The 459,054-nt window shown below is 74.5% G+C and carries 398 protein-coding genes, 3 tRNA genes, 7 pseudogenes and 1 riboswitch (1 of these 409 only partly in view); of the genes and pseudogenes, 144 read left to right on the top strand and 264 right to left on the bottom strand.

The window, feature by feature from the left end; translation table 11 throughout:
- The 7 genes from ACGF5C_RS02040 to ACGF5C_RS02010 form a co-directional block, all read left to right on the top strand.
- Nucleotides 1–194, top strand: partial view of an AAA family ATPase gene (locus ACGF5C_RS02040; RefSeq protein ID WP_393295846.1) — the 3' end only. Its footprint begins 2,281 nt before the window's first position; 194 of the gene's 2,475 nt are visible here — the last part of the coding sequence; its start codon lies beyond the left edge, outside the window; it ends in the stop codon at nt 192–194.
- A 49-nt stretch (nt 195–243) separates the two neighbouring features.
- Nucleotides 244–1,212: a hypothetical protein gene (locus ACGF5C_RS02035; protein WP_393295844.1), complete on the top strand. Its 969-nt coding sequence runs from the start codon at nt 244–246 to the stop codon at nt 1,210–1,212.
- Between the two features lie 58 nt (nt 1,213–1,270).
- Nucleotides 1,271–2,128: a spermidine synthase gene (locus ACGF5C_RS02030; RefSeq protein WP_393295842.1), complete on the top strand. Its 858-nt coding sequence runs from the start codon at nt 1,271–1,273 to the stop codon at nt 2,126–2,128.
- Between the two features lie 376 nt (nt 2,129–2,504).
- A complete protein-coding gene (locus tag ACGF5C_RS02025; RefSeq protein ID WP_393295840.1) occupies nt 2,505–4,568 on the top strand; it encodes a DUF6541 family protein in 2,064 nt (687 codons plus the stop codon).
- 367 nt (nt 4,569–4,935) lie between these two features.
- Nucleotides 4,936–6,720, top strand: a complete 1,785-nt coding sequence (locus ACGF5C_RS02020) for a stealth family protein (protein ID WP_393295838.1) — start codon at nt 4,936–4,938, stop codon at nt 6,718–6,720.
- Nucleotides 6,717–7,703, top strand: coding sequence for a hypothetical protein (locus ACGF5C_RS02015; protein WP_393295836.1), 987 nt, complete (start codon nt 6,717–6,719; stop codon nt 7,701–7,703). Before ACGF5C_RS02020 ends, ACGF5C_RS02015 begins: the two co-directional genes overlap by 4 nt.
- Nucleotides 7,700–10,537 (top strand): stealth conserved region 3 domain-containing protein, encoded by a 2,838-nt coding sequence (locus tag ACGF5C_RS02010; protein ID WP_393295834.1) that lies wholly within the window; start codon nt 7,700–7,702, stop codon nt 10,535–10,537. Before ACGF5C_RS02015 ends, ACGF5C_RS02010 begins: the two co-directional genes overlap by 4 nt.
- A 52-nt stretch (nt 10,538–10,589) precedes the next feature.
- On the opposite strand, the gene ACGF5C_RS02005 is transcribed toward ACGF5C_RS02010, so the two are convergent.
- Nucleotides 10,590–12,500 (bottom strand): stealth family protein, encoded by a 1,911-nt coding sequence (locus tag ACGF5C_RS02005; protein WP_393295833.1) that lies wholly within the window; start codon nt 12,498–12,500, stop codon nt 10,590–10,592.
- A 493-nt stretch (nt 12,501–12,993) separates the two neighbouring features.
- Between ACGF5C_RS02005 and ACGF5C_RS02000 the strand changes: the two genes are divergently transcribed.
- The gene (locus tag ACGF5C_RS02000) at nt 12,994–13,914 is read left to right on the top strand and encodes a DNA-3-methyladenine glycosylase family protein (RefSeq protein ID WP_393295831.1); all 921 of its coding nucleotides are present in this window, start codon (nt 12,994–12,996) and stop codon (nt 13,912–13,914) included.
- Between the two features lie 88 nt (nt 13,915–14,002).
- On the opposite strand, the gene ACGF5C_RS01995 is transcribed toward ACGF5C_RS02000, so the two are convergent.
- From ACGF5C_RS01995 to ACGF5C_RS01985, 3 genes are all read right to left on the bottom strand, one after another.
- Nucleotides 14,003–14,506 carry a DUF1990 family protein gene (locus ACGF5C_RS01995; RefSeq protein ID WP_393295829.1) on the bottom strand — a complete coding sequence of 168 codons (504 nt, stop codon included), beginning with the start codon at nt 14,504–14,506 and terminating at the stop codon, nt 14,003–14,005.
- A 49-nt stretch (nt 14,507–14,555) separates the two neighbouring features.
- On the bottom strand, nt 14,556–14,978 hold the full coding sequence (locus tag ACGF5C_RS01990) for an SRPBCC family protein (protein ID WP_393295827.1): 423 nt from the start codon (nt 14,976–14,978) through the stop codon (nt 14,556–14,558).
- Between the two features lie 104 nt (nt 14,979–15,082).
- On the bottom strand, nt 15,083–15,295 hold the full coding sequence (locus ACGF5C_RS01985) for a hypothetical protein (protein WP_357453842.1): 213 nt from the start codon (nt 15,293–15,295) through the stop codon (nt 15,083–15,085).
- A gap of 136 nt (nt 15,296–15,431) precedes the next feature.
- Here ACGF5C_RS01985 and ACGF5C_RS01980 point away from each other — a divergent pair, with 136 nt between their 5' ends.
- Nucleotides 15,432–16,544 (top strand): ATP-dependent DNA ligase, encoded by a 1,113-nt coding sequence (locus tag ACGF5C_RS01980; protein ID WP_393295825.1) that lies wholly within the window; start codon nt 15,432–15,434, stop codon nt 16,542–16,544.
- A 33-nt stretch (nt 16,545–16,577) separates the two neighbouring features.
- Nucleotides 16,578–18,161 carry an alpha/beta hydrolase gene (locus ACGF5C_RS01975; protein WP_393295823.1) on the top strand — a complete coding sequence of 528 codons (1,584 nt, stop codon included), beginning with the start codon at nt 16,578–16,580 and terminating at the stop codon, nt 18,159–18,161.
- On the opposite strand, the gene ACGF5C_RS01970 is transcribed toward ACGF5C_RS01975, so the two are convergent.
- Nucleotides 18,088–18,600 carry a potassium channel family protein gene (locus ACGF5C_RS01970; RefSeq protein WP_393295821.1) on the bottom strand — a complete coding sequence of 171 codons (513 nt, stop codon included), beginning with the start codon at nt 18,598–18,600 and terminating at the stop codon, nt 18,088–18,090. The genes ACGF5C_RS01975 and ACGF5C_RS01970 overlap by 74 nt on opposite strands.
- Nucleotides 18,601–18,673: 73 nt before the next feature.
- Between ACGF5C_RS01970 and ACGF5C_RS01965 the strand changes: the two genes are divergently transcribed.
- Complete coding sequence (locus ACGF5C_RS01965; RefSeq protein ID WP_393295819.1) at nt 18,674–19,126, top strand: GNAT family N-acetyltransferase; 453 nt, start codon at nt 18,674–18,676, stop codon at nt 19,124–19,126.
- 211 nt (nt 19,127–19,337) lie between these two features.
- Nucleotides 19,338–19,880, top strand: a complete 543-nt coding sequence (locus ACGF5C_RS01960) for a hypothetical protein (RefSeq protein WP_393295817.1) — start codon at nt 19,338–19,340, stop codon at nt 19,878–19,880.
- A gap of 97 nt (nt 19,881–19,977) precedes the next feature.
- Here the strand turns inward: ACGF5C_RS01960 and ACGF5C_RS01955 are convergent, their stop codons facing one another.
- The 4 genes from ACGF5C_RS01955 to ACGF5C_RS01940 form a co-directional block, all read right to left on the bottom strand.
- Entirely contained in the window at nt 19,978–20,796 is an 819-nt protein-coding gene (locus ACGF5C_RS01955; protein ID WP_393295815.1) for an ABC transporter ATP-binding protein, read from the bottom strand.
- Between the two features lie 70 nt (nt 20,797–20,866).
- The gene (locus ACGF5C_RS01950) at nt 20,867–21,865 is read right to left on the bottom strand and encodes an ABC transporter ATP-binding protein (protein ID WP_393265262.1); all 999 of its coding nucleotides are present in this window, start codon (nt 21,863–21,865) and stop codon (nt 20,867–20,869) included.
- A 1-nt stretch (nt 21,866) separates the two neighbouring features.
- Nucleotides 21,867–24,617 (bottom strand): FtsX-like permease family protein, encoded by a 2,751-nt coding sequence (locus tag ACGF5C_RS01945; protein ID WP_393295813.1) that lies wholly within the window; start codon nt 24,615–24,617, stop codon nt 21,867–21,869.
- Between the two features lie 4 nt (nt 24,618–24,621).
- Nucleotides 24,622–27,816: an FtsX-like permease family protein gene (locus tag ACGF5C_RS01940; RefSeq protein ID WP_393295811.1), complete on the bottom strand. Its 3,195-nt coding sequence runs from the start codon at nt 27,814–27,816 to the stop codon at nt 24,622–24,624.
- Nucleotides 27,817–27,976: 160 nt separating this feature from the next.
- Here ACGF5C_RS01940 and ACGF5C_RS01935 point away from each other — a divergent pair, with 160 nt between their 5' ends.
- Nucleotides 27,977–28,270 carry a hypothetical protein gene (locus tag ACGF5C_RS01935; RefSeq protein ID WP_393295809.1) on the top strand — a complete coding sequence of 98 codons (294 nt, stop codon included), beginning with the start codon at nt 27,977–27,979 and terminating at the stop codon, nt 28,268–28,270.
- Nucleotides 28,271–28,315: 45 nt separating this feature from the next.
- Here ACGF5C_RS01935 and ligD read toward each other — a convergent pair whose 3' ends face one another.
- A complete protein-coding gene (gene ligD / locus ACGF5C_RS01930) occupies nt 28,316–29,341 on the bottom strand; it encodes a non-homologous end-joining DNA ligase (RefSeq protein ID WP_393295807.1) in 1,026 nt (341 codons plus the stop codon).
- Nucleotides 29,342–29,388: 47 nt separating this feature from the next.
- Here ligD and msrB point away from each other — a divergent pair, with 47 nt between their 5' ends.
- The gene (gene msrB, locus ACGF5C_RS01925; protein WP_393295805.1) at nt 29,389–29,802 is read left to right on the top strand and encodes a peptide-methionine (R)-S-oxide reductase MsrB; all 414 of its coding nucleotides are present in this window, start codon (nt 29,389–29,391) and stop codon (nt 29,800–29,802) included.
- A gap of 56 nt (nt 29,803–29,858) precedes the next feature.
- On the opposite strand, the gene ACGF5C_RS01920 is transcribed toward msrB, so the two are convergent.
- On the bottom strand, nt 29,859–30,434 hold the full coding sequence (locus ACGF5C_RS01920; RefSeq protein WP_393295803.1) for a DUF305 domain-containing protein: 576 nt from the start codon (nt 30,432–30,434) through the stop codon (nt 29,859–29,861).
- 66 nt (nt 30,435–30,500) lie between these two features.
- A complete protein-coding gene (locus ACGF5C_RS01915; protein WP_393295801.1) occupies nt 30,501–31,247 on the bottom strand; it encodes a lytic polysaccharide monooxygenase in 747 nt (248 codons plus the stop codon).
- A 272-nt stretch (nt 31,248–31,519) separates the two neighbouring features.
- Here ACGF5C_RS01915 and ACGF5C_RS01910 point away from each other — a divergent pair, with 272 nt between their 5' ends.
- Nucleotides 31,520–31,780 (top strand): Prokaryotic metallothionein, encoded by a 261-nt coding sequence (locus ACGF5C_RS01910; protein ID WP_091096395.1) that lies wholly within the window; start codon nt 31,520–31,522, stop codon nt 31,778–31,780.
- A gap of 8 nt (nt 31,781–31,788) precedes the next feature.
- Here the strand turns inward: ACGF5C_RS01910 and ACGF5C_RS01905 are convergent, their stop codons facing one another.
- Nucleotides 31,789–32,688: an EamA family transporter gene (locus ACGF5C_RS01905; RefSeq protein ID WP_393295799.1), complete on the bottom strand. Its 900-nt coding sequence runs from the start codon at nt 32,686–32,688 to the stop codon at nt 31,789–31,791.
- 89 nt (nt 32,689–32,777) lie between these two features.
- On the opposite strand from ACGF5C_RS01905, the gene ACGF5C_RS01900 reads away from it, so the two are divergent.
- Entirely contained in the window at nt 32,778–33,278 is a 501-nt protein-coding gene (locus ACGF5C_RS01900) for a MarR family winged helix-turn-helix transcriptional regulator (protein WP_393295797.1), read from the top strand.
- A gap of 19 nt (nt 33,279–33,297) precedes the next feature.
- Nucleotides 33,298–33,759 (top strand): GNAT family N-acetyltransferase, encoded by a 462-nt coding sequence (locus ACGF5C_RS01895; RefSeq protein WP_393295795.1) that lies wholly within the window; start codon nt 33,298–33,300, stop codon nt 33,757–33,759.
- A 172-nt stretch (nt 33,760–33,931) separates the two neighbouring features.
- On the opposite strand, the gene hemQ is transcribed toward ACGF5C_RS01895, so the two are convergent.
- From hemQ to hemE, 3 genes are read right to left on the bottom strand one after another with little or no spacing between them, the layout of a single operon-like run.
- Complete coding sequence (gene hemQ / locus ACGF5C_RS01890) at nt 33,932–34,633, bottom strand: hydrogen peroxide-dependent heme synthase (protein ID WP_393295793.1); 702 nt, start codon at nt 34,631–34,633, stop codon at nt 33,932–33,934.
- Nucleotides 34,630–36,039 (bottom strand): protoporphyrinogen oxidase, encoded by a 1,410-nt coding sequence (gene hemG, locus ACGF5C_RS01885; protein ID WP_393295791.1) that lies wholly within the window; start codon nt 36,037–36,039, stop codon nt 34,630–34,632. Before hemG ends, hemQ begins: the two co-directional genes overlap by 4 nt.
- A 5-nt stretch (nt 36,040–36,044) precedes the next feature.
- On the bottom strand, nt 36,045–37,142 hold the full coding sequence (gene hemE, locus ACGF5C_RS01880; RefSeq protein ID WP_393295789.1) for a uroporphyrinogen decarboxylase: 1,098 nt from the start codon (nt 37,140–37,142) through the stop codon (nt 36,045–36,047).
- A 197-nt stretch (nt 37,143–37,339) separates the two neighbouring features.
- On the opposite strand from hemE, the gene ACGF5C_RS01875 reads away from it, so the two are divergent.
- Nucleotides 37,340–37,912 (top strand): DUF3000 domain-containing protein, encoded by a 573-nt coding sequence (locus ACGF5C_RS01875; RefSeq protein ID WP_393295787.1) that lies wholly within the window; start codon nt 37,340–37,342, stop codon nt 37,910–37,912.
- Between the two features lie 17 nt (nt 37,913–37,929).
- Here the strand turns inward: ACGF5C_RS01875 and ACGF5C_RS01870 are convergent, their stop codons facing one another.
- On the bottom strand, nt 37,930–38,835 hold the full coding sequence (locus ACGF5C_RS01870) for a hypothetical protein (protein WP_393295785.1): 906 nt from the start codon (nt 38,833–38,835) through the stop codon (nt 37,930–37,932).
- A gap of 79 nt (nt 38,836–38,914) precedes the next feature.
- Nucleotides 38,915–40,171 carry a trypsin-like peptidase domain-containing protein gene (locus tag ACGF5C_RS01865; RefSeq protein WP_393295783.1) on the bottom strand — a complete coding sequence of 419 codons (1,257 nt, stop codon included), beginning with the start codon at nt 40,169–40,171 and terminating at the stop codon, nt 38,915–38,917.
- Between the two features lie 207 nt (nt 40,172–40,378).
- On the opposite strand from ACGF5C_RS01865, the gene ACGF5C_RS01860 reads away from it, so the two are divergent.
- From ACGF5C_RS01860 to ACGF5C_RS01845, 4 genes are all read left to right on the top strand, one after another.
- The gene (locus ACGF5C_RS01860) at nt 40,379–41,707 is read left to right on the top strand and encodes a ribonuclease D (RefSeq protein ID WP_393295781.1); all 1,329 of its coding nucleotides are present in this window, start codon (nt 40,379–40,381) and stop codon (nt 41,705–41,707) included.
- 298 nt (nt 41,708–42,005) lie between these two features.
- Nucleotides 42,006–43,202 (top strand): thiolase family protein, encoded by a 1,197-nt coding sequence (locus tag ACGF5C_RS01855; RefSeq protein WP_350711030.1) that lies wholly within the window; start codon nt 42,006–42,008, stop codon nt 43,200–43,202.
- Nucleotides 43,199–45,265: a 3-hydroxyacyl-CoA dehydrogenase NAD-binding domain-containing protein gene (locus tag ACGF5C_RS01850; RefSeq protein ID WP_393295779.1), complete on the top strand. Its 2,067-nt coding sequence runs from the start codon at nt 43,199–43,201 to the stop codon at nt 45,263–45,265. The genes ACGF5C_RS01855 and ACGF5C_RS01850 overlap by 4 nt, the downstream gene beginning before the upstream one ends.
- A gap of 161 nt (nt 45,266–45,426) precedes the next feature.
- Complete coding sequence (locus ACGF5C_RS01845; RefSeq protein WP_393295777.1) at nt 45,427–46,398, top strand: hypothetical protein; 972 nt, start codon at nt 45,427–45,429, stop codon at nt 46,396–46,398.
- 76 nt (nt 46,399–46,474) lie between these two features.
- Here the strand turns inward: ACGF5C_RS01845 and ACGF5C_RS01840 are convergent, their stop codons facing one another.
- The 4 genes from ACGF5C_RS01840 to ACGF5C_RS01825 form a co-directional block, all read right to left on the bottom strand.
- Nucleotides 46,475–46,861: a VOC family protein gene (locus ACGF5C_RS01840; protein WP_357696540.1), complete on the bottom strand. Its 387-nt coding sequence runs from the start codon at nt 46,859–46,861 to the stop codon at nt 46,475–46,477.
- Nucleotides 46,858–47,268 (bottom strand): VOC family protein, encoded by a 411-nt coding sequence (locus ACGF5C_RS01835; protein WP_393295775.1) that lies wholly within the window; start codon nt 47,266–47,268, stop codon nt 46,858–46,860. Before ACGF5C_RS01835 ends, ACGF5C_RS01840 begins: the two co-directional genes overlap by 4 nt.
- Before the next feature lie 166 nt (nt 47,269–47,434).
- Entirely contained in the window at nt 47,435–48,652 is a 1,218-nt protein-coding gene (locus ACGF5C_RS01830) for a sensor histidine kinase (protein ID WP_393295946.1), read from the bottom strand.
- A 79-nt stretch (nt 48,653–48,731) separates the two neighbouring features.
- On the bottom strand, nt 48,732–49,400 hold the full coding sequence (locus tag ACGF5C_RS01825) for a response regulator transcription factor (RefSeq protein ID WP_357696546.1): 669 nt from the start codon (nt 49,398–49,400) through the stop codon (nt 48,732–48,734).
- 149 nt (nt 49,401–49,549) lie between these two features.
- Between ACGF5C_RS01825 and ACGF5C_RS01820 the strand changes: the two genes are divergently transcribed.
- On the top strand, nt 49,550–50,845 hold the full coding sequence (locus ACGF5C_RS01820; RefSeq protein WP_393295773.1) for a peptidase C39 family protein: 1,296 nt from the start codon (nt 49,550–49,552) through the stop codon (nt 50,843–50,845).
- A gap of 71 nt (nt 50,846–50,916) precedes the next feature.
- On the opposite strand, the gene ACGF5C_RS01815 is transcribed toward ACGF5C_RS01820, so the two are convergent.
- Together ACGF5C_RS01815 and ACGF5C_RS01810 are read right to left on the bottom strand one after the other, a co-directional pair.
- Entirely contained in the window at nt 50,917–52,203 is a 1,287-nt protein-coding gene (locus ACGF5C_RS01815) for a PQQ-binding-like beta-propeller repeat protein (protein ID WP_393295771.1), read from the bottom strand.
- Between the two features lie 19 nt (nt 52,204–52,222).
- Nucleotides 52,223–53,509: a PQQ-binding-like beta-propeller repeat protein gene (locus ACGF5C_RS01810; protein ID WP_393295769.1), complete on the bottom strand. Its 1,287-nt coding sequence runs from the start codon at nt 53,507–53,509 to the stop codon at nt 52,223–52,225.
- A gap of 107 nt (nt 53,510–53,616) precedes the next feature.
- On the opposite strand from ACGF5C_RS01810, the gene ACGF5C_RS01805 reads away from it, so the two are divergent.
- Nucleotides 53,617–55,464 (top strand): hypothetical protein, encoded by a 1,848-nt coding sequence (locus tag ACGF5C_RS01805; protein WP_393295944.1) that lies wholly within the window; start codon nt 53,617–53,619, stop codon nt 55,462–55,464.
- Nucleotides 55,465–55,468: 4 nt separating this feature from the next.
- Here ACGF5C_RS01805 and ACGF5C_RS01800 read toward each other — a convergent pair whose 3' ends face one another.
- Nucleotides 55,469–57,253 (bottom strand): hypothetical protein, encoded by a 1,785-nt coding sequence (locus ACGF5C_RS01800; RefSeq protein WP_393295767.1) that lies wholly within the window; start codon nt 57,251–57,253, stop codon nt 55,469–55,471.
- Nucleotides 57,253–59,058 (bottom strand): hypothetical protein, encoded by a 1,806-nt coding sequence (locus ACGF5C_RS01795; RefSeq protein WP_393295942.1) that lies wholly within the window; start codon nt 59,056–59,058, stop codon nt 57,253–57,255. The genes ACGF5C_RS01800 and ACGF5C_RS01795 overlap by 1 nt, the downstream gene beginning before the upstream one ends.
- A gap of 475 nt (nt 59,059–59,533) precedes the next feature.
- Here ACGF5C_RS01795 and ACGF5C_RS01790 point away from each other — a divergent pair, with 475 nt between their 5' ends.
- The gene (locus ACGF5C_RS01790) at nt 59,534–60,727 is read left to right on the top strand and encodes a hypothetical protein (RefSeq protein WP_393295765.1); all 1,194 of its coding nucleotides are present in this window, start codon (nt 59,534–59,536) and stop codon (nt 60,725–60,727) included.
- Nucleotides 60,728–60,987: 260 nt separating this feature from the next.
- On the opposite strand, the gene dxs is transcribed toward ACGF5C_RS01790, so the two are convergent.
- The 4 genes from dxs to ACGF5C_RS01770 form a co-directional block, all read right to left on the bottom strand.
- Nucleotides 60,988–62,940 carry a 1-deoxy-D-xylulose-5-phosphate synthase gene (gene dxs / locus ACGF5C_RS01785; protein WP_393295763.1) on the bottom strand — a complete coding sequence of 651 codons (1,953 nt, stop codon included), beginning with the start codon at nt 62,938–62,940 and terminating at the stop codon, nt 60,988–60,990.
- A gap of 145 nt (nt 62,941–63,085) precedes the next feature.
- Nucleotides 63,086–64,249, bottom strand: a complete 1,164-nt coding sequence (locus ACGF5C_RS01780; RefSeq protein WP_393295761.1) for an anhydro-N-acetylmuramic acid kinase — start codon at nt 64,247–64,249, stop codon at nt 63,086–63,088.
- Nucleotides 64,250–64,258: 9 nt separating this feature from the next.
- On the bottom strand, nt 64,259–65,512 hold the full coding sequence (locus ACGF5C_RS01775; RefSeq protein WP_393295759.1) for a class I SAM-dependent RNA methyltransferase: 1,254 nt from the start codon (nt 65,510–65,512) through the stop codon (nt 64,259–64,261).
- Nucleotides 65,509–67,584 carry an APC family permease gene (locus tag ACGF5C_RS01770; RefSeq protein WP_393295757.1) on the bottom strand — a complete coding sequence of 692 codons (2,076 nt, stop codon included), beginning with the start codon at nt 67,582–67,584 and terminating at the stop codon, nt 65,509–65,511. Before ACGF5C_RS01770 ends, ACGF5C_RS01775 begins: the two co-directional genes overlap by 4 nt.
- A 163-nt stretch (nt 67,585–67,747) precedes the next feature.
- Here ACGF5C_RS01770 and ACGF5C_RS01765 point away from each other — a divergent pair, with 163 nt between their 5' ends.
- Nucleotides 67,748–68,413, top strand: a complete 666-nt coding sequence (locus ACGF5C_RS01765; protein WP_350710997.1) for a TrkA family potassium uptake protein — start codon at nt 67,748–67,750, stop codon at nt 68,411–68,413.
- A 3-nt stretch (nt 68,414–68,416) separates the two neighbouring features.
- Entirely contained in the window at nt 68,417–69,106 is a 690-nt protein-coding gene (locus ACGF5C_RS01760; RefSeq protein WP_350681297.1) for a TrkA family potassium uptake protein, read from the top strand.
- 138 nt (nt 69,107–69,244) lie between these two features.
- On the opposite strand, the gene ACGF5C_RS01755 is transcribed toward ACGF5C_RS01760, so the two are convergent.
- The 4 genes from ACGF5C_RS01755 to dut form a co-directional block, all read right to left on the bottom strand.
- Nucleotides 69,245–69,967, bottom strand: coding sequence for a DUF3159 domain-containing protein (locus ACGF5C_RS01755; protein ID WP_393295755.1), 723 nt, complete (start codon nt 69,965–69,967; stop codon nt 69,245–69,247).
- Between the two features lie 31 nt (nt 69,968–69,998).
- Nucleotides 69,999–70,379 carry an OB-fold nucleic acid binding domain-containing protein gene (locus ACGF5C_RS01750; RefSeq protein ID WP_393295754.1) on the bottom strand — a complete coding sequence of 127 codons (381 nt, stop codon included), beginning with the start codon at nt 70,377–70,379 and terminating at the stop codon, nt 69,999–70,001.
- Nucleotides 70,380–70,505: 126 nt separating this feature from the next.
- Nucleotides 70,506–71,180, bottom strand: coding sequence for a DUF3710 domain-containing protein (locus ACGF5C_RS01745; RefSeq protein ID WP_393295752.1), 675 nt, complete (start codon nt 71,178–71,180; stop codon nt 70,506–70,508).
- A gap of 25 nt (nt 71,181–71,205) precedes the next feature.
- Nucleotides 71,206–71,736 carry a dUTP diphosphatase gene (gene dut, locus ACGF5C_RS01740; protein WP_393295750.1) on the bottom strand — a complete coding sequence of 177 codons (531 nt, stop codon included), beginning with the start codon at nt 71,734–71,736 and terminating at the stop codon, nt 71,206–71,208.
- Nucleotides 71,737–71,826: 90 nt separating this feature from the next.
- On the opposite strand from dut, the gene ACGF5C_RS01735 reads away from it, so the two are divergent.
- A complete protein-coding gene (locus ACGF5C_RS01735; RefSeq protein ID WP_393295940.1) occupies nt 71,827–72,327 on the top strand; it encodes a DUF3093 domain-containing protein in 501 nt (166 codons plus the stop codon).
- A gap of 105 nt (nt 72,328–72,432) precedes the next feature.
- On the opposite strand, the gene ACGF5C_RS01730 is transcribed toward ACGF5C_RS01735, so the two are convergent.
- Nucleotides 72,433–73,299 carry a hypothetical protein gene (locus ACGF5C_RS01730; protein WP_393295748.1) on the bottom strand — a complete coding sequence of 289 codons (867 nt, stop codon included), beginning with the start codon at nt 73,297–73,299 and terminating at the stop codon, nt 72,433–72,435.
- Between the two features lie 138 nt (nt 73,300–73,437).
- Entirely contained in the window at nt 73,438–73,734 is a 297-nt protein-coding gene (locus tag ACGF5C_RS01725; protein WP_007075406.1) for a DUF4193 domain-containing protein, read from the bottom strand.
- Nucleotides 73,735–74,168: 434 nt separating this feature from the next.
- Here ACGF5C_RS01725 and ACGF5C_RS01720 point away from each other — a divergent pair, with 434 nt between their 5' ends.
- On the top strand, nt 74,169–74,684 hold the full coding sequence (locus ACGF5C_RS01720) for a LytR C-terminal domain-containing protein (protein ID WP_393295938.1): 516 nt from the start codon (nt 74,169–74,171) through the stop codon (nt 74,682–74,684).
- 92 nt (nt 74,685–74,776) lie between these two features.
- On the opposite strand, the gene ACGF5C_RS01715 is transcribed toward ACGF5C_RS01720, so the two are convergent.
- Nucleotides 74,777–75,592 (bottom strand): inositol monophosphatase family protein, encoded by an 816-nt coding sequence (locus ACGF5C_RS01715; RefSeq protein ID WP_393295746.1) that lies wholly within the window; start codon nt 75,590–75,592, stop codon nt 74,777–74,779.
- Nucleotides 75,593–75,880: 288 nt separating this feature from the next.
- On the opposite strand from ACGF5C_RS01715, the gene ACGF5C_RS01710 reads away from it, so the two are divergent.
- Nucleotides 75,881–77,494 carry an RNA polymerase sigma factor gene (locus tag ACGF5C_RS01710; RefSeq protein ID WP_393295744.1) on the top strand — a complete coding sequence of 538 codons (1,614 nt, stop codon included), beginning with the start codon at nt 75,881–75,883 and terminating at the stop codon, nt 77,492–77,494.
- 244 nt (nt 77,495–77,738) lie between these two features.
- Nucleotides 77,739–77,972: a hypothetical protein gene (locus ACGF5C_RS01705; protein WP_036374862.1), complete on the top strand. Its 234-nt coding sequence runs from the start codon at nt 77,739–77,741 to the stop codon at nt 77,970–77,972.
- 375 nt (nt 77,973–78,347) lie between these two features.
- Here ACGF5C_RS01705 and ACGF5C_RS01700 read toward each other — a convergent pair whose 3' ends face one another.
- From ACGF5C_RS01700 to ACGF5C_RS01690, 3 genes are all read right to left on the bottom strand, one after another.
- Complete coding sequence (locus tag ACGF5C_RS01700; RefSeq protein ID WP_393295742.1) at nt 78,348–80,078, bottom strand: DEAD/DEAH box helicase; 1,731 nt, start codon at nt 80,076–80,078, stop codon at nt 78,348–78,350.
- A gap of 323 nt (nt 80,079–80,401) precedes the next feature.
- Complete coding sequence (locus tag ACGF5C_RS01695; RefSeq protein ID WP_357693670.1) at nt 80,402–81,052, bottom strand: trimeric intracellular cation channel family protein; 651 nt, start codon at nt 81,050–81,052, stop codon at nt 80,402–80,404.
- A gap of 40 nt (nt 81,053–81,092) precedes the next feature.
- The gene (locus ACGF5C_RS01690) at nt 81,093–81,311 is read right to left on the bottom strand and encodes a DUF3039 domain-containing protein (protein WP_091096469.1); all 219 of its coding nucleotides are present in this window, start codon (nt 81,309–81,311) and stop codon (nt 81,093–81,095) included.
- A gap of 86 nt (nt 81,312–81,397) precedes the next feature.
- On the opposite strand from ACGF5C_RS01690, the gene ACGF5C_RS01685 reads away from it, so the two are divergent.
- Together ACGF5C_RS01685 and ACGF5C_RS01680 are read left to right on the top strand one after the other, a co-directional pair.
- Nucleotides 81,398–82,327, top strand: a complete 930-nt coding sequence (locus tag ACGF5C_RS01685) for a pseudouridine-5'-phosphate glycosidase (protein ID WP_393295740.1) — start codon at nt 81,398–81,400, stop codon at nt 82,325–82,327.
- The gene (locus tag ACGF5C_RS01680) at nt 82,324–83,220 is read left to right on the top strand and encodes a carbohydrate kinase family protein (RefSeq protein ID WP_393295738.1); all 897 of its coding nucleotides are present in this window, start codon (nt 82,324–82,326) and stop codon (nt 83,218–83,220) included. Before ACGF5C_RS01685 ends, ACGF5C_RS01680 begins: the two co-directional genes overlap by 4 nt.
- A gap of 180 nt (nt 83,221–83,400) precedes the next feature.
- On the opposite strand, the gene ACGF5C_RS01675 is transcribed toward ACGF5C_RS01680, so the two are convergent.
- The gene (locus ACGF5C_RS01675; RefSeq protein WP_350711071.1) at nt 83,401–83,757 is read right to left on the bottom strand and encodes a DUF3099 domain-containing protein; all 357 of its coding nucleotides are present in this window, start codon (nt 83,755–83,757) and stop codon (nt 83,401–83,403) included.
- A 106-nt stretch (nt 83,758–83,863) separates the two neighbouring features.
- On the opposite strand from ACGF5C_RS01675, the gene ACGF5C_RS01670 reads away from it, so the two are divergent.
- On the top strand, nt 83,864–84,151 hold the full coding sequence (locus tag ACGF5C_RS01670) for a hypothetical protein (RefSeq protein WP_245724613.1): 288 nt from the start codon (nt 83,864–83,866) through the stop codon (nt 84,149–84,151).
- 13 nt (nt 84,152–84,164) lie between these two features.
- The gene (locus tag ACGF5C_RS01665) at nt 84,165–84,476 is read left to right on the top strand and encodes a hypothetical protein (protein WP_350681320.1); all 312 of its coding nucleotides are present in this window, start codon (nt 84,165–84,167) and stop codon (nt 84,474–84,476) included.
- 149 nt (nt 84,477–84,625) lie between these two features.
- Here the strand turns inward: ACGF5C_RS01665 and ACGF5C_RS01660 are convergent, their stop codons facing one another.
- From ACGF5C_RS01660 to ACGF5C_RS01650, 3 genes are all read right to left on the bottom strand, one after another.
- A complete protein-coding gene (locus ACGF5C_RS01660; RefSeq protein ID WP_393295736.1) occupies nt 84,626–85,207 on the bottom strand; it encodes an HhH-GPD-type base excision DNA repair protein in 582 nt (193 codons plus the stop codon).
- Nucleotides 85,208–85,340: 133 nt separating this feature from the next.
- Nucleotides 85,341–86,012, bottom strand: a complete 672-nt coding sequence (locus tag ACGF5C_RS01655) for a response regulator (protein WP_393295734.1) — start codon at nt 86,010–86,012, stop codon at nt 85,341–85,343.
- Nucleotides 86,009–88,384, bottom strand: coding sequence for a histidine kinase (locus tag ACGF5C_RS01650; protein ID WP_393295733.1), 2,376 nt, complete (start codon nt 88,382–88,384; stop codon nt 86,009–86,011). The genes ACGF5C_RS01655 and ACGF5C_RS01650 overlap by 4 nt, the downstream gene beginning before the upstream one ends.
- A gap of 136 nt (nt 88,385–88,520) precedes the next feature.
- Between ACGF5C_RS01650 and ACGF5C_RS01645 the strand changes: the two genes are divergently transcribed.
- Genes ACGF5C_RS01645 through dtd form a run of 3 tightly spaced genes read left to right on the top strand, consistent with a single transcriptional unit; the run spans nt 88,521 to nt 91,386 of the window.
- Entirely contained in the window at nt 88,521–89,540 is a 1,020-nt protein-coding gene (locus tag ACGF5C_RS01645) for a CPBP family intramembrane glutamic endopeptidase (protein WP_393295732.1), read from the top strand.
- Nucleotides 89,480–90,964 (top strand): methyltransferase, encoded by a 1,485-nt coding sequence (locus tag ACGF5C_RS01640; RefSeq protein WP_393295730.1) that lies wholly within the window; start codon nt 89,480–89,482, stop codon nt 90,962–90,964. The genes ACGF5C_RS01645 and ACGF5C_RS01640 overlap by 61 nt, the downstream gene beginning before the upstream one ends.
- Nucleotides 90,964–91,386, top strand: a complete 423-nt coding sequence (gene dtd, locus ACGF5C_RS01635; RefSeq protein WP_393295728.1) for a D-aminoacyl-tRNA deacylase — start codon at nt 90,964–90,966, stop codon at nt 91,384–91,386. Before ACGF5C_RS01640 ends, dtd begins: the two co-directional genes overlap by 1 nt.
- A 156-nt stretch (nt 91,387–91,542) precedes the next feature.
- Here dtd and ACGF5C_RS01630 read toward each other — a convergent pair whose 3' ends face one another.
- The gene (locus ACGF5C_RS01630; RefSeq protein ID WP_393295726.1) at nt 91,543–92,331 is read right to left on the bottom strand and encodes a sporulation protein; all 789 of its coding nucleotides are present in this window, start codon (nt 92,329–92,331) and stop codon (nt 91,543–91,545) included.
- Between the two features lie 260 nt (nt 92,332–92,591).
- Between ACGF5C_RS01630 and sigB the strand changes: the two genes are divergently transcribed.
- Nucleotides 92,592–93,608, top strand: coding sequence for an RNA polymerase sigma factor SigB (gene sigB, locus ACGF5C_RS01625; protein ID WP_393295725.1), 1,017 nt, complete (start codon nt 92,592–92,594; stop codon nt 93,606–93,608).
- 101 nt (nt 93,609–93,709) lie between these two features.
- On the top strand, nt 93,710–94,117 hold the full coding sequence (locus ACGF5C_RS01620; RefSeq protein WP_393295723.1) for a VOC family protein: 408 nt from the start codon (nt 93,710–93,712) through the stop codon (nt 94,115–94,117).
- A gap of 68 nt (nt 94,118–94,185) precedes the next feature.
- Here ACGF5C_RS01620 and ACGF5C_RS01615 read toward each other — a convergent pair whose 3' ends face one another.
- From ACGF5C_RS01615 to ACGF5C_RS01605, 3 genes are all read right to left on the bottom strand, one after another.
- Entirely contained in the window at nt 94,186–96,741 is a 2,556-nt protein-coding gene (locus tag ACGF5C_RS01615; RefSeq protein WP_393295722.1) for a GNAT family N-acetyltransferase, read from the bottom strand.
- A gap of 23 nt (nt 96,742–96,764) precedes the next feature.
- Nucleotides 96,765–97,946 (bottom strand): acetoin utilization protein AcuC, encoded by a 1,182-nt coding sequence (locus ACGF5C_RS01610; RefSeq protein WP_393295720.1) that lies wholly within the window; start codon nt 97,944–97,946, stop codon nt 96,765–96,767.
- Nucleotides 97,947–98,087: 141 nt separating this feature from the next.
- On the bottom strand, nt 98,088–98,936 hold the full coding sequence (locus ACGF5C_RS01605) for a sulfurtransferase (RefSeq protein WP_393295718.1): 849 nt from the start codon (nt 98,934–98,936) through the stop codon (nt 98,088–98,090).
- A gap of 159 nt (nt 98,937–99,095) precedes the next feature.
- Here ACGF5C_RS01605 and ACGF5C_RS01600 point away from each other — a divergent pair, with 159 nt between their 5' ends.
- Complete coding sequence (locus tag ACGF5C_RS01600; protein WP_393295716.1) at nt 99,096–99,785, top strand: metal-dependent transcriptional regulator; 690 nt, start codon at nt 99,096–99,098, stop codon at nt 99,783–99,785.
- Between the two features lie 149 nt (nt 99,786–99,934).
- On the opposite strand, the gene ACGF5C_RS01595 is transcribed toward ACGF5C_RS01600, so the two are convergent.
- The 3 genes from ACGF5C_RS01595 to ACGF5C_RS01585 form a co-directional block, all read right to left on the bottom strand.
- Nucleotides 99,935–100,489, bottom strand: a complete 555-nt coding sequence (locus ACGF5C_RS01595) for a hypothetical protein (RefSeq protein ID WP_393295714.1) — start codon at nt 100,487–100,489, stop codon at nt 99,935–99,937.
- An 88-nt stretch (nt 100,490–100,577) separates the two neighbouring features.
- On the bottom strand, nt 100,578–100,820 hold the full coding sequence (locus ACGF5C_RS01590) for a DUF5522 domain-containing protein (RefSeq protein ID WP_393295712.1): 243 nt from the start codon (nt 100,818–100,820) through the stop codon (nt 100,578–100,580).
- Between the two features lie 20 nt (nt 100,821–100,840).
- Complete coding sequence (locus ACGF5C_RS01585) at nt 100,841–101,830, bottom strand: asparaginase (protein WP_393295710.1); 990 nt, start codon at nt 101,828–101,830, stop codon at nt 100,841–100,843.
- A 115-nt stretch (nt 101,831–101,945) separates the two neighbouring features.
- On the opposite strand from ACGF5C_RS01585, the gene ACGF5C_RS01580 reads away from it, so the two are divergent.
- Nucleotides 101,946–102,269 carry a hypothetical protein gene (locus ACGF5C_RS01580; RefSeq protein ID WP_393295708.1) on the top strand — a complete coding sequence of 108 codons (324 nt, stop codon included), beginning with the start codon at nt 101,946–101,948 and terminating at the stop codon, nt 102,267–102,269.
- Nucleotides 102,270–102,719: 450 nt separating this feature from the next.
- Nucleotides 102,720–103,034, top strand: a complete 315-nt coding sequence (locus ACGF5C_RS01575; RefSeq protein ID WP_350710945.1) for a TraR/DksA C4-type zinc finger protein — start codon at nt 102,720–102,722, stop codon at nt 103,032–103,034.
- A gap of 47 nt (nt 103,035–103,081) precedes the next feature.
- Here ACGF5C_RS01575 and ACGF5C_RS01570 read toward each other — a convergent pair.
- The 9 genes and pseudogenes from ACGF5C_RS01570 to nrdR all read right to left on the bottom strand — a co-directional run.
- Nucleotides 103,082–103,360 (bottom strand): annotated as a pseudogene (locus tag ACGF5C_RS01570) (DUF2332 family protein); the annotation flags it as partial.
- Nucleotides 103,361–103,471: 111 nt separating this feature from the next.
- Nucleotides 103,472–105,052, bottom strand: a complete 1,581-nt coding sequence (locus ACGF5C_RS01565) for a serine/threonine-protein kinase (RefSeq protein ID WP_393295706.1) — start codon at nt 105,050–105,052, stop codon at nt 103,472–103,474.
- Nucleotides 105,053–105,162: 110 nt separating this feature from the next.
- Entirely contained in the window at nt 105,163–105,345 is a 183-nt protein-coding gene (locus tag ACGF5C_RS01560) for a hypothetical protein (protein WP_393295705.1), read from the bottom strand.
- Complete coding sequence (locus tag ACGF5C_RS01555; protein WP_393295703.1) at nt 105,342–105,560, bottom strand: hypothetical protein; 219 nt, start codon at nt 105,558–105,560, stop codon at nt 105,342–105,344. Before ACGF5C_RS01555 ends, ACGF5C_RS01560 begins: the two co-directional genes overlap by 4 nt.
- The gene (locus tag ACGF5C_RS01550) at nt 105,557–105,736 is read right to left on the bottom strand and encodes a hypothetical protein (RefSeq protein ID WP_393295701.1); all 180 of its coding nucleotides are present in this window, start codon (nt 105,734–105,736) and stop codon (nt 105,557–105,559) included. Before ACGF5C_RS01550 ends, ACGF5C_RS01555 begins: the two co-directional genes overlap by 4 nt.
- Nucleotides 105,733–105,921 carry a hypothetical protein gene (locus ACGF5C_RS01545; protein ID WP_393295699.1) on the bottom strand — a complete coding sequence of 63 codons (189 nt, stop codon included), beginning with the start codon at nt 105,919–105,921 and terminating at the stop codon, nt 105,733–105,735. Before ACGF5C_RS01545 ends, ACGF5C_RS01550 begins: the two co-directional genes overlap by 4 nt.
- 461 nt (nt 105,922–106,382) lie before the next feature.
- Entirely contained in the window at nt 106,383–107,174 is a 792-nt protein-coding gene (locus ACGF5C_RS01540) for a barstar family protein (RefSeq protein ID WP_393295697.1), read from the bottom strand.
- Between the two features lie 323 nt (nt 107,175–107,497).
- A complete protein-coding gene (locus ACGF5C_RS01535; protein ID WP_393295695.1) occupies nt 107,498–110,380 on the bottom strand; it encodes a vitamin B12-dependent ribonucleotide reductase in 2,883 nt (960 codons plus the stop codon).
- 67 nt (nt 110,381–110,447) lie between these two features.
- On the bottom strand, nt 110,448–110,948 hold the full coding sequence (gene nrdR / locus ACGF5C_RS01530) for a transcriptional regulator NrdR (RefSeq protein WP_393265424.1): 501 nt from the start codon (nt 110,946–110,948) through the stop codon (nt 110,448–110,450).
- 569 nt (nt 110,949–111,517) lie between these two features.
- Here nrdR and lexA point away from each other — a divergent pair.
- Nucleotides 111,518–112,300 carry a transcriptional repressor LexA gene (gene lexA, locus ACGF5C_RS01525; RefSeq protein WP_393295693.1) on the top strand — a complete coding sequence of 261 codons (783 nt, stop codon included), beginning with the start codon at nt 111,518–111,520 and terminating at the stop codon, nt 112,298–112,300.
- Between the two features lie 54 nt (nt 112,301–112,354).
- Here the strand turns inward: lexA and ACGF5C_RS01520 are convergent, their stop codons facing one another.
- Both ACGF5C_RS01520 and hflX read right to left on the bottom strand, forming a co-directional pair.
- The gene (locus ACGF5C_RS01520) at nt 112,355–114,112 is read right to left on the bottom strand and encodes a hypothetical protein (RefSeq protein ID WP_393295691.1); all 1,758 of its coding nucleotides are present in this window, start codon (nt 114,110–114,112) and stop codon (nt 112,355–112,357) included.
- A 51-nt stretch (nt 114,113–114,163) separates the two neighbouring features.
- Entirely contained in the window at nt 114,164–115,618 is a 1,455-nt protein-coding gene (hflX, locus tag ACGF5C_RS01515; protein ID WP_393295689.1) for a GTPase HflX, read from the bottom strand.
- A gap of 174 nt (nt 115,619–115,792) precedes the next feature.
- On the opposite strand from hflX, the gene ACGF5C_RS01510 reads away from it, so the two are divergent.
- Entirely contained in the window at nt 115,793–117,259 is a 1,467-nt protein-coding gene (locus ACGF5C_RS01510; RefSeq protein ID WP_357693731.1) for an NAD-dependent malic enzyme, read from the top strand.
- 68 nt (nt 117,260–117,327) lie between these two features.
- Here ACGF5C_RS01510 and dapF read toward each other — a convergent pair whose 3' ends face one another.
- From dapF to ACGF5C_RS01495, 3 genes are read right to left on the bottom strand one after another with little or no spacing between them, the layout of a single operon-like run.
- Complete coding sequence (gene dapF / locus ACGF5C_RS01505) at nt 117,328–118,179, bottom strand: diaminopimelate epimerase (RefSeq protein ID WP_393295688.1); 852 nt, start codon at nt 118,177–118,179, stop codon at nt 117,328–117,330.
- Between the two features lie 7 nt (nt 118,180–118,186).
- Entirely contained in the window at nt 118,187–119,146 is a 960-nt protein-coding gene (gene miaA, locus ACGF5C_RS01500; protein WP_393295936.1) for a tRNA (adenosine(37)-N6)-dimethylallyltransferase MiaA, read from the bottom strand.
- Complete coding sequence (locus ACGF5C_RS01495) at nt 119,131–119,901, bottom strand: class III extradiol dioxygenase subunit B-like domain-containing protein (RefSeq protein ID WP_393295687.1); 771 nt, start codon at nt 119,899–119,901, stop codon at nt 119,131–119,133. The genes miaA and ACGF5C_RS01495 overlap by 16 nt, the downstream gene beginning before the upstream one ends.
- A 150-nt stretch (nt 119,902–120,051) precedes the next feature.
- Here ACGF5C_RS01495 and ACGF5C_RS01490 point away from each other — a divergent pair, with 150 nt between their 5' ends.
- Nucleotides 120,052–121,260, top strand: a complete 1,209-nt coding sequence (locus tag ACGF5C_RS01490) for a DUF349 domain-containing protein (RefSeq protein WP_393295685.1) — start codon at nt 120,052–120,054, stop codon at nt 121,258–121,260.
- A 95-nt stretch (nt 121,261–121,355) separates the two neighbouring features.
- Here ACGF5C_RS01490 and miaB read toward each other — a convergent pair whose 3' ends face one another.
- Nucleotides 121,356–122,855, bottom strand: coding sequence for a tRNA (N6-isopentenyl adenosine(37)-C2)-methylthiotransferase MiaB (gene miaB / locus ACGF5C_RS01485; RefSeq protein WP_393295683.1), 1,500 nt, complete (start codon nt 122,853–122,855; stop codon nt 121,356–121,358).
- A 51-nt stretch (nt 122,856–122,906) separates the two neighbouring features.
- Between miaB and ACGF5C_RS01480 the strand changes: the two genes are divergently transcribed.
- Nucleotides 122,907–123,137 (top strand): DUF2277 family protein, encoded by a 231-nt coding sequence (locus tag ACGF5C_RS01480; RefSeq protein ID WP_393295681.1) that lies wholly within the window; start codon nt 122,907–122,909, stop codon nt 123,135–123,137.
- 57 nt (nt 123,138–123,194) lie between these two features.
- On the opposite strand, the gene ACGF5C_RS01475 is transcribed toward ACGF5C_RS01480, so the two are convergent.
- Nucleotides 123,195–123,674 carry a hypothetical protein gene (locus ACGF5C_RS01475; RefSeq protein WP_357693745.1) on the bottom strand — a complete coding sequence of 160 codons (480 nt, stop codon included), beginning with the start codon at nt 123,672–123,674 and terminating at the stop codon, nt 123,195–123,197.
- A 227-nt stretch (nt 123,675–123,901) separates the two neighbouring features.
- The gene (gene selD / locus ACGF5C_RS01470) at nt 123,902–124,897 is read right to left on the bottom strand and encodes a selenide, water dikinase SelD (RefSeq protein ID WP_393295679.1); all 996 of its coding nucleotides are present in this window, start codon (nt 124,895–124,897) and stop codon (nt 123,902–123,904) included.
- A gap of 187 nt (nt 124,898–125,084) precedes the next feature.
- Between selD and ACGF5C_RS01465 the strand changes: the two genes are divergently transcribed.
- The 4 genes from ACGF5C_RS01465 to ACGF5C_RS01450 are packed head-to-tail and all read left to right on the top strand — an operon-like array spanning nt 125,085 to nt 128,491.
- The gene (locus ACGF5C_RS01465; RefSeq protein WP_357693749.1) at nt 125,085–125,840 is read left to right on the top strand and encodes an amino acid ABC transporter ATP-binding protein; all 756 of its coding nucleotides are present in this window, start codon (nt 125,085–125,087) and stop codon (nt 125,838–125,840) included.
- Nucleotides 125,841–125,897: 57 nt separating this feature from the next.
- Nucleotides 125,898–126,776: a glutamate ABC transporter substrate-binding protein gene (locus ACGF5C_RS01460; RefSeq protein ID WP_357454092.1), complete on the top strand. Its 879-nt coding sequence runs from the start codon at nt 125,898–125,900 to the stop codon at nt 126,774–126,776.
- Nucleotides 126,777–126,818: 42 nt separating this feature from the next.
- Nucleotides 126,819–127,526, top strand: a complete 708-nt coding sequence (locus tag ACGF5C_RS01455; RefSeq protein ID WP_393295677.1) for an amino acid ABC transporter permease — start codon at nt 126,819–126,821, stop codon at nt 127,524–127,526.
- Nucleotides 127,523–128,491: an amino acid ABC transporter permease gene (locus ACGF5C_RS01450; RefSeq protein ID WP_393295675.1), complete on the top strand. Its 969-nt coding sequence runs from the start codon at nt 127,523–127,525 to the stop codon at nt 128,489–128,491. The genes ACGF5C_RS01455 and ACGF5C_RS01450 overlap by 4 nt, the downstream gene beginning before the upstream one ends.
- Before the next feature lie 95 nt (nt 128,492–128,586).
- Here ACGF5C_RS01450 and rny read toward each other — a convergent pair whose 3' ends face one another.
- On the bottom strand, nt 128,587–130,353 hold the full coding sequence (gene rny, locus ACGF5C_RS01445; RefSeq protein ID WP_393295673.1) for a ribonuclease Y: 1,767 nt from the start codon (nt 130,351–130,353) through the stop codon (nt 128,587–128,589).
- Between the two features lie 604 nt (nt 130,354–130,957).
- Between rny and ACGF5C_RS01440 the strand changes: the two genes are divergently transcribed.
- Nucleotides 130,958–131,548 carry an HAD family hydrolase gene (locus tag ACGF5C_RS01440; protein WP_393295671.1) on the top strand — a complete coding sequence of 197 codons (591 nt, stop codon included), beginning with the start codon at nt 130,958–130,960 and terminating at the stop codon, nt 131,546–131,548.
- 69 nt (nt 131,549–131,617) lie between these two features.
- Here ACGF5C_RS01440 and ACGF5C_RS01435 read toward each other — a convergent pair whose 3' ends face one another.
- From ACGF5C_RS01435 to ACGF5C_RS01405, 7 genes are all read right to left on the bottom strand, one after another.
- Nucleotides 131,618–132,316, bottom strand: a complete 699-nt coding sequence (locus ACGF5C_RS01435; protein WP_393295669.1) for a regulatory protein RecX — start codon at nt 132,314–132,316, stop codon at nt 131,618–131,620.
- A gap of 14 nt (nt 132,317–132,330) precedes the next feature.
- Nucleotides 132,331–133,377: a recombinase RecA gene (gene recA, locus ACGF5C_RS01430; protein WP_088995380.1), complete on the bottom strand. Its 1,047-nt coding sequence runs from the start codon at nt 133,375–133,377 to the stop codon at nt 132,331–132,333.
- A 184-nt stretch (nt 133,378–133,561) separates the two neighbouring features.
- Complete coding sequence (locus ACGF5C_RS01425) at nt 133,562–133,762, bottom strand: DUF3046 domain-containing protein (RefSeq protein WP_350705093.1); 201 nt, start codon at nt 133,760–133,762, stop codon at nt 133,562–133,564.
- A gap of 4 nt (nt 133,763–133,766) precedes the next feature.
- A complete protein-coding gene (locus tag ACGF5C_RS01420; protein WP_393295667.1) occupies nt 133,767–135,140 on the bottom strand; it encodes an MFS transporter in 1,374 nt (457 codons plus the stop codon).
- Nucleotides 135,141–135,249: 109 nt separating this feature from the next.
- The gene (locus ACGF5C_RS01415) at nt 135,250–136,392 is read right to left on the bottom strand and encodes an acyl-CoA dehydrogenase family protein (RefSeq protein ID WP_393295665.1); all 1,143 of its coding nucleotides are present in this window, start codon (nt 136,390–136,392) and stop codon (nt 135,250–135,252) included.
- Nucleotides 136,393–136,455: 63 nt separating this feature from the next.
- A complete protein-coding gene (locus tag ACGF5C_RS01410; RefSeq protein WP_393295663.1) occupies nt 136,456–137,160 on the bottom strand; it encodes a UdgX family uracil-DNA binding protein in 705 nt (234 codons plus the stop codon).
- 286 nt (nt 137,161–137,446) lie between these two features.
- Nucleotides 137,447–138,787 (bottom strand): aminotransferase class I/II-fold pyridoxal phosphate-dependent enzyme, encoded by a 1,341-nt coding sequence (locus ACGF5C_RS01405; protein WP_393295660.1) that lies wholly within the window; start codon nt 138,785–138,787, stop codon nt 137,447–137,449.
- A gap of 34 nt (nt 138,788–138,821) precedes the next feature.
- Between ACGF5C_RS01405 and ACGF5C_RS01400 the strand changes: the two genes are divergently transcribed.
- Together ACGF5C_RS01400 and leuE are read left to right on the top strand one after the other, a co-directional pair.
- Entirely contained in the window at nt 138,822–140,066 is a 1,245-nt protein-coding gene (locus tag ACGF5C_RS01400) for a bifunctional pyridoxamine 5'-phosphate oxidase family protein/GNAT family N-acetyltransferase (RefSeq protein WP_393295657.1), read from the top strand.
- Entirely contained in the window at nt 140,063–140,731 is a 669-nt protein-coding gene (leuE, locus tag ACGF5C_RS01395) for a leucine efflux protein LeuE (RefSeq protein ID WP_350705081.1), read from the top strand. Before ACGF5C_RS01400 ends, leuE begins: the two co-directional genes overlap by 4 nt.
- 169 nt (nt 140,732–140,900) lie before the next feature.
- On the opposite strand, the gene ACGF5C_RS01390 is transcribed toward leuE, so the two are convergent.
- The 11 genes and pseudogenes from ACGF5C_RS01390 to ACGF5C_RS01340 form a co-directional block, all read right to left on the bottom strand.
- Entirely contained in the window at nt 140,901–141,821 is a 921-nt protein-coding gene (locus ACGF5C_RS01390) for a sporulation protein (RefSeq protein WP_393295654.1), read from the bottom strand.
- Nucleotides 141,822–142,163: 342 nt separating this feature from the next.
- A complete protein-coding gene (locus ACGF5C_RS01385; protein ID WP_393295651.1) occupies nt 142,164–143,228 on the bottom strand; it encodes a hemolysin family protein in 1,065 nt (354 codons plus the stop codon).
- Nucleotides 143,225–144,574: a hemolysin family protein gene (locus ACGF5C_RS01380; protein WP_393295648.1), complete on the bottom strand. Its 1,350-nt coding sequence runs from the start codon at nt 144,572–144,574 to the stop codon at nt 143,225–143,227. Before ACGF5C_RS01380 ends, ACGF5C_RS01385 begins: the two co-directional genes overlap by 4 nt.
- Nucleotides 144,575–144,822: 248 nt before the next feature.
- Nucleotides 144,823–145,137, bottom strand: a pseudogene (locus ACGF5C_RS01375) (aminopeptidase); the annotation flags it as partial.
- Between the two features lie 141 nt (nt 145,138–145,278).
- The gene (mnhG, locus tag ACGF5C_RS01370; RefSeq protein WP_393295645.1) at nt 145,279–145,611 is read right to left on the bottom strand and encodes a monovalent cation/H(+) antiporter subunit G; all 333 of its coding nucleotides are present in this window, start codon (nt 145,609–145,611) and stop codon (nt 145,279–145,281) included.
- On the bottom strand, nt 145,611–145,880 hold the full coding sequence (locus tag ACGF5C_RS01365) for a monovalent cation/H+ antiporter complex subunit F (protein ID WP_393295642.1): 270 nt from the start codon (nt 145,878–145,880) through the stop codon (nt 145,611–145,613). The genes mnhG and ACGF5C_RS01365 overlap by 1 nt, the downstream gene beginning before the upstream one ends.
- Nucleotides 145,881–145,883: 3 nt before the next feature.
- Nucleotides 145,884–146,462: a Na+/H+ antiporter subunit E gene (locus ACGF5C_RS01360; RefSeq protein ID WP_393295639.1), complete on the bottom strand. Its 579-nt coding sequence runs from the start codon at nt 146,460–146,462 to the stop codon at nt 145,884–145,886.
- A complete protein-coding gene (locus ACGF5C_RS01355) occupies nt 146,459–147,964 on the bottom strand; it encodes a Na+/H+ antiporter subunit D (protein ID WP_393295636.1) in 1,506 nt (501 codons plus the stop codon). Before ACGF5C_RS01355 ends, ACGF5C_RS01360 begins: the two co-directional genes overlap by 4 nt.
- Nucleotides 147,965–147,989: 25 nt before the next feature.
- Complete coding sequence (locus ACGF5C_RS01350; protein ID WP_393295633.1) at nt 147,990–148,469, bottom strand: Na(+)/H(+) antiporter subunit C; 480 nt, start codon at nt 148,467–148,469, stop codon at nt 147,990–147,992.
- Nucleotides 148,466–151,300, bottom strand: a complete 2,835-nt coding sequence (locus tag ACGF5C_RS01345; protein WP_393295631.1) for a Na+/H+ antiporter subunit A — start codon at nt 151,298–151,300, stop codon at nt 148,466–148,468. Before ACGF5C_RS01345 ends, ACGF5C_RS01350 begins: the two co-directional genes overlap by 4 nt.
- A gap of 230 nt (nt 151,301–151,530) precedes the next feature.
- Entirely contained in the window at nt 151,531–151,914 is a 384-nt protein-coding gene (locus ACGF5C_RS01340; RefSeq protein ID WP_393295628.1) for a hypothetical protein, read from the bottom strand.
- 170 nt (nt 151,915–152,084) lie between these two features.
- Here ACGF5C_RS01340 and ACGF5C_RS01335 point away from each other — a divergent pair, with 170 nt between their 5' ends.
- Nucleotides 152,085–156,662, top strand: a complete 4,578-nt coding sequence (locus tag ACGF5C_RS01335) for an ATP-dependent helicase (RefSeq protein WP_393295934.1) — start codon at nt 152,085–152,087, stop codon at nt 156,660–156,662.
- Between the two features lie 31 nt (nt 156,663–156,693).
- On the opposite strand, the gene ACGF5C_RS01330 is transcribed toward ACGF5C_RS01335, so the two are convergent.
- Nucleotides 156,694–157,278: a hypothetical protein gene (locus ACGF5C_RS01330; RefSeq protein WP_393295625.1), complete on the bottom strand. Its 585-nt coding sequence runs from the start codon at nt 157,276–157,278 to the stop codon at nt 156,694–156,696.
- Between the two features lie 156 nt (nt 157,279–157,434).
- On the opposite strand from ACGF5C_RS01330, the gene ACGF5C_RS01325 reads away from it, so the two are divergent.
- The 4 genes from ACGF5C_RS01325 to ACGF5C_RS01310 all read left to right on the top strand — a co-directional run bounded on the left by ACGF5C_RS01325 (nt 157,435) and on the right by ACGF5C_RS01310 (nt 163,564).
- Nucleotides 157,435–157,932 (top strand): GNAT family N-acetyltransferase, encoded by a 498-nt coding sequence (locus ACGF5C_RS01325; RefSeq protein WP_393295623.1) that lies wholly within the window; start codon nt 157,435–157,437, stop codon nt 157,930–157,932.
- Between the two features lie 10 nt (nt 157,933–157,942).
- Nucleotides 157,943–158,749, top strand: coding sequence for an S-adenosyl-l-methionine hydroxide adenosyltransferase family protein (locus ACGF5C_RS01320; protein ID WP_393295620.1), 807 nt, complete (start codon nt 157,943–157,945; stop codon nt 158,747–158,749).
- An 87-nt stretch (nt 158,750–158,836) separates the two neighbouring features.
- The gene (locus ACGF5C_RS01315) at nt 158,837–159,673 is read left to right on the top strand and encodes a DNA-formamidopyrimidine glycosylase family protein (protein ID WP_393295617.1); all 837 of its coding nucleotides are present in this window, start codon (nt 158,837–158,839) and stop codon (nt 159,671–159,673) included.
- A gap of 246 nt (nt 159,674–159,919) precedes the next feature.
- On the top strand, nt 159,920–163,564 hold the full coding sequence (locus ACGF5C_RS01310; protein WP_393295614.1) for a hypothetical protein: 3,645 nt from the start codon (nt 159,920–159,922) through the stop codon (nt 163,562–163,564).
- Here the strand turns inward: ACGF5C_RS01310 and ACGF5C_RS01305 are convergent, their stop codons facing one another.
- From ACGF5C_RS01305 to ACGF5C_RS01275, 7 genes are all read right to left on the bottom strand, one after another.
- Nucleotides 163,565–164,344, bottom strand: a complete 780-nt coding sequence (locus ACGF5C_RS01305; RefSeq protein WP_393295611.1) for a hypothetical protein — start codon at nt 164,342–164,344, stop codon at nt 163,565–163,567. It lies immediately after the preceding gene.
- Nucleotides 164,345–164,372: 28 nt separating this feature from the next.
- Nucleotides 164,373–165,245, bottom strand: coding sequence for a PspA/IM30 family protein (locus tag ACGF5C_RS01300; RefSeq protein ID WP_393295609.1), 873 nt, complete (start codon nt 165,243–165,245; stop codon nt 164,373–164,375).
- A 204-nt stretch (nt 165,246–165,449) separates the two neighbouring features.
- Entirely contained in the window at nt 165,450–165,893 is a 444-nt protein-coding gene (locus ACGF5C_RS01295) for a helix-turn-helix transcriptional regulator (protein WP_350683725.1), read from the bottom strand.
- 328 nt (nt 165,894–166,221) lie between these two features.
- Nucleotides 166,222–166,779, bottom strand: a complete 558-nt coding sequence (locus ACGF5C_RS01290) for a CinA family protein (protein ID WP_393295606.1) — start codon at nt 166,777–166,779, stop codon at nt 166,222–166,224.
- Nucleotides 166,780–166,949: 170 nt separating this feature from the next.
- Nucleotides 166,950–167,543: a CDP-diacylglycerol--glycerol-3-phosphate 3-phosphatidyltransferase gene (gene pgsA, locus ACGF5C_RS01285; RefSeq protein WP_357454182.1), complete on the bottom strand. Its 594-nt coding sequence runs from the start codon at nt 167,541–167,543 to the stop codon at nt 166,950–166,952.
- Nucleotides 167,544–167,620: 77 nt separating this feature from the next.
- Nucleotides 167,621–169,120 carry a 30S ribosomal protein S12 methylthiotransferase RimO gene (rimO, locus tag ACGF5C_RS01280; RefSeq protein WP_393295603.1) on the bottom strand — a complete coding sequence of 500 codons (1,500 nt, stop codon included), beginning with the start codon at nt 169,118–169,120 and terminating at the stop codon, nt 167,621–167,623.
- 133 nt (nt 169,121–169,253) lie between these two features.
- The gene (locus ACGF5C_RS01275) at nt 169,254–170,177 is read right to left on the bottom strand and encodes an ornithine cyclodeaminase family protein (protein ID WP_393295600.1); all 924 of its coding nucleotides are present in this window, start codon (nt 170,175–170,177) and stop codon (nt 169,254–169,256) included.
- Nucleotides 170,178–170,268: 91 nt separating this feature from the next.
- Nucleotides 170,269–170,334, top strand: a riboswitch (guanidine-III (ykkC-III) riboswitch).
- 57 nt (nt 170,335–170,391) lie between these two features.
- On the opposite strand from ACGF5C_RS01275, the gene ACGF5C_RS01270 reads away from it, so the two are divergent.
- Nucleotides 170,392–170,706, top strand: coding sequence for a multidrug efflux SMR transporter (locus ACGF5C_RS01270; protein WP_350705037.1), 315 nt, complete (start codon nt 170,392–170,394; stop codon nt 170,704–170,706).
- A gap of 155 nt (nt 170,707–170,861) precedes the next feature.
- Entirely contained in the window at nt 170,862–171,107 is a 246-nt protein-coding gene (locus ACGF5C_RS01265; protein WP_393265533.1) for a hypothetical protein, read from the top strand.
- Between the two features lie 112 nt (nt 171,108–171,219).
- Here ACGF5C_RS01265 and ACGF5C_RS01260 read toward each other — a convergent pair whose 3' ends face one another.
- Nucleotides 171,220–173,676, bottom strand: a complete 2,457-nt coding sequence (locus tag ACGF5C_RS01260; protein WP_393295597.1) for a DNA translocase FtsK — start codon at nt 173,674–173,676, stop codon at nt 171,220–171,222.
- Nucleotides 173,677–173,789: 113 nt separating this feature from the next.
- On the opposite strand from ACGF5C_RS01260, the gene ACGF5C_RS01255 reads away from it, so the two are divergent.
- The 3 genes from ACGF5C_RS01255 (at nt 173,790) to ACGF5C_RS01245 (ending at nt 176,898) form a co-directional block, all read left to right on the top strand.
- A complete protein-coding gene (locus tag ACGF5C_RS01255) occupies nt 173,790–174,269 on the top strand; it encodes a YbjN domain-containing protein (RefSeq protein WP_393295594.1) in 480 nt (159 codons plus the stop codon).
- On the top strand, nt 174,266–175,993 hold the full coding sequence (locus ACGF5C_RS01250; RefSeq protein WP_393295591.1) for a YbjN domain-containing protein: 1,728 nt from the start codon (nt 174,266–174,268) through the stop codon (nt 175,991–175,993). Before ACGF5C_RS01255 ends, ACGF5C_RS01250 begins: the two co-directional genes overlap by 4 nt.
- A 74-nt stretch (nt 175,994–176,067) precedes the next feature.
- Nucleotides 176,068–176,898 (top strand): isocitrate lyase/phosphoenolpyruvate mutase family protein, encoded by an 831-nt coding sequence (locus ACGF5C_RS01245; protein ID WP_393295588.1) that lies wholly within the window; start codon nt 176,068–176,070, stop codon nt 176,896–176,898.
- A 68-nt stretch (nt 176,899–176,966) separates the two neighbouring features.
- Here ACGF5C_RS01245 and ACGF5C_RS01240 read toward each other — a convergent pair whose 3' ends face one another.
- From ACGF5C_RS01240 to ACGF5C_RS01220, 5 genes are all read right to left on the bottom strand, one after another.
- Nucleotides 176,967–178,655, bottom strand: a complete 1,689-nt coding sequence (locus tag ACGF5C_RS01240; RefSeq protein WP_393295585.1) for a ribonuclease J — start codon at nt 178,653–178,655, stop codon at nt 176,967–176,969.
- A gap of 52 nt (nt 178,656–178,707) precedes the next feature.
- Nucleotides 178,708–179,634: a 4-hydroxy-tetrahydrodipicolinate synthase gene (dapA, locus tag ACGF5C_RS01235; RefSeq protein WP_393295583.1), complete on the bottom strand. Its 927-nt coding sequence runs from the start codon at nt 179,632–179,634 to the stop codon at nt 178,708–178,710.
- Between the two features lie 46 nt (nt 179,635–179,680).
- Nucleotides 179,681–180,424: an FAD-dependent thymidylate synthase gene (gene thyX / locus ACGF5C_RS01230; RefSeq protein ID WP_350705142.1), complete on the bottom strand. Its 744-nt coding sequence runs from the start codon at nt 180,422–180,424 to the stop codon at nt 179,681–179,683.
- A gap of 308 nt (nt 180,425–180,732) precedes the next feature.
- A complete protein-coding gene (locus ACGF5C_RS01225) occupies nt 180,733–181,371 on the bottom strand; it encodes a DUF2752 domain-containing protein (protein ID WP_393295580.1) in 639 nt (212 codons plus the stop codon).
- Entirely contained in the window at nt 181,368–182,597 is a 1,230-nt protein-coding gene (locus tag ACGF5C_RS01220; RefSeq protein WP_393295577.1) for a winged helix-turn-helix domain-containing protein, read from the bottom strand. The genes ACGF5C_RS01225 and ACGF5C_RS01220 overlap by 4 nt, the downstream gene beginning before the upstream one ends.
- Nucleotides 182,598–182,675: 78 nt before the next feature.
- Here ACGF5C_RS01220 and ACGF5C_RS01215 point away from each other — a divergent pair, with 78 nt between their 5' ends.
- A complete protein-coding gene (locus ACGF5C_RS01215) occupies nt 182,676–183,227 on the top strand; it encodes a GNAT family N-acetyltransferase (RefSeq protein WP_393295574.1) in 552 nt (183 codons plus the stop codon).
- Here the strand turns inward: ACGF5C_RS01215 and ACGF5C_RS01210 are convergent.
- Nucleotides 183,149–184,462, bottom strand: a complete 1,314-nt coding sequence (locus ACGF5C_RS01210) for a glycosyltransferase 87 family protein (RefSeq protein ID WP_393295571.1) — start codon at nt 184,460–184,462, stop codon at nt 183,149–183,151. The genes ACGF5C_RS01215 and ACGF5C_RS01210 overlap by 79 nt on opposite strands.
- Nucleotides 184,463–184,497: 35 nt before the next feature.
- On the opposite strand from ACGF5C_RS01210, the pseudogene ACGF5C_RS01205 reads away from it, so the two are divergent.
- The 3 genes and pseudogenes from ACGF5C_RS01205 to ACGF5C_RS01195 all read left to right on the top strand — a co-directional run.
- Nucleotides 184,498–185,073 (top strand): annotated as a pseudogene (locus tag ACGF5C_RS01205) (GNAT family N-acetyltransferase); the annotation flags it as partial.
- A gap of 144 nt (nt 185,074–185,217) precedes the next feature.
- Nucleotides 185,218–186,249, top strand: a complete 1,032-nt coding sequence (locus ACGF5C_RS01200; protein ID WP_393295568.1) for a sigma-70 family RNA polymerase sigma factor — start codon at nt 185,218–185,220, stop codon at nt 186,247–186,249.
- A 93-nt stretch (nt 186,250–186,342) separates the two neighbouring features.
- Nucleotides 186,343–186,723, top strand: a complete 381-nt coding sequence (locus ACGF5C_RS01195) for a VOC family protein (RefSeq protein WP_357693835.1) — start codon at nt 186,343–186,345, stop codon at nt 186,721–186,723.
- A 25-nt stretch (nt 186,724–186,748) separates the two neighbouring features.
- Here ACGF5C_RS01195 and ACGF5C_RS01190 read toward each other — a convergent pair whose 3' ends face one another.
- From ACGF5C_RS01190 to truB, 7 genes are all read right to left on the bottom strand, one after another.
- Entirely contained in the window at nt 186,749–187,231 is a 483-nt protein-coding gene (locus ACGF5C_RS01190; protein ID WP_393295564.1) for a GNAT family N-acetyltransferase, read from the bottom strand.
- Nucleotides 187,232–187,339: 108 nt separating this feature from the next.
- Nucleotides 187,340–188,113, bottom strand: coding sequence for a 4-hydroxy-tetrahydrodipicolinate reductase (gene dapB / locus ACGF5C_RS01185; RefSeq protein ID WP_357693839.1), 774 nt, complete (start codon nt 188,111–188,113; stop codon nt 187,340–187,342).
- An 89-nt stretch (nt 188,114–188,202) separates the two neighbouring features.
- Nucleotides 188,203–189,627: a M16 family metallopeptidase gene (locus ACGF5C_RS01180; protein WP_393295561.1), complete on the bottom strand. Its 1,425-nt coding sequence runs from the start codon at nt 189,625–189,627 to the stop codon at nt 188,203–188,205.
- Between the two features lie 51 nt (nt 189,628–189,678).
- On the bottom strand, nt 189,679–192,063 hold the full coding sequence (locus tag ACGF5C_RS01175; protein WP_393295559.1) for a polyribonucleotide nucleotidyltransferase: 2,385 nt from the start codon (nt 192,061–192,063) through the stop codon (nt 189,679–189,681).
- A 227-nt stretch (nt 192,064–192,290) separates the two neighbouring features.
- Nucleotides 192,291–192,560: a 30S ribosomal protein S15 gene (rpsO, locus tag ACGF5C_RS01170; RefSeq protein ID WP_043962418.1), complete on the bottom strand. Its 270-nt coding sequence runs from the start codon at nt 192,558–192,560 to the stop codon at nt 192,291–192,293.
- Nucleotides 192,561–192,741: 181 nt separating this feature from the next.
- Nucleotides 192,742–193,671: a bifunctional riboflavin kinase/FAD synthetase gene (locus ACGF5C_RS01165; protein WP_393295556.1), complete on the bottom strand. Its 930-nt coding sequence runs from the start codon at nt 193,669–193,671 to the stop codon at nt 192,742–192,744.
- Nucleotides 193,672–193,729: 58 nt separating this feature from the next.
- Entirely contained in the window at nt 193,730–194,614 is an 885-nt protein-coding gene (gene truB / locus ACGF5C_RS01160) for a tRNA pseudouridine(55) synthase TruB (RefSeq protein ID WP_393295553.1), read from the bottom strand.
- A gap of 184 nt (nt 194,615–194,798) precedes the next feature.
- On the opposite strand from truB, the gene ACGF5C_RS01155 reads away from it, so the two are divergent.
- Nucleotides 194,799–195,824, top strand: a complete 1,026-nt coding sequence (locus ACGF5C_RS01155) for a hypothetical protein (protein ID WP_393295550.1) — start codon at nt 194,799–194,801, stop codon at nt 195,822–195,824.
- Between the two features lie 27 nt (nt 195,825–195,851).
- On the opposite strand, the gene ACGF5C_RS01150 is transcribed toward ACGF5C_RS01155, so the two are convergent.
- The 12 genes from ACGF5C_RS01150 to rimP form a co-directional block, all read right to left on the bottom strand.
- Nucleotides 195,852–197,177: an MATE family efflux transporter gene (locus tag ACGF5C_RS01150; protein ID WP_393295547.1), complete on the bottom strand. Its 1,326-nt coding sequence runs from the start codon at nt 197,175–197,177 to the stop codon at nt 195,852–195,854.
- A 47-nt stretch (nt 197,178–197,224) separates the two neighbouring features.
- The gene (locus tag ACGF5C_RS01145; protein WP_393295544.1) at nt 197,225–198,178 is read right to left on the bottom strand and encodes a DMT family transporter; all 954 of its coding nucleotides are present in this window, start codon (nt 198,176–198,178) and stop codon (nt 197,225–197,227) included.
- A 277-nt stretch (nt 198,179–198,455) separates the two neighbouring features.
- Nucleotides 198,456–198,656 (bottom strand): hypothetical protein, encoded by a 201-nt coding sequence (locus ACGF5C_RS01140; protein ID WP_393295541.1) that lies wholly within the window; start codon nt 198,654–198,656, stop codon nt 198,456–198,458.
- An 826-nt stretch (nt 198,657–199,482) separates the two neighbouring features.
- A complete protein-coding gene (locus ACGF5C_RS01135; RefSeq protein WP_393295932.1) occupies nt 199,483–199,692 on the bottom strand; it encodes a DUF6186 family protein in 210 nt (69 codons plus the stop codon).
- Complete coding sequence (locus ACGF5C_RS01130; protein WP_350680576.1) at nt 199,692–200,099, bottom strand: hypothetical protein; 408 nt, start codon at nt 200,097–200,099, stop codon at nt 199,692–199,694. Before ACGF5C_RS01130 ends, ACGF5C_RS01135 begins: the two co-directional genes overlap by 1 nt.
- 86 nt (nt 200,100–200,185) lie before the next feature.
- Entirely contained in the window at nt 200,186–201,268 is a 1,083-nt protein-coding gene (locus tag ACGF5C_RS01125) for a bifunctional oligoribonuclease/PAP phosphatase NrnA (RefSeq protein ID WP_393295538.1), read from the bottom strand.
- The gene (gene rbfA / locus ACGF5C_RS01120) at nt 201,265–201,741 is read right to left on the bottom strand and encodes a 30S ribosome-binding factor RbfA (RefSeq protein ID WP_350680574.1); all 477 of its coding nucleotides are present in this window, start codon (nt 201,739–201,741) and stop codon (nt 201,265–201,267) included. Before rbfA ends, ACGF5C_RS01125 begins: the two co-directional genes overlap by 4 nt.
- Before the next feature lie 240 nt (nt 201,742–201,981).
- Nucleotides 201,982–202,275, bottom strand: a complete 294-nt coding sequence (locus ACGF5C_RS01115; protein ID WP_091096658.1) for a DUF503 domain-containing protein — start codon at nt 202,273–202,275, stop codon at nt 201,982–201,984.
- 87 nt (nt 202,276–202,362) lie between these two features.
- Nucleotides 202,363–205,362: a translation initiation factor IF-2 gene (infB, locus tag ACGF5C_RS01110; protein WP_363705121.1), complete on the bottom strand. Its 3,000-nt coding sequence runs from the start codon at nt 205,360–205,362 to the stop codon at nt 202,363–202,365.
- A 93-nt stretch (nt 205,363–205,455) separates the two neighbouring features.
- Nucleotides 205,456–205,788, bottom strand: a complete 333-nt coding sequence (locus tag ACGF5C_RS01105) for a YlxR family protein (protein ID WP_350704988.1) — start codon at nt 205,786–205,788, stop codon at nt 205,456–205,458.
- Between the two features lie 16 nt (nt 205,789–205,804).
- Complete coding sequence (gene nusA, locus ACGF5C_RS01100; protein WP_393295534.1) at nt 205,805–206,848, bottom strand: transcription termination factor NusA; 1,044 nt, start codon at nt 206,846–206,848, stop codon at nt 205,805–205,807.
- Nucleotides 206,845–207,546, bottom strand: a complete 702-nt coding sequence (gene rimP, locus ACGF5C_RS01095; RefSeq protein ID WP_393295531.1) for a ribosome maturation factor RimP — start codon at nt 207,544–207,546, stop codon at nt 206,845–206,847. The genes nusA and rimP overlap by 4 nt, the downstream gene beginning before the upstream one ends.
- 230 nt (nt 207,547–207,776) lie before the next feature.
- On the opposite strand from rimP, the gene ACGF5C_RS01090 reads away from it, so the two are divergent.
- The 7 genes from ACGF5C_RS01090 (at nt 207,777) to ACGF5C_RS01060 (ending at nt 214,142) form a co-directional block, all read left to right on the top strand.
- Nucleotides 207,777–208,226 carry a hypothetical protein gene (locus ACGF5C_RS01090; protein ID WP_393295930.1) on the top strand — a complete coding sequence of 150 codons (450 nt, stop codon included), beginning with the start codon at nt 207,777–207,779 and terminating at the stop codon, nt 208,224–208,226.
- On the top strand, nt 208,223–208,669 hold the full coding sequence (locus ACGF5C_RS01085) for a ferritin-like domain-containing protein (protein ID WP_393295528.1): 447 nt from the start codon (nt 208,223–208,225) through the stop codon (nt 208,667–208,669). The genes ACGF5C_RS01090 and ACGF5C_RS01085 overlap by 4 nt, the downstream gene beginning before the upstream one ends.
- A gap of 64 nt (nt 208,670–208,733) precedes the next feature.
- The gene (locus ACGF5C_RS01080) at nt 208,734–209,321 is read left to right on the top strand and encodes a PadR family transcriptional regulator (protein ID WP_393295525.1); all 588 of its coding nucleotides are present in this window, start codon (nt 208,734–208,736) and stop codon (nt 209,319–209,321) included.
- A complete protein-coding gene (locus ACGF5C_RS01075) occupies nt 209,318–210,076 on the top strand; it encodes an ABC transporter ATP-binding protein (protein WP_393295522.1) in 759 nt (252 codons plus the stop codon). Before ACGF5C_RS01080 ends, ACGF5C_RS01075 begins: the two co-directional genes overlap by 4 nt.
- Nucleotides 210,073–212,775, top strand: coding sequence for an FtsX-like permease family protein (locus ACGF5C_RS01070; protein WP_393295519.1), 2,703 nt, complete (start codon nt 210,073–210,075; stop codon nt 212,773–212,775). Before ACGF5C_RS01075 ends, ACGF5C_RS01070 begins: the two co-directional genes overlap by 4 nt.
- A gap of 28 nt (nt 212,776–212,803) precedes the next feature.
- On the top strand, nt 212,804–213,304 hold the full coding sequence (locus ACGF5C_RS01065) for a nitroreductase/quinone reductase family protein (RefSeq protein WP_393295516.1): 501 nt from the start codon (nt 212,804–212,806) through the stop codon (nt 213,302–213,304).
- Between the two features lie 91 nt (nt 213,305–213,395).
- Nucleotides 213,396–214,142 carry a nucleotidyltransferase domain-containing protein gene (locus tag ACGF5C_RS01060; protein WP_393295928.1) on the top strand — a complete coding sequence of 249 codons (747 nt, stop codon included), beginning with the start codon at nt 213,396–213,398 and terminating at the stop codon, nt 214,140–214,142.
- Nucleotides 214,143–214,229: 87 nt separating this feature from the next.
- Here the strand turns inward: ACGF5C_RS01060 and ACGF5C_RS01055 are convergent, their stop codons facing one another.
- Both ACGF5C_RS01055 and map read right to left on the bottom strand, forming a co-directional pair.
- Nucleotides 214,230–214,946: a VIT1/CCC1 transporter family protein gene (locus ACGF5C_RS01055; RefSeq protein ID WP_363702580.1), complete on the bottom strand. Its 717-nt coding sequence runs from the start codon at nt 214,944–214,946 to the stop codon at nt 214,230–214,232.
- Nucleotides 214,943–215,800, bottom strand: a complete 858-nt coding sequence (map, locus tag ACGF5C_RS01050) for a type I methionyl aminopeptidase (RefSeq protein WP_393295513.1) — start codon at nt 215,798–215,800, stop codon at nt 214,943–214,945. Before map ends, ACGF5C_RS01055 begins: the two co-directional genes overlap by 4 nt.
- Nucleotides 215,801–215,896: 96 nt before the next feature.
- On the opposite strand from map, the gene ACGF5C_RS01045 reads away from it, so the two are divergent.
- Nucleotides 215,897–216,214, top strand: a complete 318-nt coding sequence (locus ACGF5C_RS01045; RefSeq protein ID WP_393295510.1) for an STAS domain-containing protein — start codon at nt 215,897–215,899, stop codon at nt 216,212–216,214.
- Between the two features lie 39 nt (nt 216,215–216,253).
- On the opposite strand, the gene ACGF5C_RS01040 is transcribed toward ACGF5C_RS01045, so the two are convergent.
- The 8 genes from ACGF5C_RS01040 to pcaF all read right to left on the bottom strand — a co-directional run bounded on the left by ACGF5C_RS01040 (nt 216,254) and on the right by pcaF (nt 229,034).
- On the bottom strand, nt 216,254–219,916 hold the full coding sequence (locus tag ACGF5C_RS01040) for a SpoIIE family protein phosphatase (RefSeq protein WP_393295507.1): 3,663 nt from the start codon (nt 219,914–219,916) through the stop codon (nt 216,254–216,256).
- Nucleotides 219,917–220,095: 179 nt separating this feature from the next.
- Complete coding sequence (locus ACGF5C_RS01035) at nt 220,096–220,863, bottom strand: 3-oxoacyl-ACP reductase (RefSeq protein WP_393295504.1); 768 nt, start codon at nt 220,861–220,863, stop codon at nt 220,096–220,098.
- A 5-nt stretch (nt 220,864–220,868) separates the two neighbouring features.
- Nucleotides 220,869–222,224, bottom strand: coding sequence for an aldehyde dehydrogenase family protein (locus tag ACGF5C_RS01030; protein WP_393295501.1), 1,356 nt, complete (start codon nt 222,222–222,224; stop codon nt 220,869–220,871).
- A 36-nt stretch (nt 222,225–222,260) separates the two neighbouring features.
- Nucleotides 222,261–223,625 carry a glutamine synthetase family protein gene (locus ACGF5C_RS01025; protein WP_393295498.1) on the bottom strand — a complete coding sequence of 455 codons (1,365 nt, stop codon included), beginning with the start codon at nt 223,623–223,625 and terminating at the stop codon, nt 222,261–222,263.
- Nucleotides 223,626–224,066: 441 nt separating this feature from the next.
- Nucleotides 224,067–224,567 (bottom strand): DUF456 domain-containing protein, encoded by a 501-nt coding sequence (locus ACGF5C_RS01020; RefSeq protein ID WP_393295496.1) that lies wholly within the window; start codon nt 224,565–224,567, stop codon nt 224,067–224,069.
- Nucleotides 224,564–226,738 carry a putative bifunctional diguanylate cyclase/phosphodiesterase gene (locus ACGF5C_RS01015; protein ID WP_393295493.1) on the bottom strand — a complete coding sequence of 725 codons (2,175 nt, stop codon included), beginning with the start codon at nt 226,736–226,738 and terminating at the stop codon, nt 224,564–224,566. Before ACGF5C_RS01015 ends, ACGF5C_RS01020 begins: the two co-directional genes overlap by 4 nt.
- Before the next feature lie 4 nt (nt 226,739–226,742).
- A complete protein-coding gene (locus ACGF5C_RS01010; protein WP_393295490.1) occupies nt 226,743–227,561 on the bottom strand; it encodes an SAM-dependent methyltransferase in 819 nt (272 codons plus the stop codon).
- Between the two features lie 267 nt (nt 227,562–227,828).
- Complete coding sequence (gene pcaF / locus ACGF5C_RS01005; RefSeq protein ID WP_393295487.1) at nt 227,829–229,034, bottom strand: 3-oxoadipyl-CoA thiolase; 1,206 nt, start codon at nt 229,032–229,034, stop codon at nt 227,829–227,831.
- 106 nt (nt 229,035–229,140) lie between these two features.
- On the opposite strand from pcaF, the gene ACGF5C_RS01000 reads away from it, so the two are divergent.
- The 4 genes from ACGF5C_RS01000 (at nt 229,141) to ACGF5C_RS00985 (ending at nt 233,588) form a co-directional block, all read left to right on the top strand.
- Entirely contained in the window at nt 229,141–230,106 is a 966-nt protein-coding gene (locus tag ACGF5C_RS01000) for a glutathione S-transferase family protein (protein WP_393295484.1), read from the top strand.
- Nucleotides 230,099–230,776, top strand: coding sequence for a DUF998 domain-containing protein (locus tag ACGF5C_RS00995; protein ID WP_393295481.1), 678 nt, complete (start codon nt 230,099–230,101; stop codon nt 230,774–230,776). Before ACGF5C_RS01000 ends, ACGF5C_RS00995 begins: the two co-directional genes overlap by 8 nt.
- A gap of 264 nt (nt 230,777–231,040) precedes the next feature.
- The gene (locus ACGF5C_RS00990) at nt 231,041–232,348 is read left to right on the top strand and encodes a dicarboxylate/amino acid:cation symporter (protein ID WP_393295926.1); all 1,308 of its coding nucleotides are present in this window, start codon (nt 231,041–231,043) and stop codon (nt 232,346–232,348) included.
- 172 nt (nt 232,349–232,520) lie between these two features.
- Nucleotides 232,521–233,588, top strand: coding sequence for an NADH:flavin oxidoreductase/NADH oxidase (locus tag ACGF5C_RS00985; RefSeq protein WP_393295478.1), 1,068 nt, complete (start codon nt 232,521–232,523; stop codon nt 233,586–233,588).
- 46 nt (nt 233,589–233,634) lie between these two features.
- On the opposite strand, the gene ACGF5C_RS00980 is transcribed toward ACGF5C_RS00985, so the two are convergent.
- The 11 genes from ACGF5C_RS00980 to ACGF5C_RS00930 form a co-directional block, all read right to left on the bottom strand.
- Nucleotides 233,635–237,180: an ATP-binding cassette domain-containing protein gene (locus tag ACGF5C_RS00980; RefSeq protein ID WP_393295475.1), complete on the bottom strand. Its 3,546-nt coding sequence runs from the start codon at nt 237,178–237,180 to the stop codon at nt 233,635–233,637.
- Nucleotides 237,181–237,296: 116 nt separating this feature from the next.
- Nucleotides 237,297–237,890 (bottom strand): TetR/AcrR family transcriptional regulator, encoded by a 594-nt coding sequence (locus ACGF5C_RS00975; protein WP_393266665.1) that lies wholly within the window; start codon nt 237,888–237,890, stop codon nt 237,297–237,299.
- A gap of 38 nt (nt 237,891–237,928) precedes the next feature.
- Entirely contained in the window at nt 237,929–240,163 is a 2,235-nt protein-coding gene (locus ACGF5C_RS00970) for a YhgE/Pip family protein (RefSeq protein ID WP_393295472.1), read from the bottom strand.
- The gene (locus tag ACGF5C_RS00965) at nt 240,160–240,963 is read right to left on the bottom strand and encodes an ATP-binding cassette domain-containing protein (protein ID WP_393295469.1); all 804 of its coding nucleotides are present in this window, start codon (nt 240,961–240,963) and stop codon (nt 240,160–240,162) included. The genes ACGF5C_RS00970 and ACGF5C_RS00965 overlap by 4 nt, the downstream gene beginning before the upstream one ends.
- A 116-nt stretch (nt 240,964–241,079) precedes the next feature.
- Entirely contained in the window at nt 241,080–241,919 is an 840-nt protein-coding gene (locus ACGF5C_RS00960; protein ID WP_393295466.1) for a GNAT family N-acetyltransferase, read from the bottom strand.
- A 55-nt stretch (nt 241,920–241,974) separates the two neighbouring features.
- Complete coding sequence (locus ACGF5C_RS00955; RefSeq protein WP_393295463.1) at nt 241,975–243,201, bottom strand: MFS transporter; 1,227 nt, start codon at nt 243,199–243,201, stop codon at nt 241,975–241,977.
- Between the two features lie 121 nt (nt 243,202–243,322).
- Complete coding sequence (ispG, locus tag ACGF5C_RS00950) at nt 243,323–244,495, bottom strand: flavodoxin-dependent (E)-4-hydroxy-3-methylbut-2-enyl-diphosphate synthase (RefSeq protein ID WP_393295460.1); 1,173 nt, start codon at nt 244,493–244,495, stop codon at nt 243,323–243,325.
- Nucleotides 244,496–244,504: 9 nt separating this feature from the next.
- Complete coding sequence (locus tag ACGF5C_RS00945) at nt 244,505–245,755, bottom strand: M50 family metallopeptidase (RefSeq protein WP_393295457.1); 1,251 nt, start codon at nt 245,753–245,755, stop codon at nt 244,505–244,507.
- Nucleotides 245,755–246,969: a 1-deoxy-D-xylulose-5-phosphate reductoisomerase gene (dxr, locus tag ACGF5C_RS00940; RefSeq protein WP_393295454.1), complete on the bottom strand. Its 1,215-nt coding sequence runs from the start codon at nt 246,967–246,969 to the stop codon at nt 245,755–245,757. Before dxr ends, ACGF5C_RS00945 begins: the two co-directional genes overlap by 1 nt.
- Before the next feature lie 47 nt (nt 246,970–247,016).
- Nucleotides 247,017–247,526, bottom strand: a complete 510-nt coding sequence (locus ACGF5C_RS00935; RefSeq protein WP_393295451.1) for a YcxB family protein — start codon at nt 247,524–247,526, stop codon at nt 247,017–247,019.
- 24 nt (nt 247,527–247,550) lie between these two features.
- Complete coding sequence (locus tag ACGF5C_RS00930; protein WP_393295448.1) at nt 247,551–248,096, bottom strand: GNAT family N-acetyltransferase; 546 nt, start codon at nt 248,094–248,096, stop codon at nt 247,551–247,553.
- Nucleotides 248,097–248,147: 51 nt separating this feature from the next.
- On the opposite strand from ACGF5C_RS00930, the gene ACGF5C_RS00925 reads away from it, so the two are divergent.
- Nucleotides 248,148–248,987: a YhjD/YihY/BrkB family envelope integrity protein gene (locus ACGF5C_RS00925; RefSeq protein WP_393295445.1), complete on the top strand. Its 840-nt coding sequence runs from the start codon at nt 248,148–248,150 to the stop codon at nt 248,985–248,987.
- Nucleotides 248,988–249,107: 120 nt separating this feature from the next.
- On the opposite strand, the gene ACGF5C_RS00920 is transcribed toward ACGF5C_RS00925, so the two are convergent.
- A complete protein-coding gene (locus ACGF5C_RS00920; RefSeq protein ID WP_393295442.1) occupies nt 249,108–251,258 on the bottom strand; it encodes an MMPL family transporter in 2,151 nt (716 codons plus the stop codon).
- Nucleotides 251,259–251,386: 128 nt separating this feature from the next.
- Between ACGF5C_RS00920 and ACGF5C_RS00915 the strand changes: the two genes are divergently transcribed.
- Nucleotides 251,387–252,124: a TetR/AcrR family transcriptional regulator gene (locus tag ACGF5C_RS00915; protein ID WP_393295439.1), complete on the top strand. Its 738-nt coding sequence runs from the start codon at nt 251,387–251,389 to the stop codon at nt 252,122–252,124.
- Between the two features lie 34 nt (nt 252,125–252,158).
- Nucleotides 252,159–253,754, top strand: a complete 1,596-nt coding sequence (locus ACGF5C_RS00910; RefSeq protein WP_393295437.1) for a phytoene desaturase family protein — start codon at nt 252,159–252,161, stop codon at nt 253,752–253,754.
- On the opposite strand, the gene ACGF5C_RS00905 is transcribed toward ACGF5C_RS00910, so the two are convergent.
- Both ACGF5C_RS00905 and ACGF5C_RS00900 read right to left on the bottom strand, forming a co-directional pair.
- Nucleotides 253,735–254,382 carry a TMEM175 family protein gene (locus tag ACGF5C_RS00905; RefSeq protein WP_393295924.1) on the bottom strand — a complete coding sequence of 216 codons (648 nt, stop codon included), beginning with the start codon at nt 254,380–254,382 and terminating at the stop codon, nt 253,735–253,737. The genes ACGF5C_RS00910 and ACGF5C_RS00905 overlap by 20 nt on opposite strands.
- Nucleotides 254,383–254,494: 112 nt before the next feature.
- Nucleotides 254,495–256,084 (bottom strand): Rieske 2Fe-2S domain-containing protein, encoded by a 1,590-nt coding sequence (locus ACGF5C_RS00900; RefSeq protein ID WP_393295434.1) that lies wholly within the window; start codon nt 256,082–256,084, stop codon nt 254,495–254,497.
- Between the two features lie 269 nt (nt 256,085–256,353).
- Here ACGF5C_RS00900 and ACGF5C_RS00895 point away from each other — a divergent pair, with 269 nt between their 5' ends.
- Entirely contained in the window at nt 256,354–256,575 is a 222-nt protein-coding gene (locus ACGF5C_RS00895) for a DUF2631 domain-containing protein (RefSeq protein ID WP_393295431.1), read from the top strand.
- Nucleotides 256,576–256,675: 100 nt separating this feature from the next.
- Here ACGF5C_RS00895 and ACGF5C_RS00890 read toward each other — a convergent pair whose 3' ends face one another.
- The 8 genes from ACGF5C_RS00890 to ACGF5C_RS00855 form a co-directional block, all read right to left on the bottom strand.
- Nucleotides 256,676–258,094 (bottom strand): DivIVA domain-containing protein, encoded by a 1,419-nt coding sequence (locus ACGF5C_RS00890; RefSeq protein ID WP_393295428.1) that lies wholly within the window; start codon nt 258,092–258,094, stop codon nt 256,676–256,678.
- A gap of 31 nt (nt 258,095–258,125) precedes the next feature.
- Nucleotides 258,126–259,274: a 23S rRNA (adenine(2503)-C(2))-methyltransferase RlmN gene (gene rlmN / locus ACGF5C_RS00885; protein WP_393295425.1), complete on the bottom strand. Its 1,149-nt coding sequence runs from the start codon at nt 259,272–259,274 to the stop codon at nt 258,126–258,128.
- 104 nt (nt 259,275–259,378) lie between these two features.
- Complete coding sequence (locus tag ACGF5C_RS00880; RefSeq protein WP_393295422.1) at nt 259,379–260,590, bottom strand: phosphatidate cytidylyltransferase; 1,212 nt, start codon at nt 260,588–260,590, stop codon at nt 259,379–259,381.
- A 308-nt stretch (nt 260,591–260,898) separates the two neighbouring features.
- Nucleotides 260,899–261,456, bottom strand: coding sequence for a ribosome recycling factor (frr, locus tag ACGF5C_RS00875; protein WP_091096739.1), 558 nt, complete (start codon nt 261,454–261,456; stop codon nt 260,899–260,901).
- 77 nt (nt 261,457–261,533) lie between these two features.
- Nucleotides 261,534–262,301 carry a UMP kinase gene (gene pyrH, locus ACGF5C_RS00870; RefSeq protein WP_357453337.1) on the bottom strand — a complete coding sequence of 256 codons (768 nt, stop codon included), beginning with the start codon at nt 262,299–262,301 and terminating at the stop codon, nt 261,534–261,536.
- Between the two features lie 163 nt (nt 262,302–262,464).
- The gene (tsf, locus tag ACGF5C_RS00865; RefSeq protein WP_357695217.1) at nt 262,465–263,292 is read right to left on the bottom strand and encodes a translation elongation factor Ts; all 828 of its coding nucleotides are present in this window, start codon (nt 263,290–263,292) and stop codon (nt 262,465–262,467) included.
- 136 nt (nt 263,293–263,428) lie between these two features.
- Nucleotides 263,429–264,274, bottom strand: coding sequence for a 30S ribosomal protein S2 (rpsB, locus tag ACGF5C_RS00860; RefSeq protein ID WP_350704894.1), 846 nt, complete (start codon nt 264,272–264,274; stop codon nt 263,429–263,431).
- A 398-nt stretch (nt 264,275–264,672) separates the two neighbouring features.
- Complete coding sequence (locus tag ACGF5C_RS00855) at nt 264,673–265,944, bottom strand: hypothetical protein (protein WP_393295419.1); 1,272 nt, start codon at nt 265,942–265,944, stop codon at nt 264,673–264,675.
- A gap of 590 nt (nt 265,945–266,534) precedes the next feature.
- Here ACGF5C_RS00855 and ACGF5C_RS00850 point away from each other — a divergent pair.
- Genes ACGF5C_RS00850 through ACGF5C_RS00840 form a run of 3 tightly spaced genes read left to right on the top strand, consistent with a single transcriptional unit; the run spans nt 266,535 to nt 269,710 of the window.
- Nucleotides 266,535–266,894: a YraN family protein gene (locus tag ACGF5C_RS00850; protein WP_393295416.1), complete on the top strand. Its 360-nt coding sequence runs from the start codon at nt 266,535–266,537 to the stop codon at nt 266,892–266,894.
- Nucleotides 266,895–266,945: 51 nt separating this feature from the next.
- Entirely contained in the window at nt 266,946–268,466 is a 1,521-nt protein-coding gene (locus ACGF5C_RS00845; RefSeq protein WP_393295413.1) for a YifB family Mg chelatase-like AAA ATPase, read from the top strand.
- Nucleotides 268,463–269,710 carry a DNA-processing protein DprA gene (locus ACGF5C_RS00840; protein ID WP_393295411.1) on the top strand — a complete coding sequence of 416 codons (1,248 nt, stop codon included), beginning with the start codon at nt 268,463–268,465 and terminating at the stop codon, nt 269,708–269,710. The genes ACGF5C_RS00845 and ACGF5C_RS00840 overlap by 4 nt, the downstream gene beginning before the upstream one ends.
- 17 nt (nt 269,711–269,727) lie before the next feature.
- Here the strand turns inward: ACGF5C_RS00840 and ACGF5C_RS00835 are convergent, their stop codons facing one another.
- Nucleotides 269,728–270,063 (bottom strand): hypothetical protein, encoded by a 336-nt coding sequence (locus tag ACGF5C_RS00835; RefSeq protein WP_393295408.1) that lies wholly within the window; start codon nt 270,061–270,063, stop codon nt 269,728–269,730.
- A gap of 632 nt (nt 270,064–270,695) precedes the next feature.
- Here ACGF5C_RS00835 and ACGF5C_RS00830 point away from each other — a divergent pair.
- Nucleotides 270,696–271,802 (top strand): tyrosine recombinase XerC, encoded by a 1,107-nt coding sequence (locus ACGF5C_RS00830; RefSeq protein WP_393295922.1) that lies wholly within the window; start codon nt 270,696–270,698, stop codon nt 271,800–271,802.
- 118 nt (nt 271,803–271,920) lie between these two features.
- On the opposite strand, the gene ACGF5C_RS00825 is transcribed toward ACGF5C_RS00830, so the two are convergent.
- A complete protein-coding gene (locus tag ACGF5C_RS00825) occupies nt 271,921–272,511 on the bottom strand; it encodes a GNAT family N-acetyltransferase (RefSeq protein ID WP_393295405.1) in 591 nt (196 codons plus the stop codon).
- Nucleotides 272,512–272,603: 92 nt separating this feature from the next.
- Here ACGF5C_RS00825 and ACGF5C_RS00820 point away from each other — a divergent pair, with 92 nt between their 5' ends.
- Nucleotides 272,604–273,785 carry an aminotransferase class V-fold PLP-dependent enzyme gene (locus tag ACGF5C_RS00820; RefSeq protein WP_393295402.1) on the top strand — a complete coding sequence of 394 codons (1,182 nt, stop codon included), beginning with the start codon at nt 272,604–272,606 and terminating at the stop codon, nt 273,783–273,785.
- A 78-nt stretch (nt 273,786–273,863) separates the two neighbouring features.
- Here the strand turns inward: ACGF5C_RS00820 and ACGF5C_RS00815 are convergent.
- Nucleotides 273,864–274,478: pseudogene (locus ACGF5C_RS00815) on the bottom strand (murein hydrolase activator EnvC family protein); the annotation flags it as partial.
- 198 nt (nt 274,479–274,676) lie between these two features.
- Between ACGF5C_RS00815 and ACGF5C_RS00810 the strand changes: the two are divergent.
- Complete coding sequence (locus ACGF5C_RS00810; protein ID WP_393295400.1) at nt 274,677–275,306, top strand: methyltransferase domain-containing protein; 630 nt, start codon at nt 274,677–274,679, stop codon at nt 275,304–275,306.
- Nucleotides 275,307–275,423: 117 nt separating this feature from the next.
- Here the strand turns inward: ACGF5C_RS00810 and ACGF5C_RS00805 are convergent, their stop codons facing one another.
- From ACGF5C_RS00805 to proS, 12 genes and pseudogenes are all read right to left on the bottom strand, one after another.
- On the bottom strand, nt 275,424–275,747 hold the full coding sequence (locus tag ACGF5C_RS00805; RefSeq protein WP_007075222.1) for a DUF2469 domain-containing protein: 324 nt from the start codon (nt 275,745–275,747) through the stop codon (nt 275,424–275,426).
- Complete coding sequence (locus ACGF5C_RS00800) at nt 275,744–276,556, bottom strand: ribonuclease HII (RefSeq protein ID WP_393295397.1); 813 nt, start codon at nt 276,554–276,556, stop codon at nt 275,744–275,746. Before ACGF5C_RS00800 ends, ACGF5C_RS00805 begins: the two co-directional genes overlap by 4 nt.
- Entirely contained in the window at nt 276,550–277,038 is a 489-nt protein-coding gene (locus ACGF5C_RS00795; protein ID WP_350704872.1) for an NUDIX domain-containing protein, read from the bottom strand. Before ACGF5C_RS00795 ends, ACGF5C_RS00800 begins: the two co-directional genes overlap by 7 nt.
- Nucleotides 277,039–277,086: 48 nt before the next feature.
- Nucleotides 277,087–277,707, bottom strand: coding sequence for a signal peptidase I (gene lepB / locus ACGF5C_RS00790; RefSeq protein WP_393295394.1), 621 nt, complete (start codon nt 277,705–277,707; stop codon nt 277,087–277,089).
- A 9-nt stretch (nt 277,708–277,716) separates the two neighbouring features.
- Nucleotides 277,717–278,591: pseudogene (gene lepB / locus ACGF5C_RS00785) on the bottom strand (signal peptidase I).
- A 186-nt stretch (nt 278,592–278,777) separates the two neighbouring features.
- Nucleotides 278,778–279,134 (bottom strand): 50S ribosomal protein L19, encoded by a 357-nt coding sequence (rplS, locus tag ACGF5C_RS00780; RefSeq protein ID WP_393295391.1) that lies wholly within the window; start codon nt 279,132–279,134, stop codon nt 278,778–278,780.
- A gap of 141 nt (nt 279,135–279,275) precedes the next feature.
- Entirely contained in the window at nt 279,276–280,049 is a 774-nt protein-coding gene (gene trmD / locus ACGF5C_RS00775; RefSeq protein ID WP_393295388.1) for a tRNA (guanosine(37)-N1)-methyltransferase TrmD, read from the bottom strand.
- Nucleotides 280,050–280,069: 20 nt separating this feature from the next.
- Entirely contained in the window at nt 280,070–280,624 is a 555-nt protein-coding gene (rimM, locus tag ACGF5C_RS00770; protein ID WP_350680457.1) for a ribosome maturation factor RimM, read from the bottom strand.
- A 2-nt stretch (nt 280,625–280,626) separates the two neighbouring features.
- Nucleotides 280,627–280,887, bottom strand: coding sequence for an RNA-binding protein (locus tag ACGF5C_RS00765; protein ID WP_176737275.1), 261 nt, complete (start codon nt 280,885–280,887; stop codon nt 280,627–280,629).
- Nucleotides 280,862–281,320: a 30S ribosomal protein S16 gene (gene rpsP, locus ACGF5C_RS00760; RefSeq protein ID WP_350704864.1), complete on the bottom strand. Its 459-nt coding sequence runs from the start codon at nt 281,318–281,320 to the stop codon at nt 280,862–280,864. Before rpsP ends, ACGF5C_RS00765 begins: the two co-directional genes overlap by 26 nt.
- Nucleotides 281,321–281,568: 248 nt before the next feature.
- Nucleotides 281,569–282,216, bottom strand: a complete 648-nt coding sequence (locus ACGF5C_RS00755; protein ID WP_393295384.1) for a DUF402 domain-containing protein — start codon at nt 282,214–282,216, stop codon at nt 281,569–281,571.
- A gap of 112 nt (nt 282,217–282,328) precedes the next feature.
- Nucleotides 282,329–283,735 (bottom strand): proline--tRNA ligase, encoded by a 1,407-nt coding sequence (gene proS / locus ACGF5C_RS00750; RefSeq protein ID WP_393295381.1) that lies wholly within the window; start codon nt 283,733–283,735, stop codon nt 282,329–282,331.
- Nucleotides 283,736–283,848: 113 nt separating this feature from the next.
- Here proS and ACGF5C_RS00745 point away from each other — a divergent pair, with 113 nt between their 5' ends.
- A complete protein-coding gene (locus ACGF5C_RS00745) occupies nt 283,849–284,445 on the top strand; it encodes a TetR family transcriptional regulator (RefSeq protein ID WP_393295378.1) in 597 nt (198 codons plus the stop codon).
- Nucleotides 284,446–284,507: 62 nt separating this feature from the next.
- Here the strand turns inward: ACGF5C_RS00745 and ACGF5C_RS00740 are convergent, their stop codons facing one another.
- Nucleotides 284,508–285,587: an amidohydrolase family protein gene (locus tag ACGF5C_RS00740; protein WP_393295375.1), complete on the bottom strand. Its 1,080-nt coding sequence runs from the start codon at nt 285,585–285,587 to the stop codon at nt 284,508–284,510.
- A gap of 294 nt (nt 285,588–285,881) precedes the next feature.
- Here ACGF5C_RS00740 and ACGF5C_RS00735 point away from each other — a divergent pair, with 294 nt between their 5' ends.
- On the top strand, nt 285,882–289,427 hold the full coding sequence (locus ACGF5C_RS00735; protein WP_393295372.1) for a S8 family serine peptidase: 3,546 nt from the start codon (nt 285,882–285,884) through the stop codon (nt 289,425–289,427).
- Nucleotides 289,428–289,490: 63 nt separating this feature from the next.
- On the opposite strand, the gene ACGF5C_RS00730 is transcribed toward ACGF5C_RS00735, so the two are convergent.
- From ACGF5C_RS00730 to ftsY, 11 genes and pseudogenes are all read right to left on the bottom strand, one after another.
- The gene (locus ACGF5C_RS00730; RefSeq protein ID WP_393295370.1) at nt 289,491–290,069 is read right to left on the bottom strand and encodes a Uma2 family endonuclease; all 579 of its coding nucleotides are present in this window, start codon (nt 290,067–290,069) and stop codon (nt 289,491–289,493) included.
- Nucleotides 290,070–290,136: 67 nt separating this feature from the next.
- Nucleotides 290,137–291,696 (bottom strand): signal recognition particle protein, encoded by a 1,560-nt coding sequence (ffh, locus tag ACGF5C_RS00725; protein WP_393295368.1) that lies wholly within the window; start codon nt 291,694–291,696, stop codon nt 290,137–290,139.
- A gap of 119 nt (nt 291,697–291,815) precedes the next feature.
- The gene (locus ACGF5C_RS00720) at nt 291,816–292,472 is read right to left on the bottom strand and encodes a response regulator (RefSeq protein ID WP_393266744.1); all 657 of its coding nucleotides are present in this window, start codon (nt 292,470–292,472) and stop codon (nt 291,816–291,818) included.
- Nucleotides 292,469–293,593, bottom strand: coding sequence for a sensor histidine kinase (locus ACGF5C_RS00715; RefSeq protein WP_393295366.1), 1,125 nt, complete (start codon nt 293,591–293,593; stop codon nt 292,469–292,471). The genes ACGF5C_RS00720 and ACGF5C_RS00715 overlap by 4 nt, the downstream gene beginning before the upstream one ends.
- A 20-nt stretch (nt 293,594–293,613) precedes the next feature.
- Entirely contained in the window at nt 293,614–294,435 is an 822-nt protein-coding gene (locus tag ACGF5C_RS00710; RefSeq protein ID WP_393295364.1) for an ABC transporter permease, read from the bottom strand.
- Nucleotides 294,425–295,327 carry an ABC transporter ATP-binding protein gene (locus ACGF5C_RS00705; protein ID WP_393295361.1) on the bottom strand — a complete coding sequence of 301 codons (903 nt, stop codon included), beginning with the start codon at nt 295,325–295,327 and terminating at the stop codon, nt 294,425–294,427. The genes ACGF5C_RS00710 and ACGF5C_RS00705 overlap by 11 nt, the downstream gene beginning before the upstream one ends.
- Nucleotides 295,328–295,408: 81 nt before the next feature.
- A pseudogene (locus tag ACGF5C_RS00700) lies at nt 295,409–297,715 on the bottom strand ([protein-PII] uridylyltransferase); the annotation flags it as partial.
- 112 nt (nt 297,716–297,827) lie between these two features.
- Nucleotides 297,828–298,166, bottom strand: a complete 339-nt coding sequence (locus ACGF5C_RS00695) for a P-II family nitrogen regulator (protein ID WP_357453746.1) — start codon at nt 298,164–298,166, stop codon at nt 297,828–297,830.
- 25 nt (nt 298,167–298,191) lie between these two features.
- A complete protein-coding gene (locus ACGF5C_RS00690; RefSeq protein ID WP_393295359.1) occupies nt 298,192–299,613 on the bottom strand; it encodes an ammonium transporter in 1,422 nt (473 codons plus the stop codon).
- Nucleotides 299,614–299,808: 195 nt separating this feature from the next.
- Nucleotides 299,809–300,672 (bottom strand): aminoglycoside phosphotransferase family protein, encoded by an 864-nt coding sequence (locus ACGF5C_RS00685; RefSeq protein WP_357453396.1) that lies wholly within the window; start codon nt 300,670–300,672, stop codon nt 299,809–299,811.
- Between the two features lie 7 nt (nt 300,673–300,679).
- Complete coding sequence (gene ftsY, locus ACGF5C_RS00680; protein ID WP_393295356.1) at nt 300,680–301,867, bottom strand: signal recognition particle-docking protein FtsY; 1,188 nt, start codon at nt 301,865–301,867, stop codon at nt 300,680–300,682.
- Nucleotides 301,868–302,018: 151 nt separating this feature from the next.
- Here ftsY and ACGF5C_RS00675 point away from each other — a divergent pair, with 151 nt between their 5' ends.
- The 4 genes from ACGF5C_RS00675 to ACGF5C_RS00660 all read left to right on the top strand — a co-directional run bounded on the left by ACGF5C_RS00675 (nt 302,019) and on the right by ACGF5C_RS00660 (nt 305,391).
- On the top strand, nt 302,019–303,731 hold the full coding sequence (locus ACGF5C_RS00675; protein ID WP_393295354.1) for an alkaline phosphatase D family protein: 1,713 nt from the start codon (nt 302,019–302,021) through the stop codon (nt 303,729–303,731).
- A gap of 24 nt (nt 303,732–303,755) precedes the next feature.
- Complete coding sequence (locus ACGF5C_RS00670; protein WP_393295352.1) at nt 303,756–304,196, top strand: MarR family winged helix-turn-helix transcriptional regulator; 441 nt, start codon at nt 303,756–303,758, stop codon at nt 304,194–304,196.
- Nucleotides 304,197–304,262: 66 nt separating this feature from the next.
- Nucleotides 304,263–304,757, top strand: a complete 495-nt coding sequence (locus ACGF5C_RS00665) for a universal stress protein (RefSeq protein WP_393295350.1) — start codon at nt 304,263–304,265, stop codon at nt 304,755–304,757.
- A gap of 112 nt (nt 304,758–304,869) precedes the next feature.
- Nucleotides 304,870–305,391, top strand: coding sequence for a DinB family protein (locus tag ACGF5C_RS00660; protein ID WP_393295347.1), 522 nt, complete (start codon nt 304,870–304,872; stop codon nt 305,389–305,391).
- Between the two features lie 116 nt (nt 305,392–305,507).
- Here ACGF5C_RS00660 and ACGF5C_RS00655 read toward each other — a convergent pair whose 3' ends face one another.
- The 3 genes from ACGF5C_RS00655 to ACGF5C_RS00645 form a co-directional block, all read right to left on the bottom strand.
- A complete protein-coding gene (locus tag ACGF5C_RS00655) occupies nt 305,508–306,131 on the bottom strand; it encodes an HAD family hydrolase (RefSeq protein WP_393295344.1) in 624 nt (207 codons plus the stop codon).
- On the bottom strand, nt 306,131–309,745 hold the full coding sequence (gene smc, locus ACGF5C_RS00650; RefSeq protein WP_393295341.1) for a chromosome segregation protein SMC: 3,615 nt from the start codon (nt 309,743–309,745) through the stop codon (nt 306,131–306,133). The genes ACGF5C_RS00655 and smc overlap by 1 nt, the downstream gene beginning before the upstream one ends.
- A 312-nt stretch (nt 309,746–310,057) precedes the next feature.
- Complete coding sequence (locus tag ACGF5C_RS00645) at nt 310,058–310,252, bottom strand: hypothetical protein (RefSeq protein ID WP_091096806.1); 195 nt, start codon at nt 310,250–310,252, stop codon at nt 310,058–310,060.
- 372 nt (nt 310,253–310,624) lie between these two features.
- Here ACGF5C_RS00645 and ACGF5C_RS00640 point away from each other — a divergent pair, with 372 nt between their 5' ends.
- Nucleotides 310,625–311,911: a CAP domain-containing protein gene (locus ACGF5C_RS00640; protein WP_393295338.1), complete on the top strand. Its 1,287-nt coding sequence runs from the start codon at nt 310,625–310,627 to the stop codon at nt 311,909–311,911.
- A 108-nt stretch (nt 311,912–312,019) separates the two neighbouring features.
- Nucleotides 312,020–312,862, top strand: coding sequence for an endo alpha-1,4 polygalactosaminidase (locus tag ACGF5C_RS00635; RefSeq protein WP_393295334.1), 843 nt, complete (start codon nt 312,020–312,022; stop codon nt 312,860–312,862).
- A 168-nt stretch (nt 312,863–313,030) separates the two neighbouring features.
- Here the strand turns inward: ACGF5C_RS00635 and ACGF5C_RS00630 are convergent, their stop codons facing one another.
- The 11 genes from ACGF5C_RS00630 to ACGF5C_RS00580 form a co-directional block, all read right to left on the bottom strand.
- Entirely contained in the window at nt 313,031–315,247 is a 2,217-nt protein-coding gene (locus tag ACGF5C_RS00630) for an MMPL family transporter (protein ID WP_393295331.1), read from the bottom strand.
- A gap of 222 nt (nt 315,248–315,469) precedes the next feature.
- Complete coding sequence (gene mutM, locus ACGF5C_RS00625; RefSeq protein WP_393295328.1) at nt 315,470–316,327, bottom strand: bifunctional DNA-formamidopyrimidine glycosylase/DNA-(apurinic or apyrimidinic site) lyase; 858 nt, start codon at nt 316,325–316,327, stop codon at nt 315,470–315,472.
- Nucleotides 316,320–317,144 (bottom strand): ribonuclease III, encoded by an 825-nt coding sequence (gene rnc, locus ACGF5C_RS00620; protein WP_393295325.1) that lies wholly within the window; start codon nt 317,142–317,144, stop codon nt 316,320–316,322. The genes mutM and rnc overlap by 8 nt, the downstream gene beginning before the upstream one ends.
- The gene (locus tag ACGF5C_RS00615; RefSeq protein WP_393295919.1) at nt 317,141–318,115 is read right to left on the bottom strand and encodes a phosphate acyltransferase PlsX; all 975 of its coding nucleotides are present in this window, start codon (nt 318,113–318,115) and stop codon (nt 317,141–317,143) included. Before ACGF5C_RS00615 ends, rnc begins: the two co-directional genes overlap by 4 nt.
- Before the next feature lie 135 nt (nt 318,116–318,250).
- Nucleotides 318,251–318,424 carry a 50S ribosomal protein L32 gene (rpmF, locus tag ACGF5C_RS00610; RefSeq protein WP_091096818.1) on the bottom strand — a complete coding sequence of 58 codons (174 nt, stop codon included), beginning with the start codon at nt 318,422–318,424 and terminating at the stop codon, nt 318,251–318,253.
- Nucleotides 318,425–318,429: 5 nt separating this feature from the next.
- Nucleotides 318,430–318,993, bottom strand: coding sequence for a YceD family protein (locus ACGF5C_RS00605; protein ID WP_363703035.1), 564 nt, complete (start codon nt 318,991–318,993; stop codon nt 318,430–318,432).
- A 109-nt stretch (nt 318,994–319,102) separates the two neighbouring features.
- The gene (locus tag ACGF5C_RS00600) at nt 319,103–319,600 is read right to left on the bottom strand and encodes a hypothetical protein (RefSeq protein ID WP_393295322.1); all 498 of its coding nucleotides are present in this window, start codon (nt 319,598–319,600) and stop codon (nt 319,103–319,105) included.
- A gap of 228 nt (nt 319,601–319,828) precedes the next feature.
- Nucleotides 319,829–320,317 carry a pantetheine-phosphate adenylyltransferase gene (gene coaD / locus ACGF5C_RS00595; protein WP_350704816.1) on the bottom strand — a complete coding sequence of 163 codons (489 nt, stop codon included), beginning with the start codon at nt 320,315–320,317 and terminating at the stop codon, nt 319,829–319,831.
- The gene (gene rsmD / locus ACGF5C_RS00590; protein ID WP_393295319.1) at nt 320,314–320,877 is read right to left on the bottom strand and encodes a 16S rRNA (guanine(966)-N(2))-methyltransferase RsmD; all 564 of its coding nucleotides are present in this window, start codon (nt 320,875–320,877) and stop codon (nt 320,314–320,316) included. Before rsmD ends, coaD begins: the two co-directional genes overlap by 4 nt.
- Before the next feature lie 110 nt (nt 320,878–320,987).
- Nucleotides 320,988–323,189, bottom strand: a complete 2,202-nt coding sequence (gene recG, locus ACGF5C_RS00585; protein WP_393295316.1) for an ATP-dependent DNA helicase RecG — start codon at nt 323,187–323,189, stop codon at nt 320,988–320,990.
- Nucleotides 323,186–324,799 (bottom strand): DAK2 domain-containing protein, encoded by a 1,614-nt coding sequence (locus ACGF5C_RS00580; RefSeq protein WP_393295313.1) that lies wholly within the window; start codon nt 324,797–324,799, stop codon nt 323,186–323,188. The genes recG and ACGF5C_RS00580 overlap by 4 nt, the downstream gene beginning before the upstream one ends.
- Before the next feature lie 368 nt (nt 324,800–325,167).
- Between ACGF5C_RS00580 and rpmB the strand changes: the two genes are divergently transcribed.
- Together rpmB and ACGF5C_RS00570 are read left to right on the top strand one after the other, a co-directional pair.
- On the top strand, nt 325,168–325,359 hold the full coding sequence (gene rpmB, locus ACGF5C_RS00575; protein WP_088963534.1) for a 50S ribosomal protein L28: 192 nt from the start codon (nt 325,168–325,170) through the stop codon (nt 325,357–325,359).
- A gap of 304 nt (nt 325,360–325,663) precedes the next feature.
- On the top strand, nt 325,664–326,920 hold the full coding sequence (locus ACGF5C_RS00570) for an ATP-grasp domain-containing protein (protein ID WP_393295310.1): 1,257 nt from the start codon (nt 325,664–325,666) through the stop codon (nt 326,918–326,920).
- Nucleotides 326,921–327,038: 118 nt separating this feature from the next.
- Here the strand turns inward: ACGF5C_RS00570 and ACGF5C_RS00565 are convergent, their stop codons facing one another.
- Nucleotides 327,039–327,506 carry a GNAT family N-acetyltransferase gene (locus ACGF5C_RS00565; RefSeq protein WP_393295307.1) on the bottom strand — a complete coding sequence of 156 codons (468 nt, stop codon included), beginning with the start codon at nt 327,504–327,506 and terminating at the stop codon, nt 327,039–327,041.
- A 29-nt stretch (nt 327,507–327,535) separates the two neighbouring features.
- Nucleotides 327,536–328,474 (bottom strand): thiamine-phosphate kinase, encoded by a 939-nt coding sequence (locus tag ACGF5C_RS00560; protein WP_393295304.1) that lies wholly within the window; start codon nt 328,472–328,474, stop codon nt 327,536–327,538.
- A gap of 123 nt (nt 328,475–328,597) precedes the next feature.
- Here ACGF5C_RS00560 and ACGF5C_RS00555 point away from each other — a divergent pair, with 123 nt between their 5' ends.
- Together ACGF5C_RS00555 and ACGF5C_RS00550 are read left to right on the top strand one after the other, a co-directional pair.
- Nucleotides 328,598–328,831, top strand: coding sequence for an Lrp/AsnC ligand binding domain-containing protein (locus ACGF5C_RS00555; RefSeq protein ID WP_013284547.1), 234 nt, complete (start codon nt 328,598–328,600; stop codon nt 328,829–328,831).
- A complete protein-coding gene (locus ACGF5C_RS00550; RefSeq protein WP_393295301.1) occupies nt 328,832–329,476 on the top strand; it encodes a DUF3515 family protein in 645 nt (214 codons plus the stop codon).
- 105 nt (nt 329,477–329,581) lie between these two features.
- Here ACGF5C_RS00550 and ACGF5C_RS00545 read toward each other — a convergent pair whose 3' ends face one another.
- Complete coding sequence (locus tag ACGF5C_RS00545) at nt 329,582–330,688, bottom strand: D-alanine--D-alanine ligase family protein (protein WP_393295917.1); 1,107 nt, start codon at nt 330,686–330,688, stop codon at nt 329,582–329,584.
- A gap of 208 nt (nt 330,689–330,896) precedes the next feature.
- On the opposite strand from ACGF5C_RS00545, the gene ACGF5C_RS00540 reads away from it, so the two are divergent.
- On the top strand, nt 330,897–332,180 hold the full coding sequence (locus ACGF5C_RS00540) for an ATP-binding protein (RefSeq protein WP_393295299.1): 1,284 nt from the start codon (nt 330,897–330,899) through the stop codon (nt 332,178–332,180).
- Between the two features lie 114 nt (nt 332,181–332,294).
- On the opposite strand, the gene ACGF5C_RS00535 is transcribed toward ACGF5C_RS00540, so the two are convergent.
- Nucleotides 332,295–332,513, bottom strand: a complete 219-nt coding sequence (locus tag ACGF5C_RS00535; protein WP_393295296.1) for a hypothetical protein — start codon at nt 332,511–332,513, stop codon at nt 332,295–332,297.
- A gap of 279 nt (nt 332,514–332,792) precedes the next feature.
- Between ACGF5C_RS00535 and ACGF5C_RS00530 the strand changes: the two genes are divergently transcribed.
- Both ACGF5C_RS00530 and ACGF5C_RS00525 read left to right on the top strand, forming a co-directional pair.
- A complete protein-coding gene (locus ACGF5C_RS00530; RefSeq protein WP_357695312.1) occupies nt 332,793–333,638 on the top strand; it encodes a helix-turn-helix transcriptional regulator in 846 nt (281 codons plus the stop codon).
- 4 nt (nt 333,639–333,642) lie between these two features.
- Entirely contained in the window at nt 333,643–333,843 is a 201-nt protein-coding gene (locus tag ACGF5C_RS00525) for a DUF397 domain-containing protein (protein ID WP_393295293.1), read from the top strand.
- A 185-nt stretch (nt 333,844–334,028) separates the two neighbouring features.
- Here ACGF5C_RS00525 and ACGF5C_RS00520 read toward each other — a convergent pair whose 3' ends face one another.
- The 4 genes from ACGF5C_RS00520 to ACGF5C_RS00505 all read right to left on the bottom strand — a co-directional run bounded on the left by ACGF5C_RS00520 (nt 334,029) and on the right by ACGF5C_RS00505 (nt 337,977).
- Nucleotides 334,029–334,817, bottom strand: a complete 789-nt coding sequence (locus ACGF5C_RS00520) for a putative protein N(5)-glutamine methyltransferase (RefSeq protein WP_393295290.1) — start codon at nt 334,815–334,817, stop codon at nt 334,029–334,031.
- Nucleotides 334,818–335,050: 233 nt separating this feature from the next.
- Nucleotides 335,051–336,163 carry a cystathionine gamma-lyase gene (locus ACGF5C_RS00515; RefSeq protein WP_393295287.1) on the bottom strand — a complete coding sequence of 371 codons (1,113 nt, stop codon included), beginning with the start codon at nt 336,161–336,163 and terminating at the stop codon, nt 335,051–335,053.
- A 4-nt stretch (nt 336,164–336,167) separates the two neighbouring features.
- Complete coding sequence (locus ACGF5C_RS00510; protein ID WP_393295284.1) at nt 336,168–337,166, bottom strand: NAD(P)H-dependent glycerol-3-phosphate dehydrogenase; 999 nt, start codon at nt 337,164–337,166, stop codon at nt 336,168–336,170.
- A 76-nt stretch (nt 337,167–337,242) separates the two neighbouring features.
- Nucleotides 337,243–337,977, bottom strand: a complete 735-nt coding sequence (locus ACGF5C_RS00505; protein ID WP_393295281.1) for a lysophospholipid acyltransferase family protein — start codon at nt 337,975–337,977, stop codon at nt 337,243–337,245.
- A 128-nt stretch (nt 337,978–338,105) separates the two neighbouring features.
- Here ACGF5C_RS00505 and cofC point away from each other — a divergent pair, with 128 nt between their 5' ends.
- From cofC to ACGF5C_RS00485, 4 genes are all read left to right on the top strand, one after another.
- Nucleotides 338,106–338,750, top strand: a complete 645-nt coding sequence (gene cofC, locus ACGF5C_RS00500) for a 2-phospho-L-lactate guanylyltransferase (protein WP_393295278.1) — start codon at nt 338,106–338,108, stop codon at nt 338,748–338,750.
- A gap of 72 nt (nt 338,751–338,822) precedes the next feature.
- Nucleotides 338,823–339,020, top strand: coding sequence for a cold-shock protein (locus ACGF5C_RS00495; protein WP_199184673.1), 198 nt, complete (start codon nt 338,823–338,825; stop codon nt 339,018–339,020).
- 53 nt (nt 339,021–339,073) lie between these two features.
- Entirely contained in the window at nt 339,074–341,410 is a 2,337-nt protein-coding gene (locus tag ACGF5C_RS00490) for an RNA degradosome polyphosphate kinase (protein WP_393295274.1), read from the top strand.
- A 24-nt stretch (nt 341,411–341,434) separates the two neighbouring features.
- A complete protein-coding gene (locus ACGF5C_RS00485) occupies nt 341,435–342,403 on the top strand; it encodes an NUDIX domain-containing protein (protein WP_393295271.1) in 969 nt (322 codons plus the stop codon).
- A gap of 111 nt (nt 342,404–342,514) precedes the next feature.
- On the opposite strand, the gene ACGF5C_RS00480 is transcribed toward ACGF5C_RS00485, so the two are convergent.
- From ACGF5C_RS00480 to leuC, 4 genes are all read right to left on the bottom strand, one after another.
- Nucleotides 342,515–344,479, bottom strand: a complete 1,965-nt coding sequence (locus ACGF5C_RS00480) for an endonuclease/exonuclease/phosphatase family protein (RefSeq protein WP_393295268.1) — start codon at nt 344,477–344,479, stop codon at nt 342,515–342,517.
- Between the two features lie 138 nt (nt 344,480–344,617).
- On the bottom strand, nt 344,618–345,286 hold the full coding sequence (locus ACGF5C_RS00475; RefSeq protein ID WP_393295915.1) for an HU family DNA-binding protein: 669 nt from the start codon (nt 345,284–345,286) through the stop codon (nt 344,618–344,620).
- 172 nt (nt 345,287–345,458) lie between these two features.
- Entirely contained in the window at nt 345,459–346,046 is a 588-nt protein-coding gene (gene leuD, locus ACGF5C_RS00470; protein WP_393295265.1) for a 3-isopropylmalate dehydratase small subunit, read from the bottom strand.
- A gap of 15 nt (nt 346,047–346,061) precedes the next feature.
- A complete protein-coding gene (gene leuC, locus ACGF5C_RS00465; protein ID WP_393266829.1) occupies nt 346,062–347,510 on the bottom strand; it encodes a 3-isopropylmalate dehydratase large subunit in 1,449 nt (482 codons plus the stop codon).
- Between the two features lie 49 nt (nt 347,511–347,559).
- On the opposite strand from leuC, the gene ACGF5C_RS00460 reads away from it, so the two are divergent.
- Nucleotides 347,560–348,246, top strand: coding sequence for an IclR family transcriptional regulator (locus tag ACGF5C_RS00460; protein ID WP_350684716.1), 687 nt, complete (start codon nt 347,560–347,562; stop codon nt 348,244–348,246).
- A 303-nt stretch (nt 348,247–348,549) separates the two neighbouring features.
- On the opposite strand, the gene ACGF5C_RS00455 is transcribed toward ACGF5C_RS00460, so the two are convergent.
- The 4 genes from ACGF5C_RS00455 to ACGF5C_RS00440 all read right to left on the bottom strand — a co-directional run bounded on the left by ACGF5C_RS00455 (nt 348,550) and on the right by ACGF5C_RS00440 (nt 349,995).
- Nucleotides 348,550–348,622 (bottom strand) — tRNA-Glu (locus ACGF5C_RS00455).
- Between the two features lie 180 nt (nt 348,623–348,802).
- Nucleotides 348,803–348,875: transfer RNA gene (locus ACGF5C_RS00450), tRNA-Glu, on the bottom strand.
- Between the two features lie 137 nt (nt 348,876–349,012).
- Nucleotides 349,013–349,084, bottom strand: a tRNA-Gln gene (locus tag ACGF5C_RS00445).
- A 107-nt stretch (nt 349,085–349,191) separates the two neighbouring features.
- Nucleotides 349,192–349,995, bottom strand: a complete 804-nt coding sequence (locus ACGF5C_RS00440; protein ID WP_357695339.1) for a fumarylacetoacetate hydrolase family protein — start codon at nt 349,993–349,995, stop codon at nt 349,192–349,194.
- A 269-nt stretch (nt 349,996–350,264) separates the two neighbouring features.
- On the opposite strand from ACGF5C_RS00440, the gene ACGF5C_RS00435 reads away from it, so the two are divergent.
- Both ACGF5C_RS00435 and ACGF5C_RS00430 read left to right on the top strand, forming a co-directional pair.
- On the top strand, nt 350,265–351,551 hold the full coding sequence (locus ACGF5C_RS00435; RefSeq protein WP_393295262.1) for a hypothetical protein: 1,287 nt from the start codon (nt 350,265–350,267) through the stop codon (nt 351,549–351,551).
- A gap of 33 nt (nt 351,552–351,584) precedes the next feature.
- On the top strand, nt 351,585–352,454 hold the full coding sequence (locus ACGF5C_RS00430) for a 3-methyladenine DNA glycosylase (RefSeq protein WP_393295259.1): 870 nt from the start codon (nt 351,585–351,587) through the stop codon (nt 352,452–352,454).
- Nucleotides 352,455–352,517: 63 nt separating this feature from the next.
- On the opposite strand, the gene arfB is transcribed toward ACGF5C_RS00430, so the two are convergent.
- From arfB to ACGF5C_RS00395, 7 genes are all read right to left on the bottom strand, one after another.
- Nucleotides 352,518–352,943, bottom strand: a complete 426-nt coding sequence (gene arfB / locus ACGF5C_RS00425; RefSeq protein WP_357695345.1) for an alternative ribosome rescue aminoacyl-tRNA hydrolase ArfB — start codon at nt 352,941–352,943, stop codon at nt 352,518–352,520.
- A 9-nt stretch (nt 352,944–352,952) separates the two neighbouring features.
- Complete coding sequence (locus ACGF5C_RS00420; protein WP_393295256.1) at nt 352,953–353,255, bottom strand: hypothetical protein; 303 nt, start codon at nt 353,253–353,255, stop codon at nt 352,953–352,955.
- 110 nt (nt 353,256–353,365) lie between these two features.
- A complete protein-coding gene (locus ACGF5C_RS00415; RefSeq protein WP_393295253.1) occupies nt 353,366–354,229 on the bottom strand; it encodes a S1C family serine protease in 864 nt (287 codons plus the stop codon).
- A 43-nt stretch (nt 354,230–354,272) separates the two neighbouring features.
- Entirely contained in the window at nt 354,273–355,232 is a 960-nt protein-coding gene (locus ACGF5C_RS00410) for a VWA domain-containing protein (protein WP_393295250.1), read from the bottom strand.
- Nucleotides 355,229–356,215: a DUF58 domain-containing protein gene (locus ACGF5C_RS00405; RefSeq protein WP_393295913.1), complete on the bottom strand. Its 987-nt coding sequence runs from the start codon at nt 356,213–356,215 to the stop codon at nt 355,229–355,231. Before ACGF5C_RS00405 ends, ACGF5C_RS00410 begins: the two co-directional genes overlap by 4 nt.
- A 29-nt stretch (nt 356,216–356,244) precedes the next feature.
- Entirely contained in the window at nt 356,245–357,294 is a 1,050-nt protein-coding gene (locus ACGF5C_RS00400; protein ID WP_393295247.1) for an AAA family ATPase, read from the bottom strand.
- A 220-nt stretch (nt 357,295–357,514) separates the two neighbouring features.
- The gene (locus ACGF5C_RS00395) at nt 357,515–358,042 is read right to left on the bottom strand and encodes a hypothetical protein (protein WP_393295244.1); all 528 of its coding nucleotides are present in this window, start codon (nt 358,040–358,042) and stop codon (nt 357,515–357,517) included.
- A gap of 410 nt (nt 358,043–358,452) precedes the next feature.
- Between ACGF5C_RS00395 and ACGF5C_RS00390 the strand changes: the two genes are divergently transcribed.
- Nucleotides 358,453–359,448 carry an endonuclease/exonuclease/phosphatase family protein gene (locus ACGF5C_RS00390; RefSeq protein WP_393295911.1) on the top strand — a complete coding sequence of 332 codons (996 nt, stop codon included), beginning with the start codon at nt 358,453–358,455 and terminating at the stop codon, nt 359,446–359,448.
- 83 nt (nt 359,449–359,531) lie between these two features.
- Here ACGF5C_RS00390 and cimA read toward each other — a convergent pair whose 3' ends face one another.
- Nucleotides 359,532–361,112: a citramalate synthase gene (gene cimA / locus ACGF5C_RS00385; RefSeq protein WP_393295241.1), complete on the bottom strand. Its 1,581-nt coding sequence runs from the start codon at nt 361,110–361,112 to the stop codon at nt 359,532–359,534.
- Nucleotides 361,113–361,452: 340 nt separating this feature from the next.
- Between cimA and ACGF5C_RS00380 the strand changes: the two genes are divergently transcribed.
- The 4 genes from ACGF5C_RS00380 to ACGF5C_RS00365 all read left to right on the top strand — a co-directional run bounded on the left by ACGF5C_RS00380 (nt 361,453) and on the right by ACGF5C_RS00365 (nt 363,983).
- Nucleotides 361,453–362,013 carry a peroxiredoxin gene (locus ACGF5C_RS00380; protein ID WP_350704756.1) on the top strand — a complete coding sequence of 187 codons (561 nt, stop codon included), beginning with the start codon at nt 361,453–361,455 and terminating at the stop codon, nt 362,011–362,013.
- Between the two features lie 2 nt (nt 362,014–362,015).
- On the top strand, nt 362,016–362,546 hold the full coding sequence (locus ACGF5C_RS00375; RefSeq protein ID WP_350704754.1) for a carboxymuconolactone decarboxylase family protein: 531 nt from the start codon (nt 362,016–362,018) through the stop codon (nt 362,544–362,546).
- Between the two features lie 186 nt (nt 362,547–362,732).
- Nucleotides 362,733–363,191: a PRC-barrel domain-containing protein gene (locus ACGF5C_RS00370; protein WP_393295238.1), complete on the top strand. Its 459-nt coding sequence runs from the start codon at nt 362,733–362,735 to the stop codon at nt 363,189–363,191.
- Nucleotides 363,192–363,245: 54 nt separating this feature from the next.
- Nucleotides 363,246–363,983, top strand: coding sequence for a tyrosine-protein phosphatase (locus ACGF5C_RS00365; protein WP_393295235.1), 738 nt, complete (start codon nt 363,246–363,248; stop codon nt 363,981–363,983).
- 69 nt (nt 363,984–364,052) lie between these two features.
- On the opposite strand, the gene ACGF5C_RS00360 is transcribed toward ACGF5C_RS00365, so the two are convergent.
- A complete protein-coding gene (locus ACGF5C_RS00360; protein ID WP_393295232.1) occupies nt 364,053–365,150 on the bottom strand; it encodes a branched-chain amino acid aminotransferase in 1,098 nt (365 codons plus the stop codon).
- A gap of 203 nt (nt 365,151–365,353) precedes the next feature.
- The gene (locus tag ACGF5C_RS00355) at nt 365,354–366,385 is read right to left on the bottom strand and encodes a 3-isopropylmalate dehydrogenase (RefSeq protein ID WP_393295230.1); all 1,032 of its coding nucleotides are present in this window, start codon (nt 366,383–366,385) and stop codon (nt 365,354–365,356) included.
- Nucleotides 366,386–366,606: 221 nt separating this feature from the next.
- Here ACGF5C_RS00355 and ACGF5C_RS00350 point away from each other — a divergent pair, with 221 nt between their 5' ends.
- Nucleotides 366,607–367,452 (top strand): FAD:protein FMN transferase, encoded by an 846-nt coding sequence (locus tag ACGF5C_RS00350; protein ID WP_393295227.1) that lies wholly within the window; start codon nt 366,607–366,609, stop codon nt 367,450–367,452.
- Between the two features lie 425 nt (nt 367,453–367,877).
- Entirely contained in the window at nt 367,878–368,234 is a 357-nt protein-coding gene (locus ACGF5C_RS00345) for a hypothetical protein (protein WP_393295224.1), read from the top strand.
- A gap of 120 nt (nt 368,235–368,354) precedes the next feature.
- Here ACGF5C_RS00345 and serA read toward each other — a convergent pair whose 3' ends face one another.
- The 5 genes from serA to ACGF5C_RS00320 form a co-directional block, all read right to left on the bottom strand.
- Nucleotides 368,355–369,953 (bottom strand): phosphoglycerate dehydrogenase, encoded by a 1,599-nt coding sequence (gene serA / locus ACGF5C_RS00340; RefSeq protein ID WP_393295220.1) that lies wholly within the window; start codon nt 369,951–369,953, stop codon nt 368,355–368,357.
- 375 nt (nt 369,954–370,328) lie between these two features.
- A complete protein-coding gene (gene ilvC / locus ACGF5C_RS00335) occupies nt 370,329–371,342 on the bottom strand; it encodes a ketol-acid reductoisomerase (RefSeq protein ID WP_357695373.1) in 1,014 nt (337 codons plus the stop codon).
- 125 nt (nt 371,343–371,467) lie between these two features.
- Nucleotides 371,468–371,983: an acetolactate synthase small subunit gene (gene ilvN / locus ACGF5C_RS00330; protein ID WP_393295217.1), complete on the bottom strand. Its 516-nt coding sequence runs from the start codon at nt 371,981–371,983 to the stop codon at nt 371,468–371,470.
- A 73-nt stretch (nt 371,984–372,056) separates the two neighbouring features.
- On the bottom strand, nt 372,057–373,943 hold the full coding sequence (locus ACGF5C_RS00325; protein WP_393295214.1) for an acetolactate synthase large subunit: 1,887 nt from the start codon (nt 373,941–373,943) through the stop codon (nt 372,057–372,059).
- 188 nt (nt 373,944–374,131) lie between these two features.
- Nucleotides 374,132–376,576 carry a putative bifunctional diguanylate cyclase/phosphodiesterase gene (locus tag ACGF5C_RS00320; RefSeq protein WP_393295909.1) on the bottom strand — a complete coding sequence of 815 codons (2,445 nt, stop codon included), beginning with the start codon at nt 376,574–376,576 and terminating at the stop codon, nt 374,132–374,134.
- Between the two features lie 129 nt (nt 376,577–376,705).
- On the opposite strand from ACGF5C_RS00320, the gene ilvD reads away from it, so the two are divergent.
- Nucleotides 376,706–378,553, top strand: a complete 1,848-nt coding sequence (gene ilvD / locus ACGF5C_RS00315; RefSeq protein WP_393295211.1) for a dihydroxy-acid dehydratase — start codon at nt 376,706–376,708, stop codon at nt 378,551–378,553.
- A 261-nt stretch (nt 378,554–378,814) separates the two neighbouring features.
- On the opposite strand, the gene ACGF5C_RS00310 is transcribed toward ilvD, so the two are convergent.
- The 6 genes from ACGF5C_RS00310 to ACGF5C_RS00285 all read right to left on the bottom strand — a co-directional run bounded on the left by ACGF5C_RS00310 (nt 378,815) and on the right by ACGF5C_RS00285 (nt 386,493).
- Nucleotides 378,815–380,326, bottom strand: coding sequence for an HNH endonuclease (locus tag ACGF5C_RS00310; protein ID WP_393295208.1), 1,512 nt, complete (start codon nt 380,324–380,326; stop codon nt 378,815–378,817).
- A 26-nt stretch (nt 380,327–380,352) separates the two neighbouring features.
- The gene (locus ACGF5C_RS00305; RefSeq protein ID WP_393295205.1) at nt 380,353–381,639 is read right to left on the bottom strand and encodes a PIN-like domain-containing protein; all 1,287 of its coding nucleotides are present in this window, start codon (nt 381,637–381,639) and stop codon (nt 380,353–380,355) included.
- Nucleotides 381,636–381,821, bottom strand: coding sequence for a hypothetical protein (locus ACGF5C_RS00300; RefSeq protein ID WP_393295202.1), 186 nt, complete (start codon nt 381,819–381,821; stop codon nt 381,636–381,638). The genes ACGF5C_RS00305 and ACGF5C_RS00300 overlap by 4 nt, the downstream gene beginning before the upstream one ends.
- Before the next feature lie 200 nt (nt 381,822–382,021).
- Nucleotides 382,022–383,926 (bottom strand): DNA/RNA helicase domain-containing protein, encoded by a 1,905-nt coding sequence (locus ACGF5C_RS00295; RefSeq protein ID WP_393295199.1) that lies wholly within the window; start codon nt 383,924–383,926, stop codon nt 382,022–382,024.
- A gap of 167 nt (nt 383,927–384,093) precedes the next feature.
- Nucleotides 384,094–386,001, bottom strand: a complete 1,908-nt coding sequence (locus tag ACGF5C_RS00290) for a DNA/RNA helicase domain-containing protein (RefSeq protein WP_393295196.1) — start codon at nt 385,999–386,001, stop codon at nt 384,094–384,096.
- A 117-nt stretch (nt 386,002–386,118) separates the two neighbouring features.
- Nucleotides 386,119–386,493, bottom strand: a complete 375-nt coding sequence (locus tag ACGF5C_RS00285) for a nucleotide pyrophosphohydrolase (RefSeq protein ID WP_393295193.1) — start codon at nt 386,491–386,493, stop codon at nt 386,119–386,121.
- A 550-nt stretch (nt 386,494–387,043) separates the two neighbouring features.
- On the opposite strand from ACGF5C_RS00285, the pseudogene ACGF5C_RS00280 reads away from it, so the two are divergent.
- Nucleotides 387,044–387,294: pseudogene (locus tag ACGF5C_RS00280) on the top strand (substrate-binding domain-containing protein); the annotation flags it as partial.
- Here ACGF5C_RS00280 and ACGF5C_RS00275 read toward each other — a convergent pair.
- Nucleotides 387,251–389,614: an EAL domain-containing protein gene (locus ACGF5C_RS00275; RefSeq protein ID WP_393295190.1), complete on the bottom strand. Its 2,364-nt coding sequence runs from the start codon at nt 389,612–389,614 to the stop codon at nt 387,251–387,253. The pseudogene ACGF5C_RS00280 and the gene ACGF5C_RS00275 sit on opposite strands and share 44 nt — an antisense overlap.
- Nucleotides 389,615–389,818: 204 nt before the next feature.
- Here ACGF5C_RS00275 and ACGF5C_RS00270 point away from each other — a divergent pair, with 204 nt between their 5' ends.
- A complete protein-coding gene (locus ACGF5C_RS00270) occupies nt 389,819–390,196 on the top strand; it encodes a PH domain-containing protein (RefSeq protein WP_393266884.1) in 378 nt (125 codons plus the stop codon).
- A 19-nt stretch (nt 390,197–390,215) separates the two neighbouring features.
- On the opposite strand, the gene ACGF5C_RS00265 is transcribed toward ACGF5C_RS00270, so the two are convergent.
- Nucleotides 390,216–391,142 carry a 2-hydroxyacid dehydrogenase gene (locus tag ACGF5C_RS00265; protein ID WP_393295187.1) on the bottom strand — a complete coding sequence of 309 codons (927 nt, stop codon included), beginning with the start codon at nt 391,140–391,142 and terminating at the stop codon, nt 390,216–390,218.
- A 112-nt stretch (nt 391,143–391,254) separates the two neighbouring features.
- Here ACGF5C_RS00265 and ACGF5C_RS00260 point away from each other — a divergent pair, with 112 nt between their 5' ends.
- Together ACGF5C_RS00260 and ACGF5C_RS00255 are read left to right on the top strand one after the other, a co-directional pair.
- On the top strand, nt 391,255–392,430 hold the full coding sequence (locus ACGF5C_RS00260) for a PQQ-dependent sugar dehydrogenase (protein WP_393295184.1): 1,176 nt from the start codon (nt 391,255–391,257) through the stop codon (nt 392,428–392,430).
- 58 nt (nt 392,431–392,488) lie between these two features.
- Nucleotides 392,489–394,048, top strand: a complete 1,560-nt coding sequence (locus ACGF5C_RS00255) for a metallophosphoesterase (RefSeq protein WP_393295182.1) — start codon at nt 392,489–392,491, stop codon at nt 394,046–394,048.
- A gap of 54 nt (nt 394,049–394,102) precedes the next feature.
- Here ACGF5C_RS00255 and ACGF5C_RS00250 read toward each other — a convergent pair whose 3' ends face one another.
- The 6 genes from ACGF5C_RS00250 to ligA form a co-directional block, all read right to left on the bottom strand.
- The gene (locus ACGF5C_RS00250) at nt 394,103–396,460 is read right to left on the bottom strand and encodes a pyruvate dehydrogenase (protein WP_393295179.1); all 2,358 of its coding nucleotides are present in this window, start codon (nt 396,458–396,460) and stop codon (nt 394,103–394,105) included.
- Between the two features lie 168 nt (nt 396,461–396,628).
- Nucleotides 396,629–398,122, bottom strand: a complete 1,494-nt coding sequence (gene gatB / locus ACGF5C_RS00245) for an Asp-tRNA(Asn)/Glu-tRNA(Gln) amidotransferase subunit GatB (RefSeq protein WP_393295176.1) — start codon at nt 398,120–398,122, stop codon at nt 396,629–396,631.
- Between the two features lie 13 nt (nt 398,123–398,135).
- Entirely contained in the window at nt 398,136–399,611 is a 1,476-nt protein-coding gene (gatA, locus tag ACGF5C_RS00240; RefSeq protein ID WP_393295173.1) for an Asp-tRNA(Asn)/Glu-tRNA(Gln) amidotransferase subunit GatA, read from the bottom strand.
- A gap of 67 nt (nt 399,612–399,678) precedes the next feature.
- Nucleotides 399,679–399,984 (bottom strand): Asp-tRNA(Asn)/Glu-tRNA(Gln) amidotransferase subunit GatC, encoded by a 306-nt coding sequence (gatC, locus tag ACGF5C_RS00235; RefSeq protein WP_350685712.1) that lies wholly within the window; start codon nt 399,982–399,984, stop codon nt 399,679–399,681.
- 193 nt (nt 399,985–400,177) lie between these two features.
- Nucleotides 400,178–402,931 carry an EAL domain-containing protein gene (locus tag ACGF5C_RS00230; RefSeq protein ID WP_393295170.1) on the bottom strand — a complete coding sequence of 918 codons (2,754 nt, stop codon included), beginning with the start codon at nt 402,929–402,931 and terminating at the stop codon, nt 400,178–400,180.
- Between the two features lie 265 nt (nt 402,932–403,196).
- Nucleotides 403,197–405,332, bottom strand: coding sequence for an NAD-dependent DNA ligase LigA (ligA, locus tag ACGF5C_RS00225; RefSeq protein WP_393295167.1), 2,136 nt, complete (start codon nt 405,330–405,332; stop codon nt 403,197–403,199).
- A gap of 188 nt (nt 405,333–405,520) precedes the next feature.
- Here ligA and ACGF5C_RS00220 point away from each other — a divergent pair, with 188 nt between their 5' ends.
- On the top strand, nt 405,521–406,054 hold the full coding sequence (locus ACGF5C_RS00220) for a type II toxin-antitoxin system PemK/MazF family toxin (protein ID WP_393295164.1): 534 nt from the start codon (nt 405,521–405,523) through the stop codon (nt 406,052–406,054).
- Between the two features lie 125 nt (nt 406,055–406,179).
- On the opposite strand, the gene ACGF5C_RS00215 is transcribed toward ACGF5C_RS00220, so the two are convergent.
- The 8 genes from ACGF5C_RS00215 to ACGF5C_RS00180 all read right to left on the bottom strand — a co-directional run bounded on the left by ACGF5C_RS00215 (nt 406,180) and on the right by ACGF5C_RS00180 (nt 414,571).
- Nucleotides 406,180–407,181: an ADP-ribosylglycohydrolase family protein gene (locus ACGF5C_RS00215; RefSeq protein WP_393295161.1), complete on the bottom strand. Its 1,002-nt coding sequence runs from the start codon at nt 407,179–407,181 to the stop codon at nt 406,180–406,182.
- Between the two features lie 102 nt (nt 407,182–407,283).
- Nucleotides 407,284–408,288 (bottom strand): methionine synthase, encoded by a 1,005-nt coding sequence (locus ACGF5C_RS00210; protein WP_393295158.1) that lies wholly within the window; start codon nt 408,286–408,288, stop codon nt 407,284–407,286.
- A 37-nt stretch (nt 408,289–408,325) separates the two neighbouring features.
- Nucleotides 408,326–409,399: a tRNA 2-thiouridine(34) synthase MnmA gene (gene mnmA, locus ACGF5C_RS00205; protein ID WP_393295155.1), complete on the bottom strand. Its 1,074-nt coding sequence runs from the start codon at nt 409,397–409,399 to the stop codon at nt 408,326–408,328.
- A 184-nt stretch (nt 409,400–409,583) separates the two neighbouring features.
- On the bottom strand, nt 409,584–410,759 hold the full coding sequence (locus tag ACGF5C_RS00200) for a cysteine desulfurase family protein (RefSeq protein ID WP_393295152.1): 1,176 nt from the start codon (nt 410,757–410,759) through the stop codon (nt 409,584–409,586).
- A gap of 465 nt (nt 410,760–411,224) precedes the next feature.
- Entirely contained in the window at nt 411,225–412,184 is a 960-nt protein-coding gene (locus ACGF5C_RS00195; RefSeq protein ID WP_393295145.1) for an electron transfer flavoprotein subunit alpha/FixB family protein, read from the bottom strand.
- Nucleotides 412,185–412,195: 11 nt separating this feature from the next.
- Nucleotides 412,196–412,975: an electron transfer flavoprotein subunit beta/FixA family protein gene (locus tag ACGF5C_RS00190; protein WP_350704691.1), complete on the bottom strand. Its 780-nt coding sequence runs from the start codon at nt 412,973–412,975 to the stop codon at nt 412,196–412,198.
- 388 nt (nt 412,976–413,363) lie between these two features.
- Complete coding sequence (locus tag ACGF5C_RS00185) at nt 413,364–413,771, bottom strand: hypothetical protein (RefSeq protein ID WP_393295142.1); 408 nt, start codon at nt 413,769–413,771, stop codon at nt 413,364–413,366.
- Between the two features lie 2 nt (nt 413,772–413,773).
- A complete protein-coding gene (locus ACGF5C_RS00180) occupies nt 413,774–414,571 on the bottom strand; it encodes a GNAT family N-acetyltransferase (RefSeq protein WP_393295139.1) in 798 nt (265 codons plus the stop codon).
- A gap of 40 nt (nt 414,572–414,611) precedes the next feature.
- On the opposite strand from ACGF5C_RS00180, the gene ACGF5C_RS00175 reads away from it, so the two are divergent.
- From ACGF5C_RS00175 to ACGF5C_RS00165, 3 genes are read left to right on the top strand one after another with little or no spacing between them, the layout of a single operon-like run.
- Nucleotides 414,612–415,004, top strand: a complete 393-nt coding sequence (locus tag ACGF5C_RS00175) for a YidH family protein (RefSeq protein ID WP_393295136.1) — start codon at nt 414,612–414,614, stop codon at nt 415,002–415,004.
- Nucleotides 415,001–415,348, top strand: a complete 348-nt coding sequence (locus tag ACGF5C_RS00170) for a DUF202 domain-containing protein (protein WP_393295133.1) — start codon at nt 415,001–415,003, stop codon at nt 415,346–415,348. The genes ACGF5C_RS00175 and ACGF5C_RS00170 overlap by 4 nt, the downstream gene beginning before the upstream one ends.
- A gap of 27 nt (nt 415,349–415,375) precedes the next feature.
- Nucleotides 415,376–415,795 carry a PLD nuclease N-terminal domain-containing protein gene (locus ACGF5C_RS00165; RefSeq protein WP_357453652.1) on the top strand — a complete coding sequence of 140 codons (420 nt, stop codon included), beginning with the start codon at nt 415,376–415,378 and terminating at the stop codon, nt 415,793–415,795.
- A 109-nt stretch (nt 415,796–415,904) separates the two neighbouring features.
- On the opposite strand, the gene ACGF5C_RS00160 is transcribed toward ACGF5C_RS00165, so the two are convergent.
- The 4 genes from ACGF5C_RS00160 to ACGF5C_RS00145 form a co-directional block, all read right to left on the bottom strand.
- Nucleotides 415,905–416,714, bottom strand: coding sequence for an ABC transporter permease (locus ACGF5C_RS00160; protein WP_393295131.1), 810 nt, complete (start codon nt 416,712–416,714; stop codon nt 415,905–415,907).
- Nucleotides 416,711–417,685: an ATP-binding cassette domain-containing protein gene (locus ACGF5C_RS00155; RefSeq protein ID WP_393295128.1), complete on the bottom strand. Its 975-nt coding sequence runs from the start codon at nt 417,683–417,685 to the stop codon at nt 416,711–416,713. Before ACGF5C_RS00155 ends, ACGF5C_RS00160 begins: the two co-directional genes overlap by 4 nt.
- A 170-nt stretch (nt 417,686–417,855) precedes the next feature.
- Nucleotides 417,856–419,478, bottom strand: a complete 1,623-nt coding sequence (locus ACGF5C_RS00150; RefSeq protein WP_393295125.1) for an acetolactate synthase — start codon at nt 419,476–419,478, stop codon at nt 417,856–417,858.
- A gap of 162 nt (nt 419,479–419,640) precedes the next feature.
- Entirely contained in the window at nt 419,641–420,414 is a 774-nt protein-coding gene (locus tag ACGF5C_RS00145) for an enoyl-CoA hydratase-related protein (RefSeq protein WP_393295122.1), read from the bottom strand.
- Between the two features lie 99 nt (nt 420,415–420,513).
- Here ACGF5C_RS00145 and ACGF5C_RS00140 point away from each other — a divergent pair, with 99 nt between their 5' ends.
- The 3 genes from ACGF5C_RS00140 to ACGF5C_RS00130 all read left to right on the top strand — a co-directional run bounded on the left by ACGF5C_RS00140 (nt 420,514) and on the right by ACGF5C_RS00130 (nt 422,453).
- Nucleotides 420,514–420,990 (top strand): DUF6232 family protein, encoded by a 477-nt coding sequence (locus ACGF5C_RS00140; protein WP_393295119.1) that lies wholly within the window; start codon nt 420,514–420,516, stop codon nt 420,988–420,990.
- Nucleotides 420,991–421,107: 117 nt separating this feature from the next.
- The gene (locus tag ACGF5C_RS00135) at nt 421,108–421,587 is read left to right on the top strand and encodes a DUF6232 family protein (protein WP_393295116.1); all 480 of its coding nucleotides are present in this window, start codon (nt 421,108–421,110) and stop codon (nt 421,585–421,587) included.
- A gap of 95 nt (nt 421,588–421,682) precedes the next feature.
- Nucleotides 421,683–422,453, top strand: a complete 771-nt coding sequence (locus tag ACGF5C_RS00130) for a hypothetical protein (RefSeq protein ID WP_393295113.1) — start codon at nt 421,683–421,685, stop codon at nt 422,451–422,453.
- A 20-nt stretch (nt 422,454–422,473) separates the two neighbouring features.
- Here the strand turns inward: ACGF5C_RS00130 and ACGF5C_RS00125 are convergent, their stop codons facing one another.
- A complete protein-coding gene (locus ACGF5C_RS00125; RefSeq protein WP_393295110.1) occupies nt 422,474–422,851 on the bottom strand; it encodes a winged helix-turn-helix transcriptional regulator in 378 nt (125 codons plus the stop codon).
- 122 nt (nt 422,852–422,973) lie between these two features.
- On the opposite strand from ACGF5C_RS00125, the gene ACGF5C_RS00120 reads away from it, so the two are divergent.
- Nucleotides 422,974–423,849, top strand: a complete 876-nt coding sequence (locus ACGF5C_RS00120) for an NAD(P)-dependent oxidoreductase (RefSeq protein WP_393295107.1) — start codon at nt 422,974–422,976, stop codon at nt 423,847–423,849.
- A gap of 65 nt (nt 423,850–423,914) precedes the next feature.
- Here the strand turns inward: ACGF5C_RS00120 and ACGF5C_RS00115 are convergent, their stop codons facing one another.
- Both ACGF5C_RS00115 and ACGF5C_RS00110 read right to left on the bottom strand, forming a co-directional pair.
- The gene (locus ACGF5C_RS00115; RefSeq protein ID WP_393295104.1) at nt 423,915–424,811 is read right to left on the bottom strand and encodes a ribokinase; all 897 of its coding nucleotides are present in this window, start codon (nt 424,809–424,811) and stop codon (nt 423,915–423,917) included.
- A 20-nt stretch (nt 424,812–424,831) separates the two neighbouring features.
- A complete protein-coding gene (locus ACGF5C_RS00110) occupies nt 424,832–425,674 on the bottom strand; it encodes an ABC transporter ATP-binding protein (protein WP_393295101.1) in 843 nt (280 codons plus the stop codon).
- Between the two features lie 131 nt (nt 425,675–425,805).
- Here ACGF5C_RS00110 and ACGF5C_RS00105 point away from each other — a divergent pair, with 131 nt between their 5' ends.
- Nucleotides 425,806–426,816 (top strand): ABC transporter ATP-binding protein, encoded by a 1,011-nt coding sequence (locus ACGF5C_RS00105; protein WP_393295098.1) that lies wholly within the window; start codon nt 425,806–425,808, stop codon nt 426,814–426,816.
- Nucleotides 426,813–427,826, top strand: coding sequence for an ABC transporter permease subunit (locus tag ACGF5C_RS00100; protein WP_393295095.1), 1,014 nt, complete (start codon nt 426,813–426,815; stop codon nt 427,824–427,826). Before ACGF5C_RS00105 ends, ACGF5C_RS00100 begins: the two co-directional genes overlap by 4 nt.
- Before the next feature lie 111 nt (nt 427,827–427,937).
- Here the strand turns inward: ACGF5C_RS00100 and ACGF5C_RS00095 are convergent, their stop codons facing one another.
- Nucleotides 427,938–429,113: an ROK family transcriptional regulator gene (locus tag ACGF5C_RS00095; RefSeq protein ID WP_357453700.1), complete on the bottom strand. Its 1,176-nt coding sequence runs from the start codon at nt 429,111–429,113 to the stop codon at nt 427,938–427,940.
- Between the two features lie 167 nt (nt 429,114–429,280).
- On the opposite strand from ACGF5C_RS00095, the gene ACGF5C_RS00090 reads away from it, so the two are divergent.
- The 4 genes from ACGF5C_RS00090 (at nt 429,281) to ACGF5C_RS00075 (ending at nt 432,683) form a co-directional block, all read left to right on the top strand.
- Nucleotides 429,281–430,732, top strand: coding sequence for a glycoside hydrolase family 3 N-terminal domain-containing protein (locus ACGF5C_RS00090; RefSeq protein WP_393295092.1), 1,452 nt, complete (start codon nt 429,281–429,283; stop codon nt 430,730–430,732).
- A gap of 169 nt (nt 430,733–430,901) precedes the next feature.
- Nucleotides 430,902–431,531 carry a hypothetical protein gene (locus tag ACGF5C_RS00085; RefSeq protein ID WP_393295089.1) on the top strand — a complete coding sequence of 210 codons (630 nt, stop codon included), beginning with the start codon at nt 430,902–430,904 and terminating at the stop codon, nt 431,529–431,531.
- The gene (locus ACGF5C_RS00080) at nt 431,528–432,022 is read left to right on the top strand and encodes a thiol-disulfide oxidoreductase DCC family protein (RefSeq protein WP_393295086.1); all 495 of its coding nucleotides are present in this window, start codon (nt 431,528–431,530) and stop codon (nt 432,020–432,022) included. The genes ACGF5C_RS00085 and ACGF5C_RS00080 overlap by 4 nt, the downstream gene beginning before the upstream one ends.
- The gene (locus tag ACGF5C_RS00075; protein WP_357697199.1) at nt 431,985–432,683 is read left to right on the top strand and encodes a TetR family transcriptional regulator; all 699 of its coding nucleotides are present in this window, start codon (nt 431,985–431,987) and stop codon (nt 432,681–432,683) included. The genes ACGF5C_RS00080 and ACGF5C_RS00075 overlap by 38 nt, the downstream gene beginning before the upstream one ends.
- A gap of 217 nt (nt 432,684–432,900) precedes the next feature.
- On the opposite strand, the gene ACGF5C_RS00070 is transcribed toward ACGF5C_RS00075, so the two are convergent.
- A complete protein-coding gene (locus ACGF5C_RS00070) occupies nt 432,901–433,563 on the bottom strand; it encodes a GNAT family N-acetyltransferase (protein ID WP_393295083.1) in 663 nt (220 codons plus the stop codon).
- Nucleotides 433,564–433,918: 355 nt separating this feature from the next.
- Here ACGF5C_RS00070 and ACGF5C_RS00065 point away from each other — a divergent pair, with 355 nt between their 5' ends.
- Both ACGF5C_RS00065 and ACGF5C_RS00060 read left to right on the top strand, forming a co-directional pair.
- Nucleotides 433,919–434,116 (top strand): DNA repair protein, encoded by a 198-nt coding sequence (locus tag ACGF5C_RS00065; protein WP_393295080.1) that lies wholly within the window; start codon nt 433,919–433,921, stop codon nt 434,114–434,116.
- Nucleotides 434,117–434,237: 121 nt separating this feature from the next.
- Nucleotides 434,238–434,756, top strand: a complete 519-nt coding sequence (locus tag ACGF5C_RS00060) for a hypothetical protein (RefSeq protein WP_357697205.1) — start codon at nt 434,238–434,240, stop codon at nt 434,754–434,756.
- Between the two features lie 112 nt (nt 434,757–434,868).
- On the opposite strand, the gene ACGF5C_RS00055 is transcribed toward ACGF5C_RS00060, so the two are convergent.
- From ACGF5C_RS00055 to ACGF5C_RS00045, 3 genes are all read right to left on the bottom strand, one after another.
- Nucleotides 434,869–435,600 (bottom strand): Clp protease N-terminal domain-containing protein, encoded by a 732-nt coding sequence (locus tag ACGF5C_RS00055; RefSeq protein ID WP_393295077.1) that lies wholly within the window; start codon nt 435,598–435,600, stop codon nt 434,869–434,871.
- A 151-nt stretch (nt 435,601–435,751) separates the two neighbouring features.
- Nucleotides 435,752–435,952: an MbtH family NRPS accessory protein gene (locus ACGF5C_RS00050; RefSeq protein WP_350702750.1), complete on the bottom strand. Its 201-nt coding sequence runs from the start codon at nt 435,950–435,952 to the stop codon at nt 435,752–435,754.
- Nucleotides 435,953–436,114: 162 nt separating this feature from the next.
- Complete coding sequence (locus ACGF5C_RS00045; protein WP_393295074.1) at nt 436,115–436,738, bottom strand: TetR/AcrR family transcriptional regulator; 624 nt, start codon at nt 436,736–436,738, stop codon at nt 436,115–436,117.
- Nucleotides 436,739–436,828: 90 nt separating this feature from the next.
- On the opposite strand from ACGF5C_RS00045, the gene ACGF5C_RS00040 reads away from it, so the two are divergent.
- Nucleotides 436,829–437,782, top strand: coding sequence for an ABC transporter ATP-binding protein (locus tag ACGF5C_RS00040; RefSeq protein ID WP_393295071.1), 954 nt, complete (start codon nt 436,829–436,831; stop codon nt 437,780–437,782).
- Nucleotides 437,766–438,491 (top strand): ABC transporter permease, encoded by a 726-nt coding sequence (locus ACGF5C_RS00035; RefSeq protein WP_393295068.1) that lies wholly within the window; start codon nt 437,766–437,768, stop codon nt 438,489–438,491. Before ACGF5C_RS00040 ends, ACGF5C_RS00035 begins: the two co-directional genes overlap by 17 nt.
- A 1-nt stretch (nt 438,492) precedes the next feature.
- Here the strand turns inward: ACGF5C_RS00035 and ACGF5C_RS00030 are convergent, their stop codons facing one another.
- The 3 genes from ACGF5C_RS00030 to ACGF5C_RS00020 are packed head-to-tail and all read right to left on the bottom strand — an operon-like array spanning nt 438,493 to nt 449,907.
- Nucleotides 438,493–439,647, bottom strand: a complete 1,155-nt coding sequence (locus ACGF5C_RS00030) for a hypothetical protein (protein WP_393295065.1) — start codon at nt 439,645–439,647, stop codon at nt 438,493–438,495.
- Complete coding sequence (locus ACGF5C_RS00025) at nt 439,610–442,822, bottom strand: amino acid adenylation domain-containing protein (RefSeq protein ID WP_393295062.1); 3,213 nt, start codon at nt 442,820–442,822, stop codon at nt 439,610–439,612. Before ACGF5C_RS00025 ends, ACGF5C_RS00030 begins: the two co-directional genes overlap by 38 nt.
- The gene (locus ACGF5C_RS00020; protein WP_393295059.1) at nt 442,819–449,907 is read right to left on the bottom strand and encodes an SDR family NAD(P)-dependent oxidoreductase; all 7,089 of its coding nucleotides are present in this window, start codon (nt 449,905–449,907) and stop codon (nt 442,819–442,821) included. Before ACGF5C_RS00020 ends, ACGF5C_RS00025 begins: the two co-directional genes overlap by 4 nt.
- A gap of 108 nt (nt 449,908–450,015) precedes the next feature.
- On the opposite strand from ACGF5C_RS00020, the gene ACGF5C_RS00015 reads away from it, so the two are divergent.
- A complete protein-coding gene (locus ACGF5C_RS00015) occupies nt 450,016–451,224 on the top strand; it encodes an RNA-guided endonuclease InsQ/TnpB family protein (RefSeq protein ID WP_393295056.1) in 1,209 nt (402 codons plus the stop codon).
- Between the two features lie 13 nt (nt 451,225–451,237).
- On the opposite strand, the gene ACGF5C_RS00010 is transcribed toward ACGF5C_RS00015, so the two are convergent.
- Together ACGF5C_RS00010 and ACGF5C_RS00005 are read right to left on the bottom strand one after the other, a co-directional pair.
- Complete coding sequence (locus ACGF5C_RS00010; RefSeq protein WP_393295053.1) at nt 451,238–457,255, bottom strand: amino acid adenylation domain-containing protein; 6,018 nt, start codon at nt 457,253–457,255, stop codon at nt 451,238–451,240.
- Nucleotides 457,252–459,054: acyltransferase domain-containing protein (locus ACGF5C_RS00005; RefSeq protein WP_393295050.1), on the bottom strand; the 1,803-nt coding region annotated here is incomplete at its 5' end. The genes ACGF5C_RS00010 and ACGF5C_RS00005, both read right to left, overlap by 4 nt.

Here is a 459,054-nt window from a genome sequence, read left to right as displayed (position 1 = left end):
TCGACGAGGGCTTCGGCACGCTCGACGCGGCCACCCTGGACACGGTGGCGGCCACCCTGGAGAGCCTGGCCGCCCGGGGCGACCGGATGGTCGGGGTGGTCACCCACGTGCCGGCGCTGGCCGAGCGCATCCCGGTCCGCTACGAGGTCAGCAAGGACGCCCGGTCGGCCCGCGTCGAGCGGACCGGCCGGTGAACGGGGGCCGCCGCGGCGTCCCCCGGGCCACGACGGGAGGCTCGCTCCGGTGACCGATCCCCGGTTCTTCGTCGACGCCTGGGACCCGGCGTACGGGGCCTCGTTCGAGGCGTCCGGCGGCGGTCCCGCCGCGCCGAGCAGCGCCCAGGTCGACGCGGACGCCGAGCTGCCCGCGGTGGACTGGCGGGCCATCGGGCCCCGCCCCGGAGTGCGCGCCCCCGACGTGGTGCTGCTGGTCGACGGGGTGCGCCGGATCGACGCGAGCGTGTGGACGGCGGAGGACGACGGCGCCTCCTTCCCCGGCCTGGCCGCCTCGTACGCCGCCGGGGTGGTCCGGTGCGACCTGCAGCGCGGCGCGGCGCGGCTCGCCGGCGCGAAGGTCGGCCGGGGCCTCTTCACCGCCAGCCCGTCGGCGGTGGACGTGGTCGCCGGCAGCGTCCGCTACCCGGTGCACCGGGTCAGCGGCACGGGCGAGCTGAACAAGCTCCCCGCCGCCGTGCAGGGGCCGCTGACCGCGCTGGAGGTGGAGGTCTCCGGGGCGGCCCGCAGCGACGGCGACCTGCTGGTGGTCGACGGCCCGCTGCGCAACCGGCGGCAGCTGCCGCGCACGCTGGGCTACATCAAGACGCAGCACAGCCAATACCTGGACGCCCGGCTCACGGCGGTGGTCACCGGGCTGGCGGCCGGCGAGCGGTCCCCGGTGTTCCGACTCGGCACAGCGTGGGGCGGCTGGTCGTGGTACCTGCGGCTGCCGGTGGCCCTCGGCGCGCCGTGGGCGGGCATCGTCCGGATGGAGTGCTCCGCCGAGCTGGGCGTCGACGAGGCGGTGGCGCTGGCCGACCTGTCGCTGGTGACGCTGCCCCGGTTCGCCTCCACCCCGTACAAGGACCCGCGGGCGCCGCAGAACCTCATCCCGATCGCGGGCCTGGAGCGCCGGCTGCGGGCGCTGCTCGGCGACGCGCGGCTGCTGCACCGGGTGCTCACCGCCGCCGCGCGGGCCGGGGCCACCCGTCCCTGACGCCCGCTTCCGGTCCACCGCCTGCGAGGCGGGTCGGAGCGGCCGGGATACTGGGCCGGTGGGACGGAAGCGGGCCGGGGACCGGGTGGTCGAGCAGGTGGACACCGGCGAGGCCGAGCTGGTGCCGGACGGGGACCGGGCGGGCTCGTGGACGCTGCTGCTAGACGGCGCCCCGCAGTCGCACGTCGACCTCACCGACCCCACTCACCTGGAGTTCGAGTACGTCCGGCGGCTGGCCACCGCGATCGACCTGATCGCCCCGCCGGGCGCCCCGCTGCGGGTTCTCCACCTCGGCGGCGGAGCGCTCACCCTGCCGCGCTACGTTTCGGCCAGCCGACCCCGCTCCGCGCAGCGGGTGGTGGAGGTGGACGGCGCGCTGGTGGACCTGGTCCGCCGGGTGCTGCCCTGGCCGGCCGATCCCCGACTGCGGGTACGGGTGGCCGACGCGCGCGAGGCGCTGGCCGGCAGCCGGGACGCGAGCTACGACGTGGTGGTGGCCGATGTCTTCGCCGGTGCCCGCACCCCGGCACACCTGACCTCGGTCGAGTACGCCGCCGAGGTGGCCCGGGTGCTCCGCCCGGACGGCTGGTACCTGGCCAACCTGGCCGACGGGCCGCCGCTGCGGCACGCCCGCGGGCAGGTCGCCACGGTCCGTTCGCTGCTCCCTCACGCCTGCCTGATCGGTGACGCGGCGGTGCTGCGGGGGCGCCGGTACGGCAACCTGGTGCTGCTGGCGGGGCGGACCGAGCCGCCGGTGCCGGAACTGACCCGGCGGGCCGCCGGCGACTGGTTTCCCGGCCGGGTCGTCGCCGGCGCCGACCTGGACCGGTTCGCCGGCGGCGCGGGTGTCGTCCAGGACGCGGACGCTACCGGCTCCAACCCGCCGCCGCCGGGCCTCTTCTCGACCGGCCGCTGACGACCACCACGCTCCCCGCCGCCGCGCACCAGGCCCGAAGCCGGCCGACCGCAGCCGACGGGCGTTCCGGGCACCGACGCCGGCTGCCCGAAGACGGCCGGTCGCAGCCGGGAGGGCGGAGCCAACGTCTGTACCCAACGCGGGGATGGCCAATTCCGGTGGTACACCCGGCGCGGCCGGGAGGGCGCGGCCGGCCACCGGAACGGCGGGACGTTCCCGCCCACCGGCATCCGCCCGGGGCACCGTGGCGCGGGTTCCTCGCTGGTCCGGTTGGCGGGCCCCGCACCTGGAGCAGCAGGCCCCACCCGTGCGGACCCGTTCCTGTACTGTTCCGGCCGCGCCGCGTCTGTGCGGCCGCCGCGGGGAAGGAACATTCTTGACGACGCTCATCACCCTCGTCGTGGCCGTCGTGCCTGGGGCTCTGCTCGGCTTCGCCCTGCCGCCGGGGCGCTACCGGTGGGCCGCGTGGGCGGCCTCTCCTGCGCTGACCCTCGGCCTGATCGCGCTGGCGATGGCGTGGCTGCCCGCGCTCGGACTGCCCCACAGCGCCACGGCGGTACTCGTCGTGGAACTGCTCGTGGCCGGCGCAGCGATCGTACTGTCCCGGCTGGTGACCCGCGGTCTGGTCAACCGACAGTCGTCGGCCGCGGAGCCTGCGGCCGACGGCGCGGACGGCGACCGGGGCCGCTCGCTCGCGTCGCGGTTCCGGCTGCGGCCCGTCCTGCCGCGCCGCGCCGACCTCATCGGTGTCGCCGTGCCGGCGGTGATCGGCATGGCCTACGGCTGGGCGATGGTGGGGCGACTCGGCGCCACTCCCGGCTGGGACGCGATGAACCACGGGTACCTGACCCGGCGCATCCTCGACACCGGCAGCGTCGAGATCACCTCCGCGTGCAGTTCCGGCTCGACCGACACGGTCACCTCCTGCGAGTTCTACCCCCTCGCGGAGAACATCGCCTGGGCGCAGGCGACCCACCTGTCCGGCGGGCTGATGAGCACGACGATGACCGCGTGGGCGATCGTCGTCGGGCCACTCGCCCTGGCCGCCGGCATCTACGCCTGCGTCCGGGTCCTCCGTGGGGGGCCGGTGATCGCGGCCGCCGCCGCCACCGCCCCGGTCTTTCTGGGTCCGACGTGGACCTCGCTGCTCACCGGCCGGGTGAACGAGCAGACCGCGCCCTGCCTGGCCGGTGGGGTCGCCCTGCTGATCGCGCTCGCCCTGCGCGGCCGGCATCCGGTACGGCTCGGCCTGATGGCCGGTCTCGCGTCCGCCGGCATCGTGATGACGCACTCGTACGACGTGCTCTTCATCGGGGTGCTCGCGTTGGGCCTGCTCCTGCTGATCAGAGAAACGCTGGCCTGGCGCCGCAGCGCGGCGGGGGTGGGCGCGACGGCGCTCGCCGGTCTCGTCCCGATCCTGCCCCTGCTCGGCGTCATCCTGGGCGCCGGCGGGGAGCGGCTCAGCGAACCGCCCAGCCTGCTCGGCCAGTGGGGCAAGGCGGTCGAGTACTGGGTCACCGATCCGCAGCGCTACGTGCTGCTGGGCTACCCCGTGCCGGGCGGCGCCGACTTCCAGCTCAGCGTGCTGCCCGTTCAGATCGGTCTCTGGATCACCATCGCCTGCCTGCTCGCGTCCCCGCTGTCGCTGGTGCTGCCGCAGGTGCGCTGGGCCCGGCCGTGGCTGGTGGCCGGCGTGGTGTTCACGCTGATCGGGATTTGGACCGTCGCGTCGGACTCGGCGCCCGCGCAGTTCCTGGCGAGCCTCTGGTACGGCGTCCGCGAACGGCCGCGCTCGATGATCTTCCCGGTGTACGGGGTGCTCACCGTGGCGGGCGCGGTCGTCATCGGGCTGGGGATCCAGTGGCTGCTGGTGCGGCTCGTCGCCCGCGCCCGGACGCTGCGCGGATCCGTCGTGCCCGCCGCGGCGACGGCCTCGCTCGTGGTGTTGAGTTTGGCGACACTCGCCCTGGTGCCGAACACGTGGCGTCCGCTGCGTCAGGAGATGGTGCAGCGGGCGCCGGTCGGGCAGAGCTACACCCGGGCCTTCGAGTGGCTGGCCGAGCACACCCCGCCGGGCAGGGTGGTCGCGTACGACCGGCACCGGCAGTTCATGACCTGGTCCTACGCCAACTACGGCACGCCCACCCTGTTCGGCATCCCGCCGCTGGAGAAGGCCGCCCGGGACAACTACACGGACCGGTGGCGGGCGCTCAGCTGGCTCGTCAACAACAAGAAGGCGCCGAAGAACCAGGGCTGCACGGTGCGCCGGTTCGGCATCGAGTACGTGGTGGTGGGCGGCCGCGACTACGAGGGCTGGCAGGCGAACTACGAGCAGCGGCGGCTCGATGACAGCGACCGACTGACCCTGGTCCGCCGGGAGGGCCACGTGCGGATCTACCAGGTCACCGAAGCCGGGCGGGCCTGCTCGTCCGTACAGTGACGCTCCGCGCGGAGCCGGCACGGGCGACACGCATCAGTGGCGCCATTTGTCCGATGTAGCCCGAACGGACAGTGACCCCGAGGTGAGGAGAGGGTGTCCGGATATAGAGCACACTGGTACCTTTCGGCTGCGCGACCGGCGTGCCTGAGCCGGCCGTCCATGCGGCGTGTCCGCACAACCGAGGTGACGACGTCGACCGTTCGCCGGTCGACTGCAGGAAACGGGGGCATGGCGTGGAGAGCAGGGTGACCGCTGGCCGTTCGCGGTCGGAACGCGACGGCCTGGCCCGCCCGCGCCGCCGGGACGCGGGTGGCGCGCCGACGCGCCGGAACGGCGGCCGGGGATGATGCTGCGTGCCCACCGTGTGGTGCCCAAGGCATACCGGGACCGGCTCATCCAGCTCGTGCCGCCCCAGCGGCAGCTCTGGCTCGTCCGTCGGCTGACGCGGGTCACCGCGCGCCGATCCCGGAGCGCGCCCGGTGAGCTGCGCCGGGTCCGGGACCTCGACGGCCTCCAGGTCCAGGCGCGGGTCATCGAGGAGGCGACGCCGCTGGCCCTGCGGCAGCGCAACGTCGACCTGGTGACCCGGGCGCTCGACGAGGCCGGGATCGACGGTTTCCACCTCCGGCCCGCCGACGACCTGCGCAGCGCCGTCGCCGTGTCGCGCAAGGACAAGGCGAAGGCGCTCCAGGCGCTCGGCCGGGCCACCTCGGCCGACGGGGTCACCCTGCGTTTCGTCGACGCTGGGCGCCGCGCGGTCGACGCCGACCACCCCGACGCGATCGCGCTGGTCTTCCACGCCGTCACGGACCCCTTCGGGCACACCGTCCTCGGCAGCGCCTTCGCCTGCGAGGTCGAGTTCTGGCGTACGGTGTCGCCGACGGAGAAGCCCGGGACGGAACTCGTGGCGCCGCGCGGGAACCAGGTCGCGGCGGCCCTGCCGGAGAAGGGCGAGACGATCCCGGTGCCGGCGTCCCGGCTCAGCCGCTTCGTCCCGGCCGGGGAGTCCGCCACCTACCGCACCCGGGCCGAGTTCGCCGGCCTCGGATACGAACACGTCACCTTCCCGATCGACGTCGTCTACACCTGGGTGGACGGTGACGACAGCGACTGGCAGGCCCGAAAGAACGCCGCCCTGCGCGAGCACGGGCAGGCCGACATCAACATGGCCGGCACGCACGCCTCCCGCTACGCCAGCCGCGACGAACTGCGATACTCCCTGCGCTCGGTGGTGTCGTTCGCGCCGTGGGTCCGGCAGATCTATCTGGTGACCGACGACCAGATCCCGCCGTGGCTGGACGTCGAGCACCCGATGGTGCGGGTGGTGCGCCACCGCGAGATCTTCGGTGACACCGGCCGGCTGCCGACGTTCAACTCGCACGCCATCGAGTCCCGGCTGCACCTCATCCCGGGCCTCAGCGAACACTTCGTCTACCTCAACGACGACATGTTCTTCGGGCGCCCACTTCTCCCGACCACGTTCTTCCACGCCAACGGCATCGCGAAGTTCTTCCCCTCGTCGGCCCAGTTGGACGTCGGCCCGGCGACCGTCCACGACGCACCGGTGACCGCGGCCGGCAAGAACAACCGTCGGCACATCGAGGAGCGGTTCGGGCGCACCATCACCCAGAAGATGCGGCACGTGCCGTACCCGCTGCGCAGGAGCGTGCTGGAGGACATCGAGCGGCACCTGCCGGCCGAGGTGCTGGACACCGCCGGCCACCAGTTCCGGCACCCCGAGGACCTGTCCATCCCCTCCTCGTTGCAGCACTACTGGTCGTTCCTGTCCGGCCAGGCGGTGCCAGGGTCGATCAAGTACACGTACGCCGACCTGGCCCACCCGTCCACCCCGGTGAAGCTGGCCAACCTGCTAGCCCGGCGGCACTGCGACGTGTTCTGCCTCAACGACACCGACTCGGGCGAGGTCCTCCTCTCCGAGCAGCTCGCCATGCTCACCGACTTCCTGTCGGCGTACTTCCCGTTCCGGGCGCCGTTCGAGCTGCCGGCCAAGGTCGAGGCGGAGCGGGCGAGGATGACGGCGACGGCGCGGGCGGCGGCGTACCTTCCGGAGGCCGCCGCGGTCCCCGGTCCGCAGGCCCTCGCGCCTGGCGCGGTCGGCACGGCGGCCGATGAAGCCGAGCGGGTCCGATGAAACCGGCCAACCGGTTGGCGCAGCCCCGCCTGCTACAGGCGATGCACGGTGCCCGCCGCCGCGCCGGCCTGGTCACCGACCGGCTCGTCGAGCGGGTCACCCGCCTGCGGCAGGACCCGGTCGCCGGGCTGCCGCCGGCCGAGTGCGGCTTCTTCGCCGTGCTCGACGGGCGCACGCTGCACGTGCACGCGGTGCTGCCGGACGGCACCGACCCGGCCGACCGGGCCGAGCTCCTCTTCGTCCGCGAGGGCCACACGCTCCGCTGCCCGGCGACGGTCGGGCGGGAGGACGGTCGGCTGGCCGTGGAGGTGGTGGCCCGTCTCGGTGACTCCGCCGACGAGGTTCCGCTGGGCAAAGGCACCTGGTCGGTGGGGCTCGCGGTGGCCGCCGGCTCCGGAGGTGAGCGCCGCTTCTCCCTGGCGGTCGACGAGACCCCGGACCGGGACGGACCGACGGTGGGCAACCCGCCGCACCCCGTGTCCGGGTGGCTGTACCGACCGGGCCGCAGCGGCAACGGTCTCGCGCAGCTCACGGTCACCGGCGCACGCGCCCGGGCCGAGGTGGTTCAGCTCGCGACCGGCCGCACCGAGGCCCGGGTCCGCGCCCGGTTCGTCGGCGTACGGCCGCAGGACGCTCCGGCGGTGGTCCTCTCGCCCAGGGGCGGTGGCGCCGACGTCGTCGTGCCCGTCGAGGCGGTCGACGATCACTTCGAGTTCGTCGTACCCCTCGGCGAGCTGGTGCCGGACCAGCCGGGCGAGGAGATCATCTGGGAAGCCTGGGTGCGCACCTCCGCCACCCGGATGGTCCGGCTCGGCCGATTCCTGCACGACCTCACCGACCCGCGTACGGTCCTCCGCGTCAGCCGGGCCAGCCTGCCCCTGGACGGCGACCGGTTCGTCGGTTACCGCCCCTACTACACCGCAGCCGGCAACCTGGCGTTCGCCTGCCTCCGCTTCACACGTTTCACGGGGACACCGAGTTGAAGATCACATTCCTCCTGCTGACCGCGGATGCGATGGGCGGCACGGAACGCGCCATCCTCACCCAGGCCGACCACCTCTCGCGGCACCACACGGTCGAGGTGATCAGCGTCTACCGCACCAGCCACGAGAGCTTCTTCCAGGCCGACGAGCGGGTACGCATGCGGTACCTCGTCGACCTGACCGGCCCGGCGCCGCGACCGACCCGGCCGACGAGCGTCGACGACGAGACGTACGCCGCGCTGTACCGCAGCCCGAGCAGCTTGATGCCGGCCCGTTGGGAGAAGCAGGGCAGCCGCCTGGCCGACCTGGAGATCGACCGGGTGCTGCGGTCGCTCGAGACCGACGTCCTCGTCTCCTCCTCGCCGGCGCTGATGGCCATGGCCACCACGCTGGCGCCACCGTCCGTGGTGACGGTGCACCAGGAGCACCGGCCGTCGCAGTTGCGGGGCGGGACCGGCGAGCCGCTGTTCCAGTTCGCGCCCCGACTGGACGCGCTGGTGGTGCTCACCTACCGCACCCGGGACTGGTTCGTCGACACCTTCGCCTCGTCCTGCCCACGGATCGAGGTCATCCCGAACAGCATCCCCGACGGGTTCCGCCCCCGGTCCACCCTCCGGAACCCCGTCGTGAGCGTGGCGGGTCGCATGGTGCCGGAGAAGCGCATCGACCACGCCATCCGCGCCTTCCGCACGGTCGCCGACACGTACCCGGACTGGACGCTGCGGATCTTCGGCGACGGTCCGCTGCTTCCGGAGATGCGCGGCCTCGCCGCCGACCTCGGTCTGTCGGACAACGTCCAGGTGCTCGGCCCGACCAGCCGGATGGTGGAGGAGTGGTCGAAGACCAGCATCGCGCTGCTCTCCTCGCGCGACGGGGAGGCGCTCCCGCTGGTGCTGCTCGAGGCGTTCGCGGCCGGCGTGCCCGCGGTGGCGTACGACATCCAGACCGGTCCGGCCGAGATCATCACCCACGGTGAGAACGGTTTCCTGGTCAGCTCGGGCGACATCGACAGCCTGGCCGACGCGATGACGAGGCTCATCGCGGACGAGCGTCTGCGGCAGGACTTCGGGGCCAGCGCCCTCCGCGCCGCCGGCGACTACCGCATCGAGCCGATCATGCAGCGTTGGGAGCAGCTCTACGAGGAGCTGATCGCGACGCGCGCCGACGGCGAGCAGGCACGGGCCGACCGGCTCGCGGCGTGGATCGGACGCACCGGCGGATCCGGCTTCGCTCCCGCCGCACCGCGTCCCGGCCAGGTGACGAGCGGGCCGGACGTGGCGACCGTCGAGGGGCGGATCCAGGAGACCGTCGCGGGGCTGGTCCGCGCCGGCGGTCGCCTGAGCGTCGTCCGGGACGACATGACGCCCGCCGATGCCGCCTACGCCAACTTCGCGGCGGTGACCGATCTCCTCCGGGGGCGGGGCATCCCCTACTGGGTGGCGCGCGACCACGGCGTCCGGCACCGGGTGGTGGTGGCCCTGGCGGATCGCGACGCGGTGCTGGCCGCTCTGGCGGAGGAGTTCTCCACCGCGCCCTTCTACGTCGAGACCCTCACCACTGGCGCCAAGGTCACGGCCGTGAGCCTCGCCGCGTGCCTGACCGCCGAGAGCCGCGCCGCCGAGGCCGTCGGCCTGCGGCTGTTCCAGCCGGTGGTGTCGTCGTCGCGGACCCTGCGGTACGGACCCGCGCTCGGCTGTGACCTGGAGTTCTGGACCCCGTCACAGGACGGCTCGACGCTGGTCGCCACCCGCGCCACGCTGCTCGGCTCCAGCGTCCCGGTGGCGGCCATGACACCGGCCACGCTGACCGTCCGGGGGCGGGAGCACCCCACCATCGAGCCCTTCACCCATCGGCTGACGTCCGATGTGGATTTCCCGATCGACGTGGTCTACACGTGGGTGGACGGGGGCGACCCGCGGTGGCGCGCGGCCAAGGACCGGGTCCTCGCGGAGCTGGGCCGGGAGCCGCTCGCGGCCGCGGACGGATCGGCCCGTTTCCGGGATCGCGACGAACTGCGCTACTCGCTGCGCTCCATCGACATGTACGCGCCGTGGGTGCGCGACATCTACGTGGTGACGGCGGGGCAGACCCCGGCCTGGCTCGACACCGACCACCCCCGGATCACCGTCGTGGACCACCGCGAGCTGTTCGACGGACGTGGCACCCTGCCGACGTTCAACTCGCACGCCATCGAGTCGCAACTGCACCACATCGACGGCCTCGCCGAGCACTTCCTCTACTTCAACGACGACTTCTTCCTGGGCCGTCCGGTCCCTCCGACGCTGTTCTTCCACCCGACCGGGATGGCGAAGTTCTTCCTTTCACCGACGCCGATTCCGATGCTCGACGTCCAGGAGGAGGACGACTTCAACTTCAGCGCGGCGAAGAACAACCGTCGGCTGATCCGGAACGCCTACGGTCGTACGCTGACCCACGGCCTGCTGCACGCGCCCTATCCGATGAGCCGCAGCGTCGCGTACGACCTGGACCGGCAGTTCGCCGACGACGTCAAGCTCACCGCCGCGTCCCAGCTACGGGCCCACTCCGACGTCTCCGTCGCGTCCTCGCTGCACCACTACTTCGGCTACCTCACCGGGCGCTCCGTGCCCGGCAGCATCCGGATGAGCTACGTGAACACCGGCGAGCCGCAGGAGCACCCGCAGCTGACCCAGATCCTGACGACCCGGGGCTACGACACGTTCTGCCTCAACGACACCCACCACGGCAAGCTCGACGCCGAGGAGCAGGGCCGGGTCGTCATGACCTTCCTGGAGAGCTACTTCCCGGTGGCCAGCCAGTTCGAGCGGGGCAGCGCCCGCAACCAGGCCCGCTGAGTCCGCGGGGGGGTGCCGCAGAGACCGCTTCGCGGCACCCCCCGCGCCGCTCCTAGCATGGCGGAAGGTCCGGATTCGGGCTGCGCTCCGCCTCGTGCTCGGCGGCGCGGGCGGCCGCGATGCGGATCGAGGGCAGGGTCGGCGCGTCCAGCCGGGGGCTGACCCGCGGCTTGCGCACCGCCGCCGCGTCCGTCTGCGGGCCGACCCGGAGCGAGGGAGTGGTCGGCGCGTCCAGCTGCGTGCCGCGCCGATCGGCGCCGCGGGCCTGCCGCCACAGGGCGGTGGCCCCCACGTTCCGCCGTTCAGCGACCACCTCGTCGGGCAGCTCGAACGGCGCCGGGAAGGGCAGGTAGCGCGGCAGGAAATCGGCCAGCATGCTCTCCTGCTCCTGGAACGTCTCCGGGTCGGAGTCGGTGTCGTTGAGGCAGAAGACGTCACGGTGCCGACGGGCGAGCAGCTCCGCGAGGCGGGCGGGTGTCGAGGGGTGGCCGAGGTCGGCGTACTCGTACTCGATGTCGCCCGGGACCGCCTGTGCGGTCATGTACGCCCAGTACTGGTGCAGCGACGACGGGATCGACAGGTCCCCGTGGTGGCGGAACTGGTGCCGTGCCGTGGCGGTCACGTCAGCCTGCAACACCGCCTCGATCTGCTGCATGATGCTGCGCCGCAGCGCGAACGGGGTGTGCTTCATCTTCTGGGTGATGGTGACACCGAAATGCCGCTGGATGTGCCTGCGGTTGTTCTTGCCGGCGGCGTTCACCGGCGGGTCGCTGGGCTTCGCCTCGCCCAGCCCGAACTGCGCGGGCGAGAGGAAGAACTTCGCGATCCCGTTGGCGTGGAAGAACTGGGTCGGCAGCAGCGGCCGCCCCAGGAACACGTCGTCGTTGAGGTAGAGGAAGTGCTCCGCCAACCCCTCGATCCGGTGCAGCCGCGACTCGATGGCGTGGGAGTTGAAGGACGAACGCCCACCGAGGTCCGCGAACAGCTCGGCGTGCGGGACGACGGTGACCCTCGGGTGGGTGGGATCGAGCCAGCTCGGCAGCTGGTTGTCGGTGACCAGGAAGATCCGGCGCAGCCAGGGCGCGAAGCTGTACAGCGCGCGCATCGAGTACCGCAGTTCGTCGCGGTTGTGGTAACGGGACGTGTTGGCCGCGATCGCGTGCAGCTGACCGCCCGAGGTGGCCAGCGCGGCCATCTTCCGCTCCAGCCACTCCGGATCCGAACCGTCCACCCACGTGTAGACCGCGTCGATCGGGAAGCCCACCCGGTCCGGGGCGCGCACGGTGAGGTCTCGGCGGGTGCGGTAGGTGTGGTCGTCCGCCTCGGGAACGAAATGGCTGAGCAGCGCCGCGGCGACCCGGACCGGCTCGGCCCGCACCGGCGCCTCGTCGATGACCGCGTTGTGCCGGGGCGCGCGGACGACGTCGCCCACCGGGGTCCAGAATTCGATCTCGCAGGCGAACTGTGCGCCCAGGACCACGCCCGCCCGACGGTCGGTCACCGGGAACCAGACCTGGATCACCTCGGCCGGGGCCAGGTCCGGCTGGTTCCGGCCGGGTTGCACCTCGATGCTGCGCACGTGGGCGCCCGACAACGACGGCGAGGACCAGACCAGGCGACGCACCGCGTCCCGCTGGTCCAGCAGGATCGCGACCGAGCTGCGCAGGTAGTCGTCGTTGCGCACGCAGTGGTAGTCGAACCCGGCCGACTCGAGGGCGGACGTGACGGCCGTCAGGTTGCGGTGCCACATCTCCAACGGCGTGGCGGCCTCGACCACCTCTGCCTCCGTGCGGACGCCGTCGTCGTCGACCGTCAGCCGCGAGCCGAGCGGGTGCACGGTGTCATTGCCGCGCGGCCGGGTGAAGGTGCGCACCAGGCCGAGCCGCCGATGCGCGGGGAGCAGGTGAAGCAGCCGGCGCCGGGCGGCGGGCGGAAGGAGGCGGTAGACCCGCAGGGCGATCATGCTTCGGACCGTTCCGGTCGGACGGTCACCTCATCGGCAACCATGGTCAGTGCTGGTCGCGGCGAGGCGAAACGCCCGACACGACCTGCTCACGCCGAACAGCCGCAGATGCAGTCATCGATGGCGCCTTTCTCGAACCCCCGTTGTGCTGCCGCACGGGTCGACCGAGGACCGGCGTGGGCGGTCTGCCGCTCCGCTGCCCTCACGTTCCCGTGCCGGCGGCCGCTTCCCCTGAGAAGACTTCGGCCAGCGCAAATGGGACCTTAGCAACGCGTAAACGCGGGGGAAAGAAAAGGACCATGGGGTATGGCCGGGGACCGGGGTGGTGACACGCGACATATACCCATTTTCAGCACTTGCCCGAAGAATCCCAGCCGTTTGGGTGGCGGGCCCAACCAGGATGGACAGTGGGAAAATGGCCGGCCACCTCTCCCGCAGGCCCGAAAGGGTATCGGGCGCGGGGATCGCCCCACCGAGGTGGCAGAGTGGGGTGGTGACCGAGACCGAACCCGGCGCGCGCCGGGTGCTGCGCCCACCGGCCGGCTACCGGCTCGCGGGGTCGGTCCGGGCGCTGACCTTCAGCCCGTACGACCCGTGCGCGCGGCTCGCGGCGGGCACGTTCTGGTGGGCCACGCGCACCCCCGCCGGCCCTGCTACCCTGGCCCTCCGCCCCACCGCCGGCGACCTGCTCGCCGAGGGCTACGGCCCGGGCGCCGGCTGGGTGATGGAGCGGGCGGACGCGGTCGCGGGGCTGCGCGACGACCTCGGCGGGTTCGCGGAACTCGCCGCCGGCCACCCCGTCGTGGCGCGGCTGGCGGCCCAGCACCGGGGGCTGCGGATGCCGGCCACCGGTCAGGTCTTCCCTCGGCTGCTCCGGGCGGTCTTCGAGCAGAAGGTGACCGGCAAGGAGGCGTACCGGGCGTACGCCGCGACGGTGCGGCACTTCCGCGAGGCGGCGCCCGGGCCGATGCAGCCGCTGCTGCTGCCGCCGGAGCCGGCGGCGGTGGCCGCCACCCCGTACTGGGTGTTCCACCCGTTCGGGGTGGAGCAGCGCCGGGCCGACACGCTGCGCCGCGCCGCCGCCGTCGCGGACCGGTTGGAGCGCTGCGCGGACTCCGCCGAGGCGACCCGCCGGCTCACCGCCATCGCCGGCATCGGGCCGTGGACCGCCGCCGAGGTGGTGCGGATCGCGTACGGGGACCCGGACGCGGTCAGCATCGGCGACTTCCACGTGCCGAACACCGTGGCCTGGGCGCTCGCGGGCGAGCCACGCGGCGACGACGCCCGGATGCTGGCGCTGCTGGAGCCGTTCCGGGGGCACCGGGGCCGGGTCTGCGTGCTGTTGGAGGCCGGGGGCGTCCAGGCCCCGAAGTACGGCCCCCGGATGCCGATCCGCTCCTTCGCCCGGTACTGACCGGCCGCCGCCGCGCGCGGCGCTGTTCTGGCCGGCGGATGCCGTCCGTCGGTCGCGGCGCCCGCGACGGGGCGGACGGGGTGCGCGGTCAGGATCGGGCGCAGAGGCGGCGCAGGGTGCGGCCGAGCCACCAGGCGTACGCGTGCTGGAAGGCCCGGCCGGCCGGCCCGGCCACACGCATGACCCAGCGGTCCGGGCGGCTGAACGCGACCACCTCGAACCAGACGCGGCCGGCGGCGTCGCGGCTGACCACGAACGCCTCCTCGCCGCTGGCCGGGTGCCCGGGCAGCGTGCCGTACCCGAAGCCGGCCCGCCGGTCGTCGTCGACGGCCCAGACCACCTCGCAGGGCGCGGCCAGCCGCAGCGGGCCGACGCCCAGCCGGGAGACCACCCGCACCCCGGGCGCGGCGCGGTCGGCCGCCGCGTCCATCCGGATGCCGGCCGCCCGGTGCAGGCGCCAGCCGAGCACCGCCGCGCCGGCGGCGGCGAAGCAGGAGTCGGGCAGCCGCACCCGCTGCCGCACGTGCCGCCAGCCGGGCGGCAGGCTCCCGGTGCGGGTGGCGCCGACGTGCGGATAGGTCAGTGCCGGCACGGCGCGCACCCCCAGGGCTCGACGGGACACCGCCAGCGTAGGCCGTGGGTCAGTCCCGCTCGCAGTGACGCCTGAGCCCATCGGCCTCCATCCGCAGGTAGCGGCGCGTCAGGCCGCCGTAGAGCCAGCCGACGGGACCGGCCAGCGGCCCGGACTGCGCGAGCACCAGCTCGACCCGGCTGTGCCCGTCGGCCAGCGGCAGCACCCGGTGTTCGGCCAGGGTGCGCACGCCGGGGCTGCGCGACACCCAGGCGAAGGAGACCCCCTCGGTCAGCTCGGTGACCCGCCAGACGGCCGGCCGCAGCTTCGGCTGCTCCAGCCTGACGGTGGCGCCCACCGCGAGCGGCCCCGGCTCCCCCCGCCGGGCCCGGCGCACCGAGGGCGTCCACTCCGGCCACCGCTCGACGTCGACCAGCACCGCCCAGACCCGTCCGGGATCGGCGGCCACCTCCGTACCGGCCTCGAACCGCATCGCGCCCCCTCGCGGGCGGCGCCCCGCGCGCCGCGCCCACCGGTGACGAGGCTGCCCGGCGGATCGTGACCGCGGCATCCGCCGACCGGTTGGTCGCCGCCGGGTCAGGCGGCCTCGCGCAGGTCGGCCAGACCCAGGGGGGTACGCCGGCGCAGCAACTCCTCCAACTCCGCCACCGAGCCGACCTCGCCGAGCACGTCCTTGCCCCCGCCGAACCGGGCCGGGTAGCGGCGCACGAGCCGGTACCGGTGGCGGCCCCGGATCAGCTCGACGCTCACCCGCCACCGACCACAGCACCCGCAGACCCACTCCGACACCCCGCGAAAGTAGCTCTGACCTGCGGTTATCCGATTCGCCCGGGCGGGGACGAGGGGCGCGCGGGGAGACACGCCGCCCGCCGACCGGCCGTGATCTGCCTCACGACTGTCGGTGCCGTCTGGTTGACTTGTCGCCGTGAAGCTGCCGATCAGTCCACCGGTCGAGCCGATGCTGGCCAAGAGCGTCCCGCGGATCCCCACCGCGTCCGGGATGACGTACGAGCCGAAGTGGGACGGCTTCCGGTGCATCGTGTTCCGCGACGGCGACGAGGTGGAGCTGTCCAGCCGGGGCGGCAAGTCGATGACCCGCTACTTCCCGGAGGTGGTCGAGCAGGCCCGCCGGCAGCTGCCCGAGCGGTGCGCGGTCGACGGCGAGCTGATCGTGATCCGGCGGGACGGCCCGGGCGGGCAGCCCCGGCTCGACTTCGAGCTGCTGGCCCAGCGCGTCCACCCGGCCGCCTCCCGGGTGCGGCTGCTGGCCGAGACGACGCCGGCCGACTTCGTCGCCTTCGACCTGCTCCTCCTCGACGACGAGACGCTGCTCGACCAGCCCTATCCGCAGCGGCGGGCCCGGCTGGAGGCGGCCCTGGCCGGGGTGCGCCCGCCGGTGCACGTCACCCAGGTCACCACCGACGTCGACACCGCCCACCGCTGGTTCGACGTCTTCGAGGGCGCCGGCCTGGACGGCCTGATCGCCAAGCCGGCCGACCTGCCCTACGAGCCGGGCAAGCGGCTCATGTTCAAGGTCAAGCACGCCCGCACCGCCGACGTGGTGGTGGCCGGGTTCCGGTGGCACAAGTCGGGGCCGGTGGTCGGCTCGCTCCTGCTCGGGCTCTACGACGAGGCGGGCGTGCTGCACCACGTCGGGGTGAGCGCCTCGTTCACCATGGCCCGCCGCGCCGAGCTGCTGGAGGAGCTGGAGCCCTACCGGGACGCCGGCGCCGACCACCCGTGGGTGCACGGCGACCACGAGCGTGGCCAGCGCCTGCCCGGCGGGGTCAGCCGCTGGACCGGCACCCGCAACCTCGAGTGGGAGCCGCTCCGCCCCGAGCTGGTGGTCGAGGTCGGCTACGACGCGATGGAGGGCGACCGGTTCCGGCACACCGCCCGGTTCGTCCGGTGGCGGCCCGACCGCGAGCCCGGCTCCTGCCGCTACGACCAGCTCGACCGGCCGGTCCGGTTCGATGTGGACCAGGTGCTCCGCGGCGACCCGACGGTGACCGTGGGCTCCGCCGCGGGCCCGGCGTAGCCTGGCCGTCGAATCGATCACGGAGGCCCGCTCGTGACCCGCACTTCCGCCCGGATCCGCCGGTTCCGGCTCACCCTGGCCGGCCTGGCCGCCGCCGCGCTGCTCGCCGCCGGCTGCACCCTCCCGGCGTTCGCCCCCCGGACGGACGTCGAGGGCGAGGCCGCCGCGCCGGGTGCCACGCCGACCTGGCGGCCCTGCCCAGAGGTGGCCGAGGAGCTGGTCGGGCGGAGCGCGCCGAACATGCGCTACGAGTGCGCGCGGGTCAAGGTGCCGCGTAACTGGGGCATGGGCGGCGCGGCCGGCACCGGCCCGGGCGCCAGGCAGACCTTCGAGATCGCGCTGCTGCGCGCCCGGTCGACGAAGCAGCGCGAGCGGATCGGCTCGCTGGTCGTCAACCCGGGCGGGCCGGGCGGCTCCGGGGTGGACACGGCGGTCTACCTCTCCTACGGGCCGGCGTTCGGCGGCCTGCCCGCCTCGATCACCGACCGGTTCGACATCGTGGGCTTCGACCCTCGCGGGGTGTCCCGCTCCAGCCCGGTGGAGTGCATTCCGGATGCCGACCTGGACGCGAGCTTCGGCTACGACCCCGACCCGCGCAGCCAGGAGTCCTTCGACGGGTTCGTGGCGCTCAACCAGCGGATCGGGCGCGGCTGCGGCGACCGCTACGGCGACCAGTTGCCGCTCTACGGCACCGAGCAGGCCGCCCGCGACATGGACGTGGTCCGCGCGGCCGTCGGCGACGACAAGTTGACCTACCTCGGCTACTCCTACGGCACCCTGCTCGGCGCCACCTACGCGCAGCTCTACCCACAGCACGTCCGGGCGATGGTGCTCGACGGCGCGATCGACCCGAAGCAGGGTCTGGTCGCCGGATCGGAGAGCCAGGCCAAGGGCTTCGAGCGGGCCTTCGACAACTTCACCCGGTGGTGCGCCGCCAACGCCGGCCGCTGCCCGATCGCCCCGGACGCCCGCGCCGCGGTCACCTCGGCGATCGACAAGGCGCGGGTGTCCCCGGTGCGCGGCGACGACGGCCGGGAGGCCACCCCCGGCTGGGTCTTCTACGCGATCATCTCCTCGCTCTACACCGAGCAGGGGTGGCAGGAGCTGGCCCGCGCCATCGACGAGCTGGCGGGCGGCGACCCGACGGACGTGTTCCGCCTCGCCGACGCGTACGCCGACCGGGACTCCGACGGGCACTACTCGAACCTGTTCGACGCCAACCTGGCCGTCAACTGCGCCGACGAGGAGGAGAAGCCGACCCGGGAGCGGATCCGCCAGTTCCAGTCGCAGTGGCGGGCGAAGTACCCGCTGTTCGGCCCGTCGCTGGCCGTCGGCATGCTCTCCTGCACCGAGTGGCCGGGCGGCCGCGACCCGTACCCGACGGGCCGGGCCGACGGGGCGCCGCCGATCCTGGTGGTGGGCACCACCGGCGACCCGGCGACGCCCTACGAGCAGACCGGCAAGCTGGCCGAGATGCTCGGCGTCGGCCGGGTGCTCACCTGGGAGGGGGAGGGGCACACCGCCTACCCGCAGACCTCCTGCATCACGGAGGCGGTCGACGCCTACCTGATCGACCTGACCGTGCCCAGAGAGGGGCTGCGCTGCCCGGCCCGCTGACCGGCCGCTCCGGCGGCAGGTCGGGCAGCTCGATGCCCTGCCGCGCGGCGATCTCCTCCAGCAGCGCCCGCATGCGCCGGACGTCGGCCTTGAGTTCCTCCTGCTCGTCGTGCTCGAAGGCGTCGTCGTCGACGATCAGCTGGCTGGCGAAGTGCGCGGTGATCAACGGGATGACCAGCAGCACCATGGTCGAGATGAGCAGCGCGGCGAGGGCCCGGCCCTGCCAGCTGACCGGTGAGATGTCGCCGTACCCGACGGTGGACGCGGTCACCACCGCCCACCAGACCGCGTCCGCCGCCGTTCGGTTCTCCACCTGGCCGTATATGACGCCGGCCACCACGATCATCAGCAGGTAGGAGATGATCAACGTCCGGGGCGAGTTGGCGAACCAGACCAGTGCCCGGTAGATCCACCGGAACGGCAGCAGCAGGACGTCCATGAGCCATCATGCTGCCCGGTGCCGGCAAGCGCCGCCGCCGCATCGCCCCACATCGTTGTGTCACGCTGGCGGCATGAGCGACGTGATCTTCCGGGAGGCGGTCCGGGCCGACCTGCCCGCCGTGCTGGCCCTGCTCGCCGACGACGTGCTCGGGAAGTCCCGGGACTTCACGGAGGTCGACGACGCGTACGAGAGGGCGTTCGCCGACATCGCCGCCGATCCGCGCAACCAGCTGATCGTGGCCGACGCGGACGGTGAGGTGGTCGGCTGCATGCAGCTCACCTACATTCCCGGGCTCGGCCGGCACGGCGCGGAGCGGCAGCTCGTCGAGGCCGTCCGCGTCCGCTCGGACCGGCGCGGGCGGGGCCTCGGCCGGCAGATGATGACCTGGGCCGTCGACCAGGCGAAGCAGCGCGGCTGCGCCCTGGTGCAGCTCACCACCGACAAGACCCGCCACGACGCCCACCGCTTCTACCTCGGCCTCGGCTTCGTGGCCAGCCACGAGGGCATGAAGCTTCCGCTCTGACCTCGGGCCCGGCCCGCCGGCCTCCGCCTTACGCGATCCGCACGGTGACCCGGGACCGGGGGACGCTCCCCCGCCTTCCGCGATCCGCACGGTGGCCCGGGACTGCGGGACGCTCCCCCGCGTCGGGGAGTCGGTTCACCCACTGGCGGGGTGGCGGGCCGTCCTCGGCCGGCGAGGCTGGAGCGGCAGCCGCCGAGGAACGGAGTCCGTCATGAGCACCGCAACCGCCATCGCCCCCGCCTCGTCGGGTCACGCCCGGGACGGACGACCGGCACCGCGGTGGGCGGTGCGGACCGCCCACCTGATTCCCCTGGTCACCCTCCCGTCGGGGCTGTGGCGCGTCGCACTGGTGGCCGGCGTCCCGATCGGCGCGTTCGCGAACGGCGAGCCAGTCCGGGTCGGCGGTTGGGAGGCCGTCTACATCCTGTCGCTGAGCGTGGTCCAGGAGGCGCTGGCGCTGCTCTCGATCGGACTCGTCCGGCCGTGGGGCGAGATCTTCCCTCGCTGGCTGCCGCTGGTCGGCGGCCGGCGGGTGCCGCCGCCGTTCGCCGTCACCGCGGCCACCGCAGGCGGCGTCGCGCTCATCCTGATCTGGGGGTACGCCGCGACCGGCGGGCTCCCGCGCGGCGGCGAGTTCGGCTTCTCCCCCGGCGGGATGGCGCTGCTGGTGGCCTGCTACGCCCCGCTGCTGCTCTGGGGTCCGCTGCTGCTCGCGCTCACCGCGGCCTACCACCGGCGTCGCTGCCGGGACTGAGTGCGCAACGCGCTCGACGCCCGGGCCGGGCGCCGCGTTCGCCCTGGTCGCCGGCACCCGGGGGTCCGCACCGCACGTCGGTGCGGACCCGCCCCGGTCAGCCGTCGACCAGACGGCCGTCGCGGAGGGTGAGGACGCGGTCGGCGAGGTCGATCAGGGCCGGATCGTGGGTGGCGACCAGCGCGGTCATGCCCCGCGCGTGCACGACCGCCCGGATCAGGTCCATGATCGAGCGGCCGGTCTCCGAGTCGAGCTGGCCGGTGGGCTCGTCGGCGATCAGCAGGTCGGGCTCGTTGGCCAGGGCCCGGGCCACCGCCACCCGCTGCTGCTGCCCGCCCGACAGCTCGTACGGCCGCTGCGCGGCGTGCCCGCCCAGGCCGACCAGCTCCAGCAGCACCGCCACCCGCTCCTCCCGCTCGGCCGCCGGCACCCGCGCCAGCCGCAGCGGCACGCCGACGTTCTCGGCGGCGGAGAGGATCGGCACCAGCCCGAAGGTCTGGAACACGAAACCGACGATGCCCCGGCGCAGCTCCAGCAGCTCCCGCTCGCCGGCCCCGGTCACGTCGTGCCCCGCCACCACCACCTGGCCCGAGTCGGGCCGGTCCAGCCCGCCGACCAGGTTCAGCAGGGTGGTCTTGCCCGCCCCGGAGCGGCCCCGTACGGCGACCAGCTCGCCCCGCCCGGCGGAGAAGGACACCTCCCGCACGGCGTGCACCGCGTGCTCACCGCGGCCGAAGGTGCGGCTGACCTCCGCCACCCGGACCACCTCGTCGGTGACCGCGACGCCCGCCACGCTCCCGCCGGGCCGCCCGTCCGCGACGTGTCCGGGCCGCCCGTCCGTCACCGTCCCGCCGGAGCGCCCGTCGACCGTCGCCCCGTCGTACCGGCCGTCCGCCATCACGTCCCGCTCGCTCATGATCCCGCCCCGCTGCGCTCGGCGCGGCCGACCGGCTCGGCCACGCGGTACCGACTGATTCTTGGCCCGCTCACTGCGTCGCCTCCCGCTCGTCCCGCGCCCGGTCGCCCGGCCGCACCTCCACGTGGTCCGGCTCCAGGTTGAGCCGCACCCGGTCCCGCAGCGACAGGGCGTCGACGAAGGACGCCGGCAGCTGCATCCGGCCGGTGCGGTCGAGCACGGCGTACTCCTCGCTGACCAGCTCGGTGCTGCCGTCCGCGCCGATCCGCGCGGTCCGGCGTACCTCGGAGGCGGTCCGGCCGTCGCGGATCGCGACGGTCCGGCGGACCTGGGTGGCCACGGCGTGGTCGTGGGTGACCACCACGATGGTGACGCCGAGTTCGGCGTTGATGGTGCGCAGCGCCCCGAACACCTCGGCGCCGGTCGCCTCGTCCAGCTCACCGGTCGGCTCGTCGGCGAAGAGCACCTCGGGGTCGTTGGCCACCGCCACCGCCACCGCGCAGCGCTGCTGCTCGCCGCCGCTGAGCTGCCCCGGCCGCCGGTCGGCGCAGTGGCCCACGCCGACCAGGTCGAGCAGTTCCCGAGCCCGCTCGCGGTGGGCCCGCCGGCCGCCCCGCCGACCGGCCAGCCGCATCGGCAGCTCGACGTTCTCCAGCGCGGTCAGGTACGGCAGCAGGTTGCGGCCGGTCTGCTGCCAGACGAACCCCACCATGTCCCGCCGGTAGCTCAGTCTCCGCCGTGCGGAGAGGTTGAGCAGGTCGTAGTCGCCCACGCGGGCGATGCCGGCGGTGGGGGTGTCCAGCCCGGAGAGGATGTTCAGCAGGGTCGACTTGCCGGAACCGGAGGCGCCCACGATCGCCACCAGCTCGCCCCGGTCGATGACCAGGTCGAGCCCCTGCAGCGCGACCACCTCCACCCCCTCGGTCTTGAAGATCCGGACCAGCCCGTCGCAGACGATGTGCCCGCGCAACAGGTCCCGGCCACCGGCCCGCTCCGCCGCACGCTCGGCGGCCCGCTGTTGCAGGGCGGCCAGGTCCGGCACGGCGGTGGTCTCCGCGGTAGCGGTCATGTCAGCTCTCCTCTCCGAGCCGGAGCACCTCGCCGAGGCGCATCCGGCGGTTGTTCAGGGCCTCGACGGCGACCGCGAAGCCGAGGGCGACCGCCCCCAACGCGACGACCCCCGCCGCCAGGCCGGGCTCGAACGCCACCCGGACCTCCACGCCGTCGGTGAAGGCGGACAGGCCGAGCACGGGGGTGAGCAGCAGCGGCAACGCCGTGCCGACCAGCGCGCCGGTCACGACCGAGACGCCCACCAGCGGGGCCAGTTCCACCACCAGCAGCCCGCGCCACTGGCGCCGGGACAGGCCGAGGGTGCGCAGCCGGGACAGCACCTGGCCGCGCTCCCGGGCACCGGCGAGCACCGTGAAGGCGATCGCGAGCATGCCGAGCGCCGTCCCGCCGGCCGCGCCGGCGACGAAGCCGAAGGCGAGCACCCCGTTCGCGCCGCCCTCGCCCACCTGCCGGCGGGTGTCCGCGAAGGTCAGCACCTCCACGCTGCGCGAGCGCTCCCGGCCGGTGACGGTCCCGCCCGTCTGGAAGCGGGACTGCCCCGCGTCACCGACCCGGCGCAGCGCCTCGACGTCCAGCCCGTCGCCGACGACCAGGAAGCCCGTCGGCACGGCGGCGTAGTCCCGGCGGGGCAACGACTGCCAGGGCAGGATGACGAACCGGCTGCTGCCCGCGCGCAGCAGCGGGAAGCTCTCCGCCCGCTCGGCGACCCGGAACTCGTACCGCTGGCCCTGGGCGCTGACGAAGGCGGAGCCGTCCAGTCCGGCGTCGGCCAGCTCGGCGGCGACCGTCGGGGAGACCACCGCGGGCAGCGGCCCGGCTCCCCCGGCGGGGGTGCGCAGCGCCGCGGGCACCGTCACGTCGACGCCGGCCTGGCTGACCATCCGGGCCAGGGCGGGGCCGTCGACCATGAGCACGGTGACGCTGCCGAGCCTGGTGTCGGTGCCGACCGCGTCCTTCGTCAGGCGCTGGCCCGCCTCCTGCAGCACGGGGCTCGCGGCGCGCACCCCCGGCAGCCGCTCCAACTCGGCGCCCGTGTCCGGGGCGATCCGCTCCCCGAGGATCAGGGCGTCGGCGGGGACCGCCCGGCTGGCGGCCCGGTCCCGGCTCGCCTCGATCCCGGCGGCCGTCACCGCGCAGAACGCCGCCGTCGCGATGGCCAGCACGACGACCACCAGCGGTACGGCGACGACCGACCGGCCGGCCCGGGCGGTACCGAGGAAGGCGACGCTGCCCCGGGCGCGGGCCGCGAACCGGCTGACCAGCCGCAACGGCCACGGGTACAACCGCATCGCGACCACCGCCGCGGCGACGGCCAGCAGCACCGGGACCGAGACCAGCAGCGGATCGACCTCGCCGGGAGTGAGGCCACGGCGGCGCAGCAGCACGACCGCGAGACCCGCGAGGACCAGCAGCGCCGCCTCCACCGTGAGCCGACGCGCGGAGGGGCGCGCGCGGACCAGGTCACGCCGCCCGGTGCCGCCGGTGGAGACGGCGAGGGTGGCCACCGGCAGCGCCGACGCCACCAGGACGGTCGCGGCGACGGCGAACCACCGGGTCTCCCCGGGCGCCCCGGGAGCGAGGCCGCCGAGCAGCCAGCCGAGCGCGGCGGCGGGCGGCACCACCAGCAGCGCCTCGGCCAGGCTGCGGCCCGCGTTCGCGGTGGCCGCCCCGCCCCGGGCACGCAGCAGGATGAACTCCGCCCGGCGCCGGCGCACCAGCAGCCCGGCGGCCAGCGCGACGAGGCCGGCCAGCGTGGCCAACACTCCCGCGGCGATCACCCCGAGCACCGTCCGGGCGCTGTCCACCTCGGCGGCGAACTCCCGCAGCGGGATGTCCAGGCCCTGGATGATGTCCCGGCCGGCCGCCTCCCGGGTCGTCTGCTGGAGGCCGTCGATCACCTGGTCCAGCTCGCGGACGTCAATGCCGTCGGCGCCCAACCGGTAGCGCCAGCTGAACGACATCGGCCAGCCGGCGACGGCCTGGCGGTCCAGCGCCGCGCCGTCGACGACACCGACGATGATGAAGGGTTCGCCGTCCCCCTCCGGCTCGACGATCCGCAACAGCGGCGGCAGGCCGTCCCAGAACCCGTCGGTGCCGGCGCGGGGCTGGAAGAGACCGACCACGGCGACCTGGACGGGGGGCATGGATTCGAAGGGTGAGCCGGCAGTCGGCGCGGCGAGGGTGAGCCGGCTGCCGAGCCGCAGGTTCAGCTTGCGGGCGACGTCCTCGGCCAGCGCCACCTGCACCGGCTGGCCCTTCGGCGCGTCGGCCGGCCAGCGCCCCTCGACCAGGGTGCCGGCCTCCTCGACCCCGGGCACGGCCCGCAGGCCGAGGTCGACCAGGAGGTTCTTCGCCGCCAGGTCCGGGCCTCGTACCCGGCTGGCCGCGGTCTCCGCGGTGAACCACCGCTGTTCGACCATCCGGCGTATGACCGGCGGCAGTCCGGCCTCCAACTTCGCCAGGTCGCCCTGGTGCGCGGCCACCAGGGAGGTGTCGGTGCCCGTGTCGACGAGCGGCCCGGTCGAGTACGTCACGTCGCGCTGCTGCGGCGGCACGGCGCCCACATGGGACCGCAGGCCCTGCTGGGCGTGATCGTTGACGATCCTCGGCACGCCGCTGATCACCAGCACGGCGACCAGAGTCAGCGCCGCGAGCAGCAGGAACTGCCCGCCGTACGCCCGCACCCGGCGGGCTGCCGCCCCGATGCTCACCACGCCCCGTCTCCGCTCCTGGTCGTCCCTACGCTCCACCCGGTCACCGGTCTCCCCCGATCCGCAGCTGCGCCACGGCCACCCGCTGCCGGATGCCGAGGGCGATGAACGCGCTGAAGGCGAGTGCCGCCAGCAGCAGGCCGAGCGCGGTCAGGCCGATGGGCAGCCACGGCACCACGAAGGCGGCCTCCGGCACCGGCCGACCGGCGGACGGCGTGAGGATGACCAGCGGGGCCATGGTCGCGCCGACCGCGGCGCCCAGCAGCAGGCCGACGCCGACGCCGATGCCGGCCAGGAAGGTCTGCTCGGCCAGCAGCGCCCGGGCCAGCAGCCGGGGGCTGGCGCCGAGCGTGTGCAGCACGGCGAACTCCCCCAGCCGGTGCCGGGCGGTCGCCCAGACGTCGACGACCAGGCCGACCAGCGCCAGCAGCACCGAGCCGAGCGCGGCGGCGAGCAGCCCGGTGCGGGCCCCCTGCCAGTACGGGTCGCCGGCGGCCCGCTCGGCCACCTCCCGCCGGTCGAGCAGCGTGGTGCCGGCCAGTTCGGCCGCCCCGCGGGCCGCCTCGGCGTGGCTGTCGCCGGCGGTGCCCAGCCACCACTCCGCGACCGGCCGGACGGCGCCCCGGTCCCGGATCAGCCAGTCCGTGGCCGCCGGCAGGTCCAGCAGCACGCCCTCGCCGGCCGTGGACGGCACCTCGTCCAGCTCGCCCACCAGCGTGACCGGCAGCGTCGCGCCGGACAGCACGAGGTTGACCGTGTCACCGGTGCGCAGACTCAGCGCGTCGCGCACCGCCGGGGTCATCAGCGCGGGTACCGGCCGGTTCTCGGCGGCCGGCACCACGGCGAAGCGGCTCGGCGGCTGGAACGCGAACCGGCCCCCCGCCAGGTACTCGACCTCCCGCTCGGCGCTCAGGCCGGTGGCCGTGACCGGCGCGCCGACCGGCTTGCCCTGGCCGTCGACGGCCGCCCACTCGCCGGCCAGCGACGCCGGCCGGGCCGCGCCGTCCGCGCCGACCAGCCGCAGGTCCGACACCTCCAGGCGGTACGCCCGCCCGCGCGCGTCCCCGCCGTCGATCTCGAACCCGGACAGCCGCACGGTGCCCGCCCCGTCGGGGACGGCGACGGTGAACGGCACCGGCCGGCCGTCACTGCCGCTGCTGCCCGCCGGAAGCCGGAAGGCCAGCCCGTCCGCCCGGGTAAGCAGCACCCAGAGACCGATCTGGTGCGGCGTGATGGCGCCCTGCACGGGCGTACGCACCGTGCCGGTGAGGGACCGGGTGCCCGCGGGCAGGTCCATGCCGCCCGGCGCGCCGCGCGCCCGGGTCAGCCGGTCCAGCAGCGCCGGCACCGGCTCGTCGGCCAGTCGCTCGTTGAGCCGCAGCACGCCGGTCGCGCCCCCGGCGTCCAGGCTCACCACCGTCGTCGGCAGGTCGTCGCGGCCGAGGCGGATCTCGTCCCGCCAGGCCGGCAGCACCCCGTCGACGCCGGGCAGCACGCCGAGCTGACCGGCCCGGTCGTCGGGCGCCGCGCCGGTGCGCTCGACGACCCGCAGGTCGGCGCCGACGGTGTGCTCGGCCTGGTCGGCCTGCGACCGCTCCCCCGTCGTCACCAGCGACCAGGCCAGGGTGCTGCCGCCGACGGCGAGGGCGAGCAGCAGCACCGGGCCGGCGTGCGGGCGCCGGCCGGCCTGCCACATGCCGAACATCGTCGCCGTCCACGGTCGACGGTCCACGAACCGCTCGGCGAACCGGGTCGCGGGCGGCAGCAGCCGCAGCGCCACGACCGCGCCGGCGAGCACGCCCAGCGTCGGCGCGGCGACCAGCAGCGGGTCGACCCCGAGCCGCCCGCCGGCCCCGGTGACCGGCGAGGAGTACTGGCGCAGCTGCGTCCAGGCCAGCACCGCGAAGCCGACCAGCACCAGGTCGAGGCTGGCCCGTTGGACGGTCGCGGCGCGGGTGGGACGGGACCGGGCCGCCATGTCGGCGACGTACGTGCCGGCCCCCCGCAGCGTCGGGACGACCATCGCGACCAGGCAGCCGGCGGCGGTGGCGGCCGCCGCAGCCCAGACCAACGTGGTGTTTCCCGGGGTGAGCGCCAGCGCGGCCGCGTCGCCCGTGCCGACGTGCCGCAGCGCCTCGCCGGCGATCAGGGGCCCCAGCACGCCGGCGGGCAGGACGACCAGCGCCGCCTCCCGGGCCGCCAGGCCGGCCAGTTGCCGCCGGGCGGCGCCGCGGGCCCGGAGCAGGGCGGTCTGGCCCCGCCGGTCCTCGTGCAGCAGGGCGGCGACCAGCACCAGCGCGTACCCGCCGAGGACCACGATCAGCAGCAGCGGGGTGGCCAGCGAGGAGCGCCCGACCAGGTCGGCCCGGGCGACGCGGTCGAGCAGCCGGTCGATCGCGGTGACGGTCTGGGCCGAGGAGCCCAGCCCGGCCGCCTCGGGCACCTCGGCGACGGCAGCGCTCAGCGCCGCCCGCACGTCGAGCAGCCGGCCGGCGCGGGCCACGGCCGCGAGGTCCGGCTCGACCACCCAGGACGCCGACACCGCGCCCGGGTAGGTCGCGACGAAGTCGGCCCGGTCCAGCACGAAGGGCCCGTACGAGGTGCCGGAGTCCGCCGCGCTGCCGGCGCCCACCCCGGGGGCCAGCAGCCAGTACGGGTCGGCCGCGTCACGCGGGCGCCACGTCCCGACGAGCACCACCTCGCTGGTCCGCTCGGACCTGCGGTCCAGCATCGGCACCCGGTCGCCGGTGGCCATCCCGAGCGCGCCGGCGACCTTCTCCGGCAACGTCACCTGCATGGGGGACGCCCCGGGGGTGGGCCACGCGCCGCTGGTGAGTTCCGCGTGGCGGGGCAGGTCGTCGAGGGTCGCGAGGCTGGCGAAGACCGGGTCGTCGTCCTCCCGGACCACCGTGCCGAGGTCGCCGGTCAGCTCACGGCCACCGCCGTAGCGGGCGGCGTCGACGGTGATCGGCGCACCGCCGAGACCGGCGGCGAAGCCGTCGCGGACCGCCCGGTCCCGGGTGGCGAACTCGGTCGCGTCCCGGCCGGCCGCACCGCTGACCAGGATGCTGCGCTCCTCGAAGGACGCCCCGGTGAGCAGGGCGCGCTGGCCGGACTCGACGGCCCGGCGGTTGTAGTCGGAGAGGCCGGTGACCAACGCGACCGCCACCAGGGCCGCGACCACCGCCGCGAGCAGCAGCCCGCGCGCCTCGTGGGCCCGCCTCCACACCAGCTTCATCCGATGCCCTCCCCTGGCCCGGTGTCGGGCCGACGATCAGGGAGAGGGGTGACGGTCCGGGAAAGGTTCGCGCCCGTTACTTGATCGTTACCCGATCGGCGGCGGTCCATCGTCGGGGCGCGGGGCGGACGGCATGGCGGCGCTGTGCTTCGATCGCCGGATGGAGATCGTCCTCACCGTGCTCGTGGTCGCCGTCGTCGCGCTGCTCGCCGCCCAGGTGCCGGGCAGGGCCGACCAGGCGCGGACCGCGTACCGGCTCGCCGAGATCGAGCGCCGGCTCACGCTGGTGATGGACCACCTGGGCGTGGTGGACGCCGCGCCCGTGCCGCCGGGGGTCCGGGAACACCTGGCCCGGGGCGACAAGATCAAGGCGATCGCCGCGTACCGGAAGGCGACCGGCGCGGACCTGCGCTCGGCCAAGGAGGCCGTGGAGGCGTACGCCGACCGGCGGTGACGGCCGCGCCGCCCAGGCGGCAGCACGAGAGCCGGCGCGGGCCGGTCAGCGGGGGCGGTCGCGGTCCTTGGAGGGCTGCACCCGCTTCGGCTCGCCGGGCATCTTGGGGTGGTCCGGCGGGTACGGCATGTCGCCCTGGCCGGCGGCGTCGTCCCGGTCGGCCCACTCCAGCAGCGGGGTGATGTCCCACGCCGCGTCGTCGATGCCGGCGTGCGGGTCGCCGCGTTCGGCCAGCCGGGCCGGGACGCTGCGCAGGTCGAAGTCGTCCGGGTCGACGTCGGGCAGCTCGTCCCAGGTGACCGGGGTGGAGACGGTGGCCCTGGCGTTGGCCCGCAGCGAGTACGCGCAGGCGATCGTGCGGTCCCGGGCCATCTGGTTGTAGTCGACGAAGACGCGGGTGCCCCGCTGCTCCTTCCACCAGGCGGTCGTGACCAACTCCGGCCGGCGCCGCTCCAGCTCGCGAGCGAGCGCGATGGTGGCCCGGCGCACCTCGGTGAACGTCCAGCGTGGCGCGATCCGCAGGTAGACGTGCACGCCGCGACCGCCCGAGGTCTTCGGCCAGCCGGGGACGCCCAGCTCGTCGAGGAGCCCGCGCAGCTCGCCGGCGGCGGCGACCGCGTCGGCGAAGTCGGTGCCCGGCTGCGGGTCGAGGTCGACGCGCAGCTCGTCGGGGCGGTCGACGTCGGCGGCGCGCACCGGCCACGGGTGGAACACGATCGTGCCCATCTGGGCGGCCCAGGCCACGTGGGCGAGGTCGGCCGGGCAGAGCTCGGCCGCGCTGCGACCGCTCGGGAAGCTGATGGTGGCCGTGCGCACCCACGGCGGCACGCCCCGGGTCGGCACCCGCTTCTGGAAGAACATCTCCCCCTCGACGCCCTCGGGAAAGCGCTGCAACGTGGTGGGACGGTCGCGCAGTGCGCGCATGATGCCGTCGCCCACGGCGACGTAGTAGTGGAAGACGTCGGCCTTGGTGAAGCCGCGCTGCGGGAAGATGACCCGCTCCGGGCTGGTCAGTCGTACGGTGTGCCCGGCCACCTCGATCTCTTCGGCCGCGGCCTTCGTGCCACCCATTGCGCGACCATATGCCACACCCCCGACGTCCGGCGTACCGTTGGCGGGTGAGTCTTGACGAGAGCGAACTGCCCCGCACCGAGGAAGAGTGGCGGGTCCGGCTCAGCCCCGAGGAGTTCCGCGTGCTGCGGGAGGCCGGCACCGAGCGCCCGTGGACCGGCGAGTACGTCGACACGAAGACGCCGGGGATCTACCGCTGCCGGGCCTGCGGCGCGGAGCTCTTCCCGAGCGACACGAAGTTCGACTCGCACTGCGGGTGGCCCAGCTTCGACGACGCCATCCCCGGCGCGGTCAAGGAGATCGAGGACCGCAGCCTGGGGATGAGCCGCACCGAGATCCGCTGTGCCCGGTGCGACAGCCACCTCGGTCACGTGTTCCGGGGTGAGGGCTTCACCCCCAAGGACACCCGGCACTGCGTCAACTCGGTCTCCATCCGACTGGAGCCGCGCACCGACGCCTGAGGCGGGGGCGCCGCTGACCCGGCGGCCGGGCGACCACGGGCCGCCGGGCCGCCGGGTCAGCGCCGGGCCGCCGCCAGCCCGGCCAGGAGCGAGACCTCGGCCGTACGCGAGCGCTCGACGCGTCCGGCGAGGTCGCGCACCCTCGGGTCGCTGCCGACCGCCAGGTGCGCCCGGGCCAGGTCGGCCGCCGCGCCCTGGTGGGCGCCGAGCACGTCGAGCAGGACGTGGTCGACCTCGCCGTCCGGGGCGGTCCGCAGGCGTGCCAGGTCCCCGGCGGTCCCGTGGTCGTGGTCGTGCCGGTGGGCTGTCCCGGCGGGCCCGGCTTCCCGCAGCCAGCCGCGCATCGTGGCAAGCTCGTCGGACTCGGTGACCTCGATGGCGGCGACCAGGGTGCGCAGCTTCCGGTCGGTCACCCGGTCCCGGCCGAGCCGCACCATCTCCAGCGTCTGCTCGGTGTGCGCCGCCATGGTGGTCAGGAAGACCACGTCCAGCCCGCTCAGCGCGCTCCCGGTGGGCGCGGGCGCGGCGGGCGCGGGCGCGGCGGGCGCGGGCGGCGTCGGGGGTGTCCCCGCGCCGCAGCCGGATGCCAGCAGCAGGGCGGCGAGCAGGGCGACCGTGCGCAGCCGTCGCATGGCGTACTCCGATCCGGGGTGGTGACGGGTGCGGCGGTCGCCGGGGGCGGGGCCGCACCCGTACGGTCAGACCTGGGTCCAGAGCGCCGGCACGTAGGGCGGTTCCCAGCCGGGGATCGCGGTGTGTGCCTGCCGGCAGCGGTACGTCAGCCCGCCGTAGGTGACCTGGTCGCCGGCCTGGTACGCCCGGCCCGCCGTCCAGCTGCCGCCCGGGGCGGGAGGGGTGGTCGGGGAGGCGGTGGGCGTCGGGGTGGGCGACGGGGCCGGCGGTGTCGGGCTCGGCGTGGGCGACGGACCGCCGCCCCCGCCGACCTGGAGGTCGACGCAGGAGTAGAACGCGTTGGCGGTGTCCGCGATGTTCCACACGGCGAGCACCTTCTGCCGTCCGGACCAGCCGCTCAGGTCGACGGTGTGCGAGACCGTGGCCCCGGGCTGCCGCCCACCGCCGTCGAAGACCGCCACCCTGGTGCCACCGACGAAGTACTCCCAGTTGCTGGTGGCGTGCCGGGCGGTGTTGGTCCAGGTGAAGGTCACCGAGGAGCCGACCGCGGTGGCGGGCCAGCCCCGGCTGTCGTCGTTCAGCACGGCGAAGTGGGCGATCCCGGCGTGGCAGCTGCGCAGCCCCTTCGGGCCCTCCACGCTCTGCGGCTCGTACTTGATCTGCCCGCAGTCCGGGACCCGGCCCTGGGCGCAGAGCGCCTGGCGACTCGGTGGCCCCGACACGTAGCCGTGGGCCTGGGCGGGCGCCGCGACGGCCAGGGTGGAGACGACGGCGCCCGTCGCCACGAGCGGAATCGTGATTCTTCGGCGCATGGTGGCAGCTCCTTCGGACTTCGGGCTGGTGAGGTGCCACCCAACATAAATTAAACCTTCTTAACAGTAAAGACTCCTGTCGATAAAAACATCGACGACCCTCAGCGCGCCGCCCCCCAGGGCAACAGCAGGCCACCCCGCCCTCCCGCACAACGGCCGACACGCCGGGGGCGACACGCCGCCGAACCCGACCAGCTCGGCTGTTTCGACTACCAGACCCGCGCCCGTACGGCAGGCTTGAGAAAACGTGTCCTATTTCGGGGGGTTATGTCGTGGCAACCTGCGAGGTCTGCGGTAACGACTACTGGATGGCGTTCGAGGTGCGGACCGTCAGCGGCGACGTGCACACCTTCGACTGTTTCGAGTGCGCCGTGCACAAGATGGCGCCGATCTGCGAGCACTGCCAGATCAAGATCGTCGGGCACGGGGTGGAGGTGTCCGGCCGGTTCTTCTGCTGCGCGCACTGCGCCCGCGCCGAGGAGGGCGCCCAGGGCGCCGAGATCCGCGACGCGGTGGGCGCCCGCCCCGCCTGACGCGGGCTTCACCGGGGAGCCGCCGCCGGGGTGATACGACGCGGGGATCGGGCCGGGCGGGACGCCCGCGACTGCACGACGATGGCGGCGAGGACGACCAGCCCGCCCGACAGCTGCGCCGGGGTGAGTTCCTGGGCGAGCACGAGCCAACCCAACGCCGTCGCCACCAGCGGGCTGAGCAGGCCGAGGAAGGTGACGGTGGTGGGCGTGAGGGCGCGGATGCCACGGAACCAGAGGGCGTAGGCGAGGGCGGAGCCGACGAGCGTGAGGTAGCCGTACCCGATCAGGTTCCCGGCTGTCAGCACCGCTGGCGGGGGACCCTCGACCAGCACGGCGACCGGAAGGAGCAGCAGGCCGCCGGCGGCGAGCTGCCAACCCGTGGTCGCCAGCAGCGGCGCGGGCGACGACCACCGCTTGCTGAGCACCACGCCGCCGGCCATCACGACCGCGCCGCCGAGCGCGGCGGCGACGCCGACGCCGTCGAGGCGGGCGTCCGCCCGCAGCACCAGCAGCCCGACCCCGGCCACCCCCGCGGCCCCGGCGAGGACGGTACGCGGGGTCAGCCGGTCGCCCAGCACGCCGGCGGAGAGCGCGGCGACCAGGAGCGGCTGCACCGCGCCGACGGTCGCGGCGACCCCGCCCGGAAGCCGGTACGCGGCGACGAACAACAGCGCGAAGAAGAAGCCGATGTTCAGGGCGCCGAGCACCGCCGCCCGCCACCACCAGGCACCCCTGGGCAGTTGCCGGGTGACCGCGACCAGGAGGAGACCGGCGGGAAGGGCACGCACCACCGCGGCCAGCAGCGGGCGCTGCGGGGGCAGCAGCTCGGTGGTGACGAGATAGGTGGTCCCCCAGATAGCCGGGGCCAGCGCGGTCACGCCGAGGAGGAGCGTTCGGTTCTTTAGCACTGAGATAATTTAGCTGAGCGCTAAGGTAATTCCGGCGACGTCCGCCGTGAAGTACCTCACCACTAAAGCACCGCTGCTAGGGTGGGCGGATGGCCGATCACGTCGACCGGGTGCTGGAGCAATGGGCCGCCCAACGACCGGATCTGGACGCCTCCCCGATGGGGGTGTTCGGTCGCCTCTCCCGGCTCTCCCGGCTCGCCGGGGCGGAAATGCACCGCACGTTCAGCGCGCACGGCCTCGACTCCGCGTCCTTCGACGTGCTCGCCACGCTGCGCCGCAGCGACCCGCCCCACCGGCTGACCCCGACCCAGCTGATGCACTCGTCGATGGTCACCTCCGGCGCCGTCACCCAGCGACTCGACCGGCTCGAGGCGCGCAACCTGGTGACCCGCACCCGCAGCGACACCGACGGCCGCGCGGTGCAGGTCGGCCTCACCGACGAGGGACTGGCGCTCATCGACCGGGTCCTGCCCGACCACGTCGCCACCGAGGACCGGCTGCTCGCCGCGCTCGCCCCGGCGCAGCGCGACACCCTCGCGGACACCCTGCGGACCCTGTTGGAGTCACTCGGCGACACGCGCAGCCCGTGAGTCGATCTACCATCGCCGCATGCCGCAGCAGAACCTTCCGGTCCGGGTCGCCACGTTCGCCGACCTGGACGCCCGCACCTTCCACGACCTGCTCCGGCTCCGGATCGACGTGTTCGTGGTCGAGCAGGCGTGCCCGTACCCGGAACTCGACGGGCGGGACGTCGAGCCCGGCACCCGGCACCTGTGGCTCGACGACGACGGCGCGCCGGCAGCGTACCTGCGGATCCTCGCCGACCCGGGCGGCGTGGCGCGGATCGGGCGGGTGGTGGTCACGCCGCGGGCGCGCGGCGGCGGGCACGCCGGCCGGCTGATGGCGGCGGCACTGGAGGTGGTCGGCGACCGCCCGTGCGTGCTGGAGGCCCAGTCCCACCTGGTCGGCTTCTACGCCCGGCACGGCTTCGCCGTCAGCGGCCCCGGCTACGTCGAGGACGGCATCCCGCACACCCCGATGCGCCGGGAAGGCATTGGCTGGGAACGCTAGAGATGCGGCAGCCGCCCACGACTCCACCGCCGGCCGCACCCACGCTCCGTCCGGGTCGCTCCGGGCGGAGCGCCGAAAGCGACCCGCGCACCAGCCTCCTCAGGTCACTGTCGAGCTGCCCACCGGACGGGGCAGCTCGACAGTGCTGTGCGGGCGGGTCTCGGGCCCTACGTCAGACGAGGCCGTTGACGATCTCGGCGACCGAACGGCGGCGGCCGGTGTAGAACGGGATCTCCTCCCGCACGTGCCGGCGGGCACCGGCGGCCCGCAGGTCGCGCATCAGGTCGACGATCCGGTGCAGCTCGTCGGCCTCGAAGGCGAGCATCCACTCGTAGTCGCCGAGCGCGAACGAGGCCACCGTGTTGGCCCGCACGTCGGGGTAGCCGCGGGCCATCTTGCCGTGCTCCGCGAGCAGCTCGCGCCGCTCGGCGTCCGGCAGCAGGTACCACTCGTAGGAGCGGACGAACGGGTAGACGCACATGTACGAGCGGGCCTCCTCGCCGGCGAGGAACGCCGGGATGTGGCTCTTGTTGAACTCCGCCGGCCGGTGCAGGGCCATCTGGGACCAGACCGGGGTGAGCGCCCGCCCCAGGGCGGTGCGACGGAACCGCAGGTACGCGTCCTGGAGGTCGTCGCTGGAGGCCGCATGCCACCAGATCATCAGGTCCGCGTCGGCGCGCAGGCCGGCGACGTCGTACGTGCCACGGACGACCACGTCCTTGCCGGCCAGCTCCTCGAAGAGGGTCTCGACCTCGCCGGTGACGTTCTCGCGCAGCGACGGGAGCGGGCTGCTGGCCCGGTACACCGACCACATGGTGTAGCGGATGCTGGCGTTGAGCTCCCGCAGCCGGGCCGCGTTGGTCTGCTCGGTCATGTCCCCGATCCTCCCAGTGCTGTGATGATCTCTTCGGCTGCCGTCTCGCCGGAGCGGACGCAGACCGGGATGCCGACGCCGTCGTACCCGGCGCCGGCCAGGACGAGCGTCGGGTGGTCCGCCCGCAGGACGGCCCGCGCGGCGGCCACCCGGTCGGCGTGACCCGGGGTGTACTGCGGCAGCGAACCGCCCCAGCGCTGCACGTGCCCGGCGACCGGGGTGGGCAGCGGCACGCCGAGCACCGCCGACAGCTCCCGGTGCACGGTGGCGACCAGGTCCTCGTCGGTGCGCTGCACCTGCTGCTCCTCGCCGTACCGGCCGACGGAGGCGCGGACCAGCGCCAGCCCGTCCGCCCGGCGCAGGTGCCCCCACTTCGTGGTGAAGAAGGTCGACGCCTTGATCAGTAGCCCCTCGGTGTTGGGCACCAGGAAGCCGGACAGCTCGGGCAGCTCCGGCTCGGGCAACACGAGGGTGACCAGCGCGACGCTGGCGTAGTCCAGTTCGCCGACGCGCTCGGCCGCCGCCGGCGCCGGACCGCCGAGCAGCCGCGCCGCCGGCCGGGCCGGCACGGCCAGCACCACGGCGTCGACGTCGACCAGCTCTGGGTCGCGGGTCGGGCCGACGGTCAGCCGCCACCCCGCCCCCGTCGGGGTCAGCTCGCGCACCGCCGCGTCCCGCCGGATCGTCGCCCCGCTCGCCGCCGCCGCGGCCCGGACCAGCGTGCTGAGCCCACCGGCCAGGGTGCCGAAGACCGGCGTACCCGGCGCCCGGGGAGCGGCGGCCTGCGCGGCGCGCACCGCCCCCACCAAGGTGTGCTCCACCCGGGCGGCCCGGGCCAGCGCCGGCATGGTGGCCACCAGGGACAGGTCGTCGGCCCGGCCGGCGTAGACGCCGCCGAGCATCGGGTCGACCAGCCGGTCGGCCACCTCGTCGCCGAACCGGGCCCGGACCAGCGCGCCGACCGAGACGTCGTCGTCCGCGCCGAGCAGCGGCCGGCCGGCGTCGGCGTCGGCGTCCGCCGCCGGACGCGCGACCGAGGTCACCCGCTCCAGATCCCCCGGTACGCCCACCAGCGTGCCGCCCGGGATCGGGCGCAGCGCGCCGCCGACCACCAGCGCGGCCTGCCCGACGGTGGGGTGCACGATCTGTTCGCCCAGGCCGAGCCGGCGGACCAGGGCCACGGCGGCGGACTCGCCCCCGGCCGGGTCGCGCATCAGGAACGACTCCGCCCCGAACTCCACCGCCGAGCCGGCCAGCTCGCCGGTGCGCAGCTTGCCGCCGAGCGCGCCGGACTGCTCGTACACGGTGATCTCGGTGTCGGCGGGGGCGCGGTCGCGCAACCGGACCGCGGCGGCCAGCCCGGCGATCCCGCCGCCGACCACCGCCACCCGCCACGGCGCCCGCATGCCGCTCACCCCCGGTCCGCTGGCTGGGCGGACAGCTCGTGCACCAGGGCCACCACCCGGGTCAGCACGTCGGGATCGGTCTCCGGCAGCACGCCGTGCCCCAGGTTGAACACGTGCCCGGGCGCGGCCCTGCCCTGCTCCAGGATCCGCCGTACCTCGCCCTCGACGACCGGCCACGGCGCGAGCAGCACGCACGGGTCGAGGTTGCCCTGCACGGCCCTGTCCGGGCCGATCCGGCGGGTCGCCACGTCCAGCGGCGTACGCCAGTCGACGCCGACCACGTCGGCGCCGGCCTCGCCCATCGCGCCGAGCAGCTCGCCGGTGCCCACCCCGAAGTGGATCCGGGGCACGCCCGCGTCGGCCAGCCCCGCGAGCACCGCGGCGGAGTGCGGCAGCACGAAGCGGCGGTAGTCGGCCTCGGACAGCGCGCCGGCCCACGAGTCGAAGAGCTGCACCGCGGAGACCCCGGCGGCCACCTGGACCCGCAGGAACTCCAGCGTCACCTCGGCCAGCCGGCGGCAGAGCGCGTGCCACAGCTCCGGCTGGCCGTACATGAGGGCCTTGGTCTTGGCGTGGGTGCGCGACGGGCCGCCCTCGACCAGGTAGCTGGCCAGGGTGAACGGCGCGCCGGCGAAGCCGATCAGCGGGGTGTCGCCCAGCTCGGCGACGAGCAGCCGGACCGCCTCGTCCACGTAGGAGACGTCGTCGCGGGTGATCGGCCGGATCCGTTCCACGTCGGGCAGGGTGCGCACCGGCTCGGCCACCACGGGGCCGGTGCCGGGCACGATGTCCAGGTCCACCCCGGCGGCGGCGACCGGCACGACGATGTCGCTGAACAGGATCGCGGCGTCCACCCCGTGCCGGCGTACCGGCTGGAGGGTGATCTCGGTGACCAGCTCGGGGCGGCGGCAGGACTCCAGCATCGCCACGTTGGCCCGGATCTCGCGGTACTCCGGCAGCGACCGGCCGGCCTGCCGCATGAACCAGACCGGGGTGTGCGGGACGGGCCGACGCCGGCAGGCCCGGACGAAGGGCGAGTCGGCCGGTCCGCCGGAGCGGGTGTCTTCGTCTCGGGCGTCGTCGCCCGTCGTGGTGGTGGTCATCGCGGCCATCGTGCCACGCGGCATACCCGCGGCAGCGGGCAGCGCCGCCATTTGTGACCCCCGTCAGCTTGCCTCGACGGAGGCGCCTCCGGCGGGGCTTCCCCGGCCCGCCGGGCCGTCGCACGCGGGCCGCGGGAGGGCCGGCTCCCGGCGTGCCGTTTCCGGCGGCGGCGGGTTGCCGGGCATAGGCTGCCGGCATGGCCCCCCCGATCGCGCTCCCGGAGACCTTCGCCCGCGCGGTCGCCGGGCTGCGGTCCGCGGCACCCCGGTCGGAGATCGTGCTGGAGGAGATCGGCGCGCCGCAGCGCCTCGCCCCGTACGCCTTCGCGCTCTCCGCCACCGTCGTGCGCGACGGCGACGAGGTGGCCTCCGGGCGGCTTATCCTGCTGCACGACCCGGCCGGGCACGAGGCCTGGCGGGGCACCCTGCGGCTGGTCACCTACGTGACGGCGGATCTGGAGGTCGACCTGGCCGCCGATCCGCTGCTGCCGGGTGTGGGCTGGACGTGGCTGACCGACGCCCTGGACGCGCAGGACGCCGGGCACACCGCGATCGGCGGCACGATCACCCAGACCATGTCGACCCGGTTCGGCGACCTGGCCGGGCCGCCCGCGGCCGGCGACATCGAGATCCGCGCCTCCTGGACGCCGGTCGACGACGACCTCGCCCCGCATCTGCTCGCCTGGTGCGCGCTGCTGGCCTCGACCGCCGGGCTGCCCCCGCCCGGGGTGACCGCGCTGCCGGAGCGTCGCCCCGCCGGCGCGGCCTGACCCCGCGACGGGTCACCTCACAGATACTTCTCGGCTTCGTTGCAGATCTTGTCCATGCCCTGGACGGCCTTGTCGTAGGCCGCCTTGTTGCCGGCCGCCGCCGCGCCGAGCGCGGTGGTGAGCTTGTCGAGGCAGTTGGCGATGACCTTCTTCTGCCGGGCCTGCTCGTCCCGGTCGTTGCGGGTGCCGGTGAGGTCCTGCTCGGTGTCGTCCAGCTTGTCCTTCACCGTCTGCAGGTCGGCCTTGAGCTTCTCGATCTCCTTGCCGTTGGCCGCGATGGTGCCGTCGCGCTGGCTGACCTCGCTGGCCATCTTCTTCTCGGTGCGGTCCAGCTCGCTGCTCGTGCTGACGAACAGGCCGGTCATCACCCCGCCCAGGACGAAGAGCAGGCCGGCCACCACGGCCAGGACCAGCACCTTACGGCTCTTGCCGGCACCCGGCGCGGGGGCGCCGAAGGGCGGGGCGGAGCCGGGCGGGCCGGACATCGGCTGCCCGTACGACGGCCCGGACGCGGGGGGCACGGACATCGGCTGCCCGAAGGCGGGCGGGACGGAGACCTGGCCGGCCTGCGGCGCGGCAGCCGGCGTGCCGGCCGGGGCGTAGCCGGACCCGGCCGGCGGCGCGGACTGCGAATAACCGGAGGACCCGGCCGGCGGCGCGGACTGCGGGTAGCCGGAGGACCCGGCGGGCGGCGCGGACTGCGGGTAGCCGGACCCTGCGGGCGGCGCGGACTGCGGATAGCCGGAGGACCCGGCGGGCTGGGCGCCGTACTGCTGCGGCACGGCCTGCTCCGGGGTGTGCTGGCGGGGGGTGCCGTAGGTGGTGCCGTGCGGGGCGCCGCCCGACGGCGGCTGACCGGGCGCGGCCGGCGGCTGCGGCGGGTACGGCGGGTAGCCGCCCGGCCCGGTCGGTGGCTGGGACATGTCGTTGTTCCTCCGCGTGAGCTGGTCCGGGCGGCATGGTCGGCCGGACCGGGTGGGTACGGGTCGGGTGCTGACCGGGTCAGCAGATCTTGAAACCGTCGCAGGCGACCTTGATCGGCACGGCGAGGCCGATCCCCTCGGCGTCGCGGGCCTTGGCGGTGGCGATGCCGACCACCTGCTTGCTGCCGTTGATCACCGGGCCGCCGGAGTTGCCGGGGTTGATCGGGGCGTCGAACTGGATGACGGGACCCTGGCCGCCGCCCGCCGCGCGGAAGGCGCTCACCACGCCGGTGGTGACGCTGTCCTCCAGGCCGAGCGGCGCGCCGACGACGACGATCTGCTGCCCGGACTTCACGGCGGCCGGCGCGGCGACCAGGCCGGTGAACTTGCCGGTGGTCCGCAGGTGGGCGACGTCGTTCGCCTCGTCGACCCTGACGATGGTCGCCGGGAAGCGCTGGTCGGTGCGCTCCAGGAAGACCTCCCGCTCGCCGGCCTCCCAGACCGACTCCACCACGTGGTAGTTCGTGAACAGGTTGGTGCCCCCGCCGGCGGCCGGCTTGCCGATGGCGAACGCCGTGCCGGTGGAGTTGCCGGCCCGGACCCGGAACACGCTGGGCAGCACCGCGCTGGCGACGGCCTCCGGGTTGAACGCGGCACCCGCCTGCTTCTCCAGCGCCTCGGCCCGGCTCTCCAGCCCGTCGAGCCGGGTCCCGTCGCCCGCCTGCGCCGCGTCCAGCCGGCGGTCGGTGTCGCCGAGCCGGTCCGAGAGTCGGTGGATCTGGTACGCCTGCACGCCCGTCACCACGGCCAGCAGGCCGGCGAGCACGAGCGCGGTGACGGTCAGCCAGCGGCCCCGGGAGGCCGGCGCGGCGCCCGGCTGGACGGGACCGGCGGGGTACGGCTGGGCCGGCCCGGCGGCCGGCGGCTGGCCGGGCACGGGCGGCTGCCCGGCGGCCGGCGGCTGGCCGGGCACGGGCGGCTGCCCGGCGGCCGGCGGCTGCCCGGGGGCGCCCGGGGACGCCTGCCCGGCGGCGGGAGGCCAGCCGGCGCCCGGGGCAGCTCCGGCGGACGTCGGGCCGCCGGGGGCTGTCGGGACGGCGGACGGCGCGGCGCCCTGCCCCCAGCCGGCGGGAGCGACCGGGGCGGCGCCCCACTGGCCCTGTTGCTGCGGCGGTGACCAGGTCGTCCGCGGCGGCGCGGCGGGGGCCTGCCCCGGGACGTTCTGCGGGTACGCCGACGCGGGCGGCTCGATCCGGGGCGGCAGCGGCCCCGGCCGGTAGCTCCCGTCGCCCGGCCCCGCCGGACCCGTGTCCGCCGACCCGTAGCCAGCAGTCATGATCGCCTTGCCCTCCCCGTAGCCGCCCCGCGGTGTCCCGGGGCCTGATGATGCCGTACCGGCGCAAACGGCTCGATGGACCGTACCTGCGCGAAAGGGGTTTGTCTTCCCCGATGTCCGGCTGGGCGAGGACCCGGCCGACCGTCCGATCGACACGCACCGGACCGGCTGCACCCGCCGGATCGCGTCGCGCACTAGGGTTGTCAGGTGACCGACGAACCACCCCTGCGCCGTCGGGCCGCCGAAAGCCGTACGGGAAACGAAGCGCACCACCCGCCGTCGGCCCGGCCGGAGCCGGAGGACGCGGGGACCGAACCGAACGCCGACGGGCCCGTTCCGCTGACCGCCCCGCGCGAGGGCACACCCCAGCCGGCGGCCACGCCGGACGAGCTCGCCGAGGTCGTGGCCCGCTTCGCCGCCGGCACCGGCCCGGTCGCCCTGGACGCCGAGCGGGCCTCGGGCTACCGCTACAGCCAGCGGGCATACCTGGTGCAGCTGCGCCGGGCCGGCTCCGGCACGGCGTTGATCGACCCGCTGCCGCTGCCCGACCTGAGCGCCCTCGACGAGGTGATCGGCGAGGCCGAGTGGGTGCTCCACGCGGCCAGCCAGGACCTGCCCTGCCTGGCCGAGGTGGGGCTGCGCCCGCGCCGGCTCTTCGACACCGAACTGGCCGCCCGGCTGGCCGGGTTCGAGCGGGTCGGCCTGGCCGCGCTGACCGAGCAGCTACTCGGCTACAGCCTGGAGAAGCACCACTCGGCAGCCGACTGGTCGAGCCGCCCACTCCCGGAGTCCTGGCTCACCTACGCGGCGCTGGACGTGGAGATGCTGGTCGACCTGCGCGACGCGCTCGACGAGGAGCTGACCCGGCAGGGCAAGTCCGCCTGGGCGGCGGAGGAGTTCGCCGCGCTGGTGCGCACCGGCGCCCGGCCGCCCCGGGTCCGCGCCGAGCCGTGGCGCCGCACCTCCGGCATCCACCGGGTGCGCGGGGCGCGCGCGCAGGCGCGCGTGCGTTCCCTCTGGTACGCGCGGGACCAGATCGCGGCCCGACGGGACGCCGCCCCGGGGCGGGTGCTGCCGGACTCGGCCATCGTCGCGGCGGCCGAGCTGGACCCGAAGGACGAGAAGACCCTGCTCACCCTGCCCGGATTCGGCGGCCGCTCGGTGCGGCGGCTGGCTCGCACCTGGCTGGCGGCGCTGGACGACGCCCGGCAACTGCCGGAGAACGCGCTGCCGGTCGCCCCGACGGTCGAGGGTCCCCCGCCGCCGCACCGCTGGGCCGAGCGGGACCCGGTGGCGGCGGCCCGGCTGGCCCGGTGCCGGGAAGTGGTGGTCCGGATCGCCGGGGCGCACGGCCTGCCCCCGGAGAACCTGATCACCCCCGACTCGATCCGCCGCCTGGCCTGGGTCCCTCCGGAGGAGGTCACCGAGGAGACCGTGGCGGAGACGCTGCGCGGCTTCAACGCCCGCGAGTGGCAGATCGCCCTCCTCCTCCCCGCCCTCACCGAGGCCCTCACCGACCCACCCCCACCCGCCTGACCCTCCCCCCGGCCCCGCACTCCCCTCCCTCCCCGTTGATCATGAAGTTGTTATCACCGCCCTCGGCGTGTCGAAACAACAACTTCATGATCAACACGCGCGCCCGGCACCGGGAGCCGGCAGGGGTGGGGTGGGGGTGGGTGGGGTGGGTGTGGGGTTGGCCACATGGGGGTGGGTGCCGACGGTGGTTACTGGCGAGTAGCATCCGGAGGAACACGCCCGTGCCGGCGACCTTCATTCGTCCGTCGTGCCGCCTGTCGGCGCGGAAGGCCGAATCGTGGTCGAAAAGGAGGCTCCAGTGCCCCGTGAAGTCCGGGATGTCGTCTTCGTCGACGGCGTCCGCACCCCCTTCGGCAAGGCGGGTGGCATGTACGCCAACACCCGCGCCGACGACCTGGTCATCCGCTGCATCCGCGAACTGCTGCGCCGCAACCCGCAGCTGCCGCCGGAGCGGGTCGAGGAGGTCGCCATCGCCGCCACCACCCAGATCGGCGACCAGGGCCTGACCATCGGCCGGACGGCCGCCCTGCTGGCCGGCCTGCCCAAGACCGTCCCCGGTTTCGCGATCGACCGGATGTGTGCCGGCGCGATGACCGCGGTGACCACCGTCGCCAGCGGCATCGCCATGGGCGCGTACGACGTCGCCATCGCCGGGGGTGTCGAGCACATGGGCCGCCACCCGATGGGCGAGGGCGTCGACCCCAACCCGCGGATCGTCGCCGAGAAGCTGGTCGACCCGTCCGCGCTGGTCATGGGCGCGACCGCGGAGAACCTGCACGACCGCGTCCCGCACGTCACCAAGGAGCGCACCGACGCCTTCGCGCTCGCCTCGCAGCAGAAGACCGCGAAGGCGTACGCCAACGGCAAGCTCCAGGACGACCTGGTGCCGATGGCGATCCGCGACGCCGACGGCGGCTGGGGCCTGGCCACGGTGGACGAGGCGCCCCGAGACACCTCGCTGGAGAAGCTCGCCACCCTGAAGACCCCGTTCCGCCCGCACGGCAAGGTCACCGCGGGCAACGCGGCCGGCCTGAACGACGGCGCCACCGCCAGCCTGCTCGCCTCCGAGGACGTCGCCCGCGAGCTGGGCCTGCCGGTCGCCATGCGGCTGGTCTCGTTCGGCTTCGTCGGCGTCGAGCCCGAGGTGATGGGCGTCGGCCCGATCCCGTCGACCGAGAAGGCGCTGCGTCTCGCCGGCCTGACCATCGACGACATCGGCCTGTTCGAGCTGAACGAGGCGTTCGCCGTGCAGGTGCTCGCCTTCCTCGACCACTTCGGCATCGCCGACGACGACCCCCGAGTCAACCCGTGGGGTGGCGCGATCGCCATCGGTCACCCGCTCGCCTCCTCTGGCGTGCGGCTGATGACGCAGCTCGCCCGGCAGTTCGCCGAGCACCCGGAGGTCCGCTACGGCCTCACCGCCATGTGCATCGGCATCGGCATGGGCGGCACCGTGATCTGGGAGAACCCGCACTGGGAGGGTGGAGACAAGTGAGCCTCGCCGCACCGAACGAGGTTGTCACCAAGGCGCTGCTGCGCTCGGTGAACGTACCGGGGCTGGACCGGCCGGCCGCCCTGATCACCCTGGACAACGGCTTCGACCACACCAAGCCGAACAGCTTCGGCCCGGGCGGCCTGACCAGCCTGGACGAGGCGATCACCGCCGCCGTGGCGGCGAATCCGGCGTTCATCGCGGTCACCGGCAAGCCGTACGTCTTCTGCGTGGGCGCGGACCTCACCAGCCTCCCGCAGCTCGCCGACCGCGAGCAGGCCCTGGAGATCGGCCGGCTCGGCCACCGGGTCTTCGCCCGGCTCCGGGACAGCGAGATCCCGACCTTCGCCTTCGTCAACGGCGCGGCGATGGGCGGCGGCCTGGAGCTGGCCCTGCACTGCCACTACCGGACGCTCTCCGGCGGCGCCGCGGCGCTGGCCCTGCCCGAGGTCTCCCTCGGCCTGGTCCCCGGCTGGGGCGGCACCCAGCTGCTGCCGAACCTGATCGGCATCCCGGCGGCGACCCAGGTGGTCATCCAGAACCCGCTGATGCAGAACAAGATGCTCAAGCCGAGGCAGGCCGCCGAGATGGGCATCGCGGACGTGCTGCTCGAGCCGGCGGACTTCCTGGAGCGGTCCCTGGAGTGGGCCGCCGGTGTGGTCCGCGGCGAGGTCACCGTGACCCGTCCCGAGGTCGACAAGGACATGTGGGCGGGCGTGCTCTACTTCGCCCGGTCGACGCTGGACCAGCGGCTGCACGGCGCGGTCCCGGCCGCGTACAAGGCGCTGGACCTGCTGGAGACGGCGAAGGACGCCGACTTCGCGACCGGCACCGCCGCCGAGGACGAGGCCCTGGCGGACCTGGTCTTCTCGGAGGAGCTGCGCAGCGGCCTGTACGCCTTCGACCTGGTGCAGCGGCGGGCCAAGCGGCCGGCCGGCGCGCCGGACAAGGGCCTGGCCCGCCCGGTCACCAAGGTGGGCATCGTCGGCGCCGGCCTGATGGCCAGCCAGCTCGCCCTGCTCTTCGCCCGCCGCCTCCAGGTGCCGGTGGTGCTGACCGACCTGGACCAGGCCCGGGTGGACAAGGGCGTCGGCTACGTGCACACCCAGATCGAGAAGGCCGTCAGCAAGGGCCGGATGGACAAGGGCACCGCCGCCAAGCTGTACGGCCTGGTCAGCGGCTCGGTCGACAAGGGCGTCTTCGCGGACGCCGACTTCGTCATCGAGGCGGTCTTCGAGGACCTGAACGTCAAGAAGCAGGTCTGGGCCGAGCTGGAGAAGATCGTCAAGCCGGAGGCCGTGCTGGCGACGAACACCTCGTCGCTGTCGGTCACCGCGATGGCGGCCGAGCTGGAGCACCCGGAGCGGGTGGTCGGCTTCCACTTCTTCAACCCGGTCGCCATGATGCCGCTGCTGGAGATCGTCCGGGGCGAGCGGACGGACGACGCCACCCTCGCCACCGCCTTCGCGGTCGGCAAGCAGCTCAAGAAGTCCTCGGTGCTGGTGAAGGACGCGCCGGCGTTCGTGGTCAACCGGCTGCTCACCCGCTTCCTGGGCACCGTCTTCGCGGCCGTCGACGCCGGCACCCCGCTGGACGTGGCGAACAGCGCGCTGGACCCGCTGGGCCTGCCGATGCGCCCGCTCGCCCTGCTCCAGCTCGTCGGGCCGGCCGTCGCGTACCACGTGGGCGGCACCCTGCACGCCGCGTTCCCGGACCGGTTCGGGGTCAGCGAGAACCTCAAGCGGATCGCCGACTCCGGTCAGCCGATCGTCGTCGACGACCAGGTCAACGACGAGGTGGCGAAGCTGCTGGTGGTCGGCGACCAGCCGCTCACCGCCGAGCAGGTGCGCCAGAACGCGCTCGACGCGCTGGCCCAGGAGATCCGGCTCATGCTCGACGAGGGCGTCGTCGCCGAGGCGCAGGACATCGACCTGTGCATGATCCTCGGCGCCGGCTGGCCGTTCCACCTGGGCGGCGTCACGCCGTACCTGGACCGGACCGGCACCTCGGAGCGGGTCACCGGCCAGCGGTTCCTGCCACGCGGGGTCGCCAGCCTGCCCGCCTGATCCGCCCCGCTCCCCCGCGTTCGCGGTGGTCGCCCCGTCCAGCTTGGATGGTGGCGGCCACCGCGATCGTCGTCGCGGCCCGCCTGGTCGGGAAGGGGATAGCGGGACGCAGCGGTGGCTGGCTACGATCACGCGTTCGCAACGTCGCCTGGAGCTGATCCATGTCCTCACCGCCGGTCGATCCCTGGTCCGGGCAGCATGAGCACGACACCCACTACGACTTCCACCCGCCGCAGCCGGACAGCTACCCCGTGCCGCCGGCGGAGGGCTGGCCGCCGGCGGGCGGGCAGCCGCCGCACCACGGCGGCTGGTCCGCCGCGCCGGCCTCCGGCTCCCCGGCGGCCCCGTACCCCACCCAGCCGTACGGCGGATATCCCGTCACGCCGCAGGAGGGCTTCCCACCCGCCCCGTACGCCGGCTACCCGCCGCAGTACGCCGGCGCGCCCCAGCCGGGCGGCGGGCCCGCGCGGTCGCACCTCAACCTGGTCCTGACCCTGGGTATCGTCGGGCTGCTGGTGCTCTGCCTCGGCGGGGGCGCCGTGGGCTACGTCGCCCTCTCCGACAACGACACCCCGGTCGTGAACCCGACGCCGACGGCGACCCCGGCGTCGAGCGCCACGCCGAGCGCCGCGCCGTCGTCGGAGGCCGCCCCGTCCCCGGAGACCAGTTCCACCCCCCGGATCCGGGTCGTCACGCCGGAGACCCTCGCGGGCCGCCCGCAGAGCACCGAGCCGACGCTGAAGAAGCTGGCCGACGACATGGTGCGGGAACTGAAGACCTCGGTGCCCCAGGCGACGGGCGTGGCCGGCGCCTTCTACGGCAGCGCCGACGAGCGCGACATGGTCATGGTGGTCGCGGCCTCCACCTTCGTGCTCAACCCCGAGCGTGAGCTCGACGACGCGGTCAAGGGGATCTCCAGCGAGCTGAAGGTCAAGAGGCTGACGAACATCGCCCCGGGCCCGAACGGCGGCGAGGCCAGGTGCGGCGACGGCGAGTCCGCCGACGTGCCGCTGGGCGTCTGCGCGTGGGCCGACCACGGCAGCGTCGGGATCATCGTGATGTTCTTCTCGTCCTCGGCCGCCGCGGCGGCCGAGTTCGTCGCCATCCGCGGCCAGATCGAGCAGAAGTACTGACCGCCGGGCACGCAGGGGCCCGTCACCACCGGTGACGGGCCCCTGTCGCGTCAGCCTGCCGCGTCAGCTTGCCGCGTCAGCCCGCCGCGGCCGCCCGCTCGGCGGCGCTGCGCAGCACGCAGAACTCGTTGCCCTCCGGGTCGGCCAGCACCACCCAGCCCGAACCGTCCGGGCGGATGTTGTCGGAGACGTGGGTGGCGCCGATGCCCAGCAGCCGCGCCACCTCCTCGTCCCGGGTCCGGTCCGCGGGCTCCAGGTCGAGGTGCAGGCGGTTCTTCACCGTCTTGCCCTCGGGCACGGCCAGGAAGAGCACCTCCGGGCCCCCCGGGGGCAGCAGCATGGCCTCCGGGTCACCCGGGAAGTCGTCCGGCTGCCGGGGGCAGTCGAAGACCTGCGCCCAGAAGCCGGCCAGGGCGTACGTGTCGCGGCAGTCGATGCCGATGTTGTGGATGGTCGCGCTCACTGGTGTTCCTCCTCTGTCGACGCACCTGCCCGCTCCGCCGCGCCGCGCAGGACGCAGAACTCGTTGCCCTCCGGGTCGGCGAGCACCACCCAGCCCGTACCGTCGGCGCGCCGCTGGTCGTCCACCAGGACCGCGCCGAGCCCGAGCACCCGCTCGACCTCCTGGTCGCGGGTCCGACCGGCCGGTTGCAGGCAGACGTGCACCCGGTTCTTGACCGTCTTGGCCTCGGGCACCTGCTGGAAGAACACGCTCGGGGTGGTGTCGCCGCCCGGCGGCAGCAGGACCGCCTCCGGGCCGCCCGGTGCGTCGTCGGCGTGCCGGGCGTAGCCGAGCACCGCCGACCAGAAGCCGGACAGGGCGTAGGTGTCGTGACAATCGAAACTGATGTTGTGGATCCGTGGATACACGGGTTCCTCCGCTACGGATGGAGGCGCCCCGCGTGCGTGAGGGTCAGCCGGCGAGACGGGGCGCGGAGATCATGACGGTGAACATTCGACGCACCCCCCTCCGGATGTCGGGCTGACGCCATGATCCTTTCATCGGGCCGGCGCGCCCCGCAACCCCCGTGCCGCGTCACCGTCCGGCGGCCGGTTCCTCGGCGGTCACCGCCGGGGCGGCCTCCGCCGCCGGCAGGGTCACTGTGACCTCCAGCCCACCGCCGGGCTGGGCGATCACCCTGACCGTGCCGCCGTGCGCGTCGCAGACCGCCCGGACGATGGAGAGCCCGAGGCCCGAGCCGCGCGCGCCGGTGCGCTCCCGGCCGCCGCGCCGGAACGGCTCGAACAGGCCCGGCACGTCGGCCTGGTCCACCTCGAAGCCGGTGTTGCCCACCACCAGCCAGGACCGGCACCCGTCCGAGCCCGTACGCACCCAGAGCCGGCCGTGCAGGTGGTTGTAACGCACCGCGTTCTCGATCAGGTTGCCGGCCAACCGGTCCAGCAGCCCCGGATCGCCGACCACCGGCGCGGACTCCAGCGACGTCTGCACCCGCAACCCGATCCGCTCCACCTCCCGGCGTACGGCCGACAGGGCGTTGGCGGTGCCGGCGGCGAGGTCGCACTCGGTGCGGCGGCCGAGCCGGCGGCCCGCCTGGGCCTCGCTGCGGGCCAGCACCAGCAGGGCGTCGACCAGCCCGTTGGCCCGTTCGGAGGCGTCCCGCACGACCGTGGCCATCCGGCGGTACTCGGCGGTGTCCGCCTCGTCGTCGCTGAGCGTCACGTCGATCTCGGTACGCATCACGGCGAGGGGGGTGCGCAGCTCGTGCGAGGCGTTGGCGACGAAGCGCTTCTGCGCCTCGAACGCGGCGGCGATCCGGTCCAGCATCGCGTCGAACGTCTTCGCCAGCTCGGCCACCTCGTCGTCGGCGCCGGAGTAGCCGATCCGCTGGTCCAGGGTGGTCTCGCCGAGCCGCCGGGCGGTGGCGGTGACCTGGTGCAGCGGGCGCAGCGCCCGCCCGGCCACCGCGTACGCCCCGGCCACCCCGACGACGCTGATCGCCAGCAGCGCCACCAGGCCCTTGACCAGCAGCTCCGTGCTGGCGGCGTCGACCAGTTGCCGCTGCCACTGCGCGGCGTCCAGCGACCGCCCGTCGGCCAGCACCACGGTCGTGCCGGGGAGCAACTCGTCGGTCGGTCGCAGCGCGTCGCGGACCAGCAGCCAGGCCAGCAGCACCAGGATCGCCCCGGCGCCGACCAGCAGCACGCCGTTGAGCAGGGTCAGCCGCAGCCGCAGGGTGGGCCGCAGACGCCTCCGCGCGGCTGGGTCCTTCGGTTTGGACTGCGGGGCTCGCAGAACCGGCTCACTCCTCGCGCTCACCGTGCCCCCTCCGATCGCGACTGCGGGGCTCGCAAAACCGGCTCACTCCTCGCGCTCACCGTGCCCCCTCCGCCGTGCGGTAGCCGGCGCCGACCACCGTCTCGATCAGCGGGGGGTCGCCCAGCTTCTTGCGCAGTGTCATCACGGTGACCCGGACGATGGTGGTGAACGGGTCGGTGTTGGCGTCCCACACCCGCTCCAGCAGCTCCTCGCTGGAGACCACCGCGCCGCGCGCCTTGAGCAGCTCGCAGAGCACGCCGAACTCCTTGTTGGTCAGGTCGACCGGCTGCCCGCCCCGGGTGGCGACCCGGCGGGCCGGGTCGAGCACCAGATCGGCGAGTTCCAGCACCGGCGGCGCGGCCGGGGTGGCCCGCCGGCCGAGCGCCTGCACCCGGGCGACCAGCTCGTCGAAGGCGAACGGCTTGGGCAGGTAGTCGTCGGCGCCGAGCTGCAACCCCTCGACGCGGTCGGCGACGGTGCCGCTGGCGGTCAGCATCAACACACGGGTGAGCGCGCCGGAGGCCGCCAGGTCCGCGCAGATCTGGTCGCCGTGCACGCCGGGCAGGTCCCGGTCCAGCACCACCACGTCGTAGCGGGTGACGAACGCCATCTCGTGGCCGCTGTCACCGTCGTAGGCGACGTCCACCGCCATGCCCCGCTTGCGCAGCCCCCGCACGATCGCGTCGGCGAGGTTGCGCTCGTCCTCGACCACCAGTACCCGCATCCCGGCCTCCTCGCGCCCTGACCACCCGACAACCTAGTGCGGGCCGCCAACCCGGGCCGCACCCGCCGTCCGGGCCGGCCACCGTTGCAGAAAACCTTCGTCGTACGCGATGCTTCCGGCATCAACCTTCGTGACGGACGGGGAGACGCATGACCGACGCGGCGCCGACGGCCGGGCGTGACGTCGCCTACCGGGGCTTCCGTCTGCCGGACGACGCGGACCGGGGCGTCCTGGCCGGGCTGCGCGCCGGCCCCTGGGGGCTCGAACTGGCCGACCCGGTCGACCGGCTCGACCACACCGACGCCGACGGCCGCACCCGCCGGTACGCCGCGGGCAGCTGGACCTCGCCGCCCGTGCCGGCCGGCTTCGCCGTCCGCGACGTGGTGCCCTCGTGGACCGGGCAGACCCCGGGCGGCTGCTGGCTGCGGGTGGAGCTGCGCGGCTGGCACGGCGACGCCCCGTCCACCGGCTGGTACGTCCTCGCCGACTGGGCCGCCGACGACGAGGCGTTCCGCCGCACCTCCGTGCCCGGGCAGCGCGACGCCGACGCCCGGGTGGACACGGACACCCTGCTGGTCACGGGCGCGACGGTCACCGGCTGGCAGGCCCGGGTGACCCTGCTCCGGCCGGCGGACGCCGACGCCGGCGGCACGCCGGTGCTGCGCACGGTCGGGGCCGTCGCCTCCGCGCCGCGCGCGGAGGCCGCGGCGACCCGGCCGGCGGCCGAGGGTCCACCGTCCGTGGCGGCCCCGCCCGGCGCGGACGCCCGGCCCGCCGGAGTCGCCCCGGCCCCGGCCGCCGCACCCGGTGCCGCCCGGACGACGCCGGCCGCCTGGGGCACCGTGCTGGACGTGCCGCGCTACTCGCAGCGGCTGCACGCCGGCGCGCACCCGCAGTGGGGCGGCGGCGGGGACTCCTGGTGCAGCCCCACCTGCACGTCGATGGTGCTCGCCTTCTGGGACGCCGCCCCCGCCCCGGACCGGTACGCCTGGGTGACCCCGGCCGGCCCCCGCCCGGTGGTGGTGCACGCCGCCCGGCACTGCTACGACCACGCCTACGCAGGGGCCGGCAACTGGCCGTTCAACACCGCGTACGCCGGGCTGCACGGGGTGGACGCCTTCGTCACCCGGCTGCGGTCGCTGGCGGAGGCGGAGGCGTTCGTGGCGGCCGGCATCCCGCTGATCGTCTCCGCCGCGTTCACCGCCGGCCAGGTGCCCGGCCTGGACTACGACACCGCCGGGCACCTGTTGGTGCTGGTGGGCTTCACCGACACCGGCGCGCCGGTGCTCAACGACCCGTACGCCCCGGACGACGACGGGGTGCGCCGGACCGTCGACCGGGACCGGTTCGAGGCCGCCTGGCAGGCCGGCAGCGGCGGGGTGGCGTACGTGCTCCGGCCGCCCGGCGTGCCGCTGCCCCCGGCACCGCAGCAGCCCAACTGGTGACCCGGCACCCGGACCAGCCCGACGGGTGACCCCGGCGGCGCGGGCCGGACGACTACGCAGCGCGCCGAGGCTCAGCCGCGGAACCGCCAGACGCCGTACTCGCCGGTGCGCAGCCGGCACAGCACCGTGTCCGTGCCGCCCCGGCAGTCCCCGGAGGCGTCCCTGAGCACGTCGACCACCCGGGACCGGCCGGCCACGACGTCCAGCTCGCCGACCACCAGTCCGCCGCCGGATGCGGCCGGCCGCACGGCGAGGAACCGGTCGGTGGCGTCGTGCCACGGCATCAGCTGCCAGGTGCCGAGGTCGGCGACCTGTCGACCGGTCGCCGCGTCGAGCACGCTGAACCGTTCCCCGGTCGACCCCGGCGCGTGTGCCAGCAGCCGCCCCTCGCGCCCGGACAGCACCCCCATCCACCCCTCCGCGGTCCAGCGGACCGCGCCGGTGGCCGGGTCGAGCGCGTGGAACCCCCCGGTCTGCCCGGCGGCGCAGAGCACCTCGCCGCAGTCGGTGACGTGCTCGACCATCGGCACGCGCGCCTCCCACCGCGGTCGCAGCCCGTCCAGCCCGTACGCGGTCACCACGCCGTTCCGCGGCCAGAGGACCAGCAACAGGTCGTCGGTCGTCATCACCCGGCCGATCGCGGGCTGCCCGTCGAGGCGCAACTCCGCCGCGTACAGCAGGCCGCCCGAGCGGGGGTCGCGCACCTCCGCCCTCCCGTCGGAACTGACCAGCACGATCCGTTCGACCAGACCGTCGCGGAGGCCGAAGTGCACCCCCTCGGGCGGCGTCGGCACCGACCAGAGCGCCCGCCCGGAGGCCGGGTCCACCGACCGCAGGGCGCCGGCGTCCTGCATCAGCAGCGTCCCGGCGACGTCCGCCCAGTGGTAGCCGGCCTGCCGCCAGCGCTCCCGGCCGGTGGCGGGGTCGAGGGCGATCGTCTGGCCGACGCTCTGGTCCCCGGCGATCGAGAGCAGCACCACCCCGGGCCCGGTCTGCACCTGCCAGAACCGGCCCGGCGCGAGGAGGCGGGCGCGCCACAGGGGAGCCGGCGCCCGGCCGTCGGCGGGGGTCCGCGCGGGCAGGGTGTAGGCGCGCACGTCGACGGTCCCTCCGGGCTCGTCCTCGGCCCGCTCGACCACGTAGAGCCGGTCGCCGTCGAGGAACGCCTCGGACCCGAGGCGGGCCGGCACGACGAACGAGAACCGCTCCGGTGCCGGCGCGGCACCGGCCAGGGTGGCCACGAGCAGCGCGAGCACCAGCGCGGCCCGCAGCGGCCGCCCGACGGCCCGGGGCGGGCGGGGCAGCGGGGTCTCGCCGTCCGGCTCGTCGCGCAGCTCACCGAGGTCGATCAGGGTCATGCCCGCCCCTTTCCACCGGTCACCCGGGCAGCTCCCAGACCCCGTACGCGCCGCCCTCCCGGCGGCAGAGGACGAACGACCCGTACCCGCCGCACGCCCCGACCACGCCGTGCAGGGCCGCCAGCACCCGGACGCCGTCCCCCCGCTCGTCGAGCCGGCCGATCAGGACGCGCCCGTCCCGCTGCCGTCGGTGCAGGATCGCGCGGTCCTCCCAGGGCGCCAGGTCACCCAACCGCCAGCGGCCCAGCTCCCGCACCGGGCGACCGGTCGCCGCGTCGAGCAGCACGTGTTCCGCCACACCGCCGCGCGGATAGCCAGCCGCCAGCAGCCGATCGCCCATGGGAGTCAGCAGCGGCCAGTCGTCGGCGCGCCAGCGGGCGCTGCCGGTGGCGGGGTCGAGCAGCCGCAAGCCGCGCCCGCCGTCCTCGAGACAGATCACCACGCCGCACCCGGAGGCGTACGGCCGTGCGGACGGGCCGCGCGGCACGCTCCACCGCCGGCGCAGGGCGGCGGTGTCGTAGGCGGACAGCACGCCGGGCCCTTCGGACACCAGGACCAGGTCGTCGGTGACCCCGAGCACCTCGGGCGGCTCGCCCGCGGCGGGCAGGGCCGTCGCGTGCCGGAGGGCGCCCGAGTCCGGGTCGCGCAGCTCCAGCCGCCCGCCGTCGAGCACCGTCAGCAGCGTCACCCGGCCGTCCCGGGCCGACCAGTGCAGGGCCTCCGGGGACAGCCGCAGCGCCCAGCGGACCGTACCGGTGGCGGCCTCGACCGACCGCAGCGCGGGCGTGCCCGGCCCGGCGCCGGCGACCCCCCACACGAGCAGGTTTCCGGCCGGCGTGGCGGCGTACAACTGCCCGTCGACGCGCCAGCGCACCGCGCCGTCGGCGGCGGCGAGCCCGACGACCTGCGGCCCCGCCGGCTCCTCAGGCATGACGAGCGCCACCACGTCGCCGACGCGCACGACGGGGAAGGGACTCACCGGCCCGGTCAGCGGCAGCTGCCACAGTGGACGGCCCGAGGGCAGTTGATAGGCGGCCACCCGGCGCTCCGGGCCCGGGCTGCTCGCCGCGTCGGGCCCGGTCCGGTCGACCACCAGCAGCAGGTCGCCCGCGACGACGACGTCGGCGTCCGGGCGGGCCGGGATGACGGCGCCGGGCGGGTGCGCGGCCCGTGGCGCGGCAGCGGTCAGCACGGCCAGGCACAGCAGGGCGACCAGGGCTGGGGCCCAGCGACGGACCGCCCGGCCCGGCCCGGGGCCGACCGGCGGCGGAACCTCCCGCCGCTCACCGAGGTCGATGACCGTCACGCGCCGTCCTCCCCGTCACACCCCCGCGCGGGCCGGCAAACCGGCCGGGCAGGCACCGGCCCGGCAAAAGCGACGCATCCGCGCCTGTACGATGGCGCGTCGTGGCTGTGCCGGTGGTAAACCCCTCGCTGAACTTCGTCTCCGCGCCCGTCGCGGCCGAGCCGTCGCGGCGGCCCCGGCGGCGGCCGGCCCGCGCCGACGTACTGGCCATCGGAGCCTATGTCCTGCTCGGCGTTCTCGTGTGCCTGAACTACTGGGTGGACGTGCAGAACCGGGTGTCGTCGCACCTGCCCACCGACCACAGCTGGTTCGAGTGGCTCTTCTCGCACGGCGCGTACTCGGTGCGGCACCTGGAGAACCCGCTGTTCACCGCCCGGCAGAACGCCCCGGACGGGGTGAACATGATGGCGAACACCTCGCTGCTCGGGGTGACGCTGCCGCTGGCGCCGCTGACCATGCTCCTCGGCCCGCAGGTCATGTACGCGCTCTACCTGGGCGCCGCGCTGGCGGCGACGGCCGGCACGTCGTACTGGGTGCTGTCGCGGCACCTGGTGCGCTCCCGGGCGGCGGCCTTCGTCGGCGGCGCGTTCCTCGGCTTCGCGCCCGGCATCGTGCACCACGCCAACGGTCAGCCCAACTTCGTCTCGAACTTCCTGCTGCCGCTGATCGTGCTGCGGGTGTTCCGGCTCGGCGAGCCCGGCCGGTGGCGGCGCAACGGCGTCGTGCTCGGGCTGCTGGTGGCGTACCAGATCTTCATCAACGAGGAGATGCTGCTGCTGACCGCGCTGGCCTGCCTGGTCGCCGTGGTCGCGTACGCCGTCATGCGGCCGGCACGGACGCGGGCGGTGGCCGGCACCTTCGCCGCCGCGCTCGGCGTGGGCGGCGGGTTGGCCCTGCTGCTGACGGCCTACCCGATCTGGTTCCAGTTCAACGGCCCGCAGTCCTACCGTGGCCTGCAGGGCGGGGTGTTCCACAACTGGGGCGAGGACCTGGCGGCCTTCGTCACCTTCGCCCGGGACACCGTCGCCGGGGACGAGGCGGTGGAGAAGACCATCGGGCTGACCGAGCAGAACACCTGGTTCGGCTGGCCGCTGGTGCTGCTGTCGCTGGTGGCGCTGGTGCTGCTGGTCCGCCGCTCGCTCGCGGCCCGGATCGTGGCGGTGCTGGTGGTGGTCTTCACCGTGGCCTCGATCGGCCCGAAGGTACGCCTGAACGGGGTGGAGACCGAGACGGACGGCCCGTGGTCGTACATCCCCGACGACCTGCCGCTGGTCGAGATGATGATGCCGACCCGGCTGGCCCTGGTGGTGGGGGCGGCGGTCGGCGTGCTGCTCGCCCTGGCCTGGGACGCGGTGGCCCACAACGGTCGCCCGCCGGTGCCGGCCCCCCGCGTCGGCGACGACACCGCCGGTGGCGCCAGGCCGCGCCGCCGCTGGCTCCGGCCGGTCGGGTACGCGGCCGTCGCGCTCGCCGTCCTGCCGCTCGTCCCCCGCCCGCTGCCGGCGCAGCCCGTCGAGCCCCCGCCGCACTTCATCACCGCCGGCGGCTGGCGCCCGTACGTGCCGGCGGGCCGGACCCTGGTGCCGGTGCCGATCCCGAGCAACGTGCACGGCCTGCCCACGCTGCGCTGGAGCGCCCTGACGCAGCACGCGTTCCCCATCCCCGGCGGCTACTTCATCGGGCCGAACGAGCTGGGCGAGGGCGTCTTCGGCGCGCCGAACCGGCCGACCAGCACCCTGGTCTACGCCACGATGGACTCCGGCGACGTGCCCCCGCTCACCGACGAGAACCGCCGCCAGGCCGTCGAGGACCTGCGCTTCTGGAAGGCGTCCGTGGTCGTCCTCGGCGCGCACCCGCGCGAGGCGGTCCTCCGGGAGCTGATGACCGCGCTGATCGGCCCGCCGCAGCGCGTCGACGACGTCTGGCTGTGGGACGTCCGTCCCCTGGTCGGCTGACCCGTCACCCCACCAGCGGGCGCACGTCCCAGACGTAGGCGCCCGCGACCTCGCGACCGGGACCGAGGAGCGCCTCGACCGTACGCCGGACCGGGTCGCCGTGGTGCAGTCCACCCTGGACCACCACGGCGGCGCGCCAGTGGCGCAGGTCCTCCACCGCGCTCCGGCGGTCGGCGTCGGTGACCGCCGGCACCTCGCCGGTCTCCGCCGCCCGGCGCAGCAGCACGGCCGTGGGACGATCCGGCGCGCCCCAGCGGGCGGCCGGGTCGTCGGCGGCCCGGGGGCCGATGAAGTAGCCGCCCGGCGTCGGGAAGGCCAGCCCGGTGCGGGCCGACCAGAGCATCGCCGGACTGACCCCGGCGCCGGTCACCGGCGGCACCGGCACCACGGTCCGACCCGGCGGGACGTACGCGCGCCAGCCGCCCTCGGCCACGAAGGCCGGCACCGGCCAGGCCGGCACGGTCCGGATCGGGGTGGGGAACAGCGGCAGCAGCGCGGCGGCCACCGCCCCGCCCCAGAGCAGCCGCACCGGCACCCCGCCCGCCCGTGGTTCTTCGGCGGCGCGGAGGCGGTCGAGGGAGAGGGCGAGCAGGATGCCCAGCACCGGGATGCAGACCAGCGGGAAACGCGCCGGCACCGCGAGGTCGAGCAGCGGCAGCTCCGCGACCAGCCGGTACGGGCCGGGGATGCCGGTGGCCGTGCCCTCCAGGCGCACCTGCGCGCCGAGGGAGAGCAGCGCGAACAGCACCCCGCAGACGGCCAGCGCGCGCACCGACGGCCGGCGCCACAGCCAGATCACGATCACCACGGCGAGCACCAGCAGCCCCGGCCCGAAGAAGGAGTTCTCCTCGGTCGGGTTCGGTGCGAGCAGGCCCGGCAGGTGGTCGTCGCCGAACACGGTCTGCCGGGCGGAGGCGGTGAACGACGCGGCGTCGAGCTGGTAGCCGTACACGTGGAAGGGCATCCCCCGGTAGTGGCCCGGGCCGAAGAACTGGAACCACAGCGGGTACGCCAGCAGCGGCAGCGAGACCGCCACGCCGATCCCCAGCCGCACGAGCAGCGCGGGCGCCAGCCGGCGGGCGGCCGACCGGTCGGCCGCCGCGTACGCGAGCGCGAACGTCCCGGCCGCCAGCACCAGGAAGACCAGCACCTCCTCGCCGAGGAAGACCTGGTACGCCACCAGCAGCCCCAGCAGCGCCCCGTGCCGCACCGCCCGGCGCGGGTCGGGGTGGAAGACCAGCGCCAGGATCGCCGGCACCAGGAACTGCGCGGCCATGTGCAGGTGCGCCCCGGCCTGCGCGACCATGCCCGGGGCGAAGCCGCAGAACAGGCCGCCGACGGCCGCGGCCACCCGGGAGTCGACGAGCCGGCGGCGCAGCAGCACGTACCAGGCGGTCGCGGTGCCGGCGAGGCAGCCGACCACCGCCACCAGGAACGCCGCCTGCGAGCCGAACAGCAGGGTGACCGGGGTCAGCGGCACGCCCAGGCCGAGCACCGACGTGTTGGCCATCAGGTTCACGCCGTCCGGCGCGTTCAGCGCCGAGCTGTACAGCGGGTTCTCCAGGCCCGTCACGGCCCGGGCCGCGCGGGCCAGCATCCACTCGAAGAGGATCTGGTCCCCCGCCTGGTGGAACAGCCGCCCCGGGCGCCCCCACTGGCCGACGGTCAGCAGCACCGCCAGGGCGAGGTAGCCGGCGACGACCAGCGCGTCGGCGGCGCGGGCCGGCAGCCGGCGCGGGCGCCGGGCTGGTGCCGCGTCGACGGTGCCGGTCGCCGTCGGTGCGGCCATCAGGCCGGCTGGTCGGTCAGCGCCCGGACGTCCCACACCCAGACGTCCAGCTCCCGGCGGCCGGGGCCGACCAGCTGCTCGACGGTGCGCCGCAGCGGCTCGGCGTGGTGCTGGTCGACCGGGAGCACCAGGATGGCCGCCCGCCAGTGCCGCAGCTCGTCGAGCGACCGGCGGCGCTGCCGGTCGTCCAGTTCGGGGGTACGGCCGGTCGACGCGACCTCCTCCAGCAACTGCCCCACGCCGCTGGGCCGGCCACCGAAGCGGCCGGGGTCGCCGGTGTTGCCGTTGCGCGGGGCGAGGAAGTAGCCGCCGGGGATCTTGAAGTCGAGGTTGGTGGACGCGGCCCAGCGCATCCCGTGGGTGTGGCCCATGTTCGGCACCGGGATCGGCACCAGGGTCTGGTCCGGCCCGACGTAGCCGCGCCACCGGTCGGCGGTGATGAAGTCCGGCACCGGCGGGCGCGACGTGACCTTCAGCGGCATCGGCGCGATCGGCAGCAGCGCGAGGACGAGCCCGGCGACGGTGAGCGTACGCAGCGTCCGTGGCTCGACCGGCAGCGTCCGGGAGCGCTCGACGGCCAGCGCCAGCAGGATGCCGATCACCACGCCGGTGATGAGGCCGAACCGGGTCGGCACCACCGCGTCGAGCAGCGGCAGCCGGACCAGCCACTCCCACGGCCCGGTGACCAGCTCGCGGTCCCACCAGGACACCCGCTCGCCGAGGGAGAGCACGGCGAAGAAGACCCCGGTCACGGCGAGCGCCCGGACCAGCAGCTCCCGCCGCAGCCAGGCCACGATGCCGACGGCGATCAGGGAGAGGCTCCAGCCGAAGAAGGCGTTCTCCTCCGAGTAGTTCGGGGCGAGGTTGATGTTCGCGCGCTCGTTGCCGCCGAGCGTCGGCGAGCCGGGGGCGAAGAACGCGGCGATGTCGTTGCCGTAGTCGCGGACCGCGTCACTCAGCCCGTGGTACGCCATCGGCCCCGCGAACTGGACGTAGAGCGGGTACGCCAGCAGCGCCCCGGCGACGACGGCGCAGGTCGCCAGGGCCTTCGCCAGCGGCCGCCACGCCGCCGACCAGAGCGCCGGACGCTGGGCGAGCACGGCGAGCAGGAACACCCCGCAGGCCAACGCCGTGAAGAGCAGGATCTCCTCGTTGATGAACGCCTGGACGGTGACCAGCAGGGCGAGCAGCAGACCGTCGCGCCACGGCCGCCGGGACCGGGTGATGACCAGCACCCGCCAGACGATGAACGGCAGCAGGAACTGGGAGATGATGTTGGGGTGCCAGTTGGCGTGCGACAGCATCGCCGGCGAGAACCCGCAGAACCAGCCGCCGACCGCCGCCGCCAGCGGGCTGCGCACGACGTGCCGGGAGAGCACGAAGTACCAGGCCGAGGCGGTGCCGGCGAGGGCGAGGGTGACCAGCACCACGAACGTCACGGCCGGGCCGAAGAGCAGGGTCACCGGCACCATCGGGATGCCCAGCGCGAGGATGGCCGTGTTGGCCATCAGGTTGACCCCGTCGGGATAGTTGAACTGCTCGGTGAAGAACGGGAACTCGCCGTGCAGCACCACGCGTACCGAGTGGGCGAGGAAGAACTGCACCTGGGCCGGGTCGCTGCTGTAGAGCGACGCCACCCGGCCGGCCGGGTCCACCCAGATCTGGCTGGTCACCCAGACCGCGGCGAGCAGGAACAGGCCGAAGACCACGAGGTCCTGCCGGCGTCGGGCCCAGCGCCGCGGCCGGGCGGGGGCCGCCCCGCCGTCCGCCGTCGGTGCCTCGGCCGCCCCGCCGTCCGCCGCCAGCGCCCCGGACGTGCCGTCCGCCGTCCGTGCCCCGGCCGCGCCGTCCGCCGCCGGCGAGGTGCGGGCGACGGTCTTCGACGGCGTTCCGGCGGCGGCGTCGACCTCGGCAGCGGCGCCCGACGGCCCGGTGGCCTCGGCCGGGGCCCGGGTGGCGGGGACGGATGCGGCGCCGTTCGACGTACGGTCACCGGCGTCGCCGCCGTCGGGCCGGGCGGCGGGGTCGGACGCGGAGGCCGCGGCGGCGTCGGATTCCGGCGAGGATTCGGCGCAGGTCTCGGCAGGCGTCACAGTCGGCGGAGTCTACCCGAGCGGGACATTCGCCCTGAAACCACGTCACCGTCCTCTGTGGCGCGTGTCGGCCGGCCGTGTGACCTGCGGCCGGTCGGCGGACGAGGTGCCGCGTCCGGGTGATCGGACATCTCGTACTATGGCGCTTTCCGTAGACCACGGCTGAGGCGATCGAGGGGGCGTACAGGTGGCTCCAGTCCGCCGGCGCGGCATCACGGCCACCGCACTGCTGACCCTGCTGCTCACCGCGACGGCCTGCGGTCCGGTCGCCGACCGGCAGCCGGGCGACCTGCGGGTCGGGTACGACAGCCTCGACGGCGACCTGGCGGTGTGGCCGCCGCGCGGCGCGCTCGCGGGCGACGCCACCGTGACCGCGGCGGTGACCGGGGCGGTCCGCGACTGGCGGTCGCCGGCCGAGGACCGGGTGCACCTGCCCACGTCCGGGATCCTCTGGTCCGGCGAGGTGGACGGCGCGCCGCTGGTGCTGGTGGCCGCCGACGTGCCCGGCGAGAGCGCGTCCTGGCTGCTCCAGGTCACCGCCGACAGCGGCCGGTACGCGGTCACCCGCGCCGCCGAGTACACCGACCCCGGCTACCTCGTCTACTCCGACGTGCTGCCCGTGCACACCGTCGCCGGCCGGCGCTACCTGACGTCGAGCCGGGTCGAGCGGCTGCTCGGGCCGGACGGCCGCGCGCTGCGCAACGTCGACGGCCTCACCGAGCCGGTGGACGTGCCGGCCTGCCGGGCCGTCGGGGTGACCGCCACGCTGAAGGCGACCGAGTCGCTGCCCCGGGGCCGGTCCGCCGACCGGCTGCTCGACCTGGGCACCGGCACCACCGACCCGCGCTATCCGCTCGTGCGGGACGAGAGCGGCTCCGGCAAGCGGGCCCTCAAGGGCCTCGACACCTGCGTGCTCGCCGGCGAGGAGGGCCCGTTCGGCAGCGTCCCCCGCCGCATCGGCGACCGGGACGCGCCGCGCTCCACGCCGTCGTCCTGGCCGATGTCCAAGCTGGCGGTCCGCACCCTGGGCGAGGTCGCCCTCGGTGGCGGCGAGCCGGCGGAGCTGGAGCAGCTCAGTTGGGAGACGGCGGACGGGACGATGACCGCCGTGGTCTACCGCCCGTCCGACGGGGGCCCGCCGGTGGTCTCCCCCGCCGACCGGTCCAGCCCGCTACAGGCGTACGCGCTGCCGGTGCCGGGGCAGCCGCTGGCGGTGCTGAGCTGGCGGGCCACCCGGGACAGCTCGCTGTCGACGCCGCCGGAGACCCCGCGCCTGGTGGACCGGCCCGGCCTGGTCGTCGTGCCGATGCCGGCCCGCTCGGAGACGTTCAGCCTGGCCGCCACCGAGAAGACCCACTACCGCTCCCTCGGCGGGCGCTAACCCCCTGCCCTGCCCTGCCCTGCCCTGCCCTGCCCTGCCCTGCCCTGCCCTGCCCTGGCGATCTTGCACTTTTTGCCCGGACACAAAGGGCATTGGCGGCATAAGGGCGGCCGAAGGTGCAAGATCGGCGCGGTGGCAGAGCGAGCGCTCGGGAGGCTGGCGGGGGGGTTGGTGTGCCGGGGGTGCTGGTGCATGGGGGTGAGGTGATACGACGGCGGCGGGTGGCCCGGGAGGGCCGCCCGCCGCCTGCGTTCGGTGCGTCAGTTCTGCGCGGTCGCGTCGTCGGCGGTGATGACCGGCTCGACCGGCTCGACGTCCAGCCGGGAGATCCAGCCGGTGACGTCGCGGGCCACGTCCTGGGCGGTCAGGCCGAGGTCGGCGAGGATCTGCGCGCGGGTGCCGTGCGGGTGCCAGTCCGCCGGCACGCCGAGGTCGCGCAACGGCACCCGGACGTCGGCGTCCCGCATCGCCTGGGCGAGGGCGTCGCCGACGCCGCCGACCCGCACGCCGTCCTCGACGGTGACCACGAGGCGGTGCCCGGCGGCCAGCTCGAGCAGCTCGGCCGGGACCGGCCGGACCCAGCGCGGGTCCACCACGGTGACGCCGTAGCCCTGCTCGGCGACGCGGGCGGCCACCTCCATGCCGAGGTGCCCGAAGGAGCCGACCGCGACCAGCAGCACGTCCGTACGCGCCGACTCGGCCAGCACGTCGACGGTGCCGACCCGGCGCACGGCCGGCAGGTCGGCGGCGACGGTGCCGGTCGGGAACCGGACGATGGTCGGACCGTCGTCGACGGCCACCGCCTCGCGCAGTTCCTCGCGCAGGGTGGCGGAGTCCCGGGGCGCGGCGATCCGCAGGCCCGGCACGACCCCGAAGACGGACATGTCCCACATGCCGTAGTGGCTCGGCCCGTCGGGGCCGGTGATCCCGGCCCGGTCCAGCACGAAGGTCACCGGCAGCTTGTGCATCGCCACGTCCAGCAGGACCTGGTCGAAGGCGCGGTTGAGGAAGGTCGCGTAGACCGCCACCACCGGGTGCAGCCCGCCGAGCGCCAGGCCGGCGGCCGAGGTGGCCGCATGCTGCTCGGCGATGCCCACGTCGTACACCCGGTTCGGGTGCTTGCGGGCCAGCTTGGCAATGCCGGTCGGCTCGGCCATCGCGGCGGTGATGCCCACCACGTCGGGCCGCTCGTCGGCGATCGCGACCAGCTCGTCGGCGAAGACGTGGGTCCACTTCACCGAGGGGGCGGCCACCAACTTGCCGGTCTCGATGTCGAAGGCGCTACCCGGGCCGTGCAGGCAGTCCGCCTCGTCCTCCTCGGCCGGGCGGTAGCCGTAGCCCTTGCGGGTGACGGCGTGCACGATCACCGGGCCGCCGAAGTGCTTCGCCGCGCGCAGCGCCGACTCGACCGCCACCACGTCGTGGCCGTCGACCGGGCCGACGTACTTGATGCCGAGGTCCTCGAACATCGCCTGCGGGGCGACCGCGTCCTTGATGCCCTTCTTGACCGCGTGCAGCACCTCGTACATCGGCTTGCCGACCAGCGGCGTCGAGCCGAGCGCGTCCTTGACGGTGTCCAGGACCTTCTCGTAGCCGGGGTTGAGCCGCAGCGAGGAGAGGTGGTCGGCGAGCCCGCCGATGGTCGGCGCGTACGACCGGCCGTTGTCGTTGACCACGATGACGAGCGGGTTGCCGGCAGTAGCGATGTTGTTCAGCGCCTCCCAGCACATGCCGCCGGTGAGCGCGCCGTCGCCGACCACCGCGACGACGCTGCGCTGCTCGCCCCGCAGGGCGTACGCCTTGGCCAGCCCGTCGGCGTAGGACAGGGCGGTGGAGGCGTGCGAGTTCTCGATCAGGTCGTGCTCGCTCTCGGCCTGGCTCGGGTAGCCGGAGAGGCCGCCGCGCTGGCGCAGCTTGTCGAAGCCGGCCTGCCGCCCGGTGAGGATCTTGTGCACGTACGCCTGGTGGCCGGTGTCGAACAGGAGCCGGTCGCGCGGCGAGTCGAAGACGCGGTGCATGGCCAGGGTCAGCTCGACCACGCCCAGGTTGGGGCCGACGTGCCCGCCGGTGCGGGAGACCTTGGCGATCAGGAAGTCACGGATCTCGGCGGCGAGGATGTCCAGTTCCTCGGCGGACATCCGCTTGACGTCCTGCGGACCCCGGACGGTGGCCAGCAGCCCGGCGTGGTGAACCGTGCCCTCTTCAACACTCATGACGGAAGAGTCTATCGGCCGCCGCACAGTCCGCAGCCTGGCCGGGATCATCGCCGCCCGGCCGGGGTGCTGAGCGCCCGGTCAGGCGCGGATCCGACCCGGCCCCGGTCCACCCGGTCAGGCGAACCCGGTCCGCCCGCCGTCGTCAGGGGCGGATCCGCAGCCGGCGGGGCGCGGCGGCGGCGTGCCGGCCCGCCGGCCCGGACGGGGTCCAGGAGCCGAGCACGGCTGCCCGGGTGGCGCCGGTCACCGAGGGCAGCGCGCCGGGCAGCCCGTGCCAGGAGAGCCAGCCCAGCAGCGCGAAGGCGTACGCCTCCTTGGCCTGCGCCGGGACGCCCAGCTCGTCGGTGGTGCGCAGCCGCCACCGGCCGGCCCCGAGCGCGGCCAGCCGCGCGGTCAGGGTGGGGTTGCGCACCCCGCCGCCGGCCGCCACCACCTCCGTGACGCCGTGCCGGTCGCACTCGGCGGCCACCACCCGGGCGGTCAGCTCGGTCAGGGTGGCCAGCACGTCGTCGGCGGGCACCGGCTCGCCGAGGGCGGCCAGCCGCGCGTCCAGGTAGCCGGCGTGGAACAGCTCCTTGCCGGTCGACTTGGGCGGCGGCGCCGCGTAGTACGGCTCGGCGAGCAGCGCGTCGAGCAGGCCGGGGTGCACCCGGCCGGCCGCCGCCCGGGCGCCGTCGAGGTCGCAGGGCCGGCCCAGGAGGCGCCGGGCCGCCGCGTCGAGCAGCGCGTTGGCGGGCCCGACGTCGTACCCGAGCACCGGCGCGCCCGGCGCGACCACGGTGAGGTTGGCGATGCCGCCCAGGTTGAGCGCGGCACGCGGGGCCGCGCCGTCGGCCGGGTCGAGCAGCAGCGCGTCGAACGCCGGGACCAGGGGCGCGCCCTGCCCGCCGGCCGCGACGTCCGCCGAGCGCAGGTCGCTCAGCACGGGTACGCCGACCCGGGCGGCCACCCGCGCCACCGTGCCCAGTTGGAGGGTGCCCCGGGCCCGCCCGCCGTCGACCCAGTGGAAGACCGTCTGCCCGGGCGAGACCACGGCGTCGACCGCGCCACCGGCCAGCTCGACGCCGACCGCCGCCGCCTCGGCGAAGACCTCGCCGAGCCGGTTGTCCAGCCGGCAGACCGCCTCGATCGTGGTGGCCTGCGGCGGCAGCAGCGCCCCGATCTCGGCGCGCAGCGCGTCGTCGTAGTCGAGGCCGCGATGCCCGAGGGGGCGCAGCCAGAGCGTGTCGCCCTCGACGGTGAACTCGGCGGCGGCCACGTCGACCCCGTCGTACGAGGTACCCGACATCAGCCCGACGATCTTCATCGGGTCAGGCTAGCGGGCGGCTCGGGCGGGCGGGAGGAGCAGCCCGACCAGCTCGACGTGCTGGGTCATCGGGAACAGGTCGAAGCCGCGCAGCGCGGCGAGCCGCCACCCCGCCCCGGCGAAGGTGCGCACGTCCCGGGCGAAGGCGGCCGGGTCGCAGGCCACGTACGCGACCGCGCGCGGACCCGCGGCGACGACGTCCCGCACCACCCGGGCGCCCGCGCCGGAACGCGGCGGGTCCAGCACCACCACGTCGACGGGGCCGGTGACCCGGCGGCGGGCGAGCGCGGCCTCCACGCGGGCCGGCACGATGTCGACCCGGGGCAGGTCTCGCAGGTTCTCCCGGGCCGCGGCGACGCCCTGCTCGGCGGACTCCACCAGGGTGACCCGGCCCGCGTCGCCGACCCGGCCGGCCAGCGCGGCGGCGAAGAGGCCCGCCCCGCCGTAGAGGTCCCAGGCGGTCTCCCCCGGCCGGGGGTCGAGCAGGTCGAGGACCGCGTCGACCAGGGTGCCGGCGGCGGCGGGATGGACCTGCCAGAACGACGACGCGGGCAGGACCCACTCCCGCCCGGCGGCGACCTCCCGGACCCGCTCCGGCCCGCGCACCGGGCGCGGCACCCCCTCGGCGACGGCGGTCACCGCCACGTCCCCGCCGGTGGAGGCGACCGTCTCGACCGCGTCCGCCGCCGGCCAGCGCGCTCCGCTCGGGGCCAGCACGGGCAGCTCCTGGATCGCCGGGTGGGCGATCAGGCAGCGGTCGATCGGCACCACCTCGTGCGAGCGGTGCTTGAGCAGCCCGGCCCGGCCCGCGGCGTCGACGGCGTAGCGGACCCGGGAGCGCCAGCCGAGCGGCCCGCCGGGCAGCGCCACGACCCGGACGCCCAGCGCGTCCACCTCGGCGTCGGTCAGCCCGCCCAGGCGGGTGAGCTGCTCGCGCACCACCGCGGCCTTCCAGCCGAGCTGGGCGGCCGGGGCGACGTGCTGCAGGTCGCAGCCACCGCAGCGACCCGGCTTCGCGTACGGGCAGGGCGGCTCGACCCGGTCCGGGGCGGCCTCGAGCACGGTCACCGCGTCGGCCCGGACGAACCCCCTGTGCACCTCGGTGACCTCGGCGACCACCCGCTCGCCGGGCAGCGCGTGCCGGACGAAGACCACCTGGCCGTCCACCCGCGCGACGCAGTGCCCGCCCGGGGCGACCGCCCCGACGGTCAACTCGACCCGCTCGGCCTCCTCCAGCCCCCGGCCGTCCCGCGCCCCGGTCACCGCTCACCCCCACCGCTCGGGCCGCCCTCGCCGGGCGGCGCGGACACGACCGGCGGGACGCTCGGCGGCAGGGTGCCGCGCGGCGCCACCCGGGGCCCGCGGGCCGGTCCCCGGCTCAGCGTGGCGTCCAGCCGGTCCAGGTCCTTGCTCGCCGTCGAGGCGAGCTGCCACGGCACGCTGGTCACCATCACGCCCGGCTCGAACAGCAGCCGGCCCTTGAGGCGCAGCGCGCTCTGGTTGTGCAGCAGGTTCTCCCACCAGCGCCCGACCACGTACTCCGGGATGAAGACCGTGACCACGTCGCGGGGCGACTCGCGGCGCACGCCGGCCACGAAGTCCAGGATCGGGCGGGTGATCTCCCGGTACGGCGAGTCGACCACGGTCAGCGGGACGGGCAGGTCCCGCCGCTCCCACTCCGCCTGCAGTTCCCGGGTGTCCTTGTCGTCGACGTTGACGGTCACCGCGGTCAGCGTGTCCGGCCGGGTGGCCCGGGCGTACGCGATCGCCCGCAGCGTCGGCTTGTGCAGCTTGCTGACCAGCACGACGGCGTGATTGCGGGCGGGCAGTACGGCGCGGCCCTCGTCCGGCGGGGTCAGCTCCGTGGCGACCCGGTCGTAGTGCCGGCGGATGGCCAGCATCAGCACGTAGATCATCGCCATCGCGGCGATGGCGATCCACGCGCCGAGCAGGAACTTCGTGACCAGCACGATGACCAGCACGGTGCCGGTCATCGCCATGCCGAAGGCGTTGATCGCCCGGGAGCGGAGCATCCGTCCGCGCGCCTGCGGGTCCCGCACGGTCCGCAGGTGCCGGTTCCAGTGCCGGATCATGCCGGCCTGGGAGAGGGTGAAGGAGACGAACACGCCGACGATGTATAGCTGGATGAGCCGGGTCACCTCGGCCTGGAAGCCGACGATCAGCACGATCGCGGCGACTGCCAGGAAGAGGATGCCGTTGGAGAAGGCCAGCCGGTCGCCGCGGGTGTGCAGCTGCCGGGGCAGGTAGCGGTCCTGGGCGAGGATCGAGCCGAGCACCGGGAAGCCGTTGAACGCGGTGTTCGCGGCCAGGAAGAGGATCAGCGCGGTGACCCCGGCGACCACGAAGAGCAGCACCGAGCCGGAGCCGAAGACCGTCTCCCCGAGCTGGGCGGTGACGGTCTTCTGCACGTACCCCTCGGGGCCGGAGATGATCTGCAGCTCCGGGTCCTCGACGAACTGCAGGCCGGTGATCTTGGACAGCCAGATGATGCCGACCAGCATGGCCACCGAGATGGTGCCGAGCAGCAGCAGCGTGGTGGCCGCGTTGCGACTCTTGGGCGCCTTGAACGCCGGCACCCCGTTGGAGATCGCCTCCACGCCGGTCAGCGCCGCGCAGCCCGAGGAGAAGGTGCGCAGCAGCAGGAAGACCAGGGCGAAGCCGGTGACGCTGTGCTCGGCCTGGATCTCCAGGCCGGCGCTGGGCGCCCGCAGATCGTCACCGAGCACGAAGACCCGGACCAGCCCGGTGAGCAGCATCCCGACCATCACGATGATGAAGCCGTAGGTGGGGATCGCGAAGGCCGTGCCGGACTCCCGCAGGCCGCGCAGGTTGACCGCGGTGAGCAGCACCACCGCGGTGACCGCGATCAGCACCTTGTGGGTGGCCACGAACGGCACCACCGAGCCCAGGTTGGCCACCCCGGAGGAGACCGAGACGGCGACCGTGAGCACGTAGTCGACCAGCAGCGCGCTGGCCACCGCGACGCCCGCCCGGGGGCCGAGGTTCACCGTGGCCACCTCGTAGTCGCCGCCGCCGGAGGGGTAGGCGTGCACGTTCTGCCGGTAGCTGGCCACGACGGTGAGCATCACCACCACGACGGCCAGGGCGATCCACGGCGAGAAGACGTACGCCGAGGCGCCGGCGATGGAGAGGGTGAGCAGGATCTCGTCGGGCGCGTACGCGACGCTGGAGAGCGCGTCGGACGCGAAGACGGGCAACGCGATGCGCTTGGGCAGCAGCGTGTGCTTGAGCCGGTCGGACCGGAACGGTCGACCGAGGAGCAAACGCTTCAGCAGCGAGGTGGGTCTGGCCACAACCGCCAAGAGTACGACGACCCGGGCGGGCGGCGCGGGGTGGCCGAGCACGGGGCGGTGGACCGGCGGAGTACCGTCGGTCCCCGCCCCCGCCGGGAACGTGGCAGGCTCGCAGACGACACGCTCACCGGTCGGGCGGTTACGCACCTTGAGGAGGGACGCGGTGCATGTCGTGATCATGGGTTGTGGCCGGGTCGGCTCGACCCTCGCCCACAGCCTGGAGTCCCGGGGCCACTCGGTCGCGGTCATCGACCAGGACTCCGACGCCTTCCGCCGGCTCGGCCCCGAGTTCGCCGGGATCACCGTCACCGGCGCCGGTTTCGACGGCGAGGTGCTCCGGCAGGCCGGCATCGAGCGCGCGGACGCCTTCGCGGCGGTCTCCAGCGGCGACAACTCCAACATCATCTCGGCCCGGCTGGCCCGCGAGACGTTCGGCGTCTCCCGGGTGGCGGCCCGGATCTACGACCAGCGCCGGGCGCAGGTCTACGAGCGGCTCGGCATCCCCACCGTGGCCACGGTCCGGTGGACCGCCGACCGGATGCTGCGGCACCTGGTGCCCGAGGGGAACGTGGAGATCTTCCGCGACCCGACGAGCACGGTGTCGATCGTCGAGGTGCCCGTGCACAAGGACTGGATCGGCCGGTCGGTGCTCGCCCTGGAGGAGGCGACGGGGGCCCGGGTGGCGTACCTGATCCGCTTCGGCATCGGCACGCTGCCGACCGTGTCCACCGTCGTCCAGGAGGGTGACCAGCTCTTCATGCTGGTCACCGACGACATCGCCGGGACGGTCACGTCGGTGGCGGCGGCGCCGCCGGAAGGAGGGCTCTGAGCCATGCGCATCGCCATCGCCGGCGCCGGCAACGTGGGCCGCTCGATCGCCCAGGAGCTGATCGACAACGGACACCAGGTGATGTTGATCGAGCGCCAGCCCAAGATGCTCCGGCCCGACCGGGTGCCCGCCGCCGAGTGGGTGCTGGCCGACGCGTGCGAGCTGACCAGCCTGGAGGAGGCCAACGTCGCCGGCTGCGACGTGGTGGTCGCGGCCACCGGGGACGACAAGGTCAACCTGGTGGTCTCGCTGCTGGCCAAGACCGAGTTCGCGGTGCCCCGGGTGGTGGCCCGGGTGAACCGGGCCGAGAACGAGTGGCTCTTCACCGAGCAGTGGGGCGTCGACGTCGCGGTGAGCAAGCCGCGGGTGATGGCCGCCCTGGTCGAGGAGGCGGTCACCGTCGGCGACCTGGTCCGGCTGATGACCTTCCGGCAGGGCGAGGCGAACCTCGTCGAGATCACCCTGCCGCCGACCGCGCCGTACGTCGGGCAGCCGCTGCACGCGGTGCCGCTGCCGCGCGACTCCGCGCTGGTGGCGATCCTGCGCGGCAAGCGGGTGCTGGTGCCCAGCCCGGACGACCCGCTGGAGGCCGGCGACGAGCTGATCTTCGTCTGCACCGCCGAGGTCGAGGACGCGGTCCGCGCGGTGGTGCTCGGGCCGGACAGCGTGGAGCGGACCCGCGAGCAGCGCTGACGGCGCGGCGGCGAGCACCCGCTCGCGGGGCTCCGCCAGCGTGCCGCACCGGGCCGCCGGCCGCCGCACTCGGCCGCCGCACCGCCGCACCGCCGTGCCCGCGTGGCGGTGCGGGCGCGGACCGGGTGGGCGTGCCCGTCAGCCGGGCAGCGGGGCGGGCCGGGGCTCCCGGGTCACCCGGCGGACCGTCCAGACCGTGATGAGCAGCAGCAACGCGTACGGCGGGTAGCCGAGCGCCAGCCGGGCGACGCCGAGCGCCGTCTCCATGTTGGCCGCGGCGGCCTCGTTGCCGGCGTCGTCGAAGTGGCGGGCGGCGAGGTAGAGCGCCGCCTGCACGCCGACCTTGGCCAGCCAGACGACGCCCCAAAGCACGGTCAGCCCGGTGAACGTCCGCACCAGGCGCGGGTCGTCGCGCCACTCGGAGCGCCCCTTGGCCACCAGCACCGACCAGATCCACCCCACCAGGGGCTGCCGGACGGCCGCCGAGACCAGCAGGGCCAGCCCGTAGCCGATGCCGTAGAGGATGCCGGGGAGGTAGAAGTCGCGTTCGTCGCCGGTGCGCCAGGCGATCGCGGCGCCGATGGCGACCCCGAACAGCCCGTTGACCGCGTGCCGGACGGGCCGCCGCTGGGCCAGCCGGAGCCCGGCGATCACCAGCGCCACCGCCACCGAGGCGATCACGGCCGGCCGCAGCTCACCGACGACGTTGGCCAGCACGAAGACGACCACCGGGATGCTGGACTCGACCAGGCCCCGCCAGCCGCCGAGTTGGTCGGCCATCTGCTCGGCGAGGGTGGGCAGCCGCTCCTCGTCCTCCGGACCGCTCTCCGGCTGCGCCGCCCGGTGCTGTCCCGTCGTCATCGCACGCCTTCCGTCCGCCGCGCCCACCCGGTCACTTCGGCGGTTCCAGCTCGTAGTACGGGTTGTAGATCACCTTGCGGTCGTCACGCACCGCCATTCGCCCACGGGCGGTCAGGTGCCGGCCCGGCTCGATGCCGGCGATGTGCCGCCGGCCCAGCCACACCAGGGTCACCACGTCGCTGCCGTCGTAGAGGTCCGCCTCCAGCGTGGGCAGGTTGGTCCGCGGGGTGTAGACCACCGTGCGGAGCCGGCCGGCGACCGACACCACCTGCCCACGCAGGCACTCCCCGACCGGCACACCGCCGTGCTCGGCGCACTCCCGGCGCAGCTCCTGCGCCTCGATCTCCGCCTCGCTCGCGGTGAGTCGTCGCAGCATGCGGCGCAGCGAGCCCCGGTCCTCGTCGGTCGACATGACCTCCGCGTCACCCTCTCCACGCTGGCCGGCGCTGCCGGCACGGGCCCGGCACCCGGCGACGCCGGGACCGTGCCGCCAGCGTACGCCGACAGGCCTGGTCCCGGCGTCGCCGGTGACGGGCGGTCAGGCCTCGCGCGGCCCGGGAGCGGGGTTGCCGCCGGCCGGCGCCCCGGCACCGGCCTGGTCGGCGACGTCGCGGGGCAGCCGCAGCGGCAGCGGCTCGCGCACCGGCTTCGCCTCCTGCCCCCGGTTGACCACCAGGCCGTCGAGGCACTCGGCGAGCGGGCCCGCGGCGGCCGGGTTGGTCGCCGCCTCGCCCTGGTAGACGCCGCGGACCATCCAGCGCGGCCCGTCGACGCCGACGAACCGCAGGTCGGTGATCCCGTCCTGGGTGCGGACCCGGGCGTGCAGCTCGGTGCCGTACTCGCCCTCGACCTCCTGGGCCGCCGCGCCGTCGTTGAACAGCGACTGGCGGATCTCCTCGCGCACCTCGTCCCAGATGCCCTCGGAGCGCGGCGCGGCGAAGACGCCGAGCTGGAGCGCGTTCTGGCCGTGCACCAGCACGACCTGCTGGATCACGCCCTCCGGGTCCGCCTGCACCCGCACCTCGACGTCGCGTACCGCGGGGATCTGCAGGCTGCCCAGGTCGAGCCGCTGCACCCCGGCGGGCGCCTCCGAGACGTCGTACGGGCCGCGCGCCAGGGCCGCCGGGGCCGACTCGGTGGAGTCGAGGACCTCGGTCGTCCGCTCGTCACGGGCGTTCCGTCGGGCATCGTCCCGCTTACGGGAGAAGATCACTGCGCCAACCCTCCGCTGTTCGCACTCACCCTGCCACCTCTTCCGTCCGTCCGCCTGCCCGGTCCCGCTCGTCCGGCGCCCGGAGGGCCGCCGGGGACGGCACCAGGCCGGCGTGTCCGCCGGTGGAGCCGTGCCCGCCGGTCCCGCGCCGGGACGTGGGCAGCTCGGGCACCGGCTGGAAATCGGCCCGCGCCACCCGCTGGACAACGAGCTGGGCGATCCGATCGCCACGGGAGATCTTCGCCGGCGCCTCCCGATCATGATTGATCAGGTTGACCAGGATCTCACCCCGGTAGCCGGCGTCGACCGTACCGGGCGCGTTGAGCACCGTCACGCCGAGTCTGGCCGCGAGCCCCGATCGGGGGTGGACCAGGCCCACATACCCCTCGGGCAACGCGATCGCCACCCCGGTCGGGACCAGGGCCCGACCGCCGGGTGGCAGCTCGACGTCCGCGGCCGCCACCAGGTCGGCCCCGGCGTCACCGGGATGGGCGTACGCCGGCAGCGGCAGCTCCGGGTCGAGCTGCCGTACGGGCACGGGTACGACGTCGGTCACGGTTCCCCTCTTCCGTCCGGTTCGTGGGGTGACCCTGACATCCTGCCGGTTCCGCCGGCCGGCGTGCGCCGTACCCTGGCAGGAGTGAGCCTGTCGCCATCCTCGCCGTCCCCGGCGTCGCCCGCCGCGGCGCCCCCGGAGCACACCGAGCGGCTCGGCCTGCCCTGGTGGCTGTGGCTGGGCGGGCTGGCCGCGGCCGCGCTGCTGGCCGTGGAGCTGTGGATGGGCGCCCCCGGCGTGCGTGCCTGGCTGCCGTTCGCGGTGCTGCTGCCGGTGGCCGCCGCCGGCCTGGCCTGGCTGGGCCGGATCCGGATCGCGGTACGCGACGGCGAGCTGCGGGTGGACGACGCCCGGTTGCCCGTCCGGTTCGTCGCCGACGTCGTCCCGCTGGACGCCGCCGGCCGGCGTGAGGTGCTCGGGGTCGGGGCCGACCCGCTGGCGTTCGTGGTGCAGCGGCCGTGGGTCCCGGGCGCCGTCCAGGTGGTCCTCGACGACCCGGCCGACCCCACCCCGTTCTGGGTGGTCAGCACCCGCCACCCGGTCGAGCTGGCCGACGCGGTCCTCGCCGCCCGCGACGCCGCTCGTTCCTGAGCCACCCCCGCGCCCGCCGCCCGGCTGTCCCGCGCCCGTCCCCCGGCCCGGCCTTCGGTCCCCGGGCCTGGCCCTCCCGCATCGTTCCCCGGCCCTGACAGGGCGTCAGGCGGGGCCGGGCAGGGCCGGCGGGCCGCCGGGGAGGGCGGGGCTCCTGCGGCGCAGGTCGCGGCGGAGCTCGTCGGCCATCGTCCGGGTGGCCCGGCGGTTGAGGTAGCTCGCCACCGCCGCCCCGGTGAGGAAGGGGCCGAGCGTGGTCAGGTTGCGGCCGAAGCGCTTGAGCAGCATGTCCCGCAACTCCTTGCGGGCGGCGGTGCCGAGGACCGCGCCCACCCCGACGCCGGGCATCATCGGGTTGATCCCGCGCTGGCCGGCCCAGGACTGCACCAGCGCGACCGCCCGCTGGGTGCCGCCGGGCGCCAGCGGCAGCCCGTAGACCTCGTGCAACTCGCCGATCAGCTTGAGTTCGACGGCCACCACGGCGACCGTCTCGGCGGCGAGCAGGACCGGCGCGGAGAGCAGGGTCGGGGCGACGACCCACTCGACCGCGGCGACTCCCCCGCCGGCGGCGCCGATCCCCGCCGTCGTCCGCGCGGCGTTGCGCACCAGCCGTTCGGCCAGCGCCTCGCCGTCCAGGCCGTCGAAGTGGCGACGCAGGGTGGCCAGGTCCCGCACGGGCACGTGCGGGGCGATCTCGGCGACCGTGTCGACCATCCACCGGACGGCGGTCTTCGGCTTGAACAGGTCGCCCAGCCCGCGCGCCCGCGCCTGCCCGACGAGCCGGCCGAGCAGTTGCCGCCGGCGGGCCGGTGCGACGTCGTCGGCGGTCAGGGCCGCGACGGTCGCGCCCAGCTCGTCGTCCGCGCCGGGCACGGCGTCGCCCCGGCTCCCGTCCGGGTCGCCGTCGCGTGCGCCCTCGGCGCGGGTCCGGTCCGCGCCGCGCGTGCCGCGGGGCTCGCTCCGCTCGCTCATGGCTCCGACCTCCCGAATGGACTGTCGCCGGCGTGGCGGCCACCCGTCACGAGTGAAGCAGGTCCCCCGCCGCGTCGCACGGCAACTCGGGCAGCGGCGGCCCCACGAGGGAGCCGCCGCTGGTGGAGGCGCGCCGTGTCAGACGCACTCGCGGCAGATCAGCTCGCCGTTGCGCTCGACCGCCAACTGGCTGCGGTGGTGCACGAGGAAGCAGCGGGCGCAGCGGAACTCGTCCTGCTGCATCGGAAGCACCTTGACCGTGAGTTCCTCGTCGGCCAGGTCGGCGCCGGGCAGCTCGAAGCTCTCGGCCACCTCGGCCTCGTCGACGTCCACGGCGCCCGACTGTGAGTCGACGCGTCGGGCCTTGAGCTCTTCCAGGCTGTCCTCGCCGAGGTCGACCTCGTCGCGACGCGGGGCGTCGTAGTCGGTGGCCATCGGTTTCACTCTCCCATATCGATGTTGTCGCTTCCGGTTGTAACGCCGGACGACGCTGTTTCGGTTCCGCTGGCCGGCCACCACTTGTGTCGGTCACCCGACCCGAAGACAGCACGGACGGAGACCTCCGGAGGAACCCCCAGCGAGCGCGGAACCTTACCCCCCCTTTGGGCGAGGCATGTATACCGCCCTCGTGGCTGAGATGTACGCCCCCGCACGCGAAGTTGTTCCCAATGTGACTCAGGCGACACGAAGATAGGGGTAGTAGTACCCCGTTCCCGGATGGCGCGCCGGCATGTCGGACTGTTTCCACGCGACGGCCGGACAACCGTTAACCTCAGCGGCGTACTCGACGGCCGGCGGGGGCGGCCCGACCGCCGACGGCCGCCGCCACCCACCTCTGTCCGGGGAGCGCCCTGATGAGCTTTGCGCGAGTGCGAGCACTCGTTGTCGTCGGCCTGCTGGCGGCGCTGGCCCTGGTCTTCGTGGTGGTCGCCATGGTCCGCGACACCCAGGGCGACAGCGGCCTCGCCGGCGGCTGCCCGGAGGGCTGGCCGTTGGCCGACGTGACCCTGCGCGAGCCCAAGGACGTCAAGATCAACGTGCTGAACGGCACAGACCGGATCGGCCTGGCCGGCGCCATCGCCGACGACTTCCGCAACCGGAAGTTCCAGGTCAAGAAGACCGGCGACGAGAAGAAGCAGATCGACGACATCGCGGTGCTGCGCTACGGCCCGAAGGGCGTCGGCTCGGCGCACCTGCTGCGGGCGTACTTCCTCAACAACGCCGAGTACGAGTACGACGCCAAGCGCACCGACGACGTCGTCGACGTGGTGCTGGGCAGCGGCTTCCAGCAGCTCGCCACCACCACCGAGGTCAACCAGTCCCTGGGCGACCTCGGCGCGCCGGTCGCCCCGGCGGGCTCCTGCCCGACGCGCGAGGACGACTGACGCGGAGTGCGCGCCCCGGCCCGGCCGGGGCGCTCACCACGCCCGCACGACGCGGGAGCCATACCGGCCACGTGAGCGCCGGAGGGCGCCCGTCACGGGCCGCCGGAGGCGTCCAGGTCGGCGAGGCGGTCGTGCAGGGGCTTGAACAGGGCCGACGGGGCGGCGATCACCAGGTCCGGGCCGGCCGGCAGCCCGCCCAGCCCGGCCACCAGCAGCCCCGCCTCGGTGGCCACGAGGGCCCCGGCGGCCTGGTCCCAGGCGGCCAGCCCCTTCTCGTAGTAGGCGTCCACCCGCCCCTCCGCCGCCAGGCAGAGGTCCAGCGCGGCGGCGCCGAGCCGGCGGATGTCGCGGACGTGCGGGATCAGCTCGGCGAGCACCCGGGCCTGGTGCGCCCGGCGCGCCGGGTCGTAGCCGAACCCCGTGGCGACCAGCGCCTGGCCGAGGTCGGTCTCGGTGGAGCAGCGCAGCCGCTCGCCGTCGCGCCAGGCGCCCCCGCCGACGGTGGCGGTCCACTCCTCGCCGGTGTTGACGTTGCGCACCACCCCGGCCACCACCTCGCCGTCGACCTCGGCGGCGAGCGAGACCGCGCAGTGCGGGATCCCGTACAGGTAGTTGACCGTGCCGTCGATCGGGTCGATGATCCAGCGCACCCCGCCGGGGCCGGTCGGGCCGGTCTCCCCCGCCCCGTACTCCTCGCCGAGCACGGCGTCACCTGGGCGCAGCCGGCGCAGCGCGTCGACCACCTGCCGCTCGACCGCCCGGTCGGCGGCGGTCACCACGTCGGTGACCGTGCTCTTGGTCGCGGCCACCGAGACGCCCTCCACCCGCATCCGGTACGCGGTCGCCGCCGCCTCGCGGGCCACCTCGATCGCGATCTCCAGCAGCTCCGCAGGCGCCGAGCGGTCCATCGTTCGTCCCCTTCCCGCACGGCCGGGGTGTTCCGGGTCACGCGCGGTACCATCCTTACAAAGTCCACATCTACGTCGAATCGGCGGTCCCCGCCGCCGGTCCACCGTGCGGCGACGGATGATCGCCGCAGACGGCGTTACAATTCACCCCTGCCCACGCTGCGACGGACCGCCAACGACCGGCCGGCCCGGGACACGGGGGTCCTTCAACCACATCGCCCGGCAAGGTGCACCGCTCTGCGTCGGACGACCCGGCCGTGCTCGCTCTTCGCCTCCGGAAGGTCATTCGTGACAGAACCCCGCCAGACCGGCGCCGACGTTCGCTCGCTCACCGACACCCTGATCGCCCACGCGCAGAGCGCCGGCGGCCAGCTCACGTCGGCCCAGCTCGCGCGCACCGTCGAGGCCGCCGAGGTGACTCCGGCCCAGGCCAAGAAGATCCTGCGGGCGCTCTCCGAGGCGGGAGTGACCGTGGTGGTGGACGGCTCGGCGAGCACCCGCCGTCGCGTCGCCGCCGCCCGCTCGGCCACCCCGGCGTCCCGGGCCACCACCGCCAAGACGACCAAGAAGGCCGCCGCGCCCGCCCCCAAGCAGGCGCCCGCCGCCGACGAGTCCCCCGCGCCCGCCCCACGCAAGGTCGCCGCCGCCCGCAAGGCCGGCACCACCGCCGAGGTGGCCGCCAAGGCCGCGGCGCCCGCGAAGGCGACCAGGTCCACCCGGGCCACCAAGGCCACCGTCGCCGCGGCGGCCGGCGCCAAGCCGGCCAAGGCCGGCGGCAAGGCCAAGGGCGAGGGCGCCGAGGGCGACATCGACCCGGAGGAACTGGCCGCCGAGATCGAGGACGTGGTGGTCGAGGAGCCGGCCGAGCTGACCCAGGCCGCCGAGACCGACGCCGCCAACTCGGCCAGCGACAACGACTTCGAGTGGGACGACGAGGAGTCCGAGGCGCTCAAGCAGGCGCGCCGCGACGCCGAGCTGACCGCCTCGGCCGACTCGGTCCGGGCCTACCTGAAGCAGATCGGCAAGGTCCCGCTGCTCAACGCCGAGCAGGAGGTGGAGCTGGCCAAGCGGATCGAGGCCGGGCTATACGCCGCCGAGCGGCTGCGCGCGGCCGAGGAGGGCGAGGAGAAGTTCACCCGCGACATGCAGCGGGACCTGCTCTGGATCTCCCGCGACGGCGAGCGCGCCAAGAACCACCTGCTGGAGGCCAACCTCCGGCTGGTCGTCTCGCTGGCCAAGCGCTACACCGGTCGCGGCATGGCGTTCCTCGACCTCATCCAGGAGGGCAACCTCGGCCTGATCCGCGCGGTCGAGAAGTTCGACTACACCAAGGGCTACAAGTTCTCCACCTACGCCACCTGGTGGATCCGGCAGGCGATCACCCGCGCGATGGCCGACCAGGCCCGCACCATCCGCATCCCGGTGCACATGGTCGAGGTGATCAACAAGCTCGGCCGCATCCAGCGCGAGCTGCTCCAGGACCTGGGCCGCGAGCCCACCCCGGAGGAGCTGGCCAAGGAGATGGACATCACACCGGAGAAGGTGCTGGAGATCCAGCAGTACGCCCGGGAGCCCATCTCGCTGGACCAGACGATCGGCGACGAGGGCGACAGCCAGCTCGGCGACTTCATCGAGGACTCCGAGGCCGTGGTCGCGGTCGACGCGGTGTCGTTCTCGCTGCTGCAGGATCAGCTCCAGCAGGTGCTGCAGACGTTGTCCGAGCGTGAGGCGGGTGTGGTACGCCTGCGCTTCGGCCTGACCGACGGCCAGCCGCGCACGCTCGACGAGATCGGCCAGGTCTACGGCGTGACCCGGGAGCGCATCCGGCAGATCGAGTCCAAGACCATGTCCAAGCTGCGTCACCCGTCGCGTTCGCAGGTGCTGCGGGATTACCTGGACTGATCGCGATCGTCAACCGAACGTGTCGTTTTGATCACCTGACGTGCAACGTCGGAAGGTGATCGTTCGGTTGCACGATTGTGATCGTTGACGTGGCACCCTTGGTGCACGGCACACTGTCCCTGCCATGTGTGACCTCGGTCCCCCGCGGGCACACAGGGAAGGCAGCGCCGGGACAGGGTGTTGCACGATAGGTGAGCAACGACCGAAGAGATTGTTCATCGGTGACGACCAGAGGAGGAAGGCGATGACCCCGACCCTCACGCCGCCGCCCGAGACGGTGGCTCCCCCAGCCGCCGATGAACGGTGCGACCGCTGCAATGCTGCCGGCAAGCTCCGGATCACTCTGGCTGGTGGGAGCGAGTTGGTGTTCTGTGGGCACCACGCGAACAAGTACGCGGAGGATCTCGTGAAGATCACCGTGCGGTACGCGACGGACCCGGAGTTCAGCTGGCGTGGCGCCGATCTGATGGCGAACTGAGTCCGCAAACCCACGACATAGCCGGCCGGAGGCCCCCAACGGGGAGCCTCCGGCCGGCTTTTGCGTACCCCCGCCCTGTCTGACCCACGGCCGCAACGGGCCGCAGCGGTAGGAGCGCACGGCCGGGCCACGGGATACCTGACGGGTGCAGCCGGGCGCGGAGCGCACGGCCGGGCCACGGGCGCCCCGACGGGGCCCAGGGGTCACGGGCGGGCGGATCCCGCAGCCGGCCCACGGGCGGCCTGACGGGCACAGCGGGCGCGGGCGGAGCCGACCGCACACCGCCGTCCACGGGCGGCCTGACGGGCGCCGGGGGCGCGGACCGCGCGCCGGGTCCACGGGCCACCGCACGGGCCGTGCGGGGGCCGTCCGCCGTCAGAGGGTCTGGACGGTGGCGATGCGCTCCTCGAGCTGCTCGATCGTGGCCTGGGCACTCGGCGGGCCGCCGCAGAGGCGGCGCAGCTCGGCGTGGATCTTGCCGTGCGGCTGCCCCGTCCGGTGGTGCCGGGCGGCCACCAGAGCGTTGAGCTGCCGACGCAGGGCGACCCGGCGCTGGGCGGCACTCATCGGTGCCGGCGGCGCCGCGGACGGCTCAGCGGCCGGCTCACCGGGCCGCGCGGCCCTCCGGCGCTGAGCGGCGAGCTGCTCCTGCTGCCGCTTGGTCAGCAGCATGGCGACCTGCTCGGCGGTCAGCAGCCCGGGCAGGCCCAGGTACTCCTCCTCCTCGGGTGTGCCGGCCTGGGCGGCGGTGCCGAACGAGGCGCCGTCGAAGATCACCTGGTCCAGTTCGGCGGTCGCGGAGAGTGCGGCGAAGCGCTTCTCCAGCTCGCCGCTGGCCTGGTCGTCACGCTGGGCGCGTTCCAGCAGGTCGTCGTCGAAACCCTCGCGGTCCTTCGGCTTGCCGAGCACGTGGTCCCGCTCGGCCTCCATCTCGCTGGCCAGCCCGAGCAGGTGCGGCACGCTGGGCAGGAAGACCGAGGCGGTCTCCCCCTCGCGGCGGGCACGGACGAACCGGCCGATCGCCTGCGCGAAGTAGAGCGGGGTGCTGGCGCTGGTCGCGTACACCCCGACCGCCAGGCGGGGGATGTCGACGCCCTCGGAAACCATCCGGACCGCCACCAGCCACCGCTGCTCGGACGCCGCGAACGTCGCGATCCGCGCGGAGGCGCCCACGTCGTCGGAGAGCACCACCGCCGCCCGTTCGCCGGTCAGCTGCTCGATGAGCTTGGCGTACGAGCGGGCGGTCTGCTGGTCGCTCGCGATCACCAGCCCGCCGGCGTCGGGCATCCCCGCGTTGCGCAGCACGGTCAGCCGGGCGTCGGCGGCCCGCAGCACCTGCGGCATCCAGTCGCCCGCCGGATCCAGGGCGGTACGCCACGCCTGCGCGACGAGGTCCTGGGTCATCGGCTCGCCGAGCCGCGCCGCCAACTCCTCCCCGGCGTTTGTGCGCCACCGGGTCTCCCCCGAGTACGCCAGGAAGAGCACCGGGCGGACCACGCCGTCGCGCAGCGCGTCGGAGTAGCCGTACACCGAGTCGGCGCGGGAGCGGAGCAGGCCGTCCCCGCCCCGCTCGTACGTGACGAACGGGATCGGGTTGTCGTCGGAGCGGAACGGGGTGCCGGTGAGCATCAGCCGGCGCTCGGCGCCCTCGAAGGCCGCCTTCACCCCGTCGCCCCAGGAACGGCTGTCCCCCGCGTGGTGGATCTCGTCGAGGATGACCAGCGTGCGCCGGGTCAGGGTGCGCCGCTTGTGCACCTGGGGTGCCATCCCCACCTGCGCGTACGTCACGACGGCGCCGTGGAAGTCGGCGGCGGAGTGCAGGTCGGCGTTGCGGAAGGCGGCGTCGAGCTGGATGCCGACCCGGGCCGCCGACTGCGCCCACTGGGTCTTCAGGTGCTCGGTCGGGGCCACCACGGTGACCGCCTCGACGGTGCCGTCGGCGAGCAGCTCGGCCGCGATCCGCAGGGCGAAGGTGGTCTTGCCGGCGCCCGGGGTGGCGACGGCGGTGAAGTCGGGGTCGCGCCGGCGCAGGTACTCCACCAGTGCCTTGCGCTGCCACGCGCGCAGTGCCGGAAACGTCTCGATCGCCGGCAACCGGGCCGCCACGCGAAGCTCCTCTCCGACCGCCTGAAATGGGCGGACCCCGGCCGAGGGCCACGGGTGCCGCCGCCCATGAAAACGCCTCCGCGCCGATGGTGCCGCGAAGGCCGACTCAGCATAACCAGCGGGGCCCGCCCGACCCAGCCGACACCACGCGACTCACACCCACCCCACCCGCGACCCGACGTCATCGCCTCGGTGAACGATCCCCGCGATCTTGCACCTTCGGCCTCCGCTTCGCACCTTGAGCGGCATTTGACCGGGCAGAAAGTGCAAGATCGCGGGCGGAAGGCCTGGGGGCGGGGGCGCGGGGGTGAGCGGCATTGGGGTTAGGGGTGGGGGCCGGGGGTTTGGGTACGTGGGGGGCGGAGGGGGGCGATCGGGGCCGACCAGCGCCGGCGCAGGGCGACCAGGCGGAACAGGAAGACGAACGCCGCCGCCGCGGTCAGCCAGGCGGCGTTGGCGTGCCCGAGCGCGTCCAGCAGCGCCACGGCGATCGAGCCGGCGAGCGCGGCGACCGCGTAGATCTCGCGCCGCAGCACCACCGGGATCTCGGCGGTGAGCAGGTCCCGCCCGAGGCCGCCGCCGATCGCGGTGAGCATGCCGATCACGCACGCCCCCACCGCCGGCACCTGGGCGTCGAGGGCCTTGACCGTGCCGGTGACGGTGAACAGCCCCAGCCCGGCCGCGTCCAGCACGAGCACGGTGGTGCGCAGCCTGGCGAACTGGGGGTGCAGCCAGAAGACGGCGGCGGCGGTGACGGCGGCCGTGGCGGCGTACCGCCAGTCGGCGAAGGCCAGCGGCGGCACCTCGTCGATCGCCAGGTCCCGGAAGATCCCGCCGCCGAGTGCGGCGACGAAGCCGACGAAGACGACGCCGAAGAGGTCGAGCCGTTTGGCCACCGCCGCGGAGGCCCCGGAGGCGGCGAAGACCGCCACCCCGGTGAGGTCGGCGAGGAGCAGGGCGGTGGAGGTGGTCACCGCCGCAGGTTACGTGGGCGGCCGGGACGGCCGCCCCGGTTCACTCGGCGTACGAGTCGTAGATCTCCTTGCACTTCGGGCAGACCGGCGAGCCGGGCTTGGCGGCCTTGGTCACCGGGAAGGTCTCCCCGCAGAGCGCGACGACGAAGGTGCCCATGACGGCACTCTCGGCGATCTTCTCCTTGCGCACGTAATGGAACATCTCGGGACCGGTGTCGGCGTCCTTCAGCTCCGGACGCTCGAGAACCTGTGTGCTCACTTCTACACCTCCAACCGTCAAGTCTGGCAGGTCACTGCGGCCCGGTCCACTTCAGGCCAACCCGGCGGAGGCCGTACGGTGGTGACGTGACCGACTTTCACATCCACTACGGCGCGGAGGTGGCCGAGGCGCTGCGCGCCGGACGCCCCGTCGTCGCCCTGGAGAGCACCATCGTCTCGCACGGCCTGCCCCGGCCGGACAACCTCCGGGTGGCCCGGGAGATCGAGCAGGCGGTCCGGGACGCGGGCGCGGTCCCGGCGACCATCGGCATGGTCGGCGGCCGGCTCGTGGCGGGCCTGGACGACGCGGAGCTGACCCGGCTCGCCACCGCCGACGGGGTCGCCAAGCTCTCCGTACGCGATCTCGCCGTGGCGGCGGCCACCGGCGCGGACGGCGCCACGACCGTGGCCGCGACCAGCGCGGTGGCCGCCGCCGCCGGCATCGGGGTGTTCGCCACCGGCGGCCTCGGCGGGGTGCACCGGGAGGCCGCGCAGACCTTCGACGAGTCCGCCGACCTGGTCACCCTGGCCCGGACCCCGATCGCGGTGGTCTGCGCCGGCGTCAAGTCGATCCTCGACGTGGGCGCCACCCTGGAGCGGCTGGAGACCCTCGGCGTCGGCGTGGTGGGCTACCGGACCCGGCGGTTCCCCGGCTTCTTCATCACCGACGGCGGCTTCGACCTGGACTGGTCGCTGGACTCCGCGGAGCAGGTCGCCGACGCGCTGGCCGCCCGGGAGCAGCACGGCGTGCACCACGGCGGCCTGATCGTGGCCAACCCGCTGCCGACCGACGAGCAGCTCGACCCGGAGCTGCACGACCGGACGCTCGCCGACGGGCTGGCACTGCTGGAGCGCGACGGGGTGACCGGCAAGGCGGTGACGCCCTACCTGCTCGCCCACTTCCACTCGGCGACCGAGGGGGCGAGCCTGGCGGTGAACGTCCGGATCATCCTGCGCAACGCCGACCTCGCCGCCCGGATCGCGGTCGCCGCGGCCGCCCGTCGCGCCGACGCATGACCGCAGGCCGCGTCCTCGTCGTCGGCGACCTGATCACCGACGTGGTGGCGGTGCTGGACGGGCCGCCGGCCACCGGGTCCGACACGCCGGCGGCCATCCGGTTCAGCGGCGGCGGGCAGGCCGCCAACACCGCGGCCTGGCTCGCCGCCCAGGGCGTGCCGGTGACGCTGGTGGGCGCGGTCGGCGACGACGGCCAGGGGCGGGAGCGGGTGGCCGAGCTGGAGCGGGCCGGGGTCGACTGCGCGGTGACGCGGCACCCGGAGCACGCCACCGGCACGGTGATCGTGCTGGCCACCGCCGGGGAACGGACGATGATCACCGAACGGGGCGCGAACCTGCTGCTGGCCCCGGCGGACGTCAACGCGGCGCTGGCCGCCGCGCCCGACGCGCGGCACCTGCACCTGTCCGCGTACACCCTGCTGGACGCCGGGTCCCGCCCGGCCGGGCTGCGCGCGCTGGCCGCCGCCCGCGAGCGCGGGCTCACCACCAGCGTCGACGCGGCCTCCGCGGCGCCGCTGCGGCGGGTCGGCGCGGCGGCCTTCCTGTCCTGGGTACGCGGGGTCGACCTGCTCCTGGTCAACGCCGACGAGGCGACGGTGCTGGCCGGCGGGCTCGACCCGGCGGCGCAGGGGCGGGCGCTGTCGGCCTCCGCCCGGCGGATCGTCGTCAAGCAGGGCGCGGCGGGGGCGGTCTGGGTGGACCGGGACGCCACGGTCGCCGTGGCGCCGGCCCGCCGGGTGGCGGTGGTGGACGTCACCGGTGCCGGGGACGCCTTCGCGGCCGGGCTGCTGGCCGCCTGGCTCGCCGGCGCGGGCCCGAAGGTGGCGCTGCGCCGTGCGGGCGACCTCGGCGCCCTGGCGGTCTCGCAGGTCGGCGCCCGCCCCACCCCCTGACCCGAACCCCGAACCCCACCCCACTCGCCCTCCCACGCCCCTCGCTCGCCCCTCACTCGCGACGATCTTGCAGTTGCTGCCCTGTATTTGCCCGTTCTAGCGGCTTTCGTCTGGGCAGGAACTGCAAGATCGCGGAGGGAGTGGGCGGGCCGGGGGGCGAGGCGGGGCAGGGCGGGGCGGTCAGGGCTCGGCGTCGATCACCTTGTGCGGCCGCTCCTCGGCGGTCAGGCTCATCGGCGGGGTCTCGTCGCGGTGCCGCGGCTGGAACCGGGACGCCAGCCGGTGCTGCTCCTTCGGCGGCCGGTCGTTCGCCAGCAGCACCGCCAGCCAGGGGATGAGCACCATGCCGAGGGCCACCAGCGGCAGCCAGAGCCAGAGCAGCGGGGCCTGCACGCCGACCAGGACGGCACCGACGATCACGCACGCCACCCGGATCCCCATCATCAGCACGTAGCGCCGCTGGCGGCTGGTGAGCTGGTCGTCCTGGCTGCGCGAGGCGTCGGTGATCAGGATCGGCTGGTACGCCTGACGCTTCACCACGGACCTCCTCGAGGGGGTTACGCCTCATCCTGTCACCTCGAACGCGTGATCAGCGAAAATCGGCACAGCCGGGTTCGTGTTACATCCGTGGTACGCTCGCGCCGTGGGCAGCAGGTTCAGCTTCACCGACGAGGCGTTGGCCAACCTGAGGGTCTACGACGTCACGCCCGGGGAAGTCTGGGAGGCGCTGCACAGCACCCGCCGGGTGATCCGTCACCTGGGCGACGACGTGATGGTCGTCTACGCCGCCGCCCGCCGGGGGCGCCGGCTGGCCGTGCTGCTCGCCGAGGCCGACGGCACCGACAACGACTGGGACATCCTCTCCGCCCGCGAGCTCAGCGACGCCGAGGCGAAGCGCTACGACGAGGCCGTGCGGAGATCTCGCCGATGAGGAGGCGGTGACGATGAACCGTAACGACGCGACCAAGCAGTTCCACAGCGGCGGTGACCGGCTCGCGGAGCTGATCGACGAGAGCCAGCCGGTGGAACTGCCGACCCCCGACACCGACACCCCCATGGTCAGCCGCTCGGTGCGCCTGCCCCTGGAGACGTACGAACGGGTCCGCGCGGCCGCCGACGCCCGCGGCATCGGGGTCACCACTCTGATGCGGCAGTGGATCGAGGCCGGCCTGGCCGACCTGGACGACTCGGCGACGGTCTCCCTCGCCGACGTCCGGCGGGCGCTGGCCGCCCTGTCCCGCCCGACCGCCGCCTGACGTCACGGCGCGCCGAGGCGCACCCCACGACTGCCGCCTGACGTCACGGCGCGCCGAGGCACACCCCACGACCGCCGCCTGACCTCGGCCCTCACGGGGCCGACCTGGAACTCCCCGTCCACCGGCCTCGCCGCGCAGCGGCGGCGGCGTCAGCCCTGGGCGGCCTTCGCCTTCGCCGCCGCCTTCATCTGCTGCTTGTAGTCGCGCACCCGGCGCAGCGACTCCGCGTCGACGACGTCCGCCACCGACCGGTGGGCGTCCGGGTCGCCGTACCCGCCGGCCGCCTCCCGCCAGCCCTCCGGCGTGACCCCGAACCGCTTGCCGAGCAGGGCGAGGAATATCTGCGCCTTCTGCCTGCCGAAGCCGGGCAGCTCGGCGATGCGGCGGAGCAGTTCCCGGCCGTCGGCGACGTCGGACCAGAGCCGGGCGGCGTCGCCGTCGTACCGGTCGACGAGGACCCGGCACACCTCCTGCACCCGGGCCGCCATCGCCTTCGGGAACCGGTGCAGCGCCGGCGGCTGGGCGAACAGGGCCACCAGGGCCTCGGGGTCGTGGTCGGCGATCTCCCGGGCGTCCAGGTCCCGTCCGAGGCGCTGGGTCAGCACGTACGGCGAGGAGAAGGCCTTCTCCATCGTCACCTGTTGGTCGAGGACCATCCCCAGCAGCAGGGCCAGCGGGCTGCGCTCCAGCAGCCGGTTGGCCTCGGGGTCGATGGGCAGCACGAGCGTCATGGGACCATCCTGCCCAATGGCGGAGGTCGGGCGGAGGGGCCGCGCCGATCCGTCCGCGCCTTCCCGGCCGGCAGCCACCGGCACCGGGCAGGGCGCCGCCGCCCGATTCCGGGGGTGTGCCCGGCCGGCACCCCTACGCGGATGACCGCCGGGTGCCGGGCCGGACGAGCCCGAGGTCGTAGGCACGGATCGTCGCCTGCACCCGGTCCCGCGCACCCAGCTTGCCCAGCAGGGTGTTGACGTGCGCCTTCACCGTGCCGGTCGCGACGCCCAACTGCGCGCCGATCTCCGCGTTGGTCAGCCCGGCCGCCAGCCGGACGAAGACCTCGCGCTCCCGTGCGGTGAGCGCGGCCAGCTCGGCGGGCTCCGCCGGCGGCGTGAGTGCCCCGGTGGCGAAGGCGTCGATCAGCCGGCGGGTGACGGTGGGTGCGAGCAGCCCGTCGCCGGCGGCCACCACCCGGATCGCGTGCAGCAGGTCGACGGGTTGGGCGTCCTTGAGCAGGAAGCCCGAGGCGCCCACCCGCAGCGCCTCGAACACGTGGGCGTCCAGGTCGAAGGTGGTCAGCACCAGCACCCGGGGGCCGTCCGGGTCGGCGGTCAGCCGGGCGGTGGCGGTGAGGCCGTCCATCCCCGGCATCCGGATGTCCATCAACACCACGTCCGGTCGGCTCCGGGCGGCCTGGTCGAGTGCGTCGGCGCCGTCGGCGGCCTCCCCGACCACCGTCAGGTCCGGTTCGGCGTCGACGATCGCCGCGAACCCGGCCCGGACCACCGGCTGGTCGTCCACCACCAGCACCCTGATCATCGTGCCCCCTCCGGCACCCGTTCCCCCCGCTGCCCGGGTCGGGCGGTGGCCACGGGGACCGGCGGCAGCGGCAGCCGCGCCCGCAGCTCGCCGCGGCGCAGCGCGAGCCGGCCGCCGAGCGCGTCGACCCGGGCCCGCAGCCCGGCGACGACCCGCGGGTCCGCCGCGGCGGGCAGGCCCGTGACCGACACCCGCAGCTCACCGCCGGCCAGCCGCAGCACCACCCGGGCCGGCCCGACGCCCGCGTCCAACGCGGCCTCCACCAGCCGGTACGCCGACACGTCCACGTCGGTCGGCAGGGCCGGCACGGTCGCCGGCGCGTCCAGCAGGACGTCGCGGCCGTGCGCCTGCCGCGACGCGCAGAGCCCGCCCACGTCGGCGAGGGTCGGTTGCGGGCCGTGCGGCGTCGGCCGCTCGTCGGCGCGCAGGTCGTCCAGCAGGCCGCGCATCGCGGCCAACGTGGCCCGTGCCTCGACCAGGATCTCGGCGAGCCGGCCCTGGTCGGCGACGACCACCAGGCGGCCGGCCCGGTCCAGCACCGCCGAACGGAGTCCGGCGCCGACCCGCTCCCGCTCGGCGCGAGCCGCCGCCACGGCCCGGGCGGTCGCCGCGGCCAGCGCGTCGCCCTCCCGGCTGAGCACCCGCCGCCGCCCGCGTCGGACCAGCGCGCCGCCGCCCCAGGTCAGCAGCATCGGCGCCAGCAGCAGCCCGGCGACGAACACGGTCATGAAGACGGTGACGGGAACGTGCACGGGCTCCCCGGCGACCGAGCCGTCCGCCGCCGCCGTACCGACCAGGCCCACGGCGAGCACCGTGGCCGCCACCGGCGCGGCCAGCCACGTCGGGCCGGCCCGTCGGGCGTACGCGGCCACGGCCCAGACGGCGGCCAGGTCGGCGAAGCCGGCGGTCAGCAGCACGAACTCCGCGCCTCGGGGCAGCCCGACCAGCAGCGCGGTGACCGGCCAGAGCAGCGCGGTCCCGGCGACGCCTGCGAACGCGGCCCACGGTCGGCGGCACCGCCACGCCAGCGGCGCGGCGTGCGCCACGGAGAGCAGCAGGAGCTGGAGCAGTACGGTCGGGTCGCGCAGCCCCGCCAGGTCGGCGTCGGTCTCCACCGAGACGAGGGCCGCGGCCACCGGAAGCACCAGCGCGTTGCCGACCAGCGCGGCGGTCACCAGGGACCGACCGTTCTCCGGCCGGACCGGCGACGGCAGGCTGCCGGGATCCGCCCCGACCGGCAGGCTGCCGGGATCCGCCCCGACGGGCAGCCGTGCCTCGACCCGCCAGCCGTCGCCGTCCGGGCCGGCTCGCAGGGTGCCGCCCAGGGCGGCGACGCGCTCCCGCAGGCCGCTGATCCCCCGCCCGGCGCCCAGCGTGAAGGCGGCCGTCGGCCCCGGTACGCCGGTGTCGGCGACCGTGACCGTGACGGTCCCGGCGTCGACCGCGACCCGGACCGAGACGTCGGCTCCGGCGGCGTGCCGCACCACGTTGGTCAGGGACTCCCGGACGACGGCGTGGACGACCTCGGCCAGGGCGGCCGGCGGTTCCGGACCGGCCCGGTCCAGGCGCACCGGCTGGCCGAGCCGGTGGAAGCCCGCGACCAGGTCGTCGAGCCGCCGCCGCAGCGGCCGGAGCGCCTCGGTGTCGTCGCTCATCACCGCGACCAGGCGGCGCAGCGCGACCAGGGTCTCCCGCCCCGTACGCGCCGCGAACTCCACCGCCTCCGCGGCCAGCTCCGGACGCCGGGCCGCGAGGCGCTCGGCCGCTCCCACCGTCACCACGATGGAGGTGAGGTGGTGGGCGCTGACGTCGTGCAACTCCCGGGCGAGCCGATGGCGTTCGGTCTCCGCCGCCTGACGGGCCTCCGCCTCGACGGCGACGAGCCGGCCGGCCACCGCCGCCCGCCCGGTCATCCAGTGCCGGCGGCTGCGCCCGAGACCCGCGGCCAGCAGGTAGCCGAGCACGGCGACGACGACCTCCCCCAGGTAGGCCGCGGCGGTGTCGAAGCGGGGCAGGTTGACCGACGCCACCCACAGGGCGCTGGCGGCCAGCGCCACCCGCACCACCCGGCCGGGCGCCCGGACGGCCACGGACCAGATGGCGACCAGCTCGGCGAGGCTGAGCACCAGCAGGTCGTCGGGAGAGGCGCCCAGCCGGCCGAGGGTCTGCGCGGCCAGGACCACGGCCAGCGCCGGGAGCGGCCGACGCTGCCGCCAGCCCAGCGCCACGAGGGTGACCACGGCGGCGACCAGACCCGCCGAGGTCACCGTGATGTCCGGTACGTCGCCCCGCAGGAGCGGCAGGCCGGGCCAGAACAGGAGCTGGGCGCCGACCAGCGCCGACGGCAGCAACCAGGTCCGCAGGAGAGTCATGATGAGGGCAACCCTACGGAGGCCCACCGACCGGTCACGTCGCCCGCGGGCACGAGGTGGCCTATACCCCAGGGTGGTGCCGAATTCGGTCCGCACGTCGACCCGCCGGCCCGCCGGCGGCGGCAGGCTTGCTCCCATGATCAGTAGTACTCCCCCGGGCACCCCGTACCACCGGCTGGCCCGGACCGGCCGGCAGCGATGGTGGCGGTCGCTCGTCGGCGTCCTCGCCCTGCTCGGCGGCGCGCTGCTCGTCGGCTGCGCGCTCTTCGGCGTCGCCGCCGTCGTGGCCGAGATCACCGGTACGCCGACGGACGCCGACGGGCTGCCCGTCTTCGGCCCCGTCGTGGACACCGCCCTGCTGGTGCTGTCGGTGGCGGTGGCCCTGCCGCTGACGATGGCCGTCACCCGCTGGGTGGAACGCCGGCCGGCCGGGGGCCTCTCCTCCGTGCTCGGCCGGGTCCGGTGGCGCTGGCTGGGCACCTGTTTGCTGACGGCCGCCCCGGCGATCACGGTCATGCTGCTCGGCACCCACTTGCTCCTGCGGGCCACCGGGGACGAGATGGTCCTCCTCGGCCCGCTCGACACCTGGGTCGGCTGGCCCGCTTTCGTCGCCGGCCTGCTGATGGTCGTCGCGCTGGTCCCGTTCCAGGCCGCCGCCGAGGAGTACCTGTTCCGCGGCTGGCTGCTCCAGGCCTTCGGGACGTGGCTGCGCTCGCCCTGGCCGGGGACGGTGGTGCAGGCGGTGCTCTTCGCCGCGGCGCACGGCTGGGGCACCGTCTGGGGCTTCGCCGACCTGGTCGTGATGGGTCTGCTCTGCGGTTGGCTCACGGTGCGCACCGGCGGCCTGGAGGCGGCCGTCGCGTTGCACGTGGTCAACAACGTGAGCGCGTTCGGTCTGGCCGCGGCGTTCGGCGGGCTGGCCGTGGACGAGACGATGGCCGACGCGCCGTGGCAGCTGGTGCTGGTCGACGTGCTCGTGCTGCTGGCGTACACCTGGCTGGTGGCACGGGCCGCCGACCGGCGCGCGCTGGCGACGGTGGCGCCGATCTCCCGGGTGGTCGAACGCCGGCACGCGGCGCCAGGCAGGATGACGGCGTGGACGGACACGACATGTTGCTCTCCCCCGCCGGCGTCGAGGCGCTGCGGACCGCGCTGACCAGGGCCGGGTTCACCTCGAACGGCATCGCCACCCGGCTCGGCCCGCAGGCCACCGGCGGCGTGGCCCGCAACGACTTCCGGGCCGCGCTGCGCGCCACCGAGGACCGCGACCCGCTCGGCACGCTGATCCGGGTGTTCGTCTGCGAGCAGACCGAGCCGGAGGCCGCCGTGGCCGCCGCGCTCACGCCGTTGTCGCTGGACGAGGCGCTCGCCGGGGGCCTGGTCGAGCGGCACGGCGACGGGCTGCGGATGGGCCTGGACCTGGAGCCGTACGGGGACGACTGGTGGGTGCTGGCCGACGTGCCCGCCAGCGCCCGCCCGGGCCGCCCGCTGCACGCCCACCACGTCCTCGGCATCGGCGGGGCGACCCAGACGCTGATCGGCGCGACCGTCCGCCGGCCGGTGGAGACCGCGCTGGACCTGGGCACCGGCTCCGGCGTGCAGGCGCTGCACCTGGCCACCCACGCCCGGCGGGTGACCGCCACCGACGTCTCCGAGCGGGCGCTGCGCTTCGCCGCCACCACCGCCGCGCTCAACGGCCAGGACTGGGAGCTGCTCCGCGGCGACCTGGTCGCCCCCGTCGCCGGGCGCCGCTTCGACCTGGTGGTGAGCAACCCGCCGTTCGTGGTCGGGCCGGGCACCACCACGCACGTCTACCGCGACTCCGGCCGGGTCGGCGACGCGATCGGCGCGGAACTGGCCGCCGCCGCGCCCGGTCTGCTCACCGAGGGCGGCACCATGCAGTACCTGGCCAACTGGGTGCACGTCGCGGGCGAGGACTGGGCCGAGCGGGTGACCGGCTGGTTCGCCGGCACCGGGCTGGACGCCTGGGTCGTCCAGCGCGAGGTGGCGGACCCGATGGCGTACGTCAACCTGTGGCTCACCGACGTCGGCGAGGCCGCCGACCCGCAGCGGATGGCGGACTGGCTGGACTGGTTCGACGCGCACAAGGTGGAGGCGGTCGGCTTCGGCATCGTCTCGCTGCGCCGCTCCGGCCACGACGACCCGGTGATCCGGGTGGAGGACCTGCGGCAGCGGGTGGAGGCGCCGCTGGGCGACCGGATCGGCGCCTGGTTCGACCGCCAGGACTGGCTGCGCGCCCACGACGCCGACGGGCTGCTCGCCGCGCGCTACCGGGCGGCTGACGGCCTCCAGCTCCGGCAGGAGGCCACGATGGGCGACGAGGGCTGGGCGGTGGACCGGCAGGTGCTGGCCATGCCGCACGGGCTGCGCTGGACGGAGGAGATCGACCCCCTGGTGCTCGCCCTGGTGGGCGGGGCCGACGGGCGGCTGCCGCTGCGCGACCAGCTCGCCCTGCTCGCGGCCGCGCACGACGTCGCCCCCGAGGAGCTGGCCGAGGCCGCCGGCCCGATCGTGGCGCACCTCGTCGAGCGCGGCTTCATCGAGCCGGTGACCGGCTGATGCGGGCCGTGGTGCAGACCGTCGGCCGGGCGGGCGTGACGGTCGACGGCGAGGTGGTCGGCGCGATCGACGACGGGCTGCTGGTGCTGCTCGGGGTGACCCACACCGACACCGTCGAGACCGCCCGCACGATGGCCCGCAAGGTGCACGAGCTGCGCATCCTCGACGACGAGCGGTCCGCCGCCGACACCGGCGCGCCGATCCTGGTGGTCAGCCAGTTCACCCTCTACGGCGACGCCCGCAAGGGGCGCCGTCCGAGCTGGACGGCGGCGGCCCCGGCCGAGGTGGCGGAGCCGCTGGTGACGGCGGTCGTGGAGGCACTGCGCGCCCGGGGCGCGAAGGTCGAGACCGGCCGATTCCGCGCCCACATGCTGGTCGAGAGCGTCAACGTCGGACCGCGTACGGTCCTCCTCGACCTCTAGCCACCCGCCCTCCCACCTCCCACCCCTCCCACCTCCCACCTCCCACCCAAACCCCGGATCCCACCCGGTTGATCATGAAGTTATTGCCATGACACGCCGCGGCGAATGACAATAACTTCATGATCAACTCGCGCCTGCGGGCGCGGGGTGGGCGGGTCAGGAGAAGAGGCCGCGGCGCTGGAGCGACTGGCGGATCCAGGCGTCGAGCTGGGCCGTCCAGTCGGTGCGCTCGGCGGTGGCGTGGTCGATGGTGAAGCGGCCGAAGGCGTCCCGGCCCTCGGTGAAGAGGCCGCCGCGCTTGTCGAGCTCCAGCACCACCTGGATCTGCTGCGGGTCGGTGACGAAGGTGACCTCGAGCTGGTTGATCGCGCCGGCGTACTGCGGGGCGGGGCGGAACTCGATCTCCTGGTAGAAGGGCAGGCTCTGCCGCACGCCGTAGATGTGGCCGCGCTCCACGTCGGCCCTGGCGAACCGGAAGCCCAGCCGCAGGAACGCCTCCAGGATCCGCTGCTGGGACGGCAGCGGGTGCACCGCCACCGCGTCCAGGTCGCCCTTGTCGACCGCGCGGGCCACCTCCAGCTCCGTACGCAGCCCCATCGTCATCCCGTGCAGGTGCTGCCCGTACAGCTCGGTGAGCGGCGTCTCCCACGGCACGGCGAAGCGGAACGGGATGTCGTGGCGCTGGCCGGGCTCCAGCCGGAACGCGCCGGTCGCCGCCTGCCGGTGGAACTCCTGCGTGGTCTCGTAGTCGTTGTCGCCGCTCTCCACCTCGACCCGGGTGACCAGGCCCAGGGACACGTAGGAGATGTCGACGGGGTGCTCGCCGCCGGCCACGTGGACGACGCCCTCCAACTGGCCGCCGGGGCGGCAGTTCGGGTTCGCCAGGACCGTTTCCACCGACGGGCCACCCACGCCCATCGCCTGCATGAGCCGCTTGAAGACCACGACACCCTCCAAAACCTGTTCCGGTGCGCCGACGTCGCCGGCGGCGCCGGCCCCACTGGCCGACCGCTGGCACGGTAACCGCACGCGACAAGGAACGCTCGGCGACGACACGCGCACGGTACGCAGGAGCCTGACCGGATTCGTGTCGGGTCCCCGATCGCCTCACTCCCGTTTCACGCCCCGCCCGCCAAGCTGTGTGTCACACCGGCACCACTGGGCCGGAACGAGCGGCACAGACGTGGACACGGGGAGAAGACGAGATGGCCCTGCAGATGATGGAGCACCGGATGCGCCCGGCCGGCACCACCGAGGCCGACCACGCCACCGACACCCTGACCGACCTCGACGCCACGGACGAGCGCGGCGTCTCCACGGACCTGGTCCGGGCATACCTGAACGGAATCGGGCGGACGAAGCTGCTGACCGCCGCGCAGGAGGTCGACCTGGCCAAGCGGATCGAGGCCGGGCTGTTCGCCGAGGAGAAGCTGGCGACCTGCACCCCGGTCTCCGGCGAGCTGCGGGCCGACCTGGAGCTGATCGTCGCGCAGGGCCGGGCGGCGAAGGACCACCTGCTGGAGGCGAACCTCCGCCTGGTGGTCAGCATCGCCAAGCGCTACACCGGTCGCGGCATGGCGTTCCTCGACCTCATCCAGGAGGGCAACCTCGGCCTGATCCGCGCGGTCGAGAAGTTCGACTACGCCAAGGGCTACAAGTTCTCCACCTACGCCACCTGGTGGATCCGGCAGGCGATCACCCGCGCGATGGCCGACCAGGCCCGCACCATCCGCATCCCGGTGCACATGGTCGAGCAGGTCAACCGCATGGTCCGGGCCCGCCGCGAGCTGTCCGTCTCGCTGGGCCGCGAGCCCACCGTCGCCGAGGTCGCCCGGGCCATGGACATCCCGGAGTTCCAGGTGATCGAGCTGATCTCGTACGACCGGGAGCCGGTGAGCCTGGACCAGGCGGTCGGCGAGGACGGCGAGAGCGCGCTCGGTGACTTCGTGGCCGCGGTGGACCCGAGCGCCGAGCCGGGCGACGTCGCCGCGCAGGGCGAGTTGCGCAACGAGGTGAGCATCGTGCTGGCCACCCTCTCCCAGCGGGAGCAGGCGGTGATCCGGCTGCGGTTCGGTCTCGACGACGGCCGGCAGCGCACGCTCGACGAGGTCGGCCGGGAGTTCGGCCTGTCCCGGGAGCGGATCCGGCAGATCGAGAAGGTGACCCTGCTGAAGCTGCGCGACCCGGAGCGGGCGCAGCGCCTGGAGGCGTACGCCTGCTGACGTTTCCTGAGCCATGCGAGGCCCCGGCGGTTCGCCGGGGCCTCGCCTGCGTCCGGGCCACGGTCCTTGACGCGGCCCGCCGGTCGGGCTACGAAAAAGGTGTGAACTGGACTCTGGAAGTGGTGGTCGTACCGGTCTCCGACGTGGACCGGGCCAAGGCGTTCTACGCCGACCAGCTCGGCTTCGTCGTGGACCACGACACGGTGGTCAGCGCCGACACCCGGATCGTGCAGCTCACCCCGCCCGGCTCGGGCTGCTCGATCGTCATCGGCACCGGGGTGCTGCCGGACATGCCGCCGGGCTCGCTGAAGGGCCTCCAACTGGTCGTGCCCGACCTGCGCCGGGCCCGGGCCCAGCTGGTCGAGCGCGGCGTGGCGGTGAGCGAGATCCAGGTGGTGGGCGAGAACCCCCGCCCCGTGCCGGACCCGCTGGACAACGTCGGCTTCGTCTTCTTCACCGACCCGGACGGCAACGCCTGGGCGGTGCAGCAGATCTCCTCCCGGGCCTGAGTGCTCGGCCTCCCGCTGGTTAGGAAGGGCCCCTTCCTCTACCGCAGGCGTTAGGAAGGTGCCCTTCCTTACAGGCGGCGGGGGCCGGTGTCGGGGCGGGCGACGGCGGAGCCGATGCGTACGGTGGCGTGCAGCACCGAGATGCCGTCGGGGCGGGCGAGCACCGGGTTGAGGGTGAGCGCGCGCACCCGGGGCTGCTCGTCGGCGAGCCGGCCGACACGCAGCAGCAGGTCGGCCAGGGCCGCCCGGTCCACCGGCGCCGCGCCCCGGTGCCCGCGCAGCAGCGGCGCCGCCCGTGGCTCGTCGACCAGCTCGGCCGCGTCCAGGTCGGTCAGCGGCACCGCGCGCCAGGCCCGGTCGCCGAGCAGCTCGGTGGCGACGCCGCCCAGCCCGAAGCCGACCACCGGGCCGAACGCCGGGTCCTCGACCAGCTCGACCACGCAGGCCACGCCGGGCGGCACCATCGGCTGCACCAGGACGTCCGCGCCGAAGACCGCCGACATCTCCGCGTACGCGCGGTGGACCGTGGCGGCGTCGGGCAGGTCGAGCCGGACCGCGCCGAGGTCGAGCCGGTGCCGCAGGCCCGGGGCGGCGGCCTTGAGGGCCACCGGGAACCCGAGCCGGGTCGCCGCGTCGACGGCCTCCCCGGCGGAACGCACCGGCGCCGACTCGACCACGTCGATCCCGTACGCGGCGAGCAGCCCCACCGGGTCGAGGGCCTCGGGTCGCAGGGCCGCGTGCGCCGCCGCCCGGTCGACCCGGGGCAGCTCCGGCAGCAGGCCGGCCGGGCGGCGCAGCCAGTCGGCGTACGTGGCGACCCGGGCGAGGGCGCGGACGGCCTCCTCCACGCTCGGGTACGCGGGCACCCCGGCCGGCGCCCGGCCGACCAGGAACGTCGCCACGGTCGGCTTGCCGGCGGCGAGCGCGGCCGGCAGGGCGGCGGTGAAGTCCGCCTCGGTGTCGGTGAGCTGGCCGGGCAGCGGCGGGGCGAAGACCACCACCAGCGCGTCCACGCCCTCGTCGGCGGCGGTGTCGGCGAGCGCGGCGGCGAACTCGGCCGCGCCGGCGCCGGGCCCGACGTCGCGGGGGTAGCCGCGGGCGACGGTGAGCCCCTGCGCGGCGCAGGCGGTGGCCGCGAGCCCGGTCAGCGCCGAGGAGTTGCCGACCACCCCGACCCGCGGCCCGGCGGGCAGCGGCTGGTTGGCCAGCAGCACCCCGACGTCGAGCAGCTCGGCGACGGTGTCCACCCGGATCACCCCGGAGTGCGCGAACAGCGCGCCGACGGCGACCTCGTCCGGCCCCGCGGAGTCGCCCACCCCCGGCGGGCGGGCCGGCGAGGCGAGGGCCACGACCGGCTTGTCCCGGCCGATCCGGCGGGCCAGCCGGGCGAACTTGCGCGGGTTGCCGAAGGTCTCCAGGTACAACATGATCACGTCGGTGCCGGGGTCGTCCTGCCAGTACTGGAGCAGGTCGTTGCCGGAGACGTCGGCCCGGTTGCCGGCCGAGACGAAGCTGGACAGGCCCAGCCCACGCCGGTCCGCCTCGGCCAGCAGCGCCACCCCGAACGCGCCGGACTGGCTGAAGATGCCCACCCGGCCGGGCACCGGCAGCCGCGGGGCGAGGGTGGCGTTGAGGCGTACGGTCGGGTCGGTGTTGGCCACCCCCAGGCAGTTCGGGCCGACGACGCGCATGCCCGCCGCGTGCGCCGCGCGGACCAGCGCGCGCTGCGCGGCCGCGCCGTCCGGGCCGGCCTCGGCGAAGCCCGCGGAGATCACCACCAGGGCGTGCGCGCCCGCGGCGGCGGCGTCGTCGACCGCCTCCCGCGCCGTCTCCGGCGGCACCGCCACCACGGCCAGGTCGACCGGCACACCCGCGTCGGCCGCCGACGGGTACGCGGGCAGCCCGGCGACCGTCGCCGCGCTCGGGTGCACCGGCACCACCGAGCCGGTGTAGCCGCCGTCGCGCAGGTGCCCGAGCACCGCCGCGCCGACGCCCTGCCCGGTGGCGCTGGCTCCGTAGACGGCGACGCCGCGCGGGGCGAGCAGCCGCGCGACGGAGCGGGCCTCGGTGCGGTGCTCGCGGCCGCGCTGCACCTCGAGCGTGGCGTCGGTGGGCGCGATCGGGAAGGTCAGGTGCACCACGCCGTCGGCGAACTGGCGCTGGAGCTGGTAGCCGAAGTCGGAGAAGACCCGCAGCATCGCGCCGTTGGCCGGAAGCACCTCGGCCACGAAGTTCGCGATGCCGGTCCGGCGGGCCGCGTCGGCCAGGTGCTCCAGCAGCACCGAGCCGATGCCCCGGCCCTGGTAGGCGTCCTCGACCACGAACGCCACCTCGGCCTCGGGCGCGTCGGGGCCGAGCCGCTCGTAGCGGCCGACGGCGACGATCCGGTCGCCGACCAGCACCACGAACGCCTCCCGGTCGCGGTGGTCGACGTTGACGAAGCGGCGCAGGTCCCGCTCGGGGATGCGCGGGTACGGCGAGAAGTACCGCAGGTAGCGGGTGCGCTCGGAGAAGCGCGAGTGCATCGCCACGATCCCCGGCCCGTCCGACGGGCGGATCGGTCGCAACTGGACGGTGGTGCCGTCGCTGAGCAGCACGTCCACCGGTTGTTCCACCGTGGTCACCTGTTCGGCCCTCCTCGGCCGGCTCAGTCGCGCGGGTCGTGCGGGTCGAGCCCGAACAGCGGGAAGGCCGTCTTGCGGGCCGCCGCGATCGCCCGGTCCACCGCGTTCGGCTCGCCGGTCGGCTGCCACGGCTCGTACGACGGGTCGACGTCGTCGGTCATCCGCAGCGGGATCTCCCGGCCCGGCCGGCGCGCGGCGGCCAGCTCCCGCCAGGCCGGCGGGGTCAGCGTGGCCGGCGCGATCGGCTCGCCCGTGGCCACGGCGAGCAGGTGCGTCCAGGCCCGCGGCACCACCTCGACCAGCGCGTACCCGCCGCCGCCGGTGGCCACCCAGCGGCCCTCGCACAGCTCGTCGGCGAGCGCCCGCAGGGCCAGGTAGGTGGCGCGCTGACCGTCGACGGAGAGGTGCAGGTCGGCGAGCGGGTCGAGCCGGTGCCCGTCGGCCCCGCACTGGGTCACCAGCACCTGCGGCCGGAACGCGCGCAGCACCGACGGCACGACCGCGTGGAAGGCGCGCTGCCAGCCAGTGTCGTCCACGCCGGGCGGCAGCGGAACGTTGACGGCGCTGCCCACGGCGCCCGGCCCGCCGGTCTCGTCGGGGAAGCCGGTGCCCGGGAAGAGCGCCAGCGGCGTCTCGTGCAGGCTGACCGTCAGCACCCGGGGATCGTTCCAGAAGATCTGCTGCACCCCGTCGCCGTGGTGCACGTCCACGTCCACGTACGCGACCCGCTCGGCGCCCAGGTCGAGCAGGCGGGCGATGGCCACCGCCGGGTCGTTGTAGACGCAGAAGCCGGCGGCCCGGGCGGGCATCGCGTGGTGCAGCCCGCCCGCCACGTTGACCGCCCGCCGGGCCTCGCCCCGCCAGACCGCTTCGGCCGCGGCCACACTCGCCCCGGCGACCAGCGCGCTCGACTCGTGCATTCCCGCGAAGACCGGGTTGTCCGAGGTGCCCAGCCCGAAGCCGGCGAAGAGCGGGTCGCGCGGGGCGACCCGCACCGCGTCGAGGTAGCGCGGGTCGTGCACCCGGGTCAGCAGCGCGTCGTCGGCCGGCTCGGGCTTGACCAGCCGCACCCCGGGACGCTCCAGCACGCCGAGCTCGCGGGCCAGCGCGACGGTCAGCTCCACCCGGACCGGGTCGAGGGGGTGATCCCCCATGTCGTAGGCGAGCAGGGACTCGTCCCACACCACCACCGTGTCCTCGGACATGGCCTCATCGTCGCACGCGCGCCCGCACGCCCCGAGCGCAGGCGCTGGGTACTTGCCCCGGTCTCGGCCTGCTCACGCGCCCTCGTGTCGCCCGGCGCACGTGCCGCTCCGCCGGCCGGCGTCGCCGGGGCGGGCGTGCCCTCAGCCCTCCCCGGTGGCGACCGGTCGGGACGGGTCGGCGACCCAGTTGCTCCACGAACCGACGTAGAGCGCCGCGTCGGGCCGACCCGCCAGGTGCAGGGCGAGTACGGCCTGCGCGGCGGTCACCCCCGACCCGCAGTACGCCCCGACGGGGGCGCCCCCGGCCACCCCGGCGGCGGCGAACCGCGCGTGCAGCGCGTCGGCGGCCGGGAACCGGCCCTCGGCGACGTACTCACCGGCGGGCAGGTTCACCGCGCCCGGGACGTGCCCGGCGACCGGGTCGATCGGCTCGGTCTCGCCCCGGTAGCGGGGTGCGGCGCGCACGTCCAGCAGGACGCCCTCGTCGGCGGCGGCCAGCCGGGCGGCCTCCCCCGCGTCGAGCACCGGCAGCGCGCCGGGGCGCACCTCGACGTCGCCCGGCGCCGGGGTCGGCTCCGCCGTGCTGGTGGGCAGTCCGGCGGCCCGCCACGCCGGGAAGCCGCCGTGCAGCAGCCGTACCGGCCGGTGGCCCGCCCAGCGCAGGGTCCACCAGGCGCGGGCGGCGGCCATGCCGTCGCCGCCGTCGTACACCACCACGGGGTGGCCGGCGCGGACGCCGGCGGCCCGCAGCGCGGCCTGGAGCGCGGCCGGGTCGGGCAGCGGGTGGCGGCCGGCCGGGCCGGGCGGGCCGCAGAGCGCGGTGTCGAGGTCGACGAAGACCGCGCCGGGCAGGTGACCGGCGGCGTAGTCGTCCCGGCCGGGCGGGCCCGTCAGGCGCCAGCGGACGTCGAGCAGGGTGGGCGGGTCGGCGTGGTCGAGCTCGGTCGCGAGCCGGTCGGCCTCGACCAGCAGCTCCTCGGTTCCGGACATGAGGTCAAGTCAACACCATCCGGGCCCGTGCCTCGCGGTTCGTCAAGGGTCGTTCGGCCTGCGTCGAGGTACCATCGTGGGCCGGAGGGCCGCTGACGTGAGGCATGATCTGGTCGGCACGACCGAGCCTGAAGTTACCTCCGGCAGGGAGGGATGAAGGTGTCTAAAACGGATCTGGTCGACACGACTGAGATGTACCTCAAGACCATCCTCGAACTGGAGGAGGAGGGCGTGCCGCCCCTGCGTGCCCGGATCGCCGAGCGGCTGGGGCAGAGCGGGCCCACCGTCAGTCAGACCGTCGCCCGGATGGAGCGCGACGGCCTGCTCACCGTGGAGGGCGACCGGCACCTGGCGCTCACCCCGCACGGTCGCAGCACGGCCGTGTCGGTGATGCGCAAGCACCGGCTCGCCGAACTGCTGCTGGTCAACGTGATCGGGATGCCCTACGAGGAGGCCCACGAGGAGGCCTGCCGGTGGGAGCACGTGATGAGCGACGCCGTCGAGAAGCGGGTCTACGACCTGCTCAACCGGCCGACCCGCTCGCCCTACGGCAACCCGATCCCGGGGCTGGAGGAGCTGGGCACCCCGGGGCCGGAGACCACCGACGCCGTCGACGGTGAGCGCAACCTGGCGTTCCCCGGCCTCTCCGGGCCGGTCGTGGTCCGGCGGATCTGCGAGAGCGTGCAGACCGACGCGGACGTGCTGCGGCAGTTGCACGCGGCCGGCGTCGACCCGGGCGCGACGGTGATGGTGGCGCAGGAGCGCGACGGGGTGTCGATCGACCGCTCGGGCGACCGCGTCCGCCTCCCCCGCGAGATCGCCTCCCGCGTCTTCGTCGCCGCCCACTGACCCCTCCCGCCTCCCGCCCCCGCGCTCCCCGGCTCGGCTCGGCTCGGCTCGGCGATCTTGCACTTTGTGCCCGGGTATATCCGACGCAAGGGGCAGATCGGGGGCCGAAAGTGCAAGATCGCGGAGTGGGGGGGAAGCGGCGGCGCGGGTCAGATGGCTCGGGTGTCGAGCTGCTTGGCCAGGGCGATCAGGGCGTCGGTGAGCTTGTCGGCGTCGGCCTTGGCCGTGTCGGGTGGGGTGGTGTAGCGGAGGGTGGCGAGGCGGCCCTCGGTGGCCAGCCAGCCCACCTCCGCGACCGGGCCGAAGGCGCCCTTGGCCGAAACGGTCCGCCGGTACGCCTTCTGGCCCAGCCCGGTGACCTTGGCCGCCTTCTCCGGCACCATGTCCGTGGTGAAGGTGGCCGCGTCGATCGAGGCCTCGGTGACGATCAGCGTCAACTCCGGCAGGGTGGCCTGCTCGGCGCGAACCACGCAGGTGTGGCTGTCGCCGGTCTCGCTGGCGGCGGCGATGTCGAAGCGGACCCCCGCGTGCTGCTCGATCACGCCGAAGTCGAGCAGCCGGCACGCCCCGCCCGACGAGGCGGCCGCCACGTCGACCGCGATCGGCGCGGGAGGCGGCACCGCCACCGGTTCGGCAGCCTCCGCACCGCAGCCCGTCGCCAGCAGTACGGCCACCCCGGCGCCCACGATCCGCCCGCGCACCATCACTCCTCCACTGTCCACCCCGACGTGTCCGCCGGACACCGTACGGCCTGCCCCGCCCTCGCGGTAGCCCTCGATCAGCCGTTCGCCGTCAGTCGTCGACGTACGGGCAGTGCCGACAGCCGCGACCGCAGCAGGTGCCACGCCGGGCCAGGAACCCCGCGCTCAGCACGAACAGGCCGGTGGCGGGGTCGAGGTAGCCGGCCTCACCGGCGGCCAGGGCGGCGGCGTGTGCGGCCAGGATCCGCTCCCGGTCCGGATGCTCCGGCGACAGCCGGGACGGGTGTGGCTCGGTCAGCGGCCGGTCCGCCAGCGGTCGTCGCTCTCCGGTCACCGGCGCAGTCTAGAGAGCGGTCAGCCGTGCCGGGCCAGGGCGGCGGCGATCTCCTCGCGGCCCGCGCCGGCCGCGAGCAGCAGCCGCAGCAGCACCTTCGCCTTGTACGGGTCGAGCAGCCCACCGTCCAGCAGGCCCCGGCGGCGCAGGTCCGTCTCGGACCCGACCGCCCCGTAGGTGTGCCGCAGCACCGAGCCGGCGCCGGTGCGGGAGGTGAGTACCACCGGGATCCGCTCGGCCAGCGCGCCGAGCACCGGGGCCAGGACGGCCGGGACGTGCCCGACCCCGAAGGCGGCGACGACGAGCCCGTGGTGGGTGTCGGCGACCCGGTCGAGCAGCCCGCCGTCGTCGTCGAGCGTCACGGTGTGCAGCGCGACCCGGGTGGCGTCGAGCCGCGCCGGGTCGACCGGCGGCAGCGGCTCCCGCCGCGGCGGGCGGGCCAGCACGCGTACCCGCCCCTCGATCACGTGCCCGACCGGGCCGGCGTTCGGCGAGGCGAACGTGCCGGTGCTGGTGCTGTGCGTCTTGCGTACCCAGCGGGCGGCGTGGATCTCGTCGGCGAACGCGACCAGCACGCCCAGGTCGCGGGCGGCGGGGGCAGCCGCCACCCGGGCCGCGGCGAGCAGGTTCGCCGGGCCGTCCGGGCCGGCCAGGGTCGGGTTGCGCATCGCGCCGGTGAAGACCAGCGGCGCGGCGTGCGGCCAGACCAGGTCGGCCAGGAACGCCGACTCCTCCAGCGTGTCCGTGCCCTGGGTGACCACCACGCCGGTCGCCCCGTCGGTCACCGCCCGCGAGGCGGCGTCGACCACGTCGAGCAGTTGGCGGTACGTCAGGTGCGCGCTCGGCACCGCGTGGGTGTCGCGGACCTCCAGCGGCAGGCCCAGCTCGTCGAGGCCCGGCACGGCGGCGGTGAGGTCGGCGCCGGTCAGCCGGGTGACCCCCCCGGCCCGGCCGGGGTCCACCCCGCCCATCGCGATCGTGCCGCCGAGGGTGAACAGGGCGATGGACACGCCGGGACCTCCCGTCCGCCGCCCTGGCAGGCGGCCCGCAAGAACGTACCCTCCGGGTTGGATAGCCGGTGGCGCCGGTCTGCGGGCGGCCGCCCCCGGCCCGCTCTACCTGCTCATGCCCCTGGCGCAGCCGGGCTGGGGCGTGCTGCTCTACGGCGTCGGCCTGGCCGCGTTCTCCGCCAACGCGGTGCTCTACAACGTCGCCACCGTGACGTACCGGCAGCGGATCACCCCGCCGGCCCTGCTGGGCCGGGTGAACGCGGCGTTCCTGTGGGTCTGCCTCGGCGTGATCCCGCTCGGCGCGCTCGCCGGCGGCACGCTCGCCAGCCAGCTCGGGCTGCGGCCGGCGCTGTGGATCTGCGTGCTGGGCACATGGAGCGCGGCACTCTTCGTCGTGTGCTCCCCGCTGCGGCGGATGCGGGACATGCCGGCGACCTGACCGGTCGTGGCGCAGGTCTCCGAAAAAGCCGGACGGCGGCCGGCTCCGACGGCGACGGGGTCGTCCTGCTCCGCCACCAGCACGTCCACGATTGACGAGCCGCCCGGTCGGGTGAGGCCGGTTTCCGGGCGGACGGAAGCACGTTGGTTTTCCGTTCCGCCCGGCCTATGGTGGCTCCATGTGTTCGTTCGGTCAGCAGAGGAGCACCGCCGTCGTGGTGACGGCGGCGTCCGCTGCTGCCCGTCGGCGTGCCCTGTCGGTGACCGTCGAGACCCGGGTGGTGCGATCCGCGGTCGCGCCGTCGCCTGCCGGCTCGGTGGCCTCCGGACTGCCGAGCCCCGTCCCCGCCGGACGTAGCCCTCCGTGAACCGCTTGCAACTGTGCGAACGGCCACCAGGGCGAAGCTTCTCAAGCTTCGGCCCTTTTCTTTTTTCTAGAGGGAGCTACGCCATGACCACGCACACCCAGCCGGACCAGCAGTGGCTCGATGAGCTGCGGGCGACACTGACGACCGACTTCGAGGCGCAGACCGTCCGACTCACGCAGTTGACGGCCGACACCGGCGACCCGGGCGAGGCGCACACCCAGAGCGCAATGATCGCCGCGACCCGGCAGAGCCTCGACCAGATCACCGGGGCGCTGCGGCGCATCGCCGACGGTCGCTACGGAATCTGCGAGAAGTGCGAGGCGCCGATCCCCCGGGAACGCCTGGAGGTGCTGCCGCACGCCCGCTTCTGCGTGCCCTGCCAGCAGAAGCAGTACTGACGGACGGGAGCGAGGGCTGCCTCGTCGGCGGAGGCAGCCCCGACCCCACCCCACCAGGTCATCGCCTGGCCGTGCGAGCGGGTCCAGGTGTGGGGCACACCGTCGAGGGACAGCACGTTGCGCAGCGCCTCGCCCGGCGGCTGCGGCAGCGCGTCGTGGGGCAGCACGTCCGGCGTCTCGTTCGCGATCCAGTGGCCGGGCAGTCCGCGTACCACCTCGGCGAACGCCGCCCGGCGCGGAGCCGGCGCCTGGTAGAGCACGGAGGTGTGGAACACCACCAGCGTCGCGCCGGGCGGCGCCTGCGCGGCCAGTGCGGGCAGGTCGTCGTCACGCGAGACCGCGAGGGAGAGGCGCTCGTACGTCGGCGACACGCCGCGCCTCCCGGGTGCCGAACTCGGCGTAGGTCTCGGCAATCGTCATGTCCCGATGATCGCCAACTAGGTCACCGGCTCCCGCTTGACCCACTGGTCCAGGGCCCGCGTGAATTCGATCACCGCAGCCTTGGCGGAGGGCGGCATCGACGTCCGGGACGCTTGGCGGTACTTCAGGCACACCGCGAGGTTGTTGACGCGAAAGTAGACACGCACGTCGCGGTCGTGCCAGCCGTGCTCGTCGAGGTCCCCCTCTTCGGAGATGTACGCCTCCTCGCCGATGCCGGGAAGCCGCTCGCCCTCGGTAGGACAGCCACCCAGGTTGGCGGGGAGTAGGGGGGCCTCCACGTCGAGCTGGGTGAGTTCCCCGTCGTCGGGATCCTGGCCGGGCTCCCATTTGCAGCTGTTCGTGGCCTGGTGTGCGGACCAGAGCTTGGCCTTGGGAATCAACGGCGCAATGACCTCGGGGTGGTCGGCCAGATACAGGCACACGCTCGGTGGAGTCGTGAACCGTCTCGCCGACGGCGATGCGGACGAGGCTGCGGGCGTGGTGGCCGACGGGCTGCCGGACTGTTGGTCCCCACCCCGGCCGGTCTCCCGATTCGGCGTCCCGTCCGGCGCGAGCGCGTAGCCGGTCGCCAGTGCGCCGGCCGTCAGGGCCATGGCGAAGATGATCGCGGCAATGCGCGTGGGCGCGACACGCCGGGCACGCGGGCCGTTCCCCTCGGACAGCAGCGGCTCGGTCAGCTTCTTGGTCGCCCCTGCGGCCTGCTCATTGCCTGGCATGGTGACGCGAACCGTCGGGCGGTCGCCGGCCGTGACGCCGACGGCGACCTCCCGCAGACGCTCCGCGGCCACATCGGCAGACAGCCGTTCGTCCGGGCGACGCGCCATCAGGCCGAGCAGCGTCGGACTCAGCAGACCAGCACGTTCAGCCGGCCCGGGGTCGCGGCTCAACACGGCAGCGACCAGTTCTGCCGGATCGTCCGAATCGTACGCGGGCCGACCTTCGACGGCGAAGTACAGCGTCGCACCGAGCGACCACAGATCGGATGCCGGATCGGCACCCTGCCCGGTCAGCCGCTCGGGCGCCACATAGCCCAGCGTGCCCATGACCGAGCCAGTCCCGGTGAGACCCCGGGTGGCGCCGATGACCGCGGCGATCCCGAAGTCCGTGAGTACGGCGCGCCCGTCCCGGCCCAACAGGACGTTCTGCGGCTTTACGTCGCGATGCAGGATGCCGGCAGCGTGAGCGACCCGCAGTGCCGCAAGCAGTTCCTCGCCGATCTCCGCGGTCCGCCGCGGACTCAGCGGTCCGTCCTCGCGCACCACGGAGTAGAGAGACGACCCCTCGACCACGCCCATCACGATCCACGGGTGGCCATCCTCGATCAGAACATCGTGAATGGTCACGATGCCGGGGTGGTTCAACCGCCCGGCCGCCCGTGCCTCGGTTATCGCGCGCTCTCGGAGCGCCTCATGTTCGGATTCGCTCAGGCCCTCGGGCAGTCGTAACTCCTTCACTGCCACGTCGCGGTCCAGCAGGGTGTCTACAGCTCGCCAGACCACCCCCATGCCCCCGCTGCCGATCGGCTTGGCCTGCAAGACATACCGGCCCCCGGCCAGGGTGCGCCGCTCCTCCGCCATGTTCGGAAGGATAGCCAGCGTCAGCCGGCGAGGAAGCCATCGAAGGTTGTTGCCCCAACTCGACACCTACCTGCTGCCCGGTGCGGTCGGAAATGCCCGGCGGCGACGCCTCACGTTGTCCGCTTCTGGTGACGCGGCTCCCTGCGCCGCGAGATCTCCGCCAGGTGCTGGCGCTGATGCTGCCGCACCATCTCGTCCCAGACCTCCTGGTCGTAGTCCGGGTCGGGCGGGATCCACTTGTGGGAGCCGTCGCTGTAGTGGAAGCGCTCGTCGCCCCGCCGGATCACGCTCACCGCACCCACCCGAGGAAGCGCCGGTGCAGCAGCCCGGCGGGCACCCAGGTCAGGTCCTCGGCCGCCCAGACCAGGTAGGACCCCATGTAGAGGGCGAGCGACACCGGCGCGCCCTCGAACTCGGCGTGCAGTTCCCTGCGCCGGGTCTGACACGGCCAGGGCGCGTCGCAGCCGCCGCAGATCCACAACGGAAGGACCGGGCCGTGGGTGGTCACGACAAGCCGTTCAGGAACAGCCGGGTGGCGACGCGGGCACGCCAGCGGGCGGCCCATTCCGCCTGATAGCAGGGGTACGGCGCCAGCCGCGCCCACCACCACCGGCAGCCGGCACACAGACCGTCAACGCCGGGCAGATGCACCGACAGGATCCGCCCGACCTGATCCTCCGTCACTGCTGCTCCTCCCCCGGCCAGTGACCTCGACATATCGGCGTGCGGTGGCGGGCCCGGCAGGGCAACTCCGACCCACACCGGCAGATCCGACGCCACCGCCGCCAGGACCAGACCGGGCGGTGCCGACGGGCCAGAGTGAGCGCCACCGCCAGCAGGTAGTCGTCGTACGACACACGCTTGGGCATCTGACCTCCCGGCGATCCACCCGCCAGTCCCCCGGGCAGGCCCTCCTCCACCACACACCACTCACCGTCGGGTTGTCAATCTGTAAGTGGCAATCGTAAAGCATGAGTCACGCCTACCTTCAGGCCGTGAAGCGACCGCGCTTGTACGGGCCTGGCGAGTTGGCCGCCCTGTTCGGCGTGTCACGGCAACGGGTTCTACAGATCACCCGCAGGCCCGGCTTTCCTGAGCCTGTCGCCCGCCTGATCGGGACGACGATCTGGGACGCGGACGAGGTGGACGAGTGGGCCAGGCACAATCGCCCGCCCCGCCCGACCGAGGGCGACGAGGATCGTTGATGAGCGTCGCACCGACCGCTGAGTCTGGCTCGGCGGCGGCGGCCTTCAATTCGCCGGACGGTACAGACCGAATCGAGTTATCGGCTCGTCCGTGCTGGTGATACGTCCCTGCACAGGCATGCCGGCTATCTGAGATCGACTTCGATGCCACTCCCGCTGAGCCAATGGAGAAGCTGGTCAGAGGTGGTAGCAGATGCTGCTCTCTGGCCGGGGTCAGGGACCAGGTGGGTTCGCGCCACTGCCGCGTCATGCCAGATCAGGCGGAACGGGCGCTCGGCGCCCCATCCCCCGGTCGTGCAGTCATTCAGGGCGTCGGCGTTCCAGCCGAAGTAGCCACCCGGGCCGTTGATCGCCTCACCGACAGCGCAGTAGAAGCCTTCCAGGTCGGTGATGTTGCGTCCGTCCAGGTGGTATGTCGCTCCAGCCGGCTTGTCGGCCAGTTCTGGCCGGTGATGGGCCAGCGCCGCGCCCGCCCACTGGTGCCGCAGTACGGAGTCGTAGCGCGCCCACAGGCCGCTCTCTGCCGGGCGACCGGCATGCCAGAGATCCCAGATCTGCCGGGCCCCGGTGGGCATGGGGTCGGCGATAGCGCTGTCGAACGTGACGTCGAGTAGTCCGTTCCCAAGAATCGAGGGCCGGACGCCGGTCACTGAGGCGTCGATATGGGCCCCGAGCACGCGAGTCGCCGCGCCGTCTGCGGCGACGCTGTAGAACGAGGCGCTGATCCGGCGGCGGCGTAGAGCACCACCTGGGTTGCCGACGCCTCGGGACAGCGCGTCCAGAGCGGTACGCAATGTCGGCTGGGGCTGGCATCCGACCAGCGTCGCTGCCGGCCAGCCCGATGGCATGTCCACGAAGAGTCCGTCGATGTCGGCACAGACCGCGAGTGCCGGCTCCCCCACGGCGGATTCGTCCACCAACAGCCAACGAAGCGGAACTGCCCTGTCTCAGCGCCATCGCAGGACCAACGGGTCCACCTGCTCATCGGTCACGCCGCGACCGTACCCTCCAGGCGCTGACCTTGATGACGCGCCGCCACGTTGCTTCTCGGCCGTCCATTGACAACTCCAGGTCGAAGCGCCACCGGCTGCCCGTCTACCCATGCGACGCACGCCGCCCGACGAAGCGGATGCCTCCCACCCAGGTCGGGTGGGAGGCATCCGTTCGAGTTGCTCACTCGTGATCCGTCGACTGCGTGAGGCTCACGGAACCGAGGGAGACCCGCGTCAACTCATCGACGTCAGCTGCAGCCGCTGGTGGAGCCGCAGCCCTCGCAGACGTAGCAGCTACCGGCCGGGCGCATCTTCGTACCGCAGGTGAAGCAGAGCGGCGCGTCGGCGGCCTTGCCGATCACGGCCTCCAGCAGCTCCGTGCTGGAACCCACGGACGGCGCCGGCTTGGCAGCGGCGACGTCCGCGACCTCCTGCGCCGGCTGGGCGACCGGCCCGGTCTTCGGCTCGGTCGGCGCCTCGACCGGGGCGGAGGCGGCCATCGCGGTGAGGTCCGCACCGTTCGCCTCCGCCTCCGCCTCGGCCCGGAGCTGGGCGGCCCGCTCCTTGGCGGTGAAGATGCCCAACTCCGCGCGGCGCTCGTACGGCAGGAAGTCCAGCGCCAGGCGACGGAAGATGTAGTCCATCACCGAGGCGGCCATCCGCACATCCGGGTCGTCGGTCATGCCGGCCGGCTCGAAGCGCATGTTGGTGAACTTGCTGACGTACGTCTCCAGCGGGACGCCGTACTGGAGACCGATGGAGATGGCCACCGAGAAGGCGTCCATCACGCCGGCCAGGGTCGAGCCCTGCTTCGACATCTTGAGGAAGACCTCGCCGAGGCCGTCGTCCGGGTACGACGACGCGGTGAGGTAGCCCTCGGCGCCGCCGACGGAGAAGCTGACCGTCTGGGACGGACGCTTCTTCGGCAGCCGCTTGCGCACCGGGCGGTACTCGACGACCTTCTCCACCACCGGCGCGGCCGGCGCGGCCTCGACGGCGGTCGGCTCGGTGGCCTTGTTGGACTTCGCCACCGAGAGCGGCTGACCGACCTTGCAGTTGTCCCGGTAGATCGCCAGCGCCTTGAGGCCGAGCTTCCAGCCCTCGAAGTAGATCTTCTCGACGTCCTCGACGGTGGCCGCCTCCGGCATGTTGACCGTCTTGGAGATGGCGCCGGAGACGAACGGCTGGATCGCCGCCATCATCCGCACGTGGCCCATCGGGGCGATGGAGCGCTCGCCCATCGCGCAGTCGAAGACCGGGTAGTGCTCCGGCTTCAGGCCCGGGGCGTCCACCACGTGACCGTGGTCGGCGATGTGCTCGACGATCGCCTCGACCTGCTCCTCGGGGTAGCCGAGGCTGCGCAGGGCGCGCGGCACGGTCTGGTTGACGATCTGCATCGAGCCGCCGCCGACCAGCTTCTTGAACTTGACCAGCGCCAGGTCCGGCTCCACGCCGGTCGTGTCGCAGTCCATCATGAAGCCGATGGTGCCGGTCGGGGCGAGCACGCTGGCCTGCGAGTTGCGCCAGCCGAACTTGTCACCGATCTTGTTGCCCTGGGTCCACTGCTTCGTCGCCTCGCGGACGATCGCGGTGGCCACGGTGCCGGTCGGCTTGATCTCGTCGTTGGCGGCGGCGTGCTTGCGCATGACCCGCTTGTGCGGCTCGGCGTTGCGGGCGTAGCCGTCGTACGGGCCGACGACGCCGGCCAGCTCGGCCGAGCGGCGGTAGGCCGTGCCGGTCATCAGCGAGGTGATCGCCGCGGCGACCGAGCGGCCCTGCTCCGAGTCGTACGGCAGGCCCGACGCCATCAGCAGCGCGCCGAGGTTGGCGTAGCCGATGCCGAGCTGCCGGTAGGCCCGGCTGGTCTCGCCGATCTTCTCGGTGGGGAAGTCGGCGAAGCAGATCGAGATGTCCATCGCGGTGATGACGAACTCGACCGACTTGACGAACTTCTCCACCTCGAAGCCGCCGTCGGCGCGGAGGAACTTCATCAGGTTCAGCGAGGCCAGGTTGCACGAGGAGTTGTCCAGGTGCAGGTACTCCGAGCACGGGTTCGACGCGGTGATCCGCCCGGTCTCCGGGCAGGTGTGCCAGTCGTTGATCGTGTCGTCGTACTGGAGGCCGGGGTCGGCGCACTCCCAGGCGGCCTGGGAGATGGAGCGGAACAGGTTCTTGGCGTCGATGGTCTCGATCACCGCACCGTCGAGCCGGCCGCGCAGGTCGAAGCCGCCGCCGTTCTCGACGGCGGTCATGAACTCGTCGGAGACGCGGACCGAGTTGTTGGCGTTCTGGTACTGCACGCTGACGATGTCGGCGCCGCCCAGGTCCATGTCGAACCCGGCGTCGCGCAGCGCACGGATCTTGTCCTCCTCGCGCGCCTTGGTGACCACGAACTCCTGGATGTCCGGGTGGTCCACGTCGAGGATGACCATCTTCGCCGCGCGCCGGGTGGCGCCGCCGGACTTGATGGTGCCGGCGGAGGCGTCCGCGCCGCGCATGAAGCTGACCGGGCCGGAGGCGTTGCCGCCGGAGGAGAGCAGCTCGCGGGAGGAGCGGATCCGGGACAGGTTGACGCCGGAGCCGGAGCCGCCCTTGAAGATCAGCCCCTCCTCCTTGTACCAGTCGAGGATGGAGTCCATCGAGTCGTCGACGGCCAGGATGAAGCAGGCGCTGACCTGCTGCGGCGAGGGCGTGCCGACGTTGAACCAGACCGGCGAGTTGAAGCTGAACACCTGGTGCAGCAGCATCCAGGTCAGCTCGTGGGCGAAGACCTCGGCGTCGGCGGGGCTGGCGAAGTAGCCGTACTCCTCACCGGCGGTGCGGTAGGTGGTGACCACCCGGTCGATCAGCTGCTTGAGCGACCACTCCCGCTCCGGGGTGCCCACCGCGCCCCGGAAGTACTTGGTGGTCACGATGTTCGCCGCGTTGACGCTCCACGACTCCGGGAACTCGACCCCGCGCTGCTCGAAGTTGACCGAGCCGTCGCGCCAGTTCGTCATCACGACGTCGCGGCGCTCCCAGGCGACCTCGTCGTAGGGGTGCACCCCCTCGGTGGTCCAGACCCGCTCGACCTTGAGACCCGCGCCGGCCTTGCTCCGTGCCCTGCTCGTCGTCACACCATCCCCCGACATCTCATCCGCCCCCTCGTCCGCGCGGCCACCTCGCCGCGCGATCCGACTGTCATCAACTGCGAAAACTTCAACTGGTACGGCCGGCGGCCTCGGCCGCGTCGGCCCCGGCGCCCTCCCGGGCGCGTGCGGCGGCCCGCAGCGTCTCGATCTCCCGCTCGAAGTCGGCGAGCGAGTCGAACGACCGGTAGACGCTGGCGAACCGCATGTAGGCGACCTCGTCCAGGTCCTGTAGCGGACCCAGGATGGCCAGCCCCACCTCGTGGCTGGGGATCTCGGCGGCCCCCTTGGCCCGGACGGTCTCCTCGACCTTCTGCGCGAGCAGCGCGATCGAGTCGTCGTCCACCGGCCGGCCCTGGCACGCCTTGCGCACCCCGCCGATGATCTTCGTGCGGCTGAACGGCTCGGTGACCCCGCTGCGCTTGACGACCGCGAGGACCGCCTCCTCCACCGTGGTGAACCGCTTCCCGCACTCCGGGCAGGACCGCCGCCGGCGGATCAACTGGCCGTCGTCGGCCTCCCGCGAGTCGACCACCCGGGAGTCCGCGTGCCGGCAGTACGGACACCGCATCGGCCCGACCTCCTTCATCGACTGCGGGCACGCCGACCGCTTCCCGGGCACGCGTCAGCGCGGCGGAGCCATCTGTCGATGGTCTTTCGCCGTGTCGACGGTACGGGAGTGCGGTCGGTAGTCGAACCCAACCTGTAGGCGACTTACGCCCGTGTGACTACTACATCTAGGGGTCGACCGTATGCCGCCGACGATCCGCGGTCAAGTTGAGCGGCGTGTCCGGCGCGTCACCGCCATCCGGAGTCGGCCCCGGCCGGCGCCACCTGCCTCAGAACCAACTGTCCGGCGCCTGCCGGGGTTATTCGTCCGGTCGCGGCGAAACCGCCGCCGATCGGGCAGGCGTCGAACACCCGTTCGACCCGACGTACCATTTATCAGAACGTGAGTACGAGCAGGCCGGTTTTTACCCCGACACGCCGAGGTGATGTCGTACAGACGTTTGAAAATGACCGATCTCACCTATACGGTCATGAACAACCGGGCGCGGATCGTTCCGTCACCGGTCACCACGCAACGCCGCACGCACCACGAGCCGCCAAGGCACCCAGCGCCGACCAGGGAGGACGGACGTGACCGAGGACCGGGCCAGCCGGCCGAAGAGCCCGCAGCAGATCACCGAGGCGGGCCCGCCGGCCACCCGACGCCGGGGCGCCGCGCGCAGCCGGGCCGGGCAGCCCGCCGTGCGCCCGGTCACACCGGTGGTGAGCGCCTTCCCCGACCCGGCGACGGTGGATCTCACCGCCCGGCAGCGGCGGATCCTGGAGTTCATCCGCACGTGGGTGGACCGGCACGGCTATCCGCCGAGCGTGCGCGAGATCGGCGAGGCGGTCGGCCTGGTGTCGCCGTCCAGCGTCGCCTACCAGCTCAAGGAGCTGGAGAAGAAGGGCTTCCTGCGCCGCGACCCCAACCGGCCGCGCGCCGTGGACGTCCGGGCCCCCAGCGACGTCGACGACGAGCTGACCCGCTCGCAGCGCCCCGCCCCGGCGTACGTGCCGATGCTGGGCCGGATCGCGGCCGGTGGTCCGATCCTGGCCGAGCAGGCCGTGGAGGACATCTTCCCCCTCCCCCGCGAGCTGGTGGGTGAGGGCGAGGTCTTCATGCTCCAGGTCAAGGGCGACTCGATGCTCGACGCGGCGATCTGTGACGGCGACTGGGTCGTGGTCCGGCAACAGCCGACCGCCGAGGCCGGCGACATCGTCGCCGCCATGCTCGACGGCGAGGCGACGGTCAAGACCTACCGGCGCCGCGACGGGCACGTCTGGCTGATGCCGCAGAACCCGGCCTTCGACCCGATCCCCGGCGACGACGCGACCATCATGGGCCGGGTCGTCGCGGTGCTGCGCCGCATCTGACCCCGTGGCGCCTCCGGAGCCGTCGCCGACGGCGGCCCCGGAGGCTCAGGGACGTCAGTAGCGGTCGCCCCGGTAGCCTCGGCCGCCACCCGGCGCGTGGCCGTTGGGGCCGCCACGGCCGTCGTCGTAGCCCTCGTCGCGCCGGCGGGCCGGCCGCTGACCGCGAGGATCCTGCTCGCCGCCGCGACGGGGCGGCTCCGCCCGGCCACCGCCGCCGTAGACACCGGGGCCCGGTTGGCCCCCGCCGCCGTAGACGCCACCACCGGGACGGCCGCCGCCACCCTGCCGACCACCGCCGCCACCGCCTGCGGGGCCACCGGGGCCCGGCGGCCGGCCGCCACCGTAGGCACCGCCACCGCCACCCGCTGGGCGACCGCCACCGCCGGCCGGGCGACCGGCACCGCCACCACCGCCGGCCGGGCGACCGCCACCGTAGACGCCGCCGCCGGCCGGGCGGCCACCGCCGTAGACCCCGCCGCCGGCCGGCGCGGCCCCGCCGCGACCACCGCCCGCCGGGACCGCCCCGCCCCGCCCGCCACCGGGCGTACCGCCGTAGACGCCACCGGAGGGCGCGCCACCGTAGACGCCGCCCCGCGCCCGGTCGCCCGGCGGCAGGAAGTCGTCCTCCGCCGGGCCCCGCGGATCGTCGGCGAGGTCGTCGCGGTCCGGCCCGTCGGCGTCCCGGAGCGGGGCGGCCGGCCTGCGCCGGGCCCGCAGGATGCCGAAGACGCCGGCGGCCACCATCAGCGCGCCGATCACGCCGACCGCGGCGATGATGTACGTGATGTCGCTCAGGCTCAGGCCGTCGAGCCACGACTGCCCGGCCGCCTTCTTCGGCGCGTCGCCCTCGCCGGCGATCGGCTTCGCGCCCTCGGCGGAGGGGGTGTAGCTGAGGATCTCCACCGGCTCGGCCTCGTCGAGCTGGCCGCCGTCGGAGACGGTGAGGAACGTCTTGCCGTCCGGGGTGTAGGCGATCGCCTCACCGAACGGATCGGTCAGCGCCGTCACCCGGGGCGTGCCGGAGGTCAGGGCCGCCACGATGTCGCCGCCGGTCACGTCGTACTCGAAGGCGTCGGCGTAGGTGCGCACCACCACCCGCGAGCCGTCGGGGGAACGGGCGGCTCCGGTGATCGCCACGCGGCCCGGAGCGCCGAGCCGGTTGTCCGTGTCCGTCCTCGGCAGGGCGATCTCGCCGACCTTCTTCATCGGCACCGCATCGGTGTCCCCGCTCTTCATCTTCGCGGCGGGGGTGAAGATCTGCGCCTTGCCCGACATCACCTTGGTGATGATCAGCGGGTTGCCGTCGTCGCCGATGAGCAACGCCTCGGCGTCGTGCGGCTTGCCCTCGGGGTAGGCGAGCCGGTGCAGCACCGGCCGCTTGGACCCGTTGACCGGCATGCTCCACAGCGCCACCCGCTCGCGGCGCTCGCGGCTGGTGACGTTGTCACCGGTGTCGGCGATCCACAGGGTCTGGCCGTTCGGCGAGAGCGCCAGGTCCTCCGTGTCGAACGGCCCCTGCCCCGAATAGCGGACCGGCTCCTTCGCGATCTCGCACTTGGCGTCGAGGAAGAAGACCCGCTTGCGGCTCTCCACCTCGGTGCCGTCGTTGATCACGATGTAGCCGCTCTTGGTGGCCACCAGGCCGGACAGCTCGCGCAGCCGTTCATCGGTCACCGTGCACCGCTTCTTGCCCGCGGCGGCCGTGAGCGGGGACGAAGCCGAGGCGGGCGCCGCCAGGGCGACCCCCGCACACGCCACGGTCGCCCCCAGCAAGCCGAGGGCGACCGTGACCGAAGCAACAGCGCGGCGCATTGAATCAGTGTCGCATGCCGCAGGTTTCCGCCGGGTGACGCCGGGACGCCGTCATCGGGCGGACGCGACCGCCTGGCTCTCCGCCGCCGCTCGGAACGGGGCCAGTTCGGCGGCGAGCGCATCGCCCACCCGGACGTGCACCAGCGTCCCCTCCGGCAGGTGGGAGGTGCTCAGCACCTCACCCTGCCGGTGCACCCGCGCCACCAGGTCGCCCCGGTCGTACGGGAGCACCGCGCGGACCTCCACCGCTGGGCGGGGCAGCCGCTCCTCGACGGCCTCGCGCAGCCCGTCGAGCCCGCGCCCGGTGTGCGCGGAGACGAAGACCGCCTCCGGCCAGAGCCGCTTGAGCCGCAGCAGCGTCTCCTCGTCGGCCGCGTCGGTCTTGTTGACCACCAGCAGCTCGGGCAGCCGGTCGGCGCCCACCTCGGCGAGCACCTCACGGACCGCGCGGACCTGCTCCTCCGGATCCGGGTGGGTGCCGTCGACGACGTGCACCACCAGGTCGGCCTCGGCCACCTCCTCGAGCGTCGAGCGGAACGCCTCGACGATCTGGTGCGGCAGGTGCCGGACGAAGCCGACGGTGTCGGAGAGGGTGTAGAGCCGCCCGTCGGAGGTGGTGGCCTTGCGGGTGGTCGGGTCGAGGGTGGCGAAGAGCGCGTTCTCGACCAGCACACCCGCGCCGGTCAACCGGTTGAGCAGGCTGGACTTGCCGGCGTTGGTGTAGCCGGCGATGGCGACGGCGGGAACGGCGTTGCGGGACCGCCGGGCGCGCTTGGTCTGGCGTACCGTCCGCATGGCCTTGATCTCCCGGCGCAGTCGGGCGATGCGGTGGCGGATCCGACGCCGGTCGGTCTCCAGCTTGGTCTCACCGGGACCACGCAGGCCCACGCCGCCGCCGGCGCCCCCGCCGCGACCGCTACCACCGGTCTGCCGGGAGAGCGTCTCACCCCAACCGCGCAGGCGGGGCAGCAGGTATTCGAGCTGGGCCAGCTCGACCTGCGCCTTGCCCTCCTTGCTCTTGGCGTGCTGGGCGAAGATGTCGAGGATCAGCGCGGTGCGGTCCACCACCTTGACCTTGATGCGCTGCTCCAGGTTGCGCAGCTGGGACGGCGACAGCTCGCCGTCGCAGATCACCGTGTCGGCACCGCTGGAGAGCACGACCGAGCCGAGGTCGTCGACCTTTCCCCGGCCGATGTAGGTGGCCGGGTCGGGGCGGTTGCGCCGCTGGATCAGCCCTTCGAGCACCTGCGAGCCGGCGGTCTCCGCCAGCGCGGCCAGCTCGGTGAGGCTGTTCTCGGCGTCGCTCTGGGTGCCCTCGGTCCAGACGCCCACCAGGACCACGCGCTCCAGGCGCAGCTGGCGGTATTCGACCTCGGTGATGTCGGCGAGCTCGGTGGAGAGGCCAGGGACCCGCCGCAGCGCCTGCCGCTCGGACAGCTCGAACTCGCCGGTGGTGGCGAGCTCGTCGTCGTCGGTGTAGGGGAGGTAGGTCTCCTGGTTGGTCAAGCTGGTCTCCTGTCCGTTCTGTCACGTACCGAGCAATCCTGACATGTGTCAACGCCGGACGCACCCGCTATATGCCCGCGTGAAATGCCACAAAAGCGGGGGCGGCCGGTGGGCCGGCCCGGGTGGGCGAGTAGAAATGCGGTGCGAGCCGCTCAGCGTCGACGGAGGGATCCCGTGTCAATCACCCGACTTCCGAGTGCCGGATTCTCGATCACCATCCGGATCGCCGTGCCCGCGGACGCGTCCTCCATCGGCCGGCTGACCACCTCCGTCGGCGAGGCCGGCGCGATCGTCACCGCGCTCGACGTGGTCGACTCCGACCCGACCCACGTGATCGTCGACCTGACCTGCGACACCGCCGACGCCGCCCACGCCGACCAGGTGGTCGACGCGCTGACCGCGCTGGACGGCGTGGACGTGCGCAAGGTCTCCGACCGGACGTTCCTGCTGCATCTCGGCGGCAAGATCGAGGTCAGCTCGAAGGTGGCGCTGCGCACGCGCGACGAGCTGTCCCGCGCGTACACCCCGGGGGTGGCGCGGGTCTGCCAGGCGATCGCGGAGAACCCGGCCGACGCCCGGCGGCTCACCATCAAGCGCAACACCGTGGCCGTGGTCAGCGACGGCTCGGCCGTGCTGGGCCTGGGCAACCTCGGGCCGGCGGCGTCGCTGCCGGTGATGGAGGGCAAGGCGGCGCTGTTCAAGCGCTTCGGCGGGGTGGACGCCTGGCCGGTGGTCCTGGACACCCAGGACACCGACGAGATCGTGCAGATCGTCAAGGCGATCGCCCCGGCGTACGGCGGGATCAACCTGGAGGACATCGCCGCGCCGCGCTGCTTCGAGATCGAGGCCCGGCTGCGCGAGGCGCTGGACATCCCGGTCTTCCATGACGACCAGCACGGCACCGCGATCTGCGTGCTGGCCGCGCTGACCAACGCGCTGCGCGTCGTGGGCAAGCAGCTCGCGGACGTCCGGGTCGTGGTCTCCGGGGCCGGCGCGGCCGGCACCGCGATCATGAAGCTGCTGCTGCGCCAGGGCGTGGGCGACATCATCGCGTACGACCGGCAGGGCGCCCTGCACCGCGGCCTGACCGGGCTCAACCCGGCCTGGCAGTGGCTGGCCGACCACACCAACAAGGACAACTACGCCGGTGACCTGCCCGGGGCGGTACGCGACGCGGACGTCTTCATCGGCGTCAGCGCGCCGAACCTGCTCACCGGCGACGACATCGCCATGATGGCCAAGGACGCCATCGTCTTCGCGCTGGCGAACCCGGACCCGGAGGTCGACCCGCGCGAGGCGCGCAAGCACGCCGCCGTGGTCGCCACCGGCCGTTCCGACCAGCCGAACCAGATCAACAACGTGCTCGCCTTCCCCGGTGTCTTCCGCGGCATGCTGGACGCGCACGCCGAGGAGTTCACCGAGGAGATGGCGATCGCCGCCGCCCGGGCCATCGCGGACGTGGTCGGCGAGGACAAGATCAACCCGACGGTGATCGTCCCCAGCGTCTTCGACTCCCGGGTGGCCCCGGCGGTCGCCGCGGCGGTGCGCGCCGCCGCCCAGAACCCGGCCCCGGCCCCGGCCGCGGACCCCGGCCCGGCCGACCTCCCCGAGATCGCCGCCGAAGCCAGCGCCACCCCCTGACGCCCCGCCCCGCCCCGCCCCGGCGATCTTGCACCGGCGTGGGGCGGAAGGGCAGGGGGAGGCTGGGGTCAGGCGGGGGTGGTCAGGGCGGCGGGGTCGACCTCGCCGACCGCGACCAGGACGGCGGGGCCGGCCAGCCAGCAGGAGTCCTCGGTGACCGTGACCGTGAGGCGGCCGCCGGGGACGTCCACGGCGATCACCCCGGTGCCCCGGCCGGCGTCGCGCAGGGCCACGGCGGCCACCGCGCACGCGCCCGTGCCGCATGAGAGAGTCTCGGCGGAGCCGCGCTCGTACACCCGCATCAGCACGTGCCCGTCGGCGCCGTCGACCGGCTCGCCCGGCGCGGTGAACTCGACGTTCACTCCGGCCGGGAAGGCAGCCGGGTCGAACTCCGGCGCGCGGGTGAGGTCGAGGCCGGCCAGGTCCAGCCCGGTCGGGAGCGCGCAGACCAGATGCGGGTTGCCGACGTCCACCGCCGCACCCGGCAGGGTCAAGCCGCCCAGGGTGGCGGTCGAGGCGTCGTACACCCGGGGGCGGCGCATCTCGACGGCGACGGCGTCCCCCTCGACGCGCGCGTGCACGAGGCCGGCCCGGGTGGCCACCGGCAGCGCCGCGCCGACCGGCGTGGCCAGCCCGGACGCCAGCAGGTAGCGGACGAAGACGCGAGCGCCGTTGCCGCACATCTCGGCGAACGAGCCGTCGGAGTTCCAGTAGTCCATGAACCACTCGGCCTCGCCGGCCAGGGCAGCGCCCTCGGGGTGTTTCGCCGCCCGCACCACCCGCAGCACGCCGTCGCCGCCGAGGCCGCGCCGCCGGTCGCAGATCGCGGCGACCAGCCCGGGCGTCAGGTCGAGCGCCCCGTCCGGGTCGGGCAGGATGACGAAGTCGTTGCCGGTGCCGTGGCCTTTGGTGAACTCCACGCCCCCATCATCGCGCAGCGGCCGGCAGCAGGCGCAGGGCGGCCGGGATCAGGTCCGCCGCGGCCGAGTCCAGCCAGTGGATCCGCTGGTCACGGCGGAACCAGGAGCGCTGCCGGCGGACGAACCGCCGGGTGGCCCGAACCGTCTCGTCGTGCGCCTCGCCCTCGGTGATCTCCCCGGCCAGGAAGCGCAGCACCTGCTGGTACCCGAGCGCCCGGCTGGCCGTCCGCCCCTGCGGCAGGCCGCGGCCGACCAGCTCGCGGGTCTCGGCGACCAGGCCGTCGGCCCACATCCGGTCCACCCGCAGCGCGATCCGCTCGTCCAGCAGCGCCGTGTCCAGGTCAACCCCGAGCTGCACGGACGGGTAGTACGGTGTCGGGTCGGGCAGCGACGCGGTGAACGGCGCCCCGGTCAGCTCGATGACCTCCAGCGCCCGGACGATCCGCCGGCCGTTGGTGGGCAGGATCCCCGCCGCGGCGGCCGGGTCGGCCTCCCGCAGCCGGGCGTACAGCGGGGCCGGGCCGGTCTCGGCCAGCTCCCGTTCGAGCCGCTCGCGGGCTGCCGGGTCGGTGCCGGGGAACTCGAACCGCTCCAGCACCGCCCGCACGTAGAGGCCGGAGCCGCCGACCAGCAGCGGCACCCGGCCCCGGGCCAGGATGTCGTCGACCGCCGCACGGGCCAGCCGCTGGTATTCCGCCACGCTCGCCGGCTCGGTGACGTCCCAGATGTCCAGCAGGTGGTGCGGCACCCCCTCGCGCTCGGCCGGGGTGAGCTTGGCGGTGCCGATGTCCATGCCCCGGTAGAGCTGCATCGAGTCGGCGTTGACCACCTCGCCGTCGAGGGCGTGCGCGAGCGCGATGCTCAGTGCGGACTTCCCGGCCGCCGTCGGCCCGACCACCGCGACCACCGTCCCGGCCGGCGGGTGGCCGCCGCCTGCGTCGGCCGGCCCGGTCACGCCGGCTCCCAGGTCGCCACGAAGTAGGCCACGCCGTAGGGCGCCGCGTCGTAGGTCAGTTCACCGTGCCAGCGTCCGCCCGCCGCGCCCGCCGCGCCGGCGAGCACCTGCCAGGCCGCTCGACCGGCGACCTTCAGCTCCGCCGACAGCACCGGGTCCAGGCCGTGCAGGGCGTCGGCGTCCGCGTCGGCCAGGGCCCGGGCGACCCCCTCGTCGTACGCCTGCGCGCGCGGGTCGTCGTAGCCGGGCGCCTTCTCGCCCCGGCAGGCGGACCCGTCCCCCGTCACCAGCAGCGCGACCCGGCCCTCGGCGCGGCGCACCAGCTCCGCCCCGAGCGCGGCGCACTCGGCCGGGGCGGTGTCGGCGGCGACGGACTCGGCGAACCGGGGCAGGTCGGTCCCCGCCCTGCCGAGCAGCCACGCGCCGACGGTCAGGCTCAGCGGCAGCCGCTCCCCGCCGGCGCAGTTGGTCTTCCACAGCCGGACGTGGCGGTCGACACCGTAGGCGCGCAGGGAGCCGTAGTCGGCGGCCCGGAAGCGGACGGTCTCCGGCCCGGCGCCGACCAGCACGATCTGGTCGGGCGAGGCGGCGAGCAGCCGGCCGACGGCCGCGTCGCAGGCCGTACGGAGTTCGTCCAGCTCAGCGGCGGCGGCGCCGGCCACCTCGGGCACGAGCAGGGGCGGATGCGGGCAGACGGCGGCGGCGACCAGGGGCACCCGTTCACCGTAGCGGGACCCCCCGGTGCGTCCCCGCGCCGATCCGGTCATTCGGGGGCTAGGACACCGTATGGTCACGGTCGGCGATAGGCGCTCGACGCGGACGGGGTCGGACCTGTGACAATGCCGGGAGTAACTTTGCTGCGCCGTGGCGGCGATCGTGGGACCGGTCCCCGACGCCGGGAGAACGAGGATGGGCACATGAGCGACTGGACGGCCTTCGGACGGGTGGACGCGGACGGCACCGTGTACGTCAAGACCGCCGACGGCGAGCGGGTGGTCGGATCCTGGCAGGCGGGAGCGCCCGAGGAGGGGCTTGCCCACTTCGCCCGCCGCTTCGACGACCTGGTGACCGAGGTCAACCTGACGGAGGCGCGGCTCAACTCGGGTGCGGCGGACGCCGGCCACTCGCTGACGACGATCCGCCGGATCCGCGCCTCGCTCGCCGAGGCGCACGTCGTCGGCGACATCGACGCGTTGGCCGCGCGGCTGGACCGACTCGCCGCCGTCGCCGAGGAGAAGGCCGGCGAGGCCAAGGCCGCCCGGGACGCCGCCCGGGGCGAGGCACTCGCCCGCAAGCAGGCGCTGGTGGAGGAGGCGGAGAAGCTGGCCGCCGAGTCGACCGGCTGGAAGACCGCCGGCGACCGGCTCAAGGAGATCCTCGAGGAGTGGAAGACCATCCGCGGGGTCGACAAGAAGACCGACGGCGAGCTGTGGAAGCGGTTCGCCTCGGCCCGGGACGGCTTCACCCGCCGCCGGGGTGCCCACTTCGCCTCCCTGGACTCGCAGCGCAAGCAGGCGCAGTCGGTCAAGGAGGAGCTGGTCGCCGAGGCCGAGAAGCTGAAGGACTCCACGGACTGGGCGGCGACCGCCAACCAGCTCAAGGACCTGATGAACCAGTGGAAGGCCGCCCCGCGCGCCTCCAAGGAGGCGGAGCAGAAGCTCTGGGAGAGGTTCCGGGCCGCGCAGGACGAGTTCTTCACCCGGCGCAGCGAGGTCTTCTCGGCCCGCGACAACGAGCAGCGGGCCAACCTGGAGCGCAAGCAGGCGCTGCTCGCCGAGGCCGAGGCGCTGGACGTCGACGGCGACCCGAAGGGCGCGCAGGCCAAGCTGCGGGAGATCCAGGCGCAGTGGCACGAGGCCGGCCGGGTGCCCCGCGAGGCGGCGGCCGGGCTGGAGCGCCGGCTGCGGACGGTCGACGACAAGGTCCGCGAGGTGATGGACTCCGCGTGGCGACGCACCACCAAGGAGGACAACCCGCTGCTGGCCCAGATGCGGACGCAGGTCGCCGAGGCCGAGGAGCGGCTGGCCCGGGCCCAGGCGGCCGGGGACGCCCGGCGGATCAAGGAGGCCGAGCAGGCGCTCGCCTCGAAGCGGCAGTTCCTCCAGCTCGCCGAGCAGGCCGGCTGAGCTGAGCCACGCGAAAGCCCCCGGTCCGCGCGGACCGGGGGCTTTCGCGTGTCCGGGCCGCCGGCGACGGTGGGATCGGCCGGCCCGTCGTGGGGTCAGTGGGCGGCGCAGCCCGTCGTCGGCGCGGGCGCCGCGGCCGGCGCACCGATCGTGGGCAGCCCGAGCAGCACCCCGGGCGTACGCGGCGAGCGCCCCGCCTCGGCCGCGTCGCCGGCCCGGGTGCGCCGGTGCGACAACGGCTCGCCGTCGGCGTTGAGGTGGTGCGGGGCCGCGTACGTGACGGTGGTGTGCACGATGTCGCCGGGGCGGATCTGCCCCGCGAGGGAACCCGCGTCGAAGTGGACGAGGCGGCCGTCACGGGCGCGGCCGGACATCCGGCCGGTGCGCTCGTCCTTGCGCCCCTCGCCCACGGCGACCAGCACCTCGACGGTCTCCCCCACGAGCCGCTTGTTCTCCGCCCAGGTGATCTCCTCCACGCAGGCGATCAGCCGCTCGTAGCGCTCCTGCACGACCTGCTTGGGGAGCTGGCCCCCCATCGTGGCGGCGGGGGTGCCGGGGCGCTTCGAGTACTGGAAGGTGAACGCGGAGGAGAACCGGGCCTCGCGGACCACGTCGAGGGTGCGCTCGAAGTCGGCGTCGGTCTCGCCGGGGAAGCCGACGATGATGTCCGTGGTGATCGCCGCGTCCGGCATCGCCGCCCGGACCTTCTCGATGATGCCGAGGTAGCGCTCGGCCCGGTACGAGCGGCGCATGGCGCGCAGCACGTCGTCGGAGCCGGACTGCAGCGGCATGTGCAGCGAGTGGCAGACGTTCGGCGTCTCGGCCATCGCGGCGATCACGTCGTCGGTGAAGTCCTTCGGGTGCGGGCTGGTGAACCGGACCCGCTCCAGCCCTTCGATGTCGCCGCAGGCGCGCAGCAGCTTGCCGAAGGCGAGCCGGTCGCCGAACTCCACGCCGTAGGAGTTGACGTTCTGCCCGAGCAGGGTCACCTCCAGCACGCCCTCGTCGACCAAGGCGCGCACCTCGGAGAGGATGTCGCCGGGGCGGCGGTCCTTCTCCTTGCCGCGCAGGGAGGGCACGATGCAGAACGTGCAGGTGTTGTTGCAGCCGACGGAGATCGACACCCAGCCGGCGTACGTGGACTCGCGCCGGGTGGGCAGCGTCGAGGGGAAGACGTCGAGGGACTCGAGGATCTCCACCTCGGCGGCGGCGTTGTGCCGGGCCCGCTCCAGCAGCACCGGCAGCGACCCGATGTTGTGCGTGCCGAAGACCACGTCCACCCAGGGCGCCTTGCGGACGATCTCGCCGCGGTCCTTCTGGGCGAGGCAGCCGCCGACGGCGATCTGCATCCCCGGGTGCCTGTCCTTGACGGGGCGCAGGTGACCGAGGTTGCCGTAGAGCCGGTTGTCGGCGTTCTCCCGGACCGCGCAGGTGTTGAACACCACCACGTCCGGGTTGTCGTCGGCCTCCGCGGCGCGCACGTAGCCCGCCTGCTCCAGCAGCCCGGAGATGCGCTCGGAGTCGTGCACGTTCATCTGGCAGCCGTACGTGCGCACCTGGTAGGTGCGCGGGCTGCTCGCCGCTGCGGTAGTCATGACCCGGACAGCGTATCCGGGCGAGAATCCCGAACCGAACGAGGAGGAGCCGTGTGCCGGAGCATCAAGACCCTTCGTGAGCCGTACGTCGCCGAGGTGAGCCCGGCCGACGTCGAGGCCGCCGCCCTGCAGTACGTCCGGAAGATCTCGGGCTTCCGCAAGCCCGCCGCGCACAACGCCGCGGCCTTCGACGCGGCGGTCGCCGCGGTCGCCGCGGCCACCGCGACCCTGCTGAGCGAGTTGGAGGTACGCGGCGGCCGCTCCGCCCGCCCGGCGAGCTGACCTCGCCGCCCGTCGGGCCGACGCGGGGAGCCGCCCCGCGGGCCGGCGCGGCTGGCCTCAGGCGGCGGCGAGCGCGGGCAGCACCGAGTCGGGGGCCCAGCGCGAGCGGTGGCACTGCGACCAGCCGCGGCAGCGGGGATCGGCCTCGGTGCAGAGCCGCTGGTTGCCGAGCACCTCGCCGTCGTCGGTCTCGCGGACGTCGAAGTGCACCGGCCGGATCGTGCCGTCGGGGGCCACGAGCAGGTGCCGGCCGGCGTCGAGGGTGTCGTCGCGCAGCAGGCAGTTGCGGTCCAGCAGCCGCGCCAGCGCGGCGATGCTGGCGTGCTCGGGGAGCCCGTCGGGCACGCCGTAGCAGTCCACGATCGTGGCGAACTCCCCCGGCGCCTGCCAGACGTCGCAGATCACCGCGTACGTCGGCAGCCGGGCCGGGTCGGCCGCCGCCAGGGGCATCACCACCCGGCCGAGTGCCTCGGCCAGTGCCGGGTAGACCTCCACCGGCCGCACCTGGTCGATTCTCCAGTTCCACAGCTCGGTCATGCCGCCTCCTCGCTGTGCTCGTCCCACCGGCCTCCGGATCGGGCCTTACTGACGATGGTGGGGGGCATATGACCTCAGCCGGGGGCAAGTTACCGGTCTGTGACCATTCCGGGCAAAATTTCCTCGGGCACCATTGCTCCGAGCGGCGGAAAGGTGACAGTTTATCGGGTACGGTGCCCCGTCCGGAACTTCGCCGCTCCGCATTGCGCCCGTTTCGACCGGGTCGGTCAGCGCACGACGACCCGGTGCTCACCGGGGGGCAGCAGCTCGCCGACGACGGTGGCGCCCGGCAGTTCGCCGGCGACCAGCAGGCCGCCCGACGTCTGCGCGTCGGCCAGCAGCAGCCGTTCGTCCTCGGCGATCCCGCCGAAGTCCGTCCACCCGGCGACCCACTCCAGGTTGCGGCGGCTACCGCCGCTGACGTACCCGTCGCGCACCGCCTCCCGGGCGCCGGCCAGGTAGGGCACCCGGGCCGCGTCGATCGCCACCGTCAGCCGGCTCGCCCGGGCCAGCTTGGATGCGTGCCCGAGCAGACCGAAGCCGGTCACGTCGGTGCCGCAGCGCACACCGGCCGCCACCGCGGCCCGCGCGGCGTCCCGGTTGAGGGTGGTCATGGCGGCGACCGCCTCGGGGAAGCTCTCGCCGGTGGCCTTGTGCCGGGTGTTGAGCACCCCGACGCCGAGCGGCTTGGTCAGCGACAGCGGCAGCCCCGCCCGGCCCGCGTCCAGGGTGATCAGCTCCTCGGGCCGGACCACCCCGGTGACGGCCAGCCCGTACTTGGGGCCCTCGTCGTCGACGCTGTGCCCGCCGGCGAGGTGGCATCCCGCGTCCCGGGCCACGTCCTGCCCGCCGCGCAGCACCTCCCGGGCCAGCTCCAGCGGCAGCACGTCGCGCGGCCAGCAGAGCAGGTTGAGCGCGACGAGCGGGGTGCCACCCATCGCGTACACGTCGGAGAGCGCGTTGGTCGCGGCGATCCGCCCCCAGTCGTACGCGTCGTCGACGACGGGGGTGAAGAAGTCGGCGGTGGTGACCAGGCCGGTCCGTTCGTCGAGCCGGACCACCGCGGCGTCGTCGCCGTGGTCCAGGCCGACGAGCAGGTCCGCGGCGCCGGTGGCCGGGCCGAGGCCGGCGACCATGGCCTCCAGCTCGCCCGGCGGGATCTTGCAGGCGCAACCGCCGCCGCGGGCGTACTCGGTCAGCCGCACCCGTTCCGTCATCCCCACATGATCTTCCGCATGTCCCGACGCCGCCACCGGGTGGACCGGTTTCGGAGCCAAAATCCGACTCCCGGGCCCGAGCGGAAATGGTGTTACCGCTCCGTGACCAACTGACTTGCGTTCCGCCACATCCCCCCGCCTACAGTTGCCCAACCGGGGGTCAACGGACCCCGCGTGCACGACGACAGGGACGGTGGACGACGTGGCGACGGGCGAACCGCTCATCGTGCTGGAATCGGTCAACAAGTGGTTCGGGCCGCTGCACGTGCTGGACGACGTCTCGCTGTCGGTCGGGCGCGGCGAGGTGGTCGTGGTCATCGGGCCGTCCGGCTCCGGCAAGTCCACGCTCTGCCGCACCATCAACCGACTCGAGCCGATCACCTCCGGCACGATCACCTTCGACGGGCAGCCACTGCCGGCCGAGGGCAAGGCGCTGGCGAAGCTGCGCAGCGAGGTCGGCATGGTGTTCCAGTCGTTCAACCTCTTCGCGCACAAGACGATCCTCGAGAACGTCACCCTCGGGCCGGTCAAGGTCCGCAAGGAGAAGCCGGCGGCGGCCCGCGAGCGCGGCCTGGCCCTGCTGGACCGGGTCGGCATCGCCAACCAGGCCGACAAGTTCCCCGCCCAGCTCTCCGGCGGCCAGCAGCAGCGCGTCGCGATCGCGCGGGCGCTGGCCATGCAGCCCAAGGCGATGCTCTTCGACGAGCCGACCAGCGCGCTCGACCCGGAGATGGTCGGCGAGGTGCTGGACGTGATGACGTCGCTGGCCCGCGAGGGCATGACGATGGTCGTGGTCACCCACGAGATGGGCTTCGCCCGGCACGCGGCGAACCGCGTCATCTTCATGGCCGACGGGCAGCTGGTCGAGGACGCCCCGCCCGCCGAGTTCTTCGCCAACCCGCGCAGCGAGCGGGCCAAGGACTTCCTCTCCAAGATCCTCACGCACTAGGCGTCCGTACCTGGAGCGCGCCGTCCCCCGGCGGTTCCGTCGAAGAAGGAGATGAGTATGCGTATCACGCGCGTAGCGGCGCTCGCCGCGGCCGCCACCCTGGCGCTCGGCATGACCGCCTGCGGTGGCGACGACGCCGAGGAGGGCACCGGCGCCGGCAGCAAGTCCTTCGCCGCCGGCAGCACGATGGAGCGCCTGAACAAGGCCCAGTCCATCAAGATCGGCACGAAGTTCGACCAGCCCGGCTTCGGCCAGAAGGGCCTGTCGGGCAAGCCGGAGGGCTTCGACGTCGAGGTCGCGAAGATCATCGTCAAGGAGCTCGGCATCCCCGAGGACAAGATCGAGTGGGTCGAGGCCCCCTCGAAGGTCCGCGAGGACGTCATCGTGAACGGCACGGTCGACCTGGTCGCCGCGACCTACACGATCAACCCCAAGCGCAAGGAGCGCATCGCGTTCGCCGGGCCGTACTACGAGGCCGGCCAGAACATCATGGTGAAGAAGGACGACGCCACGATCACCGGGCCGGACTCCTTCAAGGACGGCACCAAGAAGGTCTGCTCGGTCACCGGCTCCACCCCGGCCGAGGAGATCAAGAAGCACGTCAAGGATGTCGCCACCCAGCTGGTGCTGTTCGACACCTACGACAAGTGCCGCGACGCCCTGAAGGGCGGCCAGGTCGACGCCGTCACCACGGACAACGTGATCCTGCTCGGCTACATCGCCAAGGACGAGGCGTCCTTCAAGCTGGCCGGCGACAACTTCACCAAGGAGCCGTACGGCATCGGGGTGAAGAAGGAGGACACCGACTTCCGCAACTTCATCAACGACACGCTGGAGAAGGCGTTCGCCGACGGTAGCTGGCAGAAGGCCTGGGACGGCACCGCCGGCAAGTTCGGCGCCCAGCTGGGCTCCGCCCCGACCGTCGACCGCTACTGATCTAATTCCTTCGATCTGGAGGGTGGGGAGGAAGACCGACCCGTGAGTGTGCTCATCGACAAGTTCGACGTCTTCGCGGGTGGTTTCTGGCTCACCCTCCAGATCTGCGTACTCGCCGCGATCGGTGCCCTGGTCCTGGGCGCCGTGGTGGCGGTACTGCGGATCTCCCCGGTGCCGCCACTGCGGGCGGTCGGCACCGCGTACGTCAACATCTTCCGGAACATGCCGCTGACCGTGGTGATGTTCTTCGCCGCGTTCGGCCTGCCGGCGCTCGGCTCCAACGCGGACTTCCTGCGCATCCCCGGCCTGGACGCGGTGTTCAGCCGGCTGGACACGGACCTGCCCTACTTCCGCTTCGCGCTGATCGCGCTGGTGCTCTACACCGCCGCGTTCGTCTGCGAGGCGCTGCGGTCCGGCGTGAACGCCGTCCCCGCCGGCCAGGCGGAGGCCGCCCGGTCGCTCGGCCTCACCTTCGGCCAGAACCTGCGGTACGTGGTGCTGCCGCAGTCCTGGAAGGCCTCGGTGGTGCCCCTCGGTTCGGTGATCATCGCGATGATCAAGAACTCGGCCCTGATCGGCTTCTTCGGCGTGGTCGGCGACCTCTCGCAGACCGCCGACCAGCTCACCTCGGCCGAGGGCTACGCCTTCGTCCCCGTCGCCATCGGCATCTCGATCGGATACCTGATCATGACCGTCCCCCTCGGCGCGCTCCTCGACCGGATCGAGAAGCGGCAGGCGGTGGCCCGATGAGCCAGCAGACCGTCCTCTACGACGTTCCCGGCCCCCGGCAGCGCCGGATCACCCTCGTCAGCAGCCTGGTGGCGACCGTGCTGCTGCTCGCGGGCGCGTACTTCCTGATCTACAAGCCGCTGGACGCCAAGGGCCAGTTCTCGATGGAGCTCTGGGGACCGCTGATCGACCCCTCCAACGAGAACTTCTCGCAGGTGTGGGACCGGATCGGCCTCGGCTTCAAGAACACGCTGACCGCCGCCGCCCTGGCGATCGTCGCCTCGCTGGTGGTCGGCACCATGCTCGCGGTGCTGCGGATCCAGCTCAAGAGCCTGACCCGCCGCCGGTTCACCGGGCTCGCCACGCCGCTGGCCTACCTGCTGCGCGGGCTGAGCGTGCTGCTGTCGGCGGTCACCCGGGTCTGCGTCGAGGTGTTCCGGGGCCTGCCCGTGGTCATCACGATCTTCTTCGTGGCCCGCGGCTTCCCCGAGTTCGGCGTCTCGTTCGAGACGCTGTGGTACCTGGTCATCGGCCTGACCATCTACAACTCGGTGGTCATCGCCGAGATCCTCCGCTCCGGCATGGAGAACCTGCCCGGCGGGCAGGCCGAGGCGGCTGCCGCGATCGGCCTCTCCCCGCTGCAGACCACCCGGATGATCCTGCTGCCGCAGGCCTTCCGGATCATGCTGCCGGCGCTGATCAGCCAGCTCGTCGTGGTGCTCAAGGACACCTCGCTCGGCTTCATCATCAGCTACGAGGAGACCCTGAACATCGGCAAGCAGCTCATCGGCGTGCTGGACAACCCGATCCAGGTCTACGTCGTGATCGCGGTGATGTTCATCCTGGTGAACTACTCGCTGTCGAAGCTGGCCCAGTACGTCCAGCGGCGGCTCTCCCGGGGCCGCAAGACCGCCGGCACCCCGGCCCAGAACCCGCCCCCGGCGGCGCTCGCCGCGCAGGCGGAGAGCAGCGGCCAGGGTATCTGACCCTGATACGACGAAGGGCCGGCCCGATCATCGGGCCGGCCCTTCGCGTTGTGCCCGTCGCCGGACGGATCTCGGTGACGGCGCCCGCCGCGACGTCAGCGCGCGATCTCGGTGACCCGGGACTCGCGGACCACGGTCACCCGGATCTGCCCCGGGTAGGTCAGCTCCTCCTCGATCTGCTTCGCCACGTCCCGGGCCAGCACGGCGGCGCCGATGTCGTCCACGTCGTCCGGCTTGACCATCACCCGGATCTCGCGGCCGGCCTGCATGGCGAAGACCTTCTCCACGCCGAGCTTGCCGGCCGCGATCTCCTCGATCCGCTCCAGCCGCTTGACGTACGCCTCCAGGCTCTCCCGCCGCGCCCCGGGCCGCCCGCCGGAGCAGGCGTCGGACGCCTGGGTGAGGACGGCCTCGATGGTCTGCGGCGGCACCTCGTTGTGGTGCGCCTCGATGGCGTGGACGACGTCCTCGCTCTCGCCGTACTTGCGGGCGAGATCCGCGCCGATGATGGCGTGGCTGCCCTCCACCTCGTGGGTGAGCGCCTTGCCGATGTCGTGCAGGAACGCCGAGCGCTTGATGGTCGGCACGTCGAGCCGCAGCTCGGCCGCCATGATCCCGGCGATGTGCGCCGTCTCGATCAGGTGCTTGAGCACGTTCTGCCCGTACGACGTCCGGTAGCGCAGCCTTCCGAGCAGGGTGACCAGCTCCGGGTGGATCTCGGTGATGCCGACCTCGACCAGGGCGTCCTCGGCAGCCCGCTGACACAGCTCCTCCACCTCGTGCCGGGCCAGGTCGTAGACCTCCTCGATCCGGTGCGGGTGGATCCGCCCATCCAGGACCAGCTTCTCCAGGGTGAGCCGGCCGACCTCCCGGCGCACCGGGTCGAAGCAGGAGAGCAACACCGCCTCGGGGGTGTCGTCGATGATCAGGTTGACGCCGGTGACCGACTCGAAGGCGCGGATGTTGCGGCCCTCCCGGCCGATGATCCGTCCCTTCATCTCGTCGCCGGGCAGGTGCAGGACGCTGACCACGCTCTCCGCGGTCTGCTCGCTGGCGACCCGCTGGATCGCGTCGACGACGATGTGCCGGGCGCGCTGCTCGGCGGTGTTGCGCGCGTCGGATTCGATGTCCCGGACCAGCAGCGCGGCCTCCCGCTTGGCCTGGCCCTCGATCGCCTCGATCAGCTCCGCCCGGGCCGTGTCGGCGGTGAGCCCGGCGACCCGCTCCAACTCCCGGCGCCGCTGCTCCTCCGCCTCGGCCAGTTCCGCCTCCCGCTGGTCGAGCGCGGCGCCGCGGGCGGCCAGGGCCGCGCTGGCGGCCGTGAGCTGACGCTCCCGCTCGGCGAGCCGCTCCACCTCCTCGGTGTGCAGCCGCTCGCGCTCGTCCATCCGGGCCGCCCGCCGCTCCACCTCGGCGGCCTGCTCCCGGGTGGTGGCGGCGAGCACCGCGACCTCGCGTTCGCCGCTGCGCCGGGCTGTGGTCCGTAGCTGCTCCGCGTCCGCCTCGGCCTGCTTGTGGGCCCGCTCCAGGATGGTGTCGGCCTCCGCCCGGGCGTCGTCGAGCACCCGACGAGCCTCGGCGCGGGCCGCCTTCGCCTCGGCCTTCGCGGCAGCCGCCTCGGCCCGGGCCGCCGCAGCGGCGGACTTCGCCACGTCGATCGTGCTGTTGGCCTCGTCGGCGGCGCTGCGCAGCGCGGCCAGGGACTGTTCCTGCCGGTCCTTCTCGGCGATGAAGGCGGGATCCTCGGGCGCCGGCGCCGCGCCGAGCCGGCGCAGCGTCCGTACGCCCAGCAGCACCGCCCCGAGCACGACCACGGTCAGGACCAGCACCACCGCGAGGATCACGACGTCGAAGCCGCTCATGCCGGCACCCCGTTCCGCACTGGCGTCACGCGGTCGGCCACACCCTGGTCGGCCCGCGATCGGTGCGGGCCCGGCCCGACGTTCAGCCCGCTCATGTCGGCACCCCGGTGGACCTGCGCCGCCTCGCCATGGCCGCCTCCCCTGAACGTCGGGACCGCAGCGACGGTGCCGGTGGGCACGCACCCTGCGGCTGTGGACGCCCGACCGGAGCGACTGACCGTGGGTAGGTTCCGTCGGCGGTGCCCACGCGGGGCATCGCCGGCGGCCGGGTGCAGTTGTCGCGCCAGCCCCGGACCGGCCTGTCCGAAGCTGCCGCCAGTGGCCGACGAGTCGGCCAAAGTGATGCTGTTCCGTTACGAGATCTATGTTGTGCGCTTAGCCTGCGTTGGTCGGGCAATGTGAGCCTGTATGGCGAGGCTAGGTCTCCCGGGGCCGTCTGGTCAAGAAGTCATGATCAAACCCCCCTAACGGAGAGAAGTTGTCGCGTTACGCAACGCCCACGCCAGCCCGGACACCGGAGGACAAACGAGGCGAGTTGGCGGGATGTCCGCCGGCCGGTCCGCCCAGCCGTACGGCCCGCCACGCAGCCGCCTAACCTATCCGGGTGCTGCTCCCCCTGCCGCCCGGCGAGTTCCGGGCCTACCTCTTCGACTGCGACGGCACCATCGCCGACTCGATGCCCCTGCACCACCTCGCCTGGGTCGAGGCGCTCAAGGAGTGGGACTGCAACTTCTCGGAGGACCTCTTCTACGCCTGGGGCGGCCGCCCGGTAGCCGACATCATCGTCGAACTCAACGAGCGCCACGGCCTGGCCATGCCGATCGAGGCAGTCGCCGCCCGTCAGGAGACGCTCTATCAGGAGTCCCTGCCGAGGCTCACCGCCGTGCCCGGCGTCCTGCGGCACATCGAGGACGCCCACGGGCGGGTTCCCTTCGCCGTGGTCTCCGGCAGCACCCGGGAGTCGGTCACGGCCTCCCTGGACGCCCTTGGCCTCACCGGGAAGTTCGACGCGCTGGTTTGCGCGGGCGACTACGCCAGGGCCAAGCCCGACCCGGAGGGGTTCCTGCTCGCCGCCCGGCTCCTCGGCGTCTCACCGGAGTCCTGCCTGGTCTTCGAGGACACCGACCTGGGCGTCGCGGCGGCCACGGCTGCGGGCATGGCCGCCGTGCGCGTCCCGTCGCCCAGGCAGCGGTAGCGCCACCCCGCGACCGGCCTGCGGCCGCGTCGGTCTGGCCCCCGGCATGTGGCTCGCCGTCGGCTGCGCTCAGTCGACTGGGCGGCTGTCGCGGTCGAGCTCGCCCTCGGCGTCGGCGAGCGCGTCGGCGTCGATCTGCTCGGCGAACTCGGCCGCCTCGGCGCTCTGCGCGGCGAGCGCGTCCTTCACCGCCCGGATCGCCACGCCGGGCGGGTAGCCCTTGCGGGCCAGCATCGCCACCAGCCGCCGGAAGACCGCGTCCGGCTCGCCACGGGCGGACCGCAGCTTCCGCTCCACCAGGGCGCGGGCGGTCTCCGCCTCGGTCTCCTCGTCCAGCTCGCCGAGGGCCTCGCTGGCGACCTCGCCGTCGACGCCGCGCTGACGCAGCTCGTTGGCGAGCGCCCGGCGGGCCAGGCCCCGGCCGGCGTGCCGGCTGGACACCCAGGCCCGCGCGAAGGCGGCGTCGTCGATGATGCCGACCTCGTCGTAGCGGTCGAGCACCGTCGCGGAGACCTCCTCGGAGATCCCCCGCTTCGCCAGCGCCCCGGCCAGCTCGGCCCGGGTGCGCGGCCGGACGGCGAGCTGGCGCAGGCAGATCTCCCGCGCCACCTCCGACTCGTCGCGCGGCGCGGCGGGGGGCGCCTCGGGGTCGGTCTCCTCGGCACGGCCGCGGCGACCCCGCCGGGGTCGGGGCGTCGTGGTGCCGTCACCCGCGCGGGGTGGACTGGCATCCCAGCCCCGCCCCGTGCGGGCGCGTCGTCCTGCCACGGGTCAGCGACCGGTCAGAAGTCGACCGGCGGCAGCTCCGGGCCACCGGCGGCGTCGCCCGCGCCGACCCCGACGCCGAGCTTCTCCAGGATCTTCTTCTCGATCTCGGCAGCCACGTCCGGGTTCTCCCGGAGGAACTCGCGGGCCTTCTCCTTGCCCTGGCCCAGCTGGTCGCCGTCGTAGGTGTACCAGGCGCCGGACTTGCGGATGATCGCCTGCTCGACGCCGACGTCGATCAGCGAGCCCTCGCGGGAGATGCCCTTGCCGTACATGATGTCGAACTCGGCCTGCTTGAACGGCGCGGCGACCTTGTTCTTCACGACCTTGACCCGGGTGCGGTTACCGACCACGTCGGTGCCGTCCTTGAGGCTCTCGATGCGGCGCACGTCGAGCCGGACCGAGGCGTAGAACTTCAGCGCCCGGCCACCCGTGGTGGTCTCGGGGCTGCCGAACATCACGCCGATCTTCTCGCGGAGCTGGTTGATGAAGATCGCGGTGGTGCCGGTGTTGTTGAGCACACCGGTGATCTTCCGCAGCGCCTGGCTCATCAGCCGGGCCTGCAGACCCACGTGGCTGTCGCCCATCTCGCCCTCGATCTCGGCGCGCGGCACCAGCGCGGCCACCGAGTCGATCACGATGATGTCGAGCGCGCCGGAGCGGACCAGCATGTCCGCGATCTCCAGCGCCTGCTCACCGGTGTCGGGCTGGGAGACCAGCAGGGCGTCGGTGTCGACGCCGAGGGCCTTCGCGTATTCCGGGTCGAGCGCGTGCTCGGCGTCGACGAAGGCGGCGATGCCGCCGGCCCGCTGGGCGTTGGCCACGGCGTGCAGCGCGACCGTGGTCTTACCGCTGGACTCCGGACCGTAGATCTCGACGACCCGGCCGCGGGGCAGGCCGCCCACGCCGAGCGCCACGTCGAGGGCGATCGACCCGGTGGGGATGACCGCGGTCTGGATGACCGGCCGCTCCCCGAGCCGCATCACCGAGCCCTTGCCGAACTGCTTGTCGATCTGAGCGAGAGCAAGGTCGAGTGCCTTCTCCCGGTCAGGCCCTGCTGCCATCGTTGCCACCCCTGCCTTCGCCGGCGTCTTTCCTGAGCTTCGCGTCACGCGGACACGCTAGGCGCTGGGTCCGACAGAAAACCAGCCGACGGGCCGTGAGCTGTGGACGAGCACCCCGCTGTGGACAATAGCCGAACAGGTGTACGAGTCGGCAAGCGACACGCGGAAGCGACGAAATGGCTGCTCAGCGTAGTCGCGCGGGCACCCGGTCGGGATAGGCGGCGCAGACCGCCCGCCACACGACGTGCGCCTGCTCACCCGATGCCAGCGCCTGCTCGACGGTCCGGCCGCCGAGCTGGGAGAGCACCTGGTCGCGGGCGATGCTGGCCGCGTAGGCGGGGCCGAACGCCTCCTCCAACCGCGACCAGAAGTCGGTCAGCCGCACGTGATCAACCCTCCTCGTCCGGTGCGCCCGCCGGCACCGGACGCAACGCTAGCGCCACCAGGGGCACCGCCGCGACCGCCGCGAGCAGGGCGAGCACCGGATAACCCGCCACCTCCATGACAAACCCGCTGACCGCCCCGGCGGCGGCGCCGGCCAGTCCCATGGTCAGGTCGGAGAGCCCCTGGACGCTCGGCCGGATCCCCACCGGCACCGACTCCGACAGCAGGGTGGAACCGGCCACCATGGTCCCCGACCAGCCCAGGCCGAGCAGGACCAGCCCGATCGAGAGCCGGGCCGTGTGGTGCCCGGCGGTGCCGGCGACCGCGCACGCCACGAGCAGCAGCCCGACGCCGCCGAGGATCACCGCCCGGCGGCCGAGCCGGTCCGTGAGCCAGCCGGCCACCGGGGCGAGGGCGTACATGCCGGCGATGTGCAGACTCAGCACGAGACCGACCACCCGCAGCACGTCGGCGTCGGCGTGCCACTCGTGTAGGCGCACCGGGGTCATCACCATCACCGCGACCATGACCAGGTGCCCGACCGCCACCGCGGCGATGCCGAGCCGAGCGGCCGGGCGAGCGCGTACGACCGACCAGGCGGCCCGCATGCCCACGCCGCGCCGGCCGGTCGGTGCCGGCGCGACGACGGCGTCCGGCGGCGGGGTGACGGCGGGAACGGCGTCCGGCGACGGGGTGACGGGGGCCGGCCTCGGGGTGACCGGCGGGACGACGGCGGCCGCCAGCCGGCGCGCGGTCAGCAGCGGGTCGGGCCGCAGCAGCGCCAGGATCACGACGGCGGCCAGCGCCAGCGCGACGGCGCTGAACGCGAACGGACCGGCCAGCGCCGGCAGCCCCCAGCCGCTGGTGGTGCGGTCCGCGAACGCGGCGAAGTTCGGCGCGGCGACCGCGCCGATGGTGGTGGCCCAGACGATCAGGGCGAGCTGGCGGCCCCGCCGCGCCGGCTCGGCCAGGTCGACCGCGGCGTAGCGGGCCTGGAGGTTGGCCGCGCTGCCGCCGCCGAAGAGGAGCATGCCGAGGAAGAGCAGCGGGACCCAGCGGGTGACGGCGGCGAACACCACCAGGCCGCCGCCGGCCGCGCCGGTGAGATAGGCCACGACCAGGCCGGGCCGCCGGCCGTGGCCGTTCATGATCCGGGTGACCGGCACCGCGAGCAGGGCCCCGCCCACCACGGCGGCGCTGCTCACCAGCCCGGCCACGGCGGTGCCGGCGATGTCCGCGGCGAGCAGCGCCCCGACCGCGACGCCGACCGTCACCCCGATCCCGCCGACGATCTGGGTGACGAAGAGCAGCCGCAGGGTACGCCGCTGGATCAGCGTGACGTCGGGCGCGACGGGTGGCGCGGCGAGGTCGGTGGCCATCGGCGGCTCCTTCGGCGGTAAGGGGCGGGGTGCCCATCTCATCCTTGCGCACCCGGCGCGCCGCCCCGCAGCCGGTCGCCTCCCCGGCTGCGTCCCTCCCCCGGCTGCGCTACAGGCCCAGCCCGCGGCCGATGATCTCCTTCATGATCTCGGTGGTGCCGCCGTAGATCGTCTGCACCCGCCCGTCCAGCCAGGCCTTCGCCACCGGGTACTCCAGCATGTAGCCGTAGCCGCCGTGCAGTTGCACGCAGCGGTCGGCGACCTTGTTCTGCAGCTCGGTGGTCCACCACTTCGACTTGGCCGCGTCGGTGACCGAGAGCCGGCCGGCGTTGTACTCCGCGACGCAGTGGTTGACGAAGGTGCGCGCGATGGTGACCTCGGTGTCCAGCTCGGCCAGGAGGAAGCGGTTGTGCTGGAACGCGCCGATCGGCCGGCCGAACGCCTGCCGGGAGCGGGCGTAGTCGAGGGTGACGGCGAGCAGCCGCTCGGCGGCGGCCACCGCGGCGACCGCGATGCTGAGCCGCTCCCGGGGCAGGTTGGCCATCAGGTGGTAGAAGCCGTGGTTCTCGGTGCCGATCAGGTTCTCCGCCGGCACCCGGCAGTCGGAGAAGAACAGCTCGGCGGTGTCGTTGGCCTTCAGCCCGACCTTGGCCAGCCGTCGGCCGCGGGAGAAGCCGGGGGTGCCGTCCTCCACGGCGACCAGGCTCACCCCGTGCGCGCCCTGGTCGGGCGCGGTGCGGACGACCACGACCACCAGGTCGGCCATCTCCCCGTTGGTGATGAAGGTCTTCTGGCCGTTGAGCACCCAACTGTCGCCGTCGCGGACCGCGCTCGTGCGGATTCCGGCGAGGTCGGAGCCGGCGCCGGGCTCGCTCATCGCGATCGCCGTGACGAGGTCGCCGGAGCAGAACCCGGGCAGCCAGCGCTTGCGCTGGTCCTCCGTGGTCAGCTCGGTCAGGTACGGCGCCACCACGTCGTTGTGCAGCCCGAAGCCGAGGCCGGTGCAGCCGGCGGCCACGATCTCCTCGGCCAGCACCGCGTTGAACCGGAAGTCCCGCTGCCCGCCGCCGCCGTACGCCGGGTCGACGTCCGTGCCCAGCAGGCCGGCCGCCCCGGCCCGACGCCACACCTCGCGGTCGACGATCCCGGCGGCCTCCCAACGCTCGTGGTGGGGCACGGCCTCCCGGTCCAGGAACTCGCGGCACAGCTCGCGGAAGTCCTCGTGGTCGCGCTCGTAGAGATGCTGCTCCATGGCCGCCAGTGTGGCACCGCGCACCCGCCCTGCCCAGGGGCCGACGGGTGGCTCGGTGACGGCTCAGCCAGCGAGGGCGCGGGCGGCCACGGCGAGGTCTGCGACCAGCCCCTCGTACGCCTTGTCCTGGTCGTCGGCGCGGAGCACGGCGGACGGGTGGATGGTGGCCAGCAGCCGGGCCGGCGGGGCGTCGGCGACCGTGCCCTTCGCGTCCACCGGCACCCGCTGGAAGTCCTCCGGGTGCTGGGCCGACGCCGGCCAGGGCAGCAGCTCGCCGCGCTGCCGGGTGACCCGGAACGTCGGGCCGAGCAGCGCCTTGGCCGCGGTCGCGCCGAGCACCACCACGATCTCCGGGCGCAACTGGGCGAACTCGGCCACCAGCCAGGGCCGGCAGGCGGTGACGTGCACCCGGTCCGGTGTCTGGTGGATGCGCCGCTTGCCGCGCAGCTCGAACCTGAAGTGCTTCACGGCGTTCGTGAGGTAGATGTGCCCGGGATCGAGCCCGGCGTCGTCGACCGCCTTGCGGAGCAGCCGACCGGCGGGGCCGACGAACGGCAGCCCCTTCTGGTCCTCCATGTCACCGGGCTGCTCGCCGACGAAGACCACCCGCGCGCCGGCGTCGCCGCGACCGAACACGGTCTGCGACGCGTCCCGGTACAGCTCGCAGCCCCGGCAGCCGCCGGCGGCGGCGCGCAGGTCGTCGAGGGTGTCGGCCTGCGGCGGGATGAACTTCTGCGCGCCCGGCGCGGTCTCGGTCTGCTCGGCCATGTCGACTGTTATATACCCGTTCGGGCTGCGATGCCGGTCCGCCCTGCCTCCGCACGACGTCCCACCGGCGGCCGGGCCGTCAGTATCCGCCGCCGTCGCCGCCACCGGACGCCAGCGCGATCACCACGATCACGAGCACGATCACCGCCACCACGACGGCGATCCAGACGCCTCTCCTCGATCCCGACGAAACCATGGTCGTCCACCTCCGGCACCGCGCTTACCCACCCGGCGTCTGGTCACGCCCGCGCCCGGCACACCGACACGCCGCCGGCCCGGGCGCGGGTCATGCGGTGAAACCGGATGACCCGGCGGGCCGGACGGCGCGGGCGACGGCGTCGGCGAGCGGTGCCACCTCGCCGTCGTCCAGCGAGCTGACGGTGATCCGCAACCCCGGCGGGCCGGCGAGACGGTAGAGCGCGCCGGGCGCGACCGCCCAACCGGCGTCGCGCAGTGCGGTCAGCGCGCTGGTCTCGTCCGCCACCGGCAGCCACACGTTGATGCCGCTGCGCCCGTGGGCGGCGAGGCCATGGCCGGCAAGCGCGTCGACCAGCGCCCCGCGCCGCCGCTCGTAGCTGGCGGCGGCCCGGTCCACCAGCCCGGCCACCGCGGGGTCGCGCCACAGCGACAGGACCAGCCGTTGCAGCACGGTGGAGACCCAGCCGGCGCCGACCCGGGCCCGGCCGGCCACCCGGGCCACCGTGGTCTCGTCCCCCACCAGCACGGCCAGCCGCAGGTCGGGACCGAACGGCTTGCTCACCGAGCGGACGAAGGCCCACGTCGGGGTCGCCCCGGCGAGCGGGTGCAGCGGTACGCGGGCCAGCTCGGCGGCGTGGTCGTCCTCGATCAGCAGCAGGTCGGACCGGCCGGCGAGCAGCGTACGCAGGTCCTCGGCCCGCCCGGCGGAGACCGCCGCGCCGGTGGGGTTCTGCGCCCGGCTGGTCACGATCAGCGCCCGGGCCCCGGCGGCGAGCGCAGCCCGGACGCCCTCGACGAGCGGACCGTCGTCGTCAACCGGCACCCCGATCGGCCGCAGCCCGAGCGCGGCGACCAGGTCGAGCAGGTTGGCCCAGCCCGGGTCCTCGACGGCGACCGCGTCGCCGGGGCGCAGGTGCGCGCCGAGCAGCCGCTCGATGCCGTCCAGGGCGCCGCCGGTGAGGGTCAGCTCCGCCGCCGGCACGCCGTCGGCGGCCAGCCGCTCGCGGGCCGCCTCGGCGAGTTCGGGCAGCACCCCGGCGGCCGAGTACCCGACGGGCGGCCCGGCGTCGGCCGCGAGCCCGGCCAGGTGCGCCCCCAGCGGCGGCAGCAGCCGCGGGTCGGGCTCGCCCAGGGAGAGGTCGCGCAGGCCGGGGGCGGGTGGCGGGTGCAGCGCGGAGCGGCGGGCCGCCACCGGCGGGCGGGGCCGGACCCGGGTGCCGTGCCGGCCGGCGGTGACCACCAGGCCCCGCTGGCGCAGCTCCTGGTAGGCCCGGGCCACGGTGGCCGGGCTGACCGCGAGCTGGGCGGCGAGCGCGCGCACGGCCGGCAGGGCGGCGCCGGGGGCGAGGGCGGCGGAACGGATGCCCGACTCGATGCTGGCCGAAATCTCGACGGCCGTCGCACCGGTGACCTGATAGCGTGCTGACACAAATCGGAGATTGTACTAGAACAAAGGCGGGAGCATGTACGCACGCACCGACCGGACCACCGCCAGCCGCTCCCGGGACCGGATGAGCTACGACGCCGCCGCCGCGCACGCGATCCTCGACGAGGCGTACCACTGCGCGCTCGGGTTCACCGTCGACGGCGAGCCCCGGGTGCTGCCCACCCTGCACGTCCGCATCGACGACACCCTCTACCTGCACGGCTCCACCGGCAGCCGGCCACTGCTCGCCGCCCGGGGCGACGGGCTGCCGGCCTGCGTCACGGTGACCCTGCTCGACGGCCTGGTCTACGCGCGCTCCCAGTTCAACCACAGCGCCAACTACCGGTCGGTCGTCGCGTACGGCACCGCGCACCTGGTCACCGACGAGCGGGAGAAGGCGCGGGTGCTCACCGCGCTGGTGGAGAAGGTCGGCGCCGGGCGCAGCGCCGACAGCCGACCGCCGTCGCGCCGGGAGCTGGCCGAGACCGCCGTGCTGGCCCTCCCGCTGCGGGAGGTCTCCGTCCGCTCCCGCACCGGCGGGGTACGCGACGACGAGGCCGACCTCACCCTGCCGCACTGGGCCGGGGTGGTGCCGCTGCGGCTCACCGCCGGGCTGCCCGAGCCGGACGCCGGGGTGACCGCGCCGGTGCCGGCGTACCTGCGGCCGGCCCCCACGAAGTGGCTGGAACCGGCAGTGCTGCGCGGGGAGCACGTGGTGCTGGAACCCCTCGACCTCGCGCACGCCGACGAGCTGCACGCGGCGACCGCCGATCCGGAGGTCTGGCAGCACCTGGGCAGCCCGCTGCCGGCCGACCCCGCCGGCACCGCCGAGGTGGTCGCCACCGCGCTGGCCGCCCACCGCCGGGGCGAGCGGGTGCCGTGGGTGCAGCGCTGCGCCGTCACCGGCGCGGTGGTCGGCACCACCTCCTACTACGAGGTGGACCCGGAGCGCCGGTCGGTGGCGATCGGCTACACCTTCCTGGGCCGGCCGTGGTGGCGCACCGGGATCAACACCGAGGCGAAGCTGCTGCTGCTCACCCGCGCATTCGAGGAGCTGGGCGCGGTGCGGGTGGTCTGGCACACCGACATCCGCAACGAGCGCTCCCAGCGGGCGATCGAGCGCCTCGGCGCGTCCCGCGAGGGGGTGCTGCGGATGCACAAGCTCCGCCCGGACGGCTCGTGGCGGGACACCGTGCAGTATTCGATGACCGTCGACGAGTGGCCAAACGCACAGGTCGCGCTGCGGGAAAGGCTTCGCCGGACGGCACCGGCGGCCCGATGATGTCGGGCGTGCTGGGCATCACCGACATCTGGACGTACGTGCTGGGCACCGTGGCGATCGTTCTGTTGCCCGGGCCCAACTCCCTCTTCGTGCTCTCCACCGCCGCGCAACGCGGTGTGGCCGCCGGCTACCGGGCCGCCGGCGGGGTCTTCGTCGGCGACGGGGTGCTGATGTTCCTCTCCGCCGCCGGGGTGGCGTCGCTGCTCAAGGCGTACCCGCCGCTCTTCCTGGTGATCAAGTACGCCGGCGCCGCGTACCTCGGCTACGTGGGGTTGACGATGCTGCGCGGCGCGTGGCGGCGCTGGCGCGACCGCAACGACCCGGCCACGCCGCGGCTGATCGACGCCGCGGAGCCGGTGGCGATGCGCAGCCCCTTCCGCAAGGCGCTCGTGGTCAGCCTGCTCAACCCGAAGGCGATCCTGTTCTTCGTCTCGTTCTTCATCCAGTTCGTCGACCCGGGCTACGCCTGGCCGGCGCTGTCGTTCCTCCTGCTCGGGCTGATCGCCCAGGTCACCAGCGCGCTCTACCTGACCGCGCTGATCTTCGCCGGGACCTTCCTGGCGGCCCAGTTCCGCCAGCGCCGCCGCCTCGCCGCCGGTGCCACCACCGGCGTCGCCGCCCTCTTCCTCGGCTTCAGCCTGAAACTCGCCACCGCCACCGTCTGACCTCCCCTTCCCCCCTCCCCTCCCCCTCGCCCCTCCCCGCCTGACCTCCCGCGATCTTGCACTTTTGGCCCTCGTTGTGGGCGGTAAGTCCGATATGCCGGGGGCGCAAAGCGCAAGATCGTGGGAGCGAGGGTGGGGGTGGGGTGGGAGCGAGGGTGGGGGTGGGTGGTCAGGTGCCGTCGCCGGAGCCGCCGATGCCGGCTCCGCCGGCGGTGCCGCCCAGGCCGAAGCCGGGGCGGGTGGGCTCGTCCGGCGGGCGGCTGACGTGCGCCGACTCCGCGATGGTCGCGGACCAGTCGGCGTGCGCGGCGGCCGCGGCATGCCGGTTGATCGCCGCACGCAGCCAGCCGTCCACCGTCGCCACCCAGTCCCGCCGGTCGGCGCCGACGTGCCAGATCCGGAAGCGACTGATGCTCTGGTGGGTGATCCCGGCCAGGGCCAGCCGCCGGTCCATCCAGAAGATGACCTCCAGGCCGGCCGGGTTGGCGATGAAGACCAGCTCCAGCTCGGTGATCGGCCCGGCGTAGAGCGGCGCCACCCAGAATCCCAGCCGCTGGTGCAGCGGCAGGGTCTGTTCCACCCCCGGCAGCCGGGCGTCGACCAGGCCGGCCTGGCGCATGCTGAAACCCAGCGTGTCGAGGGCGGCCAGGATGTGCGCCTGGGTGGGCAGCGGGTGCACGAAGACCGGCACCATCGCGCCCTGGTCGAGCCGCGGCTCGACCGCCACCTCGGTGCGCAGGCCCATCCGCAGGCTGAGCAGGGGCACCCCGCCGAAGATGGTCACCGGGGTCTCCCAGGGCAGCGGGAACTCGAACGGGATCGTGCGGCCCCGCCCCGCCCGCAGCACGAAGCCGTCGGCGACGGTCGCCTGGTGGAACTGCACCAGGCGACGGGGCGCCTCCGGGTCGTCCGGCTCCGCCGTGGTGACCAGGCCGAGCCGGACGTGCAGCACCGGCACGTCGGTCGAGCCGGCGATGACCGTGACCCGCCCGGGCAGCCGCAGCCCGGGGCGGGTACTCGGGTTGGCCAGGGCGGTGCGGACGGAGAGCCCGGTCCACCCGGACTCCGGCGACACCCCGGTCAACCGCACCCGCACTCCCCCGTCCGCATCCCGCGCCCCGGCGGGCCCGCTGGGACCGGCCTCGCCGCGACCCGGCGCGCGGGTCACCCCGCGCAGCCCGTGCGCCACCCGGCCCCCCGGCCCATGCGCCACCCGATACCGGGCCGGACGCCACCCGGCACCGGCCCGAGGGCCACCCGGTACCGGCCGGTGCGCCAACCGGCACCGGCCCCTGCGCCAACCCGGCCCGGTCCCTCCAGCCTCGCGGACCTGGCGGGCGTCCGTGCGGTCTTCGCCGAAGACCAACACGGTCCCGACGTGGCCGGACCACGCCGGGCCGCCCCACGCCTCACCCGGGGCGGCCCGCGGGTCTCACCTCATGCGTCGGCCGCGCGGCACCGGGTCGGTCTCGTCGTCGAACTCGCCGATGACCTCCTCCAGGAGGTCCTCCAGCGCGACGAACCCGATCGGCCGGGTCGGGCCGCCGCCGTTGCGCACGAGCGCGAGCTGGGACTGCCGGGCCCGCATCGCCGCCACCGCGTCGGTCACCGTGGCCGCGGCGGGCAGGGTGAACGCGCTGGTCATCAGGTCGCCGGCGGTGACCCTGCGGCCCGTGGTGGTGGCCCGCACCGCCTCCCGGACGTGGACGAGACCGCAGACGTCGCCGTGCGCGTCCAGCACGGCCAGCCGCGACCGGCCGCTGTCCCGGCTGACCTGCTCGATCCGGGCGGCGTCCTCGTCCCGGCGGACCGTCACCATCTGGTGGAACGGCTCCATCACCTGGGCCACCGTGGTGCCCTGCAATTCCAACATGCTGGTCAGCAACTGGTGCTGCTCGACGCCGAGCAGCCCGTGCTCGCGGGACTGCTCCAGCAGGATGCGCAGCTCGTCGGGGCCGTGCACCTGGGCGAGCTGGTCCTGCGGGTTGACCTTGACGAGCCGCAGCATCGCGTTGGCCAGGGCGTTCATCACCGACAGCACCGGCCGGGCGACCCGCGCGAAGGCGCGGAACGGCAACGCCAGCAGCATCGCCGAGCGCTCGGCGTCGGTGATCGCCCAGGACTTCGGCGCCATCTCGCCGACCACCAGGTGCAGGAAGGTGACCAGGCTGAGGGCGAAGACCAGCGCGACCGCGTGGCTCGCGGCGTCCGGCAGCCCGACCGCGTGCAGCAGCGGGCTGAGCAGGTGCTCGATCGCCGGCTCGGCGAGCGCACCGAGCCCCAGGGTGCACAGCGTGATGCCGAGCTGCGCGCCGGCGAGCATCAGCGACAGCTCGCGTACGCCCTCCAGGGCGGCCCGGGCGGCCCGGCCGCCACCGGCCGCCGCCTGCTCCAGGCGGTAGCGCTTGCTGGCCACTAGGGCGAACTCGGCCGCCACGAAGAAGCCGTTCAGCGCCAGCAGGATCACCGACGTGAACAGCGCGATGCCCGGGCTCACTCGGACACCTCCCCGGACTCGGCGAGCCGCAGCCGGACCGAGTCGGCCACGTGCCGGTCGACGGCCAGCACCTCGACCAGGGCGCGCGGCTCGACCGCGCCGTCCTCGCCGTCGGCGAGCAGGCTGATCTCCAGCCGGTCACCGACCTCGGGCACCCGGCCCAACTCCCGCATGACCAGGCCGGAGAGGGTGTCGTACTCCGGGGCCTCGGGCAGCTCGATGCCGGTGCTGTCGGCGACCTCGTCGATGCGCCAGCGCGCGGGCACCACCCAGGAGCCGTCCTCCTGCCGGGCCGGGGCCCGCTCGGGCGGGTCGTCCTCGTCCCGGATCGGGCCGACCAACTCCTCGGCGATGTCCTCCAGCGTGATCACGCCGGCGAAGCCGCCGTACTCGTCGACCACGCAGGCGAGCTGCCGGTGACCGGAGCGGAGGCGGTCCAGCACGGTCGGCAGCGGCAGCGTCTCGGGCACCAGCAGCGGCGGGCCGGCGACCGCGCTGACCAGGGTGGTCGCGCGCCGCTCGGGGGGCACCCCGAGCACGTCGGCGATGCCGATGACGCCGATCAGGTCGTCGACGCCCTCCGCGCCGCGCACCGGGAAGCGGGACTTGCCGGTGTCCAGCAGCTCCACCACCCGGCTGACCGGCTCGTGCGCGCGTACGGTGTGCACGTCGACGCGGGGCACCATGGCCTCGCCCGCGGTCAGCTCGCGGAAGTCGAGCCCCCGGTCGAGCAGCGTGGACATCTCGGCGGTCAGGTGCCCCTCCTGGCGGGACTCGGCGATGATCTGCTCCAGGTCCTCCGGGGTGGCGCCGCTGGGCAGCTCCTCGATCGGCTCGATGCCGACGCGGCGGAGCAGCCGCACCGCGGCGCGGTCGAAGAGCTTGATCAGCGGGCCGGCCACCTTGAGGTACATCAGGGTGGAGCGGCTCAGGGCCTTGGCCAGGGGTTCGGCGCGGGCGATGGCGAGGTTCTTCGGGGCCAGCTCGCCCAGGACCATCTGCACCACGGTCGCGATGACCAGGGCCAGGGCGACCGAGAGCGGCAGGCTGACCGCCGTGGAGACGCCGGCCACCCCGAGCAGTTCGGCCAGCCCGGCGCCGAGGAACGGCTCGGCGACGTAACCGACCAGCAGGGCGGTGACGGTGATGCCGAGCTGCGCGCCGGAGAGCATGAACGACAGCCGGCCGGTCACCTCCAGGGCCCGGGCGGCGGCCTTGTCGCCGTCGTCGGCGAGCTGCTTGAGCCTGCCCCGGTCGACGGCGACGTAACCGAACTCCTGGGCCACGAAGTAACCGGTGGCGGCGGTGAGCACGATGATGAAGAGGAGACCAACGACGATCAACACGGGTCGCTCAGGGCTCCCGGGGACGTCAGGGTCGGGATACGCCGGGCAGAACCCGGCTGGCTACTGCTGCCCTCCTGGGCAGAGGAGTCGATCATGCAGCCATTTTATCCGCGTCGGCTGTACGCCCGCTGAAGGTGCGTCGAAGGCCCCCTGCCGTCCGGTTACCCGGCGTGGACAGGGGGCGGTTACCCGGCGAGGACAGGGGGCCGTTGCCCGGCGTAGGCAGGGGGCCGTTGCCCGGCGTGGGCAGGGGGCTGCGCCGGCGCGATCAGGTTGTAGCCGGTGGCGCCGTTGTAGGTGAACGACTGCACCACGGTGCTGAACCCGGCCACGTCGAAGCTGGCCCTTACGTAGTTGACGGAGGCGAGGTAACCGGGGCGGCCGTGCGCCCGGTTGCCGCCGTTGGCGGTGGCGATGGACTGGAACTGGGACAGGTGCGCCTTCACGTTGGCCAGTGGGACTTCGGGCGCGGCCAGCGCCGCCGGGCCAGCGGCGACGGGGACGGCAGGGGCGGCCGGAGCGACGGTGCCGGTGGGCGCGGCGGTCGCCGAGGAGGCGGTCACGACCGCCGCCGCCGGGCGGTCAGGTCGTCCTGGATCTCGGGCGCCCGCCGGTCGAGGCCGGGCCGGAGCGCCGCGTTGGTGCCCTGCCTCGATCGCACGGATCGGCGCCGCGGGCGAATCGGCCTGAGCCTGATGCGGCGGTCAGCGCTCGGCGAGCTCGTCGGCGTCGAGGAGGTCGGGGTCCACCCGGCCGGCGCGGTAGGCGGCCCGGCCGATCATCTGCGCGGCCACCGGAGCGGTCGCCAGCTGGAAGACCCCGACCAGGGCCACCATGCCCAGGTCGGCCGGGGTGCGCAGCCGCAGGGCCACGCCGAGCAGCAGGAGCAGCACGCCGAGCACCTGCGGCTTGGTGGCCGCGTGCATCCGGTCCAGCGTGGCCGGGAAGCGCAGCACCCCGATGCCGGCGGCGAGACTCAGCAGCGCGCCGGCCACCAGGCAGCCGGCGCCGACCCAGTCGGCGACGGTGCCGAACATCACCCCTCCTCCTCTTCGCGGGCGGCGAAGCGGACCAGCGACACCGAGCCGATGAAGCCGAGCAGGGAGAGCACCACCAGCACCGGCAGGGTGGTGGCGTGGCGGTTCACCGCCGCCTCGGCGCCGACGGCGCCGACCATGGTGGCGAGCAGCATGTCGGCGGCGACCACGCGGTCGATCAGGGACGGCCCCCGGTAGAGCCGGGCCAGCGCGAGCAGCGCGGTCACCGAGAACAGGACGGTGAGGACGACGACGAGGAACGCGGTCACGGTCTAGGACCCCCTCTCGACGGGTTCGGTGGCCACCTGGCGTAGCTCCGCGGCGGAGCCGACCGCCCGGACGATCCGCCGCTCGACGGCGAGGATCCGCTTCCGGCTGTCGGTCAGGTCCTGCGGGCCGTGGACGTCGAGCACGTGCACGTAGAGGACCCCGGCGTCCCGGTCGACCTCGACAATCAGGGTGCCCGGCACCAACGAGATCGCCTCGGCGGTGAGCGCCAGATTCAGGTCGGTACGCACGCGCAGCCGGACCGCGATGATCGCGCCCCGCGGGCGGTAGCCCGGCTGCACCGCGATCCGGGCGACGTGCAGGCTGGCGCTGACCAGCTCGCCGACGAAACGCACCAGGAAGACCAGCAGTGGCCCGGGGCGCAGCCGCCCGCCGAAGGTGACCGGCGGCAGCGGGAAGAACAGCAGCACCGCCCCGGCCACCAGCGCCCCGCCGACCAGGTTGCCCCAGGAGAACTCGCCCCAGAGCAGGCTCCAGACCAGCACCAGCCAGCCGAGGGCGATCAGCTGGTCCCGCCACCGCGTCGCCCGCTCCGGCGGCGGCGCGCTGGACTCCGGGTTCACGGGGCGCCGCCGGGCAGCACGGAACGGATGTACGGGGTGCGCTCGCGCAGGTCGACGGCCGCGTCGGCGGTGACGTCGAAGAGCGGCCCGGCGACGACGGTCAGCACCAGCCCCAGCGCGACCAGCGCGACCGTCGCGCCGACCATCAGCCGGGGCAGCCGGACCGCCGGCTCGGCGGTGGCCAGCCGGGGGGCGCGCCAGAAGGCGATGTTCCACACCCGCGAGGCCACGTAGAGGGTGAGCAGGCTGGTCACGGCCCCGGCCGCGACCAGTGCGCCGGGCAGCGGCCCGCCGGCCGCCACCCCGGCCTGGAGCAGGCCGAGCTTGCCGAGGAACCCGGAGAACGGCGGCACGCCGGCGAGGTTCATCGCCGGCACGAAGAAGAGCATCCCGAGCAACGGCGCCACCCGGGCCAGCCCGCCGATGCGGCGCAGGTCGGTGCTGCCCGCCCGCTCCTCGACCAGCCCGGCGACCAGGAACAGCGTGGTCTGGATGGTGATGTGGTGCACCACGTAGAAGATCGCGCCGGACAGCCCGGCCACGGTGCTCAGCGCCACCCCGAAGATCATGTAGCCGATGTGGCTGACCAGGGTGAACGAGAAGAGCCGCTTCATGTCGGACTGGGCCACCGCGCCGAGGATGCCGACCACCATGGTCAGCCCGGCCACCACCATCAGCAGCCCGGCCACCTGACCGTCGGGGAAGAGCAGCGTCTCGGTCCGGATGATCGCGTAGACGCCGACCTTGGTGAGCAGGCCGGCGAAGACCGCCGTGACGGGGGCCGGCGCGGTCGGGTAGCTGTCCGGCAGCCAGGCAGAGAGCGGGAAGACCGCCGCCTTGACCCCGAAGGCGAGCAGCAGCGTCAGCTGCAGACTGAGCCGTACGCCGTCCGGCAGGGCGTCCAGCCGGTGGGCGAGCTGGGCCATGTTCAGCGTGCCGGTGGCCGCGTACACGAGGCCCACCGCGGTGAGGAACAGCATCGAGGAGAGGATGCTGACCACCACGTACGTCGAGCCGGTGCGGATCCGCGCCTCGGTGCCGCCGAGGGTGATCAGCACGAAGCTCGCGGCCAGCAGGATCTCGAACCCGACGAAGAGGTTGAACAGGTCGCCCGCGAGGAACGCGTTCGTCACGCCGGCGGTCAGCACCAGGTAGGTGGGGTGGTAGATGGTCACGGGGACGGTCTCGCCGAAGTCCCCCTGGCCCTGCCCGACGGAGTAGAGCAGCACGCACAGCGTCACCGCCGACGAGACCACCAGCATCAGCGCGGCCAACTGGTCGGCGACCAGCACGATGCCCACCGGCGCCGGCCACCCGCCGACCTGCACCACCACCGGCCCGTGCCGGTACGCCTGCACCAGCAGCAGCGCCGCCACCGCCAGCGTGCCGGCGAGGCAGGCCACGCTGACCACCCGTTGCAGGTGGGGCCACCGGGCCAGCAGCAGCGTCAGCGCCGCGCCCAGCAGCGGCACCACCACCGGCAGCGGCACGAGGGCGCTCACGGGGCGGCCCCTCGCGCGTACCCGGTCATCCGGGACCGTCCCCGGGCCGGCGCCGGCGCGGCAGCTCGGGGTCGACCTGCTCGGGGTCGGCGTCCGGGCCCTCGCCGCCGAGGTCGGCGGCGGCCACCTCGTTGCGCTCCGCCGCCCGCCTGATCTGCCGGTCCTCGATGTCGTCGGGGACCTCGTCGTCACCGGTCAGGTACCAGCTGCGGTAGCTCACGGCCAGCAGGAACGCGGTCAGCCCGAAGGTGATCACGATCGCGGTGAGGATCATGGCCTGCGGCAGCGCGTCACTCAGCCGGCCGGCGGGCGCGGCGCCGACCACCGGGGCGGCGCCGGCCCGCCCACCCATCAGGATGAGCGCGTTGACCCCGTTGCTGACCAGGATGACGCCGAGCAGGATCCGGGTCAGGCTGCGCTCCAGCAGCAGGGTGACCCCGCAACCGACCAGTACGCCGACGGCGACGACCAGCACCAGGGTCGGTCCCTCCACCCCCGGCCTCACGTCCGCTCCCCGCCCCGGTCGACGCGCAGCCCGCCGCCGGAACCGCTGGCCGCCTCGATGTGCCGGTCCACCTCGGCGCCGAGACTGCGCAGGATGTCCAGCATCAGCCCGACCACGACGAGGTAGACCCCGACGTCGAAGAAGAGGGACGTGACCAGGTAGAAGTCGCCGATCAGCGGCAGCCACAGGTCGATCCGGGCGCTCTCGAGCACCGATCCGCCCGCGAGCAGCGCGATCACCCCGGTGCCGATCGAGACAAGGAGGCCGGCGCCGAGCACCGTGCCGGCGCCGACCGGCGCGGCCTCGGCCAGCTCGTCGCGGCCGCCGGCCAGGTAGCGCACGACCAGCGCCAGGCTCGCCACCAGGCCGCCGGCGAACCCGCCACCCGGGGCGTTGTGGCCGGAGAAGAGCAGGAACAGGGAGAAGACCACCACGGTGTGGAAGATCAGCCGGGTGACCACCTCCAGCACGATGGAACGCCGCCGCTCGTGCAGGCTCGCGCCGCCGCGCAGCCAGACCGGGCGGCCCGGCCGGCGCGCCGGACCGGACGGCTCGGGGCGGCGCGGACGCGGCCCCGTCCGGGACCGCTGGAAAATCAGACTGGCCACGCCGGTCGCGGCCACCACCAGCACCGCCAACTCCCCCATGGTGTCCCAGGCGCGGATGTCGACGAGGGTCACGTTGACCACGTTGCGGCCGTACCCCTGGCTGACGGCGAGGTCGGGGAAGGCGTCGGAGATGGTGGGCGCGTCCCGGGCCGCCGCGGCGGTCAGCGCCAGTCCGGCCGCCACCACGCCGGCCGCCACGCCGATCGCCCGGCGCACCCAGCGGCGCCGGCGCGGGCGGGCCGAGAACCGCTCGGGCAGCCGGCGCAGCACCAGCACGAACACCGCGATGGTCGCGGTCTCGACGAGGAACTGCGTCAGCGCCAGGTCCGGCGCGCCGTAGAGCACGAAGAGCATCGCGCTGCCGTAGCCCGTCATCCCCACCAGCAGCATCGCCGTCAGCCGCCGCCGGGCGCCCACCCCGAGCACCGCCGCCACGGTCACCACGGCCACCACCACGACCTGCAACGGGCTGTCCCAGAGGTCGATCCGGTTCCGCCACGGCCGGGTGGCCAGCATCGCCCCACCGGGCAGCATCGTGAGGGCGAGCAGGATGATCCCGAGGTACTGCGGCAGCGAACCCCGCTGGGTGACGCTGGTGACCTCGATGGCCAGCCGGTCGAATCGGCCGATGACCCACTCGTACCCCTGGTTGCCGCTGACCGGGACGTGCAGCCGGGCCAGCGCCGGGGCGAGGGGGCCGCGCAGCGCGTGCAGCGCCGCTCCGCCGGCCACGGCGACGGCGGAGAAGCCGAGCGCGGGGCTGAGGCCGTGCCACAGCGCCAGGTGCCCGCCGACCGTGCCGAAGAGTTCGGCGTACGGGGCGAGCAGGCCGTCGAGGATCCCGGCGGCCGGGCCGGCGGCCAGCCCGAGGACGGCCAGCAGCGCCGGCGGGGCGAGCATCGGCACGGCGATCCGCCCCGGGTCGGAGGGCTCCACGCCGGGCCGGGTGGCGAACGCGCCCCAGACGAACCGGGCGCTGTAGGCGACGGTGAGCGCGGTGCCGGCCACCAGCACGGCGAGCACCACCGGCCGGTCGGTGAAGGCGGCCAGCACGGCCTCCTTGGCGACGAAGCCGACCAGCGGCGGCAGGCCGGCCATCGACGCGGCGGCGAGCACCGCGACGGCGGCCAGCAGCGGCGCCCGCCGGCCCAGGCCGGACAGTTCCCGCAGGTCGCGGCTGCCGGCGCCGTGGTCGACGATGCCGACGACGAGGAACAGCGCCGCCTTGAACAGGGCGTGGGCCAGCAGCATGGCCACGCCGGCCAGCGCGGCGTCCGGGGTGCCCGCCCCGACGACCACGGCGAGCAGGCCGAGCTGGCTGACCGTGCCGTACGCCAGCAGCAGCTTCAGGTCGGTCTGCCGCAGCGCCGCCCAGCCGCCCGCCAGCATGGTCGCCAGGCCGGCGACCACCACCACCGGCCGCCACGGGCCGACGCCCGCCAGCACCGGGGCGAGCAGCCCGATCAGGTAGACGCCGGCCTTCACCATCGCGGCGGCGTGCAGGTACGCGCTCACCGGCGTGGGGGCCGCCATCGCCACCGGCAGCCAGGAGCTGAACGGCAGCACCGCCGACTTGGACAGCGCCCCGGCCAGGATCAGCAGCACCGCCGTGACCACGTACGCCCCGCCGGGCAGCGGACCGGCAGCGATCTCGGACCACCGGTAGCTGCCGGCGTGGTGGCCGAGCATGATGAACCCGACCAGCATGGCCAGCCCGCCGAGGGTGGTCACGGTCAGCGCCTGGGCGGCTGCCCAGCGGCTGGCCCGCCGCTCCGTGCTGTGCCCGATCAGCAGGTACGAGAAGATCGTGGTCAGCTCCCAGCAGACGTAGAGCAGCAGCAGGTCGTCGGCGAGAACGAGCCCGAGCATCGCCCCGGCGAAGGCCACCAGCACGGCCGCGAACCGGGCCATCCCGACCGCCCCGGGGCCGAAATAGCGGGCGCTGTAGACGAGGACCAGCGCGCCGACGCCGCCGACGAGCAGCGTCATCAGCCAGGACAGGGTGGTCAGCCGCAGCGCCAGGTCGAGCCCGAGCTGCCGGATCCACGGGTACGTCTCCACCACCGCCCCGCCGTCGCGGACGGCCGGCGTGCGGGCCAGCGCCCAGCCGAAGGCGGCAGCCGGCGCCAGCGCCAGCGCGTAGCAGGCACGCGGACCCCACCACCGGACCAGCAGCGGCGCCAGGAGGGCCGCCACGAGGTGGAGGATCAGCAGTACGAGCACCCGCACTCCCGGTCGAGGTGGCAGCGGCGCGCGCCGGAGGTGGGCCGGCACCTAGGTGCGATCAGACGCCAGATGACCGCCCGTCGGGCCGTTTTGCGGGAATTCGTACCCTCGGCCGGCCTTGCCGTTCTCGCGTGGACTGCCCGGTTCGGGGCCGAAAGGGCGTGGTGCGGCGCGGTCAGCCGACGGTGATGTCGGCGGCGGGGACGGCGGGCTCCCGGGCGGCGCGGTCAGCCGACGGTGATGTCGGCGGCGGGGACGGCGGGCTCCCGGGCGGGGCGCTCCCGGCGGGTCTCCACCAGCAGATCAGGGCGGTCGAGCTGGAGCACCACCTTGTTGACCACCCGCTGGGCGGCGGCGAGCGACCGCACCGACAGCAGCCGACCCCGGCTCTCCCGGCGCAGCACGAAGTAGTGCACCGCAGCGCGCACCTGGCCCCGGTCGGCGGCGCTGGCCTGGGCGGTGGAGACCACCAGCTCCCGCAGCGCCGCGGCCAGCCGCTCGGCCAACTCCAGCTCCGGGCCGGCGAGACCGGCGCGGACGGCGGCGAGATGACTGTCGACCTTGCGGATGAGCACGTCGGTGCCGGGCTCGAAGCTCCGCTCGACGGTCATCCGATCACCTCCACCCCGGTCAGCTCCGAGTGAAGTTACTTTATGTTGCGCGCCGCGAGCAAGCAGTTAAGTAAGACTTAACGCACTCAACGGCACAACCATCGCGTATGAGCCGGACCAGGACACATCAGCGCCCGCCAGGGGAACGGATGTCAGACGGCCGGGGCAGGATGGATGGTGTGACGGATGCGATGGCGGGTTTCGGCGCGGCCACCCGGGAATGGTTCACCGCCGCCTTCGCCGCGCCCACCGCCGCCCAGGCCGGTGCCTGGAATTCCGTCGCCGCCGGCCGCAACGCGCTGGTGGTGGCGCCCACCGGCTCCGGCAAGACGCTCGCCGCGTTCCTCTGGTCACTCGACCGGCTGGCCCGCGAGCCGGCCCCGGCCGACCGCCGGCACCGGTGCCGGGTGCTCTACGTCAGCCCGCTCAAGGCGCTCGCGGTCGACGTCGAGCGCAACCTGCGCACGCCGCTGGCCGGGATCCGGCAGGCCGCCACCCGGTTGGGCGTCGCCCCGCCGGAGATCACCGTGGGGATGCGCACCGGCGACACCCCCGCCGACGAGCGGCGCGCGTTCGCCCGCACCCCGCCCGACATCCTCATCACCACGCCCGAGTCGCTGTTCCTGCTGCTGACCTCCGCCGCCCGCGACTCCCTGCGCGGCGTCGAGACGGTCATCGTCGACGAGGTGCACGCGGTGGCCGGCACCAAGCGCGGGGCGCACCTCGCGCTCTCTCTGGAGCGCCTCGACGGGTTGCTGCCCGCGCCGGCGCAGCGGATCGGCCTGTCCGCCACGGTCCGGCCGGTCGACGCGTGCGCCCGCTTCCTCGGCGGCGCCCGGCCCGTCGACGTCGTCGCCCCGCCCACCGCGAAGACGATCGAGGTCAGCGTCCAGGTGCCGGTGGAGGACATGACCCGCCTCGACGAGCAGGAGGCGCCGGAGGACGACCTCGGCGGGCCCGGGCCGCGCCGGGCGTCGATCTGGCCGGCGGTCGAGGAGCGCGTCTTCTCCCTGATCCGGGCACACCGCTCGACCATCGTCTTCACCAACTCGCGCCGCTCCGCCGAGCGCCTCTGCGCGCGGCTCAACGAGCTGGCCGCCGACGAGTTGGCCAGCCCGCCCGCCGGGCCCGGAGCGGGGGACGGCCCCACCGGCCCGGCGCGCCGCACTCCGGCCGAGATGATGGCCCAGGCCGGTGGGGCGGCCGGCGCGCCGACCGTGATCGCCCGCGCCCACCACGGCAGCGTCTCCCGGGAGGAGCGCAAGCACATCGAGGAGGCGCTCAAGTCCGGCCAGCTGCCCGCCGTGGTGGCCACCTCCAGCCTGGAGCTGGGCATCGACATGGGCGCGGTCGACCTGGTCGTGCAGATCGAGGCGCCGCCCAGCGTGGCCGCCGGCCTGCAGCGGGTGGGTCGGGCCGGGCACCAGGTCGGCGCGGTCTCCCGGGGCGTCGTCTTCCCCAAGCACCGAGGCGACCTGCTGTCCTGCACGGTCGTGGCCGAGCGGATGGGCGGCGGCGCCATCGAGGAGCTGCACTACCCGCGCAACCCGCTCGACGTGCTCGCCCAGCAGATCGTCGCCATGGTCGCGCTGGAGCCGTGGCACGTCGGCGACCTGGCCGTCCTGGTCCGCCGGGCGGCGCCCTTCGCCGAGCTGCCCGACTCGGCCCTGCACGCCGTGCTCGACATGCTCTCCGGCCGCTACCCGTCCACCGCGTTCGCCGAGCTGCGGCCCCGGCTGGTCTGGGACCGCGCCACCGACACGCTCACCGGCCGGCCCGGCGCGCAGCGGCTCGCGGTGACCAGCGGCGGCACCATCCCCGACCGGGGGCTCTTCGGCGTCTTCCTGGCCGGCGCCGAACGGGCCGCCCGGGTCGGCGAGCTGGACGAGGAGATGGTCTACGAGTCGCGGGTCGGCGACGTGTTCCTGCTCGGCTCCTCGTCCTGGCGGATCGAGGAGATCACGCCCGACCGGGTGCTGGTCTCCCCAGCCCCCGGGCAGGCGGCGAAGATGCCCTTCTGGAAGGGCGACCAGCTCGGCCGGCCCGTCGAGCTGGGCCGGGCCATCGGCGCCCGGGTGCGCGCCCTGCTGCGGCAGGACGACAAGACCGCCGTCGCCGCGCTGCGGGCCGGCGGGCTCGACGACTGGGCCGCCGGCAACCTGATGGCCTACCTGCGCGAGCAGAAGGAGGCCACCCGGTCCCTGCCCGACGACCGCACGGTGGTGGTCGAGCGGTTCCGCGACGAGCTGGGCGACTGGCGGCTGGCCGTCCACAGCGTCCTCGGCGCCCGGGTCAACGGGCCGTGGGCGCTGGCGATCGGCCGCCGGCTCACCGAGCGCTACGGGGTGGACGCCCAGGTGATGCCGTCCGACGACGGCATCGTCGTCCGCCTGCCCGACACGGCCGACGAGCCGCCGGGCGCGGACGTGGTGGTCTTCGAGCCGGAGGAGATCGCACAGCTCGTCGAGGAGTCCGTCGGCACCTCCGCGCTGTTCGCGTCCCGGTTCCGGGAGTGCGCCGCCCGGTCGCTGCTGCTGCCCCGCCGCGACCCGCGCCGCCGCCAGCCGCTGTGGCAGCAGCGTCAGCGCGCCGCCCAACTGCTCGACGTCGCCCGCGAGTACGCCGACTTCCCGGTCACCCTCGAAGCCGCCCGGGAGTGCCTCCAGGACGTCTTCGACCAGCCCGCGCTGGCGGAGCTGATGCGGGACCTGGCCGCCCGCAAGGTCCGTCTGGTCGAGGTGGAGACCGCCCAGCCGTCGCCGTTCGCCCGGTCGCTGCTGTTCGGCTACGTCGGGGCCTTCCTCTACGAGGGCGACGCCCCCCTCGCGGAGCGACGGGCGGCCGCGCTGGCGCTGGACTCGGCCCTGCTCGGCGAACTGCTCGGCCGCGTCGACCTGCGCGAGCTGCTCGACCCGGCGGTGCTGGCCGAGACCGACCGGCAGCTGCGCTGGCTGACCGAGCAGCGCCGCCCGCGCGACGCGGAGGACGTGGTCGAGCTGCTCCGGGTGGTCGGCGACCTGTCCGAGGCCGAGCTGGCCGAGCGGGGCGCGCCCGTGGAATGGCTGACCGGGCTGGCGGCCGCCCGCCGGGTGCTGCGGGTGCGCATCGCCGGCGAGGAGCGCTGGGTGGGCGTCGAGGACGCGGCCCGGCTGCGCGACGCCCTCGGCGTGGCCCTGCCGGTCGGGGTCGCCGAGGCGTACCTCGCCCCGGTGGCCGACCCGCTGGGCGACCTCGTCGCCCGCTACGCGCGTACGCACGGCCCGTTCGCGGCCGCCACCTGCGCCGCCCGGTTCGGGCTCGGGGTGGCCGTGGTGGAGCAGGCGCTGCGCCGGCTCGCCGCCACCGGGCGGGTCGTCTCCGGCGAGTTCACCCCGGACACGGCCGGCGCCCAGTGGTGCGACGCGGAGGTGCTGCGCCTGCTGCGCCGCCGGTCCCTCGCCGCGCTGCGCCGGGAGATCGAGCCGGTGCCGCCCCGCGCGCTGGCCGCGTTCCTGCCCCGGTGGCAGCAGGTCGGCTCGTCGGCGCGCGGCGTGGAGGCGCTGGCCGCGGCGGTCGAGCAGCTCCAGGGGGCGGCGGTGCCGGCGTCGGCCCTGGAACGCCTGGTGCTGCCCGGCCGGGTCGCCGACTACTCCCCCGCCCAGCTCGACGAGCTGTGTGCCAGCGGCGAGGTGCTCTGGGCCGGCTCGGGGGCGATCTCCGGCGGGGACGGCTGGGTCACCCTCGCGTACGCGGACGCCGCCCCGCTGCTGCTGCCCCCGCCCGACGAGGCGCTCACCCGCACCCCGCTGCACGACGCGGTGCTGGAGGCGCTCGGCGACGGGCAGGCGTTGTTCTTCCGGTCGCTGTCCGACCGGGTGGGCTCGACGGACGACGCCGCGTTGACCGCGGTCGTCTGGGATCTGGTCTGGGCCGGCCAGCTCACCAACGACACCCTGGCCCCACTGCGGGCGGTGCTCGGCGGCGGCGGGGCGCACCGGTCCCGCCCGACCGCGCCGCGCACCCGCTACCGCCGCCCCGGGCGGGTGGCCCTGCCGACCCGAGGCGGCCCGCCGACCGTCGCCGGGCGCTGGTCGCGCCTGCCGGAGCGCGACACCGACCCCACCCGCCGCGCCGCCGCCCTGGCCGACGTGCTGCTCGAACGGCACGGCGTGGTGACCCGGGGGGCGGTCATGGCCGAGCAGGTGGCCGGCGGGTTCGCCGCGGTCTATCCGGTGCTCTCCGCACTGGAGGAGCGCGGTGCGGCCCGGCGGGGCTACTTCGTCGAGGGGCTGGGGGCGGCGCAGTTCGCGGTGCCGGGCGCGGTGGACCGGATCCGGGCGCTGGCGGAGCCGGCCGACGGCGGGCGGGGGCGCGGCGGGCCCACCCTGGTGCTCGCCGCGACGGACCCGGCCAACCCGTACGGGGCGGCGCTGCCCTGGCCGGAACGGGTGGTCGACTCGGGCGACGGGGCCGCCCCGGCGACCGGGCACCGGGCGGGGCGCAAGGCCGGCGCCCTGGTGGTGCTGGTCGCCGGCGACCTGGTGCTCTACGTCGAGCGCGGCGGGCGGACCATCCTCTCCTTCAGCGACGACGCCGACACGCTGGCGGCGGCCGGCAAGGCGCTCGCCGACGCGGTCCACTCCGGCGCGCTGGGGGCGATGTCGGTCGAGCGGGCCGACGGCGAGGCGGTGCGCTCCTCGCCGCTGCGCGACGCGCTCACCGCCGCCGGCTTCCGGGCCACCCCACGCGGCCTGCGCCTGCGCGGCTGAACCACGCCGGGAGGCGGGGTGGCCGGGCGCGTCAGCGCAGGCCGGTGAGGACCTTCTCGTACCTGGCGCGGTCAGTCTTGGGCGTCCTCGCCTCCAGGTAGTTGAGCACCACCGTGCCGCGCCGGAAGGACTGACCGCCCCAGGTCTCGGCGATGTCGCTGGCGCTCGACTCGTCCGGGAAGACGTAGACGGTGACGGCGTCGGTGGCGATCAGCTCGGAGCAGCCCAGGCCGAGGCCGTCCGGCCCGCAGTCGACCGAGCGGTCCCGCGGGTTCGGCACCTTCAGCCCGGCCGCCTTGAACGCGTCGACGACCTGCCGCGCGCCGAGCGTCCCGGTCGGCCGGGCGGGCAACTCCACCGGCGGCGGGCTGGCGGGGCGGCGTTCGGTGGTTCCGGCGCTCGGCCCGGCCGGACCCGCGCCGGTGGACAGTACGGCGGGCGTCGTGGCCGTCCCCGGCGCGGCCGTGGGGCCCGACGGCACGTCGGCGGCCGGCGTCGACGCCGAGGCGGCCGGGGGCGCGGCGCGCGGCGGTTCTTCCGCGTCGTCGCCGCAGGCGGCGGTCAGGGCGGCGGCGATCACGAGCACCGCGACGGCGGGCAGGCTCCGGTTGCTCACCCCTGGCAGTCTGCCCAACCCGGTCCCGTCCCGGCAGTGGCCGGTCGGCCATCCGGCTGTCCCATATCCGCCAGCGCCCGGTCGACCCCGAATCCCGGGTGCCCGCCCGAACTGGCGACGGTAGGCTCCCGAGCCGGTCGACGAGAGGAGCCGACGATGACCGGGGTGACCGTCCGACCGGCCCGGGCCGGGGACCGCCCGGCCGTCGACGCACTGCACGAACGCGAGTGGGGCGGCCCGTACGTCGTCGTCCACGACACCCGCTACGACCTGCGTACGCTGCCCACGCTGGTGGCGGTCGACGGCGCCGGCCCGGTCGTCGGGGCGCTCGCCCACCACGGCGACGGCGACGGGCTGGAGGTCGTCAGCGTGGCCGCGGCGACGCCCGGCGGGGGCGTCGGCACGGCGCTGCTGGCCGCCGCCGCGGACGTGGCCCGGGCGGCCGGCCGGGCCCGGCTGTGGCTCGTCACGACGAACGACAATCTGCGGGCGCTGCGGTTCTACCAGCGTCGCGGGCTGCGGATGGTACGCGTCGACCGGGGCGCGGTGGACCGGGCCCGCCGGCTCAAGCCGAGCATCCCGGTCGTCGGCGAGGACGGCATCCCGCTGCACGACGAACTGGTCCTGGAACAGCGGCTCACCCCCGGCGGTTAACCTGCCCGGCATGGACCGGACCCCCTGGATCTCGCTGACCACCGACTACGGTCTCGCCGACGGTTTCGTGGCCGCCTGCCACGGGGTGATCGCCCGGCTCGCACCGGCCGCCCGGGTGATCGACGTGACCCACCTGGTGCCGCCGGCCGACGTGCGCCGGGGCGCGGCGGTGCTGGCGCAGACCGTGCCCCACCTGCCCGAGGGCGTGCACGTGGCGGTGGTCGACCCCGGCGTCGGCACCGCCCGCCGGGGCGTCGCCCTGGCCGCGCCGCGCGGGCTGCTGGTGGGGCCGGACAACGGCCTGCTCGTCGACGCCGCCGAGGCGCTGGGCGGGGTCACGGCGGCCGTCGAGCTGACCGCGCCGGACTGGCTCGCGCCCGAGGTGTCCCGCACGTTCCACGGCCGGGACGTCTTCGCGCCCGTGGCCGCGCGGCTGGCGCTCGGCGCCCCGCTGTCCGGGGCCGGCCCGGCCGTCGACCCGGCGACCCTGGTCCGGCTGCCGGCGCCGGTCGTCCGGCCGGAGGCGGCGGGCTTCACCGCCGAGGTGCTGACCGTGGACCACTTCGGCAACGTGCAACTGGCCGCGCCGGCCGACCTGTTGGCGCCGCTGCCGGCCCGGGTGCGGGTGCGGCCGGACTTCGAGTTCGGAGCGGGGCGCGAGGCCGTGCACGGCCGCACCTTCGGCGACGCTCCGGCGGGCGGGCTGGTGGTGCACGCCGACTCGGCCGGCCTGGTCGCCGTGGCGGTCAACGGCGGCCGGGCGGTCGACCTGCTCACGGTGGCGCCGGGCGACCTGCTGCGCGTCGCCGCCGGGTGACCTGGTGCGGGTAGCCGGCGGCCATGTGCCGCGTCGCGGCCGGGTGACCGCCGCGCCGGGTCCCCGGCGGCGAGGCAGGATGGACGGGTGCCCGAAGGCGACACCGTCTGGAACACCGCCCGCGTCCTGCACCGCGCGCTGGCCGGTGCCCGCCTGACCGGCAGCGACTTCCGGGTGCCGCAGCTCGCCGCGACCGACCTCACCGGCTGGACGGTGCGGGAGTCGGCCAGCCGGGGCAAGCACCTGCTGCTCCGCCTGGCCGCCCCGCCGGAAGACGCCCCACCGGGAGACGTCGCGCCGGAAGGCGGCGGTGCGCGCTGGACGCTGCACTCCCACCTGCGGATGGAGGGCGCCTGGCGGGCGTACGCGCCGGGGGAACGGTGGACCGCCCGGCCGGCGCACCTGATCCGAGTGGTGCTGCGCGCCCCGCAGGCGGTCGCCGTCGGCTACCACCTGCACGAGCTGGCGCTGGTGCCGACGACCGAGGAGGACTCGCTGGTCGGCCACCTCGGCCCCGACCTGCTCGGCACGGACTGGGACCCGGCCGAGGCGGTACGCCGGCTGGCCGCCCACCCGGACGTCACCATCGGCGAGGCCCTGCTGGACCAGCGCAACCTGGCCGGCGTCGGCAACCTCTACAAGTGCGAGATCCTGTTCCTGCGCGGGGTGTCGCCATGGACGCCGGTACGCGCCGTGCCGGATCTCGCCGGCACCGTGGCCCTGGCGCAGAAGCTGCTCGCGGCCAACCGGGGCCGCTGGACGCAGAGCACCACCGGGTCGCTGCACCGGGGGCAGACCAGCTACGTCTACGGGCGGCGCGCCCAGCCGTGCCGCCGGTGCGGCACCGCGATCCGCAAGGAGGAGCTGGGCGAGCGGGTCACCTACTGGTGCCCCGTCTGCCAGCCCGAACGCCCGGCCGGCTGACGATCCCGGGGGCACATCGGCCCGCCCTCCGCCACCGATCGACCGACGTGGGCCGGCGTGTCGGGCGGGACACTCCGCCGGTGTGGCGGGAAAGTCGCCTCCCCGCCACAGATACGGACGATTGGGTACTTCCTAACCCCCGCCGTGGCGTCGCATGCTGCGGTTGACTCCTCACGCATCGTCAGCGACGCGCGACCGGGCCGCCACGCCGCCGTGGCGGGCCGCGCGCCCGGACCGGGGAGAGCCATGGACCTGTTCCGCAGACTCCGGATCCCGTGGGAGCGGGCGGCGCCCCGCACCGGGAACGGCGCCACCGCCGGGTCCCGGCCGGCGGGGCCAGTCCCGGCGGCCCGGCGCGTGGAGGAGCCGGTCGTGGTGCCGGCCAGCCTCGACCCGGCGGCCGTCCCGCGCTGCTTCGGCCCGGTGCCGAACTACGCCCGCAGCCCGCTGCCGGTCGTCGGGGCCGACGGCCGGGTGCTGCCCGGCACCGGCATCCGCAAGTTCGTCGACGCGCTGCCCGGCCTCGGCGCGCTGGGCCGCACCCAGCTGGGCGGCCACCTCCCCGTGGCGGTGCCCGACACCATCAGCTACCCGGGCTGCGACTACTACGAGATCGTCCTGGAGCAGTACGCGCAGCGGCTGCACCGGGACCTGCCGGCGACCCGGCTGCGCGGCTACCGGCAGCTCAACCTCGGCACGGACGCCAACGGGCACAACACGGTCGTGCCGGCGGGGCGCCCCTGGCACCTCGGCCCGGTCATCCTGGCCCGCCGGGGCCGCCCGGTCCGGGTCAAGTTCATCAACCACCTCCCCACCGGCCGGGCCGGGGAGCTCTTCCTGCCCGTCGACCCGACCGTGGAGGGCGCGGGGACGGGCCCCCTCGACGGGCCCGCGCCCTACCCGCAGAACCGGGCGGTGCTGCGCCTGGCGGGCGCGCACACCGGGTGGATCAGCGCCGGCAACCCCTGGCAGTGGGTGACCCCGGCGGGCGAGATCACCCCGTACCCGAACGGGATCGGCCTGACCCACGTCCCCGACATGCCGCCGCCCGGCGCGGGCGCCACCACGCTCTACTACCCGAACGAGCAGAGCGGGCGGCTGTGCTGGTTCCACGACAACACCGTCGGCCTGGCCCGGCTGACCGTCTACTCCGGGCAGCTCGCGCTCTACCTGCTCACCGACCCGGCCGAGGAGGAACTCGTCGCCGACGGCGTGCTGCCCGCCGACCAGCTCCCGCTGGTGGTCGAGGACAAGACGTTCGTGCCGGACGACACCCAGCTCGCCGGGGAGGACCCGACCTGGGACCGGGACCGCTGGGGCGCCCGGGGCAGCCTCTGGCACCCGCACGTCTACCAGCCCCGGCAGAACCCGCACCGGGCCGACGGGACGAACCCGACCGGCCGGTGGGACTACGGCCCGTGGTCGCGTACGGCCGACGAGCCCGGGCCGAGGGAGCACCCCGGGACGCCCGACGCCGGCCCGGTGCCGAACCCGCACCACGACCCGGTCACGGACCCGGAGGAGCCGCCGCTGACGCCGGGCGTCCCGCACCCGTCGGCGGTGCCGGACGCGTTCGGCGACACCATGCTCGTCAACGGGATCGCGTACCCGTACCTGGAGGTCGCGCCGCGGACGTACCGCTTCCGGATCCTCAACGCCTGCCTGGACCGCGGCCTGAACCTCCAGCTCTACCGGGCCCGCTCCGACGGCCCGATGTGGGACCCGGAGGGCGACCTGGCCGACGCGGACGCCGGCGAGGTGCCGATGGTGGAGGCGGTCCGCGCGCCGGACCGTCCGGCGGGCTGGCCGACGGACGGGCGCGAGGGCGGGGTCCCGGACCCGCGCGCCGCCGGCCCGGAACTGGTCCAGATCGGCAACGAGGGCGGCCTGCTCCCCGCGCCGGTGGTCGTGCCCAACCAGCCGGTCGGCTACCGGTACGACCGCCGGGACCCGACCGTGCTCAACGTCGACTCGCACGCGCTGCTGCTCGCCCCGGGCGAGGTGGCCGACGTGCTGGTCGACTTCTCGACCGTGCCGCCGGGCGGCACGGTGATCCTCTACAACGACTGCCCCGCCCCGCTGCCCGGCTTCGACCCGCGTGCCGACCACCACACGGGCGCCCCGGACCGCACCGCCGAGGGCGGCCCGCCGCCGACCCGCCCCGGGTACGGCCCGAACACCCGCACACTGCTCCAGTTCCGGGTCGCCGGCACCCCGGCGCCGCCGTACGACCTGGCCCGGCTGCGGGACCGCCTGCCCCGCGCGTACGCGGCCAGCCAGCGCCCGCCGATCGTGCCGCAGGCGGCGTACGACGCGGCGTTCGGCACCCGTACCGGCCGGGGAACGGTCGTCCCGGTGCACGCCACCACGGTCAGCTTCGTGCCGACCGCCGGTGCCGCCCCGGTGCTCCTTCCGTTGCAGGTGAAGGCGGTGCAGCAGGTCTTCGAACCGGAGCACGGCCGGCTCGTCGGCCGGCTGGGCGTCGGGCACCCGCACGCCGGGCCGCTCGCCCCCACCACCCTGCCGCTCGGCCCGACCGATCCGGCCACCGAGGTGCTGCACGTGAGCGATCCGGCCGTCGGAGTGGGCGCGCCCGCCGACGGCACCCAGCTCTGGCGCATCCGCGGCAACAGCCGGCAGACCCAGCCGGTGCGGTTCGCCGGCTGCGACGTCCAACTGGTCAACCGGGTCGGCTGGGACGGCGCCACCCGCCCGCCGCACCCCGCCGAGCGGGGTTGGAAGCAGGTGGTCCGGGTCGACCCGCGGGAGGACGTGATCGTCGCGCTGCGGCCCGTCGCGCCGCCCCTGCCGTTCAAGATCGGCGACAGCGTACGGCTGCTCGACCCGGCCCGGCCGGCCGGCGCCCGGACCGGCTCGACCCCGGTCAGCCCGGTCGACGGCCGGCCGTCGCGGGTGGTGAACCAGCTCGTCAACCTGGGCTGGGAGTACCACTGGCACAGCCAGCTCGCCGGGCACCGCGACCAGGGCATGACCCGGCCCCTGGTGCTGCGGGTCTCGCCCAGGGCACCGACCGGGCTGACCGCGACGCCGGCCCCGGGCTCGGCGACCGCGCTGCCGGCGATCGCGCTGGCCTGGACGGGCAACGGCAGCCGCCCGGCGGCCACCAGCCACCTGCTCCAGCGGGCCACCGACGCCACCTTCACGCAGGGGCTGACCGCGATCACCGTGGCGGCCACGGCGAGCCGCTACACCGACGCCACCATCACCCCCGGGGTGACCTACCACTACCGGATCCGGGCGGAGAACGCGGTGAGCTGCTCCACCTGGTCCAACAGTGTGCCGGCGTCGGTGCAGCTCGCCGCGCCGGCGGGGCTGACCGCGGCGATCCCGCCGGCCGCTCCGCTGCGGATCGCGCTGCGCTGGACCAACCGTTCCTTTGCCACCGGCATCGACGTGCAGCGGGCCACCAACCCGACCTTCAGCAGCGGGCCGGGCACCACCGCGATCGGGGTCGGCGACAACCACCTCGACGCGGCGGTCGCCCCGGACACCACGTACTACTACCGGGTGCGGACCACCTACCTCGGGGCCGCGTCACCCTGGTCGACGGTGGCCCGGGCGACCACGCCGCCGGCCCCCGGCCTGCCCACGGGGGTGACCGCCACCGCCACGGCGCCCGGGCCCGACACGGCGACGGTGATCCTCGGCTGGTCGTCGAGCACCCCCGCCGGACCGGGGGCCGGGTTCATCGTGCAGCGGGCGCTTGACCCGGTGTTCAGCCGGGAGGTGTCGACCTTCACCGTCACCGGCCACGGCTTCACCAACACCGGCCTGGCGCGGGGTGTCACCTACCACTACCGCGTCCGGTCGTTCAACGTCGTCGGCAGTTCCCCGTTCACCGGCCCCGTGCCGGTCACGACGCCGCCGTGATCAGGGAGTGCGCAGCGACGCGCCGGTGCCGCGCAACTCGGCCAGCGCCGAGGCGACCCCGTGCAGCAGGTCGGTCGCCTCGGTCAGGCGGGAGGCGGCCGGGTGGTCGGCGTCGGGACGCGCGTCCTCGGCGACGTAGCCGGCGGCGGCCACGACCAGCCGCTCGTACGCCGCGACGCCCTGCTCCAGCTGGCCGGCCAACGCCCGGTGCGCCTCGGCCAGCGGCGGTCGGGCATCGGCGGGGGCGAGCCGCAGCGCGCGTTCGACACTGGCCACCCGGCCGGCGAGGTCCCGCAGCGAGCGGTCGGCGTCGGCCGCCTCCGACACGGCGGGCCCGGCCAGCCCGGTCAGCCGGCCGGCCATCCCGGCGAGGGTGAGGGCGGCCCGGTCCAGCCGGGCCCACGGCTCGGCGGCGCTGGTGCCGCGCAGCGCCACCCGGGAGCGCACCCGGCGCACCTCGGCCAGCACGCCGGGGCCGGCGGGGAGCCGCTCCACGGCGGCGACGAAGCGGGCGCGGGACCGGGCGGCGGCCTCGGCCGGGTCGAGCGCGGGCGGCGCCGGCTGGGCGGCCAGCGCGCGCAGGTCGACCCAGCGCCAGGCGGCGAGCACCAGCGCCCCGCCCGCCCCGGCGGCCCAGGCCGCGTCGGGCAGCCCGAGCCCGGCGTACGGGGTCAGCACGGCGGCCGCGCCGCCGAGGCCCCCTGCCGTGACGCTCCACCGGCGGGCGGACCGCCGCAACCGACTCAGGCGCCGGAAGTACCGCGTGCGCTCGTCTGCCACCTCTGCTGCCTCCTCGACCTGACCGGCCTCAGCCGGCGGCGGTGGTTTCCCCGGTGCCGCGTTCCCGGCCCATGCTGGCCCGGATCTCGTCCAGCCGGGCGGCGGCGGCCGGGTCGGCGGCCGGCGCGGCGGGCTCCGTACGCGCGACGGGCGGTCGTTCCTGCCTGCCGCCGAGCTGCTCACCGGCCATGCTCGACCGGATCTGCTCCAACCGGGCGGAACCGGCCGAGTCGAGGGTCGCCTTCTGGATCTCCAGCATCCGGCCCTCGACGGAGTTGCCGGCCAGCTCGGCGCGGCCCATCGCGGTGGCGTACCGCTGCTCGATGCGGTCGCGCACCTCGTCGAGCGAGGGGGTGTTGGCGGGCGCGGTCAGCGCCGACATCGACTCCAACGAGCGGGCCACGCTCTCCTGCATCTTGGCCTGCTCCAACTGGCTGAGCAGCTTGGTGCGCTCGGCGAGCTTCTGCTGGAGGATCATCGAGTTGTTCTCGACGGCCCGGCGGGCCTGGGCGGCGGCGCCCAGCGCCTGGTCGTGCAGGGTCTTCAGGTCCTCGGTGGCCTGCTCGGCGGAGACCAGTTGGGTGGCCAGGGTCTGCGCGGAGTGCTCGTAGCGGTTGGCCTCGGCCTCGTCGCCCTTGGCGCGGGCCTGGTCGGCGAGGACGAGGGCCTGGCGCGCGTTGGCCTGGAGCCGCTCGACCTCCGACATCTGGCGGGACAGCTTCATCTCCAGCTGCCGCTGGTTGCCGATCACCGCGGCGGCCTGCTGGACGAGCGCCTGGTGCTGGCGCTGGGCCTCCTCGATGGCCTGCTGGATCTGCACCTTGGGATCGGCGTGCTCGTCGATCCTGGCGCCGAACAGCGCCATCAGGTACTTCCAACCCTTGACGAACGGGTTAGCCATCTCCGCGGTATCCCCTCAGTAGCGTCGCTCCGCCTCGACCGGGCGGGCCCGGCCGGCTGCGGCGCGGCAGTGGCTCCATCGTCCCAGCCGGACGCCACCGGGGCATCCGTACCGGCCAGCGAAGCGAGCGCCGACGCCGTCCGCGATCAACCCTACGCGGCGGTCGCCACCGCGACCATGGGACGCGGACGGGGGTGGGGTGGGTCAGGCGGCGCAGACCACGTCGCGGTCGCCCCCGCGGACGCGGGAGGTGCGCAGCGTGGCCTTCAGCGGCGAATCCTGGCGGACCTGGACGGCGACCTTGCCGTCGGAGCTGACCTGGTGCACGCCCCGGCCCGTGGCCTTGCGCACCGTGGTCACCCCGGCGGTGTCGACGGTCTCGTCCTGCACCGGCACGAGCACGCCTGGCATCTGCTCGGCGAGCGCGACCGTGTCGCTGACCTCGCGCAGCAGCTCGGACAGGCGCGCGCCCAGCGCGTCGCAGATCGCCGCCAACAGCTCGCTGGACGGCTCCTTCTGGCCGCGCTCGATCTCCGAGAGGTAGCCCAGGCTGACGTTGGCGGCGGAGGAGACCTCGCGCAGGGTGCGGTGCTGCCCCTGCCGGCGCGCCCGCAGTGCGTCACCGATAACCCGGCGTAGCAGGACCATTCGCACCTCCCCTGAGGGACACCGCTGTTTCGCGCGGCCGTCCGGCACGTCGTGCCGGCTCCGACCGTCGGAGCCTTCCCGCAACGGTACCCGTTGCCGGCCCCGCCGACATCCCACCCCGCCTCTCGGATTGCGGAGTCTGCTCAGCCTGTGGGATCGACTCGGCGTGGGACGTCGGCCCGCGTCGCGGGGGTCGGCTCGGCTTGCGGGGCCAGGCCGGCGCGGCTCGGGCCGCAGTTCGGCTCGGCCCGCAGTTCGGCTCGGCCCGCAGTTCGGCTCGGCCCGCAGTTCGGCTCGGCCCGCGGGTCGGCTCGGCCCGCGGGTCGGCTCAGCGCCGCCCGGCGGCGGCGGTGTCGGTCCGCCCGGCTTCGGCCTCGCCCGCATCGGCGCGGTGGATCCGCTCGGCGAGCAGCCGCAGCGCCTCGACGACCGCCGCGGAGCGGATGTGGTCGCGGCCACCGTCCAGGTCGAGCTGCCGGACGTCGGCCCCGGCGGGCCCGGCCACCGCCACGTAGACCAGCCCGACCGGCTTGCCGTCCTGCGGCTCCGGGCCGGCCACCCCGGTCGTGGCCAGGCCCCAGTCGGCCCCGCAGCGCCGCCGCCCGCCCTCCGCGAGGGCCACCGCCACATCCGGGTCGACGGGCCCGCGGTCGGCCAGCAGATCCTCCGCTACGCCGGCGAGCTGCGACTTCAGCTCGGTGGCGTAGACCACCATCCCGCCCCGGAAGATGCCGCTCACCCCGGCGATCTCCACGATCGATGCGGCCAGCAGCCCCCCGGTCAACGACTCCACCGTGGCCAGGGTCTCGTGGCGCTCCGCCAGACTGTGCACCACGCCCGCCGCCGGGCTGCCCACCGGCCGCGCGCCGGCCGCGTCACTCTCCATGTCCCAGATCCTTCCCCCGCCCCGCCGGGCCTACTCATCCTCCCCGAGCCACAGGACCAGGGTGGGCGGCACGGATCCCCGGCCCGCCCGAGCTGTGCCGGCCCGGGGTCGGTCCCCGGATGGCCGCCGACCTCGACCTGCTGTGCCGGGGCGCCGCCGGGAGACCGGGGTCAGGAGGCCGGCCGGCGCAGGCGCAGGGCCTGGGCGACGTAGTCGAAACCGGTGACCACCGTGACCCCGACCGCCGCGGCCATGATCCACGGGCCGACGGCGGCGAGGGCGGCCGGCATCGGCCACAGGTACCAGGTGATCGCGAGGATCTGGAGCGCTGTCTTGATCTTGCCGCCCCGGCTGGCCGCGATCACCCCGTGCCGGATCACCCAGAAGCGCAGCGCGGTGATGCCCAGCTCGCGGGCGAGGATCACCGTGGTCACCCACCAGGGCAGCCGGTCGTACCAGGAGAGCAGCAGCAGCGCGGCGCCGGTGAGCGCCTTGTCGGCGATCGGGTCGGCGACCTTGCCGACCGAGGTGACCAGGGCGAAGCGGCGGGCGATCCAGCCGTCGACCAGGTCGGTCACCGAGGCGACGGCGAAGATCAGGCAGGCGGCCATCTGCCAGCCGGCGTGGGTCATCCCCGAGATGACCAGGGACGCGCCGAAGATCGGCACCAGGACCAGCCGCAGCGCGGTGAGCGCGTTCGCCGCGTTCAGCACGGGTACCCGGGCCACCACCGGCGCCGGCGTGGAATCCGTCGCCCCGGTCACCGCCGCCCCCCGCTCCGGCCGCCGTGGCGCACCTGGCACCCCACCACGTGGCTCCCCCGCTCTGTCCGGGCCCGCCGTCACCGTGCCGCGCCGGGCGCAGCCGAGATCATCTCATCCGGGACCGCGACGAGGTCCACCCCTTCGGTGCCCGTCACCGTCGCCCGCACCAGGTCGCCCGGGCTCAGCGCGGCGAGGTCCACCCCGCCACCGGACGGCGCGACGAGAGTGGTCGAGCCGTCGACCTCGGGGGCCTGGTGGGCCGCCCGCCCCTCGACCACGCCGTCGGCGACCGAGTCGACCAGCACCTCGACGGTGGAGCCGCGCCGCTCCTCGGCCCGCTGCGAGCAGAGCTCGTCGGCGAGCGCGCCGAGCCGGTCGTACCGGCGCTTGACGGTGGCGGCGGAGACCTTGCCGGGCAGCCCGGCGGCCTCGGTGCCGTCCTCGTCGCTGTAGTCGAACACGCCGATCGCGTCGAGCCGCGCCTCGGTCAGGAAGCGGACCAGCTCCTGGTAGTCGGCGCGGGTCTCGCCCGGGAAGCCGACGATGAAGTTGCTCCGCGCGCCCGCCTCCGGGGCCAGGGCGCGGGCGCTCGCCAGCAGCTCCAGGAACCGGTCGGTGGAGCCGAAGCGGCGCATCCGGCGCAGCACCGGCTCGCTGGAGTGCTGGAACGACAGGTCGAAGTACGGGGCCACGCCGGGCGTGGTGGCGATCGCCTCGACCAGGCCGGGCCGGGTCTCGGCCGGCTGGAGGTAGCTCGCCCGCACCCGGACGATGCCGTCGATCGCGGCGAGCTGCGGCAGCAGCTTCTCCAGCGCCCGGGGGTCGCCCAGGTCCTTGCCGTACGAGGTCGAGTTCTCGCTGACCAGCACCAGCTCGCGTACGCCGGTCTTGGCCAGCCACTCCGCCTCGGCGAGCAGCTCGTCCGGCGTACGCGAGACGAAGGCGCCGCGGAAGGCGGGGATGGCGCAGAACGCGCAGCGCCGGTCGCAGCCGCTGGCGAGCTTGAGCGAGGCGACCGGGCCGGTGTCGAGCCGGCGGCGCAGCACCTGGCGCAGGTGCGCCGGGGTGTGCTCGTCGGTCTCGGTGACGCCCCGGGCGGGGGTGCCGTGGCCGGGCAGCGACACCGCGCTGTCCCGGCGGGAGACCGGGGTCAGCGGGAGCAGCTCGCGCCGGTCGCGCGGGGTGTGCGCGTGGATCACCTCGCCGGCGACCACGGCGTCCAGCCGGGCGGCGATGTCCGGGTAGTCGTCGAAGCTGAGCACGGCCTGCGCCTCGGGGAGGCTGTCGGCCAGCTCACGGCCGTACCGCTCGGCCATGCAGCCGGCCGCGACCACCTTCGCGCCGGTGTCGGCGGCGGCCAGCAGGGTCTGGATGGAGTCCTGCTTCGCCTTCTCCACGAAGCCGCAGGTGTTCACGACCACCACGTCGGCGCCCTCGCCGTCGGTGGTGACCTGCCAGCCGTCGGCGTGCAGCCGGGCGGCCAACTCCTCCGAGTCGACCTCGTTGCGGGCGCAGCCCAGCGTCAGCAGGGCGACGCGGCGGCCGTCGGCGGCGGAAGGGGAGGTGGCAGACACCATCCGAGGGTACCGGGCCGTCCGCGACCCCCACGCACGCCCGTCCTGCAAGGAAGGGCACCTTGTTAACGGATTCGGTAGAGGAAGGGGCCCTTCCTTCGTGGCTCGGCGCCGGGGGTGACGGGCACCACGCCGGTCAGACGGTCGCCGCGCCGACCCGGACCAGGCGGTCGAGCAGGAACACCTCGGTGCCGGCCAGGCCGGTCGAGCAGAAGACCGAAACCTGGTCCGCGCCGGTCCGGCCCGGCACCGCGCCGGCCAGCACCGCGCCCAGGTCGCGCAGCCGCCCGGCGTACGCCGGCAGCGCCGCGAGCATCGGCGGCTCGTACGCGGCGGCCTGCGCCGGCGAGTCGGTGACCAGCAGGTCGGCGGCGTCCAGCAGGTCGGGGCCGAACTCGTGCCGGTCGACCTGCTTGAAGCCGACCGTGTTGACGTGGGTGCCGGGAGCGAGGTCGGCGGCGTCGAGCACCGGGGTGACGCTGGTGGTGGCGAGCACCACGACGTCGCGGTCGGCCACGGCGGCCCGGGCCGACTCCACGGCGCGCGCCGGCACGCCCAGCTCGGCGCGCACCCGGGCGGCGAACGCCTCTCGCCGGACGGCGGAGCGGCTGTGCACCGTGACCTCGCGCAGCGGGCGGACCGCGGCCGCCGCCCAGACCTGCGTCCACGCCTGCCCGCCCGAGCCGACCACGCCCAGGGTGGCGGCGTCCGGGCGGGCCAGGGCGTCCACGGCGACCCCGCCGAGCCCGCCGGTGCGGCGGGAGCCCAGCTCCTCCCCGACCGCCACCGCCCGGACCGCCCCCGTGCGCCCGTCGTGCAGCACCACCACCTGCTCGCTCTCCGGGTGCCCGAACGTGTCGTACGAGCGGAAGCCGTACCACTCGCCGGTGAGGTGCCCGGCGGTGAGCACCATCCGCCCCCCACCCAGCGGCGCGGCGGCCCGGGGCGGGGCCACCAGGCGGCCGGCGTACGCGGCGAGCAGGGCGTCCCGCATGGCCGCCACGGTGGTGGGGGCGTCCAGCGCGGCGGTGACCTCGGCGTCGGAGAAGAGCAGCGGCATGCGCCCATACTGCAAGTTGAAGTCAAGTTAAGGTCAACGGCGGGTGGCCCGGTTCACTCCGCGCGCCGCCCGCCCGGTGCTACCGTCGGTCACGGCGGCCCCGTGGGTCGCTCCGGACGAGTCGAGGGCGTACCCGGTCAGGCAAAGACGCCCCGTGCAACGACCGACTCGTCCCGGCCCCGGTGGTCCGGGCGCGCACACAGAGGTGACTCTCATGGCCTGGATCGTGCTGGTGATCTCCGGACTCCTGGAGACGGCGTGGGCGATCGCCCTCGACCGCAGCGCCGGCTTCAGCCGTCCCGTCCCGTCGGCGGTCTTCGTGGTGACCCTGGTGCTCAGCATGGCCGGGCTGGGGTACGCGCTGCGCGAGATCCCGGTCGGCACCGGCTACGCCGTCTGGGTCGGCATCGGGACGGTCGGCACCGCCCTGGTCGGGATGCTCGCCCTGAACGAGCCGGCCAACCTGCCCCGGATCGCCTGCCTCCTGCTGGTGATCGCCGGCATCGTGGGCCTGAAGATCTTCCACTGAGGACCGCACGGCGCGGCCCGCGCACCGGGCGGCGCGGCCCGCCGGAGGGCGGCGCGGCCCGCACGGGGGCGGCGGGCGGTTCCGAGGCGTGACGAACGGCCACAGTGGGTAGAGGTCGGCCTGGCAACGCAGGCTCTCACCCACCGGAGGCAGACATGGCCGACATGCACACCACCGCCCGTCCGCGCAGCGGCGCCGCCCGCATCTGCACCATCCTGGGCTTCGTCTTCGCGGTCATCGCGATCCTGTTCCTGCCGCCGCTGTTCGGCCTCGCCGGCCTGATCCTCGGGATCGTCGGCGCCGTGCTCGGCGACAAGCCGCTCGGCTGGTACGCCGCCGTCGCCAGCGTGGCCGGCGCGATCATCGGCATGGTCATCGGCGCCGCCATCTACAACTCCTGACCGCCGCTCCCCCACGGACGGGCCCGCCGGCTTCCGGCGGGCCCGTCCGTGTCCGACCCGGCCGACCGGGGCGAGACGAGGGAGCAGGCGACGTGTCGGCGCCCGGCCGGCGTCACTCCTCGCCGCCGCGCAGGCCGACCAGGACCTCCTCCAACTCGTCGGGCTTGACCAGCACGTCGCGGGCCTTGGAGCCCTCCGACGGGCCGACCACGCCCCGGGTCTCCATCAGGTCCATCAGCCGGCCCGCCTTGGCGAAGCCGACCCGCAGCTTGCGCTGCAGCATGGAGGTCGAGCCGAACTGCGAGGTGACCACCAGCTCGACGGCCTGCACCAGCAGGTCGAGGTCGTCGCCGATGTCCTCGTCGATCTTCTTCTTGCCGCTGTCCGGCGCGGCGAGCACGTCGGGGCGGAACTCCGGCTCGCGCTGGTCCTTGCAGAACTTCACCACGTCGGCGATCTCGCGCTCGGTCACCCAGGCGCCCTGGATCCGGATGGGCTTCGAGGCGCCCATCGGCAGGAAGAGACCGTCCCCGCGGCCGAGCAGCTTCTCCGCGCCCGGCTGGTCGAGGATGACCCGCGAGTCGGCCAGGGAGGAGGTGGCGAACGCCAGCCGGGAGGGCACGTTCGCCTTGATCAGGCCGGTGACCACGTCGACCGAGGGACGCTGGGTGGCCAGCACCAGGTGGATGCCGGCGGCCCGGGCGAGCTGGGTGATCCGGACGACCGAGTCCTCCACGTCGCGCGGGGCGACCATCATCAGGTCGGCCAACTCGTCCACGATCACCAGCAGGTACGGGTACGGGCGCATCTCCCGCTCGCTGCCCGGCGGGGCCTTGATCTCGCCGGTGCGCACCTTGCGGTTGAAGTCGTCGATGTGCCGGACCCCGTTGGCGGCGAGGTCGTCGTAGCGCATGTCCATCTCGCGGACGACCCACTCCAGCGAGTCGGCCGCCTTCTTGGCGTTGGTCACGATCGGCGTGACCAGGTGCGGGATGCCCTCGTAGCCGGTCATCTCGACCCGCTTCGGGTCGATCAGCAGCAGCCGCACCTCGTCCGGCGTGGCCCGGGTGAGAATGGACACCAGCAGCGAGTTCAGGCAGGACGACTTGCCCGCGCCGGTCGCACCGGCGATCAGGATGTGCGGCATCTTGGCGAGGTTGGCCACCACGTAGCCGCCCTCGATGTCCTTGCCGAGCGCCACCACCATCGGGTGGTGGTCGCTGGTGGCGGCCCGCGAACGCAGCACGTCGCCGAGCGCCACGTTCTCCGGGTCGGTGTTCGGGATCTCCACGCCGACCGCGCTCTTGCCCGGGATCGGGCTGAGGATCCGCACGTCCGGCGACTTCACCGCGTACGCGATGTTGCGGGAGAGCTGGGTGATCCGCTCGACCTTGACGCCCGGGCCCAGCTCCACCTCGTAGCGGGTGACGGTCGGCCCGCGGGTGAAGCCGGTGACGGCGGCGTCCACGTCGAACTGCTCGAAGACGCCGGTGAGCGCGGCGATCACCTCGTCGTTGGCCCTGCTCCGGCTCTTCGGGGCCGCGCCGCTGCTGAGTATGTTCGCCGGCGGCAGGGTGTAGTCGCCGGCCAGCCCGGTCAGCGCGAGCTGCTCGGCCCGGGTCGGCGCGGGCGAGTGCTCCGGCGGCTCGACCGGCTTGCGGCTGGCCGGGACCTTGCCGCGAGGCTTGCGGGGCAGCACGAGGGTTTCCTGGAGGTCCGCCCCGTCGAGGTCGTCGTCGAACTCCGCCGGATCGACCGGCGGCGGCGCCGCCCGCTTCGTCGCGCGCTTGCGGGCGGGCTTCGCGGGCGCCTCGTCCGTCTCCTCCTCCGCCGGCGGGGCGACCAGGGTGCCGGCGAGCAGGCCGAGCCGCTCCGGGATCTTGTTGATCGGTGTCGCGGTGACCACCAGCAGGCCGAAGACCAGCAGCAGGATCAGCAGCGGCACGGCGACCCAGGCGGTGACGGCCCGCTCCAGCAGGCTGCCCACGCCCGCGCCGACCAGGCCGCCGGCGAAGTCGCGCTGGACCGCGTCGACCGGGTTCTGCCCGATGTGCAGCATCGCGGCGGTGGCGACCAGCATCGAGCCCCAGCCGACCAGCCCCCGGCCGCGGTGCTCCGGGTCGCCGGGCTCGCGCATGAGGCGCCAGGCCCCGATTATCAGCAGCACCGGCACCACGATGGCGATCGCGCCGAGGAAGAGCCGGACGGTGTCGGCCAACTGCTCGCCGACCGGGCCGGCGCCGGAGAACCAGATGGCCACCGCGCTGAGCAGGGCGAGGCCGAAGACCAGCAGCCCCGCGCCGTCGCGGCGGTGCTCCGGGTCGAGCCCGCGGGCCGAGGCGGCCTGCCGGCCGGCGGCGCGGAACGCCCAGCCGACGCCGTGCGCCAGTCCCATCCACAGTGCCCCGACCGCGCGTCCGACGAGGAGCCCCGGGCCCGGCCGCGCCGCGGGCCGCCGCCGGGGGGCCGCCCGGGCGGTCTTCTTCGCCGGCTGGCGGGCACGGCTGTTCGTGGTGCCACGCGGCGACGCGCCGCGCCGCCGACTCGCCTGAGAGGTACGGCCCGCCATAGCATCAACTTAACGGCGTGACCCGGCAGATCGCCGCTTTTCCGGGTCGTGTCCGCGCGTCGCAGCGCGGACGCCGCCGCTTCACGTGATATCTGCCTCAGAAGGGATGCCCGATGGCGTCGCCGGGAATCGAGGACGATCCGGACGGCCCCCTGGCCGGGCACCCGGCGGCGCTGCGACCGCTGACCGGTGAGCTGATCGCCGCCGTGCTGCGCAGCCGGGGGTACGTGGTCCAGGCCGACGCGGACGGCGACCTGGTCGGCCGCTGGGCCGACAGCCTGATCTGGTTCCTGCGGCCGGGCGCCGCCGGTGAGCTGCTCCAGGTCCGCACCCTGGCCGCGCCGACGTTCCCGATCGAGTACGTGCCGGCGCTGCACGCCTTCTGCAACGCGTGGAACCACGACCGGCTCTGGCCGAAGGCCTTCGTGCACGTCGAGGACGACGGACGGGCCCGGGTCTGCGGCGAGGTCATCACCGACCTGGAGCGCGGGGTGACCCCGCACCAGCTCGACCAGCTGCTCGACTGCGGCATCGCCACCGGCTGCCAGCTCGCCACCGAGGTCGCCCGGCTGCCCGGCGGGGTCGTGGCGTGACGGGCCGGGGCGGGGAGCCGGCCCCGCGCGGGCTGGACCCCATCGGGCCGACCGGCCGGTGGGGCGGGCGGCGGCGCGGGGGCGGGCACCGGGACCCGGCGCTGGCCGAGGCGCTCGCCGACGCCCGCGACGCGCCCGACGGCGAGGCCCGCAGCGCGGAGCTGGAACGGATCGCCGCGCACGCCGACGCCACCGGCGACGACCGGTCCGCGGTGGAGGCCCGGTTCGCGCTGATCGAGGGCTATCTGCTGCACGGGGAGCGGTGGCGGCTGGTCGAGCCGGTGCGCCGCTGCCTCGCCGCCGTCGACCGTCGCCCCGACCTGCTGCCCGGCCCGGACGCCGCGCTGCTGCTGCGCTACCAGCGGTACGCCGTGGAGTCCCTGCTCGGCAGCCCCCGGGTCGGGCTGGACCAGGCCCGGGCCATGCTGGACGATCTCGCCGCCCGGACCGCCGCCCCGGCGGGCGTAACGGGCCACGGCGGCACCCCGGCGGGCGCAGCGGGCCACGGCGGCGCCGGCGGGTCGGGCGGGGACGCCGCGGTGGTCGCCGAGCTGCGCTGCCGGATCGCCGACCACCTCGGCGACGAGCCGACCGCCCGACGGTGGTTCGACCGCTGGTCGGCGGCCGGGGCAGGGCCGGCCGGCGGCTGCCCCGGCTGCGCGCCGGCCCGGCGGGCGGAACTGCTCGCCGGGTGGGGCGACCACCGGGCCGCGCTGGACGCGCTGGCGGACGCACCGGCCGGCACGGGCGGCTGCACCGAGCAACCCGAGCGGGCGCTGGCCGCCGGGCTGCTGCCCTGGCTGCGTGCCGGGGAGCCGGAGCGGGCGGCCGAGGCACACGTGCGGGCGTACCGGCGGCACCGGCGGGAGCAGGCCGCCTTCCCGTACCTCGCCGCGCACCTGCGGTGGTGCGCGCTGGCCGGGCACCCCGCCCGGGGGCTGGACGTCCTGGCCGAGCAGCTGCCCCGGCTGGACCGGCCGCACGACGACCTGTCCGCGATGGAGTTCGCCGCCGCCGGGGCGCTGGTCTGCGCGCTCGCCGTCGAGGCGGGGCTGGGGGGCCGGACGGTGCACCGACCCGGGTACGGCGACCGGCCGGCCGCCGACCTCGACGTGGCCACGCTCGGTGCCACCCTGCTCGGGTTGGCCACCGCGCTGGCCGGCAGCTTCGACGCCCGCAACGGCACCGGCCACCAGTCCGGCCGGATCGCGTCCTGGCTGGCCGAGCGGCCGCTCGCCGCACCGGTGCCGCTGCCGCCCGACGACGCACCCGACGACGACCCGGGCGACCCGGCCGACGACGGCCCGCCGGCCGACGGGGAGCCGCGCCCGCTGAGCCTGGAGATGATCACGGCCGCCCTGGACCGGCGCGGGGACCACTACGCCGTGGACGCCGGCGGCACCGTGGTCGGCCGGTGGGGCGAGGCGCTCATCCAGTTCCGTCGGGCCGGCGAGCGGGGCGAGATCCTCCGGGCGCGCGCGGTGGCGAGCCGCCGGCTGCCGGCCGACCGGCTCGCCGAGGCGTACGCGTTCTGCAACGCGTGGAACCACGACCGGCTGCTGCCGAAGGCGTACGTGCACGACCTCGGGGGCGAGCTGGTGCTGGCCGGCGACGTCAGCACCGACCTGGCGCACGGGGTGGCCCCGGCCCAGCTCACGGTCCTGCTCGACGCGGCCGTCGACACCGGCGTCGCGTACGCCGATGCCGTGGCCGCGTTGCCCTGAGCGCCGGGCGGGGCTCCCGGGTGAGGTCCGAAACCCGCCGGACGATCTCCTCCCGCCCTGGTGGACTCGTACCCATGACGACGCACCGACAGCGCACCGCCCTGCTCCTGCACTCCCTGCACCGGCCCGGCTTCCCCCTCGTGCTGCCCAACGCCTGGGACGCGGCCAGCGCGCGGATCGTGGCCGACTGCGGCGCGACCGCCGTCGCCACCACCAGCGCCGGCGTCTCCTGGAGCCTGGGCGCGCCGGACGGCGACGAGCTGGACCGGGACCGCGCCCTGGCGGTGGTCGCCCGCGTCGCTGCCGCCGTCACCGTCCCGGTCACCGCCGACATCGAGAGCGGGTACGCCGCCGACCCGGCCGGGGTCGCCCGCACCGTGACCGCGGTGCTCGCCGCCGGCGCGGTCGGCGTCAACATCGAGGACGCCCCGCCGGCCGGGGCGTCCCCGCTGCGCCCGGTCGACGGGCAGTGCGCCCGCATCCGGGCGGCCCGGGAGGCCGCCGACGAGGCGGGGGTACGGCTCTTCGTCAACGCCCGCACCGACGTGTTCCTGCGGGCCGTCGGCGAACCGGCGGACCGGCTGGCGGAGACGCTGCGCCGGGCCGAGGCGTACCGGGCGGCGGGCGCGGACGGCATCTTCGTGCCGGGCGTGGTCGACGCGGAGACCATCGGTGCGCTGGTCGCCGGGATCGACGGGCCGGTCAACGTGCTCGCCGGGCCGGGGTCGCTCCCCGTGGCCGCCCTGGCCGGGCTGGGGGTGGCCCGGGTCAGCCTCGGCTCGGCGCTCGCCGAGGCCGCGTACGGGCTGGTCCGCCGCGCCGCCACGGAGGCGCTGCGCTCCGGCTCGTACGACTCGCTGGCCGGCGCGATCAGCTACGGCGAGCTGAACGCGCTGCTGGCCTGAGCCGACGGCTCCGGACGCCGCGACGCCCGCCGGCACACAGGGTGCGGGCGGGCGTCGGTGGAGCGCGGTCAGACCTCGACGACGGTGGGCACGATCATGGGCCGGCGCCGGTACGCGTCGTTCACCCACCGCCCCACGGTGCGCCGGACGATCTGCTGGAGCTGGTGCGGGTCGGTGATGCCGTCGGAGGCCGCCCGGTTCAGGGCCTCGGTGACCAGCGGGATCACCGGGTTGAACGCCTCCGGGTCCTCGGAGAAGCCCTTCGCCGACAGGGTCGGGCCGGCGACCACCTTGCCGGTGACCGAGTCGACGACCACGGTGGTGGCGATGAAGCCGCCGTCGCCGAGGATCCGCCGCTCGGTGAGCAGCGACTCGCTGACGTCGCCGACGGCGAGGCCGTCGACGTAGACGTAGCGGCTCTTCACGTGCCCGACCAGGCTGGCCCGGCCCTCGACGAGGTCGACGACGTCGCCGTCCTCGCAGAGCACCACCCGGTCGGGGGCGACGCCGGACTCGATGCCGAGCCGGGCGTGCGCGCGCAGGTGCCGCCACTCGCCGTGCACCGGCATCAGGTTGCTGGGGCGCACCACGTTGAGCAGGTAGAGCAGCTCGCCGGCGGGGGCGTGGCCGGAGACGTGCACCTTGGCCACGTCCTTGTGCACCACCACGGCGCCGGCCCGGGCCAGCCGGTTGATCACCCGGTAGACCGAGGTCTCGTTGCCGGGCACCAGCGACGAGGCGAGCACCACCGTGTCGCCGGGGGCGATGGTGATGTGCCGGTGGTCGCCGCTGGCCATCCGGCCGAGGGCGCTCATCGGCTCGCCCTGCGAGCCGGTGGACATCAGCACGATCTGCTCGGGCGGCATGGTGGTCGCCTCTTCCAGCCCGACGACCAGGCCGGCCGGGATGTTGAGCAGGCCGAGGTCGCGGGCGATGCCCATGTTGCGCACCATCGACCGGCCGATCAGGGCGACCTTGCGGCCGTGCTCGGCGGCGGAGTCGAAGACCTGCTGCACCCGGTGCACGTGCGAGGCGAACGAGGCGACGATGATCCGCCCCTTGGCCTTCGCGAAGATCGAGTCCAGCACCGGCCCGATCTCCCGCTCGGGGGTGACGAAGCCGGGGATCTCCGCGTTGGTGGAGTCGGACAGCAGCAGGTCCACGCCCTCGGCGCCGAGCCGGGCGAAGCCGGCCAGGTCGGTGATCCGGCCGTCCAGCGGGAGCTGGTCCATCTTGAAGTCGCCGGTGTGCAGCACCAGGCCGGCCGGGGTGCGGATGGCCACCGCGAGCGCGTCCGGGATCGAGTGGTTGACCGCGAAGAACTCGCACTCGAACGGGCCGAGCCGCTCCCGGCCGCCCTCCCGCACGGTCAGCGTGTAGGGCTGGATCCGCCGCTCGGCGAGCTTCGCCTCGACCAGGGCCAGCGTGAACTGCGAACCGACCAGCGGGATGTCGGGCTTGTGCGCGAGCAGGTAGGGCACCGCGCCGATGTGGTCCTCGTGGCCGTGGGTGAGCACGATCGCCTGGACGTCGTCGAGCCGGTCGAGGATCGGGCCGAAGTCCGGCAGGATCAGGTCGACGCCGGGCTGCTCCACGTCCGGGAAGAGCACCCCGCAGTCGACGACGAGCAGCTTGCCGTCGTACTCGAAGACGGTCATGTTGCGACCGATGGCGCCGAGCCCGCCGAGCGGGATGATCCGCAGCCCACCCTCCGGCAGCGGCGGGGGCAGTTCCGCCTCGATGTGCGCCTCGGTCACGCGTCCACCTCATTCTGCGGCGCCGTCACCCGGCGCCCGTCGTGTCGTTCGGTCATTCGGGGAGTTCCAGGCCCGCCGCCGCGCAGTCGGCGCGGAGCTGGGCGATCTCGTCGTCGGTCGCGTCGACCAGCGGCGGACGCACCGGGCCGGCGGGCATCCCGGCGGCGGCCAGGCCGGCCTTCACCAGGATCACCCCCTGGGTGCGGAAGATGCCGGTGTACAGCGGCAGCAGCCGCCGGTGCAGGTCCAGCGCGCCGGCGTTGTCCCCCGCGTCGTACGCCTCGATCATCCGCTTGGTGAGCGCGCCGGTGAAGTGGGTCGAGGTGCCGACCACGCCGACGGCGCCCACGGCCAGCGTGGGCAGGGTCAGCGAGTCCTCGCCGCAGTAGAAGGCGAGGTTGGTGCGGGCGGTGACCCAGCCGGTCGCGGTCAGGTCGCCCTTGGCGTCCTTCACCGCGACGATCCGGCCGTGCTCGGCCAGCCGCACCATCGTCTCGGTGGCGATCGGCACGCCGGAGCGGTGCGGGATGTCGTAGAGCATCACCGGCAGCCCGGTGGCGTCCGCGACGGCGGTGAAGTGGCGCAGCAGGCCGGCCTGCGGCGGCTTGTTGTAGTACGGGGTCACCACGAGCAGGCCGTGCGCGCCGGCCTTCTCCGCGCCGGCGGCCAGCTCGATGGTGTGCCGGGTGTCGTTGGTGCCGACCCCCGCCACGACCTTGGCGCGGTCACCGACGGCCTCCACCACGGCCCGGATCAGGTGTTCCTTCTCCGCGTCGGTGGTGGTCGGCGACTCGCCGGTGGTGCCGTTGACCACCAGCGCGTCGTTGCCCTGCTCGTCCACCAGGTAGCTGGCGAGGCGCGCCGCGCCGTCGAGGTCGAGCGAGCCGTCGGCGGTGAACGGGGTCACCATGGCCGTGAGCACTCGCCCGAAGGGGCGGGACACCGCCCGGGCGGGGGTGTCAGGGTGGTCGTGCGTCATGCCACCAACCTAGCGGACGACCACCGGCACCCCGCCAGGGAAGGGCTCAGGACAGCTCGGCGTGCGGGCTGGCGGCCACCTCGGTGCCGTCGGGCAGGGCCGAGATGACGAAGTCGGCGAAGACGTTCGGGGCGACCCGCTGGAGCTGCCGCAGGCACTCCACCGCCAGCTCGCGGATCTCGACGTCGGCGTGCTCCGTGGCGCGCATGGCGATGAAGTGCCGCCAGGCCCGGTAGTTGCCGGTGACCACGATCCGCGTCTCGGTGGCGTTGGGCAGGACGGCGCGGGCCGCCTGGCGGGCCTGCTTGCGCCGCAGCGTGGCGTTCTCCACGTCCGCGAAGCGCCGCTCCAGCCCCTCCAACAGCTCGTTGTACGCGCGCACGCTCGCCTCGGCGGCCTCCACGAACTTCTTGTGCAGCTCCGGGTCCTCGGCGATCACCGAGGGCTCGACCATGGCGGCGTCCCGCTCCGGCACGTACCGCTGGGAGAGCTGGGAGTAGGAGAAGTGGCGGTGCCGGATCAGCTCGTGGGTGAACGAGCGGGACACGCCGCTGAAGTAGAAGCTGACCGAGCCGTGCTCCAGCACCGAGAGGTGCCCGACCTCCAGGATGTGCGCGAGATAGCCGGCGTTGGTCGCCGTGGCCGGGTTGGGCTTCTTCCAGCTCTGGTAGCAGGCCCGGCCGGCGAACTCGGCGAGCGCCTGGCCGCCCTCGGCGTCGGTCGACCACGGCACGTCGTCCGGGGCCTCGAAGTGGGTCCACGCGATGAGCTTGACCTGTGGCTGCACCATGTCCGGCATTCCTGGCACTGTAGTGGCCCCGCGGTCGCGGGGGAAAGTTGGGCTCACGGGCCGAACGGGTCGTTGAGCTGCGAAATGGTCGGACAGGTGCCGGTCCGCCTGGCCGACACGTGGCCAAGATCTCGACGCGCTCGGGCTGCCGCTGGCGCGCTCGGGCTGCCGCCGGGTGGATGCGCGACGACGCTGTCGAGCTGCCCTCACAGCTGGGGCAGCCACCCGAGCGGTCGGGACGCCGGCAACCACAACGACTGCCCCGCCCGACCCGCGCCCGACCCACCCGACCCCGCCGGGAGGGAGGGTCAGACGTAGAGCGAGGTGAACGGCGCCCAGGGGAGGTTGCGTACCACCGAGAAGGCCAGCCAGGCGGCGAGGAAGCCGCCGATCACCTTCGAGCTGAGTTGCAGCTCGGGCAGGCGCCAGCCGAACGCCTGCTTCCCCGCCCAGGCGACGAAGAGGTAGGCCAGGAAGGGCAGCGCGAAGACGAAGAGGAAGTGGTGCCGGGCGGCGGCCGGCAGATCGCCGTGCAGCACGTACCAGAGCGCGCGGGTGCCGCCGCAGCCCGGGCAGTCCAGCCCCGTGGTCAGCTTGAGCAAGCAGGTCGGCGCGGCGTCCGGCGCGGCGTGGGTCGGGTTGCTGAGCAGCGTGTAGCCGACGCCGGCGGCCACGCAGCCGAGCGCGGCCAGCGGCACCGCCCAGCGCGGCGAGCGATCGTAGAGGCGGACGACGAAGCGGGTCAGCCGGTCCGGCTCTGGCACCGGGTAGGGCGGCACCTGGCCCGCGGGCCACGCACCCGGCTCACCGGCGTGCCAGACGCTCGGCTCGCCCGCCGGCCCCGTGTCGGGCTGCCCCGCCTGAGACGCCTGGGGCGGGGCGTCGACCCCGCCGCTTTGCGGATGCGGCTGGGGGGCGGGCCCGTCAACGCTCGTCACGTGGCTCACCGTACACCGGCCACGCCCAGCAGCGCGGCGGCCAGCGGGGCGGCCAGGTCGCCGACGGCGGGCGGCGCCACCGCGTCCAGGCCGAGCCAGCCGGCGAGGCGGTGCAGCTCGGCGGCGAGTGCCAGCGCGGTCTCGCCCGGGTCGGCGCCCGGCTCGACCCAGGCGGCCGGCACCAGCAGCACCCCGGCCTTGCGATCGGCCTTCAGGTCGACCCGGGCGGTGAACCGCTCCCCCTGCAGGAAGGGCAGCACGTAGTAGCCGTGGACCCGCTGCGGCGCCGGGACGTAGATCTCGATCCGGTAGCTGAAGTCGAAGAGCCGCTCGGTGCGGGCCCGCTCCCAGACCAGCGGGTCGAACGGGCTGACCAGTGTGTTGCCGCGCACCCAACGGGGCAGCCGCGCCCCGGCGTGCAGCCAGGCGGGCTGCCGCCAGCCCTGCACGGCGACCGGCAGCAGCTCGCCCGCCTCGACCAGCTCCGCGATGGCCTGCCGGGCGCCGGCGAGGGGCAGCCGGAAGTAGTCGCGCAGCTCCGGCTCCGCGGCCACCCCGAGCGACCGCGCGGCGATGGCCACCAGCGTGCGGTACGCCTCGGCGTCGGTCGGCGTGGGCGCATCCAGCACGGTGGCCGGCAGCACCCGCTCCGGCAGGTCGTAGCGGCGGGCGAACGAGGTGGTGCGGTCGGCGGCGGTCACCTCGCCGGCCCAGAAGAGGAACTCCAGCGCCCGCTTCACCGCCGACCAGTTCCACCCCCAGTTGCCGGTCTCCCGGGGCGCGTCGTGCTCGATCTCGGCGGCGGTGAGCGGCCCCCGGGCGGCCACCTCGTCGCGGACCCAGGCGACCAGGCCGGGCTGCTCCTCGGCGATCCGGCGCATCCCGCCCCACGCCTCCGCGCGGGCCCCGGCCATCCGCCAGCGCAGCGCCGGGTGCAACCCGACGGGGACCAGCGACGCCTCGTGGCCCCAGTATTCGAACAGTTCCCGGGGGCGTCGGTAGGCGGCGGTGTCGAGCAGCGACGTCGGGTAGGGCCCGAGCCGGCTGTAGAGCGGCAGGTAGTGCGCGCGTTGCAGGACGTTGACCGAATCCATCTGGATCAGCCCGACCCGGGCGAGCACCCGGCGCAGGTGTCGGCGGGTGGGCACGCCGGTGGGCGCGGGGTCGGCGAAGCCCTGGGCGGCGAGCGCCACCCGGCGCGCCTGGGCGAGCGAGAGTGATTCCGGTGCGGCCATCGTCGGGCACCCTAATCCACGCGTACGACACCGGAGCGGACGCTGGACCGATCGCCCGCCGAGGCATAGAACGGACGCATGCTCACGATCCGGCGCGAGGAGCCCGAGGACGCCGAGGCGGTCGCCCGGGTGCACATCCACGGATGGCAGGCCGGCTACGCGGGGATCATGCCTGACGAGGTGTTGCGGCGGCTCAACGTCGCGGCGTGGGCGCAGCGCCGCCGGAACCTCGGCACCGCCGATCCGGAGCACCCGTTCACCACCCTGCTCGCCGAGATCGACGGGACGCTGACCGGGTTCACCACGTTCGGCCCGTACCGGATCAACCAGGACCGGGGCGACCTCGACCTCGCGCACGGGGAGGTGGTGGCGATGTACGTCGAGCCGGCGCACTGGGGCGACGGCACGGCGGGGGCGCTGCTGGCCTCGGCCCGCGCCGGGCTGGCCGGGCGGGGCTGGTCCGACTACCGGCTCTGGGTGCTGGCCAACAACCACCGGGCCCGCCGGTTCTACGAGCGGGCGGGGCTGTCACCGGACGGTGAGCGGTCGACCTACCCGGTGCCGTTGGCCGGCGGGCGCCCGCCGGTCGGGCTCGTCGAGCTGCGGTACGCCGGACGTCTCGACGGCTGACCCGGCCGGCGTCGCCCGGCGGCGGCTGATCCGGCCGGCGCCGCCCAGGCGACGGCTGATCCGGCCGGCGCCGCCAAGCGGCGGATCGGCAGGAACGCCAGCAGCGCCAGGCTGATCCAGACATAGGTGTTGCTGCCGAGGAAGCCGTCGAGGCCGGTGAAATCCTTCTCCCAGGCCCAGACGATCCGGCTGATCAGGAAGCCGTACCCGACGATCGCGGCGCCCAGCAGGACGCGGCGCCGGCGCCCGCCGGCCGGTGCGGCCATGCCGTTGTCCACCAGCAGGATCAGCGCGGGCAGCAACCAGACCAGGTGGTGCACCCAGGTGACCGGGCTGACCAGGCACATCACCGCGCCGGTCAGCGCCAGGCCGGTCGCCTCGTCGCCGGCGGCCACGGCGGCCCGGGAACGCCACGCCCACAGCGCCAGCGTGGCGAGCACCAGCGCCAGCCAGGCCAGGGTGCTCGGGTGTTCCGGGTTCAGCCGGGCGACCACCCCGCGCAGCGACTGGTTGGAGACGAACGCCAGCTCGCCCACCCGGCCGGTGTTCCACAGCGCCTCGGTCCAGAACTCCCGCGACGCGTCGGGGAAGAGCGCGGCGGCGAAGAGGGTCGCGCCGGCCGCGGCGGCCATCGAGGTGACCGCGGCCCGCCAGCGCCGGGTGACCAGCAGGTAGACGATGAAGATGCCCGGGGTCAGCTTGATCGCCGTGGCCAGGCCGATGCCCACCCCGGCCCAGCGGTTGCCGGCCGGCAGCAGCCGGAGCAGGTCGACCGCGACCAGGAAGAGCAGCAGCATGTTGACCTGGCCGAAATTGACCGTCTCGCGCATCGGCTCGTACGCGGCGGCCAGGCAGAGCGCCACGGCGAGGGCGAACCAGCGGGTCCAGCCGGCCCGGCGGGAGATCGGGTCGACCAGCCACCAGAACAGCACGGCGGTGACCACCACGCTGGCGGCCACGCTCACCACGATCGCCGCCGACCACGGCAGGTACGCCATCGGCAGCATGACCAGGGCGGCGAAGGGCGGATAGGTGAAGCCGTACTGCGTGCCGGGCTTGAGGAAGTCGTAGATCTCCCCGCCGTCGTGCACCCACCAGGTCAGCGCGCCGTAGTAGACCTTCAGGTCGAAGAAGCCGTGTCGGACGGCCGCCACGGACAGGAACGCGGCCACCGCGACGGCGAGCCCCACCACGCTCACGACCTGCCGGATCGTCTGTCGGGGACCCTGCGCCACCGTCGCCTCCCTCGCCCTGCGTAGGCTTCCGTCCCATGGCTCTCGGGTACGTCCGCCCGGCGCGTCCGGAAGACGCCGGCGAGATCGCACGCATCCAGCTCGCGACCTGGCGGGTCGCCTATCGCCGGATCCTGCCCCGGCACGTGCTCGACAACCTGGACGAGGCGTGGCTCGCCCGGCGGTGGAGCGCGGCGGTGCAGGAGCCGCCCTCCGGCACGCATCGGGTGCTCGTCGCCGTCGAACAGGCTGAGCAATCGTATCTGGTGGGGTTCGCCGCCTCCGGTCCGGCCGATGCCGAGGCACTCGCCCCGGGCGAGCCGGCCGAGGCGCTCGGGCCGGGCGTGGCGGCGGTGACCGACCTGCTGGTGGAGCCGCGCTGGGGGCGGCGCGGGCACGGCAGCCGGCTGCTCGCCGCGACCGTCGACCTGTGGCGCGCCGACGGGTTCGCCCGGGCGGTGGCCTGGGCGTTCGACGGCGACGAGGCGACCCGGAAGTTCCTCACCAGCACTGGCTGGGAGCCCGACGGCGCGGCGCGTGCCCTGGACGTGGACGACATGCTCGTCCCGCAGCTGCGCCTGCACGTGGCGGTGCCGACGGAGGCGGACCCCGCGGACGCGACGCCCACGGAGGCGACGCTGCCGGACGCCCCGCCGGCCGGGTCGGTGCCGTCGCCGGCGCCCCCCGCGGACTGACGACACGCGCCCGCGCGCCCGGATCGGCGGACACTGTCGGGGGCGTCGCCTACCGTGGCCCCCATGACCGCAGCGACGGCGACCAGCGGAGCGGGCGTGACCCACGACGGCCCGACCGCTCGCGACCCCGACGGTGCCGCCGGACCGGCGTCGGCCCCGGCCGACGCGGCGTTCGAGGCGCACCGAGTCGGGCTGACCGGTTACTGCTACCGGATGCTCGGTTCGATCTTCGACGCCGAGGACGCGGTGCAGGAGACGCTGCTGCGCGCCTGGCGCGGGCGTGACGGCTTCCAGGCCCGCTCATCCACCCGGACGTGGCTCTACCGGATCGCCACCAACGTCTGCCTGGACCAGTTGCGGGGGCGGGCCCGGCGGGCCCTGCCGATGGAGTTCGGCGAGCCGGACGAGCCGGTCCTCGCCGCGCTGGGCGCGCCGGCACCCGAGCGCTGGGTGGGCCCCGCGCCGGACGCGGCCGTGCTGCCGACCGGTGACCCGGCGGCGGTGGCCGAGGCCCGCGAGTCGGTCCGGCTGGCGTTCGTCGCGGCTCTGCAACACCTGCCGCCCCGGCAGCGGGCCGTGCTGATCCTGCGCGACGTGCTGCGCTGGCGGGCCGACGAGACCGCCGAGCTGGCCGGCGCCTCGGTCGCGGCGGTGAACAGCGCCCTCCAGCGGGCCCGCGCCACCCTGGCCGCCCGCAACGGGCTGCCGGGCGCCCCGCTCGACGGGCGGCAGCGCGACCTGCTCGACCGCTACGTCGCCAGCTTCGAGCGCTACGACATCGACTCGCTCGTCGCGCTGCTGCGGGAGGACGCGGTGCAGAGCATGCCGCCGTTCGCGCTGTGGCTGCGCGGCCCGGGGGACATCCGGCGGTGGATGCTCGGCCCGGGCGCCGAGTGCCGCGGCTCGCGGCTGGTGCCGGTGTCCGCCAACGGCGCCACCGCCTTCGGTCACTACCGCCGCGACCCGGCGGGCGGGCACCGGCCGTTCAGCGTCCACGTGCTCGAGTTCTCGGCGGGGCGGATCAGCCGGCTCACCCACTTCCTCGCGCCGGAGCTGTTCGCGCGCTTCGGGCTGCCGCCCCGCCTCGACCCCTGAGCCGGGCCGCCGCGCCCGCCCCGACCCACCGGGCGATGAGTTCCGAAGGCCCGGGCCGTCCACCCCTCGTACGCCACGACAAGGAGGAGCGACATGTTCACGGACACGAAGGCGATGAGCAGCTTCGCGGTGGACGACGTCGACCGGGCGCAGCGGTTCTACGCCGACACGCTCGGCCTGCGGGTGTCGCGGGACGACGCCATGGGCGGCCTGCTGACGCTGCACGTCGCCGGCGACCGGGACATCCTGGTCTACCCGAAGGAGGACCACACCCCGGCTACCTACACGGTGCTCAACTTCCCGGTCGACGACATCGACCGGGCCGTCGACGAGCTGACCGGGCGCGGCGTCCGGTTCGAGCGTTACCCCGGCATGCCGCAGGACGACAAGGGCGTCATGCGCGGCCAGGGGCCGTCGATTGCCTGGTTCACCGACCCGGCCGGCAACATCCTCTCGGTGCTCCAGGAGGGCTGACGCCCCGCCGCGAAGCGGCGGGCGGTCAGGCGGAGGCGGCGGGGCGCAACTCGGCGACCAGTTCGTCGTCCTCCATCGCGCCGGTGGGCGTGAAGCCCAGGCTCGTGTAGAGCCGGGCGGCCGAGGCGTTGTCGGGGTGGTAGGAGAGCCGGACGGGGTGCCCGCCGTCCTGGGCGGCGAGCCACGCGGCGAGGGTGCGCACGGCCGCCCGGCCGACGCCCCGGTCCTGCTCGGCCGCGTCGACGACCATGCCGCCGATCCAGCGCGAGCCGTCGTCGTCCACGCCCCACATGACGTGCCCGGCCACCGTCTCGTCCGCGTACACGGCGAGCGAGTTCCAGACGTCGGAACGCATGGTCAGCAGCAGGTAGCGGGCGGCCAGGGCCGGCACCCAGGCGCGCTGGTCGTCGCGAGGGGCGACGTCGGCCACCGCCCGCCAGTTGTCGTCGTCCACGGGGCGCAGGGTGACCCGGCGGCCCGCCCGGTCGAGGGTTCCAGAATCGATCACCCGGGCAGCCTAGGAGCCGCCCGGCAGCCACGCGACGGGATTCCCCCGGCGGTGAGCTGCATATCGCTCATCAGGTGGCTGGAGACGAAGACGGTCCGACCTCCGGCGTCAGTCGAGCAGGGCGTCCAGGCCGACGGTCAGCCCCGGCCGGTTGCGGACCGCGCGGACGGCCAGCAGCACGCCGGGCATGAACGACGCCCGGTCGTACGAGTCGTGCCGGATGGTCAGCGTCTCGCCGGTGGTGCCGAAGAGCACCTCCTGGTGGGCGACGAGGCCGGTGGCGCGCACGGCGTGCACGCGTACCCCCTCGATGTCGGCGCCCCGGGCGCCCGCCACCTCGTCCTTGGTCGCGTCGGGCGCCGGGCCCAGCCCGGCCTCGGCGCGGGCCGCGGCGATCAGCCGCGCGGTGTGCGTGGCGGTGCCGCTGGGCGCGTCCAGCTTGCGGGGGTGGTGCTGCTCGACGATCTCGACCGACTCGAAGTGCCGGGCCGCGCGGGCGGCGAACTGCATCATCAGCACCGCGCCGATGCCGAAGTTGGGGGCGATCACCACGCCCACGCCGGGCTTGCGGGCCAGCCAGCCGCGCACCCGCTCCAGCCGCTGCTCGGTGAAGCCGGTGGTGCCGACGACCGCGTTGATGCCCTGGTCGATGCACCAGTGCAGGTTGTCCATGACGACGTCGGGAGTGGTGAAGTCGACGACCACCTCGGCCCCGGCGTCGGAGGCGTTGAACAGCCAGTCGCCCTGGTCGACCATGGCCACCAGTTCCATGTCGCCGGCGGCGTCCACGGCCTTGCACACCTCGACGCCCATCCGGCCCCGGGCGCCCAGCACGCCGACCCGGATCGGCTCGTCCGCGCTCTTCTCCTGCTCGTCAGTCACGGGGCACAACCTATCCCAATCGGGACGTCCGCATCCCGCCGGACCCGAGGCAGGGCCCGGCCACGGGCGCGGGCGGGTGGCGCGGCCGGTCAGCGGGCCAAGAAGTCGCCCTCGCCGAACGGGCCGACCACGGCCAGCGACATCGGCCGGCTCAGCAGCTCGGCGGCGAGGGTGTTCACGTCGGCCACGGTGACCGCGTCGACCCGGCGGAGCAGCTCGTCGACCGGCATCAGGTCGCCGTAGAGCAGCTCGCCCTTGGCCAGCCGGCTCATCCGCGAGCCCGTGTCCTCCAGGCCCAGCACGAACGAGCCCTTGCTCATCCCCTTGCCGCGGGCCACCTCGGCCTCGGTCAGGCCGTCGGCGGCCACCCGGGCGAGTTCGGCCCGGGTCAGCTCCAGCACCTCGTCCACCTTGCCGGGCGCGCAGCCGGCGTAGACGGCGAAAATGCCGCTGTCGGCGTACTGGCTGGCGTAGGAGTAGACCGAGTAGGCCAGGCCGCGCTGCTCGCGGATCTCCTGGAACAGCCGGCTCGACATGCCGCCGCCGAGGACGTTGTTGAGCACGCCGAGGGCGAAGCGGCGCTCGTCCAGCCGGTCGATGCCGGGGCAGCCGAGGATAACGTGCGCCTGCTCGGTCTCCTTCGGCTCCACCAGGGTGGCGGCGGGCCTGGTGCGTACCGCCGGGGTGGCCGACCGGTGCGGCGCCGGCACCGCCGGGTCGGTGTCCAGCGGGGTGCCGCGCAGCGCCTGGCGGACGAGCTTCACCACCGCGGTGTGGTCCAGGTTGCCGGCGGCGGCGATGACGATCTGCGGGGCCGTGTAGCGGCGGCGGTAGAAGCCCTGGATCTGCCGCCGGGTCATCGGGGTGACCGTCTCCTCGGTGCCGGAAATCAGCCGGCCCAGCGGGTGGTCGCCGTAGACCGCCCGGGCGAAGAGGTCGTGCACCTCGTCGCCGGGCTCGTCGTCGTGCATGGCGATCTCTTCGAGGATCACGCCCCGCTCGGTCTCCACGTCGGCCGGCTTCAGCACCGAGTCGGCGACCAGGTCGCACATGACGTCGATGGCCAGCGGCAGGTCCTCGTCGAGCACCCGGGCGTAGTAGCAGGTGTATTCCTTGGTGGTGAAGGCGTTGGTCTCGCCGCCCACCGCCTCGATCTCGGAGGAGATGTCCAGGGCGCTGCGCTTGTTGGTGCCCTTGAACAGCAGGTGCTCCAGGAAGTGCGCCGCGCCGGCCTGCGGACCCGTCTCGTCCCGGGAGCCGACCGCGACCCAGATGCCGAACGACACGCTGCGCATCGCCGGGATCGCCTCGGTGAGCACGCGCAGCCCGCTGGGCAGCACGGTACGACGTACCGTGCCGCCCAGCGGGTCGTCACTGATCGTGCGTGTCACCGCCCGGGAGGCGCCGCCGGAGCGGGCCCCCCCGGTGCCCCGGAAGGAGGCCCCTGCGGGGCCCGGGAACGACGCCACCCCCCGTCGATCCGGCGGAAACGGCGCACGAACGGCCCGACTCACGTGTTGTTGCTCCCAGATCGACGAGGGGTGGGGTGGTGCTATTGCTGTGCGTCAGCTGTGCCGGGTCCGGCGACGCGGACGCTCGCCGCCCTCGCCACCCTCGCCGCCGCCCTGGCCGCGCTCGCCGCCACCCGGACCACGGCCGCCCCGGTCGCCGCCGCGCTCGCGGTCGCCGCGGTCGCGCGGGCCCCGGTCGCCCCGGTCCCGGCCGGCCGGACGCTCGCCCTCGGCGGCCTCGCCGGCGGCCGGCGCCTCGGCGCCCTCCGGGCGGACCTTGTCCAGGTAGATCTTGCCGCGGGCGTCGATGTCCGCGATCTCGACCTCGACCTTGTCGCCGACGTTGAGGAAGTCCTCGACCTTCTCGACCCGCTTGCCGTCGCCCACCTTGGAGATGTGCAGCAGGCCGTCGCGGCCCGGCAGCAGCGAGACGAACGCGCCGAACGCGGCCGTCTTCACCACGGTGCCGAGGAACTTGTCGCCGACCTTCGGCAGCGTCGGGTTGGCGATCGCGTTGATCCGCTCGACCGCGGCCTGGGCCGACGGGCCGTTGGTCGCGCCGACGTAGATCGTGCCGTCGTCCTCGATGGAGATCTCGGCGCCGGTCTCGTCCTGGATGGCGTTGATGGTCTGACCCTTCGGGCCGATCACCATGCCGATCTTGTCCACCGGGATCTTGACGGTGGTGACCCGCGGCGCGTAGTCCGACATCTCGGCCGGGGCCTCGATGGCCCGCTGCATCACGTCGAGAATGGTCTGCCGGGCCTCGTGCGCCTGCTGGAGGGCGGCGGCCAGCACGTCCGACGGGATGCCGTCGAGCTTGGTGTCGAGCTGGAGCGCGGTGACGAAGTCCCGGGTGCCGGCGACCTTGAAGTCCATGTCGCCGAACGCGTCCTCGGCGCCGAGGATGTCGGTCAGCGTCACGTACTGGGTCTTGCCGTCGACCTCGTCGGAGATGAGGCCCATGGCGATGCCGGCGACCGGCGCCTTCAGCGGCACACCGGCGGACAGCAGGCCCAGCGTCGAGGCGCAGACCGAGCCCATCGAGGTGGAGCCGTTGGAGCCGAGCGCCTCGGAGACCTGCCGGATGGCGTACGGGAACTCCTCGCGCGACGGCAGCACCGGGATCAGCGCCCGCTCGGCGAGCGCGCCGTGGCCGATCTCGCGCCGCTTCGGCGAGCCGACCCGGCCGGTCTCACCGGTCGAGTACGGCGGGAAGTTGTAGTTGTGCATGTAGCGCTTGGACTTCTCCGGGGAGAGGGTGTCCAGCGACTGCTCCATGCGCAGCATGTTCAGCGTGGTGACGCCCAGGATCTGCGTCTCGCCGCGCTCGAACAGCGCCGAGCCGTGCACCCGCGGCAGCACGCCGACCTCGGCGGTCAACGGGCGGATGTCGCGCGGGCTGCGGCCGTCGATGCGGACCTGCTCGCGCAGCACCCGGTTGCGGACCTCGGACTTGGTCAGCGACCGGAGGGCCGCGCTGAGCTCCTTCTCCCGGCCCTCGAAGCGCGGGCCGAGCTCGGCCAGCACGCGGCCCTTGATCGCGTCCAGGGCCTCCTCACGGACCGCCTTGCCGGCGATCTGCAGGGCCTCGGCGACGTCGGCGCGGGCCACGTCGGCCACGGCGTCGTAGGCGTCGTCCTGGTAGTCCAGGAAGACCGGGAACTCGGCGACCGGCTTGGCGGCCACGTCGGCCAGCTCGCTCTGCGCCCGGCACAGCTCGCGGATGGCCGGCTTGGCGGCCTCCAGGCCGCTCGCCACGACCTCCTCGGTCGGGGCGGGGGCGCCGCCGGCGACCAGCGCCACGGTGTGCTCGGTGGCCTCGGCCTCGACCATCATGATCGCGACGTCGCCGTCGGCCAGGGCGCGGCCGGCCACCACCATGTCGAAGGTGGCCCGGGCCAGCTCCTCGTGGGTCGGGAAGGCGACCCACTGGCCGTCGACGTGCGCCATCCGGGTCGCCCCGATCGGGCCGGAGAACGGCAGGCCGGAGAGCTTGGTCGACATCGACGCGGCGTTGATCGCCACGACGTCGTAGGGGTGCTGCGGGTCGAGCGCGAGGACGGTCTCGACGACCTGGACCTCGTTGCGCAGGCCCTTGACGAACGACGGGCGCAGCGGCCGGTCGATCAGCCGGCAGGTGAGGATCGCGTCCTCGCTGGGGCGGCCCTCACGGCGGAAGAACGAGCCGGGGATGCGGCCCGCGGCGTACATCCGCTCCTCGACGTCGACGGTCAGCGGGAAGAAGTCGAACTGCTCCTTCGGCTGCTTGCCGGCGGTGGTGGCGGAGAGGACGACCGTCTCGCCGAGCTGGGCGATGACGGAGCCGGCGGCCTGGCGGGCCAGCCGGCCGGTGGAGAAGGTGATCTCACGGGTGCCGAAGGACCCGTTGTCGATCACGGCGGTGCGGGATTCGGTGCCGAGGTTGGTCTCGGTCATGGTGCTGTCGTGCTCCTTTGCATCGGGGGCCCACGACGCGGGAGCTGCTCAGACGGCCGGTCTTCGATCGAAGCGCCCGGGTGGCCGGCGAGATGCCGGGGTGCCCGGGGGCCACTACCGGAGACCGGTACGCTGACCCGCTCCCTTTCTCGGGTGGTCGCGCGGCCCTGTTCTCGGGTGGTACCGGAGCGGGGGAGCGGCCCGAGTCAGGCCACTCCCCCGTCACGTCACCGGCGCAGACCGAGCCGCTCGATGAGCGACCGGTAGCGGTTGATGTCCTTCTTCTGGACGTAGTTGAGCAACCGACGGCGGCGGCCGACCAGCAGCAGCAGCCCGCGGCGGCTGTGGTGGTCGTGCTTGTGCACCTTCAGGTGCTCGGTGAGCTCGGCGATCCGCTTGGTGAGGACCGCGACCTGCACCTCCGGCGAACCGGTGTCGCCCTCGGCGGTCGCGTACTCCGCGCGGATCTTGGCCTTGGCTTCCTGGTCGAGCGCCATGTTCTCCCTGTTTCGTGGGTTGTTCGATGATGTCCGTCGGATCGGTCGGTGGACCGGAAACGGACCGGTACCTCGCACCCGCGGCGTCGTGCAGGCACGCGAGGCCCCACGTCGGTCAGCCGACGTCCCCGCCAGACTACCAGCACGGCCGGGCACCGGCCGGTCAAGGGCCGCGAGACGGTCAGTCGAGGGCCCGGCGGGTGCGCTCGACGTCCTGCCCCATCTGGGCGATCAACGGCTCGATCGCGTCGTATCGGATCTGCCCGCGCAGGTGTGCGACGAAGTCCAGCGCCAGCCGCTCGCCGTAGAGGTCGCCGGCGAAGTCCAGCACGTACGCCTCCACCCGGCGCTCCCGCCCCGAGAAGGTCGGATTGGTGCCGACCGACACCGCCGCCCCCAGCGGTTCGGCGTGGCCCCGGCGCACCAGCCGGGCGGCGTAGACGCCGTCGGCGGGCACCGCCGCGTACCGGTGACAGAGCAGGTTGGCGGTGGGGAAACCCAGCTCGCGGCCGCGCTGGTCGCCGCGGACCACCACACCCTCCAGCCGGTGCGGGCGGCCGAGCGCGGCGGCGGCCGCCCCCACGTCCCCCGCGTCGACACAGGAGCGGATGTACGTGGAGGAGAAGAGGGTGCCAGCCTCGGCGACCAGCGGGGCGCCCTCGACGCCGAAGCCGAAGGTGCGACCGAGCCGCTCCAGCAGCGCCACGTCGCCGGCGGCGCGGTGCCCGAAGCGGAAGTTCTCCCCCACCACCACCAGGGCGGCGTGCAGGTGCTCGACCAGGATGTCGTGCACGAACGCCTCGGCGGGCAGCCGGGAGAACTCCGGGGTGAACGGCACCACGCACAGCACGTCCACGCCGAGCGCCTCGATCAGCTCGGCCTTGCGGGCGGGCTCGGTGAGCACCGCCGGATGCGAGCCGGGGCGGACCACCTCGGCCGGGTGCGGGTCGAACGTGACCACCACCGACTGCACGCCCAGCTCGCGGGCCCGGGCCACGGCGTGCCCGATGGTCGCCTGGTGCCCCTTGTGCACACCGTCGAAGACGCCGATGGTGACGACCGACCGCCCCCAGCCACCGGGCGCCGCGTCGTACCCCCGCCACCGCTGCATTGCGCTCCTCCTGCCTCCGCGGCGGCCCGCAAGGGCCGCCGGTCCCCCGCCCCGCCGCTCAGGCGGGGGCGAGCACGATCTCCGCGCGGGCCCGGCCGTCCCGCTCGCTGACGATAGCGATCAGCCCGCCGTCGGGGCCGAAGACCGCGTAGGGGCCGGGAATGCCGGCCGGGTCGAGCGGCCCGCCGTGGGAGAGCACCCTCGCCTCGTCGGCGCCGGCGTCGCGCCGCGGGAAGAACCGGCCGGCCGCCGCGGCCAGCGGCAGGTGGACCACCTCGGGCGCGCGCCGCTCCAACTCGTCGAGGGTGGCGGCCTCCGCGAGGGTGAAGCCGCCGACGGCGGTACGCCGCAGCGCGGTCAGGTGCCCGCCCACGCCGAGCGCCAGGCCCGCGTCCCGGGCGATGGCCCGGATGTACGTCCCGGAGGAGCAGGTCACGTCGATGTCGACGTCCACCACGTCGGGGGTGTCCCGGCGTACGGCCAGCAGGTCCAGCCGGGAGACGGTGACCCGGCGGGCGGGCAGCTCGACGCTCTCCCCCTCGCGCACCCGCTTGTACGCCCGCTGCCCGTCGACCTTGATCGCGCTGACCGCGCTCGGCACCTGGTCGATCTCGCCGGTCAGCGCGGCGAGGGCGGCGCGGATCGCCTCGTCGGTGACCCGCCCGGCCGGAGTGGTGGCGATCACGTCGCCCTCGGCGTCGTCGGTGACGGTGGCCTGGCCGAGCCGGATGGTGGCGGTGTAGCTCTTGTGCGCGCCGATCACGTAGGTGAGCAGGCGGGTGGCCCGGCCGACCCCGATCACCAGCACGCCGGTGGCCATCGGGTCGAGGGTGCCGCCGTGCCCCACCCGGCGGGTCCGCGCCAACCGGCGGATCCGCGCCACCACGTCGTGCGACGTCATGCCGCCGGGCTTGTCGACCACGATCAGACCGTCTGCGCTCACGACACCCAAGCCTGCCAGACCGGCTCCGACGCCCCGTCGCCGCCGTACGCGGGCCGGGCGGACGGCCGGCGCGGCGTCCACCGGTCGGACAACGTTGCCCGGCGGCGACCGCACGGGACCACGGCGGCGCGCGGCGGGTGCGAAGATCATGCGCCCCCTCCACCCACCCCACCTGGACAGCCGAATGAGCACCGAGCAGCGGCCGAGCGATCCGACCCCGCCTTTCGACCCGTACGCCGCCCAGTCCGAGGAGCCGATCCGCGTCCCGTCCTGGATGCGCGAATCGGAGGCGGACCGCGTGTTGACCCGTTCGGAACGGTTCCGGCTGGGCTGGGCGCGGCACAGCGGGAAGCTGCTGGGCGGCTTCGCCGCCCTGGTGGCGCTCTCGTTCCTCGCGGCGGTGGGCATCATCGGCCTCGGCGTCTACGAGCGGGTCCGCGACAACAGGCCCATCCTGCCCGAGCGCCGGGCCGCCCCCGGCCCGGTCCGTCCCACCGACGCCGACGGCAACTCGGTGAGCCCGTGGGCGGCCACCCCGGCGGAGTCGTTCGCCGCCGGGAAGGACGCCATCGTCCTGCCGCCGGCGAAGGCGACCGCGCCGTTCACCGCGAAGCAGGTCGCCGAGGGTCTGGCAAAGGTCCGGCAGGCACTCGTCGAGGGCCGCGTCGACAGGTCGATGCTGGTGGTCAACGACCCGAAGCCCTTCCTCGCGCTGATGGCGCCGGACAACCGGGACGAAGTCCGGCGCGATCTGGCAGACGGCGTGGCGCTGAACTACGTGACCCGGGTTGACGACGAGGCCGACCCGCGGCTGGACAATGCCGACACGGTCCGCGCGCGGGGCACCGTCACCTACCGGGCGACCACCGACCCCGACGGCATCCGGGTGCTGGAGATCACCACCAGCTTCATCTGGGTCTACCACTTCGACCTCTGGCGGGCGCAGGAGTACCCGCCGGGAGCCGAGCTGGTCACCGTGCGCGACGAGGTGATCTGGCACCTGCCGCACCCCGACGACGTGCGGCCCTCCTCACGGGGGCTATGGGTGCACGAGGCGGCGAGCACCCTCTACAACGCCGACTGCGCCGGGATCAAGCGGGGCTTCCTGGCCCTGGCCCCCGAGGAGCCGCTGCGCAGCCGGCCCTCCGCGCGGCCGACGGGCGACGTCTACGACCCGGGCTGGCGGCCCGGCGACGGCGAGAGCTGCTGAACCGCGGGAGCGCCCGGACGGGTGTGGTCAGCGCACCGCGCCGACCACGGCCCAGCCGCCCGAGCGCAGCCGCAGCAGCAGGGCGACCAGCCGGATCACCACGAACAGCGTGAGCCCGGCCCAGATGCCGCCGAGCCCGAGGTCGAGCCCGTACGCCAGCCAGATGGCGGGCAGGAAGCCGCCGAGGGCGGCCACGATGGTCAGGTTGCGCAGGTAGCGGACGTCCCCGGCGCCGATCAGCACGCCGTCGAGGGCGAACACGACGCCGGCCAGTGGCTGCATCGCCACGAACCACGGCCAGGCCAGCATCGCCTGGTCGCGTACCTGCGGATCGGAGCTGAACCAGCCGGGGACGACGCCGGCGCCGGCGGCGATGAGCACCGCGAACGCCACGCCGCAGGCGCCGCCGAGCAGCCCGATCCGGCGGGCGAGGGCCCGGGCCCCGGCGTCGTCGCCGCCGCCGAGCGCGGCGCCGACCAGCGACTGGGCGGCGATGGCGAGCGCGTCGAGCACCAGCGCGGTGAAGAACCAGAGTTGCAGGGCGATCTGGTGGGCGCCCACGGCGGCGGCCCCGAAGCGGGCGGCCACGGCGGTCGCGGAGAGGAAGCTCGCCTGGAAGGCGGCGCCCCGGATCAGCAGGTCCCGGCTGAGCACCAGTTGCTGCCCGATCAGCCGCGGCCGGGGCCGCAGCGGGATCCGCTCGGCGACCAGCGCCCCGGCGAAGAGCGCCCCGCCGATGGTCTGGGCGACCACGTTGGCCACCGCGGAGCCGACCAGGCCGAGGCCGAGCGGGTAGACCAGCAGGGGGCAGAGCACGGCGGAGAGCAGGTTCGGCCCGAGCACGAACGCCAGCGGCCGGCGGGTGTCCTGCACGCCGCGCAGCCAGCCGTTGCCGGCGGCGGCGAGCAGCAGGCCCGGGGCGCCGAGCGCCGCGACCCGCAGCCACTGCGCGGCGGCGTCGGCCACCTCGCCAGGGCCTCCGGCGAGCGTACGCGCCAACGCCCCGCCGCCGACCTGCATGCCGACCGCGACCAGCACGCCCACCCCGAGCGCCAGCCAGGAGGACTGCACGCCCTCGGCGACGGCGGCGGCCCGGTCGCCGGCCCCGAAGCGCCGGGCCGACCGCCCGGTGGTGCCGTACGCGACCACGGTGCCGAGCCACGCGATGAGGGTCAGCACCGTGCCGCCGATGGCGAGCGCGGCGAGCGGCACCCGGCCGAGATGCCCCACCACCGCCGTGTCCACGAGCACATAGAGCGGTTCGGCGGCCAGCACCACCAGCGCCGGCAGGGCGAGCGCGGCGATCCGGCGGGGTGACGCGGCGGCGGGGGCGGCGACGGCTGGCTGACTCATCGCCGCCGATCCTGGCACGGGCACGGTAAGGATCGCAAGCGTTGGGATCACTTACCGGGTAACAGGTGGACGACGGTCACGGCACCGAGCAGGAGCACTCCCCCGACGGCCACCGGCACGGGTAGCGTCTCGCCGACGAGCCACCCGGCGAGCAGCACGGCGGTGAGCGGCTCCGCCAGGGTCGACAGCGCGGCGGCGCTGCCCGTGGTGGTGCGCAGCCCGGCGTAGAACAGGGCGTACGCCACGGCCGTGGTGACCACCCCGAGATGGACCAGCAGGCCGACGGGCGCGAGCCGGGCCGGAACGGCGACCCCCTCGGCCAGCGCGACCGGCGCCAGAGCCACCGCGCCCACCACGACGGAGACGGTGGTGAGCGTCATCGGCGGGACACGACGCGCGGCGTGCCGGCTCAGCACGATGCTGGCGGCATAGCCGATACCCGAGCCGAAGGCCGCGAGCAGGCCGAACAGCGGGCGCGGCGCGGCGGCGCCCGGCTGCCCGGCCGACACCGTGACGAACACGAGGCCGGCGACGCCGGCCACCAGGGCGCCCAGCAGGGTCCGCCCGGGCAGCCGCCGCGCGCGCAGGCTCTCCCACGCGAAGATGAGGACCGGGGCGAGCCCCAGGCTGACCAGCGTGGCCACCCCGACGCCGCCCGCCGCGACGGCGACGAAGTAGAGGGCCTGATAGGCCCCGAGACCGACCCCGATCAGGACGAGGACCACCGGTTCCGACCGCAGCGCCGCCAGCACCGGTCCCAGCCGGTGCGCCACGAGGGCGAGCAGCACCACCGCGCCGATGGCGAGGCGGTAGAAACCGATGCCTGTCGGGGTCAGTGCGGTGGACTCGCGGACGAGTTGCACGGCGACACCGGTGGTGCCCCACAGCACGGCGGCGACGGTGACGTACAGCAGGCCGATGCGAAGGCCGGCGGTGGACGCCCGGCGGGGTTCTGGGGTGGACGGAGATGCGGACGACCAGGAAAGGGACGATCGGGACACAGGTGCGCTCCAGGGAGAATCGAGCCGCTGACAGAGGTGACGTCTGTCGGAGCGCACACAGGACGGGCAGGCCGCGGGCGGCGGTGGCTCAGCCGGGATCGGCGGAAGGCCCGTCGTCCGGGCAGGTCGCACCGCGAGAGCCGGTGGTCACCCGGGCTCGGGGGACCACCGGTGGCGTGACGCTCCGGTCAGGAGCGCGGTGGGGGCAGGACGCCGCGGAACGACCTCATGCCCGGACCCTAACGCAGCGCCGTCCCCGCCGGCCCGGGTTTTCTGCTCACGCCGGGGGCAGCTCGGCGAGCCAGCGGCGCACCTCGGCGCGGCTGCGCAGCCGGACCACCGGCAACCCCGGCGCGTGCGTGGCGACCGCGGCGAGCAGCCGGGGCCGGGACCGGCGCGGGTAGCGCCACACGTACCGGAGGAACTCGGCGTCGATCTTCTCCGGACAGCCGGGCGGCGAGTTCGGCGACCGTGGCACGCCAGCGGGCGCCGTCGGGGGCCACCCAGCCGGGCTGCCAGAAGTGCCGGTCGAGGTGGATGAGCGGCAGGTCGAGCCGGCGCGCGACCTCGCGGGAGAGGGTGCTCTTACCGGCGCCCGAGCTGCCGACTACGAGGATCCGGCGCATGCGGGGACCGTACCGACGCACCGGCACGGTTGCCAGGGATCCCGGCTCCGGACCGGCCGCCAGCAGCGCCACGGCCCGCGGTGGGCGGGGCGGCGTCCGGCTCGCCCGGGGCGTCGGCCTTCCGACGTCTGGCTCGACCCACGCGACGGCAGCCGACGGGTCGGGCGTCGGCCGTGGAAAGCGGCGGACGCCCGCGACCGGCGGTCGACGCCGGCTGGGCGGTGCCGCCGTCGGCGGCGGACGCCGGCCGTGTCACCGCCGGTCGGCCTGGGTCACTGACGGGTGTCCATCGAGGTCTGCAGCGCGCGGCGCATCTGCTCGCGGGCCTCGTCGGTGGTCTCGGGCTTGGGCTTGCTCGGCATGGTGGTGGTCCCCTTCCAGGGCGCGGGCAGCCGCCGACGCGACGGCGGCCCTCACGGGCGGCGTGCTGAACGCCCGGCAGCGGTCCGGGGTCACCGGAGCGGCTGGTGGGCAGCGTGTGAGCCCGGGTCGGTCCGACCCTGGAGGGAGGCGTTGCCGGGTGTGGCCCCACCGCCCACGACCGGCGCCGCCACACGACGCCGGCCGATTCCCAAGTTATCGTTCAGGTCCACATGCTGCCCACGGTTCCCGCGATCTGGACTCACATTGGTCCGTCGGGTCGTCCCGGGTCGCGGAGCGGCGGAGGGAGACCGGCGGTCAGCGGGCCAGGAAGTGCCAGCCGAGCCACCACCAGAAGCCGAAGAGCCCGATCCGGCCGACGGGCACCGACCCCACCTCGTAGCGCATCACGTACGCGCAGACCTCGCCGAGCGTCGGGATCCGGGAGCCCTCGCGCCGGGCCGCCCACTCGACGGCGACGAAGAGCACCAGCGCCGCCAGGAAGCCGCCGATCGCCATCGCCCGCATCATCGCCGCACCAACCCCCAGAACGCGGACAGCCAGGCCAGCCAGGCGGCCGACCGGACCAGCCGGTCCTCCAGCATCGGATCCGCCAGCCGGGAGAAGGTGGGGAAGTCGTCCCCGACCGCCAGCACGAACGTGGCCCCCTCGAAGACCCCGAAGACCACCACCGGAAGGGCCCACCAGGCCGCCGGGGCGCCGAGCCGGCGCGGGGCGGGCCGCCGGGGCACCCGGTTGCTCAGGCCCAGCCAGATCAACACGCCGCCGGTGCCGAGGGTCCAGAGGTTGGCCTCCGTCGAGAACGACGGGAACCGGCCGCCGACCAGCGAGAGGCAGACGAGCACCGGCACGGTGACGGCGGGACGGTCCCAGGCGCGGGGCGCCTCGACGGTGAGGTCGTGGGGCTGCTCCATCCCGCGATTCTCCCCGGACTCGCCGAGCCCCGGAAGACGGACACTCCCCGGAGCTGACCCTGATCTTCCCGTGCGGGCCCGCCGGGTCAGCGCCGGTCGGGCCCGGTCAGCGCGCCGTCGAGCTCCGTGCGGATCCGGTCGACGACCTCGTCGACCGTCCCCCGCCCGGTGAATCCGGCGGCGAAACGGTGCCCGCCGCCGCCCAGCGCGACCGCCACCCGGCTGACGTCCACCGCGCCCTTGCTGCGCATCGACACGGCCCAGTCGCCGGTCGCGGTCTGCTTGACCACGCAGCTCACGTCGGCCTCTGCGGTGCACCGGACCGAGTCGATCAGCGCCTCCAGCACGTATGCCGGCTGGTCGTGCCGGGCCAGGTCGTCCTGCGTGGCGTACGTCCAGACCAGGCCGTGCCCGACGGCCGCGGCCGGCTCCAGGCGCGCCCGGCCGAGCACCTCGCCGAAGAGGCGGACGGCGCCGAACGGCCGGGTGTCGAAGATCCGGCGGGAGATGTCACCGGGGCGGATGCCGGTGGCGATCAGGCGCGCCGCGAGCTGGTGCACCGCCGGCGTGGTCGCCTCGAACCGGAACGAGCCGGTGTCGGTGCTCAGGGCGACGTAGAGGCACTCCGCGATCTCCGCGTCCAGCGCGACGCCGAGCCGGGCGAGCAGCCCCTCGGCGACCACCGAGGTGGCCGCCGCGTGCGGGTCCACCAGGTTGACCCGGCCGAAGCGGGTGTTCGACGCGTGGTGGTCGAGCACCAGCGCACCGCCGGCCGCGCCCAGCCGGTCGACCAGCTCGCCGAGCCGGGACTCGCTGGCCGCGTCGAAGCAGACGACCAGATCCGGGTCCGGGTACGCCTCGGTCGCCGGCACGAGCAGGTCGAGCCCGGGCAGGCCGCGGAACGGCTCGGGCACCTCCGGCGGGCCGGGGAAGGTCGCCTGCATCCGCCGTACGCCCAGCCGACGCAGCCCGAGCCCGAAGCCGAGCATGCTGCCCAGCGCGTCGCCGTCCGGGTTGACGTGGCAGATCAGCAGCACCCGCCCGTCCGCCGGCAGCCCCCGCACCGCCGCGACGGCCGCCGCCCAGTCCGCCTCGGCGGGGCCGGAGTCGGCCGGTGGCGTCGCCTCGGCGAGGGCGCCACCGGCCGGACCGCCGGACGGTTCGGTCACCGCTGGTCCCCGCCCCGGGGCGGAGTCTCGTCCTCGTCCTCGTCGTGGGACTCGTCCTCGTCCAGCCGGTACGGCTGGGCCTCGCCCGCGTACTCGGCCCTGGCGGCGAGCCGCTGCACCTCGGCGTCGGCGGTGCGGGCCTGGGCGAGCAGGTCGTCGATGTGCTTGACCTGGTCCTGCACGTCGTCGAGGACGAAGGTCAGGGTCGGCGAGTGCCGCAGGCCGAGCGCTTTGCCGACGGTGCTGCGCAGCATGCCCTTGGCGCTCTCCAGCGCCGCGGCGGTGCCGGACTGGGCCGCCGCGTCGCCGAGCACCGTGTAGAAGACGGTCGCGTCGCGCAGGTCGGCGGTGATCCGGGCGTCGGTAATGGTGATCATGCCGAGCCGGGGGTCCTTGATCTGGCTGCGCACCACCGACGCGACCAGTTCACGCACCCGCTCCGCGTGCCGGCGTACCTTGGCCGGATCCGACATTTCGCCACCTCCACGGCGTCCCGTTCCCGGCCGGCACCGGCGACGCGGAGCGCCCCGGAACCGACCGGCCAACATCTCGAACACTACCCGCGCGGCGACCGCCGCCGCGCGTCGCCGGCGGTGCGCCGGCCCGGCACGACGCCCGGCACACCCGCACCGCCGGGGTCGTCACCGCCCGTCGCGTGCACCCGCGCCGCCGGCGTCGACACCGCCCGCCGGGCGCGCGCACCCGCTCCGGCGTCAGTCCTCCTCGCCGTAGAGCCGCCGGCGCACCGAGAGCAACTCGGCCTCCGGTCGGCCGGCCACCAGGCGCTCGCAGGAGTCCAGCACCTCGCGGACGTGCGACGCCTCGGCGGCCACCACGGCCACGGCTATCTCGGCCCGACCGTGCAGATCGAGCGCCCCGACCTCGGCGGCCGAGACCTCGAAGCGGCGCAGGGCCGCCACGATCGGGCGTACGTATGATCTCTTGGCCTTGAGCGACCGGGAGTCGCCCGGCAGCAGCAGGTCGAAGACCGCGGTTCCGGTGAACATCGCCCCGGACGATACCCGGACGTACCCCCACATGATCAAGGGGTTTACGCCTTTCGGCGTAAACCCCTTGATCAGTGGTTCATCGGATCAGGCGCGAGCCTTCTCCCGCATCTCGAAGGTCTCGATGATGTCGCCGACCTGGACGTTGTTGTAACCGCCCAGGGTCAGACCACACTCGAAGCCCTCGCGCACCTCCGTGGCGTCGTCCTTGAACCGCTTGAGCGAGCTGATGGTGAGGTTGTCCGCCACCACCGAGCCGTCGCGCAGCAGGCGCGCCTTGGCGTTGCGCCGGATGATGCCCGACCGGACGATGCAACCGGAGATGTTGCCGACCTTGGACGAGCGGAAGACGTCGCGGATCTCCGCGGTGCCCAGCTCGACCTCCTCGTACTCCGGCTTGAGCAGCCCCTTGAGGGCGGCGTCGATCTCCTCGATGGCCTGGTAGATGACGGTGTAGTACCGGATCTCCACGCCCTCGCGGTCGGCCATCTCGCGGACCTTGTTGGAGGCCCGCACGTTGAAGCCGATGATCGTGACCGCCTCGGACGAGGCGCTCGCGAGCATGACGTCGCTCTCGGTGATCGCACCCACGCCCCGGTGGATGATCCTGAGCTGGACCTCCTCCGGGATGTCGAGGTTGAACAGCGCGTCCTCGAGGGCCTCCACGGAACCGGAGACGTCGCCCTTGAGCACCAGGTTGAGCGAGGTCTTCTCGCCCTCCTTGAGCTGCTCCATGAGCGTCTCGAGGGTCGCCCGGCCACGGGAGTTGGCGAACGCCGCCGCCCGCCGCCGCGCCTGCCGCTGCTCGGCGATCTGGCGCACCGTGCGGTCGTCCTCGGCCGCCAGGAAGGTGTCACCCGCACCCGGCACCGCGGTCAGACCGAGCACCAGGACCGGACGGGCCGGACCCGCCTCGGCGACCTGGTTGCCGTTCTCGTCGAGCATCGCCCGGACCCGGCCGTGCGCCCCACCGGCGACGATCGAGTCGCCCGCCCGCAGGGTGCCCTTCTGCACCAGCACCGTCGCCACCGCACCGCGGCCCTTGTCCAGGTGCGCCTCGATGGCCACACCCTGCGCCGGCCCGTCGATCGGAGCGGTCAGCTCCAGCGACGCGTCGGCGGTCAGCAGGACCGCCTCGAGCAGGTCGTCGATGCCGATGCCGGGCTTCGCCGCCACGTTGACGAACATCGTGTCGCCGCCGTACTCCTCGGCGACCAGCCCGTACTCGGTCAGCTGCTGGCGGACCTTGTCCGGGTTGGCCTCCGGCTTGTCGACCTTGTTGACCGCCACCACGATCGGCACGTCGGCCGCCTTGGCGTGGTTCAACGCCTCGATCGTCTGCGGCATCACGCCGTCGTCGGCCGCCACCACCAGCACCACGATGTCGGTCACCTGGGCACCACGGGCACGCATGGCGGTGAACGCCTCGTGACCCGGGGTGTCGATGAAGGTCACCGCGCGGTCCTCGCCCTCGTGCGGGACGTGGACCTGGTACGCGCCGATGTGCTGGGTGATGCCACCCGCCTCGCCCGCCACGACGTTCGCCTTGCGGATCGCGTCGAGCAGCTTGGTCTTACCGTGGTCGACGTGACCCATGACGGTCACGACCGGCGCACGGCTGACCAGGCGGTCCTCCGCGACCTCGGCGTCGAGGTCGATGTTGAACTGCGCGAGCAGCTCGCGGTCCTCGTCCTCCGGGCTGACGATCTGCACGTTGAAGCCGAGGTGCTCACCCAGCAGCTGCAGGGTGTCGTCGGAGCACGACTGGGTCGCGGTGACCATCTCGCCCAGGTTGAACATCTCCTGGACCAGCGAACCCGGGTTGGCGTTGATCTTGTCGGCGAAGTCCGACAGCGAGGCGCCACGGGAGAGCCTGATGACCTGACCCTGACCCCGGGGGGCACCCGAGCTCATGGTCGGGGCCGACAGGTTGTCGAACTCCTGTCTGCGCTGCTTCTTGGACTTGCGACCACGGGTCGGCCGGCCACCCGGACGCCCGAAGGCACCCGCGGCGCCACCGCCACGGCCACGACCGCCGCCACCGGGACGACCACCGCCACCGGCCGGGGCACCCGGACGGAAACCGCCGCCGGGAGCACCGCCGCCGCCGCCACCGGGGCCACCACGGTAGCCACCGCCACCGCCGCCACCACCGGGACCGCCGCGGAAGCCACCGCCACCGCCGCCGCCACCGGGACGGAAGCCACCGCCACCGGGACGACCCGCGCCGCCGCCGGGGCCGCCACGCCCGCCACCGGGACCGCCGGGGCGACCCGTGGTGGGCCGCTGGCTCGGCATGGAGGCCGGGCTGGGCCGGGGCGGCATGGAGGCCGGGCTCGGCCGCGGCGGCATGCCCGCCGGGCTGGGCCGGGGACCGCCGGCACCGGCGGCCGGCGGCCGCTGCTGCTGCTGACCGCCCTGGATGCCGAACGGGTTGTTGCCGGCGCCGCGCGCCGGCGGACGACCACCCGGCCGGGCACCCGGGCCCGGCTGCGGGGCGCCGGGACGACCCGCGGCCGGGGAACCCGGACGGGGCGGCACGGCGTTCGGGCCGGGACGCGGACCCGGACGGGGACCGCCCTCGGTCGGGGGCTCCCGTCGGACGTTCTCCCGCTGCTGCTGGCGGGCGGCCTGCGCGGCCTTGACCGCAGCCTCCTGCTCAGCCTTCAGCGCGGCGGCGCGCGCCTCGGCGGCCGCCACCTCGATGTCGTGCGCGCTCGCCGGCTTGGCGACCGGGGTCGCCGGCTGCGGCGGGCCGGGGACCGGGCCCTTGGGCTTCGGTCCAGGGGTCGGCGCGGCCGGCCGCCGCGGCGGCATCGGCTTGGCCGAGACCCGGGGGGCACCCGGGGTCGGGGACGGCGTCGGGGTCGGTGCCGGGCTCGGGGCTGCCGCCGGAGGGGCGGCCGGCGCCGAGGACCCACCGGCGGACGCGACGAATGCGCCACGCAGACGTCGAGCGACGGGCGCCTCGACGGTGCTGGACGCGGACTTCACGAACTCGCCCATCTCCTTGAGCTTGGCGAGAACGGTCTTGCTTTCGACCCCGAGCTCTTTCGCAAGCTCGTGTACGCGGGCCTTACCTGCCACTGCACTCCTCACTCCGAGGTCGTGCGGGCAGCACCCGCAGCGACCTCACTCCTGCACTTGAAGCCTGGTCATTTCAGGGACTTCATCGTGTGCTCATGTCGGTCGTCCTACCTTGCTAGCGACCCTCGCCCGGTCGGGCTGACCGGACGTAGTGGTTGGCGCATCGACGTGCTCCGCGAGCTCACCGTGGTCGAGGACCCCGGTGACGCGCAGCGCCCGCCCGAAGGCGCGCCGCCGCACCGCTTGCGCGAAGCAGGCCGGATCCGGGTGCATGTTCGCTCCCCGACCCGGCAGCCTGCGGGCCGGATCGGGCCGGAGGCTGTGACCAGCCTCGTCGCCGACCGCGACGATCCGCAGCAATTCGCTGGCCGGCGCACGTCGCCGGCAACCCACACAGGTGCGCTCCGGCAGCGCGCGTCGTACCACTGGAGAAAGTCTACCCCTAGGCGCCCGAGATCGCGCTGCCCGGCTCCGGGACGTGATCAGCCCCGCTCCGGCCGCTCGCCCCGGCCTGCTCCGCGTCGGACCGGATGTCGATCCGCCAACCGGTCAGCCGGGCAGCAAGCCGGGCATTCTGCCCCTCCCGACCGATGGCGAGGGAGAGCTGGAAGTCCGGCACCGTCACCCGGGCCGTCCGGGTGCCCAGGTCGACCACCTCGACCCGCAGCGCCTTGGCCGGCGACAACGCGTTGCCGACGAAGGTCGCCGGGTCGTCCGACCAGTCGATGATGTCGATCTTCTCGCCGTGCAGCTCGCTCATCACCGCGCGGACCCGCTGGCCCATCGGGCCGATGCAGGCCCCCTTGGCGTTCACGCCCTGGGCGGTGGAGCGGACCGCGATCTTCGTACGGTGACCCGCCTCACGTGCGATCGCGCCGATCTCGACCGTGCCGTCGGCGATCTCCGGCACCTCGAGCGCGAAAAGCTTCTTGACCAGCGCCGGGTGGGAGCGGGACAGGGTGATCTGCGGGCCGCGCATCCCCTTGGCCACGTGCACCACCACGCAGCGGATCCGCTCGCCGTGGACGTACCGCTCGCCGGGCACCTGCTCCGACTGCGGCAGGACGCCCTCCAGCTTGCCCAGGTCGACGGTGACGATGCCCTTCTCCGCCCGCGCCTCGTGCGCCTGCACCACGCCGGTGACCAGGTCGCCGTCGCGGCCGACGTACTCGCCGAAGTGCACCTCGTCGGTGGCCTCCCGCAGCCGCTGGAGGATCACCTGCTTGGCGGTCATGGCGGCGATCCGGCCGAAGTCGTGCGGGGTGTCGTCCCACTCCCGCACCACCGTGCCGTCGTCGTCCAGCTCCTGCGCGTAGACCAGGGCCGCGCCGGACTTGCGGTCGATCTCCACCCGGGCGTGCGGTTCCGCCCCCTCGGTGTGCCGGTAGGCCGTCAGCAGCGCGGTCTCGATCGCCGCGAGGATCGTGTCGAACGGGATCTCCCGCTCGCGCTCGAGTGCGCGCAGCGCCGCGAGGTCGATGTTCACCTCTCCTCGTCCTCCACATCATCTTCGTCGTCGAAGTCGTCGGTGTCGTCCATGTCGTCGGGTTCGTCCGTCTCCTCGATCTCGTCGAGGCGGTGGAACTCGACCTGCACCCGGCCGGGGCCGAGCTCGGCGTAGGTCCACGCGGCGCGGCCGGTGTCGGTCTCCAGCACCACGCGTTCGTCGTCGGCCTCGGCCACCCGGCCGGTGACCTGCCGGTCGCCGGCGGGCTGCCCGGCGCGCTGCCCGGGCGCAGCGCCCGCGCCGCGGACGGTCACCTTGACCAGCCGCCCGACGTTGCGCCGCCAGTGCCGAGGCAGGGTCAGCGGCCGGTCCACGCCCGGGGAGCTGACCTCCAGCTGGTATTCCCCGGCGACGATGTCACCCCCGGACTCCTCGGCCGCGTCGAGGGCCGCCGAGACGGCCCGGGAGACCTCGGCGACGGCGTCCAGGTTGATCCCGCCGTCGGCGTCCACGATCACCCGCACCACGTGCCGGCGGCCGGCCCGGGAGACGGTGAGCTCCTCCAGGTCGTAGCCGGCGCCGGCGACCACCGGCTCGATGACCTCACGCAGCCGGGCCCGCCGGGCGGCGAGGTCACCGCGCGGGCCGCCGGCGCGTTCCCCGCCCCGGGGGGCGTCGGCGCGCCGGGGTCTGCCCGCCGGACCCGTCGACCTCGTGGCACGGCCACGCTGCGTCATCTCCGCACCCTTCTCGTGATCGACGGCGCCCCGATCGGTCGCCATGCCGGCACGCCACCGGAGCTGACGCGCCGGTGGCTGCGCAGAGCGTAACGCGCCTGCCGGGCACCGGACCGGGCGGCGCACCGACGCCGGTGGCCCACGTACGGCCGGTGATGGTGTTGACTTGTCCGGTGGCGACGGGCAGAACGACACAACGCGGCGGAGCAACCGGGCATTCCCGGCGAACGGTGCTGCGCGCCGGGGCACTCCTGGCACTCGGCGGCGCGACGGCGCCGCTGGCCGGCTGTGATCTTCTCGACCGCGACGACGATCCCAGTCCCGACCCCGACCCGCTCACGCCGCTGCTCGACGAGGCGCTCCGGCTCGCCGCCGGGCACCGCGACGCCGCCGCGGCACACCCCGCGCTGGCCGGCCTGCTCACCCCGATCGCCGAGGCGCACGGCGCGCACGCTGCCGAGCTGGCCCGGGTGATCGGCGTGCCGCTGCCCTCGGCGCCCGCCGCGGCCACCTCCGCCCCGGCGGCCGACCCGGCCGCCGCCCGGGCCGCGCTGCGCGAGCGCGAGCGCACCGGCCGGGAGACGGCGACCAGTGCCTGCGCGGCGGCGCCGGCGGAGCGGGCCGCGCTGCTCGCCTCGATCGCCGCCGCCCGGGCCACGCACGTGGAGGCGCTGAAGTGACCACACCGACACCGACCGGGCCGGCCGGGGCACTGGGCGCGGCGCTCACCGCCGAGTACGCGGCGATCTGGGCCTACGGCCCCATCGGGGTACGCCTCACCGGCGCGGCCCGGACCGCCGCCCGCGAGGCGGAGGCCGCGCACCGGCGCCGCCGCGACGACCTGGTGATGCAGCTCAGCGCGGGCGGCGGCGCCGTCCCGCCCGACCGGGCGGGCTACGCCCTGCCGTTCCCGGTGACCGACCGGGCGAGCGCGCTGCGGCTGGCCGTCGAGGTGGAGGAGCGCACCGCGGCGTTCTGGCGGGCGGCGGTGCCCGCCACCACCGGCGCCGACCGCGACAGGGCGCTGGCCGCCCTGGTCGAGTACGCCCTGCGGGCGACCCGCTGGCGCCGGACGGCCGGAATCACCCCGCTGACCGTGCCGTTCCCCGGCCGGCCCGCCTGACCGCCGCCGCCTGCGGTGACGCTCCGGTTGCGGGTCGCATACCAGGTATGCATACTCCGGAGCCATGTCAATCCGTCACGGGCTGCTCGCCCTGCTCGAACGCGGCCAGATGTACGGCTACCAGCTCCGCGCCGCGTTCGAGGAGTCGACCGGCTCGACCTGGCCGCTGAACATCGGGCAGGTCTACACCACCCTGTCCCGCCTCGAGCGGGACGGGCTGGTCCGCTCGCTCCCCGAGAGCGAGGCCGGGCAGCGCCCGTACGAGATCACCGACGCCGGGCGGACGGACCTGGCGCTGTGGTTCGCCACCCCGATCAGCCGCACCGACCGGCCCCGCGACGAGTTGGCGATCAAGCTGGCCCTCGCGCTGACCACGCCCGGCGTCGACGTGCGCTCGGTGGTGCAGACCCAGCGCAGCGCGACCATGCGGACGCTGCAGGAGTTGACCCGGTTGAAGTACGCCAGCGACCGCCCGGAGGACCTGCCGTGGCGGCTGGTGCTGGACGCCATGGTCTTCCAGGCCGAGGCCGAGGTGCGCTGGCTGGACCACTGCGAGACGAGCCTGGTGCGCTACCGTCCGACGGGGCCCGGCCGCGCGCCGACGACGCCCGCCGAGGCGGTGAACCAGACGGACGAGGAGGCACGACGGTGAGCGTGGGCAGCGGGCCGGCGGGCGACAGCCCGGCCCCGGCCGTGCTCGACGTGCGCGACGTGCACCGCACCCACGGCACCGGGCCGGCGGCGGTGCACGCGCTGCGCGGCGTGAGCCTCGCCGTCCACCCGGGCGAACTCGTCGCGGTGATGGGGCCCTCCGGCTCCGGGAAGTCCACCCTGCTGGCCCTCGCCGGCGGGCTGGACGGCCCGACCGCCGGCGAGGTGCTCGTCGAGGGCGAGCACCTCGGCGCCCTGGACCGGCGCCGCCTCGCCCAGGTGCGTCGCCGCCGGATCGGCTACATCTTCCAGGACCTGAACCTGCTCGGCAGCCTCACCGCCGTGGAGAACGTCGCGCTCCCCCTGGAACTCGACGGGACCGGCGGGCGGCGGGCGCGCCGGCTGGCGCTGGACGCGCTGGCCGAGGTGGGCCTGCCGGAACTGGGCGACCGGTTCCCCGACCAGCTCTCCGGCGGCCAGCAGCAGCGGGTGGCGATCGCCCGCGCGCTGGTCGGCGAGCGCCGGCTGGTGCTCGCCGACGAGCCCACCGGGGCGCTGGACTCGCAGACCGGCGAGGCGGTGCTGCACCTGCTGCGCCGGCGGGTCGACGCGGGGGCCGCCGCGGTCCTGGTCACCCACGAGGCGCGGCACGCCGCCTGGGCCGACCGGGTGGTCTTCCTCCGCGACGGGGTGCTGGTCGACTCGACGGCCCCGCTGGGCAGCGTGGAGCAGTTGTTGACCGGCAGCGGTCGGTGACGGCGGGCCGGGGCGGCCGGCTCGCGGGCGCCGTCGGCTCCTGGTGGGTGGCGCTGCGGATCGCCCGCCGGGAGGCCCGACGGGCGCGGGGGCGTACGGCGCTGGTGCTCGCGATGATCACGCTGCCGGTGCTGGTGCTGACCTTCACCGCGGTGAGCTGGGACATGTCCGAGCTGACCCGGGCCGAGCGGACCGAGCAACGGCTCGGCGTCGCCGACGCGGAACTGCTCTGGGTGGCGCGCGGGCCGGTCACCCAGGACGCCTGGGGCGATGGCTGGGTGTCCGACCACGACGCGACGCCGCCGGCCGGGCAGATCACCGCCGAACAGGTCACCGCCCTGCTGCCGGCCGGGAGCCGGGTCGTCCCGCTGCGCCGCTGGGTGAGCTTCGACGCCCGGGTCGGCGACCGGGTCGACCGGGACGTCACCGGCCGCGCCGTGGACCTCGCGGACCCGCTCGGCCGGGGGCTGGCCCGGTTCCGCTCCGGCCGGGCGCCGGCCGGGCCGGACGAGATCGCGGTGAGCCCCGCCGCGCTGCGCCGACTCGACGTCCGTCCCGGTGGCACCGTCACGTCCGGGGACGGCTCCCGGTCGTGGCGGGTGGTCGGGGTGGTCGAGTACCCGGACGACCTGGGACCGATCGTCACGCTGCACCCGGCGACCGCGGGCCCGACGGATGCCGAGCCGGACATGACCTGGCTGGTGGACCTGCCCGGGACGCTGGACGAGACACTGTTCCGTCGGCTCAACGACCACGGCGTCCTGGTCCACGCCCGCACCCCCGCCCCGCCCTCGGCGGTGGACGTCGTCGGGCCCGACGCGTTCTCCTCGGTCGACGTCGAGGGGATGAGCGTCTCGGTACTCGTCGGCGGGTTGGGGCTGCTGGAGGTGGTGCTGCTCGTCGGCCCGGCCTTCGCGGTCGGCGTACGGCGGCGGCGCCGGGACCTCGCGTTGGTCGCGGTGGCGGGCGGCGACGACGCCCACCTGCGCCGGATCGTGCTGGCCGACGGCGTGGTGCTGGGCGCCCTCGGGGCGGCCACCGGGCTCACGCTCGGCGTCGCGGCGGCGTTCGCCGCCCGGCCGCTGGTCGAGCAGCACCTCTACGGCGCGCGCTTCGGCGGATACCGCTGCTGGCCGGAGGCCCTGGTGGCGGTCGCGGCCGTCGCGGTCCTGTCCGGCGTGCTGGCCGCGCTGGCCCCGGCCTGGGCGGCGGCCCGGCAGGACGTGGTGGCCGGGCTGGCCGGCCGCCGCACCCCGCCCGCGCATCGGCGGCGCTGGCTCACGGCCGGCGTGTGCATGGCGGCCGGCGGGGCGGCGGTGGCCGCGTTCGGGGCCGCCCGGACGTCGCCACCGGTGATCCTCGCCGGTCTGGTCCTCGGCGAGCTGGGGCTGGTCTTCGCCACCCCGACACTGGTCGGCCTGCTCGCCCGGCTCGGGCGGTCGCTCCCGCTGGCGCCCCGGATCGCGCTGCGCGACGCCAGCCGCAACCGTTCCTCGGCCGCCCCGGCGATCTCGGCGGTGATGGCGGCGGTCGCCGGCAGCGTCGCGGTCGGGGTGTACCTGGCCAGCGACCACGCGCGGAGTGTGTCGACGTACGAGCCCAGCCTGCCCGCCGGCACCGTGCTGGTGCACCGGCCGGACCTGGACCCCGCGCCCGCCCTGGCCCGAGTCACCGAGGCGGCCCGCGACCAGCTGGGCGCCGCCACGGTGGCGCCGCTGGCCGGGGTGCGGTGCACGACGGAGGCCGAGCCCTGCTCGGTCGCTCCCGTGCTGCCGCCGCACCGGGCGTGCCCCTGGCCGTTCAGCGACGACCTGAGCGAGGCCGAGCGGCGGCAGGCCCGCGCGGACGCCCGCTGCCGGGGAAACGACCTCCACGACACGTACTTCCAGGTGCTGGTGGACGACGGGACCGCCCTGCCGCTGCTCACCGGCGCCGACCCCGCCGACGTCGCCGCCGCGGCCGCCGTGCTGCGCGCCGGCGGCGCGGTGGTGACCGATCCGCGCTACGTGGTGGACGGGCGGATCGAGGTGGTGGTGAACGGGTCGGGACCGGCCGGGCCGGTGACCTCGGCGCCCACCGCCGTCCCCGCGTACGCGCTGCACACCGGGGTACCGACGGAGCGGCTGCTGCTCTCGCGGCGGGCGGCCGACCGGCTCGGCCTGGCCACCCGCCCGCTCGGCTGGGCCGTCGCCGCCGACGGGGCGCCCGACCAGGGCCGGCGGGACCGGTTCGCCACCGCGCTGCGCCCGCTCGGCGCCCACGTGGAGATCGAGCAGGGCGACCGGTCGGGCGACGGGCGGCCGGCGCTGCTCCTGCTGGCCGCCGCGGCCGGAGTGATCACCGTGGGCGCCGCCGGCATCGCCACCGGGCTGGCGGCGGCCGAGGGGCGCGCCGACCTGTCCACGCTGGCCGCGGTGGGCGCCGGCCCCGGCCTGCGCCGGCTCCTGTCGCTGTGCCAGGCGGGGGTGATCGCCGTGCTGGGCTCGGCGCTCGGCATCGTCGCCGGCCTCGGCTCGGCCGTGATCATCCTGACCGCCCTGAACCGCCGGTACGCCGGCTCGTGGCCGGTCCAGGACCCGTACCCGGTGGTGGTCCCGTGGACCACCCTCGGCGTCCTGGTGGTGGTGCCGCTGGTCGCGATGCTCGGCGCGGGACTGTTCACCCGGTCCCGGTTGCCGGTCGAGCGACGCCTCGACTGACCGGCCGGGACCGGGCACACTGGTGCCCGTGCCCGTCCTGGGAGCCCTCACCCGCCGCGTCGGCCACCACCGGTGGTTCGGCGCCGCCGTCCGCCTGCTCGTCCCCGCCGACCGGGTGGTCGGGCGGCTCACCCGGGGCCGGGTGGTCGCGCTGGGGCTCGTCCCGTCGCTGGTCATCACCACCACCGGCCGGCGCTCAGGCCGGCCGCGCAGCAACCCCCTGCTGTACGTGCCCGACGGCGGCGCGTACGTGGTGGTCGGCACGAACTTCGGCCAGACCCACCAGCCGGGCTGGGCGCTGAACCTGCTCGCCGACCCGGCCGCCGAGGTGGACGTGAAGGGCCGTCGGGTCCCGGTGCGCGCCGAGGCCGCCGCGGGCGCCGAACGGGAGCGGTTGTGGCGGCTGCTGGTCGACCAGTGGCCGGCCTACCAGACGTACGTGCGGCGGGCCGGCGGCCGGGAGATCCTCCTCTTCCGGCTGGTCCCCACCGGGCGCGGCGGGCCGGGCGGGTCGGGCGGGCGCGACTAGGCTGGTGCGGTGACCGGCGCCGCCGCGACACCGCGGGCCGGCTCGTGCCGGGCGGCCCGGTCGGCGAGGGCGTGAGGTGGTCGGCGTGGACGTGGGCGGCGTGGACGTGGACGGCGTGCCCTCCGGTGGCGACCGGCACCTCGACGATCCACGGTGGGCGGTGGCCGAGCGGGTCGCCGACGCCGCCCGCCGGCGCTTCCCGGCCGACGTGCTCGCCGTCGCCGTGCACGGCCCGCTCGCGCACGGCGACGACGACGGCGGCGGGGACGGCGAGGTCGGGCTGCTGGTGGTGACCTACCGACCCGGCGGCGGCCCGCCCCCGGCGACCCGGCGGGTCGACGGCGTGCTGGTCGACCTGACCGTGGCCGGCGCGGACGACTACCTCCGCCAGGCCCGGCTGATCTCCCCGCTCTGGCCGCTGACCGCCGACCGGTACGTCAGCACCCGGGCACTGCACGACCCGACCGGCTGGCTGCGCACGCTCCGTGACGAGCACCTGGGCCGGCTGGCCCGCGCCCGGCCGGCCGAGTTCAGCACGGCGGCCCGGCAGGCGTGGTACAGGGGCAGCGCGGCGCACGCCCGGGCGGCCCGGCTGGCCGAGTGGTACGAGACCGACCAGGCCCTGCTGATGCTCGGCGAGGCGCGGCTGGCGGCGGCCACCGTGAACGGCCTGCTCAGCCGCACCTACTTCCGTGATCCGGGGGACGCGGTGCGGCGCACCGGCCTGGCCGGCGCGGACATGACCGAGGTGGGCGCCGTGCTGGCCCGCCAGGCGGCGGAGCTGACGGCCCGGGGCCGCCCCGTCGACGGGACGGTCGACGACCTCCTCGACGGCTGACCTGCCGCGCGGCGGCGGTATGCCGCCCCTGCGGACGAACCGGAGCGCGTACGACCGGCTCTGCGCCGACCCGGGGCGCGGCGGGGATCAGCCGAGGGCGCCCTGGACGCCGATGAGGGCGCCGACGAGGTAGGTGGCGCCGGCCGCGGCGGCGCCCAGCAGGAGCTGGCGCAGGCCGCCGGACCACCAGGCCCGGGCGGTGAACCGGGCGACCACCGCCCCGGCCGCGAAGAGCCCGAGCCCACCGACGGCCAGCGCCAGCCAGAGGCTGGTCGAGCCGAACAGGTAGGTCAGCAGCGGCACCAGGGCCCCGACCGAGAAGAACAGGAACGACGAGATCGCCGCCGCCCACGGGCTGGGCTGGTCGTCGGGGTCGACGCCGAGCTCCTCCCGGACGTGCACCCGCAGCGCCTCCTCCGGGTTGCGCCGCACGGCCTCGGCGACCTGCATGGCGAGGTCGTGCGGCAGGCCCCGGGCGACCCACGCCTCGGCCAGCTCGCGCGCCTCCGCCTCGGGGTGCCGCTCCAGCTCGCGGCGTTCCTTGGCCACCTCGGCCGCGACCTGCTCGTTGGCCGAGCGGACGCTCGTGTACTCCCCCAGCCCCATCGAGATGGCGCCGGCCACCAGGCCGGCGGTGCCGGTGAGCACGATGCTGCGGGGCGACACCCCGCCGCCGCCGACGCCCGCGATCAGGGCGATGTTGGTGACGAGGCCGTCCATCGCGCCGAAGACGGCGGGCCGCAGCCAGCCGCCGGACACGTCCGCGTGGTGCGCCTCGCGGAGCGCCGCCGGGGTGTCGGTCACGGCAGTGTGAGGATCTCGTGGCCGTCCTCGGTCACCACGATGGTGTGCTCGAACTGCGCGGTCCACCTGCGGTCCTTGGTGACCACCGTCCAGCCGTCGTCCCACATGTCGTACTGGTGGGTGCCGAGAGTGATCATCGGCTCGATCGTGAACGTCATCCCCGGCTCCATCACGTCGGTCGGGCGGGGGCTGTCGTAGTGCGGCACGTAGAGCCCGCTGTGGAAGGACTCGCCGATGCCGTGGCCGGTGAAGTCGCGGACCACGCCGTAGCCGAAGCGCTTCGCGTACGACTCGATGACCCGGCCGACCACGTTGATCTGGCGGCCCGGGGCGACCACGCGGATGCCGCGCATCATCGCCTCGTGGGTCCGCTCGACCAGCAGCCGGGCCTCCTCGCTGACCTCGCCGACGCAGAAGGTGGCGTCGGTGTCGCCGTGCACCCCGTTGATGTACGCCGTGACGTCGACGTTGATGATGTCGCCGTCGGCGAGCACGGTGGAGTCGGGGATGCCGTGGCAGATCACCTCGTTGAGGCTGGTGCAGCAGGACTTGGGGAAGCCCTTGTAGCCCAGCGTCGACGGGTAGGCGCCGTGGTCGCAGAGGAACTCGTGCACGACCCGGTCGATCTCGTCGGTGGTCACGCCGGGCTTGCAGTGCTCACCCGCGAGCTGGGTGGCCTGGGCGGCGAGCCGACCCGCGATCCGCATCTTCTCGACCGTCTCCGGGGTCTGCACGTGCGAGCCGCGCCACTCCTGGGGACGCTTCTTGCCCACGTACTCCGGGCGGACGATGTGGGCGGGCACGGGCCGCAACGGGGAGAGCGTGCCTGGGGTCAGCGGCGCACGGACGGTCATGGGCCCAAGCCTATCGCCGCGGGGGCGGGCGTCCCCCGCCCCCGCCCGCCCGGCCCGGTTGTTGCCGCGCCCGAGAGGCTGTGCCATTGTGGCTGCGTGGATCAAGGGGACGTCGCGCCTCCCGTATTCTCCGCCAGCGCGGAGGTCGACGGTGGTCACGTCCGCGTCGTGGTGACCGGCGAGGTCGACATGGCCACCGCCGACACGATGGTCCAGACCGTGCTGCGGGAGCCGGCCGAGCGGGTGACGCTCGACCTGCGGGCGGTCACCTTCTTCGACTCGGCGGCGATCCACGCCGTGGTCCGGCTCGCCCAGCGGTTCCCCGACGCCATCGCCGTCCTGCCGTCCCGGCAGGTCCGCCGCGTGCTGGACATCGCCGGCCTCGGCGAGCAGACCTGGCTCCACCCGGCCTGACCTCGGGCCGCGCCGCTCCGGCCGCCGCCGGGCGGGTGCTCAGTCCGCCAGCCGCCGGCGCAGCGTCACTTCCGTCCCCTCGGGGGTACGCGTGACCGACAGCTCCCCCAGCGCCTTGATGAGGGACAACCCCCGCCCACGGAAGCCCGACCCGGTCGACTCCCGCCACCGCCCGCTGTCGCGCACGGTGGCCACCACGGTGCGATCCTCGATGACCACCTCGACGGCGATCGTCGGCTCCGCGGGGTCGACGGGGTGCTCGATGGCGTTGGCGGCCGCCTCGGAGACGGCGACGGTCAGGTCGAACAGGTCCGTCTCGTTGACGGAGTGGGCGACGAGGAAGTCCTCCAGCCGCTTGCGCAGCACGCTGAGCCGGGTGGGGTCGGCCGGCAGCCGCAGCGCGAACCGGTTGAGTTCCGCCGCCTCCAGGGCCAGCACCGCGACGTCGTCGCGCAGGGGCCGCCCGGCGATCCGCCGGACCACGGCGTCGATCACGTCCGTCACGTGCTCGCCGGGCGTCGCCGCGTCCTGCCTGAGCCGGGCCAGCGCGTCGTCGATGTCGAGCTGCCGGTCCTCGATCAGCCCGTCGGTGTAGAGCAGCAGCCGGCTGCCCGGGGTCAGCTCCCCCTCGACCGTCCGGTAGGACGTGTCCGGGATCGCCCCGACGGGCGGGCCGAGCGCCCGGTCGTGCAGGAACGCCACGTCGTCTCCCCGGATCAGCAGCGGCGAGGGGTGGCCGGCGCTGGCGTACCGCAGCCGGCCGGTGCGCGGGCTGAACCAGAGGCAGAGCACGGTGGCGAAGGAGCGCCCCTCCGTCGTCCCGACCAGCCGGTTGAGCCGGGTCAGCGACTCCCCCGGGTCGAACCCCTCCAGCACGTACGCCCGCAGCGCGTTGCGGAGCTGGCCCATCGCCGCCGCCGCGCGGACGCCTTTGCCCACCACGTCGCCGATGGCCAGCACCAGCTCGTCGTCGCGCAGGGCGACGACGTCGTACCAGTCTCCGCCGACCTCCACGTCGGCGCTGCCCGGCAGGTAGCGGCTGGCGACGACGGCGCCCGGCAGCTGCGGCAGCGACCGGGGCAGCAGGCTGTGCTGGAGCGTGGTGGCGATGCGGTGCTCGGCCTCGTAGAGCTGGGCGTTCTCCAGCCGCACGCCGACCAGCCGGGCGAGCTGGGTGAGCGCGGCCTCGTCGGTGTGGGCGCCGTCGCCGTCCGGCCGCCAGACCCGCAGCTCGCCGAGCTGCTCGCCGACGGTGCCGGTCAGCGGCAGCACGAAGGACGGCTCGACGGGGGCCGACCCGCCGCCGTCGGCCTCGAAGCGCATCCCGGTCGCGGAGACCACCACCCGGGCGGCTTCGGCGAGGCTGAGCGCGTGCCGCGCGGCGACCTGGAGCACGTCGGCCGTGGATCGGGCGGTGTTGACCGCCACCGCGGCGTCGGCCAGCGCCCGTAGCCCGCGGATGATCTGGCCGCGGAGCTGGCCCAGCTCGACGTTGGCCCGGACCCGGGCGATCAACTCCTGGCCGGAGAAGGGCTTGGTGAGGTAGTCGTCGGCGCCGGCCGAGAGCCCGGCGACCGCCTCGGCGGAGCCGGCGCGGGCCGACAGCAGCACGATCGGCACGTGCCGGGTACGCGCGTCCGCACGCAGCGCGGCGACCAGCCCGAAGCCGTCCAGCCGGGGCATCATCACGTCGGTCAGCACCAGGTCGAACGCGCCGTCGACGGCCAGCCGCAGCGCCTCCACGCCGTCGGTCACCGCGACCACCTCCCACGACGGGGAGAGCAGCCGGGTGACGTGTTCGCGCAGGTCGGCGTTGTCGTCGGCGACCAGGATCCGCCCGGCGGCGCCCGACCCGGCCACCCGGGCCGCCCCGGCCCCCGCGGCGTCGGCCCAGCGGGCGGTCTCCGCCACGTACAGGTCGGCCCCCACCAGCTCGACCGGCGCCGTGGGGCCGGCGTCGGCGACCCGTTCGGGCGGCAGGTGCCCGGTGCCGAAGGGGACGGTCACGGTGAACGTGCTGCCCTCGTCGACACGGCTGCTGACGGCCACCTCGCCGCCGTGCATCTCGACCAGCTCGCGGACCAGCGCCAGGCCGATCCCGGTGCCCTCGTGGGTGCGCGAGCGCGCCCCCGGCGCCCGGTGGAAGCGCTCGAAGACCTGCGGCAGCTCCTCGGGGACGATGCCGACGCCGGTGTCGGCGACCTCCAGGCGGGCGGCGCCGTCGACGGCCCGGACCCGCACCCGGATCTCCCCGTCGAAAGTGAACTTCACCGCGTTCGACACCAGGTTGAGGACGATCTTCTCCCACATGTCCCGGTCCACGAAGACCGGTGCCGGCAGCGGCGGGCAGTCCACCACCAGGCGCAGCCCGGCCCGCTCGGTCGCCGAGCGGAACGTGCTGGCCAGCCGGGAGGTGTAGTCCGCCAGGTCGGTCGGCTGGTAGTGGGCGGCCAGCCGACCGGACTCCAGCCGGGAGAAGTCGAGCACCGTGTTGACGAGCTTGAGCAGCCGCAGCGCGTTGCGGTGCATGGTGGTGAGCTGGTCCGTGTACGCCTCGGGCAGCGCCGGGTCGGCGAGCAGGTCCTCCAGCGGGCCGAGCACCAGGGTCAACGGGGTGCGGAACTCGTGGCTGATGTTGGCGAAGAAGTTGGTCTTGGCCCGGTCGAGGGCGGCCAGCTCGGCGGCCCGGGCGCGCTGCTGCTCGTACGCCTGCTGCTTGCCGACGGCCCGGGAGACCTGCGCGGCGACCAGGTCGAAGAAGTCGCGGTACTCGTCGGTCAGCGGCAGCCGGCGGGCGAGGCCGACGACCAGCGTCCCGACGGTCTCGTTCGCCGCGGTGACCGGCAGCACCAGCGCCCGCTCGGTCGCGCCGGCCGGGACCCGGGCGAGCAGGTCCGTCACGGCGACGGTGGCGGCAGCGCCGCCGGCGGCAACCTCGGCGAGCGACGCCGGGGACGGCGTGGTGACCGCAGCGGCTTCGACGCCGCTGCGCCCCGCCAGCGCGAGGCGGCCGGTGTCGTCGGGCAGGTGCACCAGGGCGAACGGCACGTCCGGCCGGTGCCGGTCGAACACCGCGGCGGCGGCCCGGCCCAGCTCCGCCGTGCTGCCCACCTCGGCCAGCTCGCTGCCCAGCTCCGCCAGCAGCCGCAGCCGGCGCTCGCCGAGCACCCGGCCGGTGGTCTCGTTGACGATGCAGAAGATGCCGTCGACGGTGCCGTCGACGCCCAGGATCGGGTCGTACGAGACGTCGAAGTACGTCTCCTCGAGGAAGCCGTGCCGGTCGAGCGGGAAGGGATGGTCCTCGGCCCGGTACGACCGGCAGCCGCGCCGGACGCTCTCCAGCAGCGGCCCGAGCACGTCCCAGGTCTCCGCCCAGTGCTCGCGGGCCGGCCGGCCCAGCACGTCCGGGTGCTTGCCGCCGATCGTCGGCCGGTAGGCGTCGTTGTAGAAGGCGAGCTGGTCCTCGCCCCAGAACATGACGATCTGGGCGCTGGAGGCGAGCATCATGCCGACCGCCGCGCAGAGCGCAGCCGGCCAGCGGTCCGGAGTGCCCAGCGGGGTGGTGGACCAGTCGAACGCGCGCATCCGCTCGCCCATCTCGCCGCCGGCCGCGAACGCGGCGGCGAGCAGCGGGGGAAACTCCGCTTCCCGGACGCGGTCGGGCGGGTGCCCCTCGTCCACGCCCCCCTGGGCCGAGCTCATGCAGCCTCCCGCTCCGGCCTTCCCCGCCTCGGCCCGATGATCCATCCGGCCGTGCCCCGCTCAATACCCTGACGGGCCAGCAACGTAACGCGTGCCACGCCTTGGTCGCTGGTTACGTCCGCCTCGGCCGGCCGTCGGCTGCCCGACGGCACCTCCCCCTCCGTGCGGAGGGCGCGGGCTCACAGCGGGGTGACGTACGCGCCGGTGATGCCGCCGTCGACCACGAACTGCGCGGCGGTCATGAAGGAGGCGTCGTCGCTGGCGAGGAAGGCCACCGCGGCGGCGATCTCCTCCGGCCTGCCGAACCGCCCCATCGGCACGTGCACCAGCCGGCGGGCCGCGCGCTCCGGATCGGCGGCGAAGAGCTCCAGCAGCAGCGGGGTGGCGACCGGGCCGGGGCAGAGCGCGTTGACCCGGATGCCCTCCCGGGCGAACTGCACGCCCAGTTCCCGGGTCATCGCCAGCACCCCGCCCTTGCTCGCCGTGTACGCGATCTGCGAGGTGGCCGCGCCCATCAGCGCCACGAACGAGGCGGTGTTGACGATCGAGCCCTTGCCCTGCCGGCGCATGTGCGGGATGACGTGCTTGCAGCAGAGGTAGACGCTCGTGGTGTTGACCCGCAGCACCCGCTCCCAGGCGTCCAGCCCGGTCTCCAGGATGGAGTCGTCCTCGGGCGGGGAGATGCCGGCGTTGTTGAACGCGATGTCGACCCGCCCGTGCCGCTCGGCCACCCCGTCGAAGAGGTCCCGTACGGCCGCCTCGTCGGCGACGTCGGCCGCGACGAACTCGCCGCCCACGGAGTCGGCGGCCCGGTTGCCGGCCTCCGGGTCGATGTCCACGCAGACCACCCGCGCACCCTCGGCGGCGAACCGCCGCACGGTGGCCAGCCCGATCCCGCTGCCCGCACCGGTGACCACGGCCACCCGGTCCTGAAGACGACCCTGCACGCGCCTCACTCCTCCGTTGCGATGAACACGTTCTTGACGTCGGTGAAGGCGTGCAGCGCGTCCGGGCCCAGCTCGCGGCCCAGCCCGGAGCGCTTCATGCCGCCGAAGGGGGTCCAGTACCGCACCGAGGAGTGCGAGTTGACGCTGAGGTTGCCCGCCTCGACCGCCCGCGCCACCCGGACGGCGCGGCCCACGTCCCGGGTCCAGACCGAGCCGGACAGGCCGTAATCGGTGTCGTTGGCGAGCCGCACCGCGTCGGACTCGTCGTCGAACGGAAGCACCGAGACGACCGGGCCGAAGATCTCCTCCCGCCAGTGCCGGTCCGCCGTGGAATCGGCGAGCAGCACCGTCGGGGCGTACCAGAAGCCGGGGCCGCCGGGGCGGGAGCCGGTGAACGCGACGGTCGCCCCGTCGACGTACCCCGCGACCCGGTCCCGCTGGCCGGCGGAGATGAGGGGGCCCATCTCGGCGGTCTCCCGGGCCGGATCCTCCACCCGCAACGCCCGCACCGCCGGCTCGAGCAGCTCCAGGAAGCGGTCGTACGCCGGCCGCTGGACCAGGATCCGGGACCGGGCGCAGCAGTCCTGGCCGGCGTTGTCGAAGACGGCGTACGGGGCGGTCGCCGCCGCCTTCTCCAGGTCGGCGTCGGCGAAGACCAGGTTGGCGCTCTTGCCGCCCAGCTCCAGCGTCACCCGCTTCACCTGGGCGGCACAGCCGGCCATGATCCGGGTGCCGACCTCGGTGGAGCCGGTGAAGCAGACCTTGCGGACGGCGGGATGGGTGACGAACCGCTCCCCCACCACGGACCCGGCTCCCGGCAGCACCGTGAACACGTCCTCGGGCAGCCCCGCCTCGCGGGCCAGCTCGGCTAGGCGCAGCGCGGTCAGCGGGGTCAACTCGGCGGGTTTGAGCACCACCGTGTTGCCGGCGGCGAGGGCCGGCGCGAAGCCCCAGGCGGCGATCGGCATCGGGAAGTTCCACGGCACGATCACCCCGACCACGCCGAGCGGTTCGTGGAACGTCACGTCCAGCCCGCCCGGCACCGGGATCTGCCGCCCGGTCAGCCGCTCCGGCGCGCCCGCGTAGTAGTCGAGCACGTCCCGGACGTTGCCCGCCTCCCACCGCGCGTTGCCGACGGTGTGCCCCGAGTTGCGCACCTCCAGCTGCGCCAGCTCCTCCAGGTGCGCGTCCACCAGCGCGGCGAACCGGCGCAGCAGCCGCGCCCGGTCCCCTGGCGTCAGTGCCCGCCACCGCGGGTACGCCGCGTCCGCCCGCCCGATCGCCGCGTCGACCTCGTCGGCCGAGGCCGACGGCACGACCGCCACCACCTCGCCCGTCGCCGGGTTCACCACCTCGGTCACGGGCCCCACCCCTTCCCGTCGATCATGCGGTCGTGGTCAGAGGCGTTCGAAGCCACGGAAGAGCTCCCAGTCGGTCACGGCGGCGTCGAAGGCGGCCAGCTCGACCCGCGCCTGGTTGGCGTAGTGCGCCACCACCTCGTCGCCGAATGCCTCCCCCGCCACCGTCGAGGACTCCCACCGGGCGAGGGCGTCGCGCAGCGTGCCGGGGACCCGCTCGGCGGCCGGGTCGTCGTACGCGTTGCCGGTGCACTCCTCGCCCAGCTCCAGCCCGCGCTCGATGCCGTGCACGGCGCCCGCGACCAGCGCGGCGATGGCCAGGTACGGGTTCACGTCCGCCCCCGGGACCCGGTTCTCCACCCGCATGCCCTGCCCGTGCCCGACCAGCCGCAGGGCGCAGGTGCGGTTGTCCGTGCCCCACCGCAGCGCGGTCGGGGCGAACGACCCGGGCTGGTAGCGCTTGTAGGAGTTGACGTTCGGGGCGAACAGGAGGCTGAACTCCTGCATGGTGGCGAGCAGCCCGGCCAGCACCCGCCGCCCGGTCGCCGACAGGTGCGCCGGCCCGTCGCCGAGCAGCGCCGACCGGCCGTCCGCGTCACGCAGGGAGAAGTGGATGTGGCAGGAGTTGCCCTCCCGCTCGTTCGGCTTGGCCATGAAGGTGATCGACATGCCCTCCTGGGCGGCGATCTCCTTCGCCCCGTTCTTGTAGATGACGTGGTGGTCGGCGCAGGCCACCGCCTCGTCGTAGCGGAAGGCGATCTCGTGCTGGCCCAGGTTGCACTCGCCCTTCGCGCTCTCGGGGGTCAACCCCGCCCCCGCCATCTCCCGGCGGATGCGGCGCAGCAGCGGCTCCACCCGGGCGGTGCCGAGCAGGGAGTAGTCCACGTTGTACAGGTTGGCGGGGGTCAACTCCCGGTAGCCGCGCCGCCAGGCGTCCTCGTAGGAGTCGCGGAACAGCACGAACTCCAGCTCCGTGCCGGCGTACGCGGTCAGCCCGTGCCCCGCCAGCCGGTCCAGCTGCCGGCGCAGGATCTGCCGGGGCGAGGCGACGACCGGCCCCGAGCCGTCCAGCCAGGCCAGGTCCGCCAGGAGCAGCGCGCTGCCCGGCTGCCAGGGCACCCGACGCAGCGTGTCGAGGTCCGGCACCATGGCGAAGTCGCCGTAGCCGCGTTCCCAGTTCGACATCGCGTACCCGTCGACGGTGTTCATGTCGACGTCCACGGCGAGCAGGTAGTCGCAGCCCTCGCTGCCGTGCGCGACGACGTGGTCGAGGAAATAGGGCGCGTGGAACCGCTTGCCCTGCAACCGGCCCTGCATGTCGACCAGGGCCAGCACCACGGTGTCGATCTCGCCTTCGGCGACGGCGACCCGCAGTTGTTCCAGCGTGAGCGGAGCTTTCCTCATCGGCGGGCCTCCATCACCAAGGTCTACTGGCTAACCTGACCACCGTCAATGCCCAGCCCCGGATCACGGCAACCGCCCCGGGGCAGGTGCGCCGGGCTCACACGGCCGGCTCGTCGCCCGGCTTCCCCCGGGGGTGGCTTTCCCGGCCCTGTCGAGCTGCCCCGTCCATGGGACCGGGCGGACGAGCCGGTCGAAGGGCCGAGCCGAGCCCGAGCCGGGCTGAATCGAGCCGGGCCGGCGAGCGGGCAAATTGCGTTGCCCTCCGGGCACGTGCACCGCATGCTTGAGCCCGTGACCAGGCCCGATCGCGACGGGCCACCGCCGGGCGCTCGGACCGCCCCGGCACCGCGGCGGCGCGGGGCACGTCACCTCTCTCTCACCCGTACGGCGCTGCGCCGTACCCGACGCCCGCCCCGCGCCGCCGCCCCCACCACCACGCCGTCAGGTCAGCAGCAGACCGGCGACCCAGAGCACCGCCACGAGCAGGCCGGCGAGGAACTCGACCAGCATGGACAGGCCGGCCGCCGCCACGGCCTGCCTCGTCGCGGGCCAGGCCAGCCGGGAGTCGCCCAGCCGCAGCCGCTCCGCCGCCCACACTCCGCCGACGAAGCCGAGCACCAGCCCGACCACCGGCACGACGAAGAAGCCGACCAGTCCCAGCACGCCGCCGGCGAGCAGCGACGAGGTGGGCACCCCGCTGCGTTTCAGGTTCCGCCCCGGCCAGGCGTACTTCACGACGGTGCCGCCGGCGACGACCACCGTGGCGGCGGCGAGCACCGCCCAACGCCCCGGCCCGGCGCCGCCGAAGAGCGCCCAGACCAGCACCCCGCCCCAGCACAGCGGCAGCGCCGGCAGGCCGGGCACCACCACGCCGGCCAGCCCGGCGAGGATGGCCAGCGCGGCGAGGACGGCGACGGCCGCCTCGGTGTCGGTGAGGCTCATGCCGCGGCTCCGTGCCCGCCGCCGCGCAGCCGGGCCGTGATCTCCGCCGCCGGCGCCGGCGGGCCGAAGTACCGCCCCTGCCCGGTGTCGCAGCGCAGCGCCCGCAGCCGCTCGGCCTGCACCCCGGTCTCGACCGCCTCCGCGGTGACCCACAGCTCCAACGCGTGCGCCAGCCGCACCAGCGCGTCCACGATCCGCTCGTCCCGATGGTCGGTGGCCGCCTCCGGGCCGTCGCCCCGGATCCCCTCGACGAACGGGCCGGCCAGCTTGAGGCAGTGGATCGGCAGCCGCCGCAGGTACGCCAGGTTCGAGTAGCCGGTGCCGAAGTCGTCGATCGCCAGCCGTACGCCCAGCGCGGCCAGCCGGTGCAGCGACCGCAGCGGCTCCCCCGCGGTGCCCATCACGGCGCTCTCGGTCAGCTCCAGTTGCAGCAGCCCGGCCGGGAGCCCGGTGGAGGCCAGCGCGTCGGCGACGGTCTCCACGATCCGCGGGTCGTCGGCCTGCCGGGCGGCCAGGTTGACGCTGACCACCAGCCGGGCCGCGGGGAACTCGCGCCGCCACTCCTCCGCGTCCCGGCAGGCCTGCCGCAGCACCCACTCGCCGAGCCGGACGATCAGGCCGGTCTCCTCCGCCAGCCCGATGAACCGGTCCGGCCCGATGAGCCCCAGCTCCGGGTGCTGCCAGCGGACCAGCGCCTCCACGGCCAGCATCGAGCCCTCGAGCAGGGACACGATCGGCTGGTAGTGGAGCACGAACTCGTCCCGGTCCAGCGCCGCCGGCAGCCCGGCGGCCAGCGCGGAGCGGGCGATGTCCCGGGCGCCACGCTCCGGGTCGTAGACCGCCCACCGGCCGCGGCCCTCCGCCTTCGCCCAGTAGAGCGTGGTGTCGGCGGCCTTCATCAGCTCCGACGCGCTCGTCCCGCCGACAGGGCACTCGACGATGCCGACGCTCGCCGAGACGGCGAGCTGGTGCTCGCCGATCCGGACCGGGGCGGACACGGCGGCCAGAGCCGCCTCGGCGACGGCCACCGCGTCGTCGATGCCGGCGCCGTCGTCGACCAGGATGACGAACTCGTCCCCGCCCATCCGGGCGACCAGGTGGCCGCGCCCGGCGACGTACTCGGCGAGCCGCCGGGCGATCACCACGAGCAGCCGGTCACCGAGGTCGTGGCCGAGGCTGTCGTTGACCGCCTTGAAGCCGTCCAGGTCGAGGAAGCAGACCCCGACGCGGTGGTCCGCGTCGGCCATGTCGAAGACCCGGCCCAGCGTCTCGAAGAACAGGGTCCGGTTGGGCAGGCCGGTGAGCGGGTCGTGCAGCGCCTGGAAGCGCAGCCGCTGCTGGAGCTCGTACCGCTCGGTGATGTCCTCGATCATCGCGACGGTGAACCGGGGCCGGCCGTCGTCGTACCGGATCAGCGAGACGGAGAGGTCCGTCCAGACCACGCTGCCGTCCTTGCGGTGGTAGCGCTTCTCCACCCGGGCGCTGTCGTGCTTGCCCTCGACCAGCTCCTGGTAGAGCTCCCACATCCCGGCCGCGTCGTCGGGGTGGAACAGCGACGCCACGTTGATCTGCCGCAGCTCCTCGACGGAGTAGCCGAGCATGTCCGCGAACGCCTGGTTGACGTCGATGATCCGACCGTCGACGCCGGCGATGCCGATGCCCGTGGCCGCCCCGACGAAGACCGCCCGGAACCGGGCCTCGCTGTCACGCAGGGCCTGCTCCACCTCGTCCCGCGCCTGCCACGCCGAGCGGGCGATCCGCTCCTGCTGCGCGAAGGTGCGGTCGCGCAGGGCGCGGGCGAACCCGGCGGCCAGCCCGCCCTGCAGGGCCGCGACCCGCTCCACCGTCTCGTCGTGGTGTGCCCGGGCGGGCAGCACCTCGGGGAGGAAGCGCTCGCCGAGGGCCCGCACCGACCAGTCGAGCACCCGCGGCTCCGTCAGGTGCTCCTCGACCAGTGCGCGCCCGACCTCCTCGGCCGGCAGGGCCGAGAAGGGTTCGGCGAGCACGGCCTGCGCCAGCCGGACGGTGTGCAGGTGCAGCAGCCGCTCGGTCTCGGCCGCGCTGAGCGGCACGAAACCGAGCCGGCGCACCGCCCGGGACCACTCGGTCGCGTACCGCACGGCGCCCGACCGGCTGAGGTCGTCGCCGCCGGGCTCCGGGACGGCGCCCATGGGCTCAGGCGGTGGGCCGGTCGTACCGGGCGACGCCGCCGAATGCGCCGAACCGCTCCGGGTGGTCGTCCACGTCGGACGGCGAGTCCGGACGCCAGAGCGGCATGTGCACCACGCCCGGCTCCAGGATCGTCCAGTCGCCGAAGAAGCTGGTGACCTCGGCCCGCGAACGCAGCGTGATCTCGGTGTCGGTACGCGCCGAGAGGCGCTGCGCGTCGAGCATCTCCTGCGGCTGGTCCTCGAAGGTGGAGTGCGAGATGACCAGGAAGCTGCCCGGGGCCGCGGCGGCCCGCAGGGTGGCCAGGACGTCGCCGGGACGGTCGGCGTCCGGGATGAAGTGCACCACCCCGGCGAGCAGGATGCCCAGCGGCCGGCTGAAGTCGAGCAGCGCCAGCTCACGGGCCTCGGTCAGGATCCGCTCCGGCTCGCGCAGGTCGGCGTGGATCACTCCGGTCAGCTCGTTGCCGGCGAGCAGCTCCCGGCTGTGCGCCACCGCGACCGGGTCGATGTCGACGTAGACCACCCGAGCCTTCGGGTTGGCCGTCTGGGCGACCTCGTGCACGTTGCCGACGGTCGGGATGCCGGAGCCGATGTCGAGGAACTGGTCGATCCCGGCGTCCAGCAGCGTACGCACGGCCCGGCGCAGGAACTCGCGGCCGGCGCGCATGGTGGCCGCCAGGTTGGGGGTCATGCCGGCGATCTGCTCGGCGAGCTGCCGGTCGATCTCGAAGTTGTGCGCCCCGCCGAGGAAGTAGTCGTAGACCCGGGCCGCGCTCGGCCGGGAGAGGTCGATCTCGGCGGGAAGTCCGTCCGGCATCTGCACTGCTGCACCCCATGTCGTCGCCGCGGTGCGGGAGGGAACCGGCGTCGGGCGCGTGGGGGGCACGCGGAGCCACCGGCCGACCCGCGGATCGAGTGGTGCTCACCACTCTAGGCCGCCCACTCGCGGCACGGGGAGGTCCCATGACCCACTTCGTCGGCCCGTCCGGTGTCCGTCACCGACCGGACACCGGGCGCCGGCCGGGCACATCCCGCGTCCCCTCGGGCCGGCGGGGGCGGCCGGCCCGAGGACGGGCCGGCCGCCGCCGGGTCAGCCGGCGGACTCCAGCAGCAGCGAGATGCCCTGCCCCACGCCGACGCACATGGTGGCGAGCGCCCGCCGCCCGCCCCGGCGGCGCAGCTCCAGCGCGGCGGTCAGGGCCAGCCGGGCGCCGCTCGCGCCGAGCGGGTGCCCGAGCGCGATCGCCCCGCCGTTCGGGTTGACGTGCTCGGCGTCGGTGGGCAGGCCCAGCTCGCGCAGCACCGCGACGGACTGCGCGGCGAACGCCTCGTTCAGCTCGATCACGTCGACCGCGTCGAGGCCGACGCCGAGCCGGTCGAGCAGCTTCCGGGTGGCCGGCACCGGCCCGACGCCCATGGTCCGGGGCGGTACGCCGGCCGCGGCGGCCCCGGCGATCCGGGCCAGCGGGGTCAGGCCGTAGCGGGTCACGGCCGCCTCGGAGGCGACCAGCAGCGCCACCGCGCCGTCGTTGACGCCGGAGGAGTTGCCGGCGGTCACCGTGCCGCCCTCGCGGAACGGGGTGGGCAGCGCGGCCAGCTTCTCCAGCGACGTCTCCCGGGGGTGCTCGTCGACCTCGACGAGCTTCGTCTCGCGCCGCCCCGCCGGCACGGTCACCGGCACGATCTCCTCGGCGAACCGGCCGTCGGCCTGCGCCTTCGCGGCCCGCTGCTGCGACCGGTACGCGAACTCGTCCTGCGCGGCCCGGCCGACGCCGTACTCGGCGGCGACGTTCTCCGCGGTCTCCGGCATGGAGTCGATGCCCCAGTGCTTCTTCATCAGGGGATTGACCAGCCGCCAGCCGATGGTGGTGTCGTAGACCTCGGCGTTGCGGGAGTACGGGGTCGTCGCCTTCGGCATCACGAACGGGGCGCGGCTCATGCTCTCCACCCCGCCGGCCACGACGAGGTCGGCCTCGCCGGCCACGATCGACCGGGCGGCGGTGGCCAGGGCGTCGAGGCCCGAACCGCAGAGCCGGTTGACCGTGCTGCCGGGCACCTCCTCGGGCAGCCCGCCGAGCAGCGCCGCCATCCGGGCCACGTTGCGGTTGTCCTCCCCGGCCTGGTTGGCGCAGCCCAGGATCACGTCGTCGACCCGCGCCCAGTCCACGGACGGGTGCCGGGCGACCAGCTCGCGGATCACGTGCGCGGCCAGGTCGTCGGGGCGGACGCCGGCGAGGGCGCCGCCGTACCGGCCGATCGGGGTGCGGACACCGGCCACCAGGTATGCCACGGTCATCAGCGCGATCCTTCGGGGGGTGGGAAGGGGCGGGGGCGGGCGCTTCCGGGTCACGGGGTCGCCCGGCCGCCAGGATATCCGCGCGCCCAGCGGATAGGTTGACGGCATGGCCCGGGCCCAGTTCAGCGCAGAGACCAGCGGCGGTGGCGCGTTCGTCCGCCAGCCCAACCGGTTCACCGGTCGGGTCACCCCCCACTCGACCTCCCCCGCAGGGGGCGGCCCGGACGACCAGGACCGCTGGCCGCTGGAGCCGGGCCGCTACCGGCTGATCTGGTGCCGGGCCTGTCCCTGGGCGCACCGGGCCCGGATCGTCCGTAACCTGCTCGGCCTGGAGGACGCGATCTCACTCGGCACGGTCGACCCGATCCGCGACGAGCGCGGCTGGCGGTTCAGCCTCGACCCGGACGGGTTCGACCCGGTGCTCGGCATCGGCTTCCTGTCCGAGGCGTACCTGGCCACCGATCCCGACTACACCGGGCGAGTCACCGTGCCGGCCCTGGTCGACACGCGCACCGGGCGGGTGGTCACCAACGACTATCCACAGCTCACCCTCGACTTCTCCACCGAGTGGCGCAGCCTGCACAAGCCGGGCGCGCCGGACCTCTACCCGGTGGAGCTCCGCCCGGAGATGGACGCGCTGATGGCGGAGATCCACCGGGACGTCAACAACGGCGTCTACCGGTGCGGCTTCGCCACCTCGCAGGCCGCGTACGAGGAGGCGTTCACGGCGCTGTTCGCCCGGCTCGACGCGCTGTCGGAGCGGCTGGCGGGCCGGCGTTACCTGATGGGCGACGCGATCACCGAGGCCGACGTGCGGCTGTTCACCACCCTGGTCCGCTTCGACGTGGCGTACCACGGGCACTTCAAGTGCAACCGGCAGAAGCTCACCGAGATGCCGGTGCTCTGGGCGTACGCGCGGGACCTGTTCCAGACGCCGGGCTTCGGTGAGACGGTCGACTTCGACCACATCAAGCGGCACTACTACGGCACCCACGCGGCGATCAACCCGACGGGCATCGTCCCGCTCGGCCCCGACACCTCCGGCTGGACGACGCCGCACGGGCGTGGCTGAGCCGCGCCGGGCAGATCCGACCGCCACCCCGGGCGTGGCCGAGCCGCGCCGGGCGGGCCCGACCGTCTCCCCGTCCCGGGCCGCCGCCGCGTCGGCCGCCACCGGCTGCATCGTCGCGGGCGCGACCGCCGTGACCGTCGCCGTGGTCGCCGGTCCCGGCCCGGGCCTGACCGGGTACGTCAGCGAGGCGGGCGTCACCGACAGCGCGTACGCCCCGGCGTACCGGATCGGGGTCTTCGCCCTCGCCGCGGCGCTGCTGCTGCTCGCGGCGGCCCTGCCGGCGGGGCTGCGGTCCGCGGCCGCGCTGCTCGCCGCCGGGAGCGTCTGCACCCTGGTCTCGGGCGCGGTGACGTGCAGCGCGGGCTGCCCGCTGCCGCCGTTCGAGCGGGCCACGGCGGCCGACCTGGTGCACGGCGGGGCGAGCATCGTCGCGACCGCGGCGGTGGTCTTCGCGATGCTGGCGATCGCCTTCCCGCCCGGGGCCGACCGGTCGCTGCGCCGGCTGGCCGCCGGGGCGGCGGCGGTGGCGCTGCCGCTGGCCGGGGTGGTGGGGCTGGCGATGCTCGCGGTGGGCCGGGGCGCCCTGGTCGGGGTGCTGGAGCGACTGCTGCTCCTGGTGGCGCTCCTCTGGGCCGCCGCCACCGCCATCACCATCGCCCTGCGCCGGTAAGGAAGGGCACCTTGTTAACGCCTCCGGTAGAGGAAGGGCCCCTTCCAAACATTCCCTGTAAGGAGCGTCACCGGAGTCGATCCTTCCGGTCGGTCGGCCGGGGAGATAGCCTCGGCGGGCGATGACCAACGTCTGGCACCTCACCGTACGCCTGTATGTCGACCTCCGACTGCAGGCCAGCGGCATCTGTCCGGCGCAGCCGCTCTCCTGACGCTGCCCCGTTCGACCCTCCAGACCCTGGGACACATCCTCATGGCTTCCGCCCTGCGCAAGATCCCCTTCTCCGTGCAGATCCTGCTCGGCCTCGTCCTCGGCGTGGCGCTCGGCTTCCTCGCCCGCGCCAACGACCTGAGCTGGCTCACCAGCACCCTCGACACCGTCGGCGGCCTCTTCGTCCAACTGCTCAAGCTGGCCGTGCCGCCGCTGGTCTTCACCGCCATCGTGGTCAGCGTCGTCAGCCTGCGGGGGGTGGCCAACGCCGCCCGGCTCGCGCTGAAGACCCTGCTCTGGTTCGGCGCCACCGCATTGGTCGCGGTGGCCGTCGGCATCGGGCTCGGCCTGCTCACCAACCCCGGCCGCGGCGTCACCCTGGACACCGCCGGCGCCGCCGCCCCGAAGCGGACCGGCTCCTGGACCGACTTCCTCACCGGCATCGTGCCGACCAACCCCGTCGGCGCGTTCGTCGAGGGCAACGTGCTCCAGATCGTCTTCCTGGCCCTCGTCGTCGGCGCCGCGGCGCTGCTGGTCGGCGAGAAGGCCGAGCCGTTCGTGGCGCTCAACCGGGCGCTGCTGGAGATCGTCCAGAAGGCGCTCTGGTGGGTCATCCGGCTCGCCCCGATCGGCACGCTCGGTCTGATCGGCAACGCCGTCGCCTCGTACGGCTGGGACCTGGTGGCCCCGCTCGCGAAGTTCACCACCGCCGTCTACGTCGGCTGCGCGATCGTGCTGTTCGTGGTCTACCCGCTGGTGCTGCTGGCCGCCGGCCGGCTCAACCCGCTGCGCTTCTTCGCCGGCGCCTGGCCCGCGATCGAGCTGGCCTTCGTCTCCCGTTCCTCGGTGGGCACGATGCCGGTGACCCAGCGCTCGGTCGAGCGGCTCGGCGTCCCCCGCGAGTACGCCTCGTTCGCGGTGCCGTTCGGCGCGACCACGAAGATGGACGGCTGCGCGGCGATCTACCCGGCCCTCGCGGCGATCTTCGTCGCCCAGGTCTTCGGGGTGGACCTCGGCCTCACCGACTACCTGCTGATCGCCTTCGTGTCGGTGGTCGGCTCGGCGGCCACCGCCGGCCTGACCGGCGCGATCGTGATGCTCACGCTGACCCTGAGCACGCTGGGCCTGCCGCTGGCCGGCGCCGGCCTGCTGCTGGCGATCGACCCGATCCTCGACATGATCCGCACCGCCACCAACGTGGCCGGTCAGGCGCTGGTGCCGACCATCGTCGCGGCCCGCGAGGGCACGCTGGACCGGACCGCGTACGACTCGGCCGGCCGACGCTCGCCACTCGACCCGGCGGACGCCGACGCCGACGCCCGGTCCCGCCGGCCGGAGGACCTCAGCCCCGTCCCGGCCTGAGAACTCCTCCCGCCCGCCGACGCGCGACGCCGCTGCGGCACGGCCCCGGCGGACCACCCCCGCCACGAGCCCCGGCGGGACGTCCGGGCGACGCCCACCACCGACGGGCGCGTCGACGCCGAGGAGGACCTCCGTGGGGAGGTCCTCCTCGGCCGGCAGAAAGGATGACGACATGAGTGTCCTGTTCACGCCGCTGGCCCTGCGCGCGGTCACCCTGCCCAACCGGATCGCCCTGGCGCCGATGTGCCAGTACACCGCCGGCCCGGACGGCCTGCCCACCGACTGGCATCTGGTGCACCTCGGCGGCCGGGCGGTCGGCGGCGCCGGCCTGGTGCTGACCGAGGCCACCGCGGTGGTGCCGGAGGGGCGGATCAGCCCCCAGGACACCGGGCTCTGGTCCGGGGCGCACGTCGACGCCTGGCGGCCGGTGACCGCGTTCGTCGCGGCGCACGGCGCCGTGCCGGCGGTACAGCTCGCGCACGCCGGGTTCAAGGCGTCGACGTACCGGCCGTGGGCGCCGCGCCGGGGCGGGGTGCCCGACGCCGAGGGCGGGTGGACGCCGGTCGGCCCCGGGTCGACGCCGTTCGTGCCCGACCACCGGGTGCCAACCGCCCTGGACGAGGCCGGGATCGTCGGCGTGGTCGAGGCGTTCGCGGCGGCGGCCGGGCGGGCCGTCGACGCCGGGTTCGCCGCCGTGGAGATCCACGCCGCGCACGGCTACCTGCTGCACGAGTTCCTCTCGCCCCTGACCAACCAGCGGCGGGACGGCTGGGGCGGGGACCGGGCCGGCCGGATGCGGCTGACCCTGGAGGTGGCCCGCGCGGTGCGCGCGGCGGTCGGCGAGGACGTGCCCGTGCTGACCCGGATCTCCGCCACGGACTGGGAGCCCGACGGCTGGACGGTCGAGGACAGCGTGGTGCTCGCCGGCGAGCTGGCCGGCGCCGGGGTCGACCTCGTCGACTGCTCCTCGGGCGGCGCGTCCACCACCGCCACGATCCCCGTCGGCCCGGGCTACCAGGTGCCGCTGTCCGCCCGGGTACGCCGCGAGGCGGGCGTGGCCACCGGCGCGGTCGGCCTGATCGTCGAGCCGGAGCAGGCCGAGGAGATCGTCGCCGCCGGCGACGCCGACCTGGTCCTACTTGGGCGGGAACTCCTGCGCGACCCGTACTGGCCGCACCGCGCCGCCGCCAAGCTCGGCGCCACCCCCACCTGGCCCGCCCAGTACACCCGCGCCCTCTGACCCCACCCCCTCCCCGGCCCCTCGGGACGGGGCCGGGGAGGGCGGGTCAACCGGCCAGGTGGGACCAGTGCGGTTCCAGGTCACGCCAGGGGCCCTGGGCGGCGACCGTGCCGGACAGGAGGACCACGACGTGGTCGGCCCGCACCAGGGCCGCCCGCTTCGAGGTCGAGCCCACCACGGTTACCCCGTGCTCGCGGAGGGCCTGCCAGAGCGCCAGCTCCGTGGTGACGTCCAGCGCCGAGGACACGTCGTCGGCGACCAGCAGTTCGGTACGCGGCGCGAGCGCCCGGGCCAGCGCGAGGCGCTGCAACTGCCCGCCGGAGAGACGGGTGCCCTTGTGCCCGATCAGCAGCCCGAGACCGCCCCCGGCCGCCGCCAGGTCGTGGTCGAGCTGGGCGGTCGACACCGCCGCGGCGGCGTCCACCTGGTGGCCCAGCGTGATGTTGTCGGCCACCGTGCCGGAGAGCACCCGGGGCAGCTGGCCGACGTAGCCCACCTGGTTGGGGCGCAGGAACAGCTCCGGCTCGGTGACCGGCTCGCCGTTCCACGTCAGCAGGCCGGTGTGCGGCGCGATGCCGGCGAGCGCCCGCAGCAGCGACGACTTGCCCGAGCCGACCGGCCCGACGACCAGGACCAACTGGCCGCGTTCCACCGTCAGGTCGACGTCGCGGACGGCCACCGTGCCGTCGGTGTGCCGGACCCCGAAGCCCGTCAGCTCCAGCCGGCGCAGCGGGCGCCGGGGCGGCACTTCCGGCGCCGGGGCGGTGCCCGCGCCGAGGTCCACGTCCGGCACCGCCGCCGAGTAGGCCGCCACCCCGGTCATCGCCACCGTCCGCCGCGTCCACACCCGCGCGGAGGGGATCTGCGAGATCAGCGACGCCGTCGTCCAGGCGAACCAGCGGGCCGCCGCCAGGGTGGCGACCGCGACCAGGGTGGCCCCGGCCGACAGCTCGCCGGCCAGGAACAGCGCCCACGCGCCGATCGGCAGCAGGCCGCTGACCAGCGACGGGGTCGACCGCGACCACACCTGCACCGCGATCTCGCGGCGTTGCCGGTCGCTGCGGACCACGTCGAGGTCGGCCAGGTGGGCCAGCACCGGCCGGGTGGCCCCGGCGAGTTTCACCGTACGGGCGGCCGACAGCGAGGAGACCAGCGCGGTGGCGAACGCGGCCCGCGCGGCGACGGTGGCCCGGGCGGAGCGTTCCAGCCGCGGCCCGAACAGCGTCGCGGCCAGCCCGGAGACCACCATCGTCCCGGCGAAGAACAGCCCCGGTACGACGCTGCCGGTCACGGCCGTCATCGCGGCCAGCAGCACGAGCGAGATCCCCTGGTCGCTCACGTTGTCGGCGAGCTGCACCACCCGCTCGGTGTCGCCGCCCTGGGCCACCACCTCCGCCGGGGTGTGCCCGCTGACCCGGCGCGGCCCGGTCTGCCCGTGCACCAGCCGCAGGCTGATCCGCAGCATCTGCCGGACCCACCACTGCGGGAACCGGTAGCCGGTGAACCAGTGCACCGGCAGGGTGACCAGTAGGGCGGCGACGATCCCCACCGCCGGCAGCCAGGGATCGCCGACGCCGTCGACCAGGTCGGCCCAGAGCCAGGGCAGCACCGGCCCGTCCATCCCGAGGACCACCAGCAGCACGAACATCGCGAGCGAGGCCAGCCCGTACCGGGCGTCGTTGACGCACAGCCGCAGGACCTCCCGCAGCCCGCGCAGGCCCCGCAGCCCCCGGGGCGGCGCCGGGGCCGTCGCCTCGGGCTCCGCCTGCACCGCTGGCGTCGGGTCGCCGTCGGGCGCGGTCGGCCGCCCGACCGCCGGCTCCGCCGGGTCGGGGCCGGTGGGCGGCCACGGGTCCGGCGGGCCGGGCAGCAGGTCCACCCCGCCGGACCGGGCCCCCGACCCCGCGTGCGCGTACGCGGTGGCGTGGCTGCTGGCGAGCAGGTCGGCGAAGCGGGCCGACTCCCGCAACGGGCCCGCCTCGACCACCGCCCCGTCGGCCATCACCACCACCTCGTCGCAGCGGCGTACGGACGAGAGGCGGTGCGCGATGACGATGCCGATCCGGTCGCGCAGCAGCCGCTCGGTGGCCTGCTGCACCCGCGCCTCGGTGACCGGGTCGAGACGGGCGGTGGCCTCGTCGAGGATCACCACGTGCGGGTCGCGCACCAGGATCCGGGCGAAGGCGACCAGTTGCTCCTGCCCGGCCGAGAGCACGTGCCCACCCTCGCCGAGCCGGGTCTCCAGGCCGTCGGGCAGCTCGGCGATCCAGCCCGCCAGGCCCAGCTCGTGCAGCGCCCGGGCGGCGGCGTCGCGCAGTTCCGGCTCGAACAGCGCGACGTTCTCGGCGAGGGTGCCGGCGAGGATCTCCGTGCGCTGGGGCACCACGGCGATCCACCGACGCAACTGCTCGACGTCGAGGTCGCGCACGTCGCGGCCGGCCAGGAAGACCGTCCCTGGTGGCACGTCGACGGCCCGGGTGAGGACCTTCGCCAGGGTGGACTTGCCGGAGCCGGTCCGGCCGACCAGGGCGTACGAGCGGCCACGGGCGAAGGTCAGGTGGACGTCGCGCAGCGCGGGGCCGCGCCCGCCGTCCGGCTCGGTGCCGTGGTAGTGGAAGGTGAGGCCGCGGACCAGCAGGTCGCCCTCGGTCGGGGTGGCCCCGCCCACGGGCTCCTGCGGGGAGTTCGCCAGCAGTTGCACCCGGCCCCACGCGCCGAGGGCGTACTGGAGCTCGGGGACCATCCGGCTGACGTGCTCGACGGTCATGCCGAACCCGATCGCGAGCAGCCAGACGGCGGTGAGCCGGGCGCCGTCGACCCGGCCGGCGACCAGCGCCCACGCGCCGCCGAGCACCACGGCGGCGATCCCGGCCAGGGTGGCGCCGGCGGCCACGGTGGTGACCCGCGCCGACATCCGCCACACGCGGACGCCCCGGTCGAGCACCTCGGCCGCCCGCCGGGCGTAGAGGCGCAGCACGTACGGCCGGGCCAGGCTGGTCCGCACGTCGTCCTGGCCGTGGACGGCCTCCTCCATCACGGCGGCGAGGTCGGACCACGCCTCCTCCTCGGCCATCCGGGCGGGGGCGATCCGCGCGGTGGGCCGGCGCAGGCCGACCGCGAGCAGCACCGTGAGCAGCAGCATCCCGACGCCGGCCGGCCACCAGACCGCGAGGGCGACGACCGTCGAGAGCAGGCCCGTCGTCAGCGCCTGCGCGATCCGTACGCCCTGGTTGCGCACCGCGGCGGCGACCTGGTAGACGTCGCCGTCGATTCGGTCGAGCAGCTCGCCGACCGGAGTGGTCTCCAGGGTCGGCAGGTCCTGCCCGAACGCCACCCGGCACAGCCGGCGGCGCACGTCGGCGGACCAGTCGGCGGTCAGCCCGGCCATCAGCAGGCTGACCGCCAGGTCGGTGAGCACGGCGGCGACCAGCGCCACCGCCAGCAGCGCGAAGAACCCGGGGGCGCGGTGCACCAGGACGGGACCGGCCAGCGCGGCGGCGGCGGCCTGACCGCCGGCGCCGAACACGATCAGGCAGGTCACGACCGCCATGCGGCGGGGCGAGGTGACCCACAGGTCCCGGAGCAGACGCATCGGAGTCCCTTCGGGAAGGCGGTGGGGAGGAGACGTCCAGCCTGCTCGGTGGGGGTGTCCGGTTCAACGCATTTACGGCCCGCCCGGCATACGCGACATCCGCGCGGGGCGCCGGGTCAGGTCCGGGCGACCCGGCGGACGATGCCGAGCAGCGCCTCCTCGACGTCCTCGATCGGCCGGTCCGGCTGGAACACCAGCCAGTCCACCGCCACCACCAGCCCGACGCCGAACAGCGCGGACGAGGCGGTCCGCACGTCCAGGTCCGCGGGCAGGTCGCCGGCGGCCACCCCGGCCCGGACCGTCTCGGCGATCACCTCGATCGCCTCGCCGCGCAGCAGCCGCAGCGTCTGCTGCCACTCCCGGTTCGTCCGCCACATCTCCGAGAGCAGGAGCTGCGCGAAGGCCCGGTACCGCCGGATGTACTCCAGCTCTGCGCGCACCAGCGCCGCCAGCGCCTCGCGCGGCGGCAGCCCGGCCACGGCGGCCCGGAACTCGGCGGTGAGCAGGCCGATCCCGTGCCGGAGCAGCTCCTCGAAGAGCACCGTCTTGGACTCGAAGTTGTAGTAGACGGTGCCCTTGGCCACCCCGGCGCGGGCCGCGATGTCGTCCACGGTGGTCGCCGAGAAGCCCTGTTCGGCGATGAGCTCCACGGCCGCCTCGAAGAGGCGCTGGCGGGTGTCCTCCCGCCGCCGCGACCGTCCGTCCGTCACTTGCCCTCCCCGTCCGCGCCTCCGGCCCGTCAGCATCCTCACATGGACAGCTCGGGGTGCAGGGTGGCCGGGGTCAGGCGGCGCGCCCGGCGGGCGGTGACCACGGTGAGCGCGAGCGCCGCCGCGCCGAAGCCGGCCAGCACCAGCGCCCCCGTGCCGACCGGCCCGGCCGATCCGCCGTTGACGGTGTGCCGCAGGGCCGTGACCACGTAGGTCATCGGCAGCCAGGGGTGGATCGCCTGGAAGAAGCCCGGTGAGGTCTGCACCGGATAGGTGCCGCCGGACGAGGTGAGCTGGAGCATCAGCAGGGCCAGCGCGGCGAGCCGGCCGGCGGGCCCGAGCAGCGCGCCGAGCCACTGCACGATCGCGGTGAAGGCGAGCGCGGCCAGCGCGAGCAGGCCGAGGGTGGCCGCCGGGCGCGCCGGGCCGAGGTCGAGCGCGAGGGTCACCACCGCGAAGAGCACCCCGGCCTGGGCCAGCCCGATCGCCGCGGCGGGCAGCCAGCCCGCCAGCGCCACCCGCCAGGCGGGCGCGCCGGACATCACGTGCCGCCGGTTGACCGGCCGCAGCAGCATGTACGTGATCATCGCACCGACCCAGAGGGCCAGCCCGAGGAAGTACGGGGCGAAGCCCACGCCGTACGCGCCGGCGGCGTTGCGGGCGGTGCGGTCCAGCGAGACCGGGTCGCCGAGGACGGCGGCGCGGGCCTCCGCGTCGGCGTACCCGGGGATCTTCTCCTCCCCCTCGGCGAGGCCGTCGGCCAGGTCGCCGGCGCCGCCGCCCAGCCGGGTCAGGCCGGCCGCGAGGTCGCCCGCGCCGCTCTCCAGCCGGGTGAGGCCGTCGGCGAGCCGCTCGCCGCCGGCGCTGAGCCTGTGCAGGCCGCCGTCGAGTTCCCGGGCGCCGGTGGCCAGCCGGAACAGCCCGCCGCGCAGCTCCCCGGCCCCGGTGGCCGCCGTGCCGAGGCCGTCGCGCAGCTTGGCGCTGCCCTCGGCGAGGGTGCCCAGCCCGGTGGCCAGCTCGTTGACCTTGGCCTTGGCGGCGACGACGTCGTCGGCCAGGTGGGGCGCCCCGGCAGCGATCTCCCGGGCGGTGGCGGCGACCCTGGTCATCCGGTTCTCCAGGGCGGTCAGGTCGGCGTCGTCCAGCGTGCCGGCCACGGCGCGGGCCGCCTCGACGGCGGCCTTCGCGGCCGTACGGGCGGCCACCGCGCTGGGATCGTCGGCGAGTTCGGGGTGCGCGGCGACCAGCGCGTCGAGCCGGTCGCGGACCTGCTCGGCCTGGCCGACCGCCTCCTGTGCCCGCCGGGGCAGGGCGTCCAGCCCGTCGGCGAGCGCCTGCGCCCCCTCGGCGATCGCCGTGGCCGACTCCTCGATCCGCTTCGCGTTGTCCCGCAGCACCGGCTCGATCCGGCCGGCCGCGCCGTTGACTTTGTCCGCCACCGCGCGGGTCTGCGTCGCGGCGCGGGCGGTGCCGTCGGCGAGCTGCACCGCCCCGGTACGCAGTTCGCCGAGCCCGGCGGCGAGTTCGTCGGCGCCCTTCGCGGTCTTGTCGAGCCCCGCCGAGAGGCTGCCCGCCCCGGTCGCGGACGCGTCCAGCCCGTCCGCGATCTGGCCCGCGCCGTCCTGCGACGTGCCCAGCCCGTCGGCTACCTTGCCCGCGCCGGTGGTGGAGGAGTCGAGCCCGTCGGCGAGCTTCGCGGCTCCGTCGGCCGCCCGGCCGGTCTCGGCCTTGGCGTCGGTGAAGCCCACGAGCATCTTCTCGAAGTAGTTCCCGGCGGCGCTCTGCGCGGCGGCGGCCCGGATCTCACTGAACGCCGTGCGGGCCAGCAGCCCGGAGAGGTAGTTGGTGGCGTCGTCGTTGACCACCCGCAGCGCCCCCCGCCGGGCCGGCCGGTCAGGCTCGGGGCTGTCCGCCAGGCTGGCGGAGAAGTCCTCCGGGATCGCGAAGACCAGGTGGTAGCGGCCGCTGCGCAGGCCGGCGGCGGCGTCCCCGGCGTCGGTGACGTGCCAGCCGAAGACCCGTCGGTCGAGCAGCTCGTCGGCGAGGTCCTGCCCCGCGTGCACGACGGTGCCGTCACTCGCGGTGGCGGGACGGTCGGCGTTGACCAGCGCCACCGGGATGCGGTCCAGCTTGGCGTACGGGTCCCAGAAGGCGTAGAGGTAGAGCGCCGCGTAGAGCAGCGGGACGACGGTGAGCACGGCGAGCGCGGCGCGGGGCAGCCGGCCCCGGGTCAGCCGGCGCAGCTCGAACCGGGCGAGTCGGAAGACGCTCATCGGGCCACCTCGACGGTCTCGGTCGGATCGGTCTCGTCGCCCGGACCAGCGGCGGCGGGCGGCCCGGCCGCCGCCTCGGGCAGTCCGGCCGCCGCCTCGGACGGTCCGGCCGCCGCCTCGTCGGGGGGTGACGGCACGGCCGGCGGGTCACCGAGGTGGTGCACGGTCGCGGGGGTGTCCGCCTCGACCGCGCGGGCAGTGGCGACCACCGCGTAGCCCTGGTCGGCCAGGCGGGCGAGCGTCGCCCAGAGCCGGGCGCGTTCCGGGGCGTCGCAACCGGCGTCCACGTCGTCGGCGACGATCAGCCGGGGCCCGCCCAGGGTGGCCAGGACCAGGCCGAGCACCTGCCGTTGCAGCGGGGTGAGGTCGCGCCCCCGGGTGTCCGGGTCGAAGGGCACCTCCCCGGTGAACCCGGCCCCGGCGAGCGCGGCGGCGAAGGCGTCCCGCCGGTACGCCCGGCGGGCCCGCAGCGCGGCGACCGGCACCAGTTGCCGCCGGCGGCGGCGGGGCACCGGCCCGAGCAGCAGCAGCCGCTCCCGGACATGCTCGGCGACGGTCAGCGCGGGGTCGGGCTCGTGCACGCCGGCGACCTGCCCCAGCGCGGCGGGGCCGTGCCGGGTCAGCCGTCCCTCGCTGGTCGGGAAGCGGCCCGCCAGGGCGAGCAGCAACGAGGTGCGCCCGCTGCCGGGCAGGCCGGTCACCGCGTGCAGTTCGCCCGCGGCGACGGTCAGGTCGACATCCCGGAACACCCATCCCCGCCGGGTACGCAACCCCAGCCCCCGCGCTTCGACGACCACCATCCGACCCGGCTCACTTTCTTAAACTGACTGGTCGGTGCAAAAACATGCCCAGCCTAGCCCCGGTCGTCCGGTTCGGCACTCCCCGTCGGGGTGATCCGGGCCATGCCCGGGAGCGTTCAGAAGAGCACGGTGGCGAGCGTGCCGACCGGGCGGAAGCCGCAGCGCTCGTAGACCCGGCGGGCCGGCAGGTTGAAGTCGTTGACGTAGAGGCTCACGGTCGGGGCGACCCGCAGCAGCGCGTCACGCACCACGGCGGCCATCGCCGCCGTCGCGATGCCCCGGCCCCGCCACTCGGGGGCCACCCAGACCCCCTGCACCTGGGCGGTCCGGCGGGTCACCACCGCCAGCTCGGCCTTGAACACCACCTGACCGTCGACGAACCGCGCGTACGCCCGCCCGGCCCGGACCAGTTCGGTGACCCGCCGCCGGTAGCCGCGCCCGCCGTCGTCGGCGATCGGCGAGACGCCCACCTCCTCGGTGTACATGGCCACCGCCGCCGGGAAGAGCCGGTCGATCTCCCCGCCGCGAACCAGCCGCACCTCCGGGTCCGCCCGCAGCGCCGGCAGCGCGTCGGTGGCCAGCAGCGGCTGGTTGGGGCGTACGTCCCGGGCCGGCCCCCAGACGTCGGAGAGCCGGTCCCAGAGGCTGAGCACGGCGTCGGCCCGGCCCACGATCGACGAGCAGAGCCGCTCCTCGCCGGCGAGCAGGTCGGCGTAGGCGGCGACGGCCGGCTCGGTGGCGAGCACGGGGGTGAGGTTGCCGCCCAGCCAGCAGACGGACTCCAGGTGGCGGCGGGTGCCGTAGCCCAGTACCCGGCCCTCGGCGCGCCACCAGGCCAGGCCGCGCGCGGCGACCCGCTCCGCGACCTGCGCGCCCGCGAACGGGTCGAGGTCGAGCAGCCGCTCGACAGCGCGGCGCTCCGACTCCCCGAGTTGCCGTACCGGCACCGTCAGCACGGATACCAGCCTGCCAGATCCGCCCCCCGCCGCGCCGGTCGAGTGGCGAGAGGGACTACGGCACCGGGACCGGTCGCGGCGCGGGTGCGGTGCCCCGGTTGCGGGCGGCCCAGCCGACCACTCCGGGCACCAGTGCACCGAGCAGCAGGAACAGCCCACCGAGCAGCAACCAGCCGGGCACGCCCCACCCGACGGCCAACGTGGTCACCACCACCGGCGCGATCATCCGGCCCAGCTCGAAACCCATGCTGTACGCCCCCTGGTACTGCCCGTGGGCGTGCTCGGGCGCAAGCCCGAAGGAGATCCCCCAGCCGGCGGCGGAGTGCCACAGTTCCCCGACGACGTGCGCGAGCGCGCCGGCAACCAGCAGCGCGACGGCGGCAACCGTCGGCAGGCCGCCGCTGGCGGCGAAGAGGACGCAGGCGGCGGCGATGGCGAGCCCGGCGCGCCGCGACGCCCGGGCCGCCCCGGCGAGGCTCTCGGTGCCTCGTGCGGCGCGGACCTGGAAGAGCACCACCACCAGGGTGTTGACCAGCATCAGCCCGGAGATCACCCAGGCCGGCGCCCGGGTGTGCCCGACGATCCACAGCGGCAGGGCGATGTTGAGCAGCCCGAAGTGCATCGACATCAGGCCGTCGAGCACGGTGAACGCCAGGAACGGCCGGTCCCGCAGCGCGACCAGCCGGGGGCCCTGCGTGGGGGCGGGCACGGGAGCGATGGCCGGCAGCCGGGTGAAGACGGCGGCGGCGAGCAGGTACGTCGTCGCGGCGGTGAGGATCAGCGCCACGTACGCCGCCCGGGTGTCGGCGGCGAGCGCGAAACCGGCGAGCACGGCGCCCACCGAGATCCCGACGTTGGTGGTGGCGCGCAGGTAGGCGCGGGTGCGGACCCGCTGGTCGGCGGGGACGGAACCGGCGATGAGCGCGCCCCGGGCGCCCCGGTCGGCGGCGTCGGCCAGGGCGGTGGCCGCGCCGACGGCCAGGAACGCGGCGAACGACTGGACGGTCACCAGGGCGGCGGTCAGCGCGCCCCCGGCGACCAGCGCGGCGACCTGGGTGCCCCGGGGGCCGAGCCGGTCGGCGAGGTATCCGGTCGGCGCGCTGGCCAGCAGGCCGACCAGGGCCGAGACGGTCAGCCCCACGCCCACCTCGGTGGCGGTGAGGCCGACCGAGCGGGTGAGGAAGAGCGCGCTGGCCACCAGCCACAGGCCGCGCCCGACGGTCCGCACGAGGGTGCCGAGGGTGAGGGTCCGGGCCGGGCCGGGTTCAGGAAGCAGCCGCACGCCCACACCCTAGCAAGACGTACGTACGGTTTGGTAAACGGGCACCGGCGTACCACGTGACAAAGTGCACCGGCCCCGACCGCCGGGTGGCGGTGGGGCCGGTGCGCGACGGCGCGGTGGGTCAGTGCACGCTGACGGTGGCGCCCGGCAGCAGGCCGCGCAGCTCCTCCGGCAACTCGGCGCCCATCTCGTCGGCGATGCGCAGCGCCTCCTCGATCAGCGTCTCCACGATCTGCGCCTCGGGCACGGTCTTGACGACCTTGCCCTTGACGAAGATCTGGCCCTTGCCGTTGCCGGAGGCCACGCCCAGGTCGGCCTCGCGGGCCTCGCCCGGGCCGTTCACGACGCAACCCATCACGGCGACCCGCAGCGGCACCGGCAGCCCCTCCAGGCCGGCGGTGACCTCCTCGGCGAGCTTGTAGACGTCGACCTGCGCCCGCCCGCAGGACGGGCAGGAGACGATCTCCAGGCCCCGCTCGCGCAGCCCGAGCGACTCCAGGATCTGGTTGCCGACCTTGATCTCCTCCACCGGCGGGGCCGACAGCGAGACCCGGATCGTGTCGCCGATCCCCTCGGCCAGCAGCGCGCCGAAGGCGACCGCCGACTTGATCGTGCCCTGGAACGCCGGGCCGGCCTCGGTGACGCCCAGGTGCAGCGGGTAGTCGCACTTCTCGGCGAGCTGGCGGTAGGCCCGGATCATCACCACCGGGTCGTTGTGCTTCACCGAGATCTTGATGTCGCGGAAGCCGTGCTCCTCGAACAGCGAGCACTCCCACAGCGCCGACTCGACCAGCGCCTCGGCGGTGGCCTTGCCGTACTTGGCCAGCAGCCGCTTGTCCAGCGAGCCGGCGTTCACGCCGATCCGGATCGGCACGCCCGCGTCGCCGGCCGCCTTGGCGATCTCCTTGACCTTGTCGTCGAACTGCCGGATGTTGCCCGGGTTCACCCGGACCGCCGCGCAGCCCGCGTCGATCGCGGCGAAGACGTACTTCGGCTGGAAGTGGATGTCGGCGATGACCGGGATCTGCGACTTCTTCGCGATCGCCGGCAGCGCCTCCACGTCGTCCTGGCTGGGCACCGCGACCCGGACGATCTGGCAGCCGGACGCGGTCAGCTCGGCGATCTGCTGGAGGGTGGCGTTGACGTCGGACGTGAGGGTGGTGGTCATCGACTGCACGGACACCGGCGCGCCCCCACCGACCGGCACGGAGCCGACCATGATCTGGCGGCTGGCCCGGCGCGGGGCGAGCGGCGGAGGCGGTACGGCCGGGATGCCGAGACTGACAGCGGTCACTTCAGGCACTCACCTTGAGAAGAGCGTGATCGGGTTGACGACGTCCGCGGTGATGGTCAGCAGCGTGAACGCGCCACCGATCAGGATCATCGCGTACGTGAGGGGCATGAGCTTGAGGTAGTCGACGCGGCCGGGGTCGGCGCGCCCGATCCGGGCGTAGACCCAGGAACGGGCCCGCTCGAACCAGGCGATGGCGATGTGCCCGCCGTCCAGCGGCAGCAGCGGCAGCAGGTTGAACACGCCGATGAAGAAGTTCAGCGAGACGAACAGCATGAAGAACAGCAGCCAGGCGTTGTTCTCCACCGCCTCGCCGCCGAGCCGGCTCGCGCCGACCACGCTGATCGGGGTGTCCATGTCCCGCTCGCCACCGGTGATCGCCGTCCACAGGGCCGGCACCTTCTGCGGGATGCGCTTCATCGCCTCGAAGGTGTTGACCGCCATGTCGCCGGTGAAGTCGGCGGTCGCGCCGAACGCGCCGACCGGCCCGTACGTGACCCGGGTCGGGGTGCTGGGGACGAGGCCGACGCCGAGCGCGGCGACCGTGGCGACCTGACCCTTCGGGTCGTCCAGCGGGGGGCGCTGGGTCTGCGCGAGCACCGCGCTGGCCGTGCCCGGCTGGCCGTCCCGGACGTACGCGATCTGCGCCGTGTCGCCCGGCTTGAGGGCGCGCAGGGTGGTCAGCAGCTGGCCGTAGTCGTTGATCGGCGCGCCGTTGATCGCGGTGATCCGGTCGCCGTCGCGCAGCTGCGCCTGGGCGGCGGGGCTGGCCGGGTCGGCGGTCGTGCACGCCCGCAGGGTGTTCTCCGGCACCACGCAGTCCGACAGCTGGATGACCGCCGGCTCCTTGCGGATCTCGGCCTCGGTGCTCGGGAAGTCGGGGTTGGGCAGGCCGGCGCTGACCGCGATGATCCAGAGGGTGACCAGGGCGAGGGCGAAGTGGGTGATGGACCCCGCGGACATCACGATCGTCCGCTTCCACACCGGGTAGCGCCACATCGCGCGCGGCTCGTCCGCCGGGTCGACGTCGTCGTCCTGCGGGGTCATGCCGACGATCTTGCAGAAGCCGCCGAGCGGGATGCCCTTGATGCCGTACTCCGTCTCGCCCCGCTTGAACGACCAGAGCGTAGGGCCGAAGCCGACGAAGTAGCGGGTGACCTTCATGCCGAAGGCCTTGGCGGTGAGCATGTGCCCCGCCTCGTGCAGGCTCACCGAGATGAGGATCGCGAGGGCGAAGAGCACCACCCCGAGCAGGTACGCCATCAAGCTCCTTCCACCGAACCCGCGATGATGATCTCCTGCGCGTGCGCGCGGGCCCACGACTCCGCCGCGAGCACGTCCTCGACGGTACCTGGTTCGTCGAAGTCGGGAGCGTCCTCCAACACCCGCCGGAGGGTGTCGACGATGCCGAGGAAGGGCAGCCGGCCGGCCACGAACGCGGCCACGCACTCCTCGTTGGCCGCGTTGTAGATCGCCGGCCGGCAGCGTCCGGCCTCGCCGGCGGCCTTGGCCAGCGCGACCGCCGGGAACGCCTCGTCGTCCAGCGGCGCGAACTCCCAGGTGTGCGCCGTCGTCCAGTCGACCGCGGCCGCGGCGTCGGCCACCCGGTCCGGCCAGCCGATGCCGAGCGCGATCGGCAGCCGCATGTCGGGCGGGCTGGCCTGGGCGAGGGTGGACCCGTCCACGAACTCGACCATCGAGTGGATCACCGACTGCGGGTGCACCATCACGGTGATGTCGGCGTACGGCACGTCGAACAGCTCGTGCGCCTCGATCACCTCCAGCGCCTTGTTGACCATCGTGGCGGAGTTGATCGTGACGACCGGCCCCATGTTCCAGGTCGGGTGCGCCAGCGCCTGCTCTGGGGTGACCTCGGTCAGCTCGTCGCGCCGCTTGCCCCGGAACGGGCCGCCGCTGGCGGTGACGACCAGCCGGCGCACCTCGGCGCGGGTGCCGCCGCGCAGGCACTGGGCCAGCGCCGAGTGCTCCGAGTCGACGGGGACGATCTGCTCCGGCCGGGTCACCGCGGCCCTGACGAGGGAGCCGCCGGCGACGAGGGACTCCTTGTTGGCCAGCGCGAGCGTACGCCCGGCGCGCAGCGCGGCCAGGGTCGGCGCGAGCCCGAGCGACCCGACCACCCCGTTGAGCACGACGTCGCAGGGCCACTGCGCCAGCTCGGTCATCGCGTCCGGGCCGGCCACGATCTTCGGAAGCCTGAAGTCGCCGGTGGCCCAGCCGCGCCGGCTCGCCTCGGCGTAGAAGGCGAGCTGGAGGTCCTGCGCGGCGGACGCCTTCGCCACGCCGACCGCCTCGACGCCGAGTTCGAGGGCCTGGGCGGCGAGCAGCTCGACGTTGCCGCCGCCGGCGCCGAGCGCGACCACCCGGAACCGGTCCGGGTTGCGCCGCACGATGTCGACGGCCTGTGTGCCGATCGAACCGGTGGAGCCGAGCAGAACAAGATCGCGTGGGGACGTCACCGGGCCATTCTTCCCCAGCGTTGCTGAGCGCCCGCTGGGAGCCTCCGTCACCTCGGGGCGGCGGGCCCGGCCAGCGTCGCCGGGTCGCCGCTGAGCAGCCCCCGCTCGCGCAGGACGGCGAGCAGCCGCTCCCGGTCCGCCCCGGCCAGCCCGTCGACGGGCACCGGGAACACCTGGCTCCGGCTGATCCAGAACAGCAGCTGACCCGGGACGGCCTCGACCCGGTTGAGCGCGGCCCACCGTACGGTGCTGTCGCTGAGGGCGTTGACGCCGCGGACGCCCTCGTCGGTGAAGGTCCAGGTGATCGGGGTGCCGTACATCTTCCAGGCGGCGCGGACCAGGGACCGCAGCGGCAGCGGCCCGACCAGCGCCAGGACGGCCGCGACCAGCGCCCAGCCGCCCGCCATGCGCAGGTCCCCGAAGAGCAGCCCGACCAGCGCCGGCAGCAGGGCCACGAACGGCAGGAGCCGCCACGGCAGCAGCGTCCGGCGGTACGCCCGGCGCAGGCCGGCGGTGAGGCGGCGGCGGTCCGGCTGCGTCTCGAAAGTGATCATCACGCCGAGAGAGGATACGGCGGGCCGTCAGGCGTCGGCGTGGCGCACGAAGGTCTCCACCTCCTCGCCGCCGTACCAGTCGGTGCGGCGGCCGACGTGGGTCATGCCGAGGCGGCGGGCCACCGCCATCGACGCCTCGTTGCCGGGCGCCACGACCGCGTAGACCTCCCGGGTGCCGGCGGCGAGTTCCCGCGCCACCACGGCCCGGGCCGCCTCGGTCGCGTAGCCGCGGCCCTGGGAGTCGGGGTGCAGGTGCCAGCCCACCTCGATGTCGTCGGTCGGCACGTTCTCGTCCCGCCCAGGCAACGGCTTGAGCAGCACGGTGCCGGCCACCACGCCGGTGTCGCGGACCTCGATCGCCCAGGTGCCGTACCGGCCGCCGTGCCCCGCGTGCCGCTTCCGCCACAGCGCGAGCCGGTCGGCCGCCTGCGCCGGGTCGGTCAGAGGCAGACCGGGCGCGTTCAGCCACCGGGTCACCTCCGCCCGGGAGTAGAGGTCGAAGATCCGGGCCAGGTCGGCCGGGTCGGCGGTCCACTCCCGCACGACCAGCCGCTCGGTGGTGAGCACGGTCATGGCGGGTGATCTTAATGAATGACTCTGGACGCGGTGGGGAATGAAGCCGCGATGGGTGGCGGATGGCAGCGGGCGAGGCGGATCACCCGGGCCGCGTTCCGCCCGCTGCGCGGCCGGGACCTGTCGCTGCACGCCGCCGCCATCACCTTCTACGGCGCGATCGCCGTGCTGCCGGTGGCGCTGCTGGCGATCTGGCTGACCTCGCTGGTGGCGGGGGGTGGCCGGGTACGCCGGCTCACGTCGCACGCGGTGGCGGCGCTGCCGGACGCGATCGGCGCGGCCCACGCGGTGGCCGCGCTGGTCGAGGCCGGGGTGGGGTTGACCCCGGTGCTGGCGTTGGCGTCGCTGCTGCCGGCGTCCCTGTACGGCGAGGGGCTGCGCCGGGCCTTCGTCTCCGTGGCCGGCGGGCGCGGCGACGAGTCCCTGGTGGGCTGGCGCGGCCGGCTGCTGCTGCTCCCCCTGCTCGCCCCGGCCCCGGTCCTGCTGCTGTCGATCCTGGTCGCGCTGCCGACGACGACCCGGCTGGTCCGCCAGGGCGGGTTGGCCGGCGCGCTGGGCGTGGTGCTGTCGTTCCTGGCGGTCTGGCTGGTGCTCACCCCGGTGCTGCTGTGGGTGTTCCGGGTGGTCGGCCCGGCGTCGCCGGACTGGCTCCCCGCGCTGGGCGTCGGCTCGTTCACCGCGGCGAACCTGTCCGGGTTCCTGCACGGCTTCGTGCTCTTCGCCTCGCTCCCGATCGACCTGGGCGTGCCATTCGGCGGTTTCGACGAGATCGGGGCGGGGGTGGCCGTCCTGCTCTGGCTCTACCTCTTCCACGTGATCGTGCTCGCGGGCTACTCCGCCACGCTCGCCCTCTCCCGCTGGCGGGCGACCCGCGCCCGGCCCGCGGGATGAGCGACCAGGATGCGTTCGCCCGAGCTGCCGGAAGCGATGAGGAGGCCGCCCGCCGGAAGAGCGACCAGGAGGTCCGCGTCGGACGCGGACCTCCTGGTCGACCGCTACCGGCGGGGCCGGTCAGCGGGTGAGGGCGGGCTCCCGGGGCGCCGGCTCCGGGTCGGCCGACTCGCGGATGCCGTAGCGGCGGTAGACCCGGCCGAGCGGGCCGGGGGCCCACCAGTTCCAGCGGCCCAGCAGCCGCATGGCGGCCGGCACCAGCAGGGCCCGGACCAGTGTCGCGTCCACCACGATCGCCACGATCATGCCGATCCCGATGAGCTTGATGTACGCCATCCCGCCGGTGGCGAAGCCGGCGACCACGACGATCAGCAGCAGCGCGGCGGCGGTGATGATCCGGCCGGTGTGCTGGAGCCCGGCGGCCACCGAGGCGGCGTTGTCCCCGCTGCGGTCCCACTCCTCGCGCACCCGGGAGAGCAGGAACACCTCGTAGTCCGTCGCCAGCCCGAAGAGCACGGCGAGCATGAGGATCGGGTTGCTGGGCTCGATGAACCCGGTCGGGGTGAAGCCGAGCAGGTCGGCGAGGTGACCGTCCTGGAAGATCCAGACCACCACGCCGAACGAGGCGCCGATCGACACCAGGTTCATCAGCACCGCCTTGATCGGCAGCACCACCGAGCCGAAGGCGAAGAAGAGCAGCACCAGGGTCGCGGCGGCCATCAGCAGGGCCATCCAGGGCAGCCGGTCGCCCAGGCTGTCCAGCAGGTCCCGGTCGGCGCCGGGCCGGCCGCCGACGAGCACCTCCGCGCCGGCCGGGGCGGGCAGGTCGCGCAGCGCCCGGACCACGTCCTGGGCGACGTCGCCGGTCGGCTCGCCGGGGTAGGTCACCGTCAGCAGCGTCGACGTGCCCCGGCTGGCCGCCACCTGCACGCCGGTCACGCCGGGCACGGCGGCCACCCGGTCGGCGAAGGGCTGTGCCTGCGCCGGGGACGCCCCGGACACCAGCACGTCGATCGGCGCGACCGTGCCGCCGGGGAACTCCGCGGCGATCCGCTCGGAGACGACCCGGGGCGCGGCGCCCGCCGGCAGCACGCGCTCGTCGAAGCCGCCGAAGGTGATCCGCAGGAACGGCGCGGCGAGCACCAGGAGCAGCAGGGTCACGCCGACCAGGTAGCGCACCGGGCGGCGCATCACGCTGCGCGCGATCCGGGCCCAGGCGCCGCCCGTCTCCCCCGCCGCCGGCCGCCCGGCCCGCGCCCCCCGCCGCCACGGCAGCGGTACGCGCAGCGCGTTGATCCGGTGGCCGAGCACCGCGAGCAGGGCCGGCAGCACGGTCAGCGCCGCCAGCATGGCGACCAGCACGGCGGCCATCCCGCCGAGCCCCATCGAGCGCAGGAACGCCTGCGGGAAGATCAGCAGGCTGGCCATCGCGAGCGCGACGGTGAGGCCGGAGACCAGCACCGTACGACCGGCGGTGGCCATGGTGCGGCGGATCGCGGCGGGCGTGTCGTGGCCAGCGGCCAGCTCCTCGCGGAACCGGCTGACCACGAAGAGGGCGTAGTCGACCGCCATGCCCAGGCCGATCAGGGTGATGACGTTGATGGCGAAGATCGACACGTCGGTGACCAGGTTGACCAGCCGGACGGCGACGAACGCGCCGAGGATGGCCAGCCCGCCGATCAGCAGCGGGGTGGACGCGGCCACCAGTCCGCCGAAGATCAGCACGAGCAGCACCAGCAGCACCGGCATGGAGAGGATCTCCGCCCGGGTGATGTCCTCGGTGGTCTGGCGGTTCGCCTCGTGCAGGAACGCCACCGTGCCGCCGACCTCGGTGCGTACGCCGGGCGTCGCCAGGGCCGGCCGCAGGTCGTCGTACGCGGCGGTCTTGGCGTCCTCGTCGGCGGCCCGGAGCTGCACCAGCGCGTAGGTGGCCCGCCGGTCGGTCGACAGCAGCGCGGGGGCCTGGGTGTCGTACCAGGTGGTGACGCTGGTGACCTCGGAGCGCTGGCGCAGGCCGGTGACGGTGGCCGTGACCGCGTCGCGGAAGGCCGGCTGGTCGACGGTCGCCCCGTCGCTGGTCCAGAGCACGACCAGGTCGGCGCCCTGCGGCCCCAGCTCGGCGGTGATCCGTTCGGCGGCGCGGCTGGACTCGCTCGCCGGGTCGTCGTATCCGCCCCCGGTCAACTGCCCGAAGACCCCGGCCCCCCAGGTCGAGCCGAGCACGACCACCACCAGGGCGGCGGCCAGCACCGCCCAACGCAGCCGTACCACCGCTTTTCCCCACCAGGCGAACATTCGCCTCCCCCTCCGTCGACGGCTAAGCTGTAACCATCGCTCATTGAAGTGAACGCCGTTAACTATGGCAACGGGGGTTCGCTTTAGTCAAGGGGGTTAGCCGCATGCCCACACCGTCCCGACGCGAACGCCTGCGCACCGCGACCGTCGCCGAGATCAAGGACGGGGCACGGCGGCTGTTGGTGACCGGCGGGGTGGAGGCGGTCTCGTTGCGGGCCATCGCCCGGGACATGGGCATGACGGCACCGGCCATCTACCGCTACTTCCCCAGCCTGGAGGCGCTGGTCGCGGCCCTCGCCGGCGACCTCTACGACGAGCTGCGGCTGCGACTGGAGGCGGCCCGGGACGACGCCGGGGCCGAGCCCGTCGACCAGTTGCTGGCCATGGGCCGCGCGTTCCGTTCCTGGTCGGTGGCCCACCCCGCCGAGTTCGGGCTGATGTTCGGCGCCCCGGTCCCCGGGCTGGCCGCCTTCGTCGACGACTGCGCCGACCCCGACCATCCGGGCGCCCAGTTCGGCGCGGTCTTCGTGCAGCCGATCATCGACCTCTGGCACCAGTCCCCCTTCCCCACCCCGCCCGCCGAGCTGCTCCGGCAGCGCCTGGGCGGGCGGCTGGAGCCGCTGCGGCTCAGCCACGGCGAGGTGCCGATCGAGGTCGCGTACGCCTTCCTCTCCGGCTGGACCCGGCTCTACGGGCTGGTCGCCATGGAGGTCTTCGGCCAGCTCGCCTGGGCGGTCACCGAGGCCGAGGCGCTGTTCGAGCTGGAGCTGACCACCTTCCTCGCCCAACTGCGCGGCGGGCGGCCCGGCGAGGCATCCGCCCAGCCCTCGACGAAGGGCTGACCGGCGGGGCCGGCGGGCACTAGGCTCCCCCGGCATGAGCGACGAGCTGCCGACCCGGGCCGACGTGGTGATCGTCGGGTCCGGGCACAACGGTCTGGTGTCCGCGATCCTGCTCGCCCGCGCCGGGCTCGACGTGCTGGTCCTGGAGGCCGCCGACGTGATCGGCGGGGCCACCCGGACGGAGAACCCGTTCCCGAAGGTGCCCGGGCTCCGCCACTCCACCGGCTCCTACCTGCTCGGGCTGATGCCGCCGGAGCTGCTCGCCACGCTGGGCGTGCGCATCCCGGTGCTACGCCGCGACCCGCACTACTTCCTGCCCACCCCGGGCCCGAAGGGATCCCCGTACCTGCTGTTCGGCAGCGACACCGCGGCCACCCGGGCTCAGCTCGCGGAGTTCTTCTCCCCCACCGACATGGCCGCCGACGACGCCCTCCAGGCCGAGCTGGCCGCGCTGCGCGCCGACCTCGCGCCGGTCTGGCTGGCCGACCCGCTGCCGGTCGAGGAGACCGCCGAGCGGTACGTCCGCCCGGCGCTGCGGCAGGTCTTCGTCGACCTGGTCCGCGGCTCGGTCGCCGACCACCTCGCCCGCTTCGACTTCCGCTCCGAGCTGCTGATCAGCATGTACGCGGTCACCGACGGCCTGTCCGGGCTGAACGCTGGCCCCGACGACCCCGGCACCGGGCACAACTTCCTCGTGCACAACATGTGCCGCCTGCCCGGCTCCGACGGCACGTGGATGATCGCCGAGGGCGGCATGGGCACGGTGTCCCGCACCTTCGCCCACGCCGCCCGGGCCGCCGGCGCGACGATCCTGACCGGCACGCCGGTCAGCGCGATCACCCTGGCCGGTGGAGCGGCCAGCGGCGTGGTCCTGGCCGACGGGCGGGAGGTGGGCGCCCGGGTGGTGCTCGGGGCGTGTGACCCGTACCGGCTGATGGACCTGCTGCCCGACGGCGCGCTCCCGGCGCCGCTGGCCGACCGGATGGCGGCGGTCCGCCGCCCCGGCACCACCCTCAAGCTCAACCTGGCGCTGACCGGCCTGCCCCGCTTCTCCTGCCTGCCGGCGGACGCGCCGAGCCCGTTCGGGTCGACCATCCACCTGCTGCCCGGCTCGACGTCGCTGATCGGCGGGGGCGGCGAGTCGCCGATGGCGGCGCTGCGCGGGATGTGGGCGGACGTCCAGGCGGGCCGGCTGCCCGAGGAACCGACGATCGAGTGGTACCTGCACACCACCGTCGACCCGTCGCTGTCGGACGGGCGGGGGCACCACTCCTCGGCGCTCTTCGTCCAGTCGGTGCCCTACGAGCCGGCCGGCACGACCTGGGACGAGGCGCTGCCCGGGTACGTGGAGCGGCTGGTCGGGATCTGCGAGCGGTACGCCCCCGGCACGGCCGACCTGATCGCGGACGCGGTGCCGCTGCCCCCGCCCGGCATCGAGGCGCACTTCGGCATCACCGGCGGGCACATCCACCACGTCGACAACACCGTCTCGTTCACCGACCGGATGCCGTACGCCACCGGCGTCGACGGCGTCTACGCCGGCAGCGCCGGCTGCCACCCCGCCGGCAGTGTCATCGGCGCCGCCGGCCACAACGCCGCCCGCCGCATCCTCACCGACCTCGGCCGCTGACCTCGCCGCCGTCCTCGGCGGGGGGCAGGTCGCCGGGGCGGCGGACGAGGGAGAGACCGAGGAGCAGCAGGTAGAGAACGAGGCTGAGGATCGGGTCGACGAAGACGAAGGCGAAGGCGATCAGATAGAGCAGTGGGCGCAGCTGCAGTCGCCGCGCGACCGCCCGGGCCAGCCGGGGATCCAGGTCGGGGTGGAGCAGCCTCCGCCGTCGCGCCCACCACCAGCTCAGGTTGAAGAAGATCGACTCGCCGAGCACGGTGCCGAAGTAGAGGGCGGCGGTCAGCCGCTGCTCGGTCGGACTGCCGCGCAGGTTGTCCGACAGCAGGTCGGCGGTGAACGGGATCGCGGCCACGAAGAGCAGCACGAGCAGGTTGAACACCAGCAGCAGCTGGTCGACCCGGACCACGTACCGCCACATGTTGTGGTGGCCGAGCCAGATCTGGCCGGCGATCCCGAAGGTGATCACGTACGCCAGGTAGGACGGCCAGGCGTGGGCGAGGGCGTCGGGAAGTTCTTTCCCGCCGGCCCTCGCCGGGCCGTTCTGGAGCAGTTCGACGGCCATCACCGTCAGCACGACCGCGAAGACGCCGTCACTGAACGTCTCCACCCGGGAGGCGTCCCGGGCCATCTCCCGGTCGCGCCGGTACCGGTACCCGCTCTTCCCCGCGCCCTCGGCCACGCCGCCCCCTTTCCGACCTGATGGTCACCCGGCGGGGGCGGCGGGCGCGGAGAAACGGCCGTTAGCTGACCGCCTCGCCCGCCGGGGCGGGGGTCTGCTCGTCGACGCGGTGAGCGCGGATCTTGTGCCCGACGCTGGTCAGGCACCGGCCGCTGGCCAGGTCGAACCGCCAGCCGTGCAGCTGGCAGGTGAGCTGGTCCCCGTCGATGATGCCGAACCGGGTCAGGTCCGCCTTCAGGTGGGGGCAGCGCCGCTGCACCACCCAGTCGCCGAGGGTGATGTCCTCGGCGTCGCTGGTCCGCTCGTGCTCGTCGTACCAGCCCTCGGCGTACTGGAGCCGCTCCTCCGAGAGGCACTTGAAGAACGCGTAGACGAACTCGTTGTACTGGCCGATCCGGGCGGCGGAGAAGCGGCAGGAGAGGAAGAGGGAGTTGACCCAGTCCACCTCGCCGATGTGCAGCAGGTGCTCGACCAGTGCCCGCTCGGTGCGGAACCGGTAGCGGACCTTCTCGTCCGCGTACGGCCGGACCTCCTTGCCCGGGAAGTCCACCACGATCGACTCAATCGTCTCCCCGCCTGAGCTGTCGGTGTCGACCAGGTCGAAGCGGACCGGCCCGCCGACCCCCTTGGCCAGGTAGATCGACTCGTCCAGCAGCGGCTCGATCCGGCGCTTCATCTCGCCGAGCACGTCCACCTCGGGGTGCCGCCAGGACGCCTTCTCCGCCTCGATGACCGGCCGCTTACGCTCCCGCATCTCCTCCAGGTGCGCGACCTTGTTCGCGAAGAACTCCTCCACGGGAACCGGATGGGTGGTCTCGGCGCCGGAGGTGGTGACCTCGGTGACGCTGCCGGGCAGCAGCACGATGCCGTTGGTGCCGCCGACCTTCGCGTACTCGCTGAGGAAGACGGACTGGTCGGGGAAGATATTGCCCTCGTCGCCGTGGATGTCGTTGAACTGCCACAGCTCGTCGTCGAGGAAGCAGGGCGGGCCGGCGATCGGGAAGACGTGGTCGGCCTTCAGGTCGTCGATGTAGCGCCAGGTGCGGTCGAACTGCCGGTCCCGCTTCTGCTTGCCGAACGCGGTCTTCGCCGCCTGCGGCAGCTCGTAGACCATCGGGTACCAGATCGCGCCGGAGAACTGGAGCATGTGCGCGTGCACGTGGCCCAGCTCGGCGAAGACGCTCAGGTCGGTGGGGCGGGCGTCGTTCTGGTTGAGCAGCCGGACCCCGTCGTACTCCACCCACAGCGACGAGTCGCCGATCGGGCCGTCGGTCGGGCTGGTCAGCGCCTGGATCATGATCTTCAGGCCGCCGTCCAGCTCCACGACCTGCTCGTTCGGCGCCTTCAGGAACTTCGTGAAGCCCAGCTCCCGCAGCTCGTCCTCCATCTCCGAGGTGGGGAACGCGGGCAGCAGCACGGTGGCCGACTTCGACACGAAGTCCCTCAGGTGCGCGGCGTCGAAATGGTCCCGGTGCAGGTGGGAGACGTAGAGGTAGTCGACGTCACCGAGGGTCTCCCAGTCGAGCAGGGAATTGTCCGGGAACGGGAACCACGACGCGAAATAGGCCGGGTTGACCCACGGGTCGCACAGGATGCTGCCCGCGGCCGTGTCGATCCGCATGCTGGCGTGTCCCGTACCGGTCACTCGCACCGCAGTTCCCCCTCGAAGACAAACAAAGGTGTACGTCCGAAACGCTACCGGAGGCAGTCTGGCGAGCGACCCGCGACGCCGGTAGTGCCGTTACGCCCGACACCGCCGGGACCTTGGACCCACCCGGCCGCAGGCGAGGGCAGTTCGGGCCGGCGCCCGGCCGTCGACGCGGATCGTGCGGTCTGCCCCATCCGGCCGGACCCAGCGCCGAGCCTGGCACGGGGCGTGCCAGACTAACCGGAGATCCGATCGCGAGGGAAGGACCGACAGTGGCAGGAAGCGAGCCGGTAACGTCGCCAGACCAGCACAAGCCCGGGCACCGCAAGTCCGGGCGGATCGGCGCGGTGCTCACCGCGCTGGCCCTGCTGGCGATGCTCTGCGGCAACCACGAGGGCAGGGTCGAGGACATCTGGCTGATCGGCCTGGCCGTGCTGCTGCTGGCCATCGTCATCGGCGACACCGTGCTGCGACGCAACGGCCTGCGGTCCTGACCGCACCCGCGTCAGCCGGCGTCGAACCGGTCCGCGCGCCGGAGGTGACACGCACGAGGGCCCGCCCCCGACCGGGGAGCGGGCCCTCGTCGTACGCGGGTCAGCGGCGGAACAGGATGTCCTGCACGTCCTTGAGCGCGGCGTCGACCTCCGCCTCGAAGTAGCCGCCGGGCACCAGCCCGAAGCGCAGCGTGTCCAGTTCCTTCGGGTTCACCGGCATAGGGTTGCGCCCCTGCATGCCGCCGAGCAGGGTATCGAAGAACCGGTCGACCTGGTCCGGGTCGTACCCGCTGCCGAACCGGCGCACCTGGAAGCTGCGGCGGATCTGGTCGACGCGGTAGAGGTCGCTGCCGGGCGGGCCGGCCATCGGCGGGGGGCCACCGACCGGCGGGCCACCGACCGACGGGGGGCCACCGACCGGCGGGGGGCCACCGACCGGCGGGCCGGCCACCGGCGGCGGGCCACCGAAGCCCTGCTGCGGGGGCGGCCCGGCCGGGCCCCGGCCCCGCAGGTCGCGCAGCTCTCGCTCGGGCATCCGGATCTCGGCGGTCATGTCGGTGCGCCCGCGCCGGCCGGCCTCGAAGCCGTCGAAGCGCGACTCGTCGCCGTAGCCGCCCGGACCGTCGCCGTAGCCGCCCGGACCGTCGCCGTAGCCACCGGGGCCGTAGCCACCCGGACCGTCGCCGTAGCCACCCGGACCGTCGCCGTAGCCGCCGGGGCCGTCGCCGTAGCCGCCTGGGCCGGCAGGCAGGCCGCGCGGAGGCGGGCCGCCGTGACCCGTCGGCGCGCCCGGACCCATCGGGCCGGGGCCGCCCGGGCCGCGGGGCGGCTCGTAGCCACCCCGGGGGCCGTCGTAGCCCCCGGCGAAGGCGCCGGTCGGCTCGTCGTAGCGGCCGTAGCGGTCGGCGGACGGGCCGGCCTGGGTGGGCATCGGCCGGGGCGGCATCGACTGCGGACCGGGAGGCATGCCGCGGTCGTCGCGCATCGGCGGGCCCATCTGGTCCGGCGGGCCCATTCGATCCGGCGGGCCGAGCCGGTCCGGCGGGCCCATGCGATCCGGCGGGCCGAGCCGGTCCGGCGGGCCCATGCGATCCGGCGGGCCGAGCCGGTCCGGCGGGCCCATGTGGTCCGGCGGGCCGAGCCGGTCCGGTGGGCCCATGCGATCGGGCGGGCCCATGCGGTCCGGCGGGCCGAGCCGGTCCGGCGGGCCCATCCGGTCCGGCGGGCCGAGCCGGTCGGCGGCCCGGGGGTCACCGCCGCGGCCACCGACGCCGCCGCGCTCCTCCAACTCGGCCAGCTGCCGCTCGACCCGATCCAGGTGCAGGTCGACCTGCCACTCGTCGTAGCCGTTGAAGCGGACCCGGAAGACGACGTCGTGGACCTCCTGGGAGGCCACGGGGGCACCGACCGGCTGACCGTCGAGCGTCGCCTCGACCCGGTCCAGGAAGGCGTCGACCTCGTCGACCTTGTATCCCCGGCGGAGCGCCTTGCGCCGGAAACGCTGACCCTGACTCGCCACTATGTCTCCTGGTCTCGTTCGCTACGCCCGGTCACGCAGTCTCCCCGGTCCCGTCGGTGTCCCTGTTGTCGACGGCGGCGGCGAGCTGCCCACACGCTCCGTCGATCTCGCGACCACGGGTGTCCCGCACCGTCGTCGACACCCCGGCCTCACGCAACCGCCGGACGAACTCCCGCTCGACCGGCTTCGGGCTGGCATCCCACCGGCTGCCCGGAGTCGGATTGAGCGGGATGAGGTTCACGTGGGCCAGCTTCCCGGCCAGCAGCCGCCCGAGCAGATCGGCTCTCCACGGATGGTCGTTCACGTCCTTGATCATCGCGTACTCGATCGACACGCGGCGCCCCGTCGTCGCCGCGTAGTCCCACGCTGCGTCCAGCACCTCGGACACCTTCCAGCGCTGGTTGACCGGCACGAGTTCGTCGCGCAGCTCATCATCGGGGGCGTGCAGCGACAACGCAAGGGTCACCGAGAGGTCTTCGCTGGCCAGTCGGCGGATGGCCGGCACGAGGCCGACCGTGGAGACGGTGATGTGGCGCTGCGACAGCCCCAGCCCCTCCGGCGCCGGGGCGACGAGCCGGCGGATCGCCGCGATCACCCGGGAGTAGTTGGCCAGCGGCTCACCCATGCCCATGAAGACGACGTGCGACAGGCGGGGCGGCGAGCCCGCCACCGCGCCGGAGGCGGCCACGCCGGCCAGGTAGACCGCCTGGTCGACGATCTCGGCGGTGGACAGGTTGCGGGTCAGCCCGGCCTGGCCGGTGGCGCAGAACGGGCAGGCCATGCCGCAGCCGGCCTGGCTGGAGATGCAGACGGTGACCCGGTCCGGGTAGCCCATCAGCACGCTCTCCACCAGCGAGCCGTCGTGCAGCCGCCAGAGCGCCTTGCGGGTCGCGCCGTCGTCGCAGGCCAGCTCGCGGACCGGGGTGAGCAGGCGCGGCAGGAGCTGGTCGGCGAGCCTGTCCCGGGCGGCGGCCGGAAGGTCGGTCATCTGCGCCGGATCGCGCACCAGGCGACCGAAGTAGTGGGTGGAGACCTGCTTGGCCCGGAACGCCGGCTCCCCCAGCTCGGCGACCAGCGCGCGGCGGCCGGCGAGGTCGAGATCGGCGAGGTGACGGGGAGGCATCGCGGGCCGGCGCCCGGGGGCGTCGGGGTCTGCGGGGATCAGGGGCAGGCTCGTCATGACGGGTCCAGTCTGTCACGCCGGACGGCCGACGCACCTGTCCGGAGGTGCCGAATCGACCCCCACCGCCTGGCCGGGGCCCGCGACGGCCGGTGATTCACGCCTCACTCCAGCACCGGGACGAAGACCGCCAGCAGCAGGTACGCGGTCGGCAGCGCGAAGAGGATCGAGTCGAGCCGGTCCATCAGGCCGCCGTGCCCGGGTAGCAGGTTGCTCATGTCCTTGACCCCGAGGTCCCGCTTGATCATGGACTCGGCGAGGTCGCCGAGGACGGCCGCACCGGAGACCGCCAGCCCGAAGAGCGCGCCCCACCACGGGGCCACGTCGAGGAGCAGCCAGAGCAGCAGGGCGCTGCCCAGCGCCGCGGCGGTGACCGAGCCGGCGAAGCCCTCCCAGGACTTCTTCGGGCTCACCGAGGGAGCCATCGGATGCTTGCCGAAGCTGACGCCGGCGGCGTACCCGCCGGTGTCGGAGAGCACCACCGCGACCAGCGTCACCAGCACCCGCAGGTGGCCGTCGTCCGGCGCCGCCGCCAGCAGCGCGGCGAACCCGCCGAGGAACGGCACGTACACGGCGATCAGGGTGGCGGCGGTCAGGTCGCGCTGGAAGCCGCGCGGCCCGTCGCCGAGCCGCCAGACCATCGTCCCGAGCACGGTGACCAGCAGGCCGAGGCTGAGCGCGTCGGGACCGGCGAACCAGGCCAGCCCGACGGTGAGCACCCCGCCGGCGATCAGGGGCACCAGCGGCGGGTGGGCGCCGCTGCGGCCCACCGCCCGGGCCATCTCCCAGCTGCCGACCGCGACCGCGCCGGCCACCACCATCAAGAAGGCGGGCGGGTAGAAGAACAGCGGGACCACGATCAGGGCGCCGAGGGCCACGCCGACCGCGATGGCGGCCGGCAGGTTGCGCCCGGCCCGACTCGATGCGGGCCGCTGGGTCGGGGGCCGGTCGGCGCTGGCCCGACGTCGGCCGCGCTGCCGCCGGCCCGGGGCCCGCGCGGGCTCCGGCTCTGGCTCCGGCTCGGCGTCCCGCACCGGTTCCAGTTGGGTCGTCGGATACTCGGAGTCGTCCGGGTGGTGACCGTTCGTCCCGGCCGGACGGTCGTACGGGGCACCGTCCGCGCTCCCCGGCTCCGAGTGGGCGTCGACCTGCGAACGGGGGCGGGTGTGCGGCTCGGCGTACATGTCAGGGGCGACGCCGCGGTGCCACTGGCCGGGCTCCGTCTCGGGCTCCGGCCAGGGCAGGGCGGGGGCGGGGCGGTCGGGGCGGTCCCAGCCGCGGGGCTCGGCGCTGCCGTAGGGATCGAGGTGGGACATCACGCACCGAACGGGCCCGGCACGAGATCCACCGCATGACGCACAACCACAACCATTCCCCTACCCGCGCGACTGTTCCGTCCGGTTGACCCGCCCGACGGCCGGCCGATCCCCACCGTTCACCGCAGGGTGGCCGGGAATCGTGCCGAGCCTACTGCACCCGTCGTGTCCCCACGCCGGACCGTGTCCCGCGCCCGTCCCCCGGGCTGGCGGGCCCAACGACGGTGGCACCGGACCCCGCCACCCGGGTGCGGGCGGCGGCGCCGGTGCCACGTGTCGTCGTCGCCGGTGGTGACCGGCGTACGGTCTCAGACCTCGAGGAGCTCGTTCTCCTTGTGCTTCACCAGCTCGTCGACGGCGGCGACGTAGCGCTGGGTCAGGTCGTCGAGCTCCTTCTCCGCGCGCCGGCCGTCGTCCTCGCCGACCTCGCCGTCCTTGACGAGCCGGTCGAGCTCCTCCTTGCCCTTGCGGCGGATGTTGCGGATGGCCACCTTGGCCTCCTCGCCCTTGTGCCGGGCAACCTTGATCATGTCGCGGCGGCGCTCCTCGGTCATCTGCGGGAGCAGGATGCGGAGCTGGTTGCCCTCGTTGTTCGGGTTCGCGCCGAGGTCGGAGTCGCGGATCGCCTTCTCCATGGCGTTGATCTGCGAGTTGTCGTACGGCTTGATGATCACCATGCGCGGCTCGGGCACGCCGATGGACGCCATCTGGGGCAGCGGGGTGGGGCTGCCGTAGTAGTCAATGATGATCTTGGAGAACATGGCGGCGTTGGCGCGACCGGTGCGGATCGCGCCGAACTCCTCCTTGGCGTGCTCGATGGCACGCTCCATCTTCTCCTCGGCCTCGAGGAGGGTGTCGTCGATCACCGGTCTCCTCGCCTCCTTCTGTGCTCGTTGTGGCTTGTCGTGTCGGAGGAACCGCTGAGCGCGGTCGCGAGACCCGCTCAGGCGGTGATCAGAGTGCCGATCTTTTCGCCACCCACGGCCCGGATGATGGTGTCGTCGCCCTGCGCGCCGAAGACCAGCATCGGCAGGCCGTTCTCCATGCACAGGCTGAACGCGGCGGCGTCCGCGACCCGCAGGTTGCGGCGCAGCACCTCGGAGAAGGTGATCGAGTCGAACTTGCTGGCGGTCGGGTCGACCCGCGGGTCGGCGGTGTAGACGCCGTCCACGCCGTTCTTGCTCATCAGCACCACGTCGGCGCGGATCTCCAGGGCGCGCTGGGCGGCCACCGTGTCGGTGGAGAAGTACGGCATGCCGGCCCCCGCGCCGAAGATCACCACGCGCCCCTTCTCCAGGTGCCGGATGGCGCGCAGCGGGATGTAGGGCTCGGCGACCTGGGCCATCGTGATCGCGCTCTGCACGCGCGTCTCGACGCCCTCCTTCTCCAGGAAGTCCTGCAGCGCGAGGCAGTTCATCACGGTGCCGAGCATGCCCATGTAGTCGGCCCGGGCCCGGTCCATGCCGCGCTTCTGCAGTTCGGCGCCCCGGAAGAAGTTGCCGCCGCCGACCACCACCGAGACCTGCACACCGCGGCGCACCACGGTGGCGATCTGCCGGGCGACGGCCTGCACCACGTCCGGATCCACGCCGACCGCGCCCCCGCCGAACACCTCGCCGGAGAGCTTCAGCACCACCCGTCGGGCCCGGCCGGGGGGCGGCGCCGTCGGATCGTCCGCCGCCAGACTCCGGTTACTCACAACCTGCGTCATCCGCCCCGCCCTTCCCCATGCGCACATCCCGTACGCCGCGTACCGCAAAACTGCCGTAGCCGACCCTATGTGACAAGGAGGCCGCGGTGCCTGTCACGTACACCGGCGGCCTCCTCGTCGACGTTTACCCTTCCCGCGGACGCACGACGCGCCCCGGGGCGGCTCAGGCCTGGCCGACCTCGAACCGCACGAAACGGGTGACCTCGATGCCGGCCTCGGCCAGCATCTGCTTCACCGTCTTCTTGTTGTCGGCGACCGACGCCTGCTCGACCAGGACGTAGTCCTTGAAGAAGGCGTTCACCCGACCCTCGACGATCTTCGGCAGGGCCGCCTCGGGCTTGTTCTCCTCGCGGGCGGTCTGCTCGGCGATGCGCCGCTCGGACTCGACGACGTCGGCCGGCACCTCGTCACGGGTGAGGTACTTCGGCCGCATCGCGGCGATCTGCATGGCGACGGCACGCGCGTCGGCGTCGCCGGCCTCGTCGGTCTTGCCCGCGTACTGCACGAGCACGCCGACCGCCGGGGGCAGGTCCTGGCTCTTGCGGTGCAGGTAGACGGCGGTGGTACCGTCGAGCTTCGCGAACCGGTTGAGGACCAGCTTTTCGCCGATCTTGGCGGACTGCTCCTGGACCAGGTCGGCGACGGTCTTGCCGTCCAGCTCGGTGGCGAGCAGCTCCTCGGCAGTGCCGACGCCGCTGCGCTCGCCGTGCTCGACCAGCCGCTGGGCCAGCTCGATGAAGGCGTCGGTCTTGGCGACGAAGTCGGTCTCGCAGTTGAGCTCGAGCAGCGCCTGGCCGGAGTGGGCGATCAGACCGTTGGCGGCCGTACGGCCGGCCCGCTTGCCGACATCCTTGGCGCCCTTGACGCGCAGGATCTCGACGGCCTTGTCGAAATCGCCCTCGGCCTCGGTCAGCGCCTTCTTGCAGTCCATCATGCCGGCGCCGGTCAGGTCGCGGAGCTTCTTGACGTCCGCGGCGGTGAAGTTGGACATGGCTCTCTCTTCGGTGTTGAGACTGCGGGTGGGTTGGTCCTGGTGCCGGTTACCCGGATCCGGGCGCGACGTGCCCGGCGTACCGGCCGCTTCCCCGCCGTCCGAAAAAACGGACGGCGGGGAAGCGGCGGCGCGGTCACTCCGCGGCGGCGGTCGCCGGCTGCTCGGCCGGCTGCCCCTGCTGCTCGTCGGCCTTCTTCGGCTCCTCGAGCAGCTCGCGCTCCCACTCGGCCAGCGGCTCGTCGGAGGCCACACCCGGCTCCGGCTTCTCGTCGGTGCCCCGACGACGGCCGGAGCGGGCGATCAGCCCGTCGGCGACGGCGGCGGCCACGACCTTGGTCAGCAGCTCCGCCGAGCGGATCGCGTCGTCGTTGCCCGGGATCGGGAAGTCGACCTCGTCCGGGTCGCAGTTGGTGTCGAGCACCGCGATCACCGGGATGCCCAGCTTGCGGGCCTCGTCGACGGCGATGTGCTCCTTCTTGGTGTCGACCACCCAGATCGCGGCCGGGAGCTTCTGCATGTCCCGCAGACCGCCGAGGGTGCGGGTCAGCTTGTCCTTCTCGCGGGAGAGCTGCAGGGTCTCCTTCTTGGTGTACCCGGCGGCCGTGCCGCTCAGGTCACCCAGGGCCTCCAGCTCCTTCATCCGCTGCAGCCGCTTGTACACCGTCTGGAAGTTGGTCAGCATGCCGCCGAGCCAGCGGTGGTTGACGTACGGCTGGCCGACCCGGGTCGCCTGCTCGGCGATGGCCTCCTGGGCCTGCTTCTTGGTGCCGACGAAGAGGATGCTGCCACCCTCGGCGACGGTCCCGCGCACGAAGTCGTAGGCCTTCTCGATGTAGTCGAGGGTCTGGCGCAGGTCGATGATGTAGATACCGTTGCGCTCGGTGAAGATGAAGCGCTTCATCTTCGGGTTCCAGCGCCGGGTCTGGTGCCCGAAGTGGACACCGCTCTCCAGCAGCTGGCGCATGGTCACGACGGCCATGGTGGGGTACTCCTTGCGTCCCTGGTTGTCCCGCCCGGCCGGCGGCCGGGCGTCCTGGCGCCCGGTCGCCGGCCATGACGGGCCCGACCAAGATCGGGACCAGGGAGGCCGTCGCCCCACGACGACTCGTGGAGAGGGCGCGCGAGGTCGACCGCACGAGGCGGTCGCCAGTCGACCAGTGTACGCCCCTTTCCCGCCGCCGCCGCCGCGGGTGGCGGGAAGGGGTCAGAACGCCCATTTCCGGCACCGCCGCATTCTCATCACCGGCGCTCGCCGGGCGCTCGCAGCTCGGCCGGCGTCAGGCCGTGGGGGCGGCGGCCCGCCGGACGGTCCACGGCCGGGACGGCGTCAGCTCGGGGGGTGGTGGCCCGCCGGGCGATCGCCGGCTCGGGGCGGCGTCAGCCGACCGCGAGGGCGGCGGCGACGAACAGCACCAGACCCACGGTCAGGTAGGCCGTCGGCGGGCGCAGCCAGCCCCGGCTCCCCTCCGCAAGCGACAACCCGCCGGTACGCAGCCCGTACAGGCCGATCGCGAAGATCGGCAGGCCGCAGACCAGGAAGGTGCCCGCCACGACGTCGGCGGCCGAGACCGGGTCGCCGGTCACGCCGCTGAGCAGCACCCGCAGCGCGGGGACCTCGAACACCGCGACCAGCAGGGTGAAGAGCGCGGCCAGCGCGGGGCGGCGGGTCCGGTAGACCCCGTCGCCCGCAGGCGGGGCCGGGTGCGGGCCGACCACCGGCGGGTAGACCGGCACCTCCCCGGGCGGCATGTCGCCACGGGGACCGATCGGCGGCATCGGTCCGGTCGGCATCTCCAGCGGGTTCGGCGTCCCGACCGCCGGCTGGGGCGCGACGGCCGGCGACTCCGGCGGGTTCGCGGACTCGGCCCCCCGATGGGGCTCGACGATCGGATAGCCGCCCAGCGGGGCCGGGCGGGTCGGCTCGTCGACCCGCTCGACCGGGCCCGCACCGGCCAGCACGTCGACGCCCGACGTCGAGACCGCGTCCCGCGACTCCCGCGCCTCCCGCGCCGCGCGCCGACCCGGCCGGTCGGCCGGCAGCTCACCGGAGACCTCCGGGTCCGGCTCGGCGCGCCGGGCGCGGCTCGCCCGGTATCCCTCGGTCTCCGCCCGGTCGTCCCCGAGCAGCGGCACCGCGACGAACCGTCCCAGGTCACTCTCGGCGCCGCCGAACCGCCCGGACGCCGGCTCCGTCACCGCGAACCGACCAGAGTCCGGTTCGACCGCCGCGAACCGACCAGAGTCCGGTTCGACCGCCGCGAACCGACCAGAGTCCGGTTCGACCGCCGCGAACCGACCAGAATCGGGTTCGACCGCCACGAACCGGCTGGAATCCGGGTCGGCCACCGCAAAGCGGCCCGAGTCCTCCGGGTCACCGAAGCGGGACCGGTCGGTGTCGACGGCGCCGAAGCGTCCCGAGGTGGGCTCGTTCATCGCACCGAAGCGGCCCGGCTCACCGCGCCGGCCGGTCGCGGCCTCGCCGTGGCGGCCGTCCTCCGCGGCGCGGCGCTGCTCGGGGGAACTCAGGTCGTCGTCCCGGTGCCGGGTCTCGGCCGGTCCGCGCCAGTCCGGCTCCCCGTAGCCACGGTCGCGGTCCGCCGGATACCAGCGCGACTCCTGATCTTCGGCAAAGCTCCGTCGTCCGTCCACGTCCGGCACCGTATGCGACGGGCTCCACGGGCGCCATTCGCCCCTCGGGCACCCGCCGCGACCGAACAGCGGGCTATGGCAGGACGACTGTCAGGGGCAGGGCGACGGCGGTCAGGGGCGGGGACCCGCGAGCCGGTCCAGCTCTGCGGCGAGCTGCGCGCGCAGCTCTCCGTGCGAGGGCCCGAGGGCGTACGCCGAATCGCGCCACACCTGGGTCGGATAGCGGTATACCGGCCCCGCCGCAGCTCGGCCGGCTCCCAGTCGTACCGGGGACGCACGTGTGCGTGCAGGAAGGCGTCGAGGTTACCGAGGATCTCGTAGTTGATCCGCTGGAAGCCCGGGTCCCGCCGGGCGCAGACCCGGGCCACCGCCTCGCCGAGCAGATCCATGTCCGCCAGGAACGCCAGTCGCCGGTCCCGGGGCAGGTCGGTCAGCCGGTCGGCCGACGGGTCGTCCGTGATCAACACGCAGTACGGTCCACATAGCACAGAACGGGCATGATCGTCCGCTCGTCCACAACCCGTCCGTCTGTCCACAGGTCGGCGACGTGGGACGGCGGAACCTCACCCCGGCCGGGCACGGTGCCGGGCATGACGAAGCGGAACCAGGCAGTCGGCGCATACGGCGAGCGGTGCGCCGTCCGGCACCTGATCGGGGCGGGGCTGCGCCCCGTCGCCCGGAACTGGCGCTGCCCGGCCGGGGAGATCGACATCATCGCCTGGGACGGGCCGGTGCTCGCCTTCTGCGAGGTGAAGACCCGCGGCTCGGACGAGTTCGGCCCGCCGGCCGAGGCCGTCGTACCGGCCAAGGCCCGCCGGTTGCGCGGGCTCGCCGCCCGGTGGCTGGCCGACACCGGCACCACCGCCGACGAGGTGCGCTTCGACGTGATCTCGGTACGCCTCACCGGCGCCGGCGCCGCCCGGGTCGAACACCTCAAGGGCGCGTTCTGAGATGGCCGGGCGCAGCGGACGGATCACCGATGGCCTGGGGCGGGTGGCGGCGTGAGCTACGCGAAGGTGCTCTGCGTGGGCCTGGTGGGCGTCACCGGGCACCTGGTGGAGGTCGAGGCCGACCTGGCGGCCGGCCTGCCGGCCGTCGTCATCTCGGGGCTGCCGGACACCGCCCTGCACGAGGCCCGGGACCGGGTCCGCGCGGCGGTCGTCAACTCCGGGCAGCGGTGGCCCAACCGCCGGATCACGCTCAACCTGCTGCCCGCCGACCTGCCCAAGTTCGGCTCGGCGTTCGACCTGGCGATCGCGGTGGCCCTGCTGGGCGGCTCGGGCGAGCTGCCGCTGCTGCCACTGGAGCGCGTGGCGGTCCTCGGCGAGTTGGGCCTCGACGGCACCGTCCGGCCGGTGCGCGGCGTACTGCCGATGGTCGCCGCGGCCGCCCGGGCCGGCGTCGAGCGGGTGATCGTCCCGGCCGGCAACGCCGCCGAGGCGGCGGTCGTCCCCGGGGTCCGGGTCCGGGCGGTCGACACGCTGCACCGGCTGGTCAGCTTCGTCCGTGACGGCACGCCCCTGATCGAGCCGGAGGCGAGCGGCCCGGCACCGGTCGGCGACGGGCCCGACCTGGCCGAGGTCGCCGGGCAGGGGCTGGGCCGGCGGGCGCTGGAGGTGGCCGCGGCGGGCGGGCACCACCTGGCGCTGCTCGGACCGCCGGGCGCCGGCAAGACCATGCTCGCCGAGCGCCTCCCGTCGATCCTGCCCGAGCTGGACGACGAGGCCGCGCTGGAGGTCACCGCCCTGCACTCGATCGCCGGGCTGCTCCCGCCTGGCGGCCGGTTGCTGCGCCGCCCGCCGTTCCAGGCGCCGCACCACACGGCGACGGTGCCGTCCCTGGTCGGCGGCGGTTCGGGGCTGGCGCGTCCCGGCGCGGTCTCGCTCGCCCACCGCGGGGTGCTCTTCCTCGACGAGGCGCCCGAGTTCAGCCGGGGCACATTGGAGGCGCTGCGCCAGCCGCTGGAGAACGGCCGGGTCCGGCTGGCCCGCAGCCGCGGCGGCGCCGAATACCCGGCCCGTACGCAACTCGTGCTGGCGGCCAACCCGTGCCCGTGTGCCAAGCCGGCCGGGGACGCGTACTGCGAGTGCCCGCCGCAGGCCCGCCGGCGCTATCTCAGCCGGCTGTCCGGCCCACTGTTGGACCGGATCGACGTGCAGGTGAAGCTGCCACCCGTCCGGGCGGCGGAGCTGATGGAGGCCACGGTGGACAGCGAGTCGTCGGCCACCGTCGCCCGGCGGGTGGCAGCCGCCCGGGAGGCCGCGGCCGCGCGCTGGGTGGTCCTCGACCGCCGGCTCAACGCGGAGATACCCGGGCCGTGCCTGCGTCGACCGCCCTGGCGACTGCCCGGGCCCGACACCGCCGAGCTGCGGGCGCGACTGGACTCGGGGTCGCTCTCCGCCCGGGGCTTCGACCGGATCATCCGCCTGGCCTGGACGATCGCGGACCTCGACGGCCGGGACCGGCCCGACCGGGAGGACGTCCGGGAGGCCATTCAACTGCGAACGGGGGACGGCACGTGAGCACCGACGAGGAGACGCTGGCCCGGGTGGCGTTGACCTGGCTCGCCGAGCCGGGCACCCGGTCGGTGCACCGACTGGTCGACCGGCTCGGCCCGGCGGCCACACTCGACCTGCTGCTCGACGGGGGCGCGCCGGACGAGACGTTGCGGGCGACGGTGGCGGCGCGCACCGCCGCCGGGGACGCCCGGGCGGTAGCGGCCGAGGCGCTGGCCCGCGGGGACCGGCTCGGGGCCCGGGTCGTGGTCCCCGGCGACGGCGAGTGGCCCGACCGGATCGACCAGTTGCGCGGGCTGCGGCTGCCCGGCGCGTACCGCCGGGTGGACACCGAGACCGCGCCGCCGCTCTGCTTCTGGGTACGCGGCTCGTGGCCGCTCGCGGAGGCGCTCGACCGCTCCGTCGCGGTCGTCGGTGCCCGGGCCGCCACCGGGTACGGCACTCACGTCGCCACCGAACTCGGCTACGGGCTCGCGGACCGGGACTGGACCGTCGTCTCCGGTGGTGCCTTCGGCATCGACGCGGCGGCCCACCGGGGCGCGCTCAACGCCGGGGGCATCACGGTGGCCGTGCTCGCCTGCGGCGTGGACCGTCCCTACCCGATGGGCAACGCGGCACTGTTCGACCGGATCGCCGACACCGGGCTGCTGGTCAGCGAGTGGATACCGGGGGCCGACCCGCTGCGTCCCCGGTTCCTCATCCGCAACCGGGTGATCGCGGCGGGGACCCTCGGCACCGTGCTGGTGGAGGCGGCGGCGCGCAGCGGCGCCACCCAGACCACGCACCGGGCACTCGCCCTGACGAAGCCGGGGATGGTGGTGCCGGGCCCGGTCACGTCGGCGATGTCGGTGGGCACGCACGAGTTGCTGCGCGACTACCCGAAGGCCCGGCTGGTCACCGGGGTCGCCCAGGTGCTGGAGGAGGTCGGGCGGATCGGCGAGCTGGCGCCGGTGCCGCGCGGCCCGCAGCGGCCGGTCGACCAGCTCGACGACGACGCCCGGTCGATCGTCGAGGCGCTGCCCCGCCGGGGCGCCGTGGGGGTGGACGTCCTCGCCGCCCGGGCCGGTGTCGCCGTCCGCACCGCCCTGCGGAAACTGTCGATGCTGGAGGAGCTGGCCCTGGTGGTCCACCGCGCGGACGGATACGCCCTCGCGCCGCCGGCCGGCGCGGGCCGGGCCGGCCAGGGGCGGCGCGGTCACGACCAGCCGCCGCACGAGGGCGGCCGGGCGGGCGAGGAGGCCCGACGCTGAGCGGGCCGCCAGCCCGGTCAGTCCCCCTCGAAGCGGATCTCCATGTCGCGGTCCGGCCGGCAGTGCCGCGCCAACAGATCCAGGCGGCGCACGTGCGTCACCTCGGGCGTCGTCCGGGCCACCTCGGCGAGGCGACCCAGCTCGGCGAGAAGCTGCGGCGTCTGGTCGGCGGGGACCACCAGCTGACCGACGGGGTCGACCCGGTCCAGCATCGGGGTACGCCCGGTGCCACGGACCCGCTCGACGAGATCCAACAGCACGTCGTCGGGATCGGGCAGCACCTCGGCCGGCACGAGGCGACGCCGGCCCGAGCCCGCCTCGACCACCCGGTAGAGGACGACATCGACCCCCATGCCCGGTCCCCCTTCGTCGAGCACCGTCCGCCCCGTGGCGTGGCGACCTGGCTGACCCGTTGGTACGACAAGTCTGCGCGCACCGGCCCCGGTAATCCATCACCCCGCCCGCACAGGTGAGAGAGCTTCGCCCCGTGGTGCCGCGCCGGCACCGCCCGGCTGCGCAGCCGCCCCGCCCCCCCGTCACCCGGCCTCGGAGCCGTCCCGCCCGGCCGCCCTGCCTTTGAGCCGTCCCGCCCCGGTCCATCCGCCCCGGAGCCGTCCCGCCCCGGTCCATCCGCCCCGGAGCCGTCCCGCCCCGGTCCATCCGCCCCGGAGCCGTCCTGCCCGGAGTCGTCCCGCCCCGGAGCCGTCCCGGAGCTGTCCCGGCCGGTCGCACACCCGCCCCGCAGCCCGGTGCCCGGCCGGGGCGGATGATCCGGGCGCATGGTCGTCGGGTCCCGTCGACCGTAGGCTGGCGCTGTGCCAGAGGATCCGCCACCGCCGGCGTCCGGGAGGGTCACACCCTGCCGACCGCGCCGCCCACGATGCCGGCGGCCGGCCCCGGGGGGCGGAACTGTTGGCCGGGGGTGCCGACGACGGTGGCGAAGCGGGGCGTCGCGGTGAGCCGCGAGCTGGCCGGCACCCGGGCGATGCACGAGGCGCTCCCGTCGGCGATGCGCGAGGCGGTGGACGAATTCGCCGGGCACCTGGCCGGGGTGCGCAACCGGTCCGCGCACACGGTCCGGGCGTACGTCGGCGACGTGGTGTCGCTGCTGGACCACGCGCGCCGGATGGGCTGCGCCGAACTGGCGGAACTGGACCTGACGGTGCTGCGCAGCTGGCTGGCGAAGCAGCGGACGATGGGCGCCGCACGGACGTCGCTCGCCCGCCGCTCGGCTTCGGCACGGACGTTCAGCGCCTGGGCGCACCGGGCCGGGCTGCTCCCCACCGACGTGGCGGGTGCGCTGGCCAGCCCCCGCGCCCACCGGGACCTGCCGTCCGTTCTCCGTGCCGACCAGGCCGCCGCGCTGGTCGAGGCGCCCGGCCGGTCCGCCCCGGGCGCGTCGACGCCGGACACCGTCGCCGGCTCACGGCCCCGAGTCCCGGCGTCGGGCGGACGCCTGACCGCTCCGGGCAGTGCTTCCGGGCCGACGGAGACGGACACGGCGGACGGAGACGCGGCGGCGCATGCGGCAGGCGGCACCGCCAAGGCCGGCACCGCGAGCGGGGCCACGGCGGACGGTACCGCCGAGGCCGTGGTGCTGCGGGACAGGGCGCTGCTGGAGCTGCTCTACGGCACGGGCGTACGGATCAGCGAGGCGTGCGGCCTCGACATCGCCGACGTCGACCACGCGCGGCGGGTCGTGCGGGTGTTCGGCAAGGGCGGCCGGGAGCGCGCGGTCCCGTACGGGGTGCCGGCGCAGCGGGCGCTCGACGAGTGGCTGCGGCACGGCCGCCCCGCACTGGCCGGGCCGCACTCCCGGGAGGCGCTGCTGCTCGGCGCCCGCGGCGGGCGGCTCAACCCGACGATGGCCCGACGGATCGTCAGCGGGTACGCCGAGGCCGCCGGGCTGCCCCCGGTCAGCCCGCACGGGCTGCGGCACTCGGCGGCGACCCACCTGCTGGAGGGCGGTGCCGACCTGCGGGCGGTGCAGGAACTGCTGGGGCACTCGTCCCTCGCGAGCACGCAGATCTACACCCACGTGTCGGTGGAGCGGCTCCGCGCGGCCTACCGCCAGGCCCACCCCCGCGCCTGACCGGTGGGAGGGAGCCGGACGGCCATGCCCGACCGTCGCGGCGGTGGCCCGACCGCTGGGGACGCCGCGATGCTGGCCGGTGTGGTCGCCTGGCAGCTGCGGTCGCCGGCGTCAGCTCTCAGGACCGGCGCGGCGACGAACCCGGGCCGTCCGGGGCAGAGCCGCGGAGCAGTACGTGCGGCGGCCGGCCCAGGTCCAGACACATCCGCACGTCGTCGTAGCGCTCGTCGCCCACCTCGATGACGTTCGGCAGCCGGCCCCATTCGCGGAACCCGAGCCGCTCGTAGAGCTCGATGGCTCCGTGGTTGTTGCCGCGTACGCCCAGCGCGAGGGTCTCGATGCCGGCCTTGCGGGCGTCGTCGATGAGCGCCCCGGTGACCAGCCGGCCGATGCCTCGGCCACGGGCGGCCGGGTGCGCGGTGATCTTCTCCAGGTCGGCGTAGTGGGCGAAGATCGGCTTCGGGCCGCGCCGCCACAGCCCGGTGCCCACCACCCGGGAGTCGAGCACGGCGAGGACCAGCGCGGCGTCGCCGGCCCCGACCAGGCTCAGCACCGCGTCCAGCCAGGCGTCGGTCTCGGCGCGGCCGGGCGGGACCGCGTACCCGATCGCGCCACCGTGCTCGGCCACCGCGTGCAGCACCCGGTGCACGTCGGCGCGGAGCTGTCGGTCGGCGGCGGTCGGCCAGCGCAGTTCCACGTGGGTGTCCACGATCCGCAATTCTGCGGGATCGAGCGGGGTCGACCGGCACGGGCACCCGGCGGAACGCCGGCCGGAGATCCACCGGCCGCTACGATCACCGGGTGAGCGTCCCGCAGCCGCCAGAGCCGATCGCGGCAGCCCGCCTGCTCTTCTCGCTGGACCCGGCGGTCAGCCACCTCAACCACGGGTCGTTCGGCGCGGTCCCGGTCCCGGTGCAGCGGGCCCAACAGCGGCTGCGCGACGAGATGGAGGCCAACCCGCTGCGCTTCTTCACCCAGGGGCTGGTCGACCGGATCACGCACACCCGCCGTCATCTGGCCGGCTTCCTGGGCGCCGACCCGGACGGTGCCGCCCTGGTGCCGAATGCCACCACCGGGGTGGCGGTGGTGCTCCAGTCCCTCGGCCTGCACCCCGGCGACGAGGTACTGACGACCGACCACGGCTACGGCGCGGTGGGCCTCTCCACCGCCCGCGAGTGCCGCCGTACGGGGGCGGTCACCCGGGCGCTGCGGGTACCGCTGGCCGCCACCGACGAGGAGGTCGTCGAGATCGTCCGTGCGGGGCTGCGCCCCGGCCGGACCCGGCTGCTCGTGGTGGACCAGCTCACTTCGGCCACCGCCCGGCTCTTCCCGGTCGCCGCCGTCGTCGGGGTGGCCCGGGAGCACGGGATACCGGTCCTGGTCGACGCCGCGCACGCCCCGGGCATGCTGCCGACCCCGGTCGGTGGCATCGGCGCCGACTTCTGGGTGGGCAACCTGCACAAGTGGGCGTACGCGCCGCGGGGCAGCGCCGTGCTGGTGGTCGCGCCGCCGTGGCGGGAGCGCATCGAGCCGCTGGTCGTCTCGTGGGAGCAGGAGTCGGGGTTCCCCGGTCAGGTCGAATGGGCGGCGACGCAGGACTACACCGGCTGGCTGGCCGCGCCGGTGGGCCCGTTCACGCTGCGCAGCCTCGGCGTCGACCGGGTGCGGGCACACAACGCCGCGCTGGTGGCGTACGGCCAGCGGGTGGTCGGGGACGCGCTGGGGGTGGCCCCCGCCGACCTGCCGAACCCCGGCGGGCCCGGGGTCGCCATGCGGATCATCCCGCTGCCGGCGGGCCTGGGCGCCACGTTCGAGGCGGCGCGGGCGCTGCGGGAACGCATCGCCGAGCGGCTCGCCACGGAGGTGGCCGTCATGGCCTGGAACGGGCGGGGCTGGCTGCGGCTGTGCGCGCAGGTCTACAACACCGCCGACGAGTACGAGCGCCTCTCGGTGCGGCTTCCCCCGCTGCTCGCCCAGCGCTGAGCCACCGCCGCCCCACCGCCGCCCGCCCGACACCGGCTGTCCCGGTCCGCCGGTTGCCGGCGGCAAGTCGGTGCTGGCGCCGTCGAGCGGCAGCAGCCGCACCGGGCCGAGGCCGAGCAGCGCCAGCGGGTCGAGGTAATCCGTGCCGCGCCGCAGTCCCCAGTGCAGGCAGGCCGGGGCGGGGCAGCCGGGGTGGCCGGCGAGCAGCGCGCCCAGCGGCGCCCCGGCGGCGAGCCGGGCACCCGGGCGGACCGCTGGTGACACCGGCTCGTAGGTGGTCCGCAGCCCGTCGGCGTGCCCGACGCTGACGACCGGGCGGCCGGCGACCATGCCGGCGAAGAGGACCGTGCCGGCACCGGCGGACCGCACGGTGGCGCCCGGCGCAGCGGCCAGGTCGACGCCCCGGTGACCGGGCAGCCACGGCTGCGGCGGCGGGTCGAACCGGCGGACCGGGCGGGGCACACCGTCGAGCGGCCACCGGAACCGCGCGGCCCCGGGTGCCAGGGCCTCGGGCGACGGCGGAAGGTCGGGTGCCACGGCCGGGGCCTCGGGCGACGGCGGAAGGTCGGGTACCACGGCCGCCGCCGCCCCGATCAGCGCCGGACCCGGCCCCGTGGCGGGCACGGCGGCCGGGCCGAGGGACAGCAGGGCGGCGCAGAGCGCGGCGACGCCGGTACGGGTTGCTGGTCGCATGGGCCGCAGCCTGCTCGGCGAGCGTCCCGCCCCGCCACCCCGGACGGCCGCCCCTGTGGACAACGGGTCTCCTGTGGACAGCCACCAGAGCCCGACGTGATCTGCTATGTGCCGGCTCGACCGGCGCGCTCCTCGCCCGTCACCACCGCCCACGAGGTGTCCCCCCGACCGGGCGGGGCCGACGCCTAGGCTGGGCCGGTGACGCGGGACTGGTACGGCTGGCACGACGACTACGAGGACCCGGGCTCGGCGCTGTCCCGCCGGCTCGCCGAGGTGCGGCTACGCGTCGGGCAGGCACTCGACGCGGCCCCGCCTGGCCCACTGCGGGCGATCAGCCTCTGCGCCGGGCAGGGACGCGACCTGATCCCTGTGCTGGCGGCCCACGCCCGCCGGGACGACGTGACGGTCCGGTTGGTGGAGATGGATCCCCGCAACGCGGAGGTGGCCCGGTCGGCCGCCCGGACGGCGGGTCTGTCGTCGGTGGAGGTGGTGGTGGGCGACGCGGCGCGTACCGACGCGTACGCGGATCTCGTCCCGGCCGACCTGGTGCTGGTCTGCGGGGTGTTCGGCAACGTCAGCGAGGCGGACATCCGCGCCACGGTGCGGCACTGCGCGGCGCTCTGCGCGACCGGCGGCACGGTGTGCTGGACCCGGCACCGGCGCAGCCCCGACCTCGTGCCGACCATCTGTGGGTGGTTCGCGGCGGAGGGCTTCGCGCCGGTGGCGGTGAGCAGCCCGGCGGACGGTGTGGGCGTGGGCGTGCACCGTTTCCTGGGCGAGCCCCGTCCCCTCCCGACCGGGGTGACGATGTTCGAGTTCGTCGACTGAGACCGACCACACCGGACGATCAGGTCGGTGGCGAGTTCGAGGGCCGCGTGGCGGGTGGGGGCGCCGACGGGCCGGGCGCCCGGTGGTCGGGCCACCGGGCGGGACGTGGGCGGTGGGTCAGCCGCCGAAGCCGGAGTCGGCGGGGAGGGAGATGTCGGGCTTCTCCAACTCCTCGACGTTGACGTCCTTGAAGGTCATCACCCGGACGTTCTTCACGAACCGGGCGGGACGGTACATGTCCCACACCCAGGCGTCGTGCATCTCGACCTCGAAGTAGACCTCGCCGTCGGAGTTGCGCACGTGCAGGTCCACCTGGTTGGCCAGGTAGAACCGGCGCTCGGTCTCCACCACGTAGGAGAACTGGCGGACAATGTCGCGGTACTCCCGGTAGAGCTGCAGCTCCATCTCGGTCTCGTACTTCTCGAGATCTTCCGCGCTCATCGCACTCCGCCTTCCATGACCACATCTTCCCCCACCGACGCCGGAGGCCGAGGCTGCTCGCCCAACGCCACGCCGACGGTACCCCCTGCCGGCCCGGAGCGCTCCATCGGCTCGTCCGGCCTTGCGCCCACCGGGCGACGTGCCCTGGGCGGGGCGCCGTCCCGGCCGGACACCACCGCCACGTTGACGTACGAGAACCGGTGCTCCCGGCACGGCCCGCGCTCGCGCAGCGCCGCGCTGTGCTCCGGCGTGATGTAACCCTTGTGCTCGGCGAACCCGTAGCCGGGGAACGTCCCGTCCAGCTCGACCATGATCCGGTCCCGGGTGACCTTGGCGAGCACGCTGGCCGCCGCCACGCAGGCGGCCACCCGGTCGCCCTTCCACACCGCCAGCCCCGGCACGTCGAGGCCGTCCACCCCGAAGCCGTCGGTCAGCACGTACTCAGGGCGGGTGGCCAGCGAGGCGAGGGCGCGGCGCATCGCGGCCAGGTTGCACACGTGCAGGCCCCGCTCGTCGACCTCCTCCGCCGGGATGACCACCACCGAATACGCCAGGGCGCGGGCGACGACCTCGTCGTATATTCGCTCCCGGCTGGCCGGGGTGAGCAGCTTCGAGTCGGCCAGCCCGTCGATCTCGCCCCGGCGCCCCTCGGGCAGGATCGCGGCGGCGGCGACCAGCGGGCCGGCGCAGGCGCCGCGGCCTGCCTCGTCGGCCCCGGCGACGTGCCGGAAGCCGCGCCGCTGCAACGCCCGCTCCAGCGCGTAGAGCCCGCCCTCGCGGCGGACCACCGTGCGCGGCGGCGTCAGCACGGCACACCTCCGTCGGCCGCCGGCGCCTCGGCCAGCGCCCGGCTCAGCACCGCCGGCAGGTCCGGCGGGTAGTAGCGCTCGTCGGTGGCGGCCAACTCGGCCAGCGGCCACCACCGGTGGGCGGCGACGCTGGCCCGCTCGATCTCGCTGAAGCCGGCGGTGTCGACCTCGTGGTCTGCCACCCGCACCAGGAAGAACTCCTGCTCCTGCCGGTACCACACGCCGTCGAACGGGAACTCCGTGACGTCGCGGTGCACCGGCGCGCCGAACGCCGGGGCCGGCAGCCGTAGCCCCGTCTCCTCGGCCAACTCCCGCGCGGCGCCCTCGGCGTACGTCTCGCCGGGGTCCAGACCTCCGCCGGGGGTGAACCACCAGCGGCCGTGCTCGGGACGGGCCGGGTCGGAGCCGCTGAAGAGCAGCACCCGACCCGCCGCGTCGACGAGCAGGACGCGGGCCGCGCGCCGCGGGGTGTAGTCGGTCACCGCACCAGCCTGCCAGACGCCGCCGACAACGCCCACGCCCGGCGGCCCCTACGGCTCGGGGATGCCCTCGAACCCCTTCGGAACACTCAGCCAGGTGGCCCGGTTGACCGGCCAGAAGACGGTGAACGCCCGCCCGACGACCTCGTCCTCGGGGATGGTGGCCGTCGTGATGTCCTGCCCGGACTGCTGCCAGTGCTCCAGCGAGTCGCCCGACGCCTCGCGGTGGTCGCCCATCACCCAGAGCCGTCCCTTCGGGACGGTGATGTCGAACTCCTCGGCGGTCTTGTCCCCCGGGTAGATGTACGGCTCGTCCAGCGGCTTGCCGTTGATCACCAGCCGCTCCTGCGGGTCGCAGCAGACCACGTGGTCGCCGCCGACGCCGATGACCCGCTTGATGAAGTCCTCGCCGTCGGGGTTGCTGCTCCACTCCAGGGGAGCCTTGAAGACGATCACCTCGCCCCGGCGCGGCGACCGGAAGTCGTAGACCAGCTTGTTGACCAGCACCCGATCGTCGATCTGGAGCGTGTTCTCCATGGACGGGGAGGGGATGAAGAAGGTCTGCAGCACGAAGGCTCGCACCAGCACCGCGACCAGGATCGCCACGCCCAGGAGGATGGGCAGCTCCTTCCAGAAGGAACTGCGGGGCTTGTCGGTCTGCTCGTCAATCACGGATGGAGCCTACGTTGCCCGGCTGGGCGCCACCGTCCGGAACGCGCGAGAACGGCCAGCGCGGCCACCAACGGGACGAGGAGCACCACCCCGCCGCCCGGGGTGGGACGCACCGGGGGCGGGGCCCCGGTGGAGGTGGCGGGCGGATCGGCGACGTCGTCGAAGGTGGCCGGCACCGACAGCGTGCTCCACCGTGACGACGGCCAGACCACCGTGAAGGCGCGGCCCACCACGTTGTCGATCGGCACCGGCCCCTGGCAGCGGGCGTCCTGCGAGACCAGCCGGTGGTCACCCATCACGAAGATCTGCCCGGGCGGGACCACGACCTCCTCGAAGCGCCGGGACCGGCACTCGCGGGGGTTCGGCGGGATGTCGAGCGGCGAGTCCCGGATGACGTACGACGACTCGTCGAGCGGCGTGCCGTTGACCAGCACCCGGCCCTGGGCGTCGCAGCACCTGACGCGGTCACCGGGCAGCGCGATGACCCGCTTGATGAAGTCCTTCTCGCCGGGGCGGCTGACGCCGACCAGGTCGCCGACCGTCCGGCCGAGCTTGCCCACGAACCCGGGCTCCGGCTGCTCGTCGACCTGCGGGGCCCACCGGTCGGTGCCCCGGAAGACGACCACCTCGCCCCGCACCGGGTCGCGTACGTCGTAGACGACCTTGTTGACCAGGACCCGGTCGCCGACGAGGAGCGTGTCCTCCATCGAGCCGGAGGGGATGAAGAACGCCTGGAGCAGGAAGGTGCGGATCAGCACCGCGAGGCAGAACGCGACGACCAGCAGCAGCGGCAGCTCCTGCCAGAGCGGCATCTGGCGGCGGGGACGTCGCGCCCGGCGGCGCCACGGGTCGACGGCGCCGTCCTCGTCCAGCGTCTGCACCACGCCACTCCCCGGTCAGCAGATATGACAACTACCGCCCGGGAGCCTCGTCGAGGCCCCCCGGGCGGTAGTGGACGTCTCTCCCGCCCTCGTGGCGGAAACGTCGCCCGGCTGCGCCCGTACGACCAGGGTAGTGCGGTCCGGTCGGTACGACACACGCGCAGCTCGGGCGGCGTGGCGAGCGTGAGGTCAGCTCGGCTGCTTCTCGCGCTTCTCCTTGATCTTGGCCTTCTTGCCCCGCAGCTCGCGCAGGTAGTAGAGCTTGGCGCGACGCACGTCACCGCGGGTCACGACCTCGATCCGGTCGATGGCCGGGCTGTTGATCGGGTAGGTGCGCTCGACACCGACACCGAAGCTGATCTTGCGGACCGAGAAGGTCTCGCGCAGACCGGCACCCTGGCGGCGGATGACGACGCCCTGGAAGATCTGGACACGGGACCGGTTGCCCTCGACGACCCGGGCGTGCACCTTGACGGTGTCACCGGCACGGAAGTCGGGGAGGTCGGTCCGCTTCGACTGGGCGTCAAGGGCGTCCAGGATGTTCATCGCTGCGTCCTCGTGAGGCTCACGGCGCACCGTCAATCGGTGCGCGGGTGGGTGATTCTGATCCCCGGGTGTGGTCGGTGGCCCGACCTCGGTCGAGGATCCTCGCAGCCGTCCGCGGCGCGGCCGGTTGCGGCAACCCCCCTACTTTGCCACATCCCCCGGGGGCACCTGAAATCCGGCCCTGTCCAGCGCGGCGATGTCCCGTTTGTCCAGGCGCTCCGGGTCGAGCGCGGCGAGCATGTCGGGGCGGCGCCGGGCGGTGCGGGTCAGCGCCTGGTCCCGCCGCCAGCGGGCGATCCGCCCGTGGTCGCCGGAGCGGAGCACCTCCGGCACCTCCAGCCCGCGCCAGGTCGCCGGCTTGGTGTACATGGGGGCCTCCAGCAGCCCGTGGGCGTGCGACTCCTCGTCCAGCGAGCCCGCGTTGCCGAGCACCCCGGGCAGCAGCCGGGTGACCGCCTCCAGGATCACCAGGACGGCCACCTCCCCGCCGAAGAGGACGTAGTCGCCGAGGGAGACCTCGGTCACCGGCATCCGGGTGGCGGCGTGGTCGAGCACCCGCTGGTCGATGCCCTCGTACCGGCCGCAGGCGAAGAGCAGGTGCGGCTCGGCCGCCAGCTCGTGCGCCATCGCCTGGGTGAAGGGGGCGCCCGTCGGCGCGGGCACCACCAGCCGGGGCGGGGCCACCTCCGCCGGGGCGAGGGCGTCGAGCGCCTCGCCCCACGGCTCCGGCCGCATCACCATGCCGGGGCCGCCACCGTACGGCGTGTCGTCGACCGTGCGGTGCACGTCGTGGGTCCAGCCCCGCAGGTCGTGTACGGCCAGCCGCAGCGTGCCGTTCGCCCGTGCCCTGCCGATCAGCGACAGGTCCAGCGGGGCGAAGTACTCCGGGAAGATCGACACGATGTCGACGCGCATGCGGGGGTGCTCCAGCAGCTCTACAGGTCGAGCAGGCCGGCCGGCGGGTCGACGACGACGCGACCGCCGGCGAGGTCAACCTCGGGGACGATCGCCTTGACGAACGGGATGAGCGCGGTGCGGCCCTCGGGGCGGCGCAGCACCAGCAGGTCGGAGGCGGGGGCGTGGTCGATCCGGGCCACCTCGCCCAGCCGCTCGCCGCCCGGGGTGACCACGGCCAGCCCGACGAGCTGGTGGTCGTGGAACTCCTCCGGGTCCTCCGGCGGGGCGACGTCGGCGCTGTCGACCGCGACGAGGGTGCCGCGCAGCGCCTCGGCGACGTCCCGGTCCAGCACGCCCTCGAACGCCACCAGCAGCCGTCCCTGGTGCCAGCGGGCGGACTCCACGGTCAGCTCGGCGGGGACCCGGAACGGCTCCCCGTGCTCGGGCGCGGCCTGCTGCGGCGGCGCCGCTCCCGGCTCGGTACGGAGTACCGAACCGGGAGCGAAGCGCGCTTCGGGCTCGTCGGTCCGCACCTCCACGGTGACCTCACCGCGGATCCCGTGCGGCTTGCCGATCCTGCCGACGATGAGCAGCATCAGTACGAGTCGACGATGTCGACGCGTACGCCGCGCCCGCCAATGGAGCCGATCACCTGGCGCAGCGCCTTGGCGGTCCGGCCGGACCGCCCGATCACCGTGCCGAGGTCCTCCGGGTGCACGCGGACTTCGAGCCGCTTGCCCCGACGGTTGTCGACCAGCCGGACGCGCACGTCATCGGGGTGGTCGACGATGCCCTTGACCAGGTGCTCCAGCGCCGGACGCAGTGCCATGTCAGGCCTGCTCGCCGGAGTCCGCACCGGCCTGCTCCTCGGTCTTCGGCGCCTCCTCGGCGGCCGGAGCCTCGGCCTTGGCGGCCTTCTTGGCAGGCTTGGCCGGGGTCTCGGCCAGCCCGGCGGCGGCCTTCGCCTCGGCCTCGTACGCGGCGGTGCGGTCGACCCGCTCCGCGGCGACCTTCAGCGGCGGCGGGGCCGGCAGGCCCTTGAACTTCTGCCAGTCACCGGTCAGCTCCAGCAGCCGCTGCACCGCCTCGCTCGGCTGGGCGCCGACGGACAGCCAGTACTGGACCCGCTCCGACTTGACCTCGATCACCGAAGGGTCTTCCTTCGGCTGGTAGACCCCGACGAACTCGATCGCCCGGCCGTCGCGCTTGGTGCGCGAGTCGGCGACGACGATGCGGTACTGCGGGTTGCGGATCTTGCCCATCCGCAGGAGCCGGATCTTTACGGCCACAGTTGTTTCGCTCCTGTTGCGATCTCACCAGCCCTGACGAGGGCGGTGCACGGGTGAGCGCCGACCGGCACAGTGGGGTTTGGGCCGGAGACTGCTCGGTGGACTGGCGCGGTGCCCGGGTTAGAGGGCGCCGGACACACGCCGGATACCAGCCAGCCATTCTGCCAGATCGGGCCCGGATCTCTCACACCGGACCGCCCGGGGTCACCCGCGCACCGACGGAAGTGACCGAAAACACATCTGCCGGGTCAGCGCACCGGGGGGCGGTCCCAGCCGGGCGGCAGCTCGTCAGGGGTGGTCCACTCCGCCGGCGGGGCGAAGTCGCACCAGGTGCCGTCGAACGGGAACTCCCCCGCCTCGGCCAGCGCGATCACCCGCTTGCCCTCGGCCCGGACGGCGTCGGGGTCGGCGACCCAGTAGTGCGCGGGGAAGGCGAGCCGCTCGACGAACTCGTCCTCGTCCTTCCACTCCCAGCCCAGGTCCGGCCGGACGACCACGTCGAGGTCCTGGTCCACCATGTCGACCCCGGCGAGCGCGCCGTCGTCCCAGCGCACCCCGGGCTCCTCCAGGTTGACGTACCAGGCGGCGAAGCGGTCGTGCGCGTCGCGGAACCACCACACCGAGTGGCTTGCCCCGGCGGGCAGGAACTTCAGCACGGGCGGGCCGTTCCACCGGCCGGCGGCCAGGCGGTAGGACGAGGAGACCCACTCGGCGAACGGCACCGCCCGCATGCCGAGCCCGGCCTCGGTGACCTCGCTCGCCACGGGCGAGTTCCGGGCCACCCAGAGCACCAGGCCCCGGTCGTCGTCGCTGACCACCCGGGCGGCGCGCACCCAGCCGATCCGGCCCCGCCGCACGTTGCGGTGCACGACCAGCCGCCCCGGTTCGAATCTCACCCCCCGACCCTACCGCTGCCCGCCCCGCGAGCCCGCCCACCCGCTCCGGGTGTTAGGAAGGGCCCCTTCCTCTACCTCAGGCGTTAGGAAGGTGCCCTTCCTTACACCGCACTCAGTAGGCGCGGGCCAGGATGGCGACGAGGTCCGGCTCGTCCTCGGAGTCTGGCACGGAGCCGTCGGCGCGGAGCAGGCAGCGCACGGTGACGCCCTGCCCGTTGGCCTCCGCCTCGCCCTGGACGCCGACCGCCGACCACGGCACCCGGGCCCAGCCGGTGGCGGCCGCCTCGATCGCCTCGGCCAGGGTCGGCACCTCGACGGTGCGGGACTGGCGGTGCGCCAGGGCCTGGTCGTGCAGCGCCCGCTGGTCGGCGTCGAGGGCGGCCAGCACGGTGGTGACCACGTCGGCCACGGCCGTCGGGGACTTCGAGCCGTCGGTGCGCCGGACCACGACGGCGTTGCCGGCGGCCAGGTCGCGGGGGCCGACCTCGACGCGTACCGGATAGCCGCGCAGCTCGGCGTCGACGGCCCGGCGGCCGAACGGGGTGTCGGTGCGGTCGTCGAGCGCGACCCGGACGCCGGCGTCGCGCAGCGCGTCGCGCAACTTGGTCGCCGCCTCTCCGACGCCCTCGCCGTCCTTGACCACCATGACGTACGCCTGCACCGGCGCCAGCTTCGGCGGCACCCGCAGGCCGTTGTCGTCGCCGTGGCACATGATCAGGCCGCCGAGCATCCGGGTCGACGTGCCCCAGGAGGTCGTCCAGGCGTGCTCCCGGCCGCCCTCGGCCGACGAGTAGCTGATGTCGAACGCCTTGGCGAAGTTCTGCCCCAGCTCGTGGCTGGTGCCGAGCTGGAGGGCCTTGCCGTCACCCATCATGCCTTCGCAGGTGTAGGTGGCGGTCGCGCCGGCGAAGCGCTCGCGGGCCGTCTTCAGGCCGACGACCACCGGGATGCCGAGCACGTTGACCATCAGGTCCTCGTACGCCTCGTGCAGGATCCTGCGGGCGTAGGCCCGCGCGTCGGAGCGGGTGGCGTGGGCGGTGTGCCCCTCCTGCCACAGGAACTCGCTGGTGCGCAGGAAGATCCGGGGGCGCAGCTCCCAGCGGACCACGTTGGCCCACTGGTTGAGCAGCAGCGGCAGGTCCCGGTAGGAGTCGATCCACTTGGCCATGAACTCGCCGATGACGGTCTCGCTGGTGGGGCGCACCACGACCGGCTCGGCGAGCTGCTTGCCGCCGCCGTGGGTGACCACCGCGAGCTCGGGCGAGAAGCCCTCGACGTGCTCGGCCTCCCGCTTGAGGTAGCTCTCGGGGATGAAGAGCGGGAAGTACGCGTTCTCCGCGCCCGCCGCCTTGATCCGGGCGTCCATCTCGGCCTGCATCCGCTCCCAGATGGCGTAGCCGGCCGGCCGGATGACCATGGTCCCCCGGACCGGGCCGTTGTCGGCCAGCTTCGCCTTGGCGATCAGGTCCTGGTACCAGCGGGGAAAGTCCTCCGCACGGGGAGTGAGCACGCGTGCCATGACCGCACATCCTATGCGTCGGCCGTCCGGACGGCGCGATCGGGCGCGGTGTCGTCGTCAGCTACCGGGACGGCCGGGTGCGGCGGGCCGGGGGCGTACGCCACCATGGCAGCGTGAACAACGGCAGCCGGTCCAGGGACGCGATCGTCGATGCCGCCCGGGCGCTGACGGTCGCGAGCGGTTGGGACGCCGTCCGGATGGGTGCCGTCGCACGGGCGGCCGGGGTCAGTCGCCAGACGGTCTACAACGAGTTCGGCAGCAAGGCGGGGCTGGCCGAGGCGCTCGCCCGGCGGGAGGTCGACCGGTTCGTCGGCGACGTGCGCGCCCTCCTGCGCGCACACGGCGACGACGTCCGGGCGGCCGCGCACGCCACCATCTCGCACACCCTCACGCAGGCGGCCGGCGACCCGTTGATCAAGGCCGTCCTGACCAGCACCGGGGGCGGCTCCGACGAGCTGCTGCCCTACCTGACCACCCGGTCGGATCTGGTCCTGACCGAGGCCACCGAGGCGCTCCTGGAGTGGGCCGACGGCGTGCTGCCGGGCGCCGACCGGGCCGCGGTCGCCTTCGCCACGGACTCGGTCGTCCGGCTGGTGATCAGCCACATCGTCCTGCCCGGCGCCCCGGTCGACCAGACCGCCGCCGACCTCGCCGACCTGGCGGTGTACCTGCTCCTGCACGCGGTCACCCAGGGCGCCCGCACCGGCTGACCGGCGCGGCACCGGAGCGGGAGTGCCCGCCCGCCGGCTCGCCGGCGGGCGGGCACGGCAGGTCAGCGGACGACGCGACCGCGCAGCACGATGCGGGCGGGGCCGCGCACGGCGCGCAGGTCGGCGCGCGGGTCCTCGGGATAGACGACGAGGTCCGCCAGGCCGCCCTCGACCAGGCCGGGGAAGCCCAGCCACTCGCGGCCCCGCCAGGACGCGGCGGCGAGGACGTCCACCGCCGACATGCCGGCCTGCTCGTGCAGCAGCAGCATCTCCTCGGCAGCCAGGCCGTGGTCGATGCCGCCGCCCGCGTCCGTGCCCACGTAGATCGGCACCCCCGCCTCGTACGCGGCCCGCACCACCTCGGGGAAGCGGTCGCGCAGGGCGAGCATGTGGTCGGCGTACCCGGGGAACTTGGGCCGGGCCTGCTCGGCGATCCCGCCGAAGGTGCGGATGTTGATCATCGTGGGGACCAGGGCGGTGCCCTGCCGGGCCATCAGGTCGATCAGGTCGAGGCTCAGGCCCGTGCCGTGCTCGACCGAGTCCACCCCGGCCCGCACCATGATCTCCACGGCCGACTCGCTGAAGGTGTGCACCGCGGCGCGTACCCCGGCGGCGTGCGCGGCCGCGACGGCCGCGGTCATCGTGTCGGCGTCCCAGGACGGCGCCAGGTCCCCCACGCCCCGGTCGATCCAGTCGCCGACCAGCTTGACCCAGCCGTTGCCGACGGCCGCCTGCGCGGCGACCGTGTCGGCGACCTCCGCCGCGCCGACCTCCACGCCGATGTCGCGCAGGTAGCGCTTCGGCGGCGCGACGTGCCGGCCGGCGCGGGCCAGGCGCGGCAGCTCCGGCTCGTCGTCGAGTTCCGGGTACGGGTACGGCGAGCCGGCGTCGCGGATGGCGAGCACCCCGGCGTCGACGTCGGTGCGGGCCAACTCGCGGGCCTGGTCGAGGGAGGTGATCGGCGCCCCGCCTCGGGCGATGCCGATGTGGCAGTGCGCGTCGATCAGGCCGGGCAGCACGAAGCCGCCGTCGACGATCGTCTCCGCGCCGGGCACCGGTTCGAAGGTGACCCGGTCGCCGACCAGCCAGAGGTCCCGGACCTCGTCGTCGGGCAGCACCACGCCGCGTACGTGCCAGGCCATGCGTCCTCCGGTCGGTGGGCGAAAGAGCGGTCTGCGGCCATTCTTCCCGGCCGGCGTGGGCCGGTCCCGGCCGGGCCGTCCCCGGCGGGGCGACCCGGACACCGGTGGCCCCACCCCGCTGTTGCTCGATCACAGAGAGACACGAACAGGTGATTGACAGATTTCTCTATTTGCACATGTCTTGATGATGGGATTCGCCGTCGCCAGGATGCTCCGAAAGGTGCCCGCACCAGGGCATGCGCAGTTTCGCCTCACAAAAGGAGCGTCGAGACAGTGGCACCACGACGATGGCGAATGGCAGTGGTCGGCCTGGCGGTCGGCCTCACCCTCCCGGTCGGCGCCGGCGGACCCGCCGCCGCCGGACCGGACCCCGCCCAGGCCGAGGCCAGGGCGGTGGCCGAGAAGGTCGACAGGAAGGTCACCACCCGGCTCGCCGGCCAGACCAAGGCCAGCTACTGGGTCTTCCTGGACAGCAAGGCCGACCTGTCCGGCGCGGCCAAGCTGCGAAGCAAGGCGGACAAGGCCGCGTACGTCCACCGCACCAAGACCGCGCACGCCGAGCGCAGCCAGGCCGGCCTGCGCGCCATGCTGGCCGCGAAGGGCGCCGAGTTCACCCCGTTCTGGCTGGTCAACGCGATCAAGGTGACCAGTGACGTCGACCTGCTCGGCGACCTCGCCGTACGCTCCGACGTGGCCGAGATCCTCGCCGACGACCCGGTCGACATCCCCGAGCCGCTGCCCGGCGAGACCGTTCCCGCCACCGACGCCGCGGAGTGGAACATCGACCGGGTCGCCGCTCCCCGGGTCTGGGGCGAACTGGGCGTGCGCGGCGAGGGCATCGTGGTCGCCAACATCGACAGCGGGGTCGACGTCACCCACCCCGCCGTGGCCGCCAGCTACCGGGGCCGCAACGGCGACGGCACCCTGGACCACAACTACAACTGGTTCGACCCGGCCCAGGTCTGCCCCACCGCCGCGCCGTGCGACAACAACGACCACGGCACGCACACCATGGGCACGATGGTCGGCTCGGACGGCGCGAACGTGATCGGGGTGGCCCCGGGCGCCCGCTGGATCGCCGCCAAGGGCTGCGAGACCAGCAGTTGCTCGCGGGCGTCGCTGCTCGCCTCCGGCCAGTGGATCGTCGCCCCCACCGACCTCACCGGCGCGAACCCGCGACCCGACCTCGCCCCCGACATCGTGAACAACTCCTGGGGCTCCAACGCCTACGACCCGTGGTACACCGAGACCGTCTCGTCGTGGGTGGCCGCCGGCATCTTCCCGGCCTTCTCCAACGGCAACAACGGCCCGAGCTGCAACACCTCCGGCAGCCCCGGGTCGTACACGATCAGCTACAGCTCCGGCGCGTTCGACGTGAACAACGCGATCGCGAGCTTCTCCAGCCGGGGCACCGGCGAGAACAGCGACATCAAGCCGAACATCGCCGCGCCGGGCGCCAACGTCCGCTCCTCTGTGCCGGGCGGCTACGCGTCGTTCAGCGGCACCTCGATGGCCTCGCCGCACACCGCGGCGACCGTGGCGCTGATGTGGTCGGCCTCGCCGGCCATCCAGGGTGACATCGCCGAGACGCGGCGCATCCTGGACGACACGGCGATCGACGTCAACGCGCTCACCTGCGGCGGCACGGTCGACGACAACAACGTCTTCGGCGAGGGTCGGCTCGACGCGTACGCGGCGGTCAACGCCACCCCGCGGGGCGCCCTCGGCGCGCTGGGCGGCCAGGTCACCTCGGGCGGCGCCCCGCTGGCCGGGGCGAACGTGGCGGTCAGCGGTCCGATGGGGCGTGCCACCACCACCGCCGCCGACGGGTCGTACGCGTTCGACCGGCTGATGGTCGGCACCTACACCGTCTCGGTGAGCAAGTTCGGCTACCTGACCGCGACGACCTCGGTGACGGTCACCGAGAACCAGACGATCGAGGCGGACGTCACCGTCGAGCAGGCCCCCTCGGCCACGCTGAGCGGCACGGTGCGCACCTCGGCCGGCCCGGCCGGCGGCGCCAGCGTCACGGTCCTCGGCACCCCGCTCGCCACCACCGCCGACGAGCAGGGCCGCTACCAGGTGACCGTGCCGCAGGGCACCTACGACGTCCGCTTCGCGCACGCGTACCGCTGCTCGGACGTGGTGACCCGGCCGGCGGAGGTCGCCGCGGACACCGTCCTGGACGTCAGCCTGCCTGACAGGGTGGACGCCTTCGGGTACGCCTGCGGCGCGGCCGGGGGTTCCTTCGTCAGCGGCACGGAGCTGATGCCGCTGACCGGGGACGACCGGACCGCTTCCGTCACGCTGCCCTTCCGGGTGCCGCTGTACGGCAAGTCCTACCGGCAGGCATGGGTGAGCACCAACGGCGTGCTGGGCTTCGGCACCGCGTCGACCAGCCGCGCCAACACCGCCCTGCCGAACACCGCCAACCCCGACCTGGCGCTCTTCCCGTTCTGGGACGACCTCTACGTGGAGGCCGACTCGGGGATCTACACCGCCGTCACGGGCGCCAGGCCGCACCGCACCTTCGTCGTGGAGTGGCGCAACGTGTCGGTCTTCGCCGACCGGTCGACGCGACTGACGTTCAGCGCCGCCATCAGCGAGGACGGCTCGATCACCTACCGGTACGCCGACGTCGACGGCTCCGGCGTGGAGACCGGCACCGGCGCGACGATCGGCCTGGAGAACGTCGACGGCACCGTCGGGTTCGAGTACTCGTACAACGCCCAGGCGGTCGCCGACGGCACCGCGATCGCGTTCCGCACCACCCGCACCGGAGTGCTCTCCGGTGTGGTCACCGACGCCAACGACGGGCACCCGGTCGCCGGGGCCACGGTGACCGCCCGGGTGGGCGACGCGACCGCCACGGAGACGACCGAGGCCGACGGCACGTACCTGATCCAGGCCCCGACCGGCGCCGTCGGGTTCGGCATCGAGAGGGAGCACTACGAGGCGGCGACGGGCACAGTGACGGTGCCGGCCGGCGGCGCCGAGGTCCGCTCGGCGGCGCTGCGCACCGCCCGGGTCGGCACTCCGACCAGCGAGCTGGCCGTCGTCGCCCCGGCCGACCAGACCCGGAGCCGGGAGGTCGTCCTCAGCAACACGGGCGCGCTCGGCACCGACGTCACCGTCACCGAGCTGAACGCCGACGGGGCGCCGCAGGACATCGGCTGGCTGGGCCTCACCGGCGCCACCGCCAGCCTGGCCAGCGGCAGCCGGCACACCGTCGGCGTGGCGGTCAGCACCGCCGGGCTGACCCCCGGCACCCACCACCGGGCCAAGCTGCGGATCGCCTCGGCCAGCGGCCGCCAGCCGGTCCTGGTCATCCCGGTCACCCTCGTGGTGCCGGGCTACGCCCTGGCGATCGACGCCGGAGCGGGCGCGGAGCGGGCCGACGTGGAGGGTCAGACCTGGTCGCCGGACCGGGCCTGGGCCGCCGGCGGCGCGGGCTACCTCGGCACCTCCACCCCGCGGTCGACCAGCACCCCGATCACCGGCACGAACGACCCGGCCCGCTTCGCGGACCAGCGGGAGGGGATGTACGAGTACCGCATCGACGGGCTCGCGGACGGCTACTACACGGTCGAGCTGGACTTCGCCGAAGTCCGCCGGCAGTCCCCGGACAAGCGGGTCTTCGACGTGCTGCTCGAGGGCCAGGAGGTCCTGTCGTCCCTGGACGTGGCCGGTGAGGTCGGCAGCTTCGCCGCGCTGAGCCGGACGTACACGGTGCGGGTGACCGACGGCCAGCTCAATGTGCGGTTCGTGACGCACAAGGGCTTCGGCGCGCCGATCGTCAACGCGCTGCGGGTCACCGACCGGCCGGACCTGGTGTCCTGACCCGTCGCACGACAGCGGGGCCCGGCCGGTCAAGGCCGGGCCCCGCCCGTATGGAGGGTGCGGTCAGCCGCCGTCGCGCGCGAGCAGCCCGGCCCGCCGCGTCGTCAGCGCGGGCAGGTCGACGGAGACCTTCCAGGGCCGCTCGGTGACGAAGAGGTCCTCGGTGTGGGTCACCACCTCGTACTCGCCGGTGGGGCCGAGCGTGTATTCCGTCAGGGTCATCCGCTCGTGCAGCGGGTCGACCACCCAGTACGTCCGCACCCCGGCGTGCGCGTAGACCTTCGCCTTGTCGTAGAGGTCGCGGAACGTGGAGGTCGGCGAGAGGACCTCGACGGCCAGCAGGGCGTCCTCCACGGGGACGGGCGACCGGTCGGCGTGTTCGCGGCGGATCGCGACCACGTCGGGGCGCGGCTCGTTGCGGCGGTCGATCCGCATCGACAGGTCGATGCTGACCAGGTAGTCGGCGGGGCAGTTGACCCGGAGTGCGAGCAGCAGCTCGACGCACAGGTCCTGGTGCACGGCGGTGGGGGACGGCACGATCAACCTTCCGTTGACCAACTCGTACGGAAGGTCCTTCGGCAGGTCACCGAGGTCGTCAACCGTCCACTCCGACCGCTCGGGCAGGATGGGTGCCACGGTCATGACTCCTCCTTCCAGGGGCGACATCACCCTAAGCAAGGATGACGTCACCCGCCGCCAACGACACGCCTCAACGGGGCCGGCCGTCGCCGCCCTTGCCGAGCTTGTTGAAGTCGATCTTCGGCAGCTTGAAGCCCGGGGGCAGTCCCTGGCCGGCGGCCAGGTCGCTCGGGTCCATCCCCGGCGGGAGCTGCGGCATGCCGCCCGGGAAGCCGCCCGGCAGGCCGGCGCCCGCCCCGGCGCGCGGCCGACCGCCGCCCTTGGTGCCCTTGCGCTTGTTCTTCGGCGACTTGGTCGCCTTGCGCCGGCCGCCGCCGGGCAGGCCCATCATGCCGCCCATCTGCTTCATCATCTTTTGCGCGTCGGCGAAGCGGTTGAGCAGCTGGTTGACGTCCATCACCGTGACGCCGGAGCCGTTGGCGATGCGGGCCCGGCGGGAGCCGTTGATGATCTTCGGGTTGGTGCGCTCGCCCGGCGTCATCGACCGGATGATCGCGGTGACCCGGTCGAAGTGCTTGTCGTCCAGCTCCGCGAGCTGGTCCTTCATCTGCCCCATGCCCGGCATCATGGCCAGCACGTTGGCGATCGGGCCCATCCGGCGGACCGCGATGAGCTGGTCGAGGAAGTCCTCCAGGGTGAACTGCTCGCCGCCCATCAGCTTGGCGGTCATCTTCTCCTTCTGATCGGCGTCGAAGGCCTGCTCGGCCTGCTCGATCAGAGTGAGGACGTCGCCCATGCCCAGGATCCGGCTGGCCATCCGGTCGGGGTGGAAGACGTCGAAGTCCTCCAGCTTCTCGCCGGTGGAGGCGAACAGGATGGGCTGCCCGGTGACCTCCCGGACCGACAGCGCGGCGCCGCCGCGGGCGTCGCCGTCGAGCTTGGAGAGGACCACGCCGGTGATGCCGACGCCGTCGCGGAACGCCTCGGCGGTGCGCACGGCGTCCTGACCGACCATGGCGTCGATGACGAAGATGACCTCTTCGGGGTCGACCGCGTCGCGGATGTCGGCGGCCTGCTGCATCATCTCGGCGTCGATGCCCAGCCGGCCGGCGGTGTCGACGATGACGATGTCCCGGGCCGCCCGCTTCGCGTGCTCGACCGAGGCGCGGGCGACCTGCACCGGGTCGCCGACGCCGTTGCCGGGCTCGGGGGCGTACACCTCGACACCGGCGCGGCCACCGAGCACCTGGAGCTGCCCGACGGCGTTGGGGCGCTGGAGGTCGGCGGCGACCAGCAACGGCTGGTGCCCCTGGGCCTTCAGCCAGCGGGCCAGCTTGCCGGCGAGGGTGGTCTTGCCGGAGCCCTGGAGACCGGCCAGCATGATCACGGTCGGCGGCTGCTTGGCGAACTGGAGCCGCCGCCCCTCGCCACCGAGCACGTTGACCAGCTCGTCGTTGACGATCTTGATGATCTGCTGGGCGGGATTGAGCGCCTGGGAGACCTCGGCGCCGCGCGCCCGCTCCTTGACGTTCGCGATGAAGCCCTTGACCACCGGCAGCGCGACGTCCGCCTCCAGCAGCGCGAGGCGGATCTCGCGCGCGGTGGCGTCGATGTCGGCGTCGGTGAGCCGGCCCTTGCCGCGGAGCTTGGTGAAGATCCCGGACAGGCGGTCACTCAAGGTGTCAAACACGCGAACATCCCGTTTGTCGTTTTCGGCGGGCACAGGGCGGCTGGGCAGGTGTCCAGCCCACCGCTAGGGTAGCCCGCCGCCCGCACCCGCGCTTCCGCCCCAGGCCCGCCCCACGGCGGTCAGGAGGCGACCAGGCCGGACTGGTAGGCGAAGACCACCAGCTGGGCGCGGTCCCGGGCGCCCAGCTTGACCATGGCCCGGCTGACATGGGTCCGGGCGGTCGCCGGACTGACCACCAGCCGCTCGGCGATCTCGACGTTGCTCAGCCCCTCGCCGACCAGCCCCACCACCTCGCGTTCCCGGTCGGTGAGCGTGCCGAGCCGGGGGTGCGGGCGGGGCACCCGGGCCGGCCGGGTGGCGAACTCCCGAACCACCCGCCGGGTCACCGACGGGGAGAGCAGCGCCTCCCCGTCGGCGACCAGCCGGATCGCCCGCAGCAGCTCGGCCGGGCGGGTGTCCTTGGTCAGGAAGCCGCTGGCCCCGTGCCGGAGCGCGTCGAAGACGTACTCGTCCAGTTCGAAGGTGGTCAGCACGACCACCCGGGTGCCGGCGAGCGCTGGGTCGGCGACGATCCGACGGGTCGCCTCGATGCCGTCGACGCCGGGCATCCGGACGTCCATCAGCACCACGTCGGGGCGTTCCCGGCGGGCCGCCTCGACGGCGGCGAGCCCGTCGGCGGCCTCACCGACCACGGTGAGGTCGTCCTCGCTCTCCACCAGGGCACGCAGCCCGATCCGGACCAGGTCCTGGTCGTCGGCGAGCAGCACCCGGATCATGTGCCCCCCTCCCCGGGCAGTGTGGCGGACACCCGGAAGCCTCCGGCGGAGGCGGGGCCGGCGGTGAACGACCCGCCCAGCGCGGTGACCCGCTCGCGCATGCCGGCCAGCCCGTAGCCGGGCCGGTCCGTCGAGGCGGCCGGGCCGCGGCCGGTGTCGGTGACCTCCACGGCCACCTCGGTGGGCGCGTACCGGATCGAGACCGTGGCGGTGGCCGGGCCGGCGTGCCGCAGCACGTTGGTCAGCGCCTCCTGCACCACCCGGTACGCGGCCAGGTCCACCGCGACCGGGATCGGGCGCGGCGCCCCGGCCACCTCGACGGTGACCGGGAGCCCGGCGCCGGCCAGCCGCTCGCGCAACTGCGGGAGCTGGGCCAGCCCGGGCGCGGGGGCGCGCTCGTCGGCGGCCTCGTCGCGGCGGACCACGGTCAGCGTCACCCGCAACTCGTCGAGCGCCTCCTTGCTGGTCCGGCTGATCGCGGTGAGCGCGGCCTCGGCCTGCTCGGGCTTGCGGGCCAGCAGGTGCAGGGCGATCTCGGCCTGGAGGTGGATGGCGGCGAGCCCGTGCCCGACCACGTCGTGCACCTCCCGGGCCACCCGCAGCCGCTCGGCGTCGGCCAGCCGGCGTGCCTCGTCGGTGCGGCTCCGCGCCGCGTTGTCCCGGCCCAGCCGCACGGTGACCCCGACGGCGAAGGGCACCACCACCCAGGCGGCGGCCGGCATCAGCCCGACCAGGCCGGGTGGGCGCATCCCGACGAAGACGTGCGTGAGCAGCACGAGCAGCGCCACGCCGTTGGCGACCGCCGCGACCCGCACCGGCCGGTACGCGGCCGTGGTGTAGACCGCGACGAAGAACGACAGCAGGATCGGGCCGTACGGGTAGCCGAGCACCAGGTAGGCGGTGCTCGCCGCGGTGGTCACCGCCAGGGTGACCAGCGGCCAGCGCCGGCGCACGGCCACCGCGAGCGCGGCCACAGCGACCAGCGGGTAGGTGGCCCGGCCGGTGCCCACGCCCTGGTTGAGGCCGGCCGGCGCGGTGCCGGCCAGCCCGATCACCAGCAGGGCCAGGGCGACCAGGCCGTCCAGGAGCCGGGGGCCCCAGTCGCCACGCTCGCGGTCCACGTCCCCTCCCCCGCCCCGCCTCAGCCGATGTCCCGCCGGCGCAGCAGCACCGCGCCGACCGCCGCGAACCCGACCAGGTACGCGGCCACCACCACGGCCGCCTGCCCGCCGCCGACGGTGGCCGCTACCCCCGGGGTGTCCCCCGGCGCGCCGAGCGCGGCGGCCAGCGACCCGGCGTTCGGCCCGGGCAGCCCCTCCTGCGCCGTCGCCACCCAGTCGACCAGCGGCGCGGCGATCGCGGCGAGCAGGTTCTGCACCGCGAGCATCCACACCAGGCCCAGCCCGACCGGCAGCGCCACGGCGCGCAGCGCGACGGCGAGCACGGCACCGAGCATGGCCCACATCGTCGCGATGAGCCACCCCGCCCCGATCCCGGTGAGCAGGTCGCCGACCGGCGGCCAGGTCACCGGCTGCGCCTCGGCGGAGGCGATGAGCAGGCTGGTCACCGCGCCGACCGCGAACACGGCGAGCACCACGGCCAGCGCGGCGGCGGCCAGGGCGAGCAGCTTGCCGGCGTACACCTCCAGCCGGGTCGGGCCCTGGGTGAGCACGGTCTTCCAGGTGCCCCAGCCGTACTCGCCGCCCACGGTGAGCACGCCGAGGATCAACAGGATCGAGCCGAGGAAGACCGGCAGGCCGCCGAGGGAGTTCCCGACCAGGTGGTCGGGGAGCAGCGCGGGCAGTGCCCGGTCGGTGTTCGGCCCGTCGGTGCCGCCGGCGAGGCCGGCGTACGGGAAGACGTAGGTGAAGATCAGCGAGAGCACCAGCGTGATGGCCAGCAGCAGCCAACTGGCCGGCCGCCGGACCAGCTTGACCGTCTCGGCGCGGAAGCTACGCGACATCGACCGTTCCCTTCTCCACGAGGTCGAAGAAGACCTGTTCCAGGTCCCGTTCCCGAGGGCGCAGCTCGCGCACGGCGAGCCCGGCCCCGACCAGTTCGGCGTTGAGCCAGGCGGCCCGGTCCGGCGCGACGGCCAGTTCCAGCCCGCCGTCGACCACCCGGACCCGCTCGGCGCCGACCAGTTCCCGCGCCCGGGCGGTCGCCTCGTCCAGCGGGTCGGCGAGCAGTCGCAGCCCGGTGGCCCCGCGCAGCTCTGCGACGGTGCCCTCGGCGACCAGCCGGCCCCGGGCGATCACCCCGACCCGGTCGCAGACCTGCTCGACCTCGCCGAGCAGGTGGCTGGAGACCAGCACCGTGCAGCCGGCCGCGCCGAGCCGGCGGATGAGGGTGCGCATGTCCGCCATGCCGGCCGGGTCGAGGCCGTTGGTCGGCTCGTCGAGGATCAGCAGGCGGGGGTCCTTCAGCAGCGCGGCGGCGACGCCGAGCCGCTGTTTCATGCCCAACGAGTAGCCGGCGTAGCGGTCGCCGGCCCGGTCGGCCAGGTCGACCAGGTCGAGCACGAGCGCGACCCGGTCGGCACCGACCCCGGCGTAGCGGGCCAGCACCCGCAGGTTGTCCCGGCCGGAGAGGTACGGGTAGAACGCCGGCCCCTCGATCAGCGCCCCCACCCCGGTCAGCCGGCCGGCGGTGGGCGGCCGGCCGAGCAGCCGGACCGTGCCGGCGGTGGGCCGGACCAGCCCGAGCAGCATGCGCAGGGTGGTGGTCTTGCCGGCGCCGTTGGGGCCGAGGAAGCCGTACACCTCGCCGGCCCGGACGGTGAGCTGGAGGTCCCGCACGGCGGTCAGGCCGCCGTACCGTTTGGTGAGCCTTTCGGTCTGCACTGGCAGGTTCATGCCCCGAGCGTGCCGCCGCGCCGATCTCGGCACGTCGCCCCGACGGCGGCTGTCGGCGTACGTCGGGGGACGTAGCCGCCCTCAGACGGCGGCCAGCACCGCGGCTTCGACGCGCTCCCGTTCCGCCTCCGAGGGCCAGCCGCCGACGAGGTAGAACGCGTCCACCACGTCCCCGCCGAGGGTGGAGATGCGCGCCGCGCGCACCTGGGCGCCGGCCTCGTCGAGGGCGCAGGCGACCCGGTAGAGCAGGCCCGCCGCGTCGGCGGCGCGCAGCTCCAGCAACACGGCGTCGGTGGCCGCCTCCCGGTGCCAGACCACCCGCGGCGCGGCCCCCTCGGCCCGCGCCGCCAGGGCCCGGCCGCGCAGCCGCTGGGTGACCGAGACGTCGCCGTTCACCGCACGGCGCAGGTCGGCGCCGAGGGCGATCGGGTCGGGGGCCAGGCCGTGGCGGGGCTGCACCCGGCACTCGACCAGGGCCCGGCCGTCGACCGTGGAGGCGTCGGCGGAGATCACCTCCAGCCGGTGCAGGGCCAGGCACCCGGCCACCGTCGCGAGCAGGCCGCGCCGGTCCGCCGCGGCCACCGCCACCCGGTCCCCGGTCAGGTGTACGACCGGCAGGGGTCCCGCCAGCACCGCCGGGTCCGGGGCGGGCGGGGCGGGCAGCGCGCCGGTGTCCAGCGCCGTGCGGACCCGGGCGACCAGCTCGGCGACCAGCCGGCCCTTCCAGTCCGACCAGGCGGCCGGCCCGGTGGCCACGGCGTCGGCGCGGACCAGGACGTGCAACAGGTCCAGGGTGGTGGTGTCGCCGACCCGCTCGGCCACCCCGGAGATGGTGACCGGGTCGGCGAGGTCCCGCCGGGTGGCGACGTCAGGTAGGAGCAGGTGCAGCCGGACCAGCGTGCCGATCAGCGCCACCTCGGGCTCGGGCAGGCCGATCCGGGCGGCCACCGCCTCGGCCAGCGGAGCCCCGACCGTGCTGTGGTCCCCCGGCAGCCCCTTGCCGACGTCGTGCAGGAGTGCGCCGAGCAGCAGCAGGTCGGGACGGTCCACCTCGCGGGTGTGCCGGCTGGCCTCGTACGCGGTCTGCACGAGGTGCCGGTCGAGGGTGAACCGGTGCACCGGGTTGTGCTGCGGGAGGCTGCGCAGCCGGGTCCACTCGGGCAGCCAGCCCTCGATCAGCCCGTACCGGTCGCAGGTCTCCCAGGCCGGCACCAGGCCGGGACCCGCGCCGAGCAGGGTGACGAACGCGGCCCGGGCCTCGGCCGGCCACGGCGCCGGCAGCGGCGGACAGTACACGGCCAGCCACTCGCAGGTGGCCCGGGCGATCGGCAGCCGGGTGGTGGCCGCGGCGGCGGCGACCCGCAGCGACAGGCTCGGGTCGGGTCGCGCGCCGATCGCGGCGCGGGCCAGCACCAGCTCGCCGTCGTGCTCCACGACGTCCCGGGCCACCGGCCGGCGCACCGGTCGCCCGTCGGCCCCGCGGCGGCGGCCCGAGCGGAGCCGGTCGGCGGCGCGGAAGGCGTCGTCGAGGGCGTGGCTGACGGTCCGGGCGTCCCCGGCCACCCGGCGAAGCAGCGCGTCGCCGTCCTCGGCTACCGCTCCGGCCCGCAGCCCGGCGTGGGGCGCGCCGCGTGCGGGTTGGCGCAGCCCGGCGTGGGGCGCCCCCGGCGAGGGTTGGGGCAGCCCGGCGTCGGGCACCCCGGGCCTGGGCTGGCGCAGCCCGAGCAGCGCGGCGACGCCGTCGCGTTCCTGGGCGACCAGCCGGTCGACCCGGCGGCCGACCTGCACGTGCAGCGCGTCCCGGGTGTCCAGCAGCCGCCGGTGCGCGGCGCGGACGGCGGGGCGCAACGCGTCGGTGATCCCGGCGGTGGCGATCGCCCGCAGGATGCCCACGTCGCGCAGCCCGCCGGCGGCCTCCTTCAGGTCGCCCTCCAGCAGGAAGGCCAGCTCGCCGTGGGCCTCCCAGCGGGCGGCGGTGATCTCCCGCAGCCCGGGGAGCCGCCGTACGGCGGTGCGCCGCCAGTGGTCGACGGCGGACCGGACGAGCGTGTCGGCGAGGGCGGCGTCCCCGGCGACCAGCCGCGCGTCGAGCAGCCCGAGGGCGACCTTCACGTCGTCCTGGGCGACCGACAGCGCCTCGGCGACGGTGCGGACGGAGTGGTCGAGCCGCAGCCCGGCGTCCCAGACGGGATACCAGACCGCCGCGGCAAGCTCGTCCACGCCGGGCACCCCGGCGTGCAGCAGCACGAGGTCGAGGTCGCCGTGCGGGGCGCACTGCCGCCGTCCCAGCCCGCCGACGGCGACGAGCGCCACACCGGGCCGGTCCGGCAGCAGCGCGCGTAGCCACCGGTCGTGGGCGTCGGCGCGCGCGGCCCGGGCCGCCTCCCCCACGCCCGCGTCCGCGCCGACGAACCCGTCGACCGGGAGGACCGGGCCGCCGTTGCCGGCGTGGCCCGACGCGTTCCTCCCGGTCGACGAGGTCATGTCGGTCGTGGCCCGGTCAGAGCGCGTCGAGGCCGCGCTCGCCGGTGCGGACCCGGACGACCTCGTCGACCGAGGTCACCCAGACCTTCCCGTCGCCGATCTTGCCGGTCCTCGCGGCGGCGACGACGGCGTCGACGATCTTCTCCAGGTCGATCTCGTCGGTGAGCACCTCCACCCGGATCTTGGGCAGGAACTCGACCGTGTACTCGGCACCCCGGTAGACCTCGGTGTGCCCCTTCTGCCGGCCGTAGCCCTGGACCTCGCTGACGGTCAGGCCGGCCACGCCGAGGGCGTGCAGGGCCTCCTTCACCGCGTCCAGTTGGTACGGCTTGATGACCGCGGTCACCAGCTTCATGTCCAACCCCTCCATCACAGGAACGTTAACCGGCGATCTTCTCGTCGACCGGCTCGGCGGCCGGCTGGGCGGGGGACGCGGCGGGCGCGGCCGGTGCCGCCGTCTGCTTGGCACCGGTCAGCCCGGCCATGGCGAAGGCGCTGCCGCCGCCGCCCGCGGCCGGCGACAGGTCGTAGCCGCTCTCGGCGTGCTCGGCGATGTCGATGCCGCCGACCTCGTCCTCGGCGCGGAGCCGGAAGCCGATGGTCTTCTCGATCGCGACGGCGAGCACCCGGGCCACCGCGAAGGACCAGACGGTGACGATCAGGCCGGCCAGGGCCTGCCGGCCGAGCTGGGTCACCCCACCACCGTAGAACAGGCCGTCCGAGGCGCCGACCACGTCGGTGATCGCGCCGTTGACCGAGTTGGTGGCGAACAGGCCGAGCCAGAGCGACCCGATCCAGCCGCCGACGAAGTGCACACCGACCACGTCGAGCGAGTCGTCGTAGCCGAGCTTGTACTTGAGGCTGATCGCCAGCGCGCAGACCGCCCCGGCGACGACGCCGAGCAGCACCGCCGCCCAGGGCGCGACGAAGCCGCAGGCCGGGGTGATGGCGACCAGGCCGGCGACGGCGCCGGACGAGGCGCCGACCAGGGTCGGCTTCCTGTCCTTGATCCACTCCACGGCGATCCAGCCGAGCACCGCGGCGGCGGTGGCGAGCTGGGTGTTGACGAAGGCCAGGCCGGCGACCGAGTCGACGGTGAGCTCGGAACCGGCGTTGAAGCCGAACCAACCGAACCAGAGCAGCCCGGCGCCGAGCGCGACGAGCGGGATGTTGTGCGGCTTCATGCCCTCCCGGGGCCAGCCGAGCCGCCTGCCGAGCACCAGGGCCAGGGCCAGGGCCGCCGCGCCGGCGTTGATGTGCACGGCGGTGCCGCCGGCGAAGTCGAGCGCGTGGATGTCGCCGCCGATGATGCCGCCGCCCCACACCCAGTGCGCGACCGGGAAGTAGACCAGCGTCGCCCAGCCGAACGCGAACAGCAGCCAGCCGGCGAACTTCGCCCGGTCGGAAATCGCGCCGCTGATCAGCGCGACGGTGATCACGGCGAAGACCATCTGGAAGGCCATGAACACGTAGAGCGGGACGCCGATGCCGCTCGGGTTCTCCGCCGTCGCGCCCCAGAGGTCGGTCTCGGCGAGGAAGGTCTTGGTGCCGAGGTAGGCGCCCGGGTCGCCCCAGAAGCCGTTGACATCGCTGCCGAACGCGATGCTGAAACCGTAGAACCACCACAGAACGGAGATGAGCCCGATCGCGGAGAAGCTCATCATCATCATGTTCAGTACACCCTTGGCCCGGTTCAGGCCGCCGTAGAACAGCGCCAGTCCGGGCGTCATGAGCAGCACGAGCGCCGTCGACACCAGCAACCAGACGGTGTTGCCGGAATCGATCGTGGGTGCGTCAGGCACGCCGGCCTCCTAAAGGTGAAGTCCCTCCTTCCCGGCTTCCGGGGCAGCGTCGCCCGTACGCCGGATGCGCGGAAGCCTGCTCGCTCCCTGTTTCCCCCAGCGTCACCCGTCGATTTCCGGACGGTGACGCCTTGTTTCGGACGTGTGAAGAGAACCTCACCGCCGGCAGGAACGGCCACCGGCGGCACGGACCGGTCAGCGCAGCGCGTACTCGAGGGCGTTGCGCTCGTAGTCGAGCAGCCGCAGGTCCCGCATCGGCCGGCGCAGGTGCCCCTTGTGCACGATCCGGACGAAGGCCGGCTCACCGGCGGCGGCCATCCGGCGGATGCCCTCGACGTGGTCCACGATCCGCTTGCGGATGGTCCGGATCAGCCGGTGCCGGTCCCGCGGGATCAGCCCGTACGCGTCCGCGAAGAGGCGCAGCCGGCGCGGCCGGTCGGGGTGCTTCCAGCCGAGCGTGATCGAGTCCCGGTCGGAGAAGATCGGCACCCACGTCCAGGCCGCGTACGCCACGTCGTAGATCCGGGCACCGGGCGAGGCGAGGTCGAAGTCGATCAGCCCGAGGGTGCCGTCGGGCCGCCAGATGACGTTGTGCGGGGCGGCGTCGTGGTGGCAGATCACCTCGGTGTCCGGCGGCGGCGGGCCGAACGAGCGCCACACCGCCCCCGGCGGCGGCACGAAGCCGTACTGGGCGTCGTGGAACATCCGCAGCATCGTGGCCACGGTCACCAGGGCCTCGTCGGTGACCCAGTGCGGGGCCAGCGGGTATTCCCCGCACTCCCCCTCCAGGTACGACAGGACCTCCCGGTTGCGCTCGTCCATGCCGAGCGCGCGGGGGGCGCCGGTGAACCCGACGTACTCCAGGTGGCGCAGCAGGGCGTGCACCGAGGGCGTCCACGGCCCGGCGTTGCGCCGGACCGTGTCGCCGACCCGCACCACGGTGCTGACGTTCCCGCCGTGCAGCGGGATCTCCTGCGAAGTCACGTACGGTCTCCCGAGGCGCTGCGACGGGTGGCTGGGGTCGCGCCATCCGGCGTAGGCACGATCGTTGCTCGTCACTGCGAGGTTACGCGTCCCGGGCGAGCGGCTCGGTACCGAGCAGCGCGTCGACGAACTGCGCGGGGTCGAACGGGGCGAGGTCGTCCTTACCCTCGCCGAGCCCGACCAGCTTCACCGGGATGCCCAGCTTGCGCTGCACGGCGATCACGATGCCGCCCTTGGCGGTGCCGTCGAGCTTGGTGAGCACCACGCCGGTCACGTTGACCACCTCGGTGAAGACCCGGGCCTGCTCCAGCCCGTTCTGCCCGGTGGTGGCATCCAGGATCAGGATCGTCTCGTCGATCGGGCCGTGCTTCTCCACCACCCGCTTGACCTTGCCCAGCTCGTCCATCAGGCCGACCTTGTTCTGCAGCCGGCCGGCCGTGTCGATCAGCACCGTGTCCACGCCGGTCTCGATGCCGCGCTTGACCGCGTCGAAGGCGACGCTGGCCGGGTCGGCCCCCTCCGGACCACGCACGGTCTCGGCCCCGACGCGACCGGCCCAGGTCTCCAGCTGGTCGGCGGCGGCGGCGCGGAAGGTGTCGGCCGCGCCGAGGATCACGCTCCGGCCGTCGGCCACCAGCACCCGGGCGATCTTGCCGCAGGTGGTGGTCTTGCCGGCGCCGTTGACGCCGACCACCAGCAGCACGGCCGGCACGCCGTCCTTGGGCGCGGTGTGCAGCGAGCGGTCCAGCGTCGGGTCGAGGGCGTTGACCAGCTCGGCGGCGAGCAGGGCGCGCAGCTCGGTGCCGGACCGGGTGCCGAGCACCCGGGTGCGCTCGCGCAGCCGGTCGACGATCTCCCGGGTGGCGTCGATGCCGACGTCGGCGGTGATCAGGCTGTCCTCGATCTCCTCCCAGGTGTCCTCGTCCAGGTGGTCGCGGCTGAGCAGGCCGAGCAGGCTCTTGCCGAAGACGTTCTGCGAGCGGGACAGCCGGGAGCGCAGCCGGACCAGCCGCCCCGCGGTCGGCTCGGGCACCTCCAGCACCGGGGCCGGGGCCTCCACGACCGGCGGTTCCACCAGGATCCCGGTGGACAGTTCGGCCTCCGGCGCCGCCACCGGCGGGCCGGCGAGACCCTCCTCGGCCCGGGTCTCGACCTCCGTCTCGGGCAGCGGCGGCTCCGGGCGCCGGCGCAGCCGCGGCACGACCAGCCCGATGCCGCCAAGGATCAGCACGCCGAGCAGGGCGAGTGCGATGAGGAGGTATTCGCTCATGCCGGAATCCTGTCAGATGCCGGCGAAGCTGTCCCAGCCACCGCTCCCGGCGGGCCCGTCCGGGAGCCGGCGGTAGGCTCGGTCACAGCCAGCAGTGGTGCGACCGCCGGCCGGGTAGTAGAAGTGAGGTCCGCTTACCTGGAGGTCGACCATGCCCGCGGCACACCTGCTCATCGGCCCGTTGCTGCGGCGGGTGGTCGGCACGCGGGCCACCGTCTGGGTCGAGACCAGCGCGCCCGCCGTCGTCACCGTCCGCACGGCCGGCGGCGCCCACGGCACCGCGCCCACCTTCTCCGCGTGCGACCACCACTACGCGCTCGTCGTGGTGGAGGGGCTCACGCCCGACAGCACCGCCAGCTACGAGGTGCTGATCGACGACGAGGTGGCCTGGCCGGCGCCGGGGAGCGGGTTCCCGCCCAGCGTCATCCGCACCCGGGCGGCCGACGACCTCGACCAGCCGGTCCGGTTGGTCTTCGGGTCGTGCCGGGAGACCACCCAGCACGCCACCACCCGCCGGCTGCCCCCGGACGCGCTCGACGCGTACGCCCGGCGGCTGATGGCCGGCCCCGACCCGGCCGGCCTGCCCGACCTGCTGGTGCTCCTCGGTGACCAGGTCTACGCGGACGTGACCTCCCCCACGGTGCGGCGGCTGCTGAAGCGACGCCGCCGGCGGCCCCGGGGCGCGCCCAGCGACCAGGTGGTCAGCTTCGACGAGTACACCAAGCTCTACCTGGAGTCCTGGCGCGACCCGGAGATCCGCTGGCTGCTCTCCACCGTGCCGAGCGTGATGATCTTCGACGACCACGAGATCATCGACGACTGGAACACCTCGGCCGCCTGGCGGGCGGACATGCGCGACCAGCCCTGGTGGACGGAGCGGATCACCAGCGGCCTCGCCTCCTACTGGGTCTACCAGCATCTGGGCAACCTCTCCCCCGACGAGATCGCCGCCGACCCGGTCTTCGCGAAGGTCAGCGCGGCGGAGGACGCCACCGGCGTGCTGCGCGAGTTCGGCCAGCGGGTCGACACCGAGGCCGACCTCGCCCACGACACCGAACGGTGGCGGGCCGTGCAGTACCAGTGGAGCTACGCGCTGGACCTGGGCCGGACCCGGCTGGTGATGCTGGACAACCGGTGTAGCCGGGTGCTGGAGCCCGGCCAGCGGGCGATGCTGCCCCCGGGCGAGTGGTCGTGGTTCCTCGACCAGGCCCACGGCGTCTACGACCACCTCGTGGTGGGCGCCTCGCTGCCCTGGCTGCTGCCGCCGGGCATCCACCACGTGGAGGCGTGGAACGAGAAGCTCGCCGACTCGCGGCGGCGCTGGGTCGGGCGCCTGTCGGAGAGGCTGCGCCGGGGGCTGGACCTGGAGCACTGGGCCGCGTTCCGCCGCTCGTTCGACGCGCTCGGCGCGCTGTTCGCCCGGATCGGCAGCGGCACTCCCGGCGAGCCCGGCGACCGGGTCGGGGCCGGGCCGGCGTACGCGCCGCCGGCGTCGATCAGCGTGCTCTCCGGTGACGTGCACCACTCGTACGTGGCGCGGGCCCGGTTCGACGACCGGAGCGTGGTCACCCCGGTACACCAGCTCACCTGCTCGCCCATCCACAACCAGGTGCCCGCCGGGATGCGCCCGCTGATGCGGCTGGGCTGGTCGTCCGGGCCAGCCGGAGCCACCCGGGCACTCGCCCGCTCGGCCGGGGTACGCCGCCCGCCGTTCCGCTGGAAGCGGCTGGCCGGCCCCTACTTCGGCAACGCGGTCGCCACGCTGGAGCACACCGGGCGGGCGGCCGAGGTGACCATCGAGGGCACCACCAGCGACGGCCACCTGCGCGAGGTGATGCGGCAGCGGCTGGCTCCACGCGCCTGACACCGTCCGCCGTACCCTGACCCCGTGGACGAGCACCTGCCGGAGGCGATGCAGGCCGTGGAGCACGAGCTGACCGCCCTGCTGCGCCGGGGGCGGGCCGTCTCCTCGGAACTCGCCCGGGAGGTGCACCCCGGCCTGGAGCCCGACGCGTACGGGCTGCTGCTGTGGCTGCGCCGGTGCGGCTCGGTCCGGCTCACCGACCTGGCCGCCCGGCTCGGCGTCGGCAAGGGGACGCTGAGCCGCCAGATCCACGGGCTGGAGGGCCTGGGCCTGGTCCGGCGCGACCCGGACCCGACCGACCGGCGTGCCGCGCGGCTCAGCCTGACCGAGGAGGGGCAGCGCCGGTTCGACGCCGCGCAGGGCGGCCGGCTCGAACGCTTCCGGCAGACCCTGGGCACCTGGTCGGCGGCGGACGTCGGGGACTTCGCCCGGCTGCTGCGCCGTTTCAACGAGGAGTACTTCTAGGCCGCCGGAATAGGGCTGCGCCCGGGCAGGTTGTTGCCTAGGGCAACCGGAGAGGACGGAGCTGGCATGAGCACGGACGCGCCGGAACGGGAGGAGTACGGCCCGCGCACCCGGCCCGGGCCCTACGAGCGCGGCACGGACGGGCCGAGGGTCGTGCTGGTCGGTGTGGACGGCACCCGCACCTCGGAGCGCGCCGGCTGGTACGCGGCCGGGCTGGCCCGGCGGCAGGGCGCCGCCCTGGTGGTGGTCCACGTCAGCCCCGCACCCGGGCTGACCACGCTCGTGCCGGGCCTGGACGCCGGGGAGGTGCAACGCTGCCACGACGAACTGACGGCGGAACTGCGCCGGGAGTGCCGGCGCGGCGCCGAGGAACTCGGCCTGCCGGTCACCTTCCTGCGCCGGCGCGGGGACGCGTACGCCGAACTGCGTGCGGCGGCCGACGAGTTCCGGGCCGACCTGGTGGTCGTCGGCTGCTCCGAGCAGGCCGGGCACCGGCTGGTCGGCTCGGTCGCCACCCGCCTCGTCCGGGCCGGCCGCTGGCCGGTCGTCGTGGTGCCCTGACACGTCGCGGCGCGGGGGCGCGCCCCGGAGCCCGGACACGTCCTGACGCAGGGACGGGTCGCGGCGGATATGCGGTCGCGGGTTGTCGGGCGGGCCGGCGAGGATGGCCGACATGACCTGGAGAGCACCGGAGATCACCCGGACCCCCGAGCCGTACGTCGGCGACGAACGCACCATCCTGGAAGGCTGGCTGGACTACCACCGGCAGACGCTGCTGCTCAAGTGCGCCGGGCTGACCGCCGAGCAGTTGCGGACGCCGAGCGTCGAGCCCTCCGGGCTGACCCTGCTCGGGCTGGTCCGGCACCTGGCCGAGGTGGAGGCCTGGTGGTTCCGGGAGAACTTCGCCGGCGAGCGCGTCGACTACCCCTACTTCACCCCCGACAACCCGGACGCCGACCACGACGTCAGCGCCGCCGACGCCGAGGCCGACCTCGCCACGTTCCACCGGGAGGTGGAGCTGGCCCGGGCCGCCGCGGCGGGCCGCTCGCTCGACGACACCTTCACGGAGGTCGGCCCGAAGCGCCGGACGTTCAACCTGCGCTGGGTCTACGTGCACATGATCGAGGAGTACGCCCGGCACAACGGCCACGCCGACCTGATCCGCGAACGCATCGACGGCGTCACCGGCGAGTGACCGCCCGGGGCGGCGCCGCGCCAAGCGCCCCGGCGCCGCCCACCGGCACCGGGGAGCCCCGCGCCGCCGGACCGGCAGCCCCGCGCCACGGCCGAGCGGACCAGCCAGGGCAGGCCTCAGTACGCCAGCGCCGCCCGCAGGTAGCGCAGTTCCTCGGGGCGGCCGGTCCAGCGGAGCGCCGACAGCCCTGCGGCCCGGGCGCCGCGCACCGACCAGTCCTCGTCGTCGACGAAGAGCACCCGGTCCGGCGGCGTGGCCACCGCCCGGCAGGCGGCCTGGAAGTACTCCTTGGCCGGCTTGTTCACCCCGAGCCGGTACGAGTTGACCACCGCGTCGAACTCGCCGACCAGGCCGAGCGCGGCCAGGTCGTCGTCGAGCAGGTCGGTGGCGTTGGTGGCGAGGCCGACCGGGAGGCCGCCGGCGCGTACCCCGCGGACGAAGTCGAGCACCTCGGTGTTTACCTCGCCCCGGTAGCGCTGCCACTGCTCGACCGCGGCCCGGGCGCGCTCCGGCCCGCCGGCCGGCCCGGTCAGCGCGTCGGCGACGCTGGTCATCCAGTCGGCGTGGCTGACCTGGCCGGTGAGCACCGGCTGGAGCCGCCCCCACTGCATGGCGATCTCGGTGAGTACGCCCTCGGACAGGCCGTACTCCCGCTCCACGCCGGCGGCCACCGCCGGGTCCCAGCGCCGCAGGACGCCGTCGAAGTCCACCAGGAGCGCCGTGGCGCGTTCCCGACCCACTACTCGTTCTCCTCGCCGCGGCCGCGCCGCTCGTCGTCGGTGTCGGCCCGGTTGAGCCGTTGGCTGATCACCTGGGTCACCCCGTTGCGCATGGTCACGCCGTACAGGGCGTCGGCGACCTCCATTGTCCGCTTCTGGTGCGTGATGACGATGAGCTGGCTCTTCTCCCGCAACTGGGCCAGCAGCGTGATCAGCCGGCCCAGGTTGACGTCGTCGAGCGCCGCCTCCACCTCGTCCATGATGTAGAACGGGCTGGGCCGGGCGCGGAAGATCGCCACCAGCATCGCCACCGCGGTCAGCGACCGCTCGCCGCCGGAGAGCAGCGACAACCGCTTGATCTTCTTACCCGGCGGGCGGGCCTCCACCTCGACGCCGGTGGTGAGCAGGTCCTCCGGGTCGGTGAGCACGAGCCGGCCCTCGCCGCCGGGGAAGAGCACGGTGAAGACCTGCTGGAACTCCCGGGCCGTGTCCTCGAACGCGCTGGCGAAGACCTCCAGGATCCGGTCGTCGACGTCCTTGACCACGGTGAGCAGGTCGCGGCGGGTGGCCTTGAGGTCCTCCAGCTGCTCGGAGAGGAACTTGTAGCGCTCCTCCAGCGCGGCGAACTCCTCCAGCGCGAGCGGGTTGACCTTGCCGAGCAGGGTCAGTTCCCGTTCCGCCTTGGCGGCCCGCTTCTCCTGCACCGGACGCTCGTAGCGCACCGGCTCGGGCACCGGCAGGCCGTCCCGCTCGGCCGCCGCCACGTCGGCCTGGGTGGGCGGGACGGGCTGGTGCGGGCCGTACTCGGCGACCAGGGTCTCCACGTCCAGCCCGAAGTCCTCCGCGGCCTTCGCCTCCAGCTGCTCAATGCGCAGCCGCTGCTCGGCGCGGGCCACCTCGTCCCGGTGCACCTGGCTGGTCAGCCGCTCCAGCTCCGCGCCGAGCCGCTTGGCCGCGCCGCGTACCTCCTGCAGCTCGGCCTCGCGGGAGGCGCGCTCGCGCGCCACGGCGTCGCGGTGCTCCTCCGCCGCGGCGATGGAGGTGGTCAGCCGGGTGAGGGCCTCGCGGGCGCCGCCTGCCACAGCCCGGGCGATCCCCGCGCCACGGGTCCGCGCCGCCCGCCGCGCCGCCGCGCGTTCCCGCGCGGCCCGCTCGGCGGTGGCCTGCCGGCGCAGCGAGTCGGCGCGACCGGCGATCGAGGAGACCCGCTCCTCGGCCGTACGCACCGCCAGCCGGACCTCCATCTCGTTCTGTCGCGCCTGCGGCACCATCGCGGCGAGCTGGTCGCGTTCCTCGGTGGAGGGTTCCGCGTCGACCGGGGTCTCCTCGGCCAGCCGCAGCCGTTCCTCCAGCTCGGCCAGGGTGAGCAGGTCCCGTTCCCGGGCCGCCTCGGCGCGGGCCCGGGACTCGCCGAGCCGGTCGGTCTCGGCCTTCGCGGAGCGGGCGGCCGCGCCCAGCTCGGCCAGCCGCCGGGCGGCGGCGTTGCGGTGGCTCTCCGCCTCCCGCTTGGCGGCGGCGGCGTGCTGCACGGTCTCCTTCGCGGCGGCCACCTCGGCGCGGGCGTCGACGAGCTGTTCGCGCAGCTCCGCGCCGGTCCGCTCGGCCGCGAGCCGGTTCGACCGGGCCTCCTCGACCGCCGCCTGCACCTCGATGAAGCTGGGCGCCTTGGCCGACCCGCCGGCCGCCGCGTACGCGCCCACCACGTCGCCGTCCGGGGTGACCGCGCGCAACTCGGGATTGCCGGCGACCACCTCGGCCGCGGCGGCGAGGTCGTCGACCAGCACCACGTCGCGCAGCGCCCGGTGCACCGCCGGTCGAAGCTGCGGGGAGCACTCCACCAGGTCGGGCGCCCAGCGGGCGCCGTCGGGCAGCTTCGGCCGCAGCGCGTCGGGGTGGGCGTCCATGCCCGGGCCGGCGGGGCTGCCGACCAGCAGGCCGGCCCGGCCGGCGTCGGAGATCTTCAGCAGCCGCATCGCCTCGACGGCCTCGTCGACGCCGCTGACCGCGACCGCGTCGGCGAGCCCGCCGAGCGCGGCGGCGAGCGCGGCCTCCTGCCCGGGGGCGACGGTGAGCAGCCCGGCCAGGCTGCCCAGCAGGCCCGGGACCTCGTCGGCGCGGGCCAGCAGGGCCCCCGCCCCGTCCTTGCGGCGCAGGCCCAGGGCGAGCGCCTCCTCCCGGGCCTTCCAGGTGGCGGCGTCCTTCTCCGCCGACCGCTCGGCGTCGGTCAGCGACCGCACGGTGGCCTGCGCCCGCTCCAGGGCGGCAGCCGCCTCGGCGTGCCGGGCGTCGAGGTCGGCGTTGTCCCGGTCCGCCTCGGTGGACTGCTCCGCCACCGCGTCGTGCTCGGCCTGCGCCTGCTCTGCGCGGGCCAGCGCGTCGGCGTGCGCGGCGGCGAGCCGTTCGATCTCCTCGCCCGCGCTGGTGGTGCGGGCCCGGGCGGAGTTGACCTGACCGGTCAGCCGGGCCAGGCCCTCCCGCCGGTCGGCGATCGCCTTCGCGGCGGCGACCAGCTCGCGCTCGGCCGCGGCGAGCTGCCGTTCCAGCTCCTGGCGGTGCTCCACCGCCTCGGCGAGCCGGATCTGGTCGTCGGTGAGCGCGGCGCGCAGCTCCTCCTCCTGCTCGCGGACCCGCTCGGCCTCGGCCTCCAACTGGTCCGGGTCGCGGCCGGGGCGCTCGTCGTCCGGGGTGGCGCTGAGGTGCCGCAGCCGCTCCCGGGCGAGCTGCTCGATCGAGCGGAACCGCTCGGAGAGCGCGGAGAGCTTGTACCAGGTGTCCTGCGCGGCGGCCAGCAGCGGCGCGTCCTCGGCGAGGGCCGCCTCCAGCTCGGCCAGCCGCGCCTGCACCTCGGTGTGCTCGGCCTCGACCTGCTCGCGCCGCTCACGCACCGCCGTCTCGTCGGCGATCTCCCGGTCCAGGGTGGCGCGCAGGGTGGCCAGGTCGTCGGCGAGCAGCCGCAACCGGGCGTCGCGCAGGTTCGCCTGGATCGCGGCGGCGCGCCGGGCCACCTCGGCCTGCCGACCCAGCGGCTTGAGCTGGCGGCGCAGCTCGGCGGTGAGGTCGGTGAGCCGGTTGAGGTTGGTCTGCATGGCGTCGAGCTTCCGCAGCGCCTTCTCCTTGCGCTTGCGGTGCTTGAGGACGCCGGCCGCCTCCTCGATGAACGCCCGCCGGTCCTCCGGCTTGGCGTGCAGCATGCCGTCGAGCCGGCCCTGCCCGACGATGATGTGCATCTCCCGGCCGATGCCGGAATCCGACAGCAGCTCCTGGATGTCGAGCAGCCGGCAGGAGTCGCCGTTGATCTCGTACTCGCTCTCGCCGGAGCGGAACATCCGGCGGGTGATCGACACCTCGGTGTACTCGATCGGCAGCGCGCCGTCGGTGTTGTCGATCGTCAGGGTCACCTCGGCCCGGCCCAGCGGGGCCCGGCCGGCGGTGCCGGCGAAGATGACGTCCTCCATCTTGCCGCCGCGCAGCGCCTTGGCGCCCTGCTCGCCGAGCACCCAGGCGATGGCGTCGACGACGTTGGACTTGCCGGAGCCGTTCGGGCCGACCACGCAGGTGATCCCGGGCTCCAGCTTCAGCGTCGTCGCGGAGGCGAAGGACTTGAAGCCCTTCACCGTCAGGCTCTTGAGATACACCTTCTCGATCCTCGTCCGGTGGCCGCCGTACCGTCGCCGGCTGCGCGGACCTGGGTGAACCCGCAGACTAACCCGGGACCGACGGCCGCCCGGCACGCGACCCGCCTGCCGGGGCGCCCGGCCGCGCCGCGCGGCGGGCCCACCGGGGTACGCCGGGCGACGTCGGGAGGACCATTTCCGCCGGTCCCCGACAGATCCGCACAAGATCGCGAATTGGTGCCGGCGAAAAGGGACGCGGACAGAACTGCGCGCCGGCACGGAAGTGTCGGCGCGCTTTTTGCGTGGTGCGATTCAGTTTTTCGATCCCGGAGCTCAGGTCAGCGCGGGCTCGGCCAGACGGAGCAGATCGTCCGCCTCCGCCGCAGCCGCCGCGAGCCGATCGTTCTCGGCACGCAACCGCGTGATCTCGAACTCCAGTGCCCGAACCGTGGCACGCAGTCGGGTGACCTCGTCGAGCAGACGCCGATCGGGCGCCGCACCTACGTGGCCGTACAGGGCCTTCGCCATGATGACTCCTTGATATGCGCTGCCGGAAAGGCCGGCCAACGCGCGCCCAATGTGTACGCGGCTGTCATTCCAGGCGATTCTGGGCATGACCGGGCGCGACTGGCGACACCTATATATTGAGCCGATACCCCCTCCTTCGTCAAGTTCTCGCAGGCCGTAGATCATTTCCACGTCGACCTGTCCACTTGTCGGGGGGCTGCCACAAGGCGCGGACACTCTCTGTCCGGACACCTTGACTCTACGCCCCGGATCCCGGGAAGTCCCTACCCGGCCGTCCGACTTCCCCTTAACTCTTCCTTAGCCACGTTGCCGCTGCTCAAGCCCCCCACGTAGCGTCACTCCGCCCGCACCCGACCCCTTGGAGGCAGAGGCGTGTACCGCTGGACCGACCCGAACGACCCGGACGGCGCCACCCGGCACCCCGAGCAGCCGCGCAGCGAGGAGCCGGCCTGGCTGACCGACCGTCCGGAGCCGAGGTCGGCCTACCTGTTCGGGGACGACCCGGACCGACCCGCCGACGAGTGGCACCGCGACCAGCCGACCGCCCGCTCGCAGGCCGAGCCCGCCGAGCCCGCCGCACACCGGCATGCCGAGCCCGCCGCGCACTGGCAGGCTGGCCCCGCCGACGCCGCCGAGCCCACCGAGCGCTGGCGGGCCGAACCCACCGAGCGCTGGCAGGACGAGCCCACCGCGACCTGGCCGGCCGGTCCCGCCGCGCCGGCCGTCACCTGGCAGGCCGAGCCGGGCGTCCGCTGGCACGCCGACGCCGACCTGCGGGACGGCGGGCCGTACGGGACGGACGCGCCCCCGGCCGACGAGCGGGCGACCGGCGGCTGGCCGGTCGACGCCCCGACCGCCCCGATCGACCTCGGGACGCACCAGTACACCGACGCGGGGACGACACCCGCCGAGGGCCGGCACCGCCGCCACCGCCGCTTCCCCCGCCCCGTGCTGATCGGTGGCGCCGCCGCAGCCGCCACGCTGGTGGTGAGCCTCGGCGTCGGCGCGGTCGCGCTGGGCGGCGACGGCCCGGAGACCGACCCGACCGCCGTCGACGACACGATCGCCGCCGCCCCGGCGTTGCCGGGGACGCCCGGCGACGCGCTGACCGCCTCCGCCCCGAGCACCGCGCCGACCACCGCCAAGCCCGCCCCGTCGCCCACGAAGGCCACCAGGCCCACGCCGGTGCCCTCGCGCTCCACCGCGCCCTCGCGGCGCACCGAGCGGAGCAGCGCACCGTCCGGCGGCGGCACGAAGGCCCCCGTGAGCAGCGGGGTCAGCGCCCAGGCCCGCGAGGTGGTGAACCTGGTCAACGCCGAGCGCGCCAAGGCCGGCTGCGGGGCGCTGAGCGTCGACGACAAGCTGATGACCGCCGCCCAGCGGCACAGCCAGGACCAGGCGGACCACCGGAACATGTCGCACACCGGCAGCGACGGCAGCGACGCCGGAGACCGGCTGGACCGGGTCGGCTACGCCTGGCGCACGTACGGCGAGAACGTCGCCTGGAACCAGAAGACGCCGGCCGCGGTGATGGACGCCTGGATGAACAGCTCCGGTCACCGGGCCAACATCCTGAACTGCGCCTTCACCGAGATCGGCGTCGGCGTGGCGAGCAGCAACGGGCCGTACTGGACGCAGGTCTTCGCCGCGCCGCGCTGAACGCGAGTCGTGGCCGGGTCCGCGCTCGTTTGACCGGGTGAGGTACGCCGGACCGGCGTACCCGCTCCGGGCGGCACTCCCGCCGCCCCGGGACCCGGGAGCTTGCCGATGCGGATCCGGCCGCGTACGCGCGCCGTCGGGCGGGGCCCGCGCCGCGTCCTGTCCGCCTGCGTCGTCCTCGCGCTGCTGGCCACGGTCGGCGGTTGCCGGGTCGCGCTCACCCCGCCCGGCGCCCCGACCACCTGGCCGGCGGAGTCGGCCGGCCGGTGGCGGTGGCAGTGGCAGCTCAGCGGCGTGCTCGACCCGACCGTCGACGCCGACGTCTTCCTGCTCGACCCGGTCGCCACCACCGCCGCGCAGACCGCCGAGCTGCGGTCCCGCGACCGCCGGCTGGTCTGCCAGGTGCACGTCGGCTCGGTCCTGCCCACGGATCCGGACGCGAGCCGCTTCCCGGCCGCCGTGTGGGGCGCCGCGGCCCGTCGCCCGCAGAGCCGCTGGCTCGACGTACGGCAGTGGGACGCGCTGCGGCCGGTGCTGGCGGACCGGCTCCGGCTCTGCCGGGGCAAGGGCTTCGGCGCGGTCGCGCTCGCCGACGCCGACGGGTACGCCCACCGCGCCGGCTTCCCGCTCGGCTTCGACGACCAGTTGCTGTTCAACCGCCGGCTGGCCGAGCTGGCCCGGTCCCTGGACCTCTCCCCCGGCCTGGTCAACGACGTGCCCCAGGTGGCCGCCCTGGCGCCGGACTTCGACTTCGCCGTCAACGAGGAATGCGTGCGGCTGGGCCTGTGCGCCAAGCTGTTGCCGTTCGTCGAGGCGGGCAAGCCGGTGTTCCACGCCGAGTACACCGGCTCGACCACGGACTTCTGCGTCACCACGGTGGGCTACGGCTTCTCCTCGATCCGCAAGGACCGGGAGTTGGGCGCCTGGCGGGCCTCCTGCCCGGTGTTCTGACGCCGACGGTCACGCACCCGGGCCATGCCGGCCGCCCCGCACACACCACGTGCCGGGCAGGCCGCCCCGCATGGCGGCCGGCCCGACGGCAGGACCCACCGCGCGTACCGACGGACAGACGGCAGGGGCCGGACCGCGGGTGCGGTCCGGCCCCTGCCGTGGCGTGGGTCAGCGGGCGCCGACCAGCTCCGGGGTCGGGGCCGGCGGGTCCGTGGGGGCCTTCGCGGGGCGCCCCCGCAGGAACTTCGGGGCCCACCAGTTCGCGTCGCCCAGCATGGTCATCAGCGCCGGCAGCACCACCGCGCGGATGATCGTGGCGTCCAGCAGGATCGCCGCCGCCAGGCCGATGCCGAGCTGCTTCATGTCGATCGTGCTCAGCGTGGCGAAGATCGAGAAGACCCCGACCATCACGATCGCCGCGCTGGTCACCACGCCGGCCGACGAGGTGATGCCGTAGGCCACCGCGTCCCGGTTCGACATGCCGGCCCGGACGCCCTCGCGGATCCGGCTGACCACGAAGACGTGGTAGTCCATCGAGAGCCCGAACAGCACCACGAAGAGGAACAGCGGCAGCCAGGTGACGATCGCGCCCATCGAGGTGAAGCCGAGCAGACCCTCGGCCCAGTCGCCCTGGAAGACCAGCACCAGCAGCCCGTACGCGGCGCCGGCGGAGAGCAGGTTGAGCAGGATCGAGCTGAGCGCGATCACCACCGAGCGGAACGTCAGCACCATCACCACGAAGGTCAACACCAGCACGAAGCCGATGACGACCGGCAGCTTGTCGCGGATGTGCTGCGAGTAGTCCTCGCTGTCGGCGATGTCCCCGCCGACCGCGTACTCCACGCCGGGCACCGCGCCGAGCGCGGCCGGGACGAGGTCGTCGCGCAGCCGCTCCAGGGATCGGGCCGCCTCGTCGGTGCGGCTGGCGTGCGGGGTGGCCACCTCCAGCACCGACACCCGCCGGTCCGCCGACACCTCGATCTTCGGGCCGTCCGCCTCGGTCGGCGCGAAGAGCGGGTCGGCCGACGCCGCGCCGGCCAGCGCGGTCAGGGCCGCCGCGACCCGGTCCGCCTCGGCCGCCGGCGCCCGCACCGCGACCGTGTGGCTGGTGCCGTTGCTCGGGAACGCCGCGGTGAGCCGGTCGTACGCCTGCATGGCCGGCGTGCTGCGCGGCAGGTCCTCCATGCCGGGGAACTTCATCTTCATGCCCAGCGCGGGCGTGGCCAGGGCGAGCAGCAGCCCGACCGAGATCACCAGGGTGGCCACCGGCGCCCGCAGCGCGGGCTTCAGCACGGCCGGCCAGAACCGCGGCTTCACCTCGCCGTGCCGCCCGGTACGCGGGGCGGTGAGCCGCCACAGCAGCGGCACCCGGGGCCGGTCGACCCAACGGCCGAGCTTGGCCAGCAGGGCCGGCAGCACGGTCAGCGAGCCGATCACCGCGACCGCGACCACCAGCATCGAGCCCACCGCGAGGGAGGAGAAGATGGCGTCGTTGGCGAGCAGCAGCCCGCCCATCGAGATCATCACGGCGAAGCCGGAGACCACGACGGCGTGGCCGGAGGTCTCCGCGGCGATCTCCACCGCGTCGAGGCCGGAGCGCCCCTTGGCCCGCTCCTCCCGCTCGCGCCGCACGTAGAACAGCGAGTAGTCGACCCCGACCGCCATGCCGATCAGCAGGATGACGCTGGCCGTCGTGTCGGTGGCCGGCACCAGGTGCGAGGCGAGGGTGGAGAGCCCCATCGCCGCGGCGACCGAGGAGAGCGCCAGCAGCACCGGCACGCCGGCGGCGATCAGCGCCCCGAACGCGATGATCAGGATGGCCAGGGTCACCGGCAGGCTCAGCAGTTCGGCCCGCTTGAAGTCCTCGCCCAGCGTGTCGTTCAGCGCCTTGCTGATCGACGGGCCGCCGACCTGCTCGACGCGCAGCTGCGGGTGCCCCTCCTGTACCCGGGCGGTGGCGTCCCGCAGCGGCTGCACCCGGTCGGACGCGGTCTCCGCGTCACCCGACATCGTGATCGGCACCAGCAGCGCGGAGCCGTCCCGCGCCGTCACCGGCTCCCCCACCGAGGCGACTCCGGTCACCGAGCGCAGTTCGGTCGCCGCGTCGGCGGCGGCGGCCTTCGCGGCGACGGGGTCCAGCGTGCCGCCGCGCGCCGTGATCAGGACGTTCTCCACCGCCGGGTCGGCGAAGTCGCCGGCGTCCACGATCAGCCCCGCCCGGCCCGACTCGCCGACGGCCTGGTCTGCGCCGGTCGCCTCCTTGAGCCCCGCGGCGTTCCCGCCGACGAAGCACACCGCCACGAACACGACCCACAGCGCGATGGCCCGCCACGGATGCTCCGCGCTCCACCGCGCCAGCCGCACCGTCACCGGTCTTGCCCCCATTCCGGGTCCCCCTGTCACGTCAACCCCCTGTCAACGGGGTCGACGCTATGGACGGAAGGGGCCCGGGACATCAGGGAATGGCCCCGGCCCTTCCCCGGAACCTGTACGCGGCCTGAACGGCGGTCCGGCCGGGCGAGCCGGGCCGAAACCGGCGCGTCGGGAGGGCGATCCCCGACCGGCCGGGGCCGACGCGCCGACGGCGACCCGGAAAACGCCTCGGGGTCATCCCCGAAGGGCCCCCCGGGGGCGGGGCTGACAGCGCGGGCAACTGTACGACGAACGGTTCATGAACGCCTCCCGACGCACGGGCGCGCCGCAGCGGTGGCACGGCAGGCCCTCCCGGCCGTAGACGTTCAGCGACCGGTCGAAGTAGCCGCTCTCCCCGTTGACGTTGACGTAGAGGGCGTCGAAGCTGGTGCCGCCGGACTTGATCGCCTCGGCCAGGACGTCCCGGACGTGGCCCAGCAGCCGCAGCGCGGCCGGGCCGGTCAACACGTCGGTGGGGCGGGCGCCGTGCAGCCTCGCCCGCCACAGCGCCTCGTCGGCGTAGATGTTGCCCACCCCGGAGACCAGCGTCTGGTCCAGCAGGGCGCGCTTGACCTCCGTACGCCGGCGACGCAGCGCGGCGGCGAACGCCGCGTCGGAGAACTCCGGGTCCATCGGGTCGCGGGCGATGTGCGCGATCTCCGCCGGCAGTTCCGCGCCGCCCGCGGAGACCGACAGCCCGCCGAACGTGCGCTGGTCGACGAAGCGCAGCTCCGGCCCGTCGTCGGCGAAGCGGAACCGGACGCGCAGGTGCGTCTCGTCGGGTGCGTCGGCCGGCTGCACCAGCAGCTGGCCCGACATTCCCAGGTGCCCGACGACGGCGTCCCCGCTGTCCAGCGGCAGCCACAGGTACTTGCCCCGCCGGCGCACGTCGCGCACCGTCTGGCCGGCCAGCACGTCGGCGAAGTGCCCGCCGCCGGGCGCGTGCCGGCGCACCGCGCGGGGGTGGTGCACCTCGACGGAGGCGATCCGCCGGCCGGTGACCCACCGGGCCAGCCCCTGCCGGACCGTCTCGACCTCCGGCAGCTCAGGCACGGCCCAGGCCCGCCTCGACCTCGGCGCCCGCCCCGCCGGCCGCCTCGGCCCGCTCCCGCTCGGCTTGCTCCCGCTCGGCCCGCTCCTGCTCGGCCTGCTCCCGCTCGGCCTGCTCGGTGAGCGTCCGCCAGGCCGCCTCGGCGGCCCGCTGCTCGGCCTCCTTCTTGCTCCGCCCGTCGGCCCCGCCGTAGCGGTTGCCGGCGACCACCACCCAGGCGGTGAAGGTCTTGAGGTGGTCCGGCCCGGTGCCCTCGATGCGGTACTCGGGCACACCGAGCCCCAGCGCCGCGGTCAGCTCCTGGAGGCTGGTCTTCCAGTCCAGGGCGGCGCCCCGCCCGGCCGACTCGGCCATCAGCGGGTCGAACAGCCGGTGGATGACGATCGCCGCGGTGTCCAGCCCGTACTGGAGGTAGATCGCGCCGAGCAGCGCCTCCAGGGTGTCGGCGAGGATGCTCGCCTTGTCCCGGCCGCCGGTGGTCTCCTCCCCCTTGCCGAGCAGCAGGTAGGCGCCGAGCCCGTCCGGGCCCAGGCCGCGCGCCACGTCGGCGAGGGCGCGCATGTTGACCACGCTGGCCCGCAGCTTGGCCAACTGCCCCTCGGGCAGGTCGGGGTGATTGTGGAAGAGCGCGGTGGTGATCACCACGCCGAGCACCGAGTCGCCGAGGAACTCCAGCCGCTCGTTGGTGGGCAGGCCGCCGTTCTCGTACGCGTACGAGCGGTGGGTCAGCGCGCGCTCCAGCAGCTCCGGATCCAGGCTGACGCCGAACGCGGCTTCCAGGTGACCGACGGACGCCCGCCGCCGCTTGTCGTTGCTCATGATGTGGGTACCTCGGTGTCGGTGGTGCGGTCGGTGCATTCCTCGTGGTCGCCCGCCTCGGCGCCGTCGAGCAGCGCGCGGACCTGGTCGGCGGCGCGCCGCCGCCAGAGATGGGCGGCCAGGGCGATGCCGGAGGCGACGTCCCCGGGACGGGCCGCGCCGTGGCAGACGACCACCGTGCCGGCCACCCCGAGCAGGGCGGCTGCCCGGGGGGCGCCACCGCCGGGCGGGGGCCCGCCGGCCATCGCGTACGCGCCCTCGATCGCCTTGAGCAGCACGTTACCGGTGAAGCCGTCGGTCACCACCACATCCGCGCGCGCGCCGAGGGAGACGTCGTACCCCTCGACGAGGCCGACGTAGCGACCATCGCAGGGCAGCGACGCGGCGGCGAGGACGGGATCGGCGAGCCTGCGGGCACGGTCACCCTTGCCGGCCTCCGTGCCGACCGAGAGCAGCCCGACGCGCGGGGTCGGCACGGCGTGCGCCACCGCGGCGTAGGCCGCGCCGAGGACGGCGTGCCGGGCGAGGGTGGCCGGGCGCGGCTCGAGCGAGCCGCCGACGTCGAGCAGGACCACCGGGCCCGCGACGGCCGGCAGGGTGGCGACCAGCGCGGGACGGCGTACGTCCGGCCAGCGGCCGAGACCGAGGGCGACGGCGGTGACGGTGGCGCCGGTCGAGCCGGCGGAGACGAGGGCGTCCGCGGCGCCGTCGCGGACGGCGTGCACGGCGGCGCGGACGGTGCTGTCGGAGCGGGCGGCCACGGGATGGTCGGCCATGCTCACGGCGGTGCGGACCGGCCGGACGGCGACCCGCGCGCGCTGCGCCGGGTCGAGGGCGCGGACCACCTCGTCGGCGGCCTCGGCCGGGCCGACGAGCAGCAGGTGCAGGTCGGGATCGGCGCGCACGGCCCGCAGAGCGCCGTCAACCACGACGTCGGGAGCGTCGTCCCCGCCGAGGAGGTCAACGGCGATCCGCGCGGTGCCCGGCTCCGCCGCGACGCCGGCCGGACCAGGCCGGCCGGCGTCGGTGGGAGCCGGGGCACCGGGCGTTCGCCAGGGTGCGCGCGCCGCCCGACCTGCGGTCGGGGGCGTCACTCGGCGTCCAGGTCAGACCTCGAGGACCTGGCGGCCGTTGTAGGTGCCGCAGACGGAGCAGGCGGCGTGCGGCAGCTTGGCGGACTTGCACTGCGGGCAGGCCACGGTCGCGACCACGGCAGCCTTCCAGTTCGCCCGGCGGGCGCGGGTGTTGCTGCGCGACATCTTGCGCTTGGGGACGGCCACGGTTCCTACTCCTCTTTACGGGTCAGTTGCGACAGGCCCGCCCATCGCGGGTCGATCTGCTGGTGACTGTGGTCGGCCGGCAGATCGTCCCAGTGCACCCCGCAGTCGGGGCACAAGCCTGGGCAGTCCTCCCGGCAGAGCGGGTTGGTCGGCAGCGCGAGCACCACCGCGTCCCGCAGCGCCGGCTCCAGGTCGATCAGGTCTCCCTGCATCCGGCCCACCTCGTCCTCGTCGGTCGTGGAGTCCGTGGTGCTGTTCTCGTACGCGTACAGCTCCTGGATCCGCACGGCCACCGAGTCGTTGATCTCGCGCAGGCAGCGGCCGCACTCGCCCCGCACGGGACCGGTGACGGTCCCCGAGACGAGCACGCCCTCGGACACCGACTCCAGCCTCAGGTCGAGGTCGAGGTCCGCGCCCTCCGGCACGCCGATCAACTCCACGCCGAGGTCCGCCGGTGCCGGTGCCACCCGCTCGACCGTACGCAACGCACCAGGCCGGCGCGGCAGCTCCCTCGTGTCGAGGACCAGCGGCGACCTGGGGTTGAGTGGCGAAGGCGTGTGTTTGGGCATAGTCAGACTCCGGCCGGTGAGAGGCCGACAAAAAAGGTTACCTGGGCGACCGCCCGACCGTCGAACCGGGGGCGGCGCCCGCCCCGTCTGTCGGCTGGTGAGGTGCCGTTCAGAAGGGTAGCGGGCGTTCCGCCTCGTCCCCAGCGAAGGTGCCGATCTCCCGCAGCGCGTGCATCTTGTCCCGGCCGCGCTCTATCGAGGCCAGCGCCCGGGTGAGGAACTGCTCGAAGTTGGCCAGCGCGGTGTCGACGTAGTCGTCGACCTCCTCGCGCAGGCGCTGCGCCTCGGCCCGCGCCTCGGCGATGATCCGGGCGCCCTCGTGCTCGGCGGAGACGGTGATCTCGTTCACCGAGACCAGGCGGGCGTGTTCCGCCTCACCCTCGCTGATGATCCGGTCGGCCTCCCGCTTGCCGGCCTCCATGATCTTGTCCCGCTCCTCCAGCAGCGCGACGGCCTTGCGCACCTCCACCGGGAGTTCGGCGCGCAACTCGTCGAGGGCCGCGATGAACTCGCCCCGGTCGACCATGCAGTTGTTGCGCGACATCGGGACGGAACGCGCCTGCTCCACCATGACGATCAGTTCGTCGATGCGATCGAGCGAGTCCACCGGTAGCTCACTCCTGTCGTTCGTCGGGCCGACCTACATGATGCGGGCTACGGCCGGGTTCCCGCTCCACACATCATGTCGCGCCACGGCCACACCGCGCCTCTCACCCCGCCCCGGCGCGTCGTGCCGCCCGTCCCGCCGACCCGGCGGAGCGGGCGGCGGGTGGTGGGCAGGAGCCGGCGGACGGTCGGGGCCGGCGCGCCCGACCGCCCGGTGGCGCGGCGGAGGTCAGTCGCGGGCCGGCGGCGCGAGGCGGGCCCGCAACTCCTCCCGGACCCGGTCGGGCACGTGGGCGGAGATGTCGCCGCCCCACTTCGCCACGTCCTTGACCAGGCTGGAGGAGAGGAACGAGTAGAGCGGGTTGGTCGGCATGAACAGCGTCTCGACGCCGGCCAGGCCGATGTTCATCTGCGCCATCTGCAGCTCGTAGTCGAAGTCGCTGACCGCCCGCAGGCCCTTGATCAGCACGCTCGCCTGCTGCGCCCGGCAGAAGTCGACCAGCAGGCCACGGAACGACTCGACCCGGACGTTGTCGTAGGAGGCGGTCACCTCGCGGAGCATGTCGATGCGCTCCTCGACGGTGAACAGGCCGCTCTTCGACTGGTTCACCAGCACGCCCACGATCACCTCGTCGAACAGGCGACTCGCCCGGCCGATGATGTCGAGGTGTCCGTTGGTGACCGGATCGAACGAGCCGGGACACACCGCACGTCTCATGATCGGCGACCGTACCAAAGGGTGGTCTCGCCGTACCGGCGGCTGCGCTCGCCGGTGACACCGTCCACCCACCCGACCGGCCCGGTGCGGCTGGACCGCTCCACCACGACCAGGGCGTCGGGGGCCAGCCAGCCGCCGTCGACCAGCGCGGCGAGCATCGCGGTGACCTCCGCGTCCGACAGCGCGTAGGGCGGGTCGGCGAAGACCACGTCGTACGGGTCGCCGTCCGGGCCGGCCGCCAGCACCGTGGCCACCTTGCCGGTGACCAGCCGGGCGGCCGGGGCGGCGCGCAGCGCCGCGACGTTCTCCCGGATCACCCGGGCCGCGCGCGGGTCGGACTCCACCAGCAGCACGTGCGCGGCGCCCCGGGAGAGCGCCTCCAGGCCGACCGCGCCGGACCCCGCGTAGAGATCGGCGAAGCGGGCGCCCGCCAGGTCCACCTCGGCCTGCACCGCGCTGAACAGCGCCTCGCGGACCCGGTCCGAGGTGGGCCGGGTGCCCGCCCCGGGCGGGGCGGCGATCCGGCGCCCGCCGAGCGTCCCGGCCACGATCCGGGTCACCGTCTCCTCCTGCTCATGCGCACGACGCTACGCGACGCGCCGGCGGCCGGCGCCCGCCCGGTGCACGGCACGGCCGCGACCTGCGCCCGCCGGCGCCGGCGCGGCAGGAGTCAGCCCTTCTCCAGGTATTCCGCGCGTTCCTCGTCGACCAGCGCCGCCACCGAGGCCGCCAGCGCCGGGTGCCGCGCCAGCTCCGGATCCTCCTCGACCAGGGCGATCGCCTCGGCCCGGGCGTCCCGGATCAGGTCGGCGTCGCGCAGCAGCGACAGCAGCCGCAGGTGCGACCGCCGCCCCGACTGGGTGGCGCCCAGCACGTCGCCCTCGCGCCGCTGCTCCAGATCCAGCTCGGCGAGCTTGAACCCGTCCGTCGTGGAGGCGACCGCGTCGAGCCGCTCCCGCGCGGACGCGCCCTCCAGCGCCTCGGTGACCAGCAGGCAGAGCCCGGGTGCCGAGCCCCGGCCGACCCGGCCGCGAAGCTGGTGCAGCTGGGACACGCCGAACCGGTCGGCGTCGAGCACGATCATCACGGTGGCGTTCGGCACGTTGACGCCCACCTCGACCACGGTGGTGGCGACCAGCACGTCGACGTCGCCGGCGGCGAAGGAACGCATCACCACGTCCTTCTCGTCGGCCGGCAGCCGGCCGTGCAGCACGCCGATCCGCAGGCCGTGCAGCGGCCCCTCGGCGAGCAGCGGCGCCACCTCGGTGACCGCCATCGGCGGCCGCCGCCCGTTGTCGTCGACCGGCGGCGGCTCCTCCTCACTGGCCGGGCCCTCCCCGATGCGCGGGCAGACCACGTACGCCTGGTGGCCGGCGGCCACCTCCTCGCGCAGCCGTCGCCAGGCCCGGTCCAGGAAGGCCGGCTTCTCGGCGGCCGGGACCACGTGCGAGGCGATCGGCGAGCGGCCCTGCGGCAACTGGGAGAGGGTCGAGGTCTCCAGGTCGCCGTAGACCGTCATCGCCACCGTGCGCGGAATCGGGGTCGCCGTCATCACCAGCACGTGCGGCGGCTGGTCGGCCTTGGCGCGCAGGGCGTCGCGCTGCTCGACGCCGAACCGGTGCTGCTCGTCCACCACCACCAGGCCCAGGTCGGCGAAGTCGACGCCCTCGTAGAGCAGGGCGTGGGTGCCGAGCACGATGCCGGCCGCCCCGCTGGCCACCTCGGCCAGGGCGCGCCGGCGGGCCGCCGCGCCCAGCGAGCCGGTGACCAGCTCGACCCGGGTGGCGTCGTCGGCCGCGCCCAGCTCGCCGGCCCGGCCGAGCGGCCCGAGCAGGTCGAGGATGCCCCGGTGGTGCTGCGCGGCGAGCACCTCGGTCGGGGCCAGCAGCGCGGCCTGCCCGCCGGCGTCGACCACCTGGAGCATCGCGCGCAGCGCGACCACCGTCTTGCCGGAGCCGACCTCGCCCTGGAGCAGCCGGTGCATCGGGTGGGCGGTGGCCAGGTCCGCCGCGATCTCCACCCCCACGTCCCGCTGGCCGGGGGTCAGCTCGTACGGCAGCCGGGCGTCGAACGCGTCGAGCAGGCCGCCGGGCTTCGCCGGACGGGGCCGGGCCGGCCACGCGGCGGCCCGGTGCTTGCGCTGCACCAGGGTGAGCTGCACGGCGAACGCCTCGTCCCACTTGAGCCGCCGGCGGGCCCGGTAGAGCGCCTCCTTGCTGGACGGCCGGTGGATCTCGCGCAGCGCGACGTCGATGCCGGCCAGCTTGCGGCTCGCCCGCAGGGTGGCGGGCAGCGGGTCCTCCGGCGGGGTGAAGGTGTCCAGCACCACCCGGACGCAGCGCGCGATCACCCAGGTGGGCACCGCCGCGGCGGCCGGGTAGACCGGGATCAGCGCGCCGGCGAACTCCTCGATCTCCTCGCTGGCCGCCGCCTCGCCGTCGCCGCCCTCGCCGAGCAGGACGTACTCCGGGCCGTTGAGCTGCCGCTTGCCCCGGAACTCGGTGACCTTGCCGGCGAACAGCCCCCACCGGCCGGGGCGCAGCTCCCGTTCCCGCCACGCCTGGTTGCCGAAGAAGGTGAGGGTCAGGGTGCCGCCCGAGCCGTCGCCGACCGTCACCTCCAGCAGGTTGCCCCGGCGCTGGCGCATCGGGCGTACGGCGGTGCGCTGCACCTGGGCCAGCACGGTGACCTGCTCGCCGACGTCGAGCGAGCGGATGTCGGTGTGCTCGCCGCGCTCGTCGTAGCGGCGCGGGAAGTGGTAGACCAGGTCACCCGCGGTGTGCAGGTCGAGGTGGCTCGCGAGGGCCTTCGCGGTCTTCTCCCCGACCAGCTTCTTCAGCGGCGTGTCCACCGTGCACGGCTCGGACGTCATTCGACCCCCACCAGGAGCGGATAGTACGGCTGCCCGCCCGGGTACGCCTGCACCTCGACGAACGGCCAGCGCCGGGCGACGTGCTCGCGGACCGCCTCGGCAAGCCCGGCCGGGGCGTCCGCCCCGGAGAGCAGGGTGACCAGCTCGCCGCCGCCGCCGAGCATCCGGTCGACCACGGCGGCGCAGGTGTCGGCCAGGTCCGACCCGATCAGGTGCACCTCGCCCTCGACCAGCGCCAGCACGTCACCGGGGCGGCAGGGGCCGGCGACGGTCAGCGCCTCGCGGCTGGCGTAGCAGACCTCGGCGTAGCGGCAGGCGCCGGCCGCCTCCGCCATCGCGATCACGTCGTCCTCGAAGCGGCGGGCCGGGTCGCGCACCGCGAGGGCGGCCAGCGCCTGCACCGGGGACCGGGTGGGGACCACGCTGACCTTGATGCCCAGCCGGTGCGCCTCCTTGGCGGCGGCGCTCGCCACCGCCTGCGTGTTGGGGTCGTTGGGCAGCACCACAACCCGGGCGGCGCCGGTCGCGCGGATCGCGTCCAGCAGCTCGCCCGTGGACGGGTTGCCGGGCACCACCGTGGCGCCCTCGCCGGCGACGAGCTCGGCGATGCCCGCGCCGGCGGCCACCACCACCGCCGCGCGGCCGTCGCGCGCCATCGGCGGGGCGAGGGCCGCCTGGTCGGCGAAGCGGGTCACCGAGATGCGGCGCGGCCGGCCGGCGACCACGCCCGCCTCGATCGCCGCGCCCACATCGTTGACGTGCACGTGCACGTTCCAGGTGCCCGCACCGGCGCTCCCGTCGCCGACGACCACGAGCGAGTCGCCCAGGGCGGCCAGCTCGGCCCGCAACCGGCCCACCGCCTCGGGCGCGGCGTCGAGCAGGAACTGCACCTCGTAGGCGTACTCCTCGGAACCGGTCTCGCGGACGGCGGTGGCCGGCGGGCGGGCCGCACGCGGCGCGGGCGCGGGATGCTCCGGGCTCTCCCCCGTGACGACCTCGACCAGGGCGTCGAGCAGCAGGCAGAGGCCCCGGCCGCCGGCGTCGACCACGCCGGCCCGGGCCAGCGCGGGGAGCTGCTCCGGGGTGCGCGCCAGCGCCCGCGCCGCCTCGCCCGCCGCCGCCCGGGCGACCGCCCGCAGGTCGTCGCTGTCCGCCCGCTCGGCGGCGCGGGCCGCGGCGGCGACGACGGTGAGCAGCGTGCCCTCGACGGGGCGGGCGACCGCGGCGTAGGCGGCCGTGGTCGCGTCGCGCAGCGCGGCGGCCAGCTCCCGCCCGCGCACCGCGGGCACGGCGGCGACCGCGTCGGCGAAGCCGCGCAGGATCTGCGACAGGATCACCCCGGAGTTGCCCCGGGCGCCGAGCAGCGCGCCCCGGGCCATCAGCCGCAGCGCGTGCCCGTGCGGGGTGGGCCCGTCCTCCGGGAGGGTGCCGAGGTCCAGCGCCAGCGCCTGCTGCGCGGAGGTGAGGGTGAGCACCAGGTTGGTGCCGGTGTCGCCGTCGGGCACCGGGAAGACGTTCAGGTCGTCGATCTCGCCCTGGTGCCGCCTGAGCGCGGACAGCCCGCCCGCGCACCAGCGGCGGACCGCGGCGGCGTCGAGGGTGTCCAGCACGGCGAGAAGCCTACTGGCGGGCACCGACGCGCACCGGGGTCGCCGGCCGTCCGGCGGCGTGTCCGGCCCGGCGCTCCCCGGCCGCCCGTCACCTCGGCACCCCGACGAGCCGACGCGACCCCGGCCCGCTGGTCGGGGGCCGCCGGCTCCGGTGGCCCCGGCCGGCACTACCCTCGTGGTCGTACGGTGCTGTCGGAAGGGACGGCGCCGACCGGGCGTACCGCGCCGCGCCGCGCCGTGCCGGCCTCACCCCGGAGCACCGTCCGGGGCCGGTTGGTCGGGTGCGCGGGTCATCGGGTAACCTGGCCAGGTTGCCCGGGCAGCGCCTGGCGGCGACCTCATGAACGTTTCAAACCCAGGAGTATCCCGTGGCTAGCGTGTGCGACGTCTGTGGCAAGGGACCGGGCTTCGGCCACAACGTGTCCCACTCGCACCGGCGGACCAACCGCCGCTGGAACCCGAACATCCAGTCGGTGCGTACCCCGGCCGGTGGCGGGAACACCAAGAAGATGCAGGTCTGCACCTCGTGCATCAAGGCTGGCAAGGTCACCCGCGCCTGACGCGGTAGGCCCCAGCTTCACACTCGTCATTGCCGGCGGGCCCTCGTGGGCCCGCCGGCTCTGTCGTGTCCGGGGGTCGCCGGCCTCGTGCCGGGTCCCGGCGGGCCCGCCTCGTGCCCGTCCCGGCGACCCCGCCTCGTGCCCGTCCCGGCGGGCCCGGACCGGTTCGTGTCGGTTCCGGGCGGGTCGGCTGACGGGTACGCGACCGCCCTTCGACGCGCGGCGCGGGCCCGGTTAGGGTCTGCGTGCGCCGCGAGTCCGGGTCGGGCCGGCGCGGGGAGCAACCGAGCGCGGAGGACGACTGGTGCAGCTTGATCTAGGCCAGGACGAGATGGTCATCGTCGGTGCCTCCCTCGGGATGCTGCGCTGGTTCAGCGAGGAACTGCCCGCGGACAGCGTCGTCCTCGTCGAGGAACCCGACGTCATCGAGCGCCGGGGGCTGGAGCGGTTCGCCCGCGAGATGCCCTTCATCTCCCGCGTGGTGCCCGCCGAGTACCAGATCGGCTTCGACGCCGCCGCGCTGGTCGCCCGGGAACCCGGGCTGGCCGCCGCCCGGCTGGTCATGCCCGGCCTCGAGTACGCCGTCGGGGCCACCGCCCGGCTCGCCGAGGCGCTCGGCCTGCCCGGCGCCGGTCCGGCGGCGGCCGACGTCTTCTCCGACAAGCACCGGATGCGGCTGCTCGCCGCCGAGTCCGGCCTGGCCAACCCGGCCTTCGCGCTGGTCGACTCCGCCGCCGGGGCGACCGAGTTCGCCCGGCGGCACGGCGGCCGGTGCGTGCTGAAGCCCACCCGCCGCTCGGGCAGCCTGGGTGTGCAGATCATCGCCGACCCGGCGGAGGTCGCCGGGGCGTGGGCGGGCACCGCCTCGCCCGAGGACCCGCCGGAGGCGACCGGCCGGGGGCTGCCCACGGGCGTCCTCGTCGAGCAGGTCGTCGACGGGCACGAGCACAGCGTCGAGCTGCTCGTCGCCGACGGCGAGGTGATCTTCGCCAACGTCACGGACAAGCGGGTGCTCCCGGGGCGCTCCCCGGTGGAGACCGGCCACACGGTGCCGACCGCGCTGCCCGACCCCGCCCGCCGGGAGCTGGTCGAGGTGGCGACCCGGCTGGCCGCCGCCGCCGGCTTCCGCACCGGCACCCTGCACAGCGAGTGGATCGTCGCCGACGGGGTGCCGACGCTGGTCGAGTGTGCCGCCCGACTGCCCGGCGACATGATCACCGCGCTGGTGTCGATCGCGTACGAGTGCGGGTTCATCGAGGCGTACCTGCGGACGCTGCGCGGGGAGCGGCCGGCCCTGCCGGCGCGGCCGACCGGCGCGGCGGCGGTCGAGTTCCTGCTGGCCGCGCCCGGCACAGTCACCGCCGTCGACGGGCTGCGCGCGGCCCGCCGGGTGCCCGGCGTGCTGGAGGTGCAGCTCGACGTGGCGGTCGGCGACACCGTGACGGAGGTGACGTCCTCGCTGCGGCGCAGCGGTCACCTGGTGGTCTGGGGCGCCGACCCGGCCGAGGCGACCGGCGCGGCCGGCAAGGCCGCCGAGCAGATCCGGTTCACCACCGCCTGATCGTGCCGCGGCAGGCCCGGCGGGTTCCCGGCCGGGAGCCGCCGCCGGGTCCGGCGGCTCAGCGGGTGCGACGGCTCAGCGGGGGCGACGGCTCAGGGGTGCGCCCGAAGGAGAGGGCTCAGAGGGTACGGCCGAACGAGAGGCAGCCCGGGGCGTCCCTGTAGAAGCCGAAGTTCGGGATCCGCTCGTAGCCGGCCGCGGTGTACATGGCGATGGCCTCGGGCTGCTTGTCGCCGCACTCCAGGACGATCCGCTTACGCCCGTGCTCGCGGGCCGAGCGCTCCACGGCGGCCAGGATCGCCCGGGCCACGCCCCGGCCCCGGGCCGCCGGGGCGGTGTACATCCGCTTCAGCTCAGCCGTGTCGCCGTCGTCGCCGTGGCTGCGCCAGCCGCCGCAGCCGACCGGCTCGCCGCCGAGGTGGGCGACGAGGAAGGCGCCGGCCGGCGGCACGAACTCGCCCGGGTCCACCGGGGTGTCGTCGCCGCTGCCGCCGTACCGGGCGCCGAGGTCGGCCAGCGCGGCGCGGATCAGCCGCTGCGCGACCGGCGAGTCGAAGCGCTCGGCGCGGATCTCGATCTCACTCACGGCGTAAAGGGTACGACCAGCGCCGGCCCTTACCGGAAGTGGTCCCAGCCGGCGGGCCCGTCGTACGGGGCGCCGTCGACCGTGACACCGGAGCCCGCCGTCACCCGCCCGATCGGGCGCCAGTCGGGCGGCAGCGCCACCGCCGGCGGGAAGGTCGCGGCCAGCGCGTGGTCCTCTCCCCCGGCGAGGAGCCAGGAGTACGGGTCGACCCCGAGGGCCTGGGCCGCGTCACGCATCTGCCGGGGCACCTCGAACGCGTCCCGGCGCACGTCCACGGCGACCCCGCTGGCCTTCGCCACGTGCCCGACGTCGGCGAGCAACCCGTCCGACACGTCGATCATCGAGGTGGCGCCGAGCCGGGCGGCGTGCGGCCCGGCCTGGTAGGGCACCTCCGGCCGCCGGTACGCCTCCACCAGCAGCCGCGGGGTGCGGAAGCCCCGGGAGAGCACCGTCAGCCCGGCCGCCGCGTACCCGGTGCGGCCGGCCAGGGCCAGCACGTCCCCGGGTCGCGCACCGGAGCGCGTCACCGGCGGCCGGCCGCCGAGGTCGCCGAGGGCGGTGACCGCGATCGTCAGGGTCGGGCTGGCCGACATGTCCCCGCCCACCACGCTCGCGCCGACCTCCGCCGCCTCGGCGGCCAGCCCGTCGGCGAGTTCCTCGGCCCACCCGATCTCCAGCTCCGGCGGCATGCAGAGCGCGACCAGCAGCGCGGTCGGCCGCGCCCCCATCGCGACGATGTCGGCCAGGTTCGCCGCCGCCGCCCGGTGGCCGACGTCACGCGCGCTGCACCAGTCCCGCCGGAAGTGCCGCCCCTCCACCAGCACGTCCGTCGAGGCCGCGACCCGGGCGTCCGGGGCGGCCACCACCGCCGCGTCGTCCCCGGGACCGAGCAGAACGGTCGATCCGTACGACAACCGGGCGGTCACCCGGTCGATCAGGCCGAACTCGCCGACCCCCGCGACACTCATGCCGCCCCTCCGCCGTGCTCGCTCACCGCTTCTCCTTGACCACCGATAGGGATCAGACCTGGTCCGTAAGGTACTTTCTCCCTTCGGGCCGCCCGGCAGGCGGCGACGGACGGAGGTCGAGTCGTGGTACAGGCGTACATCCTCATCCAGACCGAGGTCGGTCGCGCGCGCGACGTGGCCGGTCTCATCGCGGACCTTGCCGGCGTGGTCCGGGTCGACGCCGTCACCGGGCCGTACGACGTGGTCGTGCTCACCGAGGCGAACACCGTCGACGAGCTCGGCAAACTCATCGTCAGCAAGGTGCAGATGGTGCCCGGCATCACCCGCACCCTCACATGTTCGGTGGTGCGCCTGTAAGTGGACAAGATCACTGACTCTCCCGTGACCGATCCCGCCCAGGCGGACGAGGCCGCCCCCGACCGCCCGACCCGGGACGGGACGACCCGGAGCGCCGCGCTGATCGCCGCGCTGGTCGCGCTGCCGATCACCGCCCTGGTGGGCGTGCTCGCCTTCGTCCAGCTTTCCCCGGACGAGCCGGCCGAACCGGCCGCCGCGCCGAGCCCGACGGCAAGTGCTCCCCGCGCCCAGTCCACCGCTCCGGTCGAGATGGCCGCCCCGGCGCTGGCCGAACGGCCCGCCACGGTCTGCCGGGCGCTGCTCTCCCAGTTGCCGCCGACGGTCAACGACCTCGCCCAACGCCCGGTCACCGCCGGCCCGGAGCAGAACGCCGCGTACGGCGACCCGGCGCTCACGCTGGCCTGCGGCGGCGCCGAGCCAACCGTCGGCGAGACGGACGACGTGTGGACGGTCAACAAGGTCTGCTGGTACGCCCAGGAGGAGACGGACGTCACCGTGCTCACCACGCTGGACCGGGAGACCGCCGTGACGGTCCGCGTGCCGCGGTCGTACGGGCAGGCGTTGCAGTGGGTCTCCCCCATCTCGGAGACGATCGTGGCCTCCGTGCCCTCCGGCGGCGACACCCCGCGGGGCTGCCAGGGCTGACGGCCCCGCCCCTGCCCGGCCCGGCGTCGTGGGCGGGCAGGCGTTGGGAAGGGACCCTTCCTATGCATCAGGCGTTAGGAAGGTGCCCTTCCTTGCACAAGTGGCTCAGTGCAGGCCGATGCCGCGGTGCAGGGCGGTGCGGATGAGGCGGTTGACCAGCTTCGGGTACTCCAGCCCGGACGCCGCCCACATCCGGGGGAACATCGACGTCGAGGTGAACCCCGGCATCGTGTTGATCTCGTTGAGGTAGACGTCCAGCTCCGGGGTGACGAAGAAGTCGACCCGGGCCAGGCCGGCGCAGTCCAGCGCGGTGAAGGCGCGGACGGCGTACTCCTGGACCTGCCGGGTCACCCGCTCGGGCAGGCCGGCGGGGATGTCGTACTCGCAGGCCGCCTCGGAGTCGATGTACTTCGCCTCGAAGTCGTAGAAGTCGTAATCGCCGACCACCCGCACCTCGGCGAGCACCGACGCCTCCGGCGCGCCGCCGGACTCGCCCTCCAGCACACCGCACTCGATCTCGCGGCCGACGAGCGCCCCCTCGACCAGCACCTTCGGATCGATCTGGCGGGCGGTGGCGACGGCGGCGTCCAGGTCCGCCCAGTCGGTGACCTTGGTGATGCCGAACGACGAACCGGCCCGGGAGGGCTTGACGAACACGGGCAGGCCGAGCCGCTCCTTGTCCGCCTCGCTCAGCGTCATCCCGTTGCGCAGCACCGCGTACGGGCCCACCGGGATGCCCTCGGCGGCGCAGAGCTTCTTGGTGAACTCCTTGTCCATGGCGGCGGCGGAGGCGAACACGTTCGCCCCGACGTACGGGATGCCGGCCATCTCCAGCATGCCCTGGATGGTGCCGTCCTCGCCGTACGCGCCGTGCAGCACCGGGAAGACCACGTCGACGTCGGCGAGCGCCCGGGGACCCTCGGTCGGGTCGAGCACCATCAGCCCGTTGCCGGTCGGGTCGGCGCGCAGCACGATGTCGGCGCCGGACTCCGCGGTGATCTCCGGCAGCCGGCGCGCGTTGATCGCCAACTGGGCGGGGTCGCCGCTGGTCAGCACCCACTGCCCGGCCCGGGTGATGCCCACCGGCACCACCTCGAACTCGTCCGGGTCGAGGGCGCCGAGCACGCTGCCGGCGCTGACGCAGGAGATGCCGTGCTCCGGGCTGCGGCCGCCGAAGACGATCGCCACGCGGGTCCTGCCTGGGGTGGTCACTCCGGTCACCTCTTCGTACGCGACTGCTGCGCCGGTGGTGGCGCTCACCCGGTTGACCTTACTGTGCGTGGCGGGCCTCGGCTGCCGATACCCGGGGGACAGGCGACAGGACGCGGCAACCGGTCAACAAAGGATATACGTTGCGTAATCGCTCGCGCGGAGATCCGGGGCGGTGACGACACCCGACGCCCACTACGCTGCTCGTCCTATGAGCGCTGATCCCCTCATCGAGTCCCTGACGGCGGCCCTGGACGCCCGCCCCGACGACCTGCCGCTGCGACTCCACCTCGCCTCGCTGCTGCTGGACGCCGGCCGGGCCGGGGAGGCGATCGCGCAGGTCGGTCAGGCGCTCGCCCGGGATCCGGGCAACGACCAGGCACAGGCCCTGATGCAGCGGGCTCTGGGCGGCTCCGTACCCCCGCCGTCGGCGTCGGCCCCGGCGGCCCCGCAGCCGCCGGCGCAGCGCCCGGCGCCGGCCGGGCCCGGCGGCCCCGCCGCGACCGCCGGCCACGACCCGCTGGCGGCCTACGAGCAGGAGCTGGCCGACGTCGTGCCGCCGCGCTTCGCCCGCGCCGGCGACGAGCCGGAGCCGGTGACCGGCGACTCCGACCGGGTGTACGACGTGGAGACCTCCGGCATCCGGCTGGCCGACGTGGGCGGCATGACGGCGGTCAAGGAGCGGCTGGAGCTGGCCTTCCTCGGCCCGCTGCGCAACCCGCAACTGCGCAAGATGTACGGCAAGAGCCTGCGCGGCGGCCTGATGCTCTACGGCCCGCCCGGCTGCGGCAAGACCTTCCTGGCCCGGGCGGTCGCCGGGGAGATGGGCGCCAAGTTCATCTCGCTGTCGATCGTGGACGTGCTGGACATGTGGATGGGCAACTCGGAGCGCAACCTGCACGAGCTGTTCCAGGCGGCCCGCCGCAACGCCCCGTGCGTGCTCTTCCTCGACGAGGTCGACGCCCTCGGGCACAAGCGCTCGCAGGTCGGCTCCAGCTCGATGCGGACGCTGGGCAACCAACTGCTGGCCGAGCTGGACGGGATGGAGGGCAGCAACGAGGGCGTCTTCGTGCTGGCCGCCACCAACACCCCGTGGGACGTCGACCCGGCGCTGCGCCGCCCGGGCCGGCTCGACCGGGTGGTGCTGGTGCTGCCCCCGGACGCGGAGGCGCGCGCGTCCATCCTGGAGTACCACCTGCGGGAGCGGCCGATCGCCGGGATCGACCTGCGGAAGATCGTGGCGGCCACCGAGGACTACTCCGGCGCCGACCTGGCCCACCTCTGCGAGACCGCCGCCGAGTACGCGATGGCCGACTCCGTACGCACCGGCGAAGTGCGGATGATCGAGCAGCGGGACCTGGAGCGGGCCGCGAAGGAGGTGCGGCCCTCGACGAAGCCGTGGATGGCCACCGCCCGCAACGTGGCGATGTTCGCCAACGAGGGGGGCGTCTACGACGACCTGGTGGCGTACCTGAAGCGGCGCCGGATGCTGTGACGCCGGACGGCCCGGCGGGGCGCCGGGCCGCGCCTCTCCGCCGGGCCGGGCCTCCGGCCGGGCGGGCCGTCCGCCCGGCGGGGCCGTCTCCCGGCCGCGCCGCCCGTGGCGGCGTCAGCCGTGCGCGCGCCGCCGGCCGATGGCGATCACCTTGACCCGCTGCCGGCCGGCCCGCACCATGCCCAGCGCCATGAACGCGCCGGCGATCCGGTCGGCCGCCTCGCGGCTGGTCGCGCCGACCACCTGGCGGCGCCGCTCGGGGCAGGTCCGCTCGTCGCGGCCGGCGCCGTCGACGGGGCGGACGTCGGTGAGCACCACGAGGAAGCGTGTCATCGGAGGCCGCCGGCGCGGTCGGCGCGGGCCTGCTGACCAGTACGCACGTCGAATCCCTTCCGGCTGGCGGGCCACGGGGCGCGGCACGCGGCGATCGGGCTCGGGGGAGAAACCCGATCGCCGCGCGCCCCATCCCCTCCGGTCACTCACCACCACCGTCGCCACGACAACCGGCGGTGAGGACGCGATGACAGATTGACATGTCTACAGCCGTGAATGCAACTCTCATCGACGTTCTCTCATCTACACCTTCCCGGCAAGATGTGCGACCATCGATGCATGGCTCCCAAGACCGCCCGCGCCCGACGCCTGGGCATCGCGCTACGCACCCACCGGGAAGCCGCCGGCCTCACGCTGGAGGCGGCGGCGGACGAGATCAGCAGCACCCGCAGCACCCTGTCCCGCTACGAGAACGCGCAGACGCTGGTCAGCCCGGCCACCGTGCGCGCCCTGCTCACCCTCTACGGGGTCGGCGCGGACGAGGTGGCAGCGGCCGTCCAGCTGGCCAAGGACGCACGCAAGCCCGGCTGGTGGGTGTCGTACTCGTACCTGCTGGACCGGCGCACCATCGACTTCATCGCGCTGGAGGCCGAGGCGACCGGGATCGCCAACTTCGAGCCGTCCGTGGTGCCGGGGCTGTTGCAGACCGCCGACTACATCCGGGGCGTCATGCGGGGCGGCCCGCACACCCTCGGCGACGACGAGGTCGAGCAGCGGGTCCAGGTCCGGCTCGACCGGCAGCAGCGGCTCACCGGCGACAAGCCGCCGATCCTGGACGCCATCATCGACGAGGGCGCGCTGCTGCGGCCGGTCGGCGACCGGTCGGTGATGGAGAGCCAGCTGCACCACCTGCTGAAGATGGGCGAACTACCCAACATCACGGTGCAGGTGATCCCCCTCGCCGCCGGCTACCACCGGGGCACCCGGGGCTCGCTGCACATCCTGGAGTTCGCCGACCCGGAGGACCCGATCATCGCCTCGGTGGAGACCGTGGCCGGGCAGATGGTCCTGGACCGGCCGGGCGACCTGCGTACCTGCACCAAGATCATGGAGCACCTGCGGACCGTCGCGCTCAGCCCGTCGGCCAGCCGGGACCAGCTCCTCCAACTCCTGAAGGGACGGTAGGACCATGACCCCGACGACCAGCGCGACGCTCACCGCGGCCCGGTGGCGCAAGAGCAGCCACAGCGGCGACGAGGGGGCGTGCGTGGAGATGGCGGTGCTCACGGAAACCGTCGCCGTCCGCGACTCCAAGGACCCGTCCGGCCCGGCGCTGCTCTTCCCGCCCGCCGCCTGGGCCGTCTTCGCCGGGGCGCCGCCCCGCCGCTGACCCCACCCTCGGCGCCGTCGCGCCGCTTGCCCGCACGCGACGCCGGCGCCCCGCGCCGTCGACGGTCCCGCCGTTGGGAGCCGGTGGGGCCGTCGACGGACGGGTCACGGCGGGGGCTCCCGCGCGGCGCCGCCGCCTGTCGCGCGTCGCGAGCGGGCGGCCCGCACCGAGACGCGCAGCCCCGGTCAGGCGGGGCGGCGGGCGGTGACGGCGGTGGCGTCCCGGTCGTCGTCGCGGGTCACCGTGGGGTGCAGGCCGGCGGCGGTCAGCGCCGCGCAGAGCGCGTCCGCCTGCGCCTCGCTCGTCTCCACCACCAGGTGCCCGCCCGGGGCCAGCCAGCGCGCCGCGCCCGCGGCGACCCGGCGCAGCACCGCCAGCCCGTCCGACCCGCCGTCCAGGGCCACCTGCGCCTCGTGCAGCCGGGCCTCCGGCGGCATCAGCGCCACCGCCGCCGTCGGCACGTACGGGGCGTTGGCCACCACCAGGTCCAGGCTCCCCCGCCAGCGCACCGGCAGCGGCTCGTACAGGTCGCCGTGGAAGACCGACACCCCCAGCGGCGCCAGGTTGCGCCGGGCGCAGGCCACGGCGGCGGGGTCGACGTCGGCGGCGGCCAGCCAACGCGGCGCGAGCCGGCGGGCCAGCGCGACGGTGGTGGCGCCGGAGCCGCAGCACAGGTCCACCACGGCCGCCGCCGGGCCGGTCACCGCGACGGCGGCGTCGACCAGCAGGGCGGTACGCGCGCGCGGCACGAACACGCCGGGATCGACGGCGATCCGCTCGCCGCAGAACTCCGCCCAGCCGAGCAGGTGCTCCAGCGGAAGCCCGGCGACCCGGCGGTCGGCCAGGTCGGAAAGCGCCTGCGGCGAGTCGGCGGCGGCGATCAGCAGGTCCGCCTCGTCCTCGGCGTAGACGCAGCCGGCGGCGCGCAGCCGGTGCACGAGGGCGGGTCGGTCGGGGCGGAAGGAAACGGTCATGGTGGACCTCCGGGAGCGCTCGTCGACGCTCCCGGCCGCCGGGTCAGCCGGCGTGGCGTCGGAGGGGAGCGTCGGTCCTGCCTGTCGGGTGGATCGGACTCACCTCCTCCGGTCGGGCCCGGCGCGGGCCACGGACGGCCCCGCTCGGGGCCACGGTCACGATAGCCCAACGGCCGTCGCCGGGTCCTCAACGGGCCCGCGCCCGAGCGCCCAACGGCCGGCGCCCCGAGCGCTCAGCGGCTGGCGTCGAGCGCGGCGGCCACGTCGGCGACCAGGTCGATGGCATCCTCCACGCCGCAGGAGAGCCGGACGAAGCCGGGCGGGGTGTCGTCGCCCCACTGGGCCCGCCGGTCGGCGGTGGTGTGCAGGCCGCCGAAGGAGGTGGCCGCGGCGACCAGCCGGGCCGCGTCGAGGAACCGGGCCACCCGCGCGGCGTCGCCGAGGTCGAAGGAGAGCACGCCGGGGATCCGTCGCATCTGGACCGACGCCACCGGGTGGGCCGGGTCGCCGGGCAGCCCGGGCCAGCGCAGCCCGGTCACGTCGGACCGCCCGACGAGCAGCCCGGCGAGCGCCTCGGCGTTCGCCGTCTGCCGGGCCAGCCGCAGGTCGAGGGTGGCCAGCGACCGGTGCGCGAGCCAGGCGTCGAACGCGCCGGGCACCGCACCGGTGACGTCCCGCCAGGCGGTCACCGCGTCCAGCAGTTCGGTCGAGCGGGTGGCGACGTAGCCGAGCAGCAGGTCCGAGTGCCCGGTGAGCGCCTTGGTGCCGGAGGCCACCACGAGGTCGGCGCCGAGGTCGAGCGGGCGCTGCCCGAGCGGCGTGGCGGTGGTGTTGTCGACCGCTACCAGGGCGCCGGCCGCGTGCGCGCGGGCGGCCAGCGCCGGCACGTCGGCGACGTCCAGGCCGGGGTTCGCCGGCGTCTCCAGCAGCACCAGGCGTACGCCGTCGAAGTCCGGGTGGGGGCCGGCGGTCGGGGCGAGGAGCACCCGCACCCCGATCCCCTCCAGCGTGTCCCGGGCGAAGGCCCGGACGGCGAAGTAGCCGTCCGACGGGAGCACCACGGTGTCCCCCGGCCTCAGCACCGTCAGCAGCAGCCCGGTGATCGCGGCCTGCCCGCTGGCGAAGACCCGGCAGTCGCCCCGCTCCAGCTCCCCGACGGCCGCCTCCAGCAGCCGGCGGGTGGGGTTGTCCGGCCGGCCGTAGCCGTTCGGCGCCGCCGCCGGCCCCGCCCACGGGTCCAGGTGGTACGGCGCAGCGAAGACCGGCCCCGGCAGGAACGGCTGGCCGGGGGCCGGCTCGGGCAGGCCGGCGCGGACGCATCGGGTGCCGTCGTGCGGTTCGGTCAATCGCTCACTCCGGTTTCGTCGTCCGGCTCATCAGGGCGTCAACGGCGAGGCGCGGGTCGACACCCTCGTGGCAGACCAGCTCCACCTGCTCGGTGATCGGCATCTCCACGGCGTGCGCCCGGGCCAGGTCGCGGATGGCGAGGGCGCTCTTGACCCCCTCGGCGGTCTGCCGGGTGGCGACGCGGGCCTCATCCAGGGTCGCGCCCCGGCCCAGGTGCTCGCCGAACGTACGGTTGCGGGCCATCGGCGAGGAGCAGGAGGCGACCAGGTCGCCCATCCCGGCCAGGCCGGCGAAGGTGAGCGGGTCGGCGCCCAGGGCCACCCCGAGCCGGGCGGTCTCGGCCAGCCCCCGGGTGACCAGCATGGCCCGGGTGTTGTCGCCGAAGCCCATCGCGACGGCGATGCCGTACGCCAGCGCGATCACGTTCTTCACCGCGCCGCCCAGCTCGCAGCCGATCACGTCGTCGTTGGTGTAGGGGCGGAAGTAGGGCGTGGTGATCGACCGCTGCACCAGCGTGGCCCGGTCCGGGTCGGTGCAGGCGACCACGGTGGCGGCCGGCTGCTCGGCGGCGATCTCGGGGGCCAGGTTGGGCCCGGAGACCACCACCACCCGGTCCGCCGCCACCCCGGCGGTCTCCACGATCACCTCGCTCATCCGCCTGGTGGTGCCGAGCTCGATGCCCTTCATCAGCGAGACCAGGGTGGCGTCCGGGTGCAGGTGCCCGGTCCACTCGGCGAGGTTGCCGCGCAGCGTCTGCGACGGCACGGCCAGCACCACCAGCTCGGCCCCGGTGATCGCCTCGGCGGCGTCCCCGGTCGCCGTGACCCGGGACGGCAGGAGCACGTCCGGCAGGTACTCCGGGTTGCGCCGCTCGGCGCGGATCGTGTCGGCGACCGGCCGGCGGCGCGCCCAGATGGTGACGTCCCGGCCGGCGTCGGCGAGGATCTTGGCGAAGGCCGTCCCCCACGAGCCGGCCCCCAGCACCGCGACGTGCCCGCTCACGCCGCCACCCCGCTCCGCTCGGCGGCGGCGCGAGGCGCCACGCTGCTGTGCCTGATGCTTCGCTCGCTCCGCTCGCTCACGCCGCCGCTCCCGGCCGGCGCTCGTCACCGGGGCGGCCCGGTCGTTCCCACAGGGGCGGCGGCGTGCCGCCCCGAACCTCCGCGAGCATGTCACGCAGCCGCAGCATGATGGTGTCGGTCATCTCCTCGAGGACGGCCTTAGTCGGGGTGGCTTCGGTCCACCGGCTCAGGTCGACCGGCGGGCCGGCGACCACGGTCACCGGGATCCGGGGCCGCGGGTTGAGCCGGGCCCTGCGCGGGTCGAAGATCCGCTCCGGGCCCCACATGGCGACCGGGATCACCGGCGCGCCGGTGGCGAGCGCGAGCCGGGCCGCGCCGGTCTTGCCCTTCATCGGCCACAGGTCCGGATCGCGGGTGGTGGTGCCCTCCGGGTAGATCACCACGGCGCCGCCCTCGTCGAGCGCGGCGACCAGGGCGTCCAGCGACTTCACCGCGTCCACGGTGCCCCGCTCGACCGGGATCTGCCGGCACCGGTGCAGGATCCAGCCGACCACCGGGACCCGGAACACGCTGGCCTTGCCGAGGAAGCGCGGCCAGCGGCCGGAGTCGTAGACGAAGTGCGCCGCGACCAGGGGGTCGGCGTGCGAGATGTGGTTCGGCACGATGATCACGCCACCGTCGCGGCGGAGGTGCTCCATGCCGCGCCAGGTGCGCCGGGTCCAGACCGTCATGACCGGCTTGACCAGCACCACGGCGAACCATTGCCAGAACCCCAGCCTCCGCCGTGTCACTGCGCCTCCTCGTGCCGCCCCGACCCGCACCGGTCCGCACCGGTCCGCACCCGGTGACGCCCGCAGCGGAAATCATGCCTGCTCGCCCCGGGTCCGGCCAGAGAGGGTACCGCCGTCCGGCTGGCAGGATGGCGGGTGTGAGTCAGCCGAGGTGGACCGTCGTGGTGCCGGTGAAGCGCCTCGCCGCCGCGAAGAGCCGGCTGCGGGGGGCGCTGCCGGCCGTACCGCACGAGGCGCTGGCGCTGGCCCTGGCGGCCGACACGGTCGCCGCGGTGCGGGCCTGCCCCGCGGTGGCCGGGGTGCTGGTGGTCACCGACGACGTCCGGGTGGCCGCGGCGGCCCGCCGGGCGGGCGCCCGCGCGCTGCCGGACGCCCCGGACGCCGGCCTGAACGCCGCCTTCCGGCACGGCGCGTCGGCCGCCGGCGGCGGCTGGGTGGCCGGGCTCACCGCCGACCTGCCCGCGCTGCGCCCGGCCGAGCTGGCGGCGGCGCTGCACGCGACACAGGCCGGCCCGGCGGGCGTACGCCGGTACGTGCCCGACGCCCCCGGCGACGGCACCGTGCTGCTGGCCGCGCCGCCGGGCGTGCCCCTGGATCCCCGGTTCGGGGTCGGCTCGGCCGCCGCGCACGCGGCGAGCGGGGCGCTGGCCCTGACCGGGGACTGGCCGAGCCTGCGCCGCGACGTGGACACCGCCGACGACCTGGCCGCGGCGGTCCGGCTCGGGCTGGGGCCGGAGACCGCCGCGCTCGCCGCCGCCGGCTGCCCCGCCTGACCCGCGCCGGCCGGCGTGGGTCAGGCGGTGTGCGGGCGGGGTGCGGGGTGCGGTCGGTGTAGCGTGCGGGGCATGCAGGGCACGGTGGCCACCTACGACGCGGCGACCCGCAGCGGGACGCTGCTCCTCGACGACGGCACCGAGCTGGCCTTCCCGGCCCGGGCGTTCGACGCCTCCGGTCTGCGGCTGCTCCGCCTCGGCCAGCGGCTGCGCGTCGAGACCGACGCCGCCGGCGAGGTCGTCCGGGTGACGTTGCCGACGATGGCCTGAGCGACTGGTCGATGTTCATTTTGCGTTAACCCGGATCGGGTGATTATGGGCGGGTGAGCACCCCTCGCGAGCCCGCCAACCGACCGCCACGCGCCGCCGAGCCGGCCGCAGCCCGCAACGGCACCCGCTCCCGGGGCGCCGACGGCCGCTTCCGACCGAGCGAGCCGGCCGGGGCCGCCCGGACCGACGACGACGGCCCTGACGCGGCGACCGCCTCCGCCGGCCTGGAGGAGGTGCTGGACCCGGTCACCGGGCCGTCCCCCGCCGCCCCGGCGGCCCCGGCCCCGGCGGCGCCCGGCGCCGACGACGAGCCGCCCGCCGTGGCGCCGCTGCCCGAGGACCGCTTCCTCAACCGGGAGCTCTCCTGGCTCGACTTCAACGCCCGGGTGCTGGCGCTCGCCGAGGACCCGCGCACGCCGCTGCTGGAGCGGGCCAAGTTCCTGGCCATCTTCGCCAGCAACCTGGACGAGTTCTACATGGTGCGGGTGGCCGGGCTGAAGCGGCGACTCCAGGCCGGTCTGCCGGTGCGCGGCGGCGACCGGATGCCGCTGCGCACCCAGTTGGAGCTGGTCGCCGAGAAGGCCGCCACGCTGGTCACCCGGCACTCGGCCTGCTTCACCGACGACGTCCTGCCGAAGCTGGCCGCCGAGGACATCCGCATCCTACGCTGGGCGGACCTGGACGACCCCGAACGGGAGCGGCTGCGCGCGTACTTCCGGGAGCAGATCTTCCCGGTGCTGACCCCGCTGGCGGTCGACCCGGCGCACCCGTTCCCGTACATCTCGGGGCGGTCGCTCAACCTGGCCGTGGCGGTACGCGACCCGGACGGCGGCTCCGAGCTGTTCGCCCGGGTGAAGGTGCCGAACAACGTGCCCCGGTTCGTCCGGGTGCACCGGGACCTGCCGGGCGTGCGGATGCTGCCGGTGGAGGATCTGATCTCGGTGCACCTGGGGCAGCTCTTCTCCGGCATGCAGGTCGTCGAGTGCCACCTGTTCCGGGTCACCCGCAACGCCGAGGTGGAGGTCGACGAGGACCGCGACGAGGACCTGCTCCAGGCCCTGGAACGGGAGCTGGCCCGGCGCCGGTTCGGCCCGCCCGTCCGGCTGGAGGTGGACGCCTCGATCTCCGACCACATGCTGGAGCTGCTCGTCCGCGAACTGGACATGCACGACCAGGAGGTGCTGCGGGTGCCCGGCCTGCTGGACCTCGCCGCGCTGTGGCAGCTCTACAACGAGGCCGACCGGCCGGACCTGAAGGACCCCCCGTTCGTGCCGGCCACCCATCCCCGGCTCACCGAGGGCGAGGTGCCGCGCAGCGTCTTCGCCACCCTGCGCGACGGCGACATCCTGGTGCACCACCCGTACCACTCGTTCGCCACCAGCGTGCAGCGCTTCATCGAGCAGGCCGCCGCCGACCCCGACGTGCTGGCCATCAAGCAGACCCTCTACCGCACCAGCGGCGACTCGCCGATCGTCGACGCGCTGGTCGACGCGGCGGCCGCCGGCAAGCAGGTGGTGGTGCTGGTCGAGCTGAAGGCGCGCTTCGACGAGGTGGCCAACATCGGCTGGGCACGCACCCTGGAGCGCGCCGGCTGCCACGTTGTCTACGGCCTGGTGGGCCTGAAGACGCACTGCAAGACCGCCCTGGTGGTACGCCAGGAGGGCAACCAGATCCGCCGCTACTGTCACATCGGCACCGGCAACTACCACCCGAAGACCGCCCGGCTCTACGAGGACTTCGGCATGCTCACCGCCGACCCGGAGATCGGCGCCGACCTGACCGACCTGTTCAACGTCCTCACCGGCTACAGCCGGCAGACCGCGTTCCGGCGGCTGCTGGTCGCCCCGCAGGGCATCCGCAGCGGGCTGATCGAGCGCATCGAGCGGGAGATCTCGCACGTGCGGCTCGGCATGCCCGGGCTCGTGCAGATCAAGGTGAATTCGCTGGTCGACGAGGAGGTCACCGACGCCCTCTACCGGGCGTCCCGGGCCGGCGTGCACGTCGACCTGGTCATCCGGGGCATGTGCACGCTGCGGCCGGGGGTGCCGGGCCTGTCGGAGAACATCCGGGTCCGCTCCATCCTGGGCCGGTTCCTGGAGCACTCCCGGATCTTCCGGTTCGGCAACAACGGCGACGCCGAGTTCTGGATGGGCTCGGCCGACCTGATGCACCGCAACCTGGACCGCCGCGTCGAGGCGCTGGTGCAGGTCAGCGACCCGGTCGCCCGGGCCGAGCTGGACCACGTCATGGCCGCCGCGATGGGCCCGGACGTGGAGGCGTTCGAGCTGGCGGCGGACGGCACCTGGAGCCGGCGTACCGGCACGGCCGACGAGCCGCTGGTGCACCTGCAGGAACTGCTGCTGCGTCGCGTCGGTGGCACGGCGGGCTGACCGGCGCGCGCATAGGCTGACCGGATGCTGGATGAGCGGGACGCGGCCGGCCCGGGCCGGAGCTGGACGGCCGACGTCCCCGACGGGACGACGCCGATCCGGGCGGCCGGCGGCGTCGTGTGGCGCCCCGCCGACGACCCCGGCCCCACCGCCGTGGGCCCTGACGCGCGGCACGACGGGGTGCTGGTGTGCCTGGTGCACCGGCCCCGCTACGGCGACTGGTCGCTGCCGAAGGGCAAGTTGGAGCCGGACGAGCACCCCCTGCTCGCCGCCGTACGCGAGGTGGCCGAGGAGACCGACGTCCGGGCGGTGCCGCAGATGCGGCTGCCCAGCGTGCGCTACCGCAGCGAGGGCCGGCCGAAGGTGGTCGACTACTGGTCGATGCGGGCGGTGGCCGACGGCGGCTTCCAGCCGGGCACGGAGGTCGACGAGGTGCGCTGGCTCGACGTCGACGAGGCCGTACGGCTGGTCAGCTACCCGCACGACGCGGAGGTGCTGGCCGCGTTCGCGGCCCTGCCGGCGGTGACCGGGACGATCGCGCTCGTCCGGCACGGGCACGCCGGCAAGCGGGGCACCTGGTCCGGCCCGGACACCGGCCGGCCGCTCGACGCCCGGGGCTGGGCGCAGGCGCAGGCGCTGGCCCCGCTGGTGGCGCTGGTCCGCCCGGCGCGGCTGCTGTCGGCCTCGGCCCGCCGGTGCGTACAGACCCTCGACCCGGCGGCGGCGCTGCTCGGCCTGCCGATCGAGGTGAGCGGCGACCTGGACGAGCCGCGGCCGGGCCAGCAGCCCGACGAGTGCGCACTGGCCGTCGCCGCCCGCCTAGCGGAGCTGGCGACCTCCGGCGAGCAGGTGGGGGTGTGCAGCCAGGGCAAGGTGATCCCGGCCGCCCTGGAGCGGCTCAGCGGGCGGGCGGGCGACTTCGCCACACCGAAGGGCGGCGGCTGGCTGCTCGCCTTCGCCGGGGACCGCCTACTCGCCGCCGACCGCCTCTGACCGGCCGCCCCCACCGACCCGCCGGCGTCTCTGACCGGCCGCCCCCACCGACCCGCCGACCCGGTGCGGCGCGGCCGCCCGCGCGCCCCGGCCGCCGCGCCCGGCGGCGGGTCAGGCCGGTGGCAGGGTCAGGGTCACGGCGACCGGCAGGTGGTCGCTGGCCGTGCCGCGCGGGGCCACCGGATCGCCGGCGCCCAGGTCGGGCGTGACGAACACGTGGTCGATCTGCTGGCGCGGGTCGTCCGCCGGGCTGGTCGGCAGCGGGCGGGCCGTGGCCAGCGCGTCGACCAGCCCGGCCCGGGTGAACTCGGCGAACGCCGGATCGCCCGGCTCGGTGTTCAGGTCGCCGGCGACCACCAGCGGGCGGCCGTCCGCGTACCGGAGGGCGAAGTCGGCGACCGCGCGGGCCTGGACCACCGGGCCCTGGCCGGGCGGCGGTTGCAGGTGGGTGGCGACCACCGCGAGGCGGACGCCGTCGCCGAGGTCGACCGTGACCCCGAGGGCCTGCGCGCCGGTGGGCGCGCCGACCGCCGGCAGCGGCCGGGTCCGGGCCCCGTCCAGGGGCCAGCGGCTCAGCACGGCGTCGCCCCAGAGCGGGTCGGCGGCCGGCGCGAAGACGTACGGCATGTCCAGCCGCTCCGCCAGCAGGTCGAGCGTGTCGTGGCCGCCGTTGAGCAGCCAGCCCCGGTCCACCTCGCTGAGCGCCACGACGTCGGCCCCGGCGACGGCCCGCGCCAGCGCGTCCGGGTCGAAGCGGCCGTCCGTCCCGAACCCCATCCGGACGTTGTACGCCGCCACCCGCACCGTGTCGGGCGGCCCGTCCCGGTTGCTCGCGGACAGCAGCTCGTCGCTGGCGATCGCGGCGACCAGCGCCAGCGCGGTGGCCGCGGCGGCGGTCCGCACCGGCGGCAGCGGCGACGGCACCGGCCCCACCGCAGGCCGGGCGGCCAGGGCTACCGCGGCGACCAGCACCGCCACGGCCACGGGCACCCCGCCGTTGGGGTGGCCCAGGTCGTACGCCGCGTAGTAGAGCACCGCCGCGACGGCGAAGAGCAGCATCCCGGCGACCACCGCGTACGCGCGCCGGCCCGCCGCCCGGCCCGGATCGGCGGTGCCGCCGTCGACCACGGTGAACCCGGCGGCGGCGGTCCCCTCGGTGGAGCCGGCGGCGGGGGTGTCCCGTTCGTCGGCCGCGCCGGCGGACGCCAGGCAGCCGCCGAGCCCCGCCGCGGCGAGCAGGACGGCCGGCAGCAGCAGCTCCCCGCGCTCGAGGGCGAAGAGGACGGCACCGGCCACCAGGGCCGCCGGGGCGAGCCACCGCCACGCCCCCTGGCGCGGCGACGCCAGCGCGGCGAGCAGGAATCCGCCGACCGCCAGGGCGACCGGGGCGGGGCCGAGGAGCGGCACGGTGGCGACCCCCACCTCGTCGCCGGGATGCGACCGCAGCAGACCGAACTGGTACGTCGTCGCCGTCCGGGCGACCGCCGGGGAGAGCGCCACCATGCCGGCGAGCAGCAGCGCCGGGCCGGCCAGCAGCCAACTCCGTACGCCGCCCGGGCCGGCCGGCGGCGCGGGCCGCGTCTGCCCCACCAGGAAGAGTCCGCCGACCAGGCCGGCGGCGAGCCACGACTGCCAGCTCCCGAGGAAGCCCAGGCGGTACGTGTCCAGCGCGGTGTGCAGGATCGCCCCGAGGGCCAGCCCGAGCGCCAGGCCGGGCACCGGCCGGTGGGTGGCGGCGGCGACACCGGCGAGCCAGACCAGCCCGGCGAGCAGCCCGGCCGTGGCGAGCCAGAGCTGGAGCCGCCCGCCCGGTTGGCCGGTGACGGCGAGCCGGGCGGCGACCAGCAGGACGGCGGCGACGAGCGTGACCGCGCGGGCGCCGGCCCGGCGGACCAGCGCGGGCGCGGCCAGGGCGAGCACGAACCAGCCGAGCGCGAACGCCCCCAGCAGCTCGGCCGGGGTCGAGGCGGCCTGCCCGAAGACGGTGATGACCGCCGGCAGGAAGACCCGCAGCACGTCGACCAGCAGCACGACGCCCAGGGCGAGGGTGAGGGTGGTGCGGTGGCGGTAGCGCACGGGGCTGCCTTTCGCCGACCGGAAGGGGTGCGGCGATTCTGCGTGCGGCGCACCGTTGCGGTCAACGCCCCGACGGCGGGCGCGTGGACGCGGCGAGGGCGCCCACCGTGCCGGTGGACGCCCTCGTACCGCTGGACATCAGCGCTTGGCCGCGGCCTTCCTGGCCGGGGCCTTCTTCGCCGGGGCCTTCGTGGCCGCCGTCGTCTTCTTGGCTGCGGTCGTCTTCTTGGCCGCAGTCGTCTTCGCCGCGGCGGCCTTCTTTGCCGGGGCGGCCTTCTTCGCCGGGGCGGCCTTGGCGGTCGTGGTCTTCTTCGCCGCGGTGGCCTTGGCCGCCTTCGCCGCCGTGGTCTTCTTGGCCGCGGTGGCCTTCGCCGCGGCGGTCTTCTTCGCCGCGGCCGTGGTGGCCTTGGCACCCGCGGCCTTGGCACCCGCGGCCTTGGCACCCGCGGCCTTGGCACCCGCGGCCTTGGCACCAGTGGTCTTGGCGGCGGCCGCGGCGGTCTTCTTCGCCGCCGCCGTGGCCTTCGGCACCTTGCCGCTGGCCACCATCTCCTTGAACCCGGCGCCCGGGCGGAAGGTCGGGACGGATGTCTTCTTGACCTTCACCGCCTCGCCGGTCCGCGGGTTGCGCGCTGTTCGGGCGCCCCGGACGCGCTTTTCGAACGCTCCGAATCCGGTGATCGCCACCTTCTCGCCCTTGGTGACCGCCGCCTGGACCTCAGCGAGGACCGCGTCAAGCGCGGCCGTCGCCGTCTTCCGGTCCCCCAGGCGAACGGCGAGCGCCTCGATGAGCTCGGCCTTGTTCACGACTTCCTCCCGATTGTGCAACTGACTCGACGCGAGCCATTCTGCGCGCACGGTATGCCCTGTGCTGCCGGGACACAAACATTCGGTGGAAAAAAGCCCTTGTGTCGTAACGGATTCGCCCCCACCGGTCAGACCGGCGGGGGCGGAAACAGCTGCGGGATCGGGCGTACGGCTATGCGACCGAGGGCAGGAACGGCGGCCGGGTGGCCTCGAAGGCACTGATCTCGGCCTCGTGCCGGAGGGTGAGTCCAATGTCGTCCAAGCCCTCCATCAGCCGCCAGCGGCTGAAGTCGTCGAGCGGGAACGACCAGGTGGCCTCACCGACCCGGACCTGCCGGGCGGTCAGGTCGACGGTGACCGGGGTGGTCGGCTCGGCCTCGACGAGATCCCAGATCTCCTCGACCGCTTTCAATTCCAACTCGACCGGGAGCAACCCCTCCTTGAGTGCGTTGCCCCGGAAGATGTCGCCGAAGCGGGGGGAGATCACGGCACGGAAGCCCCAGTCGCGCAGCGCCCAGACGGCGTGCTCCCGGGAGGAGCCGGTGCCGAACTCCGGACCGGCCACGAGAATCGACGAACCGGAATACGCCGCATCCCTGAGCACGAATTCGGGGTCCTCGCGCCAGGCGCTGAACAAGCCGTCCGCGAAACCGGTCCGGGTCACCCGCTTGAGGTACACGGCGGGGATGATCTGGTCGGTGTCCACGTTGGAACGACGCAGCGGCACAGCGGTGCCGGTGTGGGTGGTGAACCTCTCCATCTGCGGTGTGCCCTTCTACAGGTCGGCGGGAGCGGCCAGCCGGCCCGCCACGGCGGTGGCGGCGGCGACCGGCGGGGAGACCAGGTGGGTGCGTCCGCCCCGGCCCTGGCGGCCCTCGAAGTTGCGGTTGGAGGTGGACGCGGAGCGCTGGCCCGGGGAGAGCGTGTCCGGGTTCATGCCCAGGCACATCGAGCAGCCGGCGAAGCGCCACTCGGCCCCGGCGTCGGTGAACACCTTGTCCAGCCCCTCCGCCTCGGCCGCCTCGCGGACGGCGGCGGAGCCGGGCACGACGAGCATCCGCACCCCGTCGGCGACCCGGTGCCCGCGCAGCACGTCGGCGGCGGCCCGGAGGTCCTCCAGCCGGCCGTTGGTGCAGGAGCCGACGAAGACCACGTCGACTGCGAGGTCGCGCAGCGGGGTGCCGGGGCGCAGGTCCATGTACTCCAGCGCGCGGCGCGCGGCGGTCCGCTCGGCGTCGGTGACGAACTCCTCCGGGTCCGGCACCGCCGCGCCCAGCGGCGCGCCCTGACCCGGGTTGGTGCCCCAGGTGACGAACGGGGTGACCGCGCCGGCGTCGAGGGTCACCTCGGCGTCGAAGGTCGCGCCCTCGTCGGTGGGCAGGCTCCGCCAGTAGGCGACCGCCGCGTCCCAGTCGGCGCCCTGTGGGGCGTTCGGCCGCCCCTTCAGGTACGCGAACGTGGTCTCGTCGGGCGCGATCATGCCGGCCTTGGCGCCCCACTCGATCGACATGTTGGCGATGGTCATCCGCCCCTCCATGGACAGCGACCGGATCGCCTCGCCGCGGTACTCGACGATGTGGCCGCGACCGCCGCCGGTGCCGACCTGGGCGATCAGCGCGAGCACCAGGTCCTTGGCGGTGACCCCGGGGGCGAGCTGCCCCGTCACGTTCACCGCCATCGTCTTCGGCCGGCTCTGCGGCAACGTCTGGGTGGCCAGCACGTGCTCGACCTCGCTCGTGCCGATGCCGAACGCGAGCGCCCCGAACGCGCCGTGGGTGGCGGTGTGCGAATCGCCACACACGATGGTCATGCCGGGCTGGGTGACGCCGAGCTGCGGGCCGATGACGTGCACGATGCCCTGGTTGGCGTCGCCCAGCGGGTGCAGCCGCACGCCGAACTCGGCGCAGTTGCGGCGCAGCGTCTCGATCTGCGTGCGCGAGGTGGGGTCGGCGATGGTGAGCAGGTCGCCGCGCCGTTCCCGGAACGACGGGTCGGCGTACCCGGTCGGGGTGTTGTGGTCCTCTGTCGCGAGCGTCAGGTCGGTGCGGCGCACCCGGCGGCCGGCGAGGCGCAGCCCGTCGAAGGCCTGCGGGCTGGTCACCTCGTGCAGCAGGTGCAGGTCGATGAAGAGCAGGTCGGGCTCGCCCTCGGCGGACCGTACGACGTGCGCGTCCCAGACCTTCTCGGCCAGGGTCCTCGGCTCGGTAGTAGTGACTCCCACCATCTGGACATCCTAAATTCTGGGAGGTAAATTTCGGCTTGTGGGACACAGTATGAGCGGTGTCGGCGTTCTCGACAAGGCGGTGGTCATTCTGGCCGCCTGCGTCGACGGCGCCAGCCTGGCCGAACTCGTTGAACGCACCAAGCTGCCCCGGGCGACCGCGCACCGGCTGGCGCAGGCGCTGGAGATCCACCGGATGCTCGTCCGGGACACCCAGGGCCGCTGGCGCCCCGGCCCGCGCCTGGGTGAGCTCGCCAACGCCGCGCCGGACGTGCTCCTGACGGCGGCAGAGCCGCTGCTGGCCGCCCTGCGCGACGCCACCGGCGAGAGCGCGCAGCTCTACCTGCGCCGCGCCGACGAGCGGATCTGCGTGGCCGCCGCCGAGCGGGCCAGCGGCCTGCGGGACACCGTGCCGGTCGGCTCGGTGCTGCCGATGACGGCCGGATCGGCGGCCCAGATCCTGCTCGCGTGGGAGCCGCCGGAGGCGGTGATGCCGCTGCTGCCCCGGTCGAAGTTCACCGGCCGCACCCTCGCCGAGGTACGCCGCCGTGGCTGGGCGCAGAGCGTCGCCGAGCGGGAGGCCGGTGTGGCGAGCATCTCGGCGCCGATCCGCGACCGCACCGGCCGGGTCATCGCCGCGATCAGCGTCTCCGGCCCGATCGAGCGCCTCGGCCGCCGCCCCGGCGAACGCCACGCCATGGCCGTCGTCCGGGCCGGCCAACGCCTCTCCGGCCTCTGACCCACCCCCGCCGGCGACATTCGGAAGGCGGGCGGGCCGCCGGGATCCGGCCGGGGAGCCAGGATCCGGGCGGTGCCGAGAGCCCGAGCGGGCCGCCGGGAGCCCGGCCAGGACCGGCAGCCGGGCCAGGACCGGCAGCCGGGCCAGGACCGGTAGCCGGGCCAGGACCGGCAGCCGGGCCAGGACCGGCAGCCGGGCCAGGACCGGCAGCCGGAGTCGGAGGCCGAGCCGGCTGGGGAGCGGGTGGGGGCTGGAATAGCGAAACGGTCCGCCTCGCCGGAGCGAGGCGGACCGTTCGTGTTGTAGCCCCGACCGGATTCGAACCGGCGCTACCGCCTTGAGAGGGCGGCGTCCTGGGCCGCTAGACGACGGGGCCAAGACTTTCCCTGCTTCCACCGCCCTTGCGAGCGGTGCCGCTGTAGTCTAGCGGCGTCCCCTGAGGGGGCCGGCACCGGGTCGGGCGGGCCAGGACCGGCGCAGACCGGGCAGGTGGGCGCCGAGGGCGGGGAATGCGAAACGGCCCGCCTCACCAGGGTGAGACGGGCCTGTCATGCTGTAGCCCCGACCGGATTCGAACCGGCGCTACCGCCTTGAGAGGGCGGCGTCCTGGGCCGCTAGACGACGGGGCCAGAACCTTCCTTGCCACACCGCTCTCCCGAGCGGCGCTGCTGGACTCTATCAGAGAGAACCTCCGACTCCCTGACGGGAACCGGAGCTACTCTCCACCGAGATCCAGCGCCCGAGGCTCTCGCGAACCTCGGCTGCGCTGGGGTACCAGGACTCGAACCTAGACTAACTGAACCAGAATCAGTCGGGCTGCCAATTACCCCATACCCCATTGGCCCCTTGCGGCGCCGGGAACAAACTTTACCCTCCCGGTGCCGGCAGGCCAAATCGAGCCCCCGTAACCGCCTCTGAGCTGCGAAAACCGGGCCTCGACCCGGATCAGGCGACGGGCACCACCGGATTGGTCAGCTCCCCGATCCCCTCGATCCGCACGGTGACCGTATCCCCGTCCGTGAGCGGGCTAACCCCCGCCGGCGTGCCCGTGAGCACCACGTCGCCGGGGAGCAGCGTCATCACGTGCGAGACGTACGACACCAGGGCCGGCACGTCGAAGACCATGTCCCGCGTACGGCCGAGCTGGCGGACCTCCATCTCCTCGGGATTGCGACCCACCTCACACCGGACCTCCAGATCCCGCACGTCGAGCCCGGTCGTGATCCACGGCCCGATCGGGCAGAACGAGTCGAAGCCCTTGGCACGGGTCCACTGGCCGTCGGAGCGCTGGAGATCCCGGGCCGTGACGTCGTTGGCGCAGGTGTAGCCGAAGATGGCCCGCTCCGCGGCGGCCCGGTCGGCGCGCCGGGCGCCCGGCGCGCCGATCACCACCGCCAGCTCCGCCTCGTGCTCGACCTGCTTGGAGAAGATCGGCAGCCGGATCGCGTCGCGGGGGCCGATCACCGACGTGGACGGCTTGAGGAACAGCAGCGGCTCCTTCGGCACCTCGCTGCCGTGTTCGGCGGCGTGCTCGGCGTAGTTGCGCCCGACGCAGACGACCTTGCTGGGCAGGATCGGCGAGAGCAGCCGGACGTCGGAGAGCGCCCAGCGGGCGCCGGAGAACTGGATCTGGCCGAACGGGTGGCCCTCGATCTCGGCGACGGTCAGACCCTGCGGGCCCGCCTCCGGCTCGCCCTCGACGACCCCGAACGACATTCCCTTGGCATGAGCAAAACGAGCGATACGCACCAGGCCAATCTAGTCCCGGACGACCCTCACCCCGGCCCAGGCCACGACCCGCCAGGCGGATCCCGGCCGGCGGGCAGCAGCGCGGCGGCGTGCCGCCCGGCCCGGGACACCGTAGGCGCGCCGTCCGGCCCGCGCACCCTGGCACCGACCGGCCCGCGCAACCCGGGCGCGCACCCTACGCCACGTCCCGCGTCCCGGGGCGGACTTCGCGACTTCGTACCCGCCCGGCGTCGCCCCGCCCCTAGCGTCGGCTCCGGAGGTTCGTTCGTATGCCTGCATCGACACGACACCACAGGGCCCTCGCAGTGTTCGTCCACTGCCTCGGCATCCTCGCCGCCGCGCCGGCACTGCCCACGGCGGCACCACCCGCGGCGGCCACGCAGCCACCACCGGCGGCGGCCGCGCCGACCCCGGCGCCGGCGATGCCGTCGGTGCCGCCCGCGGTGCCCACCCCGACCCGGGCCGCCCCGCCGCTGGCGAAGCCGCCGGTCACGGTGGCGGTGGCGCCGGAGAGCACGCCGGCACCGCGCTACCGGATCCAGGTCCGCAACACCGGCAACACGCCGGTGGACACCACCGTGCGGCAGGAACTGCCGCCCGGCGCCTCGGCGACCGCCATCACCACCGGCGGCCGGGCCACCCGCGCCACCGGCCAGTCGGCCACCGCGGTGACCTGGCAGCTCAAGCTGCCCGCCCGCAGCACCACCACCCTGGGCACGACGCTGACCACCGCCGCCCCGGACCGGCCGCTGACCGCGCCGGCCTGCGCCTTCGCCCGCGACGACAGCCGGCCGTACGACTGCGCGACGGCGACCTGGAACGCGGCCGCGCCGGCCGCGGCGAAGGAGACCCCGGAGACGCCGCCGTGGCGTCGGACGCCCGTGCTGCTGGCCGGGCTGGCCACGGTGGCGGTGCTCGCGCTCGGCGGGGCCTGGGCGTGGCGGCGGCGCCGCCGGCCCGTCGCCGCGGCCCTCTCGCCCGGCGGGCGGGGGACCGTCTACCCGCGGCCCGCCACGCCCCGGCCGGCGCAGACCCGCCGCACGCCGTCCGTCTGGCTGATCGTGCCGGTGGCCGCCGCGGTGCTGGCCGGCACGGTGGGCACCGCCGCCTGGACGGCCACCCGGGAGGTCGCGGCCATCGACACCGACAGCCAGCCGACCAGCGGCGCGTGGATCGGCCGGGGCACCAACGGCGCGATCGGTGAGCCGCTGCGCGAGTCGGCGTTCGAGTTCACCGTCTTCCGGATCGCGTGCGAGCCGGGCCGCGGCGCTCGGCAGTGCCAGGCCACGGTCGGGGTGCGCAACCTCACCCCGGAGAAGCAGAGCTGGCACGGCCGCCTGCAACGGGCGTACCTGCCGGACGGCAACTTCGTCAGCACCGACGAGCAGGCCACCCGGGCCGCCAACCAGGGCCGCGACGTCTTCGCCCAGCCGATGGCGGGCGGCAGCCGGATGGTGCTGCCGCTGGTCTTCACGGTCGACGGGCAGGCGCCGCCGCAGCAGTTGGAGCTGCGCAGCGGGGTGTTCTCCGCCGGGGTCCGGGTGGACGTGCCCTGACCGGCGGCGGGGCGGCGGTCGTACCCTGGGTCCGTGACCGCCGCCCTCGCCCCGACCGCCGTGCTCGACGCGGCGCGCTGGCAAGCCCGGCGCCGGGCGCACGAGGAGCGGGTCGACGCCTGGCTCACCCCGCACCTGGCCCGCCGCCGCCGGGGCGGGAAGCACCCGGTGGAGGACTTCCTCTTCACCTACTACTCGCACCGCCCGGCTCAGCTGCGCCGGTGGCACCCGGGGGCCGGGGTGGCGTTGCGCGACGCGGACCCGGCCGAGTTCGGCCGGGACTACCGCGCCGCCGCCGCCGGGGTCACCCTCGACACCGAGGGGGTACGCGCGCGGCGCGCCGAGTCGGTCGAGTGGATCCGGGCGCTGCTGGTGGCGACCGCCGGCCGGCCGGCGCATCTCGGCTGTTTCGGGATGCACGAGTGGGCCATGGTCTACCGGCAGACCCAGGCGGAGGTACGCCACAACGCCTGGCCGCTGCGGCTGAGCCCGGAGCGGACCGCGGCCGTGGTCGAGGAGCGCGGGGTGCGGTGCAGCCACTTCGACGCGTACCGGTTCTTCACCGCGCCGGCCCGGCCGTTGAACCTGCTCACCCCGACGCGGGAGACGCAGCACGCCCACGAGCAGCCAGGCTGCCTGCACGCCAACATGGATCTCTACAAGTGGGCGTACAAGCTGTCGCCCCTGGTTTCCTCGGAACTCGTCGCGGACTGCTTCGAGCTGGCCAGGGAGATCCGCACCCTGGACATGTGCGCCTCCCCGTACGACCTGTCCGACCTGGGCTACCCGCCGGTGCGGGTGGAGACCCCGGAGGGGCGGGCCGAGTACGCCGCCGCGCAGCGGGGGTTCGCCGACCGGGCCGCCGTGCTGCGAGGCCGGCTGCTCGACGCCCTGCCGGCGTAGATCCGCCGGTAGCGGCCCTCCGGCCCGTCGGCCGCCCTGCCCGTCGGTCGCCGCGGTCGTCCGTCAGTCGCCGTCGACACGGCGGTCGCGCTTGCGCTGCGACTGGCGCTTCTTCTCGGCCAGCCGGCGCTCCTTGGCGCCGCGCGAGGGCCGGGTCGGCCGGCGGGGCGGGGGCGGCGGGGCCGCCGCCTCGCGCAGCAGCGCGGCCAGCCGTTCCCGGGCCGCCTCCCGGTTGGCCAACTGCGCCCGGTGTTCACTGGCGGTGACGGTCAGCACCCCGTCGACGAGCCGCCCGGCGAGCCGGTCCAGCGCCCGCGCCCGCAGCGGTTCGGGCACCCCGGGCGAGGCGCCCAGGTCGTAGCTCAGCTCGACCCGGGAGTCGGTGGTGTTGACGCCCTGGCCGCCGGGGCCGGACGAGCGGGAAAAGCGTTCCCGCAGCTCAGCGGCGGGGACGACCCACCGGTCGGTCACCCGCAGTCCGTCGTCCACACCCCGAGGCTAACGCCCCGGCCAGGTGCTCGGGGTGGCGGACGGGCTCGGAGTCGGGCCGGGTGACGCGGGCTCGGCGTCGGAGTCGACGGCAGCGTACGCGACCGCCCCGACGAGCAGCAGGGCGATCACCCCGATCTTCGTGGTGGCCACCTTGATCAGCAGCCACGCGGTGCGCCGGGCACCGGGCACGGTCTTCTTGACGGTCTGGTAGTCGGCCCACCCACGTCGCGCCCGGGCGTACGCCGACCCGACGCCGGTTCCGATGATCAGGCCCACCAGCAGGAGGGCCACGATGACAGGACGCTCCACCCACGCCAGTATCCACACTCAGCGTAATATTTCCATTGTCCGATCATTCCGCGCCGGGTATCCGACAGTTCTCACGTTCCCACGCGGTCTCGGGCGGGCATGAGGGCAGCTCAGCCGCCCTTTCCGATGATCGTGTCGGCGGTCTTCTGCACCTGTTCGATGGGGATGGCGAAGCCGATCCCGATGGAACCGTTGCCGTCGATGGTGGCGATCGCGGTGTTCACCCCCACCACCTCGCCGCGCGCGTTGACCAGGGGGCCGCCCGAGTTGCCCGGGTTGATGGAGGCGTCGGTCTGCACCGCGGTGTGCCGGTTGTCGCCGAGGCGCACCTCCCGGTCCAGGGCGCTCACGATGCCGGCGGTGACGGTGCCGGCGAGCCCCAGCGGCGAGCCGACCGCCAGCACCGGCTCGCCGACCCGGGTCGACCCCGGTTTGGCCAGCGGCAGCGCCGCCAGGCCGGCCGACGGGGGCACCCGGAGCACCGCGAGGTCGCTGCGCGGCTCCCGGCCGACCACCTCGGCGGCGAACCGCCGCCCGTCCGGCAGCTCCACCGTCACCGAGCTGCCACCCCCCTTCGCCAGGATGTGGTCGTTGGTGATGATGTGCTGCTGGTCGTCGACGGCGAAGCCGGAGCCGGTCGCCGAGGCTGCGCCGCCGCCCCCCACGAGCACCGAGACGACCCCCGGCACGGTCTTCTCGGCCGCGGTCACCAGCTCCGCCGGGACCGGGGCCGCCGAGGCCGCCGCCGGGCCGGGCGCGCCGTCCCGGCTGGCCACCACGCCGCCGGCCACCGCGCCGGAGGCGGTGGACAGGGCCACCACCGCCAGCCCGGCCAGCAGCCGCCCGTGCCGGCGCCTTCCGGCCGGGCGACGGTCCGGCCCGGGCCCGTCCCACCGGGACCGCCCGTCCGGGTCCAGCTCCGGCGAGATGAACCAGGGGCCGCGCGGCTCGCCCAACCCGGTCTGCACTGCCATGCGTACGCTCCTCACGTGTCCTTCTCGGCGGTGGCCGTACGGGTCAGGGCAGCCGGGAGAACCAGCGCATCGAGCCGGCCGCGGCGCCCATGGCGAACACCAGTCCCAGGCCGATGAAGCGGGCCGAGACGTCCTGCCGTTCGGTGTGGTAGCCCACCGAGGTGCCGATGTCGTCGTAGACGGCGCGCAGCTCGTCGCTGGTGTGGGCCTCGTGGAACCCGCCCCCGGTCTCCTCGGCGACCGCGCGCAGGGTCTGCCCGTCAACCGGCACCTGGATCGGCCGGCCGCCCCGGTCCACGGTGCCGCCGGGGGTGCCGAACGCGATGGCGTGCACCGGCACCTTCATGGTCACCGCCTCGGCCGCCGCCTCCATCGGGTCCATGCCGGAGGTGTTCGCGCCGTCGGAGAGCAGGATGATCCGGGCCGGCGGCGGGTCCTTGGCCGCCTGGCTGTCGAAGCCCTTGACCGCGCCCAGCGAGGTGCTGATCGCCTCCCCGATGGCGGTGCCCTGCACCCCGGTGGCCCCCTCGACCAGCCGCTCGACCCCCTCGTGCAGCGCCTCCCGGTCGGTGCTCGGCGGCACCAGCACCGCCGCGCTGCCCGCGAAGGCGACCAACCCGACGTTGAACTCGTCCGGCAGGCCGTCGACGAAGCGCCGGGCGGATTCCTTGGCGGCGCTGAGCCGGTCGGGTTCCACGTCGCCGGCGAGCATCGAGGTCGAGACGTCCACGGCCACCATCACCGTCGCCCGCTCCCGGGGCACCCGCACCTCCGCCGTCGGCCGGGCGAAGCCGACCACCAGCAGCGCCAGCATGGCGAGGAAGAGCCCGGCCGGCAGGTGCCGCCGCCAGGTCGGCCGCTGCGGCGCGACCCGGTCGAGCAGCCGCAGATTGGTGAAGCGGACGGCGTACCGGCTACGCCGGCGCTGCGTCAGCAGGTAGCCGACGGCCAGGGCGAGCACCCCGAGCAGCAGCCAGAGCCGGACGGGTGACTGCCAGATCACGCCGCACCTCCCCGGGCCGCGCCGGCCGGGGCCGCCGCGAGCCGCCGCTGGGCGTGCACGTGGCGCACGATGTCCGCGCTCCAGTCGCGGTCGGTGCGCAGCGGCAGGTGGCTCGCCCCGCTGCGGCGCAGCGCCTGGCCCACCTGGTCGCGCTGGGCGGCGGCGGCGGCCGCGTACCGCTCGCGCAGCCGGGGGTCGCCGGTCCACACCTCCCGCGTCCGGCCGGTCTCCGGGTCGACCAGGGTGATCAGGCCGACGTCCGGCAGTTCCAGTTCGCGCGGGTCGGTGACCTGCACGGCGAGCACCTGGTGCCGCACGGCGAGCCGGCGCAGGGGCGCCTCCCAGGCCGGCGCGTCCCGTGGGTCGTCGGGCAGGCCGTCGAGGAAGTCCGAGACCACCACCACGAGGCCGCGCCGCAGCGCCACCCGGTGCACGGCGGCCAGCCCGTCGGCCAGGTCGGGGCCGCCGGGCGGCGGGCGGCGCTCGTCGTACGCGCTGGCGCGCGGGGCGGTCAGCAGGGCCCGGAGCAGCCCGAGCAGGTGGGTACGCCCGCTGCGGGGCGGGAAGCGACGCAGCCCGGCCGGGCCGAGCACCTGCGCGCCGAGCCGGTTACCGACCCCGGCGGTGAGGAAGCCGACCGCCGCCACGGCCGCCACAGCCAGTTCGCGTTTGTCCAGCTCGGCGGTGCCGTACTCCATGCTGGGGCTCGCGTCCACCAGCAGCCAGGTGGTCAGCTCCCGGTCGGCGTCGACCTCGCGGACGTGCGGGACCGTGGTCCGGGCGGTCACCGCCCAGTCCATCCGGCGCACCTCGTCCTCACCGGGGCGGTACTCCCGGCTGCCGGCCGGCTCGCTGCCCGGCCCGGGAAGCAGGCCGCGGTACTGGCCGTGCAGCAGGCCGTCGAGCCGCCGGGTGACGGTCAGTTCCAGCCGGCGCAGCCGCCGGTCCGGGGCGAGGTCGGCCAGCCCCGGGTCGGCCGGCACGGGCGCCGGCGTGGTGGCCCCGCGCCACCTCATGCCGCCGCCAGGTCGGTCGCGAACTCGGGGCGGCCGGTGGCGACGCGGGGCGGCGGCACCGCCTCGACCAGCCGGCGCACCAACGACTCGGCGGACACCCCGTCGGCGACCGCGTCGAAGGAGAGCACCAGCCGGTGGGCCAGCACGTCGCCGGCCAGCTCGCGGATGTCCTCGGGCAGCACGTACTCCCGGCCGCGCAGCAGCGCCTGGGCCCGGGCGGCGGCGACCAGCCCGAGCGTGGCCCGGGGGCTCGCCCCGTACGCGAGCAGCGGGGCGATCTCCGGCAGGCCGAACCGGCCGGGGTCGCGGGTGGCGAGGATGAGCCGGACGACGTACTCGGCGAGGGCGTGGTGCACGAAGACGTGGGTGGCGCGGGCCTGGAGGTCGCGCAGCCGCTGCGGGTCGAGCACCCGCCGGGCGGTGGGCCGGTCGGCGCTCATCCGGTAGAGGATGGCCAGTTCGTCGGCGTCGCTCGGGTAGTCGACCACGATCTTCATCAGGAACCGGTCGCGCTGCGCCTCCGGCAGTTGGTAGACCCCCTCGGACTCGATCGGGTTCTGGGTGGCCAGCACCAGGAACGGGTCGGGCACGGCGTAGCTGCGCCCGCCGATGGAGACCTGGCGCTCCGCCATCGCCTCCAGCAACGCGGACTGCACCTTGGCGGGGGCACGGTTGATCTCGTCGGCGAGCACCAGGTTGGCCATGACTGGGCCCAGCTCGATGTCGAAGGTCTCCTTCGACGCCCGGTAGATCCGGGTGCCGACGATGTCCGACGGGACGAGGTCGGGGGTGAACTGGATCCGGGAGAAGGTGCCGCCGACCACCGTGGCGAGGGTCTGCGCGGCGAGGGTCTTGGCCACCCCGGGCACGCCCTCCAGGAGGCAGTGCCCGTCGGCGACGAGGGCGGTGAGCAGGCGCTCGACGAGCCGATCCTGCCCGACGATCACGCGTTTGACCTCGAAGAGGGTCTGTTCCAGCTCGGCCGAACTCGCGTCGGGATCGGCCGGGCTGGGCACGCTGGCCAGGGTGTCCGAGATGTCCGTCACGGTGCTTGCTTCCCGTGGCGCCCCTCGGACAAACGTCGGATTATCAGCGCGGGAGCGGTCCTTACCGGCCCTAACCGGGACGAGCCTCCCGGGCCGGCAGCGACGACGCCGCCGGCCACACACCGGCGCGGGCGCCTGCGTACCCGACTCGCCCGCCGGTGGCCCACCGCGTGGCGCCGGCCCCCACGGGCGGTGGGGGCCGGGCGCGTCAGCGGGTGCGTCAGTTGGTGATGGTCAGGTGGAAGGGCCGGTCGGACGGGCTGCCGGACGAGTTGCGGGTCTGGATGAAGACCGCGTTCGGCGTCTGGAGCCGTGGCGCCACCGAGATCTCCCCGCCCGGCGGCACGTTGAAGGGGTCGGTGGTGCCGATGGTGGCCTGGTAGCCCTTCAGCGTGACGTTGTAGGTGAACAGGACCTGGTACTGCCCGGGGCCGTACCTGGTGGCGGAGACCGCCTCGGGCGAGCCGCGGAGCAGCGTGCCACCGCTGCTGACGACGGCGAAGGAGATGGTGCCCGGCGCGGTCGCCTGCGCGGACGGTCCCTGCGCCAGCGCGGCCTTGGCCTTGCGGGCCTCGGCGGGCGTCACCGCCGGCTGGCTGCCGTCGCCCGGCTGACGGAGGGACGGCTGGGCGACCTCGGCGGGCGCCTTCGCCGCCGGCTGGGCGACGGCGATGCCACCCCCGGCCAGGGTGAGCGCCAGGGCGGCGAAGGCCACCGCCACCGCCTTGCGTCGGAAGAGTGTGGTCATGACAGGGTCTCCCTTTTGTTGACCGTGCGGATTCGACCATTCCCGCATTGTCACGGGACGGCAGATTTCCATTCTTGGGCCGGGAAAACGAGCGACAACCGCCGGAAGCTCGCACTTCAGGCCGCACCTAGATGTTGCCGACTCGACGATTTCCACTGGCCTTGACCAGGCATTACTACTCAGAGTTTCGACGTCTCAACCCACTGGAACGTAGCATCGCAAAAAGCCGGACGTCAATAGTTGATCACGCTTCATCAAAACGGTCGACAGTCGCCGACAATTCATGAAAAGCGAATGCCGCGACATTCACGAATGCGCGTGGCGGAGGCGACGGGGCCGCGCCGCGCGGAGGGCCGGGCTACTCTCCAGCCATGATCACGCCACGCGCCCATGATCACCGAGGCGCGGCCATGACCACCGGGGCGGCGGAACGGGTGACGGGCAGCCGGGCGGGACGATCGGGCACCGCGCTCTGCTGGGCGGCCGTCGCGCCCGGGGTCGCCTGGGCAGCCCTGCGGCTGGCCGGCCTCGACCACGGGCCGCTGGTCCAACTGCTGGCCTTCACCCCGTACGTGGCCGCCGGGAGCCTGCTGCCGCTGGTGCTCGCGCTCGCGCTGCGGCGCCGGTGGCCCGCGGTGCTCGCGGCGGTGGTCACGACGGCGCTGGTGGCCGTGGTCGCGCCCCGGGCCCTGCCCGCCGGGCAGCCCTCGGCCGCGGGGCCGACGGTGCGGGTGCTGACCGCCAACCTGCTCGCCGGGGCCGCCGACGCGCGGTCGCTGGTCGACCTGGTCGAGCGGCACCGGGTCGACGTGCTCACCGTGCAGGAGTTCACCCCCGGGGCCGGGGCGGAGCTGGACCGGCTCGGCCTGGACCGGCTGCTCCCCCACCGGCACCTCGACCCGCAGCCGGGCACGGTCGGCTCCGGGCTCTACGCCCGGTTCCCGGTCGACGAGGGCGGCGTCCGGCGCAATCGCGGCGGTTGGGGCTTCGACCAGGCGTACGGCACGGTGACGGTGCCCGGGGCGCCGCCGGTGCGGGTCGAGTCGGCGCACCCGGCGGCGCCGTACGCGGTGGACCAGGTCGGCCACTGGCGCACCGACCTGGCCGCGCAGCCGCCCGCGACGCCGGACGGGCCGCTGCGGATCCTGGCCGGCGACTTCAACGCCACCCTCGACCACGCCCCGCTGCGCGCCCTGCTGGCCACCGGCTATGTCGACGCCGCCGACCAGGTCGGCGCCGGCCTCACCGGCACCTGGGGCCCCTACGACGGCGACCTGATCCCACCGGTGACCATCGACCACGTGCTGGTCGACCGCCGGATCGCCGTGCGGGCGGTGGCCGTGCACCGGGTGCCGGGCAGCGACCACCGCGCCGTCCTGGCCGAGCTGCGCCTGCCGGCCGGCTGACCCGCCGGGCCCGCCGCGGTGGCCGGCGCCCGCGCGGTGGCCGGCGCCCGCGAGGTAGCCGGCGGTGCCGGGACCGGGCCGCCTCAGACCCGGGCGCGGTCGAGGCCGTAGGTGAGGGCGTCGACGAGGGCGTGCCAGCTCGCCTCGACGACGTTGGGGTGCACGCCGACCGTGGTCCAGTCGCGGCCGTTGCTGTCGGCGGTCTCCAGCAGCACCCGCGTCACCGCTCCGGTGCCGCTGCTGCCCTCCAGAATCCGCACCTTGAAGTCGGCCAGCTCGAAGTCGCGCAGCTGCGGGTAGTGCCGGGCCAGCCCGGCCCGCAGCGCCTCGTCCAGGGCGTTGACCGGGCCGTTCCCCTCCGCGGTGGCGATCACCCGCTCCCCGCGTACGCGGATCTTGACGGTCGCCTCGGAGACCACCGCGCCGTCCTCCCGGTGTTCGACCAGCACCCGGTACGACTCCAGCGTGAACGGCCTCGGCGGCGCGGTGTCCAGCTCGGCGCGGACCAGCAGCTCGAACGAGGCGTCGGCGGCCTCGAACGACCAGCCGCCGGCCTCCAGCTCCTTGACCCGCCCGGTCACCCGGGACAGCGCCTCCGGATGGCCGGCCAGGTCCAGGCCCAGCTCGCGGCTCTTGAGCTCGACGCTGGCCCGGCCGGCCATCTCGGTGACGAGGATCCGCATGTCGTTGCCCACCACCTGTGGGTCCACGTGGTTGTAGAGCAGCGGATCCACTTTGATCGCGCTCGCGTGCAGCCCCGCCTTGTGGGCGAAGGCCGCGGCCCCGACGTACGCCTGGTGGGTGTCGGGGGCGATGTTGGCGATCTCGGCGATGGCGTGGGAGACCCGCACCATCTGGCCCAGGCAGCCGTCCGGTAGGACGGGCAGCCCGAGCTTGAGCTGGAGGTTGGCGACCACGGCGAAGATGTCGGCGTTGCCGGGGCGTTCGCCGTAGCCGTTCGCGGTGCCCTGGAAGTGCCGCACCCCCGCCTCGACGGCGGCGATCGTGTTCGCCACGGCGCAGGCCGTGTCGTTCTGGCAGTGGATGCCGAGCAGCTCCGGGCTCACGCCCAGCCGGGCGGTCAGGTCGGCGATGGCGGCGCTCACCTGGGAGGGCAGCATGCCGCCGTTGGTGTCGCAGAGCACGAACCGCTCGGCGCCGGCGGCGAGTGCGGTCTCCACCACGGAGGCCGTGTACGCCGGGTCGGACCGGTAGCCGTCGAAGAAGTGCTCGCCGTCGACGAAGACCCGGCGACCCTCCGCCACCAGGTGCGCCACGGTGTCGTGGACCATCGCCAGGTTCTCCCCGGCGGTGGTGCGCAGCGCCCGCTCGACGTGCCGCAGGTCGGCCTTGGCGACCAGGGCGACCGCCGGGGTCTGCGCGTCGAGCAGACCGCGCACCTGCGGGTCGTCGGCGACCTGCACGCCGGCCCGGCGGGTGGCCCCGAACGCCACCAGCAGCGCGTGTCTCAGGTCCAGCTCGCTGCGCGCCCGGCGGAAGAACTCCGTGTCCTTCGGCACCGCGCCCGGCCAGCCGCCCTCGATGAAGCCGACCCCGAACTCGTCGAGCAGCCGGGCCACCGCGAGCTTGTCGACCACCGAATAGCTGAGCCCCTCGCGCTGGGCACCGTCGCGCAGCGTCGTGTCGTACACCTGGAAGGTCATCAGGGATCCTTTCGAGAGCAACAAAAAGACCCCCCGCGGATGCGGGAGGTCTGCGCGCTCGGCGGAGGGGAGGCCGGCGCGCTAGGTGCGAATAATCAGGTGGGTGCTGGTCACGATCGCCACTCTGCCACTCGAGCACTGGTTTTGGGAGGCACAGTCCACATGACGGGACGGTGACGGAGGGTCGCGATACCGCAGCCGGCGCCCGCACGCGGGCGGAACCGGAAGTTGGTGATCCACTTCACAAGTAACCCGGCCGCCGCCAGGCGGAAACAGTACTGAGGAAGAATCTGGAACCGATCCAGTTTTACCGGCCTCGTGCCACTGTCAAGGAGGACCTGTGCTCACTGTCGGTGACCGCTTCCCCGAGTACGAACTCACCGCCTGCGTGTCGCTGGACGCCGAGAAGGCGTTCGAGACGATCAACCACAAGTCCCACGAGGGCAAGTGGCGGGTCGTCTTCTTCTGGCCGAAGGACTTCACCTTCGTCTGCCCGACGGAGATCGCCGAGTTCGGGCGGCTGAACGACGAGTTCGCCGACCGGGACGCCCAGGTCCTCGGCGTGTCGGTGGACAACGAGTTCGTCCACTACGCGTGGCGCAAGGACCACCCGGACCTGCGCGAGCTGCCCTTCCCGATGCTCAGCGACATCAAGCGCGAGCTGACCGCCGCCTGCGGCGTGCTCGGCGAGGACGGCGTCGCCCAGCGGGCGACCTTCATCGTCGACCCGAACAACGAGATCCAGTTCGTCATGGTGACCGCCGGTTCGGTCGGCCGGAACGTCTCCGAGGTGCTGCGGGTGCTCGACGCCCTGCAGACCGACGAGCTCTGCCCGTGCAACTGGAACAAGGGCGGCGAGACCCTGGACGCCACCAAGCTGCTCGCCGGCGCCGGGGCCTGACCGTGGGTCTGGACGCGGTCAAGGCGGCTCTGCCGGAGTACGCCAAGGACATCAAGCTCAACCTCGGCTCCACCATCGGCACCAGCACGCTGAAGCCGGAGCAGGCGTGGGGCACCGCCCTGGCCTGCGCCGTCGCCGCACGCAACCCGGTGGTGCTGCGGGAGATCGCCGACGAGGCGGCCACCCACCTCGGGCCGGAGGCGATCGAGGCGGCCAAGGGCGCCGCCGCGATCATGGCGATGAACAACGTCTACTACCGGGCCAAGCACCTGATCGGCGACGAGCAGTACCAGTCGATCCCGGCGCGGCTGCGGATGCAGATCATCGCCAAGCCGGGCGTGGAGAAGGCCGACTTCGAGCTCTGGTGCCTGGCCGTCTCGGCCATCACCGGCTGCGGAGTGTGCCTGGAGTCGCACGAGAAGACCCTGCGCGGCGCGGGCTTCAGCCGCGAGCAGGTGCACGAGGGGCTGCGCATCGCCGCCGTCGTGCACGCCGCCGCGGTCACCCTGGACGCCCAGGCCGCGCTCGCCTGACGCGTACGCCCGGTGGGCCGGCGCCGCACGACGGCGCCGGCCCACCGCCGTCTCCAGCCTTGGCCCACCGCCGTCCTCGGCGCCGGCCCACCGCCGTTTCCGGCGGCGACCGCCCGGGTAGCTCCTTCCAGGACGAGGACTCGATCCGGCGAGACGACTGGCGACAGTCGGGGCAGGAGTTGTCACATGGACAGGCTCGACCCGCACAGCACGCACGGCAGCCTGGGCCCGGTGCGCCACGGCGGCCAGGGCGAGTTCGCCGGCGGCGCGCCCGCCGGCACGTTCGACCCGTGGCGCTACCGGGACACGGCGCGGGTGGCCGACGCCGACCTGGTCGGCTACAAGGTCGAGGCCACGGACGGCGGCATCGGCAAGATCGACAATGCCAGCCACGAGGTCAACGACAGCTACCTGGTGGTGGACACCGGCCCGTGGATCTTCGGCCGGAAGGTCATGATCCCGGCCGGCACGGTGAACCACGTCGACCACGACGAGCGCAAGGTCCACGTCGACCGGAGCAAGGACCAGATCAAGGCCGCCCCGGAGTACGACGAAACCGCCGACACCGACCCCACCTACCGGGACCGGCTCGGCGGCTACTACGGCGAGACGTACTCGGCGATCCCGCCCGGCACCGCCCGGTAGTCACCGGCGCGCGACGGTCTCCCGCCACCCGCGGGAGACCGTTACCGTGTCAACGTGGACGCCACCGAGGTCAACCGCAGGATCCCGTTCGCCACGATGTTCAACTTCCGCGACGTCGGCGGCCACTCCGGCCACGACGGGCGCACCGTCCGCCGGGGCCGGCTCTACCGCTCCGACTCGCCGCACCGCATCGACGACGCCGACCGGGAGGCGTTCGCCGCCCTCGGCGTGCGCACGGTCATCGACCTGCGCCGCCCCTACGAGGTGGAACGCGACGGCCGGATCCCCCACTTCGACGGCCTGACCTGGCGCAACATCCACCCCGAGCACGCCGAGTGGGGCGAGCATCCCTACCAGCCGGGCACCGACCTGGCCCGCTACCTGGCCGACCGCTACGCCGACCTCGCGGAGACCGGCACGGCCGGGCTCGCCGAGGCCGTCGGGCTGATCGCCGACAGCGCCAACGCCCCCATGGTGGTGCACTGCGTCGCCGGCAAGGACCGCACCGGCATCGTCTGCGGGCTCACCCTCGCGGTGCTCGGCGTCGACGACGACGAGATCGCCGCCGACTACGCGCTGAGCACCGAGGCCGGCGAGCGGTACCGCGCCTGGTTCGAGGCCACCGGGCAGCAGGCGGGGCACACCCTGCCGGTGCTGACCTGTCCCGCCGAGGCCATGGCGCTCTTCCTCGCCGAACTGCGGGCGGCCCACGGCTCGGTCGAGGGCTACCTGCGCCACGCCGGCGTCACCGACGCCCAGCTCGCCGCCCTCCGCGACCACCTGCTCGACTGACGCGGGCGCGGCCGACAGCGACGCCGCCCCGCGCCGGGACGGCGCAGGGCGGCACGGTCGCGCGTACGGTCAGAGGATGCGCCGGACCCAGCCGTGCGGGTCGTCGGCCATGCCCCGCTGGAGGTCGACGAGCTGCTGGCGCAGGGCCATGGTGACCCGGCCGGGCCCGCCGTCGCCGACCAGGAACTCGCCGTCGGGGAAGCGCACCTGCCCGATCGGGGTGATCACGGCCGCGGTGCCGCAGGCGAACACCTCGCGGAGCCGGCCGCTGGCCGCGTCGGCCTGCCAGTCGGCGAAGCTCACCGGCCGCTCCTCGATCCGGTGCCCCGCGCCGGCGGCCAGCTCGAGCACCGACTCCCGGGTGATGCCGGGCAGGATCGTGCCGGTCAGCGGCGGGGTGACCACGGTGCCGTCGTCGTAGACGAAGAACACGTTCATGCCGCCCAGCTCGTCGACGTAGCGGCGCTCCACCGCGTCGAGGAAGACCACCTGGTCGCAGCCGTGCTCGATCGCCTCGGCCTGGGCCACCAGCGAGGCGGCGTAGTTGCCGCCGCACTTCGCCGCGCCGGTGCCCCCGGGGGCGGCCCGGGTGTAGTCCGGGGAGACCCAGACCGTCACCGGCTTGACCCCGCCGGAGAAGTACGCGCCGACCGGCGAGGCGATCACCACGTAGAGGTATTCGTTGGCCGGGCGGACGCCGAGGAACACCTCGCTGGCGAACATGAACGGACGCAGGTAGAGGCTGCCGTCCTCGCCCTCGGGAATCCAGTCCCGGTCGATCTCGACGAGCCGGCGCAGCGAGTCGACGAACGCCTCCTCGGGCAGCGGCGGCATCGCCATCCGCCGGGCGGAGGCGGCGAACCGGGCGGCGTTGGCCTCCGGCCGGAACATGGTGACCCCGCCGTCGGGCGTCCGGTAGGCCTTCAGGCCCTCGAAGATCTCCTGCGCGTAGTGCAGGACCGCGGCGGCCGGGTCCATCGGGATCGGCGCGCGCGCCTCGACCCGGGCGTCGTACCAACCCTTGCCGTCGGCGTGGCGGATGGTGACCATGTGGTCGGTGAACACCCGGCCGAACCCGGGGTTGGCCAGCAGGGCGGCCCGGTCGGCGACGGATACCGGCGCGGGATTCGGACGGATCTCGAAGTCGAGCTTGTCACCACCGCTCATCGCGCTGACCTCCCTGGGGACGGACGGCACACGGGTCCGCATGCCGAGAAGATGGTGCGAGAAACTTACCCCGAACGGTCGTTCAGGGGGTAGCTACGCCCGGCGCATCGACGGCGCCGGACGGGTGACCCGCTGCGGCGCCCGTGGCGGCGGAGGGGCGGCGGACGGGGAGGGGGCGCCCCGGTGGGGCGGGCCCGCCGGCTTCAGGAGGCGGCGTACCCGGCCAGCCGGTCGCCGACCTCCTCGGTGCGCAGCGGTACGCCCGGGGCCCGGCCGGCCAGCTCCGTGCCGACCGCGGCGGTGACCCGGGTCGCGGCGTCGGCGTGCCCGAGCTGGTCGAGCAGCAGCGCGGCCGAGAGCACGGCCGCCACCGGGTCGGCCACGCCGCGCCCGGCGATGTCCGGCGCGGAGCCGTGCACCGGCTCGAACATCGAGGGGTAGGCCCCCTCGGGGTTGATGCTGCCGCTGGCCGCCAGCCCGATCCCGCCGGTGACCGCCGCGGCGATGTCGGTGAGGATGTCGCCGAACAGGTTGTCGGTGACCACCACGTCGTAGCGCTGGGGCTGGGTGACCAGGAACATCGCGGCGGCGTCGACGTGCTGGTATTCCGTGGTCACGTCGGGGTGCTCGGCGGCGACGGCCTCGAACGCGCGCGCCCACAGCGAGCCGGCGTGGGTGAGCACGTTGGTCTTGTGCACCAGGGTGACCTTGCGCCGCTCGCGGCGCGCGGCGCGGGCGAAGGCGTCGCGGATCACCCGTTCCACCCCGTGCCGCGTGTTCAGGCTCTCCTCGGTGGCGACCTCGGCGGGGGTGCCGCGGTGCAGCGCGCCACCGGCGCCCGCGTACAGGCCCTCGGTGCCCTCGCGCACCACCACCAGGTCGACCTCGCCGGGCTTGACGCTGGCCAGCGGCCCGGCCACGCCGGGCCAGAGCCGCGCCGGACGCAGGTTGACGTACTGGTCGAAGGCGAACCGCAGCTTGAGCAGCAGGCCCCGCTCCAGCACGCCCGGCGGCACGGTGGGGTCGCCGACCGCACCGAGCAGGATGGCGTCGTGCCCGGCCAGCTCGGCCAGCACCGAGTCGGGCAGCACCTCGCCCGTGCGGTGCCAGCGGGCGGCGCCGAGGTCGTACTCGGTAGTCTCCACCCCCGGGAGCACGGCGTCGATGACCTTGCGGGCCTGCGCGACCACCTCGGGTCCGATCCCGTCCCCGGCCACCACCGCGATCCGTGCCACGTCCTGCGCTCCTTCGCCTCGCCGTTACGTCCGACCGTACGCCGCTGTCCCGCCTCCCGGTACGAAGGTTCCACCATTCGGGAAACCGAGATGCACAGGAGGCTCTCAGGTGACATTCATGGTGGGGTCATCTCCGCTGCCTAGCGTGGTGACGAGCGGGTCACGGGGGCCCGCGACGGCACCGCGACGACGCGGCCCGCCGGCAGCGAGGGAGCACTGTCATGCGGATCGACCAGCAGCCACGGACCCGCTGGGTGGACCAGCCGGCCTTCCAGCCCCGCCGGCCGGACCTGCGGCTCGGCGCCCGCAGCCACCGCGCCGACCGCCCCGGCGCTGCCACCGGCGACCGGATCGCCGTCCAGCACACCGTGCGGACCTCGACGGCGGAATACTCGCTACTGCTCAACGCGCCCGAGTGGCTGGGCCGCCGGGGCGTCGGGGACGCGCTGCGCGACGCGGTGGCGGAACTGCGGGCCATCGACATCACCTACGGCCCGAGCCGGCCCGAGAGCCTGGTCTCCCGGCTGCGCCGCGGCGAGATCAGCCCCGAGTCGTACCCGCCGCTGGCCGACCTGGTCGACCGCTGCGCGGCGATGCGGGCGGCCACCGACGGCTGGTTCGACGCCTGGGCGGTGCCCGGCGGCTTCGACCCGGGCGGCCTGCTCGGCGGGTGGGCGGTCGAGCGCGCCGCCGCCCGGCTGCGCGCCGCCGGCATCCACGACTACGCCGTGCTCACCGGCGCCGACCTGGTCGTACGCGGGCACGCGGCGCACGGCGGCCCGTGGCGGGTGGCGGTGCACCACCCGACGGATCGGCACCGCGCGCCGCTGGTGCTGGAGATGACGGCGGGCGCGGTCGGCACGTCCGGGGTGAGCGGCCGGCAGGGGCACGTGGTGGACCCGCACACGGGCGAGCCGGCCGAGCAGTTGGTCGCCGCGACGGTGGTCGGTCCCGACCTCGCCGTCGCCGACGGCTACGCCACCGCGCTCTACGCCGCCGGGCCGGCCGGTCTCGCCTGGTTCCGCAACGGGTCGGACTACCGCGCGCTCTTCGCCCACCGCCGCTGAGGCGCCGGCCGGGTGCCGAGCCGGCGACCGGCGTGGCGCGTCGCCGGGACGCCGGCCGGTGCCGTGCGGTCGGCCGGTGCCGTGCGGTCGGCCGGTGCCGTGCGGTCGGCCGCCGCCCGGCGGCAGGCGATGCGGGGACCGGCATGCGCGATCGGCCCCCACGGTCTCGGCAACAACCGTGAGGGCCGGTCAGCGACGAGTGCGCGTGGCTCGCGCAATCGAGGGGTGCGGGCCGGTCGGCCGGACGTCGACCTCGCCACCCGAAGACGGGCCTACGCCGCGAGCTCGGCCAGTGACCGCACGGGTACGCTAGCGAATCGACGCAGCTCGACGCAAGGGTCTCCACACCGGACCGTCGCGGCACGGAAAGGCCCATCGGCGGGGCGATTTCGACGGGGTGAACGGCGGATGGCACGCTGTCCGCCGTGAGTTTCGATCTGAGCGTGTGGGCCCTGGCGGGCGGGGCGACACCCGAGGACGTGCGGGCCGCGGTGCGGCGCTGCCGGCAGGGGCAGCACGTCGAGCGCCACCCGGACCCGCGGGTGGTGGCGTTCTACCGGGCGATCACCACGAGCTACCCGGACCGGCCCGCCGGGCGGGACACCCCGTGGGCGGTGGCGCCGCTGCACGCGGCGAACGACCACGTCGAGCTGAACCTGCACCCGACCTGTCCGGACCAGGTGCTGCTCGACATCGAGCGGCTGGCCGGCGAGCACGACCTGATGCTCTTCGACGCCCAGGACGGCTCGGTCTACCCGCCGCCGACGCGCCTGCCCGGCTGACCGCCCAGCACGACGCCCCCGCCGCCGGCTGACCGCCCGACGGACGACGAAGGGCCCGCCGCCCGGCGGACGACGAAGGGCCCGGCGGAATCGCCGGGCCCCCGTCGTCGTGCGTTCAGGTCACTCGTCGCGCAGGTCGGCGGCGCTGGCCGCGACCGCCCCGATCGAGTCCGCCGCGGAGGTGAGCAGGTCCGCGCCGAGCGCCTGGTCCACCGTGAGGGTCATCAGCGTCTCGCCGCCGGCCTCCCGGCGGGCCACCTGCATCGCCGCGATGTTGATGCCGGCCTCGCCGAGCAGGGTGCCGACGGTGCCCACGACGCCCGGCCGGTCGACGTAGCGGAGGAAGACGAGGATGCCCTCCGCGCCGATCTCCACGTCGAAGCCGTCCACCTCGGTCAGCTTGAGGACGTCCCGCGGGCCCGCCTGGGTGACCGTGCCGGAGACGCTGACCGTACGCCCGTCGGGCAGCGCGCCCCGGACGGTGACCAGGCTGGGGTGGTCGACCGTCTCGGCCTGGGTGACCAGGGTGACCTCGACGCCGCGCTCGGCCGCCAGGTGCGGGGCGTTGACGTAGGTCACCTGCTCCTCGACCACCGAGCTGAACAGCCCCTTGGTGGCGGCGAGCTTGAGCACCGACACGTCGTGGTTGGCGATCTCGCCGCGCACCTCGACGGTGACGCTGGCGGCGACCCCGCCCGCGACGGCGGTGAAGGCCCGGCCGAGCTTCTCGGCCAGCGGCAGCAGCGGCCGGACGTCCTCGGCGACGACGCCGCCGGCCTGCACGTTCACCGCGTCCGGCACGAACTCGCCCTGGAGCGCCAGCTTGACACTCTTGGCCACGGCCAGACCGGCCTTGTCCTGCGCCTCGGCGGTGGAGGCGCCCAGGTGCGGGGTGGCCACCACGTTGTCGAAGGCGAACAGCGGCGACGAGGTGCAGGGCTCCTTGGCGTAGACGTCCACGCCCGCACCGGCGACCCGGCCCTCGGCGATGGCGTCGGCCAGGGCCTGCTCGTCGACCAGCCCGCCGCGGGCGGCGTTGACGATCCGGACGCCGGGCTTGACGACGGCCAGCTCCTTCTCGCCGATCAGGCCGACTGTCTCCGGGGTCTTCGGCAGGTGGATGGAGATGAAGTCGCTCTCCCGCAGCAGCTCCTCCAGGCCCACCAGGCGGACGCCGAGCTGGGCGGCGCGGGCCGGCTGGATGTACGGGTCGTACGCGATCAGCCGGGTGCCGAAGGCGGCGATCCGCTGCGCGAAGAGCACGCCGATGCGGCCGAGCCCGACCACGCCGACGGTCTTGCCCTGGATCTCCACGCCGGTGTACTTCGACCGCTTCCACTCCCCCGCCTTCAGCGCGGTGCTGGCGCTGGCGGTGTTGCGGGCCACGGCCAGCAGGAGCGCGACGGCCTGCTCGGCGGCGGAGACGATGTTGGAGGTGGGGGCGTTGACGACCATGACGCCCCGCGCGGTGGCGGCCGGCACCTCGACGTTGTCCAGGCCCACGCCCGCCCGGGCGACGACCTTCAGCCGCGGCGCGGCGGCGATCGCCTCGGCGTCGATCTGGGTGGCGCTGCGCACGATGACGGCGTCGGCCTCGGAGAGCGCCGAGAGCAGGGCCGGACGGTCGGTGCCGTCGACGTGGCGGACGTCGAAGTCGTGGGCGAGCACCTCGATGGCGGCGGGAGCGAGTTCTTCGGCGATCAGTACGACAGGAGTCATTGGTCCTCGTAGTTGTCGTCAGAGCGGTAGGCCGGGCTGCGGGACGCCGCGCTGCGCCCTGCACTGATCCGTGCCATGGCCGTCAGGTGCCGGCTACGCACCTACCCGCGATCGTAGGTGGCCGGCCGGCCGGCATGTCCCGGACCGTGGGGTGAGTGCCCTCACAACGGGCGACGACCTGCCGGTGAACGGCGCACGAAGGGGCGCCCGCGCCGCCTCGGCGAGGCGGGCGAGGTCCGTTCGGGGCGGGTGGCTCCGGCTCGGATCGGCCGGGTGGCGTCGGCGCGGCGAGCGGTGTCGGTGGGGTGGCGGAAAAGGAGGCGGCCCGGCCGGGCGCCGGGGAGAGCGCCCGGGCCGGGCCGCCGGGGGTGTTCGTCAGGCAGTCTCGGTGATCGGGCGGTCGACCCAGCTCATCATGCCGCGCAGCTTGCGGCCGGTCTCCTCGATCGGGTGCGCCGCGCCCTCGGCCTGCCACTTGCTGAAGTTCGGCCGGCCCGCCTCGTCCTCGGTGACCCACTCCCGGGCGAACTCGCCGGACTGGACCTCGCTGAGGATCTTGCGCATCTCCTCCTTGACCCGGGCGTCGATGACACGCGGCCCGCGGGAGAGGTCGCCGTACTCGGCCGTGTCCGAGATGCTGTAGCGCATCTTGGCGATGCCGCCCTCGTACATGAGGTCGACGATGAGCTTCAGCTCGTGCAGGCACTCGAAGTACGCCACCTCGGGGGCGTAGCCCGCCTCGGTGAGCACCTCGAAGCCGGTCTGCACGAGCGCCGCCGCGCCGCCGCAGAGCACCGCCTGCTCGCCGAAGAGGTCGGTCTCGGTCTCCTCGGTGAAGGTGGTCTTGATCACGCCGGCCCGGGTGCCGCCGATGCCCTTGGCGTACGACAGGGCCAGGGCGAGCGCGTTGCCGCTGGCGTCCTGCTCGACGGCGACCAGGCAGGGCACGCCCTTGCCGTCGGCGTACTGGCGGCGCACGAGGTGACCGGGGCCCTTCGGGGCGACCATCGCCACGTCGACGTCGGCCGGCGGCTTGATCAGGCCGTAGCGGATGTTGAAGCCGTGGCCGAAGAAGAGGGCCTTGCCCGGCTTCAGGTTCGGCGCGATCGAGTCGGCGTAGAGGCGGCGCTGGGCCGTGTCCGGCGCCAGGATCATGATGACGTCGGCCTCGGCCGCCGCCTCGGCCGGTGTGACCACCCGCAGGCCCTGCTCCTCCGCCTTGGCCCGGCTCTTGGAGCCCTCCGGCAGACCGATCACCACGTCGACGCCGGAGTCGCGCAGCGACAGCGCGTGCGCGTGGCCCTGGCTGCCGTAGCCGATCACGGCGACCTTCCGGCCCTGGATCAGGCCCAGGTCGGCGTCGTCGTCGTAGTACACCTCAACGCTCATGGTTTTCCCTTTCGTACGGCGGCCCGGGCGGCCCGTCGTGGATCTGTGCGAATGGCGGTTTCCGGCGGCGCGCCGCGCCGGCCAGGTGGGGCGGGTCAGGCGGCGCGCCGCGTGGACGGCCGGGGTCAGGCGGCCCGGAGCGCGGGCCCGGCGGTGATGGAACGCGAGCCGCGCCCGATCGCCACCAGCCCGGACTGGACCATCTCCTTGATGCCGAAGGGCTCGAGGTCGCGCAGCAGCGCGTCGAGCTTGTCCGGCGTGCCGGTGGCCTCGATGGTCAGCGTGTCCGGTGCCACGTCGACCACCCGGGCCCGGAACAGGCCGACCGTCTCCAGGACCTGGGCCCGGGCCGCGCGGTCGGCGCGCACCTTGACCAGGAGCAGTTCCCGGGCGACCGAGACCTGCGGGTCCAGCTCGACGATCTTGAGCACGTTGACCAGCTTGTTGAGCTGCTTCGTCACCTGCTCCAGCGGGGACGACTCGGCGTTGACCACGATGGTGATCCGGGAGACGTCCGGGTTCTCGGTCTCGCCGACGGCGAGGCTGTCGATGTTGAAGCCGCGCCGGGAGAACAGGCCGGAAACGCGGGCCAGGACGCCCGGCTTGTTCTCCACCAGCACGGACAGGGTGTGAATCGTCATGCCACGACCTCGCTGCGCACGGTCGCGTCCTGACGCGGGTGGGGGCGGAACCGAATGATTCGCTCGCTCATGGTCAGAGTTCGTCCTCGTCGAAGGCGGGGCGGACGCCCCGGGCGAACATGATCTCGTCGTTGCTGGTGCCGGCGGCGACCATCGGCCACACCATGGCGTCCTTGCCGACCACGAAGTCGATGACCACCGGGGCGTCGTTGATGGCCATCGCGGCCTCGATGGTCCTGTCGACGTCCTCCGCGTTCTCGCAGCGCAGGCCGACGCAGCCGAGCGCCTCGGCGAGCTTCACGAAGTCGGGGATGCGGTGCTTGTGGGTGCCGAGGTCGGTGTTGGAGTAGCGCTCCCCGTAGAACAGGGTCTGCCACTGCCGCACCATGCCGAGGTTGCCGTTGTTGATCAGGGCGATCTTGACCGGGATGCCCTCCAGCGCGCAGGTTGCCAGCTCCTGGTTGGTCATCTGGAAGCAGCCGTCGCCGTCGACCGCCCAGACCACCGTGTCCGGCTTGCCGACCTTGGCACCCATCGCCGCCGGCACCGCGTAGCCCATCGTGCCGAGGCCGCCGGAGTTCAACCAGGTGTACGGCTTCTCGTACGAGATGAACTGGGAGGCCCACATCTGGTGCTGCCCGACCCCGGCGACGTAGATCGCGTCCGGGCCGGCGATCTCGCCGAGCCGCTTGATCACGTACTGCGGGGAGAGGGTGCCGTCGGCCGGCTCCTCGTAGCCCAGCGGGTAGCGCCGGCGCAGGTCGTCGAGCTGGGTCCACCAGTCGGCGGTGTCGGCGCGGTGGCCGGCCGACTGTTCGGTGGTCACCGCCGCGATCAGCTCGTCGATGACGTGCCGGGCGTCCCCGACGATCGGGACGTCGGCGTGCCGGTTCTTCCCGATCTCGGCCGGGTCGATGTCGGCGTGCACCACCGTCGCGTCCGGGGCGAACGAGTCCAGCTTGCCGGTGACCCGGTCGTCGAAGCGCGCGCCCAGGGCCACGATCAGGTCGGCCTTCTGCAATCCGTAGACGGCGGCGACCGTGCCGTGCATGCCGGGCATGCCCAGATGCTGCTGGTGCGAGTCGGGGAACGCCCCCAGCGCCATCAGCGTGGTGACCACCGGGATCCCGGTCAGCTCGGCCAGCCGGCGCAGCCCCTCGGTGGCGCCGGCCTTGAGCACGCCGCCGCCGACGTAGAGCACCGGACGGCGGGCGGTGGTCATCAGCCGGGCCGCCTCGCGGATCTGCTTGCCGTGCGGGTGCAGGGTCGGCCGGTAGCCCGGCAGGTCCAGCGTCGGCGGCCAGGTGAAGGTGGTGGGCGCCTGGAGGACGTCCTTGGGGATGTCGACCAGGACCGGCCCGGGCCGGCCGGTGGCGGCCAGGTGGAACGCCTCGGCCAGCACCCGCGGGATCTCCTCGGCGTTCTGCACGAGGAAGTTGTGCTTGGTGATCGGCAGCGTGATGCCCTGGATGTCCGCCTCCTGGAAGGCGTCCGTGCCGATCGCCGGCCGCGCGACCTGGCCGGTGATCGCCACCATCGGCACCGAGTCCATGTACGCGTCGGCGATCGGGGTGACCAGGTTCGTCGCGCCGGGGCCGGAGGTGGCCATGCACACGCCGACCCGGCCGGTCGCCTGGGCGTAGCCGGTCGCCGCGTGCCCGGCGCCCTGCTCGTGGCGGACCAGGATGTGCCGGACCGTGGAGTCGTAGAGCGGGTCGTACGCCGGCAGGATCGCGCCGCCCGGGATGCCGAAGACGACGTCGACGCCGAGCGCCTCGAGGGACCGCACGAGCGAGCCGGCTCCGGAGACCTGGGCCGGGGCGGGTGTGCGTACCCCCGGGACGGCCGGGGTGGCCGCGGCGCGGGTGGCGCCGGCGTGGTCGGCGTCGGTCGCGGGCTCGGCGGCCGGGCGGGCGCGCCGGGCGGAGTGGGCGAGTGTCTCTGGCGTGGGTCTCGTCATTGCGGTTCAGCCCCTCGGCTGGAGTGGGTGCGGCTGTTCGAGCGGTGTGACGCGGGGCACGCGGCCCCCGTCGATGGGTTCGACGGCAACAAAAAAGCCCTCGTGCAGGTTGCACGGGGCCGGCGCACTCTCGACAGGGAGAGTGCGCTCAGGTAAGTACTCGCAGCGACCGGTACGACGACATGCGGTCAAGCCTGACGCATCTCACGCGATGAGTCAACTGATCCCACATGTTGGTTAACGGAGTGCGGAGATTCACCCGTCCGAGGGGCCTGCGCACCCCGCTCCACCTGCCCGGACTCGGGCTCTGGCAGGCGCGGGGCGGGCACCGTCGGCAGCCGCCGGGGCGGCGGGGTCGGCGAGACGGGGGTGGGGGCCGTCGGCAGCCGCCGGGGCGGCGACGCGGGCGAGGCCGGGGCGGGGGCCGGCCGGGCGCCGGGGGACGTGGCCGCCTCCAGCATCGCCCCCAGGTGCTCGGCCGGAACACCCCAGCCGGACAGCGCGCCCTGGCCGAAGCGGCAGCCGGCGGCGACCACGGCGGCCAGCTCGGTGCGCGTGGTCACCCCCTCGGCGATGACCTCCAGGCCGAGCTGGTGACCGAGCCGCATGACGATGTCGACCATCGGCGCGAAGGCCGGGCCGTCCCGGTCCACCGGCCGCACCGGCTCGTGCTCGGCGACCAGGCTGTGGTCGATCTTGAGGATGTCGATCGGCAGGCGCCGCAGCTGCCCCAGCGAGGAGTAGCCGGCACCGAAGTCGTCCAGCGCGATCCGGACGCCGGTCAGCCGCAGCGCGGTCAGCCGCCGGATCAGCTCGTCCAGGTCGGTCGCGACGGCGTGCTCGGTGACCTCCAGCACCAGCCGCTGCGGCGGCACGTGGTGGACGCGCAGCGCCTCGGCGACCTGGACCACGTACTCCGGGGCGTGCAGCTCGCGCGGCGAGACGTTGACGGAGACCCAGACGTCGTGGCCGTCGGCCAGCCAGCGGGAGAGCTGGTAGCAGGCCTGGTGCAACACCCAGGCGCCCAGCTTGGCGATCATCCCGCACTCCTCGGCCAGCGGGATGAACTCGTCGGGGCGGACGTTGCCCAGCGTCGGGTGGCGCCAGCGCAGCAGCGCCTCCGCGCCGACCGGACGCACCGAGGGCAGCGAGGCCACCGGCTGGAACACCAGCCGCAGCTCGTCGCGCTCGATCGCACCGCGCAGCTCGTGTTCGAGCGTGGTGCGCCGGCGCAGCAACTGGTCGTACGCGGCGTCGTAGCGCTCGATCCGGTTCTTGCCGCGCTGCTTGGCGTAGCGCAGCGCCAGGTCGGCGTGGCGCTGCAGCAGCTCCACGTCGGGCTCCCCGGCCCAGCCCGCCAACCCGATGCTCACGGAGAGGAAGACCGGCCCCTCGGGCTGGTCGTAGGCGCGGCCGAGCACGCCGAGCAGGCGCTCGGCGACCCGGTCCGCGTCGGCCGGGCAGCCGTGCGTCAGCACCGCGAACTCGTCGCCGCCGAGCCGGGCCGCCACGTCGCCGGGGCGCAGGTTGCCGCGCAGCCGCCGGCCCACCTCGGCCAGCACCGCGTCGCCGACGTCGTGGCCGTGCATGTCGTTGACGTTCTTGAAGCCGTCGAGGTCGAGGCCGAGCAGCACGCAGGGCGTGCCGGCCTCGGCGCAGCGGTGCAGCGCCCGCAGCAGTCCCCGCCGGTTGGCCAGGCCGGTCAGCGGGTCGGTGTGCGCCAACTCACGGAAGTGCGCCTCGCGCTCCACCAGCCGCCGGGCGTAGCCGCGCACGTCGTGCAGCGTCAGGTACTGCCGGGTCACCAGAGCGAAGCCCTCGACGCTGCCGGCGACGATGCCGAGCGCGTCGAACCGGCCGTCCTGGAGGAGGTGGTACATCGCCGAGGCGGCCATCGCGAACATCGGGACGAACGCGTGGTCGCCGTCGCGGCGGATCAGGTCGAGGTCGGTCTGGCCGGCCGGGTCCACCCGCCGGGCGGCCAGCGCGGCGGCGAGCAGGCCGGCGGCGAGCACCCCAGCCCCGGCCAGCGCCACACCCGGCCCGGCCTGACAGAGGCCGGTGGCGACGCCGAGCCCGCCGCAGGTCACCATGGTGGCCCCGGCGCCGAGACCGGCGAGGAACCGGCGCGGGGGCGGGGCGCGGAACGCCACGATGAGGGTGGTCCCGGCGGTCAGGGCCGCGCTGACCGTGGCCAGCAGGATCGGCGGGCAGGCCAGCGGGGTGGCGTCGCCGAGCAGCCGGGTGGGCTCGGAGAACAGCACCCAGCCGACGAACCAGAACGCGGCCGCCATCACCACGCCGTCGAGCGCCAGCCGCACCGTGGCCGCCGCCGACGCGGCCACGCCGGGCAGCCGGAGCAGCCCCGCGGCGAAGAGCAGCCCGCTGACCGCCGTGCCGACCGCGACGACGGTGGCCCAGCCCGTGCGCCGGTCCGGCCCGTGCGCCTCGTGCCCGGCGGCGGCGAACGCCACGGCGATCCCGACCAGCAGGCCGGCCAGCGCGACCGCGGACGCCGCGGCGAGCAGCGCGTGCGCCTGCCGGTGCGGCCCGGACCGCCGCCGGGCGTCGGCTGCCGACAGCGCGCTGGCCGCCGCCGCGACCAGCCCGCACAGCACCGCTGCCGCGACCATGCCCGGGGGGAGATGCACGTCCCCAACTGTGCCGGATGAGGGTCCCGCGTGGGGCCCCGGGTGTGCATCCTTTGGGACACGGCGCGCGCCCCCGGCGGGTGCTCCGCCGGCGGTGCAACACTGGTAGGCATGCCTGAGCTGCGGTCGAAGACCTCCACGCACGGTCGGACGATGGCCGGCGCCCGGGCCCTGTGGCGGGCCACCGGGATGACCGACGACGACTTCGGCAAGCCGATCGTCGCCATCGCCAACAGCTTCACCCAGTTCGTACCCGGTCACGTGCACCTCAAGGACCTCGGCGGCCTGGTCGCCGAGGCAGTGGCCGCGGCCGGCGGGGTGGGCCGCGAGTTCAACACCATCGCGGTGGACGACGGCATCGCCATGGGCCACGGCGGCATGCTCTACTCCCTGCCCAGCCGGGAGTTGATCGCCGACGCCGTCGAGTACATGGTCAACGCGCACTGCGCCGACGCCCTGGTCTGCATCTCCAACTGCGACAAGATCACCCCGGGCATGCTGCTGGCCGCGCTGCGGCTGAACATCCCGACCGTCTTCGTCTCCGGCGGGCCGATGGAGGCCGGCAAGACGGTGGCGATCGAGGGCGTGGTGCACTCCAAGATCGACCTGATCGACGCGATGGTCGCGGCCTCCAACGAGGCCGTGACCGAGGACCAGCTCGGCGCCATCGAGCGGTCCGCCTGCCCGACCTGCGGCTCCTGCTCCGGCATGTTCACCGCCAACTCGATGAACTGCCTCACCGAGGCGATCGGGCTGGCCCTGCCGGGCAACGGCTCGACGCTGGCCACCCACGCCGCGCGCCGGTCGCTCTTCGTCGAGGCCGGCCGCACCGCCGTGGAGATCGCCAAGCGGTGGTACGACGGCGACGACGCCTCCGTGCTGCCCCGCGCGATCGCCGACCGGGCCGCGTTCGAGAACGCCGTCGCCCTGGACGTGGCGATGGGCGGCTCGACCAACACGATCCTGCACCTGCTCGCCGCCGCCCGCGAGGCCGAACTGGACTTCGACGTCGCCGACATCGACGCGATCTCCCGCCGGGTGCCCTGCCTGGCCAAGGTCGCGCCGAACTCCCCGCAGTACCACATGGAGGACGTGCACCGGGCCGGCGGCATCCCGGCCATCCTCGGCGAGCTGGACCGGGCCGGCCTGCTCAACCGGGACGTGCACGCGGTGCACTCCCCCAGCCTGGAGCGCTGGCTGGCCGACTGGGACGTCCGGGGCGGCTCGCCGACGCCGGAGGCGGTCGAACTGTTCCACGCCGCGCCCGGCGGGGTGCGCACCACCGAGCCGTTCTCCACCACCAACCGCTGGTCGTCGCTGGACACCGATGCGGCCGGCGGCTGCGTCCGGGACCTCGCCCATGCCTACAGCGCCGACGGCGGGCTGGCCATCCTGCACGGCAACCTGGCCCCGGACGGCTGCGTGGTGAAAACCGCCGGGGTGCCCGAGGAGTGCCTGACCTTCCGTGGCCCCGCCAAGGTCTACGAGTCCCAGGACGACGCCGTGTCGGCGATCCTCGCCAAGGAGGTCGTCGCCGGCGACGTGGTGGTGATCCGCTACGAGGGGCCGAAGGGCGGCCCCGGCATGCAGGAGATGCTCTACCCCACCTCCTTCCTGAAGGGCCGGGGGCTGGGCCGGGCCTGCGCGCTGCTCACCGACGGGCGCTTCTCCGGCGGCACCTCCGGCCTGTCCATCGGGCATGTCTCCCCCGAGGCCGCCTCCGGCGGGCTGATCGCCCTCGTCGAGCCCGGCGACGAGATCGTCATCGACATCCCGGGCCGCTCGATCGAGCTGGACGTGCCGGATGACGTGCTCCAGGCCCGCCGGGTCGCCCAGGAGAAGCGCGACCGGCCGTACACCCCGGTCGACCGGCAGCGGCCGGTGTCCGCGGCGCTGCGCGCGTACGCCTCGATGGCGACCTCGGCCAGCGACGGCGCCTACCGCCGCGTCCCGGAGTGACAGGTGCCGGGCCCGTTCATCGCCTGATGGGACAGCCCGGCAGCCTCATCAACCTGTCAGGGCGACGAACCGGACCGGCTCCTCCAAAGCACGCGACCTGCTACGGAAACACGACCCAAACTGGGACAAGACCGCGCTCAACTTCGACAGGTTCCGCAACCGAATCGAGGATGCCCTCCGCCGGGCGGATCGGCTCGACCCGCCCCGAAGGGCAACCCGTCCACTGGCGTGGGCCGAATCATCGCCGCGCTTCGCTGAGCGCTAGTCAGCCATCCCGCAGAACCGCCGATGGTACTGAAGGTGATCCGGCCCGATCGCATGCTTCGGGTGCAGCCGCAGCTTGCCAATCTTCTCGCCATCAGATGTCCGTCGGACGACGAGGTCGCTGTCGATGAAGATGGCGAAGGCGTCGAACTGGACGTGGTGGTTCGGGCAGAGACAGAGAACGTTGTCGTCCTGGTCCGGGCCCTCGTGAGGTCTACCCAGCCCTCGGATGTGGGCGGCCTCGCTGTAGAAGCCGTACCGGGTCGTCAGCCGAGTCTTACAGACCTGGCAACGGTGCCCGTGGAGTCGCTTGACCCGCTCCGCAACCGCCGTGCTTCGGACAATGCGCTCAGTGAGCACCGCCCTCCGCTTGGCAGGTCCCTGTTCACCCGCACCGGATCCTGCACCGTTCCCGGTGTCCAGTACCCCGGACGCCGAGTCGTAGCCGGCGAGACCCACCTCCGCGAGAAGCGCCGCCCGGTCGACGTCAGCAGCCAGCGCAGTCGACAGCATGACCACCGCACGGCCCTGGACCTCCGGCTCACTGAGCAGTGCCGTCACCGCGGGTGTGAAGCCCGCTGAGGAGACATGCCCAGCGCTGACGTTGGACCCGCTCCCTTCGTGGAAGCCGGAAGGATCGATTTCCCAGCGATCGTCGCTGCCGACGATGTCCCACAGCCCGCTGTCCCGCAACCTCCAGAAGGGCTCCGCAGAGCCTGGTTGGTCTCCGGATGCCGCGCCATACCGCTCAAGGACGGGCTCCAGGCCGGACTTGAGTTCCTGCGCTGAGGCAGGGCGATGCTCGCCCGAAGCGATCCGCCCAATGGCCCAGAGCGCGGTCAGGGGCAGGCCGTGGACGGACGGGTCTCGATCGTGCCCTCGGCAGGCATCGACGAGCCGATCCAATGCCTTGAACAACCGCTTACGAGTCATCTTCCGAGGAGGGCTGCCGACGGGCGTGCGCGGCGTAATGCCCGCGTCGGCCAGCAGCGGCGTGATCATGGCGAATTCAGGGGCACCTACCAGGGTGAGGCTCCGCAGCGGGACGCCCAGCCCGAGCTGACGCAGGACCGGCCCCGCCGGAACGGGCCGTACGAGGGGCTCGATGTCCCCGAGCGCCATGATGTGTTCCCAGGTCTGCCCGTCGTCGTCCGTCCCCCAGATCTGCCTCGCCGCAGCCGGGTTGTGCAGCAGGTGCAGGATTCGGGCCCGCGAATAGAACGCCGTGTCGGCGTAGAAGAGCACGTCGTCACCGACCCGCCGGTCACGCAGCGCACGCGCCTTGTAGTTGTTGAGCTGGTTGGTCGGCGTGGATCCCCAGAAGCGAGCCACGCCATCAGGGTAGAGCGCGGCGAGGACCGCCAGGTCGGAACCAAGTTCTGCCGCGATGTCCGCCAGCCGGATCCCCCGCTCGACGGAATGCGCGTAGTTCTGCGGGCCCCGGTTTTTGGCACCGCCCCGCAGCTGTAACACCAACTGGGGCAGCCCGCCATCCCTCTGCACGGACACGTTATCCCCGTTCCGGTCTCCCAACGTCATTCCTCCCGGCCCATGCTCTCGACCACCGATCGGGGCACGACGAAGCCCTCTGCCTTGCCGGGCCGCAGGTAGTGGGCACGCAGCGCAGGCTCCAGCCCTTCGGGAAGACTTCCTGTGGCAACAAGATCGCGCATGGCCCCCATAACCGGGCGGGTGAACCCGACCAGAAGGCGCCCATCGTGATACTCGCCAAGTTCGTAGACACGCTGCCTTGGCACGAAGCCCTTCGCGTCCCGGGCTGCCTCACGCAGCACCGTGGCGCGCAGCGGGTAGCCGGACTCCTCAAGCCGAGACAGCAGCGTCTCGAACAGCTCCCGCGACCAGGGCACGGGTCCGTCGGGCTCAGGCTCCTCAGCCAAGCGCTCCGTGGTGTCCAGCGTGCTCTCGCTGACCTCTACCTCAAACGCCTCGGATGCCGCCTCTAGAAAGTCCTCGGGGACGGCCATGTAGAAACGGACGCCAGCTCGGTCGGCCATCTCGTTGATCAGCTCGACACGCGGCCCTATCGGTTCCCGCGCCGCGTCGAGCCGCCACCAGTCCTCCTTGCGGTCACGCGTGACAAACAGGAGATCCTTGCCCTCGGCCGACGCGCGCTGGATTAGTTGTTCCCAGACCAGGTAGTCGCCCGTGCCCTCCTCCTGCTGCCCAGGCTTGTCCGCGTCCATGTAGCCCGGAGGAATCCTTCGGGCGTAGCGCTGTCGGCCGGCCGCCACGAGTTCGGTCAGTCGCTCCGCCGTGAAGGGGCGTCCAACGCGTCCCTGGAACAGGGCAGCGAGCCTTCCGAGGACCGGGTCGTCTGCGATGTCCCTGAGCGCCGCCCGAAGGTTGAGCCCACTCCCACCCTGCTCGACCCGGGCGATCACCTGCCTGAACGCAGCGTCCAACAGGTCATGGAGTTCTTTGGCCTCGCTCTCTGACATCGTCCGGGTGCCCCAGGAAGCAAGCTCCCCGGATGCCTTCTTTCTGGCCTCCCGTAGGCCGCTCACCGAGTTGGTAGCGATCACCTCACGGATGACCTGATCCCGATTACGCCAGAACTCCTTCTGTACCTGCGCGGGCATGAACAGGGCTGCGGGTACCGCTTCCAAAGCCGCGAAGACCTGTTCCCTGGCACTCTTCGAGTAGCGGTAGAGATCCAGGAGCAGGTTGGTGTCGAGCGCGACGATGCCCGACCGCAGCACTCGGTCCAGGTCTGCACGCTCCACGCTGCGATATCCCTCGAAGCCGTCGAAGATGCCGCCCAGGTCCTTGTGGCTCGGCACGTTGTCCTCTCCCCTACTCATGGCTGCTCGCCTGGTCTCTCAGACCGCGCAGCGCGACCAGGGTTGGACGGTCCGCCCACGTTGGCCCAGACGTGGTACGGCTCGGCGTCCGGCAGGTAGGAGGCGAACTCGCGCAGGCCGTCCTGCTCGTGCGGGTACGCACTCGGATTGATCTGCTCCCAGCGCGGTGATCCCTCACGCATGCCACGTTGCGCGTTCCTGCCCGATCATCAGTGTCACTCCCGGATAACCAGACCGTCCTACAGCCCGGTGGACGGTACCGTCCACTGTGATTCCTGCCCATAGCCGGAAGGTCAGGACAAGTGAACCGGACGACGAAGGCGGTATTGATCACTCCGATTCGGCGCCTCACCAGGGAATTCGGGCGCCCTACGCCGCCCTGTCAGTTCTTCCGTCGGAAATCCGACAGTTCCTGCTGGGCTCCCACGCGTTCGTCGCCAACCCGCCGCACGCCCGGCGCCACCACCGGGCCACGACGACGGGGTGGAGGAATCAGCCGCGACAGGAATTCCTGTGTCTCCGGATCGACCGAGTAGAGAAGAGTGCCGAACAATCCCCGGGTGAGCAGCACCTTGTACGCGTTACGGATCAACCGGTCGGGGTTCTTCGCCTTGATTCTTCCGTCGCGGGACACCAGCTTGGAATCACGCAGCTCACCGGCGCGGGTGACGAACCGGCCGCCCCGTACTACCAGGTCGGGGCCCAGAATCACTCCTGACCAGTGGTACTCGAATCCCTGAGCGGTGTAGATGCAGCCGATCTGGCGAAAGCCGCCGGGATCCGTCGCCCAGTAGGAACTCGACGGGATACCGGGCGGCGGGTGTTCCTCGAAGGCGTTCCACGGGCGCGCCCACGCGCCGATGCGGACGTCCGGCGCCAGCCGCCCGTTCCGCGCCTGCAACGTCCACGGCCAGCAGAAGCCCGCCGAGATCCTGGCCGTCTCGCCCTGGTCGTTGCGGTGCCGAAGGATCGATTCCATCTCCTCAGGCGAGTTGGCCAGTCCCAGCCGGAAGTTCTCGTCCCCAATCCACCGGTGCGGGTCCGCGTTCTCCAGCCCCAGCAGACAGCGCACCCACCGTTCGTAGCGCGGGCTCCCGCCACACCGGAACTGCGCGCCCAGGGTGACGTCGTCCACCTCCAGGTCCAGGCGCTCGGCCGCCTCCCTGATCGCGGCGACGCTGCCCACCTCGTCCGGTCGCACGATCTGATGGTCGTCCAAAAGGAAGACCGGCACCTTCGCCGCGTCGATCAACTCCTGCACCTGCGGTCGGGGGGCGCGCCAGTTGCCACGTGTCGTGCGCTCCCGGATCCGGTGCGACTCGTCGCAGATCAGCACGTCGAGGCCGTTCTTCCGGCCGGTGGTGAAGTTCATGAAGTACTTGAACAACCGATCCGACCGTTGCGACGGGTGCAGCGGCTGCTCGCGGGCGTAGAGCTGCAGGGTCCGGGTGAATGCCTTCGAGCCGGTGGCATGGTTGACCTGTCGCCCCTTCCGAAGCAGGTCGGCGAAGAGGTCGAGCGCGATGGCGCTCTTGCCGGTGCCCGGTCCGCCGGAGACGATCACTACTCGCTTGCGTCGACCCGCGTCGGCCCACCGCACCGCCCGCATGACCAGCTCGTACGCCTCACGCTGCTTGTCGAGCAGGACGAAATGCCCCCGGTTGCCCACCTCGTCCGCTGCAGTCGCCAGCAGACGTGCGCTCTGCCGCACCGGGCTGGTCAACAACCGCTGCGCGGCACGCCCGTCCCGGACCCTGGAGAACCTCGCGGCCAGGTAACCGGGGAGACGTTCCGCGCGGTCCGGCGTGTAGAGCATGTTGCGGTAGGTCCGGGGCAACGGCCGATCGGGGATGCTGTCTGCAGTGGCGTTGTGCAAGTACGCCATGCCGTGCACCGCCTCCGGCCATTCCCGCAGCCGCTCGAGGTGGTCCACCAGATAGGAGCAGTACGCCTCGACCTGCACCGACGGGTGCAGCAGCGGCTTCGACGTCCACCGTGCTCGCAGCAGGCAGCCAACCTCGTCGTACCGCTCCGCCTCACTCCACTGCTTCAACTCCAGGACGAGGTACGCCGGTCGCAGGGTCGTCGGTTCCGCACCCGCCAGGATGACGTCGATCCGTTGGCTGCTGCGGGGAAGCTGATATTCCACCAGCGCGTCAAGATCACTGAAACCCAGCTCGCAGAGGTGTCGGGCGAGTACAGGCAGACTGCTGCGCCACGACTCCCGCTCGGGCTCCTCCACCGAGTACCCGGCATCGACCAGGTGCGCGGACACTTCGTCGACCAATCGCCCTGCTTTGGTCAACTCCAGGATCTGGGCAGGTGTGGTCTGGTACGCCGACACTGACGGGCTCCCAAGGCACAAGAATCTCGTGCGGTGGGGGCATGTCCCTCGCAGGAAGCCCGTCGTTCCGCTGACCAGCGGTCACTGTACCCAGCGCAACGCCGCAGCGACTACCGGTCCACATCCGGCTCGTACCGGGTCTCCGGGGCCCACTCGACCCGCACCAACTGGCGCAGGTACTCGCGGGTCTCCGGGTCCGTCGCGTACAGCACACTGCCCCGCATCCCGCGGGTCAGCAGCACTTTGTAGGTGTTGCGGATGAGCCGGTCCGCCTCCTCGTCGCTGACCGATTTTCGGCTGCGGAACGCGGGATCCCTGGACTCCTCGCGGCGGGTCACCAGCCGCCCGCTCCTGGCCACGAGGTCTGGGCCGATGATCACCCCGGACCAGTCGTACTCGAAGCCCTGGGCGGTGTAGACACAGCCGACCTGCCCAAACCCGTTCGGGTCGGTGGCCCAGTAGGCGCTGCCCGGGGCGTCGCCGACGCTACGTTCACTCTTGACGTTCCACGGCCTGGCCCAGCCCCCGACCGTCACGTCCGGCACGAGCGTGCCGTCCGGCCTCGGATCGCTCCACGACCAGCAGTACCCGGCCGACATCCTGGCCGTGCCGCTGCTCAGCTGCCGCGTGGCCAGATAGTCCTCCATCTCCTGGGGCGACTCGGCGATTCGCACATCGAATCGGCCGTCGCCCGCCCAGACGGTGGGCTCGCCTTCGTCGAGGCCGAGCAGGTCCAGGACCCACTGCTCATACGCCTCACTGCCGCCGCAGCGGAACTGGTCGTGCAGCGAGACGACGTCGACCTCCAGGCCCAACTTCTCGGCGAACGCCGAGATGACTTCGACGTTGCCCAGCTCACCGGGCTTGACGACCTGATGCTCGTCGAGGAGGAAGACCGGCACCCGGGCCACGGTGACGAGTTCCTCCAACTGTGGGCGGGCGACGTCGCGACGCGCCTTCGGCGTGTAGCGATTCACCGAGGTCTCGCGTACCCGGTGCGCCTCGTCGCAGATCAGCACCTCGATGTCGTTGGCGTCTGCCTCCATGAAGCTGTTGAAGTACTTGAACAGGCTCTGCAGCCGGCTCGACCCCCGGCCGGCGTAGCGGCGCAGGGTCTGGGTGAAGGACCGGGAGCCGGTGGCATGAAGCACAGACCGGTTCTGTCTCGCCAGCTCGCCGAGAACCGACAGCGCGATGACGCTCTTGCCACTGCCCGGCCCACCCGCTACCACCACCGCCCGCTTGTGGTTCGCCGTCCGGGCCCGCTCGACCGCGTGCATGACCAACTCGTACGCGACGTGCTGCTCGTCCAACAGGGTGAAGTGCGAGCGTTCCTTCAGTTCGGCAGCCGCGTACGCCAGCAGGTGCCGGCTGGGACGCACGGTGCTGGTCAGGAACCGATCCGCGGCGCCCGCTCCAGAGTTCGGAGCGAACCGGCTGCGCAGATAGTCGAGCCACTGCCCCCGACGTTGCCCGGTGAAGATCCGGCTCTGCTCGGTGGCCGGCCGGTCGAGCAGGTCGACGACGTCCCGGTCCACCGCGTTGTGTAGATACGCGACGCCACCCAAGCGCTTCTGCTCCCGACCGAGGATCCCCAGGAAGTCGCTGAGATAGCGGCAGTAGTCAGCCACCTGGACACCGGGGTGCAGCCGTGGTCCCCGGACATGCTCGACGGCCACCAGGGTGTCCGAACCCTCGTAGGCCGTGGCATAGCTCCATTGCTTCAGCTCGACCACCAGGTAGGAGTCGTCCCCGGTGCGCGGGTCGACCCCCGCCAGCACCACGTCGACGCGCCGGCTGGTCAGCGGAAGCTGGTACTCGACCAGCACCTCCATCTGGGCCAGGCCGGCGTCGACAAGGTCCTGTGCGAGCACGGGCAGACTTCGCGCCCAGGCCCGCTTCTCAGCAGGAGCCACTCCGTGACCGCTGTTCCGGGCCCGCTCGGCCAGCACGTCGACCAGTGTGCCCTCGCTGGCGAGGCACAACAGTCCAGCAGCAGACGTGCGGTACGCCGACATGGAAGCACCCTCCAGGCAGCACGAAGCGTTCACGCGAATGGGGGCATGTCCGTGCTTCCGGAAGCCCGTCGGATCGCCTTCCACCCGAACCCTATCCAGAAGATCAATCTGGGCCTATCACGGGCGGCGCTTCGCGGCCGAGCCGCGCGTGCGGTCCGCCGGGTACCGCTGAGCCACCTCCGCCAGCTTGTCGTCCGCCGCCCGAACCAGGTCGATCCCAAGCACGTCGGCCATCCGGGTCAGGTAGATCATGACGTCCCCGATCTCGGCGCGCACCCGGCCAGCCAATCCCGGATCGGTCATCAACCGGACCGACTCCTCCGGCGTGAGCCACTGCAACTCCGCCAGCAGTTCACCGACCTCACCGGCCAACGCCATCGCCAGGTTCTTCGGCGTGTGGAACTGCTGCCACTCCCGGTCCTCGGCGAACCTGCGAAGCTGTTCGGCGAGCTCCGCGACGGTTTGCGGGCTACGGTCGTCGCTGTCTCTCATGGTGTCACTGCTCGCTTCGTCGAGTCGGAGCCGGAAGGGAGATCGTGGCACGGCGGGCGTGCCCGGTCAGCCGGCCAGGTCGTTGACAGTGCAGCACCGGACGGCTGGTCAGTGCCGCCGGGTGCAGCGGCGTCGCAGCTCACGGTGAACGTCGCCGACTCCCGGGCAGCAGGGTCACCAGCGCCTCGCCGACTCGGCCGCCGGGTCGAGCCGGTCCGGGAAGATGGTCAGGTCGCGCAGGATCGTCCGGGCGGGTGACCCGGACCCGCTGCCCGCCGTCGACGGGCTCGACCGTCGCGCCGTAGCCGGCCGCCGGCCATCGGCGTCGCGGTCCTCGGCGAAGAGCCAGAGCGCCCGCTGCGCCGCCTCGCCCGCCAGCAGTTCGCGCCGGGCCTCCTCCGGCCGTGTCAGCTCCGCCGACAGCGCCAGCTCGATCTACGCGTACGCAGGGGCGTCCAGGTCCAGCGTGTCTTGGCCCGCGGCTCACCGGCCAGGGTCGACCATGTCACCGCCCACGGTCGCCCGCCATCGGGTCGGGCCGTCGTTCACGGCGATAGCGGCCCTGTCGGTGGCCCATGAGATGGGGCTCGCCGTGCCGGCCGACCTGTCATCGTGGCCTGGGACGACTCGCCGCTCTGCCGGTTGGTGCACCCGACGCTGACCGCACTCGGCCGGACATCCCGGCGTACGGCAAGCACGCCACGCGGCTACGAGCGACTCTGATCCGGTGGCAGAGTCAACCAGGCACGAGATCGGGTCAGCGCGACGCCGACGGGAACTCCTCGAAGTACGCCTCCACCCGCTCCGCGGTGGCCGGGCGGGCCAGCGCGAAGCCCTGCCCGTACCGGCAGCCGGCCCGGCGCGCGCCGTCGACCAGGCTCGGCACCTCCAGCTCCTCCACCACGATGTCCAACCCCAACCGGTCCCCCACGGCCACCACCACGTCGATCAGCGGGCGCTGCGGGTCCGCCGGGTCCACCAGCTGCGGGCCGACCTTGAGCAGGTCGATCGGCAGCCGGCGGAGCTGGGCGAGCGAGGCGTGCTCGGCCCGGAAGTCGTCCAGCGCGGTGCGGATGCCCAGCGAACGGAGCCCGGCCAGCCGGGACACCACGGTCGGCAGCTCGCCGGCCACCCTCGGCTCCGCCACCTCGACCACCAGGCGGTCGGGCGGCACCCCGTACGCGTCCAGCACGGCCGCCGTGCGGGGCACGAAGTCGGGCGCGGCCAACTCCCGGACGGTCACGTTGACCGCCATCCAGAGCTGCCGGCTCCCCGCCGACCACGCGGCGAGCTGCCGGCAGGCCCGGTCCAGCACCCAGCAGCCCAGCTCGCCCACGATGTCGAGGTCCTCGGCCACCGGCAGGAACTCGGCCGGAAGCACCGTGCCGAGGACCGGGCTGCGCCAGCGCAGCAGCGCCTCCGTGCCGACGGGCTGCCGGTCGGCCAGGTCGAGCACCGGCTGGTAGACGAGGTCCAACTCGCCCCGGGCGACCGCCCCGGGCAGCTCCCGCTCCAGGTCCAGCCGGCGGACGAGCTGCTCCTCCAGGTAGGCGTCGTACCACTCGACCCGGTCCCGGCCGAGCTGCACGGCCCGCCGCCGGGCCAGGTCGGCCTGGCGCAGCAGGTCCTCCGGGGCGGTGCCGGCGACCTCGGCCAGCCCGATGCTGGCCCGCAGCCGCAGCACCCCGCCCGGCACCTGGTAGGGCTGGGTGAGCGCGGCGAGCAGCCGGGTGCCCAGCGCGTACGCCAGCACGGGGCCGGTCCCGGTGACCACCGCGAAGCCGGCGGCGGTGAGGTCGGCGAGCAGGTCACCGGGGCCGACGACGGAGCGGGCGCGACGGGCGACCTCGGCCGTCACGGCCTCCCGGGTGGCGTGGCCGGGCCCCTCCGCGGCGGCGCCGGGGGCGTGCAGGTCGACGACGAGCAACGCGCCGCAGGGAGACCGCGCTTCCCGCGGCGCGGCGAGGGCCCGCAGCAGCTCGGCGCGGCCCGCCGGCCCGCCGGCCCGGCCGGTCCCGGGCGAGCGGGGCCAGGCCGCCGGCACCTCGGCGCAGGTCGGCATGGTGTCGACGCGGGCCGGCGCCGCCTCGGCGCAGGTCGCCGCGGCATCGGCGTGCGCCGGCGCCTCCGCACGGGCCGGCGGGGCGGGGGCCGGCGGCGGCGGTTCGCCCGCCCGGAGCAGGTCGCGGAGCACGAGCGGCGGCGCGACCGCGAGCGCGAGCAGCACGGCGGTGAGGTCCGGCGGCCCGTCGGAGCGGAGTTCCCAGCCGGTGGCCGCCACGGCCGCGGCGGCCGGGACCACCGCCCGGGGCCACACGAGGGTGGGCAGGGCCGGCGGGTCGGGCTGCGGCCGGGCCGCCCGCCACGCCCCCGCCGCGGTCAGCAGCACCCCGCCCACCAGCGGGGGTACGGCCAGCAGCGCCGCCCGGACCGGCGACGCCCCGACCGGAAGCGCGGCCAGCGCCACCAACCCGAGCAGGGTGAGCGCCGCGCCGCCCCGGCACCAGGCGGCGCCGGAGCGCCGGTGCGGCCCGGTCAGCGCCGTGAGCACCGCGATCGCGAGCCCGCCGAGGGCCACCGCCGCCGCGAGCCGGGCCGGCGGGTCGAGGCGGTCGCGGGGCAGCAGCAGCCAACCGGCGAGGACCAACCCGAGGCCGGCGGCGGTCGCGTCGAGGGCCCGCCGCAGCCGGACCCGGGCGGCCGGGTGCGGCGTCCGCGCCTGCGAAGGCAGCCCGGCGGCGAAGAGCGGGGCGGCGACGACCAGCCCCGCCACGGCGACGGCGGGCCGGTGGCGGGGGTCGGCGAGCGGGAGGACGGCGGCGGCCAGCCCCGCCGTCACCACGGCGGCGTCGAGCAGCACGGCGACGCGACGGGGCAGCGCCGTGCGGCGGCGGGCCGCCCGGGAACGGCTGGGCGCCGGCGTGGGCGGGCCGGCGGCCAGCCGGGACAGCCGCGCGCCGGCCAGCGCGGAGCCGGCGGCGCCCGCCAGCGCCACGACGGCCGGGGCCGGCATCCGGCCGGTCGCGCCGGCGAGCAGAAGCAGCGCGACGGCGACGAGGACGAGGGTCTCCGGCACGGCCGGACGGCGGGCGATGGCGTGGGACGAGTACGCGAGGGGCACGGCGGTCGCCTTCGTGAGGGGGCACGGGCGGTGCGGCGGTGCGGGGCGCCGGAACGAGGTGGGTCCGCTGCCCATCTATCGCCAACGAGCGCGCAGGCACGCGGTGACGCCGAGGCGACAGTGGCCCTCGTCACTGCCAGCCGTCGGGTGGAGCCCGCGCCGCCCGGCGCGTACCGGGGGCGGCGGGGGTGGGATCATCGGGGGGTGAGCAGCTCCGGCACCGTCCGCTTCCGGCACAACCAGGCGATCCTGGCCGCCGCGATCATCGCCTTCATCGGCGCCCTGCCGCTGGCCGGTGCCCGGTGGTACCTGCTGCCGGTGCTGCTCGTCCCGCTCGCCGTCGGGGTCTGGGCGTGGCGGGCCGGCACCGACGTGGACGCCCGCGAGCTGCGCCTGCGGGCGCTGGTCGGGCAGCGCCGGATCAGCTGGGACCGGGTCGTGGAGCTGGCCCCGGACGCACGGGGCCGGGCGGTGGCCCGACTCGACGACGGCCAGGCGGTGCTGCTGCCGGCCGTCCGCGGCGCCGACCTGCCGCGGCTGGTCGAGGCCACCGGCCAGACCCTGCCCGACGCGGCCGGCTGACCCGCCACGCCGACGCCGGTCAGTAGCCGTCCACGACCTCGTTGACCAGCGGCTCGCCGGCCGCGAACCGCCGGACCTGTTCCCCGACCAGCCGGTACGCCCGCGGCAGCAGGCCGCGCACCGAGCCCGCCACGTGCGGGGTGAGCAGCACGTTCGGCATCGCCCACAGCGGGTGGTCGGCGGGCAGCGGCTCCGGGTCGGTGACGTCCAGCGCGGCCGAGATCCGGCCGGTCCGCAGCTCGGCGACGAGCGCCTCGGTGCGGGCCACCGGCCCGCGTGCGGCGTTCACCAGCAGCGCGCCGTCCCGCATCGCCGCGAGGAACTTCTCGTCGACCAGCCCCCGGGTCTGCTCGGTCAGCGGCACCAGCAACACCACCACGTCGGCCTCGGGCAGCAGGCCCGGCAGCTCCTCGACACCGTGCACCCCCTGCTCCGGGCGGGCGGTCCGGGCCACCAGGGTGAAGCTCACCTCGAACGGCGCGAGCCGGTCCCGCACCGCCGCGCCGATCGAGCCCGCCCCGACGATCAGCACCCGCTTGCCGGCCAACTCGTCGGTGGGGGCCACCTCCCCGTAGGCCCACTCGCGCCGGGCCTGCGCCCGGGCCAGGGCCGGGAAGGCCCGCAGCTGGGACAGGATCGCCGCGACCACCCACTCGGCGGTGGACGGATCGTGCACGCCCCGGGCGTCGCAGAGCGTCACCCCCGCCGGGATCCGGCCGGCCCAGGCGTCCGCCCCGGCGGAGAGGAGCTGCACCACCGCCAGGTCGGGCAGCTCGCCCAGCAGCGCGGTGGCGTCGCCGCCGGCCAGGAACGGCGGCACCCAGAACCGGACGCCGGCCGCCTCCGAGGGGAGCCGGGCGGGGTCCTCGACCACCTCGACGGTGACGTCCCGGGGCAGCTCCCCGAGGAGCGCGCGGCCGGACTCGTGCGGGATCCATACCTTCACGCCCGCCGACGATAGGCCCCCGGCCGGGCCGCCGGCCGGGCGGGGCGGATCGCGGCACCCGGTCCGATCCGTCGGCCCCGGTACGGCGCCCCGGCGGACTACCCTGGGCCGGGTGAGCGCCCGTCCCCCGTACCCTCGCACCCGCCGCCTCCGGGCGGCCCTGGCGGCGTCGTGCGCGGCGCTGCTGCTCGCGACCGCCGGTTGCAGCTTCGGCGAGCCCGAGCCGGACCCGGCCGGCGAGCCGCCGACCTTCCCGACCCCCTCGACGACGGCGAGCGCCGGCGGCGCCGGCAGTGAGGTGGTCACCACCGTGCTGGCCAGGGGCCTGCGGGTGCCGTGGGGCATCGCCTTCCTGCCCGACGGCGCCGCGCTGGTCACCGAGCGGGACAGCGGCCGGATCCTGCGGGTCGGCCCCGAGTCGGGGCCCGACGGGCTGAAGGTCACCCCGGTGCAGACCGTCCCCGACGTGGCCGCGTCCGGCGAGGGCGGGCTGATGGGCATCGCCGTCTCCCCCGACTACCAGCGCGACAAGTCGGTCTTCGTCTACTACACGACGCAGCGCGACAACCGGATCGCCCGGCTGGAGCTCGGCGGCACGCCCACCCCGATCCTCACCGGCATCCCCAAGGCGGGCATCCACAACGGTGGCGGCCTCGCCTTCGGCCCGGACGGCCTGCTCTACGCGAGCACCGGCGACGCCGGCGACCGGCCGCAGGCGCAGGACGTCAAGCGCCTCGGCGGGAAGATCCTGCGGATCACCAAGGACGGCAAGCCCGCGCCCGGCAACCCGTTCCCGAAATCCCCGGTGTGGTCCCTCGGCCACCGCAACGTCCAGGGGCTCGCCTGGGACCCGGGCAAGCGGATGTACGCCGTCGAATTCGGCCAGAACACCTGGGACGAGATCAACCAGGTCACCAAGGGGCGCAACTACGGCTGGCCGCAGGTCGAGGGGCGCGACGACGACAAGCGCTACGTCAACCCGATCACCCAGTGGCCGACGTCGGACGCCTCCTGCTCCGGGCTGACCGCCGCGGACCGGCTGCTGGTCACCGCGTGCCTGCGCGGCGAGCGGCTGTGGCTGGTCGAGCTGACCGACACCGGCACGGTGCTCGGCCAGCCGCGCGAGCTGCTGACCGGGCGGTTCGGGCGGCTGCGGGCCGTGGCCGCCGCGCCCGACGGCTCGATCTGGGTGAGCACCTCCAACCACGACGGGCGGGGCGACCCCGCGCCCGAGGACGACCGGCTGCTGCGTCTGGTCTTCGCCGACGGCGGCGCCGGCCGGAGCTGACCCGACGGGCTCCGCCGGGTTTACCAAGATCCCTCACTGGGCAGGTCAGAATCTCAACATGGACGGGCAGGAGAACGAGCAGCACGAGCACCGGGACGAGGACGCCCCGGTGACCGGTGGTGCCCGCCGGGGCGACCGCGACCGGGCCGGCCGGCGCGCGCTCCGTGCGGCCGGGGTGACGCTGGCGGTCCTGGTCGTCACCCTGGTCGGGGTGGTCGTCGGCGTGCTCGCCGGCGGGCGGGTGAGCACCGACATCGGCCCGTTCCAGGCGGACCTCACGGTGGCCCCGGCCGTCAGCGGCAGCACCACCGTCGACATCCCGCCGCTGGGCGCCTTGCTGCTCGACAGCCACGACGGGCCGACGCACCTGACGGTCGAGCTGGGCGCGCTGGACCAGAGCCGCGTCCAGGCGCTGATCGACGACCCGGCCAGCATCAACCGGGCGAGCCAGACCGCCGTCGACGACGTCCGCGAGGGGGTGATGCGGCTCGGTCTGCGTACGCTCGCGTCGGCCGTGCTGGTGACCCTGCTGCTGGCCCTGCTGGTCTTCCGCGACGCCCGCCGGGCGGCCTGGGCCGGCGGGCTGGCGCTGGTGATCACCGCCGGCGGCCTCGGCACCGCCGCGGCGACCATGCGACCGCAGGCCATCGAGGAGCCGCGCTACGAGGGGCTGCTGGTCAACGCCCCCGCGATCGTCGGCGACGCCCGCCGGATCGCCAACGACTACACCCGCTACGCCGAGCAGCTCCAGCACATCGTCGGCAACGTCAGCCAGCTCTACACCACCGTGTCGTCGCTGCCGGTCTACGAGCCGGCCCCCGGCACGACGCGGGTGCTGCACGTCTCCGACATGCACCTCAACCCGACCGGCTGGCAGCTCATCCGCACCGTCGTGGAGCAGTTCGGCATCGACGTGGTGATCGATACCGGAGACATGACCGACTGGGGCAGCGAGCCGGAGGCCTCGTTCGTCGGCTCGATCGGCCTGCTCAAGAAGCCGTACGTCTTCATCCGCGGCAACCACGACTCGGGCCGGACGGCGGCGGCGGTGGCCCGCCAGCCGAACGCGATCGTCCTCAACAACACCACCACCACGGTCGCCGGGCTGACCATCGCCGGCATCGGCGACCCGCGATTCACGCCCGACAAGAACACCTCGCCGGCGGGCAGCGGCCTCACCAAGCAGGTCGCCGACCAGGTGATCGGCGCCGGCGACCAGCTCGCCGCCACGGTGCGCAGCTCGCCGCAGCCGGTGAACATCGCGCTGGTGCACGACCCGGCCTCGGCCGGCCCGCTGTCGGGCACCTGCCCGCTGGTGCTCGCCGGGCACACCCACAGCCGGCAGGTGTCGAAGCTGCCGGAGGTGCCCGGGCAGATGCCGACCCAGCTGCTGGTGCAGGGCTCCACGGGCGGCGCCGGGCTGCGCGGACTGGAGGGCGAAAAGCCCACCCCGCTGTCGATGAGCGTCCTCTACTTCGACAAGGACAAGCTGCTCCAGGCGTACGACGACATCACCGTGGGCGGCACCGGCCAGGCGCAGGTGAACCTGGAGCGGCACATCGTGGAGGCCCCGAAGGCGGGCGTCCCGGCCCCCGTCACCCCCACCCCGACCCGCTGACCCGCCGGGCCGGGTGCCGGACGACCGCCCGCGCGACACCCGACCCGGGCCGGCTCAGCGCAGGGACAGGGCGGCGAGGGCGGCGTTGACGATGCTGCCGGGCAGCAGGTCGTGCAGCTCGTACAGCTCGTGGACGCTGCCGGACTGGCCGAACTCGTCCACCCCGAGCGGCACCGCCGGGGCGCCGACCGCCGAGCCGAGCCACGCCATCGCGTGCGAGGCGGCGTCGTGCACGGTCACCACCGGCACCCGGTCGGCGAACGCCGAGCGCAGCGCGCCGGGCACGCTCGGCACGGTCGCCGTGCGGACGCCCTGGCGCAGGGTGCGCTGCCAGGCCCGGTAGAGCCGGTCCAGCGAGGTGACGTCGACGACGTGCGCGGCGATGCCCTCCTCGGCCAGCTCCGCCGCCGCGACGAGCACCTCCGGCAGCACCGCGCCGGAGGCGGCGAGCTGCACGACCGGGGCGTCGGCCAGGTGCGGGTACGCCTGGTGGGCGTCCACCAGGCGGTACGCCCCGGCGACCGCCTGCCGGCGCAGCACCGCGTCGCCTAGCCGGGCCCGGGCCGCCTCGAAGGGCGCCTGGTCGATCGGGCGGGTGCTGAGCCGGAAGTAGTACGCGCCGTCCTCGGCCGGCGCGGCCGTCGCCGACGGGGCCGACCCGCCGGCGATCTGGCCCAGCGCGTCGCAGAGCAGCCAGTCCAGCGTGGCCGCGTACGCGGGTTCGAGGAACGTCACCCCCGGCAGTTCCAGGCCGACCGAGGCGGTGATGGTCGACTGGTGCGCACCGCCCTCGGGGGCGAGGGTGATGCCCGACGGGGTGCCGGCGACCACGAACCGGGAGCCGGAGTAGGTGCCATAGAGGAACGCGTCGAGCCCGCGCAGCACGAACGGGTCGTAGACCGTGCCGACCGGCAGTAGCGGCTGGGCCGACAGGTCCCACGACAGGCCGAGCTGGCCGAGCAGGAGGAACAGGTTCATCTCCGAGATGCCCAGCTCGATGTGCTGGCCGGCGGGGCTCTCCGTCCAGCGCAGCATCCGGTCCTCGGTCCAGGAACGCTGCTCGGTGGGCGCGAAGACGCCGGTCTTGTTGATGAACCCGGCGAGGTTCGTGGAGGTCGCCACGTCCGGCGCGGTGGTGACCAGGTAGCGGCCGACCTCGGGGTTGCGGGCCAACTCGACCAGCACCCGGCCGAAGACCTCCTGCGTCGAGATGGGCTTGTTGGCGCGTACCCGCGTGGTCTCCGGGACGGTGACGCCCAGCGCCCGCTCGCGGGGCGCGCGGGACAGCGCCTCCCGGCGCTCGCTGGCGCGGATGCCGGCCGGGGACGCCGGGTCGAGGCGATCCCACTCGGTCCCCGGCGTCAGGCCGTACGCGGCGCGCAGCGCGGCGACCTGCTCCGTGGTGAGCAGCGCCGAGTGGTTGCGCGGGTTGCCGGCGATCGGCAGCCCCCACCCCTTCACCGTGTACGCGAACACCACGCTGGGCCGGTCGGTGACGGCGTCGCACTGGGCGTACGCGTCGAGCATCGCCGCCATGTCGTGCCCGCCCAGGTCGGTGACCAGCGGCCCCAGCTCGTCGTCGCCGATGTCGGCGATGAACGCCTCGATCCCGTCGGGCGCGCCGTCGAGGAACTGCTTGCGCAGCGCCGGCCCGGCGAGCCCGAACAGCGACTGGTACTGCTCGTTCGGCATCGCGTCGATCCAGTCGCGCAGCCGCTCACCGCCCGGCCGGGCGTACGCCTCGGCGAGCCGGCGGCCGTACTTGACCTCGACCACGTGCCAGCCGGCGGCCTCGAACTGGCCCCGCCACTGGTTGATCCGCACCCCGGGCACCACCCGGTCGAGCGACTGCCGGTTGAAGTCGACCAGCCACATCACGTTGCCCAGGCCGGTGGTGGCCGGATCGGCGACCGCCTCCCAGATGTTGCCCTCGTCCAGTTCGGCGTCGCCGATCAGCGCGACGAACCGGGAGTGCGGGCGGGCGCCGAAGTGCGCGTCGACGTAGCGCCGCGTCGCGGCGGCGAAGAGCGGCGCCGCCGCGCCGAGCCCGACGGAACCGGTGGAGAAGTCCACCTCGTCCGGGTCCTTGGTACGCGACGGGTACGACTGGAGCCCACCCCGGGCCCGCAGCGTCGTCAGGTACGACCGGTCCAGGTTGCCGAGCAGGTACTGGATGGCGTGGAACACCGGCGAGGCGTGCGGCTTGACCGCCACCCGGTCCTCGGCGTCCAGGTGCGCGAACCACAGCGCCGTCATCGCGGTGACCAGCGAGGCGCTGGACGCCTGGTGCCCACCCACCTTCACCCCGTCGCCGGTGTCGCGGTCGTGGTTGGCCGCGTCGACGATCCGGGTGGCGAGCCAGAGCACCCGCCGCTGGATCTCGTCGAGGACGTCGAGGTCGGTTCGGTTCACGGTCGACTCCAGGGGTCCGGACGTCACCGTTGACGGCCGGTCGGGGGTGGGCGGGGGTTGCGCGGGTACGGGGCCGCCGCGCACGACGGGCGTGCGCGGCGGCTCGGAAGGTGCAGGGCAGGACACTTCCTGTCCAAGAGGCGTCAGGAAGATGCCCTTTCTTGCAGGTCAGGCGCCGAGGCGGGAGAGGATCAGCTCGCGGACGGTCTTGGCGTCGGCCTGGCCGCGGGTGGTCTTCATGACCGCGCCGACCAGTGCGCCGGCCGCGGCGACCTTGCCGCTGCGCACCTTCTCGGCGATGTCCGGGTTGGCCGCGATCGCCTCGTCCACGGCGGCGGTGAGCGCGCCGGTGTCGGAGACGACCTCCAGGCCCCGATTGGTCATGATCTCGGTCGGCGAGCCCTCGCCGGCCACCACGCCCTCCAGGACGCTGCGGGCCAGCTTGTCGTTGAGCTTGCCGGCGTCGACCAGGCCCTGCAGCTCGGCGACCTGCGCCGGGGTGGCCCCGACGTCGGCCAGCTCCTCGCCGGTCTCGTTGGCGCGCCGGGACAGCTCGCCCAGCCACCACTTGCGGGCCGCGGCCGGGGACGCGCCGGCGGCGACGGTCTGCTCGATCAGCTCGACCGCGCCGGCGTTGAGCACGGACTGCATGTCCGCGTCCGACAGGCCCCACTGCTCCTGGAGCCGGCGGCGGTGCAGCCGGGGCAGCTCGGGCAGGGCGGCCTTCAGCTCGGCGACCCAGGCGGTGTCCGGCGCGAGCGGCACCAGGTCCGGCTCCGGGAAGTAGCGGTAGTCGGTCGCCGTCTCCTTGGACCGGCCCGGCGTGGTGTCGCCGGTGTCCTCGTGGAAGTGCCGGGTCTCCTGGGTGATCCGGCCGCCCGCGTCGAGCACGGACGCCTGCCGGATGATCTCCGACCGGACCGCCCGCTCGACCGACCGCAGCGAGTTGACGTTCTTGGTCTCCGTCCGGGTGCCCCACTCCTCGCCGGGCAGGTTGAGGGAGGTGTTGACGTCGCAGCGCAGCGACCCCTCCTCCATCCGCACGTCGGAGACGCCCAGCGAGCGGATCACGTCGCGCAGCTCGGTGACGTACGCGCGGGCCACCTCGGGGGCCAACGCGCCGGTGCCGGGGACCGGCTTGGTGACGATCTCCACCAGCGGGATGCCGGCCCGGTTGTAGTCGACCAGCGACTCGGTGGCGCCGTGGATGCGCCCGGTGGTGCCGCCGACGTGCAGCGTCTTGCCGGTGTCCTCCTCCAGGTGCACCCGCTCGATGCCGATCCGCACCAGCTCGCCGTTCACCTCGACGTCCAGGTAGCCCTCGAAGCACAGCGGCTCGTCGTACTGGCTGATCTGGAAGTCCTTCGGCATGTCCGGGTAGAAGTAGTTCTTCCGGGCGAACCGGCACCACTCGGCGATCGAGCAGTTCAGCGCCAGGCCGATCCGGATCGTCGCCTCGATGGCGGCCCTGTTGGCCACCGGCAGCGAGCCGGGCAGACCCAGGCAGACCGGGCAGACCCGGGTGTTCGGCGCGCCACCGAAGTCGGTCGGGCAGCCGCAGAACATCTTGGTGTTCGTGCCCAGCTCGACGTGGGTCTCCAGGCCGATCACCGGTTCGTAGCGCGCGACGACCTCGTCGTACGCGGGCAGTGTCGTCGTCATCTGAGCTCCTGCCTCACAGTGCCGGTGGGGTGAACGTGCCGACCGCGCTCTCCAGCGCCGCGGCGACCCGGTACATCCGGTCGTCGGCCATGGTCGGGGCCATGATCTGGAAGCCGACCGGCAGCCCGTCGGAGAGCCCGCACGGCACCGAGATGCCCGGCCCGCCGTACAGGTTGGTCGGGATGGTGAACAGGTCGGCCAGGTACATCTGGTACGGGTCGGAGGTGCGCGCCCCGATCGGGAACGCCACGAACGGGGTGGTCGGCGAGATCAGCGCGTCGACCTGCTCGAACGCCGCCGTGAAGTCCCGGGTGATCAGGGTCCGGACCTTCTGCGCCTGCCCGTAGTAGGCGTCGTAGTAGCCCGACGAGAGCGCGTACGTGCCGATCATGATCCGGCGCTTGACCTCGGCGCCGAAGCCGGCCTCCCGGGTCAGCGACATGACCTCCTCCAGCGACCGGTTGCCGTCGTCGCCGACCCGCAGGCCGAACCGGACGCCGTCGAACCGGGCCAGGTTGGAGGAGCACTCGCTCGGGGCGATCAGGTAGTACGCCGGCAGCGCGTACGCGAAGTTCGGGCAGGACACCTCGACGATCTCGGCGCCCATCTTGGTCAGCGCGTCGACCGACTCGCGGAACGCGGCCAGCACGCCGGGCTCGGCGCCCTCGCCGGTGAACTGGGTGACGATGCCGAGCTTCACACCGGTCAGGTCACCGGTCGCACCCCGCCTCGCGGCGGCCACCACGTCCGGCACCGGCTGCGGGATGGAGGTGGAGTCGCGCGGGTCGTGCCCGCCGATCACCTCGTGCAGCAGCGCGGCGTCCAGCACCGTACGGGCGCAGGGGCCGGGGGTGTCCAGCGAGGAGGAGAACGCCACCAGGCCGTAGCGGGAGGTGCCGCCGTAGGTCGGCTTCGCGCCGACGGTGCCGGTGACCGCGCCGGGCTGGCGGATCGAGCCGCCGGTGTCGGAACCGATCGCCAGCGGCGCCTCGTACGCCGCGAGGGCCGCGGCGCTGCCGCCGCCGGAGCCGCCCGGGATGCGGCTCAGGTCCCACGGGTTGTGCGTCGGGCCGTACGCCGAGTACTCGGTGGAGGAGCCCATGGCGAACTCGTCCATGTTGGTCTTGCCGAGCATCACCGTGCCGGCGGCGCGCAGCCGCTGCACGATCGTCGAGTCGTACGGCGGGCGCCAGCCCTCCAGGATCTTCGACCCGACGGTGGTCGGCACGCCCTTGGTGGTCAGCACGTCCTTCACCGCGACCGGCACGCCGGCCAGCGGGCCCAGCTCCTCGCCGGCGGCGCGGCGGGCGTCCACCTCGCGGGCGGCGGCGAGCGCGCCCTCGCTGTCGACGTGCAGGAACGCGTGCACCCGGTCGTCCACGGCGGCGATCCGGTCCAGGTGCGCCCGCGTGACCTCGACGGCGGAGGTCTCGCCGGCGGCGACGAGCCCCGCGATCTCCGTCGCGGTCAGTCTGGTCAGGTCACTCATGCCGCCGCCTCGCTTCGCTCACCGGCGTCCTGCGCGCCGGACACACCGGGCCTGGTGATCCGCTCGCTCATGACGCCACATCCTCGTCCAGGATCCGCGGTACGCGGAACCGCTGCTCCTCGGCGTCGGGCGCGCCCGACAGCGCCTCCTCCGGGGTCAGCCCGGGCACCACGACGTCGTCCCGCAGGACGTTGGTCAGCGGCACCGAGTGCGAGGTCGGCGGGATGTCCGCCGCGGTGACCTCGCCGACCTGCGCGACCGCCTGGAGGATCACGTCGAGCTGGCCGGCGAAGGTGTCCAGCTCCTCCTCCGTGACGGCGAGCCGCGACAGTCGCGCCAGGTGCGCGACCTCCTCGCGGGAGATGGCGGCCATCGGTGCCCCCTTCGTGACGGTGTTGCCGGTCGGGCCGGTGCCGGCCGCGCGGCGATGTGCGTGACGCGCGGTGACCGGAGCGAGTCTATTGTTCCGTCCCGGCGGCGCGTCCCCGACTCCCCCTATGGGCGCGGCGCGCCGGGCCGCCGCCCGGTGGGAGGCATCCCGGCGACGGGCTCGGCGGGCGGTGGGCTCAGCGGGCGTGCCGGCGGGGGATCTCCGTGTCGGGGCTGGGGGTCGGGCGGACCGGGCGGTAGCGGGCCAGCCAGGCGACGAGTTCCTCGGCCGGCATCGGCCGGGCGTAGAACCAGCCCTGCGCGGCGTCGCAGCCGGCGGCGTGCAGCATGCGCCAGGTGCGCTCGTCCTCCACGCCCTCGGCGACCACCCGCAGCCCGAGCGCCTTGGCCAGCTCGATCGTCGACCGCACGATCGCCGCGTCGTCGGCGTCCTCGGCCATCCCCAGCACGAAGGAGCGGTCCACCTTCACCTCGGACAGCGGCAGCCGACGCAGGTGCTGCAACGACGAGTACCCGGTGCCGAAGTCGTCCAACGCGATGCCCACCCCGATCCGGTGCAGGCGGGAGATGGTGGCCAGCACCCGGCGGGGGTCGGCCATCAGCGCCCCCTCGGTGATCTCCAGTTGCAGCCGCTGCGGCGGCACGCCGTACCGGGCGAGCCGGTCGGCGATCTGGTCGGCGATCTCGCCGGTGTGCAGGTCCCGCACGCTGACGTTGAGCGCCGCCGGCACGGCGATCCCGGCGGCCGACCACTTGGCGAGCTGTTCCACCACGTCGTCCACCACCCGCCGGGTCAGCAGCCGCATCACCGCGCTCTGCTCGGCGACCCGGATCAGCTCCTCCGGGTCCACCATCCCCCGGCGGGGGTGCCGCCAGCGCAGCAGCGCCTCCACGCCGACCACCTCACCGGTCGCGATCGCGACCTGCGGCTGGTAGTACATGGTGATCTCGCCCGCGTCGGCGGCCGGGTCCAGCTCCGCGTCCCGACCCCGAGCCGGGCCGGGGTCCGCGCCCCGCCGTCGGGCCGCGTCCTGCTGGCCACCCCGCCGGCCCGCCGGGTCGCGGTCGCCGCGCCGGCCGCCGTCGCCGGTCGTGCCCTGCCGGCGTACGCCGACGCCGGTCTCGCTGCCGGGCCGACCGGCGTGCTCGCGGCGGCCGGGGCCGTCGCCCCGGTCCGGGCCGGTCTCGGGCGATGCCGCCGCCCGGCGGCGGATCGGGTCGGCGGCGGTGACGATCCGGTTGATCAACTCGTCGGTGTGCGGCGGCTCGGTCCGCTGCCGGCGGCGGCGCAACCGCCAGCGGCCGGATCCGGCGGCGGGGCGCAGACCCGCCGCGTCGGCCGGAAGTTCCGCGCCGTCCCCGCCCCGCGCGCCCATCGCCGGCGTGGCCGGTGCCGTCGCGGCGGCACCATTGACGCCGGCGAGGTCACCGCCCCCCTCGGCCAGGACCCCACCGGCCACGGTCCGGTCGGCCGCCCCCTGCGGCCCGCCGCAATCGCCCGGGAGCCCGGCCCGCGCGCCTTCCCCCGCCGGTAGGCCGGCCGGCGCGCCTTCCCCCGCCGGGAGCCCGGCCCGTGCGGCGTCCTCAGACGGGAGGCCGGCCCGCGTCGCCGGCGCGCCGGCCGGGCGGCCCGACTCCAGCACCCGGCGCAGGTCCGCGAGAAGGCCCAGCCGCTCGGCGGAGTTGTGGTCCGACTCGGCCGCGTAGACCGCCACGGTGTCGTTGCGGTGCTTGGCGTCGTACATCGCCACGTCGGCGTGGCGCATCAGGGTCGCGAAGTCCTCGCCGTGTTCCGGGAACAGCGCGATGCCGATGGAGCCGCCCACGTCGAGCGGCAGCCCGTCCAGGGGCACCGGCTCGGCCAGCGCGCGGACCACCCGGTCGGCGAGGTCCCGGGCCTCGCCGACGTCGGCCAGCCCGGTCATCACGATGGCGAACTCGTCCCCGCCCAGCCGAGCCACCATGTCCTCCCCGGCCACACCGGTCAGCCGGGCGCTCACCTCGACCAGCAGCCGGTCACCCACCGCGTGCCCGAGGGCGTCGTTGACGTTCTTGAACCGGTCGAGGTCGATCAGGAGCAGCGCCAGGTGCGCACCGGGCTCGCCGCGGGTTACCCGTTCGGCGTGCAGGTGCACCTGCTCGCCGACCTCGGCCAGCAGCGCCTTGCGGTTGGGCAGGCCGGTGAGCGGGTCCAGTGAGGCCAGTTGCTGCTGCTCCACGCTGAGCCGGGCCATCCGGTAGACGGCGAACAGCGGCACCAGCACCAGCGGGATCAGCGCCGCGCTGGCCCGGGCCGCGGCGACCAACACCGGGGCGAGCAGCAGCAGCGAGCCGGTGGAGAGCAGCTCGAAACCCAGCCCCTGCCGCAGGCTGGGCCACCAGCGGTCGCCGAAGCGCAGCCGGACGGCGGCGCTCACCAGCGCGTAGTTGACGGCGAACCAGGCCACCGTCGCGCCGCCCACGGCGGCCACGTCCGTCCAGCGCAGCGGGCCGCCGTCGAAGATGCCGCCGGGCCCGAGCCAGGTGACCACGTACGCGGCGGCCAGGGCGCAGGCGTACTGGCCGGCGTTGAAGGCCGTGCGCCAGGGGGCGTGCCCCATCCGCCAGCCCGAGACGACGACGGCCACCGCCTGCACGGCGACCGCCGGGCCGAACCCCCAGCCGAGCAGGATCGCGAAGGTGAAGCAGGTGGACGGGAAGACCGCCGAGGTCTGCCGGCGCCCGGGCGGCACGAACGGGCGCGCGTCGCAGCCGACGGCGAGGGCCGCCATCACCCAGAACGCCGCCGGCAGCTCCGGCAACTCCTCCGGGAGGGCGAGCAGCGGGCGTACGCAGAACAGCACGGCCAGCGCGACGACCGACCAGACGAAGACGAAGAACGGGCGTCCCCGGCCGGGCGGAACGGAGTTTCGCAGGTCGGCGGCCTCCATCGCACCTCCCGGGGGGCTCAATCCACGAGGCGTGACCCGCCGGCACGCCGTGCCGTCAATGAAACGCCCTCGGTGGTGCAATGCCCGACACGACAGTCGCGAATCGGTCGTAGTCGTAATTAAGTTGGTATCCGGGCCAGTCCCCGCAAGCCGCCCGCGGCGACGCCCACCGGCGACACCGCGGGCCGTCCGCCCGAGCGCCCGCCCGGGCGGCTTCCCCGCGCGCCCGCCCCCACGCCCCGGCGACTTCCCCGCCGGCCCGCCGTCACTCGTCGGTGCGGGCGACCTCCCGGGCCGCGTCCGGGCCCTCGTCCAACAGCACCTGGAAGCCCGCCTCGTCGAGGACGGGCACCTTGAGGCTGGCCGCCTTGTCCGCCTTGGAGCCCGGGTTGTCGCCCACGACCACGAAGGAGGTCTTCTTGGAGACCGACCCGCTCACCTTGCCGCCCCGGCTCTGGATCGCCTCGGATGCCTGGTCACGGCTGAATCCGGCCAGTGTGCCGGTCACCACGACGGTGAGCCCCTCCAGCGGGCGTGGCCCCTCGTCGACGGCCTCCTCGGCCATCCGTACGCCGGCCTCGCTCCACTTGCGAACAACCTCGCGGTGCCAGTCGACGGCGAACCACTCCCGGATGCTCGCGGCGATCGTCGGCCCGACGCCGTCGACCGAGGAGAGCTCGTCCTCGGTGGCCCGGTCGATCGCCTCGACGGAGCGGAAGTGCCGGGCGAGCGCCTGCGCGGCGGTGGGGCCGACGTGCCGGATGGACAGGCCCACCAACACCCGCCACAGGTCGCGTTCCTTCGCCACGGCCAGGTTGTCCAGCAGCTTGTGGGCGTTGCTGCCGAGGGTGCCGTCCTTGTTGACGAAGAAGGGCGACTGGGCGAGCTGCTTCTCGTCGAGGGAGAACAGGTCGCCCTCGTCGGTGATGACGTGCGCGTCGAGCAGCGCCGCCGCGCCCTTGTGACCGAGCGCCTCGATGTCGAACACCTTGCGGCCGGCAAGGTGGTAAACCCGCTCCCGCAGCTGCCCGGGGCAGGTGCGGGAGTTGGGGCACCGGATGTCGACGTCCGCCTCCTTCGCCGGCGCCAGCGGCGAGCCGCAGGCCGGGCAGGTGGCGGGCATCACGAACGGCCGGGCGTCGGCGGGGCGCAGGTCGACCACCGGCCCGAGCAGCTCGGGGATCACGTCGCCGGCCTTGCGCAGCACCACGGTGTCGCCGATCAGGACGCCCTTGCGCTCGACCTCCCGCGCGTTGTGCAGGGTGGCGTACGCGACGGTGGAGCCGGCCACCTTGACGGGCTGGAGCACGGCCCGCGGCGTGACCCGGCCGGTGCGTCCGACCTCGACGTCGATGTCGAGCAGCTTCGTGTTCACCTCCTCCGGCGGGTACTTGAAGGCGATCGCCCAGCGCGGCGCCCGGCTGGTCGAGCCGAGCCTGCCCTGGATGGAGACCGGGTCGACCTTGACCACCACGCCGTCGATCTCGTGCTCGACGTCGTGCCGGTGCGCGGCGTAGTGGGCGATGTATTCCGCGACGCCGGCCAGGTCGGGCACCACCCGCCAGCGGTCGCTGGTCGGCAGCCCCCACGCCTTCAGGGCCGCGTAGGACTCGGACTGCGTCACCGGCTGGAAGCCACGGCGGGCACCGAAGCCGTGCACCACCAGGCGCAGCGGCCGGGAGGCGGTGATCCGCGGATCCTTCTGGCGCAGGCTGCCGGCGGCGGCGTTGCGCGGGTTGGCGAACGGGGCCTTGCCCTGCTCGACCAGCCCGGCGTTGAGATCGGCGAAGGCGGCCACCGGGAAGTAGATCTCGCCCCGCACCTCCACGAACTCTGGGATGTCGGGGAACTCGGCCGACGTGCTGAGCTGGCCCGGCACGCCGGCGATGCTGCGCACGTTGGCGGTGACGTCCTCGCCCGTGCGGCCGTCGCCCCGGGTCGCCGCCCGGACCAGCCGCCCGCGCTCGTAGGTGAGGTTGATGGCGAGCCCGTCGACCTTCAGCTCGCACAGGTAGGCCACCGGCCCGCCCGCGTCCCGCTCGACCCGCTCGGCCCAGGCCGCCAGCTCCTCGTCGGCGAAGGCGTTGTCGAGGGAGAGCATCCGCTCGGCGTGGGCGACCGGGGTGAAGTCGGTGGAGAAGGTGCCGCCGACCCGCTGGGTCGGCGACTCGGGGGTGCGCAGCGCCGGGAACCGCTCCTCCAGCGCCGCCAGCTCCCGCAACTGCCGGTCGAAATCGGCGTCGGAGATGGTCGGCGCGTCCAGCACGTAGTAGCGGTACTGGTGGTCCGTCAGCTCCTGGCTGAGCGTGGCGTGCCGCTCCCGGGCCTCCGGGGTCGGCTCGGCGCCGGCCGCCGCCTCCTGCGCCGGAGTGACCTGCTGGGCGATGGCTTCCTCGGACACCGTGCGACCTCCCGTGATTCCGCTACCCCGGCACCGTATCGGTCCGGTGGGACAATCCGCCGGCCACCCGCCACGCCCGAGCGGCGACAGGGCCGCCGACGTGCGAGGATCGCCGGACTGCGGGCTGCGCCAGGTGGCCCGCCAGCTGCGGCGTCCGCGCCGCACCAACTGTCGAGGCGGAGGTACGGATGCCGGAATGGCTGCTCTGGGCGGCGGCGGTCGCGCTGGCCGTGGCGGCCGGCTGGGCGTGGAGCGAGTGGCGGCGCGGTGCCCGTGACGACGCCCCGCGCCGACGGGGACGCCCGCGCACCCGGCCCGGCCGCGGCACCGCGTCGCCGGGCGGGCCCGGCCGGTCGACCGCGCCACCCCGGCCGCGTACCGCCGAACGGGCGCCCACCGGCGCGCCGCGCCCCGGCGAGATCTGGTGGGCCGACGTCCCGTACGCCGACGGCACCGGCTCGAAGGTGCGGCCCTGCCTGGTGCTGCGCGCCGACGCCCGGGGCGCCGACGTCCTGAAGATCACCAGCCAGGACAGGAGCGGCCGGGACGACCACGTCCGCATCCCGACCTGGGAGTGGGACCCCGGCGCCGACCACGACAGCTTCGTCGACCTGGCCGAGCCCGCCCGTGTTCCGCTGGCCGACTTCTCCCGCCACGCCGGCGCCTGCGACCCCGCCCTGTGGCGCCGCATCCGCCGCCTGCCCCACCTCCCCGGCGCCTGACCACGCGCCGGCCGACCGACTCTCGCACGGCCCGACGGGAGGCGCCGGCCGACCGGCTCTCGCACGGCCCGACGGGACGCGCCGTCCAGCCGGCCCTCGCACGGCCCGACGGACGGCGGGGCGGGTCAGTCCCAGGCGCGGGCGAGAGTGTGGAGCTGGTCGGCGTACTCGATGCGGGCGGACCAGGCGTCGGGCCAGGCCGGCATGCCCAGGGCCGCACCGACGAAGGCGCCGGCCAGCGCGGCGATCGAGTCGGAGTCGCCGGCGGTGGTGGCGCCCCGGGCCAGCGCGGCGACCGGGTCGTCGGCGTGCCGGATCGCGCAGAACAGCGCGGTGGCCATCGCCTCCTCGGCGATCCAGCCCTCGCCGGTGTGCCGGCACGGGTCGCCGCCGTCGTCCGGGTCGGCGAGCGCGGCGTCGAGGCGGCCGAGGACCGCGAGGCACTCGTCCCAGCCGCGGGCGATGAAGTCCTCCGGCGTCTCCACGCCGGGACGCTGCCAGAGGTCGCCGAGCCAGTCGGCGCGGTAGACGCGCCGCTGGTCGCGGGCCCGGTCGGCGAGCAGGCGGGGCAGGTCCGCCGGCGCCGCGCCGGTGCGCAGCAGCCACACGGCGTACGCGGTCAGCTCGCTGGCCGCCAGGCCGGTCGGGTGCCCGTGGGTCAGCCCCGCCTGGAGCTGGGACAGCCCGGCGAGGGTGTCCAGGTCGACGTCGAGCAGGCCGACCGGGGTGACCCGCATGTTCGCCCCGCAGCCCTTCGAGCCGGCGACCGTCGCCTCCTGCCAGCGCACACCCCGCCCGAGGTCGGCGCAGGCGCGCAGGCAGGTCATGCCCGGCGCCCGGTTGTTCTCCGGGCTGGCCGCCCAGTCGAGGAAGCGCTGCCGCAGCAGCGGCTCGACCGCCTCGGGCGTCAGCGCCGGGGCGTCGTGCAGCGCCCAGCCGACGGCCAGCGCCATCTGGGTGTCGTCGGTCACCAGTGCCGGGTGGCCGGCGAGCTCGCGCGGGCCGGCCGGGCCGTAGCGGCGGACGATCTCGGCGACGGTCAGGAACTCGGTCGGTTTGCCCAGCGCGTCACCGTAGGCGAGGCCGAAGAGCGAGCCGGCGGCCCGCCGGAGCGAGGTGTCGATCATTCCCGCGATCATGCCGCCCGACCGCAACCCGCACCACCGCGACGGCCGGGCACCCGCGCCGCGGTCGGGCCGGCCAGGGCCCCGCCCGTACGACAGGAAACCTCAGTCCTCGGCGAGCCGCCGCCCCGCGTCCCGGCAGGCGGCGAGCACCGCGCGGGCGTACTGCGGGGTCGCGTTGGCGAGACCGCACGCCGGGGTGACCACGACCTGCTCGGCGAGCCGCCGGCGCGGGAAGCCGAGGCGGTCCCAGAGCTGGCGTACCCGGTCGGCGACCTGCGCCGAGGTGGGCGCGCGACCGGCGGCCGGCGGCCGGGTCGGCGCGGCGCCGGCCAGCAGCCCGAGCCCGGCGTCGATCGCCTCGCCCAGCGGGTCCAGGTCGGTGACGAGGTCGAGGTCGAGGGCCACACCGACGGCGCCCGCGGCGCGGATCAGCTCCAGCGGCACGTCCGGCGCGCAGCAGTGCACCAGGACCGGCACGCCGGCCGCCTCGACGACCGTGCGCAGCAGCGACCCGGCGACGCCCGGCTCCACGGCCCGGTACACGCCGAACCCGCTCTCGGTGGGCACCCGCGCGGCGAGCACGGCCGGCAGCGACGGCTCGTCGAGTTGGAGCAGCACGGTGGCGTGCGGCAGCCGGCGGACGACCGCCGCGACGTGCGCGCGCAACCCCTCCGCGAGCGAACCCGTGAGGTCCCGGACCGCGCCGGGATCCCGCAGCATCCGGCCCCCGATCGGCAGCTCCAGGGACGCGGCCAGGGTGAACGGGCCACCCGCCTGGATCTTGACCGGTCCCACGTACTCCTCGGCCTGCTCGGCGAGCTGGTCGAGGTCGCGTTCCATCAGGTCACGGGCGCGGCGCAGGTCCCGCCCCGGGCGGGGCGCGATCCGCCAGCGGGCGGCGTACAGCTCAACCGGCAGCTCGACCAGCAGGCCGGCGGTCCGGCCGACCAGGTCGGCGCCGGGCCCCCGGGCCGGCAGCTCCGGCAGGTGCGGCAACGCGGGAAGCTCGCCGAGGACGATCCGCTGCGCCTCGGCGATGTCGGTGCCGGGGAGGGAACCGATGCCGGTCGCCGCGCCGGTCGGCCAGGGCCACGCCTGATCTGTCACGGCCGAAGACTATCCGGCCGCCGGGCGGCCGGACCGCTCAGCCGGCGATGGTGGCGGAGCCGAGCACGATGTCGCCGGCCGGGTCCGGCCGGTAGGCGACGATCGCCTGGCCGGCGGCGACCCCGCGCACCGGGCGGCGCAGCTCGGCGCGGAGGCCGTCGGCGCTCACCTCCACCGTCGCCGGCACCACGTCGCCGTGCGCCCGCAACTGCACCTCGCACTCCAGCGGGGCGTCCGGGCGGGGCCCGCCCGTCCACACCGGACGCTCGGCGCGCACCCGGGAGACCTCGAGGGCCTCCGCCGGGCCGACCGTCACCGTGTTGGTCTTCGGCGTGATGGAGAGCACGTACCGGGGGCGGCCGTCCGGCGCCGGGCGGTCCAGGTGCAGGCCGCGCCGCTGCCCGACGGTGTACGCGTACGCGCCGGCGTGGCTGCCCACCACGTCGCCGGTGGTCGCGTCCACCACGTCGCCGGGCGCCTCGCCGAGGCGCTGCGCGAGGAAGCCGCGGGTGTCGCCGTCGGCGATGAAGCAGATGTCGTGCGAGTCGGGCTTGTCGGCCACCGCCAGCCCCCGCCGCGCGGCCTCCTCGCGGACCTGGGCCTTCGTCGAGTCCCCGAGCGGGAAGAGTGACCGGTCGAGCTGCTCGCGGGTGAGCACCGCGAGGACGTACGACTGGTCCTTGGCCACGTCGACGCTGCGGCGCAGCAGCCCGTCCGCCCCGAGCCGGGCGTGATGGCCGGTGACCACGGCGTCGAAGCCCAGGGCCACGGCCCGGTCCAGCACCGCGGCAAACTTGATCTTCTCGTTGCAGCGCAGGCAGGGGTTCGGCGTACGGCCCGCCGCGTACTCGGCGACGAAGTCGTCCACCACGTCGGCGTGGAAGCGGTCGGCCATGTCCCAGACGTAGAACGGGATGCCGATGACGTCGGCGGCCCGCCGGGCGTCGCGGGAGTCCTCCAGCGTGCAGCAGCCGCGCGCTCCGGTGCGGTACGTCTGCGGGTTGCGCGCCAGCGCCAGGTGCACGCCGGTCACGTCGTGTCCCGCCTCCACCGCCCGCGCCGCCGCGACCGCCGAGTCGACCCCGCCGGACATCGCCGCCAACACCCTCACCGGCCCACTCCCTTCACCCCACCGAGCCTATCCCCGCCCCCACCCCGCCCGACCTCCCCGCCCTGGCGCCAACGTCCCCCCGCCGCGCGATCTCGCAGTTGCCGTCCGGCAAAAGGGGCAACACCGCGATCAAGGGGCCGAAAAGTGCAAGATCGCGAGCAGGGTGGGGTGGGAAGGGTGGGGGTCAGCGGGGGGTGCGGAGGGCGGCAGCGCGGCGGGCGCGTTCGACGGTGGCCGGGAGTGCGGCGATGAGGGCGTCGACGTCGGCGGGCGTGCTGGTGTGGCCGAGGGTGAAGCGCAGCGAGGAGCGGGCGCGGTCGTCGTCGGCGCCCATGGCCAGCAGCACGTGGGACGGCTGGGCCACCCCGGCGGAGCAGGCCGAGCCGGTCGAGCAGGCGATGCCCTGGGCGTCCAGCAGGAGCAGCAGGGCGTCTCCCTCGCAGCCGGGGAAGGAGAAGTGCGCGTTGCCCGGCAGCCGGCCGGTGGGGTCGCCGTTGAAGACCACCTCGGGCACCGCCTGCCGGACCCGCTCGACCAGGTCGTCGCGGAGCGCGGCGATCCGGGCCGCGTACTCCTGCTGGCCCTTGACCGCCGCCTCCACGGCGACGGCGAAGGCGACGATGCCGGCGGTGTCGAGGGTGCCGGAGCGCACGTCGCGCTCCTGGCCGCCGCCGTGCAGCAGCGGGGTGGCCGGTACGTCGCGGGCGAGCACGAGGGCGCCCACCCCGGTCGGCCCGCCGAGCTTGTGCCCGGTCACGGTCAGCGCGGCGACCCCGCTGGCGGCGAAGTCCACCGGCACCTGCCCGACCGCCTGGATCGCGTCGGTGTGGAAGGGCACCCCGTGCTCGGCGGCGACCGCGGCCAGGTCGGCGACCGGCTGCACGGTGCCCACCTCGTTGTTGGCCCACATCGCGGTCACCACCGCGACCCGGTGACCGTGCTCGGCCAGCTCGGCGCGCAGCTCGTCGGGGCTGAGCCGGCCGCTGGCGTCCACGGAGAGCCAGCCCACCCGGGCCCCCTCGTGGTCGGCCAGCCAGTCCACCGCGTCGAGCACCGCGTGGTGCTCCACCGCGCTGGAGACCACCCGGTCCCGCCGGGTGTCGGCCCCTCGCCGCGCCCAGAAGATGCCCTTGACCGCGAGGTTGTCGCTCTCGGTCCCGCCGCCGGTGAAGACGACCTCGGAGGGGCGGGCGCCCAGCGCGGCGGCCACCCGCTCCCGCGACTCCTCCACCCGCCGCCGGGCACGGCGGCCCGACGCGTGCAGCGAGGACGCGTTGCCGACCTCGCGGGCGGTGGCGACGTACGCCTCCAGTGCCTCGTCGAGCATCGGGGTCGTCGCCGCGTGATCCAGGTATGCCATCACGGCTCAGCCTAACGACCGGCCCCGGACCGGATGGACGCCGGAGTACGCCGTCCAACCCACGAGGGCGGTGCGACCCCGAACCCGCACGTCACGAATCTCTCGGACGTCGCGGGGTACTACCGACCCGCGCGAACACACGGATGTTCCCGGCCGGTGTGCTCGGCGACGGATCGGACGAGCTGCTGCCGTTGCCACCGGACGTCAACCATCAGGCATACTCGGTTGTCGACGTTTCCGCCGAGGCGTCCGACAGCCCACGGCCCCGCGAGAGCGTGCCGAGGGGCCTCTGACGGGCTGATCGGCGGGCCGGCTCAGCTCCCCGGCCCGCCGATCAGCTCCCCACCCGCGGTCAGGCCGCGCCCGACGACGTCGTCGCTCCCGATCATCCCCGGTCGGGGGCCGGACAGCGACGGGCCGGGAACCGCCGCGCGGTTCCCGGCCCGGGTGCGGGCGAGCGTCAGCTCACTTGCGCTTGCGGATCTCCTCCGCGGCCTGCGGGACGACCTTGAACAGGTCGCCCACCACGCCGAAGTCGGCCAGCTCGAAGATCGGCGCCTCGCCGTCCTTGTTGACCGCGACGATGGTCTTCGAGGTCTGCATGCCGGCCCGGTGCTGGATGGCACCGGAGATGCCGAGCGCGACGTAGAGCTGCGGGGAGACGGTCTTGCCGGTCTGGCCCACCTGGAACTGGTGCGGGTAGAAGCCGGAGTCGACGGCCGCGCGGGACGCGCCGACGGCGCCGCCGAGCAGGTCGGCCAGCTCCTCGACCAGCTTGAAGTTGTCGGCGTTGCCGACGCCGCGACCGCCGGAGACGACGACGCCGGCCTCGGTGAGCTCGGGGCGGGAGCCCTTCTGCTCGGCGACCCGGTCGACGACCTTGGCCAGCTTGTCGGCGTCGGTGACCGACACGGTGAGCTGCTCGACGGCCGGGGTGGCGGCCGCCGGGGTCGGGTTGACCGAGTTCGGCCGGACGGTGACCAGCGGCAGGCCGCGGGTGACCTTGGACTTGACGATGGTCGAGCCGGCGAAGGCCACCTGGGTGGCGGTGCCGTCGGCGGCCAGGGCGACCACGTCGGTCAGGATGCCGTTGTCCAGCTTGACGGCCAGGCGGGCGGCGATCTCCTTGCCCTCCTGCGACGAGGCGAGCAGCACGGCCGCGGGCTGCACCCGCTTGACCAGCTCGGCCACGGCGGTGGCCTTGGGGGCCACCAGGTAGCCGTCGATGTCGTCACCCTCGGCGGCGTAGATCTTCTCCGCGCCGTACTCGCCCAGCTTGGCGCTCAGCGCCTCGGCGGCGCCGGGGCCGCCGAGCACGACCGCGCTCGCCGTGCCCAGCTCGCGGGCGAGGGTGAGCATCTCCAGGGTGACCTTCTTGACGCCGAATTCCCGGGTGGCTTCGACGACGACGAGAACCTCAGACATGTCCAGACCTCTCACACGAACTTCTCGGTGGCGAGGAACTCGACCAGCTTGACGCCGCCGTCGCCCTCGTCGGTGATCTTCGCGCCGCCGGAGCGCGGCGGGCGCTTGGTGTGCTCCAGCACGGCGCTGGTCGCGCCCTCGAAGCCCACCTCGGCCGGGGCGACGCCGAGGTCACCCAGGGAGAGCGTCTGCACCGGCTTCTTCTTCGCGGCCATGATGCCCTTGAAGGACGGGTAGCGCGGCTCGTTGATGGTGTCCCAGACGGAGACCACGGCGGGGGTGGCGGCGGTGACCACCTCGTAGCCCTCCTCGGTCTGCCGCTCGACGGTCAGGGTGGAGCCGTCGACGGTGAGCTTGCGGGCGCCGGTCAGCGCCGCGACGCCCAGCCGCTCGGCGATCATGTGCGGCATCACCTGCACCCGGCCGTCGGTCGACTCGGCGCCGCAGAGCACCAGGTCGGCGTTCAACTGGCCGAGCGCGGCGGCGAGCACCTTCGAGGTGGCCACGGCGCAGGACCCGTGCAGGGCCTCGTCCACGACGTGCACGGCCTTGTCGGGACCCATGGAGAGCGCCTTGCGGATCGACTCGGTCGCCCGGTCCGGACCCATGGTCAGGACGGTGACCTCGCCGCCGTGGGCCTCCTTGATCTTCAACGCCTCTTCGATGGCGTACTCGTCCATCTCGTTGATGACGTTGTTCGCCGAACCGCGGTCGACGGTGTTGTCGTCAGTGCGCAGGTTGCGGTCCGCGCCCGAATCGGGCACCTGCTTGACGAGTACGACGATGTTCATCGCGCTTCGACGACCCTCCTGTTTGGTGTAGCGATCACTCGCCCGGTCACGGGCGCAGCCTCCCGCGTGACTTAACGATCGGTCAACCACGGGCTGCTGTGCAGTTGCCCACGGCGCAATGTTACCTGCCAGTAGCATCGACCTCCGGCGACCTCAGGGTGACACAGCTCACGGCAGGCCGTCGGGCGGGTAATCTGGCAAATCGGGAGGTGTCCCGAAATGTCAGAATCTTCCAGCGCCACGCCGCACGACCCGCCGCGGCGCCCCTGTCGCCCGGCGCGCCCCGAGGCGTACCGCTGTGCCTGCGGCCGGGTCCGCGACCGGTGCGTACGCGCCACCGTCCGGGCACTCTGGTCGCCGGGCCGGCGCACCGCGCCGGCGGACCGGCTCACGCCGACTGAGCCAGCGCGCCCCTGATCCGCTCGATGACCGCCGCCTCGGCCGGAGCCACCCCCCGGTGCGCCCCGGCCACCCGCTCGGCGGCGGACAGCACCACCTCGCGGTAGATCGCCACGTCCTGCGGCGACTTCTCGCGCAGGATCTCGACGGAGCGGCCCAGCGCCGGCAGCACCACCGCCTCGATCTCCAGCGCCGAGTCCCGGGGCAGCTTCGGCAGCGGCCCGGTGGTCAGCGCCTCCTTCACGATCCCGCTCGTGTCGGCCATCGCGGCGGAGGCGGCGAAGCTCTCCCGGAACAGGGCGAGCATCCCCGGGTCGGCGTTGGCCACCAGGAACACCGCCCCGAACGCGCCCGTCTTGAGAGTCAGCCGCTCCTCGGCCGTCAACCGCTGGTCCATGATCACGGAGTGTAGACGTACGGAGTGGTCGTCGTGACCGGGACGAGGCCGAGCCGCTGGAGGATCGGCCGGCTCTCGTCGGAGGCGTCCACCTGGAGCAGCGTCCGGTCGCGCTGGGCGGCGAGCCGGGCCCGGTAGGTGACCAGCGCCCGGTAGATGCCCCGGCGGCGCCACGGGGCGAGGGTCGAGCCGCCCCACAGGGTGGCGAACCCGGTTCCGGGCACGTAGCGCACCCAGCCCGCGCTCACCACCTCGTCGCCCGCCTCGGCCACCACCACCGTGATCGACTGCGGGTCCGCCGCGATCTCCTTCTCCAGCCCGGTGGCCAGGTGACTGCGGTCGGCGTTCCAGACCGCCTCCTCCATCGCCACGATCCGGTCCAGGTCCGCGCGGGCGGTCACCTCGCGCAGGCGTACGCCCTCGGGGACGACCGGGAGCGCGGCCGCGAGCGGCGCGACCGGGCCGATCACGACGGTCTCCGGCTCCTCCGGCACGAACCCGGCGGCACGCAACCGCTCCGGCAGGTCCGCCGGCTCGTCGTGGCCGTGCCACTTCCACTCCACCGACTCGCCGCGCGACCGGAAGAACTCCACCTGCCGGGCGATCAGCCCGTCCAGCGCAGCGCCGGTCAGCCCGTCGAGGTCGCGGTAGGTGAGGAAACCGCCGTGGTCGAGGCCGACGATGCGGACCAACGGGCCGTCCCGGTCCACGGTCACCCCCGCCGGCAACGGGTCGGGCACCGACGCCCGCAACTGGTGGTCGTACGCGTTCCGCAGCGTCGTCGCGTCAAGATCCGTCACTGCTCCAGGCTACGACCGGACGGAAGCGGATAATCGGCACGTGTGGCAGGCGATCAGGCGATGGTTCGACCCGCGCGAACTGCGCTCGGTCGGCAGCACCCCCGACTACCGGTTCTCGCTGGCCAACGAGCGGACCTTCCTGGCCTGGCTGCGTACGGGGCTGGCGCTGGTCGCGGGTGGGCTCGCCGCCGCCCAGTTCCTGCCGCCGCTGCCGCTGGCGCACCTGCGTGAGGTGATCGCCGTCGCGCTGCTGCTGCTCGGCGGAACGGTGGCGGTCCGGGCGGTCGACCACTGGGCGCGTACGGAGCGGGCGATCCGGCTCGGCGAGGAGCTGCCGGCCTCCCGCTTCCCGGCGGTGCTCGCCCTCGCCGTCGGCCTCGGCGCGCTGCTGCTGGTGGCGGCGGTGCTGGTCCGGGCGGTCGGCGGCCGGTGAGCGCCGGCGCGCAGCGAACGCCGCCGGGCCGGCCGGCGCGCGACCCCGGGCTGCAACCCGAGCGGACCCGGCTGGCCTGGCGGCGCACGGCGCTGGCGCTCACGGTGATCATGGTGCTGACCGTGCGGCTGGCGCTCACCGGCCCGCCCGCCGGCGGGGCGCTCGGCGCGCTCGTCGCCGGGCTGGCCGTGCTCGGCTGGGGCGCGGCGCTGGCGGTCTGCTGGCGGCGGGCGACCGGCGTCGGCCCGGCCGCCCGCTACGGGCGGGCGCTGCCCCTGGTCGCCCTGGCCACCGCCGGCTACGCGCTGCTCGGCGCGCTCCTGGCGGCGCGCGGGCTGGGTTGACGGGACCTGGTGCGCCATCATTGACACATGGCCCGGCTGTACGTCCTCCTCTTCGTGGTGCAGATCGTCCTCGCGGTCTGCGCGCTGATCAGCTGCCTCTCCGCCGAGGAGGGCGAGATCAAAGCCCTGCCCCGGATCGCCTGGGTGCTGATCATCCTGTTCTTCCCGCTGCTCGGCTCCCTCGCCTGGTTCGCCGCCGGGCGCGAACGCACCCCGGGCCGGCCCGGCGGCGCGCCGTCGACGGGCCGGATCCTGCCGGCCCGCGAGCGGCCCCGCCCGGTCGCCCCGGACGACGACCCCGAGTTCCTCCGCTCGCTCGGCGAGCGCTCCCGGCGGGAGGACCAGGAGCTGTTCACCCGCTGGGAGGAGGACCTGCGCCGACGCGAGGACGACCTGCGCCGACGCGAGGGCGAGCCGCCACGCGAAGAGGACCGGCCCGAGGTCTAGCCGGCGGCCGGCCGAGGTGTAGCCGGCGGCCGGCCCGAGGTGTAGCCGGCGGCCGCCCGAGGTGTAGCCGGCGGCCGGCCCGAGGTGTAGCCGGCGGCCGGCCCGCGGGTCACACCCGGCGCTTGAGCCCGCGCACGGCGAGCGGGGCGAAGATCGCCGCGAGGACGGCCGCCCAGAACAGCGACTGCACCACCGGCACGGCCACCGGCCCGCCGACCAGCAGGCCGCGCAGCGCGTCGGCCAGGATGGTGACCGGGTTGACCTCGACCCAGGACTGGAGCCAGCCGGGCATGGTCTCGGTCGGCACGAACGCGTTACTGGTGAAGGTCAGCGGGAAGATCACCATGAAGCCGAAGATCTGCACCTTCTCCGGCTCGTTGACGAGCACGCCGACCAGCACCGAGATCCACGACGCGGCCAGCGAGAACGCGAGCAGCAGGGCGAACGCCCCGAGCAGGCCGGGCAGGCCGTTGCCCAGGCGGAAGCCGAGGATCACGCCGACGCCGACGAGCAGCGACACCGACCACGCCTGCTTGACCGTGTCGGCGAGGATCCGCCCGGCCAGCGGCGCCCAGCGGGCGATGGGCAGCGAGCGGAGCCGGTCGAAGACGCCCTTGGTGAGGTCGTTGTTCAGCCCGAACCCGGTGGTCATGGTGGCGAAGAACGCGTTCTGCACGATGATGCCCGGCAGCGCGAAGGTCAGGTAGTCCCCGGGCGAGCCGGAGATCGCCCCGCCGAACACGTACGTGAAGAGCAGCACGAACATCACCGGCTGGATGCTCAGGTCGAGCAGCTCCATCGGGTTGTGCTTGATCTGCACCAGGCTGCGCCAGGCCAGGGTGAAGGTGTGCCGCAGCCCGGCGGCGGGGCCGAGCCGGCGCCCCGGCGCGACCGGTGCGGTCAGGGTGGCGGCGGTCATGCCAGGGTCCTCTCCAGGTCGGCCCCGGAAGGGGCGTCGGCGTCGGCGCGGTGCCCGGTCAGCTGGAGGAACACCTCGTCCAGGCTGGAGCCGCGCAGGGCCAGCTCGGCGACCGCGATGCCGGCGGCGTCGAGGCGGCCCACCACGGCGGGCAGCACGGCCGGGTCGTTCACCGGCACGGTGACGGTGCTCTGGGCCACCTCCGGGGCGGCGTGGACCACCTCGCCGGCGATGGCCACCACGGTCGGCAGGTCGGCGGCGTCCGCGGGCCGGACGGCGAGCACCTGGCCGCCGGTCCTGGCCTTTAGCTCCTCCGGCGTGCCCTGTGCGATCACCCGGCCGTGGTCGACGACGGCGATCTCACCGGCGAGCTGGTCGGCCTCCTCCAGGTACTGCGTGGTGAGCAGCACCGTCACCCCGTCGGAGACGAGGCCGCGCACGATGTCCCACAGCTCGTTGCGGCTGCGCGGGTCGAGGCCGGTGGTCGGCTCGTCGAGGAAGAGCACCTGCGGCCGGCCGACCAGGCTGGCGGCGAGGTCGAGCCGGCGGCGCATGCCGCCGGAGTAGGTCTTGGCCGGCCGGTCGGCGGCGTCGCTGAGGTGGAAGTCGGCGAGCAACTGCCGGGCGCGGGCCCTGGCGTCGGCCCGGGAGGAGCCGAGCAGCCGGCCGATGAGCAGCAGGTTCTCCGCCCCGGTGAGCGTCTCGTCGACCGAGGCGTACTGGCCGGTCAGGCCGATCAGCTGGCGCACCCGGTGGGCGTCGCGCACCACGTCGAAGCCGCCGACCGTGGCACGCCCCTCGTCGGCGCGCAGCAGGGTGGCGAGCACCCGGACCGTGGTGGTCTTGCCGGCCCCGTTGGGACCGAGCAGGCCGAAGACCGTGCCGGTGGGGACGGCCAGGTCAACTCCGGCGAGGGCGGTGGTGTCGCCGAACCGGCGCACCAGCCCCTCCGCGCGGATCGCGTGATCCATCGCAACTCCTGTCGTTTCCGCTGGTCGAACCGCCATGACCGGCGTCCCTGACACTCCGCCGGTCCGGGCCTGACGTTACGGCGACAGGCGCTGCCGTGCCCCTGATTTAGCTGGTGGTGAAACGCAGCCGCCACCGTCGCCGGGGCGCGGCGACGGCGGCGGGCGGTGGTTCAGGCCAGGTTCGACGAGCGGGGGTACGCGTCGGCCGGGTCGGTGAGCACGTTCACCAGGTACGGCACGCCGGCGTCGAAGGCGCGCTGTAGGGCCGGCCCGAGGTCGGCGGCCTTCGCCACCGTCTCGCCCGCGCCGCCGAGGGCGCTCACCACCTGGTCGTAGCGCAGCTCCGGCTGGAGATCGGCGGCGACGTCGTAGCCGTACATGGCGCGCATGGGGTGCTTCTCCAGGCCCCAGATGCCGTTGTTGCCGACCACGATCACCACGGGCAGCTTCTGCCGGGCGAGGGACTCCACGTCCATCAGCGAGAAGCCGGCCGCGCCGTCGCCCATCAGCACACAGACCTGCCGGTCGGGGTGGCTGACCCGGGCCCCCATCGCGTAGCCCATGCCGGTGCCGAGGCAGCCGTACGGGCCCGGGTCGAGCCAGGTGCCGGGCTGGGCGGGCTCCAGGTAGCGGCCGGCGTACGAGACGAAGTCGCCGCCGTCGCCGATCGTGATGGCGTCGCGGGCCAGGGCCCGGCGCAGCTCGCCGTAGACCCGGGCGGGCCGGATCGGGTCGGTCTCGGCGGCCATCTCCTCGGCGTCGCGGGCCTTCGCGGCGTCCTCGGCGGTACGCAGCCCGGCGATCCAGTCGGCGTGGTCGGCCCGGTCGCCGGGGTGGTCGGCGAAGGCGGTGAGGACCAGCCGGAGGTCGCCGGCGGGGGCGGCGGCCGGCTGGACGTGCCCGGCCCGCTGGCTGGGCGCGTCGACGACGTGCACCACCTTCGCGTCGCCGAAGTCGCCGAAGCTGAGCCGGAAGTCCAGCGGGGTACCGATCACCACGACCACGTCGGCGCCCTTGAGCGCCACCCGGCGGGCCTTGGCGAAGGCGAGCGGGTGCTCGGGCGGCAGCGCGCCCCGGCCCATCCCGTTGGTGAAGACCGGCACCTGGAGCGCCTCGGCGGCGGCCCGCAGGGCGTCGACCGCGTCCCCTGCGTAGACGTCGGAGCCGGCGATGATCACCGGGCGGCTCGCGGCGGCGATCAGGGTGGCCGCCTTCGCCACCTCGTCCGGGTCGGGCTCGACGGGCGCGATGCCCGGCAGGGCGGGGAGTTCGGCGTCGGCGACCGAGAAGACCGCCTCCAGGGGGAGGTCGAGGAAGACCGGGCCCCGGTGCGGGGTGAGCGCGGTGGTCAGCGCCGCGGTCACCGCGCGCGGGATGTCGTCGGGGCTGAACACCGTCTCGGCGTGCTTGGTGACCGGGGCGACCAGCGGCAGGTGGTCCATCTCCTGGAGGCTGCCCGAGCCCCAGCGGAACTGCGGGGCCCGACCACCGAGCACCAGCACCGGCGAGGCGTTGAAGTAGGCGCTGGTCAGCCCGGAGATGCCGTTGGTGACGCCGGGGCCGGCGGTGAGCACGGCGAGGCCGGGGCGGCGCTGGAGCTTCGCCACCGCCTCGGCGGCGAAGACCGCCGACTGCTCGTGCCGGACGTCGTAGAGGGGGAAGCCGGTCTTGTGTGCGGCGTCGTAGAGCGGGAAGACGTGCCCGCCGGAGAGGGTGAACATCTCCCGCACCCCGAACGCGCGCAGCGCCGCGAGCGCGAACTCCCCGCCGTGACCTTCGATCCGCTCCGTCATCGCCGCTGTCCCTTCGTCCGCATGACCGGAGTCACACGCTACTCACCGGTAGGCGGAATGTGAACCGTCCTCGGCTCGGCGCATGAGGCGTCCACGTCGGCGGTGGACGCCGCACGGTCGGCGAGCCACTGGGCCGGCGGGCGCACCGCCGGCCCACGCCGGTCAGCGGCCGGTGAAGTCCGGCTTGCGCTTAGCCACGAACGCCGCCATGCCCTCGCGCCGGTCGTCGGTGGCGAAGAGCGCCGCGAAGAGCTGGCTCTCCCACGCCAGGCCGGAGTTGAGGTCCATGTCCAGGCCGCCGTCCACCGCGAGCTTCGCGGCGCGCAGGGCCTGCACCGGGCCGGTGAGGTACGGGCGCACCAGCTCGACCGCGGCGTCGTAGACCTCGGCGGCCGGGGCCACCCGGTCGGCCAGCCCGATCCGCAGCGCCTCCTGGGCGTCCACCATCCGGCCGGACATGATCAGGTCCTTGGCGCGGGCCGGGCCGACCAGGCGGGCCAGCCGCTGGGTGCCGCCCGCGCCGGGGATGATGCCGAGCTTGATCTCCGGCTGGCCGAGCTTCGCGTCCTCGGCGACGACCCGCCAGTCGCACGCCAGCGCCAGCTCGCAGCCGCCGCCCAGGGCGTAACCGGTGATCGCGGCGACGACCGGCTTCGGGATCCGGGCGATCGCGCCGAGCGCGCTGGACAGGTCGGCCGCCCGCTCCGCCATGTCCACGTAGGACATGTCGGCCATCTCCTTGATGTCCGCGCCGGCGGCGAAGACCTTCTCCCCGCCGTACACGATGACGGCGCGGACAGCCGGGTCCGCGGTGGCCGCCGCGGCCGCGGCGCGCAACTCCTCCTGCACCTGGGTGTTCAGCGCGTTCATCGGCGGCCGCTCCAGCCGGATGGTGCCGATGCCGTCCTTGGTCTCCAGCCGCACGAACTCGCCCACGCTGGCCCTCACTTCCTCGTCGAAGTCGCGAGCCAACCTTACGGCGCGGGCCGTCGGGGAAAGTAGTGTGGTGTCAGGCCCGCCACCGGGAGTACCGCCATGATCACTTATTACGACGACAGGTCGGTCCAGATCACGTCCACCGCCGTCCGCGTGGACGGCCGCACGTTCCGGCTGGCCGACATCAGCATGGTCTGGCACCGGCGCGGCAGCCGGTCCTGGCGGGTGCTCGCCGGCCGGGGCGCGATCGGCGCGGCGCTGGCCGGCCCCCTGGTGGCCGCCGCGCTCGGCATCGCGCTGGCGCTCAAGCTGGACCGCTCCCTCACCGTCACCGTCGCCATCGTCGGGGCCTCGGTGCTCGTGGGGCTCGCGGTCGGGCCGGTCGCCGACTTCCTCTTCGAGCACCTGGACCGCTCCTACGCGCGGGGCAGCCGGCAACTGGAGATCTGGGCCCGCTGGCGCGGCCAGCCGGTGCGGCTGCTGTGCACCGGCGACGCCCTGCGCTTCGGGCAGATCTACCGGGCCGTGCAGCGGGCGGTGGAGGCCGGCCAGCCGGTGACGCCCCGCCGTCGCTAGAAGGTCTGGCCACGAGACCACGACGCGGTCGCCGGCGACAAAGAGTGCGTGGGTCCGCTGGTCGAGCACGGTCCATCTCGGCCGGCCGCAGACGCGGCGCAGCGGTTAGGCTTAGTGATGACCCTCTATTACCGGGACGACGCGGTGCAGGTGACCTCGGAGTCGATCCGGGCCGGAGGCCACGCCGTCGCGATCGCCGACGTGACGTACGTCTGGCACGCGCAGGGGCCGAAGACGCTGGCGGTACGCGGCCGGGTGCTGGGCCGCGGCGTCCTGGTCCTGCTCCTCTCGCTGCCTCCGCTGGTCGCGGTGGTCTGCGTACTCGCGCTGGCCTGGTCGGCGCAGGACCGGGGCGAGTGGCAGCTGGCACTGGTCATCCTCGCCGCGTGCGTGGTCGGCGCGCTGGCCCTGGCCCCGTTCCTGGAGATCCCGCTCGGCTGGCTCGACCGCTCCTACGAGCGGGGCAGCAAGGTGCACGAACTCTGGGTGCAGCACCACGGCCGCGAGGTGCTGCTGCTGCGCACGCCGGACGCGCTGCGGTTCGGGCAGATCTACCGGGCGGTCCAGCGCGCGGTCGAGCAGCACACGGAGCCCTGACCCGAGTGCTGCCCGGAGGCTTGCCCTGAGGCGCTGCCCGGGGCCGCGTCGCTCGCGCCCGGCGGTTCGGGCGCGGGCGACGCACACTTGGTGCCATGGTGATCCCGTTCCCCCGGCCCGCCGCGGTCGTCGGCCTGACCCGCTCCGCCATCGACCAGGCCCTCGGCTCGGCGGCCTCGTTCGCCGCCGTGCCGGCCCGCGCATTCGCCGTGCTGGACTCCGTAGAGGCGCTGTTGACCCGGATCAACGGGGTGGTCGACCGGATCGACGACATGGTGGAGCGGGTCGACGCCACGGTGGACCGGGTCGACGGCATGGTGAACCGGGTCGACGGCATGGTGGACCGGGTCGAGCAGGCCCTCGACCGGACCGACCAGGTGCTCGCCGACGCCGACGCCGCGGTGCGGGAGGTGCCCGTGATCAGCGCCGCCGCGACCGCCGCCATCGGGACGGCGACCGAGGTGGCCGCCGCCGCGTCCATGGTGGTCGGGCAGGCCGAGTCGGTGGCCGGTCGGGCGGCCGGCGCCGTGGGCACCGCGGCGGAGGCGGCGGCCACCGCCGCCGAGCTGCTGACGGCGTACGAGCCGGCGTTGCGCCGGGCGGCGCCCATGGCGAACCGCTTCGTCGAGCAGCTCAGCCACGAGGAGGTGACCGCCGCGATCCGGCTCGTCGACGAGCTTCCCAAGCTCAAGCAGCACCTGACGGCGGACATCCTGCCGATCCTGGCCACCCTGGACCGGGTCGGCCCGGACCTGCACGACCTGCTCGACGTCACCCGCGACCTGAGGCTCGCCGTCGCCGGCATCCCGGGGCTGGGCATGCTCCGCCGCCGGGGCGAGAAGCTCAGCGACGACGCGGAGGCGTGAGCGGCGGTGAGCGGCCCGGTCTAGCGCGGCGCGGTCACGGCCCCGTTCACCGGGACCTGGTCGGCGCCGATCCGCCGGATGCGGTCGGTGCCCCACTCGCCCAGCGGCGCCAGGGCGGCGTTGAGGGAGATCCCGTCCTCGGTCAGGGAATACTCGACCTTCGGCGGCACCTCGCGGTACACCTCACGGTGCACGAGCCCGTCCTCCTCCATCTCGCGCAGGTGCTGGATCAGCATCTTCTCGCTGACGCCGGGCAGGCCGCGCCGGAGCTCGGCGAACCGGCGGGTCCCGTGGTGGTGCAACTCCCAGAGGATCAGCGACTTCCACTTGCCGCTGACGACGTCCATCGCGGCATCGATGCCGCAGATGTAGGGACCGCGTCGCGCCCTCGTTGCCATGCCACCCTCCCCGCCGCACTTACCAAGAGGTAAGTACCTGACTAATTAGTCGGTACTGGCGCACTCTACCGGCTGCGGAGAGGATCCCCTCGTACCATGACTCGCGAAGGGGAGCCCCGAACATGACAACGAACGACGGCGTCCAGGTGAGTGTTCTCGGGCTGGGCGCGATGGGCAGCGCTCTGGCCGCCGCACTGCTCAGGGCCGGGCACGAGACGACGGTGTGGAACCGCTCGCCGGGCAGGGCGGACGACCTCGTCGCGCAGGGCGCGCGGGCCGCCGCCAAGGCGGGCGACGCCGTCCGGGCCAGCCGACTGGTGATCGTCTGCCTGTTGGACCACGCGTCGGTCCACGAGGTGCTCGACCCGCTCGCCGGCGACCTGGCCGGCCGGACCCTGGTCAACGTGACCACGACGTCACCGGACCAGTCCCGCGAGCTGGCCGCCTGGGCGGCCGACGCGGGGATCGCGTACCTCGACGGCGGCATCATGGCCGTACCGTCCATGATCGGGCAGCCCGGATCGTCGATCCTCTACAGCGGGTCGGCGGACGCCTTCCACCAGTACCAGCCGCTGCTCGACGTGTGGGGCGACAGCACCTGGTTCGGCGAGGACCCCGGGCTGGCGTCCCTTTACGACCTCGCCCTGCTCGCGGGCATGTACGTCATGTTCGCCGGGTTCATGCACGGCGCCGCCATGGTCGCGCCGGCCGGCGTGACGGCGGCGAAGTTCGCCACCATGGCCGCGCCCTGGCTGACCGCCATGACCGGTGCCTTCCACGAGTTCGCCGCGGTCATCGACGGCGGGGACTACACCGTCGACGGACAGCAGAGCCTGGAGTTCTCCGACCTCGGCGACATCCTGGCGGCCAGCGCCGAGCAGGGCATCAGCACGGAGGTCGTCGCCACGGTCCAGCGACTCCTGCACCGTCAGATCGAGGCGGGCCACGGCAAGGAGGGCTTCGCCCGCATCATCGAGAGCATCAGGCACCCCGCATAGCAGGAAACGGCCGTTGCTATTTCCAGCGGAAGCGCACGAAGAGGCGGCCGACGTTTCGGGCCGGGTCAGGCCGGGGTGTAAAGCTCCTCGATCTCGGCCCGGCTGGGCAGGGCCGAGGAGGCGCCGAGCCGGCGGGCGCAGGCCGCCCCGGCCGCCGCCGCCCAACGCACCGCGTCGACGAGGTCCCGGCCCTCGCCCCAGGCGACCGCGAGGGCGGCGGTGAAGGCGTCCCCGGTCGCCGTGGAGTCCACCACGTCGACCTTGACCGCCGGCACGTGCACCGCCGCACCGTCCCGGTCGCCATACCAGGCGCCCTGCGCGCCGAGCGTGAGCACCGCCCGGGGCACCAGGTCGAGCAGGGCCGACGGGTCGTCCCTACCGCGCCCGGTCAGCGCCTGCGCCTCGGTCTCGTTGACCACCAGCAGATCCGTCGCCGCGAGCAGCTCCGGGGGCACCGGCACGGCCGGCGCGGCGTTGAGCACCACCCGGCTGCCAGCCGCCCGGGCAACGACCGCCGCCTGGGTCACCGTGCCGACCGGGATCTCCAGCTGGGCGAGCAGCACGTGCGCGGTGCGTACGGCCGCCAGCTCGGGCTCGGTGAGGTGGGCCATCGAGGCGTTCGCGCCCGGGGTGACGAGGATGGCGTTCTCGCCCTCGGCGTTGACCATCACCAGCGCCACCCCCGACGTGCCGTACGTCGTGCGGAGCTGGTCGGTGTCGACGCCGGCGGCGGCGATCCGGGCCCGCAGGGTGACGCCGAACGCGTCGGAGCCGATCGCCCCGAGGAAGGCGCAGGAGGCGCCGGCGCGGGCCGCGGCGATGGCCTGGTTGGCGCCCTTGCCGCCGGGCACCATGACGAAGCCGGTGCCGAGCAGGGTCTCCCCCGGCCGGGGCAGGGCGGGGGCGGTGCCCACCAGGTCCATGTTGGCGCTGCCCACCACGACGACCCTGGTCTGCCGCACGCCGACCTCCATCTGGCGCCTCAGGCGGCGCGGGCGGTGTACCGGTCGCCGGAGCGCTCGACCACCAGCGGCAGCCCGAAGGTCTTGGAGAGGTTGCCCCCGGTGAGGGTGTCACCGAGCAGCCCCTGGGCCACCGCCTGGCCCTCGCGCAGCAGGAGCGCGTGGGTGAAGCCGGGCGGGATCTCCTCCACGTGGTGGGTGACCAGCACCAGCGCCGGGGCGTCCGGGTCGTACGCCAGCTCGGCCAGCCGGGCCACCAGGTCCTCCCGCCCGCCCAGGTCGAGCCCGGCCGCGGGCTCGTCGAGCAGCAGCAGCTCCGGGTCCGTCATCAGCGCGCGGGCGATCTGCACCCGCTTGCGCTCCCCCTCGGACAGCGTGCCGTAGGCGCGGTCGGCGAGGCCGCCGATGCCGAGCTGGCTCAGCAGCGCGCGGGCGCGGGCCTCGTCGCCGCTGTCGTAGCTCTCCCGCCAGCGCCCCAGCACCGACCAGGCGGCCGTCACGACCACGTCGCTGACCCGCTCGTCGGCGGGCACCCGCTCGGCGAGCGCGGCGGTGGAGAGCCCGATGCGCGTGCGCAGCTCGTTGACGTCGGTGCGGCCGATGCGCTCGCCGAGCACGTGGGCGGTGCCGGTGGTCGGGTGCAGCCGCCCGGCGGCGAGGTTGAGCAGTGTCGTCTTCCCGGCGCCGTTCGGGCCGAGCACCACCCAGCGCTCGTCCAGCTCGACCCGCCAGTCCAGGTCGTGCAGCAGCGCCGTGCCGGAGCGGCGTACGCCGACGCCGTCGAGGCTGACCACCAGATCCGCGTCCACGGGCGCGGGCGCGGCTGCGGCGCCGCCGGCGCCGGGGATCAGGTCACCAGTCACCCGACCATCCAACCACGCAGCGCCGCGGCGCCCCCCACGGGCGGCGCCCCGGTCGTAGGGTGAGGCGCCGTGTCGTTGGTCACCACACTCGAAGGACGGTCCATGCCCGGTCGGAACACGGAGCCGCGCCGGTGAGCGCGGTCATCGAGATCGAGGGTCTGCGCAAGACCTTCCGCAGCCTGCGGCAGGGGCGCCGGGTGGCGGTCGACGGTTTCGACCTGCTGGTGGAGTCCGGCCAGATCCACGGCTTCCTCGGCCCCAACGGGTCGGGCAAGACCACCACGCTGCGCGCCCTGCTCGGGCTGGTACGCGCCGACGCCGGCCGGATGACGGTGCTGGGGCGGACCTCGCCGGAGCAGCTGCCCCAGGTGGCCGGGCGGGTCGGGGCGATCGTGGAGAGCCCGCAGTTCTTCGGCAACTTCACCGGGCACCGCACCCTGCGCCTGCTCGCCCGGGCCGGCGGCGTGCCGGTCGCCCGGGTCGACGAGGTGCTGGAGCAGGTGGGCCTGCGGGACCGGGGCGACGAGCGGGTCAAGGGCTACTCGCTGGGCATGAAGCAGCGCCTGGCGGTGGCCTCGGCCCTGCTCAAGGACCCGGAGCTGCTGATCCTCGACGAGCCGGCGAACGGGCTGGACCCGGCCGGCATCCGGGAGATGCGGGACCTGATGCGCTCGCTGGCCGAGGCCGGCGTGACCGTGCTGGTCTCCAGCCACATCCTGGCCGAGATCCAGCTGATCTGCGACCACGTGACGATCATCTCGCGGGGCCGGCGGGTGGCCGCCGGGCGGGTCGACGAGGTGCTGGCCGGCTTCGACCGGCACGAGCTGCTGGTGCGGGTGGACGACCCGGAGCGGGCCGCCGAGCTGCTGACGGCGGCGGGGCTGGCGGTGACCGGGCACGACGACCACCTGGTGGTGGGCGACGTGGACGACGCCACCACGGTCAGCCGCACGCTGGGCGAGGCGGGCCTGTGGGTGCGCGAGCTGACCCCGCTGCGGCCCGACCTGGAAAGCGTCTTCCTCGAGCTGACCGGCACGGCGGCGCACCCGACGGTCCCCCGTCAGGTGGACGACTCGGTGCTGCCCGACCAGGGGCTCCGGGAACCGGTGATCGACCTCGACGCGAGCGGAGTGGACGCGTGAACCTGGTCCGTGCCGAGCTGGAGCGCCTGGGTGCCCGGCGCTTCGTGCAGCTCATGGTCGTCCTGCTGGTGCTCGCGTTCGGCGTCACCGCGGCGACCACCCTCGCCGGTTCCCACCGGCCCACCGCCGAGGAGATCCTCGACGCCGAGCAGCAGGCCGCCGCGGCGCGCAGCGAGCTGGAACGCACCCACCAGCTCTGCCTGGACCGGCACCGCGGCGTCATCCGGGTGGACGAGGTGCACGAGTACATCCCGGACGACTGCAGCGAGGTCGACCCGGCCCAGATGGAGCGGGCCCCGGTGGCAGCCGACTTCCTGACGGGGGTGTTCACCTTCGCCGAGGAGGCCCAGCCGCTGCTCTACTTCCTCGTCGCCTTCCTGGTGCTCTTCGGCTTCCTGGTCGGCGCCTCCTACATCGGCGCCGACCTGAACTCCGGCGGGGTGGTCAACCTGCTGCTCTGGCGGCCCCGGCGGCTGACGGTGCTCGGCGCCAAGCTGGGCACGCTGCTCGGCGCGACGGCGCTGCTGTCGCTGGTCGCCTCGGCGGCGTACCTCGGGGCGTTCTGGCTGATCGCCCAGCTCGCCGGCCGGCCCGGGCGGCTCGACGGCGAGTTCTGGGGGTCGCTGGGCGCGACGTGGGGGCGCGGCATGGTGCTGGTGCTGCTGCTCACCGCGACGGGGTTCGCCATCGCCACCCTGGGCCGGCACACGTCGGCGGCGCTCGGCGCGCTCGCCGGCTACCTGGTGGTGTGGGAGCTGGGGGCCCGGCTGGTGATGGAGATCCTGGACGTGGTCAAGGTGGACCGGTACATGCTCTCCAGCTACGTGGCCGCCTGGTTGAACGGCAAGGTCGAGTTCTGGGACATGCGGGCCTGCCCGGACGGGATCATCCAGTCGTGCAACGGCTACTACCCGCTGACCTGGCAGCCGTCGTTGGTCCTGCTGCTCGGGCTGACGGGGGCGCTGACCACGGCGGCCTTCGCCGTGTTCCGCCGACGCGACCTGATGTGACCTGCGGCGTCATCCGGCCCCGGTGCGGCAAGACCTTGCAGCACCGGGACCGATGATGAAATATTCCTTCACATGACGCGCGGCCGGCCCCGACTCCGTTGGCGACGGCGGTCAGCCGATCGTCGAGCCAAAGACCTCGTCGCGGACCGCGTCCAGCGCCGTGCGCAGCGCGCCGCGCAGGATCGGCTCCTCGGTCAGGCCGGTGGGCACCACCCGGGGCCGGACCAGGGTGATCGCCGCGACCTCGTGCTGCACCCGCTCCGCCAGCGCCGCCCCGCCGGCCTGGCCGACCTCACCGGCGAGCACCACCAGCGGCGGGTCCAGCACCACGCAGGTGCTCGCCACGCCGAGCGCCAGCCGGCGGGCCACCTCGTCGAGCATCGGGCCGCCGGCCGTGCCGTCGGCGACTGCGGCCCGCACGGCGGAGGCGCCGCTGTCGTCCGGGTAGCCGTGCGCCCGGGCCAGCTCGCGGACCGCCTCCGCGCCGATCAGCTGCTGGAACGCGGGCTTCGCCCGGCGGGAGACGTCGCGCGGGATGGGCGCCCCGGGCACCGGCAGGTAACCGATCTCGCCCGCGGCGCCGCTGCTGCCGTGGTGCAGCCGGCCGCCCAGCACGATCGCCAGGCCGACGCCCGCGCCGACCCAGACCAGGACGAAGTCCGTCAGCCCCCGCGCGGCGCCCGACTGCGCCTCGGCGACCGCCGCCAGGTTGACGTCGTTCTCGAAGACCACCGGGGTGTGCAGGTCCTCCCGGAGCGCGGCGAGCAGACCGCTGTGCCAGCGTGGCAGGTTGAAGGCGAAGGTGATGTCGCCGGTGCCCGGGTCGACCAGGCCGGGGGTGCCCAGCACGATCCGCCGTACGCTCGACAGCTGCGCCCCGGCGCTGCTCGCGGCCTGGACCACCGCGTTGTGCACGACCCCGACCGGGTCGTCGGTGTCCCGGGTCGACTGCTCGACGCGGCCGATCACGGCGCCGGTGATGTCCGCGCAGGCGGCGACCACCCGGTCGGCGCCGACGTCCACGCCGACCACGTGCGCGCTGCCCGGCCGCACGGCGTAGAGCTGGGCGTTCGGTCCCCGCCCGCCGGCCTGCTCGCCGACCCGGGTGACCAGCCCCCGCTCCTCCAGCCGCTCGACCAGCTGGGAGGCGGTGACCTTGGACAACCCGGTCAGCTCGCCGAGCCGGGCCCGGGTCAGCGGCCCCTGCTCCAGCAGCAGCTCCAGCGCGGCGCGGTCGTTGAGCGCCCGCAACAGGCGGGGGGTGCCGGGCAAGCGGGTCGAACTCATGCCACGTCCTCTAGTTTTGTTAAACCTTGCTAACTGTAAACGGACCTGCAAACGGGTAGCCGTAGCGTATCGGCCGCCCGGGACCGGGGCGCTCGGCCGACCCGGTACGTCGCCGACCGCCACCGGTACGACATCCGTGCCCTCGGGCACCGAAAGGGGAAGATCACGTGGGGCTCGATCCAGGACTGCGCCGGCTCGCGCTCGGCACGCTGCTCGCCGCGTACCCGGGGCCGGTCCCGCCGGACTGGGCGGTCGACCTGGTGGCCGAGGGGCTCGCCGGGCACACCCTGTTCGGCACCAACGTCCACAACCCGGGGCAGCTGGCGGCGAGCACCGCCGCCCTGCGCGCGGGCCGGCCGGACGTGCTGATCGCGATCGACGAGGAGGGCGGTGACGTCACCCGGCTGGCGCACGCCACCGGCAGCCCCTACCCGGGCAACGCCGCGCTCGGCGCGATCGACGACGTGGCGCTGACCCGCCGGGTCTACGAGGCCATCGGCGCGGAGCTGGCGGGCCTCGGCATCACCGTCGACCTCGCGCCGACCGTGGACGTCAACACCGCCGACGAGAACCCGGTCATCGGCACCCGCTCGTTCGGCGCCGACCCGGTGCGGGTCGCCGCGCACTCCGCCGCGGCGGTCGCCGGCCTCCAGGCCGCCGGGGTGGCCGCCTGCGCCAAGCACTTCCCGGGGCACGGCGCGACGGTCGCCGACTCCCACTACGAACTGCCCACCGTGGACGTGCCGCTCGACGTGCTCCGCGAGCGCGACCTGCCGCCCTTCGCCGCGGTCGTGGCGGCCGGCGCGCAGGCCGTGATGACCGCGCACATCCGGGTGCCGGCGCTGACCGGCGACGCCCCCGCCACGTTCAGCCGGGCGGTCCTGGTCGACCTGCTGCGCGGCGAGTACGGCTTCACCGGCACCGTCATCACCGACGCGCTGGAGATGAAGGGTGCCGCCGTGGCCGCCGGCGGGGTGGGCCCCGCCGCCGTACGGGCCCTCGCCGCGGGCGCCGACCTGCTCTGCATCGGCGCCAAGGTCGACGCCGAGTTGGTCGAGCGGGTGGTCACGGAGATCGTCGGCGCGCTCGCCGACGGCCGGCTGGACCGGGCCCGGGTCGAGGAGGCGGCCGGCCGCGTCGCGACGCTCGCCGCGTGGACCCGGGCCACCGGCGCGACCTCGGCCGCGCCCACCGAACTCGGGTACGCCGCGGCACGGCGGGCCGTCCGGGTGGAGGGGGCGCTGTCCGGCCTGGACCGCCCGCTGGTCGTGCAGTTGCACGCCGCCTCGACCATCGCCGAGGGACGGGTGCCGTGGGGCCTCGGCCCGCACCTCGACGGCGTGGAGGAGCTGCGCGTGGTCGCCGCCGAGACCGAGCCGGCGGCCCTGCGCCGGCTCGCCGGGGACCGGCCGATCGTGCTGGTCGGTCGCCACCTGCACCGCCTGCCGGGCGGCCCCGAGCTGATCGCCGCGCTGGCCGCCGCGCACCCGGTGACCGTGGTGGAGATGGGCTGGCCGGCCCAGTGGCGGCCGGCGGGCGTACGGGCGTTCGTCACCACGTACGGCGCGAGCCACGCCAACGGCCGGGCGGCGGCCGAGGTGCTCGGCCTGGCCGGCTGACGCGGGCGGCGGCACCCCGGGCCCGGGCCGGCGGTTTGACGGCGCGGGCTCGGGGTGTGCCGTCGGAAGGACCGACCCCCGGCACCGCGCCACCCACTCTTGAACGCGTTCAAAGACTGTCCTACGCTCATGGCAACGAACTTGAACACGTTCAAGAAGGGCGTCGGCGATGGACACCAAGGTCTGGATGTACCTGGTCTACCTGGCGGTCAGCATCGGCCTGACCGTGTGGGTGGCCCGGGCGCTCTCCCGCAACGGGCTGGTCTTCCTCGAGGAGGTGTTCGCCGACGAGCGGCTGGCCAGGGCGGTGAACAGCCTGCTCGTGGTCGGTTTCTACCTGCTCAACCTCGGCTACGTCACGGTGGCGATGAAGCACCCCGATCCGGTCGGTTCCACCGCCCAGGCCATGGAGGAGCTCTCCCTCAAGATCGGCCTGGTGCTGCTGGTGCTGGGCGCGCTGCACTTCTTCAACGTCTTCGCGCTCGGCCGGTACCGCCGGGGCCGGCTGCGCCAGCTCGCCACCCATCCGCCGCTCGCCCCGGTCGGCCGGCTGCCGATGCAACCCGCGCCCCGCGGCCCCCACCCGGCCGCCGCAGCCGGCCCGCACCCGGTCGGTTCGCACCCCGGCAACCCTCACCACGGCAACCCTCACCACGGCAACCCGCAGCCTGTCGGCCCACGCCAGCCCGTCGGCACGCAGCAGCCTGTAGGCACGCAGCAGCCCGTCGGCACGCAGCAGCCCGCCGGCCCGACCGGCCCCGGGCCGGAGGCCGGCCCCGGCACGCCGCCGGCCCGATGACCGTTCCGCCCGGCGACGGAACGGGCGGGATTCCGGACGCCACCGCGCACGGGGGCGGTGGCGTCCGGCGGTTCACCGTCCTCTACGACGCGCACTGCCCGCTCTGCCGCGCCGCCCGCCGCTGGCTGGCGTCCCGCGCCCAGCTCGTACCCCTGGAGTTCGCGCCGGCCGGCTCCGCCGAGGCCCGGCGGCGCTTCCCCGACCTGGACCCCGACGCGACGCTGCGCGACCTCACCGTGGTCGCGGACACCGGCGAGGTGTACGCGGGCGACGGCGCCTGGTTCGCCTGCCTGTGGGCGCTGGAAGACCACCGGGGCACCGCCGAGCGGCTGGCGCGCCCGCACCTGCTGCCGCTGGCCCGCCGGATCGTCGCCGCTGCCTCGTCGGTACGCGAGCGCGTCCGCGACCCGTGGGCGGAGCCGGTCGACGACCCGGCGGGATACGGTGATCCCGATGACCGAGCAGACTGCGCCGACGACCGCTGCGGGTGAGCCGGCCACCGCCCGGGGCGAGCAGACGCGGCAGCTCATCCTGGACACGGCGATGCGGCTGTTCCAGGAGCGGGGGTACGCCCGGACCACCATGCGCGCCATCGCTCAGGAGGCCGGGGTGGCGGTGGGCAACGCCTACTACTACTTCGGCTCCAAGGACCACCTGATCCAGGAGTTCTACGCCCGCGCCCAGCTCCAGCACCGGGCGGCGGCGCAGCCGGTGCTCGACCGGGAGTCCGACTTCGCCGCCCGGCTCGCCGGGGTGCTGCACGCCGGCATCGACGTACTCACCCCCTCGCACGACTTCGCGGCGAGCTTCTTCAAGACGGCGGCGGAGCCGACGTCCCCGCTCAGCCCGTTCTCCGCCGAGTCGTCCGCGCCCAGGCAGGCGGCCGTCGACCTCTTCGCCGAGGTCCTCGACGGCTCGACCGCGAAGGTGGACGCCGAGCTGCGCCCCCACCTGCCCGAGCTGCTGTGGCTCGCGTACATGGGGGTGGTCCTCTACTGGGTCCACGACCGGTCCCCGCAGCAGGCCAAGACCCGGCAGCTCATCGACGGCGCGGTGCCGCTGGTCGACCGGCTGGTGGGGCTGTCCCGGTTGCGGGTGCTGCGCCCGGTCACCCGGCAGGTGCTCGACCTCATTCGCACGCTGCGTCACTGACCCGCCGCGCCGCCTCGACACGCTCCGCCCCAGGTCAAGTCCGCTTCTGGACAGTTCCAACCGTCCGCCGGCATCTTGCCGAACAGTCCATCAATACGTAGCGTAATCGACACACGGCGACCGGCCCCGCAACGCCCGTCGCGGGCACGGGGACCTGGGGGAGGCTGCGGGCCGTGGATCCGGCCCGGGATCCACGGTCCGCGCCCCGCCCTCACCCTCAGTGCGGGTACACCCCGAACGACCGCCAGCCCCGGTCGGGGAAGCCGGCCGCCTCGGCGACCCGCGCGGAGGCCGCGTTGGCGCGGTCGTGCAGGTAGGTCGGGACGGCCCCGTCGTCGAGCACCCGGCGGGCCGCCTGCGCGACCAGCCGCCGGGCCAGCCCCCGCCCCCGCGCCGCCGGGACCGTCCCCACCGCCAGCTCGTGGCCGTACACGTCGTGCCGCTTCACCCCCACCCCGGACAGGTACCGGCCACGCTCGTCGCGCACCACCAGCACGGGCCGGTCGAAGAGCCGGAGCCAGGACGGCAGCCCCGGCGAGGCCGGGGACACCCACTCCCCCACGTCGGGCAGCGGGGCCGGGGCCACGCTCCACCGGAACACGTCGTCGTGGACCGCCCAGCCGGGCTGGCCGACCGTCGCGGGCAACTCGGGCAGGAACCGCCCGGCCCGCCGGCGGGCCAGCTCGCGGACCGCGTCCACCCGGTCCGGCGGCACGGAGAGCACGGTGCTCGCCCCGGCCGCGATCGCGATCGCCGGCCGCAGCCGACCGTCCCAGGCCGGCCGGGCCCGCCGGCGCGACCCGACCACGTGCAGCGCCGGGCCCGCCGGCCACTGGCCCAGCCAGGTCGCCAGGTGCAGGTGGAGCCGCCGGTCGAGCATCGAGTCACCTCCCCGCGGCCGACCCACGGCAGCCGCCCGCGCGGACGCCACCGGGGTCGCTCGCCGTGCTCCGCCGGAGCGCGGTCCGCGCCCCGGCCCGTCCGCCGATCACCGTACGCCGGATGGTTGCCGCCCGGCGCACCGTTCCGATCGACGGGCCCGCCGGCCTCATTGCCGGGCTTCGCGCCTCAACCGCACCGACGTCGGTTCAAGCGCACGGCGGGCGGGTACAGGTGCAGGACGTCGTCGATGGACGCCGCCCCGAGATCCGGCGCGGTCGCGGGAACCCAGGACATCGATCGAGCGTCATATTCATTTCCATACATGTACAACTTTCTTTGGGACGGTAATGGTCATGCCGAATCAGCCGAATGACCGGTACCAGCAGAAGACCGAGCGGCTCTGGCGCGCGCCCGGGACCGCCGGACGGTTCCCCGCGCAGCCGCCGTACCGGGGCGACCGCGGCGCCACCCGGACAGAGGCGCTCCCCTGGGGAGAGCTGAACAAGCTGCCGGCCGGCACATCCACCCGCCGCAACCTCAACCCGCGTTGACCCGGACCGCCCCGCCGGGCACGACGACACACCCGGGGCGGTCCAGCGGCGGCTTTCGCACACCTGTCGGGTAATTTCTTGTGGTCCGCAACCCCGACCCACGACAGGAGAAGCACCGCGCATGGGCAAGAAGACGATCCACGTCTCCGACTTCACCGGCACGGTCATCCAGCCCCACGACGAGGTGGTCCGCGTCGTCGTCCTGGAACACCCTGACCTGGTGGCCGGGCCCGTGCAACTGGACGCCACCCCGGCCGAGGTGGAGAGCATCGACGACGCCGCGCTCGACGTCGCGGTGGTCGAGATCCACGACCGGCACGGCGGCGACGAGCCCCGGCGGGTGGTACTGACGGCGAGCGAGTTCGACGCCATGGCCACCGACGTCCCGATGGCGCAGCTGCTGCGGACCGCCGAGCGGGTCCGCCCGCCGAAGGCCCGCAAGAGCGCCGAGAAGGTCGACTACGGCACGATCGAGCACGCCGGCAAGCCGCACCGGGGCCGGGTCACCGAGGAGGAGGCCCGGCTGGTGCGCGAGCAGCTCGACGAGGTCAACAAGCGCCTCGCCGACGCCGGGATCCGCCAGGTCGACCCCGCCGACCCGGAGCACGCCGCCCGGTACGGCTTCCCCACCGCCTCCTGAGTCACCGCGGCGGCAACCGGCGTCCGGCCCCGGACCCGGCACGTCGCCGCCGAGGCACCCCGGACGCTCGTCGCGGTGGCACCCGACCGCCGCGACGAGCGTCGACCTCCCGTCAGCCCTGGGCGCCCTTCGCGGCGGCCTCGACCGCCGCGACGAGCGTCGACTCGGCGGTGGCCTTGTCGACGCCGAGGTCGGCGAGCACCCCGCTGCCGTTCTCCAGCTCCAGCAGGGCGAGCAGGATGTGCTCGGTGCCGATGTAGTTGTGGCCCAGCCGCAGCGCCTCGCGGAAGGTCAGCTCCAGCGCCTTCTTGGCCTGCGCGTCGTACGGAATCAGGTCGGGGACCTCGGCCGACGACGGCGGCAGCGCGGCCGTCGCGACCTCGCGCACCCGCTCCAGCGGTACGCCCTGCGCGACGATCGCCTTCGCGGCGAGGGCGTCCGGCTCGCTGAGCAGCCCCAGCAGCACGTGCTCGGGGCGGATCTCGGCGTGCCCGCTCGCGCGCGCCTCGTTCTGCGAGGCCATCACGGTGTTGCGGGCGCGCGGGGTGAACCGGCTGAAGCCCTGTTGCGGGTCCAGCGTCGCCTCGGTGGCCTTGGGCACGAAGCGCTTCTGCGCCGCCTGCTTGCTGACGCCCATGCTCCGGCCGATGTCGGTCCACGAGGCGCCGGAACGCCGGGCCTGGTCCACGAAGTGGCCGATCAGGTGGTCGGCGATCTCGCCGAGGTGGTCGGCGACGATGACCGCGCCGGCGAGCTGGTCGAGGGCGTCGGTGTGCGCCTTCTTGATCGCCTGGATGAGGTCGTCTAGCCGGACCGGGTTGCTCATCTGCGTGTGTTCGGTCATGCGTCAACGATAGGTTGACGCATGCTTGTCGTCAACCCCGGGTTGACGATGCCTCTGGCGACGGCTGACGTGGCCGCGGCGGACGGGCTGCGGCGATCCGCCGCCGCCCCGGCACCGCCCGGTGGCGGCGGGCCGGTGCGGCGACGGTCGGTCAGGCCGCGCTTCCGGCCGTCCGCAGGCTGGCCGGGCGCATGTCCGTCCAGACGCTCTCGACGTGGCTCAGGCACTCCTCCCGAGAGCCGCGGACGCCCACCGCCTGCCACCCGTCCGGCACCGGCCGATCGGCCGCCCAGATCGAGTACTGCTCCTCGGCGTTGCGGACGACGACGTACTGCTCCGCTTCGAAACTCATCCCGCGTCTCCCCGTCACGAACCGGTCACTGAAGATCACTGGTACCGCACGACCCTATCCAGCCGACACGGCCGGGGCAACGACGACCTTCACTCGATCCGGGGCGCCGGGCAACGTGGTTTCCCGGCACCGGCGGCGGCCCCGGCCCCTGACAGCGGCGGTTCAGCTCCCGCCGTCGGGGCGCGGCGCGTCACCCGACAGCGGCCGGACGAGGAGCTCGAAGGCCTCGGCGTACCACGTCTCGGGCACCGACTCCGGGTCGACGAGGCGCTGGATGCTCAGCCCGATGTCCAGACCGAGGAGCAGGGTCGCCGTACGGGCCACCAGCGCGGGATCCGGCCCGTCGGCCCGGGCGGCCAGGTGGGTGGCGATCCCGGCGCGGGTGCGGCGCAACGCCTCGATGTAGCGGGGACGCACCCGCGGATTGCGCATGGCGGCGATCCAGAACTCCATCATCAGCAGCGCGAAGTCGGCGTTCTCCCCGGCCCGGTCGCCGGTCGAGTTGGTCGAACTGAGGGCGGCGAACGCCTGCACCATGTCGGACTCACCCGCGTCGACCTTGGTCAGGTCGGTGCCGATGATGTCCAGCTGCCGGTCCAGCAGGGCGAGGATGATGTCCTCCTTGTTGCGGAAGCTGGAGTACACCGCGCCCTTGGTCAGCCCGGCGGCCGCGGCGATGTCGTCCAGGGAGGCGGCCGGCCCGCGCTCGGCGAGCAGCCGCTGCGCCGCGTCGAGCAGGCGGTTCCGGTTGTGCCGCTGCCGCTCCTGGCGCCCCATTCGTTCCATCAGGCGACTCTCCCGTCGTTCCGCTTGACCCGAATCTCCGCATTCCGCATACTCGGCGGTATCTGAATACCGACCAGTATCGGAGATGTCATGGTGCTGCGCGTGGACCATGTCTGCAAGGAGTATCGCGGAGGGGTGCGGGCCAACGACGACATCAGCATCCGGGTGAACGCCGGCCAGGTGTACGGCCTGCTCGGCCACAACGGCGCCGGCAAGACCACACTGGTCAACCAGGTCGCCGGGCTGATCAAGCCGACCAGCGGCACGATCCGCATCGGCGACGGCGACCCGGTCGCCGACCCCGGGTTCGCCCACCGGGTCTGCTCGGTGCAGCCGCAGGCCCAGGTGCCGCTGATGGGCGTCACGCCGCGCCAGGCCATCACCCTGGTGGCCCGGATCCGGGGGGCCGGCCGGGCCGAGGCGGCCGCCGCCACCCAGCGACTGCTCGAGGCCCTCGACATCACCGAGTGGGCCGACACCCCGGCCGAGCGCCTCTCCGGCGGCGTCCGCCGCCTCGCCGCGTACTGCCTGGCCGCCGTACGGCCGGGCCAGGTGATCGTGCTCGACGAGCCCAGCAACGACGTGGACCCGGTGCGCCGGCGGCTGCTGTGGCAGCAGGTCCGGTCGCTGGCCGACGACGGGGCGGCCGTCCTCCTGGTCACCCACAACCTCACCGAGGTCGAGCGGATCCTCGACCGGCTCTCGGTCCTGGCGCACGGCCGCGTGGTCGCCGAGGGCACCGTCGCCGACCTGCGGGCCGGCGCCGGCCCGGCGCTGCGGCTCGACGTCAGCCTGTCGACCGGCGGCGACGAACCCGCGCCACCGCCGTTCGCCGGGCAGCCCCCACGCCGGGACCGGCAGCGGCTCGTGTACGCCCTGGACACCGCCGACGCGGTGGCCGCCACCGAGTGGGCGGCCCGCATGCAGGCCGCCGGCACCATCGAGGACTTCTCGCTGTACCCGATGCGGGTCGAGGACATCTACCTCGCCCTCGAAGAGCACCAGACGACCCACGAGGAGATCGACGATGTCGTGGCTCCGTAGCTACGCCCTGCTGCTGCGCTGGAACGCGCTGCGGCTGCGCTTCCTGCTCCCCCTCTTCGCGATCGTCTCCGCCGGGCTCTCCGTCGGCATCATCGTCGGCTTCGCGTACCTGCTGCCCGACGTGGACGCGACCAGCGCCGCGTTCCTCGCCACCGGCGGCCCCACCATCGGGCTGATCACCGTCGGGCTGGTGATGGCCCCGAACATGGTGGCGCAGAGCAAGTTGCAGGGCAGCTTCGAGTTCGACCAGACGCTGCCCGTCCCACCGCTGGCCTCGGTCGCCGCCGGGGTCACCGTGTGGATCCTGGGCGCGCTGCCCGGACTCGTGCTGTCGTTGCTGGTCGCCGCGTTCCGCTTCGACCTGCGACTGGACCCGAGCCCGCTGGTGGTCCTCGCCGCCCTGCTCGTCGCCCTGACCGCCACCACGCTCGGCTACGGACTGGCCCACGCCCTCCCGCCGGCCGCGGTCGGCCTGGTGACCCAGCTCGTCGTCTTCGTCACGCTGATGTTCTCCCCCGTCAACTTCCCCGTCGACCGGCTACCGGGCTGGTTGCAGGCCGTGCACGTCGTGCTCCCGTTCCAGTACATGGCGCAGAGCGTGCGCGAGGCGCTGGTCGGCGGCATCAGCGGCACCCCGTACCTCGTGATGGGCGCGTGGTGCCTGGTCGGGCTGGTGGTGACCTACCGGCTGATCGTCCGGCGGCCCTGACTCACCGGGGGGCGACCTCGTACAGCGGGAAGTAGCTGTCGAAGGCGTCCCGGGAGTAGGCGTCGGCCAACTGCGGGATGGCGTCGAAGGAGGCCACCGGCTCGTTGATCTCGGGCAACCAGCCGGTGCTCTCCTGCACGTCCCGGATCCGCGCGCAGTCCTGGAACCGCCAGGCGTGGGTGTGCACGTGGATGTGCCGGCCGATGCACTCCACCGCCCGCAGGTTCGACAGCCGCATGCCGTGCTTCCAGCCGACGGTGGCGAGCACGCTCTCGCGGGCCAGCGACTGCAACGTCACCCGGTGCAGCCCACCGCCCATGTTGTCCAGGAAGATGGAGGCGCCCTGGCCGCCGCTGAGCTCCATCACCCGCTCGACGAAGCGCCGCTTGGAATCCTTGTGCCGGTCCAGCGCGTCCGGGTCGCCGGAGGCCTTCGCCACGTCGTAGTCCAGGTCCGGGAACTCGCGGCGGTCGACCGGGGCGGCGCCGGAGGCGGCGATCGCGGCCAGCCGGGTGTCGCGGCCGGACACCATGGCCGTGCGGAAGCCGTCCCGGCGGGCCAGCTCCAGCTGCGCCCAGACCACGCCGCCGCCCCAGCCGAGGACCAGCGGCGGCTCGTCCCAGTGGTCGTCGACCTGCGCCTCCCAGCAGCGCCGGGCCACCCGCCAGTTGTCCCAGGCGGTGAAGTACCGGGCGAACGGCGCCCAGCGCTCGATCGGGTGGCGGCCCTGCTCCGGCAGGGGCACCAGCAGCCGCGCCTCCGTGACGAACCGCCCGCACAGCAGTCCAGGCGAGCCGGGGGCGTCGTACGCGCAGATCCGCTCGGCGTAGCCGTTGCGGTCGATCACCCCGAACGGGATCCACAGGCACTCCTGGCCCTCGCGCAGGCCCCGCACGCCGGGCCCGGCCGCGAGCACCCGGACCACGCCGCAGGTGCCGAGGACGATCTTGTCGTCGCCCCGCTGCCGCGCCACGTCCACCGGGTGCCGGGAGATCGCGTGCTCCATGTTGGCTTCCCAGCAGCCCACCAGCGGCTCGACGAGGACCTCGCCCTCCTCGGGCCGGCGCACCGGAATCTGCTCCAGCGTCAACTGTCCCCGGGTCGGCTCGCTCCCCGGTTCAGTGGCATGCAGCACCCACGCCTTGGTCGTCGCCATCCTGCACCTCCTGATCGTCGTCATCCATCTGGGCGGCCAGCGCCTGTTCCACGGCGGCGGCGAACGCCGTCACCGTGCGGTTCTCGAACACGCTGCGGATCGGCAGGTCGACCTGCCACGCCCGGCGGGCCCGCGACACCACCTGGGTGGCCTTGATCGAGGTCCCGCCGAGCGCGAAGAAGTCACCGTCCGGGCCGAGGCCCTCCACCTGGAGCACCTGGCCCCAGAGCGTCGCCACGGCCTGCTCGGTGACCGTCATCTCGGCCGGTGCCTCCTCCTCCCGGGCCAGGTCGCGCGGCGACGGCAGGGCGCGCACGTCGAGCTTCCCGCTGCTGGTCAGCGGCAGCCGGTCGAGCGGCACGACGGCACCGGGCAACATGTACTCCGGGAGCACCTGCGCGCAGTGCGCGAGCAGCTTCACCGCGTCGACCCGCGCCGCGCCGGCCGGCACCACGTACGCCACCAGGGTGTCCGGCGTGCCCTCCGAGCCGTCCGAGGCGCGGGCCACCACCGCGCACTCGGCCACGTCGTCGTGCCGGCGCAGCACCGCCTCCACCTCGCCGGTCTCGATCCGCAGGCCGCGTACCTTGACCTGCTGGTCGGTGCGGCCGAGGAAGCGCAGCGCACCGTCCTCGGTCCAGCGCACCAGGTCGCCGGAGCGGTAGAGGCGGGCACCGGGCGGACCGAACGGGTCCGGCACGAACCGCTGCGTGGTCAGCTCGGGGCGCCCGGCGTACCCCCGGGCCAGTCCGGCGCCGCCCACGTGCAGCTCGCCGGGGACGCCGACGCCGACCGGACGGCCCGAGGCGTCCAGCACCCGGACCGTGACGTTCGGGATCGGCCGGCCGATGGGCGGGGCCTCGTCCTCGGGGCCGCACTCGTGCACCGAGACCCAGATCGTCGCCTCCGTCGGGCCGTACGCGTTGAAGACCCGGCGCCCCGGGGTGCGCCACTGCCGCACCAGCGAAGCGGGCAGCGCCTCGCCGGCGAGGACGAGGGTGCGCAGCTCCGGCAGGGCCGCGACCGGCACGGCCGCCAGGGCCGACGGGGTGATGGTCAGCGCGGTGATCCGCTCGGTGGCGAGCAGGTCCCGCAGGTCCGGCCCCGGCGCCACCCGCTCGGCCGGGGCGAGGTGCAGGGTGGCGCCCGCGCCGAGGGCCATGGCCACGTCGAAGACCGACGCGTCGAACGTCGGCGACGCCCACTGCAGCACCCGGTCGTCCGGGCCCAGCCCGAAGAGGGCGCGCTGGGCCGCGATCACGTTGCACAGCCCCCGGTGCGGCACGAGCACGCCCTTGGGCCGGCCGGTCGACCCGGAGGTGTAGATGGAGTAGGCCAGGTCGTCGGGACCGGCCGAGGCGGACAGCCGGTCGTCGGGCAGGTCGGCGTACCGGTTGCGGTGCGCGTCCAGCAGGACGGTCTCCACCCCGGCGCGCGGCACGCCGGCGCGGTGGCGGCGGTCGCTGACCACCACCGCGACACCGGCGTCGGCGAGGATGTCGGCCAGCCGGGCCGGCGGGTGGTCGGGGTCCAGCGCGACGAAGTAGCCGCCCGCCTTGAGCACGGCGAGCATCGCCACGACCAGTTCCGGGGTACGCCCCAGGCACAGCCCGACCGGCGTGTCCGGGCGCACGCCCAGGCCGCGCAGGTGCCGGCCGAGCTGGTTGGCCCGGCGGTCCAGTTCCCCGTAGGTGACCGACTCGCCGCCGGCGCGCAGCGCGACCCGCTCGCCGCCCAGGTCGGCCTGCTCCTCGACGAGCCCGTGCACGGTTGTCCCGTCCGGGTACGGCGCGGACGTCCCGCTCCAGCCGGCCACCAGGGCGCGCTCGGCGTCGGTCAGCACGTCCACGTCGCGCACCGGCGTGTCCGGCCGCGTCGCCACGGTGTCGAGCACCGTCGCGAGGTGCCCGAGCAGCCGGGCGACGGCGTCGTGGCCGACCCGTCGGGGGTCGTAGCCGACCCGGACGGCCAGCCGCTCGCCCTCGGGGATCACCAGCACCGACAGCGGGTAGTTGGTCCGGTAGCGGTACTGCCCGTCGCGGATCTCGACCGCGCCGCTGCGCCGGTGCAGCACGCCCACCCCGGGCAGGTTGAGCACCGTCATGATGGTGTCGAACAGGGGCAGGCCCGGGGGCACCTCGCTCCACCGCTGCACCTGCTCCAGCGGGCTGAAGTCGTACCGGCGCAACGCCGCCTGTTCGTGTTGCAGGGCGACGGCCGTGGCGAGGACGGAGCGGGCCGGGTCGAAGCGGACCCGCACCGGCAGCGTGTTGATGAACAGGCCGGCGGTCTGTTCCACCCCCGGCACGTCCGACGGGCGGCTGGACAGCGTGCCCCCGAAGACGACGTCGTCGCGCCCGCTGTGCGCCCTCAGGACCAGCGCCCAGCAGGTCTGCAGCAACGAACCGAGGGTGACCTCCCGGCGCCGGCCGAGCTCGCGCAGGGCGGCCACGGTCTCCGCCGGCACGTGCAGCACCTGCTCCGGGTTGTCCCGACCGGACGGCTCCGGGGCGCTGCCGTCCGGCGGGCGGATCCACGCCGGGGTGGTCGAGTCGGTGACGCCGCGCAGCGCCTCCCGCCACGCCTGCCCGGCCGCGTCGAGGTCCTGGGCCCGCACCCAGCCGACGTACTCGTGGAAGGAGGTCGCCGGCCGGGTTTCCAGGGGCCGCCCGCCGGCCAGGGTGTCGTAGTTGGCGAACGCCTCGTCGAGCACCATCAGCGCCGACCACGCGTCCAGCAGCAGGTGGTGGTAGCGCAGGACGAACGTGTAGTCCTCCTCGCCGGTGCGGATCAGGGTCAGCCGGACCAGCGGCGGCTGCTGGACGTCGAACCCCTGGAGCCGGTCGGCGCGCAGCCGCTCCTCCAGCCGCGCCGGCAGGTCCGCGGCCGGCACGTCCCGCCAGTCGAGGGTCTCCATGGGCACCTCGACGTGGTCCCGGACCACCTGGACGGGCTGCTTGATGTCCTCCCAGTGGAACGACGTGCGCAGCACCGCGTGCCGCTGCGTGAGCGCCTGCCACGCCGCGAGCAGCAGGTCCGGGTCGACCGGCCCGTGCAGCCGGTACTCGACCTGGTCCACGTAGAAGGCCGCCCGGGGGTCGGCGAGGCTGTGCGACAGCAGCCCTTCCTGCATGTACGACAACCGGTAGATGTTGTCGACTCCGGGAACCGTCAAGGCTTGTCCTTCCTCAGCGTCTCGGGTGCGGTGGGACGTCCGTTCGGCCGGCCGGAGCTCGCCCCGGCCAGTTGCGCGGCCAGCGCGGTCAGGTCGCTCGCGTCCAGCTGGGCGTCGGCGAAGGCGGCCAGGTCGGCCGGTTTGCGGCGGCCTGTCCCGGCCGGCGCCCGCTCCCCGCCCGGCCCACCGGGCCCCGGCGCAGCGTCGGCGTCCACGCGCCCGCCGCCTCCCCGGTCGCCGGCCGCCCGGTCCTCGGCTTCCCGGTCGTCGGTGGCGACGGCGGCGAGGTCCCGGACGGTCGGGTGGGCGAAGACGTCGGCCTCGGCGATGCGCAGGCCCGCCCGGCGGGCGGCCCCGACCAGCCGGAGGCTGAGGATCGAGTCGCCCCCGAGGTCGAAGAAGTTGTCGGTGACGCCGACGCGGTCGACCCGGAAGATCTCCGCCCAGATCTCGGCGAGAATCTGCTCGCGCGGGCTCTCCGGCGCCCGGTGGGGACGGCCCGATCCCGGCCCGGCGGCCCGGGTCGTCGTCGGGGCCGCGTCGACCAGTTCGGCGTAGAGGCCCGGCCGCCACCGCTCCGGCAGGTGCCCGGCGAGCCGGGACCAGTCGGCGTCCGCGACCACCAGGCACGGCGGCCCGGACGCGGACCGGGCCAGCACGTCCAGCCCGGCGGCCGGGTCGAGGGGGTGCAGGCCGAACGCGGCCAGCCGGTCCCGCTCGCGGGCGCCCAGCCGGGCCGCCATCCCGGTCTCCGCCCACGGGCCCCAGGCGATGCTGACCGCCGGCAGGCCGAGGGCGCGCCGGTGGCCGGCGAGGGCGTCGAGGAAGGCGTTGCCGGCGGCGTACCCGGCCTGGCCTGCGGTGCCCACCACCCCGGCCAGCGAGGAGAACAGCACGAAGAAGTCGAGCTGGTCGTGGAGGGTGGCGAGGTGCAGGTGCGCGGCGGCCAGCTTCGGCCGGAGCGGGACGTCGAGGCGGTCGGGCGTCTGCGCGCCGAGCGGGGCGTCGTCGAGGCCGCCGGCGGCGTGCACCACGCCCCGCAGCGGCGGGCCGGCGCGCCGCGCCTCGGCCACCGCCAGGTCCAGCGCGACCGGGTCGGTGACGTCGCAGACCAGGGTCCGTACCCGGTCGTCCCCGGTCGGGAGGGGCTCCGCGCCCGCGACGGTCGTGGCGCCCCGGGACAGCAGCCACACCCGGCCCGCGCCCCGGTCGAGCAGCCAGGCCGCGACCCGGCGGCCGAGGCCGCCGGTGCCGCCCGTGACGAGGTAGCTGCCGTCCTGGTGCACGGGCAGGGTCTCCGGCCCGCCCGCCGGTGCCGGCAGGAGCCGGGGCACCAGCGTCCCCGTCGGGCGGACGGCCTGCTGCGGCGGCGGGGCGGGGGCGGTCAGCGCGGCGAGCACGGCGGCGGCGTCCGCGGCCGGGTCGCCGTCGGGCGCCAGGTCGACCAGGACCACGTCGGCGTCCGGCCGCTCGGTCATCGCCACCCGACCCAGCCCCCACACGGCGGCGTGGGTGGGGTCGACCGGCCCGGTGTCGTCGGTCTGCTGGCAGCCGCGGGTGACGAGCACCAGCCGGGCCGTCGGGTGCCGGTCGGCCAGGGCGTGCAGCAGGTGCAGCGCGGCGTGCGCGCCGTGGGCCTGCCGCTCGTGCAGCGCCCCGGCGCCGCCCGGCACCCCGGGGCCGTCGTCGAGGGGCCACAGCAGGGCGACACCGCGCAGCGGCTCCGGTCCCGGCTCCGCCAGCAGGGCGGGCAACCCGCCGGGGTGGTCGGCGACCGTCGCCGGCCCGACCGACCGGCAGCCTCCGCCGCCGTCGCGTACGGCGGCCGCGACCCGGTCGGCGACGCCCCCGCCGTCGGCCAGGAGCAGCCAGCGGCCGGTGCTGTCGATCGGGCGTTCCGGGGCCGGGTCGGCGGGACGCCAGTCGATCCGGTGGCGCAGCCGGTCGCCGTTCTCGGCCCCGCGCAGCAGCGCGTCCCGGCGGACCCGGCGCAGCCGCAGGCCGTCGACGACCAGGCGGACCCGGCCGGCGGCACGCAGGGTGACGTCGAGGACGAGGTCGTCGCCGTCGGGGGTGGCCGACCGCAGCCGGGCCCGGCAGGTGAGGTCGTCGTCCCCGGCGGCCGTCGGCCCGGGTGCGTACCAGGCGAGCCGGTCGACGCCGACCGGGACGGCCAGCCCGCGTCCGTCGGTCGCCAGGGCCTGCGGGGCGAGCGCCAGGACCAGGCGCAGGCAGGAGTCGAGCAGGCCGGGTTCCGGTCGCGTGGACGGCGGCACGACGCGCGGGCGACGCAGCGTCGCGTCGACCTCGTCGCCGTGCCGCACGACCGACTCCAGCCACCGGTAGCGGGGGCCCAGCCGGTAGCCGGCGGCCCGCATCCGGTCCTCCAGGTCCGCCACCTCGGTGCCTGCGGTGTCGCGGGGACGGGCGGGTTCGGCCGGCGTCGGGCCGGCCGGCCGTACGGTTCCGGTGGCGTGCACCCGCCAGCGTCCCGGGTCGGTGCCGGTCGCGCTGACCACCTCGGCGGTCCTCCCGGGACCGTCCGGGGCGCCGAGCAGCACCTGCACCCGGGCCTGTTCGCCGGCGGTCAGGGTGAGCGGCTCGGGGAAGGCCACGTCGGTGACCTCGGCGGTCGGTTCCCCGTCGGCCGCGGTCGCGGCGAGGATCGCGGCGAGGTGGTTGGCGGCCGAGACGACGGTGGCGCCGAAGAGGCCGTGGTCGGTCAGCCGCTCCGGCAGCTCGGGGCCGACGACCTGCTCGAAGACGCTGCCAGTGAGGGCGGGTGAGCGCAGCCGCTCCCCGAGCGGGCCGGTGTCGGCGCACCGGGCCACCCCGAGGCGGGTGTCGCGCCAGAAGCGGCGCCGCTGGAACGGGTACGTCGGCAGCGGCACCCGCCGGGCGTCCGGGTGCACCCGTTCCCAGGCCACCGGCGCGCCCGCGCGGAAGGCGGCGCCGAGGGCGTCCCGGGCCACGGCGCGGTCGCCGCGCCCCCGGCGCATCGTCGGCACCCACCGGGCGTCCCCGGGGACGAGCGCCCCGCGGCGGGCGAGCGTGCCCAGCACCGGGTCGGGGCCCAGCTCCAGCACCAGCCCGCAGTCCAGCTCGCCGAGGCGGCCCACCGCCTCGGCGAAGCGCACCGGCTCGCGGGCGTTGCGGCACCAGTAGTCGGCGTCCATCGGCCCGTCGAGCAGCCGCCCGGTCACCGTGGAGAGCACGTCCACGCGCGGCTCGGCCGGCCGGGCCCGGGCCGCCTCGGCGGCGAGTTCGGCCAGGACCGGGTCCATCAGCGCCGAGTGGAACGCGTGCGACACCCGCAGGTCGCGGTGCCGGACACCGGCGTCGTCCAGGGCCCGCGTCACGCTCTCGACGGCACCGGCCGGGCCCGACACGACGGTCTCGGCCGGGCCGTTGTACGCCGCCACGGACACCTCGGGGTGCCGGGCCAGCACAGCCTCCGTGACCGCCCCGTCCGCCGCGACGGCGAGCATCCGGCCGCCGGCGGGCAGCGCGTCCATCAGGCGGGCCCGTACGGCCACCAGCCGGAGCGCGTCGTCCAGCGGCAGCACGCCGGCCACGCACGCCGCGGCGTACTCGCCGACGCTGTGGCCGAGGACTACCGCCGGCTCCAGGCCCCAGGAACCCCAGAGCCGGGCCAGGGCGTACTCGACGGCGACGACGGCCGGCTGGGTCCAGCCGGTGCGGTGCAGCAGCTCACCGCCGTCGTGGAGCACCCGAACCAGGTCGTCGCCCAGGTGCTCACCGAGGACGTCGGCGCACTCGCGCAGGGCGGCGCGGAACACCGGCTCGGTGTCGTACAGTTCCCGGCCCATGCCCGGGTACTGGCAGCCCTGGCCGGGGAAGACGAACGCGATCCGGGGGGCGGCGCGGACCTCGCCCTCGACGAGGTCGTCCGCCCGGCCCCGGGCGTACCGGTCGAGGTGGTGGCGCAGCTCCTCCCGGTCCGCGCCGGTGACGGCCAGGCGGTGCCGCAGCGGGGCGCGGAACCGGGCGGCGGCGGCGCAGACGGCCGGCGCGGGGAGTTCCGGGTGCCGGTCGAGGTGGGCGGCGTAGCGGCCGGCGAGGGCCCGCAGCGCGGCGGGCGACCCGGCGGACAGCGGCAGCAACAGGGCGTCGCCGCTGCCGTCGCCGCTTTCCTCGCCGCCCGCCGGCCCCGTCGCGGGGCGGTGTTCGGCCAGCAGGACGTGCGCGTTGGTGCCGCCGATGCCGAACGAGCTGACCCCGGCGACCCGGGGCCGGCCGTCCGGGCCCTCCGGCCAGGGCCGGCCGGTGGTGGCCACCGACAGGGGCAGGTCGTCCCAGGGCAGGCGGGGGTTGGGGGTGCGGAAGTTCAGGTGCGCGGGGATCCACCGGTGCCGCAGCGCCAACACCGTCTTGATCAGGCCGACCACCCCGGCCGCCGCCTCCAGGTGACCGATGTTCGTCTTCACCGAGCCGACCACCAGCGGTTCGCGCCGGTCCCGGCCCAGCACGTCGGCGGCGGCACGCAGCTCGATCGGGTCGCCGAGCAGGGTGCCGGTGCCGTGTGCCTCCAGGTAGCCGACGTCGGCCGGGGCGAGACCGGCGGCGCGGAGCGCGTCGGTCAGCAGTTCCTGCTGGGCGGTGCCGTTCGGCACGGTCAGGCCGCTGCTGGCGCCGTCGTGGTTGACGGCGGACCCGGCGAGCACGGCGTGGATGTCGTCGCCGTCGGCGATCGCGTCGGAGAGCCGCTTGAGCACCACCATCCCGGCGCCCTCGCCCCGGGAGTAGCCGTCCGCCGCCGCGTCGAAGGTCTTGCACCGGCCGTCGGGGGCGAGCGCGCCGGCACGGCAGAGGAACAGGGTGATGTCCGGGGCGAGCATCAGGTGCGCGCCGCCGGCCAGCGCCAGGTCGCACTCGCCGGCCCGCAGCGCCTGGGCGGCCAGGTGCACGGTGACCAGTGACGACGAGCAGCCGGTGTCGACCGCCATCGACGGCCCGCGCAGCCCGAGCACGTACGACAGCCGCCCGGCCGCCACGCAGAAGAGGTTCCCGGTGCCGGTGTAGCCGTCGATCCGGGCCGGGTCGGCGATCTGGAGTCCCTTGTAGTCGTCGATGGACAGGCCGGCGAACACGCCGCTGCGCGTGCCGCGCAGCCGGTCCGCCGGCATCCCGGCGTGCTCCAGCGCCTCCCAGGCCACCTCCAGCAGGAGCCGCTGCTGGGGATCCATGCTCTCCGCCTCCACGGCGGAGATGCCGAAGAAGTCGGCGTCGAAGGTGTCCACGGTGGGCAGGAATCCGCCGCGGCGGGCATAGATGGTGCCGGGTTCGAGGGGGTCGTCGCCGTGCAGCGCGTCGGCGTCCCAGCGGTCGCGGGGCAATGGGGCGGTGGCGTCGACGCCGTCGCGCAGCAGCCGCCAGAACTCGTCCGGGCCGTCGGCGCCGGGCACCCGGCAGGCCATGCCGACGACGGCGATCGGCTCGTCGGCCGCCGGCACCGGGCCCGTCCGGACCGGAGTCGCCGCCGGCCCGGACGCCGGCCGGTCCCCGTCGCCGCCGCCGAGCCGGGCGGTGAGGTGGGCGGCGAGGTCGGCGACGGTCGGGTGGTCGAACGCCACCGTCGGCCCCACCGGGACGTGCGGACGCAGCTCGGCGGCGAGCCGCTCGGCGAGGCGGACGGCGGTCAGCGAGTCGAAGCCGAGGGCGAACAGTCCCGCGTCGGCGGGGATCTCGGAGCGGTGGCGGCCCAGCACCTCCGCCGCGCGGTCGACGACGTACTCCCGGACCCGGTGGCCGAGCCCGGCCGGGCTGCCGGCGCGGAGCCGGTCGACGACCGACGACCCGACGGACACCCGCTCCGGCTCCACGGCCGGGGTGCCGGCGGTCCGGGTCACGGCCGGCAGCGCGTCCCAGGCCACGGGCAGGCCGGCGAGGTAGAGGTCGGCGGCCAGCGCGTGGACCGCCTCGGCGGCGTCCCGGTCGGGGCGCAACGAGCCCAGCACGGTGGTGCCGGGCCGTCCGCCCAGGCACTGCAGCAACGCCGTGCGCAGCACCGGGGTGGGGCTGATCTCCAGGTGGACGGCGGCGTCGGCGCAGGCCACCGCGTCGAGGAAGCGTACCGGCCGGCGGGACAGCATCCCCCAGTGCTCCGCGCCCAGCCGGTCGCCGCCGACCAGGTCGCCGTGGACGGTGGAGACCATGTCGGTGGTGGTGGGGCCGTTGCGCAGCAGCGGTCGCAGGTCCGCCACCAGTTCCCCGGTGAACGGCTCCATCTGGGGGCTGTGGAAGGCGTAGTTGATGCCGAGGTCGCGGTGGAACACGCGGTCCGCGGCCAGCCGCGCCACGGCGGCGTCCAGGGCGGACCGTCTCCCGGAGAGCACCACGCTCGCCGGACCGTTGACCGCCGCCAGCGACAGCCCGGCGGGCAGGTCGGCGAGCAGCCGGGTGGCCTGCTCGGCGGAGAGGCCGACGGCGAGCATCCCGCCGCCGCCGGTCGCCCGCTGCAACATCCGGCCCTGGTGGTACGCGACCGCCATGGCGTCCTCGACGCCGAGCGCCCCGGCGGCGTACGCGGCGGTGATCTCGCCGAGGCTGTGCCCGATCACCACGTCGGGTCGTACGCCGAGGCTGTCCAGCAGCGCGAGCAGGCCGATCTCCACCGCGACGATCGCCGGCTGGGCGACGGCGGTCTCGGTGAGCCGGCTCGCCCCGCCCGGCCGGCGGATCTCCTCGGTGACGGACCAGCCGCCGAGCGCCCGGACGGCCGCGTCGCACCGGTCCAGGGCGTCGGCGTACGGGGCGCACCCGGACAGCCCGTCGCCCATGCCGGCCCACTGGGTGCCCTCGCCGGAGAACACCATCGCCAGGCGCGGGACGTCGGTGCCGGTGGCCGTGCGTACCCCGTCGGTGGGCTCCCCGGCGGCAGCGCAGCGCAGCGCGGCCACCAGCGCCGCCCGGTCCCCTCCGGTGGCGACCAGCCGGTGCGCCGCGCCCGCCGGCGCGCCCTGCGCGGTCGGCTCCGCCCCGGCGGCCAGCCGGTCCGCGGCCTCGGCGGCCCGCCGGCGCAGCCCGTCGGCGTCGGCGGCGCCGATCGGCACAATCCAGGACATGGGCACCTCCGTCACCGGATCACCGCCAGGATGCCCCGTCCTTCAGGGCGGGGAGGAATGGCGGACGCGTTGTCAGCCATCACTGTCCTTTCTGGTTAGATTCGTCGTGTGCGGACGGCGTACAGGTGTCGGGCGTACCCGACACCGGAGCAGGCGGCGGTGCTGAACCGCACGTTCGGGTGTGTACGTGTCGTCTGGAACCGCACTCTCGCCGCCCGTCATGCCCGTTGGCACGTTGAGGGCAGATCGACCTCGTACGCGGAGACGGATCGGGCGTTGACGGAGATGAAGAAGCAGCCCGACCTGGCGTTTCTGGGTGAGGTGTCGTCGGTGCCGTTGCAGCAGACCCTGCGGCACCAGCACACCGCCATGACCGCGTTCTTCCAGAAACGGGCCCGGTATCCGCGGTACAAGTCGCGGCACGGCCGCCAGTCCGCCAGTTTCACCCGGTCGGCGTTCCGGCTGCGCGGCGGGAACCTGTCGCTGGGAAAGACACCCGGTGTGCTGCGGTTCGTGTGGTCGTGGCCCGACGTGGACATGACCGGGTTGGATCCGACGATGGTGACGGTGTCGCGTGACCCGGACGGCCGCTGGTTCGTGACCTTCGCCGTCGACGTCGACACACCCACCGCACCCGAGCCCACGGGTGGGGTGGTGGGCGTGGACCTCGGCCTGACCGACTTCGCGGTGCTGTCCACCGGCGAACGCATCCCCCACCCCAGGCACATGGAACGGCGCGAGCGCCGACTCAAGCGGTATCAGCGGATGATGGCCCGCCGACAGAAAGGCTCCGCCAACCGCGCCAAAGCCAAGCAAAGAGTGGCCCGGGCGCATTCGCGGGTACGCGACGCGCGCCGGGATTTCCTCCACCAGCAGTCCACCGTCCTGGTGCGCCGGTTCGCGGCCATCGCGGTGGAGGATCTGGCGGTGGCGAACATGGTCCGCAACCGGTCCCTGGCCAAAGCGATCGCCCGTACGGGCTGGGCCGAATTCCGCACTCTGCTCGCCTACAAGGCGCACCGCGACGGCCGTACCCTCGCGGTGGTGGACCGCTGGTACCCGTCGTCGAAGACGTGTTCGGCGTGCGGGCATCTGCTCGCCGTGCTTTCCCTCGGCACACGCCACTGGGCGTGTCCGGGTTGCGGCACCCGGCATGACCGGGACGTCAACGCCGCACAGAACATCGCCGTCGCGGCCGGGCTGGTCGAGACGCAAAACGCCTGCGGAGCGGACGTCAGACACGAAGGACCTCCTTCCGTGCGGTCTGCGGTGAAACAGGAACCCCAACCTGTGAGGGTGGGAATCCCCCGCCTTTAGGCGGGGGAGGATGTCAACGTGGTTCCACCGCCGCCGGGACGGGGAACGGCGTGTCCTTGATCTGGTGGCCGCCCAGCTCGCCCTCCACCAGCAGCACCTTCGCGGCGGCGGGCGCCGCGGGCGGCCGGAGCACCTCGGCGACCGGCCGGTACGGGTCGGCGGTGATCGCCGCGAGCGTCGCCACGAGGTCGTCGAGCACCCGGCCGGCGGCCTCGTCGGTCAGCAGGTCCCGGTGGTACGACAGGATCAGTCCCAGCTCCACCCCCGGCATCACGTCGAGCCGGAACGGCTCGGCCAGCCGGCTGAAGAACGTCGGGACCCGCTCGGTGGAGCCGAACAGGGTGGGGTCGAGGTTCTGGAAGACCAGGTACGCGTCGAACATCGGCTCGTCCGCCGGCCAGCCGGCCCACTCCGCCACCCGCTCCGGCGCCACGTACTGGTGGTGGGCGGCGTCGGCGCCGACGGTCATCACGTGCGACAGCAGGTCGACGGCGGGCCGGTCCGGCGCGGGCAGCCGCACCCGCATCGGCAGCACGTTCATCGTCGGCCCGGTCAGGTCCTCGACGCCGGGCAGGTCCGCGGGGCGGCCGTTGAAGAAGACCCCCAGGGTGGCCTCGTCGCGGCCGGCGTACCGGGCGAGCAGCGCCGCCCAGGCGGCCTGGACCAGCGTGTTCGGGGGCATCCGCAGCCGCTGGGCGGTGTCCCGCAGCGCCTCGGTGACGCGCGCGTCCACCTGCATGTGCTGCCGGGCGTAGCCGTTCCGCTCCCCGGCCTGGTTGTCGGGGGCGGACGCGGCCAGCAGGGTGGGCGACCACCCGCCGGCGAACATGCCCCGCCAGAACGCCGGCGTGTCGGCCGGTACGCCGCGCCGGCGCAGCCAGTCGACGTACCGGCTGAACGGCACGTCCATGCCGGCCTGCGGGGTCTCGCCGGCGAGCAGGCGATGGTATTCACCGATGACGTCGCTGAGGAAGACGCTGAGGCTCCAGCCCTCCATCCGCAGGTAGCTGAAGCTGAACACGGTCCGGTAGGCGTCCTCGTCGACCTTGGCCAGGAACAGCCGGATGCCGGCGGGGTCGTCGGGGGCGCAGCCCACCGCCTGGTCCTCGCGGAGGAACCGGGCCAGCGCCGCGTCCTGCTCGGTGGCGGTGAGCCCGGTCCAGTCCTCGTACCGGGAGGGCAACTCGACGTCGCGCCGCACCACCTGGAGCGGCTCGTCCAGGTCGGCCCAGACGAACATGGTCCGCAGCAGGGCGTACCGGCGGGCCAGCCCCGCCCAGCAGCGGCGCAGCAGGTCCACGTCGATGGGGCCGCGCAGGGTGTCGACACGCTGCACCAGGAACTCGCCGGGACGCGGGTCGGCGACGAGCCGGCGCAGCATGTGCGCCTGGTACGGGGCCAGCGGGAAGACCTCCGCCACGTCGGCGTCGGCCAGCAGCCGCTCCCGCCGGGCCCGGTCGCGCTCCGACAGCCCCCAGTCGCCCGGCGACTCCGGGGCGGGCCCGTCGACGGTGCCGCCCTCGGCGAGCCGGGCGTCGGCGACCGCCGCGAGTTCCGCCACCGTCGGGTGCGCGAACAGGTCGCGGGGCACCAGCGGCAGGCCGGCCCCGTTGGCCCGGGCCATCACCCGGATGCCCCGGATCGAGTCGCCGCCCAGCTCGAAGTAGTTGGCGGTGGCGCTCACCCGTTCCAGGCCGAGGACGGACGCCCAGATGTCGGCGACGAGCTGTTCGGTGCCGTCGGCCGGCGGGACGTGGGCTTTCCGGTCCCGGGCCGCCGCCGGCGGCGGCGCCGGCAGGTCCGACCAGTCCACCTTGCCGTTGAGGCTCAGCGGGATGCCGGGCACCGGGACGAACACCGCCGGCACGGCGTAGCGCGGGATCCGGTCCTTCAGGTGCGCCCGCCAGCGCGGGCCGAGTTCGCCCATCAGCCGGGCCTGGCGGGGCCAGTTCGCGAGCGCGCCGCCGCGCGCAGGGGGCGCCGGCGGCCACGACGGGCGCACGTCGGCGCGGTGGAACAGGGCGTCGATCCGGGTCGGATCGGCGGCCGACGGGGCGACGACGACGCCCACGCCCAGTTCGTCGGCGAGCCGGTACAGCTCGTCGGGGTCGACGCCGGGCGGCTCCCGGTCGACCCGGGCGCGCAGCTCACCCACCGTCCGGCAGGCGCTGTCGCCAGCCCGCAGGACGGCGATCTCGCGGAGGCGGCCGTTGGGTATCCCGGTCACGGCGACCACCGGCTCCTCCCGGAGCCGGTCGCGCAGCCGGCCGACCAGGTCACCCTCCCAGCCGAGGGGGTCGGCGGCCGGCTCCGGTGCGGCCGGACCGTCCGCCGCCGGGTCGGCGGCGACGCGGACGACCACGTCGTAGCGGAACCGGCTCAGCTCGTTGTCGTAGCCGCCGCGCTTGAGCCGCACCTCGACGGCGGCGACGCCGGGCAGGGTGTCGCCGAGGGAGGTGAACAGCGCCGGGTCCAGCGCCAGCTCCTCTTCCTGCCACGTCCGGGCGGCCGCCCGGGCGAGCACCACCGCCGGGTCGGCGTCCGGGTCCGCCCGGTGCAGTTCCACCGAACGGTGGAAGTCGGCCAGCAGGGGCAGGCTGCGGACGTCGCCGACGACGATCCGGCCGCCCGGGGCGACCAGCCGGCGGGCCTCCGCCAGCACCTGCCGCAGGTAGTCGGCGTCCGGGAAGTACTGCACGACCGAGTTCAGCAGCACGGTGTCGAAGGACCCGGCGGGCAGGTCCGCCAGCTCGTGCGCGGCCCGTTCGTCGAGGGTCACGCCCGCCAGGCCGCGGGCCCGGACCTCGGCGCGGACCTGGCCGAGGGCGAACCGGGAGATGTCGGTGCCGTGGTACGACGCGGCGTGCGGCGCGATGCGCAGCAGGAGCAGGCCGAGCCCGCAGCCCACCTCCAGGACCCGGCCGGGCGGCTCCGCCAGGGCCAGGGCGACGGTCTCGTCGACCCACCGCCGCATCTCGTCGGGCGGGATCGGGGCGTCGGTGTAGCTGCTGTTCCAGCTGGAGAAGTTGCTGTCCGCCGCGTCGGCGGTCTCCGGTTCGGTGTACGCCTCGTCGAAGACCCGCGCCCACTGGTGCACGGTGCCGTCGACGTCTCCGGTCGCCGGGGGCTCGTCCGGGTCGACCGGCTCCGGCTGCTCCCCGGAGCGGGGCACCACGTACGCCACGAGCTGGCCCTCGCCGGCCTCCCCGCCGGCGGCGTCGCGGCGCACGGTGACCACCGCGTCCCGGACGGTGGGGTGCTCCCGCAGGGCCGCCTCGATCTCGCCCAGCTCGAAGCGGATCCCTCCGAGCTTGACCTGGAGGTCCTCCCGCCCGAGGTAGGACAGGGTGCCCCCGGGCCGCCACCGGACGATGTCGCCGGTGCGGTACATCCGGGCACCGGGGCGGTCGGTGAACGGGTCGGGGACGAACCGCTCGGCGGTCAGCGCGGGCCGGCCCTGGTAGCCGCGGGCCACCTGAATGCCGCCGATGCACAGCTCGCCGGGCACGCCGACCGGCACCGGCCGGCCGGTCGGGTCCAGCACGTAGATGCTGGTGTTGTCGACGGGGGCACCGATCGACACGTCGGTGGCGTCCTCCCCCGGCGGGCACCGGTAGGCGGTGACGTCCACGGCGGCCTCGGTCGGGCCGTACAGGTTGTCGAGCCGGGCGGGCAGCCGCTCCTGGAGGCGGCGGACCAGGTCGCGGGGCAGCGCCTCGCCGCTGCACACCACCCGGCGCAGCCCGGTGCAGGTGGCCGAGCGCGGCTCGTCGAGGAAGAGCCGGAGCATCGACGGCACGAAGTGGACGGTGGTGATCCGCTGGTCGTTGATCAGGTCGACCAGGTAGCCGGGGTCGCGGTGCCCGTCGGGGCGGGCCATGGTGACGGTCGCGCCGACCAGCAGCGGCCAGAAGAACTCCCACACCGAGACGTCGAAGCTGGCAGGGGTCTTCTGCAGCACCGCCTCGCCGGCGGTCAGCTCGAAGCGGCGCTGCATCCAGCGCAGCCGGTTCACCACGGCGCGGTGGCTGTTCATCACCCCCTTCGGCATCCCGGTGGAGCCGGAGGTGTAGATCACGTACGTCAGGTCGTCCTCGGTGACCCCGCTGGCCGGGGCCTGCTCGGGCTCCTCGGCGCAGTCGTCGCGGTGCAGGTCGATCGCCGGCGGCGCGTCGGCGGGCAGCACGTCCCGCCCGCCGTCGCCGGTCAGCACGATCTGCGCGCCGCAGTCGGCGAGCAGGTAGGCCAGCCGCGCGGGTGGGTGCTCCGGGTCCAGTGGCACGTAGCAGCCGCCGGCCTTGAGCACGCCCAGCAGAGCCACCAGCAGTTCCGGCGAGCGGTCGAGGCAGACGGCGACCCGGCTGTCCGGTCCCACCCCGTGCCGCCGCAGCCGGTGGGCCAGCCGGTTGCCGCGCCGGTCCAGCTCGGCGTAGGTCAGCGACCGGTCGTCGAGCCGGACGGCGACGTGCCCGGGGGTGCGCCGGACCTGCTCGGCGATCAGCTCGTGCAGGACGCGCGGCGCGGGTTCCGGGGCGGCGGTGTCGTTCCACGCCCGCAGGACCCGGTCGCGTTCCTCGCCATCGGTCAACTCCAGCCGGGACAGCGGGGCGTCGGGGTCGGCGCAGACCTGGTCGAGCAGGCGCAGCAGGCTGGCCAGGATCCGCTCGACGGTGTCCCGGTCGAACAGGTCGGTGGCGTACTCCAGCCCGCCGGGCAGCGTGTCCCCGGCGTCCGCCAGGGACAGCCACAGGTCGAACTTCGCCGACCCCGTGTCCCCCTCGACCAGCCCGACGAGCTGGGTGTCGGCGGTCAGGTCGACGCGCGGCGGCGGGGTGTTGTTCAGCGCGAGCATCACCTGGAACACCGGGTTGTGGCTGGTGCTGCGCTCGGGTTGCAGCTCGTCGACCAGCTTCTCGAACGGCAGGTCCTGGTGGGCGAAGTCGGTCGACACGTCGGCGCCGACCCGGGTCAGCAGCTGCCGGAAGGTCGGGTCGCCGGCCACCGTGGTCCGCAGCGCCAGGGTGTTGGCGAAGAAGCCGAACAGGTCCTCCAACTCGGGGCGGTTGCGGTTGGCCACCGGCGTGCCGACGACCACGTCGGGCTGCCCGGACCAGCGGGAGAGCACCACCGTGAAGGCGGCGAGCAGCACCATGAACAGCGTGCTGTCGGTGCCGGCGCAGAGCGCGCGCAGCCGCCCGGTGAGCCGCTCGTCGACGGTGAACCGGAGGGTGTCGCCGCGGAAGCTCTGCACGGTGGGCCGGGGCCGGTCGGTGGGCAGTTCCAGCAGCGCCGGGATCCCGGCGAGGCGGTCCCGCCAGTAGCGCACCTGCCGGGCCAGCGTCGGCCCGGACATCTGGGCCCGCTGCCAGACCGCGTAGTCGGCGTACTGGAGCTTCAGCTCGGGCAGCCGGGGCGTGCCGCCGGTGACCAGCGCGGAGTAGCACTCGGCCAGCTCCCGCGAGAACACCCGACCCGACCAGCCGTCGGCGATCAGGTGGCTCCAGTTGACCAGGAAGACGTGCCGGTCCGGGGCGAGCCGGAACAGCCCGAACCGGACCAGCGGCCCGACCGCCAGCACGAAGGTCCGCCGGGCCTCCTCCTGGAGGGCCTGGCGTACGCGCTCGTCGCGCTCGGCCTCGCTCAGCCCGGTCAGGTCGGTCACCGGCAGGTCGACGGCCGCCGGCGGCGAGACCACCTGAACCGGCTCGCCGTCGGCCTCCCGGATGGTGGTGCGCAGCGCCTCGTGCCGGTCGACGATGCGCTGCACGCTGTCCCGCAGCGCCGCCACGTCCAGCGGCCCGCGCAGCTCGACCGCCATCGGCGTGTTGTACGCCGGGCTGTCCGGCACCATCCGTTCGAGGAACCAGAGGCGCTGCTGGGAGAAGGAGAGCGGGGCGGGACCGCCGTCGCCCCGGCGGGGGATCTCGTCGCGGTTGCCGCGCCGCCCCTTGGACCAGGCCGACAGCAACGCCTGCTTGGCCGGGGACAACGCGTGGGCGGGGCGCGCCCCGCGCTGCTCGTCGACGCTCATCGCGCGGTCCCGTCCGGCCCGGCGCTGTCGGCTGCGGAGGACGCGGTTCCGTCCGCCCCGGGGGACCGCCTCCCGTCCGGGTCGCCGCCGTCCGGCCCGGGCTCCGCGTCCTGAAGCGTGCGGATGATGGTGGCCTGGGCGGCGACGGTGTGCGCCCTGAACAGCTCCTCCAGCGGCAGGTCCACCGCGAAGCGTTCCCGCAGCCGGGTGACCAGGCGGGTGGTCAGCAGTGAGCTGCCGCCGAGGGCGAAGAAGTTGTCGTGCACGCCGACGGTCTCGAAGCCGAGCAGCTCGCGCCAGGCGGCGGCGATGGACTCCTCCAGGTCGTCGCGGGGCGCCACGTACTCGGTGGTCAGGTGGGGGCGCTGGTGCAGGGTGCTGCCGAGGTCCACGTCGAGGCTGGTCGGGCCGGCGTCCACCGGCTCCGGCGCCCGGCGCAGGGCGACCGAGTCGTCCTGCACCGGCACGGGGCCGTCCTCCGGCACGTCGATCCAGTAGCGGCGGCGCTCGAACGGGTAGGTCGGCAGGGACACCCGGCGGCAGGGCTGGCCGGCCGCGAAGGACTCCCAGTCGACGTCCACGCCGGACTCCCAGAGCCGGGCCAGGGTCGCCAGCAGGAACGCCTGGTCCGGCTGCGAGTCGCGGGGGTGGCGGACGGACGGCAGGACCGGCGGGGCCGCGCCGTCGCCGTTCGCCCCCACCAGCGCGCCGAGCACCGTGCCGGGGCCGACCTCGACCAGCATCCGGTCGGCGGAGCCGGCGAGCAGGGTCCGCACCCCGTCGGCGAAGCGGACGGTGCCGCGCAGGTGCCGCACCCAGTAGTCGGGGTCGGTGGCCTCGGCCGGGGTGATCCAGGCGCCGGTGACGTTGGAGACGTACGACAGCGACGGCTCACGGAGGGTGAGGCCGGCGACGTGGGCGCGGAACTCGTCGAGCACCGGCTCCATGGCCACCGAGTGGCCGAGGGTCTGCACGTGCAGCCGGCGGAAGTCCACCCCGTCGGCGGCGAGCCGGTCGGCCAGTTCCTGCACCGGCCCCACCAGGCCGGAGACGGTGCACTGGCCGGGGGCGTTCACCGCGGCGATGGAGAGTTCCGGTCCCAGCCGGGCGGCGAGTTCGTCCTCCGGCAGCGAGACGGCGAGCATGGCGCCGCCGGGCAGCCGGTCGATGAGCTGGCCGCGCAGGGCCACGGTGTCGATGGCGTCGGCGAGGTCGAAGACGCCGGCCAGGCAGGCAGCCACGTACTCGCCGCTGCTGTGCCCGAGCATGGCGTCGGGGCGCACGCCCCACGACTCCCACAGCTTGGCCAGCGCGTACTCGACGGCGAACAGGGCGGTGGTGACCCCGGCGGACGTGCCGAGGAACTCCTGCACGGCCCGGTCGCCGTCGGGGGCGCGGACCACGTCGCGCAGGTCGAAACCGAGCCGGGCGAGGGCCAGGTCGGCGCAGCGGTCCAGGTGCTCGGCGAAGACCGGCTCGGTGGCGTGGAGCTGGCGGCCCATGCCGACGTACTGGCTGCCGCCGCCGGGGAAGAGGAAGGCGACCTTGCGGCCGGGCCGGAAGTCGACGGTGCTGGTCGGGGGCGCGGTCAGCGCGGCCGCGGCCTGGGTGGCGTCGCGGCAGACCACCGCCCGCCGGCGCTCGAAATGCCGACGACCCACCTGCAACGTGTACGCCACATCAGCCAACCCCACGCGGCCGTCAGCCAACACCCCACCGACCCGACGACCCACCTCCACCAACGCCGACGGCGTCCGCCCCGACACCACCACCACCTGCCAACCCCGCACCCCACCCGC

The sequence above is a fragment of the Micromonospora sp. NPDC047620 genome, assembly GCF_043205005.1.
Lineage (GTDB): Bacteria > Actinomycetota > Actinomycetes > Mycobacteriales > Micromonosporaceae > Micromonospora.
The sequence above is the reverse complement of the archived record's forward strand: the minus strand, read 5'-3'. Positions and strand labels throughout refer to the sequence as shown.

What these genes read in the sequence shown, in the direction of transcription:
- ACGF5C_RS00850 (WP_393295416.1), top strand. Translation starts at nt 266,535, where the DNA reads ATGACGAAGCGGAACCAGGCAGTCGGCGCATACGGCGAGCGGTGCGCC.
- ACGF5C_RS01255 (WP_393295594.1), top strand. Translation starts at nt 173,790, where the DNA reads ATGGCGTCGCCGGGAATCGAGGACGATCCGGACGGCCCCCTGGCCGGG.
- ACGF5C_RS00075 (WP_357697199.1), top strand. Translation starts at nt 431,985, where the DNA reads ATGACCGAGCAGACTGCGCCGACGACCGCTGCGGGTGAGCCGGCCACC.
- ACGF5C_RS00905 (WP_393295924.1), bottom strand. Translation starts at nt 254,382, where the DNA reads ATGGCCCGGGACGCCTCCCGGGTGGAGACGTTCAGTGACGGCGTCTTC.
- ACGF5C_RS01135 (WP_393295932.1), bottom strand. Translation starts at nt 199,692, where the DNA reads ATGCGGGCGATGGCGATCGGCGGCTTCCTGGCGGCGCTGGTGCTCTTC.
- ACGF5C_RS01960 (WP_393295817.1), top strand. Translation starts at nt 19,338, where the DNA reads ATGAGCACCGCAACCGCCATCGCCCCCGCCTCGTCGGGTCACGCCCGG.
- ACGF5C_RS00660 (WP_393295347.1), top strand. Translation starts at nt 304,870, where the DNA reads ATGACCTGGAGAGCACCGGAGATCACCCGGACCCCCGAGCCGTACGTC.
- ACGF5C_RS01605 (WP_393295718.1), bottom strand. Translation starts at nt 98,936, where the DNA reads ATGTCCGGAACCGAGGAGCTGCTGGTCGAGGCCGACCGGCTCGCGACC.
- ligD (WP_393295807.1), bottom strand. Translation starts at nt 29,341, where the DNA reads ATGGGTGGCACGAAGGCCGCGGCCGAAGAGATCGAGGTGGCCGGGCAC.
- ACGF5C_RS00980 (WP_393295475.1), bottom strand. Translation starts at nt 237,180, where the DNA reads ATGCGTCTGCTCCGGGACCTGTGGGTCACCTCGCCCCGCCGCATGGCG.
- ACGF5C_RS00080 (WP_393295086.1), top strand. Translation starts at nt 431,528, where the DNA reads ATGACCGTTCCGCCCGGCGACGGAACGGGCGGGATTCCGGACGCCACC.
- ACGF5C_RS00040 (WP_393295071.1), top strand. Translation starts at nt 436,829, where the DNA reads ATGGTGCTGCGCGTGGACCATGTCTGCAAGGAGTATCGCGGAGGGGTG.
- trmD (WP_393295388.1), bottom strand. Translation starts at nt 280,049, where the DNA reads ATGCGCGTCGACATCGTGTCGATCTTCCCGGAGTACTTCGCCCCGCTG.
- ACGF5C_RS00530 (WP_357695312.1), top strand. Translation starts at nt 332,793, where the DNA reads ATGGCTCCCAAGACCGCCCGCGCCCGACGCCTGGGCATCGCGCTACGC.
- ACGF5C_RS01610 (WP_393295720.1), bottom strand. Translation starts at nt 97,946, where the DNA reads ATGTCCGAGGACACGGTGGTGGTGTGGGACGAGTCCCTGCTCGCCTAC.
- ACGF5C_RS01295 (WP_350683725.1), bottom strand. Translation starts at nt 165,893, where the DNA reads ATGGTCCTGCTACGCCGGGTTATCGGTGACGCACTGCGGGCGCGCCGG.
- cimA (WP_393295241.1), bottom strand. Translation starts at nt 361,112, where the DNA reads ATGACCTTCCAGGTGTACGACACGACGCTGCGCGACGGTGCCCAGCGC.
- ACGF5C_RS01800 (WP_393295767.1), bottom strand. Translation starts at nt 57,253, where the DNA reads ATGGCCGCACCGACGGCGACCGGCACCGTCGACGCGGCACCAGCCCGG.
- ACGF5C_RS00155 (WP_393295128.1), bottom strand. Translation starts at nt 417,685, where the DNA reads ATGGATCACGCGATCCGCGCGGAGGGGCTGGTGCGCCGGTTCGGCGAC.
- ACGF5C_RS00965 (WP_393295469.1), bottom strand. Translation starts at nt 240,963, where the DNA reads ATGGTGGTCGTCGAAGCGCGGGGGCTGGGGTTGCGTACCCGGCGGGGA.
- ACGF5C_RS00735 (WP_393295372.1), top strand. Translation starts at nt 285,882, where the DNA reads ATGGCAGTGGTCGGCCTGGCGGTCGGCCTCACCCTCCCGGTCGGCGCC.
- ACGF5C_RS01245 (WP_393295588.1), top strand. Translation starts at nt 176,068, where the DNA reads ATGACGACGCACCGACAGCGCACCGCCCTGCTCCTGCACTCCCTGCAC.
- ACGF5C_RS01545 (WP_393295699.1), bottom strand. Translation starts at nt 105,921, where the DNA reads ATGCCCAAGCGTGTGTCGTACGACGACTACCTGCTGGCGGTGGCGCTC.
- ACGF5C_RS00740 (WP_393295375.1), bottom strand. Translation starts at nt 285,587, where the DNA reads ATGGCCTGGCACGTACGCGGCGTGGTGCTGCCCGACGACGAGGTCCGG.
- ACGF5C_RS01150 (WP_393295547.1), bottom strand. Translation starts at nt 197,177, where the DNA reads ATGAGTCAGCCAGCCGTCGCCGCCCCCGCCGCCGCGTCACCCCGCCGG.
- ACGF5C_RS00150 (WP_393295125.1), bottom strand. Translation starts at nt 419,478, where the DNA reads ATGACGGAGCGGATCGAAGGTCACGGCGGGGAGTTCGCGCTCGCGGCG.
- ACGF5C_RS01260 (WP_393295597.1), bottom strand. Translation starts at nt 173,676, where the DNA reads ATGGCGGGCCGTACCTCTCAGGCGAGTCGGCGGCGCGGCGCGTCGCCG.
- pyrH (WP_357453337.1), bottom strand. Translation starts at nt 262,301, where the DNA reads ATGACGCAGGTTGTGAGTAACCGGAGTCTGGCGGCGGACGATCCGACG.
- ACGF5C_RS00350 (WP_393295227.1), top strand. Translation starts at nt 366,607, where the DNA reads ATGCGGATCGACCAGCAGCCACGGACCCGCTGGGTGGACCAGCCGGCC.
- ACGF5C_RS01870 (WP_393295785.1), bottom strand. Translation starts at nt 38,835, where the DNA reads ATGTCCCAGCCACCGACCGGGCCGGGCGGCTACCCGCCGTACCCGCCG.
- rimO (WP_393295603.1), bottom strand. Translation starts at nt 169,120, where the DNA reads ATGGTGTCTGCCACCTCCCCTTCCGCCGCCGACGGCCGCCGCGTCGCC.
- ilvC (WP_357695373.1), bottom strand. Translation starts at nt 371,342, where the DNA reads ATGAGCGTTGAGGTGTACTACGACGACGACGCCGACCTGGGCCTGATC.
- ACGF5C_RS01825 (WP_357696546.1), bottom strand. Translation starts at nt 49,400, where the DNA reads ATGCGGGTACTGGTGGTCGAGGACGAGCGCAACCTCGCCGACGCGATC.
- ACGF5C_RS00360 (WP_393295232.1), bottom strand. Translation starts at nt 365,150, where the DNA reads ATGAGCGGTGGTGACAAGCTCGACTTCGAGATCCGTCCGAATCCCGCG.
- leuC (WP_393266829.1), bottom strand. Translation starts at nt 347,510, where the DNA reads ATGGTGGGAGTCACTACTACCGAGCCGAGGACCCTGGCCGAGAAGGTC.
- ACGF5C_RS00135 (WP_393295116.1), top strand. Translation starts at nt 421,108, where the DNA reads ATGACCCTCTATTACCGGGACGACGCGGTGCAGGTGACCTCGGAGTCG.
- ACGF5C_RS01475 (WP_357693745.1), bottom strand. Translation starts at nt 123,674, where the DNA reads ATGACCGAGCTGTGGAACTGGAGAATCGACCAGGTGCGGCCGGTGGAG.
- ACGF5C_RS01115 (WP_091096658.1), bottom strand. Translation starts at nt 202,275, where the DNA reads ATGTTCACCGGAACCGCGGTCTTCGACCTGCTGCTGCCGGGCGACTCC.
- ACGF5C_RS01595 (WP_393295714.1), bottom strand. Translation starts at nt 100,489, where the DNA reads ATGGTGCGCGGGCGGATCGTGGGCGCCGGGGTGGCCGTACTGCTGGCG.
- ACGF5C_RS00560 (WP_393295304.1), bottom strand. Translation starts at nt 328,474, where the DNA reads ATGAGTGTCGCGGGGGTCGGCGAGTTCGGCCTGATCGACCGGGTGACC.
- rny (WP_393295673.1), bottom strand. Translation starts at nt 130,353, where the DNA reads ATGAGCGGCTTCGACGTCGTGATCCTCGCGGTGGTGCTGGTCCTGACC.
- ACGF5C_RS00675 (WP_393295354.1), top strand. Translation starts at nt 302,019, where the DNA reads ATGCCCGCGGCACACCTGCTCATCGGCCCGTTGCTGCGGCGGGTGGTC.
- gatB (WP_393295176.1), bottom strand. Translation starts at nt 398,122, where the DNA reads ATGACGACGACACTGCCCGCGTACGACGAGGTCGTCGCGCGCTACGAA.
- ACGF5C_RS00300 (WP_393295202.1), bottom strand. Translation starts at nt 381,821, where the DNA reads ATGCGTGAGGGATCACCGCGCTGGGAGCAGATCAATCCGAGTGCGTAC.
- ACGF5C_RS00605 (WP_363703035.1), bottom strand. Translation starts at nt 318,993, where the DNA reads ATGCCCAAACACACGCCTTCGCCACTCAACCCCAGGTCGCCGCTGGTC.
- ACGF5C_RS00495 (WP_199184673.1), top strand. Translation starts at nt 338,823, where the DNA reads ATGCAGGGCACGGTGGCCACCTACGACGCGGCGACCCGCAGCGGGACG.
- ACGF5C_RS00050 (WP_350702750.1), bottom strand. Translation starts at nt 435,952, where the DNA reads ATGAGTTTCGAAGCGGAGCAGTACGTCGTCGTCCGCAACGCCGAGGAG.
- ACGF5C_RS01920 (WP_393295803.1), bottom strand. Translation starts at nt 30,434, where the DNA reads ATGCGACGGCTGCGCACGGTCGCCCTGCTCGCCGCCCTGCTGCTGGCA.
- ACGF5C_RS01340 (WP_393295628.1), bottom strand. Translation starts at nt 151,914, where the DNA reads ATGACCGTCGAGCGGAGCTTCGAGCCCGGCACCGACGTGCTCATCCGC.
- ACGF5C_RS01820 (WP_393295773.1), top strand. Translation starts at nt 49,550, where the DNA reads ATGACCGACGCGGCGCCGACGGCCGGGCGTGACGTCGCCTACCGGGGC.
- ACGF5C_RS01565 (WP_393295706.1), bottom strand. Translation starts at nt 105,052, where the DNA reads ATGGCGGAGGAGCGGCGCACCCTGGCCGGGGGCCGGTATGTCTTGCAG.
- ACGF5C_RS01310 (WP_393295614.1), top strand. Translation starts at nt 159,920, where the DNA reads ATGGACCTGTTCCGCAGACTCCGGATCCCGTGGGAGCGGGCGGCGCCC.
- ACGF5C_RS00130 (WP_393295113.1), top strand. Translation starts at nt 421,683, where the DNA reads ATGGTGATCCCGTTCCCCCGGCCCGCCGCGGTCGTCGGCCTGACCCGC.
- ACGF5C_RS00030 (WP_393295065.1), bottom strand. Translation starts at nt 439,647, where the DNA reads ATGGCGACGACCAAGGCGTGGGTGCTGCATGCCACTGAACCGGGGAGC.
- ACGF5C_RS01535 (WP_393295695.1), bottom strand. Translation starts at nt 110,380, where the DNA reads ATGTCGGGGGATGGTGTGACGACGAGCAGGGCACGGAGCAAGGCCGGC.
- ACGF5C_RS01265 (WP_393265533.1), top strand. Translation starts at nt 170,862, where the DNA reads ATGGCCGACATGCACACCACCGCCCGTCCGCGCAGCGGCGCCGCCCGC.
- ilvN (WP_393295217.1), bottom strand. Translation starts at nt 371,983, where the DNA reads ATGACGATTCACACCCTGTCCGTGCTGGTGGAGAACAAGCCGGGCGTC.
- ACGF5C_RS00060 (WP_357697205.1), top strand. Translation starts at nt 434,238, where the DNA reads ATGGGCAAGAAGACGATCCACGTCTCCGACTTCACCGGCACGGTCATC.
- ACGF5C_RS00020 (WP_393295059.1), bottom strand. Translation starts at nt 449,907, where the DNA reads ATGTCCTGGATTGTGCCGATCGGCGCCGCCGACGCCGACGGGCTGCGC.
- ACGF5C_RS00165 (WP_357453652.1), top strand. Translation starts at nt 415,376, where the DNA reads ATGGCCCGGCTGTACGTCCTCCTCTTCGTGGTGCAGATCGTCCTCGCG.
- ACGF5C_RS01780 (WP_393295761.1), bottom strand. Translation starts at nt 64,249, where the DNA reads ATGAAGATCGTCGGGCTGATGTCGGGTACCTCGTACGACGGGGTCGAC.
- ACGF5C_RS01175 (WP_393295559.1), bottom strand. Translation starts at nt 192,063, where the DNA reads ATGACCGAGACCAACCTCGGCACCGAATCCCGCACCGCCGTGATCGAC.
- ACGF5C_RS00925 (WP_393295445.1), top strand. Translation starts at nt 248,148, where the DNA reads ATGGGTGGCGGATGGCAGCGGGCGAGGCGGATCACCCGGGCCGCGTTC.
- ACGF5C_RS01915 (WP_393295801.1), bottom strand. Translation starts at nt 31,247, where the DNA reads ATGCGCCGAAGAATCACGATTCCGCTCGTGGCGACGGGCGCCGTCGTC.
- ACGF5C_RS00540 (WP_393295299.1), top strand. Translation starts at nt 330,897, where the DNA reads ATGAGCGCTGATCCCCTCATCGAGTCCCTGACGGCGGCCCTGGACGCC.
- ACGF5C_RS01025 (WP_393295498.1), bottom strand. Translation starts at nt 223,625, where the DNA reads ATGAGGAAAGCTCCGCTCACGCTGGAACAACTGCGGGTCGCCGTCGCC.
- proS (WP_393295381.1), bottom strand. Translation starts at nt 283,735, where the DNA reads ATGGCACGCGTGCTCACTCCCCGTGCGGAGGACTTTCCCCGCTGGTAC.
- miaB (WP_393295683.1), bottom strand. Translation starts at nt 122,855, where the DNA reads ATGACTACCGCAGCGGCGAGCAGCCCGCGCACCTACCAGGTGCGCACG.
- ACGF5C_RS00285 (WP_393295193.1), bottom strand. Translation starts at nt 386,493, where the DNA reads ATGAGAGACAGCGACGACCGTAGCCCGCAAACCGTCGCGGAGCTCGCC.
- ftsY (WP_393295356.1), bottom strand. Translation starts at nt 301,867, where the DNA reads ATGAGCGAATACCTCCTCATCGCACTCGCCCTGCTCGGCGTGCTGATC.
- ACGF5C_RS01660 (WP_393295736.1), bottom strand. Translation starts at nt 85,207, where the DNA reads ATGACGCTCGTGCTGCCCATCGACCCCGAGGCCAACCGGCTGCTGGAG.
- hemE (WP_393295789.1), bottom strand. Translation starts at nt 37,142, where the DNA reads ATGACCACCACCACGACGGGCGACGACGCCCGAGACGAAGACACCCGC.
- ACGF5C_RS01015 (WP_393295493.1), bottom strand. Translation starts at nt 226,738, where the DNA reads ATGGGCGCCGTCCCGGAGCCCGGCGGCGACGACCTCAGCCGGTCGGGC.
- ACGF5C_RS00720 (WP_393266744.1), bottom strand. Translation starts at nt 292,472, where the DNA reads ATGATCCGGGTGCTGCTCGCCGACGACCAGGACCTGGTCCGGATCGGG.
- ilvD (WP_393295211.1), top strand. Translation starts at nt 376,706, where the DNA reads ATGCCTGAGCTGCGGTCGAAGACCTCCACGCACGGTCGGACGATGGCC.
- ACGF5C_RS01195 (WP_357693835.1), top strand. Translation starts at nt 186,343, where the DNA reads ATGTTCACGGACACGAAGGCGATGAGCAGCTTCGCGGTGGACGACGTC.
- ACGF5C_RS00065 (WP_393295080.1), top strand. Translation starts at nt 433,919, where the DNA reads ATGCCGAATCAGCCGAATGACCGGTACCAGCAGAAGACCGAGCGGCTC.
- ACGF5C_RS01715 (WP_393295746.1), bottom strand. Translation starts at nt 75,592, where the DNA reads ATGGACCGCTCGGCGCCTGCGGAGCTGCTGGAGATCGCGATCGAGGTG.
- map (WP_393295513.1), bottom strand. Translation starts at nt 215,800, where the DNA reads ATGACCGTCCGTGCGCCGCTGACCCCAGGCACGCTCTCCCCGTTGCGG.
- ACGF5C_RS00880 (WP_393295422.1), bottom strand. Translation starts at nt 260,590, where the DNA reads ATGTCCCACCTCGATCCCTACGGCAGCGCCGAGCCCCGCGGCTGGGAC.
- gatC (WP_350685712.1), bottom strand. Translation starts at nt 399,984, where the DNA reads ATGGCCGCCATCTCCCGCGAGGAGGTCGCGCACCTGGCGCGACTGTCG.
- ACGF5C_RS00290 (WP_393295196.1), bottom strand. Translation starts at nt 386,001, where the DNA reads ATGTCGGCGTACCGCACGTCTGCTGCTGGACTGTTGTGCCTCGCCAGC.
- ACGF5C_RS00910 (WP_393295437.1), top strand. Translation starts at nt 252,159, where the DNA reads ATGAGCGACGAGCTGCCGACCCGGGCCGACGTGGTGATCGTCGGGTCC.
- ACGF5C_RS01460 (WP_357454092.1), top strand. Translation starts at nt 125,898, where the DNA reads ATGCGTATCACGCGCGTAGCGGCGCTCGCCGCGGCCGCCACCCTGGCG.
- ACGF5C_RS00220 (WP_393295164.1), top strand. Translation starts at nt 405,521, where the DNA reads ATGCCGGAATGGCTGCTCTGGGCGGCGGCGGTCGCGCTGGCCGTGGCG.
- rimP (WP_393295531.1), bottom strand. Translation starts at nt 207,546, where the DNA reads ATGACGCAGCGTGGCCGTGCCACGAGGTCGACGGGTCCGGCGGGCAGA.
- ACGF5C_RS01335 (WP_393295934.1), top strand. Translation starts at nt 152,085, where the DNA reads ATGGATGGTGTGACGGATGCGATGGCGGGTTTCGGCGCGGCCACCCGG.
- ACGF5C_RS00325 (WP_393295214.1), bottom strand. Translation starts at nt 373,943, where the DNA reads ATGACGAGACCCACGCCAGAGACACTCGCCCACTCCGCCCGGCGCGCC.
- cofC (WP_393295278.1), top strand. Translation starts at nt 338,106, where the DNA reads ATGGCGGGTGTGAGTCAGCCGAGGTGGACCGTCGTGGTGCCGGTGAAG.
- recA (WP_088995380.1), bottom strand. Translation starts at nt 133,377, where the DNA reads ATGGCAGCAGGGCCTGACCGGGAGAAGGCACTCGACCTTGCTCTCGCT.
- ACGF5C_RS00520 (WP_393295290.1), bottom strand. Translation starts at nt 334,817, where the DNA reads ATGACCGTTTCCTTCCGCCCCGACCGACCCGCCCTCGTGCACCGGCTG.
- ACGF5C_RS00635 (WP_393295334.1), top strand. Translation starts at nt 312,020, where the DNA reads ATGCGGATCCGGCCGCGTACGCGCGCCGTCGGGCGGGGCCCGCGCCGC.
- nrdR (WP_393265424.1), bottom strand. Translation starts at nt 110,948, where the DNA reads ATGCGGTGTCCGTACTGCCGGCACGCGGACTCCCGGGTGGTCGACTCG.
- ACGF5C_RS00190 (WP_350704691.1), bottom strand. Translation starts at nt 412,975, where the DNA reads ATGAACATCGTCGTACTCGTCAAGCAGGTGCCCGATTCGGGCGCGGAC.
- ACGF5C_RS00070 (WP_393295083.1), bottom strand. Translation starts at nt 433,563, where the DNA reads ATGCTCGACCGGCGGCTCCACCTGCACCTGGCGACCTGGCTGGGCCAG.
- ACGF5C_RS01935 (WP_393295809.1), top strand. Translation starts at nt 27,977, where the DNA reads ATGGAGATCGTCCTCACCGTGCTCGTGGTCGCCGTCGTCGCGCTGCTC.
- ACGF5C_RS01450 (WP_393295675.1), top strand. Translation starts at nt 127,523, where the DNA reads ATGAGCCAGCAGACCGTCCTCTACGACGTTCCCGGCCCCCGGCAGCGC.
- ACGF5C_RS00185 (WP_393295142.1), bottom strand. Translation starts at nt 413,771, where the DNA reads ATGGACCAGCGGTTGACGGCCGAGGAGCGGCTGACTCTCAAGACGGGC.
- ACGF5C_RS00835 (WP_393295408.1), bottom strand. Translation starts at nt 270,063, where the DNA reads ATGGGGGTCGATGTCGTCCTCTACCGGGTGGTCGAGGCGGGCTCGGGC.
- ACGF5C_RS00945 (WP_393295457.1), bottom strand. Translation starts at nt 245,755, where the DNA reads ATGGCGTACCTGCTCGGGGTGGTGCTCTTCGCCCTCGCGATCCTCATC.
- ACGF5C_RS01420 (WP_393295667.1), bottom strand. Translation starts at nt 135,140, where the DNA reads ATGGCCACCGACCTCGCCGCGCCACCCGTCGCGCCCGACGTCACGCTG.
- ACGF5C_RS01680 (WP_393295738.1), top strand. Translation starts at nt 82,324, where the DNA reads ATGACCGCAGGCCGCGTCCTCGTCGTCGGCGACCTGATCACCGACGTG.
- ACGF5C_RS00160 (WP_393295131.1), bottom strand. Translation starts at nt 416,714, where the DNA reads ATGACCGCCGCCACCCTGACCGCACCGGTCGCGCCGGGGCGCCGGCTC.
- ACGF5C_RS00120 (WP_393295107.1), top strand. Translation starts at nt 422,974, where the DNA reads ATGACAACGAACGACGGCGTCCAGGTGAGTGTTCTCGGGCTGGGCGCG.
- hemQ (WP_393295793.1), bottom strand. Translation starts at nt 34,633, where the DNA reads ATGACCGAGCAGACCAACGCGGCCCGGCTGCGGGAGCTCAACGCCAGC.
- ACGF5C_RS01130 (WP_350680576.1), bottom strand. Translation starts at nt 200,099, where the DNA reads ATGGAGCAGCCCCACGACCTCACCGTCGAGGCGCCCCGCGCCTGGGAC.
- tsf (WP_357695217.1), bottom strand. Translation starts at nt 263,292, where the DNA reads ATGTCCAACTTCACCGCCGCGGACGTCAAGAAGCTCCGCGACCTGACC.
- ACGF5C_RS00930 (WP_393295448.1), bottom strand. Translation starts at nt 248,096, where the DNA reads ATGACCGTGCTCACCACCGAGCGGCTGGTCGTGCGGGAGTGGACCGCC.
- ACGF5C_RS01320 (WP_393295620.1), top strand. Translation starts at nt 157,943, where the DNA reads ATGGACCGGACCCCCTGGATCTCGCTGACCACCGACTACGGTCTCGCC.
- ACGF5C_RS01955 (WP_393295815.1), bottom strand. Translation starts at nt 20,796, where the DNA reads ATGAGCGAGCGGGACGTGATGGCGGACGGCCGGTACGACGGGGCGACG.
- ACGF5C_RS00305 (WP_393295205.1), bottom strand. Translation starts at nt 381,639, where the DNA reads ATGAGTAGGGGAGAGGACAACGTGCCGAGCCACAAGGACCTGGGCGGC.
- recG (WP_393295316.1), bottom strand. Translation starts at nt 323,189, where the DNA reads ATGACGTCCGAGCCGTGCACGGTGGACACGCCGCTGAAGAAGCTGGTC.
- ACGF5C_RS00055 (WP_393295077.1), bottom strand. Translation starts at nt 435,600, where the DNA reads ATGACCGAACACACGCAGATGAGCAACCCGGTCCGGCTAGACGACCTC.
- mnhG (WP_393295645.1), bottom strand. Translation starts at nt 145,611, where the DNA reads ATGTTCGGCACCGTCGCCGACTGGGTCGGCGCCGGCTGCCTGGTGGCC.
- ACGF5C_RS01220 (WP_393295577.1), bottom strand. Translation starts at nt 182,597, where the DNA reads ATGGCCGCACCGGAATCACTCTCGCTCGCCCAGGCGCGCCGGGTGGCG.
- ACGF5C_RS00395 (WP_393295244.1), bottom strand. Translation starts at nt 358,042, where the DNA reads ATGACCACACTCTTCCGACGCAAGGCGGTGGCGGTGGCCTTCGCCGCC.
- ACGF5C_RS01900 (WP_393295797.1), top strand. Translation starts at nt 32,778, where the DNA reads ATGGCCGATCACGTCGACCGGGTGCTGGAGCAATGGGCCGCCCAACGA.
- ACGF5C_RS01965 (WP_393295819.1), top strand. Translation starts at nt 18,674, where the DNA reads ATGAGCGACGTGATCTTCCGGGAGGCGGTCCGGGCCGACCTGCCCGCC.
- ACGF5C_RS02005 (WP_393295833.1), bottom strand. Translation starts at nt 12,500, where the DNA reads ATGATCGCCCTGCGGGTCTACCGCCTCCTTCCGCCCGCCGCCCGGCGC.
- ACGF5C_RS01725 (WP_007075406.1), bottom strand. Translation starts at nt 73,734, where the DNA reads ATGGCCACCGACTACGACGCCCCGCGTCGCGACGAGGTCGACCTCGGC.
- ACGF5C_RS01895 (WP_393295795.1), top strand. Translation starts at nt 33,298, where the DNA reads ATGCCGCAGCAGAACCTTCCGGTCCGGGTCGCCACGTTCGCCGACCTG.
- ACGF5C_RS00645 (WP_091096806.1), bottom strand. Translation starts at nt 310,252, where the DNA reads ATGGCGAAGGCCCTGTACGGCCACGTAGGTGCGGCGCCCGATCGGCGT.
- ACGF5C_RS01270 (WP_350705037.1), top strand. Translation starts at nt 170,392, where the DNA reads ATGGCCTGGATCGTGCTGGTGATCTCCGGACTCCTGGAGACGGCGTGG.
- ACGF5C_RS01815 (WP_393295771.1), bottom strand. Translation starts at nt 52,203, where the DNA reads ATGACCCTGATCGACCTCGGTGAGCTGCGCGACGAGCCGGACGGCGAG.
- ACGF5C_RS00045 (WP_393295074.1), bottom strand. Translation starts at nt 436,738, where the DNA reads ATGGAACGAATGGGGCGCCAGGAGCGGCAGCGGCACAACCGGAACCGC.
- ACGF5C_RS00435 (WP_393295262.1), top strand. Translation starts at nt 350,265, where the DNA reads ATGCCTGCATCGACACGACACCACAGGGCCCTCGCAGTGTTCGTCCAC.
- ACGF5C_RS00630 (WP_393295331.1), bottom strand. Translation starts at nt 315,247, where the DNA reads ATGGGGGCAAGACCGGTGACGGTGCGGCTGGCGCGGTGGAGCGCGGAG.
- ACGF5C_RS00200 (WP_393295152.1), bottom strand. Translation starts at nt 410,759, where the DNA reads ATGGCATACCTGGATCACGCGGCGACGACCCCGATGCTCGACGAGGCA.
- ACGF5C_RS01080 (WP_393295525.1), top strand. Translation starts at nt 208,734, where the DNA reads ATGTCAATCCGTCACGGGCTGCTCGCCCTGCTCGAACGCGGCCAGATG.
- ACGF5C_RS01290 (WP_393295606.1), bottom strand. Translation starts at nt 166,779, where the DNA reads ATGGAGAGTGACGCGGCCGGCGCGCGGCCGGTGGGCAGCCCGGCGGCG.
- dxs (WP_393295763.1), bottom strand. Translation starts at nt 62,940, where the DNA reads ATGAGTGTTGAAGAGGGCACGGTTCACCACGCCGGGCTGCTGGCCACC.
- ACGF5C_RS01410 (WP_393295663.1), bottom strand. Translation starts at nt 137,160, where the DNA reads ATGGCCGAGCAGACCGAGACCGCGCCGGGCGCGCAGAAGTTCATCCCG.
- ACGF5C_RS01760 (WP_350681297.1), top strand. Translation starts at nt 68,417, where the DNA reads ATGCGCATCGCCATCGCCGGCGCCGGCAACGTGGGCCGCTCGATCGCC.
- dapA (WP_393295583.1), bottom strand. Translation starts at nt 179,634, where the DNA reads ATGACGCACGACCACCCTGACACCCCCGCCCGGGCGGTGTCCCGCCCC.
- ACGF5C_RS01495 (WP_393295687.1), bottom strand. Translation starts at nt 119,901, where the DNA reads ATGACCGGATCGGCGCGGGGACGCACCGGGGGGTCCCGCTACGGTGAA.
- ACGF5C_RS00705 (WP_393295361.1), bottom strand. Translation starts at nt 295,327, where the DNA reads ATGAACCTGCCAGTGCAGACCGAAAGGCTCACCAAACGGTACGGCGGC.
- ACGF5C_RS01875 (WP_393295787.1), top strand. Translation starts at nt 37,340, where the DNA reads ATGGCCCCCCCGATCGCGCTCCCGGAGACCTTCGCCCGCGCGGTCGCC.
- ACGF5C_RS01865 (WP_393295783.1), bottom strand. Translation starts at nt 40,171, where the DNA reads ATGACTGCTGGCTACGGGTCGGCGGACACGGGTCCGGCGGGGCCGGGC.
- hemG (WP_393295791.1), bottom strand. Translation starts at nt 36,039, where the DNA reads ATGCGGGCGCCGTGGCGGGTGGCGGTGGTCGGCGGCGGGATCGCCGGG.
- ACGF5C_RS01755 (WP_393295755.1), bottom strand. Translation starts at nt 69,967, where the DNA reads ATGACGACGGGACAGCACCGGGCGGCGCAGCCGGAGAGCGGTCCGGAG.
- rbfA (WP_350680574.1), bottom strand. Translation starts at nt 201,741, where the DNA reads ATGTCGGATCCGGCCAAGGTACGCCGGCACGCGGAGCGGGTGCGTGAA.
- ACGF5C_RS00985 (WP_393295478.1), top strand. Translation starts at nt 232,521, where the DNA reads ATGAGTGTCCTGTTCACGCCGCTGGCCCTGCGCGCGGTCACCCTGCCC.
- ACGF5C_RS00320 (WP_393295909.1), bottom strand. Translation starts at nt 376,576, where the DNA reads ATGGTCGCGGCAGCGGTGCTGTGCGGGCTGGTCGCGGCGGCGGCCAGC.
- ACGF5C_RS01020 (WP_393295496.1), bottom strand. Translation starts at nt 224,567, where the DNA reads ATGAGCCTCACCGACACCGAGGCGGCCGTCGCCGTCCTCGCCGCGCTG.
- ACGF5C_RS00390 (WP_393295911.1), top strand. Translation starts at nt 358,453, where the DNA reads ATGACCACCGGGGCGGCGGAACGGGTGACGGGCAGCCGGGCGGGACGA.
- ACGF5C_RS00255 (WP_393295182.1), top strand. Translation starts at nt 392,489, where the DNA reads ATGGACGGGCAGGAGAACGAGCAGCACGAGCACCGGGACGAGGACGCC.
- dtd (WP_393295728.1), top strand. Translation starts at nt 90,964, where the DNA reads ATGCGGGCCGTGGTGCAGACCGTCGGCCGGGCGGGCGTGACGGTCGAC.
- pcaF (WP_393295487.1), bottom strand. Translation starts at nt 229,034, where the DNA reads ATGACCGTGGCATACCTGGTGGCCGGTGTCCGCACCCCGATCGGCCGG.
- ACGF5C_RS00215 (WP_393295161.1), bottom strand. Translation starts at nt 407,181, where the DNA reads ATGATCGACACCTCGCTCCGGCGGGCCGCCGGCTCGCTCTTCGGCCTC.
- ACGF5C_RS01750 (WP_393295754.1), bottom strand. Translation starts at nt 70,379, where the DNA reads ATGTCGACCGACGAGGACCGGGGCTCGCTGCGCCGCATGCTGCGACGA.
- ACGF5C_RS01300 (WP_393295609.1), bottom strand. Translation starts at nt 165,245, where the DNA reads ATGGCTAACCCGTTCGTCAAGGGTTGGAAGTACCTGATGGCGCTGTTC.
- ACGF5C_RS01200 (WP_393295568.1), top strand. Translation starts at nt 185,218, where the DNA reads ATGACCGCAGCGACGGCGACCAGCGGAGCGGGCGTGACCCACGACGGC.
- sigB (WP_393295725.1), top strand. Translation starts at nt 92,592, where the DNA reads ATGGCCCTGCAGATGATGGAGCACCGGATGCGCCCGGCCGGCACCACC.
- rpsB (WP_350704894.1), bottom strand. Translation starts at nt 264,274, where the DNA reads ATGGCCGTCGTGACCATGCGCCAGCTGCTGGAGAGCGGTGTCCACTTC.
- ACGF5C_RS01970 (WP_393295821.1), bottom strand. Translation starts at nt 18,600, where the DNA reads ATGGACGTCCTGCTGCTGCCGTTCCGGTGGATCTACCGGGCACTGGTC.
- serA (WP_393295220.1), bottom strand. Translation starts at nt 369,953, where the DNA reads ATGACTCCTGTCGTACTGATCGCCGAAGAACTCGCTCCCGCCGCCATC.
- ACGF5C_RS00535 (WP_393295296.1), bottom strand. Translation starts at nt 332,513, where the DNA reads ATGACACGCTTCCTCGTGGTGCTCACCGACGTCCGCCCCGTCGACGGC.
- ACGF5C_RS01645 (WP_393295732.1), top strand. Translation starts at nt 88,521, where the DNA reads ATGATCAGTAGTACTCCCCCGGGCACCCCGTACCACCGGCTGGCCCGG.
- ACGF5C_RS01520 (WP_393295691.1), bottom strand. Translation starts at nt 114,112, where the DNA reads ATGCGCCGCGCTGTTGCTTCGGTCACGGTCGCCCTCGGCTTGCTGGGG.
- ACGF5C_RS01650 (WP_393295733.1), bottom strand. Translation starts at nt 88,384, where the DNA reads ATGACTCTCCTGCGGACCTGGTTGCTGCCGTCGGCGCTGGTCGGCGCC.
- ACGF5C_RS01950 (WP_393265262.1), bottom strand. Translation starts at nt 21,865, where the DNA reads ATGACCGCTACCGCGGAGACCACCGCCGTGCCGGACCTGGCCGCCCTG.
- ACGF5C_RS01665 (WP_350681320.1), top strand. Translation starts at nt 84,165, where the DNA reads ATGAACCGTAACGACGCGACCAAGCAGTTCCACAGCGGCGGTGACCGG.
- ACGF5C_RS00695 (WP_357453746.1), bottom strand. Translation starts at nt 298,166, where the DNA reads ATGAAGCTGGTGACCGCGGTCATCAAGCCGTACCAACTGGACGCGGTG.
- ACGF5C_RS01415 (WP_393295665.1), bottom strand. Translation starts at nt 136,392, where the DNA reads ATGGAGCAGCATCTCTACGAGCGCGACCACGAGGACTTCCGCGAGCTG.
- ACGF5C_RS01940 (WP_393295811.1), bottom strand. Translation starts at nt 27,816, where the DNA reads ATGAAGCTGGTGTGGAGGCGGGCCCACGAGGCGCGCGGGCTGCTGCTC.
- ACGF5C_RS01275 (WP_393295600.1), bottom strand. Translation starts at nt 170,177, where the DNA reads ATGCCGCTGCTCTTCTCCGACGCCGAGGTCACCGCCGCGCTGGACGCC.
- ACGF5C_RS01040 (WP_393295507.1), bottom strand. Translation starts at nt 219,916, where the DNA reads ATGAGCTCGGCCCAGGGGGGCGTGGACGAGGGGCACCCGCCCGACCGC.
- ACGF5C_RS00010 (WP_393295053.1), bottom strand. Translation starts at nt 457,255, where the DNA reads ATGAGCGTCGACGAGCAGCGCGGGGCGCGCCCCGCCCACGCGTTGTCC.
- ACGF5C_RS00140 (WP_393295119.1), top strand. Translation starts at nt 420,514, where the DNA reads ATGATCACTTATTACGACGACAGGTCGGTCCAGATCACGTCCACCGCC.
- rplS (WP_393295391.1), bottom strand. Translation starts at nt 279,134, where the DNA reads ATGAACATCCTGGACGCCCTTGACGCCCAGTCGAAGCGGACCGACCTC.
- gatA (WP_393295173.1), bottom strand. Translation starts at nt 399,611, where the DNA reads ATGAGTGACCTGACCAGACTGACCGCGACGGAGATCGCGGGGCTCGTC.
- ACGF5C_RS01580 (WP_393295708.1), top strand. Translation starts at nt 101,946, where the DNA reads ATGCCCCTGGCGCAGCCGGGCTGGGGCGTGCTGCTCTACGGCGTCGGC.
- rpsO (WP_043962418.1), bottom strand. Translation starts at nt 192,560, where the DNA reads ATGGCGCTCGACCAGGAAGCCAAGGCCAAGATCCGCGCGGAGTACGCG.
- ACGF5C_RS00460 (WP_350684716.1), top strand. Translation starts at nt 347,560, where the DNA reads ATGAGCGGTGTCGGCGTTCTCGACAAGGCGGTGGTCATTCTGGCCGCC.
- ACGF5C_RS01325 (WP_393295623.1), top strand. Translation starts at nt 157,435, where the DNA reads ATGACCGGGGTGACCGTCCGACCGGCCCGGGCCGGGGACCGCCCGGCC.
- ACGF5C_RS01000 (WP_393295484.1), top strand. Translation starts at nt 229,141, where the DNA reads ATGGCCCGGGCCCAGTTCAGCGCAGAGACCAGCGGCGGTGGCGCGTTC.
- thyX (WP_350705142.1), bottom strand. Translation starts at nt 180,424, where the DNA reads ATGGTGCAGCCACAGGTCAAGCTCATCGCGTGGACCCACTTCGAGGCC.
- ACGF5C_RS01705 (WP_036374862.1), top strand. Translation starts at nt 77,739, where the DNA reads ATGACCCCGACCCTCACGCCGCCGCCCGAGACGGTGGCTCCCCCAGCC.
- ACGF5C_RS00125 (WP_393295110.1), bottom strand. Translation starts at nt 422,851, where the DNA reads ATGGCAACGAGGGCGCGACGCGGTCCCTACATCTGCGGCATCGATGCC.
- ACGF5C_RS00730 (WP_393295370.1), bottom strand. Translation starts at nt 290,069, where the DNA reads ATGACCGTGGCACCCATCCTGCCCGAGCGGTCGGAGTGGACGGTTGAC.
- ACGF5C_RS01155 (WP_393295550.1), top strand. Translation starts at nt 194,799, where the DNA reads ATGAGCACCGAGCAGCGGCCGAGCGATCCGACCCCGCCTTTCGACCCG.
- ACGF5C_RS00415 (WP_393295253.1), bottom strand. Translation starts at nt 354,229, where the DNA reads ATGGCAGTGCAGACCGGGTTGGGCGAGCCGCGCGGCCCCTGGTTCATC.
- coaD (WP_350704816.1), bottom strand. Translation starts at nt 320,317, where the DNA reads ATGAGACGTGCGGTGTGTCCCGGCTCGTTCGATCCGGTCACCAACGGA.
- ACGF5C_RS00035 (WP_393295068.1), top strand. Translation starts at nt 437,766, where the DNA reads ATGTCGTGGCTCCGTAGCTACGCCCTGCTGCTGCGCTGGAACGCGCTG.
- ACGF5C_RS00805 (WP_007075222.1), bottom strand. Translation starts at nt 275,747, where the DNA reads ATGAGCGCGGAAGATCTCGAGAAGTACGAGACCGAGATGGAGCTGCAG.
- leuE (WP_350705081.1), top strand. Translation starts at nt 140,063, where the DNA reads ATGATGTCGGGCGTGCTGGGCATCACCGACATCTGGACGTACGTGCTG.
- ACGF5C_RS01575 (WP_350710945.1), top strand. Translation starts at nt 102,720, where the DNA reads ATGACCACGCACACCCAGCCGGACCAGCAGTGGCTCGATGAGCTGCGG.
- ACGF5C_RS00915 (WP_393295439.1), top strand. Translation starts at nt 251,387, where the DNA reads ATGCCCACACCGTCCCGACGCGAACGCCTGCGCACCGCGACCGTCGCC.
- ACGF5C_RS01165 (WP_393295556.1), bottom strand. Translation starts at nt 193,671, where the DNA reads ATGCAGCGGTGGCGGGGGTACGACGCGGCGCCCGGTGGCTGGGGGCGG.
- ACGF5C_RS00665 (WP_393295350.1), top strand. Translation starts at nt 304,263, where the DNA reads ATGAGCACGGACGCGCCGGAACGGGAGGAGTACGGCCCGCGCACCCGG.
- ACGF5C_RS01400 (WP_393295657.1), top strand. Translation starts at nt 138,822, where the DNA reads ATGTACGCACGCACCGACCGGACCACCGCCAGCCGCTCCCGGGACCGG.
- rnc (WP_393295325.1), bottom strand. Translation starts at nt 317,144, where the DNA reads ATGAGCAACGACAAGCGGCGGCGGGCGTCCGTCGGTCACCTGGAAGCC.
- ACGF5C_RS00085 (WP_393295089.1), top strand. Translation starts at nt 430,902, where the DNA reads ATGGACACCAAGGTCTGGATGTACCTGGTCTACCTGGCGGTCAGCATC.
- ACGF5C_RS00830 (WP_393295922.1), top strand. Translation starts at nt 270,696, where the DNA reads ATGCACGAGGCGCTCCCGTCGGCGATGCGCGAGGCGGTGGACGAATTC.
- ACGF5C_RS01990 (WP_393295827.1), bottom strand. Translation starts at nt 14,978, where the DNA reads ATGCGGTTCGAGGCCGGTACGGAGGTGGCCGCCGATCCCGGACGGGTC.
- ACGF5C_RS01490 (WP_393295685.1), top strand. Translation starts at nt 120,052, where the DNA reads ATGAGCGACTGGACGGCCTTCGGACGGGTGGACGCGGACGGCACCGTG.
- ACGF5C_RS00370 (WP_393295238.1), top strand. Translation starts at nt 362,733, where the DNA reads ATGGACAGGCTCGACCCGCACAGCACGCACGGCAGCCTGGGCCCGGTG.
- ACGF5C_RS01215 (WP_393295574.1), top strand. Translation starts at nt 182,676, where the DNA reads ATGCTCACGATCCGGCGCGAGGAGCCCGAGGACGCCGAGGCGGTCGCC.
- ACGF5C_RS00710 (WP_393295364.1), bottom strand. Translation starts at nt 294,435, where the DNA reads ATGTCGCGTAGCTTCCGCGCCGAGACGGTCAAGCTGGTCCGGCGGCCG.
- ACGF5C_RS01845 (WP_393295777.1), top strand. Translation starts at nt 45,427, where the DNA reads ATGTCCTCACCGCCGGTCGATCCCTGGTCCGGGCAGCATGAGCACGAC.
- ACGF5C_RS01730 (WP_393295748.1), bottom strand. Translation starts at nt 73,299, where the DNA reads ATGAGCGAGCGGAGCGAGCCCCGCGGCACGCGCGGCGCGGACCGGACC.
- ACGF5C_RS00970 (WP_393295472.1), bottom strand. Translation starts at nt 240,163, where the DNA reads ATGAGCGTCTTCCGACTCGCCCGGTTCGAGCTGCGCCGGCTGACCCGG.
- ACGF5C_RS02015 (WP_393295836.1), top strand. Translation starts at nt 6,717, where the DNA reads ATGAAACCGGCCAACCGGTTGGCGCAGCCCCGCCTGCTACAGGCGATG.
- rlmN (WP_393295425.1), bottom strand. Translation starts at nt 259,274, where the DNA reads ATGACGAGCCTGCCCCTGATCCCCGCAGACCCCGACGCCCCCGGGCGC.
- ACGF5C_RS00525 (WP_393295293.1), top strand. Translation starts at nt 333,643, where the DNA reads ATGACCCCGACGACCAGCGCGACGCTCACCGCGGCCCGGTGGCGCAAG.
- ACGF5C_RS00195 (WP_393295145.1), bottom strand. Translation starts at nt 412,184, where the DNA reads ATGTCTGAGGTTCTCGTCGTCGTCGAAGCCACCCGGGAATTCGGCGTC.
- ACGF5C_RS00230 (WP_393295170.1), bottom strand. Translation starts at nt 402,931, where the DNA reads ATGGAGGCCGCCGACCTGCGAAACTCCGTTCCGCCCGGCCGGGGACGC.
- ACGF5C_RS00485 (WP_393295271.1), top strand. Translation starts at nt 341,435, where the DNA reads ATGCTGGATGAGCGGGACGCGGCCGGCCCGGGCCGGAGCTGGACGGCC.
- leuD (WP_393295265.1), bottom strand. Translation starts at nt 346,046, where the DNA reads ATGGAGAGGTTCACCACCCACACCGGCACCGCTGTGCCGCTGCGTCGT.
- ACGF5C_RS00095 (WP_357453700.1), bottom strand. Translation starts at nt 429,113, where the DNA reads ATGAGTTCGACCCGCTTGCCCGGCACCCCCCGCCTGTTGCGGGCGCTC.
- ACGF5C_RS01655 (WP_393295734.1), bottom strand. Translation starts at nt 86,012, where the DNA reads ATGATCAGGGTGCTGGTGGTGGACGACCAGCCGGTGGTCCGGGCCGGG.